This is a genomic window from Solitalea canadensis DSM 3403 (genome assembly GCF_000242635.2).
Taxonomy (GTDB): domain Bacteria; phylum Bacteroidota; class Bacteroidia; order Sphingobacteriales; family Sphingobacteriaceae; genus Solitalea; species Solitalea canadensis.
The window spans coordinates 115,344-576,716 of sequence record NC_017770.1; the positions used below are offsets into that span (position 1 = coordinate 115,344).

The window sequence follows — 461,373 nt, forward strand, 5'->3', positions numbered from 1 at the left end:
GCACCTTTAAACAATCCATCAAAAGATTTGGCGACTTTCTCTGTTATTGTTTTCTTACTACTAGAACCCAAAACCAATACTTCCGGCAGTTTTATCTGGGCTGACATACTGTTTACATAAATTAATGAAAACAGGATTCCTGCAAACAGGGAATAAGTTAGCTTTTTCATAGCGTTACGTTTTAGTATTGTACCACATTGCTATTGTTTAGCATAAAGTTAATGTGATCGTAAATCCGGATTTTTTATTTAGCCCGGAAGCGGTTAAAAGCCAATACTCTTCCCGGTTTTTTCAATAATTGCCATTAATCGTTGAAAAGATCCGTTTGTCATCCAAAAAGTGTTGTTTGTCTAATAACTTGCTGAAAAAGAGGTTTTAATGAAATCAATTGGTACTTTTATAAATAAGAACCTTAAAAAATGGGAACGTATGATTTTATATTTTCCGAACGTTTTTCCAATCGGTTTTTACGGCATTTACTCTTTTGGATAACCTGGTATATCTATTATCTGGTGACTTACTTGCTAACCCCCTGGTGTGTCTGGCTCTATCAAAATCACCCTACTGTCTTACAGGAATTTCGGTTTACTCAGTACCATTCAGATTTATTACTTGCAACATCTTCTAATGTGTTTAGGCATATAATTGTGTTTTATATTCTTTATCAGTTCTTCGTTTTGAAAGGATCCTTGAGGAAAAAAATGCTTATGGTTGTTGCAGGTTTGTTTGTTGCAATAATAACAGACACCTTTTTGTGGATTATAAGTCCGGAATTAAAGTCGATTATCGGAACTTATAACTCTATATTCAGTAAAACACTGACTCCACTAATGTTGAGAAATGAAATTGTTCGGGATCTTGCCTATAATGTTCCAACGCTTTTCGGATTAGCAGCTGTGATTAAATTCGGGAAACATTGGTATCAAAAACAAAAAGAAAGAGAATTATTAATAAAGGAAAAGCTCAAAGCAGAATTGCAACTGCTCAAAGCACAAATTCATCCGCATTTTCTTTTTAATACATTAAATAATATTTACTCATTTATCCTTACTTCCAATCCAAATGCTTCAGGGTTGATATTAAAATTGTCGAACTTATTGAGGTATATACTCACCGAATGCAATCAACCGAAGGTTCCTTTAGTAAAAGAATTGAAAATGATAGAAAACTATATGGAACTGGAGAAAATACGCTATGGAGAACGACTAAATATGCAGGTAACCGTTGTCGGTAATCCTGAGAATAAATCTATTGCACCATTGCTATTGTTGCCTTTTATTGAAAATAGCTTTAAACATGGAGCTAGTAATGTGTTACAAAATCCATGGATAGAACTCAATCTTATTATCACAGATCAAAACTTGTCAATGGAATTGGTTAATAGTCAGGTTGCCGTCTCTCAGGCTTACGATAAAAATAATGGCATCGGACTCGCTAATGTGCAAAAGAGGTTAAATCTTTTATACGGTAATCAACATACATTAAAAATAAGTACTGAACGGGAGGTTTTCAAAATCCAACTAACAGTGGGGTTAACAGAAATTGCAGTTATTTCAGAAGACATAGTCGATATATCCTATTTCAACGTATCAGCTGTTTGATGTTGCTAACTAATGATTTTGCCGGATGTTAAAGCGATTAATATGACAATCAGTGATTTTATATTTTCTGAAAAACCATCGGTTCATAAATTCCGCCATCTTGTTTTCTGGTTAGGCTGGGGATTTTACTTTTATGTTATTCCCGGTCTTCTTGATGATAAGCCATGTACGGGTTTCGTGCTGAATATTTACGCATTAGCTAATACACTACTTATACTTGTTGTGCAAATTTCGGCCTTTTATAGTGTTGTTTATTATTTGATTCCTCGATACCTACTAAAACGAGATTATTTAAGCTTCATACTAGGAATGATTATAGTAGGATTCACCCTTATTGGGTTTGATTATTTTATTTGGTTGCTGGTCAACGGTCAAGTACACTCTACATTTAATTTTGATAGTAATTCTGTAGAGAAAGGGTTTTCATTGAGATACGTACTTTATAATGGATTATTTATTTCGCCTGCAAAAGACTCCTCTCCGCTGATGTACGATCTTCAATGGGGTTTGTTTTCAGCTCCCAAAGTAATTGCAGTCGGTGCGGCAATCACCTTTTTAAAAAGATGGTACATTAAGCAAAAGGAAAATGAACGTATCGAAAGAGAAAAAGTTAAGGCCGAGTTGGATTTGCTGAAAGTGCAATTGCATCCCCGGTTTCTTTTTAATACTCTGACTGCTATTTACGCTTATTCGTTAACCGCCTCAGACAAAGCCGAAAACATGATCTTGAAGCTCTCTGAAATGCTGAGTTATATGCTTTATGATTGCAACCAATCAGTTGTGTTACTAGAGAAAGAATTAAATGTGCTACAGGATTATATAGCGCTTGAGAAAATGAAATGTAAGGGACGTTTAGATGTAAATCTTCAAATAACAGGGGATTATAAAAATAAGCTGATTGCCCCGTTATTGTTACTTCACTTTTTAGAAAACAGTATAAAATACAGCACAGAACAGGCAATAAAGCACCCTTGGATAAGTGTGATCATCAGTATACATGAAACTAAATTAAGTTTTAAACTAACAGGCAGTAAATCGAATGATGAGATAATTCCTGGGACAGGTGAGCCGGAAGATCTCTATGATCTGAGAAAACGTTTGGACGCATTGTACCCACAAAGGTATGAACTCCTACTATTGAAGGAAGAGGATATTTATATGATTTCGCTAGCATTAGAGTTGGAGGTTATTTCAATTAATAGTCCAAGCGAAAAATTTATTGGGGAACCGATACTCACTTAACTATTCTACCATGATAACCGAAAATAAAATACAGTGTTTAATTGTGGATGATGAACCACCCGCAATAGCTATTTTGCAAAAATATATAGAATCAGTGCCGGGGTTAATGCTGACTGGTGCTTGCTTCAATGCAGTTGAGGCCTTGACTGTACTTCAACAAAAAAATGTTGATTTACTGTTTCTGGATATACAAATGCCACAGCTTTTAGGGACAGACTTTATCAGAACGTTGAAAAATCCACCTAAAGTTATTTTTACTACTGCCTATAGAAAATATGCTGTTGAAGGGTTTGAACTGGATGCCGTGGATTATTTACTGAAACCGGTTTCTTTTGAACGTTTTATCAAAGCCGTTAACAAGGTGATGCAAACCCAGGTGCAACCGGCTGGTGAACCTGTAGAAATAAGTGATGGTTCTAAAGATGGAGCATTTATCTATTTCCGTGCTGATCGTAAAATGGTGAAGGTTTTTTTAAAAGATATCCTCTATGTAGAGAGCCTTAAAGATTATATCAAAGTAATTACCAGCTTCAGGCAAATTATCACTAAACAATCTATCTCTTCACTTGAAGCTATGCTGCCTGCTAATCAGTTTGTCAGAATTCATCGTTCGTATTTGGTGGCAATTAGTAAGATCGACTCATTTACGGCAGATGATATCGAGATACAAAAAAAGGAAATTCCTATTGGCCGTATGTACCAGCATGAAGTTAATAGAGTGTTAAAACTGGCGGTTAAATAAGTGTTGCCTTTCTTTCATAACGAGTGTGTCGTTATGAAAGTAGGAGCAAAATACGCTATAATTGTTTACCCTAATTTGGGTATGCGCTAACCATCTTCTTATTAAAAAAAAATCAATTGTCCGACTCTATGGAAGCCTGCAGCGGATTTATCATAGCGTGGGTTTCAGTTTTAAGCTGCAGGAAATCGGTGAATTCGAAAGTGCCTTTGGATTGTTCGTATTGATTCAGATGCATCCCCCAATAAGAACGTAAATTCCAATAAAAAAACTAACCCGTTGTGCGATTTGATTTCACATATGTGAATTTAAAACATGAGTTATTGTATAAGCCAAAATCGCCTCTTACATTTCGGAAGAGATGATTTAAATACTCGCATTAACTGTTGGAGAACTGTACGCAGTCTCGGCTGAGCCGAGAGCATTTTTTGCTTACTTTTTTTTGCTGAAGAAAAACATGCGAAGCATTTTTGAATACCTTTAAAATAAAACACTGCATGAAAAAAGTGAGTCCCGCTGAAAGCGGCGGGAGAAAATAATTCATCAAACTGTGATTATTGCACTATTAGGCTTTTTTTGAGTTATTTTAAATCACACAACGCGTAAAAGCTACTATGTTTAATTGACGATACTAATAACTATCTAAGCAGCCGGATTTAAAACAGATCTCAACGAATATCACTTAAACCTTAGCGAATTTATATCAACTTAAAATCACAAGAAATTTTTTTTGAGGTTTGTTTTCAGATAAACTTTTGAACCTTAAAAATGCTTTTTACCCCCCCAATGTTTTATGTATTTCTTAGCTCATTATTGCTGGGTTATGCCTGTACAAATATGTCGGAAAGCAAAACAACAACTTCTAAAAAACGAAAGGAATCGGCTCCTGCAGCTAATTATGCACAAGGAAGAACGGTTCAGTCATTTTCAGTAAGAAACGATCATGTAACCGATACTTCAACTTTTAATCTTGCTCCGTTTCTAAGCAATAATAATTATAGGGTTCAGCATGAAAGTTCGGGTTTTTTAAATAATGATCGTTATGAAGACCGTGTGTTGGTATTGGAAGCGGATAATGAAGAAAGTAATTATTTGCCTCGTTTAACCTTAGTTTTATTGGGAAGTCCCAAAGGATTTAAGTTATACATGCGAAGTGAAAGCATTATGCAGGCCGAAAATACGGTCGAGGGAGGGAAAATGTTTGATACGGAAGATGTCAAAATTGAGGAAAATAAAATCGTATTTGATTTATATGCAATTGGTCCTAATGGTCATATCTCGTATGAATTTGCCTGGATAAATGATCATTTACAATTACATGAACTGATCGGCTATTTTATGGGGGCCGGTTCACACACGGAATATGTGTATCGCCCTAAATCACCTATTGAAGGTACTTTAGATGAGACGGTAATTAATACCATGGAGGATAACATGCCATCTACTACCAATACATATCGCGTAAAATTCAAAGCAGCTATTCACTTTGAAACTTTTGATTACAGCAAATGTTTGGAAGAGTTGGTTCAGCAAACAGGAGATACCAAATAGGAAATCATATGAACAAAAATACTACAACACACTACATTTTGGTCCTTCTATCTATTTTGCTCGTTTCTTGTCAGCCAAAAAATAACACCAATAATAAAAAAACACTAGAGAAGTTAAGCGGACATCTCGACACGGTGGGAAATTGTTGGGTTGGAGCAGAACCACTCTATTCGGTTAGTCGGTTTGAGGGTCGGTCTGAGTACACATCTGTATCGAAATTAGATGCAAAAGGGGAGTCGATAGGGCTTGGACTTATTAATCGCAAAGGAGAAATTGTAGTGCCTGTTATTTATGATGGACTGGATTTGGGATTCGCAGATGGCGTTTGCCAGGTGAATAAAGACGATAAGCTCGGACTTGTAAATACTGATGGGATAGAAATTGTAGCACCTACCTATGACTACATTGAAAACGGAGGAGCGGTAGACGGGCTCCTTCGCGTGGGCAAAAATGATCGTTATGGCATGATTAGCCTTAAAGGCGAAATAGTTATTCCTGTTGAATATCAGGACGTAATAGGAGCCTATGAAGGAATGATTGCCGTAATGGTTGAGCCTCAACGGTGGGGTTACTTAAACCATAAAAATGAAATGGTGGTAAAACCCGAATTTACGTTTGTCGACAAATTTGTAAATGGGAAAGTGGTCTTGCAAAAAGCGGATGGGGAAAATTACATCGTTTATAAAGATGGTAGAGTAGTAAAAGAAACCGAGAGTCATTAATTATCCATTATTGCCCTTTTAATGAGAAAAAAAGTTATTGTATTTATCGCCATCTTGTTATTGTTGTCATCGTGCGCCAGTAGACAATTGGTTACTTACAACCCTCGGCCTGCCGAAAACTTATATACGGTTAAGAACAAAGAACAGGTTACATTGCTGTTTTTTGATACAGAAGATGCCGAAGGACTAACGGATCACTTGGCAATCTATAAACGATTTGCCGAGGCCTTTGCCGATACCGATGAAGTGCTGGTACTGAACATCAATAGCCAAACAGTGATCGAATTTGAAAATTATGGTTATTACTATTTCAACAATGATGGTAGTAAACTTAAATCGGGAATGATACTATCAAATGGAGTTGATATGCCGATTATTGAAGCCAATCCTGAAAAATACATCAAACGCTATGAAGACTATTTTGGAGTGCCTTTTAATGATAAGGTTTATTACGGACAGAAACGAAAAGCAGAAATAGCAACGCATCAAACGGAAGCAGAAAAACTATTAAAAGAAAGAGTGAAGATAGATAATCGTTACGCAACGCAATTAATAACTAACTCAAATACCTCTTTTTATCCAAAGAAGGTGTTTAACCAAGCCTGCCGCACCGGAAAAGTAATCATACAATTATTTGAAGATAGCGTCAAAACAAAGAAAGGTGCTGTGCAAATAGAAACAGTGTACAATTCCGAAGGTCAGATAAAAAGCAATACTACATTAATCAACGGAGTGGCGTATGCGAATGAAATTTATTACAGAAACGCTTATCAGCTAATTGATAGCATTGTTAAAATAGATGAGAAAGGGTTAAAATCCAAAAGTGTTTTTAAGTATGGAAAGAATCAATATGCAATTGTTTCTATTGACGGACCCAGTATAATGACTTCAGGCATATTCTACCTAAATGATAAGTTTCAATGTGTTAAGAAAGAAACACTGAATGGAAGTGGAGATGTAGTTAGGACAACCGCTTGTAGATACGATGACCGCGGAAGAATTATTGAGGAGGTAAGCGAAGATCAACGGTTGGTCTATGAATATAAAAACCGGCAGGATGAATTTTATGCTTCTTTGAAGTCTTACAACACTAAAACGCAATCGTTAATGCATGAAAGCACTAGGTTGGATGAAAATGGCAAAGTGATTTTTATTAATAAGGCAAACAATAAGATATTATCGACTTCTGTTTCGGTAAATGATTTAAATGGATGTACCAAGACCGTGTACAACTATAACGGAGACCTCACGATAAATGAAGTATACGCGTACTATTATGAAAATTGAGGCAATTGACTCAGTGAAATACAATTTAACAAGAATGAAAAAGATAAAGCTACTTCTTACATTATTAGTGATGCTTGTTTTCCAGTCGGCAATTGCACAGTCGCAAAAGTCGATTCCTTCAGATGCGGTGGTTAATGAGTTTTATGATGCAATAGTTGCAGATAACAATGAGAAAATAAAGCAATTGCTAACGAGTAAATTTCCGGGTAATTATGAACCCAAAAATAAAGTAGAACCAATAAGGGTTGCGATCTGGCAGAAAAATATCATTGCTGTAAAGCTATTGGTTGAAGCAGGTGCAAACATCAATAGCAAAACACAATCTGCCGTTGAAGAAGCTGCCGGAAGAGGCGAAAAAGCCATTCTGGAGTATTTAATGAGCAAAGGTGGGGATATAAAGAATAACGATGCATTTAGTCTTGCGGCTGCCAATAATCATTATGACTGTGCAAAACTATTATTGCTAAAAGGGGCCAGCCAGGAATCTGGCGATGTAAGTGGTAAGCTTAAAATGTATGAAATGGCAGTGAGCAGAGCTGATTTCGAAGTCTTGAATAAGTTAAAATTGAGCAAGGAAGAATTAGATGCAAACAACTGTGAAGGCGAAACGGCGCTGATCATTGCGGTAAAACAGAATGACAAGACAATGGTTGAATACTTGCTGAAACGGGGCGTAAACAAAAATAAACCCGAAACATTTGATTGCGGTGATGATACATCATACGGCAAAAAGCCAATTGATATTGCCAAAAAAAGAAACTATTCCAATATAGTTCAGCTGCTTAAATAAGTAGTTCTCTTTCTACTCACATCAAACCTTATTCTGATTCGCTATTAAATATGAAAAGCTTTTTTACCGTAGCGTTTGTTCTTATTTCAGTACTTGCTTTAGGACAAACAACTATTCAGATAGAAATTAATTACGTTAGGAGTTTTCGAAAAGAGAAAGACAGTATGATTGTGGAGCTGGGAAACACTCCCAAATTGTGTAGGTTACCCATTAAAAATAACCCCAATTTCGTTAAGTACGCAGCATTGTTAAAACCGTATGAACAAAAAGACTACTTTATAACTAGAAAACTGTTTGAAATAGGAGTTGAAAAAGGGTCAAACATGATCAAATCCATCAGGCCTTTGATAAAGAGTGAGGTGGAGGAATATCAATACCTTCAGCCAGAACCGGCTTTAGCTGTTGCTGCGGTTTCAGCAAATCAGGAACCGGAAAAACTTTATGATGAAGCAATGGAGCTCTTTAATAAGGGTAGTTATGAGGAAGCCACTGCAACAATTAATAAAGCGATCATAATACATACACAAAATCCAGATTACCATGAATTAAAAGCATTATGCCTGGGCAATCTGAAGCAATACAATCAGTCAACTGATGAGGCGATGTATGCGCTTGAAATGGATAAGGCAAATGCCGGATTGTATGAAATAATTGCCAATAATTATTATTTCTTGCAAGACTATGAAAACGCGTGTAAAAATTATGAGAAGGCCATAGAGTATGAAAGCGAAAATATTCCCCGGATCTATCATAATTACATAAGGTGCCTGATTGAAATACCTGATCCTTATCGGGCAATAGCAATCTATAAGATTTATGAGTATCGCACAAAAGGCTTAACTGCTTACATCGGTGATGAGGAAAATTTTGATGATGATTTAATTTTCTATACCGGTCAGGCTTACCAGCAACTAAAAAACTGGAAAAAGGCGCTGGCTATTTACAATAGGTTTATTGTGATGTATCCCGATTTTTATGGCTATTACGCCCAAAGGGGACGACTTTACCAACAAAAAGGAGATTGGCTTGAAGCGCTGAGAGATTTTGATGCTGCATTAAAGTTAGATAGTTCACAAACCATTCTTCAACTCAATATTGCCCAAGTATATCAAGAACTCAAGGATTACCGCCGGACAGCGGATGCTTACGAAAAATACCTTTCAAAGTATCCTGACGATGCTGTTCAACTCGGCAATTATGGATATTGTTTACTGGATGCGGAGCGATACAAAGACGCTCAAAAATTATTTGATCAATCGATGATACTTGATACTAAAAGTATAGACACACATATAGGGCGAATACTTGCCGCTCATTTACTTGGAGATACTGAAAAGAAAAACGAGTACATAGGTGAGGCTAAACGGCAGTTTCCGGAAATCGCCATCAACACAGCAACTTTAAATACACTGATTAAAACGGGTAATTATTACTATTCTGATAAAATCATAACCATTTGGGAAGATGCAATTAACTAACCCAAGTGGTCTGTTGTAAAATGAATAGAAGAAGATTGAGTAAACAATTTTAAGATGGTAAAAAGTTTTTCGTTAGTACTGTTGTATATGTTAATGGTTGGGCCATGCTCCAGTCAGCGTAAGGTCAACTTGGCAACACTAGTATTGGATGAAAAAATAGAACAACTGGTTAAGTTTGGAGATCGAAATTTTATCGGGATCAACACTGTGGAGGTTCCGGTTGCCATCGTTCTTGAATGTAAAAAATCAACCGCTTTTACCTTTAACGAGGTGAAGCTTGATGGGGTGAATATTGTATTTCAGATTCAGTCGGATATAACAAAAAAAGATACAAGCCTCCACGACGGAATGGGCCATTTGCGTATATCTTCCTTTAAAACAAAAGAAGAATTAACGCAGGAATTGTCCAAACTTAATGCGGACAGCGTTATTTATGGCTATCGCATCGAATTAAATACTCCGGAGCTAAAAGCTCAACTGCTTAAAGAACTTATAAAGCTGTACGGAAAAGGAATTAAGAATCCGAATACGGATAATGGGCTTTATTGGAATCTTCCCAAAGAAAATAAATACATCTTCTTTGCTCCCGATTATGACCGCTTAATAGTGCTCAATAATAAAAAGCTTTCTAAAACCTGTTATTGGGATAATGTTAACGGCTTGATTGATTTTGGTGGTTGTGATCGGGAAAAATACATAGAAGAATTAAGGAACTAACAACCTGCTCGGATAATGAAAACCAGTTTAATTATTAAAACACTATTGTTAGTTGTTCTATTAATAGTGATCAGGCTTATCTTTTTGCATGAAGAAGGTGGCCATTCATCGGTTGGAGGGGGCTATTATAATTTGGCCAGATTATACTATTTGTTTGCGGTAATTGTGTTTCTGATTATTTATGAAGTGTTTTTGCTGTTTAGCAACCGGCAAGAGAATGGAGTGTTATTGATCATCGGATTATTGTTGTTGCTTGCCCATATTATTTATGGACTTGTTTTACTTTATTAAGCAGTCGTTTTGAAAAAGTTCTTTGCATTCATCTCATCAACATTATTTTTCATGGCTTGTCAGAATGATCATGAAGTGAAATTCTATTACCTCGAAAAACACACGAAGCAAGCAGATGGGTTCAATATCATCCATAGGGATGATTCGTTATATGGTAACAAATTGTATGAAACGGTTTTAGTAAGAAATCCTCCGGCCACAGCAGACAGCCTTAAACAATTAATGCTGCATTATTTTGATACCCTCAACAATCGACAAAACAAAGGAGTCATTTTTGCCTATAGGTCTCTTGATTTTTACCGATACACAAGCGAAACCAATAATTTCCTCCATTCAACAAAAGACCCGTACCAACTTGCCAATGTTTATTTATGGGATTATTCTGAAGCGTATTTAGGGAATGTTTACTACCAGAGATGTCCGAATGATTCTTTAAAAATTATCAAGACAATTTACCTGAATCAAGCCGGACAAACAGATACGCTAACAAATGAGTGTTTAAAATAACAAGGCGGATTTAGTTGAAACTACTTTTTCGTTAACGAAATATACTTATCCCCGCAGTCATAAAACTTAACATAGGAATTCATTGCGTTGCCGGAGTTCTGTATTTGAATTTCGCTCTCACTTAAGAGTCCCTCGATATCTGTAGGGATTTTTAAATCCTTTACTTTCGGCTCTCCGTCTTCATCCAAAGCTCCTTCATTTTCGGCCCATTTTATTCCCTTAAAGATGAGGTAATTCTGCTGTTCAGTTAAGCTTCTGAAGAAATGCACTTTGCCATTAAGCTCTCGCTGATCTGTTTTTATTCGGTAAAAATATTCACCTTCTTTTTTAGTTATCGATAACGCAAAAGTGCAGGCAGTACCGTTAGCATTTTTGTAATTTCCTTCCAGGTTAGCTGGCAATGGTGGTATTTTTAGATTTACTTCTGAAAATGCGATGGGCAAACTTTTAGCAGATTTTAAATCTATCCACCTTCCGTTAAACTGTTTGCCCTTAAATACCCCTTGAATTTTGGCTACTTTTTCTCCATTATGATTAAGCTCGAAAATTAGCAAGGAGTCATTTTTCAATTCTCCTTTTAACTTAATTTCAATTCCCTTGCTTTGGTAAAAATAATAGCCCGCTATAGCTCCCTGGTTATTGTTAAGCTGAAATACTACATCCAATTTGTTGTCGATTTTACCTGTATAATTTCTGGCAAACCAGGTTTCAGGTCTTTCGATTAAATAGTTAGCTAATTTATTGGCGCTGTTTTTCACCTTTTTTGCCAGCGTGTTAAAAGAAAATAAGGAGGAAATAATTAGGGTAATGGTTATGGTTTTCATGTAGGTGTTTTGTATTACAACAATAAGCAAATTATGCGATTTCATCAAATTAGAAGTGTTTTTGGTCAATTTTGTTGAAGGTTTAAGATCGTCATTTTTAGTAATTCAGGAAGATTATCTGAAGCTTGGTTTAAGATCGTCTTTTTGTGTATGTACAAGCACTTGTGTATATTTCGCCACAAATTACGGCGCTCCCTCAAATTGAATTACGGCTTTCCCAAGTATTATGTTTATTGCAGATAGTGATCAAGATAAAAGTAGAACGGTTTTTAAAGAACTGTTCGACTTTTATGCGCCCAAGATTTACAGTTTTGGGAATTCCTATCTTAAATCAAATCATGATGCTGAAGAATTGGTGCAGGAGGTGTTTATTAGAATGTGGAACCAGCGCGATGTCTTGGATGATACTAAAAATATTAAAGCCTACATTTTTAAAACAGCCGTTAACCTTATTTATGATCAGCTGAGAAAGCGAAAGCTGGAAAAACTGCATACCGAACTTTCATTATTTCAACATTCTGAAGAAGACCACTCCACATTAGATTATTTATCATTAGGAGATCTTCAAAATCAAATCAATGGTCTTATTGCTAAAATGCCTGAGCAAAGGCGACTCATTTTTACCTTAAGCAGGGTAGATGGTTTGAGCTACGACGAAATTGCTCAACAATTAAACATATCCAAACGAACGGTAGAAAACCAGGTTTACCGTGCAATGTCATTCCTGAAAGAGCATATTGATAGTAAGTACATGCTCTATCTGGTCTTTTTTTACTTCTGCTAAAAACACATCTGCATTATTTTTTTTTAGGCGTGAGTAGTTGATGCTACTTGTACGTATTAGTAGTGTATTAGTCATAACACAACCAATAAAAGGCCCTGCCTTTAAATGTATTATATGAAATCGGGAAACAACGAGGAAAAGATTGTCCGGTCATTTTATCATCCTGAAATAGAGTTTGAAGTTAAAAACGAACTCTATCTGGAGTTATCTCAGACTGTAAGCACCGACGAAGATCGACGGGCTACAGAACCTTTGTTTGAAAAAATTTGCACCAAGATTGCGGTAGATGAAAAACTGCACCGACGGACTAAGATTATCCGTATGGTAAAATACATTGGTACAAGAGCAGCCATTCTTGTAGCAGGTATGTTAATTTATGTATTAGCCATTCAGCCTAATCTTAAAAAGGAGGTGGCCGAATTTAAATTTATTGCTCCCGGTAAGTCAATTACACAGACCATCCTTCCTGATGGATCGTCCATCTTTCTGAATGCAAACTCCGAACTAACCTATAAACTGGACCCTTCTAATAAACTGAGAGAAGTTTTTTTGAAAGGAGAAGGCTGGTTTAAAGTGGCTAAAATGCCGCATACTCCATTTATTGTACATACATCTAAGTACAGTGTGGCTGTTCACGGAACCACATTTAATGTAAAAGCATATCCCGGTAGCAAGAATGTAGTTACCACCTTACAAGAGGGTTCAATTGAAATTATCCCTAATGAAGGTGTAAATATTAAACCGGTTATGCTAACTCCCGGAGAGCAATTCAGCTATAATACGGTATCGGCCAAGTCGACATTGCTCCGTGTTGATTCAGAAGTCGCTTCGGTTTGGAAAGAATCTGAAATACGATTTGAGAATAAAAAGTTCAGTGAGCTGTTAAGCATTCTGGAGAGTCGGTATAATGTTCAGTTTATCGTTAAGGATTCATCATTACTTAATTACCACTATGACGGAAGCATCCGTAACGAAAACATTATTCAGGTACTTAACCTGATCAAAGAAACATTGCCGATTAAGTATCAGCTGGTAAACAACAACATTATCTTAATAGAGAAACAATAAGGAAAGTGTTAATCAACCAAAAAAACCAATTGCTTATGAAGTAAAAAGAATTACCTACGTAACCATAAAAAAAGTGCCGAAAGAAAGGTCGAAGCGTCTCTCGGCACATAAGATCAACTTAAATGAAACTTTAGAATTAATCTTTAATTAAAGCTATGCAAAATAATATAAATACCTGCTTTAATATTCGAAAAGAGATAAAAAAAGCAGTGCTTAAGTGTATGCTGTTTATCTTGATGATAAGTGTTTTTTGTAATTCAGGGACAGCATTCGCTCAGTCGCAAAACGCACTTACACTCGATTTCGATAATGCTCAAATCACCGACGTATTTAAAGCTATCGAAACTAAAACTCCGTATCGTTTCTTCTATCAGCGTGAACAATTGGATGTCACAAGAAAAGTTACACTTCATGTAAAGAACTCATCCATACAAGAGGTCTTAAGTTCCTTGTTCCAAAACTCAGGAGTTAGCTATACTGTTCAGAAAGATAACCTGATTTTACTGAAAAATAGTTCAGCAACTAACAAAGCCGATAAACGCAAGGTTACCGGTATTGTAAGCGATAGCGAAGGTCTTCCGCTTCCGGCAGTTTCAATCGGAATGAAAGGCTCTTCAGCCGGAACCACTACTGATGCTAACGGACAGTACGAAATTTTAGTGCCTTCCAATGAAACGGTATTGATTTTTGCTTACCTGGGTATGGTTTCTCAGGAAATTACTGTGGGAACTAAAAACACCATCAATGTAAAACTTCAAAACAGTGCGGTTGGACTTAAAGAGGTGGTGGTTTCAGTAGGTTATGGATCGGTAAACAAGAAAGATGTTACCGGATCGGTTTCATCTATCAGCACTAAAGATTTTAACAAAGGAACAGTGGTTAACCCTGTTGATTTAATTCAGGGTCGATTACCAGGTATCAATGTAATAAATAATGGTGGTGAGCCAGGTGCCGGAGCTTCTGTTCGTATCCGTGGTTCCAATTCAGTAAGATCAGGTCAGGACCCGTTATACGTAATTGATGGTGTGCCTTTGGATATTACGGATGTTCAACCTTCGGGTGCAACAATTGCCGGAGCTGGAAGTAATGCTACCAAAAATCCGTTGAACTTCTTGAACCCTGATGATATTGAATCGATGGATGTATTGAAAGACGCATCTGCAACTGCTATCTACGGATCAAGGGGAGCTAATGGTGTTATCCTTATAACAACTAAAAAAGGAAAAGCAGGAAAGGGAACGCTTAACTATTCAGCAACAGGATCAGTTGGAGTTTTGCCTAAACAATTAAGCCTGTTAAACGCAGATGAGTTTAAAGCCTTCCGAACTTCAAGAGGAATTACTGGTGGAGATTATGGTGCCAACACCAACTGGCAGGATCAGATCTACAAAACTGCGTATACTCAAAATCATAATTTATCCTATGGCGGTGGTAATGATAAGGGCTCCTACAGGGCTTCGTTAAGTTACCTGGATCAGGAAGGTATTATCAAGAAAACCGGACTGGAGAAAATCACCGGACGTTTTAATGTTATCCAAAACCTTATCAATGATCGTTTACGTTTAGAAGCCAACTTAACAGCCGCAAGAACTCGCGATCAGCGTGTGCCTATTGGTGAAACAGGCGGTTATGAAGGTGATGTTATTCTGTCATCTTTAAAGCTTAATCCTACACTTCCGGTTTATAACCCTGATGGTTCATTTAACCAGATGAGTAAGGATGTTCGTAATCCATTAGCCATGATCGAGCTAACTAATGATAACAACCAAACGGACCGTATACTTGCTAATATTAATGGCTCGCTTGAGCTCATTAAAGGCTTAAAGTATAAGATCAATTTGGCGGCCGATCATTCTAATGCTTCCAGAAAAGTAACCCAAAATCATAATCTTATCTATTTGACAAATAAGGGAACGGTTGATATCAGCAACGTGTCATTATCGAGTAATCTGATTGAGAATTTCCTTACCTACGATTTTACTATAAATACCAATAATCGTTTCAATGTTTTATTGGGCCATTCTTATCAGCAGTTTAAAGTTCAATCGTACAAGTTGAGTGAGGATGGTTTTACGGTAAATGATTTTGATTACATCAATGACATGGGGTTAGGAAACTCTAAACAGGCAACTGTTAGCTCATCGATTGTTAAAAATGCACTTCAATCTTTTTTTGGTCGTGTTAATTACAGTTTAAATAGCAAGTACCTTGTAACTGCTACTGTAAGAGCCGACGGATCAACCAAATTTGGTGCGAATAATAAATACGGATATTTTCCTTCTGCTTCCTTTGCCTGGAAACTAAACGAAGAGGAATTCATCCAGAAGTTAAATGTTTTCAGTAGTCTGAAAATGCGATTAGGCTGGGGTATTACCGGTAACCAGGAAATCCCAAATAAGATTTCTCAAATGTTGTTGGGATCTTCTGCGGGTGCAATTTTGGACGGTTCAGCTAAAAACGTAATACAAGGGGTAACGCTTACTCGTACACCAAATCCCGATATCCGCTGGGAAAAAACGAATCAAATGAATGCCGGTCTGGACTTTGGATTTTTAAAAGGACGTATTTCCGGAACTATTGATGTGTTTGATAAAACTACCAGTGATGTGCTCTTAGAAGTGTATTCTGTAGCTCCGGCGCCAACCACACGCGTGTGGACCAATGTGTCGGATATGAAAATCAGAAATAAGGGTATCGAACTTACCTTAAACGGAATTCTTGTAGATAAGAAAGGGTTTACCTGGGATGCCGGAGTAAACTTTACAACCGTTAAGAACAACGTTTCTGGCTTACCAATGAGTCAGATTACTACCGGATCGCCAAGCGGACCTGGTATCACGGGTTATTCTTCGCAGATAATTAAGAATGGCGAGTCGATCGGAACATTCTGGGGACGTAAATTCACGGGCTTTGATGAGCTTGGCAATAGCGTGTTTGAGAAGGATGCCAATGGAGTTGAAACTCAGCAATCGCTGGGATCAGCTCTACCTAAGTTTACCTATGGCTTTAACTCAAGCTTAAGCTACAGAGGATTAGATTTTAATATGGCATTTAACGGTGTATACGGCAATAAGGTTTATAACAACGTTGCTAACATCATGAATCAAAACACACTGATTGCAAAAGAATGGAACGCATCTAAAGAGGCTGGTCAAACTACTGAAAACTATAACGGTACATTAACGTATAGCAGTCGTTTTATTGAAGACGGATCTTTCCTGCGTTTGTCAAATGCTACATTAGGATATACAGTTAATGTGAGTAATATCAAGTGGTTAAGTAAGTTGAGGTTTAGCGTAACGGGTAACAACCTGTTCATTATCACGGATTATTCAGGTTACGATCCGGAGGTTAATGCAGATCATTCTTCGGGAGGTGTTCCTTCTATCGGTATCGATTGGACTACCTATCCTAAAGCGCGTACGGTTGTTTTCGGAGTTAATGTTGAATTCTAATCTTAATTGAAAAGTAACATGAAAAAAATATATATACTGATTAGTGCATTTGTGATAGCAACGTCATCTTGCTCTGTAGACGAGGAGATTTTAGACGAGGTTAATGGCAATAATGTTGTTTCTGACAGTAAGAATGTAGAAATGATTGTTGCCCCGGCTTATGCCTACCTGAGAGATTTACAGAATCGTTCAGGAGTTTGGGGAACGCTGGAATCGGTAACGGATGAATTGGCCTGGCCTGCCAGAGGTTCTGACTGGGTGAGCCCGGATTTACAGACATTATTTACGCATGATTACGCACCTACCAATACGTACGTGCGCAATACGTGGAATAGTTTCATGCTGGGAATAACACGTTGTAATGTTGCATTACAATATTTGAACGCCTCTCCAAAGTCAGAAATAACAGAAGGCTACATTGCAGAAGTGAAGTTTATTAGGGCACTTTGCATGTTTAAGTTAACCGACAACTTTGGTAAATTCCCTTTCAGAGAATATACCGAAACGGATTACTCAAAAGTGCCGGTTACCCTGACTCGTGAGCAAGCTGTTGAACGTATTATCAAAGAGCTTAATGAAATTATTCCTGTATTAAAAAATAAGGCAGATGTTCCTTACGGGAGAGTTTCGAAAGCTGCTGCTCAAATGTTGTTGGCTAACGTTTACCTTAATCACGAGGTTTATACAGGAAAAACTAAATGGGCTGAAACGATTAAGGCATGTGATGATATCATCAATTCAGGACAATATCAGATTGCTGATGATTATTGGGGCTTGTTCCAATATGATAATGCGAAGTATTTACATAGCACAGAGTCTATATTGTCAGTTATTTATGATGAGACCAACGGATTAACTGGTTCGGTATGGATTCCGATTACCTTGCATTACAACCAAAAGTTCGGAAACTTTACCGGTTTGTGGAACGGTTGCTGTACCACGCCTACGTTTGTAGATACATGGGATGTTAATGATAAACGTTTTAGCGATAAACGGTTGATTAGTCAGTTGGGCTTTAACCAGGGCTTTTTGATCGGTCAGCAATATTCGCCGGCTGGTGTTGCGTTGAAAACGCGTACCGGAGAACCTTTGATTTTTACGAAAGAGTTCAGTATCAAAAACTCAAAAGAAGAGCAAGGTGTACGTGTGGTAAAATTTGCACCTAATCCATCAACCACCAATACCAGTAATGCAGGTAATGATTATCCTTTCTATCGCTTATCGGATACTTATTTGATGAGAGCTGAAGCTAAATTCAGAGCTGGTGATGAAGCAGGAGCTTTGGTTGATATCAATTACTTGCGAAATACGAAAAGAGGTCAACCTGCTTATACAACATTAGATTTGGACAAGATCTTGAACGAGCGTGGATATGAATTGTATTGGGAAGGAAATCGTCGTACGGATCTGGTGCGTTTCAAGAAATACACGGCACCTCGCGCTGAGAAGAATTTTGTAACACCTGATTATAAAATCCTCTTGCCAATTCCTTTAAGTGCTATTGAAGCCAACTCAACCCTAACTCAAAATCCGGGTTATTAAGAGCTTTGTAACCCACGGCCCAAAGTGGTCGTGGGTTATTCTTAACAAAGGCTTTGTGTTCTATAAAGCATTTTTTAAATCATTAAATGATTATTTATGAAGAAGTTATTTGCTGCGCTATTGTTAATAGTGTTTTCGGCTCCGCTTTTTTCACAATCACTGAAACCTGTTCCGAAATGGTTACAATCAGCCATCTTTTATCAGATTTATCCACAGAGTTTTCAGGATACTGATGGCGATGGAATTGGTGATATCAATGGAATTATCCAGCGATTAGATTATATCAAATGGTTGGGTTGTAATGCGATCTGGATTAACCCTTGCTTTGAATCTCCATTTTTTGATGCCGGTTACGATGTTACCAACTTTTATAAAGTGGCCCCACGCTACGGATCTAACGATGACCTGAAAAACTTATTCACTGAAGCGCATAAGCGCGGTATTAAAGTTTGCCTAGACCTTGTTGCCGGACATTCATCCGATCAACATCCCTGGTTTAAGGCATCTCAACAAAAGGAAAAAAATGAATTTTCCGATCGGTACATCTGGACGAGTGATTCTACGTTAAAACCTGCCAAATTCGTATCAGGCGTATTTGAGCGAAATGGCACCTATCGTAAGAATTTTTTTGATTGTCAGCCGGCATTAAACTATGGTTATGGTAAACCTGATCCTAAAAATCCATGGGAACAGCCTGTTACGGCTGCTGGTCCCCAAAAGACTAAAGAAGAGTTGATGCGAATTATGGACTTTTGGATGGATATGGGTGCCGATGGGTTCAGGGTAGACATGGCGGGTTCGCTTATAAAGAATGATCCGGGATTGCGTGCCACCAATAAGCTATGGAAAGAAATCCGCTCACACTTCCAGTCAAAATATCAGGAAGGCATATTAATAGCAGAGTGGGGCGATCCATCTAAATCCATCAAAGCCAATTTTATGATGGATTTTCTCATCCATTTACGAAATACCGCTTACAGCTCAATGTTCTTTAATAAAGAAGGAGTGTACGCACATGATACCTGTTACTTTAGTTTGGCCGGCAACGGTTCTCCGTTAAACTTTATCAAAATTTATGAACAACAGTTAAGCGATGTAGAAAACAAAGGCTTTTTATGCCTGCCAACAGCTAACCATGATTTTCAACGCCCTGCAAGTGGCGACAGAAATACTATGGCACAACTGAAAGCAGCCATGACCTTTTTCCTTACCTTACCAAGTGTTCCATTGGTTTATTATGGAGACGAAATAGGGATGAAATACATAAATGGTTTACCCAATAAGGAAGGAAGTGTGTTAACGAAAGGAAATCGTGCAGGCTCCCGCACTCCGATGCAATGGGATAAGAGTAGCGGAGCAGGGTTTTCCTCAGCTGTAGCAGATCAGTTTTATTTGCCTTTAGATAGTTCTTCAAACCGACCCAATGTAGAAACACAAAAAAGTGATTCCACATCCTTACTTCATTTTACCCGAAAGTTGCTTGCGATAAGAGTTGATGCAGCTGCACTGCAAACAAATACCGAGCTGAAATTTTACAACACTCCTGGTAATCTTTACCCATTGGTTTATCATCGAAGGATAAATAAAGAAGAGTATCTTGTGGTGATAAATCCGTCAGGGAAAAAGCAGCGCATCAATATAACCAAGAAGTCCAAACGCATTACTCCAGTAATAGCAGAAGGTATCCAGGTGAATGTTAATGGTAAAAACGAAATTGCCATAATTACTGACGCTACAGCTTATGGAATATTTAAAATCAACTAATCTAACTACAATGTTCAGGTATATTTTATGCGTTATTATCGCAACCTTATTTATTAATGGGAGTGCTGTTGCTCAAATAGATCCGTGGATAGTTAAGGCTGATAAAATCGATCCGTCCAACTACTATGGAGTTTCCATCGCCAATGGTATGGTCGGAATTACATCATCGCCCGAGCCTTTAAAAATGAAGAGTATAGTGCTTGCCGGAGCTTACGACCTATATGGTCGCGGAAGGGTAAGTAACTTTATTAATAGCATTAATCTGCTCAATATGAGTTTGTCGATAGATGGTCGGACCGTTTCGGCAAGTACGATTAAAAATTTCCAACAGCAGTTGGATATGAAGCACGGAAGGTTTTCCGCTTCATTTGAGTTGGAAGATAAAGCCAAAGTCAGTTATACTTACTACGCACTCCGTCATTTACCCTATTCGGTAATGGTTGATGTTGCTATTACAGCGCTAAAGGACATCGAAATTAATGCTTCAAACGTAATGGAAACTCCTGATGCTCTTAAGGATGTTCAAAACTATTACAATGAAATTGTTCGTTCTCATGTGGCAATAAAGCTGTTAACCTCCACAGCAAAAAGTCCGACGGGCAAATTTGATATTGCTGCATCAACTACATTTTTATTTGAAGAAGATAAACAGCAACAACCGGATGTCATACATGCAATGTATGATAACAATAAACATAGCATGCGTTTTAGTAAAAAGTTGAATGCAGGCTCAATTTATGATTATGCTGTTGCCGGGGCTACTCTTACTTCAGCACATCATCCTGATCCGCTTAATGAAGTAGAGCGATTAACCATTTTTGCCAAAATGCAAGGGAGAGATCGCTTGATCAATCATCATAATAAAGCATGGGACGACCTTTGGCAAAGTGATATCCTAATTGAAGGTGATGAACAAGCTCAACAAGATGTAAGGAGCATGCTTTATCACCTGTATGCCTTTTCTCGTGAAGGGTCGGGTATGTCATTATCCCCAATGGGCTTATCGGGATTAGGGTATAACGGTCACGTATTTTGGGATACCGATATCTGGATGATGCCACCATTATTGCTCTTACATCCTGAAATTGCCGAATCATTAATTGATTACCGATTTAAGCGACTCGAAGCAGCGAAGCATAATGCTTTTTCGCACGGTTACAAAGGCGCTATGTATCCATGGGAAAGTGCCCAATCGGGAGCAGAAGAAACGCCGGTTTGGGCATTGAGTGGTCCGTTTGAACACCACATAACCGGTTGTGTAGCTTTTGCTGCATGGAATTATTACTGCGCAACCCAAGATGTACAGTGGTTAAAAACAAAAGGCTGGCCGATTATTGAGGCTACCGCCGATTTTTGGACCAGCCGTGTTGAGCTAAATGATAAAGGTGAATATGAGATTAAAAATGTAGTAGCTGCTGATGAATGGGCTGAAAATGTAGATAATAATGCATTTACGAATGCGGTGGCAAAGGCAAATCTTGAAATAGCTGCAACCGCCGCAAAAATGGTAGGCCAAAAGGAAAATCCGGAGTGGATGAAAATTGCACAACGCATTCCTATTCTTAAGTTTCCGGATGGGGTTACCCGCGAACATGCAACCTATAATGGTGAGACCATTAAACAAGCGGATGTGAACTTGCTGGCTTTCCCGCTTAAGACAATAACCGATGCTGCTCAAATTGAGAAAGATCTTGTCTATTATCAATCGCGTGTACCTGTTTCTGGTACACCTGCTATGACGCAGGCTATTTTCTCCTTGTTATATGCACGTTTAGGTAAATCCGATCAGGCTCTTCATTATTTTAAAGATGCCTATGAGCCTAATTTAAATCCACCGTTCAGAGTAATTGCCGAAACAAAAGGAGGTACTAATCCTTACTTTGCTACAGGGGCGGGAGGTGTATTGCAAGCAGTTATGATGGGCTTTGGAGGCTTGGATATAACTACAAAAGGTATACAACAGGTAAAAAGTAAATTACCTGATCACTGGAAATCATTAACCATACAAGGTGTTGGTCCACAGAAGAAAACATATAAAGTGATTAATTCGAAATAAGAAACGAACACCCCGATTAAAATCCGGGGTGTTTTGTTTTTGGTATTTGGCTTTCTTTTTTATTCAGAACAAGTGTTGTGGTTTTTTACAAATAATTAAATAAGTAAACAAGCAGGATAAAAGTTTAATTTTGGCGACTGATATTTCCTTGCATGCTCCACATAAAAACAGTAATCATAGAAGATGAACCGGCTATCAGAAAAGAGTTAGAATGGTTGGTCTCTCAAGAAAAAACGTTAAAACTGGAGGCAATCGCCACTTCTGTAGCGAATGCGCTCCAAATCATAAAAAACACTAAGCCCGACTTAGTGTTGATGGATATTCAATTAGCCGACGGCACAGCATTCGATATCTTAAGTCAACTGGAAGAACCCGATTTTCATATCATTTTCATCACAGCTTTTAATCATTTTGCCATAAAAGCCATTAAATATGGTGCATTGGATTATTTGTTAAAACCGATCGATAATGAAGAGTTTTCGCTGGCTATTCAAAAGCTGAATAAAATTGAACAGTCCGATTATCGGCATCAGATCAATGTTTTAAAGGAATATGGCTCGACTAAGTCAGTTGATATGAATTCGAATATCTGTATTACTTCATTGGATTGTCTGCAGATGATCCGCTTAAATGAAATAGTCTATCTCTCTGGCGACGGTTCTTACACGCAGATACATCTTGAAAACAACAAAAAGGTAACTGCATCTAAACCATTAAAATATTATGAAGAGCTCCTGCCAGATGATTACTTTATCCGAACACATCAATCTTATATCGTGAACAAAAACTTTATTGATAAATACATGCGAATAGGAGTTTTGGTGATGAAAGACCTTTCGGAAATTCCGGTAGCTACACGTAGGAAAGACTTTATTTTAGAACAATTAAGTCCCTTGAAATAATGAGCAGACCATTTGTGTTTTTGTTGCTGGTACTAATGGCTTCTTGTCGGCCTCAAACTGATAAATCAGTCGCTACACCTAAAGAACTGCTGAAAAAATTAGCAACTATCAACGATAGCCTCGATCAAAATAAACAAATCGACAAACCTGCTTTTTGGACAAGCCAACTTAAACAAAAGAACTTTTCTGAAAGCAATCCAAGTTTAGCCTATATTCACTATCAGTTATCTAAAAGCCTGGCAAGATCAAACGCCGGAAAGGCCAAATACCATATCAATGTAGCTTTAGATTTGATCGAAAGGGAAAAGGAATTTGATGAGCTGAAGTTTACGATTTATAATGGTGCAGGAATGATTGCAGAAGCTGAAGGCAAGTTCTATCAGGCGGTTTATTATTTTAATAAATCAGCTGCTATAATAATGAACGATGATTCGCTTCAAAGCAAGCCGGTGTCAAAAGTGATCTGCCTTCTTAATGCTGCCCAGGATAACAATAAAATAAGCCAGCATCCCAAAGCTATTCAGCAAAATAAGCTCGCACTGAAAATTTTAAAAACAATGCCGGATGGGATTGATATGCATTATTTCAGGGCTTACTCGCAGTTGTTTACGGCTTATACTGAAAGTGGAACTTATAATGCGGATTCTTTGCTTTTCTATCTGAAACAACTGAGGGTTATTGCAGAAAGAACTGAAGATCCCATGCAGTTACGTTTTACCAATGAGCATACAGCCTATTATTATTTAATGGCCAATCAATATAATCAGTCCATACATTATTATAAATTGGTTAAGGAGTATGATACAGAAAGTTTATCGGATAACCCCGGAAAACCAAACCGTATAAGGAATGTATACATCACTTTGGCCAACCTGATCGATCTGTATGTTCAAACTAAACAGTTTCCCGAAGCGATAAACTTAATAAAGGAGGCGGATAAGCTGGAGTGTGATAATGGCCAAGCACTTTCCTTTTATGAGAAAAGCTTGAATAAGCGAGCCAAAATGAATTATTATTTTGCCATTGGCAATGTTCATTATGCCCAGAAAGAAGCAGAAGAACTATCGGAACTGAAAGATAATATACTCAAAAATTCGGGCATTCAGGCTACCGAAGAGATGGCTACCATTTATCAGTTGCAGTCGAAAGATCGTTCGATCAATACCCTTAACCGAACCATAAATTATACCACACAGCGACTTGAAAACAATAAATTGCTGTTATTGATCATCGGATTGCTGGCGCTACTGGCTATTTCGTGGGCACTATTGTTTTATTTTATTCAGCGGCAAAAAAGGCAAAAGCAGGAGAAAGAAAAAATATTACTGCAACAGCAATTGTTAAGAACACAAATGGAGCCGCATTTTATTTTTAATACCTTATCAGCGTTGCAAAGTTTTATACGATTTGATGAAAAGGATAAATCCATAAAATACCTTAGTCAGTTTAGTAAATTACTTCGAAGCAGCTTAGAACTCAGCAGACAAAACTATGTTCCGCTTGATGAAGAGTTGGATGCCATAGAAAATTACCTGAGTTTACAACAGATGCGCTTCGAATACTCCTTCAGCTACAAGATACTGACACCAGAAACAGATCTGTCGGCACTATTGGTTCCGCCGATGCTAATTCAACCATTTGTTGAAAATGCCATTATTCATGGGATGGCTAATCAGGTTAACAAAGGTCAGATATTGCTGGAAATTCAGCTTAATGAACGTCAATTATTGGTAAAGATCGTTGATAATGGAAAAGGTATAGGAACAACCCCGAATGAAAAAGCTAATCATAAATCGCTATCAGGCACAATTGCCAAGGAACGTCTGGAGATTTTAGCGAAGGAAAACAAAATGAGGGCCAATGTGGAAATAGATTCAAACAAGGGTGGCACCAGTGTGTTACTTACACTTCCAGTCAAAAATCTTTAGCCTTTATACAGATATAAACTAATTTCCGGCGAATAACCGGTAATCCCCTGCGAATTTAGATCGACTAAAATTCGCAGGGGATTTTTTTGAGGTTTGTATCAATGATTAAATTTTGACCCCAGCATGTTCAATAGAAATCTTTTGTATTACGCGTTCGTCGTACTGTTGACGATACCCTTTAATGTCAGTGCACAGAAAAATATAAAACCCTATTTAGGATACTATCGAGCTTCGGGAGGAACACACTTGCTTTTAGAAGAAGATAATACCTTTTGCATCATTGCTTATGCTACATTTATCAAAGGCTTTTGGAGTATGGAAAAGGGCCGAATTGTGGTAACGCCTAAAAATCCAACACATTGTTTTGAGTTGTTGGGCAGGTATAATCCAACTATAAAGGAAGGTTTTAAAATTATGTTTAAAGGTTTTTCGGAGGAAGATACCTTTTTAGGCAAAGCTGGTTCGGATTCGATGCAAAGGGTGTTTAACAAGAATCCGAATTGCTTTGACAATCCTTACGTCTATCAATTTAAAGAGAATACATCACGCATTTCTTTTGTCGATGTAATTTCTGAGGCTCATATTGACTATAACCGTAGAAATACCTATACATTCCCTTTAGGTCAGCATAATGATTTCATTGCTGTTTATCACGATCCCGGGCAATACTATGATGAGATGATTTTCACTATTGCACAGGTTTCAGGTAAAATTATCCTAAACGGTTCTAATGTTTTCCATAAACTACCGATGGATGAGCGATTAAAGAAGGAAATGAGAGAAATTAAGGAAATGGCTAAGCAAGAGGGGGATATAAATAGTGTGTATTGTAATCCTTCATACAATGTTTTTGATGAGACCGCAATGAGCATCGAAGATAATTTTTCTTTTGATACCGCCAAGAATGCTTTTATCTCAAAATTCAATTATGTAGAAGGAGAGGAGCTTCATCCTGAACTCAAAGAAGACGCCTATCATAGCATAGGAGTGCTGTACAAGTATGACAAAATACTGCCGGCAACCATCGCTTTAATACCATTTAAAATAATAGAAAAAAGTCTTTTTATAGCTAAATGTGCTGGCGAAGAATAAAATATTGAGAAGCTTTGTGAATAACTAAATGCATTATACGATTTAAAAATAAATCAAGCTTTAACTAATATTAATGCATTGTGAGATTTGATTTTACATATTCATTGAACTGTGTTTATTGCACTATTAGACTTTTTTTGAGTTGTTTTAAATCGCACCTTCCGATGAAGAATCAATCCGCATTATTCTTATTTGAGTTTCTTGTTAAAAAAATCAATGGTACGTTGCCACGCTAGCGCTGCTGCATCTTTATCATATCGAGGTGTTGTATCGTTATGAAAGCCGTGGTTTGCGTTCGCATACATGTAAACCGTGTACTCTTTGTTATTCTCTTTTAATGCTTTTTCATAGGCTGGCCAACCTTCGTTAACACGTGTATCCAATTCCGCATAGTGTAAGAGAAGGGGAGCCTTTATTTTTGGAACGTCTTCCGTTTGCGGCTGACCTCCATAAAAAGGTACGGCCGCAGCCAAATCAGGGATGCGTACTGCCATCATATTTGAAATCCATCCACCAAAACAAAAACCAACAACGCCAATTTTTCCATTACAGTCGGGGTGATTTTTCAAATAATCAAATGCGGCAATAAAATCTTCCAGCATTTCATTCCTGTCGCGTTTACTTTGTAGTTCCCGACCTTTATCGTCATTGCCTGGGTAGCCACCCAATGGAGTTAACGCATCAGGAGCAATCGAAATAAATCCTGCCAGCGCGGCTCTTCTTGCCACATCCTCAATATATGGATTTAATCCCCGATTTTCATGAACAACAATAACACCTCCCAACTTGCTTTTCGCATCCGTAGGTTTTGATAATAGGGCTTTGATTGCACCTCCTCCTTTGGGAGACTGATACGTTATATATTCTGATGTTAATCGAGGATCATCCGGTTGAATTTGAATGGCACTATAATCAGGCATAATGAAACTCATGAGCGACGCTACCGTAATACCGCCGACTGCATAAGCAGAGAGCTTTTGAATAAACTCGCGCCTGTTAACCCGGTTGTGTGCGTAATCATCATAAAGATCAAAAACTTCTTGTTTGATGTCTTCTTTTTTGATTCCATTCATGTTAGTCATTCCTACGTTTTTCTAAATATAAACAAATGATGCATTCTCAGTTGTCATTAAATTAGTAAGAAGAATAAAGGTGTAATGTCATTAAGTAAAAAAATGGTTTTTAAACACTTGTTAATCAAATGTTTGATTTAAATTTAGAAACGCTTTATAAATAAAATTAACTTTCTAAACCATGAATGCTCTCGATGAAAAGCATTAAATTAGTATAAACTGTTGTGCAAATGATTTCACATTTGTGAATGTAAAGCATAAATTATCATAAAAGCAAAAATCGCCTTGTATAGTTCGGAAGAGATGATTTATGTATTTGCACCAACTGCGGGAGAACTATACGAAGCGACGGCATTTTTTGCTTACTTTTTTTTGCTGAAGAAAAAAAGTAAGTCCCGCTGAAGGCGGCGAAAGTGAATATCTCTTAAAATTGGATTCAATGAATTTAGGAGACATGTAATAGATTGTAGTTGTTGATGTTATGAAATTATGGTCATGCTAAAAACCAGGCGATGAAAAAAGTAATGCAAATAGTAACCTTGTCATTGTTCAGCCTTTATTTGCTGGCACTCGTCGCATGTTATAAAAAAAATAAAGCACCTACAGATGCAGCAATAAATGCAATGAACCTTAAGCGAGGTAAAATACCAATTTGCGGTCCGGCCGATAAGCAATTTGGGGCTGTAGGTTTTATAACATCCTGTTCTGATAAAACACAAGTCGAGTTTGATCTTGCGATGGCGCTCCTTCATTCTTTTGAATACGATGAAGCCGAGAAGGCCTTTGCAAAAGTTATCGATAAAACACCCGATTGTGCTATGGCCTATTGGGGAGTCGCTATGAGTAATTATCATCCGCTGTGGGCTCCTCCTTCCGAAACCGAACTACAGAAAGGTGCCAAAGCTGTTGCCATCGCACAATCAATTCAACAAAAATCTAAAAGAGAAGCCGATTATATTAATGCCATCGCTATGTTCTATAAGGATTGGGATAAAGCAGATCATCGTACGCGTGCCATCCGTTATGAAAAAGCAATGGAAAAGCTCTATAAAGAATTTCCGGAAGATAAAGAGGCAGCCTTATTTTATGCATTAGCGCTAACGGCAGCAGCCGATCCTGCTGATAAATCATTCAAAAATCAAAAACAAGCGGGAGCACTTTTAAATGCACTTTATGCAAATGAACCCAATCATCCTGGTGTGGTACATTACATTATCCACGCTTTTGATTCACCTGAATTGGCTGAACTTGCATTGCCTGCAGCTCGAAAATATGCAGCTATTGCGCCTTCCTCGGCACATGCCCTACACATGCCTTCGCATATTTTTACCCGGTTAGGACTTTGGGATGAAAGCATCCGTTCCAATCTTGCATCTGTTTCTTCTGCTCAATGTTATGCAGAGCAAACCGGAATAAAAGGACATTGGGATGAGGAGCTTCACGGACTTGATTATCTCGTGTATGCTTACCTTCAGAAAGGGCAAAATGAACTGGCAATGAAACAATGGAATTACCTTAAAACAATGAATGAAGTTCATCCGGTTAATTTTAAGGTGGCGTATGCATTTGCTTCCATTCCATCGCGTTATTTATTGGAAAACAAAATGTGGGTAGAAGCGGCCAGCCTCAAAACACTTCATCCTAATCTTCATTGGGACGAATATCCGTGGCAAAAAGCAATTGTTCACTTTACCCGGGTGCTTGGTTCCGTTCATACGGACAATTTTACTACTGCCGAAACGGAGTTGAAAAACCTGAGAAATTGTTATGATACGCTGGTGGCTCAAAAAGATGCATACAAGGCAAATGAAGTGCTGATACAGGTAAAAACTGCAGAAGCATGGCTGTTATTTAAACAGTCAAAATTACCCGAAGCTTTAGCACAGATGTACACAGCCGCCGATATGGAAGATGGCACGGAAAAACACCCGGTTACTCCCGGAGAAGTGTTGCCGGCTCGAGAATTACTGGGGGATATGTTGTTACAAATGAATAAACCGCAAGAAGCTTTAAAAGCTTATGAAGCCGATTTAAAAAGACATCATAACAGATTTAATGGTTTGTACGGAGCAGGACTAGCAGCCGAAAAATCAAATAATCCAGAAAAAGCAAAATATTATTACCAGCAATTGACCAACATTGCTAATGCTACTGATTCGAAAAGACGGGAACTGGATGGTGCCAAATTGTATTTAAATAGGATGGATGTTGCGGGTCTTTAGCTCTTTTATTTATTGTTCAGGAAATTATGCTTTCTGCTTGAGTGCTAAATTTGGGCGAAATATCACTTTATTAGGCCCAATACTTCATTACTTTTTATTAGAGGATTCCTCTTTATTGGCAAGTTGATCATTAATTTTTTGCCTTACTACTTCCCATTCATCGTCTAAAATGCTGTAATAGGCTGCATTTCTTGAATCACCATTTGATTTAATCCTGTCTTTCCTTAGAATACCTTCAAATTGTCCGCCAATTTTTTCAATAGCTTTTCGCGAGCGTAAATTAGTGGCATCCGTTTTCAACTGCACTCGTCTTGTTTTCAGCACTTCAAAACAATGGGTCAGTAATAATAATTTACATTCTAAATTTATAGTCGTTCCCCAATACCTAGTTATTAACCAAGTCCAGCCAATTTCTAGTTTCTTATCAAGGGGAAAGATTTCAAAGAATCTGGTCGATCCGATAAACTCACCTGTCTCTTTATGATAAATTATAAAAGGATATTGCCTGCCCTTGTCTCTTTCTGTTAATGAAAAAGAATAGGCAGCTTCAAAAATGTCCTTCTGAGAGCAGTCTGTAGGGATCAGTTCCCATAGTTTTTTATCCGAAGCCGCGGTAAATAACTTTTCAAAGTGTTCTTTTTCTAATGGAATTAAGTCAACGGTATTTCCTTTTAATATGGTTGGATGATTTATCCATTGTTCGTTCATAGTTGTGCAGTTTATTTAGGGTTTATCGCTAACACTAAAATATTGGCAATTGTTTGTTATTCAAAATGCTCATCTTTTTTATTAAGCATAAAAGAACATAACACCTCAAACGGGAGTTTTACTCAAAGGAAAATATTATTATAATTCTGAAAAAATGAGTAATTTATAATAGAAACATTTATCGGAAAATGTTGTAACACTTTATCCTTAGCAATTCGTAGCTGAATGTTTATCCAAGTTCTCATCAGTCTTGCAATAATTGCAGCAACTATTTTTATTCATGGGGTAGGCACCTCATTGTGGTTGAGTTATTTCTTGCGAAAGTATAATACGCAGAATCAGACGATCAGGTTTGCTAAATTCATGAGAATACTCTCGCTTACCGCAATCATTCTGATGCTGTTACACTATATGGAGATTGCACTATGGGCAGCGGTTTATTTTGTAATACCGGAGCTTTCTCAATTGGGTACATGGGAAGAGGCGATCTATTTTTCGATGATTACTTACACAACTGTAGGGTATGGAGATATAACACTTCCTGCCATTTGGAGGGTTATGAGTGGTTTTGAAGCGATGAATGGAATACTTTTGTTTGGTTGGTCGACAGCAATGTTTTATGCAGTAGCACAGCGAATGATGATAATAAATAAAACAAGAAATACTAACGATCAGGATTAAAAATGGCGAGTACTAAAAGTTAATTCAAATTTATCAGGGTTGATAATCTGATATGAAACAAAAAGAGCTTCTACCGATCGTAGAAGCTCTTTTTGTAGTAACAGTTTTGCTCTATAGGATTAAGCTAAACAAATTTCCGGATGTTCATCATATACCCTAAATGAAGGCCTTCGTGATAATTGTTAAAGTCAAAAGCGTCTTTTAAGGTAGTTAAATGAAATCCAGTGCCTGTAAGTCGCTCATTAAATGTGACAAATTTAGCATTGGCAAAGTCCGTTTCTGTTTTTTCAATTAGCGAAATTAGGAGTTCTTTCAATTCCTTTACTTCACTTTCGGTGGTCTGTCCGGTAGGTTTTGTTCCCGATTTATAAAGGTTAATTAATTCATCAGAAATGTATCCCTCCAAACCTGATAATTTATAGATCAACGATTGCTGGGCAACTATTACATGGCCAATATTCCAAATCAGATTATTATTAAATCCTTCCGGAATTTTATTTAGCTGATCAAGGGTGTATTTCTCAAAAAAATCCAAATACAGGTTTCTGCTTGTTTTCCAAATTTTGAAGGTGGAATTCATGTTGTGTGTTTCTTTTTTTATGTGTGGTAATGTACAAAGTCATTCTTTCGGGCATGAAAGAAATGCGCTTAATTGCTAGTGAGACTAAAGTAAGGCAATTGCATTTAAGAATCAAGTTAGCGCTAATTACTACATCATCACCTCACATATACTTATCGTTCAACTACCAATTATTCAATGATCATCCAATTTACTAATAATTCATTTTTTGCTATTTAAAGTCAGTTTTTCTGTGCTAATCTCCACTCAAAACGGCTGAAAAAGATGGCAAATGATGTACTGATGTAGAAGGGTTTTTTTTATGCATCAAACAAATCTTCATTCATATTAGCGGCTCAATCAAATTTTTTTCAACCAAATTATCGCAATTATGAGAAGATTATTTACCAACTTTTTAGCTGGAATATTCCTCTGTTTCATTTTTCTTAATACGGTAACTGCACAAAGTGTAGTTAAGGTAAAAGGGAGGGTAACTGACGAAATAGGTATTGGCTTACCTGCAGTAAGTGTTACTGTGAAGGGAACATCCCGGGGAACACAAACTACTGTTGACGGAGATTATTCAATTGAAGTAGAAGAAGGGAAAACACTTGTGTTTTCGTTTCTTGGTTTCCAAACTAAAGAGGTTACCATTAAGCAACAAACCGTTGTTAATATTCAATTGAACGAAGTTCAAACGGTCTTAAATCAAGTGGTGGTAGTGGGTTATGGTACCCAAAAGAAAAGGGATTTAACCGGGTCAATAACTTCAATAAAGGGATCGGAAATAGCCAAACAGCCCTTGACTAACCCTATATCCTCACTGCAAGGTAAAGTAGCCGGTTTAACCATCGTCAACAATGGTAGTGCCGGAGCCTCTCCAACGGTTCGTATCCGTGGAGTAAACAGTACAGGAAACTCGGACCCACTATATGTGGTAGACGGGGTATTTCAATCCAATATTGATTACCTGAACCCTGCTGATATTGAAACCATCGAAGTTTTACGTGACCCATCATCTATTGCCATCTTTGGATTACAGGGAGGTAACGGCGTTATTATTGTAACTACTAAAAGAGCTCCTAACGGCGAAACTCGTGTAACCTTTCATTCAACTGTGGGTATGCAGCGTCTTACCAATAAGATTGGCATTACTGATGCGGCAGGTTTTAAAAAGCTATACACAGCCCAATTGGTTAATTTGGGTGCAGCTCCTTTCGACTACACCAATTATAGCGCAGACACCAAATGGCAGGATATGATTTTCCAGGATGCGCTGATTAATACCAATAGCCTAAGTTTTTCAAATAATGGGGAAAAAACCACCACCTATTTAAATCTTGGTTATAGTACACAAAATGGTGTATTAAAATATAATAACTATCAGAAATACAATGTTCGTCTTAATGAGGAAATTAAACTCAATAGAAATCTAAAAATAGGGGGAGATATAACAGGGTTCTATTGGAATCAGAGCGCTCCGGCAGCTGATATCAACAATGCCTTATGGGCCGCTCCAATCGTGCCAGCTCAGGAAGATGAAAATACGTACTACAGTATGCCATCTTTCCAAAGGGCCCAGGTAGGAAATCCTCTGGCTCGCTTAAACGGTGGAACTGATAATAACATAAATAATGGGTATCGTGCTATAGGTAACTTGTTTGGAGAAATCAAGTTCCTGGAGAAATTCACGTGGAAATCTTCGGTAAATACCGATTTAGGCTTTAACAGTAGTCGGGGCTACAGTCCGTTGCCTTATCAGTATATAAACTTAGGGGAAAACTCCAATGCAACTACGACCACTTTTGATCAATCGGTAAGAACCGGTGTAAATCAAAGCAAGGCTGAATATAGAAAGTTTCAGCAAGACCATACTTTATCCTATAATACCACCCTTGATAATTCACATAAGCTAACAGCCTTGGCTGGTTTTTCAACACTTAACATCAGCCGAGATGACGTTTGGGGAAATCGTAGCGATACAACCTTAAGTGTTCCACGTGAACGCGATTTCTGGTACGTTGGTGCTGTTAATGCTGCCAATCCTGGAAGTTATGGTGGTGGTGGAGGAGTAGAAGCTTATATGTCATTATTAGGCAGAGTAAGTTACTCTTATAAAGATAAATACCTGGTTAACGTAAGTTACCGTAGAGATGGCGCGTCGAAGTTTGCTCCTGAGAACAGATGGGGTAATTTCGGTAGTTTGGGATTAGGCTGGGTTGCTTCGGAAGAGGGTTTCTTGAAGAAACTTAAAGGTATTGATTTCTTAAAGTTTCGGGCATCATGGGGTACTGTAGGTAATGCAATGAGTGCTCCTGCTTTTGCTTACCTTCCTGGTCTTACGAATGCAGGTGTAGGAGTGTTTGGTGATCATGTGTACACTTCGGTGGCTCCGTCTTATATTCCTGATCCTAACCTGCATTGGGAAAAGGTACGTGGTATTGATATAGGGGTGGATTTACGTACGTTAAGTAACAGGTTAAGTGCTGAGGTTACCTTATATGACCGGAAAACCAGTGATCTTTTAACTTATATTACATTACCCAACTCTACCCAGTCCTATTTTACTAACCTTGGAAGCATTGACAACAGAGGAGTGGAGATCAGCCTGTCATGGGAAGATAAAATCGGCAGTGATTTTACCTATAGCATTAACCCTAATTTTAGTTATAACAAAAACGAAGTGGAGTCAATTGGTAACGATATTAATTTCCAGTTGATTGGTAACGGAGGGATTAATTTAACTGAAACCGGAAGGTCTGTTGGTTATTTCTATGGATATAAACAGGTGGGTATTTACCAAACGGCTGCCGATCTGGCCAAAATGCCGCATATGCAAAATTCACAACCAGGTGACATTGCTTATGAAGATATTAATGGCGATGGGGTAATTACCAATAAAGACAGAACCTATTTAGGCACTCCATTCCCTACAATGAATTACGGTCTTAACCTCTCTTGTTCCTACAAGAACTTTGATGCCATGATTGAAGGGCAGGGAGTTGCAGGCAATAAAGTATATACGCAACGCCGTACTTCAACCTTTGCAGTACTGAATTACGAAAGCAACAGGTTAAATGCATGGAACGGTCCGGGCACCAGCAATGTTGAGCCTATCCTGGATAATACCAGGGCTAATAATTACCTGCCGAGCACTTATTATTTAGAATCCGGTGATTATTTACGCTTGCGCACCCTGCAGATAGGTTACACGCTGGGCCCTGAAAAATTAAGCAGAATAGGACTTCAAAGATTGAGAGTATTTGTAAGTGGCCAGAATATAAAAACCTGGAGTAAAACCACAGGTTACACACCTGAAGCACCAATTAGTGATGTGTTAGGTGGAGGTGCCGATAATGGTACCTATCCTTTACCGGCAATCTACTCTTTGGGTGTTAATGTGACTTTTTAATTTATTGATCAATTATTATAAAATGAACTTATTCAACAAAACATATAAAAGAAACAGTGCAGTTTTTTTGATGGTTGCTTTTGTTTCTTTACTGGGAGCTTGTTCAAGCGATTTTTTAGATCGCGTTCCCCAAGGAAGTTATACCTCAGGAAATTTCCCTTATCCTAATGGCGGAGGCCCGTATGATCAGTATATAAACTCAGCTTATGGTAGCTTAAGAGAATGGAATATTTCCGTGTTTCCGTTTATGGCGGCTGTTAGCGTAAGAAGTGATGATGCAGATAAAGGAAGCACGCCGGCCGACGGTCCGTCTGTATTGCAAATGGACAATTTTACCATATTGCCGAGTAATGATTTGGCGAACGGTTTATGGGTTGGTCATTACAATGTGATCAATAACTGCAACATTGTATTAAATCAGATTTCAACTGATGAAAATAAGGAAGTAGCTTCGGCTGTAAAGCTTCAGGCTGAAGCAGAGGCAAGGTTTCTACGAGGGTACGCTTATTTTATGATGGTGCGTCTATTCGGAAGAGTGCCTATTATCGATAAGGTTTCATCGGGTGGGTCAGCTAATAATATTCAGCAAAGTGAACCTGCGGCTATATATGCACTCATTGAAAGTGATTTGCAGTTTGCAGCAGCCAATTTGCCATTTAGCTGGGATGCTAAATTTATTGGTCGTGCTACTCGGGGAGCTGCCAATGGTTTGTTAGCCAAAGTGTATTTAACCCAGAAAAAATGGGCTCCGGCGATGAATACTGCCGAAATAGTGATCAACTCCAACCAATATGATCTGTCTACACCCTATGACAAGATCTTTAGCGAGAGCGGTGAGAATAGCCGGGAGTCTGTTTTTGAGATTCAGGCAACCGCCAACCCGACCAATCCGACTATCTATGGTGTGCAATACGCCAATGTGCAAGGAGTAAGGGGGACAGGTTCGTGGGATTTAGGCTGGGGCTTTAATGTGCCAAGCACAAATTTGGAAGCTGCTTATGAAGCAAATGACCCTCGCAAAGAAAGGACTATTTTATATTCGGGGGGGACCTCAGTTTATGGGGAACAAGTACCTTCTGGTCTTCCGAATCCTCGCTATAACCATAAAGTATATTCTAATCCGTCTATTAGAGCCGCTATTGGAAATCGGTTTGGCTGGTGGATGAATGTACGTGTTTTACGTTTTGCCGATGTAGTATTAATGTATGCTGAGGCAGCTAATGAACTAGGAAAAACCACAGAAGCACTGGAGAAATTAGAGATGGTTCGTGCCAGGGCCAGAAACGGTAATAATGGCATTTTACCACAAGTTACCACTACCGATCAGATGGAGTTGCGAACAGCCATTCGTCAGGAAAGAAGAGTTGAGCTGGGTATGGAACACGATCGTTTCTTTGATTTGGTACGCTGGGGCATTGCTGCTTCAACGCTTCAGGCTGCTGGTAAAAACTTTAACAACAATCGCGACAATCTTTTACCAATACCACAAACACAGATCGATATTAGTAAGGGTGTACTTACCCAAAATCCTGGTTATTAATTATAGTTATATAGTAAAGGAAAATGAAATTATCACAATTATATACAAACAGATGGATGCTATGTTTAGCATTGGCTGCAACAACTTTGTCATCATGTAAAAAAGATGATAATCCTAATGGATTACCTGAGGTTTCACCGGAGGATTATGTAGGTAAGGTTGATGGATATGGCAGCTCCGATGAGGTGTATGAGAAAAACCTGGTGGCTTACTGGAGCTTTGATGATACAAAAAATGAAAAAATAAGTGGTATTGCACCAACCTCCTCTGCCAATGATGCACTTGTTCCTAACGGTGTAAGAGGAAAAGCCTTGAGTCTTAATGCTGGTTGGATATATTATGGCTCCCAGTTTGCAAATTTTAAAACGGAAGCATTAAAAAGCTTTACCGTAAGTGCATGGGTACAGGTGTTGAACAATGGCTCAAAAAAAACCTTACCATTTACCATATCAAGACCGGGTATTTATCAGGGTAATGTAAACCTTGTTCTTGAAACTAACTCCAAACCGGCAACTGATTTGGATAATTTAATAGTTAAGGCAGTTTATACTGATTTGAATGGTAATACGCAAGATAACCTTAATGCTCCTTGGCTGAGTTCGTATAAATCACCAAAACTGGGAGCTGACAAATGGACACATTTGGTGATCACCTATGATGCCGCCGCCAATAATATCCAAATTTGGGCTGATGGAGTTAAAATAGGTACTACTGATTATCAAAACAGGGGAACTAACTATTTTAAATCATGGGAACAAAATGAAGTAATTATAGGTTCCAATTACAACAGTATACCAGGCAAAGAGGTAAATGCAAATACTGAATTTGCCCCAATGACTGGTAAAATTGATGAAATAAGAGTCTATAATGCAGTGGTAGATGATGCTCATATCAAAACCCTCTTTAACTTGGGTGTTGCTAATAAATAATACCCCTAAACCAAACACACAGTTGCTGTTTTACGGCAACTGTGTGTAATTTATTTTAATTGATGTGAAAATGATTGCCGTAGTAATCGTTGTGTATATTTTATAATTATTGTCCTTAAGAAAGGGTTATTAATGGTGTTACATCTCACGAATGAAAATCAATTGTTTTTCAAGCTGATCAATAAGAAAATAATTTGTTGTTTCTGCACGTTTGGGATTGGCCTGCTAAAGGTACTCTTTCTGTGCCGGGATTACAGCGCGTGCCCTTGAAAGCCTAACAGTTGGCTGATAAAAATATAAAATCGTTAAGTATAGTACAGTAGGATAAGCAGTTGAGTATACAATGGCCATTTCAGGAGCATGATAAATTCAGTACCAATAGTAGATTGTTAGAAACGAACGAAAAAATATAACGATTTGAAAGAAGGAGGATTTATTCCTGCTACTTAGATGAGGGATGTTATAAAGTTAAAAAATGGATTAAAAAAATCAGGATTCGACATCCTGTAATCACATCTTTTCAACAAAAAGTATTTAATAAAAACATGAAAAAGGTTTTAGTGCTCGTATTGAGCATTAATGGAACCCTTTGCCTATAAGTTAGCTTAAGCAGTGCAAAATCAGTTTCAGCAGGTTGCTGTATTAAATAAGAATTAGACTCTCAATAATGAGGTAATAGATACTGAACATTAATTAAAAACATTATATGAAAAAAGCTTTAGGATTACTGGTTGGGTTGAGTTGCCTTGCATCGGTTTCGGTAGCTCAACAAAAAAAGATGCAGCATACATCTGGGGAGATGGATGCTTTTGTAAATGACCTAATGTCGAAAATGACATTGGAAGAAAAAATTGGACAGCTTAATCTGGTAACACCAGGTGGCGGTATTTTAACAGGCGCTGTTGTTAGCCAGAGTGTTGAGAAGAAGATTATGAATGGGAGTGTAGGCGGCATGTTTGGCATTATTGGTCCCGAGAAAATCCGGAAAGCCCAGGAGTTAGCGGTGAATAAATCGCGCTTAAAAATTCCAATGATTTTTGGTTCTGATGTTATCCATGGACACAAAACTACGTTTCCGATTCCTTTGGGGTTGGCAGCTTCCTGGAATATTGAATTGATTGAAAAAAGTGCACAGATTGCAGCTAAGGAGGCCACTGCAGATGGCTTAAACTGGGTTTTTTCACCAATGGTGGATGTTGCCAGAGATCCTCGCTGGGGGCGTATTGCCGAAGGTTCGGGGGAGGATCCTTACCTGGGTTCATTGATTGCAAAGGCCATGGTAAAGGGGTATCAAGGTGATAATACCTACTCATCGGCTACAAATTTGATGGCTTGTGTTAAGCATTTTGCATTGTATGGTGCAGCAGAAGCAGGTAGAGATTACAATAGTGTTGATATGAGCCGCCAAAAAATGTATGAGTTCTATTTGCCTCCATACAAAGCGGCAGTTGAAGCAGGGGTAGGTAGCGTAATGTCGTCATTTAATGAGGTTGAAGGTGTTCCGGCAACCGGAAACCAATGGTTGTTAACCGATCTTTTGCGTAAACAATGGGGGTTTAACGGTATGGTAGTTTCCGATTATACGTCTGTAAATGAAATGATGGAGCATGGTATGGGAAATTTGCAGGAGGTGTCGGCCTTGGCCATAAAAGCAGGTTTAGATATGGATATGGTTGGTGAAGGGTATTTATCTACTTTGCAAAAATCATTACAGGAAGGTAAAGTATCGGAGACCGATATCAACTTGGCTTGTCGTCGGATTTTGGAAGCCAAGTATAAATTAGGTTTATTTTCTGATCCGTATAAATTCATTAACGAAAAACGGGCAGCCACAGAAATTTTAACTACACAATCGCTCAGTTTTTCTCGTGAGGCTGCTACACGTTCTTTTGTATTATTGAAAAATGAAAAACAGGTTTTGCCGCTGAAAAAAACAGGAACTATCGCATTGATTGGCCCTTTAGCTGATAGTAAGCGCAATATGCTAGGCACCTGGGCTGTATCCGGAAACTGGAAAACATCGGTTTCTGTAAAGGAGGGATTGATGAATGCAGTAGGTACTCATGCAAAGGTTTTGTATGCAAAGGGGGCAAACATTAGTGATGACAGTGCTTTTGCTCGTCGGGTTAATACCTTTGGCGTTGAGATAGATATTGATAAACGCTCATCAAAAGAGTTGCTGGATGAAGCATTATCCATCGCACAACAGTCTGATGTTATTATTGTAGCTGTTGGAGAAGCTGCAGATATGAGTGGTGAAGCTGCCAGCCGAACCGATATAAATATTCCTGAAAGTCAAAAAGAACTGTTAAAAGCACTCGTACAAACAGGAAAGCCGGTGGTGATGGTGTTGTTTAACGGTCGTCCTTTAACATTATCATGGGAAAATGAACATTTGAACGCCATTTTGGATGTATGGGCACCCGGACATCAGGCTGGAAATGCAATTGCTGATGTGTTGTTTGGAGACTATAATCCGTCTGGCAAAATAACGGTAACGTTTCCTAAAAATGTCGGACAAGTTCCGATGTATTACAATCATAAAAATACCGGACGCCCGTATGACGACCGCAATCGTTTTACGTCAAAGTATTTGGATATGCCCGATAATGCACCAATGTATCCTTTTGGATATGGTTTAAGTTACACCACCTTTCAGTACGGTGATGTAACAATTGATCAAGACACCATAAAGCCCGGTGAAACAATAACAGCGAAAGTAACTATTACAAATACAGGAAATTATGATGGTGTTGAAACGGTCCAATTGTATATTCAGGATGTTATTGCCTCGGTAGCTCCTCCGGTAAAAACTCTTAAGGGTTTTAAACAGATCAGTTTGAAGAAGGGAGAAAGTAAAGTGGTTGAGTTCGTGATTTCAGAGGAAGATCTGCGGTTCTATAATGCCAATCTGGAGCATGTTTCGGAAGCAGGCGATTTTAATTTGTTTATAGGACCTAATTCAAGAGATGCGAAAAGATTAGGATTCACCTTGATCAAGCAAAGTCAATTGAATCCATAGTGGAAATATTTAATTAGAGGTTAAAGAAGAGTTTGTACAGCGAGTATAAGCTCTTCTTTTATGCTAATAAGCAATTGCAAATGCTGTTTTGAGAATTTAGTCGGCAGTGATTAATTTTAAGCACTTTTCTATAATCTCAACAGCTTCAGTCAATTCTTTTTCGTTTAATGAAGCAAATCCGAATCGCAAAGCATTTTGTTTTTCATTAATATTAGAAATCAGTAGACGGTCCCTTCGTGTTAATTCGTAAAGTTTGGTAACCTCACTATTTTTATTGAGTTTCAGCCAAATTGCCATTCCTCCTGGTGGCAGGGTGTAGGTAATGTAGTCGCTTAGTTTTTCCTTTAATAAATGGTCTAAAAAATCTCTGCGTTGGTGATAAATTTTTCGCGCTTTTTTTAGATGCCGTTTTAGTTCCCCATCTTTAATTAATGCCGCCAATGCATCTTGCATATAGCTGTCTCCGCCAACATCAACCGTCTTTCTAAACAGTGTGGCTTGTTCAATAAAATTGGCAGGAGCCACCATAAAACCAATTCGTACAGAGGGGTCTAATACTTTTGAAAACGAGCCCACATAAATAACATTCCCATGGTGATTGCCGCTTGCTAAAGGCAGGTAAGGTGATGAGGCATAGTGATAATCGTAATCGTAATCATCTTCAATAATGGCAAATGAAAACTGCTTAGAGAGTTCCAGTAATTTTATTCTTCTTTCCGAACTCAAAGTAACGGTGGTAGGATAATGATGATGGGGAATGATATATATTAAACCGATTTTCTTCTGGGTGCAAATGGCCTCCACTTCGTCCATATTCAATCCGTTTTCATCCACACTCACCTCTATTAGGTTAACTCCCAATTGCTCAAAAATCTTATTGGCCATTGTGTAGTTCGGTTTGCCAACAAGTACGGTGGTTTTGGGATCAGATAGAAGATGAGCAGCTACATAAATACTCATTTGTGCACCATGGGTAATCAATAAATTATCAACTGAAATAGTTAATCCCCTGGTTTCTGACAAGTATCTGACCAATTCTTGCCGCAAGTTGATCGTACCTTGACTAGCTTCTTGTTCTGCCTTGTTGGAGGTGTGTTTACGGGATGTAAGTGTACGGTAGGTTTTTAGCAATGAATCAATGGGTGAAATCCTGATATCTGGTCGGCCATCATCAATAACGAGTTGAGGAATAGGATGATCATGCTCTTTTTTTACAATGTTTTCTACTGTTTTAAAACGAATGGGAAATGGGTTGTTATAGCTCGGTGGAGGAGTGTTTTTATTCCATTTTTTTGGCTTTAGATGCGGAATGTTCTCAGCTACAAAGGCATGTTTTTGAGGGATGATGGTAATCCAGTCTTGTGAATTTAGTTCTTCATAGGCAGCAATTACCGTTTTCCGGTGTACACCTAATAGTTTCGATAACTCACGTGTTCCTGGTAAAATTGTTCCGGGTTTTAAGACTCCATTACTGATTGCATTGATGATTGCAATAGTAATTTGCCTGTAAATCGGAGTGTTGTTGGCTTTATTAATGGAAATAAGTGTGTCAAACGGAAACATACTGGACTACTAGTTAAGTTTAAACTGGGTGGTAAAGGTAGTCCTTATTCAAATTAGTTTTGCTGTCATTAAAAAATTAGTTAAACAATGGATTACAAAATCAAAAAAGCGAGCTTGTTGGATCTGAATGAAACCGCCGAACTATTCAACCTTTATCGAATTTTCTATCGCCAGGAATCGGATGTAAAGCGGGGAAAAGCATTTTTGAAGGACAGGTTTCAGAACAATGAGTCGGATATTTTTCTGGCAATAGTTGATGGAAAAGCGGTTGGGTTTGTTCAATTGTACAAATTATTTCACTACACCAAACTACAGAAACAATGGCTACTCAGTGATTTGTTTGTGCACCCTGATTACAGAGGCAATGGACTTTCAGTTGCTTTAATTGATCGTAGCAAACAATGGTGCGAAGAAACTGATGCCTGTGGATTAATGTTGGAAACTGAGAAAACGAATGATGTGGGTAATCAATTATATCCGCGCTGCGGTTTTGAATACGATGGTTTACACAATTATTACCATTGGTGGAAAAAATAATAGGTACCTGTCTAATCAACAGCAAGAATGAAAGAAGCAATAGTAGCCAATCTGGAATTGGTTCACCTCCGAATTAAAAATGCATGTAAGCAAGCTGGAAGGGATACAAATGATGTACAGCTGCTATTGGCAACCAAAACGGTTCCTGCGGAAAAAATAAGAATTGCCATTGAAGCAGGTGAAAAACTCATTGGCGAAAATAAAGTTCAGGAATTCAGCGCCAAAGATGAGGGCTTGACAGGATTGAATATCGAGCGGCATTTTATTGGGCATTTGCAGACAAATAAAATAAAAGAGGTATTGAAATTTGCATCCTGTATTCAATCGTTGGATAGGCTGAAGGTAGCTCAGGAATTGGATAGACGTCTGCAGGTTGAGGGGAGAAGTACAGAGGTGTTTGTGCAGGTCAATACTTCTTACGAGCAAAGTAAATTTGGAATCCTGCCTGATGAGGCTGTTGCTTTTATTCGGACAATCAAGAATTATGATACCTTAACTATCCGGGGACTAATGACTATTGGATTGCTAGATGTAGAAAAGGAAAGAATGCGCCCTTCGCTAATTTTATTGCGGGAAACAAGGGATAAGATTCTCCACGAAGGTATAGAAGGAATAGAAAATCTAAAACTTTCCATGGGTATGTCACAAGATCTTGAAATGGCCATTACCGAAGGAACTAACCTTGTTCGCGTTGGAACTGCTATCTTTGGCAACCGATTTTTGGGAAAAGAGATTTGGAATGAAAATATAGCTGAGTAAAAGCACAGTCTTCCGGATCGATTAAAACAGGCTAGCATGGATATATACGAATTAACCATAACCGACAGAGAAAAAGTAGCACTGGATGATGTGTTTTTCAGTGAAGAAAACAAGGCAGCTTTATTACAAGTAATTAAAGAGCATCATTACCAGGAAGAGTTGAAGAAGTATAATCTTCAAGTAGATAATAAGATTCTGTTGCACGGTTATTCAGGTTGTGGTAAAACGACAACGGCAAAAGCTATAGCCACAGCTTTAAATAAAAACATCATCATTGTTGATTTAAGTTCATTGGTAAGTGCACGAATTGGTGAAACGTCAAAAAATATTAAAGCCATTTTTGAAACAGCAGCAAGACAAAGAGCAGTATTGTTTTTAGACGAGTTTGACCAGATTGGGAAAATGAGAGGTGACGATGATAATAAGGATGTAGGTGAGATGAGACGTTTGGTAAATACAATAATTCAACAGATTGATTATTTCTCTAACAGTAGCTTGCTGATTTGTGCCACTAATCATTATGACATTCTAGACACGGCTTTATTGCGTAGATTTCAGTTGCGATTAAAATTTGAAATGCCCAATAAGGACGAATTGGATGCCTATTACGATAAACTTTTTGAGCCATTCCCAATTCATTTGCAAAGTATACCCCGAAAATACGGTATCTCTTATGCCGAAACCAAAGATTACATACATACAACGTTGAAAAGGAAGATTATTCAAGACTTGGAAAGTAGGGTTGTGGTTGAAAACTGATAAATGTAGTGAAATGAGTGGTCTCATTTAAGAAATACAAAAGAGCTTATACGATCTGTATAAGCTCTTTTGTACTGGGGCGTAAATGAAGGATGATTATTGCTTATGCCTTATGTGTTTTGTTAACCGATAAGTCATTTTTAACAAAAAGATATTTTCTGTTTTTCCATTTAGCAGTTGTGTGTTCAGCTCATCAAATAAATTATTGCCAGGGCTTCCATTCGCAGTTATCCCTTGCGACCATACTAAATAGAATTCAGAACCCGGAATGTATTCCCAACGAACAACCAAATTGGAGCGAAACTGTGCAAATGAGAAATTTGGATTTTGAACGGTATAATCAGTAGTTCCGTTGGCATCTTCATCAATTGAATAGCTCTTCTGCAATTCATCAGCATTCAATTGAAGGTCATTAAACAAACTTATTCTATCACCGTAATGATAGGCCGTTGGATTTATAACCTTTCCGAATGATGAGTATTTACCTTGAGAGATAAATGGCTGGCCATAATACTGAATGGTAAGATCAGGATTGATATTACAGTCGAAACGAATTGCAGCACTTAAAGTATGTTGCTCCAGGTTGGCAGTAATATAACTCGTTGCTTCTGTTACCCTGGTTTGCGTAACATATTGCAACTTGTTTTTATTAATGGCATAAGCAGGTTTAACTGAAAAAGTAAAGGCATTTACAGGCTGATAAACCACTCCTAAATTAAACTCGTTGTATGATAATGAGTTGTTTTTGCCCCTATTACTATAAACAGCTCCGTTAAATCTAAGCTTTCTTCGACTATCGGAAGTAAAGCTAATCGATTTGAACAACTCTTCAGAATAGCGGAACCTTGGGCCTCCTTGCAAAACTGTAATGGAATAATTAATCGGTTTATAAACAGTCATTAAGGAAGTAGTCCAGTTATTCTTTAGAACAGCATCCAAGCCAATTGTAAATTGCATTTTATTTAAGTTACGATCAAAATCGGAATTGGAAAGCTGATCTAAGTAAACTTCAATTTTTCTGAATTGGCTAAAAGGTTTTAACGTTTGATAGGAAACGACCAATTGTTGCCTTATATCATTGGTCTGTCGTAAAAAGCCAATATCATTTAACTCCAGTTCAGGTGATAACCAGGTAAGTGATCCCTTGTAACGCCAATTCCCTACGCCTGCTTTCCCTATTTCAAGTTTACCACCTGTTCCGGTTAAGGAAGTTCGTTCAGGATTAATACTCACATTTTGGGCATCTACACGCTGAAATAAATGAGTCATGCTTTGTTGCGTTGCCAGTATAGCTTGTTTACCGCCCTCCACATAACTCATTATTATATTTCCCCTGAAAAAGTACTTTCGGTTTTTCCAGTTATGCATAAAGTCAAGGCCTGAAGTAAGGGCAGAGGTATGAAGAAAATCTAGGTTCGATGCTTCAATGTTTCTCATGGTAGATGTAATCATTCCGCCCAGGTAACTGTTCCGGTTATTAAAATCCTTTTGTACCCGTCCTACAAAATAATTGGTAAGAGGTTCAACCAACACTTGCTTTTTCTGCCCGGATTCCTCGACTTTAGCATATTCACGATTAGTTACACTTTCCAGCACTCCAATAGACCATCCTGATTTTGTTTTTCCACTAAACTTAGCAGCTCCCAATATTGCTGTGTTGTCTGGCATAGATACAAAAGAATGATCCCCAGGGTTTACCCAACCCTGAGGGTTTCTACCTATTCTACGTGAGTAAAACAGGTTATCCTGGCTGTCTGAAAAAGTGTAATTAAAAATATTTCTACTTTCGATAAAGAATGGGCGTTGTTCTGGATAAAACACCTGAAAACCATCCAATGCAATAGTCGCCGGATCTGCCTCTACCTGGCCAAAGTCAGGGTTTAGCGTTAGATTTAAGGTAAGATCATTGGTAACACCAACTTTGGCGTCCACTCCAGCATTAAGGTTATAGTTTCTGCCTGGTTTAAAGGGATTGCCGGATTCAGTCGGATACGTCTCCATTTTAGATAAAAGAAATGGCCGTACATCAATCTCTTTTTGAGGAACAATTCCTTTGATGCCACGCAACTCTCCGAACTCGCTCACCCATCCGGGGGCATCCAACGGAATTCGTTGCCATAGCGAACGTTCTTCGGTTCTGAAATATCTTCGGGTCGCTTGTAAACCCCAAACCTGGTCGGGGGTATTGCTAAATCGCAGTTCACTCAGCGGAATTTTAAACTCTGCTGTCCAGCCTTCTTCATCAATATGGGTTTTTAAATACCAAATCGGATTCCAGTTACCTTCCCATGTAGTGCCATTTTCGGAGATAAAGCCATCGCTTTTTACGCCTGCAACCGAGCCCGAGAATGAAAAGGCCGTTAACTTATCATTATGGCTGCTGATGTTAACTTCTATCCAATCTCCTTCAAACCCATCCCTGCGAGATAACCGTTTTACTATTTCTTTCGGGTTTTTATCATAACACCTGAAGCCAAAATAAATAAACTCGTTATCATAAATTACTTTAAACTTGGTTTGCTCAATGGGAGGAGTGTTCTCATCCGGCAGATTTTCAATAAAATCACCGGTCCACTCAACGATATTCCAGGCTTCGTCTGTTAAACTGCCATCAATAACCGGAGGAGGAGTATTTCCCAACGCTCTGGTGGTATAATTTTTCTTATGAACAGGTGGCGCTTGCTGAGCTATAGCGGTATGTATAAAGCATAGCAGCAGAAATGTATAAAGCAATTTCATGTCGGGCTCAATTCAAAAAGGTGAATTATTTTTGTAATTCCAACACCCACATGCTCATGGCGGGAATAGTCGCGACTGCTGAAACGTCCAACTGGTATTCAGAAATTACGTTTCGAGCTGTTTTAAAACCTTCAGTACGTTCATCGTACTTTGCAAAGTCAATTGCTTTGGACGAATTAGCGGTATTCATCACACACATCACCGTTTGATTATCATCGTACCTGAAATACACATACAAGCCATCAACCGGTACGTAGTGCATTAACTTTCCGCTGGTAATGGCAGAAGATTTTTTGCGATAGTTGGCCAGTTTTCTAACTAATTCCTGGTTTGCTTTTTCGGCATCGGTAAGTCCTTTTCCTGTAAAAGCGTTTTTCTCATCACCCTTAAATCCTCCCGGAAAATCACTCCTTACTAATCCATCAGGAGCTTTAAAGCCTTTCATCAAAATTTCTGAACCGTAATACAATTGAGGAATACCGCGGCAGGTGAGTAGCCATTGATAACCGATTTTTTGTTTCTCTGCGTTTTCACCAACAACTGAGAAAAAACGTGGCTCATCATGATTATCCAACAGGAGTACTTTTTGCATAGGGTTCTTGCTCAGAAAATCACTGCTAAGTGTATAATACAATCGGTTAACTCCATCTGTCCAGCCAAAAGGTTGTGTTAGCGCCGGTATAATTCCGTAGTACAGCGATTGGAAATCAACCACCGATTGCAAATTGCTTTTAAAAGGGGTATTGATATTGTTATCCTCAAAATAGGCCTGATTAACAACACCATGCACCATTGCTTCTCCAAAAATGGTTAGTTTCGGATATTCGGTCATTAATGCCTGATTGCATTTGTTAGCAAACTCCAGGTTGTTGTAGGTATAAGTATCCAACCTAACGCCATCAATTCCAAATTCTTCTATTTGCCAAATACTGTTTTGAATGATGAAATTGGCCATGTATTCATTTTCCTGGTTTATATCTGGCATCATTTTATCAAACCACCCATCACTCATTTTCTTCCGGTCGGCTTTAGACGCATAGGGATCAAATAAGGCCTGTTCTCTGTAGCTGGTTTGCGTGTATTCAGGCCATAGATGTACCCAATCGTTGGCAGGAGGGTCTTGAGCTAAAAAATGATAAGAACCGAAATGATTATAGACGATATCGGCAATGAGTTTCATGCCGCGTTGATGGAGTTGATTGCTCAGTTTTATATAAAGCTCATTTCCTCCGTAACGTGCATCTACTTTATAATGATCTGTAATTGAATAACCATGTTCAGTCCGATTATCCATATTGTTTTCTAAAATTGGCGTAAACCAAAGTGTTGTAACACCTAAGTCCTGAAGATAATCGAGGTGATTAATTACACCTTGCAAATCGCCTCCATGTCTGTCGTACATTTCTTTCCGGTTCAGTGCCTGATCCCTCATACCCGCCACCTTATCGTTGGTTTCGTCACCATTACTAAAACGATCCACCATAATAAGGTCAATAAAATCGGATGAGTTAACCCCTTGAGCATATTCGGTTCCAAGCCCGGCTTTTCTTTTGCCTAATGACCATTTTATGTTCTTGGTTTTTCCTTTCTGCATACATTGGATGATAACTTCACCGGGTACTGTTTCAGGGGCTATGGTAATATCAACTGCAATGTAATTTTTATTGGTAAACTGATGTGTTTTTAAAACGTTTATTCCGGGATAGTTGATGGTTACCTTATCCGAAGAAAACTCATCCGTTGTACTGCGAACAAGTAATTGAATCGAATTCATTTTCATTCCTACCCACCAGTTGGTTGGGTAAACCTCTATCTTTTGAGCGATGGTAATTACAGAGATGGACATAAATACCATCCATAGCAATAGTGCTTTTTTCATTTTGTTACTTTTTAGATTAGTATTGTGATGGGAAAGATATTTTAGTTTAGTAATCGTCCAAAGCAACCTATTTATACAACCGCTTTTGCGTTGTGAACAACATTCGAGACTGGCACTAAAGCTTTTATTTTTGGAATTAAAGCCCTTAATAATAATGTATAAACTATCCATAACACAAAAAGTCAAGTTGTATTCGGTTTATTGGATAGGATACATCTTACTGCTCAGTTTAATCCAGGGCATGCCTGATAAGGATTTTTTAACGTCTTTAACGAATGAGCTGTTAAGTGTTGGTCCGCGGATAGTTTTTGTTTTATTGATTGTAGAAGTATTAATGCCGCAATTAATATTTAAGAGGAGATCTGCTGAGTTTATTCTAATTTATGTTCTTCTGATTTTGTTCTTTGCCTTTATTCAGCGGCTAATAGATAATCAGTTAATCATTCGGTATTTTATGAAGCATTGGCAGCCGGAGCCTTTATTTTCGGTACCGGTTTATCTATACAATGTGATTAAGCTGCAATTTGTGGTAACCATCCCATTGGCGCTGAAACTGTTTTATCATCTTGCTGAAGAAAAGAGTAAAGTTCAGGCTATACAGTCAGAAAAACTACAAGCCGAGTTATTCTCATTGCGTAGCCAGCTTCAGCCGCATTTTTTATTTAACGTACTCAACAGTTTGTACCTGAAAATTTTAGATAAATCGAACGACTCGGCCGAAATCGTGCTTAAAATTTCAGATTTACTACGTTTTTCAGTTTATGATGTAAATCGGAAAACTGTATCTCTGGAAGAAGAGATTTTATACCTCAAAAATTATATTGATCTGCAGCAGCTTCGGTTTGACAATCGACTTGAAATGAGTCTAAGCGTTTTTGGGAAGGTGGATGGCTATCATATAGAGCCTTTCCTTATCCTTCCTTTTGTCGAAAATAGTTATAAATACTGCTTAAGTGATGCACATTCAATGGCCTGGATTACCATCTCAATAAATGTTAATGATGATTGGTTGGTTGTTAAGATTGAAAATAGTTTACCGGAAGACAGTCTTGTTACTCAAGTAGCTGACACTTCTAAAAGTGGGGTGGGCATCGCTAATGTTCAACGCCGATTAGAATTATTATACCCCGATCAACACCAGTTAACGGTTAAAAATAATGTGTCCAGTTTTTTTGTTTCGTTAAAGTTGAAAATGAATAATGTTGCATAAAATCAGTTGCATAATTATAGAAGACGAATTACCCGCTTCGCGCCTCCTGGAAATGCATATTGCAAAGTTTCCTTTTTTAGTGTTAAAAGGAAGTTATGTAAGTCCGTTAAATGCAATGTCTGTTTTGAGAACAGAGAAGATCGATCTGGTGTTCTTAGACATTAACCTGCCGGGTAAAACGGGAATTGAATTTGCAAAAACGTTACCTTCTGATGTAGCAGTGATTTTTACAACTGCCTATACAGAATATGCTGTTGACGGTTTTGAGTTGGAGGCTATTGATTACCTGTTAAAACCTGTTTCGTTAGCTCGTTTCTCCAAGGCAATTAATAAGTTTAACAAAATACGTCAGTTGATGCCAATTGCGGAACCAACTGAATTGTCGATAACCGAAAAGCCTTTTGTTTTTGTGAAATGCGAACGAAAGCTGATGAAATTATTTTTAGATGATATCCTGTATTTTGAATCGCAGGGTAATTGTTTATTAATCTACACAACCGGTAAGGGCTGTTTTAAAACCTATCAGACGATTACAGAAATGGAGGAGAAGCTGCCCGAGAATGTTTTTTGCAGAATTCATCGCTCATTTTTAGTCTCAGTTCCTAAAGTAACAGCCTTCAATAGCCATACTATAACCATTGAAGGCAAGCAGTTGTCGATCGGCCGGTTTTATAGTGGTGAGGTTAATAAATTGCTGCGTTCGATTAGCTTGAATGGGTGAGTCTTAAACAGGGTGTTTTGGGGAGATTTTTGAATATGGCTTTGGGTATACGATGGACCTTGATCCAAGTGTATCGATTGCGATTTATTTATGTATTCCAATTGTATTTGTAATAAATCTGATTATTGCAAGCGGGCTCTATCTCTTTAAGAAAAAAGAACTTTCTGGATTATTTGTATTGAACTCAATAATAGCCTCAATTTTGATGTATTTTCTGTTTGCTGAAGGTATAGATCGTCATCAGAATAGAAGATTGGAAAGTTGGAAATTTACAAAAGGTGATACTGTTTTTGATTTAGTCCGGTGGAAAGAAATAAATGAGTTTAGCTTGTCGTACTCAACTGTACAAGGTTTATCATTGAATTTTTTGGATGGAAATTGCCAATTCAAAAATGGCGAATGGATTCTGACCACGGATTCAACGCTCATGAAAATTAGAAATGATTATTTAATCGGATTTAGAAAACAATCAGATACAATAAAAATGAAAAAGATAGTAAGGTAGATATGCAATATCTTCTAAACAATTCTTAAACTCATTAACATAATAAGAATAAGACAAACCAAAATCTTATTAGAAATAATAGCCTAATCAATCAGATCAGGCTTTTCTATATTTAATACTTTGAAAGCTATTAAAGCTTATTGATCAATTGTTAAAGCCTTCCGTTCGGCCTCGATCTCCTGCAGAAAACTATCGATATAACCCTGCTTTACGTGAGGCATTACAACAATTTTCCACCATTTAGCTTCAAACTCATAGCTGTCGGCAACCAGGTGATATTTTTCTGCTAATTGTCTCGATATATAACCGTTTTTAATCGTGATAATATTGATAAACGGATTATGGAAATACTTGATGCCGAGTTCATCCAGTTTATTGCAAATCCGGCTGGCGCGATCACATAAAGATTCCATTTTATATTGCCATCCGGCAGATCCGTGAGTCATTAACACCATCCAGATTGAAATGGCATTAGCACCGGAGCGGCTTCCACAAATCGTATAATCCTTACCTGGTATGTATTGAGCCTCATCGGTACAAACATATTCCATAAAACCTTTACGAATCAAAAATAAGCCGGTGCCATAAGGCGTTTGCAGCATTTTATGCCCGTCGCAGGTAAAGGAGGTAATATGTTTGTTTTGGAAGGTATAGTGACTATTTAAATTGGTGAAAGGGTAAATAAATCCACCATAAGCTCCATCAACGTGTAATTTAAACTCAACGTTTAGAGAGTCAAAATATGCCGCAAGATGATCAACATCATCAACGGAACCAAACATAGTGGTCGACATGTTCGCAATCACTATAAAGTATTTTATTCCATTGGTAAGAGCCTGGTTAACTTTGGTCTCAAGGTCAGATTGCTTAATCGATCGGGTTTCCTCTTCTACTTCAACAATAACCGACTGCAGATTAAGAATATTTCCACCTTTAGGCATCGAATAGTGGCTGTCCTGAGAGTAGACCAATGCAATTTCGTCAATCTTAGCCCCAAATTCTTTCACGAAATAATTACGATACACCCACATCGCCTGAATATTAGCTTCAGTTCCTCCGGGAGCAACATAACCATCAACACTATTCGTTTCAGCTTTAAACAGCTGCTCGGCACACAACTTTATCAGGTCCTTTTCAATTTCATGTGTTCCGGCAAATAGTTCTTCAACTGGTTCATCCGACAACGTATGGCAGCCAATGTGATTAGGATTATTTACCAGTACCGATAAATAAGGAGAATCCTTTAAAAACGGAGCATCAGGATAGAATTGTTCGCTATCAAGGAAAGTGCCGGGTACTCCAAAAATTATCTCATCACGATAATTAGAGTTTTTAGTTAAAGCGCTAAAGATCGTTTCTTTAATCTCGTTCTGGGTGAGCTTTTTCCAATACATGAAAATAAGTTTATGATTTAGGTGAGGCAAAAGTAAGAGTATTCATTAAATGATGGGAGTAAATAAGACTAAAAATGATTTGACATTGTATCAATGGTGGTTTTATATTCGGAGAGAAGCATCTATTAAAAAGGCTTTTCAAAAGCCGTCTTTCATCCGCAGTCTTATTAAAAAACTCTTAAAACTTATGAAGGGGAATTTTGCGAATTAGTAAATCTATAAAGCGAAACAGGATTTTCAACTTGATTTAAGTTTCGGCCATTCATCAAATCGACTTGCTTGTAAGTTGTGCTTGTATGCAATACTATATAAGAAGTCATCAGTAAAATCAATAAATCCTGATGCTTCAGGATAAATTCCCTTATGGATTGCAACGATTTGGTCATATGGCTATTTACTGTAGCCGTTGAGATTCCCAAAATCTTGGCTACTTCTTCATAACTTCTACCTTCAATTTTACACAGCTGAAATGCTGCAGAAAAACATGCGAAGCATTCTTGAATACCTTTTAAAACCAAACTCTCCATGAAAAAGTCAGTCTCGCGGAAAGCGACTAAATGAAATAAAGCACAGTTCAATACCAAAATGATGCATTTTTGACGCTACTGTCAATAGCTTTTATTAGGACAAAGAAGCTGTATTCTTCATGTTTGGTTAACATTTTAATTAATAATTAATATTAATACCGCACGAGCTTTGAGTTAAGGATAATTTTATTATCTTGATTATAAATGATTTAAAAATAAAACGCACAAACATGCAAGGAAATTAAAATAACTCATCTGGTTTAATCTTAATTAATGTTAAAGTATGACAAAATTCCACTTATGGAGGTGGCTACCATTATCCACCGCTTTATTATCATTAATTTGTTTGTTATTACCTCCACAGTTTGCAGCAGGTCAGTCCAATAAGTATGTTATTTCAGGAGTTGTAACCGACTTAAAAAAAGAGCCTCTGCCCGGAGTGCTCGTAAAGGTGCAAAACAACAATTTTGCTACTTCAACCAATATCGACGGGCGTTTTTCCTTGCCGGCAACGCTTAATTCGGCTACCTACACGCTCGAATTTTCATTATTGGGCTATAAGACCCAACGCAAAGCTGTGACATTAGGCAGTGATCTTAGTGTTACGGTAAGCGGTGAACTCTCAGAAGACGTAAGAGGTTTGGATGAAGTGATCGTTACCGGAACATCTGCCGGTACTACACGTAAACAATTAGGTAGCTACGTGAGTTCAGTCAGTGCCGACCAGTTGAATAAGGGTGTTGCTACAAATGCATTGGCCGCATTACAAGGTAAAACCGCAGGTGCCCAGATTACTCAAAACTCCGGTGATCCCGCCGGTGGAATGTCTGTGCGTTTACGGGGTATAAGTTCTGTAAACTCATCATCAGAGCCTTTGTATATTGTAGACGGAGTGATAGTCAATAATTCAACCACAAGGGTTACCAACACAACGGCTAATTATGATCGGAATGATTTTGTAGGAAATATTGGCCAAAACAGGATGGTGGATATCAATCCGGCAGATATAGATCGGATTGAAGTGCTAAACGGTGCAGCAGCAGCAGCTATTTATGGGTCCAGAGCCAATGCGGGTGTTGTACAGATTTTTACAAAAAGAGGAAGCGCAGGGGCCCCGGTTGTAAGTTTTTCTACCAGTTTAACAATTAGTGAACTTCGTAAAAAAATAGATGTTAGCCATGCTCCAACCAAGTTTGGAGGTTCGCCGGATGTTCAAACACAGGATATTTTAACACCAGCATTAATTAATACTACACCTGTAACCCGCTATGATTATCAGAATGATATTTTTCAAACGGCAACAGGTACGGATAACAATATTTCGGTTAGTGGAGGTAAAGAAGAAACCAAGTATTATACTTCACTATCCTATTTTTCTAATGAAGGTATAGTGCAGAATACTGATTTCAAAAGGTTTAATTTTAGGGCAAACCTTGACCAGAAATTAACAAAATGGGCATCTCTTACTGCAGGACTGAATTACATTAATAGTTCTGCTAGTGAAAAACCTGATGGTAACTCATTTTTTTCTCCCATGAACTCTGTGACCATCATTGGTAACTTCCATGACATTTACACCCGGGATGTATCAGGCAATCTGAAAGCTGTAGGGGAAAGAGGTCGTGTAAATCCCTTATCTGTCATAGATGATATCGAGCAACGGCAAGAGACAAATAGGGTATTGGGAAATCTGGGAATTAAAGTTTTTCCTATAAAGAATCTTACTCTTGATTATACTGCAGGGATTGATAATTACTCCCAAAATGGAACAACGTTTATTCCTGCCTACCCCTATAATGTTAGCGATGCATTTTTTGGAGGCGGTCCAACCTTAGATCCTACGCGAAATGGATATAGTGGCAAGGCAAGTAACAATGTTTTGCAGTTTAATAATGAAATTAATGGAACTTATACCGTCGATATTAACAGTGACTGGGGTTCTACTACCCAGCTAGGGTATTCCTACCAATATGAAAAAGGGACCTATTCATTATTACAGGGCAGAGGGCTGGTGCCTTTAATCGAAACAGTAAACGGGGCAAGTACTCCAATTGCAGGAATTGATACCAGAACTGAACTTTGGATATCAGGTGCCTTCTTGCAACAAAATTTTAAATATAAAGATCACTTATTTGTAACCGGAGCTATAAGGGTAGATGGATCTTCTGTGTTTGGACAAGACGAACGTAACCAGGTTTATTTAAAAGGAAATCTGAGCTATGTGCTATCATCCACTCAATATTGGGAAAAGTTGGGGGCTTCGGATTGGTGGGATTTGTTTAAACTTCGTATCGCTTATGGTGAATCGGGTAACCTTACCGGTATAGGTGCGTATGATCGCTTTAACGGGTACAATGCCCAACCTTACCTTGGTAAATCATCACTTTATTCTAGCATTCAACTGACTAATCCGCAAATAAAACCCGAACGTCAGCAAGAATTGGAAATAGGAACGGACCTTTCATTCTTGAAAAATAGAATTGGAGTTACGTTTAACTGGTATAAAAAACGGGTGAACGACCTATTATTTCCAACCATAATTGCACCTACTACTGGTTACACAAGTTTACAAGACAATTTTGGTTCACTTGAAAATAAAGGCTTCGAAGTGGTACTGAATGTGGTTCCGGTGCGCACTAATGACTTTAGCTGGAATGCTAGTTTTATTTTTAACCGAAATAGAAATAAAGCATATGATCTAAGTCAACCGCTTTTATTGTTGAGTACCAACGCAGGAGCTCCGGTTGCCATTATTGAAGGCCAACCTGTTGGTGTTTTCTACGGTACTTACTTTGCAACGGATGGATCTGGTAATTGGATACTTAACCCGAGCGGCATTCCATTAACAGAAAGGGGTATTCAAAATGGTCCATTAGATGTTACGGTACAACGTGATGCAAATGGTTTGCCATTAGCCACCGGAACTACTTTACGTAAAATTATTGGTGACCCAAATCCTGATTATACCGCTTCTTTTGTAAATGATTTTTCCTTCAAGAAACTCACATTGCGTATCCAATTAGATGCTGTGCAAGGTGTGGATGTTTTTAATGCCGATTGGAGAACCCGCCAGGGTGTTGGTAATGGTTTAGTGGCCGAGCAAGAACATAATGGACAATTGCCTAGAGGTTACATTTCAGGAGTTTATAATATTGAAGAATGGCGAATTGATGATGGTTCTTTTATAAAACTTCGTGAAATCTCTTTAGGGTATAGTTTTGGAAAAGTTAAGTTCTTCAAAGATTTAAGCCTTAATGTAAGTGGCCGGAATTTGATTTCATGGGATGATTATAAAGGGTACGACCCTGAGGTTAATGCCGCCGGTCAAAGCACTGTTTTGCGGGGTATTGATTTTGGCTCTGTTCCAATTCCAAGAACGTTCAGCATTGGACTTCAGGCTAAATTTTAATCTAAAATCGAACATTATGAAACAACATATCATGAAATTTTCATCATACGTAAAGATTGGGTTAGTCAGTCTTATTGTTTTTGCATGTAACAAAGAGTACCTGGATCCACAGAAAGCGGTGCCCGAGGAGGTTTTTAATTCTCCATCAGGGTTAACGGCTGTGGTAACAGGTTTACAACGTGTATATACATTTGAACGGGCAAGTTCAATGTATAATGTGGTAACTGCTAATGGGTTTGTGACTAAGGAATTGCTTTTGGTGAATCCGGGAAATGTGGCTGAAGGTCAGCTAAATGCCGGAGGAAGTACCTTAGATGGCACTAACACGATTATAACAGGCCTATGGGCAAGCAGTAATAAAATCATTTTTGATGCCGATAGGGTAATTGTTAATGCCGAGAAATTAAATGATAAAAATTACGCAAGTGGATTAATAGCCTATGCCACTATATTCAAAGCAATCGCTTTAGGTGATTTAGCCATGTATTGGGATCATGTACCCGATGGCAATGGAGTTAACGTAGGATTTATTACAAGTGAAGCTGGATTTAACCGGGCAATCGCTGATATTGATAAGGCGTTGACGCTTATTGCGGCCAATCCTATGAGCTCCACATTTTTAAGTGCCATACCTGCCGGAATTGATATCGTTAGTATGCTTAATGCTTTAAAAGCGCGATATGCATTATATGTAGGTAACAATGCCCTGGCGCTTAGCACGGCAAACGCGATTGATCTTACCAAAAAATCAACGTTTAACTTTGATGCAATAACACTAAATCCGATTTTCCAAACGGCAACAGCAACTAATAATGTTTATCAACCGGTTGACTCAACGTTAGGCCTTCCTGTGGGTTTACAGCCTGAATTCGCTGACCAACGCGTGTCTTTTTATACCACTATCAATCCAACAATTGCTCCCCGGTTTAGAATAAAGGGTTTTGCAGTTGCTGCCAATACTTCATTTCCGGTTTACTTAACTGGTGAAATAACCTTAACTAAAGCAGAAGCGTATGCACGTCAGGGCGATTTGGTAAATGGTTTAGCAGAATTGAACAAAGTGGTGACAAAAACAGCGTTAACTGATCCATTTGGCGTAGGAGCTGCACTCCCACCAATAGCCAGTGTTGCCTCGCAGCAGGAACTGCTGGATTTAATTTATAAGCATCGTTGTATTGAATTATACATGTCGGGCTTAAAGTTGATCGACATGCGACGATTCGGCCGACCAGTCACAGAGATGAAACGGGCTTTATTCCCATATCCGTTTTCGGAAAGGGATAATAATCCTAATACTCCGCCTGATCCGGCGTTTTGATATGTAATGTAGTATGAAATTTATAAAAGGCTTTTAGAGGGTTTCTAAAAGCCTTTTTTATGACTGTTAAGCTTGTGATCTCATCCGTTCTCGAAAGTGGTGAGCGAAGATCACTTTTGATTTATAAAGTAAAATTTATCATTCGCTTGGATATCCAAAGGTTTTATTTATAAATGTAATGATGAACCTGCTAAGCCCCTTTTTCCAACCCCAAAAAATACTTACCCCAAAACCAGAAATACTGAGTAGAAAGAACAGTACTTTAGAGAGTAATGGATAGCTATTTTTTTCGTAAATAAGCCAAAGAATATAAAATGAAACGATTGTAATGAATGCAATCAATAGCCAAGATGAAATATTTGCCAAAATTTCAGTTCGTTTTTTAAAATTTGGAATAAAATTCTCCATCAATATGAACCTATCTGGGCTTAACAATGCTTTTTTTAAGAAAGCTATCTCTATTGCTTTTAATGAGATAACATTTATGAAATCGTCCTCCGTAAATGGAAATGTTGCTTCCCAAAGTTCGATATACATTTCATTTATTCGGTTATCATCAGGATTTTCATTTTTTGCAAGAAACTGATAGACTAATGATATCTGGTGATAATCGCCCTTACTATTGTAATTGCCAGTCAGAATATTCCTGAAAGTATCCTTAATTTTCTTATCTATGGGATTAGCTTGGGAATATGTTACATTGATAGTTTCCCTAATCCAATGAACAGGAAGATTAAATTTATGCACTGCACAAACAAGGCTAAAAACTATGAAATTATCATAAATCCAGTGACTTTCCTTATTGATTTTACGTTTTGAAAATTGATTCAGAATTTGTTCTGCGTGTACTTTATTATTCGTCTTAACACAAATAATTAAACTGACCGCTACTTCATTCGCATTATGCGTTTCTAGTGAATAGTTAGCTACAGGTTCATACAATATCTCATTTAGGAGAGGTGCCAACGGAGATTGTTTTAGTCGCTGTAAGTATGCTGAATGCTCTTCTATATAAACCATTTTTTGTTTCTTTGGGACTTAATAAACGAAGCATTCCACCCATCAATTGACTTTAATTTGTTAAGTTGTTCAGTGATCAACGAGGCGTAAAATAATGTCACAGGTAGTTGTGAGGGTTTGAAAGTTCGATAGGATATATTTGTTAATCGATAGACCTGTTGAACAATATATGAAGCATCAGTGAAAGTTGATTTACGGTGTATCCTTATTAATAATGGACCTGTAAAGCCTTGCTTATCAGTTTTTACATCTTCTGGTCCTTTGAGTTGGAGAAGGCATACTCCTGGTTCAAGCATTAAATTAGTTCCTCGTGCAGGCGTAAGCTTTCCTTTTACATGGCTGGTGTATCGAGATGACAGACCTTTTTGATCGAGATCAAAAATCATATACGGATGATGTTCACCAAAAGACACGAAAGCAAATTTTATATCATATTGAGGATATTGAGCAATCAATTTTCCCACAACCTCAACTTCAAGGTCTTTCATGGGTTTAAAAACATGGAAGATAATACGGACAATTTCTCTATCATTCCATGCCTGCTCTTTTGATATTATATCAATAGAACCCTTTAGACTAGTCAGCAATTCCTGAAAATAATCCTGATAAGCAACTTCTTTTGATTTATTGCTAAATATATATTTACCGTCAGCGTTGAAAAAAGTTGTAATTCCCACTACTTTGTGCTGCTGTGCACCTGCATAAATATTATCGCGGATTAGCGAGCTACCGATGCCAACAATAAGTTCGTGAGCTATGTTTGGACTTGACGGCAAAATCCATGGCGTTCCTCCAAGCTTAGCGTATATTTGTAAAGCGCAGGAATCCAAGATAAATTTCGGATTTCTTGCATTTGTTTCTTTTATAAACTGTACTGTTATAGCATGTTGAAGTAAATATGATTTTGCTAACCAGTAAATATCCTCAGACGGACTATTCCTTTTGAACTCTTCTTTCGTTTCTATAATCGCTATATCAAAATCTTTATTGGTTAGCTCTACTGCACCTTTTATCGCAGTCATAAAACTGTCTTTCGTAAATGAATCTACTTCCACGAAATGAAAATCTATGGCGAGGAGACGATATAGCTTCAAAATACCTTGTGTGAATGTCGGAGCTTCGCTAAAACCATCTTTGAGACGACCAAGAAATTGTGTAAATGCTCCACTAGAATTTCTATGACAGACAACCAAAACTTTTGGATGGCTTACTTCAAAATATTTTCCATAATCATACGGTCCAAACTGCGCTAAGCCTTTTATTGGTGAAGAATCCGTCTTTGTAAAAGATATATCGAAAAGGTACTTTGGGCTTTCAAGTTGAAGTGTTGGAAACTCGACTGTGCTGTTTTTAGAAATTAGAAAAGTAAATCCATCACCATTCTTGTACTCAATTTCTGAAATTACCTTAGATATTTGAGAAATTTCTTTATTTAAAATATAAGGGTCATTTCTCGAAAACTCCTTCTGCTTGACAGTTGATAATATACTTTCAGCTCTTGTTGCTCCTAACACAAATTCCAAATATAATCTGATGTTATCATGGGTCTTATTCAGATAAAGATCTTTTAAATTAAAAGTTTGGTTACCATCATTTGTTTCAACAGTAGCAACGGAATCATACGATGAAATAACCCGGCCAATTGCTTGAAATGTTGGCGCTACTACTTCTTGGCTATTTTCATATTTTATTAATCTGGCCACTTCAAGCGTTGATATATCAAACCCTTGTTCCTGTAGCCATTGGCAATTTTGTCTTAAAGCCCATTTATAAGAACTACCGATAATCAGTAAGAATTTTTTTCTTCCATTAATTTCTGAACGTTTAATATCAATCTCGTTTAACTTTTTGTATGAGATGGTAGACTTTAAATTATTAGGTAACTCATCAAGAATGAGGTTGTGTTCATCTTTCGTAGAAGGGAAGGTGAAAGGATTAAAAGTTGGTTTAATCTTGGGAAACTGATTCTTAAAGGCTCGAAAAAATATATGTCTGATCAGAGATCCAATAATCAGGGGCTCTTCATCGACTTTAAGTGTTATCAATTCACCTAAGATGGTGAGATTTTCTTCTGCAGGTGAAATATAGATGTATTCGCCTTTTTTAAAAAAGGAATAATTCTGATTGTGTTCTTTACGAAGTTGGTCTAGTTTACCATCACTCCAGGGTATTCTTTGAATGTTGAATTTATCAAATGAAAGTTCAATTGAGAATATATTACTTGCAAGGTTCATTTAAATAACGCTATTGGTTAGATGCTGCTTCTATAAAATCGATTTTTTTTACTTCTTTCTGATTTTCGCCTAAGTCTACGATGTCTTTAATAGGTAGTTTCTTCATAATTAAGAGTTGATCAAAATAAATAATAATTGATCATTGTAATTAAATAATTTATCAACAAATCATAGTTTAAGCATTTTATTTCCAAAAACTAACGTTATATTATTTGAACTTTGGTTGTACTAGAAAATGTTCAGTGTAGCGTCACTTTCGGTAAATAGCTATAAAATTATAAGTGAGGTAGAAAATCGAAAAGAGTTGTATACATCCAGAAGAATTAATCACTAATCGGTTTATGCAACAGAAATTGGACTATCTGCATAATAATCCGGTTACAGCAGGCATTGTTGACGAACCTGAGCATTATCGGTACAGCAGTGCGAGAAATTACGCAGGACAACCAGGTTTGATTGAAGTTGAGTTTTTAGAATAAACGTTATAGATTTTTTCTCGTGTAAAAGTTAGTTGAATGCTTTCGGCCGGACAGAGTCCTCTGTTGTATGTTCACTCGAAAGTGACGCTTCGCTGAACACTTTCGAGGACGGGGGGTAAACAGACACAATAACTTATTTCTATTGTAATAACATCACACAGATTCCTTATCACTCTTCATAAACAGTGAAAATAAAAGTCCACCCATTACAGCTCCGTAAACAGTACTGTTTAATGGTTTCGAAGTGATGAGACAAGTCCCCGAGCTGCATCCGATTTGCTGCCAATAGAAATAACCTGCCACTGCACCTGCAGCTACACCGATAATGGTGAGCCAATACTTTTTAACGTACTTCTTCATAAATAATATCTTCTGTCTTTTTAGTGCCTTTTGAAACAGGAGCACTGCATCCCAAAGTTCCACAGCAACCTATATTCAATAAGGGCAATATAGCGAATGCAAGGCCTGCAAGGGCGAATAGCCATTCTTGAGTTGTTATACCCTCTACAATAATGAAAATACCCAATGCTAAGCGCAGTATCCTTATAAAATTCCAATTTTTTAAATATCGTTCCATTATTTCTTTATAAAAAAAGTATTGATAATTAGTTATTGGCTACCTCGTATACATTTTTCCAGGTACCGCCGTTTATCACATTTTGAAATCCATTTTGTTCCAGAATGGTTTTTGCCAGGCTGCTACGGTTGCCGCTCCGACAAAAGACAACGATACTTTTCTTGCCTTTGAATTTTGCGAGTTGCCCCTGCAATTTATCCAAAGGAATGTTTACAGCTCCTTTTACACTACCTGCCGAAAACTCGGCAGGAGTGCGAACATCTACTAAAAAGGCGCCATTCTTTAGGGCCTCACTCAATTTATTATTATCTTTTTTTGCAAACAGATTTTTAAGTATGTCAAACATTGTTATACGGTTAAATGAGTTTTTGTTTAAGGAACATTGAGTTGCGCTCAACTTTAAAATTCCTGTAACTGTTACCCTGTAAACTACTTGGTTACGACAGACTGATATTGAGGCTAATGGCCGTTTTAATCGAGTTTGTTACCAGGCAAGCTGACTTCGATTTTTCTAAAACCTTTAATGCTTTATCCTTATCGGCTTCGTGATCCTGCAGGGTTACTGTGGGAGCAATCACCGCTTCGGTAATCAAGTATTTACCTTCAACCACTTCCAGCTTACATACTGTTTTACATGAAAAATCGCTGAATGGCAATTTGAAATTTTCAGCAACAGCCAAAAAGGTTGACATATAACAACTGTTAATTGTAGCGGCGTACAAATGTTCAGGCGACCAGATGCCGGGAACGCCATTCGGAAACTCGGGTGGTGTTGCACATGTAATTGTTTCATTTAAAACAGGTGATGATAATGAGCCTGTTCTTCCATCATTCCATTGTAAGTTTACTTCGTAATACTGTTCTTTTGACATAATATTTAGTTATTAGATTATTGAATGATTGTTTGTTTTTCTGATGATTTATATACCTTTTACAATGCAATCCACGCGAAAGCTGGTTTTAATTTATGCTCAGTTAATTCTTTGGGAAGAGTGCCATGCTTCGAGAATATTGCCGATTGCAAAAGACGGTTGGAAGACACCATATAATGCCTTGTTGAAGAGTAGGGCTGCAATGGACGGAATACCAAAAACTATAATTGTTTTGATATTCAGCAATACATTTTTGAAGAAAGAAGGGAGGTAAATAGTACCTGTAGTACCAGCAATGGAATGCGAATAAGTGGTTGCAAAAACTGCAGCCACAAAATAAGGCACCAGTATAGGAATGCTTAAAATAACGCTCCTGTTAGCGATCGGTCCTGATGGTGTACCAATAAAAATGGAAGCCAATAATACTGCTGTGTCCATGCTTGTTAAAATTGATGCTGCAAAGTTGCATCAACTTAAAAACCTGCACAGCTACTTAAGTTACATAAGGGTAATTTTATTTCTGCCCAGGCGAACGGCGCCTATTTCTTCCAACTGTTTCAGCAGCCTTGACACTACCACACGTGCAGTACCCAATTCATTCGCCAATTGCTCATGGGTGATGTTTAAGGTATTATTTCCTGTTAAATCCTTCTTCTTATGCAACAACGTCAGTAAACGTTCATCTACTTTCTTAAATGCTGTAGCGTTAATCACTTCCAGCAATTCTTCAAATCGTTTGTGATATAAACGGAAGATATAATCCAGCCATTGCGGATATTCTTTGATGAATAAGGACACTTTATCAACAGGGAGGAAAAGGATTTCGGCATCTTCTTCAACTTCTGCTTTTACTTTACTTGTTTCATTATGCAAGCCACCCAGGAAAGACATAATGCAGCTTTCTCCTGCCTTTATATAATACAGTAAAATTTCTCGGCCATCCTCTTCGGTCCTGATAACTTTCAGCGCCCCTTTGGTAACAATAGGAATGGAACGAATAGGCGATTCCTCGTTAAGGATAATACTACCGGCTTTATAATTCTTTCGTATGCCATACTGATTCAGCTTGCCAACCAGTTCAGGAGAGGTTTTAAATTCAGTTATTTGCTGCAGTGCTTCCATGGTGTAAAGGTAAGAATTTGATTGGGTGGAGGTATGCACAATAGGTGGGTCAAAAGGGTTCTTATAACGGTTTAAGGGATTTTTTATATTAAATAAAAAGGGAGAGCTTTCGCCCCCCCCTTTGACTTATGTTACTATGAAGAAAAGTCTTTTATTTCACTCGGTTGTTTTTCAAAATATTGACGTTTAGTTTTCAATATATTGTGTCAATACTTCAGCCAGTTTTTCTCCGCGTAAGTTCTTAGCTATTATTTTACCGTTTTTATCAAGTAAAAGATTAGCAGGTATACTACGAATGTCGTATAATTTCGCTACTTCATTTTCCCATGATTTGAGATCTGATACTTGAGTCCACACAAGTTTATCGTCATTAATAGCCTTCAACCATGCACCTTTCTTTTGATCAAGAGAAATTCCCAATATGGTAAAGTTCTTATCTTTAAACTTTTCATAAACTTTTACCACATTAGGGTTCTCTGCACGACAAGGACCACACCAAGATGCCCAGAAATCAATCAGTACGTATTTGCCTTTGAAGTCAGAAAGTTTGATACTATTTCCTAATGAATCTATTTGAGTAAATTCAGGGGCTATAGCGCCTACAGCAGTGGCACGTGCAGTACTTAAACGCTTGGCGAAATCAATACCTGTTTTAGTATTTTTGTTAACAGCAGATAAGTTATTAAAGAGGGGTTCTGCTATATCGATATCAATGATACTGCCGGCAACTTCTCTTAAAGCAATCAAACTAATGTAGCTATCTGGATTCTCTTGGATAAATTGTTTTTGAAGCTTTACTTTTTCTTCAGAAGCAGGGTCATAAATCTTCTTCAACCCATCAGCGAATGTCTGATCTTTTCGTTGCTCATCAGTTGCTTTCATCCATTTATCGTTCAAACCACTAATAATTTTTTCAGGATCAGCCAGTAGTTTTTGATACTTACTGTAATCATCATTTATTTTTGATCCTTTTAGCACTGCATTTTTTACGGAGTCTTTGGTTATTAATTGCACATTCCCTTCTGCTAAATAAAGTGATTTTTCGTCCATTTTCGTTTGAAGTCCCTGCCCATTGTGATCAATCAATATTTTAGCAAGTAAAGGGGTTGTAATTTTACCTGTAAAGGCAAAAGTATTGCTTTTGATAATGGTAGAATCAATAACCCTTTTCCCTTTTAAAGTATAAGACAAATAAGCCTTCGCCGGTGCTTTTATATTTTCAATCTTACCATTTATTGTATAGGTTACTTCTTGTGCAAAAAGTGAGTATGGTAGTGCTAATAATAATGTTAATAATATTCTCATTTGTAATTAAATTGCTAATGTTTGTGATTTTAGTTCATCAAATGAATTCTTAAAGAATCTTTACGGCACTGTTTCTAGTCCTTATTAATAAGCTGAATTTTGTACCAAGTAAGGATTAGCCCTTATCTCAAGATCCGGAATAGGAAATAGCTCTGAACCTGGTTTCCAGGCATCAGGAGGAGAAAGTGGTTTCAAAATAACTTCAGCTCTGTTTGTTCTTTTTAAATCTAACCATCGATGTCCCCATTCAGCAAAAAATTCCACCTGACGCTCCTTTTCGATAGCGAGTAAAATGGAGGGCTTATCACTTGCAGTGGTTGAAGATAACCCTGCTCGCTGGCGAACCTTATCCAAATCGGCCGTTGCTAACGATAGTTTGCTGAGTTGAGCACGCGCTTCAGCTCTTATAAGGTATTGCTCTGTAAGTCTGAATACAACATAGTATTCGGTTACCGCTCCTACTCCTGCTTTATATTTTGCCGGAAACGCCCAGGTCGGGTTTACAGGATTGCTGAACCCAATCCAATTGGTTTTTCGGTTATCATTGGGTTCAAACGCATTTAACAATCCTTGCGATAATTCAAAATTTGGTCGTGTATCGCCAATAACAAGAAATTGACCAGCTTCAACAGTGTTTGAATTAGCCCTCACTGGCTGTAATTGCCAGATCGTTTCAGCGCTTTCCTTTTTAAAGACTTCGTTTAATGGAGGCAAACTAGCAGCATAGACTCCTGAAGAAATAATTGCATCAGACTCGTTCTCTGCATCCTGCCACCTGTTATTATATAAATAGGCCCGGGCTAATAAAGCACTTGCAGTCCAACGGTTAGGACGAAGACGTTCAGCAGTTGGGTAAATGTCTGACAATAATACTTTAGCATCCTTTAGGTCAGCAATAATCTGTTCCCATACTTTACTCGTTGGGGTACGCGGAAGAAGCATGTTTTCTTGATAATTGGTATTTAATACCAGGGGAACATCTCCAAATAAGTTAACAAGATAGAAATAGCAGAAGGCCCTCATAAATTTGGCTTCTCCTTCCAGTTGTTTTCTTGTTGCTTCAGTCATTCCACTTGCCGTTGTAAGTCCTTTAATAATGGCATTGGTTCTATAAATATACATATAGCCATCACTCCAAAGAGCCCCTACATATGAGTTGTCGGGCGTTAAGTTATGATCATAGAATTGTTGGTATAGAGGAGCTGACGTATTACTTTGAGTCCACGATAACTCATTTGCCGACATACCTCCAAGCGCTGACATTGAAAAGCATACAAACGATCCATTGCTGCCGTATTGATCGTTCATCATATCGATGTAAATAGATAACATCGCAGCTGTAGCCGATTTATCACTGGTAAATATTTTATCACTGGTTAAAATGTCCGGTGGGTTTTCAACAGTTACAAACTCCTTACATGAACATAAAAGTACTGTCAATATTAAAAAACTGCGCACAGCCAGCCTATTGCTTATTTTAGCTATATATTGGATTTTATTTTTTAAATACATAATGTTTATACTTAATGATTGGAGACTAAAACATTACCTGAAGGCCAGCTGTCATTGTACTCAACGGAGGCATAGAATTGAAACTCATTGTTTCAGGATCTCCAATTTTGTACGGACTGATGGTGAACAAGTTTTGGGCCTGTAAATACATCCGAATATTTTCAGCTTTTACTTTCTGCGCGAGCTTTTTATCTAACTGGTAAGAAAGTGATATGTTTTTTAGTCGTATAAAAGATGCATTTGAAATACGCGCATCAGAATAGTTAGCATAATAACTGTAGTTAGTCGCAGCAGTACCTGTTGTTGTAAATCGCTGAACATTTGTAATGTCACCAGGCTTTTGCCATCTATCAAGTACTTCAATAGATTGATTAGATCGGGTTCCCGGAGCATTAAACAAGATGCTGGTCTTACCCAGTTTATTTACAAAATGGAAAAAGAAATCCAGTGTAAATCCTTTATAGCTAAGTGTGTTTTGTAATCCACCGTAATAACGTTGAGCTAAATCATAAACCTCTGTTTGATCTTTGGGTAGTGAGGTTCCTGTTAGTTTATGTAAACCAGTGCTAGGATCAACACCTTCATATTTAATCCACTTAGAAATTGTTACAGGCTGCCCGATTGACCACACACTGGCATAATAAGTATCTTCCAATCCCGGATAAGCTATTAATTTATTACGTGGAATGGTAAGATTGAATGAGGTTTTCCAACTGAATTCTTTTGATTGAATATTGGTTGTATTAAGCATGAGTTCCCAACCAGAGTTTTGAAGTATAGCATCTCTGTTTGCATTAACATATGAATACCCTACCTGCGACGGGAGCGTTAGTCCTGTTAATTGATTATCAGTCCTATTTAAGTAATAGTCTGCACTTACATAAATCCTATCATTCAGGAAGGATAACTCCATTGCCATTTCCCATTTCTTATTTCGTTCCCAGGCATAGTCAGGGTTTTCCAAATTATAGGGATAAATTCCAGATGTTCCCTGATATGGAACGGCAGCTGAGGTAGGGAGCCATTGCGATATGTATTGATAATTTCCTACACGGTCATTTCCTGTAACCCCCATACTTGCTCTCAATTTACCAAAACTGAGAAAGGACAGGTTTTTCATAAAACTTTCTTCTGAAAATATCCAAGCTGTTCCTATTGCTCCAAAATTACCAAATTGTTTACCCGGCCCAAACCTGCTTGAACCATCTCGACGGGCAGAAATATTTACTAAATATTTGCCTGCCCAGTTATAGCTTATACGTCCAAATCCAGCAGTGTACCGGTATTTACTGTATGAACTAGTGACGCTTTTAGTAGCAGCAGGACCCGGTGTTAACAATAGCTCATCATTAGTGTAACCACTTGCACTTATTCTTTCGTTAGATCCTTCCTGTTCCTGGAAACTTCCCCCTGCTAATACCTGCAAATGGCTTTTACCCCACTGTTTCGTATATTCTGCCTGCGGCTCTGCAATCCAGTTCTTTTGAGATTGATTGAAAAATTCTGCTGAACTAATGGCATTTGTGTTAAATGGGCTTTGTGATTTTAACGGATTTGTAGTTGTTTGATCGAGCTTCAATAGATTAAACCCTGCATCAAGTTTTAACCGTAAGCCATTAGCAATATTATAGCCCATGTTAATGCTCGAAAGCATATTTTCAGTTAGGCCTATGTACTTTTTCTCAGTATATGATAATGGATTGGTGAAGTTAATACCCTGATCTCTCCAAACTAAGTTACCATGTGAATCAATTGGGTAAGGAGCATTAGGAATTGTGTTAATTCCGTTTAAAATGTCTGATGTAACAAAATTATTTTTATCCGTGCTGTAAGTTGCATTAAATGAAACCGAAAACTTATCATCTGAAGAACGGTGATTTATATTTGAGTGCAGGTTTACTCTATCATCATACATATTGCCATAGTAGGGAGGTGTTTCACGATGATATCCTGCCGCCAAAGAGAATTGCGTTTGCTGCCCACCACCTGATAAGCGTAGCTGACTATCATAACTACGCGCGGTTTTATCAAGTAAAAGTTTAGTCCAATCTGTATAACGAGTGGTATCCCATACCATTAAATCGGTTGCATTTGCTGTTGTTGGGACAATACCATCATTTTTAAAAGCCTCTTTACGCATGGCCACATACTGTTGCGTATTTAGCATTTTTGGAAGGCGGGATGGTCTTGACCATCCTGAATTAAAACTGAAATCTAATGTTGTTTTACCCGCCTTAGCCCTTCTTGTGGTAATGAGCACTACACCGTTAGCTCCTCTTGAGCCATAAATAGCGGTGGCATCTGCATCTTTTAACACTTCCATGCTTTCAATATCCGCAGGGTTGATATTTACAAACGGGCTGGTGCCTGCAGTTCCACTCATTAGACCACCTAAGGTTTGAGCCGAAGTACCGGTAGCAAAAGTAACGTTTCCTAATGCGTGTGCGAATGGCACTCCATCAATTACATATAAAGGTTCTGAGCTTGCCCCCAAAGAACTTTTTCCGCGAATAATTACACTTACAGGAGCACCTGGATTACCGCTTGCCTGCGTAATTTGAACACCGGGTAATCTGCCACTGAGTGCCAATACGGGGTTTTCTACCGGTTGATTTCGGATATCTTCTCCTTTTATTTTTGCAACGGTTCCCGTATTTAACCTTCGAGTAGTGGTTCCATAGGCAATTACCTGTACTTGGTCCAGGTTGGCAACATCTGGAACCATTTGTATGGTAACCGAATTTGACTGAACTTGAATTTCTTTTTTCTTATATCCCACATAGATAACAACAAGGGTGCTTCCTTGGTCTGCTGATAAAATGAAGCGGCCTTCGGCATCTGTAATTACAGATTTAGCTGTTCCTTTAGCAATTACAGTAGCTCCAGGTAAAGGTTGTCCCTTCTCATCGAGGATCAAACCTTTTACCTCTATAAGCGCTAAATAGTTAATAATCTTGTTAACAATACTTACCTCTTTGGGTTTAATGGTTACAATTTTATCATCAATGGTATAAATTAAGTCCTGATCAGCAAAGCATGCCTTAAGAGCCTCATCAATTGATACATTTTTTAAGTTTAAATCAACTTTTTTTGCATTATCAATCAAGCGATCGTTGTAAAAGAAATCATATCCGGTTTGCTTTCTGATTTCATTAATTGCATTAACAAGTGCAATATTATTTTCACGGATTGAAACGCTTTGTCCAAATGAATTGGCACTCGCATGGAGAATGGTAACCGTTAATATTACAAAGATTAGCTTCATAATCAGTAAATATTTAATCATACCGGTTGGTGGCCTGTATGAGTAATTATTGTGAAATTTCATACTTTTGATACTGGTTTAGATGTGAGGTGCGCATAATTATTCACTTTAATGCACTTCACATGGGTTCATTAATAATTGTTTGTCACAATGCCGATTAGTGTCGGAATTAATGAAATCAACCAAACTTTAGCCGGAAATGCTCGAACATTTCTGGCTTTTTTTTGGCCAATTCATTTTGTCTTTTGTTATGGATCCGGGTTGTAAACTTTTCTCATATTATTGAATTGGATTAAGGGTGATTTTCTAATTGATTTCGGTAACCTTTATTTTCTTTCCTTCAATTTCAAACTTTATTTGACCAGTTGATTTGAGCATTTTTAAAACAGTTGCAAGGTTTTTACTTCTGGAAAGTAATCCACTATACGTTCGATCTATTCGGATATCTGTAGTAAACTCAACCTCTATATCGTACCATCTTTCCAGCTCTCTCATTATTTCATCTAACGGGGCTCTCTTAAAAATAAAGTCGCCATTTTTCCAGCCCATTACTTGTTTAATGTCAGCCTGTTGTACCACTAGATATTGGTTACTAAGTGATTGCTGACCTGGTTTCAATATTACTACTGAAGTTTGTTTTGTACGTTCATTCTCAATTAAGGAAACACGTACAGATCCCTGTAGGAGTGTAGTTTTAACAGCCGCTTCGCTTGCATAACTGTTAACATTAAAATGCGTACCCAATACCGCAACTTCTTGATTTGCAGCTATTACTTTAAAAGGTTTTGTTTCGTTGTGAGCTACTTCAAAATAAGCTTCTCCATTTACCTTTACTATTCGCTCCTTACCAATGAACTCCGTTGGATAAGTCAATGAAGAAGCTGCATTTAACCAGACTTTAGTGCCGTCCGGTAACACTACATGGTAGGTGCCTCCTTTGGGTGTGGCTAACACATTTTGGGAAACTTTAACAGACGAGCTATTCTTGTTTAAGGTATAAACTATCTGATCATCCCCATTTTTAGTAATCACAGCATTATTTTCATTAGCCACTACTCCATTTTTAATATCGTTAAGAACAACTGTTGATCCATCCGCTAAAGTTAAAATGGCATTATTGCCTCCCGGAACAATACGAGTGGCCAGGCTTAATTCCTGTTCAGTTTTTTTAGTTCCCTGTTTTTTACTTATAATGAAATAAGAACCTACTGATAAGATTAGAATTGCAGCAGCAGCATATTTAAATGCAAGCTTTTGTAATTTTCTTCGCTTAATACCATTCTGATATTGATTCAATTGATTATCAACTGCATTCTTGATTTCTCTTTCAAGCTTTGCATGTAAATGCTCATTTTCTGGAACAAGAAAATCCGGGTAAACTTCAAATGAATGGTAATACGCATGCAAAAAACGTATTTCTTCTGCTGAAGCTTGTCCTTGCTGATACTTCCTTAAAATTTCAAAAAAAATATGCTTATCAATAATTGACATAAAAGGTCATTTATAATACATGACCGCTTAAATTGAAAATGGCCCACAAGCAGTTACAATTTTTTTAAGAAAAATATACATTGTCTTAAAAGTCGCTGTGGAAATTATTTCAGAGGAAGGAAAATAATAAGATAAGGAAGATAGATTTTCGCAGTTTGGCGAGTGATCTTCCCAATAGGTTTCGGACAGTTTTGGGTGAAATTTGAAGTTTCGACGCAATTTCAGCAGTAGTTAGTCCTTCGTAGTGTCGTAGCCTAAATATTGTTTGTTGTTGCAAAGGTAAGGTAGCAATTAATGCTTCAAGGGCCTCAATAAGTTCTCTGTGAAGCAGTTTAGCGTCGGCTCTGTCAACTGCATTTTCTAATTGAAAAATCAGATCCGGCATAGCTGTATACCGTTCTTCCTTATCAATCAAATTAAAAACCTTATTTCGCACAGCAATGTGCAAATAAGCTCCTATGTTTTCAATTTCAATTTCTTCCCTTCTTATCCACAACTGTGTAAAAACATCTTGAATGACATCCTGAGCTCTATCCGAATCATTCAAACGTTTGTAGGCACTATTAAAAGCCTGTTTCCAATATTTTTGATATAAAGAATCGAAAGCAGCTTTGTTCCCACCTTTTATTTGATTAAGAAGTAAAGAATCTTCAGAAGAACTTGAGTTTTGATTAAACATTTATACCCTCAATAATGTCAAACTTAATCAATATTATCAAAATTGAAAATTAAAGAAAGTAAATCTCCTTGAATTGTATACTATATATTTTCATCTGTTAAGTCGAAGGCCCAAAATGCCTTTACTATTTAACTGGAAAATAGTTTCGAATGACAAAACAAATATCTATCCGTAGGATTGCAGCACGCTAACTATCTGAGTTAGATGGGTAGCGTTTAAAAAATTAAGGTTGCTCTATTCAATATAAGGAGGACACAAGCAAAGAAATTAGTTATGTATATTTATAAAATGTGTGCAAAATCAACATTCCACGAACGACTAATAGTTAATTAAGAATGAACACTCAATCGTTATCCATACCGGTTTCTACAGGCATTGGTTCGATCTCGGCCGAATGTATTGTTCCGGAGAACGTTAGCTGTGTGCTGACGCTGGCACATGGTGCTGGCGCCGACATGAATCATTCCTTCATGGTAGCATTGGCAGAATCATTAGCGGAGATGGGCATTGCTACATTAAGGTTTAATTTTCCTTTTACAGAGCAGAAAAAAGGAAGGCCCGATCCGCCGGCAGTAGCGCACAAAACCATTGAAGTGGTTATTCATAAAGCGCATGAGTTATTTCCTTCGCTTCCGCTGTTTGTTTCCGGCAAATCTTTTGGCGGGCGAATGAGTTCGCAATATTTAGCACTTCAACCTAACCCAATAGTTAAAGGAATTATTTTTTATGGATTTCCCCTTCACCCGGCAGGCAAACCGGCTGTGGAACGTGCCGAGCATTTGAAGGAGCTGAAGATACCCATGCTTTTTCTGCAGGGAACCCGCGATACACTAGCCACTTGGGATTTGATCGAATCAGTTCGCTCTTCGTTGCCCTTGGCTACCTTAGTAGAGATTGAGGATGCTGATCATGCATTTAAAGCCGGAAAGCAAAATACTATACTGATACTGGCAAACGCCAGTAAGAACTGGATCGAGAAGATCGAAGGTTAGCAACACTTTAATCCGCTGTTGGACGGTCGCTTTAATATCTGCGCTTTACCTATTTCTTTGGTGCATTTTGATCGTACGCTTTTTGTAGCCAACTGAAAAGAACTTTGTCTAACTCCTTTGAAGAAATAACAGCAACTTTGTGTGTCATCTGTGTGTTCCAATTTCCGGCGAGTTCAAATCGCTCAGTAGGTGATTGATCTTTTAATTTAAGGCCAATGTACATTCTGTCTTTTGTCACTTGTACAACAGCAAATTTCCGTTCGCCTCTCAAAAGGCTGATATAACTTGCAACAGGAGCAGTTTTTAAGTCCGTACTAAATGATTGAATTTTCTTTATCAATGTGTTATAAACTGAAAGCCATTTTTCTTTTTCACCTGAAAAATGTTTGTCTATAGTATTATCTGTGTTTTGTTCATTTAATCCTTTGAAAACACTATAGATAGCCATCGCGTGACCGTGTCCTAAGTCAAAATCTTTTTTTAGCCATGCTACTACTTCTCCTGCTTTTATCCCGGGTTTCAGTAAACCCTTTTCCTCGGCTAGCTTTTTAAAATCATCAGGTGATTTCCCCGTCTTTATTTTAATGTTATCTAAATACGCTTGAAATGACATCGTTGCTAGTTTTGGTGTTCTAAATTTTGTTTTAACAGTTCTAAACTCCCTTCAACATCCTTTCCAAGCATTTTATCCATATTCATAAATAATAGAATGATGTTTAATGGATAGTTCATTTTGCTGCTCATGCCCCAGGTAACCTTGGTTTCGTTGTTCGAAATCGGCATCGTAGTAAATGGAGTGTATGCAACTCCTTTCATTGGCTTATCAAAACGAACTTCAACCTCTATTTTTCTATTATTCTCAATACGAATTATTTCTTGTTCACCAACGCCTGCTTGTTTATTGCCTTCCCAAGCGTAAACAAATCCAACTTCTCCGTCATTACCTCTGAATGATTTTTTGAGATGAGGGTCCATCATCACCCACTTATTAAATTGGTCCTGGTTTTTCAAATGCCGCAAATAGTCAAAAACGAGTTGAACAGGTTTGTTGATAGTTATTTCTCTTTTAAAAGAGTAGCCTTTTGGTGCTATTAATGCAGCCAATAGGAAAATAATAGCCAACAAAACTATTATTAGGGCGATTATACTTACAGTATTCATATCTATTTTATTATCGGTAAGCTTGTTCTGATTTTTACGTTTCTTAAGTATTCAGCCATCCACATAACTATTGCAAAAACAATGGGGAAAATGAACGAATGCCCATTAATATTAGCTGAATAGGTAATGGCAGCTGCTCCGCCCAAATAGGCAGTAAGAAACAGCCCACCAATAACTGTTGTTCTTGGCACAATGTATAATAGTGTTGCAAGCAATAAATAAATACCAAGTGGTTGAACACTGCTCTCATTCAATCCTAATTGCTCGGTGCCTTCTATCGACCTTTGATGCTTTATTACTTTCATTAAAGCGTCAAAAAGCAGGAATGTTGAAACAAGTCCTTTTAAGATACCACCTGTCCACAGGCTGGCTTTCGAATTACTTTGATTTTGTTCCATTTCTCTATTTATTAGGTAAGCTTAATTGATTGGAGGATACGTAAAGTTTATCATCCATAATAGGTCAAATCTATCCTGACACATCCCGAAATAGGCGCCCCAAAATGTTTTGTTCATGGGCATTTCAATTTTGCCATCTTTTGATAGTGCCTGGAATAATTTATCTGCTTCCTTTTCATTTTCAGCCTGAATACAGATGTGAAAGTTGTTTCCAAACTTTAACTCATCATCGTTTTTGGTTAATATATCGGTAGCCATAAGAGTTGTTGATGGCGTAATTTTTAAAGAAATATGCATCATCTTTTCCTGGTCTTCAGTAGTCATCTTATCGCCACCAGGTAAATCTTTATAACGTTGTGCAGTTATAAAATCTCCACCAAAAATGGATTGATAAAATGAAAAAGCCTCTTTGCTGTTTCCGTTAAAATGCAGATAGATATCAATGTTAGTCATCTTTATTTGTTTAATGTATACTAAAGGTAGATGTTAAATTATTTAGTGCATATGTGTAAATACGACATTGTTTAAAAGGTATTTGCGACAGTTTGAATTTTTACCTTTATAAGTGTTAAATTCATTCAATGCAGAAGAAACATATATCCATATTGGCGATGAAAAATGCCAATTATGCATCTATTATAGATGCAAGGTCTGTTTTTACAAAAGCAAACGAATTGTTCAGGGTTGAGCATAAAAAGGATGTTTTTGAAATTGAAATTATCGGTGAAGAACAAGAATTAATGCTGGAGGATGGTTTGGTTAGTATTAAACCTGATCGTGTTACCAAAAACATTGAAAAAACTGATTTAATTATAATTCCTGCACTTAGAGGCGATATGTTGAGCAGTAGCCATTACAACAGGTTTTTTGTTGATTGGATAATAAAGCAATACAAACGAAATGCGGAAGTGGCTTCTTTGTGTACCGGTGCCTTTATGCTGGCTTTTACAGGATTATTGAAAGAGAAAAAATGCACCACACACTGGCAATATGCGAATGAGTTTAGGTTTTACTACCCAAACATTACACTTATCGACGAGAAAATAATAGTAGAACAAAACGGATTGTATTCAAGTGGGGGAGGGACTGCCTACTGGAATTTGCTGCTGTTTTTGGTGGAGAAGTATATTAGCAGGGAGATGGCTATACTCGTTGCGAAATATTTTGTAGTTAATCTGGATAAGATGGTTCAAACGCCATTCATTGTTTTTAATGGTCTTAAGGAACATAATGATCGGGAGGTATTGAAAGCTCAGGAGTTTATTGAAGAACAATATGCTGAAAAAATAACGGTTGATGATTTATCTGAAAAACTGTTTCTAACACGAAGAACCTTTGAAAGAAGGTTTAAAAAAGCCACCCATTGTACTGTTCTTGAATACTTGCAAAAAGTTCGGATTGAGGCGAGCAAAAAGTCCCTGGAAATAGGCAGAAAGTCTGTTGATGAAATTATGCTGGATGTTGGTTATTTTGATAGTCAAACGTTTAGGGAGTTGTTTAAAAAAATAACAGGCATCACACCATTAGAGTACAGGGATAAGTACAAGAAATAGATTACATCATCTTCTTCCATTCCTGGTATAAAAAAACAGAAACATAAATTAGGACTTGGAACGTCTTCCATGTTCTTGCTGACAACTATTTTGGCAACCGCAAGATCTGCACAGTTTATATTTCAAATCTGAATTACCTTTGCTAAGTAAATTAATCAAAATGGTAAAAGAATTACTCACCTATATTAGCTATCACCTGGAAGAAAAGATTTCCCTGGATCAGCTTGCAATAATTAGTGGTTATTCACCTTTCCATTTGCATAAGGTACTTAAACTGGAATTACAAGACAGCGTTGGTAATTACATTAAGAAGCAAAAGATGAAGAAAGCGGCCTATCTTATCGGACTTACCAATACGCCTATCGGTGAAGTGAAATTCCTTGTGGGTTATGATAATGACTCATCCTTTGCCAGGGCATTTAAAGATATCTATAGTATCAGCCCTTCTGCATTTAGAGAAAACAATGAGTTAAAAAGAAAAATAGTTCACCTGAATGAAGATTATGTTTCCCTTAAATGTGAAGCGGTAAAGTTTAAAGAGCGACAAGCTTTTATTTTTCCAAGTTATGGCAATTACTTTTCCAAAAGTATTTACCGTGTCTGGAAAGATGTTGCTCAATATTTAGAAATCCATAAACTGGATCAGGATCAATTTGAATATTACGCTATATTCCACAATTGCCAACATCTGGATATGGACACACCTTTGCGATATGATGCGGCACTTGTTCCTAAGAACGATGCTTTACTGCGTATCAACCCGTTCCTAAAGTTTACTATGCCATCAGAACGGTTTGCAGTCTATCGTTTTTGTTCAAAGGTGTCTGACTATCAGCAAAATTCACTCGTTATTACACGTCATTTGATAGAATCTTCGGGTTTTGAGCACAGGGAAGGAGTAGCTTATTTCCGGTTCCACCAATTCCCCGACTGGAAGGATCCCGATAACCTCTTATTAGATTGGTATCTACCTATTAAATAAATTTTAAACTATAAACTTATGAATAAAAGAGTAATTACAGGACTCACCATTATTGGTGGGGCAGGACTTCTATTTGCCTTTGGTGACCTACTTATCCCTCAGGAAAATGTCATTTTTGATGCGGTTAACCGACCAAAAGAATTTGCTGCATTGGTGACCTCTGGTCCTTATCAATGGTGGGCCGCAAGAGGATTTGTTGGCGTGTTGATGGAAATGATCGGCACAATTACCTTGTATCAGATATTAGCAAAAACTAAAGCTGAAAAATGGGCTTTTGCAGGATTGTTACTTTCACTTACGCACCAAATTCTGGGTTGCGGAGTTTTTGCCGTTATCCAGTTTCTATTTCCGGTCATTGGCCAGGAAGTATTAAATGGTAATACTGAAATAATAAAATATGCTTCTATTAACGGAGGTTTGGCCATTCTCTTTGGGATTTCATTAATAAGCACCTTATCAGGCCTTGCCCTTATGGCAGTTGCCATATTTAAGAGCGGAGTTTTACCAAAATGGTCAGGATGGATCGTTTTTCTCGGATTTGCATTAATTCCTTTTCCGGGAGTGGCCCTGCAATTTATTGCCAACACACTTTGGGGAGGAGCCTATTTCTGGATGGCTATTCATATCTACCGTCGGTACAGAAATGACTTGTTTTTAGAAAGTTTACCTGTGAGGCAGTGATTTTTAGATTGGATTGGGTATGAGTATCTATTAAACACCTTTGGGTATTGAGAACACGTGACTTATAAGAGGTGCTCTGAAAATAATAAAGTCTTTAGTTTACTACTAGAGGCTTTTATTTTTCTTTCGTAGTTGGAGACGGGAGTTGAACCCGTGACCTCAGGGTTATGAATCCTGCGCTCTAACCAACTGAGCTACCCCCCTACGGCGTTTAAAAGGCCTTTTTCTTGGCGAAAGTTAATAATATTTGGCGCATCTGTTGGCGCACGACAAAGTTAATTGTTGTATGTGAAGTTTCTTCTAATTCCTTAAATTATGAAAAAGCTTGGGTTAAGTATTGACTAAATATTGTACATTTTAAAAAGTACCCTTATTAAGTTATTCAGATATGATTGTTACTTTAAAGTATCTGCGAGGGTTAGGAGTCAGTCCACCTGACGCAAAACCCGTGTTAGTACCAGTTAAATTCTTTCTGTCCAAAACCAATTTAAGTTTAAGTATAGTTTTAAATAAATAACTTCACGTTCATGATGTATTCTAAATGTGATTTCTGTGTTTATTAACTGTTGTAATTGACTTTCTGAGTAATTTGTTTCAATCATTTATGGTCCTACTAATAATTGCTACTAACGTTACAGTTCAATGGCGCGATGAAAAATTGCTGGGTCTTAATTTCCGTACTAACGATAGGTAAATCCATTGGTAAGTAATATTACCATATTTCTCTCTATTTTAATTATCTTAAACTTTTGCTTAGTTAACTTTATCAAGCTTACCAATGTATCTTTTAAGACTAATGATTGCTTTATTATATTCCCAAAAATATGTTACAGTTTCCAATTTTGGAGTTGATAATTCATAAGTAACTATTTCTTGAGATAAAGACTCAAAATGCAAAGTGGTAAGTTCGCTCTCAATACTAAAATAATTAAGTAAAAAATCTAATGATAGCTTTTTCTCCTTCCATAGCCAAAACTCACCAAACTCAGTTTTCATTACTCCCCGAGTAAGCATATTATCGATTTCATTAATATTTCGAACAGGATATTTAAATATATTTCCGTTTAATAACCTATTGCTTAAAACAATACAACACTGGATTCTATCCACTTTGCTTAAACTAATATGATGTTTAGCTTCCAAGGTATTAATTAAATGTCCATTATTGAATGAATTAGTAATTTTATCTAGTTGATTTTCCGCCTTTTTAATATAGTCAAATGTGGTTCTTAAATCAAATGGGCTTACAGGATGTAAGTTATGTTTGCATTCGAAAATAAATAAGGTGTTTTCATAGATAGCGCAAAGATCAATATCAGTATTTTCTATTTTGGTTTCTATATAACACTGGATTTTGGCTTCACTAAATGAATTAGCAAGTTTAATTAATAGCGGATCATTTTCTCCATCTTTAAGCAGTGAAACATTACCACGTTTATATTCTGAAGCATAAATGTTCCTCACAAAATTAGAATTGGATAGAACAGATAAGGCAATTAAAAAATAGCCATCAAAGTAAAGTATTGGATGATATTGCAAGTCCAAAAATGAATCCAAATTAGACTCCCAACATACAATATCAAGAAAAGCATCTGCTTTATCTTCTGAAACTACTTTTTGCAAATGAGTGGCAAGGTTTTTTTCGCTTAAAACAGGGATTAGTGAACGAAAAAGCAAATCCGAACCTTTTTTCTCTTTTTTATAAATTTCTTTAGAAAAAAACTGATAAAGAATTAAAAAGAGTCTTCTAATTTTTATGATATCGAACAGACTTAAGTCGTTCTTAAGTTTAATTCCTTCTAAATCAGCCGGATTTAATAATTGCTCTTTAAAAACACTTGCTAAATAAATGACTTCTTCTTTAAAAAGTTCATTTGATTTAACAAAACTATTAATTAAATGGTCGTAAAAGTTTTCAGGTATCTGTAATGAGTATCTAGGATAATTATAAGTTTCCGTGTACTTAAAGAAATCATAACCCTCCAAATTACTAATATCTTTGGTGAAATCTTCTATCGAAAGAGCGTTATTTTCGTTTTTAAGTCTATCGTTTAAATATTGAATCTCTGTCCTTATGTATCCTAAGCGAACTGCTTTTTCAAAGTTTTCAAAAGGAGGAGCTATAAAAAGTTTATCATTTTTTAAAACGCAGTAATAATCGAAATGATCAAATTGCACTTCAAAATCTTTATAATCTAATAGAAAACAGACTGGAATTAATAATTTGGAAATTTCATTAGATAAGATATATTCTTCGGATATGAAAGTTATGTTTACGTTTTTATTTTTAATGCGATCTGAATAGAAAAATGTTAAAAATGAAACGGCAGCACTGATATCTTCTTTTGTTCTACAATTTAAATCCATCAAATCATTCACTTTATTTGGCATATGATCCACAAGAAAGAGAAAGTCAACAAAAGAGACAAGAGTCTTTATTAACGACTTATTAGGATAATTAGTTTCAAACCTTTTGATTTCTTGAATTATAAACTTGTCGATATCTTTATAAGATTCTAAAATGGGTGAAAAGGTTATAATTGAATTTAAATAGATTTTTGTCTTATCTGTTAGACATCCAAATCTATCACAAATCTCTAATAGGTCTAATGCAAGATTCTTTACAATGCATTTTTGATTGATATATTTTGAATATCGAAACAACCCTTTTCTTTTAATTATCTTGAATGTTTCATCATAGTTGAAATAAATTGATATTATTAAGCCATTACGAGTTGTGAGATAATCTGCGTTAGAAATGCTTCTTTCAATTTTTGTTAGAATCTCTTTTAGCTCTCTTTTAGCAGGTTTTATTAAAACATTCTTTATTAAATACTCAATTAATATTTCTTTACTTATCTTTTTAAGGTTTATGTCATGTACGTGCATAGAATAGAGTTTTGCCCTTCAAATCCAAAGTATTCGCTATTTAAATTCTAGATCAAAAAGTATTTTGAATCTCTTTAATATCATTAACAGAGTCAGAATGAATTGAACTAAAAGAAAGAAAGAAATGAAATGAATAATTATTAAGAAAAGCCATTTCATGCATTCATAAATTAATGATGGTAATAATTCATATATAAAATCAATTCGACTTATTTGAGTTAAAAGACAAAAAACAATTGTGAAAATAGAAAGTAGTACACTAAATAAAACGTTAGAAAAAACTTCTTTGACTAACCCTACCTTGTCAGATTGAAATTTATATTTAATCTTATCATTGGCAGATGTATCGACTAGATTTTCCTTTTCTTTTTTACCAAGATCAAATAATAGAACAAGTAAGCTAAGCAAAAGTCCAATTAAAATAGACAATGAAGTTATTAATAGGTTGATACTATCCTTATTAAATCTTACACCAAGAAAAAAAGTAAGAACTAAGGATATCAAGATTGGTACTAACCAAAACACAACCCAGTCAGACCTAGGTATAGTAGTAATACCTTCATTTTGTAACTTATTATTATCATACAAAGTTGCATAGTGGCTGTTAACTATTGATGAAATATCCACCCTTGCAAAAATCCTTTTAAGAAGTTTGCTCATATTGAAGTATTTGGCAAGATTTCGTCAAAAGTGATTTTATAGGCCTCGTCTTTAATGCTTTCGTATATCGGATGTTTGGTCTTAGAATCAATTTCTACAACATCAGATAAATCATAGAATGTACCGAAGTCGGTTGGCTTTTTCATATTAAAAACTCTTTTTTTGCCACCAAGCATTACTTCTGCACTGAGATCATCATATTCAAAGTTTTCTAATGGAAAAATTTCCATAATTGAAGTTTCAGAATTTTTAAAAGATTTTAGTGTTTGTTGAAACCCAAGAAAACTTCCTTTTTTAGCTTTTACGGATAGATTAACCTCATATTGATTTTTTTTATCTTCATTACTAAAAGAATTTTCAAACTCTTTAGATAGTCCATGTCGCCTGAAAATCAGGTTGGTAACTGATCCAGTATCTAATAGCTGATCAAATAGACTGGGAACTGAAAGTTGAGTAATGTAGCAAACAACACCTGAGTTTTCTATTTTTAGAAATTCATTAAATGCTTCTTCAAAAAGTTCTTTAAAACCAAATTGCTTATAGCTTTGAGCCAAAAACAGAAGTCCTTCAGATTCCTCACTTGGTTGACAAATTGAAAAGAAAAAATGAGTTGAGTTATATTTATTGATATCTATTGTTGCAACTGTAGATATTTTTTTTTGCTTGCCATTTTTGTTTAATTGATCGACATAAGATTCCTGTCCATTTGTCCCTTTTCGAAATAATCCATTTAGTACATTATTCTTATAATCAGGATCTAGATGGTGAATATATAAAACCCTGTCTTCCAATTTATTTTGAAAGGCGGAATCAAAAAATGAAATCATTCTTTGCATTTTCTGCTCAAAAGAGCTATTTCCCAATGCATCATTAACCTTTATTATAGCAGAGTGAGGAGTGTTTTTCTGTTTGAATCTTATTACATAGCAATTTAAATTTATGCTAATAGATGAATGTTGTTTTGAAATAGCCATAGATGTAAAATAAAATAGTAGAATTTTGCTGGCAAGATATTAAAATGAAAGGGCTTATAAAAGCTCCTCATCTCCAAAGGAATAGTAACCTTCACTTGAAATTATCAAATGATTTAGCGTATAAGTGATTTGCCTAGCTATAGTAAAAATGGGACAGAGAATTGTCAATTTTATCTTTATAAGATTATGATCAATTCTTTGTCCAACTATTTAGTTTGGACAGCTTTTTGAAAATTCCTTAATTATATACCCCTAAAAATTTACTGTCCGAAATTCTAATTCAAAATTAGTTCAAAAAGGGACTTATTAGTGACTGTCTTTTTATTTGAATCAAATCAGTAAAATGTTAAATCAATTTATCCCTATCTTTACTCCACCGATACTTGATAAATTGCTCAAAATCATCCTCATCAGCATGTTCTAAAACAATTACTTGTGGTTTATATCCACATTCATTTTTAATATTATCAATTTCATCAGAAATTACTTTGAAAATATTTTTTACTTGAACAATATTATCATCAACTTTCTTTTGTTCATTTTCGACTTCTTCATCTAATTGCTTATAAACCTTTGGAAAGTATACCTGACTGGGCTGATCCAAAATTAAAATTGAGGGGATTTTTGATGTTGAAGAGATACTGTGTAAATACAAAAATCCTAGAAATGCAGATAAGTGAATGGCTAACCAGTTGGAACCACTACCCATCTCGGATAGTAAAATATTTTCTTTATCTTTTATATTGTACTTCAAGCTAAATTTTTCCAAATCAAAAAGTATCTTTCCAGGTTTGAACTCTTCCTCAAAATCTAATAGTTCACAAATAGCACTCATCTTTTCACTTAATATCATTTGCGCCTTTTGTAATTCTTCTTTTAGATTGAAGCCAGCAAGTTTATTTTTGAGTTCTTCAATTTCGGCTTCTAACTCTGAATAATCACTTCTGCTATTTGATAAAAGCTTATTTCTTTCAATAAGATTTTGAGCATTGGCTTCCGTTCTACCTCTTAATAGCAATCCTTTTTCGTATTCATTTTTAGTATTGAATTCTGTTAATAACTGTTTATTTAGGCTTTCAGCTTTAATACTCAGTTCTTTCAATTCTTTCTTTAGATTATCTCGCTCTTTTCGCAGTGAGGAGTTTTGATTAGAAGTATCATTTACATATGTACCAATTTTTTCAAATTCGTCTTCCAGTATTTCGTTAGATTCTTGGATGACCGCAATTTTCTCTTTTATCGCTTCTACTTCTTGATCACAAAGTGGGCAATGAATTTCGCTAACACTTGTCTCGATTGATGCTAATGATTTTAATCGATTAATATTCTTAGAGTAATTTTTAGATATGTCATTATTAGATTCAATTGTAGACAATAAATTTTGGACTACATCTAATTTTTTCTTTTTCTCAAATATTAAATTATCTATTTTTCTCAGTTCTTCATTAAGGTTTTGATCACCAACTGAATTAGCAGTAGAGTTTGGTAAATCTGTAACAAGCTTTTTAAGATCAGGCAGAGTAATATCATCAGATAGCTCTTTGCCTAAAAAAGTATAGTAAAATGATAAAACGCCATAAAGATCATCTCGTAATTGTCCGTTACTAATTTTTAACTTCTCATCTAGCTTTTTCTTTTGACTTAATTCTTTTTGTTTACTTTCTAAATCTCTCTGCAAATCAAAAAAATCTGCATTTCCCCATCCCATTAGGACAGGATAATCATCAATTGTTTTTTTCCTTTTGTAAAAATCATCAAACCTATAAAAAAGACTATGTTTATTAGCGATCAGATTTTGATGCTGAAATAAAAAAGGCACGAAACTGCGCATTGTCACTTTTCCTCCAGAATTCCTTTTATCATCCTCTTCATCAGTCCTTGTATCTAAAACAGAAATCCCGATGTGCTTTTCAAATTCTTTTTTAGCTTCATCTAAGTCAATCAATTTTTTATCGATGAAATATTCTATGGAAAAGTTGTAAATCAAATCAGAATCAATTTCCACATTAAAATACATTTGATTACTATTTTTTCTTCTTCCAATAATCAAATGTTTGTCTTTAACTCTAAAAATTATGCAATAAAGTTCTGTCCAGTCTGTTATAATTCCTTTCGGTATAGTTGATCTACTAGCAAACAGACAATAATCGATTATTTCAATTACTGCACTTTTACCTGTTTTTGAATCACCTGAAATTATATTTAATCCATCATCGAACTTTAGTATTCGTACTTCCTGATTATCATTGAAGAGAAACATATGTGATATCGATGCTTGCATAATCTTATAAATTAAAAAATATTTTTTTATAATCTTCCTTAGACAGAATTGCCCCTAAATTAAACGCTGCTTTATAGTATTCTTTTAATATAGGATTTTTCTCTTCCGAATAGGTAATCTTTTGTTCTTCCTTTAGAATTATATACTTGGAAAATTCAATATTATATATGTTTGATAAAGTAATCAAAGCTTCTTTTGTTTTCGTTCTATAATTAGCCAAGAGAGTTTCAACAACAATTAATTCCACCTTTACTTCGGAATTTAAAAATGTATTAAATGTACTCTTTGCAGTACTCCTCACAAGTTTATTCTTTATTGTATCATTGTAAATTAAAGGAAGAACGTAATAGATAAGTTCCATTTTCAGCTGATTATTTTTTGCACCACCCAAAGTCATCAGTAATAATTTTGATGTAAATAATGGATTAAAAAGAATCTTTTCTGTTTTAGCTATATTCATATATCAGTTTCTTTATATAACCATTCAAAATCAGTGGTTTCGTTAATATTCTGAATCCTACCATTGCGAAAAAACGCCTGAGTTCCATTAAATCCTAAGATTTCATTATATGGTTTGGTAATGCACTTAAAATAAACTTCTTGTGATTTTCTTATATGAGAATCGTCTTTGAATGAGTCATTTGATAAATGATATGAGGCTGCATTTTTTTCAGTCTGTAGACCAGAATTTATCGCTTCTTCATAGATTATTATATTATCTTTTAACGTAGGATTTATTTTTAGAATCTCTTCATAAGCTTCCTCCGATCTAACGTAATCTTGAAATGCCTGATGTAAATCGTTTTTTCGTATTGATATTGCATTCAATTTTTCAATGAACTTATAACCTTTGGTCAAATTCGTGTCATCTCTTTCTGACTCCTTTATGGATGGAAAGGGAATATAATCTTTGGTAAACTTTGATAAACTGAATCGCAAATCTAAATTGAAATCAGTAATATTAACTTCCCATTTATTTGACTCATCAATAGCTTTCTCAATGATCCATTCATTAAGTACTCCTATTGCAGCTTTTCTTAAATTATCAGGTATTAATTTAAAAGTGGAATGTTCTTTTAGTTGAGCTAATTTTTTGTCAACTTTTGGTTTACTACTACTAATTATGAACTTTTCTAAGACTCCTAATAAATCAGGCTTTGCAATATTTTTAGTATCAAAGATTACATCTTTAAATTGTTTAGAAGTAGCTGAAATAGAATGATCGTTGAGCTTTTTATACTTTACATCCTTTGATAATTGATTCCAATTATAAAAGATACTATCACTCGGCACATTTTGCGTAGTGTGAAGAATAAACCTGTCGTTTGACTTTAATTTATCGTATTCCACGACAAGATTTTTCAATGTTTTCCAAAAATCCACAGAATTACTAGTAAGGTTTGATTCTTCTGCGTGATGCTTAACCTCAATAGACTGGCTTCCGTATTGAATATCTCCAAAGCATTCAATGTAGACATATTCACCATTTTTAGCATTTAAACAGTACTCTAATGCAATTAATTTTTGATATTCAAATCCTAATTGCTTTTTAGTTGAATCGTTATTTAAAGTTTCACTCATCCTTAAAAAATATATTTTTAATAGCTGTATTTGTGGTAGCACATTACTTATAAAATTGCTGCTAACGAGTCGCTAAACGCAACTTGTTGCGTTTATATCTCAAATAAGATTGTATAAACGCACGTTAATTTCTTTTAAAGGTGAAATATAAGAAATTAAATTCACCACAGGTTAATTGAGAATAGCTAATAAGAGGAGCTACAAAAGCCCCTCATCTCCAAACGAATATTATCCTTCACTTGAAACAATCAAATGATCCAGTATATCAATATGTAACAGCCTACCCGCCTCCTTTAATTGCTTTGTCAATCTTAAATCCGACTCACTTGGTTTTAAACTACCGGATGGATGATTATGACAAAGAATATGGTAGAAGCGTGGGGAAGTAAAGCTGCAGCAAAGATTATTTTAGCATCCACCACCGTTCCAGAAGCTCCAATTAGTGAAATTGGATAAAGACCAATTACTTTATGATTACGTTTTAGTACCTTAAACTCTTCCAGAAAACCTATTAGGCCCTTATCCCAATTCTCCATAAAGATGTTGTAAGCATCCTTAGAACAACTGGTCTTTTTTATTTCAGAGACTTTTACTCTAGAATGATAGCTCAATGAGATTTCAGAAACTAAAGGCAGACTATAGTTTTTATAAGAAATCAATTGGATGTCAACTTATTTCAGATTGGGATATGCACAAGAAAAAAATCACTAGCCTTTAAAAATCAACCCAAAACTAAAAAAGGCCCTTAGACTTCTCTAAAAACCTTTTGTCTTTCGTAATGGAGACGGGAGTGTTTATTACCATGGAATTTCTCCTGTTTCGGGATTGTTTTCTTCACTAAAGAATTTTCCAGTCGGTCCGTCTTTGTCAATTAAAGCATACTTTATAATTCGATTTCCGGCAACTTCAACACTCCCTGGTCCACGATGACCATTGAAATCTGTCTTTGTATATCCTGGACAAACAGCATTTATTTTGAAGTCACTATCCCTTAGTTCGTAGGCTAAGACAACCGTATACATATTCATTGCTGATTTTGAAGAAAGATAAACGGCTCCTTTGTAATCGTAATACTTATATGAAGGGTCGCTGTGCAAAGTAATTGAACCTTGACTTGAACTTACATTTACAATACGAGGTTCAGAAGATTTTTTCATTAAATCAATAAATGCCTGTGTAACTCTTACTACGCCGTAAACATTTGCATCATATACTGCTTTAAACTGGTCTATGGTTGAATCAAGCGCGGCCTGCGGGTAACCACCGAAAATGCCAGCGTTATTGATAAGTATGTCCAACGCTTTTGTTCTCCTACCAATTTCTGCACGGGCATTTTTTACGGATTCGTCATTTGTAATGTCAAGCTGAATAGCTTCTACATTGCTTAATCCCTCCGCCATTAGTTTATTCACGGCTGTTATTCCGTTTTCTAAATTGCGACTGCCGAGGTAAACATAAATTCCTTTTTGAGCAAGTTGCCGTGCAACTTCAAAGCCAATGCTTTTGTTAGCTCCTGTTACTAATGCTGATTTACTCACCAGTTTATTATTCTCTTGGTGTTCGTGATTTTTCAAATTCATTTTTTGTTAAATTAATGAAGCAAAAGTAGAATGCTGAAAATCAGTGGAGATGGACGAATCAATTTATTCTCTAGACGAATCTTGCTGAGCTTCTAAAAACTCACTTACACTTTTTCCTGTGCATTTTTTAAAAAATCTTGAAAAGTAGTCAGGATCATTAAATCCCAATTCATAAGCTAACTCTTTTACAGAAAGGGCAGAGTACTGTAGTTTTCGCTGTGCTTCGATCATTAAACGGTTCGTGAAAAAATCCTTAGGCGAAACTCCCGAATATTCTTTTACGATCCGGTATAGGCTGTTTGTGGTCAAAGCCAATTTTTCTGCTATTGCATTAACAGAGGGTTGTTCTGTGAGATGTGTCTCCACCATTAATTTGAACTCAATAAACTTTGACAGATTGTTGTTTAGAATAGTTATTGGTTCTGTGTTTTTGAAATACGCACTATTTAGATCTGTTAATAGTGAGTTCAAGTAAGCTAATATTATTTCTGTGTCGGTTGGATGTTCGTCTATGTGAAGTATCTGATTTAAAATTTCAAAAACCTTTCTTACCCTCTCTCTTGTGGTATTGTCAAAAATTATAGTCTGTGAGTTTAAAGGATTAACTAAAAAAGGAAATTGTTGTGGTAACAATGCCAATGTGTTTTCATCAAATAATACCTTAAAATAGCTAAGACCAGCAGTTTTTGGAGGAGGTGTAAAAACTTGATTAGGCATTGCAAAAAGCAAATGCCCGTCGGTAAGAGTGATGTTTTGTAAATCCAGGTTGTAAGTAATAGAGCCGCTGTCAATCAGCACTATAAAATAAGAAGTCAGCCGACGAGGTTGTAAAAGCTTTTGCTGAATATCAGCAGAAAGATAAGGATTGTTGTTTGAGATAATCTTTATACTCAACTTGTCGTTCTTTAAGCTCTCGAATTTTTCGTTTCTATCTTGCATCTGGTCTACTCAAAAATCTTATGATCTTTCTTTACAATGACCGCTAATATTATAACACTACACAAGTATACCTTTTTATTTTACCGTCTGCAATTATTCAAAAAAGGCCTTTTGCGCCATTATTGCATAGGTTTTAGGAGAGAGTTTTATCGCTGCTGATAATTGCCATTTTGGATTGAACTAGGCATCCTTTGAAGAACTGATCTTTTTCATTTCAGCGGCTTTTATTTTAGGATGGTTCTCTAAGTAGAGGAACGTAGATTCTTACATCAGTAGTGATACAGATAAATAGCTTTTGGCTTTGAACTATTTTTGTTATGGGTTCTACAACAATAAAATGAAAAGAATTATAATCCTACTTTTATCAATTGGTTTTGTAGTTACATGCGAGCAAGCTTACGCTCAATACTCAACTAGTGTAAAAGGCAAGCACTTTATCAATGCAGGTTTGGGCCTTGGAACATTTGGTTTTATGGGGGAAGGGATATTGTCGGTCAATGCAACTTATGAACATGGATTCGGAAAAAACATTAGTGCAGGTGCGAGCTTTGGCTATGTTAAAACTAATTATTTAGTCGATTGGGGATATAACAATCTTGTTTTCGGCGTCCGAGGTTCCTATCATTTTAATGAGTTGTTTAAGATTGAAAATGAAAAATTTGATGTTTATGGAGGGCCTCTGTTTTATACAAATATTACAAATTAATTGGTAGTGAGTCCAGTGTCAAAGCTTCAGGAGGCGATTTAGATATGGCCATTCATGCTGGTGGCAGATGTCTCTTTACACGAAAAATAGGTGCATTTATCGAACTGGGTTATGGACTTTCTCCATTTCAACTTGGAATTGTTTTCAAACCATAATGAACAGTATTCCAGAGTTTAAAAATGAGACACTATTCTTTCTTTATACTCCTTGAATTGAAAGTGTCTCAAATTATAAAAGTTACATCATATAGCGAGTTGCGCATGTTTGGGTCTAACTCTTCTCTTGTTGTTTTGTCAAGTCAAAATTCCATTTAACACCAGTAATTATATTTCAAAGGTTATTCGGATGTTTTCGCTAATTTCTATTTCCTCAATATCAGTTGTTTTAAAAGCAGAATCATGTATTCCTTCGTTTTTTATTACCACCGGAGGAGTGAATTTAACATTGCGATATCCACTCCTATTCAAACCATAAAGAGGACTGTCTGTACTTGAATCAATCAGTTTTATTCCTTTAATTGTGAGTTTTAAAGATTCAGCAATAAGGTCAGCCTTGCGCTTGGCATCAGTTATTGCTAAACGAGTCAACTCTTGCTTTATTTCTTGGCTCTTCTGTTCTGAAATCTTAAATGAAACATAAAATGTGGTATTAGAAAGCTTTGAACGTTCAATTTGTTTAATTAGCTCATTTATAGCATTTCTATTCAAAAGAAACTCAATGTTTAAAGAGTTTTTAGATGTATAGTTTTTTTTGTTTTCTATTTCAGAATCACTAGTACTTTCGATTGTGTATTCAGATATTTTAATTGATTTGTCACTAAAGCCTCCACTGGTTAATATTTCAAGCACTTTTTGGGTTTCCAAATTTAGCTTCGACAATGATTTAGCTTGAACTGTATCCAAAGCTTCAATTTGAAAATTAATTACCGCAATGTCTGGTTGAACTTTTAAAGATGCATTTCCATCTACAATAATTGTGTTGGAATTTACAGCTTGTCCAAAACCAATCGAAGCCAAGCCGAAAAAGATTAATGATAAAATGATTTTTTTCATTGTAATTGAATTCACATTAAGTGTCTGTTACCGCTAAAATAGGCGAATTTATTCTGCTCCAAAATTGTTTTTAAATGAAGGTAGTGCTTCTAATATGTTGAGAGACTTATAAAAGTCCCACATCTCCAAACGCAAGTAACCTTCACTTGAAATAATCATTCATTGCGTTTTTCATTTTCCTTTTTAACTTTTTTCTAATAATCCTGATAATATTTAACCTGGTCTGGAAGGCTTATAGTCTTTCCTGTTAAATATCTATGATAGCTATGGATAATTATTCCAGACATGTCGTCTGGATGATAAATGCCCATTTCATTAAAAAAAATTGATAATCTTGAACCTCCCCATAGTTGCCAATTATTCCTTATCCACATTCCTATTCCAAAATGAGCATTTGCTGAAAATTCGTCTTCCGTCCACTGTTTAGCTTGAGTTTTTGTGCTGTCGTTCCAGAATTTATCCAATTGACCAAAGCAGTCCTCCAGGTTTTGGGGAATGTATACGTTATTCAAAGTATCAGCGGTAAAACGAACCTGCTTGCTTATTTTTTTCTGTTGTCCAAATGCTGAAGGCGATAAAATTGTCAGAATTATGAGTGTCAGTAAGTAGTTTCTCATAGTGTTGCGCATAACGTTTCGGTGCCCGTATAGTTCACCGTGAGTAAAGATATTAATTTGGAAAAAATAGGCCCTTAGATTTCTCTAAAAGCCTTTTGTCTTTTGTAATGGAGACGGGAGTAGAACCCGTGACCTCAGGGTTCAAACGCCTGGTTAGCGGTTAGGCTTTTTATTTTCCCAATTCATTTTTTTTAATTCAAACCAATCTGTCGGGTCACCTTCATAGTCAAACGTTTCTTGAAAGTTAAAACCTAACTTAGTTAATACTTTTTTAGAGTTTACATTTTTCGGGTCCGTAATTGCAAATATTGTATCTACATTCAAATTATTAAATCCGTAGTCTACTATTGCGATTGAAGATTCTGTAGCAAAACCTTTTCCCCAATGCTTTTTCTTAAACCGATAACCGAGTTCGTAAAAGTTGTTGTGATTATTTAGTGGCTGTTTAAAATACTTTAATCCCGCCCAGCCAACACATTCATTTGTTACTTTGTCAACTACAGCCCAACGTGCAATTCCATTTTCCTGGTATTGTTTTTTTAGCATTTCAATCACTTTTGTTATTTCGTCAATTGATTTTACAGGATTATTTTCTAAAAACAAATGAACTTCTGGGTCAGCGTCCATTTCGAATAAGTCATTTGCGTCTGTGTATGCTAATTCTCTTAAAACTAGTCGTTCAGTTTCTATAAATATTTTCATGCTGGTTAGTGTCCTTAGTGTTGTACGTCTTTTAAGCTGACCGCTAACGAGTCGCTAAATGCTACTCGTGTTGTGTTGATAAATAGTTGCGTTTATTTCAGCTAAAATAAAAACCCAAAATCAAACGCAAATCAATTCATTAAAAATTCGAAAATTTTATTCCAGTAAACTCAATTTAAAGTCGAATAAACTCAAAATGAATCCAAGGAAAATTGTGAATATTTTTCGACGATGTATTTATTAAAATAAGTAGTTATACGCAATTAAATAATTTCCTGAAAAACATGTAACATTACTTTGTTACTTCAAGTAAAAAATACTCAAAACTCTATGTTTCCCTCTCAGTTTTACCTACCAATATTTACTATTAGAAATTAATGAAAAGAAAAAAAATTATGAGTTTTTCCAGACTGTTATGTCTGCTTATTCTCCTATATCCAAACTTGACTTTAAAGGGACAGGATGTAACTGGTTACCGACCAAATTTTCTTCCTGTTTCACCGGATGCTTCTCAACTATTTAAATACATTGACATTCCGGTTAATCTTTATACAGGGGTACCTAACATTCAGGTTCCACTCTATGAAATATCGGAAAATGACCTCAAATTACCTATTGCATTAAGTTATCATGCATCTGGAAACAGAGTTGCAGATGACGCAACATTGGTGGGATTAGGCTGGAATTTAAATGCCGGAGGCCTGATCTCTAGACAAGTAAGGGGGCTACCTGACGATTCTAAAGTCGGTGTTGGATTCTTAAGATATATTACCAATCATAGCATTGTAGCAATTCAATCAGCCACAGGCCAAGCTAAGGATGATTTACTTGACCCACTTTCTTATGGGTGTCAGGATGCAGAGCCAGATCTGTTTTACATAAATGTGGGAAATATCAGTGCTACCTTTAGTTTTGATTGGGATGGATCAATCAAAATTGCATCTAAGAATAAAATAAAAATTACATATTCTAAAGAAACTTCAGGAAATCAAATTACAGCTTGGCAGGTAGTGGATGAAGATGGAACTATTTATCAATTCAATACATCAGAAACGTCTGTAAGTCAAAACGCTCAAATAAGCAATTTTTGTAACTATAAAGTTGAATTTAATTCCGGTTGGCTCTTAACCAAAATTACATCACCTCGTTCAGGAGCATATATTACCTTAAGTTATGACGGTTATTCTATAAATCAGGGTTGGCATTCGTTAGAAAGCATTAGCCATAAATTGGATGGACAGTGTTCTGGAACAATCCAAGGAATGATTAGTAGTTCTTACAGTGATTTTACTGTTTATGGATTAAGATTAAAGCAAATTAAAACTTCAAGCAATGTAACAACAGTAAATTTTGGTGTTAATACAGCAACCCCGAGAACAGATGTAACTGGTGTTAACAACTATAGTCTTGATTCTATTAAAGTTTACAATGGAAATAAATTATTAAAAGAGTTCAATCCTGTTTATGATTATTCTGCCGGCAGGCTTACTTTGAGATCCATCAAAGAAAAAAATGGTTCACTAAGCAAAAATCCGTATTTGTTTGATTACTATACAGGAGGAATTGGTAGTAAACTATCCAAGGCAATTGATTATTTAGGTTATGCCAACGGGGCTACAAGCAATCAATATTTGTTCCCACCAAGTAAGCTAACTCTTGGAACTGGAGAAGAACTTTATTTTACAGGTGCAAATAGAAATCCTGATTCCGCAGCCACTTGTGGGGGAATGCTAAAGAAGATAACCTATCCAACAAGAGGATATGATGATTTTGAGTATGAATTGAATGATTACATTTATAACGCCAGTGCTTCTTCTAATCCAATAACTAGGTATGAAACAATGTCGATGGTTGTTTCTTGCAATGCTGCCTATGGTACCGGTGGAATAACATCTAACTGGGTTGTTACTACAAAAAATTTCTCCATTGTAAATCATGATATAACTCAACCTTTAAAAACATTTCCTGTTGAAATAAATGTTTCGGGTAATGAGTTTTTTAATGGACCAGGAGGTGGGGCTTACAACCCTTATGTAGAAATAATAAATTTAGCAACCGGACTAGCTATTTACCATCAAGGCATTTCATGGAATAATGAGAATCAATCGAATTATAACACTATTAAATTCTTAACAGCAGGAAACTATCAGATAAAGTGTGCAGCCCGATATAAAGAATCAAGTGGTTCAATGAGAGCTGATTGGGCAAGTGCATATGTTTCTTATGAAGGAGAAACTGAAAATATACTTAAAGCTATTAAATGTCCTGGACTTAGAATTAAAACAATAAAAACCTCCGATGGGCTAAACTCTCCAATCGTTAAAAGATATGATTATAAATTAACAGACGGATCTGGTCGTTCAAGTGGAGCCATTTATGCAGAGCCTGTTTATGAAACAACAACTTATCAACGAATTCAAGATGGGCAAGTTAATTTTCAATGTTCTTATTTCACACGTCTAGGTAACAGTTGGATTGTTACAGGAAGTACTCAAGGAAGTCATGTTGGTTATGATGCAGTAACAGTATTTAGTGGAAATAATGGAGAAAATGGTAAATCTTTATACCTATTTGATTCTCCACATAACTATCCAGACAATATTCATCTAGAGTTTCCATATCAACCTCCTTTAACTCAGGCTTTTAAAACAGGACTACTTAAGAAGCAAATCGATTATAGCTTGTCTGGTACAACTTTTATCCCTGTTAAAGTAAAAGCTAACACCTATGATTATATTTCACAGGATATACAGGCATTAAAAGTAGGCGTTAAATATCCGGGCGGGTTCTCTGGTGCCGCTTATCTTGACCGATATGCAGAAGCATATTACAATTCCACAATAGGATACGCTCGAATAAAGCAAGAAATTGATACACTCTATGATGTAAATGGTAAAAACCCTTTCGTTAGTTCAAAGAAATACTTTTACGATAACCCGTCGCATGCTCAGTTAACAAGAACTATTGAAAACACAAGCAAAGGTGATGAAATTGTAATCAAGCGAACTTATCCCCTAGATTATACAACTTCTATTTCTGTTCCTATTAACGCAATGAAGACACAGAACGTGGTTAATGAAACAATCGAAAACCAGGTATGGAAAAAGATTTCAGCTTCAGATTCTTCATTAATTTCATCATCATTAACAAAATATAAACAACTAAGCAATGGTGCTATTGTTCCGGATAAATCCTATCAAATTGAAAATTCAGCACTCATTGCTAAAGAATCCTTTGCTCCCTATGCTAATAATGACACTTTTGATTCAAAATATAAATTAAACACTTCTTTTGATTTGTATGACAATACAAATGCTAATTTAATACAGTATACAAATTTCGAAGGAGCACCAGTTTCCTACAAATGGGATTATACGTTGCAGTACCCAATTGCAGAATGCGTTAATGCCCAAGAAAAGGACATAGCTTTTACCAGTTTTGAAGCAGATGGGAAAGGAGGTTGGACATTTACAGGAGTTTCAACCACTAGTCCAACCAACACTGTAACAGGTAAAAACTATTACTCATTAGCTGCAGGTGCAATTACTAAAACAGGATTAACTTCAACAATAAAATATGTAGTCTCTTATTGGGCTAAAGGAGCCTCAATCACAATTACAGGAGGAACTTTAGGGTCATTGTTTACGGGTAGAACATATAATGGCTACACTTACTATGAAAGAACTATTACTGGAACTACAAGTATTAGTATCTCTGGATCAGGACAGTTGGATGATATTAGAATTCACCCTGACAACGCTCAAATGACTACCTACACTTTTGATCCTTTGGTTGGTATTACAAGCAAAACAGATTCGAAAGGACAGGTTAATTATTTTACTTATGATGAATTACAACGATTTAGTCTTGCCAAAGATCAGGATGGTAACATCATCAAACATTTCATCTATCATTATAAATAGTAATTCAACTTTAACCAATGAAAAGATTAAATTTCTTTAAATATATACTCATACTCATAATCTGCTTTGGCACCTTAAAAAGAGGATATTCCATTCCTTTTTATGAAAAAAGTAGAAATTATACATCTGACCACCACATATCAGCTATAAGTTTAGAAAAGGCGTTTAGTCTCCATTTAAAAAAGACATTTCAGCCTCTTAATATTTCAGGTTTATCAAATGTTGCAGAAGGTCAAATATGTTCATATTCCTCATCAATAGGCTCAGGTTTATGGTCTGTGGCTAATGGCGTAATATTAAGTGGACAAGGTACTGATATGATTATTGTTCAGTGGTCAATGGGGGTAACAATGGGTTCTGTACTTTTTGAACCACCAGAAGGAGGGTATTATTTCATTGACGTTACAATAATGCCTGAATTATTAGCTGGTTCCATTACTACAGCCCCGTTTTCAATTATAGCAGGAGATACTCCCTCAACTATCAATGCAACAACTGCCTCTAAAGGTAATTGTGGAACTAGTTATATGTATCAATGGCAAAAATCAAGCGATAATATTTATTTCACTAATATTTCAGGAGCAACCAGTCAAAACCTAAATTATACTTCCGGACTCACTCAATCGACATATTTTAGACGAGTAGTTAATTGTGGTGGAGATCAAGCTTATACAGGATCTATTCTTGTTACTGTATTCAATCCAGGCAGCATTACAAGTGGAGATCAAACTATTAGTTACAGTACCATTCCGTCATCAATTTTAGCCACAGTAGCTTCTGGTGGAAACTGTGGAACAAGCTATTTATATCAATGGCAATCATCTCTTTCTGGTTACTATACTGATTTTACAAATGTCCCATCTGCTACAGGGCAAAATTTGACCCTTTCAACTCCTTTAACGCAAACTACCTATTATAGAAGAATGGTAACGTGTGGCGGCATTACCTCTTATACTTCAAATGCAGTTGTAACAGTAATTGATATGAATTCAATTACTACCAACACAATTCGTAAGGCAGGTGTCACCGATCCAGCTTCTATTTCGACATTATCAGCGTCAGATTTAAATCAGAACATTAATTATTTTGATGGGTTAGGAAGATTAGTACAACAAGTACAAACCAAGGGAAGCCCTAATCAAAAAGATATGGTAGTTCCTAATGAATATGATGTTTATGGTCGTGTAACCAAGAAGTATCTACCATACGTTGATGTATCGGCTAATGGAACTTATAAAGTTAATGCATTGACCGCCAATCAGGGAATTTCTCTGTTTTATAAAACATTAAATCAGAAAATTGATACAACAACCTTTCCTTATGTAGAAACCACTTATGAGTCATCTCCGTTAAACCGTAGTTTAGAAGTAGGTGCTCAAGGAAAAACATGGAGGATAATAAAAAATAGTAATGGGAAGAGTACATTCAATGGCAATACTGTTAAATCCGATTTTGGGATAAATGGATATTCGGAAGTACGTCTCTGGAATGTCACAACAAATGGAGCTAACTCAAGTGTTTTTTACGGTACGGGGCAGCTATACAAAACAATTTCAAAAGATGAAAACTGGACTAGTTCTGACGTTCAAAATCGTTTAATTAAAGAGTTTAAAGATAAAGAAGGTAGAGTTATTTTAAAGAGGCAACTGTATCGCACACCTTCAAATGCGCTAGACTCACTTTCTACCTATTACGTTTATGATGATATTGGAAATCTTCGTTATGTAATACCTCCCGCAGTAAGTGTAACGACATTTACCGAAGCAGATCAAATATTTAAAGATCTGATCTATGCCTATAAATATGATGGTCGACATAGGGTAATCAAGAAGAAAATTCCCGGTGCAGATTGGACATTTCTTGTTTATAATAAATTAAATCAAGTTGTGTTAACTCAAGACTCTGTTCAACGGGCTAAATCTACAAAGGAGTGGGCGTTTACAAAATATGATGCTTTAGGTCGAGTTGTATTAACAGGAGTTTATACAGGCAATGAAATTTTGGATACTGCTCAAAATAGGGCTAATCGATATTCAAGCTGGGAGGATAAAGGCACTTTTCACGGATATACAACAAAAGCCTACCCTTTAACCGGAATGAATGTTTTGATCGCGAATTATTATGATGACTACACTTTTCCAGGGGCAAGGACAACAGGTTTTACTTATGTAACAGATACACTAAATACTAAGACAGATATTGTTAGAGGATTATTGACAGGAAATAAAGTTAAAATATTAGGAACAAAAGATTCCATCCTTACTGTAAATTACTATGATTCCAACAGTCGTTTAGTACAAAGTCGTTCCAATAATCATGTTGGAGGGACTGATATAGTAAATATTAAATATGATTTTTCAGATCAATTAATTGTTAGTAAACGTGTTCATACGGGACGTAGTGGACAGGTTGTAACTATCTTAAACTGGTATGAATACGATCATCTTGGAAGAAAGAAAAAGGTAAGAGAAAAGATAAATAGTGATCAGATCGTTACGTTAGCTCAATACAACTATAATGAATTAGGGCAATTAGTTGAAAAGAATCTTCATTCAACCAACGGAACTACTTTTGCACAAAGTATTGACTATCGCTACAATAATAGAGGATGGTTAAAAAGTATCAACAAAGCAGATCTCACATCTGATGGGGGCATTAGTAATGATGACTCCAACGATCGTTTTGGATTAGAGTTAAAATATGAGTCTGGGCCAATACCTCAATACAATGGTAATATTTCTCAAGCAAACTGGAAAGGAGGTAAACTTACAAGCTCGTTACCTCAAGGTCAGGGTTACAAGTATAATTATGATGGTTTAAACCGTTTGTTGCGTGCAACTAGCATTGCGGGTCCTGATTATGGTGAACTAATCAGTGGGTATGATAAAATGGGGAACATTCAAAAATTGGGACGTTACTCACAAGGAACAAGAATTGACAGCTTAACATATACTTATTACAACTCTGCTAATCAATTGCAGAAGGTTGAAGATTTAGCAACCACAGTGGGCTTTAATAATGGTTCAACAGCTGCAAATGAGTATACATATGATCCTAATGGCAATTTATTGACAGATTTGAATTTGGGTATAACATCCAATATCAGTTATAATTATTTGAATTTACCTGAACAAATTCTTAAATCAGGGACTACATTAAAATATACGTATGATGCAACAGGTTTAAAGTTAAAGCGAAAACTGATTGGTACAATAGACTCTACCGAGTATGTAAATGGTATTCAGTATTCAGGCGGGTTAATTGATTTCATAGAGACAGAAGAGGGGCGAGCAGTTAAAAATGGAACGTCTTATTTGTATAGGTATAGTTTAAATGACCACTTAGGCAATTTAAGGGTCGAGGTTGATGCATCCGGAAATGCATTACAAGAGGAAAGTTACTACCCTTTTGGTCTATCTCAAGTATTACCAAGTAATAGTGATCCTTCTGGGAAGAATAAATATCAATACAATGGTAAAGAGTTTCAAGTTGAGACTAACTGGTATGATTACGGAGCACGATTTTATGATCCTACCTTGGGTAAATGGAATTCGATTGACCCTATGGCTGAAATTGCAAAAGACTGGTCTGTTTATGTATATACAAATAATAATCCCGTAAAGTTTATTGATCCCAATGGTATGTATACTACATCGACTGGAGAGTCCGATGAAGAATGGTCAGCTCGAATGAAAGCAGAAACTAATGCAGCTAACACTATGCATGACCAACAATTTGGATTACTGAATAGGGGAGATCTTGAAACAGATTATAGTGATGATCCTAAGAAAAAAAAGAAAGACGAGTCGAAAGAAAAATCGAAAGAAAGTGAGGAAAGTACAGAATCGTCATTTTTTATTGATTTAATGAATGAATTGCCCGTTTGGAAAGGGTGTAGACAAGGAGGTTATGCCTTTGACAATGGTGATTATTTTGGTGCTACTATTGGAATGCTTGATGGAACAATGGATGCATTTACACTTGGTGAGTTCACCGAAGGTAAAATAGTAATATCCAATGGATTAAAGCTTACCTCTGGTTATTTTGAAAAAGCTGGTAAATATATACTTACTGGTGGCAAAACATTTGAAGAATATAAAAAACTACGAGGAGGAACCAAGACATTAGATAAAATTAAAACATCAACTGGTACGCAGAGAATAAGTACAGAGTTTCATCATTGGCTAATAACTCAAAGAATGCAAAGAAAATTTAATTTGCCAAACTGGTTAGTAAATAATAGGTTTAATGTAATTAAATTAAACACAATACAACATTCTATAATTGATCGATTTCGTAAGCAATTTTTAAGAGCAGGAATCAAAAATGAAGTAGGATGGTTTAAAAAATATAATTGGTTTTCAAAATTTTAGATAAAATGTTAGGATTTTTTAAAAGAACAAAGATTGAAGATTGGGAGATCACAATGTTGAGGAATGTTATTTCAAAACTGCCAGATAATCTTCATTATTTAGTTAAGCAAATAGAAGATCATTTGATCAAAGGAGTACGATTAGATGCAAGTGATATTCCAGGATATGTAAACTTTAGGTGCTTTCCTGATAAGCTTCAAAAATATGAAAACCTTAATGTTGAACCTTTTGACATAACTGGAATAAAGATTTATGATTTAAAAAGCCAAAAGTTCTTAGATTTAACAATTTATGTTATTGATGGAACTCTAAATGGTTATTCAATTACTGGGGCTAAGAAATTCGCAGTTGATACTAACAATTTTGATATTTCTTCTTATAAATTAAACTATGAGGAAAACCCCACATTTAATCAAGTTATTTCTCTTTTGAAATTAAATACAAAGGAAGCTGGTCTCCTAAGGAAGAGTGACGTTTATGAATTAGAAATCAATGATCAATTATATTATCACCTTAGGGACCTAGAAGATGGGGATTTTATAGGATCGGATAAAGATGGAACTATTTACAAGTTTACTCACGATCCTTTTTGTATCACTCCACTCCATGGAGTACTCTCTGATATTTTATCTCAAATTACGAGTAACAAAGGCTAGCGAGGTTTTTTAAGTACCATAAAATAAGGAAGCAATCTCTGCTTCCTTATTTTTTCATTTACAAAACTTATTTTAATAGAATCGAGACTACTTAAATAATTATAAAACAAAATTTTAGCCTCCGCGTTATAATACCTTTCCCAAATTCATCTAAATAAGTTTGAGTTTGCTCTTCAATTTGATGTCCTAATGCTTATTATAATTCATCAATGCCTTTAGAGCTACTTATTTTGCCTAGTTTGGATTGCAGATTTCTTATGTGTTCAGCTACTTTATTTCTCAGAATTTTGCCATAGTGTATTTCAGTTGCGCTTGTTTTGCTATGACCCAGTAAGTAGGATGCAATTTCAATAGGAATATCATTATCCATTAGCACTGTCGAAGTAAAAGTTTTTCTTGCAATGTGGTGAGTAAGATGTTTATTTAATCCTATTATTTCAGCAATTTCTTTTAAGTAACTATTGAATTTTTGGTTTGAAATTAAGGGTAACGATTGTCGTTCTTTTTCTGGGAATCCGTATTTATAAAGTATTTCAAGTGCTTTAGGTAATAGAGGTATAATGAGGGGACGGGTTGTTTTTTGTCTGATCATTTCTATCCATAAGAAACCATCTTCTCTTTCAATAAGGTGCTCTTTGGTCAATATACTGGCTTCATTGTAAGCTAGCCCTATATAGCAAGAAAATATAAAACAATCCTTTATTTGCTCTAATCTCTTCTGTGAAAAGTTATGATCTTCTAATAGGTTTAATTCTTTTTTCTCGAGAAATACAACCTCCTTCAGGTATTTCTTTTTCTTATACAAAAGAAATGGATCAACCTGAATCCAACCATTTCCTTGGGCAACTTTGATAATTTTTTTAACCCTCTCAATAGTTTTATTAATGGTATTTTGGTTATAATTCTTTACTGTTTTAAAATAGTAATCTAGGTCGTCTAAAAAGCTTAGTTTTAAATCTGTTAAAGCAATGTCTGATTTATTGAAATAGTACTTTAAAAATTCTTGAATGTTATTTTTGATTGCGACGAATTTTTGATGAGTCTTTGAAGAGTATTCTTATAGGCTTAGTCCACAGATTTTGGACCTGATCCATTAATCCAAGAAGTGTACCTTATAGTAAACCTAATCAGAGGTATTCTGAAAATAACAAAGCCCTTAGTTCATCACTAAAGGCTTATTTGTTTTCTTTCGTAGCCCTGATGGGAGTTTGTTTGAACACTTGAAAGGGATTTTAAGTATTGTTGATGCTATAAGGAAACAATTTTATTAATGTTGAATCAGAAATTGTTTCTGGTTTTTTGAGCTGAAAGATTTCAAGCGTATCACTTGTATGCTAAATTTGCACATAACTCTATTTCTGAAAAGAGGGTGAAAGGAAAAAAGAAATGAGAATGCCATTCGATAAAGGGTGCTGCTTACCCCCCCCAAAGGAAACAGAGTAAATGGATTGCGAATGGCTATGAGAGTTTATGTTGTGGCCTTTTAGGGATAAAAGAAAGGGTCGTGCAAGCTCCTTAACATTGGTAAATCTTTTGTTTTTTGAAATAAAGGGTTGATTAGTTTAATGGTTCTCTTATGCTATCGACGGTGAAGAGACTTTAGAAGGTCATTACACCAGCATAAAGCAACAAAGTAGCATTACCGTTAAAAGGATCGTTGGAGTAACAGAGTGATGGATTTATGTTGTAGTAAGTGTGTGAAATATTGCGAAGTTGATACCTCTTTGCCTCTCTAACAGTATGGTCTTTTGAATCAAAAGTCGGGTTTAATTACTTTCTTCAAGTTATCAATAAATGGCCAGGTAATTTTATGTATTGGATTTTTTTCAGGCCAATCTATATATTTTGTAAAGAAGTCGTCCCCTTTTATGAATAAATCGAAGCGATTGAAGGTATAAATTTTATATAGACCGTTGAGCACATAAATTGTTGGTGTGTTAATAATAAATATTCCTTCAAGTTTGAAGTTGGTAAGGACAAGATAGGGTTTATTAAGCTTGATTTGCAAATGCTCCTGAAGTCTATTTAGGTTCTGTCTCATAAACTCCAATTTTTCCTTCATTTTAAGATTATATTCATCGGTAAATTTTGTTATATCCTGGTAGTAACCTTGCATTTCATATCGTTTGGTAAGATTTTTACAATCTGCGATATAGACAGTATCATTATATATAAATATAAAATCTATTTCACCAGGAGTTTTATTAATCGATAAATGACCCTTGTCATGAGCGTAAAGGGTTTTTACATTACGGTCATAATCTACATTGTAACCTTTCAAGAGTTTCTCTACGGGGTTTTCCAAGATATCTTTATTGCGATCCTTAAAGTCGTTACGGATTTTCTTTAGAAATGGAACTTGCTCCCATTCTTTTGGTATTTTGCCAAGAGTGATGTTGTTTTGAAAAAAAGTATTGAATGCCTCTAGGAGTGAAAATTGATCAGTTAAGATGCATTCTGTTCCATCAATTGTTAATGTTAGCAATGGTTTATGGATAATTCTTTTTCCTGTATAAGGACTGATTGCTGCCTTTTTAATATCGGTAACATTTTCCCTGTTTAAAATTAAACCCTTAATAAATGGTTCGATATACGGACTATTAGTTTTACTTTTTAAGATTGCTATAAACTCTTTCAGAGTGCATAATCTAGGAGGTTCACTGTCATGCAGTAAATTATTCAAATAAGCTAATAGTGATTCAATATCTTTCAGATCTAAACCTAGTTCTGTTTTTATACGATGATTAAAATCAGGCTGAAGATTTTTATCAACAATAGAATTACGGTCATCTAAAATAAAATGCTGACTTAGGCTAGGTAAAAAATTATCCCATTCCTTGGTGTTGATAAATGTGATTAATCCACTTTCGTAAATAATATCAATAGACCCATTGGTTATTTTCTCTTCAGAAATAGCATCGACTTGACCAAATAAATAGTGACCTAAATAAATCAATTTTTCAATACTAAGTACGCTTCTTTGTATCCACTTTTGATCCGGGGCAGAATTAGAAGAAACTAGATCCTGCAAACACGATTGTTGTAAGATCATTTTTAATACCCGTCGGTAAAGAGCAAAGTATTGATAATCTACAGGGAGGTTATAGTTGTTCTGTGTTTTATAAGATAATTTTGCACTTTCTTCATGGTAGAAAATAGATATAAACAAAAAAAAGAACATCATTTATTTTCTTTAACTCTTGTTGAATTTCATCTGCATAAAAATTAAAAGTGTCCTGCAAGGCGGAAAGCATATCTTCTCTTTTAACCTTTATTCCATATTTATCCTGAATTAATCGACTTAGTTTTTCCCTATATGCCGGTTCGTGTGTTTTATTGGCAGTTATAACTTGAAATGCTTCATTCTCGCAAATAATGGTTTTTAGAGGCATAGTCGTTTTAATCACTAAAAATCATAGGTCGGCTTTGCATTTGCTTCTAATTCACCAACTTCTTCTAAGTATTTTTCGGCAATGTAAAAAGCTAAATTTCTTACTTGGGAAGTTGTTAACTCAAGATGCAACCCTAGATTATTATTTCTATCATAATCTTCAATTACTATACCTTTCCATTTATTATCCTCAGAAATAGCTTCAATTCTTTGATGAGAAATTCCATTACGAATTCTATTTAGAAGATTTTTTAAATCGTAATTAAAGTTTCGTGGATCAAATTGAAAATGTGGTGAATTAATAACAAAATTAATCTCAGGAATTTCATCTAGATTTTGATTCATGAAAGCTAGTTTTCTTATTCTGGAATTATGCTGTTGCGGCAAAACAATTAAACTTAATACACTATTCATAAGTAAAGTTAAATTGAAAACACCGTCATATGTTTCAATGAGCTTTTTAGTTCTCTTAATCAATTCAATATCATATCTTCCATTTTCAATTCCCATAAGTTGTCATTTTTTGTTCGAAAGTTGTATTCTTCCTAAATCGATTTAACCTAAACAAATTTCTGAATATTCATCATATATCCTAACTGAAGACCTTCATGATAATTGTTAAATTCAAATGCGTCTTTTAATGATGATAAGTGAAATCCTGTACCCGTCATTCGTTCATTGCATATTCCGGGGAAAGTTTACCAGCGTTCCGTGATGAAAGCTTACCACTTATTCCGGACGAAGAACCACTATGCAGCGGAACGCTGGTAAACTATAGAGCGGAATATGCAGTTCATTGAATGTGACGAATTTCGCGTTGGCGAAGTCTTTTTCCGTTTCTAGCAGTGAAATTAAGAGTTCTTTCAATTCATTTGCTTGCCTTTCCGTGGTCTGTCCTGTGGGTTTTGTTCCCGGCTTATAAAGGTCAAATAATTCTCCTGAAAATGTATCCTTCCAAGCCTGATGATTTATATATCAATGCTTGCTGGGCAACTATTTCATGACCAATATTCCAAATCAGATTATTATTAAATCCGGCCGGAACTTTATTTAGTTGGTCTATAGTGTATTTAAGTTTTAACTTAATTGTATATAAGGATTATTAATTTTCATTACCCATGTCCCATTTTCTGGACTGTACTTAAAATCAATACCAGGAATGCTATTTATTGTTGAAAAGTCAATATCAGATTCTGAAATGTCTTCTAGAATACTCAAGTCAGGACTAAGTAAATACTGCTTTCCATTTATGTTTTTAGCAATTAAAGTATTTGTTTTTTCATGAATATTTCCAAATGTAAAGGGTGGTATATTTTTAACCTTTGTAACTCGTCTATTAGCTGTACGACTAAGCAGGTCAAGCCATTCTCCTGCAGTTGCAGAAACTTGCTCTTTATAAGAATCTTTATGCAATACTAAGTCTCTCTTATAATCGGAAATACTTCTTTCCCACAGCTCATCGTCAAATAATTCTCCCAGTTCATCTGCAGAAGATCTGGACCTAATTCCTGCTTGATAAATCTTGACTTTCGTTAATGATGGCAGGCCGGATTCGACAAGTATTGAAAGTTCTTCAATTATAACAGCTTCATCCTCGTTTTCGATATTACGCATTTTTTTAGCAATACCATTTAGTATCCAAGGTAGCTTAAACGTATATAGCTTAGTTATTATTTCAATTCCATTTTCAAAAGGAATAATTGTTGAAATGGGAGAAGCATTGATCCACATTTGACGTATTGAATTTACGTCTTTACTCTTAATTGAATCACCATCTTCAATAAAGATGGGTATATCTGTTAATAAGGCCTCAATGGAAGATAATAAGATAATTTTCCTTTCAATAGTTATTTCATTGGCGTTAAAATATTCTTGAACCAATCGTATAAATTCGGGAAGAAGTTCTTCAAGCATTAAATCTGAATTAAGTGGGATGCCCGACTTTATTAATGATTGCCATTTAATTCTATTATTACCCACTTTTTCAACAATACCCGTGATTCGTGAACTTAAAAAATTGATAACTTCTTCACCTGAAATAGCTTGTTCATTTTTGGATTGAATATAAGCCAGAGATTGTGTAAAAAAAGATTCAGCCCATGATAAATCAATTTCTCCTTCGGGATTATTTACATGTAAAAGCGATAATAGCGTATCGTCTATCCAGTCAAGTGCTTCATCAATATCACCGACTTTTTCACCTATTTCTTGAGTTTTATTTTCTGCAATTAGTTGGACTAAAAGATCAAAACTAACTCCATTTTCTTGAGCAATATTTTTCAAAACAACCATAAGTGAAAGGATGCCACTATGTGCCAAATCTATCTTACTTTTGTCAAAATATTTTTTTATAGAATTTACTCGATATTCGATTTGTTTTTTGGATAGATTCTCAGAATCTAAAGCTACGAGTATTTTGCCTTCATGGTCTACATAAGCTCTTCCTGCCCGTCCTGCAATATTCCAAAAATCTCTAGCATTAATTAATTCACCTGCTTGATATAATGTGGAGAAGATAACCGTTGATACTCCTAAATTAACACCCTGTCCGAGTGTCGATGTAGAGATTATAACTAATGGTTTATCACTTCGCATTAGTCTTTCCAAAGGCAACCGTACATCAGCGTGCAAATCTGCGTTATGGCAAAGTATTCCTTTTCTCGCATAAGATAACCAGCTGTTTCCCTCTTCACCATACGTTTCAATACAAGCAAGTTCAAATGCTCGCCAATCAAAGAGATTCTTCCATTGATGGTTATCTGGAGCGTTGCCAAGACGTTTAAAGTAAGCTTCCGCCATTGTAAATACAGAGCTTTTTAGACCCACAAAAATAAGTACAGAGCCAAATGTTCTAAATTTATAAGCAGTAGCTGCAATTGCTTCATTTTTATTGCTTGGAAAATATCTAATTTTGCGCTGTCTTGGCTTTAAGGGAAGCTCTTCAGATATAATAAACTTGTTGTTAAACGATTGTCTGTCTTCATCCTGACTTATCCAATTGATATTTACGAAATTTCCATCCCAATCCAAAATTCCTAAACGTTCATCAGATGGTCTCCATGAATTTTTATAAATAGTTTCTGATGATCGAGTTAGCCACTCTGCCAATTCTTCTGAATTAGGTAATACTGCGGATAATAATAAGAATTTTCCTCCATTTTTCTGTACATAAAATCGAAGCTCTTCGTAAAAGATTTCATTTACTATTAATCTTTTATCAGGACCAAGTAAATGGCCCTCATCAATAATGATTAGTTTTATCTGTCTTACTAATTCTGTGTTACCTCGCAATATTGCTTTCGCTTTTTCAGGAGTTGCAATAATGACATCAGAATCTTCAATGATTTTTTCGTCCAGCTTACTATATAAACTCCCACCATATAGATGTGAAACAGAAATGTCTGCATTATCTAATATTGGTTCCAAGGTGCTTTCAACTTCAAAAGCTAATGATCTAAATGGGGCTATATATAATACCTTGTTTGCAGGGTCATTTATCATACAATTAAGTATGGCAATTTCTGCAATTCTTGTTTTACCGCTGCTCGTCGGAATGCTAATGATGCAGCCATTTTCAGCATTTAAAACCTTATTTAGGGATTTCCTTTGGGTAATAAACAATTCAAAAATACCCCTAGGAGCTAGAAATACTAATGATTTAATATATTGACTTACTTTGGGATGGTCAAGGTCGAAATAACTTTTTAATGCATTCCAGAGTGAAGATTCATTGAATCCATCAGATATTAGAAGTAATAATCGTATAACCCACCAAATTCCAGGGTCAGTTTCAATTTCCGATATTTCCTTTATGCTCTTTAAAAGTGCCTTTGCGTTATTTAGTAAATCGACATTTCCCGTGAAAAAATATTTTAAAAATCCATCTAACGCTTTAGCTATTGTGATTTCATATATTTTTGTTGTACCATCAATTTCATCAATATTGTTCGAAATAAAGCTATCTCGATAAGAAGGGTCTATCAGTATTTTATTGATTTCTTCTGAAAGCTGAATAAAATCTCTCAATAAAAAAAGATGTATCAATTTCGCGATGACTGAAGTTGTTTCAAACTTCTTTATCAATATGAATGATTTTGAATATTGAAAACCTACATAATAGGCTAATGATGCTATGAGTCCATAGTAATTACTGGCATTCTTTTTATTTGTTTCAGCTGCATGTATAAACTCTAATAATGAAGCTCCTTTTTCTAAAGGTTCAATAGCTTCATCAAAAGCTTGATTTTCCGCAAAGCTGCAACCAAAGTTTAAATAATAGAATGATAGAATATTTAATTTATCATCATTAATTGTGTAAGGAGGAAAGTTTTCTCTATTTTCAGAAGTATTGAGTAGTATATAACGAGCATTTGCCTGAGCAATTAGATTCTGTATAACTCTGTCTCTTTCTATCAGAACTAACTTTTTCCTTATAATTTCGTTTCTCATAAAGAAGTTGGATTCGCAATCATTTCCTCAGCCTTTTTGAAAGCTTCATTAATTAAATCTTCTGGATTTTCTATGCCAATAGAAATTAATATAAGTGTTGGATTGTCACTTTTAAAATGAGTATCGACGACTTTGAATGTATCCGTATTGCTTAGCAAAAAACCAGTATAGCATATATTCCCTTTATCTTTTATTTCTTTGACCAAAAATTTATCCAGTAAATCAGCTATTGCTTTACTTTCGTCTTTTCTATTTAATTCATCAACTAAAAAAGAATAGGATAGCGGTAATTTCTCTTTCCCTAAAGCCTCGCTGATCGTATCTACTATAGTTTTAGTTGGGGTTTTCCTGAATTTTGCTTCACCAAGGTATAGTTTGACTTCCTCTGAGCCTTGTTGGTTTGTTAAAATATCGACTAAAAGCATATCATCACCTTTTATTGCTTGGTCAACATTAGGATTATATCTTAATTTGTATGCTTTTATTAAAGCTTTATTCTGACAGCTTTCTATATATTCAATTAGCAATATCTCAGTTGCGTTTCCTTTTTTTGTTTTATCCGCCCTAGGTAGTTTTCTATGTTGTTCTGCATATTCCGGAAAACCAAGTTCTGTAAACTTTTGCTTCAATTTTTGGATTCGATTCTCATCATAATGATGATGAACAAGCTTCTGACCAAGCCATTGAATTAAATCAGGATCGGTTGATGGTATTTTAGGGTTAAGTGACCGATAACACCTTTCATCAGTAGGCTCAATATCAGTACAGTTTAACCAACGTTCAAAGATGTATGGTGTTATTGGATGGCTTCCTATTAATTGTTTGTGAAGTGACATATTCTATATAATTATTTTATCAAGTCGCTTAAGTATATAGGATATGGTTCCCATTATATCAAGTATTTCCTCTTCTGTTATAATAAATTTTTATTTTCAGTTCATGAGGGTTTCTTATTAATCCAAATATTCCCTTTACAAGATTGTATAGGTTCTGTTGTTCTGGCAAAATCTTTATTATTTATCCAAAAAATTATTTCTCCTCATCATAGTATATTTTATAATATTTTCTCCCATCTCTTTCCACCCCTTTTTCAATAAGATCCTTATTGCCATGTATGTGAATGTCAAAGTTCTTGTCAAGTTTGAGGACACTTTTGAACACTCTTGATTGTTTTTTTACAGCTTGGGAAGAGATTTGAAAATTATCAGAGATATCAACGTTTTTACTTTCCCTATATTGTTCATCAAAATTTCTAAATGATTGTATAATTTCTGGATTATCGAAGACTTCGGCTTCAAATGATTCCTTCTCAAACTTATCATGAGATTTGAAATATTCCACTGAGCGATTGAGCAAATCAATTTGATCTGCTTTACTCACTTCAAATTCCTCAGAAAGCTGCTTTGTAACAAAGTCTTTTGTAATGGATAGAAAGTTCTTTGTAAAGTGATAATCATCCGAACTCGGTCTAATGCTTAGATAATCATTTTTCCAATATTGAGTATCATTGGCTTTGTTAGAATCAACAATACAAACCTTATAACCATTTTCGGCATCAATATCAAATACGATACACCCCTTATCAAGTCTTCCAATATTTACACCATTATCATGCTTGATACTGTAATTATCTTTCGTTGGGTCGAATTTTAGAAAGATATCCTTAACTTCCGTCTTAAATAATCCTATTGCAAGAGCCTCAACACCATCTAATATAGTATTCTCTAATAAACATATGTTAAATTCACCTCCATTTACCTTTGGGTGTGTTGAACTTTCGTACAGGTGTTTTGCAAGCTCAACGCTATTTTCATAAAATTTGTCGGGATTTGAAAATATTCTTCTAATTAGCGTGTACACTGCATTTAAAGATAACTCTGTTGGATTGGTAAAATTAAATATTTCATTACCTTGAAAAGGTGAAAAGAAATATTTAAGTAGGTATTTTTGAGTATCATCTTCAGTTATAAATACTTCTCCACTGGAAATTCTTATTCCTTCATCCCTAAGCTTGTTACCAACATAATGAGTTGCTATGTTTAATTTGACACTAGTAAAATCTATCATTATATGATCCTAAATTGTTTAAGTTTTTCTAATTTAATCCTTTCAATTTCCTTGGAAAGTTCTTTTTTAAAAAGATCAATATTTGCAAGGGCTTTAACATTGTTAGACATGTACAAATTTGGTTCTGACTTGAAGACCCCATCCTTTTCAGGTTTATTTTTTAGAGCATCCGAAAAGTTAAATTTCACACTGTAATAACCACTGTTTATGTTATAGAAGTCATACCTATAAGTGATATAAATTTCTTCTAACAATAAAACTTTTTTAAAATCAGCATCAGAGATTTCATTAATACCGGACAAGTTTTTGCCGCTGAAATATGTAATCAAATCTTTGTCTTTTTTATCTTTAAATGAATCAGGGATATCTTCACTATCATCAAATTTGAACTTTATTGATTTTATATCAGGTTCTTTAAAAATAGTTGACGAGGTTACATTTGTAAAACTCAAAAGAAAGTTTACACGATCCGTATTGCTTTTGAAGTTCTTAAACATTACTCTAACCGTATCATCTTTGATAAAATCTGCCTGCTTAAACTCACTCTCCAAGCTTTTCATTATTCTGTTTGCAATAATCTTATCTTCCCTGGATACTGTATTTACTCTATTTATGATGAGATTGTCATTCTCCTTTGAACAAACAATTTCTATTCTTCCCCATAGGGTGTTTACAGATATTTGACTAGTAGGATCTTTTCTCTCAGTCCGTACATCAAATACATATTCGTTTGAATTACTTGGACTTGGCTTAAATACTGGAACATCTAATAATTTGGTATTAAGATTCTCTGTTACGTTATCAAAATTGGGGCGTATCCTTTTGAATACATTATCCAAGCTATCATTCTGTTTTATTTGAAAAATCTCATTTGTAGTATTTAACGGCCGATCCTTAACGTCGATTAATGTTTTAAAATCTTCTAGTTCTTTCGGGCTAAATAGCAAAGTAGACATAAGGCCTGTTAGTTTACCTCTGTCGGCACTTTTGACAAAAATTCCTTTTTTTGCCAAAAAGATTTTCATGTCATTAGCTGTAATAGCATCTGTTTTTAAGAACGGCTTTATAATGTCACCATAGGGAAGAATATTAACAAAAGTTTCATTTAGATGCTTTGATTTTAAGTTGTTCTGTGAATTTATTTCATCAAAAGTTTCATTTTTCAATGTTACATTAGTAGTTGAAATGACATTATCCAATGCTTCGGCATCAATCCGGTCATATCGCTTAACTTGAATCTTTTCTTCTAATATTTCATCATTAAAAGAGCGGATAACCTCAAAAGCAATGTTTTTATGCTCGTTATCATTGTAGTCGGGAAACCAAAGTAAGTACTCATTTCCCAATCCACTTGTTAGTCTAATAGTCAACCAAATAAGTTTTTTTAAAGAATTTTCCGAAAACTGGTCTGAGCAAAAAATCAATATGCTTATTTTATTACTGCTCTCTTTAATAATGGGTAATATTGAACTGTTTATATACTGGGCCGGCAACTTTGTGCCTCTTTTCCCTATTTGCCCTGGATTTTGATTGGCCTCAGTAATTGGATACAGAAATTTTACTGTAAGATCATCTCTGTAATTTTTAGCCGTAACTATAGTACTTATTAAAAAAATGGCCTTATTGTTATCTACTAGATAGTAGTACATTTCTTCATTAAGCATATCCTTTTTGTAATTATCTTTTGCATGATGAATAAAGTCCTGATTCACTTCAGAGTTCTCAGTTGTAAGCCAAAATAAAACATTGTGACATTCTGAATTTTCGTTTCTTTTTATAGGTATTTTCTGCTTTTGTAGCAAGTCTGAGAATACAATTTCAGAGCTATATAAATAATTATGAATCTCCTTTTTTGATGAGGCAGGGTACATTAAATCATGTATAGATGTTACTAAGATAACATCATCAACATCCGATTTTAATTTGCTTTCAAAATCGCCAAAAAAGTCAACCCCGAAATATTCGATTTCTTCTTTCCTTTCATTATAAAGTTCTACACTCACATTTTCATTAAAATTTGCCCATCCAATTAATTCAAGAATTTTTTTAGCTATTCTGGAATTAAATGGTTTGCTTTCATTTTGTATAGGCGAGGCTAGCGATGCAAAAGGATTAATTTCAATTTGTTTTTCAATTGCGGATATCCATTCCAAAAGCTCTTTGTCAAAATCCTCTCTACTTACTTCTTTTCCCATTATAGAATTGGTTCCGAAATGAGCAGTAAGAGTTTTAACTAATATTTCTCTAACCTTTGAGGACATTTTTGTCTTACCTTTTTTTTCATAGTAAGCATCAATCTTGGTGGAAGCAATATCTATAAGATTATTAGTGTCTAAAGACTGTATACCTACAATTTTTACATTATCAATGGAATCTGCATTAAGTAACTTTTCATCTGGATGACCGACAACAATTAATTCATAATCATCGATATTAGGAGTGTTTGAAACAAGTTCATCGCACCATTTTTTTGCGGTAGAGTGTCTAATTACATTTTCAGAGGACTTAACCTGACAAACTTTTATCTTATCAGGATATACCCACTTAATATCAACTTTTTCAGATTCATTCAATGGCTCTAATGTCACAGAAGCCCATAGGTTGTCTTCTTCAAGTGCATCTAAAACACAAATGATTGTTTGAATTAGATAACCTCTAATTCCGGCATTGCCTCCCATAGTAAATTAAATTTAAGATTTATTGCTAGCTATAGTTATTAATGATAGTTGTTATTCAACCGGTAAAATGTGATCATTTATAGCCAACTTATATGTTTTCTCAATAAACATATAAGTTTTTACTGAAATATGTCATAAAATGATGCATTTAGTTATTTTTTACTTGGTAACTATTAAATATGTAAGCCTTGGATCATTTAGTAGTCGTTCCATTTCAACATGAATCAGCTCCTGTATATCCTGCTTAATTTGTAAATAATTTCGTTGCACCACACTATCATCCAGCTTTCGGATAACCGGAATTTCTTTATACTGTTCATTTTCTTTTTTGAGAGTCGTATGATCATTTAAAATTTCTGCATGAAAAGCCTTCAAACCAATTTTACAATCCGAATCATCAGCCACCACCCCAACAAAATCTCCCGAAGAAAGAGTGGATATTTTAGAAGGAGGAACCGCTAATTCTAACTGTTTAGAACGACTAATCGAAGTATCGGATCGGTTAATGGATAGACTCTCACGGTCCTGCATAATCTTTCCAATACGCTCTGAAAGTTGCTTTGCTGTATCGCCTGTAACCTGTCCTGAAATAACGTTACCAACTATATTCATTAGCACGTCTGCTTGTTCTTTTCCATAGTCTTTACGTAACTGACTCAGGTCCTGAATGCTTATGCAGGTTGCCACTTTATTGCTTCTTGCTGTAGCAATTAAACTATCCATATTATTCAGGTAGATCGTTGGGAACTCATCAAAGATGAGGCTGCTTTTAAGTTTCCCTTTTTGATTGACCAGTTTAATTAAGCGATTTACGTAGAGCGATAACACAGCCCCATAAGTCTGAATTTTCTGTGGGTTATTGCCCATGCAAACCAGTTTTGGTTTTACAGGGTCATTGATATCCAGCGTGAAATCATTACCGGAAAGTACATAGTAAAGTGAAGGAGAGGATAGTCTTGCCATAGCTATTTTAGCTGATGCAATTTGTCCTTCAAGTTGTTCCATCGCGTCATTTAAGTAGGCCGTAATGAATGGATTAATGAGTACTTCGATCTCTTTTTCGGTTCGCAGAATCGAAAATAAACTGTCATAATCTACCTGTATTAACTCTATCACGTGAGGCAAAGTACAGAATTCTCCATCCCGGTATTTGCGCAGAAACCAGATAATTGCCGTCAAAAAGTTAATCGGCGATTCCACAAAAAAGTCTCCCTGCCTGCGAATCCATTCTCGGTTGAGACCCATTAAAATAGTACGGGCAGACTCAGCAGCATCAGTAATATCCAGCATGGTTGAAGGATCAATTGGATTGCACCGATGGCTTCTGGATAGATCATCAAAGTTAATCAGGTAGAACTCCGGAGTCACTTTATAGAGGTGTTTATATTTCAAAAAAGTATTGTAAACAATCAGGGACAGGTCGTCATATTTGAAATCATAAACAAACATGGAAAACCCTTTTTTGATGTGTTGAGTAATCACATGACGGATGATAAAATAGGTTTTTCCAGATCCGGGAGTTCCTAAAACCAATAGCGATCGGAAAGGATTAATGATATTGATCCAACTCTTTCTAAGCCTTCCTTTAAGGTTATATTGAGCAGGAAGATTAATGGAATATTCATTTTCGAGCAGTCGTTCTTCCTGTGGAAATGTTTCATTTTGAGTGTTGAAAATATCATTATTAAGTTTGTTTCTTATGATACGAGAAAGCAAGGTTCCTCCTGTAAGCATGAGTAAATAACCAATGCTGGTTAGTCCTATGTAGAGAATAGAAAGATGTATTTCTGTTAGTTTTAATGATAAGAATAGGTAAGATAAAAAGTAAATCGAAAGCCCAGATAGGAGGTAGGTAAAAGCTGTTTTAATGCTTAACTTTTCATCTTTTCGACCTTTTTCTCCTAATAAGGAAATAGCAAGAAAGCCCAATGAAATCAGTTTTGCTTTATGAAAGGAATCGAACAATCCAGTTTCTGCAACATTACTTAACAATAGGTCTGTAAAGGAACTGCATGGCTTCCATTCATGAAAGGCAGCATAACAACAATAATAAAAATGAAGCATTAAAATAGTAATGCTGATCAGTCTTGTCATATCCAGAATCTTCCTCAGCGCCTGTTCGTTTTCTCCTGTCTGCATAGTCTTTTTCTTTAACTTATAGGTTAGCTCGTAAACGTTTTCTTCTTTTCTTTTTATTTCCTTTTAAGGCATGTGGTAGGTAGTCAGTAGATGAGGTCGGCAGTAATAAAATGTCTAAAAGTTTACTTTCATCGATGTTCATAAAGGGTTGCCTTTGATGATCAATATGATTGAACTCAGGCTGTATCGAACTGTCTTTTTTCAGGGATAATAATGAATTATCAGAAGTGGAAATAGTTTGGTTTTTTGAGAAGTTCTGCTGCAGACTACATCTCTCTATGATCCTTGCCGTGCTGTAGTTTTTACCCAGATCACTACCATTAAAAACACATTTAGTTTGATGGTCAACAAAGGTGATCCCATAAATCATGCCTTCCTTATTTTGTCTGAGAGCAGTATGAATACCTTCATTTTGAAGTATCTGAATTAAGCCCTTTAATGGAAGTTCAGCATGTTTTAGAAAGGCTAAATCAATACTGTTCTTTACTCTAGAAGCATACCTCTTCCTTTCAATTTCATTTAATAAAAACCTATTTTCAAGGAACGAAAGAGTTGGCTTGTTATAGATATCACTGGCTTTAATTGGTACGCCGACTTTATTTCCTTGTTCCTCCAACAACCGATAAACAAGGCCATTATTCAGATAAATTCGAGAGTTTTCAGTGCCTCTATCTGCCGCTATATTGTACTGATTTAACACCGCATTCAGCTCTGCAATTGAAGTGTATTTATATCGAAGCAGTACCGCATCAAGTACATTCGTGATGGCATGTTTGGTTTCTGATTTACCATAAACAGCCTTTTGAACATTCACCGGTTTAAGCTTGAAAAGTTGTCGCTTATGCTCTTCAGCTCTTACCAAATGAAACTGCTCCTCAATTTCTTTCCGGGCTTTTTCAGACTGGTTACGACCGATGTTTTGTGTATCAATCCTTGAACCATTCGCACGCACTTTAATTGATACTATATGGATATGAGGATGGCCAGCATCATGATGCTCGTAGACTAAATAAGGTTGGTTTGCAAAGCCTATTTTCTCCATATAAGCCGATGCGATTTCACAAAGCCGAACCTTTGAAAGCTGTTCACCCGGAGCAAAATTGAGTGAAATATGAACGCTATTTCTTTTCACATTTTCGTTTAAAGCGGCTTGATTGAGGAGGCAATTTAGCCGCTGCTCTTCGGTCAAAACATCAACATCAATCGGATAATTGGCCGCCATTATGCACTCCTCTACACCCGAATTTAATTTCTGTTCGTTGTAGTAAAATGCCCTTCGGATTGAGTTACCAGTCTTTATGATTGCAACCATTGAGCAGCTATTTTATTGATCTGTTCTTTGATTGTTTCCACCTTTTCAAGGAGTTGGTTTCGGTCGGTTTCATAAGTTTCCAGCCATGAACGGAACTCAGGCAACTGATATAGGGTATGTAGTTTTTTTACCGCTTGATTGAAATTATTACCTACATTATTAAGCTCCTTGCGAAGTAAAATAGCTTCACTCATTAGCTCATCCAGGGACTGATTCCGATAAGTTGCCACCACCGGTTTGCCTAGTAAAACCTTGCGCGCATAGTTACTTAGTTTGGGACAAGTTGTTTTATAAAACTGTCTATGCAGTTGTTTGAACTCTGCTTCCGTCAGGCGCAGATGAACCCATTTAGTGCGGTTATTTTTCTCCTCTTTCATCACAAATCCTTTCTCACAATTAAAAATATTAACCCTATTAAACTTAATCGAAACCCAACGCCCACGACTTCGGAGTAAAAGGGCGTAAAAAGCGCTTGTGATACAAGCGGACATCTGGCCGATTGCGCTAAAAGCGGCAATCCCCCAAGTCTTGAATATGTCAGCTCAGCTTTTACTAACTCAAAGCTTTACAGCAGCATGAAATTAGTTAAGCCGCAGAACAATCAGGTAAGCCCTTTAAATTCTAAAGGGGATAGTTGAGTAGAATAGAACTAAATTAGGATGTCCTATAATTAAAAACCTAAAAGATGATGACAACAACAGAGATGACAGGAGTGTATGATACATTGTTGTGTATCCCCGGGATGAGTGAGCAGGTAAAAATCGATCTGCGTGTCAGCCGCAAGCAGGTATTATTATTAAGCCAGGTAATTGAAAGAGGACTAAGTATTAAACCCGGGGAAAATGAATTCACCTTTCTTGATGTAGTATCTAAAGAATCCGCAGTAGAGTTAGCTTCACTTGCAGGTGATTGTTTGGAGAAGGCAGGTCTTACAGAGCTCAGTAAGAAACTCAAATTGCTGAACGTTAGGAAACTCTGAAAACGCAAAGGTGTAAACAGTTTAACCTAATTCAGATCGTAGTGTATTAGCTGTAACCATTTTCGAAATTCCTTGCTGAATAATCCGGTTACAGCTAAGTCGCTACACCGCTTATCTGAGTGAAGATTTTTCCGCCCAAAGAAGGAAATATCGGAGCGGTTTTTTTTATATAGTTTAGATAAGAAGAGAATGATCAAAAAAAGGGCTATAAAAGTCCTTTATCAGCAAAAGAAAAATAACCTTCGCTGGAAATAATAAAGTGATCTAAAACTGCAATGTTCAGGATCTCTCCAGCCTTAACCATTTTCTCAGTCAGGTTTCTATCCTGCGCGCTTTCCACCAATCTGCCCGATGGATGGTTATGGGCCAGAATAATTGCAGTCGCATTGGCTTTTAATGCTGCCGCAAATATTAAACGTTGGTCAGCAACAGTAGCATCAACTCCACCGCTTGCCAGATTGATAACCCCGAGTACCTTATTGGCCTTGTTCAGCAGCATCACCTTAAACTCTTCGAGCAAGTCAATTTTGGTTTTATCCCAAAGCGAGTCCAGAAGTTTATAAGCATCTGCAGAGCAGGTTACTTTAGGAAGTTCAGAGAATTTGATTTTTGATTGATAGCTTAATTGAATCTCAGCAACTTTAAAGTGCAACGAAAGGTCTTGGAGCGTTTCCATAATGTAATTGATTAAGTTAATAAACATTAATTATGGTGCGCTGCAACCTTTCATAAGGACTTGTTGCAAGGTGGAGATTCAAAAAATGCGGAGGCTCCCCGGGATACCCATTTTTTGAATACTACCTTGGCCACTGTCCTGAGGAAAGGTTAAATTGGTACAGAAATTAAGGATGAGTTTTAAACCATTATTTTAAAGAGTTCATATCTTTCTATTTCATAGTTTGTACAGGATTGAATACTTTTCTCAAATGAACTCCATTGAATACTCCAATCCCCTTAAAAAAATCGTATTAAAGAGAATCAGAAGGTTAATTTTCAGTTTCTGTTTTTTAGTCCGGTATCTGCTCAATGTTTCTTTAGTAATACCCAAGTAAGATAAGATATATTTTTGAGCTATTCTTTGAAAGAGATCAGGAAAAGTATTCATTAACTTCTGGTATCTTTCCAAACCTTTAAGCGTTAGAAAATCGATTAGCCTGCCATCCTTGACCCTTTGTTGTTCCACTACCAGAAAACTTTCAATAGCTTTTGCTTCCGGGAATGTACTATTTAGCTCCAATAAATGTTTGAGAGGTAATGAAATTACCGTACTTGCTTCAGCAAATTCGATGTAAGTAGAGGATTTCTCCCGTGTGATAAAATCAAATGCAGTAAACAGGAACTGTCCTTCACTCCAAAAAGAAGAGGTAACTCTTTTTCCATCATTATAAAAATAGCCGACAGCGAAACCTTGTTTAATAAAATAGACATTTTCAAGCTTGTCACCCTCCGCAATTAACAATTGATGTTTTGAGTAATGCTTTTCAATAACAAATTGACGAAGCTGCTTTTTATAGCCAGTCGAAATAGGAGTAATAGCCGAGAGGGATTGAAATAATAATTCCATAATAGTAGAATTTACTGGCAATATGACTTAGCCAGGTGTTAGATAGAATGAATTATTAAAACTAATACTCTGTCAACCGATTAACAAATAGTTAATGATTTATTGATAATAGTCAATAACTTATAATTGCCTTGTCCTGAAAAAGTTAGCCAATATCCCGTGAACAAAAAGTACATCCAGTGGTTTAAAAGAGTAATAGTTAATACCTCGGATCCTTCACTGTCGGTAGCATTGCAAACTTCACAATCTCCAAACTAGGAAATCCAAATTCTTCTACTACCCAAGATCAAATAACACCCTCCCCTCGGAACAGAGAATCAGGCGTGTTATTCGGGAAATGCATCGTGTCAAAGAAATTACCCTCCACATCAAAGAACGTCCCGAAATACATCATTTAACCTTTCACCGTTTTTACAGGTTTATAAGCCACAAAATTACCCAGCATTTTTACGTTTTTACCAACATGCTTGATCAGGTCTTTGGCCATCACATCGCCACGATAAGTGGTTTGCAGTTAATTAAAATGTGTCATACTCACCGGAAACTCCAATAACCCGATCTCATCAAAAACGTCCTCCAAGGTATCCAGATCCATGTACGATACTTTTTGAGATCATGCTAGTTTTATTTGAATTTGATAAAAAAAAGTATCATATTTTGCTAAATAAATTAGTATTATTTAGTTGATATACAAAGTGACCTTGGTATTTATTCAACCAGGAAAACCTACGTAAAACGCCTTTGTCGAACGCTGCAACGGAAGCATACGAAGAGAACTGCTAAACGCCTATGTGTTTAAAACGTTGAATGAAATACGGACAAAAGGACAAAAGCGGAAGAATGGATGTATGATTACAATTATCAGTGCCTCATCAGGCTCTAAACTTTAAAACTCCAATGGATTTATTGGAGGAAGTAATGTGACCTCCCTGAATTGAAATTCTATTTTTGAATGGCCCAAAAATGCGGAAAGCTTACACTTACAGTATGGCAGCAAAGAAGTTTACAAGTGATTTGGTTTTTGGAAAAGAAATTCAAGTTAAAATTACTGATCGTTATGGCCGTAGTATTGGAATTGTCTATTTATTTAAAGAATTCTGAAATTTTCGATGAGCTAATTTTAATTGCCAGTTGCACCCGGCACTATTAGAAATGTGATAATAATCCTGTTTGGAAATTATTTGAGAAAGTTGCAAGAAGAAATAAAGTTGGTTTATGGAGCCAACCTATTGTCATTGAACCTTGGGAATTGGGAAAAGCTGAGTATGGTAATTATTTATATGAATCTTCAATAGATTTAATGATATTTTCTAAATGAGCCTCTTGAGCAGTTTCGAACTGGGTTAGTTTGTCCTTGTTTGATTCAAGAAAATACTCTTTATTAATGTATTCTAATATTTCATCCCTAAAATTATCTATAATCGAAAAGATAATATCTTTAAGTTTTTCAATGTCCTTTAATGTTAGGGAAAAATCGACTTGATTGGATTTATCGAACTTGCTACCATGACCAATACAATTTCTGTTTCCTAATAAATTACTATCAATATACTTTTCCCTTGTTTTGATCGCACCTTTATAATTTAATCCTATAATTGAAATAATACTTTTAAAAACTTTAGGACTCAAGTTTGATTTTGTATTAATAATTTCACTATCAAACTCATCGTTTAGATTTATTTTTATGTTAAAGTTTCTTTGTTCAATTTTTAAAAATTGCTCCAAAAAAGCTAATTCAGATGAAAGGGTTAGGCTTTCTTTTGTGTCAATGCACTTACTTATATCGTTTTTTAAGGCCACCGCTTTAAAATTACCTAAAAGAGTTCCGATTTTTAGGTTTTTATCGGAGATGTATTTAATGTAAAGCTTACTACTGTTTTTAATATAACCCTCCCAATGGGCATACAAAAGGAGAAGAATAGATTTAAGTATAACTTCTTCAGAATTATTTTTTGCAACCATTATAAGAGATGATATTTCTACCTTTCTCCAAGCCAAATCCTCATCCAGAAGCTTTTCAAATTCTTCATATCTCATCATTAGGAAAAATAAGATTTAGAGAATTCAATCATCCCTTTAATTCTAGATAATGCTTTATTTCCTCTTTTTGCATAATCCATGTAGTCTGGATTTGAGTACATCAACTTAATTTTTAAAACAAACTCTTCCTGGGTAATAGTTTCAATTTTATCAATGTTAATTGCCACACCTGTTACTATTGCCTCGTAACTTGATGCTAAAAACGGGCCTTCAAATTCATTTTTTTCTGGATTAAACTTTTTAAAGGCATCCTCGCCTAATGTAGAATATAAATAATCGAAGGTTCTTTTAAAAACATTACTTTCTTGAGAAAAGTCAAACGAAGCATCTTCAATTAGTTTTATTGTTTCATTATCAATAAATTCACTCAGGAGAACATTTGAACCTTTATAATTTGAAAAATCAACATTATTATGCTTTGATATAAAATATCGTAGGATAAGTTCCATATGATATTCAATTTCAAATTTGCCTTCCTGAAGTTTTAATGAATCTTTAAAGGATGGGTATTCCTTTAACTCATTTAATTCATTATAAAAACTTTCATTAAGCATTATAATTAGGCAATTTCTTATTTCTTGCGGTTCTAAATGTAGACCTCCTGTATTTAGCCTTTGAAATAGCTCATATTGCGCTTGAATACTATTTTCAGTTAGAATAATATTTACTCCGAATTTTGACCTTTTAAGAATTCGCTTGATGTCTTCTGGTAATGAATTCCAAGTAAAACCTTCCAAATTTGGTAGCTTTTTGGTGATCGTCAATTCAAGAGGGGCTTTCCCATTGAGTTCACCAGTTAACTGAAGAATCGTTGAAACTCTTTGTAAACCATCAACAATACTCCATTTTCCCCCTTCTTTTTGAGCAACAAAAATGGGAGGTAAAGGAATTCCAAGTAAAATCGATTCTATAAATTTTGATTTTTGTTCATCATCCCACCTAAATAATCTTTGATAAGCCGGAGTTAATTCAAGTTCTCCATCTTTATACAAATTTATTATCTCGCCAATAGACATGCTATAGCTATCAGTCTTAATTTCTTTGCGTCCTTGTTCTAATTGTTCAAGTAATAATACTTCTTTTTTTGACATAGGTTTTTGTTTTATAAATATGGACCTAGAAATCTATGGCCATTTAAATGCATCATGTGAGTTGGAGAATCAGCAAACCAGATTTCAGTTTCCCATGATATGTCATTAAAATATTTTTTCATCGTTTTTCGATCTGGAAATGCTGTAACATACACTAAGCCTGCAGTTGAATTTTCAAATATTTTTGCAAGTTCATTATGTCTTTTACCATCAACCGGGCCATGACTTGTAACCGATTCGATTAATAACAACCAGTTTTTCTCTTTGTAATAAAGGACCACATCTGGCATTTTTCCATGATTATCAACTGAAACCCCTAATTCAAGCAATCGCTCTTTTTTAAAATAGCCAGTTTTTGATCCTGTGTCACCTACATATATTAAATCAGCACCAGGAGCGAATATTTGACGAAACTCCACGATAATGTCCTTAATTAATTGACTGTGAGCTCCAGCGCTTAATACTATTTCAATATCATCGACATGAATTTGAGTCTGATTTCTATCACGCTCCATTGCATACCGCTTAATTAAAGTCTCCCGATCATTTAAGAAATTTGATATTTCACTATTCCAATTAGCTGTCTGATACGATAATAATACTTTGAAAAGTTCCGAAGTTATTTGATAGCATGCCTTAGGAGAGTTTACAGCACGCTTTGGATCGTCAGGATTATATTCTACCAATCCTCCATCAACAAATTGATGAAGTGTTTGTCTTCTGAAGGTTTCCCTTGTATTAGGAGCATATGCTTTTCCATAAATTTCCTTAGACCAATCCATAATTGGTGTAACTCCAATTAGGGGCCGTTCAATTTGTTGCCAAGATCTATCTGGATGAAGATTTAATAAGGCTAAAAACGTTAGGGCTGATCTTTCATTTAATTGTTGTTTTGGCATGCCTAATTCTTTCAGTATTTCTAAAGCTTGATCGATTTTGTTTAGAGATGATAATGGGTTTTCGGTAGAGTTTTCTGCCATACTATTTATTTCAGATTCTATTAGTTTATCAATTTCCTTTTGGCTTAATGTTAAATTAGAAACTTGTTCCCCAATTCTTTTTAAAGATGAAGTGGTAGGGTAATGAATGGATCTTAAATCAGAAGCATTTACCTGCGTATGCCCACCGAACTGGCGATAGTATTTGTCTAATAAAGTAGAATTCAAAAAAACAAATAAACCTTTTGCAATTGTAGAATTCAGTCCCTTCTTGTTCTTATGAAAAACATTCAATTTATTTTCAAAGCCAATAAAATCACCAGGCAATGAAGAATCATAATAAGTTGAAATAATTCTTCGTTTTTCCTCTTTACTGCTAAATCGACGAGTAATAACATAATGTCCTGTATGCTGCCAAAGTGATGATTTAGTTTTTTTTGAAACCATTATAGCATTTGGTTTCTTTGAATCTTTTGGCCAATTCACAACACTATTTAGATGGATAGGATATATTAATGGAGCTGAACCAGTTTCATAATCTTTTCGTAAATCCTCAATATTTCTAAAATCTACCACTGGACCTGTACTGACCTCTATATCCAAATCTTCTAACGCTGAATTAAAACAGGACATATAATCCACAATTACTTGTTCGCGATCTGTAGCTGCAATGTGAATAAATTTCTGTGAATCATTTGGCTTAACGATGCTTTCAATATTAACTCTTCTGATTGTCATATCAGTAGCTGTTATTTCTCCACTTAAAATATCCAAAGAAAAGTCAGATTGGGGGCTAGAAGTAATTATAACTTCTTTCTGCTTATTACCTTTTACACAATGAATAATAACGTTTTCCTGGAGTACATCATCATCTGAAAATGCATTGTTTCTGCTATCAAATATATGAATGTGACTTATGGACATTTCTTTTAGGAAAAACTCTCTGAAAGATTGATAATAAGGCCCATTGCAAAAAGATCTTGGAATAATTGCTACCAATTCGCCACCTTCTTTTAATAGCTTAATAGATAAAGCAACGAAGCCAGAATATAGATTTACAGTTTCGATCCCTATTTGACTTAGTTTTCGTCTATGCTCACTATTACTATTAATTTTCTTGTAAGGTGGATTCATTATAATATGAGTATATAATCCATCCATTTTTATTTCATTATTAGTCAAATATGAAGTGGTTGCTAAAATGAAATCTTCGTTATTAATGGTATACTCAAATCCAATCCCTTTACCTTCTGATTCCTTATCACAAAGAGAGAAAGTTTCCTTAATAAATGGTAACACTATATTTTCAATATCATAGGCAGTGACATTTAAAGTTGATACTGTACCTCTATTTAATGATTCTTCAGTAAATGCTGCAGAAAGGGAACCTACACCTGCTCCTGGATCAAGGAGTTTTATATCTCCGCTCAGGTTTGTAAATAATGAAGCCATAAACTTACAGATTGGAGCTGATGTAAAATATTGACCCAATTCTGCCTTCTTTTTGGAATTGAGTCTTTCGTTAGCTTCAATGCGTAATGAGTCAACTACGGACAAGATACTTGGCATATTAATTTGTTCAATCTTCATCATAACCTTATTAAAAAAGATTGAATATTGATCCTTTTAAAGGTTATAACAATATAGTTTAAAAACTTAATTGTGCAAATTAGTGAAAACTGGGGAAGAGTTCCCAAAGTACAACGTACTTTTATTAACGTTTTGCAATTGCAAGAGGTATTATAGGCTTTGTAAATGTGCAAATGTTTTTTTATTATCCTGATTATAAGTATGTTGTTAAGTATATTGTAACCTTGCCATCCTGACGTTTGCAAAGGTGTGCAGAATGCACTGTTTTGATCGGTTAGGGTGATGGGGATTTTGCAGGATCTGTTTGATGCGATTTTCGTGAAATCTGAATGTTTGAATTTTAATGATTGGGTCTCTCTATTTGGTTTTCATATGATGTTAATGAATTCTCTTCGCTTAATTTAACTTTAATTATTTCCTCTTTAATTAAAAAAAGCCACAAATATCAATTGTATTTACTGCGGTTCCATTTTACATTTGTGTAATGATAAAGTAGATAACAAGATTGCAGAAATGAACCTTAAATACTGGTAGGATAAAGCATGGATAGTGTATGAAGAGAGTATCAATTTTGTTTTTCTTGAGTAAAAATCTATGAAAGAATTTGAATCACAACAAAAAAATGCCTTACAAAAGTGTAAGGCATTTTTTTTGTTGTTAGTGTCCCGTCCTGAAATAGCGATACACAAAAAAAGAATCGTTATGGAAACCAAGCATTATGAGAAACGAAGTCAACGAGATTACAGTATGTCGTTTAAGCTTCAAGTCGTACAGGAAGTAGAACAAGGAGAGTTATCCACCACAGGGGCCCAGCGTAAGTATGGAATCCAGGCCCGTTCCACCATAGTGAATTGGTTACGAAAATATGGTAACTTGGACTGGGAAAATCAAACACCTTCGAATATGCCTAAAACCCCGGAGCAAAAGATTCTGGAACTTGAGGCCAAGGTAAAACTGCTGGAGAAACAGAAAGCCACCCTGGAGCGTCAAGCCTATGTAGCTGACAAGAAAGTGATCATTTTCGATATGATGATCGATCTTGCTGAACAGGAATATAAAATCGACATCCGAAAAAACTTACCACCCGAACAATCGATCGATTTAAAGAACAAAACCAAGAAACCTTAGTGTTTTCCTGTCATTTGTTCGGGATAGACAGACAGGTTTATTACCGTAAACTCAAAAGAAAGGCCATCAAACAACATAAGGCAATGAAAGTGATGAATCTGGTAAGGAGCAAACGAATGCACATGCCCAGGCTGGGCGGAAAGAAGTTGTACTGTTTATTGAAGGAAGACCTAAAAGCGCTAAAAATAGGGCGAGACAAGCTTTTTGACATCCTTAGGGCTAACCATTTACTAGTGCCTCCTAAGCGGAGCTATCTGGTTACTACCAATTCGCATCATCGGTTCAGGAAGCATTCCAATCTTATTGCAGAGATGGAAATTCATCGACCCGAGCAGGTATGGGTGTCAGACATTACTTACATTGGCAAACGAGATAAGCCTTGTTACCTGAGCTTGGTTACCGATGCTTATTCAAAGAAAATAATGGGTTATTATGTAGCCGACAACCTGAATACGGAAAGCAGTTTACAAGCATTGAAAATGGCTATTAAACAACGAGTGTATAAAACAGCACCCTTGATCCATCATTCAGACCGAGGGCTTCAATACTGTGCCCAGGACTATCAACATGAATTGATCAGTAATAAGATAAAATGCAGCATGACCCAGCATTCCGACCCGTATGAGAATGCTGTTGCTGAACGGGTAAACGGTATATTAAAACAGGAATTTAGGATTGATACTCATTATCTGGACTTAAAGACAATGAAAACTATTGTAAAAGAGTCTATTGATATTTATAACAATCAACGTCCGCATTATTCCAATTTTATGCATACGCCTAATCAGATGCACCAGCAAAATGAAATTAAAATGAGAACCTATAAAACAAAAACTAGCAGCAAACTTGAATTTGCTGCTAGCTAAAATTGTACTTTTATTTACCTTTAATCCTGTATCATTATTCCAGGACTAGACATAGCATTAATAGATAAATAGGACCTACTTTTTAGCTTTTCTATCTTTTCGTAATGGCGGATAATTGGGTATCTCGAATTCAAAATCCAAAAGTTCTCTAGGGTGTACTTCTAAAGCTCTTGCAATTGCCGCGATGTTACTAATAGAGGTGTTGCTTATTCCTCTTTCAATTCTTCCTATTTGAGCTATATTGAAACCAGTTCTATCAACTATGTCTTCCTGAACTATACCCTTAATTTCCCTTATCTCTCGGATTCTCTTTCGAATATTATCAATAAATTCTTGGTCTCTATATTGTTCGCTCATGGAACAAATAGACTATTGATTAATTATATTTATTAGTGCATATTTGCACTAATAAATATAATTGTTAAATTTGATATACTTTAAGTTATAATTAGAAATAAAGAAAATATAAAAGAATACTTTATTTTCGCATAGTTTAAATGCAAAAACTAAGTATTCACTTAAAGAGTCTCGCCACTAAAACGACCAATTTTATCAACCGCGAGAAATAAGTGAAGTGCCCATACCTTATTGATTCAATAGGGTTGGGCTCACTTAAGTCTTTTGGGTTGTCTTATTATTTTATAAATAATGAGAACGGGTGCTTGGTCGTACCTTGTGCAAAAGAAAGTGAGTTCCAACCCTATTGTATTTTAATTGGTTTCCCTCTTCTTTCTGACTCTTTTAAAATTCAACCAATTTAAAAGAGAAATATGAAGTCTTCCCGAATCAAACAGCAATTCGAAAAGCTACCACCCTGAAAGGATAGATGCTTCACGCATCCGGCTCATTATGCCGTAACTTCTTAACAACCAATCAATTTTTCAATCAATCTTAAAAGCTATGAACACGAAATCAAGCTTAATGGGATGGCTATGGCCCCTGTTAAAGGTCCGTTCCCCCTATGCACACTATCTACTACTGCTGCTTTTATGCACCAATCATCTTTTTGCCCAGGCACTAAAGCCGGGTGATAAAGTACCTGATATTGCGCTCCGCAGCCTGGTCAACTATCCAAGTTCAAACCTCAAACTATCCGATTTTAAAGGCAAACTCCTCATCCTTGATTTTTGGGCCACCTGGTGCAGCCCTTGCGTGGCTGCTTTTCCTAAAATGGACAGTCTACGTAAAACCTTTGGTGATCAACTGTTTATTCTTCCGGTAACGGATCAGCCAGTGGCCATTGTGGCAAGCTTTCTTAATGGCATGCAAAAAGCAAACGGCCGGAAAGGCTTTTCAGCCTGCGGCGATACACAGCTGAAAAAGCTGTTCCCTTATCAGCAGCTTCCGCACTATGTGTGGATCGATGGTGATGGCGTGGTCTTGGCTATTACCGATGGTCAGCAGGTAAATTCCGCCAATATTCAACAGGTACTCGACAAACAGCCTGTCCATCTTAAACTAAAGAAAGACCACGCGAAGCCTTATGATCCCACTCAACCCTTACTGGCCGGTAAAAACAATATCTCTGCTAACAGCATCTTAAATTCCCATGTACTCACCTCTTACGTTGAAGGCTATCCTTCCCTATTGAAAGCAAATGTTACGGGGGATAGCGTGTGGTCGGTAGTCGGTTTAAACCTAAGTATTGCCCAGCTCTACAAACTGGCTTACAGTCGCTTTGATATGGCGCTCATGAGTAACAATGCCCGCTTGAAGATCCTGACCAAAGACTCCTTACGAGTGACCGGTCCCAATCCCAAGCGGGTAGGAAAGGACGCCTGGATGGATTGGTACAAGGCCAACGCTTATTGCTATGAAGCCCGCAGGGCAGCGCCGCTGAAAGAAAAAGTATGGGCACAAATGCAACGGGATCTGGATGAAAGCTTTCCGGACCTGCAGTGTGCCATTGAAAAGCAAACCCTCAAGTGCCTGGTTCTGGTACGCTCAGGCAAGGAAAACCTACTGGCAAGTAAGGGCGGAACGCCCCAGCGCGAAGACAATAAGTTCTCGTTCCTGATGCAAAACACCAACTGGCAGTATTTCATCAGCCGCCTACAGCTTTACTACCTGCAAACGCTGCCTACGCCACTAATCGATGAAACTGGTATCATGGGCCCGGTTGATCTGAATATTCAGGCTAACCTACAAAACGTGGAGGAGCTCCAAGCAGCACTTCAACGCTACGGGCTTAACCTGATTGAAGCAGAGCGAACCATTGATGTTATTGTAATCCGCGACCGGGAACTCATCAATTCATCTACCCACTAAAATTCGACAGTCATGACTAAACGCAATCAAAATATGCTCCTTATTACGATGGCAATCGTAATAGCGATACAATTGCTACTGGCTAGTTATTCCCTGATAGCCCAGCCCTTAAATGCTGTTAAAGGGAAAATAAGCGATGAAAAAGGTCAACCCTTGCCGGGAGCCACTATTCGGGTTAAAGGAACCACGCTCTCGGCAATCAGCTCGATTGAAGGAGAATTCACCATTAAGAATGCTCCCGTGCCGCTCACCCTGTCCGTCAGCTACTTGGGCTATAAAAACAAGGAAATAACCGTAAAACAAGCAGGGGTGTTTATTCATATCTCGCTACAGCCGGCCGATAACGTCTTAAAAGAAATCGTGGTCAGTACCGGCTACCAGCAGGTGCCCTCCGAAAGGGTTACTGGCTCGGTTACGGTGATTGATCACCAGCTGCTCAATCGAAGGGTAAGTAGCGACATTCTCAGCCGTATTGAAGATGTGGCTTCAGGCGTATTGATGGATAGAAGAGAGGGTGGATCCCCTAAACTGGATATTCGCAGCCGGGGTACACTGTTTGCCAGCGATCAGCCACTGATTGTCTTGGATAACTTTCCTTATGAAGGCGATTTGAACAGCATCAATCCCAATGATATTGCCTCCATTACCGTATTAAAAGATGCAGCCGCCGCTTCCATCTGGGGCGTGCGGGCTAGCAATGGGGTCATAGTCGTCACCACCAAAAAAGGAGCCTTCAATCAGCCCTTACGGGTAGAGCTGAATAGCTCGGTCACCATGGGCGAAAAGCCCAACTTTGGTCGTCTGCCCTGGATCACATCCGCTGATTATATCAGCCTTGAAAAGGTACTGTTTGCTAAGGGCTATTACACCGGTGATGAACAGTTTTCCAGTAATACCCCCTTAACACCGGTGGTGGAAACCCTAATTGCCCAGCGGGACGGGTTGTTAACCTCCGATCAGGCAGAAAAACAACTGGAAGCCTTTAAACTGAACAATGTTCGTAATGATTTTCAGCGCTACCTTTATCGTAACAGTACCATTCAGCAATACGCCCTTAACCTTCAGGGTGGCACGAATAAGCACCGCTATTATTTTGCTGCCGGTTATGATCGCAATCAGGCCTCAGTAAAACAAAACCGTAATGATCGGTTGAGCATTCGTGCAGCCAATACCTTTTTACCACTGAAGGGACTGGAGTTGAATGTTGACCTCACTTACACCCAGTCCAATGCGCAAACCAATGGTCTGGCCTATACCGACATTAACAGCGGCGGGGCAGGTAAAAGTATTTATCCTTACGCGCGGTTGGTGAACGGTGAAGGAGTCCCTGCTGCCATCACTAAAAACTACCGGAATTCATTCCTTAACGAGGCCCAAAGTAAGGGCTTACTTAACTGGCAGTATTACCCTCTGCATGAAATTGAACAGAATGATAATACATCGAAAACAGGAAACATACGGCTGAATGCAGGTATAAAATACAGCTTTTTTAAATCCTTAAATGGAGAATTCAGATACACCTACCAGCACGCCCAAACAGACCAGCGTAACTTGTATAACCCGGAGAGTTATTACACCCGCGATTTGATCAATCGTTTTACCAACTTAACAAATGGAACATTAACCCGGCCAATCCCCTTAGGCGGTATCATCGACCAGGGTGTAAATACGTTACAATCGGATGCTGCGCGGGGGCAACTGAATTTTGAGCAGCAATCCGGTAACCATCACCTATCGGCCCTTGCCGGAATGGAAGTACGCAGGGCAGCGATGAAAGGCAGCGGCAACCGGAACTACGGCTACAATGATCAGCTGCTTACCTATTCCTCACTTATTGATTACTCCACTTCCTATACCCTGTACAATGGCAACAGTGGATACATCCCCTTTAGTAATTACCGTTTCAGCGACAAGTTTGATGGAGCAGTCTCTTATTATACCAACGCGGCCTACACCTATGCCAATCGCTATACTCTATCGGCCAGCGCCCGCCTGGATCAAACGAATTTGTTTGGGGTGAAGACCAATCAGAAAGGGGTGCCCTTGTGGTCCGTAGGCGCAAGCTGGGCCATAGATAAAGAGTCTTTTTATCAATCAGACTGGCTGCCTGGCCTAAAACTGCGGCTTACCTATGGATACAACGGAAATGTCGATAAAAGCCTGAGCGCTTATACCACGGCTTTATTTTCCGGCTCTACGGCACCTGCAGGATTTGCCAATGCAGGCATTGTAAATCCGCCCAATCCCGAGTTACGCTGGGAGAAAACAGGTATCCTGAACGCAGGGATAGATTTTGTGCTAAAAAATAATGTCTTATGGGGAAGCATTGAGTATTATACCAAAAAGGGAACTGATCTGATAGGGGAAGCCCCGGTGGATGCCACAACCGGCATCACCAGTTTTAAAGGCAACGTGGCGGCCATTTCCGGCAAAGGACTGGATCTGGTAATAAACGCCCAACCACTTGATGGTGATTTTAAATGGAACAGTTCGGTACTGTTTAGTTATGCAGCCGATAAAGTGACGGACTATCTACTGGAAGCCACTAAAACCAGCAGTTTTCTGGGTGATGGTAGTTTAACACGAAATGGTGCTGGTATATCACCACTGGTGGGCAGGCCGGTATACGGCGTGTACAGCTACCGCTGGGCAGGACTGGATCCGGCCACAGGAGATCCACAAGGCTATTTACCTGATGGAATAATTAGCAAGGATTATGTGGCCCTTCTTAACATCCCGCCGAAGGATCTGGTGTATCACGGTCCGGCCCGGCCGCCAATTTTTGGCAGCTTCCGTAATACGTTTACCTGGAAGAACCTCTTGCTATCAGCCAATCTAACGTACCGTTTCGGGCATTATTTTCATCAGTCCTCGGTTAACTACAGCGCACTGTTCAGCACTTGGAATGGCAATAAGGATTACGCAGCCCGCTGGCAGCAGCCGGGTGATGAACGATTCACCGATGTGCCTTCCTTGGTTTATCCGGCAAGTCCTGCCCGGGATGCCTTTTATAACGGAGCGCAGCAGTTGGTACAGAAAGCCGATCATATCCGCCTGCAGGATGTGACCCTTGGATATCAGTTGAATAAAAAGAGCTGGCCTGCACTGCCACTCCAGAACCTGAAATTCTATCTGCAGGCCAATAATCTGGGGCTGTTATGGACGGCTAATAAAAAAGGCATCGATCCGGACTATCCCGTATTGCCTGCTGTACGCAGCGTTGCCCTGGGATTAACCGCGAGTTTTTAGCACCACTTATTAAAAACCAAGATTATGAAACCTACACTAAAATTAATAGTACTGATCAGCCTTCTTGTCACAGGTTGCACCGATGAGATTCTGGACAGGAAACCGGATAAAAGTCAGGTGGTGCCCACTTCCGTATCTGATTTTAAAGCCCTGTTAGACCGGACACTGGTGTTCGGTTCCAATTACCTGGGTATAGCTGAAGTTGCCAGCGGGGATTACTACCTCAGCGCAGCGGATTATGCAGCGCTGAAGGGCCTTCCCGAGAAAAATGCATTTCTCTGGAAGAAGGACGTATGGGAGGGAAGCCCTGTTGTTGCTGAATGGAACAGCGCCTACGAACAGGTGTTTTACACCAATGTAGTGCTGGATGGTTTAAAATCCTTGCAGGCTACGCACGGCAATCAGGCAGATTACATGCAAGTAAAAGGAACTGCTTTGTTTTTCAGGGCGAACGCCTTCTTTACAGTGGCGCAGCTCTTTGCCAGGCCCTACCATGTAAGTATTGCAGCAACTGAACTGGGCATTCCATTAAGGTTGAATTCGGATTTGAATGAACGATCGGTGAGGGCCACTATGGCCCAAACTTATGAGCAGATCCTGAACGATTTGCAAGAATCCGTTGAACTGCTGCCGGCCCAGCTTACTACGCCGTATCGGCCGTCCAAAGCGGCAGCCTTTGCCCTTTTGGCCAGGGTTTATTTAGCAATGGGGAATTATGACAAGGCATTGTTATCTGCTGAGGAATGCCTAAAACTACATAACTCCTTACTGGATTATAACTCCATCAGTACCGGTGCTACTTATCCAATACCGAAGCTGAATGCAGAGGTAATTTATCAGGCCACCACACCCCGGTACGGAAGTTGGGAGCGTGCAAGGGGAAAAGTAGATTCCACCCTGTATCAAACGTATGCCACAACTGACATCCGTCGTACAGCCTTCTTCATTACCAATCCTGGAGGCTCGGTAGCCTTTAAGGGCATGTACACCGGCACGCTTACCTTGTTTACGGGCCTGGCCACCGATGAGCAGTATTTGATTGGTGCCGAATGCCTGGTAAGGAAAAACAGGGTGAACGAAGCCATGGACTATCTGAATGCACTTCTCGTAAAACGATACAAGACAGGCACCTATGTTCCGCTTTCGGAAACCGATCCCAATAAGGCACTAGCGGTAATTCTTCTAGAGCGCAGGAAGCAACTATTGTTTCGGGGACTGCGGTGGCTGGATCTGCGCAGGTTGAACACTGATGCCCGGTTTGCCACAACCTTAAAACGAACCCTGGATGGAGTCGAATACCTGCTGCCACCCAATGACAACAGGTATACATTCCCCATTCCGAATTATATCATTGCAGCTTCCGGTATGCAGCAAAACCAATAACTCTTCATAGCTGCTAGCAGTTCACTGTCCTTAATCTCTAATGATTAAGGCAGTGCTGCTAGAAATGGATAATCTATAGCCAAGCCCGACACAGAATAAACAAGGTTTTGATTTATCAATCGGTCTGGGTTCCTATGTTTCATATGTCCGAAGAGCTGCGGTAATACTACTGTTAACAAGCTGAAAACATATAACATTTAATAATAAAATCTAATGACTTACCCATACTTGCATTGTTTCCAATAAGCTTCCTTTCTTGATCTGGAGATAATAAATTCCTTCTACGAGATCTGCTATATTAAAATGTACGTTCTCTCCATTCGATTTAGTTTGCCTAACTTTTAACATTTTACTGTCAAATAGAGTTATCTGAATATCTAGTAATTGTACATTTTTTGTCGTTTGATTTTTTGAACTTTCAGATTTTTGTAATGTACTTTCATTGATCAGGTTAATCGTAAGAAAATCATTCGATGGATTAGGGTAAACAGAGAACATACCACAACTTCTATTATACATATATTCAGGTCTTGGACCGGAATTAGTACTTCCACAATTATTTGTAACATCAACTGTTAACATATGGTAGCCACAAGAGCCACCAGGAATTGACTGTTCGTTTTTTGTATATCCAGTTTTAACAAGAATGCCATCGACATACCATTTATATGGAGGAGCAGCTGTTGTACTTACGGTTGCATTAACGGCCCCATAAGGAGTAACAGATATATTTGTGATAGTAGGGATAGTAGGTGATCCAGAGTGAATTGCTCTGGTTGTATTTCCTGTTCCACATTTTGTATTAACCGAAACAGTTACAGTTAAATCAGTTGGTTGGCTGTTAATACTTTTAACTTGTATAGAGGAAGTTCCCTGTCCTGCTACAATATCTACATTAGGTGAAGAAAAAGACCATATGTACTGGGTACTTACTCCTGAGTTAGCACTTGCGTTTAATGTAACAGTACTTGAACAAGGGATTTCAGTCGGTCCATTAATTGTTACAGTATATATTGAACCGTTAGGAACTGGAGGAGGAATGCCTTTGATTTCCTTTTCAAACCAACTTACATTAGTTGAAGTTATACTAACATGAGGTTCATTTACTCCAGGAGCATAGACTCTATCAAATGGCGTTATCCCTTCACAAGCCAAGTTTAAATTATTAAAGGGAAAATTCAAATTTATGCTTTGTAATCTAATATCTGCAGCACTAACTGATGGCATAAAAGTGCCGTTAAGATTATGTCTATACTCTTTTCTTCTGATCCATCCAAAGGCAATATTTGCGTATAATTTAACTTTACCGTCGTATTCAGAAAAAGTATCCTCGAAGTATCCCCCCGGGGCGACATCATAACCATTATTGGGTGCAATTGGCTGAGTATATAACTTCTTTAGTTTGGGTTGCCCACCTAATGCTAATCGTATTAACCATCCATCTGTTAACATACTCAGTGACTCGCAACGACTGGTTTTTGCTGAAGAATATGCATTCCAATCGAGTTTTTTATTCGAGGAAAGTAATTTTTTCATACTGAAATGAACCATTTCCTGGCATGTGTTAAGTAATGTATTTGAAAGAGCCACATTACTTCCATTTATTATAGCTACTTTTCGACATTGATTTGGATACTCGCCAATTGATGCTAAATTTGATTGAAATATTCCTCTAAAGCTATCTGGTGCTGGTATTTCGGAATTTGCATTCGAATGATGCACAAGCATTTGACGAGCAGCATTTGTATGATGCAACCCATTCTTTAAACTTGGCTTTAACCAAGCAATTAATCCCTTTTGAGTAAAATAATCAGCCATTTGCTGCATACCGATTGGAACATTTGCTCCTTGTTGCGGCCCATCAAATGATATATACAATCGGGTGCGATGAGGAATATTATTCTTTTCACAATATGTTAATGCATATTGTGCCACTAATGATCCATAGCTTGGTCCAATTACAACAAAATCATCCAGTAGTGTATTTTGGTGATTATTGTATAAAGTTTGCAGAAACTGTACAACCGCCAATGCATTCTTTTCAATTAAATCCCCTCCGTCGTCATAATCATAGATAATTATATCGTAACCATCATTCCTGAGTTTATCTCCTAGTTTTACGTCTTGACCATTTACGTTTACTAATGTATTAATGAAATCTGAATAAATTTTACTGTGTGTTCTTTCATCTTTTCTTTTCTTTTGTTTTGGGTCAAAACCATCCAAGAAAATAATAGGTTTAGTTATTTTTTTTGAAGCACAGTTCCCGGTAGCGTAATAGATATATCCTGTTCCTGTACTTTGTGCATTAGTCGAACCACCATATTGACTTGCATTAAACGGCAATCCTGTAATATTAATGATATCGAAACCATTACAAGTAGTTGCAGGTAAATTCGATTGTCGAATACCTAAAATTGCTGTTCCTTTTAAAATAGTCCCGCCTACTAGATTTATATCTATTTTAATTACTTTTTCGCCTGGTGTTGCATAATTGACTTGAATACTACCGTTTAGATTAAGGGTTCGAAGACCTACACCATCATTAAAATCAATTGTGACATTACTTATATTAAGTGATTGATTGGTTAAAATAAATGCAGGATCAAGCTTAAATGTATGTAAACCAGTTTCCCATTCTACCTGAGCCGGTCCTAAAGGTGATGTAACTAAGGTGGTTTTGTTCAAATAGGGTGAACTGGTTCGATTTGCCACGTCAAACAATTGTCCATTTTGAAAATAAAGTAAGTTGTTTTGAATCGATGTAGTATCAATTTCATTATAGTTGTAATACATTATTCCAATTGGGTGTATTGACGCATCAAACAAGGCCATTAAATCTGAATCAAGCTGATCTGGAGTTTTCCATCCAGTAACATTATATGATGAATTATAAATCTCATAATATGCTTGGTGAAAGTGATCGACATCAGATGTGTCAGAACCTAATGAACCCGTAAATCTTTCTAAACCAGCCAAATTAAATACTCGATCGTACAAAATACCTGTTGGGATTTTACTTTTATCGATTGGAGAGAGAATATTATTTGTTTCACTTAAATGGGTCCCTTCTGATATATCAGACAGTGGAACAACTTGAGCGTTAAGATTAAACGCCCATATTAATAGACATAAGGCTCCCGATAAACAAATTAATAATTTGCTTGGCTTTTCGAATAAATTCATAAGATATTTGTTGTTTTAATCAAGAAGTAGATTTCTAGGATTTATTATTGATAATAAACCTTGTATGTTACATTAAAATAGCCCTTATTCACTTTCAAAAAAGCATTACTGTTTTTCATTTTAGCAGAAAAAGAAAAATTGCCGGATATCTGCTTTTTAACGGTATCAATTTTCACGACATCAACCTGCCCAATATTACTAAGATCGGTCTCATATTCAGTATAGTCTTTTAAAGTAACTAATCCATGTGAGCTTGAAGGTAAGTCCAATTTGTAAGTTTTAGGTTCGCCAACAAAGTCTTTTAAAACAAAGGCAACCATTTCTGTTTTATTTTCTTGATTATGTGCGGCTATTAGTAATGTAGTCCCTCCTGACCAAGTCACTCTGTCTGCTCTGACGGGATTAAATTTAAAATCATTCGAATAAGGCCCCCATTTAACTCCATTTATGTAACATCCAAAGCGAGAATCGTCAACGTCATCCTCTTTTTGACATCCCTGTAAAGAAATTACGATTAAGGGTAAAATGTTGCAAAGCAACTTTAAAATATTTTTCATGTGGTGTAGTAAAATGTCTTAATCGAATGTAATGTAAATATTTGAAAATAAGAAATTTGTATCTGGAATATTTCCCCTGTTTTCATTTTCAAAAAACAAGGTTTAGGTTGAGAAGTGTTTTACTAAAACTTGAGCAATGGAGGAGTTTTAAAAATGATGTTATCTCTTAATCATAAGGTAGTGCTGCTGGTTTTATTTGATAAGTAGCCAAGTGATTTTTATAAAGTGCCACCAGTAAGTTGTTAAACAGGCGGAAACGGATAAGCTGTTGCTGTTGAAATTTGGGGATTTAGAAACTACCAAGGTATTGCCCATTTTTTATTTCGTAAATATCAATAACCGTATTTGACGAAAAGTCTTGAGGTGTTTCGTTATTAGCTTTCAGCGCTGATTTGACAAAGAGCTTACCGTTACTCACGAATGACTCGCTATTAATAATCCTTTTTGGACTGGAATTGGTAAACTTTCTTTGAGTTCCTGAATTAACGGCAGCATAATCGGTCCGATTGGTAGTTATCGTATCAATTGTGCGGCTTTTGTATTGAAGCTTAAAGTTACTGTCAAAGCAGAGGATGTGATTGTTGTAAAAGGCTATATAGATGGCAAGTTTGGAAAACGAGTCGTAATGCAATAGGCCATCTGTTGAAAAGCCGATATCTCCTTTAATTTCAGAAAGCTGGTTGTCATAGGAGTACTGACCATTATTTAAGTTTAATCTGGCAAATACCTGATCTTGTTTCCCTAAAGTATCGATTAATAAACGCAATAAAACCATACTGCTGTCAGCCAATGCAGCTCTGGTATAAATTGAAGGAGCAGGAACATGATATACTTGTTTACTTCTGTTGTTTACATAATTGATTGAAGACGCATTTCCTGCAAATAGATACACATTGGCGTTGCTTACTTGCATATCAAATCGAGAAGATACCTTCGAATGAGGGATAAAAGGCAAGTGTTGATATTGCTTGTTGGTTAAATGATAGGAGGTGCTAACCAATAAGCTTGGATTCTTCGTATAAAAGAACAATCGGTTACTGTCAGCCCCTGCAATGCCCACGATTTTATCATCATTCATTGTAGAATGAACCGTCGTCAGTGGCTGAATGAATACTCTTGTGAACCCATTGTTATCATTTGGTTTGTCGTAGCTGAGGTACAGCAGCCAGTTAAGAAAAATGGCCAGGATAATTGTTGCGGGTATGAACAGGTAGGTTTGTTTCCTTTTCATGGCGGTATGCTTTAAAACTAAAAACCCATCCCGCTTTAAAGGATGGGTCTTGTGAAACGATTAATTAGAGAAATCTCCCTGAAGGATTGCACTTACACGAGTTCCATCCTCATCATATTCTGCGACACAGTTTTGAGTAAATGGAGCTTCACAGAAACTGGCCGCTTCTAATGGGTCATCGGTAAGATGGATATCATTCGCACGGTCACCGCTGGAATTTACTTGGTACCATCCAGGAGTTATCGTGATTGACTTAGCATTGGTGCTAAAAGCCAGTGCTGTTCCAGCGATCAGTGCAAGAACTGCAAACTTAATTCTTATTTGTTTCATGATAGTGGATGCTTTTATAGATCAAAAAGCACCAAAAACTTTAAAGTGATTAATTGCTTACTCTTTCCTTCAGGTTTTCAGCTTTCCCCTGATTGGCCAATAAGTTTTGAAGGCGTCTTTTCCCTCAGATAAAGCGCCAGGATAATCAGAACAATAAAAAAGATGTTGAAAGCAATATGTTCGTTCCATGAAAGGGATGAAAGTAAACCTCCGCAGGAACAGGGTATATAGTAACTGAAATTGATGGTTATGATCAGGTAGGAAGTTAAAAAGAGAAAGCAAAAATAACGACCCGAATAGTCCTGCTTTTCTAAATCGGTTTGTTAACAGCATACAGACAAGCAGAAGCTCAGTCGCAGGAACGGCAATTGTTAAAAGACCGGAAAATGAGTGTAATAGGGGCGATTGAGATAATGAACTTTGGAATTCCTGATAACTGATCAGTTTGCTGACAGCAGCATAACTTAACATCAGCATAAGCGATATAATAGTTAACTCCAATAGCAGTCCATTTCGTTTCATAGCCAGACGGATTGGTGAGATTAAAATTAGACGCTTTATAAAGAAAAACTGGAATAAATCAATCAACTAACGCGTTGACAATTATCAATAAATGCGTTAAGTGAAAAGTATACTATTGGCTTGGCATTGAGGAATAATAAACTAATCTCGATGGTGTTAATTTATTTATAATTAGTTATTTATCTTTTAAATTAAGATGTAGTCATATTACACAAACACTTTATGCGTTTTGCCTGAGATAAGTCTGCATAATTTCTTCCTGTTTATTCGGTTGGCTTTTTGTGATGACTTCAAATGGTTAGGCTATTAACGAGCTGTTTATAACAAGAGTGTTCACCACCATCATACTTAGAATATGGTGAACGTAATTTTTATGCAATCCTTAATCTCTTCTAATATTTACATGCTTATGAACCAATTTAGAACAACCCTTTATGCCCGTATGAATGAACGTTTGCAGCAATGTTCAATTGAATCTGAAAACATGTTACAAAGATCAGAACAGTCGTTTTACATTGTAGAGGCAGCCTTGCAAGAACTTAAAACCTTTCTGCTTGATTATGCATTCAAGGATCCGGCAGATGAAATCGAGTTTTTCAAAGAAATCAAGCCGCTCTTTTTAAAAGAACTGATTTATTTCATCGAAGTGTTCCACCTGGAAGTATCAAAACCGATAGGAAGTAAGGATGCTCAAAAAACATATTTTCTGCAGGAACTGGATCGTATCAAACTCTTTTTTGATCGCAATAATCTTCTTTACACCTATTACCGAATGAATAAAAGCCATATGGATGAAGTATTCTTTCTAAGAAAGGGAAGCCGTATTCCTCTGCTTCCTGAATACTCGCTGGATATGGATTCGAATTTTTCCACTGTTTACAGTTTTAAATTAGCCAAAGTGCAGGCATTCGAACAGTTGAAAGAATTTATTAATCATTCGTTGAATTCATTAGATGCGGTTGAACAGCAACCGGTAAAACAAAAAGAATCTTTATCTACTTGGACAGATTCGAAGGCCGCATTGATTGAACTTGCCTATGCCTTGCAATCCGGAGGATGCGTAAATTTTGGAAAAACGGATGTAAAGCACATCATTACCAATTTGGAACGAATGTTCAATATCCAATTAGGAAATTTTTATAGGGTATATCAAGGCATGCGTATCCGCAAGAAGAATCGAACGATTTTTCTTGATAACCTGAAAGAGCGGCTGGAAAAAAGAATGGATGATGCTGATATGAACTTTTATTAGCTAAAGGAAATTCTCTGCTTAACGTAAAAAAACATATATTTGACTCATTGCCCTCCCAGGGCATGTTTTTCATAGGTAGATGTGGAGTCGATTTTTTTAATTAAAAGTCGACTCTTTTTTGTTGCAGTCATATCTGACCATCCAGAATTCTCGATTTGTTAGCTAACTGCGAATAGTAATAACATACCCGGAAAATAAGGTGCAATAATACATTCCAAACTGTTATCGCACTTGATCATGTCTGCTTCCATACGAAATCATCTTATTCCAACACCCCGGGTAGTAAAATTCCCCATTAAAAAATAGTTGTTAGCTAACACGATAGTGTCAAAAATGCCTTTGACAATCCTCCATCTTTGTTTATGTGATCGGAAACAATCTGATTTTAAAAATTAAAAGCAAAAGATATGTTGAGTGGAATTACTTGGGAAGATTTTATTACCGGTACGGGTCTTTTGGCAATTAGCTATTATATCCTTGTGATGATACTTTATTACCGAGCCGACATTAAGGAGATCTTAATGAAGAAGACAAGACAAGGTATTGGACCTATTAGCATGGTAACTGATAAGCATGCTAAGAATTCCTTCTCTCGAGTTGATGAATTAGAGAAAGTGGTCAGTAATATACGTGGAAGCATCCTGGAAAAGGCAGGAAAAGATGTTAGTAAAGCAGAACTGCTTAAAGAGTTGAAAGTGAAGCTAACAAACTATGAGGGGTTACATCAGCCTGCCTGCCGGGTTGCTATTACCAATTTTATGATCAAAGAGACTAAGGAATTATGCGGAGTGGTGCTAAGTGAAGAAGAGTTGGAGAGCGTGTGGGAGACACTGCTCCGCTGAAAATTTCTTCCGGGAAAAGAACAACGAAAGAGGGATGAGAGAGTGTGAGAGAGTGAGTTAGAGCGTGTTATTGTGCTCATTTGAGAGCGTATGAGCCGGTCCCGTAAGACCTTCGACGGTTTTCCCGCAGCATGCGGGAAGGTCGGATGAAGGAAATAGTAGCAATTGACTTTTAATGAATAAGCAATGGAAACAATGAGAAATGGATTCAAAAAGTTTTCAAACAGAAAATTATCAGGCCTGATGGTTTGTATGGCTTTGGCTCTGATCAGTTTTTATGCAACTGCCCAGGATGGTAATGCAGGAATTGAAGAGGCCAATCAAAAAGTACGCAGTTATTTTGATTCGGGCACCAATTTAATGTATGCGGTGGGGGCTATCCTCGGTTTGATAGGCGCAGTAAAGGTCTACCAGAAATGGAATGCTGGAGATCCGGATACGGGCAAGGTGGCAGCCGCGTGGTTCGGAAGTTGCGTGTTTCTGGTAGTAGTTACTACAGTAATTAAATCATTCTTTGGTATCTAATCAACTACCATGTACAATCTTTTGATCGAGAAACTCCGGGCTTATCTGATTCACAATAATCCCGAACTCATCGTAAGGCATGAAGAAGAGTTTTCCTTAAGAGCTTATCTGGAACAAAAGGTAAAAGAAGTTGAACCGCTGCTAAAAAAGTTGATACTGGAAGGAAAACCGGCGAATGTAATTGAAGAGCTCTGCCTTGAGGAAATGACTAGTGAACTCCGTCCTTCCAAATTTCATTATATCCGGAGAATCTTAAAGAAATCTTTTAAAGAGGAGTTTTTTAGCATGAAAGAAAGTGGCACCCTAACTTATCAAACAATACAATTGGTAGGGTTATGTGATAAACACTTTAACGCTACAAATTTTACAGGAGCCACTCAAAATGATCCCAAGCTTAAAGAGCAGGTATTAAAAACAATTGAAGAGCATTTAAAAAAATCGTAAAATGAGTAGCAGCGTATATCAGATCAATAAGGGTATCAATAAAAGCATTGAGTTTCGGGGGTTAAAAGCACAATACATCTGGTATCTGGGGGCGGGAGTAATATTGCTGCTCATCCTATTTGCAATCCTGTATATCGCCGAAGTTAACTCATTTCTGTGCATCGGAATTGTAGCACTAGCAGGATCCTTTTTGATTTTCAGATTGTATGCACTGAGTAATAAATACGGCGAGCATGGCCTGATGAAAGCTTTGGCTAAGCGAAATCTTCCCAAAGTGATAAAAGTGTATGAACGAAGTTTTCCTGGTGTTTCGGTTAAGAAAGTATTAGAAGAATAAAAAAGGTAAGTGTGTGATGATGGAAAAGCAGATGAGGGATATTTTACCAATAATGGGAGTGGAGTATGATTGTATTGTTTCCAGGCAAGGTGACGTAACTGTGGCATTTCAGGTTGATCTGCCCGAATTGTTCACTCTATCGGATAAGGAGTATGAAGCCTTTCATCAGGCATGGGTGAAGGCAATTAAAGTTCTGCCTAAATTCACCGTATTTCATAAACAGGATTGGTTTACTGAAAGTCGATACACTGCCGATTTTGAAAAAGCTGATACAGGCTTTCTATCCCGAAGCAGCGAGTGTTTCTTTAATGAGCGTCCTTATCTGAAGCATTCCTGTTATTTACTGTTTACCAAGAAGCCGGACGGTCGAAAGCCAAGTTCTTCGCTTTTTTGCAACCTGCTGCGAGGCTCCATTGTTCCCCTCCAAACAATAAACCGGCAGTTATTGCTGGATTTTTTGGATAGTGCGGGTCAATTCTCAAGGATCCTTGAAGACAGCGGATTTGTGAAACTGAATCGATTGAAAGAAGAGGATCTGGTTGGAACGATTAACAAAGCAGGATTGATAGAACGCTATTGTGCATTATCGACAGATGAACATGGCTTGCCATTGTTAAAAGACATCAGCTTTGACGAGGGCCTTAAAGTTGGGGATGCACACTGCCAGCTATTCACGCTTACCGACGCAGCTGATTTACCAGCCCTGTGTGGAGCGCGAATTAACTATGATCGCTATTCTACGGACCGAACAAAATTCAGTGTTGGTTTTGCCTCCTCCTTAGGGCAACTGCTTTCCTGCAATCATATTTACAACCAGTACATCTTTATCGAGGATAATGCTCAAACCCTGAAGAAACTAGAGAGTAAGCGCCTGCGCCTGCAATCATTGTCAGCCTATTCACGAGAAAATTTAATTGCCCGTGATGCGACCAATGATTTCTTAAATGAAGCCATCAGCCACCAAAGACTTCCGGTTAAAGCACATTTTAACGTACTGGCATGGACGGATCAGAAGTCCGAATTAAAAGAACTGAAAAACAAGATCATTTCAGCCCTTGCGGAACTGGATGCAACAGGAAAACTGGAAACCGTTGGTGCTCCGCAGATATTCTGGGCCGGCATTCCCGGAAACGAAGCGGATTTTCCGATGAACGATACGTTTGATACATTTTGTGAACAGGCGACTTGCTTTTTAAACTTGGAAACGAGTTACAGATCATCGCTAAGCCCCTTTGGCATTCGTTTAGGCGACCGGCTTACAGGCTTTCCGGTACATGTGGACATTAGCGATGAGCCCATTAAACGAGGTTACTGTACCAACCGTAATAAATTCATTTTAGGGCCGAGCGGCAGCGGCAAGTCCTTTTTTACCAATCATATGGTGCGTTCTTATTATGAACAGGGAACCCATGTTGTTTTGGTAGATGTGGGTCACAGCTATAAGGGTCTTTGTGAGATGGTTGGTGGCTACTATTTCACTTATGATGAAAAGCACCCCATTTGTTTCAACCCTTTTTACATCGGATCAGACGATCAATTGGATACGGAGAAAAAGGAAAGCATTAAAACACTATTGCTTGCCTTATGGAAAAAGGACGATGAAACATTTAAGCGTAGTGAATACGTTGCTCTGTCCAACGCCCTCGGACTTTACTATAAAAAGCTGGAAACCATCCCATCCATCTTTCCGGGTTTTAACAGCTTTTATGAATACCTGCGGGATGAGTTTACAACTGTTCTTGCCAACGACAATGTGAAAGAAAAGGATTTTGATATCAACAACTTCCTCTACGTACTCAGGCCGTATTATAAAGGAGGGGAATTTGACTACCTGCTCAATGCGACTGGGAATCTTAATCTGCTTAATGAACGTTTTATTGTTTTTGAACTGGATAACATAAAAGATCATCCGATTCTTTTTCCGGTGGTCACCATTATCATTATGGAAGTCTTTATCAGTAAGATGCGCAAGCTCAAAGGCATCCGTAAAATGATCCTGATCGAAGAAGCCTGGAAAGCAATCGCTAAAGAAGGGATGGCAGAATACATCAAATACCTGTTTAAAACAGTTCGCAAATTTTTCGGCGAGGCCATCGTCGTTACCCAGGAAATTGAAGATGTGATCAGCAGTCCTATAGTAAAGCAGGCCATCATCAACAATGCCGATTGCAAGATCCTTTTGGATCAATCCAAATACCAGAATAAGTTCGATCAGATACAGGAACTACTGGGTCTGACTGAAAAAGAAAAAGCTTTGGTGCTCTCGGTCAATAAAGCAAACGACCCGAATCGGAAATACAAAGAGGTCTTTATTTCCCTGGGAGGAATGCATTCCAAGGTGTATCGTACGGAAGTATCCCCGGAGGAATATCTGGTCTATACAACCGAGGAAACTGAAAAGATGAAAGTGCAGGAATATGCAAAGAAATACGGTGGCATTGAAAAAGGTATAAAGGCTTTGTTCAGTGAAACGGGGATAAATAATAAAAGGAAATAGGTTATGAAGAAAATTCAAAAGGTGCTAATTGCACTGCTGTGCTGCGGATTCACGCTGCTTCCGACAAGAGAATCTAATGCCATAGTTCCGGCCGGAATTCTTGAAGTCATTAAAGCAGGCGTTAAAAAAGTGATCAAAGCAGTGGACCTGCGAATTCAACGGTTGCAGAACAAAACCATCTGGCTGCAAAATGCTCAGAAAGCAATTGAGAACGCAATGGCAAAGCTTAAGCTGGAGGAAATAACAGAGTGGACAGAGCGTCAGAAAACACTTTATCAGGAGTATTTTGAGGAACTGAATAAGGTAAAGTCCATTATTGCTTATTACCAAAAGGTGCGGGACATTTCAAAAAAGCAGGCAAGGCTTCTTGAAGCCTATCAAAAGGCATGGAACCTGCTAAAAAAGGATAAACATTTTACCGCCGAAGAGCTGCATACCATGTCAAAAGTATATGAAGGTATGTTAAGCCAAAGCGCTAAAAATATTGACCAATTACTTGTTATAGTTAATTCATTTCAAACACAAATGAGCGATGCCAAACGGCTCGAACTCATTGAACAGGCCGATAAACAGATAGATATTGTTTTTTATGACTTAATCAAATTCAACAGGCGGAATATCCGTCTGAGTTTAATGCGGGCCAAAGCGCAGCATGATGTTGAAGCTGTTAAGCGATTCTATAACCTGCAATAAAAACCGGATATGAGAAAACTTGTGATGTTGATCCTGCTGCTAATGTGTTCACCCGGTCTGAAAGCGCAAAGCTATGATGAATGGTTCAGGCAAAAAAAGACGCAAAAGAAATACTTGGTACAGCAACTTGCAGCCTTAAAGGTCTATGCCGCATACCTCCAGGAAGGATACCTAGTGGCAAAACAAGGGCTGGGTTTGATTGAGGGATTTAAAAGCGGAGAATTCGGGCTGCATACGGAATACTTCAATTCTTTAAAAAATGTCAACCCGGCCATAAAACAGCACGCCAGGGTAAAAGAGATCATCGAGAGCCGCCTGAAAATTCGGAAGGTTATCGATGAAATGAACAAGCAACTTAAAGAGAGTAAGGCCTTTGATAGGGAGGAAAGACTCTACCTGATAAAGGTCTTTCAGCGCATCGAACGGGATAGTAAGCAATTGGAGGATGAGCTGATTTTAGTAATCGAAAACGGAAAACTTGAGATGAAAGATGATGAGCGCATAAGCAAAATTGATAAGCTCCATGATCAAATGCAGCAAGCCTGCTCTTTTGTTCAGCGGTTCAGCAATGAAGTGCTGCAACTTGAAAGGGCCAGGGCGCAAGAGCAAAGAGAGATTGTGAACAGAAAACTTCTCCTTTCGGAGACGAGCAAATGATTAATGAAAGTAAAACGGGATTACGATGAAACGATGTGTGATGATAGGGTTAGTTGCATTTATAATGCTAACAGGGTTTCGACGCGCGAATGCCCAACAGAACGAGATTGCCCAGTTGCTTCTGAATGTTGAAAAATTGAATCAATTCAAGCAGATTCTCAAGGATATGCAGGAAGGTTATCGGATTGTTAGTACTGGCTATAATGCCATCAAGGATATTTCCCAGGGCAATTTCAGTCTGCATAAGACATTTCTTGACGGACTGTTGGAGGTAAGCCCTGCCGTTAAAAACTATAAACGGATTGCTGAAATCATCAACATGCAAAAGGTACTTGTTGGAGAGTACAAAACTGCATTCATGCGCTTTAAATCAAGTGGAAATTTCACAACCGCAGAGCTCAATTACCTTTTCAACGTATATGACAACCTGCTGGATCAGAGCGCAAGGGATTTGGAAGAACTGGTGATGATTGTAACAGCAGGCGAGCTCAGAATGAGTGATGATGAACGCTTAACCGCCATCGATAATTTGTTTGTCAGTCTTCAGGATAAACTCAGTTTCCTCAGGAGTTTTAATAACAGCACTGCTATTCTTTCTCTTTCACGCTCCAAGGAGCATCGCAGCATCAACACGATTCAAAAACTATACGGAGTCGGATCACCATAACTACCGACTGTCATTCGGTATAAATAGGTGAGTAAGGATAAGGGATTGAAAATTTAACCTTTAAATGATGAGAACATATAGAAAAGCTGCATTAGCTGCTGTTGCGGGGATGGTGCTTCCAATTACCTGCTATGGACAGACAGTTGCAAGCGAGATGAGCAGTCTGCATCAGGTACTGGAGCAATTGTATACCCAGATGATGCCTTTGTACAGCAAATTGACCAGTGTCGGGCAGGGCATTGCCGGATTTGCAGCAACCTGGTATATCGCTTCACGTGTTTGGAGACATTTAGCCAATGCCGAACCAATCGATTTCTACCCCTTATTCCGTCCGTTTGTACTTGGTTTTTGTGTCATGATTTTTCCTTCCGTATTGGCTTTGATTAATGGGGTCATGAAACCGGTGGTAACGGCAACTTCCGCAATGGTAGACGATTCGGATAAAGCCATCCGGGTATTGTTAGAGCATAAAGAGGCGGCAATAAAAAAGACCAATGCCTGGCACATGTACATAGGAGAATCAGGAGCCGGTAATAGGGACGATTGGTATAAATACACCTATGATAATGCTGATCCTGGGGATGAAGGCGTGCTGGAAGGTTTGGGCAACGATCTACGGTTTGTTAGCGCAAAATTGTCGTACAGCTTCCGGAATTCGGTAAAGGAATGGATGAGTGAGATACTGGCTGTACTGTTTGAAGCCGCTGCATTGTGCATCAATACGCTAAGGACCTTTCATCTGGTGGTGCTTTCTATTTTGGGTCCGCTGGTATTTGGATTGGCTGTATTTGACGGGTTTCAACATACCCTAACCGTATGGCTTGCGCGTTATATCAATATCTATCTATGGCTGCCGGTGGCCAACATCTTTGGCAGCATCATCGGTAAAATTCAGGAAAACATGCTGGCAATAGACATCTCTCAAGTAGAGGATTATGGCGACACGTTCTTCAGCGCAACCGATGTAGCCTACCTCGTTTTTATGGTCATTGGTATCATCGGATATTTTACCGTTCCGTCGATTGCCAACTACATCGTTCATGCAGGCGGAGGCGGCGGATTGACGCAAAAGATAACCAGTATGCTAAGTAGCTCCTCAAGAACAACGATCGCTGCCGCTTCAACAGGAGCGGGTATGGTTGCCGATACCATGGGGAATGCTGCCAGTAAGATCAGTAGCAGCATGAGCTCCAGCGGAACCAGTTCGGGTTACTTTAATGAAGGAGATAAAAAGGATCGTCCTTCAGGGTATATGAATGACAAATTAACGGGCAACTAAAAAATCAGCGCGATGTTCAAACAACTAAAAAATATCGATACCGCCTTCCAGTATATCCGGGGATTTACGGCACTGGTGGTTGCATGTTCCGCAGTGTTAAGCGGATTTGCAGTATACAAAAGCTTTAAGCTGGTATCGGTGATGCAAAACAAGATCTACATTCTGGCAAATGGAAAGGCATTGGAAGCCTATGCCTCAGATCGGAAGGATAACATTGAAGTAGAAGTTAGGGATCATGTAAAAACCTTTCATCAACTGTTCTTCACGCTGGATCCGGATGAGAAAGTCATACAGTCAGGCATAACCAAAGCGCTTTATTTGGCCGATGCTTCTGCCAAAAGGACCTATGATAATTTGAAAGAAAAGGGCTTCTATGCAACCGTAATCTCAGCGAATATCAGCCAGCAGTTAACGATAGACAGTATTCGAATTGATGTGAGCTGCTACCCGTATCGTTTCCAGTGTTATGCACTTCAGCGAATCACCAGGCCAACAAGTATCGTTTCGCGTAGCTTGATAACGGCGGGCTACCTTCGAAATGTAAGCAGGTCGGATAACAATCCGCACGGTTTCTTAATTGAACGCTGGGAAACTATTGAAAACAGGGATTTGAAAACAGAAAGCAGGTAGGTGATGGCTAGATTTCCAAAGCTCAAAAAGAACCCTGCTGCAACCACTGATGAAAGGAAGGCTCAGGAATTCCTTGCCCAGCACATAGCGAACGCTATTCTCCTGGTGCAGCAAAAGTGGACACAAGGGATGAAAGTCCTCTTTTCCCGTTTACCCAATTGCTATCAAAGGGCCATGTTTGTGTTATTTGTGGCCATCGCTTTTGTCAGTAGTTGCTGTTTTATTCATCAGGGTATGGTGAAAGGAACGAAGAGCTCGACTGGCATAACTTCGATTAAAAAACCGGGTGCATCAAACTCTTTTTTCAAAAGAAACCGAACTGAGCAACCCCTGATCACAAAGGAGGAATGGCAGCGAATGGATAGTTTGAAGAACATCCTTATGGAGCGAATACAGTATTTCCAAAGTCATCGAACGAATGACAGTCTTTTGGTTCGATATCAGGGGCTCATGGATAGCCTGCTTTACATAGAAACTAATTATCAATCACAATTAAAGAAATAACAGCTATGAAACACCAACATTCACCCGCGTTTTTACAAAAACGCAAGTTATTAATGGTATTACCCATACTTACTCTGCCTTTTTTAACGCTCTTGTTCTGGTCGCTTGGCGGCGGGAAAGTTGCGAGTGCCGGTACGGAAGCGAAGGCGCAGAGCGGATTTAATCTATCGTTACCGGAGGCCATCCTTAATGAAGACAAAACACTTACCAAAATGAGTTATTATGAAAAAGCAGCAGCTGATTCACAGAAACTAAAAGAATTGATAAAGAATGATCCTTATTATAAGCAAAGCAATAGCATTGAAAACAATGTCATGGATATAGTTATCCCTGACATTGCAAACAAGGGTTTGCTCGCTTCTCCATATCCGCAATCCCAACAAACAGATGCTGGTGAGGCGAACATTTACGAAAAGCTGGAGCAGTTGAATACGGTGTTAAGAAAAACACCATCTGTAAATGAGCGGACAAACATTAACATACGCTCAAAACAAAATACAATTCCTGTAGAAAGAAAAGAAGTAGACCGATTGGAGCAGCTTATGCTTAACATGAATTCTCCTGAAGGAGAAGACAAGGAGCTGCAGCAGCTAAACGGTATGTTGGATAAAATACTGGATATTCAGCACCCTGAGCGTATCCAGGAAAAAAACAAACAAACCTTTATAGAAGAAAAGGGGAAATTATTTGCGGTGACTTCCGGAAATGAGGAGATGCCGGTATCTCTGCTGACTGGTGGCGGGCAAAATCAGGAATATACAACCTTTAGCAATCTGGCACCTGTTCAAAAGGGGTTTTATGGTCTGGAAGAGTTGGAAACTATACCCGAACAAAACGCGATAACGGCAGAGGTGCAGGAAACACAGACCTTGGTAAACGGGTCTATCATCAAACTGCGGCTTACCACAGATGTCTATATAAACGGCACATTAATTCCAAAGGATCAATTTGTTTTTGGTGCTGTTTCACTAAGTAATGAACGGCTAATGATTACGATTAACAACATTCGGTATCAGAACGCCATATTCCCGGTGGCTTTAAAGGTGTATGATCTGGACGGTATTCTGGGCTTGTATGTGCCGGGGGCAATCTCGAGGGATGTGGCTAAACAATCGGCCGACCGTTCGGTGCAAGCCATTGGACTTTCAGATTGGGACAATTCGCTTAGCGGACAAGTAGCAAGTGCAGGAGTAGAAGCTGCGAAAAACCTGGTCAGTAAACGGATGAAGTTAACCAAAGTAACGGTAAAAGCAGGTTATAAGGTACTGTTGATAGATGAAAAGCAAAACCAGATCCATTAATTGCTGGCTTTTAAATAGAGATAAATAATCAAGATATTATATATTAAGAAAATAATTCCAATGAAAAAGATAAGTGTGTTAGGGTTAATCGGAATTGTTCTATTCCTTTTTAGTCCATTACTTAAAGCTCAAGATGTATCCTCACTGCAAGATGAAGAATACATCCCCAAACGATTGACCATAACCTGTTTCAAAACCACCTGTATTGTATTTCCTTTTGCAATCAAAAGTGTGGACCGGGGAACTAAGGATTTATTGGTTCAAAAAGTTAAGGATGTTTCGAATGTGCTGCTGCTGAAAGCTGCAAAACCGGAATTCGATGAAACTAATCTTACAGTGATTACTGCGGATGGAAAGCTGTATTCATTTCTTGTGAATTATGCGGAAAATCCTGTTAGCTACTTAATCAGGATTGAAAATCCTTATGGTAAAACAGAGCCAGAAGTTTTGTTCTCCAATGAGAATGGCAAGGAAGCGCATACTATCCAAGTGGCTGAAAAATTAGCTAAACAGAAAGCCTTCATTAATCATAAGAAAGACAAAAAGTATGGTATCGAAATCAGTCTGGAAGGTGTCTATGTGAAAGACAATTTGATGTATTTACAGTTCAAGCTGCAAAATTACGCTGACATCGGGTACGATATTGAACAATTCCGGCTGACAATTCTTGATCAGCAGAAATCCAAGCGAACAGCCATTCAGCAAATGGAACTTAATCCGGTAGCTATTTATGGTGATACGAAGATGATCAAGGAGCGGTCAGCACAACGAATTATTTTTGCTTTACCTAAGTTCACTATCCCGGATATGAAATATCTGCAAGTACAACTTATGGAACAAAATGGCGGCAGGCATTTGTCTTTAAAAATCCGAAATCCCACAATCGTAAGAGCCAAGCCCCTACAGCAGTTATTTTAATTGTTCAATTCACACATTAAAAGTAAAAGATTATGAATCAGAAAAATTTTGAATACCTGAGCAATCAGCTAAAGTTTTCCGGTTTCGGAGAGGGATTAGAAAGTGAATTAAAGCTGCATCTTGAAAAACAGCAACCTCAGTTTGAATTAAAGCATCAAATGGAATATGGAAAAGATGAAATTAAAGCCTTGCTTCACTTTAGAAAATCGGATCAAAGCGACTTGTACTTTTTTAACAAGTACGACTTGGAACTGAAACAAGCAGGTGCCAATGATTCTCTAAAGCAAATATTTTACATGGCAAATGATCATACCATTACTTTAAAGGAAGCATATAACCTGATGAGCGGCAGGTCGGTTAATAAGGATTTGTACAACAAAGAAGGAATGTTATACAATGCCTGGCTGCAACTGGATTTCAAGCAAACGGAAGAGAACGGTAATTTCAAGATTCGACAGTTTCACCAGAACTATGGCTTTGACCTTTCAAGGGAATTGGATAAGCACCTGATTAAAGAATTAAACTCGGAACAAGAAAGAAGCCGGTTAATTGAATCCTTAAATCGAGGCAACCGTCAGGTGGTCACCTTTGTTTATGAGTCAGGAGAACAGAAACGGTACGTCGAAGCAAGTCCTCAGTTTAAAGCTATTAATATTTACGATAACAATTTACGTCGTGTAGGAATAAGAGAAATTGCTGGAGAAAAAGAATCTCCTGGTGATGCTAACTCATTGCGAAAGGAAGCTAATAAAACTCAGCAGAAGTTATCCGAAGGGGATGATGAGCCGGAAGCAACGAAAGAAAGCAACAAAAAAATAAAACGTAAACGGCAGTCGATTCATTAATGCTCAAGGGAGGTTGAATAAGAAATAGCTACTAAATAAATGGCTACGCTAAAGGAATTATCGGAGTTTTTTGATGCGATTCAGGGGGATCCCAAAATAAGTGTAACACACGTTTCACTTTTTATGGCTATCCTCAAGTGCTATCATAACCAGGGATATAAAAGTCCTGTAACTGTATTTAGTTATGAGTTAATGCCGATAGCAAAAATATCCAGTAGTGCTACTTTTCATAAAACACTGCGTGAATTAGCTGAGTACAGGTATATCCGGTATGAACCATCGTTTAATAATCGAAGAAAGAGTAGGATATTTCTTAATGAGTAATAGTGTTTAAGTATGGCCCGGAAACGGGCTTTTTTCATTAGCGAGGAGAAGTGAGATGGAATTTGGAGAACAGGGCAATAGCTCAATTGTGAAAAAAGAAAAAGAGGAACAAAGACATGTGAATGATTTTAGTACAGATGAATTAAAAATGCTAAATTTAGTAGTAGAAATTATTGTTGAATACCTATTACAAAATGATGATTTATGAATGCTATTGGCTATATGCGATTAAGTGTAAGAGATCAATCTCGTTATTCACTGGAGTATCAGGAACAGAGTATACGCGATTATTGCACCCGTAATAATCTTGTATTGACAGCCTTGTTTAAAGATAATGGAGAAAGTAGTTATACATTTGATCGCCCCGACTATAAAGCCGTAGAAACATTCATTAAGAAACATAAGGGTCAAAACCAATATTTTATTATAATGGATCATGACCGCTTCAGTAGAAATCTTGCTGAAGCATTAATGAAAATAAGTGAGCTTGAAACTAAATATCATATTAAAGTAATAGCAACGCATGAATCCGTTGATATTGACACAAATGATCCTACTGTTTTTATGCAGCGTGCTTTTCGTTATCTATTAGCCAATGAAGAATTGCTAAGGATTAGAAAAAGAACCCGAGATGGAATGCGTCAAGCCCAACAATCGGGTAGATATTTAGGGTTAGCCCCCTTTGGTTATACAAATTCAAAGGATTCCGATGGCAAAGCAGTATTGTTGGTTGACGATAAGCACGCTTTAATAATCCAAACTATTTTCATGGAGTACCTTTCTGGTACACCTATCAACGAAATTCAAAAAAGAGCTAAGGAAAAAGGTTTCTCCAGAAATGGTAATAGTGCAATAAGAAGAGTTTTAAGTAATTCCGTATATGCAGGATTAATAAAGGTTGTAGCAGAAAAGAATAAACCTGAAAAATATGTAAAAGGGCTGCATATACCTATTATTAACAGTGCTGATTTTTGGAAGGTTCAAGAAAAACTGGGGAATATTAAGCCCCTAAAAACACAGCTGCGAGATGATTTTCCATTGCGTGGTGTTCTTAGATGCTGGTGTGGTAAACACATGACTGCCGGATTTTCAAAAGGAAAAAACAAATACTATCTATATTATAGATGTAGAGAACACAGCTCAGTTAATATCCCAGGCATAGTTTTACATGAACAGTTTGAAAAATTGTTAAAGATTTTAAGTTTTTCTCAAGATCAGGTTGATTATATAACCAAACAATGTTTAAAGCGTTTGAAAGATTCAACCAAAGATATTGAAAGTCAACAAGCCTCAAGGTTAAAGCAACTTGAAGAAATTAACCGCAAACTCGACAAGTTAGAAGGAAGGTTAATGGAAGATGAAATTGATAGTGCAACTTATAAAAAGTGGCATAAGAAATATTCTTACGAGAAAGTATTAATTACAGAGGAGATTAGTCAATTGACCAAAAAGGAAAATTCTGATTGGGAACAGAAAATTAAGAAAGTTTTGCCTGAGTTAACAAGACTGAATGAGATATATGAAATCGCATCCCTTCACAATAAACAATCTTTAATACGTGAGGTGTTCAAACATGATCTCACCTACTCTGACGGAGCATTTAGAACACCCTTGGTTAATCATTTATTTAGCTGTAACTCGCTGAAAGCCAATGAAAAAGGGTTGCTTTTTATTGAGCAACCCTCTGTTGTTTGGGAGTCAGTCCCATGTGGTAGCGGAGACGGGAGTTGAACCCGTGACCTCAGGGTTATGAATCCTGCGCTCTAACCATCTGAGCTACCCCGCCAATTATGGTTTTTATTTGTATCTTTACCCGATACCCCTTTTCTGAAAAGGTTTGCAAATATAGAAGAAATTAACGTACTTTAAAAATAAGATTGACCAAAATTTTTAATTTTTGTGCTGGATGGGAGCTAAAAAGAAATATAGCCTTGAATATGAGATACATTCATCGCCTAAAATATTATTTAATTTTATCAGTACACCGAACGGGTTGGCCCAATGGTTCGCTGATGATGTAACTGTGAGAGATGATCTCTATACTTTTAGGTGGAACTCGGAACTTCAAAAGGCACGATTGCTCGGTCTGCGGGACAATAAATCAGTAAAGTTTAAGTGGGAAGATGATGAACCATATTGTTATTTTGAATTAGAAATTCTACAAGACGAACTTACAGGCGATGTTGCGTTAGCAGTTACCGATTTTACTACCGAAGATGAAAAAAGTGAAAAGAAATTAATCTGGGACAATCAGGTTGATAATCTCTTGAGTCTTATCGGAGCATAAGCATTTTTGTTTCTTATTTAATACCTTTGTGCCTTAAATAAGTCGGATGAAAAAGCTTCATAAGCTCATAATAATATCGTATTTAAGACCTTTCGTAGCAACCTTCTTTATCGTTTCATTCATCTTATTGATGTTGTTTTTATTTAAATACATCGATGAGTTGGTTGGAAAGGGTTTAGAGTGGTACACTATTCTTCAGTTATTGGGCTATAATTTTGCGGTTAACGTTCCGTTAGCCTTGCCGTTGGCCATACTTTTAGCCTCTATCATGACCTTTGGTAACCTGGGCGAGCAGTATGAACTGGTAGCAATTAAGGCATCCGGCATTTCATTATCCAGAGCTATGATTCCGTTGGTAGTGGTGATGGTATTCTTAAGTATTGCAGCTTTTTATTTCTCCAATATCGTGATGCCTCATTCCTTTCTTAAAATGGCCTCGCTACTCTATGATGTAAGGCAAAAGAAAGCAGCATTCAATATTCCGGAGGGCGTTTTTTACAATGACCTCGAAGGATATTCCATTCGAGTGAACCATAAAGATAAAGACGGCAAAACCCTTCATGAGCTTATGATCTATGATCATACCAAAGGAAATGGCAATATGAGCGTAATCATGGCGAATAAAGGGGAGATGTTTAAATCTGATGATGGTCGTTATTTAGTGTTAAATTTGTTTGATGGGGTTCGTTATGAAGAATCGCCGGGTGATAATGGCTATAATGAACGTCAGCGACAAACACGTATTCGGTTTAAGGAGTTTGGGTTGAAGTTCGATATGTCGGGCTTTAATCTTTCCAGAACAAAGGAAGAATTATTTAAAGATAACTATCAAATGCTGAATGTTCGTCAGCTAATGGCGAAAGAAGATTCCCTGCAAAACCTGATGGCCCTAAAGCAACGTAACCTGAGTTTGTACGTAAAACCAACCTTTTTAATATACCGTCCGCAGGCAAACTTTGCTAAATTAAAAGCCGATACCAACCTTAAGTGGAAAAATAAGGACATCATAATGAATTTGCCTAAGTCGGATCGCTTGCTCACTGTTGATGATGCAATAAATTCGATGAGAAATGTTAAAAGCTATTTAACATCGGCTAAGGATGAAGATAAGGCACAGGTAGAAATTTTAAGAAAGCATATGGTCGAATTTCACCGTAAATTTACCTTGTCATTCGCTTGTATGGTATTGTTCTTTATCGGTGCGCCAATGGGAGCAATTGTACGTAAAGGCGGATTAGGATTACCTGTTGTAGTGTCGATCTTGTTTTTCCTTGTTTTTCACGTTTTATCAATCAGTGGTGAAAAGTTTGCAAAACAAGGGGCTTTGGCTCCTTATCAGGGAATGTGGATGGCAACCATTGTATTGGTTCCAATCGGTGCTTTTTTAACCTACAAAGCGGCAACAGACTCTGCGCTATTTGATGTAGAAAAGTATCAACGGTTTTTTAAGAATCTGTTCTCCAAAAAGAAAGAAGTATAATATCAAGCATATTTGCAACCTTAAAACTTAACCGCGCTAAGGTTGTTCAATATAAATAAACCTTATAATAATGTTAAATACAATAGAGGAAGCGATAGAGGATATCAAAGCCGGGAAGATGTTGATTGTGGTGGATGATGAGGATCGCGAAAACGAAGGCGATTTTTTAATGGCCGCAGAAAAAGTTACTCCTGAAGATATCAACTTCATGATAACACATGGAAAAGGTTTAGTTTGTGCGCCAATTACTGCCCAGCGTTGTGAGGAGTTAAAGCTCGAAATGATGGTGGGAAGAAATACGGCTACACATGAAACTAACTTTACTGTTTCGGTAGACTTGTTGGGTCATGGTTGTACTACAGGAATCTCTGCTCAGGATAGAGCTAAGACTATTCAGGCGATGATCGATCCTAATCTTGATCCTGCTGAATTAGGTCGTCCGGGACATATTTTTCCTTTACGTGCTGTTGAAGGAGGAGTGATACGTCGTGCCGGGCATACGGAAGCGGCAGTTGATTTACCTCGTATGGCCGGATTATACCCAGCAGGTGTTATTTGCGAGATTATGAACGAAGACGGAACGATGGCACGATTACCCGATCTTCTGAAAATTGCCGAAAGATTTAATTTGAAAGTAATCTCTATCCAGGATTTGATCTCTTACCGTTTGAGTAAAGAGTCGTTAATCCGTAAAGAGGTTTCAGTTAAGCTACCTACCGAGTGGGGTGATTTTGATATTGTTGCGTTCACCCAGTTGAATACCGGAGAAAATCATTTAGCCTTAGTTAAAGGAACCTGGGAGCCTAATGAGCCTGTATTAGTTCGTGTTCACTCTTCATGTGTTACCGGAGATATCTTTGGTTCTTGCCGTTGTGATTGTGGTCCGCAGCTTCATAAAGCCATGGAAATGGTGGAGAAAGCCGGCAAAGGACTCATTATCTATATGAATCAAGAGGGCAGAGGCATTGGGCTGATCAATAAATTGAAAGCATACCATTTACAAGAAAATGGATTAGATACCGTTGAAGCAAACCTGAAATTAGGTTTCAAGATGGATGAACGTGATTATGGTGTTGGAGCTCAAATTATTCGTTCGCTGGGGGTTACCAAGATGAAATTAATGTCTAACAATCCTACAAAACGTGCCGGATTAATTGGTTATGGGTTAGAGGTGGTGGAAACAGTGCCAATTGAGATAACACATAATGAGCATAACGAAAATTATTTAATGACCAAACGAGATAAAATGGGTCATGCTATAATGAAAAACGATCCTGAATAATCAGGATCGTTTTTTTATTTATTAGAATTCAACCCGCTCACTGTCGTCAGCGTTGTCTTTTATATTTTCTTTGGCTTTTGCTTTTTCGAGTTCTTGTTTCTCGCGCTCTAGCCTTTCTTTTTCTTCCTGCTGTTTTTTCCGTTCTTCCAATCGTTGTTGTCTTCTGATTTCAGCTAGTCGTTGTTTCTTACGGGAGTTTTCGAAAAACTCTTTCCAGCTGTCAAAGTCTTTCCTGTACAGAATACCAACGCCTTGTTTATAATCAGAATCGTAAACCAAGTCATTACTGTTGGTAGTATTTGAGTGATTATAGGCTTTCAAACGAAGATTTCCATCAGGGAATATTAAATACTCTACATCGATATCGCTACTCAGGGCCGAACTGTTATTGGTATTATAATTACTGTTACCGGTAATGTTCTTATCTCGTGATGTAAATTGGCCGTTGATGATCAAGCGTTGATTTAACAAACGAACATTTCCTCCGAATTCGGTTTGCCCGCTCGCGTTTACGTTGGCATTCACATCAAAGTTTTGTGCGCCGATCGCCTCATTTAATAATGACGATAGTTTGGAAGATGCCAAATCAACTAATGAACCCGCGATAGCACCCTGTCCGAAGTTTTGGTTTTCAGATGTAAAACTTCCGGTAGATAATAGTCCGAATGCTTGTTTCTGAACATTACCCTCACTGCTGAAATAAGAAGCAAATGTATTTTCGTACAACGACTCGTTTTGAGGGAACGCAATCTTAAAGTCGTAGGTCATCTCGCTCAAGCTTCCCGAAACGTTGATAAGTGTATTAACAGTGATCCGCTGATTCATTTTTTCTTCAGAAGTTTCCGTTATACGGGCATCCGAATACAGGTTTGTCAAACTCGAACGGGTTTCATAAATCGCATTAACATTCATTCGCGCATCGTAAGGGTCTCCGTTAAAACGAACCGTACTTCCGTCAGAAATTTTGAATGTCTTTTTAATTCCCGGAATGCTCATGTCATATTTACCTTCTGTAAGGTTATATAGCCCAAACATCTGGAAATCTCCCAAGGTATTTATTCTAAGCTGAAGGTTACCATTTCCCTTACCTGTCATTGTTCCACCCGAGTTTTCTCCTAATAAAATTGAAACTTCTGCGGTAGGGTTAACGGTAAGGTCGAAATTCAGACGAAGTTTTAACTCTGAGTCTTCCTTCTTTTTAAGGTTTGCCAGTGTATCACGACTAACAAAGGTTACTAACTCGTCGCTACCAACGCTACTCTCATCAGAAATTGGAAGGAAGAACTGTGTGCCTTCATTAGTTGTTGCATTAATATCGATAAGCATATCGTTCAACGGGCCTTGGAAAAGGAAATTCCCGGTTGCGTACGCCGTTCCGTAGTAAATTTCGTTATCCTTTATAGTGGTGTTCAATGCCTGGAACCGATTGGCATTCAGACGTAAGTTTAACTTAACACTGTTAAGGTCAGAAAGGTCCATGTAACCATTGGCTGTAGCTGTGTGGTTTTTAACATCTCTTAAGTTGAAATTTTCAAATGTAATCCGACTATTCTCTACACCCAATTTATCATTAATTGTATAGCGGGTATTTAAGTAATCAACTCTTACTCCTGCATTGTTAAAAGATAAGGTACCGTTGATTTTTGGTTTAGCAATGCTACCGCGAACCAGTAAATTCATGGAGGTTTTGCCACTAAGATCGGAAACCAAACCTGTTAAGAAGGGTTGGAAAATAACCAGACTGGTTTCGTTCATCTCTACATCGGCAAAGATGTTGTCTTCTTTTTTTGTCGGTTGAGCAGATCCAGAAACACTGATTTTGGTAACGTCATCCTGCATCACATTCATTGAGAAGTTTACCTCATTGGTTTCACTGTACCATCGAGAAGAAATTTCGGCATCACCCAAAATATTATTGTTAAGACCAAGTTCATGAACGATCATGTCAGAACTCACTTTCGGCGCTTTTAAAACAGCAATCGTACTTGCATTTCCGGTTACGTAACCGCTGAGCCTTATGCCCTGGCTTTTTAGAAACGGATTTAAAATATTAAGGTCAAGATTGCGGAGATTAACAGTAAGAGGTTCATTATCTGTTTTAGAGATCATCCCCTCAACTGTTAATCGTTGGTCTTTATTATGCAGGGTAAAATCTTCAACGTGATAACCGTCCTCAGCAAATAGAATCCTGAACTTATCGTCAATTTTCCATCTTTCACTGTTAAGAGTTAACTCTGAAGGAAGTACACTAAAGATGGTGGAATCAGGAGTGAACAATAATTCCGCATTTAAGTCAAGTGCGTTGGTGCCTTTAGGATCTACTAGTTTTAGGTTGGAATTTACCTTGTCATTTCTCAGGTAGTTCGACATACCCACATCGTTGAACCTTAAGCTGTCCATTGCAAATGTTCCCAATGCAAGGTTCAGGAATAATGACTCATTACTATTACCCTGGTCAAGAATCAAGTTGTCGACCTCAAAGTTCTGGTACTTCAATTTTTTGATAGAACCATTAATAGTCATTTGATTCTTCTCACTATTGAAGTTACCAATGAATAACCCTTTCTCCGGAATCTTCAGGTCAGGAATAAAGATGGAAGTAATAGGAGTAAGGTCCTTTAGATAGATACCGAATTTAAAGTTCTGTGGAACGTGAGCTTTTGTTTGTTTCCATTTGAATGAAGGTAAATAAGCAGAAAGCATACTTTTTACTGCACCTTCCAAACGGGTTAAGGTATAATCTCCCTCAAAGCCTGCATTCAGCATATCTGATCTAAGTAAGAGTCTTTTAGCGGTGTCTCCCCTCATCTCCGAGATCACCTGGATACTGTCTAAATCAAATGAACCTTGTTTGGTGGTTAATTTAGTGCCTTCTAATAACAACTTACCCAGTACATTATCAATAGTGGTTCCGGTAAAGTTGCTACTGATATAAGTTGAAATAGCCAGCGTGTCTTTCATTAGCTTTAGCGCACGAAAATCAGCCTGCTTAATATCAGCTGTAAAGTTGTAAGATGGATTTTGGTTTAAATTGAATTTACCGTCAAAATCGATTATAAGATTTTTATCGTTGATGTTAAATGAGCCGTTAAATTTCTTAAGAGCCAAACTTCCGTTGATATCAATGTTTTGGTAGCGGTAACCATTATAATCAAAATAGGTAATCTTGGCATTCAGATCATCCTTCATTGTTTTGAAGTCAAAACCTTGTCCGTCAACATTGGCAGAAAGGGTTGTTTTGCCTAATGATTTAACACCGCTAAGTTTACCAATATCCAGGTCGGTGGTATTTACAAACCCTTTGTACAATGGTTTTTTCATGTCTCTGAAATCCATTGCAAGGTCAGTTAATGCAGAACCTGCATCACTTATCAAAATGCCTTTAATCTTGAAATTGTTATAACGACCTTTGAATGTTCCCTTGAAATCAACATTTCCAACCTGCTTCAGAATTTCTGGTAAAGCAACATCCTTCTGGTCTATGCTTGCTAGAATCTTATTGATATCATCACTATTGGTCACTAATTGTGCAAACTCAAGATCCATATCCGTGTCATTAATATGGGGCAATCCTTTGATAGCGATATTTCCTTTGATAAGTGTTTTATCGCCTGCACTAAAGGTTATGTTTTTAGTTTGTAGGTTGGTTACTGTTCCTTTTACAGTTCCGTCGAGGTTAACTTTAAGGGTGTAATCTTTAATGGCCGGAGCAAAATAGGTGATATCCTTAAAGTCTAGATGTGAGCGCTTAAAGTCGGCATCCATGTAAACCTTGCGAACAAAATGTTTGAAATCGCCAATACGATTATACCTAAAAGCTAAGTACTTACTGATATTACTATGAGGAGTGATCAGTTTTAAGTTATTAATTTCAATTTCTTTAGGGGTATACTTTACACGGCCGGCCAGTTTGTTAAGTACAAAGCCGCATTTCTCTTGCGCACTAAGATTTTTGAGGTTGGCAAGAATAACATCTCCATCCATGTTTACATCATTGGCCTGAATATTTACACCATATGCACGGATGTCAGCATAATTCATCCCCTCAGTTTTGGATGTATCGCTTTCATCTTTATAGATGAATGTCAGGTTCTTAATATCTATGTTGTTAACAGATAATTCGAAAGGCTTTGAAGGAGGTTTGGTAGTAGTGTCCGGAGCGCCGCTGAAGTAATTGATGATAAAGCTTAAATTTGTTGATTTTTTATCCTTTAACTCCTTGTAAGCGAAATAGGTATCGCTCAATTTTAGGTCAGCTACAGCTATTTTTCTGTTTTTCAGATTGAACTTGTTAAGGTCAACTTCAAGATAGCCGGAATAAAGCAAGGTGTCTTTTTTCAGGTCCTCAATGTATAAGCCTTCAATAACGACAGACTTAATAAACTTGATGTACAAACCTTTGATCTGAACCTTTGTTTTAAGTTCTTTAGAGAGATAATCGGCACCAAACTGAGCGGCTTTTGTTTGAAACCACTTGGTCTGACCGGCAAAATACAGCATCACCAGCAAGATGATTACCAAGCTGAATAAGTATAGCAGCGTTTTGCCTAATATTTTAATAACTTTGCCGATATTCTTAAAAACGTTTTTTAATTGCTCTGATATATAATAATTATGCCAGTAATTTTGGGAATCGAGTCGTCATGTGATGAAACTTCCGCTTCGGTATGTGCTGACGGTCAAATCTTATCCAATGTAATTGCTAATCAAACAGTTCACGAAGCTTTTGGGGGTGTTGTTCCCGAATTGGCATCACGCGTACATCAGCAAAATATTATACCCACTATCCACAAGGCAATTATCGACGCTAAAATAAGCAAAAAAGATATAAATGCGGTTGCTTTTACGCGTGGACCGGGTCTTTTAGGCTCACTTTTAGTTGGGTCTTCTTTTGCCAAATCATTTGCATTGGGTATGAACATTCCTTTGATCGATGTGAACCATATGCAAGCTCATATTTTAGCACATTTTATCGACGATCCAAAGCCGGTTTTTCCGTTTCTATGTCTCACAGTATCAGGCGGTCATACGCAAATTGTTAAAGTGAATGACTATTTTGATATGGAACTGATCGGGCAAACAACAGACGATGCAGCTGGTGAGGCTTTTGACAAAGCGGCAAAGATGTTGAATCTTCCTTATCCGGGCGGACCGTTGATCGATAAATATGCTAAAGAAGGAAATCCATCTGCTTATCAGTTTCCTGAACCTCAAATTCCGGGATTAGATTTTAGCTTTAGTGGGTTAAAAACGGCATTTCTTTATTTTGTGAGAGATAAGCAAAAGGAGAATCCGAATTTCCTGGAGGAAAACATGGCTGATGTTTGTGCGTCTATTCAACATCGTATCGTTTCTGTTTTGATCAATAAAATGAAAAAAGCAGTAAAAGAAACCGGGATCAACCAGGTGGCAATTGCTGGAGGAGTATCGGCTAATTCAGGATTAAGAAATGCTTTACTGGAAGCGGAACAAAAATGGAAATGGAAGGTGTTTATTCCAAAGTTTGAATACTGTACCGATAATGCAGCCATGATTGCTATTGCCGGATATCATAAATACTTAAAAGGTGAATTTGTAGGGCAGGAGGTGAGCCCGTTAGCAAGATGGAGTATTTAGCATATATCTTGTCATGCTAAGGCAGGAAGCATTTGAGTAAATAAACCTTGCCTCACATAATCTTGTCATGCTGAGGTACGAAGCATCTTTTGCAATAATGTTGTAAAAGTGCCATTTGTTGAAGTTGCCTTAGAGTGTTTTTTAAAGAACACACCCCTAACCCCTCTCAAGAGGGGACTTCGAATCAGCTACGCTGATGTTAGCCAATTCTAACTCACAATGCGAACATAACACTCTTGCCTTTATATAATCTTGTCATACTGAGGCACGAAGCATCTGTTACCTAAAGGAGAATGCTTCCTTTTTAGGGACAAGGGGTGTTTTCTCTATATTCAAACAAAAAACTCCGAAGCTTTAACTTCTGAGTTTTTTGTTATAATTTTTTTAATCCCAGATTAATGGTCTTTCAATACCCAACGTTCGTAAATAAGAAAGTAATTGACCCATGTGAACAGCTTCATGAAATACAATCCGATTTAAATAATCACCAAGAATTTTTCGTTGATTCTTAGTAGGTCTGATTATTTCAATTGTTGATAAATCATCTTCTGAATAATCCTTGATTTCTTGCATGAACTTATCGCTGAAAAATTGGGCAAAATCAAGCTCTTGTTCAACGGTTGTATAAGGTAGGTTGTCCCAAGGAGATTTAAAATCTCCAAGTTCTCCTCTGTTTTGGATGATCACATGGTAAATGTGCTCTGATTCCAATACGTGTCTAACCATTTCAATACAAGACATAGCCTCATGATCTGGTTTCCAATGCAAAAAATCAATAGGAATACCTTTCCAAAGGTTTATACTTCTTCTACGGGTTTCTTTAAAGTTTAATAAAATGGCTTCTTTAGCAGTCATTAGCGTATAATGTAAATATTAGTTTAGTCTTGTTCTGCATACTTTTCGCAGTAACGACAACCGCTCCATGTCCAATAAAAAACTCCGAAGCAATTAACTTCGGAGTCCTAATTATGCGATTTTAAGATCCCGATGGCAAACGGTATAATCTGTATAATCGAACATTGGTGAAATCACCAACTTATTCTTCATTATCTTGCATGCTTTCGCCGGTAACAACATGTCTGATTTTGCCTTCCAGTTCTTCCATCAGCTCAGGGTTGTCAAGGATCAGTTGTTTAACCGCGTCGCGGCCCTGACCTAATTTGCTGTCTCCGTAGCTGAACCATGAACCTGATTTCTTAATGATTTCATATTCAACACCTAAGTCGATAATTTCGCCGGCTTTAGAAATACCTTCGCCGTACATAATGTCGAACTCAGCTAAACGGAAAGGAGGAGCAACCTTGTTTTTAACGATTTTAACTTTTACGCGGTTACCTGCAACTTCTTCACCATCTTTAATTTGTCCGGTTCTGCGGATATCCAAACGAACAGATGCATAGAATTTCAATGCGTTACCACCAGTAGTTGTTTCAGGGTTACCAAACATTACACCGATTTTTTCACGTAGCTGGTTGATGAAAATACAGCAACATCCTGTTTTGCTGATTGTACCGGTAAGTTTACGCAATGCTTGTGACATCAAACGAGCTTGTAAACCCATTTTAGAATCACCCATTTCGCCTTCAATCTCACCTTTAGGAACCAATGCAGCTACCGAGTCAATAACAATGATGTCAATTGCTCCTGAGCGGATCAGGTTATCAGCAATTTCTAATGCCTGCTCACCATTATCAGGTTGTGAAATCAATAAATTATCAACATCAACACCTAATTTTTTAGCATAAAACTTGTCAAAAGCATGCTCAGCGTCGATGATTGCTGCGATACCACCTTTTTTCTGTGATTCAGCAATGGCGTGAATCGCTAAAGTGGTTTTACCTGATGATTCCGGACCGTATATTTCAATGATACGACCTTTTGGTAATCCACCAATTCCTAATGCAATATCTAATCCTAAAGAACCAGTTGAAATGGCCTCGATCGGCTCAATTGCCGTATCGCCCAATTTCATAATGGTGCCTTTTCCGTATGATTTTTCAAGTTTGTCTAACGTAAGTTGTAAAGCTTTTAGCTTTTCCAGTTTATTTTCGCTCATGGTACGTTTTGTTCTTGTTATAAAGTAAGTGTAAAAATAGAATAATATTTTTGAAAAATGCTAAATTTTTTTTCAATGATAAAAAAATTAGTATTTAAATTGCTTTTTTTAGCACTACTTGCTCAAAGTATTTGCAAAAGCTTGTAAGCGGACAAATATCGCATTTGGGGCTGCGTGCTAAACAGATATAACGACCATGTAAAATCAGCCAATGGTGTGCAACATGGATCTTATCTTGTGGAATATTCTTTACTAATTGCTTTTCGGCAGCCAGGGGTGTTTTGGCATTGGTGGTAAGCCCAATTCGTGCTGCAACCCTAAATACATGGGTGTCAACAGCCATTTTCGGCTGGCTGTAAATAACAGAAGCAATAACGTTAGCGGTTTTTCTGCCAACCCCCGGCATTTCCTGCAGTTCTTCAACTGTGGCAGGAACTTCTCCTTTAAATTTATCCACTAGCAGTTTAGCCATTCCGACTAAATGCTTCGCCTTATTATTAGGATAGCTGATACTTTTAATATAGGTAAAAACCTCATCGGAAGTAGATTCTTTTAAGACCTCGGGTGTAGGATAACGCTCGAACAAAGCCGGAGTAACCATATTTACCCTTTTATCCGTGCACTGCGCCGAAAGTATTACAGCCACTAATAATTCATAGGGGTTTGTATAATGAAGTTCAGTTTCGGCGTCAGGTTGATGTTCTGAAAAATAATCTATAAAAGCTTTATATCTGTCTTTCTTGATCATGACCAAAGATAGGTTTTATAGTTCATAGATGGTTCCATGGGTTGTTCATAGTTCATGGTTCATAGTCTTGAGTCGCGAGTCCGGAGTTTTGAGCCAATAGGCCATAGACCATAGTCCATGCATTATCTATAATCAATATAACTCAAACTCTAGACCCAGGCTATGATCTATGAACCATGAACTATGATCTATTAACACGACTCCTACTTCTGACTCCTGACTGAGAACTATGGACTATGGACTATCGACCATGGTCCATAGCCTATGCATTATCTATAATCAATATAACTCAAACTCTAGACCCAGGGCTCTGGACTATGATCTATGAACCATGATCTATTAACACGACTCCTGACTCTAGACTCGGGGCTCTGGACTCAGAACTATGATCTATGAAGCATGATCTATCAACTATGAACCATCAACAAACTAAAAAAGGTTTAAGCCACTTTAATGACTTAAACCTTTCGAAAATAAGAAAGCTGAATTACTTACGCGTTGAGCTTGAATATTTCAAGATGTTCTCAATCGCATTCCGGCTAGGTTCTACCATAATTTGGTTTAAGGCCTCCTTTATACTTCCCAGATTATCAAATCCTTCAGTAATAGCCTTTTCTGCTGCCAGGGATTGCTCCATCATTTCAGCTTCTTCGGGTGTTTCTTGAGTTCGCAATTTAGATACAGAATTTTGTTGCGTAAAGGTTTCTATCATAAATGATTATCTAGTTGTTAGCGTGAATAATAAGATAACGACAGTGTATTTCTTTTATTTTATTGATTCCAAAAAAATATTCCTGTAAAAAACAGTATTGTCAGCACTTTAAATAGACTTGTTAGTTAAACTTTGTGTCAATTTATTATCGTATAATTTTTGAGTTAGAATTGATAATCAGGAGTGATTTTATATGATTAAAAATAGACGAACGATATAAAAATGTTAAATAAATAAAGGAAATGTAACAGGCGTAATACAAAATGGTAGCAGTATGGTAATAGGTAATTAGTGTTAGCTTAACACTGTGAAGATAGTTTCGCGGCATAATCAAATCAGATTAAAAGTGGAAAAAATCTTTACTAAACAAATGCGTTTGCAATTATTGGCTATTCTCCTCACGTTGTTCATAACGTATAGCAATTCAATTGCACAAATTGCCCCGATTACGGGAGTTGTTACAGATAAAAATGGCCCCCTGCCAGGTGTAACGGTAAGCATTAAGGGAACCTCAACAGGTACATCAACAGATGGAAATGGTAAGTTTACCTTAAAACCTGCTAAAGAATTAACAAATGCTGATCAGCTTGAATTTAAAAGTATCGGCTATGTAACAGTTGTAAAGCCATTTAAAGGAAATACTGTTAATATAGTGTTGGTGGAAGATACTAAATCACTGAATGAGGTGGTTGTTACCGCTTTAGGTATTAAGAGAGAAGATAAGGCATTGGGTTATGCTGCTCAGTCTATTAATGGCAAAGAAGTAACGGAAGCTCGTTCCAATAACTGGGTAAGTTCGTTATCCGGCAAGGTTTCAGGCTTAAACTTGGTTTCTACCGGATCAGGCCCTTTAAACTCTACCCGTATTACTTTACGCGGTGATAATTCCTTAAATCCAAATGGAAATAACGCCCTGATTGTATTGGATGGAGTTCCGATGGGAAGTTCGATTACTTCAGCAGGAGTAAATGATGCCTACGGTGCAGGTTCCGGTAATGACGTTCCAGTCGATTTTGGTAATGGAATATCAGATATCAACCCTGACGATATTGAAAGTATCACTGTATTAAAAGGTGCAAGTGCAACCGCCTTATATGGTAGTCGCGCAGCCAACGGTGCATTAATTATTACAACCAAATCTGGTGCTCGTAAAACTAAAGGTATAGGTGTTACAGTGAACTCATCAATGAGTTTTAATGATGTGCTTAAGTGGCCTGATTATCAATATGAGTACGGACAAGGTGTTGGTAAAACCTTAACCCCTGCCGGCGATTTATACTACTCTTATGGTGCAACTGCTGATGGTGCAAGCACAAGTGGTACCAGTAGTGCATTTGGTCCTAAGTTTAACGGACAAATGTATTACCAGTATGATCCGTTGACACAAACCGGTAGTACAGAGCGCACCCTTTGGCAGCCTTATAAAAATAATATTAAAGATTTCTGGAGAACAGGATCGACTATAACTAATAGTGTATCTCTTGAAGGCGGTAACGAAAAAGGTTCGGCACGTGCTTCTATCACACATACAAAAAATAACTGGATCATGCCGAATACCGGTTTCGAGCGTATTACGGCTGCCGTTAGTTTAGATTATAAAATATCAGATAAGCTGAAATTAAGCTCTAAGGTAAATTATACCAATAAGCAGAGTGATAACCTTCCGGCAACAGGTTATAATAATCAATCGATATCTTATTTCATGATTTTCCAAAATCCTAACGTAGACCTTGCATGGTATGAACCTCGTTGGAAAAATGGTAAATATGAAATTGATCAGATCCACCCTTTCAGTTCATTCATCGATAATCCCTATGTGATTGCTTATGATATGACCAACTCGCTTAATAACAATCAGGTGGTTGGGAACATTATGGCAAACTATGAGATCTCTAGGAAGTTTGATTTAATGATTCGTTCGGGTATAGATATGAATAATGAAGATCGCGCACAACAACGTCCTTTCAGTACTGCTAATTTCCAGAGTGGTTATTTCAAACAGCAGAATATTTCTAAATATGAAATTAATACCGATGCGTTATTGACTTACCGTGATAAGTTATCTTCTAAGTTCGATCTTTCTGCATCGGTAGGAGCCAACACTATGAACCGTAAATATAATACGGTAAATGGATATGTAGATGGATTGGTTATTCCGGGAACATATAAATTATCTAATGGTATCAATGCACCAACCATGTCGACCATTGCTCAAAATAAAATGGTGAACAGTTTATATGGATTGGCTTCATTATCATATGATAGCAAGATCTTTTTAGACGTAACCGGACGTAATGATTGGTCGAGTACATTGCCGGTTCAAAACAACTCATTCTTCTATCCTTCGGTTAGTTCGAGTTTTATTTTGAACGAGTTGTTTAAGCTACCATCTCAGATCTCGTATGCTAAATTACGTTTATCTGCGGCACAGGTGGGTAATGATACTGATCCTTATAAAACCAATAAATACTATGGACAAAGCGAGTTCCCTGGTTCTGGTTCGGTTTCTACAACCCTATATAACGTAGACTTTAAACCGGAGATTACCACTAGTTACGAGGCCGGACTTGATGTTAAGTTATTTAATGGCAGAGTTGGTTTAGATGCAACTGTTTATAATAATAGAACAAAGAACCAAATTCTGGATGTGCCTTTAGAAGCTGCAACAGGTTACTCAGCAGCAGTTCTAAACGCTGGAATGGTAAGAAATCAGGGTGTTGAGTTAATGTTAAATGCTAAACCTTTTGATAAAGCATTTAAATGGTCGACAACTTTAACATGGTCTAAAAACAGAAATAAAGTGTTAGAACTGGCTGAAGGTATGATAGACCAGCAAGTGATCGGATACGGAGGTAATGCGACCATTATTGCAAAAGTTGGTGGTTCAACAGGTGATATTTATGGTTTTGGATTCGTAAGGTCTCCTGAAGGAAAGATTATCTACACCAAAGATGGTTTACCTGCCCGCGGTTCTGAGATTCAATATATCGGTAATGCTTATGCGGACTGGAAGGGTGGTTTCTTAAATGAATTCTCTTACAAAAATTACCGTTTCAGTTTCCTTGTTGATGGTCAGTACGGAGGTTTGGTGTATTCACAAACACACCACAAAATGAGTGAGCAAGGTAAACTTACCAATACCTTACCTGGTCGTGATGAAGGCTATGTGATTGGTGATGGTGTAGTGAAAAATGCCGATGGAACTTATTCTCCTAACACTACAAAAGTAGCTGTGGGTAACTATTACGCAGACTACTATCGTCGTGCAAATGTGGAGGCAAACTCTTTTGATGCTTCTTATTTAAAATTGAGAGAAGTACGTTTCGAATACACTTTACCTAAAAAATGGTTAAATAAAATTTTCGTTGAGCAGGCAAGCATTGCAGTGTATGGTCGCGACCTGGCGATGATCACTGATTTCCCAATGTTTGATCCTGAAACAGCCGCCCTTAATGGTGGTACTATTCTGCCAGGAGTAGAGATGGGACAATTGCCAAGCCCAAGAACATTTGGTATGAACTTAACGCTGAAATTTTAATTGTTAAAACCTGAAGAAATGAAATCAACGATAAAAAAAATAACAGCTTTAGTCCTTGCATTAAGTGCAATTAGTGTATCCTGTACTAAAGATTTTGAAGATTTAAATAAAGATCCGAACAGAAGCGATAAAATTAGTCCTGGTACCTTATTAAACCCGATCATATATAATGTGGCCAGTTTTAATACTTTAAGAAGTGATGCTTTCACTTTTGATATTATGCAAGTAGCATTGCCATATCCAAGTGCATCGGGAGGAGTACATCGTTATGATGTGTCAGAATCTGCAGGAAACTCAACATGGAAAACTTATTACCAATGGTTGATTAATACTAAGGAAATGCGTGCGGCTGCTGAAGCTTCACAGGATGCTAACTATCAGGCCATTTCAATGACCTTAAATTCATGGATCTATTCATTATTAACAGACTCTTTTGGTGATGTTCCAATGGATGAAGCGGTAAGAGGTGATGAAAAGATCTTTCAACCTAAGTTTAATACGCAAAAAGAGATATACACTAAAATCTTAGCAGATCTTGAAATTGCTAATACCTTGTTTGATCCATCGAAAAAGATGATCTATGGTACGGATATTTTATACGCTAATGATGTAGCTAAGTGGAAAAAATTCTGTAACTCACTACGTCTGCGTTTGCTTCTTCGTGTAGCGTCACAAACAGAGATGGACTCTTACACTAAAATGGCAACCATGATTGCTGATCCGGTGAAATATCCTGTATTTACTAAAAATGACGAGGCCGCAATTTTAAAAATCACAGGTGTGACCCCAAACGTATCACCATGGGGTAGAGCAATAGACTTTACTACTTTCCGTTCTGCAGGTCAGTTCTTTATTGATAACTTGAATAACTTTAACGATCCGCGTTTGGCTAAGTTTAATACGCAAGCTAAAAGTTTGGATGGAAAAACAACTATCGGCTATAAAGGTATTCAAAGTGGATACGCTGGCGGTGAATCTCAATTCCAGTTCCAGCCTTCTAATCTGAATATTGCATTGGTTACAGCTCCTATGGTTTCGGTAATTATGTCTTATGCAGAGGTTGAGTTCATTAAAGCTGAGCTTGCATTAAAAGGTAAAATTGCCGAAGATGCGAAAGTACACTATGAAGCAGGCGTAAAAGCTGCAATTGAACAATGGGGTGCAACTATACCTGCAGACTATTTTACAAATGCAACAACTTCTGTCTATACCGCTTATGATGGTACTATGGACCGCATCATGTTGCAGAAATATTATGCTTTGTACTTCAACGATTATCAGCAATGGTTTGAATTCCGTCGTACAGGGTTGCCTAAACTACCGGTTGCAGATGGTATGGTGAATGATAAAAAAATGCCGGTTCGTTTTAAGTATCCTACTACTGTTCAGACCAGCAACTACGAAAACTATAAAAAGGCGGTTGAATCTATGGGCGGTGATGATGTCAATACCAAAGTGTGGTGGGAAAAGACAGCAAATTAATCCTAATACAATAACTTAATTCGCAAACGGCTCAGGTCTGTTTGGAGTGTTAAGCATAAAAGTATTATCCTTATGGAACGCGGAGTAAGAGTACATTGCCGAGAATGTACCTCCGCGTTCTTTATGTGAACAATTATCCAATACTAAAATGTTCAGAAGAGATTTTTTAAAGAATTTAGGTTTGTTAGGAGCGGTAGTAACTGTTCCTGTAAGCCTGGTAAATGCGGCAAGTCGTAAAGACAACCTAAGCAACGTTTCAACTATTACCCTTAAAGGGCGTGTGCTTAATCAGGGTAAAGGTCTTGCCGGTGTTTCGGTTACTGATGGTATCAATATTACTCAAACCGATGCAAAAGGAAATTATCAGTTGTTGAGTAATAAGACGGCTCAATTTGTTTACATCTCTATTCCTGCGGGGTATCAGATTGATAATGTAAACGGTATTGCAAAGTTTTACACCCCAATTGACTTACAATCTCCTGTTTTTAATGCTGATTTCAATCTTAGTAAACTTTCGAAATCAGATCAAAAGCACCAGTTTGTTGTTTGGGCTGATCCTCAGATTCAAAATCGCTCAGATGCTGATCAATTTCTGAATACCACAGCACCGGATTTGAAAGAATTAGTGAAAAGCTATGGCGATGATGCTTTGTTTCATGGTATAGGTTGCGGTGATTTAGTGTTTGATCATCATGAGTTGTTTGAAGATTATAAAAAAGCAGTAGCCATTTCAGGTGTTCCGTTTTTCCAGGTTTTAGGTAATCATGATATGGATCTGGATGGAGTACGCTCTGATGATCTTTCCGCAGAAACATTTAAAAAACAATTCGGACCTACTTATTATTCGTTTAACCGCGGAAAAGTACATTATGTGGTATTGGATGATGTGTTTTTTATTGGTGCCAAAAAGAAATACATTGGCTACATAACCGAGAATCAGTTAAGTTGGTTAGAGAAAGATCTAAAAACAGTTCCGGCAGGTTCAATGGTAATTGTTTCTGTGCATATACCAACAGATTCAGGCGATAAACGCCGAAATGAGCTTAAAGAAGAAAGCATGGGCGGGGTGGTTGCCAACCGTCAGCAGCTTTACAAAATACTAGAGCCTTATAAAGTGCATATCATGTCTGGCCATACCCATTGGAATGAACATGTAATTATCAATGATAAGATTATGGAGCATAACCATGGCACCGTATGTGGAGCATGGTGGAGTGGTCCGGTTTGCGGAGATGGTACACCGAATGGTTATGGAGTTTATGAAGTAGATGGTGAGAATATTAAATGGTATTATAAATCTACCGGAAAGCCTAAAGATCATCAGATCAGTGTGTATGCCAAAGGCTATCACACAGATTATGCGGATGGAATTGTGGCAAACGTTTGGAACTGGGATCCTCAATGGAAGGTGGAATGGTTGGAAGATGGGCTGCTTAAAGGTGACATGAAGCGCATCACCGATTTCGACCCATTAACTGTTGAACTCTACAAAGGATCATCGATTCCTGAATATCACAAATGGGTAGAGCCCATAAAAACCGATCACCTATTTGTAGTTACTCCGTCTGCAACGGCAAAAAATATTGTTGTGAGAGCAACTGATCGTTTTGGGAATGTATACACCTGCTCAAGTCAAGTATAATACAATAAATTGGTTCATTAAAATAGAGAAAGGCTGCTTCATACGAGGCAGCCTTCTCTATAAATAAACCAAAAATTGTTAACCTAGAACGTATATGTTGTTCATGTTAGTATTAGCTAATCAAAGAAATTAGCTAGCCGTTTTAATCTCAATTGTGTCAGACTTGAAATGAACGTCTTTGTTGTAAAATTTTAAAATGATCTTACCTGTAATAACCGGTTTAAATTTTAATACCGTATCAACAGGGACAATTACCTCGGCGCAAGTTGTTCCTTCTTTTGCAGTGTTTCTTCCTTTTGCGCGGATTTCAACATTGTTATTGCCTATCTCTCTTACTTCAAAACCTGAAAATGAATAGCAAGTATTTGGTAACTGGCATGAAATTTTTGAGGTAACGATCTCTCCAAGAGGTTTTTCCTTTGGTGTAGTTGTTGAAGTTATGTTCAAGTCATCATACACTACAGGTTCCGGCATATCCGATTTACCTAAACAAGAAGTTAATGCAAATGCTAAGGCTGAAGCAAAAAATAAGTATGGTTTCATCATTTATAGTTTTTTAATTCTATGGACTCTTTACAACCCATACGAAACTTCTCTCCAAAATATTACAGGCTATGTGATAATAATGTTGAGCTTATCTCTTTATCTTCGAATTATAACTAATCAACACATGAAGAAAGAATATCTATTGCTGCTGGCCAGTACAGCATTTTTGGGTGTAGCCTGTAAACAACAACCATCTTCGGAGAATAAACGAACTGTTTTTTTAGATCTTTCAGGACGAGATACAACGGTTAAACCTGGTGATGACTTTTTTCAGTATGCTAACGGAACCTGGATGAAAAATACAAAGATTCCTGATGACCAGAGTGGTTGGGGTTCTTTCTATACCTTGTATGAAGATAATCAGAAAAATCTTCGTTCGATTTTAGACGAGATTTCTAAGAAGGAAAATGCAAAAGGTTCTCTTGAACAAAAAGTAGCCGATTTTTATTTCAGTGGAATGGATACAACCACAATAGACAAAGCTGGTTACGATCCAATAAAACCATTGTTAGCTAAAGTTGATGCAGTGAAATCATATAAAGAATTACTGCAATTACTGGCATCAGGGTATAAAGAAGGAAATGGCGCGATGCTGGCTTTCTATATTGGTCCTGACGATAAGAACAGCACTAAAAATAGGGTGCAGTTTTATCAGACTGGTTTAGGATTGCCAAATCGTGATTATTATTTCAATAATGACGAGGAAACCAAGAAAACACGCGCTGCTTACCTGACTTATATTACTAAGTTGTTTACACTTACCGGAACTGATTCTGTTACGGGTAAGAAAAATGCGGATGAAATTTTAAAACTGGAAACGGAGATTGCAAAATCTCATTCAACACCTGTTGAATTACGTGATCCGATTAAAAATTACCACAAATTGCCGGTTGCTGAGTTTGTAAAACTTACTCCTGACTTAGATACTAAAACGTTATTAGCGGAAATGGGTATTAAAGAGGATACGTTATTAGTTGGTCAGCCTAAATATTATCAGGCATTGAATAACCTAGTAAAATCACAGCCGCTGGATAGTTGGAAAAAGAAAGTACGATTTATGATGATTAGCAAGCATGCTAATGAGTTAAGCAAACCATTTGAACAGGCTCGTTTTGATTTTTATGGTAAAGTACTGAATGGACAAAAAGTGCAGGAAGATCGTTGGAAACGTATTACAGCAGCTACCGATGGTGGTTTAGGTGAATTATTGGGTCAGTTATATGTGAAACAATATTTCAAACCAGAAGCTAAAGAGCGTATGTTGAAATTGGTTGATAACTTACAGAAAGTATATAAATCTCGCATCGAGAAATTAGACTGGATGAGTGCTGAAACCAAACAAAAAGCAATTGCAAAATTAGAGGCCTTTACCAAGAAAATCGGTTATCCTGATAAATGGAAAAACTATGATGATGTTAGCATTGAACGTAACAGTTATTATGTAAACAATTTGTCGTTAGCAAAGCATGAATACAATGAGCAGTTAAAGAAATTAAGTAAACCGGTTGATAAAACCGAGTGGGGTATGACTCCGCCCACCGTAAATGCTTATTACAATCCAAGCTTTAACGAAATCGTTTTCCCTGCAGGTATTTTACAGTTTCCTTTCTTTGATAATAATGCTGATGATGCAATTAATTACGGAGCCATTGGAGCCGTTATCGGTCACGAAATGACGCACGGATTCGATGATCAGGGACGCCAGTATGATAAAGATGGTAATTTAAAAGATTGGTGGACTGCCTCTGATGCGGAGAAGTTTAATGCAAAAACTAAAATGGTGGTTAATCAATATAATGGTTTCACTGTTTTAAATGATATGCATGTGAATGGGGAATTAACCTTAGGTGAAAATATTGCAGATATTGGAGGTTTAGCGATTGCTTTTGAAGCGTTTAAATTAACTGAGCAAGGCAAAGGCACTGACAAGATTGATGGTTATACTCCTGATCAACGTTTCTTCTTAAGCTATGCCCAAGTATGGCGTATTAAAGATCGTGATGAGTCGATGCGCACGCGTATTCAAACAGATCCACATTCACCAGAGCATTTCCGTGTAAATGGACCGTTAAGTCATATGACTGAATTTTATAATGCATTTGGTGTAAAGCCAGGCGATAAAATGTACAAACCGGAAGCGGAACGTGTGAAAATCTGGTAATCGTAAGTATCGAATAAAAAATAGGGGCGATCTCAATAGGATCGCCCTTGTTATTACGAATTGTTGTAGGTTATTGTTAGTTTAAACTGCTAAATGACTGATCTGATCTAATCTGTTTGATAATACTGTTTAGTGATTTAGTCTGGTAATCATGCAAAGCATTTCCGGAGCTAATCCTTTTCACACCAAGGTCTTTTAAGGTCTTAAAATCTGGTAAATCTGGCATGCAAAGTACATTAAGCGGTAATTTGGTAGTATTTACCAGTTGTTGAATATCAGCTGTAGCTGTTACGCAGGGTACGAAAATCCCGTCGGCACCAGCCTCCTCATAAGCTTTCATACGGGTTATTGTTTCTGGTAATGGATTCGCAATACCCATTAAGAATGCATCGGTGCGGGCGTTTAAAAAGATATCGATATTCTTTTGGCGCAACTGACTTTTAAAAATTTCAATAGTCCCTTTAAAGTCTGCCGTTGCTAAAAACTCCCGTTTGCCATTTACAACAATCGTATCTTCAATATTAATACCCACAATGCCCAGTTCATGTAACTTCTCGATGTTCTCAATAATTGTAGTGTGGTCTCTACTGTAGCCGCCTTCAATATCTACCGAGAAAGGAATTGAAGTTACAGACGCAATTCGTTTAACGATGAATAACAGCTCGTCAAAACTCATTCCTTCGCCATCATCATATCCAAGCATATGTGCAATGGCTGCACTTGAAGTTGCAATCGCTTTAAATCCGTTTTGTTCATAAGCCGCAGCACTTGGGGCATCCCAAACGTTACCGATTAATAATGGATCATCATGATGATGTAGTTGCTTAAAGGTAGTGTATCCGTTCATCTGTAAGAGTTTTCTTTATTCAACACAAAAATGTATTCTTGACAGTAATAATTAAAATAGAATTTTTTATATATAGTAATAACTAATAGGTATTAATGGAGTTAAGACATTTAACCTACTTTATGAAGTTAGCCGAAGAATTGCATTATGGAAAAGCTTCGGAGAAATTGTTTATTGCTCAACCTGCATTGAGCCGACAAATAAAGGAACTTGAAAATGAATTGGATGTTGTACTATTCGATCGTAATAAAAGAAAAGTGGTGTTAACAGCTGCCGGGATGTATTTGTATAAGCAGTCTTCAAATTTATTTTCTCAGTTAACAGAAACAAAAAGAGAGCTTAAGCGAATTCATAATGGAGAGGTGGGACTGTTACGAATTGGATATGTAGCTACGGCCATGTATAGTGTTTTGCCGGAGTCCTTGTCGACATTGAAAAATGAAAGGGAGGATTTGCAACTCCGCATTGCTGAAATGACCACGTTGGGACAGGTGCAAGCTGTAAAAAATGGAACTATTGATGTTGGTTTTGTGCGATGCCCACTTAATGATCAATCTGTAAAGAAACATATCGTGTTAAGGGAGAGCTTTACACTGGTGATGCCAGCTAATCATCCGCTTGCAAATGCTGTGGGAAAGGATCTTTCGGTGCTAAAAAATGAACCTTTTGTATTCTTTCCACGAACGGCAAATACAGGATATTTTGATCAGACTATAAGCCTCTGTTACCAGGCTGGCTTTTCGCCCAATATACAGTATGAAGGTACAGGCAGTAATATATTGGTCCAGATGGTCGCAAGTGGTTTAGGTATCACTATTTTACCCTCGAGTATTGCAGGTACAAAAGATGAACGTGTAAAATGTATTGAACTTGACTTTACTAATGAGAAAGCAGAACTGGCCATGATCTATGACGAAAAGCGACTGCCAGAAGAATTAAGAAGAATGGTGTTGAATGCAGCGGGAATTTAGGTACACTAACTCCTAAAGGGGAATTCACTGTCAATTCCGGAGGGTAAAGGCTTAGAAAAGGCAGTGTGCAAAAAATGCAGTTAATACTCCTAACCCCCAAAGGGGAATCCTTATCGCTTGAAAAAAGTACTCTCTCAAAAACAATTGACAGTTAATTCTGACATATGTTCAATTCCGCCTTGTACAGTTCGGTAGAATTAAATTAGATTTCGGCAGTAACTGCGGGAGAACTGTACGCAGCGGCGGCGTTTTTTGCTTACTTTTTTTCGCTGTAGAAAAAAAGTAAGTCTCGCGGAAAGCGACTAACGCAAATAAGGCAGTGTCCAATCCTACAGGGCTATACGTGGTTGATGTTAGCAATGATTTATGATGAAAATAGAATGCCGGAAGGTCTGAGAAAGATTGTGCTGACGGCAGCGGGAATAAACACCTCACCCTAGCCCTCTCCTCAAGGAGAGGGGACTCCTTTCGTCAACCTCATGTAAAATGAACCTTTCAAATTATAGCTTAACGGTTTGGAATGACTATTTTTGCGCTTCATTAAAAAAAGGAAAACATATGTCTGTAATTATCAGTACCGACCAGGATTTTAAAGATACATTGGCAGCCAATGGTAAAGTAATCGTAAAATACTATGCTGATTGGTGCGGTTCATGTAAACTATTTTCTCCAAAATATAAACGCCTGGCAAATGACGAACGTTTTAACGGTGTTGCATTCTTAGACGTAAACGCTGAAGAAAACGAAGGCGCTCGTAAAATGGCCGGAGTAGATAACCTTCCGTTTTTTGCAACTTTCAATAATGGAGAACTAGTTGAAAGCTCAGCAAGCTCAAAAGAAGATGTTGTGGTTAAAATGATTGAAAACTTAATGACTAAATAGATATGGGATAATAGATATGAGATTTTGAGAATTTTTTACGTTATTCTCATAATTCAAATCTCATGTCGCAAATCCTGAATCTCAAATCTAAATACTCATGAAAATACCAGCTATTAAAAAATTAGTTGAAAGCTTTGACATTCATTCATTGGTAGCTGCTGAAGAAGCAATTCTGGAAGAACAGCAATCTGCTATTGAAATTGAAGGAGAAGATGAAGGAGAGCAGCTTACTCATGTTATGGCAGCAATCTGGATCAAAAACGAAATGGAAAAAACAGGGGATGCTTTCCCTCAGGCATTAAGAGCCTATACTTCGCGAGTGCGTACTTCAATTAGTTAGTTTTTATTGGATTACACCGATTACTGAAGGTGATTACACCGATACTTTTTGATTACACTGATTACTTAATGAGGTGTCAGTGATTAAAAAGATTTTAAAACAAAAAGGAGTCACGATAAAATCGGGACTCCTTTTATGTTTATTTGTGAATCACAGTCTCAAATCTGAGTAATCGTCACCTAATCGGTGTAATCACACAAAAATAATCTGTGTAATCCTTCTTAGTTTTCTGAGAAGTACTCAGCAACACCTGTGAAAGTAGCATCCATTGCTTTTTCACCTTGTTTCCAGTTAGCTGGACAAACTTCACCTTTTTCTTCGAAGTATTGTAAAGCGTCAACCATGCGGATCGCTTCGTCAACGTTACGGCCTAAAGGTAAGTCGTTTACGATTTGGTGACGAACAACACCTTCTTTGTCGATAAGGAACAAGCCACGGTAAGCGATCATCGGACCGTTTGCAGTTAAATAACCTTCGTCGTTGTATTGGTATTCACCAGCTAAAACACCATAGTTAGTAGAAATGGTTTTAGCTGTATCTGCAACGATAGGATAAGTTACACCTTCGATACCACCTTGTTTTTTAGGCAATTGTAACCATCCCCAGTGAGATTGTTCAGTGTCGGTTGAACAAGCAACAACTGCGACGTTACGTTTCTCGAACTCAGCTAATTTCTCTTGAAAAGCGTGAAGCTCAGTAGGACAAACGAAAGTAAAATCTTTAGGGTAGAAGAAGAACAAAACGTGCTTCTTGCCAATGTATTGATCTAATGAAAAATCTTCAACGATTTCCTCGCCGTTAATTACAGCAGGAGCAACGAACTTTGGAGCTTTTTTTCCAACTAGTACTGACATATTTTATCTGTTTTTATTGAATATTAGATTGTTATGAGCTTTTTAAAGCCGCTGCAAAGATACTAATAAACACCTCAAATAGAAAGTAAAGCGGGAATTTATAACATAGAGATTACATTTGTAGTAGCTTTTAGGGATTAGCTGTTAGCTATTAGTTTTTACAATTTTATCCGTATGTATTTGAAAAAAGAGCAGTTATTAACCTTATTAAAACTTGGAAAACCTGTTGAACAATGGATTGGCTTTGTTGATGAAAAGGAATACACGGTACTTAAGTGGTTAAGAATAGATAAAGAGCGTAATGGGGAATATAGTGTGAGTTATTTCGAAGTATATGATGAAGGAAACATTGATTTTTTGGATATCTATGAGTTCAGCTCATTTGATCCTGATGAGCCGTATGGTTTAATATCTACTTTTTCAGCATATGAAGAGGCTCTTAACTATTGCTTGACACAATATGGTTGCTCTTATGAAGGTTTCATAAATGGAGGCATGATACAAGAAGAATATAAGAAGTACTTGGATCAGAATATATAAGAACAAACTGAATCTATTTCGTAAAACTCAACGTAAAGGTGGAACCGTCTTTTTCCGGAAGAAGAAGTCGGTCGATACCTGCGGCAACTTCACCATTTTTGCTGGCAATTTTTAATGTTTTCCGGATGGATGAGTTTGGGATATAAATACCTACCAATGTATTCAAAATTGGTGTGTACGATGAAATTTTTCTGGTAAGTTTATATTGATCGTCGTAAAACTCACCATTAATGGCCTCTTCCAAAATCATATGGTTTTGTTCGTCAATTATTTTATACTTAATGTTCAGGCAATCATTTTTTATCTGATAACCTAAGAATTTTACTTTAGGACTGTAACCACTTCCTGTGTTATCTATTAATTTTATATCGCTGTTTAATAGATAGTTTTCAAAATAAAGATCTCCTTTTGCAATGATGCCTGAATCGGTGGCAGTAAAGCCTCCTTGCCAAATTTTATAAAGGCCACATTCAACCGTGTCGAAACTGATATAGAAGTTTTCGGGGAACGCAAAGGTTATAATGTGTGAGGAATTATCCAGCGGGTATTTGGCCAAACGAATGTTATTTTCAGGCTTGATCTGAGCTTTAGAACAAGCCTGAAAAGCAAGACAATAAATAACCATTGTTGTTAGCAATAGATACTTCATTTAGAGTGTAAAATTAGATAGAGAGCTATTAAAATTATTTATCTCCCTTATACATAAATCATACCTCCGACAGTACTTTAATTTAATAGGGCAAATTTACTGTTTATCAGCCTATTGTTGTTCTTTTTTTAGCTGTTTGTTGTATGGTTTAACAGAACCTAGGTGTATATTTTACATTTTTTGCTAAATGGATTTTTAAAAAGAAATACATAGCTTTCTGCCATGAAAAAGAAGTTTTTATTATCCATTGCCATCTTGTCGGTTATTGGTGCTATGAAGTGTAATGCACAAGGTTTAGAAACCACAGTAGTACAAGATCTAACAGAAGAGCATGTTTTCTCTCAAGGTATCGAAGGGCCTGCTGTTGATAAAGCCGGTAATTTGTATGTGGTAAGTTTTGGAAAAGATGGCACCATAGGAATAATTAAACCCGGACAAAAGCCTGAACTTTTTATAGAACTTCCTAAAGGTAGCACTGGAAATGGCATCCGTTTTAATAAAGCCGGAGAAATGTTTGTTGCCGATTATACAGGTCATAATGTTCTGAAGATAAATATGAAAACAAAAGCGGTTTCTGTGTTTGCTCATGAGGAGAAGATGACTCAACCAAATGATATAGCAATGAGCCCGTCGGGTATTTTATTTGCCAGTGATCCGAAATGGAAAGATCAAACCGGTCAATTATGGCGCATCGACAAGAAGGGAACGGTTACATTGTTAGAGGGCAATATGGGTACCACTAATGGTGTTGAAGTGTCGCCAGATGGCAAAAAGTTATATGTGAATGAAAGTATTCAACGCAATGTTTGGGTGTATGATCTTGATAAAAAAGGAAATATCTCCAATAAAAAACTGCTATATAAATTCGAAGATGGCGGAATGGATGGAATGCGTTGTGATAAAGTTGGGAATTTATACATCGCCCGTTATGGAAAAGGAGAAGTTGCTGTGTTAAGTCCGTCTGGAGCGTTGATACATACGGTTAAACTAAAGGGTAAAAATCCGACCAATGTTACATTCGGAGGTCCGGACCGTAAAACAATCTATGTTACATTGCAAGAGCGGGGCGCAGTTGAATATTTTCGAAATTCAAGCGCAGGAAGGGAATAGTCTGCAGATAATAGACACATCCCTAACCCCTCTCAAGAGGGGAAACAATATCAACTACGTTGATCCTCCATTAAGCAAGGAGTCCACTCTCGAGAGGGGTTGGGGGTGTGTTCTTAAATAAAAGTTAATTTTTTTTTGTTTTTGTAAAAACAAAGCATTTACCTTTGCATTACCGATATATAGTGTAAACCCTAATTAATGGAGGGTTTAAACCATGACTGAATGTAAATAACATATCACCCCGTTGGCATCTTTAGCTTCTGCTAAAGCAAGAGCCTGTTTCATTCAATTTCTTAGTTAAAATTGTTTCATATCAGTATATGGATATTGATCTGCGATTAGCATTTCGTATCGAAATAGGTATTCAACGAAAGGGTTCCTTTCTCCCATCAGCCAACACAATCACAATTATTTTTTTTGAATAAAATCAACGTGTTTCACTAAATGAAATGCGGTTTTAATGCTTTTGCTATGAGCATTTTAAAAATTGAAGAATTGCACATTCTTCAGTATCAGTTAAAAACAAAAAGACAAAAGAAACGCCTGGTCAAGGAGGCCAAGGATAAGTATCTGCTTAAAATACACCGATCAATCAGCAGCCTTTACGCAGAAAAAAGAGCTTTAGGCTGGGTTGAATTGGAGGAGCCTTACCAGAAGGGATGGAAAAGGAGCTTTAAACTTAGGGACGATGTAAAACGAAGTAAAAAGTCGGGTTTCTATCAACACATTCTTGATAAGATAAACACAACGGTTTATAGTGATCGGAAAGATTTTAAGGTGAAGAAAAAGAGAAGAAGCCAATACGGGTATGTCGTTAAAGTGCAAAAACTTTTTGAGCCTTGCGAATATCAGCTGAAAGGGCTAAAACTTAATGACCGGGAACTCCAGCAGTTTTGCAAAGTGACCTCATATAATAAGCTTACTAAAAGATGGAAAACAAATTATGTGTTTCTGGAGCCTTGGCGTTTTGAGCTAAGGGTAGAACCTAACATGATTACGAAACATCGCGCTTATGATCCGTTGTTAGAAAGCTCTATTGATGAACTGACTAATTATATGTGGAAAAATGACTTTAATAAAAGGTTAAGGAAACTGTTGGATGGCTGTTATGGTCATTGGTCGGCTAAAATGTTTGAAAAAGAGAAATACAAAAATCCGATGAAAGGAAACTCATTGAATGCATTTCTTGGCAAAGAGCATTGGGTGCTTAATTAACAAAAAAATGAAAACTGTAATACAATCAAAAGAGCTAAGTAAGATCGGCTATAAAACAGACATAAGCCGGAGCTTAGCAATTAATATACTATCCAAACATTGTAAACATCAGTCCAAAGAGGAGCTGAAGAAACTATTAGAAGACATTATAAAACAACCGGAATTATGGAGAAATAATGAAATATGGAGCAAGTTGGCTTTACATCTTTCTCCTGAAAATAATGGAGTAATATCAACAGCATATGATTTATATACTGATGCAGATGCTGCACCAGGTAAAGTTTACGGCAGTAAGTACATTGACACTACAGCAAAGCAACAGATGAATATTGCCTTAAAGCTTCCAGTTGCACTACAAGGGGCATTAATGCCCGATGCTCATGCCGGCTATGGGTTGCCGATAGGTGGTGTATTAGCTGCAAACAATGCAGTAATACCTTATGCAGTTGGAGTTGATATTGGCTGTCGGATGGCGTTAACCATTCTTAATGAAGATGAAAAGTATGTTCAACGATATGCTCATCAAATTAAGAAGGCTATTGAACAACATACACATTTCGGTATGGATGGTGGTCTAGCGGAACCTCAATATCATGAAGTGTTGGATAGTCCATTGTTTAAAGAGACGGAATTATTGAGAAACCTCCAGAGCAAGGCGGCTCGTCAGTTAGGAAGTTCCGGTAGTGGAAATCATTTTGTGGAGTTTGGAGTAATTGAATTGTTTGATAATAATGAATTGAACATTCCTGCCGGAAAATATACCGCCTTGCTGTCTCATTCGGGATCAAGAGGCTTGGGTGCAGCTATCGCTATGCATTATACGCAGATCGCGCAACAAGTCTGTAAACTTCCGCGTGAAGCAAAGAACCTGGCATGGCTGGATTTGGATTCGGAAACCGGACAAGAATATTGGTTGAGTATGACACTGGCTGGAGATTATGCAAAAGCTTGTCATGATCGTATTCACTATAATCTTTCCAAAGCGTTGGGATTGAAACCGATGGTCAAAGTGGAGAATCATCACAACTTCGCATGGAAAGAGCAACTGGAAGATGGAACAAACGCAATTGTACATCGAAAAGGTGCCACACCTGCTCATAAAGGTCAGTTGGGGATTATTCCCGGCAGCATGACGACAGCAGGATATCTGGTAAGCGGCATGGGAGCTGCATCAGCAATTAATTCTGCTTCACATGGTGCTGGTCGTTTGATGAGTCGCTCGAAAGCAAAGGATTCGTTTACCAATTCTTCATTAAAAAAATTATTGGTAGAAGCTGGTGTTTCATTGATCGGAGGCTCAACGGAAGAGAGTCCTTTGGCCTATAAGGATATTGAATCAGTTATGCAGATGCAGGAAGAGCTGGTTAAAATTCAAGGGAGGTTTATGCCTCGTATTGTAAGAATGAATAAAGATTAAAATAATGAACAATGTAATATATCTGCAATTATCATCGGGCCGTGGTCCGGAAGAATGCTGTCGTGTGGTAGCCTTGCTTATACCGATGATCATGAGGCAGGCTGAACAGTTAAATCTGGAAATTTCTGTGGTTGATAAAGAACCGGGAGATATTAACGGAACTTTTCACTCAGCTTTATTAATGATTAAAGGTGATGCCGTTAACACATTAGCGACAGAATGGGAGGGAACAATTCAATGGATAGCTCAGAGTCCGTATCGTAAGTTTCATAAACGTAAGAATTGGTTTGTGAGTATAAAATCATTTCAACCGACAAAAAATGAAATAAGCGAAAAAGGTATTGAATATAAAGCCTGTCGTGCCTCTGGGCCGGGCGGACAAAATGTAAATAAGGTAGAAACGGCTGTAAGAGCTACCCACACTGCATCAGGAATAAGCGTATTAACTAGTGACACAAGGTCGCAACTTCAAAATAAGAAATTGGCGACAGAACGGTTACAAGTAAAGCTTTTTTCATGGCAGTTGGAAAAACAAATGCAAGCTATTCAACAACAATGGGAGCAACATACCAATTTGCAAAGAGGTGGTGCCGTGAAAGTAATTAAAGAGAAGCTGTAAAGTGAGATGTGGGATATGAGATATTAGATTTGAGATAATAATCTCGAAAGTAATTGTCCCAAATCTCATCGCTAAAATCTAATAAACATGAGTATTTCAACAAAATATGGAAGAACCTATCATTATCCTTTTTCGCCGGGAACAACCAGCGATGACAGGATTAATGCTGATTACTGGGAGAATATAAAAGTTATGGACACCATTGTTCATACCGAAAAATTGGATGGAGAGAATAACTGTTTGAGTAAATATGGAGTATTTGCCCGGTCGCATGCAGCACCCACAACTTCACCTTGGACCCAAGATATCCGGATGAAGTGGGACTTGCTTAAAAATGATCTAGGCGAAATTGAATTATTTGGAGAGAATCTTTATGCCGTCCATTCAATTCAGTATCAAAAGCTCGAGCATCATTATTATGTGTTTGCTGTAAGGTGTATGGACACCTGGTTGAGTTGGGAAGAAGTAAAGTTTTATGCGGCTTTGTTTGATTTTCCAACCGTACCGGAATTGAAAATAATTGAAGTGTCCACACTTTCGGCAGAACAACTAAAGAACGATGTGTTAACGCTCTCTCAACAAAACAGCTCCTTGTTGTCATTCGATATTCATACGGATACCGTTTGCACGTGCGAAGGAATTGTTTCAAGAAATACAGCAGGGTTTAGTACTACTGTTTTTGCTGAAAATGTTTTCAAGTACGTCCGGAAAGGACATGTAAAAACGGATGAACACTGGACACGCAATTGGAAACGAGCAAAGTTAAAGTGGGAATATTCTTAGCTATGAGATTTGGGATTTGAGATATAAGAAATCTTTTCAAATCTGTACTCCAAATAAATTAAGTTTCTCATGTCTAATCTATTTTATGAGATGTTGGGTGAGTAATGAAGTCTCAAATCCCACATCTCATATCTCTAATCTAAAACGTAACATGAAATCAATACTATATAAAGACTGGAATGAGTTGGAATTGGCTTATTCCTGGATACGAGATATGAAGAATGTGCCACAGGATCCTATCCATCATGCGGAGGGAGATGTGGCAATTCACACGCAAATGGTTTTGCAGGAATTGATGGTGGATAAAGATTATCAGACATTAAATGAAAGTGAAAAAGAACTGCTATGGTGTGCAGCTTTGTTGCACGATGTAGAAAAACGATCAACTACAGTTATCGAAAATGATGGAAGAATAACTTCCCATGGGCACGCACGAAGGGGAGAGCTTTCGACAAGAGAAATTCTGTTTAAAGAAATTCCTGTTGATTTTGTTGTTCGAGAACATGTTGCAGCTTTAGTGAGGTATCATGGTTTGCCATTGTGGATATTAGAAAAGCTTGATCCTTTGAAAAGCCTGTTAGAAGCATCGAGTAGGGTAAATTTGCGTTTGTTATACCTATTGGCTAAAGCTGACGTATTAGGTCGGATCTGCAGCGATAAAAATGAAATGCTGGAAAGGGTTGAGTTTTTTAAGGCCTTCTGCATTGAACAAAATTGTTGGGATACCTCAAAACAGTTTGCCAATGGCCATGCAAGGTTTCATTATTTTAACTCAGAAAGTACCGCTGTTGATTATGTACCATTTGATGATTTAAAATGTGAAGTAATTTTAATGAGTGCATTGCCGGGTATGGGTAAAGATCATTTTATAAGAAAACACTTTGCAGATTATCCGGTAGTAAGTCTGGATGATATCCGAAGAAAGCATAAAATCGATCCCACGGATAAAGCTGCTAATGGATGGGTGGTGCAAGAAGCTAAAGAACAAGCACGAGTATATTTAAGGAGGTCGCAATCATTTGTTTGGAATGCTACTAACATTACCCGTCAAATGCGTAGCCAGCAGATCGATTTGTTTTCAACCTATCAGGCAAGAATCAAAATCGTATATATTGAGACCTCTTACAATCAGTGGCTCAAACAAAATAAAAACAGAGATTTTGCATTGCCTCAACAAGTGATGGATAAAATGCTGAAGAAATTGGAAGTGCCACATGTTTTTGAGGCACATGAAGTTGAGTATGTAATAGGTTAAACGCGAAGGCGCAAAGAATAAAAACTTAGCGTCTTTGCGCCTTAGCGGTTAATTATGCGATTCGTAAGCCGTTTTCTACTTTCTGTTCGGGTTGCAAAAGAGTGATCACCTTCTGATCGCCCAGTGTTCCCAATACTAAACATTCAGAAATAAAATTGGCAATTTGTTTAGGTGGGAAATTAACTACAGCGATTACTTGTTGTCCCACAAGTGTTTCTGGATTGTACAAATGTGTTATCTGAGCTGATGAACGCTTAATTCCTAAAGGCCCAAAATCAATGGTTAATTTATAAGATGGATTGTTTGCTTTCGGAAACTCTTCAGCTTCAATTATGGTTCCAACGCGCATCTCTACTTTTTCAAAGTCGTGATAGGTGATCATTTTTACTGGATAATTAATAAAGAAGCGGCAATAAAAACATAAAAAACTGTGAAATCAATTTACAACCTAAAAATAACAGCTTGATAACGGTGTTTTTACAATGGGATAAAAACAAAAAGAACTTGGCGTATCATCACGACAGGCCAAGTTAGTTAGTTATATAAAGAAAAGGAAAAACGTGTTAATACTTGTAAACGTAGCCAATATTAAAGCCAAAAAAGCTTAACTCGCTTACATCACCAGTTTCAAAGTTGTAGTTGTAACGAACATTAAAATTAATACCACTATAAGGATTGATTTGATAATTAAGTCCAACTTCAGGGAATAGCCCAAACATCCAGCCATCACTGTAATAAGAGTTAAGCCCAAAATCAGTATTTCGTTTTTGCCAGGTAGTACCAACACCAACGCCAAAATAAGGAGCTGTTTTATTGGTTGCGGGGTCTTTAAAATGGTAATGTCCTTTAAAAATAATCGGAATAGCGTTGATATAATTGTAAGGGCTTCCGGTAACCGCTAATCCATTATCAAATGTGTAGGTTGAACGACCTTTTTGTTCGTAAAAGACATTCCACCCAACACTAACACCTGCACTAACTTGTGGTTTAATAAAACCACCCCATTCAAAGCTTACGCCTCTGACGCTAAATTTATCGGTAAAGTCTTTAGTGGTTCCCATAGGCAGTGACGTGTTCCATGAGAAGTTTGTATAATATCTTTGGGCCATTACTTGTGCTGTAAACAAGCAGCATATGCCCATAACACAAATTGTTCTAAGTATATATTTCATGACATTGAGCGCTAAGTTTGTTAATTAGTTTTTAGATAAGGTGACTGTTGAAAGGCCTGATCAATTCCGGCTGTTGCACGTTGAACATTAGAAGTGGTACCATTAAGTACTCCTTTTACGGCACCCAGCCAAATAGTATTAATCTCGCCGGCTCTGCCGTCAGGTGTGCTAATGTTAATTAACAAACTACCAGTGTCATAAGAGTAATAATAGATACCGGAAGGATACCAACCTGGTCCCCAAGGATAACCCCATGAACCCCATGGCCAATAACCCCAGTAGTCCCACCAGTAAGGGTAATAAGCACCAACATAGGTTGTTTGAAGAGCGTAAGTGGTTATAGCAACATCGGGAACTCCTGCACCTCCGGGTACCACCTCTGTATAACCGTATGCAGACAATTGACTTCTTATTTCTGCAAGGATGGGCTGCGATACCGCTGCAGGGAGGGTGTCAGCTTCACTGGGTTTAGAATCCTTTACAATAGGTATCCTTGTCGGAAGTGTATAGGTCTTGTTCTGTTTAAAGTTATAATCTTTTTTAGGTACAGTGGCAACAACATCAAGTTCCTCGATATTGTCAGCTCCATTCGGGTAGCACGAGTTTAGGAGCAGTGCGCATGCAGAGACACAAGCGCACAGGCCAAATTTGGCGAGGTAAAAATTCTTATTCATTTGAGAGCGTTTATACTTAAATATAAAAAATGTAATTCGATATATCAAAAGTTACACTATTTAACCTCTTATTTAAAGAATAAAATTAAGGCATATAAATCGTGCTAATTTTCTATTTTTCAGCTTTTTGTAGGTCTTTTAGGATTGATTGTATATTCGTTTTGTTACGGTTAAATTGTAACCCTGATACTATATTTGGAGTTTATAAGTTATTGAATGAGAAAAAAATCGACCGATTTTATGAAATTTTTAGCTGTTATTCTATTAACTCTTTGTGTTACAGTTTTAAAAGGACAAGGATTATTGTCGGGTAAAGTGTATGACAGAGAAAAGGCAAAACCGTTAGAGTATGCCCAAATTTGGAATAAAACACAGAGCTACCAAGTATCGAGCGATAGGGATGGAAACTACAAGATCTATGCGATAGCCGGAGATACTATTTTGTTTTCAGCTTTAGGTTTTGAAACACAAAAATTGATCATTGATAAATCGTTAAACTTCTTCAATAAGAATATTTACATGCAAACCCGTTCTTTTTCTTTGCCAGAAGTATTGGTTTCGGGTAAGAAATCGTTCAAAGCTGATTCAGTAGAGCGACGGGAAGATTATGCAAGCGCTTATAATTATAAAGACAAAACCACCGGTAATCTTATCGGAACGGCCATCTTTCATCCTTTATCATTTATAGAATATTTATACAGTGGGAAAAAGCGGGAGAATACTCGTAAATTTCAAAAGCGTTTGATCGATTATGAGCAACAGAAATTTATCGATAACTATTATAATCCGGAAGTTGTAGGGAAAATTGCTAAAATAACTGACGAAAAAGAATTAGATGCTTTTATTAGATACAGCCGTCCTGATTATGCTTTTCTTAAATCGGCAAATCAGTATGATCTGTATTATTACATCACCAGCAGCTATAAAAAATTTAAAGATGCAGGCTCTCCTGTAGATTCGGTGCAGGTAGAGCGATAGGGTTTTCTAATATTGTAACTTTTTAGAACACACCCCCAACCCCTCTCAAGAGGGGAATCTGGAAGCGGTTCCCCTCTTGAGAGGGGTTGGGGGTGTGCTCTAAATTACATATGAATGTTGTTCACCATCTACAAAGCCCTGAACTCATACCCCTCTTTACTCCAATACTCTAATGCCAATGGCAATACATGGCGCAGTCTGGGTTCCGCTTTCAGGCTGTCGTGAAAAACGATAATGGAGCCACTTTCAGTATGTTGAAGTACATTTTTTAAACAATCCTGAGGAGAAAGTTTAAGGTCAAAATCACCACTAAGTACATCCCACATAATGATTTTATAATCCTTTTTTAAGTCAAGAATCTGAGTTGGCCTGATTTTACCATAAGGAGGTCTGAATAGTTGGGTGCTAATCAGTTCGTTGCATTTTTCAATATTCTTCAAATAAGCTCCGGTTTTAGTATGCCATCCATTCAAATGATTAAAGGTATGATTACCGATGGAATGGCCATGTGCTTTTACTTGCTCAAAAATCTCCGGATGTTTACGCACATTATCACCAATACAAAAAAAAGTAGCCTTTGCATTGTACTTATTTAGAACCTCCAAAACAAATGGAGTAACCTCCGGAATCGGACCATCATCAAAGGTAATGTATAAAACTTTTTCGGCCCTGTTTAAGTTCCAGGTCAACGATGGATATAGTTTCTTAATTAAGTAAGGTGTTTTTACCGGATACATAGTTGTAAAGATAAGCAATTGTTGCGCGTTGCGGGTTGCGGGTTGCGGGTTTCGAGTTGCGAATTTCGCGTTACGGATTTCGAGTTACATGTTGATTAATTATTATCTAATATGATATCTAATAAATTTTAATAATCAATCAATCAATCAATCAATCAATCAATCAATCAATCAATCAATCAATCAATCAATCAATCAATAATCCTTAACCCACAACCCACAACCCGCAACTCGCAACCCCAACCCCCAAACCCATAGTGTTAATTAAATATCAAACGGAATATGCTGCCTTCTCCTTCTCTGGAATCCACAACGATAGAGCCTTTATGCAATTGCATGATTTGTCGAGATAAACTCAAGCCGATGCCCGAGCCATTTTTTCTTGTGGTGAAGAAAGGAATAAATATCTGGTCACGAATGTGGGCGGGTATACCAATACCATTATCAATAACCTCAATAACCGAATGATTGCTTTCGTTAATATAGGAGATTAATTTTATCTGAGGTTCTGATCGGTCTTTTACGGCATCAGCAGCATTAATAATAAGATTAATCAGCACCTGTTCAATTAAGGAAACATCCACGTCCAGCTTCAATCCAGGATCGCGAAGTTCAGTGGTGATTTTAATCCCTTTCTGCTTTAGATCCGGACTTAATAATTGATTCAGGTGATTAAAAAGATCTTTCACATGAATAATACTTAATGCAGGAACAGTAATCTTGCTCAAACTTCGATAGGTTTCTGTAAATTTCAGTAATCCATCACTACGCTTCCGAATTACATCAACCATAAGTTCAATATCCTCAATTGCTTCATTGTCCGAACTATCAAAACCACCTTCACTGTTAATGGTAGATAAACGTTTTTTCAATGTTTCTGCTAAAGAAGCAATAGGAGCAACCGAATTCATGATCTCATGAGTAATGGTCCGAAGCAACTTTTGCCATGTTTGCATCTCCGTTTCCTGTACTGCTTCATTCACATTTTTAAAGACAAACATTGATTGAGTTTTTCCATTTAATCGGAAACGCATGGTTGAAGAGACCACTTTTATAGGGAAATGACCCGTATCAATCTCCAGTAGTTTATTCTTACCAGGTGTTAAGGTTTCAATGATTTCCTTCAGATCATCATTGCGACTTTTTAACCCCTCAATACTCTTGAGTTCAGGCAAGTTAAACATCTTTTTTACCGCCTCATTCATCCACTTCACCTGTCCATCATCATCAAACAACAGAATACCTGTATCCACAATTTCCATGATAGTTTGCAGGTAGCGGTATTGCGTTTCTTTCTCAATATTTAGTTCATTGAATGCTCTTCCGACATCATTAAAGGCCTGGCGCAATACATAAACAGAGGCAGGTGCATTTTTTACTGCATAATTCTGACTGAAGTCTCGGTATTTCACCGCACCAATAAAATCACGAAGTTCAGCATTGATCCGATTAATATAACGGATGATTGCCACAACCTGAAAAACAGCAATAACCAACACCAATCCCACATACCAATTCTGAAATTTTACCCAAAGCCAGGCTGCGGCGCAAATCGTTAAAAATAACAGTAGAACGCGGCCGATTAAAATTATCTCAAAGCGTTTAGATGTCATATTTGTTCAATCTCCTGTATAGTGCAGTGCGTGTTATACCCAGCTCTTTTGCAGCTTTGCTAATATTGCCCTGATGTTTATCAATGGCTTTTAGAATGGTGTCTTTTTCAATGTCGTGCAATTGAAATGTTTTTGGCTCGTCATCAACAGGTTCTGCATTTTCGATGGGCGAAAATGAAAGTTCATGAGCCTTGATGAAAGCATTTCCCGCCATAATTACAGCACGCTCAATGGTATGCTGAAGCTCCCGTACATTTCCGGGCCAGTTATAACTCATCAATTTTTCTGTGGACTGAGCATCAAATGCCAACCCGCTTTTATTGTATTTTACCGAATATTTCTCCAGAAAATGATTGGCAAGTAAAATGATATCTTTTCCTCGTTTCCGTAATGGAGGGATAATTATTTCAACAGTATTAATTCGATAGATCAAGTCCCTTCTAAATCTTGATTCAGAAGCCAGATCATAAATTGGAACATTGGTAGCACAAATTAAACGAATATCGACAGGGATCATTTGATTGGCCCCCAAGCGTACAACATGACGGTTTTGTAATACTGATAATAATTTAGCTTGTTGGTACAGTGAAATATTCCCGATTTCATCTAAGAAAAGAGTTCCTCCCGACGCCGCTTCGATTCTGCCTACGCGATCTTCTCGCGCATCTGTAAAAGCTCCCTTACGGTGCCCGAATAATTCACTTTCGAAAAGTGTTTCGGTTAATGCACCAAGATCTACTGAAATAAAAGGTTTGCTGCTGCGAAGTGATTTTTGATGCAAGGCCCGTGCTACTAAGTCTTTTCCGGTTCCGTTTTCTCCTAGGATAAGTACGTTTGCATCTGTAGGACCTATCTTATCAATTTTATAAAATACCTCCTGCATAGCTTCAGATGCTCCTAACAGTAAAGAAGTTTCTGAATTATTAAGTCCTGATGTGCTATTCTTTTCCGTTTTAACACTAATTGGTTGTGTAGAAGAATTAGGCGTAGGTGCACTTATCTTCGAAAGTGCCTCAGCGATTACTTCTATTAACTGCTCATTTCGCCATGGTTTTACCACAAAATCACTGGCTCCTTCTTTTAAGGAACGAATGGCCAGGTTAATATCGCCATAAGCGGTAATCATTACCACCAGCACATCTTTATCTTGTGTACGTATTTTATTTAACCAAAAGAAACCTTCATTACCTGTATTTAAGGCACTCTTAAAGTTCATGTCTAAAATGATCAGGTCGAATTTGGTGCGTGTTAGAAGGGCATTTAAATTCTCCGGATTTTTCTCCGTCACCAATTCTTTAACTTCCGGCTGTAATAGCATCTTCATGGCTACTAATACATCAGGATCATCATCGACAATAAGAATTTTTGAGCTTTTTAATTTCATGTATTTAGACGAGCAGCTTTTGTATGGATAAAAGTAAAACAAAAAGATAGTTATTGAATAATTTAACTGGTTATATCCATTAACTATTCCTTATTTATGTAAAGCTTTCATCGCATCATTCTATCACTATTTATTTCTCCTAATTACTACTACAATTTTCGTGCTTTTATCAAATCTCCTTAATAACAGCTAAATAGTGTTTCAGCGTGATAAAATGCTGTTCGCATGCGAACAGATGTTGTATCGAAACCGAACACTTTTAATTGGCCCAATACGATGTCTTTCTGCTAATGGGTTGAAAATAAGCCGTTTTTAGTGTTGGCACGTTTTTGAAGATAGCTTGGCAAAATTATTAAGCTTTGGACAGAATAATAGAAAAGAAAAAATGGTCGGCCAAAAAGATCATGACGATTGTTGGAGCGACTGCAATTATAGCACTGATTGGATTTAGTTATTTCTCCATCAGTGGAAAATCTCGTCTGAATGTTAAAGACGAACAAATAATTATTGGAGAGGTTAAAAAAGGTCCATTTCAGGAGTTCATTCCAATTAATGGTGTGGTACAGCCTATAACTACCATTTATTTAGATGCAATTGAAGGCGGTCGTGTTGAACAAAAGTTTGTTGAAGATGGAGCCATTGTGAAAACTGGTCAGCCTTTATTAAAACTGGCTAACACAGATCTGGAGCTTGACTTGGCTAACCGCGAAACAGCCGTTTATGATCTGATCACCAATATGCAAAACACTCGCAACTTATCTGATCAAAACAGTATCCGTCAGTTAAATCAAATGGCTGATGTTGATAATGCAATGGCAGAAGCGGAGCGTAAATATAAAATGAACAAAACGCTGTATGAACAAAAGGTGGTTTCGTACCAGGAATTTAAAGCCGCAGAAAACGAATACAACTATCAAACTCGTCGTAAGAAACTGACTATTGAAACCTTGAAAAAGGATACCATCGCAAGTAATCAGCAAATAGTTCAGATGAAACAGTCGTTAGTACGTATGCAAAATGCGTTGGAGTTAATGCGTCAGAAAGCTGAAGACTTAACAGTTAAATCACCTGTTGATGGTCAATTAACTTCATTGGATGTTGAAATCGGCCAGTCGAAAAACAAAGGCGAACGTTTAGGTCAGGTTGACGTTTTAAGTGGCTTTAAAGTACGTGCTGATATTGACGAACATTATATTTCTCGTGTATTTACCGGCTTAGATGGCGAATTTATTTTCAACAATGAAACCTACAAGCTTAAGGTTAAAAAGATCTACTCTCAAGTTTCCAACGGACGCTTTCAGGTAGATATGGAATTTGTGGGTGCAGTTCCTAAAGGAGTTCGTCGTGGACAAACTTTACAAATCCGTTTGGCTTTAGGTGATGAAACCCAAGCTTTATTACTGCCTAAAGGTGGTTTTTATCAGCAAACCGGAGGTAACTGGATCTTTAAAGTAAGTGCAGACGGAAAAACAGCTTATAAAGTTGATATTCAGTTGGGTCGTCAAAATCCTGATTACTATGAAGTGCTGGGTGGATTAAAACCGGGCGACAAAGTAGTGACATCAAGCTATGATAACTACGGAGATATTCAGGAGCTGAATATCGGAAAAGGGAAGTAAGGACTAGTGATTAGCAGTTAGTTATTAGCCGTTAGCCATTGAATAACTAACGGCAATATTGAGAGTTAGTCTCTTAGTTTACTGCTAAATGAGTTAAGCATTTTTTTAGACTGAATGAGTTCGTCATTCAAAAGTTTGAAAGAGTAAGGGGTGAGATAGCCGAGTTCAAATGATAATAATAGTAAGTATTCGGTTTCTGAGGCAGCGTCCATAGCAATTGAGAGGAAGCGGTTAAAGTCTGGATTTGAATTTCTTCCGGCATCTTCAGCAGTATTGCAGGGAATTGATACAGCTGCTCTTCGAAGCTGACTGGTAATGCCGAAGATTTTTTAAGATCTCTCATAGAGTGTAAATAAAGAATAATTAAAAAAACGAAAATAAAAAAAGAACAGCTAACAGCTAATAACCAACGGCTAATAACCTAAAGAATACTATGATAAAAATATCCAATCTGGAAAAAATCTACAGAACAGAAGATGTTGAAACTGTAGCATTGAATAAAGTATCCTTTGATATAAAAGAAGGAGAGTTTGTGGCCATAATGGGACCTTCTGGATGTGGTAAATCCACACTGTTGAATATCCTTGGTTTGTTAGATGACTTAGATGCCGGAAGTTTTGTTTTTGCAGGACAAGAGGTGGCTAAATACAACGAACGCAAACGTGCTGATTTACGCAAAAAACATATTGGTTTTGTATTCCAGAGCTTCAACCTGATTGACGAATTAACCGTGTATGAAAATGTGGAATTACCACTGCTTTATTTGAAAGTTGGCACAGAAGAACGTAAAAAACGTGTGGAAGAAGTGTTGGAAAAGATGCAGATCATGCACCGTAAAAATCACTTTCCTCAGCAATTGTCGGGTGGTCAGCAGCAACGTGTAGCAGTAGCTCGCGCAGTGGTAAACCGTCCTAAATTAATTCTTGCCGATGAGCCTACAGGTAACCTCGACTCAAGCAACGGTAATGAAGTAATGCAAATGCTTACCGAACTAAACGATGCCGGTACAACCGTAATTATGGTAACTCACTCAGAGCACGATGCACGCTACAGTCACCGCATTGTACGCATGCTCGACGGACAAGTAGTGCTTGAAAATGTAATGATATAGCTAATAGCCATTAGCCATTAGTCATTAGCTTTTTTAATAACCACTTAAGGCTAACGGCTAATTGCTGACAGCTAACGATAACGATCTTCTTTTTTTATTTAAGTTTCAATTAAGGGCCCTGCCCGGCAGGGCCTTTTACAAAAATCAGTTAAAAAATAAACTCATGCTACGTAACTACCTTAAAATAGCATTCAGAAATCTCTTGAGAAACAAAGGTTTTTCGTTAATCAATATTTCTGGTTTGGCAATAGGAATGGCTAGTGCCGTTTTAATATTGCTTTGGATACAGTATGAGTTTAGTTACGATAATTTTAATCAACATAAAGACCGCCTCTACCAGGTATGGAATCGTGGATTTTTTGACGGCAAAGTTCAGTCGTGGAATTCAACTCCAAAGATTCTGGCTAAAACATTAAAACAAGAATATCCTGATATTGAGGAAGCTTCCCGTGTGGAATTAAGAAGTCCTTTTTTATTGATCGTAGGAGATAAAAAGTTAAGAACCCGCGGTGGATTTGTTGATCCCGGATTCTTAAAGATGTTTAGTTTCCCACTTATTAAAGGAAATTCGAAAACAGCATTGGATAATGTGTACTCAATTGTTATCACTGAAAGTTTGGCAAAGAAACTTTTCGGTGATGAAGATCCAATGGGAAAAACCATTCGCATTGAGAATAAAGATAATTTTATAGTAAGCGGATTACTAAAAGACGTCCCCACAAATACCCGTTTCTCCTTTGAATACCTATTGCCCTGGGCTTACATGACTAAAATAGGTTGGGACGATGATTTTTGGGGAAACAACTCAACTAATACGTACGTACTTTTAAAAGAACATACTACAGCAGCGTCTGTAGGTGCTAAAATTAAGAATGTTACGATAGCTCATTCAAAAGGGACTGAGCAAAATGAGTTGTTTCTTCATCCATTATCGAAATGGAGATTATACACCCAATTTGAAGGATCTGTTGCAGGAGGAAGAATAGCTATTGTAAATACTTTTGGAGTACTAGCTATTTTTATCCTTGTAATTGCGTGTATTAACTTTATGAACCTAAGCACTGCCAGAAGTGAAAAGCGTGCAAAAGAAGTTGGAATTCGTAAAGTGGTAGGAGCAGAGAAACACACACTGATCAGTCAGTTTTTAGGTGAATCTATCCTTATTTCTTTGTTGGCAGGTATAATAGCATTGTTTATAGTTCAGTTAGCATTACCTGCATTCAATGCATTTACTCTGCAAAAGATTGAAATTCAATATAGTAATAGTTATTTCTGGATATCGGCTATAGCATTTATCCTTTTTACAGGCTTACTGGCTGGAAGTTATCCTGCCTTTTACCTTTCTGCATTTCAACCAGTGCGGGTTTTAAAGGGCACATTTAAGGCAGGGCATACTTCCTTTAGTCCACGAAAAGTGTTGGTGGTTATTCAGTTTACGATTGCCATCATACTGATCATTGCAACCATTTTTGTTAATCGTCAGATTCAGTATTCGCAAGATCGCGAAACCGGTTACTCAAAAGATAACCTAATCTATCACTTCCTTACAGAAGACCTGGAAAAAAAATATCCGATCATTAAAAGTGAATTGTTAAGCTCAGGAGTGGCAACTGCTGTTTGTAAAACAAGTGCTCCGATGACACAAGGTTTCAGCAATTCCTGGGGATTCGAATGGCAAGGTAAAGATCCTAAGTCGAAGATCATTTTTAACCGCTTTTGTGTGGATGAAGATTTGGCGAAAACGGTGGGTTTAACGATAGTTAAAGGCCGTGATATTAATCTTAAAGATTATCCGACTGATTCAACAGCTTGCATGATTAATGAATCAGCATTAAAAATAATGGGGTTCAAAGATCCAATTGGTCAAATTATTAAGGATAATAACGTCGATTGGCATGTGGTAGGTGTGATCAAAGATTTTGTTTTACAATCACCTTTTGAGAATACAGAACCGATGGTCATTGAAGGGGCCAGAGGATGGTTTAATGTAATCCACATTAAACTCAATACGCAAAATTCAAATGCTGAAAATTTAAAGATCGCCGAAGAAATCTTTAAAAAGCATAATTACCAGTTTCCGTTTGAGTATCAATTTATTGATGAAGAATATGCTCAGAAATTCAACGATGTGCAACGAGTGTCAAAATTGATAAGTCTGTTTACAGCATTGATCATCTTTATTTCATGCTTAGGATTATTTGGTCTGGCAACTTACATGGCAGAAAATAGAATAAAAGAAATCGGAGTTAGAAAAGTTTTGGGAGCCTCAGTATTAAGCATAACAACCTTGTTATCAAAAGATTTCTTAAAGTTGATCATTGTGGCAATTGTAATTGCTACACCAATAGCTTATTTCATAGTGAGTAAGTGGCTTCAGAGTATCTCCTATCATGTTTCTGTTCAATGGTGGGTATTTATCACAGCAGGCTTACTATCCATGTTGATTGCTTTAATAACCATAAGTTATCAAGCAATTAAAGCGGCAACGGCAAATCCGGTGCAAAGCTTACGATCAGAGTAAAAAAACAAAACAAACAATAAACATTTTGTGATAAGAAAGGCGTAGTATTTTTCTATCAATAGGAAATCCCATACATCAACTGCGTCCTTTCCGACTCACAATACATTAAACCATCAGAACATGCTATCCAACTATATAAAAATTGCTTTGAGAAATATGTGGCGGAATAAAGGTTTCACCATCATAAGTGTATTAGGTCTTGCACTGGGAATGGCCTGTTGCCTTTTCATTTTGTTTTGGGTGCAGGATGAGATATTGCATGATCGTCAGTACGACAATAGCGACCGGTTGTACCGCGTGATGGAAAACCAGCATTACAGCGGTAATCAGATCTTTACCGTTCAGGCTACTCCGGGATTATTAGCGGAGGCATTAAATAAAGAAGTTCCGGAAATTGAAAATGCAGTTAATGTTACATGGGGAGGTGATTATGAATTAATCAGGGTAAATGATAAAACTGATAAAGAAAGAGGTTTGTACGCTGGAGCCAATTTCTTTAAAGTGTTCTCAATTAAGCTTATATCAGGATCGGCAGAAACAGCGCTAACTTCCCCAACTTCAATTGTGATCTCTGAAAAAATAGCCAAAAAGTATTTTGGATCAGAAAATCCAATTGGCAAAACAGTTCAGTTTAATGACACATTGAGCTTACAAGTTACAGCTGTTGTAAAAGATGCAGCTAAGACGTCTTCACTAAAATTTGATTTTATAGCTCCGGTAATAATTTATGAACGTTCAAATACATGGTTAAAACATTGGAGCAATAATGGCATCCGTACTTTTGTAGTTTTAAAGGAGAACGCGTCTGTAGATAAGGTTCAGGTGAAGATCAAAAACTTCTTGAGAACCAAACAGAAAGACATTACCACTGATCTTTTTTTACAGAGTTTCGGAGATTCATACTTGCATGGCCGCTTTGAAAACGGAGTATCAACCGGTGGAAGAATCGAGTATGTACGCTTGTTCTCAGTGGTAGCTGTATTTATTTTATTGATCGCTTGCATAAACTTCATGAATTTGGCAACTGCGCGTTCTGCCAGAAGAGCAAAAGAAGTAGGGATTCGTAAGGTTGTTGGAGCCCCACGTCAGTTTTTGATCGGGCAGTTTATGGGCGAAGCTATCATGATCTCTCTCGTTTCTATTCTGTTGTCTCTTGGTGTCGTTCAATTGCTGTTGCCGGTTTTTAATTCTGTAACAGGAAAAGAGATCGTAATTGAATATACTAATCTTTTATTCTGGGTGTATTTAGTTGGTTTAGCTATTCTAACGGGAGTTTTATCCGGAAGCTATCCTGCATTATTTCTTTCATCATTAAAACCTGTTGTGGTTTTAAAAGGGGTGCTGAAATTCGATTCAAAATCAATCATCTTCCGGAAAGGCCTGGTCGTATTTCAGTTCTGCCTGTCTATTCTTTTAATTGTAGGAACTATAGTTGTTTATCGTCAGGTCAATTTCATCAAAAGCAAAAACCTCGGGTTTAATAAAGAAAATCTAATTCTGTTAACTCTCGATGGTGATCTTAGGAAAAATTACGAAGTTTTTAAGCAGGATATATTACAAACATCATCAATAAAAGCAGTTACCCAAAGCACTACTAATCCAATTGAAATTGGAAATAACACTGAAGATGTAACATGGCCTGGTAAACAAAGTGATGAGAAAATATTGTTCACCAATCTTTTTATAGGCCATGATTTTGTTAAAACAATGGGTGTAACAATTAAAGAAGGGCGGGATTTTTCTTCCGCTCGAGTTTCCGATACTGCAGGTTTTATTATTAATGAAGAGACCGTTCGCCGCATGAAACTTACAAAAAATGCAGTGGGCACTGTCATAACCATGTGGGATATAAAAGGGCCAATTATAGGTGTTGTAAAAGACTTTCACATTAATTCATTGCATTCAGCTATTGAACCGTTGATTATGGTTTTACGCCCTGAGTGGGGCAAAGTAGCGTTGGTCCGCACTGAAGCCGGAAAAACACAGGAAGCCATTGCTGCTTTATCAACCGCATTTAAAAAGTACAATCCTAAATATCCATTTAAATACGAGTTTGAAGATGAAAACTACCGTCAGTTGTATAAAAATGAAATGATGGTTGGACAGTTAGCTAATTACTTCGCTGTTCTGGGAATCTTCATCTCTTGTTTGGGCTTGTTTGGTTTAGCCATGTTTATTGCAGAACAGCGCACTAAGGAAATTGGAGTGCGCAAAGTGTTGGGAGCATCAGTGACCAATATTGTAGGAATGCTTTCAAAAGATTTCTTAAAACTGGTAATGATCGCTGCAATAATTGCATTCCCGTTAGCTTGGTTTGCCATGAATAAATGGCTGCAAAACTTTGCTTATCGGGTAGAATTAAGCTGGTGGATCTTTTTGATTGCCGGTTTTACTGCAATGTTGATCGCATTAATTACAGTAAGCTTTCAGGCAATTAAAGCAGCTGTTGCTAATCCGGTTAAAAGTTTAAGAAATCAATAGCGATTAGCTGTTAGCCATTAGCTATCAGCAGTTAGCTCAAACCTACTGGTCTTATGGTTTCTTTAATAAAAATGATTATGAACTAAATGCTGTTTGCTAACAGCTAAAAGCTAATAAAATAATGATAAAGAGCTATTTCAAAATCGCCTACAGAACAATTGTCCGCCATAAGGGTTATGCGGCAATTAATATTACCGGATTAGCAATCGGAATTGCGGCATGTTTGTTATTGTTTCTGGTGATAAGGTTCGAGATGAGCTACAACTCGTTTTTTCCTGATAATAAAAATATTTACCGTGTAGTAACCGATTCTCATGATGCAAACGGAGCAGATTATACTCCCGGTGTTCCTTATCCGGCATTAGATGCGTTACGTACGGATTTTCCACAGTTAAAAACAGGAGCCCTTTTCTCAGCTTATGGTTCTCAGATCACCATTCCGGTATCCGAACAGAAAGTTTCTGCTGACGACAAAAAGTTTATTGAAGAAACAGGGATATTCTTTGCCGATCCGCAGTTTTTTGAGATCGTAAAGTTTAAATGGTTGGTAGGCGATGAAAAACTCATGGCAACGCCGAACACTGTTGTGCTTACCCAAAAAATGGCTGAAAAGTATTTTGGCGATTGGCATAACGCAGTAGGTAAGATCATCAAAATAGATAATGCTATTCCACTGAAGGTATCCGGGATTTTGGAGAATGTTCCTTTTAATACTGATTTCCCATTAGAAGTAGTGGTGTCATTTATTACTTCCAAAAATAATCCGTCTCAGTATAACTATACTACACGTTGGGGAAGTGTAACCAGCAATTTTCAGGTATTTATGCAATTGCCTTCCAATGTTTCACCGGAAGGCATCAATAAACAGCTTGCAAATTTTATTAATAAGCATAGAGGAGCTGATGAGCAGGAAAAGATTACCAGTTACCTGCAGCCGCTAACGGAGGTACATTACGATGCCCGATATGGAAGCTTTTCAGATCATACTATTAGTAAATCGACCTTGATAACGCTTTCGTTGATTGGCGTATTAATCATCATTATGGCTTGCATCAACTTTATTAATCTTTCTACAGCTCAGGCAATCGGTCGATCAAAAGAAGTAGGAGTTCGAAAAGTATTAGGAAGCAATAGGGTTCAATTACTATGGCAAATGATGGGAGAAACTGCATTAATCGTGTTTTTTTCAATGGTGTTGGCGCTAGTTATTTCAACTGTAGCGCTGCCATATCTTGCACAGATTATCAAATTGCCAGAAACTATCTCTTTGTTTACAGTACCTAACTTGTTGTTTTTAATAGGAGTTTCAATAGTTGTAACCATTTTCTCAGGCATTTATCCTGCTCTTATTCTTTCGGGTTTCAAACCGGCACTAGCGCTTAAAAACAAAATCAGTTCTGCAAATATTGGTGGCATTTCACTGCGCAGAGGTTTGGTTGTTACCCAGTTCGCCATGTCTCAGATTTTAGTAGTAGGTACTATTGTAGCCGTTGCGCAAATGAGTTTTGTTCGCAATGCTGATTTAGGATTTAACAAAGAGGCTGTTTATGTACTAACGTCAGCTTCTGATAGTGTAGTGGTTTCTCGTCACAAAGCCTTGAAAGAAGAGTTATTGCAAATGCCGGGTGTAAGCAGTGCTACTTTTTGTAGTGATGTGCCTTCTTCCGACATGAACTGGGGCAGCAACTTTGCATTTGATGGCCGTCCTGATGAAAAATTTGATGTTTTTTTAAAGTTTGGAGATGCTGATTATTTCAAAACATTTGACCTAAAATTAATAGCCGGTCGTGGATTTGCTCAGAGCGATACGATTAATGAATATGTGATCAACGAGACCTTGATGCATAAGCTAGGTGTTACAGATGCTAAGACAATTATCGGTAAATCAGTGAAACTTGGAAGTAGAAGAGCATTGCCAATTGTTGGTGTGGTTAAAGATTTTAAGATCAATTCGTTACGTGAGGCTATAAAACCATTACTTATTTCTACCCGAAAAAGTGTTTACCGTTCATTAGTCGTTAAGTTAAACACTTCAGAAATCTCCAAAGCTAAAGTAGCAATTGAGCAAAAGTGGAATAAATACAATCCGGAATACGCCTTTACCAGCACATTCTTTGATGAAAATATAGCCCGATTCTACCAGCAAGAAGAGCAGCTGTCTAAACTCTATAAAATATTTGCAGGCCTGGCCATTTTCATCTCTTGTTTAGGATTATACGGCTTGGTTTCATTTATGGCGGTACAACGCACGAAAGAAGTGGGTATCCGAAAAGTATTAGGTGCTTCGGTTGGAAATATAGTCTACCTGTTTTCAAAGGAATTTACGGTATTGATAGTAATTGCATTTATAATAGCCGCTCCAGTGGCCTATTACGTGATGCATAATTGGCTGAACAATTTCGTGTTCCGTGTCAATATTGGGGTTGGCGTGTTTGCCATGTCAATACTCATATCCTTAACCGTTGCCTGGCTAACGGTTGGTTACAAGGCAGTTAAAGCAGCATTAGCAAACCCGGTTAAAAGTTTAAGAACTGAATAAAGCAGCTGTTGGCAATTAGCCTTTAGCAGGCTAAACTAAAAAACAGATGAGCGTTAAAAGCCAATAGCTAAACACTAAGAGCTAAAAATATGATAAGGAATTATTTCAAAACTGCCTTAAGGAATTTGCTTCGAAATAAAGTGTATTCCTTTATAAACATTGCAGGTTTATCGCTCGGATTAACCTGTGCTATGCTGATCATACTGTATGTAAAAGATGAAGTGAGTTATGATAGGTTTCATAAGAATGTAGATCAGATTTACCGAATCGGTTTTCAGGAGATTAATCCAGATGGGTCAAAGGGTCGGAAAGATGCGATCACCGGATTTTTGCAAGGGCCCCGTTTTGCTGAAAGCATTCCGGAGATCAAAACTTTTGTTCGCTTCAGAAATGATAATAAAGATGTGAAAAAAGGAAGTGAGATTTACTCACAAGAATTGTTTCAGGTAGATTCTTCCTTCTTTTCTGTTTTCTCATTTCCGCTGTTAAGTGGCGACTCTAAAACAGCTCTTTCTAATCCTAACTCTGTGGTATTAAGTGAAGATGCTGCAATAAGTCAGTTTGGAACCGCGGATGCAGTTGGTAAAACAATGTACTTTAAGGATAACGATCAATTTGTACCTTATAAAGTAACAGGCGTTGCTAGAAAAAGCCCTCAGAACTCCTCGATTAGGTTTGATGTATTGCTGCCATTAGTAGTTTCAAAGGAAGATATGTCGAATAGTGATAACTGGTTCAACTTCTTCTTAAACACCTTTGTAGTTCTTCGTCCGGGAGCAGATCCTAATGCTGTAATGGCAAAAATGAAAAAAGTTTATGAGGCAGATGCGAGAGATGCTATTAAAAACCAAGCAGCCCAGTTTGGTGTAAAACAAACCTGGAGCTACCTGTTGCAACCATACACTCAAATGCACCTGAGTACAGAAATGCCTGCTCAGAATGGTTTAAAGGGCGGCAGCCATCCGATGTTCTCGTATATTCTGACTGGAATTGTGGGGTTTGTTTTATTAATCGCTTGTATCAACTTCATCAACCTAACGGTTGCCCGTTCAGTAAAACGTTCAAAGGAAATTGGTATTCGTAAAGTTATAGGCGGCAGAAGAGCTCAGCTTATCATGCAGTTCATGGGTGAGTCATTCATCCTGTGTTTTATTGCATTTGTGGTTGCCTTAATTACGGTTCAACTAATACTTCCGTTGTTCAATGATCTTGCAAACAAAGCATTATCATTCTCTTACTTGTTTGATTCAAAATTAATCGCTGGTTATGTATTACTGTTTGTCTTAACAGGATTATTGGCAGGTTTTTATCCGGCCTTAGTATTATCGAAATATAGACCTGTTCAAACGCTATATGGCAGATTTACTTTAGGTGGAAGAAATTACCTGCAACGCTCATTAGTGGTTGTACAGTTTGCGTTGGCTTCATTCCTGATCGTTTCAACACTAACCATTTATTCTCAGTTTAAATTTTTAACCAATGCAAAACTGGGTTATGAAGATAAAGACCTTATTGTGGTTGATAAATGGGGGCTGTCTCGTGAGGAAGCGGCAGTATTTAAAAATGAACTGAAGAAAAATCCATCCATTCTTGATGTTTCTGCTAAAAACGGAGGATTCTGGGGTACCGTGGCAAAAATAAATGGGGAAACCCAACAGCAATTTGCTTATGAAACTGTAGACGAAGGATTTTTACCAATGCTAAAGGTTCCTATAGTTAAAGGCCGTAATTTTTCAAAAGGGTTTCCGTCGGATTCCAGTCATTCAGTTTTGGTGAATGAAGAATTTGTAAAAGTTGCAGGTTGGAAAGAGCCTCTGGGACAAATCGTTGACTTTTGGTACCGTAATGAAAAATACACCGTTGTCGGTGTTGTAAAAGACTATCATTATGAGGGATTAGGTCGCAAGATTGGTCCACAGCTATTTACCATGAAAAAGGATAATGGCTATGGCAGAGCTTTTATCAAAATCAGGCCAAACAGTGAGACTGCAAGTTTAAAGCACATCGAAACAGTGTTTAAAAAACTGTTTCCGGTTTCACCATACAGCTATAAGTTTAAACACGCTGAAAACCTGGAAAGCTATGAAACAGAGTCAAAGTGGAAAGACATTATGTTGTTTGCATCTGTTTTAACCATTTTCATCTCAAGCATAGGCTTATTCGGTTTATCAGTTTTAGCCGCAGAGAAACGAACCAAAGAAATTGGAATCCGTAAAGTCTTAGGCGCTTCAGTGGGAGGTGTAGTTACCCTTTTATCCAAAGATTTTATAAAACTAATCGTGATCGCATTGCTGGTATCGATGCCAGTTGCATGGTTTATTGCTAATAAATGGCTTGAAAATTACCCTTACCGTATTACCGTTGGTAGTGGAATTTTTATCGCCACAGCATTGTTTGTAATCATAATAGCCCTGGCAACCATCAGCTATCAGGCAGTTAAAACAGCAATTGCAAATCCGGTTAATAGTTTACGAACTGAGTAGCTATTAGCTATTAGGAGTTAGCTATTAGCTAAAAACTAAATAGAAATAGATGCAACGGCTAATAGTTAAAAAACAGTTCAAGGCTAACAGCCAACAAGCTAATAGCTAAAAAAGAAAAGCCAACAAGCTCATAGCTAAACGCTAAAAAAGAAAAGCTAACAGCTAACAAGCTAATGGTAAAAAGCTAAATAAAATGATAAGAAACTACATAAAAATTGCGTGGCGAAGTTTTATGAAAAATAAAACTTTTACGTTCATCAATATTTTCGGCTTGGCAACCGGACTGGTTTGCTGCTTGCTAATTGCATTGTATCTGAATCATGAGTTGAATTATGATGCATCGCATAAAAAAGGAGATCGTATCTATTTGCTTGGGACTATTTTTAGCAGGCAAGGAAATGAAAACAAAAGTGCCGGAACTCCTTTTCCTATGGGGCCTGCAATGCAACAGGAATTTCCAGAAATCGAACAAACTACGCACTTGCTTAAAGCCTTTGCGGATGATAAAACATTGCTGCAGTATAATGAAAACGGAAAAGTTAAATCGTTTTACGAAACCCGTGGCTATTTAACCGACTCTGCTTTCTTCAATGTTTTTACCTACAGCTTTAAAGAGGGAAATGCTGCCATAGCCTTAAAAGAGCCTAATACAATTGTTATTTCTGATAAGATTGCTGCCAAGATATTTGGAGAAGAACCTGCATTGGGTAAGGTGATTCATATTAATAGCAATACTAACGGGGAGTTTGATTTTAAGGTAGCGGGTGTGTTTACAGCTGCAAAAATACCTTCTCATATCGACGCCCAGTTTTTTATGTCCATTAAAGGCGGGGGTATCGATTCATACATTGGAAGTTCAACGGATATGGTATCCAACAATATGTTTTATACCTATTTCTTGTTGAAACCTGAAGCTGATTGGAAAGGTCTTGAGGCTAAATTTCCGGCTTTTATAGAAAAACATACAGGCAAAGAATTGCGGGCAGCCGGCGTTGGTAAAAAACAATATTTAACGCCTCTCAAGAAAATTCACCTGGATACAACCACAGAAAATACAGCAACTCCACCAGGAAGTAGGACTTATTTATACATACTTGCTTCCGTAGCTTTTTTTACGTTGTTGATTGCTTGCATCAATTTTATGAATCTTTCTACTGCACGGTCGGCCAAACGATCAACAGAAGTAGGGGTTCGGAAAGTACTGGGTGCAGAAAAATCTTCCCTGATTCGTCAGTTTTTGAGCGAGTCATTATTGATGAGTTTCTTCGCTTTTCTGTTTGCTATTGTTGTTACTTGGGCATTAACCCCGTTGTTTGGACAACTGGCAGGTAAAGACCTTAACATGTCTGTTTTACAACATGGTTGGTTATTGGTAGCATTTTTTGCGCTTGCCATTATTACCGGGTTGCTGGCAGGTATTTATCCCGCCTACTTTTTATCGTCGTTAAGACCGGTAAAAGCATTAAAAGGAAAACTATCCAATTCATTGGCAGCTGTTTCAATAAGAAAGTTTCTGGTAGTTTTTCAGTTTGTGATTTCTGTTGTACTGATAGTATCCTCAGTAGTAATTTATAACCAGATGGATTTCATGCGCGAAAAAGATCTGGGTTTTGAGAAAGAACAGCAAATTGTAGTTCCGTTGAGAAGTTCTACCGCTAAAAAAATGTATGCCTCCCTGAAAGAGGAAGTCGGTAGGGATCCGCATGTTGTTTCAGCAGGAGGTTGTTATTTCTATCCTGGCATTATGAATGCAAGTGATATGCGGCTTTATCCGGAGGGAAAAACTATTGAAGATGCACGACTGGTGTTCATGAATTACATCGATGACAGCTATCTTAAAACATTGCAAATAAAACCTGTGGCCGGGCAATTGTTTTCAAAGGAGTTCGCAACTGATAGCATTACCAAGGTTGTTTTAACGGAGAAAACAATAAAGGATTTGGGATTTGCTTCGGCACAACAAGCTGTTGATAAATCAATCTGGTTCAATTGGCAGGGAAGGGATTACAAGTTTATTATAATCGGTGTTGTAAACGATTTTAATTTCCAGGATTTACGTACCCCAATCAAAGCAATGGGTTTTCAGTTGGCCGACAGTAATTTTAACTACCTGATCGTTCATGCGAATGCATCCAGTATTCAACATGTGCTCAAATCGATTGAGGCAAAGTGGCAAAAGTTAAACCCGAATGAGCCTTTTGAATATACTTTTCTGGATGCAGATTTTGCCAAAACATTCCAGGCAGAGAACAGGCTCTTATCCATCGTAGGCTACTTTACATTAATTGCCATATTGATTTCTTGCTTAGGATTATTTGGATTAGCAACCTATTCAGCCGAACAACGAATCAAGGAAATCGGTATTAGAAAGGTACTTGGGGCAAGCATCAGCAGTATAGTACTATTACTTTCAAAAGACTTCCTGAAACCGGTGTTGCTGGCAACCCTAATTGCATTTCCAATTGGTTGGTACGCGATGCACAAATGGTTAGAAGACTTTGCCTACCGAACAAATATTGGCTGGTCAGTCTTTCTGATCGCAGGAGTACTAGCAGTGGCCATCGCATTGATTACCGTAAGTTTTCAGGCCATTAAGGCCGCTATTGCAAACCCTGTTAAAAGTTTAAAAACCGAATAGGTAGAGACAAGACATGTCTTGTCTCTGGATGCATAAAGACAAAACATGTCTTGTCTCTACCATAAAAAAATAAAAACATGTTACGCAACTACTTTAAAATAGCGCTGAGAAATCTGTCAAAAAACAAGGTATTCTCATTTATCAATATTGGAGGACTAACAATTGGATTGGCAAGTTTCCTGTTGGTATCACTATATATATTTGATGAGTTAACGTTTGATGGATTTCATAAAAATGCTAATTCAATTTATCGTGTTGTGGAAAAGAAAATTGCCTCGGATGGAAAAGAAACACAAAGCGCTACTATAAGCTATTTGCTTTCTCAGCGTTCCAAAACAGATATTCCTGAAGTAAAGGACTTTGTGCGAATTTTAGGATTAGGAAGATCAAATGTTGGTACAACAGAGAATGCAAACGTTTTTTATGAAAGATATTGGGTTGCAACCCCTGACTTTTTAAAAGTGTTTGATTTTGATGTGCTTTATGGTGATCGGGAAACTGCATTGAAAGACCCTCACAGTGTTGTGGTGACGAAGGAGACAGCCGAAAAATTGTTTGGGAATGCTGATGTGCTTGGTAAAACAATTAACCTCGATGGTGATAGCATTCCATGTAAAATCACAGCTGTATTAGCCAACTTTCCGATTAACTCTCAGCTTTCCTTCAATTTACTGTTTCCAGAATCGAGCCTCACAAGTGAGCGTTTTATGAAATTTGTGAACTCCGACTGGGATTCAAATACCTTCACTACCTATTTGTTGTTAAATGAGAATGCCAATCCTGCAACTGTTCAAACTAAGATCAGCAATCTTGTTAAGGCAAATAGTAAAGATGAAAATAAGGAAAAGCGCAGCTTCCTATTGCAACCCCTTAAAGAGGTTCATTTTAATTCAGAGAATATTGAGGGAAATTTAGGAAAAACAGGAAGTATAGGGTATATCTATATCTTTTCAGGTGTGGCCTTGTTTGTATTGCTTATTGCCTGTATTAATTATATGAATCTGACAACCGCCCGTTTTATGCATCGTGCAAAAGAAATAGCGGTGCGGAAGGTGGCGGGAGCCTCCCAACAAACATTGGCAGGTCAGTTCCTTTCAGAAGCTTTTCTGACAACTTTATTTGCATTATTTTTTGCATTGATAGTAGTAAAAGTATTGCTGTCTAAATTTAATGCCTTTACAGAAAAACAACTAACATTAGGAACCTCAACCGATTACCGGGTGTGGATAGGAATTTTGATGGTGGTTATAGTTGTCGGGCTTTTGTCAGGCATCTACCCGGCATTGGTTCAATCTCGGTTAAAACCTTTATTGCTACTAAAAAATAAGATTACATTGGGTAAAGGAAACATTTCTTTGCGCAAGTCGTTGGTGGTTTTTCAGTTTACCCTGTCCATTATTATGATTGTGGCAACGCTGATCGTTTATCAGCAAATGTCTTATATGAAAAATAAAGACATGGGATTTAAGAAAGATCAGCTAGTGGTCATTGATATTAATAGTGGTGAAGTAAGAAGAGGACAGGAAACTATTAAATATGAATTTGCGAAACTGCCACAGGTTAAGGAGGTAACACTTACCTCTAGAGTTCCCGGTGAATGGAAAAATCTACCTAAAGTAAAAGTTAATAAAGAACAAAGTGCTACAACAAAAGGGAACGACATGTTCTTTCTTGGTGTGGATGATCAGTTCCTGAAAACCTATAAAGTTGAATTAGTAAAAGGAAGGAACTTTACGAACAGTAATGCATCTGACTCTTCAGCAGTATTGTTAAATGAATCAGCTGCAAAAGCCTTAGGTATCATAGCGCCTTCGGAAGAGCTCATCGAAATTCCGTCTGCTAATTATGGCGATGGCTTTTCTTCACTTGATGCACCTTTTAAAGCGCGTGTTATAGGAATTGTAAAAGATTTTAATTTCCAGTCGTTACACGAGCCATTAGCTCCAATGGTGATCGCCAATATTAACAACCCAATTCATTCATCAGACTATTTTACAATTAGGGTTGCTTCAGGTGATTTAACCGCTACGCTAAAGCAAATGGATGCAATTATGCGTGGCATCGACCAAACACACTTGTTAGAATACCATTTTTTAGATAAGCAATGGGAATTGCTGTATAAAGAGGATAAAATCAGGGAAACCATATTTTTCATTATTGCGATTTTAACTATAAGTATTGCTTGTTTAGGATTATTTGGCTTGGCTACATACGCTGCTGAACAACGAATAAAAGAAATTGGGATCCGCAAAGTGTTAGGGGCAAGTGTACAAAGCATCGTTACTATGCTGTCGACAGATTTTTTGAAGATGGTCTTGATTGCAGCTGTTATTGCATTCCCAATAGCATGGTATGCAATGCATAACTGGTTACAAGATTTTGCATACCGTATTACCATCCAATGGTGGATGTTCGTTATTGCGGGATTATTGGCCTTATTGATTGCTGTGATTACCGTAAGTTTTCAGGCCATTAAAGCCGCCATTGCAAACCCTGTTAAAAGTTTAAAAACCGAATAGGTAGAGACAAGACATGTCTTGTCTTTATGCATCTAGAGACAAGACATGTCTTGTCACCACCATAAAAAAATAAAAACATGTTACGCAACTACTTTAAAATAGCGCTGAGAAACCTGGTGAAGCACAAGGTGTTCTCATTCATAAACATTGGTGGCTTAGCGGTTGGTATGGCTGTAGCCATGTTAATTGGTTTGTGGATTTGGGATGAGTTATCTTTCAATAAACACTTTGCAAACTACGACCGGTTGGTACAGGTTATGCAGAATCAAACATTTAATGGAAAAATAAACACACAAACGGCACAACCAATGCCGTTGGGTTATGAATTACGATCATCCTACAAAAGCGATTTTAAATATATAGTGCTGTCATCTTGGACCCAGGAGCATATTATTGCCAATGGTGAAAAGAAACTTTCCATTGAAGGTAATTTTATGCAAGCGGAAGCTCCTGAAATGTTAACACTCCATATGTTAAAGGGAAGCAGAAATGGCTTAACAGATCCATCATCTATTCTTATTTCTGCTTCCTATGCTGAAAAATTATTTGGTGACGAAGATCCAATAGAAAAGGTTATCAAGCTAGATAATAGACACAGCCTAAAAGTTACCGGGGTTTATAAAGATTTTCCTTTCAATACTTCATTCAGGGGAGTGAAGTTTATTGGTGCCTGGGATCTGTATGTAACTACAGAACCCTGGTTAAAAAGAGCGTTGACTTCTTGGGGAAATAATTCGTTTCAGCTTTTTGGTCAACTGGCACCTAATGCAGATATCTACAAGGTATCAGCTAAAATCAAATACTCAAAATTCAATAAAATAAAACTAACCGATGATGTGGTTGGTACATCATTTAAACCAACAATCTTCCTTCATCCCGCTAGCAAATGGCATTTGTATTCTGAGTTTAAAAACGGAGTAAATGTTGGAGGGTCGATAGAATTTGTTTGGATGTTCGGGTTGATCGGAGTTTTTGTGCTCCTGTTGGCCTGTATCAACTTTATGAATTTAAGTACTGCACGTTCTGAAAAAAGGGCAAAAGAGGTTGGCGTACGAAAATCAATGGGTTCATTACGCCGTCAGTTGATCGTACAATTTTTTAGCGAATCACTAATGATCGTTTCATTCGCCTTTGTTTTGGCCTTGGTATTTGTTGTACTATCCTTGCCGTTATTTAATGAAGTTGCCGATAAACGGATGATCATTCCTTGGAACAAACCAGTGTTTTGGGTGATTGGAGTTGGGTTTACTTTAGTTACAGGCCTCATTGCCGGTAGTTATCCGGCGCTTTATTTATCATCTTTTCAGCCTGTTAAAGTGCTTAAAGGAAAACTGCGTGTTGGCAAACTTGCCTTATTACCTCGTAAAGTATTGGTTGTGCTGCAGTTTACGGTTTCGGTGGTGTTAATTATCGGAACGATTGTGGTATTCCGTCAAATTCAATATGCGAAAGACCGTCCGATTGGATATGATAGAAATGGCTTGATTTATAGCATCATGAAAACTCCTGATATAGTGAATCATTATGATGCTGTAAAAAATGATGTGATTAATTCAGGAGCCGCCATTGAGATGACCGCATCTCAAAGTCCGGTTACTGAAGTTTGGTCGAACAGCAGCGGTTTTACCTGGAAAGGAAAAGATCCTAACAGTCAGGATGATTTTGGGATAATAGGAGTATTCTACGATTATGGAAAAACCATCGGCTGGCAGTTCACCAAAGGCCGGGATTTTTCAAAGGAATTTAAAACGGATACGACTGCATTTGTTATCAATGAAGCGGCAGCAGAGTTTATGGGTCTTAAAGATCCGGTTGGTGAAATAATTGGCAGTGTAGGTGGACCTGAAAGGTACAAGATTGTAGGAGTGGTAAAAAATATGGTGATGTCATCACCTTACAATCCGGTAAAACCAACCTTGTTTTATTTAAATTCTGGTCGTGGCGATGTCATCACTGTTAAGTTAAATCCAAAAGTAAGTTCTAAAGAATCGCTTGTTAAAATTGAAACCATCTTTAAAAAATATAATCCTGCGGTTCCGTTCGAATACAAATTTGCCGATTTTGAATACAACAAGAAATTTGGTGCCGAGGAACGGATAGGGAAGCTTTCTTCTGTATTTGCTTGTCTGGCTGTTTTCATTAGCTGTTTAGGTTTGTTTGGTTTGGCTTCATTTACTGCCGAGCAGCGAACCAAAGAAATTGGTGTACGTAAAGTACTCGGAGCTTCTGTGATGAACCTATGGGGATTACTCTCAAAAGATTTCGTAAAGCTTGTGATCATTTCATGTTTAATTGCAATTCCAATCGCTTACTACTTTATGCATGAATGGTTACAGCGTTATGAATATCGCTCAACAATAGCCTGGTGGATTTTTATTGCTACTGTAATTGGTGCAATGATGATCACCTTATTAACGGTGAGTTTTCAGGCTGTAAAAGCAGCTTTAGCCAATCCGGTTAAAAGTTTAAGAACAGAATAATAATCTCATTACAAATAGCTAATAATGAAAACAACACTATTGAGCTTTAAGATTGCAATTATCTTCATTGCCTGTTTTGTGGAAAGGAGTAATGCACAGACTATATCAAAGCCATATAAGCCGGCTTCTCAAGAGCTTTTTAATGAAATTGCTCATATGGATAGCGTAATGTTTAACGCTTTTAATGCACATAATTTAGAGGCACTTAAAACAACTTTTTCAACTGATTTAGAATTCTATCATGATAAAGGCGGATTAGCAGGTTATGATCAAACAATGGAAAATTTTAAATCCTTGTTCGAAAAAAATAAAGACACTGGCTTAAGAAGAGACCTTGTAAAAGGAAGTCTAGAGGTGTATCCCATCAATAATTATGGAGCTGTAGAAGTCTGCAGTCATAAGTTTTGCCATGTAGAAAACGGTAAAGATGATTGTGGTGTATTCAAAAACATTATGATCTGGCAAAAGAAAGACGGACAATGGAAAGTTACCCGCGTAATCAGCTACGACCATTAATTAGTTCTAGGAATTAATTCAATAACTAATAAATAGAGGATAACGGCTATAGGCTAACAACAATAAGATTATGATAAAGAACTACTTTAAAATAGCAATAAGAAACGTCTCAAAACATAAGGTGTTTTCGATCATCAATATTGGTGGTTTGGCAGTAGGTATGGCAGTGGTTATTTTAATCGGCTTATGGATGTGGGATGAACTATCCTATAATAAACACTTCGCAAATTATGATCGCCTAGCAAGAGTAATGCAAAGCCAAACTTTTAATGGGGTTAAAGGTGCTCAAACTGCAGTTCCTTATCTTTTAGGAGATGAGATAAAAGAGAAATACGGCAGCGATTTTAAATATGTGGTGATGGCCTCCGGAGAGAATGGACATGTAATAACTGTCGGTGATAAAGTATTGATTCAAACAGGAGGCTTCTTTGAACCTGCTATAGCGGAAATGCTATCGTTGAAAATGCTGAAAGGCACACGCAACGGCTTAGCTGATCCCTCTTCGATTTTATTGTCAGCATCAGCCGCAAAAGCATTTTTTGGGGATACAGATCCGATAAATAAAATGCTGAAGATCGACAATACACATTCAGTGAAAGTAACCGGAGTGTATGAAAATTTACCTTACAATACTGATTTCAAAGAGCTGAATTTTATTGCTCCGTGGAAACTTTATATTGATAATGAAGAATGGATTGAAAAAGCGTCAAACCCTTGGCGAAGGAATTCTTTTTCGGCATATGCCCAGATAGCGGATAATGCGGATATGACTAGAGTTTCAGCTAAAATAAAGGATGTAAAACTGAACAAGGTTACCAAGGCTGATGCGGCATTTAAACCGGTGGTATTTCTTCATCCAATGGACAAATGGCATTTGTATTCAAAGTTTGAAAACGGAATTAGTGTAGGCGGTCGGATAACTTTTGTATGGTTGTTTGGCATAATAGGTGCATTTGTATTACTGTTGGCTTGTATCAATTTCATGAATTTAAGTACTGCACGTTCTGAAAAACGTGCGAAGGAAGTTGGTATCCGCAAGGTGGCAGGTTCAGAGCGTTGGCAGCTGATCCTTCAGTTTTTCTGTGAATCCTTCCTTATTGTGCTGTTTGCATTTGTGCTTTCATTGGTATTAGTTCAGTTGGTTTTGCCAATGTTTAATGGGGTTGCAGATAAAAGACTTTCGATATTGTGGAGTAACTCGTTATTCTGGTCCCTGTGTATTGGTTTTTGTATGCTTACAGCATTACTCTCAGGAAGTTATCCTGCTCTTTATCTCTCGTCGTTTCAACCTGTAAAAGTGCTTAAGGGAAAGCTCAGAACTGGCCGTTTGGCGTCGTTGCCGCGCAAAGTATTAGTGGTATTGCAGTTTACGGTATCGATTACATTAATTATCGGAACTGTTATTGTATTCCGCCAGATTCAGTACGCGCAAGATCGTTCTGTTGGTTATAACAGAGATGGGTTGGTTATAGTTCCGGTACGTACACAGTCGGTGCTCAAACATTATGATGCATTAAGAAATGATCTTGTAAAAAGTGGTGCAGTTATGGAGATGTCGCAATCATCAAATCCAACTACCGGTGTTTGGGCAATAAATAACGGATACGAATGGAAAGGAATGCAACCTGGCGATCAGGGCAATTTCGGAACGGTAGCAATAAGTCATGATTTCGGAAAAACAATTGGTTGGCAAATTAAAGCAGGACGTGATTTCTCCCGTGAGTATCCTTCTGATTCGTCAGCAATTATTCTGAATGAAGCTGCTGTTAAATTTATGAACCTGAAAAATCCGGTTGGCGAAATTGTAAAATGTGATGGCAAATCCTACCAGGTTATCGGAGTGATAAAAGATATGGTTATGGATTCTCCGTATACACCGGTCTTTCGTACGGTTTTCATGCTTGATTATAGCTGGGTAAATATTATTAATGTTAAGTTAAATCCGGCTTTGGATTCAAAAGAAGCATTAAGCAAAATCGGAGCAATATTCAGGAAGTATGACCCTGAAGCTCCGTTTGAATATCGCTTTATTAAAGAAGAATACTCCATTAAATTTAGTGATGAAGACCGCATAGGAAAATTGGCCTCTGGCTTTGCTATGCTTGCCATTCTTATTTCTTGTTTAGGACTTTTTGGCCTTGCATCATTTGTGGCGGAACAGCGAACAAAAGAAATTGGAGTAAGAAAGGTTTTGGGTGCAACAGTTTTCAATTTATGGCGTCTCATATCCAAAGACTTTGTCCTTTTAGTGATCATTTCATTTTTTATCGCCACTCCACTGGCTTATTATTTTATGTCAGGCTGGCTTCAGCGATTTGAATACAGAACTGAAATGTCATGGTGGATATTTGTTTTCGCAGGATTGGCGGCCATACTTATCACATTACTTACAGTAAGTTACCAAGCGATAAAAGCGGCAATAGCAAATCCTGTTAAAAGTTTAAGAACGGAATAGTATTAATAGCTAGCTGTTTGCAGTTAGCTGAAAAAAATAAAATCGAAAACAAGAAAAGCTAATGGCCAACAGCTAACAGCTAAAAACTATAAAACATGTTAAAGAACTATATCACCATCGCTTTTCGAAATCTTTTTAGGCATAAAGCATATTCCGCCATAAATATTGCCGGTTTGGCTATAGGTATAGCAGCCTGTTTGCTTATTCTTCAGTACGTAGCTTTTGAATTAAGTTATGATGACTTTCATGTTAAAAATGAACGTATTTACCGGATTAAACAAGACAGGTATAATAAAGGACAGCTAAGTACCGAATGGGCGGCTGGTCCTTTTGCGGCAGCCAATTCATTTAAAGAAGCCTTTCCGGAGATTGAGGATTATGTAAAATTGGTTCGTGCCGAACAACAGGTTGTGGATAAAGGAGGGGAGCCTTATAAAATCGAAAAGGTTTACTATGCATCAGGCTCTTTCTTTAAAGTATTTTCATTTCCGCTGCTTGCAGGTGATCCGAAAACAGTTTTAGCTGAGCCGCATTCAATGGCTATCTCCGAAACACAAGCAAAGGCATTATTTGGTTCTGCGAATCCGATAGGGAAAACGCTGAATTTAAATAATAAAGAAGCATTTAAAATTACCGGTGTATTTAAGGATATCCCCAACAACTCGCATCTTAAAACAGATGTTCTCTTGTCTTACGCAACATTCCTGACTTATTTTAAAGATGGTAGTCCGGAAACCGCATGGCAATGGGACGGTTGTTTGTCGTATTTATTGTTACGTCAGGGGACAGACCCTCTAAAATTACAGTCGAAGTTTCCTTCAGTGGTAGATAAACTGGCAGGAGCGGAACATAAACAATACAATAGCTCCGCAACGTACACTTTGCAGCCCTTAAAAGATATTCACCTTTATTCACACTATATGATGGAGGCAGAAGCTAACGGCGATGGTAAAACTGTCTACCTCTTATTAGGTATTGCCTTTTTTATTGTGGTTATAGCCTGGGTTAATTATATAAACCTGGCAACAGCAAGAGCGGTAACCCGTGCCAAAGAAGTAGGGATCCGTAAAGTTGTAGGATCTGAACGTAAACAGTTGGTCTTCCAGTTTTTGTTAGAGTCTGCTTTGTTGAATATCATGGCGGTTGTTATTGCCATTTTATTGATGATTGCGATTATTCCTTTGTTTAATCAATTATCCGGACAGCATCTTACATTAACCTTGTTCACAAAAGGTTATTTCTGGCTAACATTCATCAGCCTGCTTCTTTTAGGAATTTTATTTTCCGGTATTTATCCGGCATTTGTCTTATCAGGTTTTAAGCCGATAAAAGTGTTGAAAGGAAAAATAACTTCAACTGCAGAAGGAGCTTTTTTACGTAAATCATTGGTGGTGTTCCAGTTTGCTATTTCATTATTCTTGCTAATCGGGACATTTACCGTTTTTAATCAGATACAGTACATGCGTAAGCAGGCATTGGGCTTAACAATCGATCAGACATTGGTTGTAAATGGTCCTTTAGTTCGAAATGATTCTACGTTTAAAAACCAGATGGAATCATTTAAACAGGAATTATTGCAAAATACTAGTATTAAGGGTGTTGCTGCCTCAACTACTGTTCCGGGACAACCTGTTAATTGGAATGCCGGAGGTATCCGTTTGATTGGGCAGGGTGAAGGAGAGGGAAAACAATACCGGGTTATTGGTGTCGACTACGGTTTCATGGATGTTTATGGATTAAAATTAATTGCTGGTCGAACTTTTTCTAAAGATCATGGTACTGATCCTAAAGCTGTTATTTTTAATAAAAAAGCGATTGAACAGTTAGGCTTTACCAAACCGCAGGAAGCTATTGGTAAGCAAATTGAGTTTTGGGGCGAAACCTATACGGTTGTTGGTGTTACAGAGAACTTCCATCAACAATCGTTGCGTGAAGCCTATGAACCACTTATCATTCGGTTAATCCCTGAGTCAAGAGATTACTTCTCTATACGTATAAATTCCGATCAGGCTGCAAGTTCTATTACTTTAGTAAAAGCAAAATGGGACCGGTTTTTTCCGGGTAATACATTCGAACATTTTTTCCTCGACCAACATTTCAATGATCAGTATAAGGCCGATCAGCGTTTTGGTCATGTATTTACATTTTTCTCACTGCTGGCAATTTTGGTAGCCTGTTTAGGTCTGTTTGGCTTAGCGTCATTTACCACTATTCAGCGAACAAAGGAAATTGGAATTCGCAAGGTACTTGGAGCTTCCGTAATAGGGATATTGAGATTATTGTATAAGGAATTTGCTTATCTGTTAATCATCTCATTTATAATTTCAATACCAGTTGCATGGTATGCCTCTAATGAATGGTTGCAAAGCTATGCGTTCAGAGTTGATATCCATTGGTCATACTTTGCATTTCCTTTTATAATTGTGTTATTAATCGCACTGTTAACGGTAAGTTACCAGTCATTAAAAGCAGCATTAAGTAATCCCGTAAATAGTTTAAGAACCGAGTAGATACAAGCCACTGGCTTGTATCCAAAACAGCCATTGGATTGTATCCCAAACGATAATTGGTTAGTATTTAAAGCGGTCATTGGTTAGTATTTACATACATAATAAAGAAATGTTAAAGAATTATATAAGAATCGCTTTCAGAAACCTTAACAGGTACAGGTTTATATCCTTCATTAATCTATTCGGATTAACAGTAGGTTTAGCCTGTTGTTTATTAATTCTGAATTATATTGTTAATGAATTAAGCTACGACAAGTATAATTCGGAGGCAGATAATATATACCGTGTAACAAGGAGTTTCAATACGCCCGATGGTGTAGATGTATTGCATTTAAGTGCCGTTGCACCTCCCTTTGCAGGATTGCTGAAAAATGATTTTCCGGATATAAAGGAAGTTACCAGTGTACTCAGTAATGGAAATCTGGCTGTAAAGTATGAAGAAAAACTATTCAACGAGCAAAATGCCTTTTTTGCAGATGATAAGTTCTTCCAGTTTTTTCCTGTTGCGGTGGTACGAGGAAATGCTCAGAAAGCTTTAACAGAGCCTTATTCAGTAATGCTAACCGAAAAATTAGCGACGAAATACTTCGGCAATGAAGACCCGATGAACAAAATGATTAAGATTGATAACCTTCCTAATCAGTTTAAAGTTACCGGAGTCTATAAAGAGTTACCTACTAATTCGCACATGCATCCGGAATTGCTTTTGTCGTTTAAAACGCTAAAAGATCCGGTTGTTTATGGAGAGCAGAATCTGAAAACAAACTGGGGTAATAATGCATTTCACACCTATTTGTTATTCCCTAAAAATTATCCTGTCGAAAAAATAGCCAATCAGTTTCCTGCATTCCTGGATAAGCATGTTCATTTTTCTGGAGAGCCAGCCGATGCAAAAGCTTCAAAGGGTACAAAACTGTTTTTACAGAAGCTGACCGATATTCACCTGCACTCGCATCTGGCAGATGAGTTAGAAGAAAGCGGAGATATCAAAAGGGTCTATATTTTTACAGCAATTGGATTATTTATCCTGCTGATCGCTTGCATCAACTATATGAATTTGTCGACAGCAAGATCGATAGCCAGGGCGAAAGAGATAGGAGTCAGAAAAGCAATAGGAGCACAACGCAAAGAACTGATCATACAGTTTCTTACAGAATCAGTACTGATAACAATTATTTCGCTCGTGTTGGCGGTAATCGCTACCAGTGTGCTTCTGCCATTTATTAACAAACTTGCCGGACAAGAATCAAATAGTCTGATTTTGTTGAATTGGAAGTTTATTGTTCCCTTGCTGGTGTTACCTGTATTTATTGGTTTAATGAGTGGAATTTATCCAGCTCTGTTCATGTCATCTTTTGATCCAGTTAAGGTACTCAAAGGCGTAGGCAAGATAGGTACAAGGGGAATTTCATTCAGACAGGTTTTGGTGGTAGTACAATTCTCTATTTCAATCATCCTGATTGTATCGACCATTGTAGTGTTCCAGCAATTAAAATATTTGCAGAGCACTTCATTGGGTTTTAATAAAGAGCATATTCTTACCATGCGTTACAACTTTGGTAATAATTATGACTCTTTCAGAAATGAGTTGCTGCGTTCCTCTACTATTGTTGATGCTGGACGATCTTCAAGAATTCCTTCGGGACGATTGTTGGATGAAATGGATACGAAAGTATTTGAAAAAGAGCAGGAACAGCCTGTAAAAATAAGTTTAAAAGTTGTTGCGGTTGATTACGATTTTATTCCTACTTATGGAATAGGTGTAGTGGCAGGAAGGAACTTTTCACGTGAGCATTCCACCGATACAACTAATTTTATGTTGAATGAAACAGCAGTTAGCAAGCTGGGTTGGGGAGCGCCACAAAATGCAATCGGCAAGGATATTATGTATGGTGGAGTAAGAGGTAAAGTAATTGGAGTGGCTAAAGATTTTCACTTTGAATCAATGCATGAAAAAATCGTTCCATTGATTATGAGCCTGCCTCCTGAACGTATTAACGCTTATGGACGACTTTCAGTTAAAATAAAAGGAAATAATATCCAGGCGGCAATTGCAGAAGTTGAAACCAAATGGCATAAATATCTACCTGAAACACCGTTTGAGTACACTTTCTTAAATGAACGATTCGACCGCTTGTATAAATCGGAGCAACAGCAAGGAAAAGTATTTACCATTTTTGCTTGTATTGCAGTGTTTATTGCCTGTTTAGGTTTATTCGGGCTTTCGGCATTTGCCATTTCACAACGTATAAAAGAAATCGGAATTCGTAAAGTGCTGGGAGCAAGTATTCCTGAGATCGTTAAAGTTTTATCGGTCGATTTTCTGAAATTGGTGATAATAGCAGCAGTCATAGCATTTCCGGTTGCATGGTACGTAATGCATCAATGGTTACAAGATTTTGCCTATCGCGTTTCAATTCAGTGGTGGGTATTGGCAATTTCAGGAATTGCAGCTATTTTGATTGCATTAATTACCATTAGTTTTCAATCGATAAAAGCAGCAATGGCCAATCCGGTAAAAAGCCTGCGGTCAGAATAGGTCGTAGTTAGCCACCGGCTAACAGAAAAAGAATAAGGTCGTAGCTGTTAGCCACTGGCTAACAGAATAATAGAAGCAATAGAAAAAATAATGTAGAAAAGGCTAAAAGCCAAAAGCCAAAAACATATGTTAAAGTTAAAAGATATTTCAAAGTGGTATGCTAACGGATCGTCAAAAGCGCACATATTACGTCATCTTGATTTAGAGATTAAAGAAGGAGAATTTGTTTCGATCATGGGGCCTTCCGGTTCAGGTAAATCAACCTTGCTGCACATTTTGGGAATGATAGATGATCCTTCAGAAGGGGAATACTTTTTTGATGAAGAGCCAGTACATAACATACGCGAAAAACAACGTTCAGAATTATATAAAAAACACATAGGTTTTGTGTTTCAAGCATATCACCTGATCGACGAACTTACGGTTTATGAAAATATTGAAACGCCGTTGTTGTATCATAAGGTGAGCTCAGGGGAACGAAAAGCGATGGTAGCAGATATCCTCGATCGCTTTCAGATAGTGGGTAAAAAAGACCTTTTCCCGGATCAGCTATCAGGAGGGCAGCAACAATTAGTAGGTATTGCAAGAGCAGTGATAACCAAACCTAAATTGATTTTAGCAGATGAACCAACCGGTAACTTAAATTCAAAGCAAGGCGAAGAAATTATGGATCTGTTTACACGTTTAAATAAAGAAGATGGAGTTACCATAGTACAAGTAACCCACTCCGAAAAAAACGCGTCATATGGGTCGAGAATAATTAATTTGCTGGACGGAAAAGTAATCTAAACCAGTTATCTCATTAACTTATTCGCATATAATTTAATTGTAAGTTGCGACGTTATTGTTTCGTGATTATTAGGCTGTAATAAAAAAATTACGGCCAGTTAATCGGATTTGAGTATTAATAAATAAAAATTGTAATAAATTCAGCCTCAAATAATTTTAATACCTTGAAAAAGTCAATTTTCCTTTTTATAACATCAGGCATTTTGTTGTTTAATGAAGCCAGAGCCCAAGAAAAATTTACACTTGAACAGTGTGTGAATTACGCTATGGAACATAATTTAACAATAAAGCAAGCTCGGTTTAGTCAGGCCATAACCGAGAAAGATTATTCTCAAACAAAATATTCTTTGCTACCTGAAATTAATGGTCAGATTTCTCAGAATTTTAATAAAGGTAGAACAACTGACCCGCAAACAGGTTTGATTGTGGATCAAAATATCAATACTTCAAATTTTGGAGTTGGAGCCAGCTGGGTATTATTTTCTGGTCTGCAAAAAGTAAATACCATTAAACAAATAAAATACAGTTTAATGGCAGAACAAAGTAATGTAGAGAAGGTAAGACAAGATGTTTCTTTGAATGTAGTATCTTCTTTTCTTAGTTCACTGTTCAACAAAGAACAAGTTATTAATCTTACAAATCAGCTACAGGTGAGTAATGAACAATTAAGTATTGCTCAAAAGAAAGCAGATGTAGGATCGATAACTGAAGCAGATTTTTTGCAGTTCAAGGCTCAGGTTTCCACTGATGAAACAAACTTAACAACAGCACAAAATCAGCTTGAAATTTCTATGTTAGAATTAAGGCAGCTTTTGAATATTGATCCTCAACGTACTTTTGATATTGAGCCTCCGACAGATATTAGCTTATTAGGTAATATCAAAACAGATTATAACGCAACGGATGTTTATAATGAAGCTTTAAAAATTAATCCTACTATTAAGTATGCGAATTATCAAAAACTATCTTATGAAAAATCGTTGCAAGTAACCAGAGGTAAATATTATCCTACTTTATCGATGGCGTATAACATAAACACGCTTTATGGTAATAACTATGAGCAACTGTTAAGTTCTACCCCAGGTGGATTAGCTCCAACTTCATTTGTGACACAATCAGGCGAAGCTGTATTTGCTCAAACGGTAGATCGTGAGTTTGGAACTACTCCGTTTAAAGACCAGTTTAAAAATAACAGGGGTAGCATGTTATCCTTTACCTTGCAAATTCCTATATTCAATGGGTTGCAGGTTAGAAACAGTACAAGCAAAGCAAAAATAAGCTATCAGAATGCCATTGCAACAGAAGAGCTAACTAAAAATACTTTAAATAAAACCATAGCTCAGGCAGTAGCAGACTTAAGGGCAGCTGAAAAGAAAAATGTTTCTGCTCAAAGCTCTTATGAGTCACTTAAAAAAGCTTATGAATACAGTCAAAAAAGATTTGACGTGGGACTGATCAATAGCTTAGATTTGAATATTGCTAAAACCAATTATAGTAAAGCGGAGTCTGAGGCTTTACAAGCAAAATATGATATGATCTTTAAAAGTAAGGTGATTGATTACTATTTAGGGAAGCCGCTAACATTATAAAATTACTATTGAACAGCATAAATAGAAACTTAAATGAAGAAGAAGAATAAAACGCTATGGTACTTATTAGGTGGTGTAGCTTTATTAGTAATAGTTGCATTTGTTGGCAAGAAGCAAGGCTGGATAGGAGGACAAAAAGAAACGGAAGTTTCTGTTGAGGCCACAGCTCGTCGTAGCATCATTGAAATGGTTTCGGCCAGCGGTAAAATTCAACCTGAAGTAGAGGTAAAATTAAGCCCTGAGGTTTCAGGTGAGTTAGTTGAGATCTATGTTAAGGAAGGCGACAGAGTAAAAAAAGGACAGCTTTTATGTAAAATCCGTCCTGATTTCTATGCTTCAGATTATAGTCGTTCAGAAGCAATGGTGAATGAAGTAAAAGCAAACTTAGCAAACAGTCAGGCTCAGTTAGCATCGTCAGAAGCAACTTTTAAAAATGCTGAAGCATCATTCAAAAGAAATCAACAACTATTTAAAGAAAAAGTAATCTCTCAATCGGAGTACGATGCTGCTTTGGCTCAATACGAGCAAGCCAGAGAAAGTGTATCTGCTGCAAAGCAAAGTGTACAAGCGTCTAAATACAGTGTAGCTTCTAACCAGGCTTCATTGCAACAGTCGGGCGTTAACCTTGCTAAAACAACGATTTACTCGCCAATTGATGGTATTGTATCGTTGTTAAGCGTTAAAAAAGGTGAGCGTGTTTTAGGTACAGCGCAAATGCAAGGTACAGAGATCATGCGTATAGCCGACTTAAAAAGCATGGAAGCTGTTGTTGACGTAAACGAAAACGATATTAACCGTATTTCACTTAATGATACAGCAGACGTTGAAGTAGATGCATTCCTTGGTAAAAAATTCAAAGGCTATGTAACTTCAATTGCAAATTCAGCAACTTCAGCAAGTGCAACCGCAACAACCGATCAGGTTACAAACTTCCAGGTAAAAGTTCACCTTATTCCTTCTTCGTATGAAGCTGCAATAAAAGAAGGTCAGGAATCTCCTTTCCGTCCGGGTTTGTCGGCTACAGTTGACGTGCATACTAATAAAGTGAATAAAGTGATTGCTGTTCCTATTCAGGCAGTAACCACTCGCGAACCTGAAAAAGATAAAGCTGAAAAAGACGGTAAGAAAGAGAATAAAGACGATAAAAAGAAAACAGATAAATCAGAGCCTGTAAAATCAATCGTATTCGTAATGCGTAACGGAGTTGCTCAAGCAGTAGCTGTTACAACCGGTATACAAGATGATTCATTCATCGAAATTAAATCAGGTTTAAAAGATGGAGATCAGGTAATTGTAGCTCCTTACTTAGCAATTTCTAAGAATCTTAAAGACGGTGATAAGGTGAAAAAAGTAGATCAAGAGAAACTTTTTTCTGCCGAAAAGAAAAAATAGTTTTTAACAATTGTTTTAAAATGGCCTAATTTAATGTAAAATTGGGCCATTTTAATTTTAGCATAAGCTTGTCCGGTTCATTTGTTTTCCGGTTAAAGCCTGGATGTTCCATAGCTATCTATCCTGAGCTAATTATAGATTCCTGTAATTACTGTGCTTGTTAAATCAATACACCATGTCATCAGAGGAAAAGAAAAATATTGTTGTTATCGGCGGAGGAAGTTGGGCTACCGCGATTGTGAAAATGTTGACAGATAATAGTCAAAAACACATAATTCATTGGTGGATGCGAAATGCTGAAGATATTGAGCATCTGAAAAAATACCGTCATAATCCACGTTACTTAAGCTCTGTTGAAATCAATGTTCTTCCTGAGAACCTCACCACTGATTTAAAAGGTACCATCACTAAATGTGATGTACTGATTCTGGCTGTTCCTGCTGCATTCCTAAAGAGTGCAATAGCTGAACTTTCAGAAGAAGATTTTAAAAATAAGATCGTCGTTTCTGCAATTAAAGGGTTTGAGCCATCTGATAACCTGATTATAGGTGAGTTCTTAAATACTCGTTATAATGTGTCATTTAACAACATTGCGGTAATAACCGGACCTTGCCATGCCGAAGAAGTGGCGCTTGAAAAACTTTCTTATCTGACCATTGCATCGCAAAACACTGCTGTTGCTGAGTTTATTGCAGGTGCATTGAATAATAGATATATTAAAACCACCGTTTCGGATGATATTTATGGAACCGAATACGCTGCAGTTCTTAAAAATATTTTTGCTGTTGCAAGTGGTATCTGTCATGGCTTAGGCTATGGAGATAACTTTCAGGCTGTGTTGATCTCAAACGGGTTACAAGAGATTAAACGTTTTGTTGATGCCGTTCACCCGATCGATCGTGATATTAAAGATTCGGCCTACTTAGGGGATTTGCTGGTTACAGCTTACTCCCAGTTTAGCCGTAACAGAACCTTTGGAAATATGATTGGTAAAGGCTATTCTGTTAAATCTGCTCAGCTGGAGATGAATATGATTGCCGAAGGATACTATGCTGCGAAATGCTTGCATGAGATCAACAGAACGTATAAAGTATACATGCCTATTAGTCGTGCTGTTTACGCCATACTTTATGAAAATATATCGCCAAGCATGGAGATTAGGCTCTTAACGGAAAAATTAAGCTAATAATGCTTAAAGAGTTTTCTTTTTCAGGTATTGGTCTGGTACTTATTGCTTATTTCGTATTTATCAATCTACTGTTAATGTTATTAATGGGAATTGATAAATATAAGGCTAAACATCATAAATGGAGGATACCAGAGTCAACATTGTTGGCAGCTGGTTTGGCCGGAGGGGGAATTGGTGGTTTGTTAGGAATGTTTCTGTTTCGTCATAAAACAAAGAAATTGGTGTTTTATATTGTTTATGCCTTAGGTATAGTGGTACTATATTTTACCGGCTATAAACTGGCATAAATTGATCTGACAGACTAAGGGATAATACCTAAAGCCGCATAAAACTTCCTTCCATAGTCAGCAATAAGGTTGGCTTTGTCTGTTCCGTTAATGATTCTGCGTGCGTTTACCCAATCTTCTTTTGTGCCATTAAAATAATCACTTAGTTTTTTTCCGGTAAACATTCCCCGGTTCATTCCAACAAATAAAATAGGGGTGGCATATTCGTCCTGAAGTGCCAATTCGGGTTTATGGTAAAGATCTATATCGAGTAAATCTCCCATTTTTTTATAGTTGTAATCCCACGTGAGTTGAACATAACCCCTGCCGTAATAGGATTTACCGGTTTGAGGGTCTGTAGCTCCGTATTTTCGACCTTTTCCCTTGCCATACTCCTCAATCGCTTTAAATTTTTTGTCTGTTTCGTGATAGGTGGTGGCAAGCATATAAGCTAACCATCGAGCATCTTTATAGGTAACGGGGTCAGCTTCCCAAACGTTAATAAAATTGGTCAGTGTTTTTTGCTGTTGGGAATTTATCGTTCCGTTAAACAAGCGGGTTTTAGTTTCCTCAAAGAAGAACTTTCGATTAATCATCCGGAGATTAGATTGATGTATTTCTAATATACTTAATTACAATGAACTAATCAATGGTGTGTAATAGTTTGAGGGGATAGATTAAAACAAAAAAACTCCGGGATTGTGCCCGGAGTTTGGTATAATTTGGATGGTATTTAACAAAAAACTACCAACGACCTCTTTTGTCGTCGCTACCACTGTTAGAAGGTTTGCGCTCACGGTTACCTCCGTAGCCACCGCGTCCGCCTCTGTCGCCACGATCATTGCGATCACGGTCTCCACCACGTTCACGATTTCCATTGAAACCTCCACGACGCTCACCACCTTCGCGGTTGCCGCTAAATGAGCGACCACCACCAAAACCTGAACGGCGCTCTTCACGTTTACGATCTCCATCTTGTGAGATTTCGATACGAACCTGACGACCGTTGAAGTCTTTTTGTTTAAAGCCTTCAAATACTTTATCAACGATTTCCGATTCAACCTCGAAGAATGAATAAACACCTTTAACGTCGATACGGCCAATTTTGCTTCCGCTTACGTGTGCATTATCACAAACATAGCGTAACATATCGCCACGAGTGAAGTCGTCTAATGAACCTAAGTTTACAAATAAACGAGTGAATTTACCACCGCTACGCATAGTATTACGATCACCACGCTCACGACTTTCACGCTCGTCTGCTCTTGCATTTAAATCAGGTGCATTTTTGTAGTAGTCAAGGAAACGATTGAATTCTAATGAAGCAAAACGTTTGATGATATCTTCTTTGCTTACATCAGCAAATTCAGCGTTGATGCGTTCTAAGTATTGATCGATCTGCTCATTCACTTGTACATTGTGAACTTTGTGGATCAATGCAAATAATTGTTTTTCACAAACATCAAATCCGCTAGGGATATCACATTTAGTAAATTTCTTTTTGATAATGCGTTCAATCTGACGAATCTTACCCATTTCTTTGCTATTGATAATAGCCATAGAAACTCCGGTTTTACCGGCACGCGCAGTACGACCACTTCTGTGAGTGTAGCTTTCCACATCATCAGGTAATGAGTAGTTAATAACGTGTGTTACGTCGTTAACGTCAATACCACGTGCAGCAACGTCAGTAGCAATCAATAACTGTAATGAACGATCTCTGTAGCGTTTCATTACTTTGTCACGTTGTTGCTGAGATAAGTCGCCGTGTAAAGCATCTGCATTATATCCATCACGGATCAATGCTTCAGCAATTTCCTGAGTTTCAATTTTGGTACGACAGAAAACGATACCAAAGATCTCAGGGTTAAAGTCTACTAAGCGTTTGAACGCTGCGTATTTATCACGAGCTTTTGCAATATAATATTCGTGTTCAATGTTTGAGTTACCTTCGTTACGGTTACCAACAGTAAGTTCAAACGGATCAGTCATGTAGTTTTGAGAGATACGACGAACTTCGTTAGGCATGGTTGCTGAAAATAACCAAGTGTTTTTAGTATCAGGAGTGTGAGAAAGAATAGCGTTGATGTCTTCCTGGAAGCCCATATTCAACATTTCATCAGCCTCGTCTAATACAGAGATACGTACATTATCAAAATTGATAACGTTACGGTTGATAATATCCAGCATACGGCCTGGTGTAGCCACAATAATGTGAGCACCACGCTTTAGGTCACGCATTTGGTTAATAATGCTGGCACCGCCATAAACGGCAACAACACTAACCTGACCTAAGTATTTACTGAAGTTTACTAAGTCGTTAGTAATTTGTAAGCATAACTCGCGAGTAGGGCACAGCACTAATGCCTGAGGCTGACGTAGACCAAGGTCGATAAGCTCTAGCATTGGTAAACCAAATGCTGCAGTTTTACCGGTACCAGTTTGCGCCAAACCAACAAAGTCGCGGTTGCCTTTCAAAAGTTCAGGGATTGCCTGTTCCTGGATAGGAGTAGGAGCTTCAAATCCCAGCTCAGAAATAGCTTGGACAGTTTTTGGGCCAATGCCCAATTGTTCAAATAAATTCATTCGAGTTTTTTTAAGTTTTAACCGGATGGTTAACAGGAGGGTAGCTCGGGATTTAAAAAGGGAATGATCGCCAGATCAAAATACCTCTACCATTTCCGATAACAATCGGGTGTGTAAAATCAGCCGCAAAGGTAAACTTTAAAAATGACAAAATGAAATTTGGTTTGCTTATAGTTGGCTGAAAGTCAGGTTTTAACCATTTTTGATTGATGTTTTACCACTCGCAACGCTATTGAAAACAGTGTTTTAACATGTTTTTACGCAGAAAAAATGCGCCATAACACTAAATGTCGTGGCGCATTAAATTTCTTTTTAAAAAAGTATAAAACGAATGAAAATTGATGAAAGATTATTCGGTTATCTGGTCAGTTACTACCTCAATCTATCCGCTGATTTGATAAGATTATCATCTTTTCGGATCGATTTTATGGCAAGTATCAGGCAGATAATGATAACGGAAAATAAATATGCACCAATTTTAGCACTCCAGTCAGAAACCTGTCCAACACTTTCGGGTTGAGCTTTAAGCATCATGAACACAGAAAGGCCAATAGCCAAAAATGCATTTAACCAACAAAGATTGATCTGTAGTTTCCTGTTTTTAAACGTAAAGATCGCTGCTAAAGCTAATCCAGCTACTAAAACAGTTAATATTAAGCCAGGTGTATAGGCCTCTACCTTGTTAGGGCCCGCCATTGACATTACATATTTTCCTAAAGCTCTTATTTCTACCAGTTCTTTAATGCTTCCCTGACCAATATTGTCTAGATCGACAAAGCTTACAACTGGAACAAAAAATAAAGCTGAAGCAGCTAAGAAGGCGACAGCTAAGTAGATTGATTGAATGCGTTGAATCATGCGCCAAATATAGTTAGTCAATTGTTTATAGTCAATGGCAGATAGTTTTCCTTAAAAAGTATAATACTATCTTTGGAGCAAAAATGTACATCCGTTTATGAAACTTATGAGTTTTATTTTGAGCACTGTCTTAATGTTATTTTGTGGGCAGCTAATGGCTCAGGATTATATAATTGATAAAGATTCAGTAAAGCATTTTGGTGAGTTAAAAAGAAGACTTCCGCGAGTAATTAAAATACATCTTACAGTAGAAAAGAGCAATAAATGGTTTGATGCGACAGAAATAATAGGCTATTATGACTCTTCAAATGGCTTGTATCATACTGCAGCAAAAGTTCAAAATGAGGATTACGCTGTTTTTTTACCATTTTCAGAGTTGGATAGTAATATTGAAAATTCTGTTGAACATAGCGATGGGAGTTATAATTGGATATCTTATGGTAAGATAAATTATTATGAGGTAATTGCTTATGGTATTCCTATGACGGCTAATGGTATGACTACAGGACGCAGCACGCAAAAAGATATTTATCTTGGAAATGAAAAGATTGGTATAAATCGTATGCCTGTTGGTTTTCTTGGGGAAAGGCTTGAGACTCGGAAACTCTTGATTAAATATTTCGGAGATAATACTTCAATAGTTACCAAGATCAATACAGACAAAATAAAGAATACTGCTGATGGAATTAAGGAGTTAGTGCAAGAATACATTAATGACAAGCTTGGAAAGACTGACAAAGTGGTAATTAAATAGAAGAATTAAAACCTGTGATATGGATGAGGGACAACAAAAACACAGATATTTCATAGAGCTTGCATACAAAGGCACTAATTTTCATGGTTGGCAAGTTCAACCCAATGCAATTAGTGTGCAGGAAGTATTGAATAAAGCATTATCGACCGTTTTACGTGAACCAATTGAAACATTAGGTTGTGGTAGAACTGATACCGGCGTACACGCCACTAATTTTTTTGCTCATTTCGATACTTCAATAGCAATAGTAGTTGACCATTTAGCTAAGGAAAAACCGGAATTGGCAATGGGTGAATTCCGATTGGTAAAGGCAGTGAATGCATTAATTGGATATGAAGTAGCCGTAAAAAGATTTATCGCTGTAAAACAGGATGCCCATGCCCGTTTTGATGCAACAAGCCGTTCTTATGAGTATCATGTCGTTTTTGAAAAAGACCCGTTTAAAAGAGAGTTCTCCCATCATGTTACCAATAAACCTGATGTTGCTGCAATGAACGAAGCGGCAAAAGTCATCATGACTTATACCGACTTTAGCTGTTTCAGTAAAAGTAATACCCAAACGTTTACCAATAACTGCAAGATAACTCGGGCAGAATGGGTTGAACAGGCAAATGGATTAGTTTTTCACATTACAGCCGATCGTTTTCTACGCAATATGGTACGGGCAATTGTAGGAACGCTCTTGGAAGTAGGAAAAGGTACCCTTTCCATCGATGGAATTAGAAAAGTGATCGAAAGTAAAAATCGCTCAAAAGCAGGTGAATCAGTGCCTGCAGCGGGATTGTTTTTGACCGAGATAACCTATCCCGAAGAAACTTTAAAGTCTAAAAGCTAATCGCTAGGAGCCAATGACTGAAATAACTTAAAACAATACAAAAGGAACAATTGTAATTATTAGACTACAGTTTTGATAATGTAGTGGAGTCTGAATATTTTTAACTTCTGTCAACAACTGCTTCAATTCATAAAATAAATAGATAGATGGCCGTAACAGGTAATGCACTTGATTTAAAACTAACACGCAGAGTATTTAATTATGCCAAACCTTATAGGGGGATTTTTTATTGGGCTGTAATACTCACCATTGCGTTGGCAATTGTAGCTCCGTTGCGTCCTTACCTGGTTGAATATACAGTAGACCATTATATCTTATTTAATGATATGAATGGTCTATTAAAAATGACAGGGATTATGATTGGTTTGCTACTACTGCAGACTGTCATTCAGTATAATCATACCTTTTGTACAAATTGGTTGGGGCAATCGGTAATTAAAGACATACGAAAAGACATCTTCGATCATATTACTAATTTAAGACTCAAATATTTTGACAATACACCTATTGGTACATTGATTACCCGTACTGTTTCAGACCTTGAAACTATTGCCGATGTTTTTTCTGAAGGTATTATCTCCATAGTAGGCGATATTTTGCAGATTGTAACCATTATAGCATTTATGTTATACACTGATGTGAAACTGACATTAGTTGTATTAGCTCCTATGCCATTGTTAATAATGGCCACTTATATTTTCAAGGAAGCGATCAAATCTGCATTTCAGGAAGTACGTCAGCAGGTAACCAGGTTAAATACGTTTTTGCAAGAGCATATAACCGGAATGTCGGTAACCCAATTGTTTAGCCGTGAAGATCAGGAATTCAATAAATTTAAGCAGATCAACAGGGCTCACAGGCGTGCACATATTCGTTCAAACTGGTATTATTCCATCTTTTTTCCGGTAGTGGAGTTGATCTCAGCAATGTCTATTGGTTTATTGGTTTGGTGGGGTTCCAGAGAAATTATTGGTGATAAAATATCACCGGGCGTTGTGGTATCATTTATTATGTATATCAACATGCTTTACCGCCCGATCAGAGAGCTGGCAGATAAATTTAACACCTTGCAAATGGGTATGGTGAGTGCCGAACGTGTGTTTAAGGTAATTGATACGGATGAAATTACTCCAAACAACGGAACTCTTCAGCCAGCTGTTATTAAAGGCGACGTTGAATTTAATAATGTTTGGTTTGCCTATAATGATGAACAGTGGGTATTAAAAGATATTTCATTTAAGATAAAACCGGGTGAAACACTGGCATTAGTAGGAGCAACCGGAGCAGGAAAATCTTCAACCATAAATATTTTAAATCGTTTTTATGAAATAGGGAAAGGGTCAGTGAAGCTGGATGGTGTAGATATTCGTGCTTACGATTTGCATTATCTTCGTTCGTGCATCGCAACTGTTTTGCAAGATGTGTTTTTGTTTTCGGATACAATCTATAATAACATCAGCCTTAATAATAGTAAGATCACGAAAGAGGAAATAGAAGAGGCCGCACGCGAGGTGGGTGCCGAAGAGTTTATTAAACGTCTGCCCGGAGGATTTGAATATAATGTAATGGAGCGTGGCGCAACTTTGTCGGTTGGACAAGCGCAGCTAATATCATTTATCAGGGCATTAGTTTATAACCCTAAGATTTTAGTGTTGGATGAAGCCACGTCATCTGTTGATACAGAAACAGAAGAACTGATCCAAAATGCCATATTGAAATTAATGCAAGGACGCACCACAATCGTAATTGCTCACCGTCTCTCTACGATTCAGAATGCCGACAAAATTATTGTGTTGGATAAAGGGGAGATCAAAGAAATGGGTAATCACCAGGAACTGCTTCGTCTGAACGGTTATTATAAGCGATTGTATGACCTTCAATTTAATTCCGCAGGTATCAAAGTATAGAAACTAAAAAGGAGCTTCGATCCAGTTGAAGCTCCTTTTTAGTTATAGCGAAATTGATTAACAATTTACGAGCCGGTAACTGATTAATACTTTATAGCAAGTTTAAGCTTAGCCCAAAGTTGTTCATCAAAAGATGATGGTCCGAGTACAGCAGTGCCCGTATCATCACCCTGTCTTACCACTACCAAATCGAGACTTGGGATTACATAGATTTTTTTATCTCCTTTGCCTAAGGCTGCATACATATCAGCTGGGGCACTAGGTGTTAAGGGACCTGAAAAACTGGTTTGTAAAGTAGGCACCATAAATGATGATTTACCATTTAACCACCATAAATAGCCATAAGATGGATTGTAGTTATTGGAAGTATGGATCATGTCGGCAAAAAACTGTTGATCAGTCATTAGTGTTTTCTCGCCCCATTTTCCTTTGTTAAGCATGAGAATTCCAAAGCGTGCCATATCCCGGGTATTAAGCCAAAGAATATGGTTGATCCATGTATAATTCTTCATTCCTATTTGATCGGCTAATCTGGTTTTAGTGAAGTTGCTGATTGTGGAGTTGGATGCTTTGGCTATAACATCATGCAACAAATGATAGGGAGCATTGTGATAAGCCCATCGAGTTCCGGCATCAGCTTTATAAATCAGGCAAGAAGGGTCGGTGCAATCTACATCAACTACATTGTCGTCTAAACCGGTTGTCATGATGAGCTGATGTTTTAGTGTAATCAGTTCTTCTTTTGCTATTGGCAGACTCGACCAGCCATTTCCTAAGTAATGAGCGGTTTTGTCATTAATCTTTAGCAAACCTTCTTGCTGTGCAATTCCTACAAGATAAGCAGTAACACTTTTTCCAGCAGAAGCAATATAATATTTCGTGTTTTTATTCCAGTTGTTCCAGTAGTTTTCAGAAACAATACGGCCCTTATGCAGAATGATAAGGCCATACGTGTTTTTACTTTGTGCAAAGGTTATCGCTTCGTTAAGCTTTGCTTCATCCCAGCCTAATGACGCAGCTGTTTCAGTTTCCCAATCATCACTATTTAGCGGCGGGAAGTAAAATGAGCTATTATTAGTGTTAGGCGTTGGTTCTGTATGGTTATCAGAGTTTGAGCAGGAAATCAGGAGGACGGAAATTAAACAAACGAAAGTAGACTTTTGAATCATGTGTAAAGAATTGACTTTTTTGACTAGCGCAATATAAAAACGTTTAACAGCAACCAACCTATTCTTTAAGATGAAAATGATAATGATAATGAATAAACTAACAATGATTTATGTGATGCTATGTAATTAATTGATAATCAATATAAATAGACTATTTACTGTTACTTTTTTTGTATATTTAAGCTAACCAACCTTAAATAATATGAAAAAGTATGCTCTATTATTCACAGTTATTTTCTTACTAACAATCTGTTGTAAGGTACAGGCTCAGGCAAATAATGATGCACAAATGCAGGCCTGGAAAGCTTACATGACTCCCGGAGATATTCACAAAATGATGGCTAAAGATGTAGGTAAATGGAAAGCCGAAGTGACTTCATGGATGGCTCCTGATGCACCTCCAACTAAAAGCACTGCAGAATGCGTTGATAAGATGATTTTGGGTGGACGTTACCTACATCAAACTTTTACAGGAAACTTTATGGGACAGCCATTTGAAGGAATTGGAACGATAGGTTATGATAACGCAAAGAAAATGTTTGTAAGTTCATGGGTCGATAATTTTGGTACGGGCATGATGTACATGGAAGGCCCTTGGGACGACGCAACCAAATCAATCACCTTTAAAGGTAAATGTGTAGATCCGATGTCGGGAAATGATATGGAATGCCGTCAGGTAATGAAATTTATTGATGACAAAACCCAAATGATGGAAATGTACATGACCCAAGGTGGTAAGGAAATGAAAACGATGGAAATCACATTCACTAAGCAATAAAATAAAACAGCCCATCTTGTTTCGAAAACATGATGGGCTGTTTTATTTTATGCGGTTACTTTAAGTTGCTCTTTTACCAGGTTAAACCACTTACGGTTCATTCTTCTTTCTTGAGCACTTAAATGGGTTTCTTCTTCAGTGATTTCTTCAAAAAGAAGTCGTGCTTCTTCGATCTTTTCGTTTCTTTCAAGAAATAATCCATACTGATAACGATGTTCGTAATAGGAAAAGCTGCCGTTCATCATTTTGAATTCTTTGTCTGCTTTGGCAATATCTCCAGTTTGTTCCAATGCAAGTGCATAAATCATGTGCTCTCTTGAACGGGCAAATTTTAGTTGATTATAGATTTTTCTTGCTATTGTTACAATGTCGGAAAAGCGCTCTTTCTCATAATAAGCATTAATCAATTTCGAAAGTACATGCTCATTTTCGGTAAAAGCTCCGGTTAAACTTTGTTCATATATCGTTATGGCCTCATCGGTCCTGCCTAATTCCAGGTAAGCATCAGCTAATGTAATTTTATTATTAAATGTATTGGAGAATTTGAGCCTGTCTTCCAGTTTTCTGATTTTTCCTGAAGGATTAATGGTCGATGAAATTCCAGACTGTACTCCTTGCAGTTGATTCCGGTTAATCATTTCTGTGAAAATATAAACCAGACAACCTACAAGAGGAAGAAATACAATTAGCCATATCCACTTTTGTTGATTTCCTTTGCGAATACAATGAAATGCACAAATAGCTTGTAACCAGATAATTAGATAGTAATAATTCTCAAATAAAAACATTTTTTCGGCAGATAGATTTTTCTTTAATGGAGGTCAAAGATAAAATTCTTATTGAAAGATAATAGACTACCTGTTTTCATTTGAGGAGTTAATTTAATAGACCCGTTGTGCGATTTGATTCACATATGTGAATTTAAAGGATAAGTTATCATATAAGCCAAAATCGCCTCGTACAGTTCGGAAGAGATGATTTAAATACTTGCACTAACCTTCGGAGAACTGTACGCAGCGACGGCATTTTTTGCTTACTTTTTTTTGCTGAAGAAAAACATGCGCAGCATTCTTGAATACCTTTAAAATAAAACACTGCATGAAAAAAGTGAGTCCCGCTGAAAGCGGCGGGAGAAAATAATTCATCAAACTGTGTTTATTGCACTATTAGGCTTTTTTTGAGGTATTTTAAATCGCACAACGTATTTCAATAGCTTATCAAAGCTAAATAAGCCAATCCATTTCTTTTTAAAGAACTGCTCAACTTGTTTGCGTTTAATTTTTCGAGAGAGTATTAATAGCAGTATCAGCATGGTTTAACAGTATTTATTTGTTTTGAACCAATCGATTGCACTTTTTACGGCACTTTTTGTTGAAGAGTAGTGAATACCTAACTCTCTTTCCGACTTCTGTCCGGAATAATAGTTGGAAAGGCAGAGCATATACGCAGCTGAATAAGTTAACTTGTAAGATTTTCCTGTAAGTGTGTGTAGTATTGAACCTATTAGACCTGCTGTTTTCAAAAAGAAGGAAGGTATTTTGATCATGAAGGTCTTTTGGTCGGCAACCTCATTTAATAACTTGAAAAAGGAACGGTAACTTAAGTTTTCTCCAGCTATTAAATAACAATCACCTATTGACCCAACGATTAATGCGTTTGCAATACTGGCACATACATCCTGGATATGGACAAAATTCTTTCCTCCGGAAGGATAGAAAATAAGGCGTTTGTTTAATCCATGAAAAATTATTTTTCCTGAACTTGGTTTACTGTCGTGAGGACCGATCATGAAAGTAGGATTGATGATTATTGCAGAGAGTTTGCGTCGTTCAACTTGTTCAGAGACATATTGCTGTGCTATGTATTTAGTGTTGATATAACCGGAGTTGAGATGCAACAAAGAAAATGAATTCAGCTCATTACCCGGTTTGTCTATAGAACCTGGTCCTAATGTGTTAGCTGTACTCACATGGATCAACCGTTTAACATTGTGCAGTAAACATGCTTCAACAACGTTTTTTGTTCCGGTTATATTAATTCTTTCATACTCTTCAAAAGTTACTCCCCATTGTTGGGTTATAGATGCTGTATGAATAACATAGGAGCAATCACTAACAGCCATTAACACATCGTGAAGATTTCCAATATCACCATAAAACATGTCACAGTTAATATCATTTAAAATATCAGTGGCGGCCATTGGACGCATCATCAATTTTATTTTGTATCCTCTGTTAAAAAGCTCCCTGGCTACGTTGGAACCCAAAAAACCATTGCCTCCGGTTATTAATACTTTTTCCATATCCTTAAAATGATAGTTCAACTTCTTTTCTCACTTCTCTTGATACAATTTTTAGCTTGGTTTCTAAAGGCAGCATTTTCATTAGATTATAACTTATAGAATTCCATAAGCCCGGAATAATAACTGCATGACCATTTAGTGTTTTATTGAGTGCTATTCTGGCGATTTCTTGTGTAGGTAATAAGCCCAATCTCGCCATAAAGCCTTGTTTCATTATCCTTCCCGAAACGTTTGAATTGGTCATAATGGGACCTGGGTAAACTACACTGACCGACAACCCTGAGCCCTGTAGTTCTTCACGCAGACCTAAAGAAAAAGATGATACAAAGGCTTTTGAGGCCGGGTAAACAGTTTTATAGGCAATAGGTGTAAAAGCTGCCATGCTTGAGATGTTCATGATGTAACTTTTATTGTGCTTGATCAGGTGAGGAAGTAAGCGACGGGTGATAAAGGTCATGCTTCGAATGTTCAGTTGTATAATATTATCCAGTGCTTCAAACGATGACTCACTTATCGATACTGTGCCACCTATTCCGGCGTTGTTAATCAGAAAACTTATCTCAAAGTTTTCTAATATAAAATCCAGTTTTTCAGCCAGAATTGTTTTGTTGGTAAGATCAAATTCAAATACATGAACCTCAATGTCAAACTCAATCCTGATATGTTTGGCCAAGGAATATGCATTGCTACCGGGTAGAGCAATAAGGATAATGTTGAATCCTTTAGCTGCACATTGCAAAGCCAGTTCTTTACCAAGTCCGGAACTTCCGCCAGTTATTAAAACATAATTAGTTGTTTTCATGATACGTACAGATTATATGAAGATCAGCTTATCAGCTGCAGATGAATAGTGTAAAGGGTATGATGAATTTCTACTTTATAACAAATACCATTTTTATAATAATAGTAATTGAAGTTCCCATCCGGGAGTTCAAGCTTGTAAAGGTGTGTGTCTGTTTGTTTAATTCGCAAAAGCTGTTGGAAACTATCGGAATAAATCAATTGGTTATCTTTAGGTTCTTTGTAGTACAGTAGTGTGATATTGTAGTCGATTGGGTCACATTTAATCGTTCCATTTTTCTCTTTTGAAAACGTCATATAACCATAATCAGTGGCTTTAGTTTGTTTGTTAGTTTTTTCTTTTCCGTTTACAGTTTTCAATGATGATGAATAGAGCAGTTTCCCATTTTTAAACATCGATTCCTCTTCCAGATTTATCTTTATTTTCATGAGCATTTGCAGTTGCGCACAAGAAACCAGTTTTAGGTAGGTGTTGTCACCATCTTGCTTCTGAAAGCAGCTCATATTGCCAATATTGTCGCCTTTAAAGAGCACCTTATACTTTAACAATTGTTCCTGAGCCCAAATAGAGGGGATGAATAAAAACAATGAGACTGCAGTTGATATATGTTTTATAAAGGATATCATAGTTGTACATCAGGGTTTTAATCCGTTGATATACTTAAGACAATGAAGGTTTATTTTACCCCTATACGGGATAGGAAAAAAAGAAATTAACCCTATAGCAAAGAGTTGTAGTTTAATTGGTTAAAAAGAGGGTTGTTAGGATGCAAAAACCTATGCTGCTAATTCTGAAACTTCTTTTTCAATTTATTAAAATAAACTTAGCTTTGCACCACAACTTTAAACCCATAATTAATTCGCTTTCAACCGAGATTGGATTTATGGGTTTTTATGGCCTTTTAAATAATCGACTTAAATAATCGACATTCATAAATAAGCATAAAATGAGCGTACTAGTTAATAAAAACTCAAAAGTTATCGTTCAGGGATTCACAGGAAGCGAAGGTACTTTCCACGCTTCTCAAATGATTGAATACGGAACAAACGTAGTGGGTGGTGTAACTCCGGGCAAAGGTGGCCAGCATCATCTTGAATTACCAGTATTTAATACTGTGGCTGATGCGGTAAAAGAAACCGGAGCTGATGTGTCGATCATTTTCGTTCCGCCTGCATTTGCTGCTGACGCTATCATGGAAGCTGCTGCTGCTGGCATCAAAGTAATTATTTGTATCACTGAAGGTATTCCTACCAAAGATATGATCCAGGTAAAAGAATACTTAACAGATAAAGACTGCCGTTTAATCGGTCCTAACTGTCCTGGTGTTATGACTGCAGGCGAGGCTAAAGTTGGTATTATGCCAGGCTTTATCTTCACTCCTGGTCGTGTTGGTATTGTTTCTAAATCAGGAACTTTAACTTACGAAGCGGTTGATCAAATTACTAAACAAAATTTAGGTCAGTCAACAGCGATCGGTATTGGTGGAGACCCAATCATTGGTACTACTACCAAAGAAGCTGTTGAATTATTAATGAACGACCCTGAAACTGACGGTATCATCATGATTGGTGAGATTGGTGGTGGTATGGAAGCTGAAGCTGCACGTTGGATCAAAGAATACGGTACTAAACCTGTTGTTGGTTTCATCGCAGGACAAACAGCTCCTCCGGGACGTCGTATGGGCCACGCCGGTGCTATTGTTGGTGGCGCTGACGATACTGCTGCTGCAAAAATGAAAATTATGCGTGAGTGCGGTATCCGCGTAGTAGAATCTCCTGCTGAAATTGGCGAAGCTATGGCAGAAGAGTTGAAGAAGGCCGGAAAAATCTAAGATTAGCTATCAGATATGCGATGTGAGATATGAGACACATCGCATATCTTTTTTATTATAAGGGTTTTGATTTATTTGATTTCTCATTTTCTACTTTCGATCTGATCTCATATCTCAAATCTCATATCTCAAATCTAACATGAAACTTCTTGAAGGAAAAGTAGCCCTGATCACTGGTGCATCTAAAGGAATCGGTCGTAAGATCGCTGAATTATATGCAAAGAATGGTGCGCAAGTGGCTTTCACTTATTTATCATCTGTTGAAAAAGGACAGGCTTTAGAGCAAGAATTACAACAGTTCGGTACTAAGGTTAAAGGTTACCGCTCGGATGCTTCTGATTATGCTGCTGCTGAGCAACTAATCAATGATATTGTAGCTGAATTTGGTAAAATCGATATCGTAGTTAATAACGCCGGTATTACTAAAGATGGCTTATTGATGCGTATGACTGAAGAGCAATGGGATGAGGTTTTACGTGTTAACTTAAAGTCAATCTTTAACGTTACTAAAGCTGCATCAAAACCAATGATGAAACAGCGTTATGGTGTGTTTGTAAACATGAGCTCTATTGTTGGTTTACAGGGTAACGCCGGACAAGCAAACTATGCTGCCTCTAAAGCTGGTATTATTGGTTTTACCAAATCAATTGCTAAGGAATTAGGTTCGCGTAATATTCGTGCAAACGTAGTTTGTCCAGGTTTTATTAAAACTGAAATGACCGAAGTATTGCCTGCTGAGCAAGTAGCAAAATGGTCAGAGTCGATCCCATTAAAACGTATGGGCGAAACTGAAGACGTTGCCAATTTAGCTGTTTTCTTAGGTTCAGAAATGAGTGCTTATATCACCGGACAGTCAATTGCTGTTTGTGGTGGTATGGAGTCGTAATATTTTTTAGTCCATGGACCATAGACCATAGTCCATGGACTTTTCTTTCTACAATTGTTAGTTCAAGGCTCATGGAACTGTTTTTTCTACAGCATCTCTTGAAAATCAACTCTTGTTGATCATTCTTTCAATATACTTTCTTATAACTTATTAACTATTACAACCTGTAAATCCATAACAGGATTATCCTAAAACCTGTAAACTTTTTTTAGGACGATACAGAAAGTAATCCATGGTCTATGGTCTATGGACTATTTTTCTACAGCATCTCTTTAGAAAAACTCATCATCTATTAGAAAGTATTCCATGTACTCAGAACTAAAGACTAAGGACTAAAGACTAAAAACTGCCCCTACATCTTTCCTTTAAAAAACTCAAACTGCTGTTTAATTGATTTCTTCCAATACTCGCGGTTGTGATTTCCAGGCTGGGTAACATAAGTGGCTTTTATTTTTAAAGAATCACATTTTGCACGAAGCTGATTGTTGGCCTGATAAAAGAAATCTTCCGTTCCACAATCAAAGTAAATAGGCTTATCGGTGCCTTTCAGTTTTTCAATTTTGGTGGTTATAGAAGCCTCCTGCCAGGTAGGCAATGCGGTTTGAAATCCGCCCAATAATTTGCTGATGCCAAACTTATCACCCGAAGCAGGCAGGTAAACGCCTCCACTTGTACTTCCCGCACTTTTAAATACCTCAGGATGTTCAAGGAAAATATTTAATGCTCCGAAACCACCCATACTTAATCCGGAGATGAATACATTGTCATTATCAATTCGGTAAGAAGATTTTACTTTAGGGAGAAGGGTTTCATAAAAAAAATCAACAAACTGGTTGTTGGGTTTTAAAGGAGAGTTAAGATACCAGCAGTCGTAAAAACCATCCGGACAAACAATCATCATGTTATACTCGTCGGCATATTTTTGTGCATCCATGATGTTATTCCACTGATTATAATTTCCCGACCAACCATGGAGCAGGAATATAACCGGTACCCTTGAAACGTAATCATAATGCTTAGGCTTAAATATTAATACAGTATCGGTGCCAGGAATTTTAGGCGATTTTAGCAATAACCTGTCCTGAGCATAAGAAGTAAGTGCAACAAAAAGGAATAGGAATAGAATTACTTTTTTCATGGGCTAAAAGTAATGAATTATTTCAACCATGAACTTCCAAAGACAATGTAATAAGCCCATTTTTCAGGTCCTCTAGCTATATCAATACCCATTCTTAATCCAAATTTTCTGGCCATCAAATACCTGAATCCTGTTCCAAAGCTATACGCCCAAGTGGCGTCTCCAAAATCACTCCAGCTATTAAAGGCTTTTCCTGTGCCGCCGAATGCCATTAAACTCCACCTTTTTTGAAAATCCCAGCGTAACTCAGCTTCGGTTAAAATGTCTCCTTTACCTTGGTAACGATTCGCCGGAATACCACGCATATCAATGTAGGGAAGTAAATAAAATGGCGTATTGCCGAATGCTTGTTGACCATCAAGACGAAGACCGCCAATGAGATTGGAACCCATAGTCTTATACGCATAAATGAAATAATTAATGCGCCCATAACTATAATCACTCCCAATGATTTCATCCGACCAATAAGTGTCTATGTGGGCTTTAAATCCCTTGTTTGGAGTGAAAATATTATCACGGTTATCAAATTCAAATACAGGACCAATGGAAGAAACAGTACTTGTAATGTCGTCCGGATTTACAAAATCAGGCAATGGTCCTGCATACTTTACTTTCGTATAAAGGAATAAGTACTGTAATCCTGCATTCCAATGGGGGTTTCTGAATTGCTTTAGTGCATAACCGTAAAAAGGAATGGTTTTAAAGTTAAATTCAAAGGTTTGTTCTCCTATGTTGGGAATGTTTCGGTAATAATCCATGTTCACATTAGCATACCCTCCAACCAGTCTATATTTTATTCGCTTCTTTTTCCATGTTCCCGATCTTGCCAGAATAGCCCCCCAGGTATTATTAAGCGTATAAAAAATAGCACCTCCTGTAATATCTGGCGGAACCGGAGTAATTCTTTTCTTGCCTCCAATAGAATCGATATAAGGAGTTTTAGGTGAAAGAAAAACCGGGGCAATAGCCAAACCAAAATTACCGAGTGATGGTTCGGTAATGATGTATGGAACAGGAATAAATCCGTGTGCGTCTATAAGCCAGTCACTTACATCGAAAGCGTGGTCAAGCGAATCCCGAAATGATAGTCTCTTTTTCTGGCTGAAACAAGCATCAGGTTTAGATAGAATGAAAGAAAATAGGAAAAATGTAATTATAAAAGAAGAGAGCGATAATTTCATAGAATACGCAGATTTTAAGTGGGGTTCTTTTGGCTTAACTTAAAATACGTATTTATTTATTTATTGTGATTAAAGCTTGCTTATTTGAAATCAATGTTCCCATTTATATACTTCAAATTATACTTAAAGCTATTGATGCGCCATCCGGCTGCTGTTTTTTCACAACCTATATTATAGCTTCCAACAAACTCTCTGGTTTTGCCTTCGGTAGCTGCAGCTTTGTAATGAGAGGCAATAGCATAACAGTAAATCGCCGCCTCATTATTATTTAGGGTTACCAAAAAGTTTCCTGATTGATGATGAACAGCATCAATGCCCTCAAAGCCTACATTCCATAAGCTACAGACCATATCAACAGTCATTTTTGCAGCAGTACCTGCGCCTGTTGAAGTCATATCAATAAAGATGTCTCCTTCAACGAAGACCTCTTCTTTCAATTTTTGCCACTCTTTATAATCAGTGTAGATAAAGAGTTTGTTGCTAAGTTCAATTAGTTGTTCTCTTTCAGTCATGTTTTATCAGTAAAAGTTAAAAGTGTGTATTTAAAGCTTCTCCGGCCTTTAACGCATAGATATGCAGGTCGGCAATATCATTGGTTAACTCTTTAAGTTCTTCGGGAGTACCTGCGAGCATAGGCCAGGTACCGTAATGAAACGGTACTACGTGTTTAACATTCAATAAACGGATTGCATAAGCAGCTTCAAGTGGGCCCATAGTAAAACGATCTCCAATTGGTAGAACAGCAATATCAGGTTTATAGATATCTCCAATTACCTTCATGTCGGTAAATACGCTGGTGTCTCCGGCAAAGTAAATGCTGATATTGTCGGAAAGTTTAATCACAAATCCAACAGTTGAATGAGGAAAACCAATTTCAGTTGCGCTTAATGGAATATGAGCAATATGAAACGCATTAACCATTGAAACCTTTAAATCGAAAAAAGAGATAGTTCCTCCCAGGTTCATTGCTTCAATGCGATTTGCAGGTACACCTTTGCCCAATAAATACCATCTTACAATTGGGTTTACAACTACCTTTGCATTCCATTTTTCCAATAAGGCAGGTAAATCAGGGTCCATGTGATCTTCGTGACCATGTGTTACCAAGATAAGGTCTACTTTGTCAATAGTTTTAAGATCGTTCGGAATGGCAGGGTTATCAGCAATCCATGGGTCGACTAAAATTATTCTTCCTTCAGGAGTAGTAACCTTAAAAGATGCGTGTCCGAGTAGTTGTAATTGTGTTGAATTCATTAGTTGGTTTAATCAGTTGATAGATTTATGAGAATAAAATTATCGATTTATACGAAGAAATTAACTATTAGTTTTCAGCAGGTTTAGATTAATATTTGTAAAATGATAGCAAATTAAAGAGCAGTCTTGCGGAATGCCTGAAATTTTTAATAATTTAAAACCCTGATTACATAGCCCGGCATTTATCATTTAAAGAATAATTAGTGATCATTTTTAGCAGTGTTTCTCCCTGGTGGATAATTCCATGTTTATTACTTGGCGTGGCTTACGCCTGGTTACTTTATCGTAATAGCAATTCATTAAATACCAATCTCAGAAAGTTTTTGGCTGTTGTGAGGGCGCTTGCAGTGGCATTTATTGCATTCTTATTACTCGCACCACTTATAAAAACTGTTTCCCGAACGGTTGAAAAACCATTGATCATTATTGCGCAAGATAATTCATCATCAATTTTATTGAGTAAGGATGTTGAACGTTATAAAGCAGGATTAACAAAAGATTTGGAAGGACTTTCCAAAAAGTTGTCAGGAAAGTTTGAGGTTAAAACGTATTTATTCGGCGACAAAATTACAGAAGGAGCTGCTGTAGATTATTCTGCAAAGCGTACAGATTTTGGCCAGTTGTTTGACGAGCTGAATAGCAGGTATGCAAACCGGAATGTAGGGGCGATAATCATAACAAGTGATGGTTTGTATAACCGAGGTCCAAATCCGGCCTATCAAAAACTGAATTTTAATGCTTCAGTTTTTACAATTGCACTAGGAGATACCACTCCTAAAAGAGATTTGCTGGTTTCATCTGTTGATTATAATAAAATCGCCTATCTCGGAAATACTTTTCGTATTACTATAAACATAGCCGCAAATGGATTTCCAAACCAGAAAACTCGTTTAACGGTTTCAAACGGTGGTAAAGTGTTGTCACTAAAAGAGATTCAAATAAACGCTGATGATTTCCGGCAATCGATTTCTGTGGATTTGGAAGCCGATAAAGCAGGAACTCAACAGTATATTATTAGTGTTCAACCTTTACAGAATGAGATCACTACGAAAAATAATACCCAGCGTATTTTTGTGGATGTGTTAGATGCACGTCAGAAAGTGCTCGTCTTGGCTGATTCACCACATCCTGATTTAGGTGCAATAAAACAATCGTTAGAGAATAATAAGAACTATGATGTAACCACTGAACTGGCTGAAAAAGCAGGTGTCTTGAAATTTGGGGATTATAGTTTGATCATTCTTCATCAGTTGCCGTCTTCTGATGCGGCAAGCAGTGGAGTGGTGAGTAAGGTGGTAGCTTCTGGCGTTCCGATATGGTATATTCTAGGTAATCAAACTTACATTGATCTGTTTAACCGTGCACAGAACAGTGCCGTTGTAAATAATTTTCGCAATAGCTATAATGAAAGCCAGCCAGTATTTCAGGGTGATTTCTTTCAGTTTACGTTATCTGAAGCGGCTCAGAAGCAGTTTGCAGGGTATCCACCATTAAACACCCCATTTGCTAAGTTTACACTGAAAAATCTGACAGGAACTTTATTAACGCAGCAAATCGGGACAGTGAAAACAGGGGAGCCACTGTTAAGCTTTAGTGACAACAATGGATTGAAAACCGGTTATTTATTTGGTGAAGGCTTATGGCGTTGGCGTTTGGCCGATTTTCAAACGAATGGTAATCACGAAGCTTTTAATGAATTTCTGACAAAAACGGTTCAGTATTTAACGGCCCGCGAGGATAAGCGCAAATTCAGAGTTACTCAACCTAAAAAAATCTTCGATGAGAATGAATCGATTTTGTTTAATGCTGAGTTGTATAATGATAGCTATGAGCCAGTTAATGATCCGGAAGTAACCGTTGTGGTAAAAAATAAAGAAGGGAAAAATTATAACTTTTCATTTAGTAAAACGGATAAGGCTTATTTTTTAAATGCAGGTGTTTTACCCGTAGGAGATTATACCTATACAGCCAAAACAAAGTTGGGAAGTAAAGAGCAATCTTTCTCTGGTGCATTTATAATCAATGCTTTAAATGTAGAAGAGCTTCAAACTACCGCTGACCATCAATTATTATTTAACCTGGCCAAAAATAATGGAGGTGAAATGGTATATCCGAATCAGCTTAACAAACTTGAAGAGCTGATAACAAACAAAGAAACCATCAAAACAATCACTTTTGAAGATAAAAAGCTCGATGAATTAATTAACTTAAAGTGGCTTTTCGGATTGATCATTACGTTGCTCGCCATAGAGTGGTTTATCAGAAAACGTAACGGGGATTATTAATTAGTCGATAGTCGATAGTGAATGCTTTCAGTCTTATTTTATACTATGGTCTATGGACTATGGACCATGGTCTAACTCAAAAATTACATGTCCATTTTACACCTTTTTGATATTTTAGGAACAATTGCGTTTGCTATTTCCGGTGCTTTGGCGGCCATGAACAAACGTCTGGATATTTTTGGAGTACTTATATTGGCATTCGTGACAGCGGTTGGTGGGGGAACACTGCGGGACGTAATGATTGGTTACACACCTGTTGCCTGGATGCGAAATTTCACCACTGTTTTAACAGTTTTTGGTGCTTATGTGGTGATATTGTTTGCTAAACCATATGTTCATCATTTTAAAAAAACACTCTTCTTTTTCGACTCCTTTGGGTTGGGGGCCTTTACGGTAACCGGAATTGCCCAAGGATTGGCTTTTGGGTTGCATCCGGCCTTGTGTGTAGCACTAGGCACTATGACAGGGGCGTTTGGAGGGGTGTTGAGAGATATGCTGATCAATGAAATTCCACATGTTTTTAGAAAGGAAATTTATGCAACTGCTTGTATTTTAGGAGGTACTTTGTTCTTTCTATTACAGTATTTTGAGGTAAGCCGGCATTTAACTGAAATAGCTTCAGCTGTTACGGTAGTTTTGGTTCGTGTAATTTCCATCAGGTATAAATTATACCTTCCAATGATTTACGAAAGGGAAGCCTGAAAACAACATTTAGTGTTAATATTACACTAAGTATTGTTTGTTTTGATAACTTTAATAAAGTGTTCTTAATTTAATCAAATCAGTAATTTATTTGAATTATTTTATAAAATTAATAAAAGCCTGACAAAAATCAGTTTGTCTGTGTGAGTATTTTTAGCTACTTTCGGCTGCACTATTAAAAGCAGGAATAACGGTTTGGGATAGCTGGGAAACAGATAATTTCTGCAAACCACACAGAACATAATAACAAATTACAAATAACTATAACATGAGTTTAATCTTAGATGTTAAAGCAAGGCAGATCCTCGACTCAAGAGGTAATCCTACCGTTGAAGTGGATGTAATCACTGAGAACGGTGTTGTAGGCCGTGCGGCTGTACCTTCCGGTGCTTCTACCGGTATGCACGAAGCTGTAGAACTTCGCGATAATGATAAAAATGTATACATGGGTAAAGGCGTAACTAAAGCTGTTGCCAATGTAAATGATAAACTTGCCGACGCATTGCGTGGTATGGATGTGTTTGATCAAAACCTGATCGACAAAGCCATGATCGAAATCGACGGTTCTGAGAACAAAGGTAATTTAGGTGCAAATGCTGTATTAGGTGTTTCTTTAGCTGTTGCAAAAGCGGCTGCTCAAGAATCTCACCAATCATTGTTCCGTTACATTGGAGGTGTTAATGCTAACACATTGCCAATTCCAATGATGAACATTGTAAACGGTGGTGCGCACGCTGATAACAAAATTGATTACCAAGAATTCATGGTAATGCCTGTTGGTGCGGAGTCTTTCTCTCATGCTTTACGTATGGGTACTGAAGTATTCCACCACTTGAAAAATGTATTAAAGAAAAAAGGTTACTCTACTAACGTAGGTGACGAAGGTGGTTTTGCTCCAAACATCGGTTCAAACGAAGAGGCGATCGAAACTGTATTGCAAGCTATCGAGTCGGCTGGATATAAACCAGGAAGCGATGTTTATATTGCTATGGACGCTGCCAGCTCTGAAATGTACGATGAGAAAACAGGTTTATATAGCTTCTATAAATCAAACCCGGATCGTAAATTTACTAGCGATGAGTTAGTTGCTTACTGGGCTGACTGGGCTGCTAAATATCCAATTATCTCTATCGAAGATGGTTTAGCTGAAAACGATTGGGATGGCTGGAAAAAATTAACTGAGAAGTTAGGTGATAAAATACAGTTGGTAGGTGATGATTTGTTTGTGACTAACTCTAAATTCCTTCAAAAAGGTATTGATATGGGTGTAGCAAATTCAATCTTGGTAAAAGTAAACCAAATTGGTTCTTTAACTGAAACTATTAACGCTGTTACTTTAGCTCAAAATAACGGTTACACTTCAGTAATGAGTCACCGTTCTGGCGAAACAGAAGATTACACCATTGCTGACTTAGCGGTTGCTTTAAACTGTGGTCAAATTAAAACAGGTTCAGCTTCTCGTTCAGACCGGATCGCTAAATACAACCAATTACTTCGTATCGAAGAAGAATTAGGTTCTACTGCACGTTTCTTAGGTAAAAACTTCAAGTTCGCTAAGAAATAACCATAATATTTAACCGCAAAGGCGCGAAGGCACAAAGTTAATCTTTGCGTCTCCGCGCCTTTGCGGTTTTAATATCTTCTCATTACCTTTGAAAGAGACGGTATACGAATGTGCCGTTGAAACAGTAAGCTCGCAGTCAGTATGATACAGAAACTTGTCTCCATCGTAAAAAATAAATATTACTTAACACTAGTTGTTTTTTTTGTTTGGATGATGTTTTTGGACAGAAATGACTTTACGTCCCAATATGAATACCGTCAGAAATTAAGTCAGATTCATAAAGATCAACAGTATTACAAAGAAGAGATTATTAAAGTTAAAAAAGATCTAAAAGAACTCTCTACTGATCCTGAACAACTGGAGAAATTTGCACGTGAAAAGTACCTTATGAAAAGAGATGGCGAAGATATTTTCGTGATCGTTCCTGAAGAAGAAAAATAATCTTTTACTCATTTTTTGAATTTGTATCTTCAATTTCCTTTAAATTAAGTTATCAAATTCAACACTTTTGAGTAAATTGTTTACACGATAATGTGCGAATAGTATGCAAGTTCTAAAAGCGCTTCAATTTAAGGTTCTCGTTTGTTTGTTAGCCACTACCAGAGTAAGTTATAGGTTTAATACTTAAAAATGGCCCATCCTGCTCGTAGATTTTAAAACTAAACTTATAGTAAAGTTGTTATAATATTAATACAAAAATAGTGTATGACTTTTATCATAAAACCTCAATTTGATACGTTTTATCTTTAAATAAATCAAAGTTCATAAAATGAAAACCATATTAGTTCCAACCGATTTTTCTAAGTCCGCCTCAAATGCATTGACGTATGCCAAACGATTAGCGATTAATCACGGGTATAAATTAAGGCTGCTACATATTGTGCAAACGATGGTTGATCCTAATATGCCACCTGAGATAATTGATGATGTACTTACCACTCAGGAAAGAGATGCCAAAGAACGCAATGATGCTATTCAACAAGAATTGCACGATGCAGGAGTGGAAACAGAGGCTGTTACACGTCGAGGATTTCTTATTGAAAGTGAAATATTAGATGAGTTAACCAAAGGAGACATCAATCTAATTATCATGGGAACAAAAGGCGTTACAGATTTAGTTGAAAAACTTTTGGGAAGCAATGCTTCATCTATATTAGAGCGTGCAACCTGTCCCGTGTTAGTAGTTCCTGCTAATATTGATCCGGAGAAACCATTGAAGAAAATTGTGTACACCACGCAGTTCCATGGAGAAGAGCTTCCTTATGTTGAGCGTATTATGGATTTTGCAAGTAGCGTAAACGCGGATGCAACGATCCTGAAGATCAATACAAGTGATAAACAAGAAGAGTCACTAATCAATAAGCTTAACCTGGTTTCTCAAACGCTTAACTGCAAAGTTGAAACACATACAGCAAACTCAGTTTCTGAAGGTATCATCAATTATGCAAAACAAAATGATGTTGACCTTTTAGTAATGGTTACGCATAAACGTACGATGATTGAGAAGTTCTTTAATCCTAGTTTAACGAAAAAGCTTGCTGAACATATTAACATTCCTTTGTTAGCATATCATGCATAGATGTCTGCAACTACATAAATGATATAAAGAATCCTCCCTGTCGGAGGATTTTTTTATTTTTAGATAAACTCAGTATCTATTCTTATGAAAATTGCTTTCTTTTCAACTCGTAACTACGATAAAGAAATATTTAGTACCCTCAACGAAACGCATCATCAACATACAATCGAGTTCTTTGAACCTGAGCTTAATGAAAAATAGGTGATTCTTGCAAAAGGCTATGATGCCGTATGCATTTTTGTTAATGATCAGTTGGGTGAAAAAGTTATTACCGAATTGGCAAACTACAAAGTAAAAGCGATTTTGCTGCGATGTACCGGTTATAACAATGTAGATCTGCAAGCTGCCAAAAAACACAATATTGCAGTTATGCGCGTAAGTCATTATTCACCTTATTCGGTTGCAGAATATGCAATGACATTAATAATGGCTTTAAATAGGAAGGTTTATAAATCCTATAACCGCATAAAAAGAGGGAATTTCGAGTTATCCGGACTGATGGGTTTTGATCTGTTTAATAAAACCGTAGGGGTTGTAGGAACAGGAAAAATAGGACAAGTATTCAGCGCTATTTTAAAAGGTTTTGGATGCAGAGTTATTGCATACGACATTTATCCAAACAAGCAATGTGTAGAGAATGGGGTTACTTACGTAAGTTTTAGACCAATTATTCGTCGAATCAGATATTGTTAGTTTGCATTGTCCCTTAACGGAAGAAAATAAGCATATCATCAACGAGCAAACAATTGCGTCGATGAAACAAGGTGTTATGCTTATCAATACAAGCCGGGGAGGACTAATTGATACTAAAGCGGTAATAAATGCTTTAAAGACCGGTAAAATAGGTTCCTTGGGAATTGACGTTTATGAAGAAGAAGCAGAATTGTTCTTTAAAAATCTCTCAGATAAAATTATTCAGGATGATGTTTTTGCAAGACTATTAACCTTTCCAAATGTGTTAATCTCCGGCCATCAGGCATTCTTTACTGTAAATGCATTAAACGATATTGCCAATGCTCCATTACAAAATGCAAGCGACGCTGAAAATGCCCTGTCTAATGAAAATTCCTTATCGTAAATTGTCTACTTTTGCGAACTCAATAAGTTACTATTTATGCCTAAAATCTATCATTTGTCGAGCTGCAGTACTTGCAGCAAAATAATTAAGCAAGCAGAAGAGGCCGGAATTTCTTTTGAAAAACAGGATATAAAGGCAGAGCCAATTACTTCGGCTCAATTAGATGCCATGAAAGAACTTGCCGGATCTTATGAAGAATTATTTAGCCGTCGTTCTCAAAAGTTCCGACCAATGGGCTTACATGAAAAGCAACTGACAGAGAATGACTACCGTGATTTGATTCTTCAGGAATATACCTTCTTAAAACGTCCTGTTGTTATTGACGGGTTCAAAATATTCGTTGGAAACAGTGCCAAGGTAGTGGAGGCGATGATAGGTGAGTTGAAGTAGAAAATAAACACACCCCTAACCCCTCTCAAGAGGGGAACCGCGTCCAGATTCCCCTCTTGAGAGGGGTTAGGGGTGTGTTCCTTATCGCGCTAGAACAAAAACAAAAAACACCACAGGAAATCTGCGGCGTTTATATTTTTAAGTAAGCAATAACCTATTTAAGCATCGCTATGAAATCATCAAATAAATAACGAGAATCGTGAGGTCCGGGTGATGATTCAGGGTGATATTGAACCGAGAATGCATTTTTACCTTTTACACGGATACCTTCAATTGTTCCATCATTAAGATTGATGTGAGTGATCTCAACTTTATCAGAAGCTTTAACCTCATCAGGGTTTACGGCAAAGCCGTGATTTTGAGAAGTTACCTCGCAATGATTTTTAATAATGTTTTTAACAGGGTGGTTTAATCCACGGTGCCCGTTTTTCATTTTATAAGTTGAAATACCGTTTGCTTGGGCCAACATTTGGTGACCTAAACAAATACCAAACATTGGTTTTTCGGCAGCAACTATTTTCTTAACGGTATCAACACCATAAGGCATAGCTCCAGGATCGCCTGGGCCATTAGAAATAAAGTAACCCTGAGGATTCCATTGCTCCATTTCTTCAAACGTTGTTTTTGCAGGGAATACCTTGCAATAAACATCGCGCTCATCAAAATTGCGGAGAATGTTTTTCTTTACACCTAAGTCTAAAACGGCTACACGGTGGGTAGCTTCAGGATTTCCGTAAAAATAAGGTTCACGGGTACTTACTTCCGAAGATAATTCCAAGCCTGCCATTGAAGGAACTTCGCTAAGTTTCTTTTTCAATTCATCAAGGTCAAGGGTTTCAGAAGAAATGATACCATTCATGGCTCCTTTATCGCGGATGTGACGTACCAATTGACGAGTATCTACATCGCAAATTGCCACTACATTTTCGTTAAGGTAATATTCCTGGATCGATTCATCAGCCATTTTACGTGAATAATTCGACGTGAAATTCTTACAAACCAATCCTGCAATTTTTACCGAACCAGATTCAACTTCTTCATCGCTGATACCATAGTTACCAATGTGTGCATTGGTCGTAACCATGATTTGACGATAGTACGAAGGATCTGTGAAAATTTCCTGATAACCGGTCATTCCGGTGTTAAAACAAATCTCGCCGGTAGTGGTACCTATTTTACCGGCAGCTTTTCCATGGAATACCGTACCATCTTCAAGTAATAGTACAGCAGGGATTTTCTCGAACGTGCTCATTAAGTTGCAAAGGTAGAAAAAATCAGGTACTTTCGCCTGCATTTATTCAATTAAATCCTACAAAATGTCAGTCAATACCGAAATACGTAGAATTACCACTAATACCGTACAGGAAATGAAACTGAACGGCGAAAAAATTTCAATGCTAACGGCTTATGATTACTCGACAGCAGTAATTCTTGATGGTGCCGGAATTGATGTTATTTTGGTAGGTGATTCGGCGTCAAATGTAATGGCGGGGCATGAGACTACGCTTCCTATTACACTTGACCAAATGATTTATCATGCTTCGTCGGTAGTACGTGGTACTAAACGTGCATTGATAGTGGTTGATTTACCTTTTGGTTCTTATCAGGGTAATTCAAAAGAAGCTTTAGCCTCTGCTATTCGCATAATGAAAGAATCAGGAGCTCACGGTGTAAAATTAGAAGGTGGTGCTGAAGTGAAAGATTCTATAGAGCGTATTATATCTGCAGGTATTCCGGTAATGGGACACCTTGGATTAACTCCACAGTCGATCTATAAGTTCGGAACCTATTCAGTAAGAGCCAAAGAGGATGCTGAAGCCAATAAGTTGTTATCTGATATTCAAATACTACAAGATGCGGGGTGTTTTGCCGTTGTGTTGGAAAAAATACCTGCTAAATTGGGAAAAGAAGCAACTTCATTAGTTAAAATTCCGACTATTGGCATAGGTGCAGGACCGGATGTTGACGGACAAGTGCTGGTGGTGAATGATATGTTGGGTATTACTAAAGGCTTCCGCCCAAGATTTTTGCGTCAGTATTTAAACTTATTTGAAGAGATTACCGGTGCGGTAAAACAATACATCACTGATGTAAAAAGTCAGGATTTTCCTGGAAAAAAGGAACAATATTAATTAGCAGCGAAATAAATATTAATTGGCAGGCCCGATCACTGATCTGGTACTGTTTTTCATCATAATTAACTAATAGGGATGGGGAAAGGGTTAGTTAATACATATACTTATAAAGACATTGAAGTTCTTTATGAAGACAATCATATACTAGCTATCAATAAGCCGGCAGGAATTGCTGTTCAGTCTGATGAATCAGGAGATAAGCCACTGATCGACTTTGTTAAAGATTATATTAAATATACTTACGATAAACCTGGTGCTGCTTTTGCAGGGCTGATACATCGTTTGGACCGACCGGTAAGTGGAGTAATACTTTTTGCTAAAACAAGCAAAGCATTAGAACGCTTCAATAAGCTGTTTAAAGGGCGAGATATCCATAAAACTTATTGGGCCGTTGTAAAAAATGCTCCTCCTAAAAAAGAAGATACGCTCATCAACTATCTGAGAAAGAATCCGCAAACGAATACCTCCAAAGCTTACGATAAAGAAATTGAAGGAAGTTTAAGAAGTGAGCTTTCTTATAAAGTGCTTTCCAAATCAGACTCCTATTATCTGCTAGAGATAAATCCGTTAACCGGTCGTCATCATCAAATTCGTGTGCAGTTAGCCAATATGGGTTGTCCAATTCGGGGCGACAGGAAATATGGGTTTCAACGCTCTAATCCCGACTGGAGTATTAATCTGCATGCAAGAAAAATTACGTTTGAACATCCGGTAAAGAAAGAACCCATGGAAATTATTGCTCCATTGCCTTCGGATCCTATTTGGCGAAATTTTAATATATAATCCTAATAATAAATTGCCGTATCATTTTACAGTTATAAATAGTAATTTATAGGTAAATGATATGCTTCATTAATTTGCGCTCAACATTAATTTAACGCTGATGTTTGAAAAACTTTTTCAGTTATCCAGTCATAAAACAACAGTCAGAACAGAAATTCTTGCAGGTATAACCACTTTTATGACCATGGCTTATATTCTTGCTGTAAATCCGGCCATTTTAGGATCTACAGGAATGGATAAGCATGCATTGTTTACAGCAACCGTACTATCTACAGTAATCGCCACAATGGTTATGGCTTTTATGGCCAACTTGCCAATTGCCGCTGCACCCGGAATGGGATTAAATGCATTTTTTGCTTTTACGGTGGTTCAGGTAATGGGTTACTCTTGGCAAATGGCAATTACTGCCGTTTTTATTGAAGGACTAATTTTCCTGGTTTTAACTTTCTTTAATGTTCGGGAATTGATTGTGAATAGTATTCCAAAAACATTAAAAGATGCAATTCCAGTTGGTATAGGTTTATTTATAACGTTCATTGGATTACAGCATTCAGGCTTGGTTGTGGCTAATTCGGCCACTTTAGTTACATTAGGTAATATGGCCGACAGACATGTTTGGGTTGTTCTGATTGGATTACTTGTAACAGCTGTTCTAGTAGCTCTTGATGTTAAAGCTGCTATATTAATTGGAATTTTAGCCGGTACATTGTTAGGAATTCCACTTGGAGTAACTGAACTTCCTAAAGGAAATTTGGTTAGTATGCCACCTTCATTATCACCAATTTTTGCCCAATTCGATTGGAAAGATATTTTTTCGGCAGATATGCTTGTTGTCATACTCACTTTTCTGTTTGTTAATTTATTTGATACCGTCGGAACTTTACTTGGCGTAGCAGCAAAAGCCGGATTAATAGATGCAGATGGTAATTTTCCGAAAGTAAAACAGGCATTATTTGCAGATGCTATCGGAACAACCTTTGGAGCTATATTAGGAACAAGTACTATTACTGCTTATGTTGAAAGTGCTTCAGGAGTAGCGGCAGGGGGTCGGACTGGATTAACCGCCTTGAGTACTGCTGGAATGTTTTTAATTGCACTATTCTTTGCCCCATTGTTTTTATTAGTTCCTTCAGCAGCAACTGCTCCGGCATTAATAATTGTGGGATTGTTTATGGTTTCTTCAATCGCAAGTATCAATTTCAATGATTTTACAGAAGCGATCCCTGCGTTCATGACAATGGTAATGATGCCATTTACTTATAGCATTGCTCAAGGAATCGTTTTTGGAATGTTGGCATTCGTATTTATTAAGCTATTCACCGGAAAAGCTAATCAAATAAGTATTACGGTGTATATTATTGCTCTTTTATTTCTTCTGAAATTAGTTTGGATGTGATAAAAACAACGAAGGGAAGATGATCATCTTCCCTTCGTTGTTTTTATTTTTTTGTAGCAATATTAACAGTTTTCTTCTTTAACACAATTGGCTCATTTTGGGTTTTAATAATCAAACTGAATAATTCTTTAAGCATTGGATAAGCCTCTGACGGATAGATGGTCTCGTTTAGCTGCAGAATCGTTTGAATGTTAACTTTGTTGCCATTTATTTCAGTGCCAATCTTATAGAATCCACTTTTATCAGCTAGCACAAAGTTTGTGTTCTTTACTATTGATTCAACTTCGTACCCTTCAGGAATAGTAATGGATAAATTGGTTATTGATCGTTTCTTGATGCCAAAGTCGATAGGGAAAGTTCTTATATTTTGTTTAAGTGGATTGCTTTCAAGTTTGTCGAATATAAACGGTTGCAGGTAAATTGTTTTTGAATCAGCAGCATCTTCCTCATGCAATTTAAATTTGAACTTTACCTCTAATGGTTCATTCAGTACATCTAAGTTTTCAGTTTTAAGAGAGTCGATGGTTCCTGTGGTAAACTTATCCTGAATACTTTTCTGAAAATCTGTCATTGAAGAAAAACTGTTAATTTTCTTGCGCTCTTTAATTGCTGCATAGTCATATTTCCGACCAGCAAAAGATCCTTTGATTGAACCATCTGAACTTACAGTCATTTCTACATTGATCTGTTCAGTATCAAAAAGTTTGGGAACAAGGTTTATCCAGTTTGATTTTTTATAATCAACAATGCGTCCTTCTTTATTTAAACACCTGAAAGGAATAGTTCCAAAATCCAACTCTTTTTCTGTTGCGTCCAACAAATAAGATTTTCCACCTATAATTACATTAGCTATTATATAGTTGAAATCTGTTAAAATAGGATATAGTGTGGTTGGATATCCATTTTCACGTGTAGAAAGTATAACCGGATAAACATTGAAACCATGCGCTTTTAATGTTCCGGTTAGGAATAGATTAATATCAGCAATATTTCCGGAATGCTTTCCTATAATGTTTTTAGGATCATTTGATGCAAGCATTCCATATTTTTCATTCCATGCAATGGATTTTTTTATAAAAGCATAGATCAGTTTGGCCTTTTCAAGAGAGTCCGTTTGTGCTGCGATCTCAGCAGGAATAACTTGCGTATAGAATTTTTGATTTTTATCTACTAATGGGCCGAATTTTGAATCCATTAGTAATTGACGTTCAACATCCTTCCAGGTTGTGCTGAAGCGTTCTTTTCCTCCTGTAGTTGGACTCAGGTATTCTTCAATCTCAAATTCGATTCTTGCAAGATAGTTACGTAGTGTAGTCATGTATTCCTCGCCTTTCATTGCCGGAATATTATCCATTGCAGCTTTGAAGAAGGTGCAGTCTGACTTTAGATTCCCGGGCGGATCGAAACAATCTTTTAGTAAAGTGGTTGATTGCGACGACAACTTAAGTAGTCCACGTAATGAGACTTTGTAATTAAAATAACCTGGAATTTTTGCCCAATACTCACTCCGTAATTTCGGAATATCTGATTGAAAGGTCCATTCATGAAAATTGTAAAAATAAAAAGGTGAGCGTAAGATGTACTTGTATTCTAAAACACTCCCGTCTTTTACTTGTGGAAAAGTAAACTTTACCACATTGTGTTTTTCATTAAGACCTTCTCTGTAAACCTCTTTTGCCGGTAGTTTTGTTTTTACTATTTCGCCTGAAACAAGGTTGTAAGTATAGGCCTCAACACCGATAATCTCTTCTTCCTTACCTCCCGATTTATACAAAGGGATGGTTATGGTTGCCTCCGACTGACCTTTCTGGTTAAAAATTTTAATTTTTCCATAATAATTAAGGTCTAAAAACTCCGGAGAATCGTTCTCTATAAATGCCTCCCCAAATTCATTTAATATTATTGCATTGGCTGAAGTATCAGCAGGGTACCCAGACATTGTCAATTCATCAAATGTGACATTTCCAAATTTGTAGGGAATAGTTTGACTATAAACTATTAATTGAGCGAAAAGTAATGTGATGATTAAGAGTAGATGTTTTTTCATTAAAATAAATTTTGGCAAATATACAGTTGAAGGTGATAGGAAAAATAGGATGTCGTACATACTATTAACCTTGCGAGTGTTAACTTTTTAGTTACATTTGAAATCAGGCATCCCAGCCTTCTGTCAACCAAAATGTTAATTATGAAGTATGTGTACAAAGTATGCCTATTGGCGTTATTGTTGGTTATTGTCAAAACTTCTTTTGTTAGCGCTCAAAACGTCATTGCTATTAACGATAGTCTGAATCAACATATTTTTATGTACGGAGATATTCAGTATACAGAAGACCCTTCTGAAAAACTGACTATTTCAGACATTACTTCAGCCGAGTATACTACTAAGTTTATTTCCAGCAGACTTTTATTCCCTCATAATTTTAATCGTAATTCAACTTATTGGTACCGTATTAAAATAAAGAACAATGTTAGTTCACAGAAAAACTGGGTAATTGAGTTTTTTGACCAAACGATTGATTATGTAAAGTTCTATGAGCTGCAAGATAACGGAACCTATAAAGAAACAGAGTTTGGTGATAGTTTTAAATTTAGTCAGCGGAATTACCATCATAAAAATTATGTTCTTGATCTGGCGAATAAGGATAATGAAGTTCACACGTACTACATCAAAGTAAAATCAGCACAAAAAGCGGATGCGTTATTTGTGTTGCGCTCCGTTAACTGGTTTGTATCCTACGCATTAAATGAGTATTACTTTTTTGGAATATTCTATGGAATGATCATCGTTTTTTGTTTTTACAACCTGATGATGTACTTCGCCATTAAAGAGAACCATTATTTATATTACATCGCTTATTTATTAAGTATTGCCATGTATGAAATGTGTGCTGATGGTATTGCTTATGAATACATATGGCCAAACTTTCCTACCTGGAACCAACATACAACAGGTTATTCCTTATATGCAGCTTCATTTTTTGCTTTATTGTTCGGGCGTAAACTGCTGAATCTAAAGAAGAAAGCTCCAAACCTCGACAGATTGATTATTATTACATTGGTATTAAGAACGGTGTTTTTTCTATTCTGTTTACTTTATTACAGGGCTGGATTTGAAATGCGTGAGGTAGAAGCTATCCCTCTTAGTGTTGCGTTTTATATTGGTATTTGTTTAAGAATAAAAGGGTACAGGCCAGCACGATTTTATGTTATTGGTTACTCTTTCTTATTTCTGGGATTGGCAGTTAAAGGTATTTTAACCTATTGGCCAAATTTTTTGCCATACGGACCCATTACTCATTATAGCTTAAGTTTCTGTTTTGTAATGGAAATGATGTTTTTATCGTTTGCCATTGGTGATAAAGTAAGATTACTTAGGGTGCAGAAAGATATCGCGACTCAACGAATCATTAAACAGCTACGAATAAATCATCAGCTGAAAGATTCACACAACAAAGAGTTGGAGGAGCAGGTTCGGTTTAAAACGCTGGAACTTCGGGAAGCCAATGAATTACTAAAAGAACAAGCTGCGGAAATTGCTGAGATGAATCAGTTACTTGCGAAAGACAATGTACAGCTAAAAGAAGATGTGGCTAAAGTTACTGAAGCAAGGATTATGTTGAAAAACGTGGATTTCGAAGAATTCAGTAAATTATACCCTGATAACGATAGTTGTTTACGTTTCCTTGCAGAACTAAAATGGAAAAAGGGCTATGAATGTCAGCGCTGTGAGCATTCATCTTATTATCATGGTCATGGTTTATTAAATCGTCGTTGTGCAAAATGTGGTTATGAAGAGTCGGTAACAGCCTATACTATTTTGCAAAACACTCGTATCCCAATTAATAAGGCATTTTATATGATATTCCTTATCTATTCCTCAAAAGGAAATATCTCCTCTCATAAACTTTCTGAAATATTAGAAATTCGACAAAGCACCTGTTGGGCTTATGCCAGTAAGATTAAGAAGGCAATGAATGAACGCAAAAAGACTGTTAAGCCTAAAGAATCTCAAAGCTGGAGCGATATATTACTCGAAGAAGCTGTTTAAAATTCCTTTAAATTTTGAAGTTTTAGCTGTTTGCAGAAAAATTAAGAAGATTTTTGCAGGTTTACCTTGTAAATATTTGCCTTAAGCCTGTCGGAGTGAAATTTTCTTTATTCTGCAATTATTTGATTGTCAATCGAATAGGCAAAAATACCTATGCGGTATAATTGCGTATCAGAAAAAAAAATTACAATTCTCTTTTTCCCCTATTGCAGCTGAAAATCAGCAGTAATTATAAAATTAACTCACGGTATTGAAGCGTATTAAAGTGTCTATAATACACTGTTTATCAGTGCGTTATATTGATATATTTCTCTTATCGCATATATTTGAATCGACCGATTTATTAACAGATTAACCAATTTAATGCGATAAGCAAATTACAACCAATTATGAAAAAACTTGTACTTGTTTTCCTGACACTGCTCACGCTAAGCAGTATGCAGCTTCTTGCGCAGGATTTAGCGATCAAGGGAAAAGTGACTGACAATGCAGGTCAGCCACTGACCGGCGTTACCGTTTCCGTTAAAGGAACGAGCCGAGGGACCGGAACAGATAATAATGGTGATTATAGCATTAAAGCTCCTTCCAATGGAACTTTAGTGTTTAATTACATTGGCTATCTTTCGGTAGAAATGCCAGTAGCAGGGAAAACCTCTATCTCTGTACAAATGAAAGAAGATGTTGCCAATCTGGATGAGGTAGTAGTAGTAGGTTACGGAACTCAAAAAAAATCATTGGTAACCGGAGCTATTTCACAGGTAAAGGCTGAAGATTTAAAAACCACATCAATCAGCCGTATCGACCAGGCTTTGCAGGGCCGCACTGCAGGTGTAACTGTATTGCCTCAATCGGGTTCTCCCGGAGCCCCTGTAAGTATCCGCATTCGTGGTGCTGGTTCAAATAAGAACTCAGATCCCTTGTATATTGTTGATGGGGTAAGAGCCGGGGGTATTGAATACTTAGACCCTTCGGAAATTGAATCAACAGAAATTTTAAAAGATGCAGCTTCTGCGGCTATTTATGGTGCTGAGGGTGCTAACGGTGTTGTGCTGATTACCACTAAATCAGGTAAGAATAAGGCTAAAAACGATATTGATTACTCATTCCAAATCGGTCAGCAATCAATTGGTAATCTAATGCCAATGATGAATGCTAGCCAATATCAGGAATATTTATTAGCTTCAGGAACAGCAGGAACTATTCCGACTGCGGCAGAAGCAGCTGCTGTTGGTTCTGGAACCAACTGGAGAGATGCTGTTTTTCAAAATGCACCTCAACAACGCCATGCGTTAACTTTTACTGGAGGTGGCGAAAAATCCTCTTACATGGTAGGTATGACTTACTTTAATCAAAAAGGTGTTGCCGGTGGTGATAAAGCAGATTTTAAACGTTATACCGTTCGTTTAAATACCGATAATAAAGTAAAAGACTGGTTAAATATCGGTGAGCGTTTATCTTATTCTAACTTTACCACTACGGGTTTCTCTGAAAATGATGAGTTTGGTTCAGTAATGAGTAGTACTATTGTATTAGATCCAATTACTCCAATAACTTATGCTCAGGGAAATGCTCTTCCTGCTCACGTTCAAAAAGCAATATCAGAAGGACAGCCTTTAGTTAAGGATGAGAATGGCAACTATTACGGTATCTCTAACTATATCAAAGGTGAATACGGCAACCCTGTTGCTCGTATGCAATTAGCTCAACAATCAACTACTCAAAATAAGGTGGTGGGTAATGTTTTTGCCAACATTGATATTATTAAAGGGTTGAGATTTACCAGCCGTTTTGGTATCGACGCTGCCTTTGTTAAAAATCATAACTGGACTCCATTATTCTGGTTCTCAAGTGAAAGTCAGAATGGTACATTAAACGGTACCGATTATGAGCGTAACTACTTTACCTGGAACTTCGAGAACTTTGCAACCTATGATAAAACAATAGGCGATCATGCTTTCTCTGTTTTAGGTGGTATGTCGGCATTAAAATCTAACTACAATAACATGGAAAGTAGTTATGCCGGATTCTTCCGTAGTGAAACCAGATTCTCTTATCCTGACTTTTCTCCGGATGCTTCAGACAGAATTTTAGGTAAATATGAAGATTATACCTTAGCTTCTTACTTCGGTCGTGTTTCTTATGATTATAAAGGAAAATACTTATTCAACGGATCATTAAGAACAGATGGTTCATCAAAATTAGCACCAGATAACAGATGGGGTGTATTTCCAGCTGTGTCAGCAGGCTGGGTACTTTCAAATGAAAATTTTTTCCCGGCTAATTTAGAGAAAGTGATGAATTACACTAAACTACGTGCCAGCTGGGGTCAAAATGGTAGTTTGGCTAATATTGGTATCGGTACCTGGCTATCAGGTGTTAGTACTCAAGGACTTCAATATCCAAACGCTAATGGACAGTATTTGATCGGTGCAGCTCCTACTAATCTTGATAATAAAGATTTAACCTGGGAAACCAGTGAGCAGTTAGACTTAGGTGCTGAATTGGGTTTCTTCAATAACAGTTTATTCTTAGAAGTTGACTGGTTCAAAAAAACGACCAAAGACTTATTAACCCCGGGTGTAATTCCTGATGCTGTTGGTAACAAATTGGAAATTGTAAACGGTGGTGATGTTGAAAATAAAGGATGGGAATTCGGTTTAACTTATAAGAGCAATTCATCAAAAGCATTTAAGTATTCAGTGAATACGAACCTAAGTTTACTGAAAAATGAAGTTACTTACATTAATCCGCTACTTAACCAAATTAGTGGTGCTTCTGTAGGAACTGGTTATACAGCAACCTTATTTAGTAAGGGATATCCAATTTGGTACTTTAATGGTTACAAAACTTCAGGTATCTTCCAAAATCAGGCACAAATTGATGAGTATAAAAGCAAAATCTCTGATTACAATCCCAAGCCTGGTGATCCTATTGTAGTGGATTACAACAATGACGGTAAAATTTCTGCAGCTGACCAAACTTACATCGGAGATCCAAATCCTGCTTACACTTATGGTGTAACTGTAAACCTTAGCTATAAAAACTTTGATTTCATGTGCTTTGTCCAAGGACAAGGTGGAAACGAAGTTATGATGGGCTTTAACCGTGTTGACCGTCCAACAGCTAATAAACCAGAATTCTTCTATTCTGACCGTTGGACAGGAGAAGGTAGTACCAACAGCTGGTTTGCTCCAAACACTAGTAGTCCATATGTCTATAACAGTGATTTAATGGTGTTCAGTGCTGCATTTACTCGTATCCGTCAGCTACAATTAGGTTATACCTTCGCTCCTAACTTGATCAGTAAAATTAAGTTAAAAGCATTACGAGTATACCTTTCTGCTGATAACTTCTTCACATTCACTAACTATAAAGGAATGGATCCTGAAGGTGGTTCGAATGCTGATAAGCAGAATAGTATGGGCATTGACAGAGGTGTTTATCCAGTGCCAAGAGTCTTTACCGGTGGTCTTTCAGTTACTTTCTAATTTTTGTTGAGAGATAGTAGAGATTATAACAAACTGTTTTAAAGTAACTTTTAACAAACTGTAAAATGAAAATTTCAAATATCAAGTATATATTATTAGGCACAACCTTGCTAACATTGGCAAGTTGTGGTAATGATTTCCTGGATCAGCCTATTTCAGGAAAACTTTCTAAAGATGAATTCTATAAAACGGATCAGGATGCGAGTCAGGCTTTAATAGCTGTTTATGATATGTCTGGAGCAGATTATTATCAGGCTTGGAGTAGTAAGTACATGGTTAAAGAGATGCCTTCTGACGATAGTAATGCAGGTGGTAGTAACGCGGGCGACCAGCCTGGTTATCAGTCATTGGATAAAATGGCAACGCTTGATCCAACGAATGGAAACGTTGGATTAACATGGAAGATCTCTTATTTCACCATTTACCGTGCAAACCTTGTAATTAACAAAGTTCAAGCTGAAACCAATGTTCGTAAACGCATCATTGCGGAAGCTAAAGCGTTAAGAGCATTTACTTATTTCGACTTGGTTGCATTATGGGGTGATGTTCCATTGATTTTGAATGAAGTTGATCCTGCTAACTACACCACGATCACGCGTGCTCCTAAAGCTGATGTTTATGCTCAAATTGAGAAAGATTTAACAGAAGCTATTGCTGATCTTCCATTAAAAAGTGAGTACAGCGCAGCAGATAAATTCAGATTTTCAAAAGGTGCAGCTCAGGCTTTATTGGGTAAGGTGTATTTGTTCGAGGAAAAATGGCCTGAAGCCGTTACTCAATTTGAGAGTGTGATCAGTTCTGGACAATATGGCTTAGAAGTATCTGTAGCGAAAGTATTTTCTCCATCTGGTGAATTCGGTAAAGAATCATTATTTGAATCTTCATTTGTTTCATCAGAAAAATATGGATGGGGTAATTTTCCTTGGGGATCTCAACCAGAAAGTAATATCCATGTTCAGTTAATGGGTCCAAGAAGTGACTTCTATACAAAAGCACCTGCAGATTCACTACTTGGTGGATGGGGGTTCAATACACCTAAGAAAAAGTTGTATGATGCATTTGTTGCCGCTGGTGATAGTGCAAGAAGAGTGAATACCATTATGTCGGATGTTGAGTTGAAAAAAGCAGGTGGCGACTGGACCGCTCCTAATGCTTATGATTATGAAGGATATTTCCAACGCAAATACGGTACATTCCAGCAGCAAACTGGTCCCGAAGCTAATGAGCTAAACTATAGTACCAACTTCCGATTGATCAGATATGCTGACGTATTATTAATGGCTGCAGAAGCTCAATACAGAAATGGTAATCCTGGTAAATCTCAGCAATATTTAAATATGGTGAGAAATCGTTCGAAATTAGCATCAATTACTCCTTCTGGAACTGATCTATTCAATGCAATTGTAAGAGAGCGCCAGCTGGAATTAGCCTTTGAAGGTTTCCGTTTTCTTGATCTTGTACGTTGGGGAATGGCTCCAACAGAGCTTGCCGATGAAGGTTTTGTTGCAGGGAAAAATGAAGTGCTACCAATTCCTATTAATGAGGTTAGAACAGCCGGATTAGTACAAAATCCTAAATACTAGCAAAATTTAATTAATCAGTCTGCAGATGCCCTGCAGACTGATTAATTTCTCTCTCGCTACTAATAAACAATAATAACAATATGAAAATCAGACAAGTATCGTTATCGATATTAATGACTGCCGTTCTTTGCTCTGGGGTAAGTGCTCAGAAAAAAAAGACGGCAACAGTTCAAGGCGCTGTTGCAACTTCCGTAATGACCTCCTCAGACATTGATAAAAAGGTAAAAGAGTTATTGTCAAAAATGACCTTAGAAGAAAAGGTGGGACAAATGACTCAAATCAGTATTGAAGTACTGTTGAAAACAGAAAACGGTAAAGCAATCGAACCACATGAACTGGATCTGGACAAACTGGCTACTTGCATTAAAAAGTATAAAGTAGGTTCGATCCTTAATATTGGCGGTGATGCACAAACAGTGGCTAACTGGCAGGGTGTAATTCAGGCTATTCAAAAAATGGCGCTGGAAGAGAACATAAAAATTCCGGTGTTATATGGTATCGATGCCATTCACGGGAATAATTATACGGCTAATTCTGTACTATTCCCTCAGCAAATTGCGCAGGCCGCTTCATTTAATCGTGAAATGGTAAAGAAGGCTGCGGAGATAACTGCTTACGAAACACGTGCCTCGTTTACTCCATGGACTTTCAGTCCTGTGTTGGATTTGGGACGACAACCGGTTTGGCCGCGATTATGGGAAACATTTGGTGAAGACCCTTATGTAACAGCGGAACTGGGAAAAGCAATGGTGAAAGGTTTTCAGGGCGATAACCTTGTAACCGATAAGTACCATGTTGCTGCTTGTTTGAAGCATTACATGGGTTATAGTATGCCGTTAAGTGGTCACGATCGCACCCCTGCATGGATACCTGAACGTGAGCTGCGTGAATACTTTTTACCTCAATTTGCTGAAGCTGTTAAGGCCGGAGCAAAAACAGTGATGGTGAATAGTGGCGAGATTAATGGAACTCCTGTACATGCGAATAAACATATTCTTACAGATATACTGAAAGATGAACTGCAGTTCAAAGGATTTGCAGTGAGTGATTGGCAGGATATACAGTATTTGTATCAGCGTCATCGTGTAGCAAAAGATAATAAGGAAGCTGTAATGATTGCTATCAACGCAGGAATTGATATGAGCATGGTGCCAACAGATTACACTTTCTGTGATGCATTGTTAGAACTGGCGAAAGAAGGAAAAGTACCAATGAGCCGTATTGACGACGCCGTTAGTCGTATTTTAAGGGTTAAGTATGAGGTTGATTTGTTTAACAATCCGACAGGAAATGCTGCAGATTACCTCCAATTTAATAGCGCTGAACATACTAAGGTTAACTATAATGTAGCTGCTGAATGTGTAGCGTTGTTAAAGAATAATAACAACATACTGCCGTTAACTACCGGAAAGAAAATTTTAGTAACAGGCCCCGCAGCTACCTCAATGCGTGCTTTGAACGGAGGATGGAGCCGTAACTGGCAAGGTTTAAACAGTGATGAAACCGAAAAAGATCATAACAATATTTTAGAAGCTGTTCAAAAAACATTTGGACAACAGTATGTAACTTATAGCGAGGGCGCATCCTTTACTGCAGTTACAAACATTCAGGAAACAGTTGCAAAAGCTGCTCAGTCAGATGTGATCGTATTGTGTATTGGAGAAACAAGTTATACAGAAACTCCGGGTAACATTGATGATTTATCGATTTCAAAATCTCAGGCGGAGTTGGCCAAAGCTCTCGCAGCAACAGGCAAGCCGATTGTTTTTGTGCTAACTGAAGGTCGTCCAAGAGTTATTTCAGAAATTGAATCATTAAGTTCAGCTGTTGTTCATGCATTTTTATTAGGAAATGAAGGAGGAAATGTAATAGCAGATGTATTAGCTGGAAAAATTAATCCTAGCGGTAAATTGCCTTACACTTACCCTCGTCATGTAAACAGCTTACATAATTACTATCATAAGGACACCGAAACCCTGAAGTTTGATGAGTGGGGTGGTTATAATCCACAATGGGAATTCGGTCATGGGTTAAGCTACACCACGTTTAAGTACACTAACTTAAAGTTAAGCAACACGCTGTTAGCTGATAATGATAAAATCACAGTTTCTGTAGATGTTACCAATACCGGAAAGGTAGTTGGAAAAGAAACAGTGTTATTATTTGTATCCGACAAAGTCGCTTCGATCACTCCTGAAGCAAAGCGCCTTCGTGCTTTTGATAAAGTTGAGATCCAACCAGGACAAACTCGTACAGTTTCATTTGAAATTGATAAAAACCGGTTATCATTTATCAATTATGATCTAAAACGAGTTACCGAGCCGGGTGACTTTGACCTTCAAATTGGCGATCAAAAAGCAAGTTTTACGGTAACTGAAGCTTCTTCTCGCAATAATTAAAATTGAAATTGGTTGTGTGAGTCTTTATTTCTAAAGTAAATAAAGGCTCACCTATTTTAGTGTTGAAATTAAAATACCTGATAATTAGCTAGTTGTGTTTTGTTTTTAACGAGTAGAGAATACACAATGCCCTTCCTTTTATAACAATTTATAGATTTGTCGGTTCGCTTTTTCCTCATAGAAATAATCCGACTGATTATGAAGTTTGTTGTTAAGCTTTTCGTCTTTACTTTTTTAGTGGCTATTAGTTCTGTTTCACCTGTTTTTGCTCAAAAGACAGTCGAAATAAAAGACGATTTAAATCAACATATTTTTTCTTACGGAGAAATTGAATACCTCGAGGATCCTCATAATGATTTTTCTATTAGTGAAGTAAGCTCTCCAGTTTTTAATTCAAGATTTCAGCCAAGTGAGAAATACAATCCTGAAAATTTTAACCATCAATCATCCTATTGGTATCGGATTAAAGTAAGACACTCCGAAAGTCTGGCAAAAAATTGGATCATTGAGTTTTATGATCAAACAATTGATTCGATAGATTTTTTCGTTCCTAAGGACAGTGGATTTGTATTAACCAAGTTGGGGGATGGTTTAAATTTTGACAACAGAAGCTTCAGCCATAAAAATTTCGAAATAGCCCTTCATAATTATCCAGGGAAAGAAGTTGTTTATTATTTCAAAATAAAGTCGGCCCAACGTGCAGATGTAATTGTGGTTGTAAAATCCGTTAACTGGTTTATTTCCTATGCATTGAATGAGTATTTCTTCTTTGGTTTGTTTTATGGAATGATTCTCATTTTTTGTTTCTATAACCTGTTGATGTTTTTTGCAGTCCGCGAATCGCATTATTTGTACTATATAGGTTATATGCTGAGCATTGGGCTGTATGAGATGTGTGCTGATGGTATAGCTTATCAGTTTTTATGGCCAAACATGCCTAACTGGAACCAACACGCAATAGGATACAGCATGTACGTTGTTGCAGTATCAGCACTCTTATTTACCAGAGACCTACTAAATGTACGCGATCGTTCCAAAAAATTGGATAACCTATTGTTGGGAATGCTTGGGGCACGTACCATTTTTTTCCTTGCCTGTATTTTTATTAATTCGAACTGGTTCAATTATAAGGTTGTAGAGTTTTTTACACTCGCAGTTGTATTTTATGTTGGTATATCCATACGATTACAGGGTTATCGACCGGCTCGTTTCTATGTATTGGGATACAGTTTCCTATTCCTAGGCTTTATCGTCAAAATTCTAATCCATTTTAATGTTTCATGGATACCATTTGGTCCGGTTACACATTATTTTCTGAGTTTTTGTTTTTTGGTAGAGATGATTTGCTTATCGTTTGCAATAGGTGATAAAGTGCGAATGCTGAACAAAGAAATGCACTTGGCTCAGGAAGAAACAATTAACCAACTCACGATAAATCAGCAACTAAAGGATGAGTTAAACAATGAATTGGAGTCAAAAGTTGAGCAAAAGACCCATCAGCTGATTGAGAAATCAGAATTTATTGAAAAACAAAACATAGAGTTATTAGCTGCAAATGAAAAATTGCACGTACAGGCAGAGGAAATAGCCCGTATCAATAAATTACTAGAATCGGATAATGTGGCATTAAAAACAGACGTAGCTAAAGTTACTGAAGCTAGGATTATGTCTAAAGATGTTGATTTTGAAGAGTTTAGTAAAATGTATCCTGATAAAGAGAGCTGTTTTCGCTTTCTTGCTGAAGTGAAATGGCCAGAGTCATACGTGTGTCGTCGTTGCGGACACACTCACCACTGTAACGGACATAGCCCGTATAGTCGCCGTTGCACAAAATGCAGTTATGATGAATCAGTAACTGCCTACACTATATTGCAAAATACCCGTATAGATATTACCAAAGCCTTTTATATGATCTTCCTGATCTATTCGTCAAAAGGCAAAATTTCCTCACATAAACTATCTGAAATTCTTGACATCCGTCAAAGTACCTGCTGGGCCTACAGTTCAAAAATTAAAAAAGTAATGAAAGAGAAAAAGAAAGCAGGAACCCTGCATGAATCCGATGGGTGGAGTACACTAATAATGGATGAAGAGCTAGAGTTTAGTCAAGCCGCTTCAATTGAGGTGGCTGAAGTTTAAGTTTGATAGTTCAATCTTCATTTTTGGGAAGAAAATTACGCCAACGTTGACCTTGTTGGAGATAGTCGGCAAGAATTGATTTTACATGAAAATAGCTTAATTGTTTGTTTAACAGTTTTTTAACTGTGTTTTGATCAGTTGAGTTTTTAGCGTATCAGAAAAAAAAATTACCAGACCTTAAATCAGTACTTATAGTTTGATTTTCAACGGATAATCAATTTTTGATGCTTGCTATTGAACCGTATTAAATAGATTTAAATAGCTAAAAATCAGATAGTTATATTTTATTTATCATTTCCGAATGTATATTTGGATTCGAATGGTGTGAGTTCCACACGAAGCACCATTGGGAAATAAACAACCAATTTTCAATTTCAATAAATTAATATGAGAAAACATGTACTATGTATGTTAGTGCTTTTGCTGAGTACCCTCGGCGTAATGGCACAGGATGTAGTAGTTACCGGAAAAGTGGTAACGGCCAATAATGAGCCATTGCCAGGAGTTTCAGTAACCGTAAAAGGAACCACCAAAGGAACTGCTACAGATGGAAACGGAGCTTATACCGTAAAAGCACCGTCAAATGCAACTCTTACATTTAATTTCATTGGCTATGTGGGTCAGGAGATAAGTGTTGGTAGCAGAACAACAATCAATGTTACATTAAAAGAAGATGCTTTAAACCTTGAACAAGTAGTTGTAATTGGTTATGGTACGCAAAAGAAGAAAGATTTAACAGGAGCTGTGGCCGTAGTATCATCGAAAGATTTTGAATCGAGACCGAATACTCAGTTTGCAGATGTTTTATCAGGTAAAACAGCAGGTGTTCAGGTTATTTCTCCTTCAGGAAAACCAAATGCAGGATTCAATATCCGTATTCGTGGTACAAGTACAGTAACTTCAGGAAGTCAGCCATTATATATTGTTGACGGAGTGCCAACAACCGATACCCGTTCTATTAACCCAAATGACATTGAGAATCTTACTGTATTAAAAGATGCATCAGCAGCCGCAATTTATGGTGCGTCTGGTTCAAATGGTGTTGTTTTGATCACTACTAAACGAGGTAAAACAGGAGAAACCAAAATTGATTTCAGTGCATACGGTAGTACTTCCTCTGTATGGAAACGTCAGGATGTTTTAAATGCGGATCAGTATAAATCATTAATGAGCGAGCTTGGTTATATCACTGACTGGTCAAAGTACACAGCTAATACTGATTGGCAAGATGAAATATTCAGAAATGGTGCAGCTCAGAACTATCAGTTATCAGCTTCAGGAGGAAACGACAAAACAACTTATTTCTTTTCAGGAGGTTGGCTTAAAAATGATGGAGTAGTTCGTAATAATACCATGGATCGATTAAACTTCAAGGTTTCATTAGATCAAAAAGTTAATAATTGGTTAACTGCAGGAGTAAACGCAAACTTCAGTAAATGGCATGATGTGGATATTACTGATAATACAGGTGTTGCAAGAGGTGGCGTTTTATTAGGTGTACAAGCAACTCCTCCCGTTATCGGAATCTACAACACTGATGGTAGTTTTACCGGAAATCCTTTCAAATTATCTTGGGAGAACCCAGTTTCAAGTACTGATGCTCCAATCCAGGATTACTACAACAACCGTTTGTTAGGAAATGTGTATGGAGAAGCTAAAATTCTTCCTGAGTTAAAATTCAGAAGTAGCTTAGGTCTTGATTATACTACTACCAAATACGATTATTTCCTTGATCCATTCCGTACTGATTGGGGACGTGCAAATAGTGGTATTGGCAGAACTGAAAGCAATTTAAACAACTATTGGATTAGCGAGAACACCTTTACTTATAATAAAACCTTGGGTGCTAAGCATGATCTTACAGCTTTAGCAGGTTTTGTGGCCTCTAAAAATACCTGGGAACTAACTAAAATGGAAGTTAAAGGTTATGCAGGTACTGCTGTAACTACTGTAAACGGAGGATCAACGATTGTTAGCAGCGATGGAACTAAGCAAGAAAAATCGAATGCTTCATTTATCAGTAGACTAGGTTATACATACGATAATAAGTATTTATTCACTGCCAATTTCCGCGCTGACGCTTCATCTGTGTTTGGACCAAACAATAAATGGGGATACTTCCCATCTGTATCTGCCGGTTGGAGAATTTCAGAAGAAGATTTCTTTAAAAATGTATCCTTCATTAATGACTTAAAATTACGTGCAGGATGGGGATTAGTTGGTAACGACCAAATTGCAAATTATGCATGGTTCGGATTGATCAACACTGGTGCTAACTATCCAATCGGAGGTTCGATTTTACCTGGAAACTACCCTGGGTCAATTCAGAATGAAGATTTGAAATGGGAGGAAACAGTACAAACCAACATCGGTTTAGATGTAGCTCTTTTAAACTCTCGCATCTCTCTTAGTGCTGATGCGTATGTTAAAAACACAAAAGATCTTTTATTAAATCTTCCGGTTCCAACTGCAACAGGATTTGATAACGGTTTGATAAATGCTGGTAAGGTGAGAAATAAAGGTATCGAGTTTATCTTAAGTACCAGAAACTTGGTTAATAAGTTTAAATGGTCAACTGATTTCAATATTTCATTTAATAGAAATGAGGTAATTGACGTGAAAGGTTTACCTATTTACTCAGGTGATATTTACGATCGTGGAAATGCATCGGTTGTTAAAGAAGGCTTGCCACTTGGATCTTTCTATGGATATATTTCAGAAGGAGTTGATCCGGCAACTGGAAACATGAAATATAAAGACGTGAATGGCAATAAGTCTTTTGACCAAGGAGATCGTACAGTTATTGGAGATGCTAATCCTGACTTTATTTACGGTTTAACAAACACTTTCAGTTATAAAAACTGGGGCTTGAATTTATTCTTGCAAGGTGTTCAAGGTAACGATATCTTAAATGCTTCACGCATTGAGACAGAAGGTCTGTTAGATTTCAAGAACCAATCAGCTGCTGTTTTAAAGAGATGGACTAAGCCTGGTCAAATTACTGATATTCCTAAGGCTGAAGTTAATAACAAGTCAAACTCTGAAGTATCAACTAGATTTATTGAGGATGGCTCTTACTTAAGAGTAAAATCATTGACATTAAGTTATGATTTCACAAGCGCTGCATTAAAACGTTTGAAACTAGGAACTCTTAGATTATATGTAACTGGTGAAAATCTGTTAACCTTCACCAACTATAAAGGATTTGACCCTGAAGTAAGTGTATACGGTAATTCTACTGAAGCAAAAGTAGCTAATATAGCTCCTGGTATTGACTATGGTACTTATCCACAAGTGAGAAGTTATTTATTCGGTGTTAATCTGTCATTCTAAAAATGAATTCATTTATGAAATCATCAACTAAAATATATATAGCAGCATTGGCAGGAGCTTTAAGCTTACAGTCATGCGATAAATTCTTAGATCTTGAGCCAATTTCTCAAGCTACAACAGCAAACTCTTATAAGTCTTTAGCGGATGCAGAAGCTGCTTTAACCGGAGTTTACGATTCATTCCAGCAAGATTACTATGTTTGGGATAACGTAATGTTATCTGATACTCGTTCTGATAACCATTATGCAGGTGGCGATAATCCTAGTTACTATGAAATGGATGAGCTACGCGTAACGGCTAACAATGATAAAACCTGGAGCTCATGGAAAAGTTTATACAATGCCATTGCTAAAGCAAATATTGTATTAACCAAAGTTCCTACAATTAATGACCCTAAACTAGATGCAAACAACAGAAGAAACCAGATTATTGGTGAAGCATCTTTCTTACGTGCTTATCATTACTTCCAATTAGTTAAGTTGTTTGGAGATATTCCGTTAATGTTAAAACCGGTATCTACAACAAATGCATCTGAAACTAATGTGCCTCGTTCAAGTGTTGCAGATGTTTACAAGCAAATTATCGCTGACTTAGAAGTTGCAGCTACTAATCTACCTGACACTTACGGTGCAAGCGCTGATGTAAATAAAGCTCGCGCTACTAAAGGTGCTGCTAATGCTTTATTAGCTAAAGTTTATGCACAAAAACCTGATCGTGAGTATACCAAAGTTCTGCAATATGCAAACGCGGTAATTACAAGCCCTGCAGGTTACGCATTGCTTTTAGATTATGATAACCTGTTTGATGGAAATCATTATAATAATGCTGAGTCAATTATGGAAGTTCAGTACGTTGGTGGAAAAGAAGCTAACTGGGGACCTCAAATGTTGTTACCTCCTTCAAAAAGTGGCGACGGATGGAGAAAATTCTTAACTCCTTCTAAAGATTTAATTAAAGCCTTTGACGCTGAAGGTGACGTAGTAAGAAAAAATGCATCTGTTTTATTTGAAAACGTTCAGTGGGTGGATGAATTCTGGTCGGCGCAAGTAGGAGGCAGTGTTCCTTTCTCTTATAAATGGAGAAGTGCGAATGGCTGGGCAAGTACAAACCGTCAGTATTTGATCCGTTTAGCTGATATCATTTTGTTAAAAGCCGAGGCATTGAATGAGCTTGGACAAACAACTGAGGCAGCAGGTGTTTTAGATCTGATTAGAAATCGTGTAAGTCTTCCTAAAACGACAGCAGCAGATAAAGCGTCATTGAAACAAGCAATTGAGAATGAACGTCGCTTGGAATTTGCTCAGGAAGGTCAACGTTGGGATGATCTTGTTCGTTTTGGAAATGTTAAAGAGGTAATGAATAGTTTAAATGAAGTTAATTTGAAAACCGGAGCAAAAATGGTTTACAATATGACGGATGCTAAGATTTACGTTCCAATTCCTCAAAATGAGATCGATCGAAATCCATTGTTGAAATAATAATGACATTCGATTCAAAATACTTTTTAGAATAACACAAAAACGGGAGAGCAATCTCCCGTTTTCATAACAGGCAATCCTGTTATAAAAGTGCTTTCCAACAAACAAACACAAACAACTAAATGCTAATAGCCAACAACTAATAGCTAAAAGAAACAACAATGAATCTAAAGAAAATCGCAATCATTGGCTTATTGGCATTGTCCAGTCAGGCAACATTTGCGCAGAAAAAAAAGTCAACCTCTGTTAAACCTCCTTTAACAGCCGCTCAGATAGAAACAAAAGTGGAAGATCTTCTGAAGCAAATGACATTGGAAGAAAAGGTAGGCCAAATGGCTCAAATCACGCTTGACGTTATAGGTAAAGGAGATAATCGTTTTGCAAGTTTTGAACCTTTTGCATTGGACGATAAAATGACCGATGCATTGGTTCATTATAAAATAGGCTCGGTATTAAATACTGCTAACAATCGTGCTCGTACTCCACAGGTTTGGAACGATATTGTTAGTAAAATACAGGACGTGGCTATGAAAAACAGGTTGAAAATACCTGTTCTGTACGGTGTTGATGCTATCCATGGAACCACCTACACAGTAGGTGCAACTATGTTTCCACAACAAATAGCACAGGCTGCAAGCCGTAATAGAGAATTGGTTCGTAAAGGAGCCGAGATTACTGCCTATGAAACCCGTGCAAGTTCAATTCCTTGGACATTTTCTCCTGTGTTGGATTTAGGAGCAGATCCTCGTTTTCCTCGTCAATGGGAAGGCTTTGGAGAAGATCCTTATATAGGTTCAGAGATGGGTGTTCAAATGGTTAAAGGATATGAAGGACAAGATAATACAGTAGGCGACTATGACAAAGTAGCCTCATGTATGAAACACTTTTTAGGTTACGGGGCACCAACTTCCGGAAAAGACCGTACGCCGGCATTTATTCCTGATGATGTATTGCGTGAGTATCACCTGCCTGCTTTTAAAGCAGCAATTGAAGCAGGTTCTCATAGTATCATGATCAACTCAGGCATTATTAATAATATTCCTGTCCATTCAAACTATAACCTTCTTACTAAACTATTAAAAGAAGAATTAGGTTTTAAAGGCTTGGTAGTAACCGATTGGGGAGATATCGAAAATCTGCATCGTCGTGATCATATTGCAAAAGATGATAAAGAGGCTATTATGCTGGCAATTAATGCAGGTATCGATATGTCGATGATCCCTTATCAATACGAAACCTTTTGCAATGGTTTGGTAGAATTGGTAAAAGAAGGAAAAGTAAAGCAAGAGCGTATTGATGATGCGGTGCGTCGCATTTTAAAAGTGAAATACGCACTTAATCTTTTTGATAAGCCGGTTACGGATAGTAAAGATTATCCAAAGTTTGGAAGCAAAGAGTTCGAAGCTGCTTCTTATCAAATGGCTTCGGAAGCAATTACTTTATTGAAAAATGATGGCAATGTTCTTCCTTTATCAAAACAAGCCAAAGTATTAGTAACAGGTCCGAATGCTAACTCAATGCGCACCCTCAACGGTGGGTGGACTTATTCATGGCAAGGTGAAAAAGTAGAAGAGTTTGCTTCAAAATATAATACCATTTTAGAGGCAGTTCAGACTAAGGTTGGTGCCGCTAATGTGAACTACGTTCCGGGTGTTAGTTATAAAATGGACGGAAAGTATTATGAAGAAGCTGCAGATAAAATGGATGAAGCAGCAGAAGCAGCTAAAAATGCAGATGTGGTAATCTTATGTCTGGGTGAAAATTCATATACAGAAAAACCTGGCGACTTGCAGGATCTAAATATCTCGGATTTGCAGATTGAGTTAGCGAAGAAAGTAGCTGCAGCAGGTAAACCGGTAATTTTAGTATTAAACGAGGGTCGTCCTCGTTTGATCAGCCGTTTTGAGCCTTTAATGAAAGCGGTTGTGCAGACTTATTTGCCAGGCAATTTCGGTGGCGATGCATTAGCTTCAATTTTGTTTGGTGATATAAATCCTTCAGGAAAACTACCGTACACCTATCCGCGTTATGCAAACGCTACCATTCCTTATTTTCATAAACTTTCTGAAGAGCAAACAAAAGCTGAAGGTGTTTATAATTACGAAGCTGATTTTAACCCTCAATATCAATTTGGTTTTGGCTTGAGCTACACTACATTCAACTATGCAAATCTTAAGTTGAATAAGACCGCAATTACAAATTCAGATGAATTGCAGGTGAGCATCGATGTAACTAATACAGGATCACGTGAAGGCAAAGAAGTAGTTCAGCTATTTACATCCGATTTATTTGCTAGCACAACGCCGGATGTAAAACGTTTGCGTCGGTTTGAAAAGCTCAGTCTGAAACCCGGTGAAACAAAAACGATAACATTCACTCTTACCGTTAAGGATTTAGCATTTGTAAATCATGAAGGTGTCTGGACCACTGAAGACGGCGACTTCGATTTAATGATCGGAGATCAGAAGGTTAAATTTAATGTTATAAACGGTAATAAATTATAATAGTTAGTAGGGGACGATTTTTGTATTGTCCCCTTTTTTAGTGATTTACCGTAAATAGCTGCTATAAAATGCAAACTAATCTACTTGTAATATGACTAATTCATTAATCTTAAAGATTTGCCTTGTCTGTTTGATAATAGTAAATGGTAGTTGTTCATCTAATCATAATCCTCAACCCAAAGAGCGAAAACTTATTTGGAGTGATGAGTTTAATTATAGCGGTCTGCCTGATGCAACAAAATGGAGCTATGATATAGGTGATACTGATGGATGGGGAAACAATGAACTCGAGTATTATACCCATGCTGATACATCAAATGCTGTTGTTAGAAATGGCTATTTGTATATAACTGCCAGAAAACAGAAAAAAGAAACGCGTGATTATACTTCAGCACGATTAATAACCAAAGGGAAAGGGGATTGGCTATACGGAAGAATTGAAGTAAAAGCGAAACTTCCTGAAGGTCGCGGATTGTGGCCGGCTATATGGATGCTATCTACTGATTGGAAATATGGAGGATGGCCAGAAAGTGGTGAAATAGATATAATGGAAAATGTAGGATATAACCCTGATTCAGTGTTTGCTAGCACGCATACCAAAAAGTTCAATCACATTTTAGGCACCCAAACAACAAAAGGAATTGAGGTAAAAAACCTATATCGTGATTTTCATGTCTATGCGATTGAATGGAATGAAAAACAGATTGATTTTTATATCGATGCAACCAAATACCTCACATTCAAAAATACAGGTAAAGGTTGGGAAGAATGGCCCTTTGATAAACGTTTTCACCTGTTGCTCAATATTGCCGTTGGCGGAAATTGGGGTGGTAAATATGGTGTCGATGATAGCATCTTTCCTCAATCGATGTTAGTAGATTATGTACGTGTATATCAATAGATTGAATTATGAAATGTTTAGTTAGGCTGTGTTTGCTATGGTTGGTGTTAGTTCAACCGCATTTTGTAGCAGCACAGAAAAAAACAATAGATCAACGAGTTGATTCCCTCTTGCAATTAATGACATTGGAAGAAAAGGTGGGACAAATGAATCAATATTCGGGACCATGGGCTCATACAGGGCCAATAACTGAAGACGGCAATATTCTACAGCAAGTACAAGAAGGTAAACTTGGATCTATGCTGAATATTAACGGTGTGGCTCATACCAAAGAACTACAGACGTTAGCCCTAAAATCGCGTTTGAAAATCCCACTCTTATTTGGTCAGGATGTAATTCATGGTTACCGCACAACATTTCCAATTCCATTAGGAGAGGCCGCAAGTTGGGATTTAGAAGCGATGGAACAATCGGCTCGTGTTGCAGCAACAGAGGCTGCTGCGAGTGGCATTCACTGGACATTTGCTCCTATGGTAGACATTTCACGCGACCCGCGCTGGGGACGTGTAATGGAGGGAGCCGGAGAAGATCCTTATTTAGGTTCATTGATAGCGAAGGCAAGAGTGAAAGGTTTCCAGGGAAACAAATTAGGTGACATAAATTCAGTAATGGCATGTGCAAAACACTTTGCCGCATACGGTGCTGCAATAGGCGGACGCGATTATAATTCAGTGGATATGAGCGACCGTACCCTTTGGGAAATCTACTTGCCTCCATTTAAGGCAGCCGCAGAAGCTGGAGTAGCAACATTTATGAACAGCTTTAATGACCTCAATGGCGTTCCTGCTTCTGCAAGCAGCTATTTGCAAAGGGATATCCTGAAAGGTAAATGGAACTTCACCGGTTTCGTTGTAAGCGACTGGGGTTCTATTGGTGAAATGATTAAGCATGGTTACGTAAAGGATTGTTATGAAGCATCACAAGCTGCAGTAATGGCTGGAAGTGACATGGATATGGAAAGCCGTTGTTATACCCAGAACCTTGTTCACTTAGTAAAAGAAGGGAAAGTACCTGAAACAGTAATAGACGATGCTGTAAGAAGGATATTGAGGAAAAAGTTTGAGTTGGGTTTATTTGAAGATCCGTTCAGGTTTTGTGATGTAAAACGTGAGCAACAGGCGCTTAATAATCCCAAACACAAAGCAATTGCAAGAGATGTGGCTAAGAAAAGTGTTGTATTACTTAAAAATAACAACAACGTCTTGCCTCTTTCCAAGCAAGCAAAAACCATTGCCATTATTGGTCCTTTAGCAAAATCAGAGCGTGATATGCTTGGTTTTTGGGCAGTGGATTGGCCTGATAGCTCCTATATTGTTTCGCAGTTTGAAGGTATACAACAGAAGTTGGGTAACAATTCAAAATTGTTATATGCAATGGGTTGCAATATCGAAGATAATTCTACTTCAGGATTTGCGGAAGCCATTGAAGTAGCACAAAAAGCTGATGTAGTACTATTAAGTGTTGGTGAAAGACGTGATATGAGCGGTGAAGCAAAAAGTCGCTCAACTATTCATTTGCCGGGTGTTCAGGAAGAATTGATAAAAGCGATTAAAGCAACGGGAAAACCGGTGGTGGTGTTGATCAATGCGGGAAGACCATTAATCTTTAACTGGACAGCTGATAATGCAGATGCCATTGTTTACACCTGGTGGTTGGGCAGTGAGGCAGGAAATGCAATTGCTGATGTATTATTTGGTGATTATAATCCTGCCGGTAAATTACCGATGACGTTTCCTCGCTCTGAAGGCCAACTCCCTATTTATTATAATTTCCTGAATACGGGAAGACCTGCTGAAAATGATAAGGACCGGTTTTATCGGTCAGCCTATAATGATCTTTCCATCTATCCTAAATATGCTTTTGGCTATGGTTTAAGTTATACCAACTTTAAGTATGATAATCTTAAACTGAGCGCTGAAACAATGAACATGGATGGGAAAATAACGCTTTCTTTTTCTGTTACCAATACTGGTAACTATACTGGAGAAGAGGTGGTGCAACTTTATCTGCGTGATGAGTTTGCTTCATTGGTTAGGCCTGTAAAAGAGCTGAAAGATTTTAAAAAAATCCTTTTAAAGCCTGGGGAAACTAAAGAAATAAACTTTGTGATTGATAAAGAAAAGCTGTCATTCTATAATCAGAAACTTGAATGGGTGGCAGAACCGGGAACATTTCAGGTGATGATTGGCAGTGCATCGGACGATATACGCCTGAAATCAAAAATTGAGTTAAGGTAATTTGACATTTCCGGAATGATATAAAACTAAACTAACTGAAGTCTAACCATACTTTATAAAACCTGACATATGAAAAAGATATTCTTTGTGGTGTTTGCATTGATATGTTGGAGTTGCTCCAAAAAATCAGTAAGCACAACCGACAGTGATAATACAATAACGCCATTGCCAAGTGATGTGGCATTATGGTTAACAGATCCTGCGAGCGGTATGTTCTTTAAACAACAAAATGTACAATTGGACTTTAGTACTGCCCAGAATTCCAATCCGACGATTAAAGTGGATGAACAGCAAAGCTTTCAAACCATTGACGGCTTTGGTTATACGCTGACAGGCGGCAGTGCCTATCATATTCATACGATGGATGCTGCAAGTCGTTCTGCTTTGTTAAAAGAGTTGTTTGCAACCGATGGGAGCAATATTGGAGTAAGTTATTTGCGTGTCAGTATCGGAGCTTCTGATCTGGATGCACAAACTTTTTCCTACAATGATTTGCCTGCGGGACAAACGGATGTGAATATGGATAAGTTCACTATCGCTCCAGATAAGACTCATCTTATTCCGGTATTAAAAGAGATTTTGGCGATAAATCCGTCTATCAAAATTTTGGGCTCGCCATGGTCTCCACCAACCTGGATGAAAACCAATAACAGTACGATCGGTGGAAGTCTGAAACCTGAATACTATGATGCTTATGCGAAATACTTTGTTAAATATATTCAAAGTATGAAGGCTGAAGGGATTACTATTAATGCGATCACCATTCAAAATGAGCCATTACATCCGGGTAATAATCCAAGTTTATTAATGCTTCCTGAAGAACAAGCAGCTTTTATTAAGCAAAGTCTTGGTCCGTTATTTAAAAAAGAAGGCATTACAACTAAAATCATTATCTACGACCATAACTTGGATAAACCAGATTATCCGATTAATATCTTAAATGATGCAGATGCTAAGAGTTATGTTGATGGCTCTGCATTCCACCTTTATGCTGGCTCTGTAGAGGCTTTGGATCAAGTACACAAAGCGCATCCAGATAAAAATCTTTATTTCACAGAGCAATGGGTGGGAGCACCTGGTAATATGAAGGAAGACTTGAAATGGCATATTAAGAATGTGATCATAGGTACCATGCGCAATTGGAGTAAGATAGCTTTAGAATGGAATTTAGCGGCTGATGCAAAGCAAGAACCACATACTCCAGGCGGTTGTACAGAGTGCCTTGGGGCCCTTACGATCAATAGTGGAAGTATAACCCGTAATCCGGCATACTACATTATTGCTCATGCATCTAAATTTGTACGCCCGGGGTCAACAAGGATAATGTCTGATATGGCCCAAAATCTTCCGAATGTTGCATTCAAAACTCCTGATGGTAAAAAAGTCTTAATTGTATTAAACGAAGGAAATTCTTCTCAAACCTTTAACATCAAACAAGGAGATAAACTTGTTACTACAACCTTAAATGCAGGAGCTGTTGGTACTTATGTTTGGTAATTGAATATTCCATTCTGGTAGCTGGAAGGGTTCATTTGAATGGCAATGCAGCAGTATTAGCTTTAATTGATTCATATCTGGTAAATTGTGCATAGTGGTCATGTAGTCATATGCACAATTTATTTCTAGTTGAAAAAAACATAACTTGAAAGTTAGTAGTTTTACTTAGATGCATAAATCAGTATCACTATCGATAAAACTCCTGAGGTGTTTTTTTAATTTGAATTAATTCATAGGCACACCATTGCATTGAACAGATTAAACCTTAATGAAAAAAGCATTTAAAATCATAGGCTGGGTTATCGGCATTTTTCTCATAGGCGCTGGAACCATTTTCCTTGTTGCTTGGAAATCCCCGGCATTTTACAAGGTACAAAAGCGATCTCCCTTAGAACAAGCGTATGTAACATTTATCCGATATTCAGGAGAACACCCAAGACCTTATATAATTGAAACCCAAGGTGCCATCATATTTGGGGCTGAACACACGAGAAATCCACAACACCGTGAGATTAAAATGATTGAAGAAAAGTGGAAAACATTAAAGCCTTCAATTGCTTTGGTAGAAGGACGGTTAGGCTTTTTATTGCCCGGTCTTATGGACCCTGTAGCGAATTTGGGTGAAGGTGGAAAAGTGAAACAGTTAGCAGAAAAGGATGATATTCCGATCTACAATTGGGATTTGTCAAAAGAGGAATTAGCTATTCAACTTAAATCGAAATTTAGCAATGAACAAATTGCACTTGCTCAAATATTACAACCCTATTTTTCACAGCTCAGATTTGGGAAACCATCTTCCGAGGCAGATTTTTTGCAGCCTTTTTTCAAGCGGGCAGCCATTGTTGGATTGGAAGATTCAATAAAAAGTGTGCAGGATATTGATAAGGTATGGAAAAAATACTTTTCTACAATTGACTGGCGTAATGTATCCGATGAAACTACTCTTCCAGGTTACTTAAATGATATGTTAGCAGTAACCAACGACTTGCGTAATCAGCAATTGATATCTGTTGTTAATGAACTTGTTTCAAAGGGAGAAAGAGTATTTCTAATTTGCGGATCAAGTCACGCTTATTGCGTGGGGCCCGCTTTTAAAGCCGATAAGTAATAAATAGTCCACAATATCTCAGTCATTCTACAGTAAGACTTGGAATCGTGGCGTTTATTTTCAATAACCATTCATTGGTAAAACTATAATAACAAAAACGGTTGCTCACACAATGAGCAACCGTTTTTTATTTGTAAGTATTTATAATTACTTAGCTAATTTAGCTTTTAAGTTCTCATCAATAGCAGCTAAGAAATCCTCAGTATACAAGTACTGATCAGAAGTTACATTATTGCCATAGATACAAACAGCTAAATCTTTAGTCATTTTACCTGATTCTACAGTTTCCACACAAACTTTTTCTAAAGTTTGGCAGAAATCAACTAAAGCTTGGTTGCCATCTAATTTACCACGGAACTCTAAACCACGAGTCCATGCGAAAATTGATGCGATTGGGTTAGTTGAAGTACGTTTACCTTTTTGGTGTTCGCGGTAGTGACGTGTTACAGTACCGTGAGCAGCTTCAGCTTCCATTGTTTTTCCATCCGGAGTTACCAAAGTAGAAGTCATTAAACCTAATGAACCAAAACCTTGAGCAACAGTATCCGACTGAACGTCGCCATCGTAGTTTTTACAAGCCCAAACAAAGTTACCATTCCATTTTAATGCAGAAGCAACCATGTCGTCAATTAGGCGGTGCTCATAAGTAATGCCTAATTCGTCCATTTTAGCTTTGTATTCGTTTTGGTAGATTTCTTCGAAGATATCTTTAAAACGACCATCATATTTTTTCAAGATGGTGTTTTTAGTCGATAAGTATAAAGGCCATTTTTTCATAATTGCCTGGTTAAAGCAAGAATGAGCAAAACCACGGATCGACTCATCAGTGTTGTACATTGCTAAAGCAACACCATCACCTTTATAGTTATAAACTTCGTGCTCAATAACTTCACCGTTTTCACCTTCAAACTTGATGGTTAATTTACCTTTTCCTTTAGTTACGAAATCGGTAGCGCGGTATTGATCACCAAAAGCATGACGACCAACACAAATAGGAGCGGTCCAATTTGGAACCAAACGAGGAACATTTGAACAAACGATTGGCTCACGGAAAACAGTACCGTCCAAAATATTACGGATAGTACCATTAGGTGATTTCCACATTTGTTTTAATTTGAACTCCTCAACACGTTGCTCATCAGGAGTGATAGTAGCACATTTGATACCTACGTTATATTTTTTGATAGCCTCAGCAGCATCAACAGTAACCTGGTCATTAGTAGCATCGCGGTGCTCAATACCAAGGTCATAGTATTTAATATCAAGGTCCAGGTAAGTAAGGATTAATTTGTCCTTGATGAATTTCCAGATAATGCGGGTCATTTCATCGCCGTCCAGTTCCACAACCGGGTTGGCAACTTTAATTTTTTCTATCGACATAATAACTATTTTATGAAGTTTTTCAATTCGAGCCCAAATTTATAAAAATGTGTGGATGTGAGGGCTTGAAAATCTGACAATTTGAAAATTATATCAGAAAAAATAGAAATGGTCATTGTTAATGAAAAACATATCGAACCACAAACTGATTTCTATCGATATATTTGCCTTACTTATTAAGAACTACATACTCGTATGATTAACCTCGAAACATTTCTTCTTACTTTTCAGTCTGTTTCTCCGGTATTATTATGGCTCATTTTTTTGTTAGAAAACACAATTATTATGATGCTGGCTTTGGTTGTTGGTGAATTAATTATTAATAGAAAATATTTTTTGAGAGGTATACGCACTTATTCCAAACGTGATTGGATTATAGGTGTGTCAACCTGCTGCATCAATACCGCAATAACTTACCTTGGCTTTTGGTTGTGGAAACACCAGTATATCGACATTAAATTTGATTGGAATGGCTTGGTGCTAATTGATTTCCTACTTATGTTTTTTGTTATGGACCTGCTAATGTTTTTGTTTCATTACGGAATTCATAAAACCGGCGTTTATAAAAAGATTCATGAGCTTCATCATACCGCTATTGATCCAAAACCTATAGACTTGTTCGTTCTTCATCCTGCAGAAACAATAGGGTTTGGGACTTTATGGTTAATGGTACTTTATGTTTTTGAGTTAAACATTTATGCCATCATTTTTTATCTTATGCTAAATGTGTTGTTTGGGATCATTGGGCATCTCGGGTTTGAGCCCTTTAAAAAGGGTAATGTCATATTTAAATGGTTAGGAACCTCTACGTTTCATCACCATCATCATCAACATATAGATTGTAATTTTGGATTTTATACTACAATTTGGGATCAATTATTTGGAACATTAAAAAAATAAGCACAAAATTTATAGTACCTGTTTAAGGTTATTTCGTCTTACTAGTATTTCATTATTCTTATTTTATGAAACTAAAACCACTCTTTATTTATTTTCTACTAACGATCACTACGCTGTCGTCAGTTTTTGCTCAACAATCAAAAACTAATGATCGCTATCCGATTATTCCAAAACCGCAGAATCTTATTCCTCGAAAAGGTGAATTTGTGATCAATGCACAAACCCAGATCGTTCTAAATAATGACGATGAGCAACTGAAAACGGCGGTTGGATTCTTTACAGACCTTATTGAACCATCTACCGGTTTTAAGTTAGGTTATACATCAAATAAAGACAAGAATGTGATTGTATTTACGCTTGATCCGGGAATGAAAAATGAAGAAGAGTACAGAATTGCTGTATCTTCAAAAATTATTGATGTAAGATCGAAAACGGCAGCAGGTGCTTTTAGGGCAATCCAAACGCTAAGACAGTTATTGCCAGCTGCTGTTGAACAAAAACAGGTGACTTCAGCCGTTAAGTGGAGTATACCTGCGGTTGTTATATCAGATAATCCACGTTTTGATTATCGCGGATTGCATTTGGATGTTTGCCGCCATTTCTTTCCAACAGAGTTCATTAAGAAATATATTGATCTATTGGCATTGTTTAAGTTTAATACTTTCCATTGGCATTTAACTGAAGATCAGGGTTGGAGAATCGAGATTAAAAAATATCCTAAACTGACAACTGTTGGACAATGGCGCCCTGAAACAGCTGTTGGTCGTACCACCACTGATACTCCGATAATGGATCGTAAATATGACGGACAACCTTATCAGGGTTTTTATACTCAGGATGAGATTCGTGAAGTGGTAAAATATGCACAAGACAGATTTATTACGATTATTCCTGAAATTGAAATGCCAGGCCATGCATTGGCAGCATTAACTGCATATCCTGAATTGGGATGTACTAAAGGACCTTATGAAGTAGCCAAACATTGGGGAGTATTTAACGATGTATTTTGTGTGCAGGATACCACATTTACATTCTTACAAAATGTACTGACTGAAGTTATTGATCTGTTCCCAGGTAAATACATCCATATTGGCGGTGATGAATGTCCTAAAGTTCGGTGGGAGCATTGTGCACATTGTCAGGCCTTCATGAAAGAAAATAACATTAAAGATGAGCATGCATTGCAAAGCTATTTCATTCAACGAATTGAGAAATTCCTCAACGCTAAAGGTCGTCAGATAATTGGTTGGGATGAGATTCTGGAGGGTGGTTTAGCTCCAAATGCAACAGTTATGTCATGGAGAGGAATAGAAGGAGGCATTGCAGCGGCTAAAGAAAAACATGATGTGATCATGACACCTAGTCCATATTGTTATTTCGATCATTATCAGGCTGATCGTGAAAAAGAGCCTCTTGCTATTGGCGGCTTTACAACAGTTGAGAAAATTTACGGATATGAGCCTGTTCCTGAAGCATTGACACGTGAAGAAGCCAAATACATTAAAGGTGCACAAGCAAACCTTTGGTCAGAATATATTGGAACTACAGAACATGTTGAATATATGGTGTTTCCTCGTGCATTGGCTTTAGCTGAGGTTAACTGGACTAAGAAGGAAAGTAAAAATTACAACGACTTCGTTGAGCGTTTTCAGAAACAAGCAAAACGATTAGATGTGCTTAATGTGAATTATGCAAAGCATATACTAAAAACGACAAGCACAACAACGGCCAAGTAAAAATTAAATGATTCTGTATTAAATGAAAGGGGTTAGCATTCGCTACCCCCTTTTTATTTGACAAAGCTTAGCACGCCAGGTATTAAATTCTTTGTTAAATTGTTCATTAGCACAAACTCGGCCTTATAATACAGTTTTGGAGACTGAAAAAGTAAGTCTCGCGGAAAGCGACGAAAGAAAATAAAGCACCCAATTATGCTAAGACGCTGTGTTTTGATCTTGCTGTTAATAACTAAGTTTTTGATCTTTTATTTGTGATATAAATCACCTTTTTAGCATGATTAATATCATAGAAATGTCAATTTTTCATGTTTAAAATTGTAATGTCATAAAAGTTGATATTACATGTTAAAACTCTTCCGCTTTTTATTACCACCCAGGCAATGGGTTCCATTCGTGATTGTAGCGCTTGGAATTGGAATAGGGTTATTCACCTACCTTCTATACGTATCTAACGCTGTTTCGTACCTTTCTGACGATCCTAAAACGTGTGTCAATTGCCACGTAATGACACCTTTTTATGCTACATGGCAACATAGTTCGCATGCAAGGGTAGCAAGTTGTAATGATTGTCACGTTCCGCACAATAATGTATTTAACAAATATTTCTTCAAAGCAAAGGATGGCTTATACCATGCTACAGTTTTTACCTGGAGGGCAGAGCCTCAGGTAATTCATATAAAAGAAGCCGGAACTGATGTGGTTCAAAAGAATTGCCAGCGTTGTCACAGTGATTTAAATGCAGCTGTGAAAACAACCGGAGTTACACTGGAAAAACGTGAACATGGAGAAGGCAAGTTGTGCTGGGATTGCCATAGGGAAGTTCCTCACGGCCGCGTAAATAGTCTTTCAGCGGCTCCTAATGCAAGGGTGCCGGTGCCGGAATCACCAATACCGGATTGGTTGAAGAAACAAACTGAAGAAAACAAAGACAAAAACACTAAATAATTATATCGAACGTCTGAACTTATTAATCTGAATTATATGACACCGCTTAAAGAAACTATTAAACGTAAACCATGGCTGGGATGGGTGATGTTTGGCTTAACCATGTTAGTCGTGTTTATGTTAGGATTACTCGTAAACAGTGTAATGGAGCGCCGCACCGAAGCGCTTTTTATTAACAAAGCAATGACTGACGTAAAACCGTTTGAATCAAAAAATGAAGTATGGGGAGAAAATTATCCGCGCGAGTTTCAAACGTATTACCAAACAGCCGATACTACTTTTTCAAGCCAGTATGGTGGTGGAAAAATGCGAGATATGCTGGCTGATGATCCCCGTATGGTGGTTCTTTGGGCAGGTTATGCATTTGCCAAGGACTATACCCAGGGAAGAGGCCACTATTATGCAATTGAAGATATTCACAACACACTTCGTACGGGTTCACCAAAAGGGCCTCAGGATGGTCCTCAACCATCGAGTTGTTGGGTTTGTAAATCTCCTGATGTACCTCGTATGATGGACAAGCTTGGAGTGGATGAGTTTTACAAGAAAACCTGGGCAAGTTTAGGATCGGAAATAGTTAATCCTATTGGCTGTGCAGATTGTCATGATTCTAAAACGATGAATCTGAAAATTACTCGTCCTGCATTAATTGAGGCCTTTAAAGAACAAGGAAAAGATATCACCAAAGCAACACATAATGAAATGCGTTCACTGGTTTGTGCACAGTGCCACGTTGAGTATTATTTTGATAAAAAATCAGTGGAAGGTGCAGCTCGCGTAAAATTCCCATGGAAGAATGGCTTTACAGTTGAAGACATGGAGAAATATTATGATGGAATTGAGTTTACCGACTTTGTTCATAAACTCAGCAAAACGCCAATTCTGAAAGCTCAGCACCCTGACTATGAATTACACATGATGGGTGTTCACGGTCAGCGTGGTGTTTCTTGTGCTGATTGTCATATGCCTTACAAAAGTGAAGGTGGTCAAAAATTCACCGATCATAAAATACAATCACCACTTAACAACGTTGCTAACTCTTGCCAGGTTTGTCACCGAGAAGAAGAAAAAACCTTGATCGCAAACGTAAATGAGCGCCAGCAGAAAGTTCATGATATCCGTATCGAGCTAGAGGATCAATTGGTAAAAGCTCATTTGGAAGCGAAAATTGCTTGGGATAAAGGTGCAACAGATGTGCAAATGAAAAATGTGCTAAAACTTATACGTCAGGCGCAGTGGCGTTGGGATTTCTCTGCTGCTTCACATGGTGCTTCATTCCATGCTCCATTAGAAACAGCCAGAATGATAACAAACGGAATGAATAAAGTGGCAGAAGCAAGGATCGAACTTAGTAAGATTCTGGTTTCATTAGGCCAAACAGGTCCTATTCAATATGCTGACATTTCTACAAAAGAGAAAGCTCAGCAGCTTATTGGATTAGACATGGCTAAGGAACGTGCTGATAAAGAAGTATTCAAAAAAACAGTAGTTCCTCAATGGTTGGAACAAGCGAAGAAAAAAGAGCTTTTGTTTTCAACCGGAAACTCAAAATAAATCTGTAAGGATTAGCAACGCTCTTAAGGAAATATGGAAACGGAAACGATTATTAACAGTAAGCAAACTAAAAAACTATGGGAGTTTCCCTGGGATTACAAGGAATCTTTCTTTGTAGCCGGAGGGTTGTTGGTAACAGGGTATTTATTACAACTGTCAACAAGGACAACTATTAAGCCAATAGGAGCTCCCGTAAATTACATTGTAGGAGGAATATTCATCAGCATTTTATTATTGCTGCACTTTACTCAACGTACACATCCATGGGTAAAATGGCTGAGGTCTGTTCCCGCATCGATTAGTGCAATAGTGCTGGTGCTCATCCAGGCAATAATTATGGGAACACTCCCTCAGCAAAATTTCGTTGAAGGGGTGAAGCCCGATCTGCTTGGATTATCATTCGTTACATCAAGCTGGCCGTTTTTACTATCGCAAATCTATTTTCTGTTTACACTCGGTTTGGCAACACTAAACCGGATGTTTCCTTGGCAATGGAAAAACTGGGGGTTTGTATTAAATCACCTTGGGCTTTTCATTGCACTGTCTGCCGGTATATTGGGAAGTGGAGACTTGCAACGGTATGCGATGAATTTATATGAAAAGCAACCGGAATGGAGAGCTAATAATGATAAAGGAGAAACTGTTGAACTTCCTTTTGCATTTGAACTTTCTCGTTTCGATATGCAAACTTTTGCTCCCAAACTGGCTTTTGCGAATATCGAAAATAACACCATTGAAACTAAAGGGGTAAATGCGCTACGCATGCTGCATAAGGGCGATAAATACCGTTATAACGACTACGAAATAGCAGTGATCGACTATCTGCAAGAAAGTAAATTTACAGGTAGTCGATATTATCCTGTGAATGAGGAAGGATCTACACCTTCTGCGCTCATTCATGTTAAGTCATCAACAATAGACACTACGGCCTGGATCAGTTGTGGAAGCTATGCAACGAGCTACGCTTATTTGCAACTAAATGATAAACAGGCAATCGTTATGCTTCAGCCAGAGGCCAAAAAATTTAGTTCAGCAGTAAAGGTATATTTTAAGAATGGATCATCTGAAAATGCACTAGTAGAGGTTAATAAGCCATTTAAGGTAAAAGGCTGGAAAGTATATCAGTTAAGTTATGATGAGAAATTTGGCAAGTGGTCAAAGCTTAGTGTTATTGAATTGGTACGTGACCCATGGTTACCGGTGGTATACGCCGGAATATTCATGATGTTGGTTGGAGCCGTGTACCTTATTTTTAAAGGAAGAGAAGTAACAGATAAATAGGAGTAAATTTTAAAGTATGAATTATTGGATCTATTTTCCTGATTATGCACTAGGTGCTATCTTAAGCTGGTTGCTTTGTATAGTATGTCAGTTGCTGCCAATAACCCGTAAGAAAATAACCCCGGTGCTGTTCTTTTCTATCCTGGGTTGTGTGAGTATGATTATTTTTACGGCTAATTTGTGGCATCACCTTGAACGTCCTCCAATGAGAACTTTAGGAGAAACGCGACTATGGTATGCAGTATTTCTTCCGATCATAGGCATTATAACATTTATAAAATGGAAATATAAGTGGTTGCTGAACTATAGCCTGGGAATGGCAGTGTTATTTCTGGTCATCAATTACTTACATCCAGATACCTACAATAAAGCCTTAATGCCGGCTTTGCAAAGCATCTGGTTTGTACCTCATGTGCTTGTTTATATATTTTCTTACGCTTTGCTTGCTGCATCTTCAATTGTGGCCGGATATGGTTTATATTTGTTATACACAGGTAGTTACAAAGCTGAAATTCTTCAGTTGGCCAATAACCTTGTTTATGTTGGATTCGGATTTCTTTCATTAGGATTATTGTTTGGGGCGTTGTGGGCCAAGGAAGCCTGGGGCCACTATTGGACATGGGATCCTAAAGAAACCTGGGCTTTGCTCACCTGGTTAGGTTATCTTATTTATATCCACATTAGGTATCGTAACCCTAATAGCATTAAACCTGCATTATTAACTCTTGCTTTAGCTTTTATTGTACTTCTGCTTTGTTGGTTTGGTGTGAATTATATGCCTTCTGCATCTCAAAGTGTTCACACTTACACGTCATAAGAATAGTAATAATGAAAATGAAAAATAATAGAATTTTATTGGCATTTCTTGCATGCATTCCTTTTGCTGCAAATGCTCAACAGCTGGATGTTTCAGCTCAACTTCGCACCCGCACCGAGTTCAGAGATGGTTACAGAACCATTAAAACAGAAACTGCCCCTCAGAATGACCCCGCTTATTTTCTGTCTCAACGTACTCGCTTAAATTTTCTTTACACATCACCTCAGTTTGAAATGAAAGTTACTCCCCAGGATGTCCATGTTTGGGGGAGTCAGCTTGGATCAACTAATACTCCAGCTTCATTCGGACTTTATGAGGCTTGGGGTGCAGTAAATATTGACGCAAACTGGAAATTGAAAATCGGACGTCAGGAGATCATTTTTGATGATCAGCGGTTGATGGGTAATCTTGACTGGGCACAAAGTGGTCGTAGTTTCGATGCCTTAACTGTTTCTTATAAAAAGGATAATTATAACGTACAATTTGGAGGAGCTTTTAACCAGGTATCTGAGAAAAACTCTACCACCAATTATGTGGCAAGTAATGCTAAAGTTCTTGGTTTTATCCATCCTCAACTAAAAACTGCAAAGGGTGTGGTTACTGCTACATTTATTACTGACGCTTATCAGGCTAATGATATCGACTCTAAGCTTTATTGGCGCTTTACGCAGGGAATGTATACTGATCAGGTATTTGGAAAAGTTTTGTTAAATGCACAAGCCTATTATCAGGCAGGTAGTGACATTACTGATAAATCAATCTCAGCTTACCTGGCAGGTTTAAAGTTAGGTTATAAATTTGATAAGCTAATTGTGGCAGGTGGTGCTGATATTGTTTCAGGAACCAGTTCAACAGCAGGTAAAAATAATAGCTTCAATACCTTGTATGCAACTAATCATAAGTTCTACGGTTGGATGGACTATTATATTGCCTTTCCTGGAGATGTCAAAAACCTGGGGCTTAATGATTATTATCTGACACTGAATTACCTGCACAGTAAGAAATTTGACCTTAGTGCTACCGGACACTTTTTTACCACAAATAAAGAATCTGGTATACAAAATAATAAAGAATTAAATTCTTCATTGGGTCAGGATATTGATCTGGGATTCAATTGGAAGCTGAATGATTTTATTAAACTTAACGGAGGTTATTCATTTTATTTGATCACTAGTACTACTGAATATGTAAAAAATACGACTTATGGAAATGGAAGGACCGGACATTGGGGATGGTTGGCTTTAGACATTACTCCAAGTCTATTTTCAACAGCTAAAAAATAAACACTTACAAATCTGTTTTTGAGAAGAAAACGGGTGCTGTCCTTTTGGATGCACTCGTTTTTTGTTTTATGCTCACCCTTTCCTTGCATCCAAATAGGACGAAAAAAAAGAGTGATATCATTAATATCACTCTTTATATACTTTAACGTACAATAAGTCAGGCTTTATTGATCAGCTCTTTAATTTTTGTAACTACTCTTTCCAAGTCTTCCTTTTCTAGATTTGATCCGGAAGGTAAACACAACCCATTATTAAACAAAACTCTGCTTACGTTATTATCGTAGTATGGATAATCTTCGAAAACAGGTTGTAAATGCATAGGCTTCCATAATGGCCGCGACTCAATATTGCATGTTGCAAGTGAAAGTCTGATATCTTCACGTGTAATTCCACCAGTAAGCGATGAATTTACAATCATAGCTGTAAGCCACCTGTTACTGAATGCGCCATCGGCTTCAGGCTGAAAAGATATTCCTGGCAATTTTCCTAAATGTTCTTCATAAAATGCAAAGATCTCTCGTCTTTTATTAACACGTTCATCTAATACTTCCATTTGGCCTCTGCCAATTCCGGCACATATATTACTCATCCGGTAATTATAACCTATATGTGAGTGTTCATAGTGTGGAGCATTATCTCGCGCTTGAGTGGCTAAGAAACGTGCTTTTTCTATAATTGCTGCATTTTCGGAGACAATAGCGCCACCTCCTGAGGTTGTTATGATCTTGTTGCCGTTGAAAGAGAGTGCCGCCAGCGCGCCTAATGTGCCCATTTTTTTACCATTAAAATGCGAACCTAATGCCTCTGCAGCGTCTTCAATTACAGGGATTTGATATTCTTTTGCTACTGCAAGTATTTCCTCCATTTTTGAAGGCATGCCGTATAAATGAACTGGAATAATGGCTTTAGGTTTTTTGCCGAGTGAAATCCGGTCTTTTATCGCTTCCTTTAATAAAACAGGACACATATTCCATGTATCCGCTTCGCTATCAACAAATATAGGAGTCGCCTTTTGATAAATAATTGGGTTTGCCGAAGCAGAGAAGGTAAAACTTTGACAAATTACTTCGTCTCCTTCCTTAACCCCAATTAAAATCAATGCTAAATGAATAGCCGCAGTGCCAGAACTCAAAGCAGCAACAGAAACACCATCTTTTAGGTAAGAGGCAAGATCACATTCAAAACCATCAACATTCGGCCCTAAGGGTGCTACCCAGTTGGTATCAAAAGCTTCATGAATATAGTTAAGTTCGTTTCCCCCCATGTGAGGAGACGAAAGCCATATTTTCTTGCTGATCTTAGGTTCGGTTTCACGTATTTCTTCTTGTATCATAGTAATTGAGCGTTAATTTGAGAGCAAAACTTTTGATTGATGGGATACATTGTTTTTAGTTTCAGTATCATGCGGATTTGAGCCTGTAAATGCTTCCATCGTTGCATTTCCGGCTTGATTGATTCCTTCGCTTTTAAGCACTTTTTTAATCGTCAGCATTAAAATTCTTAGATCAAGTCCAAAAGAAAGATGATCTACATACCATACATCATAATTGAATTTTTCAGTCCAACTTAGGGTATTTCGTCCATTCACCTGTGCCCAACCGGTTATTCCTGGCGTTACCTCATGTCTGCGCTTTTGGGTATCATTATATAATGGTAAATAGCTCGGTAGTAAAGGCCTTGGTCCAATCAGGGTCATGTCTCCCTTAATTACATTTAATAGTTGAGGGATTTCATCTAATGATGTTTTTCGAACAAATTTCCCAACTGTAGTTAACCTGTCGGGATCCGGTAATAAATTGCCTTTCTTATCCTTATTTTCATTCATTGTTTTGAATTTTAACACCCAGAAAATTCGTTCATTCTTCCCTGGTCGGGCTTGGGTGAAAAAAGGAGACCCGTGGTTCACAAAAGCAAGGATTATGCTCATAATGAGAAACACCGGAGATAGTATTATGAATGCTGGAATGGCAATAATAAGATCAAAAAAGCGCTTGAAAAATAGTTTATACATAATTAATTCACTATTAAACAGCAATATTTGCTTGTTCTAATGACAAATGGGGAGCATCTAATTCTTCGTAAACGGATTGTTTACTTTTAAATTCAGGAACAATCAATTTCATCTGACGAACAATCGATTTTTCCTGAAAATTAGTTGCTGAGCTTAACAGTTCGTTGATGGATTCTTCTACCCATTCATATTTATATTTTCGAACCCGAGCAATTTTAATTTTCTCATGGTGAGTTTTTTGGACGCATTCGGAGTCATTTAATAACTCTTCATACAGCTTTTCTCCCGGACGTAATCCCGTGAAAACAATTTGTATGTCCTTATCAGGGGTTAAACCAGAAAGCTGGATCATCTTTTTCGCTAAATCAACAATCTTAACGGATTTGCCCATGTCGAAAACAAATATCTCTCCGCCATTTCCCATTGTTCCGGCTTCAATAACCAACTGACAGGCTTCAGGAATTGTCATGAAATACCTGTTGATGTCGGGGTGGGTAACGGTAATTGGTCCGCCTTTTTCAATTTGTTCCTTAAAGCGCGGAATTACAGAACCATTAGAGCCTAATACGTTACCAAAACGGGTGGTAATAAAACGTGTAGATGATTCAATTCCGTTTTGTACATAATAGTCATTCAATGACTGCGTATAAATTTCAGCTATTCTTTTTGAGGCGCCCATTACATTTGTTGGATTTACAGCTTTGTCGGTTGAAATCATCACAAATTTTTCAACCTGGTATTTAACTGATAAATCCGCAACATTTTTGGTTCCACCAACATTGGTTAAGATGGCTTCTGAAGGATGATGTTCCATCATCGGAACATGTTTATAAGCAGCAGCATGGAAAACAATCTCTGGTTTGTATTTATCGAAAAGATACTCCATACGTTCCTTATTTCGGATATCGGCAATAAACGGCTGAATACAAGCGTTAGGGAACGATTCTTTGAATTCTAATTCAATATTATAAAGAGCAGTTTCGGCCTGATCACATAAAACAAGTAGTTCAGGGTTAAATTTGAGTACCTGTCTAACCACTTCACTTCCAATAGAACCAGCTGCCCCCGTAACCAAAATCCTTTTATTGCGGAGCTCATCTGTAACCTTGGCATTTTGTATAGTAATAACTTCTCGTTCAAGAAGTTCTTCAATTTTAATATTCCGAAGTTGATTAAGATTAAAACTACCGTCGATCCAATTTGAAGCACGAGGTATCGTAACCACTTTAATTTCATGTAATAAACATATATCAACAAGTTCTCTTTTCCTGTTAATATCAAGATTTTGGATACTGATAATAACTTCTTCAACTTTATACTTATCTACAAGAAATTGAATGTCAGTTCTGGCATTATAAATTTTAATACCATCAATGTATTTACCTACTTTATTTAGGTTATCATCCAGAAATCCTATCACCTTTAATCCACATTGAGCTTCGTGATTTATTACATGTTTAGTAATCATGCCAGATTCGCCGGCACCAAAAATTAAAATGGATTTCTTTAAGGTATTTTCTCTTCGTATTGACTCAAAACCAAGTTTTATTAAAAATCGGTAGGAAGTAGAAAAGAAGAAAAGAATCAAAAAGTATTTTAATATAACATTGAGGGGCAAGATGATAATCGATTCAATATTACTGAGTCCGAGTTTAACCACACCTAACAAAACCGCATTAAAAAATATGGCGTTGAAAATTCGGGCCATATCCTGCAAACTGGTTAATCTGATAATACCGGCGTATGTTTTAAATGTTAACGATACCGCAATCGAAATAAGTAGATTAATATAAACGAGCGTTTCTAATCCTTTGTGGGCAAATAATGCATGTATGTTAAAGTCATAAAACATTATAAATGCACAAACAAAGGCAATTGTACTGATGATGGTATCAATACTAAATACCAGCCACCGCGGTATAAAGCGCGAAGACGAGATTCTAAGAGTAAAAAAAGCTTCTTTTTTTACTCTTTGAGGAGAAGGAGAGAGCGTAAACATAGATATGAGTTGCGTATCGATTAGTTGTTACATGAGTTTATAGCGTGAAATTTTATAGTATAGTATTTATGGAGTTACATGCAATTGATAAGCCAATTTACCTAATAACCAATAATTTAATTTAAAATAAATGTTAAAAGATAGTTTAAAGCTATTGTTCACCAGGAAGGAAAGAGGGGAGCTCCTGTTGTAGGAAATGGCTTGTAGAGCTTCTGAACAATATTATGTACATTAATTAATTATAGATTAAGTTAATCAAATTAATATACATATCACAGTTTATTTGATATTAAATGAAGTAAATGTGTAAGAATAAATGTGTAGGTATTACCTTGTTTGAGGTACTAAATCCAAAAAACAAGGATAAAAGTGTATACAATATAGTAATGGCTTAGTTTAGGTAATAAGATGAAAGGGATATTGTTATAAATAAAAAAATATAACTGTATTAATGAGATTATAACACAGTTATATTTTATATAGCTATAGTGTATTAGCTTACTTTTTTTATTTTACCGGAACCACTGGTTTTAGCGGAGATTTTTGTTGCTGAGCCTGAATAAATAACATTACCAGAACCCGTAACTGCGGCATCTAATTCTTCATCTGTTTGTATTCTTACCTCACCTGATCCGCTAACTTTTGCAGTAGTGCTTTTAGTTTTTAAGCTACTTCCTTTAAAATTTCCGGAACCGCTAATGTAAACTTCTGCCCTAGCAGCTGAACCTGAAATATCGATAGAACCAGAACCACTGATCTTACTATTTAAACTCTTAGCATTTATCTGAGTTGATAAGTTTCCAGAACCGCTAACTACAATATCCATGTCTTCTGCGTTTAACTGATCTTCTACTTTTAAATTTCCTGATCCGCTTACTGTAAGGTCATTTAATTTTTTAGCGGTAATATAAATAGTGATCTTTTGGCTTGGCGATTTCCACATTTTGGAAGAATTCTTCCATTTAATCGTGAGCATGCGGTCATTTACTTCAGTAACGATCTGGCTTAAATCTTCTGAAGATGCTTCTATTTTAACTTTTTCCTCATTGCCCAATTTTACAATTGCATTAAAAGGACCTCCTAAAGAGATACCGTCAAAATCTTTAACAGCAGGAGTAGAGGTTGATTGAGCCGATACAACATTAAATGCTGCCACCGACATCAAAAGCATAAGCGTAATTCTTTTTAAGTGTGTCATGGTGTATGTATATAATTTTCAATTGTTTGTTTTTATAAAGACGTAAGACAATTTACGAATGTTGCATGGCAATGGAAAAAACAATAGTCGCAAATAACATGTTACAATTAATGGGTTTGTGTTAATAGTATCTATCTTTGAACCCCTCAAATTTTTAATAAAAACCATAACATATTTAATGAGTCAACACTTAAATAAGTGGCATGTAATGCTTATGGCTATGGCTACAGGCCTTATTGTAGCAAATATTTATTACAGTCAGCCGTTAATAATTTTAATCAGCAAAGAGTTTAATGTTTCGGAAAGTAATGCCGGGCAAATCAATTTCTATACACAGATGGGGTATGCACTTGGTTTGTTTTTTTGCACCCCGTTAGGAGATAAAATTGAGCGGAAGAAGCAAATAGTGCTTATGACTATAACTTCTGTAATCGCGTTACTGGGTGCTGCATTAACTCAGCATATCGTTGTTTTGAAGATCGCTGGGTTTCTGATTGGCTTTACCTCTATGGTGCCACAATTAATTATGCCGATGGCTGCTAACCTTGCCGAGCCTGAACGCAGAGGCAAAATCATAGGCACAATAATGAGTGGTTTATTAATAGGTATTCTTTTGTCGAGAACATTAAGTGGCTTCGTCGGCCAAATATGGGGTTGGCGGGAGATGTTTTATATCGCTGCCGGAATTTGTCTGGTATTGGCGGTGATCATGTATTTTACGTTTCCTGAAAGCAAACCAACATTTGAAGGCTCTTATGGTCAGTTAATGCAATCATTGCTTCACCTAGTAAAAGAACAACGAATTTTGCGCGAAGCTACTGCTATCAATGCGCTAGCTTTTGCATCTTTCGGTATGTTCTGGACAACCATGGTTTTATTATTGTCGGCAGAGCCCTTTCATTTTGGTTCTCAAACTATAGGATTATTTGGTTTGGCAGCCGGATTAGGAGCTTTAATGGCACCTTTAGTAGGGAAAATAGCCGACAAGAGTAATCCTCGTGTAACAATAGGTATTGGTATTATGAGCTTATTGCTATCCTTCGTTCTTTTATATGTATTTCGTTCAAGCGTAATCGGAATTGTGATAGGGATCATTATCCTGGATATGGGGATGCAGAGTATTCACGTTTCTAATCAAACCCGTATTTACGCATTGATACCTGAAGCAAGAAATCGTTTGAATACAATTTTCATGACCGGCAGTTTTATTGGTACTGCTTTAGGTTCAGGTATTGGTTTGTGGGTGTGGGATATTAAGCAATGGACTTCTGTTTGTTTTGTAGGTGTAGTGGTAGCAGTAATCGCAATTGTAATTTATGTTTCTACTTACCCCAACAAGAAAAATATTGCTACTGTATTAAAGTAGAACATTTGTTCTTATTATTTCATTATAAGGTAATTAGATAATTGTTTGAGAGTCAAAGTGATTATTTAATTGTTTAAATTTAATTACTGGTACAATGCTTGTGTCGTACCGGTTAAAAATCTAAAGTTTTACGACTGTTTTTTTCTTTTATGAATTCTAAATTCCGTTCTACTCTCTTTAAAGTACTAAAGATTACCGGTATTACACTGGTTAGTGTTGTTGGTTTGTTGTTAATTTTACCATTCTTTTTTAAGGACAGCATTTCTGCAAAAATCAAAGATTGGGCTAATAAAAATCTAAAAGGTGAGTTAAGTTATTCGGATGTTAGCTTATCCTTTTTTCATCATTTTCCTGCACTTACTTTAACCTTAAGTGATTTTGATCTTAAAGGATCAGCTCCTTACACTAAAGAAACATTGGTTGGCGCAAAGGAAATCGCTTTGGGTATTAATCTAAAGAGCTTATTTGAAGAAGGATTAAGGGTTGACCAAATTTTTCTTTCTAATGCTAATATCAACATCCTTGTAAATGAAGATGGTTTGGCAAATTACAATGTATATGTTCCTAAGATTGACTCGACAGCTGCTTCAAAAACAGATAGCTCTAGTTTGTCGTTAAAAATTGAACAAATACTTATAACAAACAGTCATTTGGTCTATAATGATCGTTCGCTGCCTATGCTAATTAATGCTAAAGGGTTTAATTATACCGGTAAGGGCGACCTTAGTAAAGATCTATTTGATCTTTATACAACAGCCAAAATTGATTCGCTGGATTTTTATTTCGACAGTGTACCCTATTTCCTGCATAAAGAAGTAAATGCCAGTTTGATTACCAGTATTAATACCAATTCATTGGCCTTATTGTTCCAAAAGAACGACCTGAAAATCAATAAGCTTCCTGTTCAGTTTAACGGAAAGTTTGAGTTTTTGGAGAACGGTTATGATATGGACTTTAATCTGACTACTAAAGGAGCTAATTTATACGATTTGTTTACAGCGTTTCCGCCGGAGTATCAGCAATGGTTGGAGAAAACGCAGGTGGATGGTATTACCGATGTGGTAGCAAGCTTGAAAGGGAAGTTCATTTCGGAGAAAAAACTTATGCCAACTTTCGATCTCAATATGAAAGTTCGTAATGGTTTAATAGCCAATCAAAAGGTGCCTTCTCCTATTAAAAATTTATTTCTGAATATGGATGCTAAACTGCCTGGTTTAAACCCCGACAGTGTGTACCTGAAAATTGATTCATTGTTTTTTAATATTGATAAGGATTATTTCAGTTCCATCATTACGGTAAAGGGTTTGAAAGAACCTTATGTTTATGCCAACATTAATTCTGAAATAGATCTGGATAAATGGCAGAAAGCATATGGAATTAAAGATTTTGATGTAAAAGGGAAATATACGTTGCACTTGCTTGCTGATGGATATTATAAGGTTGGTCCCGATCCTAATTCTTTGAGAAAAGATACGGCAATTTTGAGTATTCCAAAATTCACGTTAAAATCTTCTTTGCAAAAAGGGTACTTTAAATATGCCTCATTACCTCAGTCAATCAACAATATAAGTTTCAATGTGGATGGGTCCTGCCCCGACAATAATATTAAAAATGCCACATTTAGTATCGATAACCTTAATGCAACTGTTTTAAAGAACTTTATAAAAGGGTTTCTTAGGGTTAATGGTGCAAAAGGTTTTCCAATGGAGGCTAATCTGCAGGCAGATTTCAATCTTGATGATTTAAAACAGGTGTATCCAATCGACAGCGTTGATTTAAAAGGGCTGTTAAAAATGGACGTGGTTACCAAAGGGAAATATGATCCAAAGACCAGACAATTTCCTCAAACACAAGTACTTATTACGTTAAAAAACGGTTATGTAAAAACGAATTACTATCCGCATCCAATAGAAAATATTGAAATCAATTCAACAGCTACTAATAATAATGGTCAACTCAACGGTCTTAAGGTTGCAATTAATCCGTTAACGTTTCAGTTTGAAGGGAAACCATTTACATTAAAAGCTAATCTGGTAAATTTTGATGACTTGGCTTATGATATTAAAGCTAACGGGATTATTGATATAGGAAGGATCTATAAGGTTTTTTCGCAGAAAGGTATTGGTTTAGATGGCCAGATCAACGCTCGATTATCTTTAAAAGGGCGACAAAGCGATGCGGAAAAAGGTTTGTATGACCGATTGAGGAATTCTGGAACTTTGAAACTTTCGAATATTGCGTTAACGTCAGAATTGTTTCCCAAACCGCTTGTTATTGAAAATGGCATATTCAGCTTTAAAGACGATAAAATATGGTTCGATCAGTTTAATTCAAGATATGGTAAGTCTGATATTACATTAAATGGATACATGAATAACCTTATCAACTATGCTTTAAAAGATGAGATGCTGCAGGGAACTTTCGATCTGAAATCGAACTATTTGCTTGTTGATGAGTTTATGGCATTTTCTGGAGATCAGACTGCAGCTCCTAATGGTGAAAGTGGTGTGATCATCGTTCCCAAGAATCTTGATATGACTTTTAATGCGCTGGCCAAAAAAGTTAAATATGATGCATTGAATATCGACAGTTGTAAAGGTAAAATGAATATCAAGAATGGTCAGATTGTACTCAATGAAACGGGTTTTAACCTTATTGGGTGTAAAGTTGTAATGAATGCTACCTACGGAAGTGTAACCCCTAAAAAGGGTTATTTCGAATATCAAATCAATGCTAAAGATTTTGATGTACAACGTGCATATAAGGAAATAAAACTATTTCATGATCTGGCACCTGCAGCAGCTAAGGCACAAGGAGTCGTTTCTCTTGATTATAAATTGAAAGGCCGTTTAAATGCGGATATGATGCCTATTTATCCTTCAATCGAAGGAGCAGGGGTGCTTTCAATTAAGGATGTTAAGATTGCAGGCTTAAAGATGTTTACAGCAATAAGTAAGAGCACGGGTAGGGAGGATGTTAATAATCCAAACCTAAAGAAAATGGAGCTGAAAACATCAATCAAAAATAATGTGATCCATGTGGAACCAACCAAATTCAGGATTGCAGGTTTCCGTCCTAAAATTGAAGGTCAAACAACATTTGATGGCCGTTTAAATTTTAAATTCCGTTTGGGCTTGCCCCCATTGGGTATTATTGGTATTCCAATGACAATTATGGGTACTCGTGATGAGCCCCAAATTAAACTGGGCAAAGAAACTAAAGATGAGAAAGAACTGGAGACGGAGTACAAGGAGGAAGAAGCAGTTCAGGATACCACAAATAAGAAACAATAAATAAAAAGGGAGCTTTAAGCTCCCTTTTTTATTGTTAAAAGTCTATTTCCAAGTCCATTCGTCTTCTTAATTCAAGAAGGTTAGGGTTTTTGTCGGCCAGGTATTTAAATTTATCAGTTGATGTATAAAGTGTTTTCTTTACTTGTTCATCACCTTTACCTATTACTGTTTCAATTTTTATGGTGTTATTCTGTAACTGCTGCTTTAAGAAGCGTAGAATATTTATACGCTCATCATTTACAATATCTGTTTGATATTTATCAATTACAGTAATTTCAATGGTATAATCCGGGCGAAGTTTTGGCTTGTTAACGGTCATTACCGTATGCAGCCCAATTTTTGAGTCCTTTTCGGCAAAACTTGCGTAATCTGTCCAATAACGTAAAAACTGTTCTTCTGTAAAATCCTGATTGTTTTTTACCTCTGTAGGCTCCAAGTTAATGGCTACGGCTTTTTCTTCTTCTTGTGGAGAGGCTGCTACACTACTCAAATTTTTAATTGAAGGAATTTTTAAAGAGCCCATACCTCCAGCAACAGGAGTTTTTTTAGCCGTTGAACTGCTGTTTACAGTTGATGAAGTAGTTGAGGTGGCTGCAGTAACTGAGGATGATGTATTGGTAGCAACAACGGTTCTTTCTACAGCAGGTGTTGAAGTAACCGTTGTTGTCTCCGTAACTTTTACTGTGGTATCAGGTTTTTTTTTTACCTCCGCTTGCGGAAGTTGACCATTAGATAGATTTAATGCTGCTCTGATATGGCACATTTTCATCAATGCTAATTCAACTTGTAAACGTTGGTTTTTACTGCCTTTATAGTTAAGGTCGGCCTGATTTCCGATGTTTAGTCCTGATAGTAAAAAAGAAACAGGTGCTATTTGCGACTGCTCTAAGTACTTCTGACGGATTCCTTCACTCACTTCCAATAATTTTACCGTTGCAGGATCTTTGCACACTAACAAATCGCGGAAATGGCTGCAGATACCGTTGATAAAATTGTTTCCGTCAAAACCTTTATCCAGAATTTCGTCGAAAATCAATAAGCTTTTAGAAATATCTTCAGTTAACAAAGCATCGGTAACTCTGAAATAATAGTCATAATCCAAAATATTCAGATTGTCGATAGCTGCTTTGTACGTAATATTTCCCTGCGAAAAAGAAGTAATCTGGTCAAACATTGAACAGGCGTCGCGCATGGCACCATCTGCTTTTTGAGCAATAATGTGTAAGGCGTCCGGTTCAAATTTTACATCTTCCGTTTTCGCAATATATTCTAAGTGATGAGCAATGTCTTCAACTTTGATCCTGTTAAAGTCAAAGATCTGACAACGCGAAAGAATAGTCGGTAAAATCTTATGCTTTTCAGTGGTTGCTAAAATAAAAATGGCATAAGAAGGAGGTTCTTCCAACGTTTTTAGAAATGCGTTAAATGCACTTGTTGAAAGCATGTGAACCTCGTCGATGATATAGATCTTATATTTTCCGGCCTGAGGAGCATAACGAACTTGTTCTACCAGGCTTCGGATATCTTCTACGGAGTTGTTTGAAGCAGCATCGAGTTCATGAATATTCATTGAACTTCCGTGTTTGAATGAAAGACAAGACTCGCATTCACCACAAGCTTCAAAATCAGCAGTAGGGGTTTGGCAGTTGATTGTTTTTGCCAACACACGGGCACAGGTTGTTTTTCCAACACCGCGCGGACCGCAAAACAGGAAGGCCTGAGCCAATTGTCCGGTTTTAATTGCGTTCTTTAACGTATTGGTTATATGTGACTGACCTACAACACTGTTAAATTTGTCGGGTCTGTACTTTCGTGCCGATACAATGAAATTTTCCATTTGCAACGAAAATAGAAATACTTTCCGCCAACTGCAAGTAGAGATTATCCATGTCAGTTAATTAGCTATGAAACAATCATAAAAAAACGAATGTGCAGGTTTTTGCACATTCGTTTACAAAATAAATTCGTTTACAGATTAAGAAGGTTCGCCTTTGATAACTGATTGGACGGTTTTTTTGTCACCTACAATCCAAACGATATCATCTTTCTCAAATGTAAATGATGAGTCTGGGTTTAGTATCCGTTCATTATTCCGTTCAACCCCAACTACTAAACTAAATGCATTTTCTCTTATGCCTGAAGCCTTAATGCTTTTACCTAAAAGTGGTGAATGGGCATTTATTGTAATCGGATGAAGCGAAACAGATTGTCCGTTCGCATCAGTTTCTTTATAGCTTGTAGCTTCTATAAACTCTTCGAAGTTTTTTAATTGATCATCGGTTCCGATAACAGCAATCCGATCTCCCGGATAAAGGCGTTCATCTTTTCCCGGAATCTTGAGTTTTATTTTTCCACGTTCAATCAGTGCTACATTAACGCCAAAATGTTCGCGTAAGGAGAGTTCTATCAGTGTTTTACCAACTGCATCAGATTCGGGTTTTACGGTGTAATAAGCTAAATGAGAATCCCATGGCATTAATTCATCCGCTCGTTTAGCTGCTTCACTGATTTCCCGTGCATTTAAATTTGCCAGGAACCTGCTCTCTATCTTGCTATAGAAAGATTGCAATCGGGAAGAGAAAATAATGGCACTGATACCAATTATTATTACCGCGGAAATAATTGATACAATTGGTGAGAAAAATTGACCAATAAGCAAAACGATGAAAATTATTGCCAGCAAAGCTCTTACGATCTCAAGTGTAATGAGTGGACCGCGGTTATATTTCGTATCGATCCATAATTGTTTATAGGCAGTACTATGGATTTTTTTTACAGCCAGTGCCCAAAGGAACGGACTCATCAATAAGAGTGCAACCACAATAATGATGATATCTCCGTAATTACCGTTTACAAAATCATTATTAATTTTTGGCGTAAGGTACTTCACAGAGAAAAGTATCCCGATTATGATAATGGAATTGGTAACAATAATGAATATATATTTCTTCAGGAACTCTTTCCAGTTATTGGTTCCGGAAATACTTTGTGATCCGGCACTATATCGGGCTAAGGCATTCCTTGCTTTTTCAGGCAGTAGTTTGTTAATGCCTAAATAAGTAGGTTCTGCTAATTTAATAAAATAAGGCGTTGTGAATGTGGTGATAGCCGAAACAGCTACAGCAATCGGATACAAGAAATCACTGGTTACTTTTAAGCTTAATCCTAACGTGGCAATAATGAATGAAAACTCTCCGATTTGCGCCAAACTCATTCCAGCTTGTAAAGAATGCTTTAACGTTTGTCCGGATAATAATGCGCCTAAACCCGAACTTAACGTTTTACCGAAAATAGTAACAACTGTAATGATCAAAACAGGAAACCAATAGTCTACCAATATCTTTGGATCAATAAGCATCCCGACAGAAACAAAGAAAACGGCCCCAAAAAGATCTTTTACAGGTTTAACCAAATGTTCTATTTTTTCTGCTGCTGTGGTTTCTGCTAAAATCGCTCCCATAACAAAGGCTCCCAATGCAGGAGAAAAACCTGCTGCAGTTGCCAGCAAAACCATCAATAAACATAATGCAAGAGAAACCACCAATAACATCTCATCATTCATTAATTTTTTGGCTTTTTTGAGAAATGTTGGAATCAGAAATATCCCTCCCAGGAACCAAAGGGCAAGGAAAAAGGTGAGTTTTAAACCCGACATCAGCATTTCATCACCGGCAAATTGCTGACTGGCGGCTAAAGTTGATAATAATACTAATAAAAGTATAGCAACGAGGTCTTCAACAATTAACACCCCAAAAACAACTGTGGCAAACTTGTGGCTTTTTACCCCAAGTTCTTCAAATGCTCTGATAATAATGGTAGTTGATGAAATTGATAAAATCCCCCCTAAAAATATACTATCCATCTGGTTCCAGCCTAAAAGTATACCGGTTAAATAGCCGATACCTAGCATTGAAATAACCTCAACAATAGCGGTTATGGATGCGCTTCCGCCAACTTTAACAAGTTTCTTAAAACTGAATTCTAAGCCTAAACTGAACAATAGGAAGATAACACCAATTTCAGCCCATATTTTTATGCTGTCAATTTCTGAGATAGTGGGAAACAGCGTGAAATTAGGTCCGACCAACAAGCCAGCAATCAGGTAGCCAAGAACAACAGGTTGTTTTAATTTTTTAAAAATTAACATGGTTACCCCGGCGGAGGCTAAAATAAGAGCAAGGTCGGTTATAAGATGAGGTAAGTGAATCATCGGCCTGATCAAAAATTTAAGTCCTGTAGCCATATCTTCTAAGTGGATTTAGAAGATAGATTTAATAGACTGGTTAGCAATTATAAAACAATGAACCTGCAGTAAAACTGTGAGTTACAACTGTCGGTTTGCGTAAATATACTATCTTCAGATTAAACGGATGGGGAATTAAGTAAGTTTTTGGTGTATAAATTGATCAAATAAATTTGCTTAACGGTTAAAAAACAAGGGAGTAAAACCGAAGCTTTACTCCCTTGTAAAAAATGAGTTACTTGTTGTTAACTATTGTTAGCTTATTCAGCCAAAGGCTCTACAATTGTTGTAGTTACTTGTTCATTTAGATTGAATTTTACTAACTCCTCAATTGTAGGCTTTTCAATTTCGGTCATTGCAGGATCAGATGGAATAAATTTGATCAAAACATCCAAATCGGTTAAGGGTTCAACGATTTCTTCATTGCTAATCTCACGTGGAGTAAATTTTATTAATTCCTCAACGCTTGTTGGTTCAACAATGTTTTCGATTTCAATTGTTGCTGGTTTAAAAGAGATCAGGTCCTCAATCAATGATTGTTCATTAAATTCAATTGCTAAAGGAGTAAAGTGAATCAATTCTTCAATAGTTTGCTCAGCTGCATCATTAATTAATAATGTTGATGCAATTATCTCGCTTTGCAATTCTTCATGAACTGGAAAGTCTATGTCTGATGAATGGTCAGTAGGAATAAATTTAACAAGTTCAGTTAAAGTTCCAGCTGTGTTTCCAGTTGTTGGGTGATAGGTTAATTCGTTACTTACAAAAATGTGTTCTTCCGCAGGAAAGCGAATATCGATAGTTGAGGTAGTGTCATTTTCGCTGCTATTAAAACGAGAAGAAAAATTAAAGTGAGAATTTGCAGTTGTTAAAGTTGCAATGCTTACTATCGTTATGGTTTTAATAAGAGTTTTCATATTGTGTTAAGTTGTTGTTGTTTATTTATTTGTTGTTTTATTCTATGACTACATTAACAGGTACTTGGTTACACATAGTACCGAAAAAATGTAAAAAAAAATTCTCTCCTTTTTTTAAGGCTTAAAAACAAAGGGATAAAACATGAGTTTTACCCCTCTGAAATATGAATTACGCTAATGATTTTATTTATAGACCAGTATTGAACTCGGTGATGTAATTGCAGGGTGAACTAATAACAGGTTCTTCAATAATTGAAGTCTGGCAGTCCGAAACTTTAAATTTTACCAATTCATCAATATTAACAGGCTCAATTACTTCGGCAGCTAAAACCGGTTCGAATTTGATCAGTTGATTAATAGATGATTCAGGCTCAACGATATTTTCATGATTAACTTCGGCAGGATTAAATTTAATCAGATCATCCATATCCATAGGTTCTGCAATATTTTCAGTAGCAACATCAGTTGATGGCTTGAATGAAATTACCTCATCTAAGAATAATTGATCACTCACATCAACTATTTCAGGTTCAAAACGGATTAACTCGTCAAGAGCTACTGAACTTTCGGCGCCGTAACTTATAAGAAGGTCTGAAGCTTTTAGTGTTGAACTTTCATCCATTAATGTTAATGATGAAACTGAAAATTCCGAAGAAGGTTCAAAAGCAACAGTATTAGTTAGATCTGTACTAAGACCCACAGCTGTATAATTTAATGCCGATGCTTGCTGATTGCTAGCTAATACATTTGCTTCGGCAGGCATGATAATATCAAAAGTTGGAGTTGTACCTTTTTCAGTGGTATTAAAACGCGAAGAAAAATTAAGTTGTGTAGTTCCTACAGCAGTTAAGGTTGCGATGCTAACTACGGTTACGGTTTTAAAGAGCGTTTTCATATCGAATTAAGTTGTTAGTTGTCAATTTGTTTGTTGTTGGTAGTATGACCCAAAGGTACGGTACAAGGTTACACATAGTACTATATTTTTTGTAACATGGCTATTGTGATGGTGTAACTTCACTATTACTATAACAATGGGTTTATTATCTTGTTTATCAATTTGTTGTATTTAATCGAATGACAAGCGGCTTTGGGTAGATGTTGCATCCTTAGAAAAAAATAGTTGTAAAATAGCAGTTAGAAAAAACCGAAGGCATTTTTTAATGCCTTCGGTTTTTTTATAGATAATAATAAGGAATAAAGAAAAAGTAATTAGGATCTTCGGTTAAGGTCAGTTATTAATAAAGGATTATTAATCTTCATTTCTTCAATAAGATTAGCGACTTCCTCGGTAGTAGGGTTAGCTCTGAGTCGCTCTAATTCTTTAGAAGTAATTCCAACCATTTGTAAGAAGGATACCTCACCATGTGGAGTGTTTAATTTTCCTAATTCAGGATCAAGGGTAAATACTAATCCGACAATGTCTGTATCAGTATCTAAACGTATTGGTCCGTTCGCCGGCACAAAATGATTCTCTTCAAACCATCGGCCGCTTTCATATACATAACGAGCCAAATTATTCATTACTTCGATGGCCCATAAAGGGTCTGTTTTATCTTCTTCGAATGGTTTTATTCTGAAGGTAAACTCAAATCCCCATTTGCTAAACTGCTCACCAACTTTTTCTTCGTCATAATAAAGTTCAGACATACCGTAGCTGATAATATGTCGGTGAAATTCCTGGTTATCCGAATCATAAATGCTGGAACCGTCGATAGGGTCATTTCCTCCCATAGAAAAATGCAAGGCAGGCGCATAATGACGAGGTTCCTGGGTTACATAGATTTCTTCAATCCTCTGATCAATAAATGACCAACCTACTGCATCTTCTTCAGTAAACTGGTTTTTGTATTCTTCAAGCGTCATAAATCAAAATGTTCTAATGTTTCAAAGATATATATTTGTAGAATCCCTGCTGAAAAGAACCAAAGTGATAAATGATTTTTAATTAGTTACACGCTTGAAATTCAAAATAAAAATGTCTACATTTGCAGCCCTTTTATAGGTAAAAATTAATTAATTTAAGTACAACAGATGAAGAGTTACGAAAGCGTAATCGTTCTTACCCCGTTGTTATCAGAAGAAGCTTCGAAAGAAGTTGTTGCCAAATTCAGGAAAGTCCTGACTGATAACGGAGCCGAGATTGTCAATGAAGACAATTGGGGTTTGAAAAAACTGGCTTACCCAATCCAGAAAAAAACTACAGGTTATTATACTGTAACCGAGTTTAAGGCTTCAGGCGAATTAATTAACAAATTAGAAGTTGAGTACAAACGTGATGAGCGCGTAATGCGTTTCCTTACTATTGCGTTAGATAAGCACGCTGTTGCTTATGCAGAGCGTAAACGTAAAGGTGAATTGGCTCCGAAAGCTTCTAAAAAATCAGAAGGAGAAGTAGCATAATGGCAAATCAGAACATTTCATACGTTACCCCTCCAAAAGTTGAGGATAACCGTAAAAAGTACTGCCGTTTCAAGAAAAATGGTATCAAGTACATCGATTATAAAGATGCGAACTTCTTGTTAAAATTCATTAACGATCAAGGTAAAGTATTACCTCGTCGTTTAACAGGAACTTCATTAAAATTCCAACGCAAAGTAGCTCAGGCAGTTAAACGTGCTCGTCATATTGCTATTTTGCCTTACGTAACCGATGGTTTAAAATAAGGAGGGCGCTACAATGGAAGTAATTTTAAAACAAGACGTTAAAGCGCTAGGCGAAAAAGACGATATCGTAAATGTGAAACCAGGTTACGCTCGTAACTACTTGATTCCTCAAGGTTTCGCAGTTATTGCAAACGATAGCAACCGCAAAATTTTGGCTGAAAATTTACGCCAAATTGCGTTTAAACAAGATAAATTGAAAAAAGATGCTGAAGCTATTGCTACAGGCCTAAAAGATGTTAAACTTTCTATCGGTGCTAAAGCTGGTGAAAGCGGTAAAATCTTTGGTGCTGTAAATGCATTACAAGTTGCTGAAGCTATCAAAAAATTAGGCTTTGAAGTTGATCGTCGTAAGATCACTTTCGAAACTGATGTTAAATTCATTGGTGAGTACATTGCAAATGTTAACTTACACAAAGAAGTTAAAGTTCAGGTGCCTTTCGAAGTTGTTGCAGAATAATTTCGATTCTATAATATTAAAAAACGGTCTCGGCTAAGCCGAGACCGTTTTTTGTTTTTTATTTTGTTGGTAAGAGAAACGGACCTTTTGCAAACGATTAATAGTTTTAGAAAGAAATCTCACATCCCATTTCTCATATCTCAAATCTAAATTCTATTTTAACGCAATCGTTTTACATCAATAAACCTGAATTTGTGCTTTTAAAAACATATATAACTAATCCGCGTACATTTATTAATCGTGAACGGCAAAACCCCGACATAACCCGTGCATTGGTTTCAATGGTGAGTTTGGTTGGTTTTTTGGTGGTTGCTGAATTAACGGGTCATGTTGATATTGGTGTTTATGGTGGACTTGCCGCTGAGCTGATATCTTGGGCAAGGGTAACTGGGTCGTTTGCTCACAGAGTTTGGGTAATGATCTTAGGTACATTGGCAGTTGCTGTTGCTACTTTCTTAGGTACTATTGCCGGTGGAAATATGATTGCCGCAATGGCCTTTTTGGTTGTGGTGGCTTTTTTGTCGGGTATGGCCAGGGGCCTGGGTGATCATGGTCTTACCTTAGGTACCTTAGCCGTTGTATTGTTTCTTTTAGCCTTGTATGGTCCTAATACACAAGCCATGGCTGAGAAACGAGCTATTGCAGTATTATTAGGCGGTGCACTTTCCATTACTTTACGGGTAATTATTTTGTGGCTCTTGAATCCTCAATTGCCTTATGATATTGCTATTTCCAAACCGTGGACAATCAGCTCTTCTATTATGGGAATGGTTCCGGCGCTTTGTGAGGAGGATGAACATGAAGCTGAAACCAAACTTAATGAAGAGGAAGTAAAACTGCGTGTGGCAATAAATGATCTCTTGCCTTATTTGCGTAAGGGAGATTCTAAGCTAGTTTCCGTTCGACGTGAATTATTAAAAGTGGTTAGAGCAGGATCAAGATTTGGTTCAACTGCCATGGCCCTTTTTTATGAAATGGTTCAGGTAGGTAAGCATGAACGTTTAAGTTTCCTGATGCCTACCCTCAAAAATACTTTTCAAACATTAGAACTGGCCGGATCAACTGTTGGTCATTACTTATTGTCAAAATCTCATGAAGATGAGGAATTGCTGAAAATTCGTATTCAGCGTGTGGAGAATATGGTTCTTATTATTCGTAAGCGTTTGGATGCAGCTGGATTACCAATTGAAGATAAGTTAGAAGTAATGAAGGTGATCTATATGTTTGAGTCTTCGATCAGTTATTTACATACCGCACTCAACTGGATTGAAAAATTGGATGAGAAGCGGAAAAAACTGTCGTTTGTGACACAATTTCAGCCAAGTATTTCCATTAAGTCTCAATGGAAAAATACATTGTCTGAGTTCACCGCTGATTCAGAGTTGTTCAGGCATAGTTTACGTTTAACAGTAATTGCAACTTTCTGCCTTTTCTTATATTATTTCTTTGAGATACCACGGGGCTATTGGATTGCACTTACGGTAATGGTAGTGTTGCAGCCTGATTTTAGTTCTACCAGGTTAAAGGCTTGGGACAGAGTTCTGGGGACATTAGGAGGTGTGTTGATAGGGAGTCTCCTTATCCATTACGTAAAATATGAATATGTAATATTTATAGTTATAGCTATTTGTCTGTTCTTATTCTTTTACTTTCAGGCGCGTAATTATGCTATTGCTGTATTCTTTTTAACAATAGAACTGGTAGCCCTTATTGACCTTACCTTACCCTATGACTGGCATATTGGGCTTTACAGGATGATGAATACTATTTTAGGAGGAGTTATCGCTGTAGCTTCAGCTTACCTGCTATGGCCGAAATGGCAGCATGTTAAATTGGGGCATTTCTTAGGACATGCAATAAAGGCTAATAGAGTTTACCTAATGCAGATTGGTCATGAATTAAAGGAGAAAACCGGTTTTCATGCACGGCTAATTGGACTAAGAAGAAAAGCAGAAGTGGCTAATCTTAATATGGCTGAAGCTTTAAAAAAGGTTAAGTATGAACCCGGGGCAAGTAAAACATTAATAGCGTTCGGTGAAAATCTTGCTTTTTATAATGCAAAACTTACCAGAGAGATTACCGCATTTGGAGCAATATTGCCTGGCATTAGTAAAGAGTTTGAATTTCCTATTACGTATTCACTGATTGATGAATGTGCTAATTTATTGCATGATTTATCCGAATCATTGGAGAATGATCAGCTAATTTGTGTTCGACACTCTTTTACGAGGTTTTTCCTGGATATAGATAAACGAATAGTTAGCATTCGTGAATCTGTTGCAACAGCAAATGTGGAAGAGCAAAAGAAAATGGAACGTCAGTTACTTGATTATGAACTCATCCGTTCTCAGATGGATATCATTACTACTGAAATAGCGGCCATGTGTAATATCTCTGGCAAAGTGGAACTGCAGGCTATCCCGCTTAACTAACCTTATTTTAATTTGCTGAAAAGCAGTTTGTTGTTATTTAATGCATTGTCTTTCGCTGTTAATATGAACAGAGAAAATGTGAATTATTATTTTTGTGCACTATGTCAAAAGTCTTTCGTTTTTTAGGTAAAGCTGCACTCTGGTTTTTTGCCATTTCTATACTTTGGGTAATCACCTATCGCTTTGTTCCCGTCCCGCTTACTTTCTTACAAATGCAGCGCTGTTTTGAACAGAAAGCTGATAGTAAAGAAATGAAGCTGGAAAAGGATTGGGTTTCATTCGATAAAATATCTCCAAATTTACGTCAGGCTGTTGTTGCATCAGAAGATCAGTTGTTCATGGAACATATGGGTTTTGATTGGGATGCAATGCAGAAGGCTTGGGTTTATAATGCTAAGAAGAAAGGGAAAAAGATTAAAGGAGGAAGCACTATTTCGCAACAAGTAGCTAAAAATGTATTCTTATGGCAAGGTCGTTCCTACGTTCGAAAAGGCTTTGAGGCTTATTTTACATTTCTTATTGAAATTTTCTGGTCTAAAAAACGGATTATGGAAGTTTATTTAAATGTGATAGAAATGGGGGATGGGATTTATGGGGCAGAAGCTGCAGCCCATGAATATTATAATAAAGCTGCAATTGATCTTAGCAAAAAGGAAGCCGCATCAATTGCTGCAATTTTACCAAACCCGCTGAAATGGTCGCCTACACGGCCTAATGCACTAGTAAAAAAGAAAACAAAACGGATCATGAGGTTTATGCGTATGCTTGGACCAATTGACTTTGAGTAATAAAAAATGTTTAAATAAGAAGGGCCGGAAAATCACTTTTTCCGGCCCTCCTTATTTATTATGAATATAAATTGCGTATAAATACCTGACATTCAGTGTTGAAATACTCAGATATATGTAGTAACATTGAGTTTAATTCAAACTCCTATGAAATCTAACAAGCACTACCCTTTTTCTAAATTTGAATATATTGTTATAAGTTTTTTGTTTGTAGCAGTGCAAGCTCTACTGATAGTCTGGTTTCTTTGATTAGTTAGAAAGTGCTGATGCAAAAACCTGATTATGCCAGCTTTCTTTTAACGGAACTTCCCACATGGTAGTAAGTTCTTCTTTCGACTTTACAAGGTTATTGAATACTATTGTTTGTTCATTTAAGATTCCGTTTGTTAATAGTTTCTCAAATTCGTCACGACTTACAGAATAGATGTCCTGATCTATTTTATAAGCAATATTGAATCTGTCAAACAGATTGATATTCAATTCGTTTTCAATTTCTTTCATCAATCTCACTGATTTATCAATAGAACATCCACTTGCTCCATACTGACTTTCATCAACAGTTAGTATAATGAAACGGTTATATTTAACCTCCGCTTTTGCTTTTAATAAATTATCATGGGCCGTCCACTCCGTTGCAAAGGCAGTTAATTTATTTTGCAATGTTTCAAATTCCGCGGTTGTTAATTCTCTGTTTGATTGATAGATCCAAACTCTTGAGTTGTCACTGAATGTATTCATGCTACAAAGATAGTATTAGTTTTAGTTGAATGATTAGCTATAACGATCTATATTAATAAAACGTAAAAGCAGTATTTGTTTGCAAAATAATGCAATCTTTTACACATACAAGACCATTAAACTCTTCCCTTCAAGCTAAAAAAATTATCTTTGGTTATGAAACTACCTCCTCCGTTTAAATTACGTATGGCTGAATTTTTGGGTCCCGAACTTGAAAAGTTTATTGATTCCCTTAGTTCAGAATCTCCTGTTAGCATTCGAGTCAATAAGAATAAATATCCATTTGATATTGCTTATAAACCTATTCCATGGACAACAACCGGTTATTACCTTCCGGAGCGTCCTTCGTTTACAGCAGATCCTTTACTTCACGGTGGAGCTTATTATGTACAAGAGGCAAGCTCAATGTTTGTTGAACAGGCGGTTCGACAGGTTTTTTCTGAACGAAGTGGTTTCAATGTGCTGGACTTATGTGCTGCACCAGGAGGTAAGTCAACTCATTTAGCCGCATTGTTTGATGAAGATAGTTTAATTGTTTCCAATGAAGTCATTAAGAGTAGAGTTACTATTTTATCTGAAAATATTCAAAAATGGGGGACAGGTAATGTAGTGGTAACAAATAATGATCCGAAAGACTTTAAAGATATTAAAGGTTTCTTTGATTGTATTGTTGTTGATGCTCCATGTTCAGGTGAAGGAATGTTTCGTAAAAATGAATCAGCAATTGATGAATGGTCAGAAGATAATGTACAATTATGTGCACAACGTCAACGCCGCATTTTAGCAGATATTTGGTCATCTTTAAAGCCAGGTGGTGTGTTAATTTATAGTACCTGTACCTATAGCCCGAATGAGAATGAAGAAAACCTTGCATGGCTATGTGAAAATTATGAAGCCGAGAATCTTACCATAAAGCTTGATGATAACTGGAGAATAAAGGAGAGTACACATTCAGGATTTACAGGTTATCGTTTTTATCCTCATGAAACACAAGGAGAAGGGTTTTTCCTTGCTATCGTTAGAAAGAAGGGTGAACTCGGAAAAGAATTTAAGTACCCTAAGAAAAAAGGTAAAAGCTTATTCGTTCCTATGGATGCTAAAGCCATAGCTCCGTTCAGTGGATTACTTCTCATGCCTGAAAAATGGAAGTACTTTCTTAAAAATGATATGGTGTCTTTATTTCCGGCAATAAAAAGCAAAGAAGTTGAATACCTGATCGATGCGTTAAATGTGATTTATGCCGGTGTTGAAGTGGGTCAGTTAACCAAAAAGGAGTTCAGGCCAGAGCATGCTTTAGCCTTGTTTGGGGAGCTAAACAAAAATTATTTTTCGGTCATTGAGGTTAATAAAGAAACTGCTTTGAAGTTTTTACGCAAAGACGATCAGGTTTTTGAAAAAGCGATAGAAGGATGGAGTTTATTAACCTATAATGGTATCGGGCTGGGCTGGGTAAAAAAAGTGGGGAATAGATTTAATAACTATTATCCTAAAGAATGGCGTATACGATTATCCCTGGATAAAATGATTTAAAATTCTGAATACACTACCGTAAACTGATTAACATGGAGGAAAATAGGCAAGAAAAGGACTTGCAAACAGGGAAACAAGCATTAACGACGGTTGATGAGCATATATTTTTTAAAGAACTTGTAGATAAAATGCCTGTGGGCTTGTATACTGCAAGTTATGAAACAGAAAGTGTTACTTGGTGTAATCAATACATGGAAAACATGTTTGGATTGTCGGCAAATGAAATTATTGCTTTAGGCAGTGATTTTTGTGGAACCTTGGTTCATCCCGATGATCAACATTTGACACAAATAAGCCAGCTTTTGTTAAGCCAGCAACCTCTTGTAAATTTTGGAGGAGTTTTCAGAGTTCGTTCAGCCAACGATGCTAATTGGAAATGGCTTGCGGGTTGGGCCACTTCTTTGCAAAAAGATAATAGTGGCATTGCTACTGATATGCTTTGTGTTTTGGTTGACTTGGGTGTTTGTATTCATACCTATGATCGTACAATTGATGCATTAAAAGATGCGTTGAGGAATAAAAAAGATGAAACATTACTTTCGCTAACCAATAGAGAGCGTGAGGTGTTATTGCTGATAGCTAAGGGACTTAAGAATAAGGAAGTAGCAGAACGTTTAAGTGAGTATACCATTGAAACTCACCGTAAGAATATCAAGTTAAAGCTCAATGTTCGTACAACAACTGAATTATTGAAGAAGGCCGAAGATCTGATACTGTTGAATGTTTAGACACTTAAAATACCCACAAGTTGGTATTTTTTATCGAATAAAGTCGTTCTACTTTTACGTCGTTATAACGACCTCACCAAATCTGAACTATTAGTTGCCACTAATGGGTTTTCCGGGTTTGAGTACCTATCCGAAACATAGTTTATAATTATTAAAAAAGCTTCCCCGTTATTGGGAGAAGCTTATTTATTTTTAAGGGTTTCTTGCTTACGTCCAACCGTTGGCTTTGGTTGCAATTTCAGCAATGTCCAATACTTGCACCTCGGCTTCTTTGTCGGCTAATTTTACGCCATCTCTGATCATTGTCATACAGAAAGGACATGAAACTGCAATAACATCTGGTTTTAAGGCTAAGGCTTCTTCTGTACGCTCTACATTAATGTCTTTATTCCCTTTCTCAGGTTCTTTGAACATTTGAGCTCCACCCGCTCCACAACAAAGTCCATTAGAGCGACAACGTTTCATTTCTGTTAATTCAGCATCCAATTGCTCTATTACAGCACGTGGAGCCTCGTATACACCGTTGGCACGTCCTAAATAACAAGGATCATGATAAGTGATTTTTTTACCTTTGAAGGTTTCACCGTTTTCAATTTTTAAACGGCCATCATCAATTAATTGCTGTATTAACTGAGAGTGATGAATAACCTCGTAATTACCACCTAACTCAGGGTATTCATTTTTTAAAGTATTAAAACAATGAGGACAAGCAGTAACGATTTTCTTAACGTTGTAGGCGTTTAAAATTTCAATATTGGTCATTGCCATCATTTGAAACAAAAATTCATTTCCTGCACGTTTAGCCGGGTCTCCGGTACAGCTTTCTTCTGTTCCTAAAATGGCAAACTTGATTCCTACATTGTTTAAGATTGTTGCAACTGCACGGGTAATTTTCTGAGCACGTTCGTCAAAACTTCCTGCACACCCAACCCAAAATAATAATTCTGGTTCTTCGCCTGCAGCCAGCATTTCCGACATTGTTTTTATATGGAGTTCCATTGTAATTTTATCTGTTTAAAAGACGGACTTTATTTATTCAGTTGTCTTTGTTTTTAATAAATGCTTAATTATTGATCCAGTTTGTTCTGTCTGATGGAGAATATTTCCACGGAGCCTGGTTATTTTCTACGTTACCAAACATATTGTTGATGCTTGCTGGTGCGTTGGATTCTTCCATAACCAAATACCTGCGCAACTCAACAATGATCGCTAACGGATCAATATTAACCGGACAAGCCTCAGTACATGCATTACATGTGGTACACGCCCAAAGTTCTTCTTGAGTGATATAATCACCTAATAACGCTTTACCATCCTGGTAATCCTTCCCGTGCTTATCAATATTTTTTCCTACTTCTTCCAGACGGTCGCGGGTATCCATCATTATTTTGCGTGGAGATAATAACTTACCGGTCATATTAGCAGGACAATTAGATGTACAGCGACCACATTCTGTACAAGAATAAGCATTCATTAGGTTAACCCAATTTAGGTCAGTAACATCTTTTGCGCCGAAACGTCCGGGCGCACCATCTGTTGCAGGAGGGGTAAAAGACGGATCAAGCATTGCTTTCACCTCGTTAGTAACAGACTGCATATTGGTGAACTTTCCTTTTTTATTCAAATTAGAATACCAGGTGTTTGGAAATGCTAGTACAATGTGAAAGTGTTTTGAATATGGAATGTAGTTTAAGAAAGCAAATATGCCCACAATATGGGACCACCAGCAGAGACGCTCAACAAAAATTAAAGCAGTTTCACTATCAGGTAAAATGGCGGCAATTGCTGCACTGACAGGGAATGATCCCGCCTGAATGTAGTGATGGGCTCCAAGCAGCTGTAGTTTATAATCTGCGGCATTCATGGTTAAAAAAGCCGTCATTAATAAGATCTCAGCAATTAGGATATAGTTCGCGTCGCTTACAGGCCATCCTTTCATCTCCACGCCAGAAAAACGTTTTAAATGAATAATGTTCCTTCTGATTAAGAAGACCACACAAGCAGTAAGTACACCTAAGGCTAAAAATTCAAATGACCCAATAAGGAAGCCGTAGAAGCTACCTAAAAAAGAAAATATACGGTGAGTGCCAAAGATGCCGTCTATTACAATTTCAAGCATCTCTATGTTAATGATTACAAAACCTACATAAATGAGGATGTGAAGGAATCCTGCAATAGGTCTAACCATCATTTTAGACTGGCCCAGGGCAACTCTTGCCATGGTTTTCCAGCGTTCAGCAGTATGATCCGTTCGGTCGATGTCTTTACCGAGCATGATGTTCCTGCGGATTTTCATCACATTGCGGGTGAAAAGCCAAATAGCGGCTGCTGCAATAAGTACAAATAATAGCTGTCCAAGCATAAGGTTTTTGATCAGAGTATATCGCTAAAATAATAATTCAAAAAAATAAACCAATTATTAAAACGGTCTATTTTCTACTTAGAATCGATATAAATTGGCTATTGCTTTTAGAATATAGTTTTAAACAATAGTACTAATATAGATTTTTAAACAGACTTTTGGGTGCTCTTTGTAAATCTATTTGTGCAGATAATCTGATACTTAAGAGGAATGTGTCTAAAAAAACAGAAAAACCTTTTTGATTTGAGTAAAAAGATACTACATTTGCATTCCCAAAACGAAAGGGAGGTGATGTAGCTCAGTCGGTAGAGCAAAGGACTGAAAATCCTTGTGTCGCTGGTTCGATCCCGGCCATCACCACAAAATAGATAAAAATGCACCGCAAGGTGATGTAGCTCAGTTGGTAGAGCAAAGGACTGAAAATCCTTGTGTCGCTGGTTCGATCCCGGCCATCACCACAGACAAAAAGCTTCCTGATTCAGGAAGCTTTTTTTGTTTTTAGGGTAAAACTGAAACGCCGGATGGGGCGGAATGATTCAATCCAAGATCGGCATCAACCTGAATGATTGTCTACTCAAAATTTATGGATCTTAAATTAGTTAAATCTCCGGAGGAGAATAAACTTAGTAGGTAATACATCGGGACTAAAACATAAGCCCCGGATGGGGCGAAACTAATTCTCTGCTTAGTTTCACTCCATCCGGAGTTAACCTTTCAATTTTTTTGTTTCTATTAAGGTTAGACTTCTATGAAGTTTCCTTCTTAAAGATGAAATTATTCCTTTTGTCCCCCTCCAACTTTTCCGGTTGGTCCAAACTCAGCTCAAATAAGTATCCTATTATTCGGTGTTAACTTCAACATAACCCTTTTTTACTATCACTATCTCACTCATAAAAAATAAAGCTTCCCAACCAGGAAGCTTTCAATTAACAGCCGATCGAAGACTGAAGGTAATAAGTTATCTTTTTATCAATAAGAACTCTTTTACTATTTATGTAATCTACATACGGCCATATCTTCTACGATAGCTATACAATTTTCGTTTTTGCCAAAAAATTACAATGAATAAAAGCGCGATTAAGGTTGGTTGGATAACGGAAGAAGTCCATTTGAACAATTGAACTGGATCTATATCATGGATAAAATTCAAGTGTTCTTCCGGAATTCCTAATTTCACTAAGAGAGCGCTAACTTTAGCCGAAAAGTCTGAAACTAGCAGCATAATGATTTGGTATTGGGTTTGATCGTTCCCTAAATTAGGAAAAATTATTAACTATAATTCAAATATTTTGTTAAATAATTTTGAAATCTATTTTCCAGTTCTTTTGTAGTTATTAAATCAATTAAAAAAAGTATTTCAGCTTGTTGTTGAACAGAAAATAAACAAAAAAGGAGCTGTTAATCAGCTCCTTTTTTCTATTTATCTAAGTTAAAACAAACTCTGCATCGTGGCTCATAGCTTTCTTTTTCGCCAAGAAGAAATGTTTCTTGTCTTTCAACCAAACGATAAGAATGGCTGGCCGGGGCCCCACAGCGTACACAAACTGCGGTAATTTTAGTTACAAACTCTGCAACGGCCATTAGCTTAGGAATAGGTCCAAAAGGGTTGCCTTTAAAATCCATATCAAGACCTGCTACAATAACTCTTATTCCTTTATTGGCTAGCGTAGCGCAAACATTTGGTAATTCATCATCAAAGAACTGAGCCTCATCTATTCCGATAACTTGTGTATTGCTGCTTAATAATAAGATTGCCGATGAAGTTTCAATAGGAGTGGATTGAATTGAATTAAGATCATGAGAAACAACAGCAGTGGCGTCATAGCGGATGTCTGTTGCAGGTTTAAAAATCTCCACTTTAAGTTTCGCTATCTGCGCTCTTTTTAATCTGCGAATCAGTTCTTCAGTTTTTCCTGAAAACATTGGTCCGCAAATTACTTCAATACTGCCTCTTTGTGCTCCTTTTGGTCTTTCAATTCCCTCGTTTATCATCCACTGTCAAATTAATTGTTTTTCAGCCTACGAATATCCGTATTTTAACACTAAAATTAATTTGCTGTTGATAAGTACTTAAAAAGCTAATTGTCACGTTTTCATGACGGATATAGGGTTTGTATTTAGTTGTGATTTGTTATTTTTGATATTAAAATCTACAGACTGAACCTCAATTAATAATTTTTCATATGACGCGCGAAGATATTTTAGGACGAATTGGTTCCATACTTGATGAGTTAAAAACAGAATGTCGCAGTTTATATATTCAGCCTCACATCAATTCCATTGAACTTGAATTGTTTGAAGCGAATGCCAACTTTCTTAAGGATCATATTGCTATTTTAAGGAAACTTGTTGAAAAAGAAACGACTACTTCCTTGCCTGATTCGCAACCGGTTGTTAAAGCTGCTTCTAAAGCCTCCTCAGCAAATGAGTTGATTGCGACCATTGAACCTAAGCAACAAGTAGAGGTAGAGAGACCTGTTAAAAAAACAGAACCGGAAGAATTGATCACGGCCACGTTAAAGTTCGAAGAAAAAGCAGCTGAAGTTCAATCTGTTTTTGTTGAACCGCTTGTAAAAGAGCCGGAGGTAACTGCCCCTTTTGAAAACGTAATAAAAGAACCGGAATCGGTTATTATTCCAGTGGTATCACCAATGGCCGATGTGAAGCATCAGCCGGCTATGACCATGGAAGAAAAGATCAAAAAAGAAGAAGAGGCATGGGCAGAACTCAACAGACGTTTCCAAACCAATGTTCCTAGTCTTAACGATAAGATATCTTCTCAGAATCAAAATAGAACTGAAGTTAATTCAATCATCCAGCCGGCGGTTAGCGATCTGAGAAAAGCTGTTGGGCTTAATGATAAGTTCGCCTTTATAAAAGGATTATTTAACAACAGTGTTGAGTCATTCGAAAAGGCATTAACAGATCTTAATGCTTGCAGCACTTTTGCTGAAGCCAAACAATTAGTAGATCAACAATTAGCTAATCGCTATGATTGGGATCAAAAACCTGAATTACACGATCAATTCTTAAACGTTGTAAAGAAACGTTTTAACGGATAATTCCGTTTCTGTTGGTATCGAGCTTTATCAGGATAAATAACAAGATGGTAAAGCTCCATAACGACGATCCTCCATAACTAATGAACGGCAAAGGAATACCAATTACCGGTATAATACCAATAGTCATACCCACATTAATAAATACGTGGAAGAATAATATCGAGGCTACACCATACCCATAAACTCTTGAAAAAGTAGATCGCTGTCGTTCGGCTAAAACAACTATACGAAGTATTAAGAAGGAATATAGACCTAATACAACAACACTCCCTAAAAAGCCCCATTCTTCACCTATTGTACAAAAGATAAAGTCGGTACTTTGTTCAGGTACGAAGTCATATTTGGTTTGAGTTCCTTTTAAAAAACCTTTTCCCAGTAACTGTCCGGAACCAATTGCTATTTTTGATTGGTTTACATTATAACCAACACCTTTTGGATCCACTTTTTTTCCTAACAAAAGGTCAATACGATCACGTTGGTGAGATTTTAATACGTTATGGAAAACATAATTTACACCTGTTACTAACACAATAGCCATAATTGTACTTCCGATCACCAATGTGTAAGTACGTCTTATTCTACGATCTCTCCACAATAAGAAAATCGCAATCGCAATTAATGCTACGATTATATAGGTTTGAGGTATTAGTAATGATAAAATGAATAGAATAACTGAAACGAATCCGAATACCAGATAAAAAGGAGGGAGTCCTTCTCTATATAATACTAAGAAAAATGAAGTAAATACAATGGCCGAACCAGCGTCGGGCTGTAATAAAATTAAAACAACGGGAGTGAAAATAAGGGCAAAACACTTTAATTGATCACCAAAATCAGTCAGTTTAAGGTTGGTAGTTCCCATGTAACGCGACAGGGCAAGACAAGTGGCCACTTTCGCAAATTCTGCAGGTTGTAGCCTAAAACTTCCTATTTCAAACCAGGCTCGGTTACCACCAACAAGTTTACCCACAAAAAGCACCGCAATAAGCAATATTAAGGTGACTCCATAAAAAGCATAGGCAGAAAAATTGAAAAACTTTGAGTCAATCAATAAAATGGCCGTAATAATAATTCCTGCAGTTAATATCCATATGAGCTGTTTTCCGTAATTACGGCTCATGTCAAATATGCTGGCGTGATCAGCGTCAAAAACGGCAGCATAAATATTTAACCACCCGATTACCACCAAACAAAAGTAAAGGATAATCGTAACCCAATCTACGTTATAAAAAGGACTGGTTTGCTGTTTTTGGTTCATTTAGCGGTTTGCTTTATCTTGTTGTATGCTTGTTGTTGTTTTCTCTTCTTTTCTTGGTTGCGCTGTACCTTCAGTTTTAGGTTGCACGGTCGACTTGCCATTTTTAGCACCCTTCGTTACTTTGCTGCCTTCTTTTGGCTTTACGTTACCAGCTGCAGTAAATACATCTCCTGGCAATAAGCTAGCATTCAAAATACGATCAGAATAGTACTTCGGACGAGTTATTGAGTCGCGAAGGTATTTTTCTATCATCAGACTGGCAATTGGAGCTGCCCATGTAGCACCATATCCTGCATTTTCTACTACAACAGCAATGGCAATCTTAGGGTTTTCTTTAGGGGCAAAACCCATAAAGATGGAGTGGTCTTTTCCGTGAGGGTTTTGAGCCGTACCTGTTTTACCGCAAATAGGAATATCAGGAATAAATGCGATCCGAGCAGTACCTGCTGAAACTACTTTTTCCATACCATTTACTACTACTGGAAAATACCTCGATTCCACACCAACGGATACTTTTTCCGAAAACTCAGGTCGAATATATTTTTTCTCTCCAATAGCTTTAACAAGATGCGGACGATAATAATAACCACGGTTTGCAATGGCCGCCATTACATTTGCCATTTGTAGTGGAGTAATACCTAACTCACCTTGTCCGATCGAAAGTGAGATAATATTGGAAGACTTCCAGTGATTACTTCCATACATTTTGTCATACAACGCATGAGTTGGTAATAGTCCTTTTACTTCATTTGGTAAGTCAACATCTGTTTTTTTACCAATACCCCACTCATAAATATGTTCTCTCCAGATATTGTAACCTTCTTCAGGTGAATGTCCGGGATTATCATCTACCATTGTTTTGAATGCCCAACCATAATAAGCATTACAAGAATGCTGGATAGATTCCTCCATATTTAACGGAGGGTGAACGTGTGTACATCTTAATACTCTGTTTCCGTATCGGTAACCACCTCCACAAGGGAAACGTCTGTCCGGAGAAATCAAACCTAGTTGTTGAGCAATTAATGCTTGTACAGGTTTGAAAATTGATCCCGGAGGATATTGAGCTTGTAATGGACGGATAAATAATGGTTTCAACGGATCTTTTAACAACTTCATGTAGTTGTTGCCGCGCACACGTCCGACTAACAGGTTAGGATCATAGCTTGGTCCGCTAACAAATGCAAGAATTTCTCCGGTAGAGGGTTCAATAGCTACTACACTACCCATTTTATTCTTCATCAGTTCTTCGCCAAATTTTTGCAATTGAGCATCTAACGAAGTGATCATTTTATCACCCGGAACAGCGGCAGTATCATATTTTCCTTCATCAAAACTTCCTTGTTCACGGTTAAATACGTCTACCATTACACGCTTAATACCACGTTGTCCGCGTAATAGCTTTTCATAAGATCGTTCAATACCACTGATGCCAATATAGTCGCCCTGACGGTAATCTCCTTTTGAAAGTTCAATGATCTTATCATTTACCTCTCCAATATAACCTAAAACATGGGCAGCAATTGGATTGGGGTATTTTCTTAACGTTCGGTTCTGAACAAAAAAGCCAGGAAATTGAAATAAATGTTCCTGTAAACGAGCATATGTCTCTGATGAAAGCTGTTTTTCTAACTCTGAAGCTTTTACAGGCGAAAACTCTCTTGCTTTTGCCAGTTTTTCTGTAAATCGCTCTTGTTCAACTTCAATTAGTTTACAAAGTAAAGCTGTATCAAAAGGCTTAACGCTTTTGGGAACTACCATCAGGTCATAAACAGGTTCGTTCTGAACAAGAATATTATCCTTACGGTCATAGATTACACCACGAGGAGGATAAACTACCAATCTTCTCAATACGTTATTATTAGCGAAATCTAGATAACGGTCGTCTATAATCTGGATGTAAAAAAGCCTTGCTATCAGCAATAAGATTGCTGTTAGAAATATAGTTTGAATGATGAACTTCCGTTGAAAAAAACTATTCATTACCGCGTTCTTCTACCGAATAAGTATTGACTAATTATGATTAAAATTAATGTATATACGGAACTAATCAATGCTTTATATGTAGCAGTGAAAAATTCACTAAGTCTGAAGTATTCGATATTCAATAAGAACACATGATGAATAACTACCAGAATTGCACTGTACGTAAAGAACCATTTAAAACCGTAGTTTTTAATGGTTGGTTCAGGTAAAAACTCACCTCCTTTAGGGATCATGACGGACAATAACCCGATGCGGCAAAAAGCCATTAACACACAAGCTGAAGTATGAAGCCCTAATGTGTTTGAGAATACATCAATTGAGAATCCTAAAACAAATGAAAGTACGTATACCCAGAATGTTGGTAAGTTTACCGGCAGCAACAATATAAATAAAACGTATAGATACGGTACTCCAATATTATAGAGCGATAAGTTTGTAAGAAAAAACACCTGGAAGATAACCAGGAATATGAATCGTAAAACGTTAACGGTAATAATTCTAATCATGGTTCAGGTTAGATTCGAGCTTTTGTCTTTCTTGAATAAATTTGTCTTGAACAACGTAAACATATTGTAAACGCTGAAAATCTGTAGAAAGCAATATCTCAATATTCAATAAGCTTTCTCCTGTTTGTTTAGGAGTATCAATTACTTTACCTAAAGAAACGTTCTCTGGGAATAATGAATAACCTGTTGTAACAACACGTTCTCCTTTTTTTACCACCACGTGATTTGGGATTTCTTTTAAGATGCCGATTCGCGGGTTGGTGCCTTCCCATACCAATGAACCAATTTCATTGGTTGAAGCCAATTTTACACTGATTTTACTGTCTTTATGCAGTAAAGACATAACTGTACAAAAATTATCAGAAACATCTTTAACAATTCCTACCACTCCCTGAGCACAGATAACACCCATTCCTGGTTTTATTCCGTGACGCGCTCCGCGGTTTAGCGTAAGGAAATTGTTTTGATAGCTTATGGTGTTATTTACTACTTTTGCCTCTATATAAGTATACTGTTGAATTTTCATTGAATCTTGTTTCAAGGTATCAATAACAGTTTTCTTCTTAATAGAGTCGTTATAAAAAACCGATGGTAACATATTACGAAGTTTGGCATTTTCAGCGGCAAGACTATCGTTTACGCGACCCAACTGCATATAGCTTTTTATGTCGTTAGATGTCGTGTAGAGATTACCAATAAGTTTATTGGATGAATTAATAAAGGAGGTTTTTTGGTAGTTGTTATTTTGAATAAGCAGGATGATTGCAATAGTTTCAAAAATAACAAACAGAAAAAATGCGTGAAAACGAAGAATGAATAGCCAAAGGTTACGCATCGGTTGGGTTTAATAAGTTGAAATGCCTGAAAAACCAAATGACAGATAAAGCAATTGTATTAAGTTATCTGTCATTCAAGTTTCTTCTATTTATTTTAAAGATTATGGCATCAGGAATCTAAAGTTCTCAATGTTTTTGAGTGCGATACCAGTACCGCGAACCACGGCGCGTAAAGGATCTTCAGCAACGTGTACAGGTAATTTGGTTTTAGCCGCAATACGTTTGTCTAATCCACGAAGTAAAGCACCACCACCTGTCAGATAGATACCTGTTTGGAAGATATCCGCTGAAAGTTCAGGAGGAGTGATCTCTAACGCTTTAAGAATCGCTTCTTCAATTTTTGAAATAGATTTATCTAAACAATGAGCAATTTCAGTATAAGAAACCATGATTTGCTTAGGAACACCCGTCATAAGGTCACGACCCTGAACAGCGAAATCAGCAGGTGGTTCTTGTAATTCAGCCAAAGCTGAACCAACTTCAATTTTAATTTTTTCAGCAGTACGATCACCGATTAAGATATTGTGCTGACGACGCATGTAGTTAACAATATCGGCATCAAAGTTATCACCCGCTACACGAATAGACTGGTCACAAACAATGCCACCCAATGCAATTACTGCGATCTCAGTAGTACCACCACCTATATCAATGATCATATTACCCATTGGTTCTTCAACATCGATACCGATACCGATTGCTGCAGCCATTGGCTCATGAATAAGGTACACTTCTTTTGCTCCGGCAATCTCAGCTGAGTCACGTACGGCACGTTTCTCCACTTCTGTAATGCCTGAAGGAATACAAATAACCATACGAAGAGATGGGAACAACCATCCTTTACCTCCATTGATCATTTTGATAAAACCACGAATCATGTGTTCTGCTGCATCAAAGTCTGCAATAACACCATCTTTTAGTGGCCTTACGGTTTTAATATTTTCGTGTGTCTTACCATCCATCTGCATTGCCTGGCGGCCAATCGCAATCATTTTTCCCGATTTACGGTCAAGTGCTACGATTGATGGTTCATCCACTACTACTTTATCGTTATGAATGATCAGGGTATTGGCTGTACCTAGATCAATCGCGATTTCCTGGGTGAAAAAGTTAAACAGTCCCATTCGGTTTGTTGCTCAGTTGTTATATTAATTCTTACTTACTTAATTAGCTTTTACGAGATACCCCGCCATTCTTATATTAACTCGTTGTTAAATATAAAAATTAATGTTTAAAGTGACGTACTCCTGTAAATACCATCGCAACATTGTTGTTGTTACAATACTCAACAGAATCCTTGTCTTTAATAGATCCGCCTGGTTGTAAAACAGCTGTAATGCCAGCTTTGTGAGCAATTTCAACACAATCAGGGAATGGGAAAAATGCATCAGAAGCCATAACAGACCCTTTAAGGTCAAAACCGAAAGTTTCGGCTTTTAATATTGCTTGCTTTAATGCATCTACACGTGAAGTTTGTCCTACACCACTCGCTAGCAATACATCACCTTTAACTAACACAATTGTGTTAGATTTAGTATGTTTTACCAATTTATTAGCAAAAAACAGATCTTTAAGCTCTGCTTCTGTAGGTGCCTTGGTGGTAACTGTTTGCATCTGAGCAGGACCTTCCATTGAAAGATCTTTATCTTGCTCAATTACACCGTTCAATAATGTTTTAAATTGTTTAGCTGATAATTCAACCGCTTTCTGACGTAAGATGATACGGTTTTTCTTTTCGGTTAATATAGCAACCGCATCATTATCATAATCAGGTGCAATTAATACTTCAAAGAATAATTTGCTGATTTCGGTTGCCGTTGCAGCGTCAACTTTACGGTTGGTAATTAAAACACCACCAAATGCTGAAACCGGATCACATGCCAATGCTGCATCCCATGCATCTTTTAAAATATCGCGGGAAGCTACACCACAGGCATTGTTATGTTTTAAAATAGCAAATGTAGGAGCATCGAATTCAGCGATTAACTGAACTGCTGCATCAACATCTACCAGGTTGTTATACGAAAGCTCTTTTCCGTTCAGTTTGTCAAATATTGCATCTAAGTCGCCATAAAATACGCCTTGTTGATGTGGATTTTCTCCATAACGTAAAACTGAGGAATTTTGAATACTTTGCTTAAATACATTCAATGGCTCTTCATTATTAAACCAATTGAAGATAGCAGTATCGTAATGTGATGAAACGTTAAAAGCACGTTTTGCTAATTCTTTGCGTTGCTCAATGCTAGAAACACCAACTTGTTCTTTTAAGATGTTTTCAACAAATCCGTAATCATTTTTAGATGCAACGATCATTACATCTTTATGATTTTTCGCTGCCGCACGGATTAATGAGATACCGCCAATGTCAATTTTTTCTATAATGTCTTGTTCAGAGGCTCCTGAAGCAAGCGTTTCTTCAAAAGGATACAGATCAACAATCACTAAATCAATTTCCGGAATTTGGTATTCCGCCAACTGCTGCTGATCAGATTCATTCGCTCTGCGAGCTAAAATACCACCAAAAATTTTAGGGTGTAAAGTTTTTACGCGACCGCCTAAAATTGAAGGGTAAGAGGTCATGTCTTCAACTGGTGTAACAGCTACACCAAGGTCACGAATAAAGGCTTCGGTACCACCGGTTGAATAAATGGTTACACCAAGACGATCTAATTCTTTAATGATCGGCTCTAAATTATCTTTGTAATAAACTGAAATTAAGGCGTTTTTAACTTTTAGGGGCTGGTTCATCTTTCAAAAATCAAGGCGCAAAATTAGAAAAAAATTCTGCTTTAATTAGCTGTTTTCTAATTATTTCGACATTTTTTTTAAGAGATTTTCAATCACTTTCGGATAGTAATGATGTTCGAGCTGTTGTCCTTTGTAGGCAATCATATCAATATCATCTCCGTTATCAATTTTGTATTTAGACTGGTGTATGATTTCTCCTTCATCAAAATGTTCATTTACAAAATGAATTGTAATGCCTGATTCTGCTTCTCCAGCTTCTAAAACAGCTTTGTGTACCTTCATTCCATACATCCCTTTACCACCAAATTTGGGTAAAATGGCAGGATGAATGTTGATAATTTTATTAGGATATGCTTCTATCAGGTTTGACGGAACTAACCATAAAAATCCAGCGAGTACCACAAGATCAATATTTAAGCTTTGAAGAAGTTTTACCACCTCATTGGTTTGATAAAACTCTTCACGGTCAAAAACATGCGTTGGAATTTCAAAGTTATCCGCGCGTTGCAGTACATAAGCGTCAGGACGGTTAGATAGTACAATTGATACTTCAATTTCCTGATTTTTATGGAAATATTCTATGATTTTTTGAGCATTTGATCCCGACCCAGAGGCAAAAATGGCAATTCTCTTCACTTTAATCTTTCGTTGTAAATATTAATGAAATTTGATTGTAATAATACAAATTTTGTTCAAGACTGTAGGTTTAAAATATCAATCATCGAATTTTTTTTGAACGATTTAATTATATTGCTTTCAAAGAAAACCCCGTTTCAATTTTTATCGTGCAGGTGCTCTTTCTATATATAATTAATAGACAGTCATCGTTATAAGAAAAGCCAAACTCTGAAACAATTTAATTTCTCTTTGGTTACTGCATTGTAGTTTTATGAACTATTAATAAAAGGTTTGACATAATTTTGATCGGATAGTTATACATAATTTATTAGTCTCTCTATGAGGATAGTATTCATAAAAACATTTTACGGTAATACCATTAAATACGTTTTGGTGAGTTTGTTATGCCTTTTAGTAAATCATAATCTTTTGGCGCAGGAAAGACCCAAAATTGGACTTACCCTAAGTGGAGGGGGAGCCAAGGGTTTGGCTCATATAGGTATTCTGCAAGCTATTGATAGTGTAGGTCTAAAGATTGATTACATCAGCGGTACAAGTATGGGGGCGATTATGGGCGCTCTGTATGCTGCCGGTTATTCCGGAAATGATCTTGAGAAAATATCTCGTAACACATCATGGGATCGTTTGCTTACTAATCAGCCTGATTTGAGAAGTATTGTGTTTGAGGAAAAATCGGAGTTTGACCGATATGCGGTTGAATTGCCGGTAGTGAAGGGTAAGATTAAAATTTCGTCGGGGGTGTTAGAGGGTGAAGAGCTATGGCTTACATTTGCTCAATTGTTCCTACCGGTTCATAATATTCACGACTTTTCACAGTTAAAAATTCCTTTTAAATGTATTGCCACTGATGCAGCAACAGGTAAAATGGTGGTGTTGGAGAAGGGGAACATTATTAATGCAGTTCGGGCCAGCATGGCTATTCCAAGTGTTTTTACCACGGTTGAGTATGAGGGGAAAAAGTTAATTGACGGTGGTGTTGTGCGGAATTTTCCGGTAGAAAATGTAAAGGAAATGGGCGCAGATTATGTAATTGGCGTAAATGTGGGTCAGGGATTGCAATCTGCAGATAAGTTAAGTTCTGTGCTGGATATTCTTTACCAAGTTGGTTCTTATCGTGAAGCAGAAGATTTTTTAAAACAGGTGCAGCTTTGTGATCTGTTTATTGAACCGGATATGGAGGGTTATAGTGCCGCTTCGTTTAGTAGTGCCGATTCTATTTTGCAAAGGGGAAAAGACGCTGCGAAGAAATTTTATCCTCAATTAAAACGGTTTGCAGATTCACTTAATCAATTATATCCTGGCCAGGTTTACAAACGAGATACAATCCCCACTAATTATAAAATTAAGATCGATGAGTTTAAGGTGGAAGGATTGCGGGTAACCAACCAGAGTTTTGTGGTGGGTAAGCTCGATATGAAAACGGGAAGGAGCTACACTGCCGGACAAATTGCGGATGGAGTTAGAAGAGTTTTTGGTACCCGAAATTATAACAGCATTACGTATGATATAGACTCGTTAAGTGATGGGAAAACCCGAATGACCTTATATGCGACTGAAAGTCCTCAGACAACTGTAAAAATGGCTTTGCATTATAATAGTTTTAGTGACATTGCGGCAATAGTAAATATTACCTCTCGTAATTTTCTTATTAAAAACTCCAGATCGTTACTAACATTAAATATTGGTAAGGACCCTAAACTTCGGGCTGAATATTTTAAGTACCTGGGAAACAACAGGAACTGGGGCTTTACTTTCGCTTTAAGGAATTTTAATACAGATTTGCCTGTTTATCAGGATTTTAAGCAAGTTTCTTTGTATCGTTATAATTATGGGGCTATCGATTCTCGTTTACAATATGCGGTAAGCAGGTTTGTGGGGGTGGGGGTAGGCACTAGTTATGAAATTACCAGGCTTAAGCCTAAGCTTTCTCAAGCCGGACAAAATCAAGGGTGGAACTATAACTGGAATACCTACTTTTATTATGATATGAACTCTCTTGACCGAAAGCAATTTCCAACGAGCGGAATTGAAATGTATGCAAGACTGAGTTATATATATGGTCAAAATCCATCTGTTGATTATTATGATAATTTAGGAAGGCAGGTAACTAATCTTGATTCCGTTGGGTTATTTTTCAAACCTTATATACGATCAGATTTTAAGTTCTCCTATTATCGTGCATTGTCAAAGCACTCAACATTGATTTGGAATGCACAGGCCGGCATTAACTTTAATCAGAAACAATCTTTCTTGAATCAGTTTGTTGTTGGAGGCGTTACGGATTTTTTGCGAAACCAGGTAACTTTTGTTGGGTTAAGAGAAGCTAACCTTACAACATCGAGTATTGCAACAGGCATGATCGGTTACCAGTATGAGTTGTATCGGAATATATTTTTAACCGGAAAATTCAACTTGGGCTATTATGATTTTAATGGAGACTTTTTTGATGATTTAGTAAATGGTAGCTGGCTGAGTGGTTATGGTGTTAGTGTTGGTTATAAATCTGCCGCCGGTCCGTTGGAATTAACGATAATGCGTTGCGATCAAAAAGGAAGTGTTAGTGCTTATGTTAATTTAGGATTTCATTTTTAATGTAATCTATTTGTATGCAACAAATGATGGAGCTTTTATCGGACTGACGTTAAAACGTAAGTCAACCACAGTACTAAACTGAAGGTTAAATTTAGGAGAACTGCTTGGTGCAGTTGGATAATAATATCCGCCTACTTTAAGTGTCTTGAAAACTAAGCCTTCATTTCGAATTCTGAAACCAGTACCAATACCCATATACAGATGTTGGCCCAGAATGAAGTCGTTCGTATCCCCTAATTGAGAGAATTGGACGGAGGTAAACTGATTAAACTTAAATCCAAGTATGGAAAACAAATCATACAGGTTAAGCTCACTTTTGATATTTAATCGTTGATATCCATTTATTGAGTTATCACTAAATCCTGTCAGTCCAAAATCGTCGTTAATATTTACAGGTTTATAAAGTGTAGGATTATAACAATTAATATATCCGGCTTCAATCAAATGTCTGAATCGGAGCTTTTTGTGTACTAGTAGTTTGCTGTAAAAGGCTCCTTTAAGATTCACAACAATATCCTCAAGTCCCTTGCTGATAAATCCTCCAGCCCCTACATAAAAAGATGAAAAGCCTCTTCCTATCGCTTTCTGTTGTTCAAATTCAGCTCCAATATATACCCGGTCTTTATTTAATCGATGATCAGTACCGCTGGTAAACGTTGCATAGTAACCGGTCGCAATATCTTCCGTTCTACCAAAGCCAAAAAGATAATGGGTATTATAAATCTCCTGTCTGAATAAAATCAATTGGGCCAGTGTATATTTCCAGTTATTATAATTCGGATCATAAATGAATTGTGGCTGCTCCGGATTTTTTAAAAAATACTGTTGATAATATCGTAATGAAATAGCCCTTCGGCTCCTGTTTTCCTCTCCTTTTTTATTAAATCGCTTAAATGAAAACGAATAAGCTGCCCAAGTGTCAAATAGTCTGTATTGATAATTCCTGAAAAGAGAATCGGCAAGATTGTTAACGTTAATAGATTTATTGTACTGAAAAGTTAATCCCCCGGCAAAATGAGTATAAGATGAATAAAGAGGTCGGTTAAGTCTTATAAAGAAAGAACCTTCATAAACTCCGGTATCAATAGTTCCCTGGGTATTTAATTGTGAGTAACCGATGTTTGCATCTGTAAAAGTGCCCAATAAATTATACTTGGTATAAGATAGGGATGTTCCGGCCACTGGGTTTCGTTTGCTGCTCACTTCTAGTCCTGCATCAATAGCCTGTCCCCATCCATTAATATTAGAATGATAAAATTTGGCCATAACACCAGAAACATTATCTATAGGATAAATAGCAACTCCGGGAGCAAATATATCTTGGGTTAATACAATTACTTCAACCGAGTCTGCATTAGCATCGCAAGGGGTTACATAAATTCTGGCATCGTGTAAAAAGGGTAAACTACGTAGATACCTTGCATTGTCGGCAAGGCGGTATGAACTTACTGTTTCGTTTTCATGAAAGAATAAGGAGTTTTGAATCACCCAAGGCCGGGTGTTTGTGTGCCATTCCCGCATTCGTTCTTTCAGACTTTTTCTTTTCTCCGCTTCTTTTTCGTCAGGCTCATTGAAAATGTCTGTTTGCATTAGCGAGATTGACTTAATCACCTTGCCCTCATAAGCTACATATTCTTTAATACTTTGTAGCTGTTGATCACCCTCTGGTTTGCGATTTTTACTGATAAACCTTTTTGTAAGTGAATCGATGTATGATTTTCGCCAAAGTGAATCAATATGGAAGGAACGTTTCTTTACAATAGAATCCTGAAAAAAATAAGATCTGGCAACTAAATTAGTGGGTAATAAAGAAAAACTGATAACAATAAGGAATGCAATGCACCAACCAGAAATCTTTAACCTCTCAAAAAACAAAACAAACATGCACCCCATAAGAGCTAATAAATCGTAAAGCGTCTTTAATTTAATACGTTCTTAATTCGCATAAATTATGCCCGTCTACAAGGTACATGTAAATTATTTTAAAATGGAGGAAATCCTAAATGGAAACCTTTTTGTCGATTGTCCATTGCTGAAAAACGTCAGCCATGCTTTGATAATGATACTTCAACGTTTCCATCCAAAAGTTAAGAGCCTCTTTATGATCTTTCTTTTTGCAGAGTTCAAAGAATTTTCGGTAGCCATCTAACTGCATACCCTGATTAAATGAATTATAGTAAATACCTAAAACCATTAAATGGCGTTTTAGGGTGATTTCTGCAAAATGCAATATAAATGGCATGTTACAGGGGCCGTACATTACGTCCTGAATTTTTAAGAGAAAAGTCAAATAGTTATTAAGCGTCATGTTTTTCTCTGTTTTATCAATCAGATCTTCAGCCTGTTTAATAAGCTTAGCTGTATAGTTAGGAAATGCGTTTTCCAGCATTGCAGGAATGATACATAACCTTACAGTATGCGTTTCTTTAAAAGCTTCCGGAGTAATTTCACGAACTACAGAACCTTTGTATGGCGATATTTCCAGAAATCCCTCAGACTCAAGAAGTCTGATCGCTTCTCTTACCGGAATGCGGCTTACACCGAATTCTTTAGATAAGTTTTGTTCAATAATTCGTTCCCCTTCTTTGTAGTTTCCGAAGATAATCTCATTCCTGATCTTATCAGCGATTTTCATGGAGAGGGTTTTTGCTTCCAGCTTTTTTGAACTTTCCTTCATTACTGTGGTAAATTGTAGTATAAGATTTTAATTATAACAGAGTACCCGGTTTGGTTTATTTTAAATAACCTGTTAATTCATAAATAGATAGTTTAGAGCGAAAAATGGATTTATTAATATGAAAGAACGCAAAGTTTTGGTAGAAAAGCAACAGTGCTTAAGGTGTAAAGGGGTTAAAAGGTTGTTTTAGGAGCTGTGTAATCAATTTTTTACATGTTTCTGCGTATAGCTTTGGTTGTCCAGTTGAATTTTACGGCTGAAAAACGAAGTAAGAAGGATGCTGCGATGGCTATTAATGCAGCAATTTGTGCATTTAATTTAAATCCCGCACCTAAAATTAAGAAAACTACAATTGCAACGATGGAAGCAACTGAATAAAAGTGACCTGGTTTAAAAAGTTTTGATTCTTCACGAGTTAAAATATCTCTGATTAAGCCTCCACCTACTGCGTTTATAAATCCGATAATAAATGCCGCAAAAACACCAAGTTCGAGAGCAATGGCTTTTTGGGTACCGAAAACAGCGTACATTCCTAATGAAATGGCATCAACAACTTTGGTGGTTGTCTCCATTTTGTTATTTAGCTTATAGAAATAGATTCCGGCAGTACCGGCAAGTAAAACCATTAAAATATAACGATAATCAAGCAGAACAGCAGGAGGACCATTTTGGAGCAATATGTCACGAATAAGTGACCCTCCGGTACTGGTTACCATTGCCAGAACAAATACTCCGATAAAGTCATAATTCTTCTCAATCGCTTTTACAGAACCTGAAAAAGCGAAAAGGAATGTAGCCAGAAGATCGAAAAATATTGGTAACTGATACTGTCCTTGTAATCTTATTTCATCCATGTGATGTTTGCACTAAAAACGAAAGATACAAAGTTTGATTGTTCTTTTGTATGATCCGGCTGTCTACAGATTTAAACTATTAATTACTACCGGATTATTATTCATAATCCAATTTTGTGCTACACAATTGAATTGTATACTATACACTACAACTTTAGCTGATGGTTAAATATTGGGTCAAAAGAGTTAAGTCTTAAAAATTAGAATACTCTTTTCATAGTATTATGCATGTTTTTTTTCTTAAAGTTCAACAATGGCATGGTTTGTGGAGATTATTCCACAGGTTCGAATTGTTTGACACATACTTTTATCTATTAATCTCAATTAATCCGTAAAATATCACGATTTGAGTCTACGAAATAAGGAGTGTTAGTAACACTTTATCCGTTTGTCGTAATTCAAGATGTCTATGAAACGTTTTTTATCTTTCTGGTTAGTTTTAGCAGTAATTCATAACCCGGTTTCTGCACAGCGAATTCTTTTTAAAGAAAACAGCGCTTCAAATACAAATAATACTGAAGTATTTGGGAAGTTTATTAATGGAGCTATACAAAGAAGTTATTGTAACACGGAAATAGCATTAAATAGTGGCAATACATCTTTGGCAAAATGGACTTCATCCCCGGAAGGTGATATTCTGTGGACGAATGGAGTGTCTCTTTATAAGTATAGGTTTGATACGCAAAGAAGTATTGTGATTGCGGAAAATCTTAATTTCATCTTAGAAATGGCTTCTTGTGGCAGATTTGCATATGTTGTTACACATCCAGATGGATCTGATGGGCGTTTTTCTTCAGGACTTAAGCTAACGAGAATCAACCTTGAAACCTTAAAAAAAGAAAATATCCAGGTCCCTGCAGGTGTTAATTTTACGAACCTGAGCGTGTCGGCTGATGGAAATACGCTTGCCTTTATTAATACGGTTAATCATGATGACCAATCGTTGCAGGAATTCCGTTTTACCTTGTACGACGTGATAACTAAGTCTTATAGTGTAATTGATAAAGCTAAACGTACGGAAGATGAATATTTTGGCTCAATAGAAAGATATAATTCCTCAGTTTGGATGGACAGCAATAAGCTGTTGTACTATAAGCACGCAAAAGATAATATTAACGGAAGCATCATGTATTATGACTTGCGTACAAGGGTGGCTACAGTTTGGCTTCAGAATATTCCGGATAAAAACTTTAATTGGTTTTCCTATTCTGATCAATGGTTTTATTTTTCCGATGATAAAAACATCTATAAAACAAAAGATGGGTTGTCAAAGCAGATCGTTTATCAACAGAATGTTCAGCAGGCAATCTTGGTTCAACAATAATCATGAAATATTAAGAATAGTATTGTTATAACAACAAAGGCCGGAAAATCCGGCCCTTGTTTTATTCAAACAAATTATAAAAAGTTGCAAAACTATAGGTTTCCGCGCTTGCCTTGTTCCAGTTCAATTGCTTCAAATAAAGCTTTGAAGTTTCCTTTACCGAAAGAAGTAGCTCCTTTACGTTGAATGATCTCATAAAACACAGTTGGACGGTCTTCCACTGGTTTAGTAAAGATCTGTAACAAATAACCCTCTTCATCACGATCAACCAAGATGTTCAACGCTTTAATTGCCTTAACGTCTTCGTCAATGTGACCTACACGTTCAAATAAATTATCATAATAAGCATCCGGAACTACTAAGAACTCAACACCTCTCTTACGTAATTCGCTTACTGTGAAAATAATGTCGTCGGTAGCCAGTGCTAAGTGTTGAACGCCGGAACCATGGTAATAATCAATATATTCTTCAATCTGCGATTTCTTTTTGCCTTCAGCCGGTTCATTGATAGGGAATTTTACAAAACCAGAACCATTTGAAACAACTTTTGACATTAATGAAGTATATTCTGTTGAGATATCCGTATCGTCAAAAGTGATTAATAGTTTAAATCCTAAAACATCTTCATAGAATTTAACCCATTTATTCATTTCTCCCCATCCCACATTACCAACACAGTGGTCAATATATTTTAAACCTACAGGAGTTGTTTCTAACGGTGATTTTGCAGGCGCATAACCTGGTAAGAAAGCTCCGTTGTAGTTTTTACGTTCTACAAACGTATGGATGGTTTCTCCATAAGTTTTAATAGCAGCAAGTTTAACTTCACCAAATTCATCTGAAATAGTATAAGGTTTAAATGCTGCTTCTGCACCACGTTTTACTGTTTCATTGAATGATTTTTCTGCATCATCAACCCATAAAGCTAGTACTTTAACACCATCACCATGTACACGTACGTGCTCAGAAATTGAACTATCCGGATCAAATGATGTGGTTAACACTAACCGGATTTTATCTTGTTGCAAAACATAGGATGCTTTGCCGCGAACTCCGGTTTCTGGTCCGGCATAAGCAACTAATTTGTAACCAAATGCCACCTGATAGAAATAGGCAGCTTGTTTTGCATTACCAACATAAAACTCAACGTGGTCAGTCCCTAATAAAGGCAAGAAATCAGCAGCAGGATTGTGATCCTTGTGTAATTCTTCCAGTTTATTTACTACTTCAGCGGTTGCCATAACTTTTAGATATTATAATTATAAATTGATTGGTTCATTTTTTAGTTCATGGATCATAGATAATAGTTCTTAGTACAAATAGGTTCTATGAACTATTAACCATAAACTATGATCTATTCAATATTCTCCTGCCATGATTTAAAATAATCAGGGTCTTCTATTTCAATGGCATCTTCGGTAACCATTAGTGGGCGGAATGGGTCGATCATGACTGCTAGCTCTTGGGTTTCTTCTTTGCCAATGCTTTTTTCTACAGTTCCAGGGTGTGGTCCGTGCGGTATACCTCCCGGGTGTAAGGTGATCTGTCCTTTTTCAACACTCTTACGGCTCATAAAATCACCATCCACATAGTACAACACCTCATCCGAATCCACATTGCTGTGGTTATAAGGAGCCGGAATTGCAGTTGGGTGATAATCATATTTACGTGGGACAAATGAGCACACTACAAAGTTGTGGGCCTCAAATGTTTGATGTACCGGAGGTGGTTGGTGAACACGGCCTGTTATTGGCTCAAAGTTGTGGATCGAGAAAGCGTATGGATAATGGTAACCATCCCAGCCAATAAAATCAAATGGGTGTGTGCCATATGTATATGGATAAATTAATCCTTGTTTTTTGATCAATACCTTAAAATCTCCATACTCATCAAATGTTTCCAGTTGTTGGGGTCTGCGAATATCTCGCTCGCAGAATGGAGAGTGTTCTAAAAGTTGTCCGAATTCATTACGATAACGTTTGGGAGTACGAAGCGGACTAAATGATTCAACAATAAATAAGCGATTGTTCTCATCGTTAAACTCCAATTGATAAATGGTTCCGCGAGGAATAATCAGGTAATCGCCATACTCAAAAGGAATATTTCCATATCCTGTTTTTAGTGTTCCTGAGCCCACATGAACAAAGATCATTTCATCAGCCTGACTGTTTTTATAGTAATAATCAGTCATCGACTTACGCGGAGCGGCTAACGAAATATGAAGATCGTTATTTACCAATACAGGTTTTCTGCTTTCAAGGAAATCATCAGCAGGTTTAATTTTAAAACCTTTTAAGCTGGTGTGACGCAAGTGTTTTTTGCGCGCAATTTTAGGTTCAACAGAATAGGGTTCGTCAGTAGCCTTCACAATTGTTGGCGGATGACAATGGTATACTAATGAGTACAGGTTTGAAAAACCTTCTGTTGATACAAGCTCCTCAGCATATAACTTTCCATCAGGTTTACGGAAAACCGTATGACGTTTAGCCGGAATGCTGCCCAAACTGTGATATATAGGCATACTCGAAAAAATTTAACTGGGTTAGATAAATTGGTTTATTGATAATCAGTTGATTATAACTAATATAAATTTACAAAGAAATTGTGGGGAAATGCTTATACAGAATATTGAGCGAAAACGATTTTAGCAACAAGCTCTTGTCTGAACAAGGCGGCTATCCACCTGCTGCTCATCAACAGAAGTTGTTTTGTTGCATTCAAAATCATTTTCAAGTATTATTTAAGTAGGGCTAATATAGAAATATTTTTCATGAAAACACGAAATTGCCTTTAGTCTAAAATTTCATAGCTTTGACCACCATTAAATAACCTACTCATATGAAGCTAGTAAGCTATAAAACAGAAGGCCAGGAGCATTTAGGTGTTTTCAATAACGGTCATATCTACAATTTACATTCATTAAATAAAGCTATTCCTGATAACATCATTGCATTTTTAGAAGGCGGCGATGAGTTAATGGACAGGGCTAAACAAATAGATGCTGATATTACAGCAGGAACAATTGATGCGAAGGAAGAAGTTTTCTTTGAATTGCTAGCTCCAGTTCCTCGTCCAACTTCATGTCGCGATGGTTATGCTTTCCGCCAGCATGTAGCTTCTGCTCGTCGCAATCGTGGAGTTCCAATGATTCCTGAGTTTGATCAATATCCGATCTTCTATTTCACTAACCATAATGCTATACAAGGCCCTGGCGACATAGAATGCATGCCCGACCATTTTAAAAAACTTGATTTTGAGTTGGAAATTGCTGTTGTTATCGGAAAAAAAGGTAGAAATATAAAAGCTGTGGAAGCCGATGAGTACATTGCCGGCTACATGATCATGAATGATATGAGTGCCCGTACCTTACAAATGGAAGAGATGTTATTAAATCTTGGTCCTGCAAAAGGAAAGGATTTTTCAACAGTTATAGGTCCGTGGATTGTTACTCCTGATGAATTAGAACCTTATAAAGTGGCTGCTAAGCCTGGTCACGTAGGTAATAACTATAATTTAAAAATGAAATGTTGGGTAAACGGTAAACAAGTTTCTGAAGGATCCGTAGCCGACATGGACTGGACTTTCGCCGAGATCATAGAGCGCTGTGCTTATGGTGTAGATATTTTACCTGGAGATGTTATTGGTTCGGGAACAGTTGGAACCGGATGTTTCCTTGAACTAAATGGTACCGGCAAATTAAATGATCCTAACTATACCGAACAATGGCTCCAAAACGGCGATATCGTTGAAATGGAAATTACTGCTTTAGGCTCACTAAGCAATACCATCAAGGCCGTGGAAACTGATTTCTCAATTTTAGGGCTGAAGAAATAATTGCTCATTACGAGTTTCGTGTTGCGGGTTACGGGTTTGTGACCTGCAGCACTTATTTTATCATCTAAATTTATGGCTACCTATACTAATTTTGAAGATTTAGAAATATGGAAATCTGCTGCTCTTCTTGCTGAAAAAATATATCTAATTTCTGATGAAATTCCATTGAAGCATGATTTTGGAATGAAAGATCAGATAAGGAGATCTGCTGCTTCCATATCAAATAATATCGCAGAAGGATTTGAATATGGTAACAATAAAGACTTTATTCGATTTCTAAGATATGCCAAGGGTTCAACAGGCGAATTCCGAAACCAATTGATTTTATTATTTCGAGCCAATAAAATAGAAGAATCATTCTATAATAAAATGTATAATGATGCTATTGTACTTGGAAAGATGATTGGGAGTTTTATGAAGTACTTAATTGAATTCGAAAAACAAAAAGAACTCAATACTAAAGTGATTTCGGTAAATCGTAATTTTTGAATGTTGTTAATCCGAAATCCGTAACCAACAATTCGTAATTATCAAATGATTTCCTTCAATTTAAAAGACCTTAAACCATCAGAAGCACAAAGCTATCTGCAACATGCAATAGCACCTCGTCCGATTTGTTTTGCGGCGACGGTGGATGCCGACGGTAACCATAATTTAAGTCCGTTTAGTTTTTTCAATTTATTTAGCTCCAATCCGCCTGTTTGTGTGTTTTCTCCCGCGCGACGAGTTCGTGATAATACTACTAAACATACGTTAGAAAATGTTAAAGTAGTTCCGGAAGTAGTGATCAATATTGTGAATTATGAAATGGTACAACAAACTTCATTGGCAAGTACTGAATATGCGAAAGGAGTAAATGAGTTTGAAAAAGCTGGTTTTACTATGCTTAAATCAGATGTTGTAAGGCCGATGCGTGTAGCAGAATCTCCTGTTCAGTTGGAATGTAAAGTTCGGGAGGTAATTTCTCTTGGCAATGAAGGAGGGGCCGGAAACCTAATATTGGCTGAAATTGTAAAAATGCATATTCATGAAAGTGTGATGAACGAGTCAGGAAACGGAATTGATCAGGCCAAAATGGATTTAGTTGCACGTTTGGGAGGCGATTGGTATTGCAGAGTAACTGAGCAGAACTTATTTAAAGTGGCTAAGCCATTAACAACATTAGGGATTGGAGTAGATCAAATTCCTTCAGCGATTCGAAACAGTAAAGTGTTAACCGGAAATAATTTAGGTCAGCTAGGTAATGTGGAGCATCTTCCATCAGAAGAAGAAGTAGAGACCACCAGGCATCTACCGGAAATCAAAGATATTTTCGACGCTTTCATCGGTGATAAAAACACACTGGAGATTCATCTTCATAAAAAAGCAAAAGAACTACTTGATAGCGGTAATGTAGCGGACGCCTGGAAGGTGTTAATGACGCTTGATTAGTCTATAGTTGATAGTTCATAGATCATGGTTCATAGTACGTTGCTATGATCCATGAACTATGAACCATGAACCATTTGCTTTTCCGCATTTTCTTTCAGATATTCAGAGGACAACAAATTTGCGTCCTCTATGTCATTGTTCGAATCTAAATTCAACCATCCCTATTCTTACGATCCTAAATTTTCTAAACGAGTTGCTTATTTCAGTATGGAATTTGCCATTGACCAAAGCCTGAAAGTATATTCAGGAGGCCTAGGTTTTTTGGCTGGCTCACACATGCGTAGTGCCTTTGAGCTAAAGCAGAATCTGATTGGCATAGGCATTCTATGGAAATATGGATATTATGATCAGATTAGGCAGCAGGATCAATCGATGAATGTACTCTTTCAGGAAAAGGTATATTCTTATTTGCAGGATACCGGCATTAAGTATACCATTGATGTGAACGGACATCCTGTATGGGTAACGGCTAAATACTTACCGCCACAATTATTCAACTCGGTGCCGATGTTTTTCCTGACTACTGATCTTCCTGAAAATGACTACCTGGCTCGGTCGATATCATTTCATTTGTATGACGCAGATCTTGCAGCTAAGATTGCTCAGTTTATTTTGTTGGGGGTAGGAGGGGCTAAACTATTGGATGAACTTGGTTACAATGCAGAGGTGTATCATTTGAATGAAGCGCATGGTTTGGCCGCAAGCTTTTACCTCTATCAAAAATATAAGAAGCTTGAAGAGGTAAAAAAGAGACTTGTGTTTACCACTCACACTCCCGAAGAAGCCGGGAATGAAAAGCATGATATCTACCTGCTAAACAAAATGGGCTATTTCTGTGGAACTAATTTTGACGAGGTTAAGTTCATTAGTGGCATGCACGACAATATTTTCGATTATTCGCAGGTTGCTATGCGATTTGCACGTATCGCCAATGGTGTTTCCGCTTTGCATGGTGAAGTTTCGCGTAAAATGTGGAGTAAATACGAAGGACTATGTCCGATTATATCAATAACAAATTCCCAAAACTATACCTATTGGGCGGATAAAGAAATGTATGATGCGTTAAAGACAAGCGACGATGAGCGTTTGGTTAGGCGTAAAAAATACATGAAAATGCGCTTGTTTGAAACTGTGTCGGATCAGGCTGGTGACTTATATGATCCGAATGTGCTGACTATTGTTTGGGCGCGCCGATTTGCAGGCTATAAACGCCCCGATTTAATTACTCAAAATCGCGAACGTTTCGAACGACTGATTACCAATAAAAAATACCCCATACAGATTATTTGGGCAGGTAAGCCGTATCCTATGGATTATGGGGCAATATCTACATTTAATAGTCTGGTGCACCTTTCTAAGGTGTATTCGAATATATCAGTGTTGGTAGGTTATGAGTTAAAACTTTCTAAGAAGCTAAAATATGGGACCGATATTTGGCTGAACAGTCCTCGCGTGCCACGTGAGGCTTCTGGTACATCAGGAATGACAGCATGTATGAACGGAGCTATCAATTTTTCAACTCAAGACGGCTGGATACCAGAGTTTGCTAATGATAAGAACTCATTTTTAATTCCGTTGGCCGATCAATCAAAGTCGATTTCAGATCAGGATACTTCAGATCTGAATAATTTGTATGATATCCTCGAAAACCAGATCATTCCAATGTATTATGAACGTCCTGATGAATGGGTTGCGATGATGAAACGAAGTATGACAGATGTACTTCCAGCTTTTGAATCAAATCGGATGGCCACTGAGTATTATGAAAAGTTATACTTGAATTCTTAAGTGCTACGAGAATTCTGCAAATGGATGTTTCTGAAATCGTCTATTATAGATTCTGTATAATATTCTAATTGTGTCCTATTGATTATGATTGAAGCATACCAAATGATCGGAATAATAAGCCATACAAGTATTAATAAAATTAAGGCATACACACTATAATCCAAAAGAATATTTAATACAAAAGAGATTACGGTAAACACTACTAAAAAAATTAATATAAGTAGTGAGCCAATTTGACGGTTTTCACTAAGAGGGTTTATTAGTGTATTAATTTTTGTACTTGTATTATCAGGTTCTAGTTGCATTGTAATAATGCCAATCCCTCTGTTATTGGTAAAAGAATACTTCTCCTTTGAAACTATAATGGTGTTTTCACAAACATTGAACTCCTTGTATTCAATAAGTTTACTCCAAATGAATTCGTGCAAGCTATTATTTTTTAGTTGCTTTTGCGATTCAATAAAATCTAGAATAACGTTGGATGGTTGGTTAATTATAAAACTTTGATTTGAGTCTACTAAAGTTCATTTTGTGGGCAAGTTGTGATCTTCTATTTTTTTAACAAGGCTTCTCTATACGTTCTGCTAACAGATATCTGCTTGTCTCTTATTTGGACAAAACTACCTTTTATTGCTTGAAGTTGGTTAAGATTGATAATAAATGATTTATGAACATGTAAGAAGTCTTTTGCAGGCAATGACTTGTGAAAAGGTGAGGAAGTTGTAATTAAAAGGTTCATAGATCATATTTATATAGGCTATGATCTATGAACCATAATCCCATGAACTATTTAAAATCAGCTTCAGTAACGCCTTCGTTTACTTTCACTTCTTTTACTTTCATGTCAATTTGTTGTGGCCCGGCAGAAATAGATAAAGAGTGTGGCATAAGAACGCCATTTACTGCTTTATAATCACCATATTCAATAGATTGAGTCATTTCTTGTCCGGTAGGCAGTTTTATTGTTTCTTCCGATTTAACCAATAAAGAAGAAGTAACATCAAAATACTTATAAGAAGTTTTTCCGGCAGGAGAGTTGATTTTAACTTTATAAGCATCCTTGTCATTCACCTTCTCAATACCATCAACTAATAAATTAAATTTATCTGCTGTGTAATAAAACTCAGGGAAAAGTGTATGCTCTTCTTGCTTTTTCTTTACTTCATCAGCTTCAAACGGATTTTTCTGACCTTGCATCTCATTGTAACCGGTTTTGCCGTCAAATACAGATTTCATGATCGTCATGCCGTTGATGCTCATGCTTTGGAATTCTTTATTCGGAACCATTTGTTTAAATAAAGCATTCAACGTCATGCCCTGAACCGAGGCTTCAGCATTAATAGCAACCGTTTTTACTGCTTTTACTTTATTTGGCCCACCAATAGCCTGAATGTATTTATCCATTACATTTTGAGGCGAAACATTAGAAACCTTCGGAGCAGTTCCTTTTACAATAGGATTTGCATACTTATCGAAGTAATTAACTTTGTAACCTAATTTCTCTAATTTCGGACCTACTTCTGCTGCTTTGCCAACAACAATGATGCGAGCCTGATTATTCAGGAAATATTTCCTGGCTACACGCTGAATATCTGCAGCGGTAACTGCATTTATTTTTTGCAGAAATGTTTGATAAAAGTTTTTAGGCAATCCTTCTATTTCAATATTCAGTGCATATTCTGCAATTTTTGCTTTATCCTCCAAGCCCATTGCAAAGCTTCCATTGTAGGTGTTTTTTACTAGCTGAATATCGTCTTCACTTGCATTTTCAGAGCCTATACGTTTTATCTCGTTTAATATCTGGATAACAGCACTATCTGCAACAGCATTTCTAACACTTGCTGAAGCTCCAAAACGGGCCCCATAACGATTAGAACCTACAGACGAGTAAGAACCATACGTATAACCGTGTTTTTCTCGAAGATTTAAGAATAAGTATCCGTTTGAACCTCCACCTAAGATTTGGTTAGCTAAAACTAAAGCGAAATAATCAGGGTTATTTTTAGTGTTATCAACAATGTTGGTTACAGAAACCTCAGATTGAACGGCATTTGGAACATCAATTAAATCAATTTCAGTTGTCGAAACATTTACAGGTTTCTTTACAGATGGTTCATTTAACGTTCCAAGCTTCCAATTTCCGAAATACTTAGTTGCTAGTTTTTTAGCATTTTCAAGTTTAATGTCTCCGGTGAAAACTAAATAGGATTTATTAGGGACAAACTGTGCTTTATACGCTGATTTAACATCATCAAGTTTAATTCCGTTTAGCTTCTCTTCTGTTTCAAATTCACCAAAAGGGTGATCTGTGCCATAGACTAAAGCAGAAACAACTCTCCCTGATATGGCTTTTGCACTTTTTTCACCTGACTTTAATCCAGTGATAGCTTGCGACTTAATTTTATCAAAAGACTCCTGTGGGAATGCCGGATTTAAAGTTGCATCAGCCATTAACTCAAATGCTTTATCAAAGTATTTCGTTAATGCTGAAGCCGAAGCTCCATTAGCCGAAGCACTTACATTTGCACCCATAAAATCTACTTCCTCATCAAATTTAGCTTTTGATCGGGTGGTAGTTCCTTCGTTCATCATCGCACTCATTAAGCCTGAAGTCCCGGCTTTACTACCTTCAAGTTTAGGGACCCGATCAAGCATTAAGCTAGCTGAAACTGTGGGTAATTTGTGGTCTTCAACAACTAAAACCTTCATGCCGTTAGGAAGCGTAAAAGTTTGCGGCTGACCAATGTTGATAACCGGAGCAGGTCCTGCTGCAGGTTTGTGTGTTCTGTCTATTGTTTGTGCTAGAGTAGAGGTAATGATAAATGCTACTGTAGCTACACTTAAAAATATCTTTTTCATGATGTTTTCTGTTCTGGTTAATTATTGGTTGCTTTTAGGTAGGTAATACAATAACACTCGTTGATTTGGGCTTAAGTATTTTTTTGCCACATCTCTGATCTCTTCGCGAGTTATAGAACGGTAAACAGAAAGTTCAGTGTTGATTAAGTTGGTGTTTTTATGGAACGTGTAGGCATCAGCAAGATTATTTGCAATACCCTCAACACCCTTGTTTGCATTTACAAAGTTGTTTTCCATAATATTTTGTAGCTTTTGATAATCATTTTCGGAGATTAACTCATTTTGCATTTTAGCGATCTCTTCATCAATGTCTTTTAAAAGATCATTTAGACTTGCATTATTGTTAGGCAATGCATAAGTAATATATGCACCGTAGTCTTCCAACGTATATGGGAATGCACCTACCTGAATGGCGTTTTTCTTTTCGTCTACCATTTTTTTGTATAAACGTGAGCTACCGCCGTTTGATAAAATAGTAGAGATCATGTTTAATACATAAGAATCACGGCTTTTCATACCCGGAACACGATAGGCCGTAATAATAGCAGGGATCTGAATATTGGCATCATAAACAGAGTCAACAATAGCTTGAGTAATGGGAGCTTCTTCTATAGAAGGTTGGACAACATCTGGGCCTTTCTGAACCGGACCGAAATAAGCTTTGATCAAACTTTTAGTTTTGTCTACATCAATATCTCCGGCGATAACTAAGCAAGCATTATTCGGAACATAAAACTTCTTGAAGAACGCTTTAAACTCCTCTAGTTTAGCAGCATCAAGGTCGGCCATAGATCCGATCGTTTGCCAGTGATAAGGATGCTTGTTGAATAAACGAACAAATACCTCTTCTGCAAAGCGGCCATAAGGCTGGTTGTCGATACGCAAGCGCTTCTCTTCTTTAACCACTTCATTTTGGGTCTTTACCCCAATCTCATTAATAACAGGGTGCAGCATACGTTCCGATTCAAGCCATAAGCCGGTTTCTAATTCATTTGATGGTAATACTTCATAGTAATAAGTACGATCCTGAGTGGTGTTTGCATTATTCTGACCGCCAGCTTTAGACACGATTTTCATGAATTCGCCGCGTTTGATGTTGTCGGAACCTTCAAATAGTAAATGCTCGAAAAAATGTGCAAATCCAGTTCGATTGGTTTGTTCATTTTTGGATCCTACGTGGTACATTACAGAAACTGTAACTACCGGTGCTGCATTATCTTTATGCAGGATCACATGCAGTCCATTGTCTAGATCATATTCTGTAAAATCTACTTTTTGGGCATAGATAGATGAGCTTAAGCCCAGCAGGAGTGATAGCGCTCCAATTAGCCTTTTATTCATGTTAATAAGTGATGAAATTAATGATTACGGTTAAAATATAACAACGAAGTTATAAAATAGGAAAGTTAACTGTATACAAAACAACCGTATGATAAAATTATTACATACAGGTAGTTATACCGTTTAAGTAGAGTAGATGATGAGTTTTTGTGATGACTGCAAACACAAAAAGCTTAATCCTGTATGGATCAAGCTTTTAAAATATTGTTATGCTAAATCAGATTAACCTAATTTGCTTACGAATTTGGCTAATTTAGATTTGTTGTTAGCTGCTTTGTTTTTGTGAATAACGTTTTTCTTAGCTAAACGATCTAACATAGAAGAAACTTTTCTGTAAAGCTCAGTTGCCTCAGCTTTGCTGTTCATTCCACGTAATTTTTTGATAGCGTTACGAGTAGTTTTAGCCTGGTAACGGTTTCTTAAGCGTTTAGTTGCGTTAGCACGAATTCTCTTTATCGCTGATTTATGATTTGCCATGATATATAAACTCTTTTCTTAAAAGGACTGCAAATATAGAGCTAATAATTTAAAAAGCAAACAACAATTTAAATTTTAGATGTTTGCAAAAGCGAGCCCTAAAAAATGCTGCTGCAAATGTACTTTTTTTGATTGGTAATTAAAGCCCATTAGTCTACTATTAACTGTTTACCCTTTTATAGTCGATCGTTCAGTTAACTTTTAATAAAGTAATTCGTTTAACAATATGATGCTGTATTAATTATCTTTTGATAAAATTAAATTCATATTAATATACGAAAAGATTTTTTTAGCTAGTATTGCTAAACATTAGTTAATATCACCTATGAAAATTTATTACTTCATTCTATCGTTTATAGCGATAATTTTATTTCAGATAGGATGTAAAAAAGTGTCTTCGGTACCCGTAAAAACAAAAATGGTTCTTGCCGAAAAAAAATCTGTAGACACACTGACCTCGGTTATTCACACACTTAAGCCCTACTCAGATCTGGTATTAGATACATCAATTTCATTACAATCAGCACCTGGCACTAAATCAGTTCTTTTTAATAGTGATGGAAGTCGGTTGTATGCCTTAAACTTGGAAGGTTTAAGTGTGTATGAGTTTGATCAGCAGGAGAAAAGAGTACTACGGGAGTTTAGATTTAAACCAACAATTGGTGAAGGATGGAGTTATGAAGATGCAAAGAAAATAATTTCGTACAAGGAAAAACCGGTAGAGGCGGCTATAAGTAACCATGATAGTATTTTATGGGTTTCGCTTCACAATGCTGAGGGAATCGTTCCGATCTTATTGAATGATATTCCAAAAATGAAAGCGCTTCATCCTGAACGAGATTCATTGCAAAAGGAGGTGAAAGTTATATACACGAATGACGCTACACCTGATACAATTTATTGTCCATTGATAAAAACCGGAAAAACGCCAAAGGTTATTGTTGCTGATAAGAAAAGTCAATATTTATTGGTTAGTAACTGGCATTCTCATTCCACGAGTGTTTTAACAATTGATCCGGATCATTTCCCTTTCGCCTATCTGCTTAAAAATATTTCAATGGGAGCTATTCCCAGGGGGATTGTTGTCGACAATAACAATGAGCGATCTTTTGTAGCGATCATGGGTGGTGCGCGTATCAATGTGGTAAATATGAAGACATGGGAAAATGAACCTCCTATTAATGTGGCATCCAATCCCAGACACCTAGTTATGGATACTAAAGGACGACTATTTGTTTCCTATAATATGCTTTCGGAAGTTGCTTGTATCGATCCTTTAACAGGGCAAACCCTTTTTACTGCTAAGACTGAATCTCACCCGCGTACAATTATTTTATCAAAAAATGGCCAGTTTTTATTTGTTACCTGTTATAAAGGAAATAAGTTGGATGTTTTTAAAATAGTTGATAATGGGCTTGTAAAGATTTATTCACTTGATTCGAAAGGTAGGCCTGTAGGTGTAGATATTTTTGAAGATGATGATACACTTGAAGCCTGGGTTTGTAACTATACGATTGGAACTATTAAAGTTTTTAAGTTTCAAAAACATCAGGATGAATTAAATCTGGCTATTACAAAGAAAAAGCGGCTGTCTCAGTCAATAAATTAATTTTAACATCTATCTATTTATGCGTTTTCTTTTGGCAGGCACACTCTGCTCGCTTTTGCTATTGCCGTTAGGTACAGCAAATGCTTCATTTAAATGGGGATTTTTTGCTCACATGCAAATAAACCGAATGGCTGTTTTTACACTTCCTCCGGAGATGTTTGGGTTTTATAAACGAAATCTTGAATATCTTACCAAGCATGCTGTTGACCCTGATAAAATGCGTTACCTGGTAAAGGAAGAAGGAGCAAGGCATTTTATGGATTTGGATCATTATCCTGAATTATTGGCAACAAAGAAATTAATGCGATGGAATGATGCAGTAACTCTTTACTCAGAAGATACATTGCAAAGTAAGGGAATACTGCCATGGAATATTGAGTTAACACTAAATCGCCTTACAAAAGCATTTGTTGAACGTGATTCCGCTAAAATTCTCAGGTATTCAGCCTACCTTGGTCATTATTTGGCGGATGCTTCTGTTCCATTACATACCACTTCTAATTATAATGGACAGCTTACCGGTCAGAAAGGGATTCATGGTTTTTGGGAAACACGATTACCTGTGTTGTTCTCTTCTAGTTACGATCAATTACCAGGAAGGGCAGGGTACATTGATCATCCGTTGGATTATGTATGGAAGCATATACTGCAATGTCATAATGCGGTTGATTCTGTCCTTAAGTTCGAAGCAAAATTAAACTCAGAAATGGCTTCCGAACAGAAGTATGGTTTAGTTGAAAAGAATAAGATGATGGTGAGTGATTATTCAGAGAAATATTCCGAAAAATATCATCAGCAATTAAATGGAATGGTTGAACGGCAAATGATTTCAGCCATTCATATCATTGGTTGCTATTGGTATACAGCCTGGAAAAATGCCGGACAACCCTCATTAAATAACTGGAAAATCAGAAAGGATGACGATGAATCTCCTGTTGATAGTTTAAGTGTAACGAAACGTACTTTTAAGGTTAGGGAAGAAGAATAACAGGTAGTACTCACTACCTGTTATTATAATTGTTAATTACTCGTTACAGCGGCAAAATCATTAATAATTGTTTTTAGTTGTTCCCATTCGATAAGGAATCCATCATGGCCAAAGAAAGAATCGATTTCAATGTAATTAGCCCCAGGAATATGTTCAGCCAAAAACTTTTGTTCAACTGGAGGAAAAAGTAAGTCAGAGCTGATACCTATGGTTAGCGTACGCGACTTGATTTGTGATAAAGCATTTTGAATGCTTTCCCGATTTCTGCCGACGTTATGAGAATCCATGGCTTTGCTTAGTGCCCAGTAAGAAAATGCGTTAAATCTTTTTACAAGCTTATCTCCTTGGTATGCCTGATACGAACTAGCCTTATATTCGTCGGTTTTATCAATATCCAGTTCTTTCTGAGTGATATTATAGGCATCATAATGGCGATAGCTTAATAGTGCAAGTGAACGTGCAGCTTTTAACCCTTTAAGACCTGCTTCAGGGTGATTATCTTTCCATGTTGTATCGGCTTCAATAGCTAATCGTTGACTTTCATTGAAAGCAATACCCCATGGCGAATGAGATGCATTGGTAGCAATAAGGATTAGATTTTCTATTAATTCGGGTTGCTCAATGGCAAATTCCATTGCCTGTTGCCCTCCTAATGACCCTCCGATTGCTGTATTAATACGTCGAATACCCAAATGTTGTCTTAGCAGGTTGTGAGCCCGGGCCATATCACGAGTGGTAACTGCTGGAAAAGTATGGAAATACGGAGCACCCGTTTCAGGATTAACAGATAACGGTCCGGTTGTGCCATAGCAAGAACCCAGAATGTTAGCACAAACAATAAAATGTTGATCGGGGTCAAATACTTTTCCCTTTCCTACAATGCCATTCCACCAATCGCTAACATCGGCATTAGCGGTTAGGGCGTGACAAATCCATATCACATTTGTTTGTTCAGCATTTATAGTACCAGCAGAGAAATAGGCTATTTCAAGCTGTGGTAACACAATACCTGACTCTAACTTAAAAGCATTCGTATATGTAAAACTCCTGATCATCTATTCTTTACACTAAAACAGCAAAACATCCGGGCTGTACACACGGATGCATGCTGCAAACTTATTATTTCTAAAAACTAATATTTTAAGCATGCCTAAACGGCGATGCGTTTTTATGTTATACAGCTACACCTTCATTTACGATGCTGAATGCATTTTGAAGGTCTGCTTTGATGTCATCAATATGTTCAAAACCTGCTGATATACGTAACAAGCCCGGTTCAACCCCTGATGCTAACTGTTCAGCCTCACTTAACTGCTCATGAGTAGTTGTTGAAGGATGAATAATCAAGGTTTTACCATCGCCTACGTTAGCTAGATGGCTAATCAGTTTTAAACTGTTAACAAATTTGTCGGCAGTTTCTTTTCCTCCTTTTATTTTGAAGGATAATACACCACCAAAGCCATTTTTCAGGTATTTTTTACCGAGCTCGTGGTATTTGCTACTTTTTAGTCCCGGGTATCTTACATATTCAACCTGATCGTGACTTTCCAGCCATTCCGCAAGAGCTAATGCATTATCAACCTGACGCTGAACGCGTAGTGACAAGGTTTCTAATCCCTGAATAAATAAAAATGAGTTAAATGGACTTACAGAAGGGCCAAAATCACGAAGCCCTTCAACTCTTGCGCGAATTGCAAATGCAATATTTGGCAGTCCTAACGGATTTCCTTCTCCGAAAATGTCCCAGAAAACCAGTCCATGGTATCCTTCTGATGGTTCTGTAAACTGAGGAAATTTGCCATTACCCCAGTTATAGTTTCCCCCATCCACAATAACACCGCCGATACTTGTTCCGTGTCCACCGATCCATTTAGTTGCAGACTCAACAACAATATTAGCTCCAAGTTCTAATGGACGGGCCAGGTATCCTCCAGCACCAAATGTATTGTCAACCACTAATGGTATATCGTATTTACGGGCCAAAGCTGCCAATGCTTCAAAATCAGGAATATTATATTCCGGATTTCCTATTGTTTCAACATATAGCGCTTTAGTGTTTTTATCAATATGTTTTTCAAATTCTGCCACATTATCGCCATTGGCAAAGCGTACATCAATACCTAAACGTTTAAAAGCTACTTTAAACTGGTTATAGGTGCCACCATATAAGAAAGATGTGCTTACAAAGTTATCGCCAGCCTGCAAAATATTATTAAGGGCTAGAAACTGAGCTGCTTGTCCTGAACTAACAGCCACGGCAGCAACACCACCTTCTAAGGCTGCGATACGTTTTTCAAAAACGTCGGTGGTAGGATTCATGATTCGGGTGTAAATATTTCCGAATTCTTTTAATCCAAACAGGTTGGCTGCATGTTGAGAGTCTTTGAAAACGTAAGAGGTTGTTTGATATAAAGGAACTGCACGAGAAAGTGTAGTGCTGTCAACTTCTTGTCCTGCGTGAAGTTGCAGTGTTTCGAAATGATAATTTGTGCCTGACATTGTCAATTGATGTTTAGTAAGTAAAAAGTTGATTTATTTTAGAGCTACTATCATCTGTTGCCAGCGCGCATGGAAACTTTAGGTAATAGCAATAGGATAGATGCAAGTAATAACCCGCCTTAACACATGCAACAACAGTAAAAATATGCTGTAGAATTGCTAAATGAATTGAATGAGATAGGTAACAGGAAGAAATAACCGTTACTCTTTACGAAGGAAGTTGAATTTTTTGTCTTCATTTTACTGTAATTTTTATAGTTCTCATCCTGAAAATCAGGGTTGAGCAGGAGTTGGCACCTTTCCGGTATCGGCGGTTGCCAGAGGGTCACAGAGCCTGTTCTCTCGCCTCTTCTTTATAAGAATTACATTGTGCTTAATGCATGAAGTAATTCGGTGTTCAAATATAATGGAGTATAACGTTATTCTCCAAATTTATTTTAAAAAGTCTATTGATTGAGTAGAGTATGACCTCGCCCCAAATCCCTCTCCTGAAGGAGAGGGACTTTGAGACAGTGCAAGCTTGCCATTTTCAGGACGGTTGGGCAGATTGCTTAACTGAGAATTTTCGATGATAATGGAATTTATCGAAACATACATTCCGAGCGCTCCCTTCTCCTTAAGGAGAAGGGCCGGGGATGAGGTGAAAAAAAAGCTGCTCCAAAAAATCGGAACAGCTTTCTACAAATTCTTCAACTAGTAAATTATGCGTAGGTATTTAACATTACCGGCATTACCAACATTAAAACATCTTCGTTTTCTTCCTGATTGGTTGGGAATAAGATACCCGCACGGTTTGGAGTCGACATTTCTAAAATAACTTCGGAACAATTCAAGTTATTTAACATCTCAATTAAGAAACGAGCGTTGAAGCCGATTTCTAAATCCTCACCGTTATATTGACAGCTTAAACGTTCGTACGCTTCGTTTGAGAAGTCTAAGTCTTCAGAAGAAATATTCAATTCGCTGCCGTTGATTTTTAGGCGAACCTGATGAGTGGTTTTATTTGCATAAATAACCACACGCTTCAGTGAACTTAAGAATTGACTGCGATCGATTGTTAATTTATTAGGGTTGTTTTGAGGAATTACCGCTTCATAATCAGGGTAGCGCTCATCAATTAAACGACAGATAAGACTGATGCTGTTGAAACGGAAAAATGCACTGCTGTTATTATAATCAATTTGAACAGCGATGTCTTCACTTGGTAATGAACTTTTTAATAAGTTCAATGCCTTTTTAGGAAGGATAAATGATGATGCAGACTCTGCTTGCGTGTCTGAACGACGGTAACGAACTAATTTATGCGCATCTGTAGCAACAAATGTTACGTTGGTTGGTGACAACTGGCAGTAAACACCTGTCATTGCCGGGCGAAGCTCATCATTAGAAACTGCAAATAAGGTTTTGCTGATAGCTTCAGCTAACACAGATGCCGTAATTGAGATCGTGCTGGCATTTTCTACCACTGGAATCTTAGGGAAATCATCACCGTTTTCACCCGCAAGTTTATATTTACCGTCACCTGCATTTATTTCAACTCCGTAAGAGTTGTTGTCAATGGTAAAAGTTACGGGTTGCTCAGGAAGGGTTTTAAGCGTATCAAGTAAAATACGTGAAGGAATTGCGATTTTTCCATTTTCTTTAGCTTCAACCTGCAAACTTGTTGTCATTGAGGTTTGCAAATCTGTTGCAGATACAGTAAGCGTGCCTTCGTTTATCTCGAATAAAAAATTCTCAAGAATTGGAAGTACCGTATTACTGCTCAACGCGCCGCTAATTGCCTGCAACTGTTTTAGTAAGGTACTTGTAGAAACAATAAACTTCATATGTATGAATTTAAGGCCTAAAAATAGGCCTAAGTTTTAAGAATTAAAAGATGAAAGTATCAACGTTTCGTTAATAAAGCAAATGTTAGCCTATTAATTATTTATGAAAAGTAAGCCTTCTGCTGTCGCATTTGGTTTATTTAAAGCGTATAGGTGTTTGAATGCTTTTAATATATAGTGAATTTAGATTTATGCGAATATTACTAATTCTTTTTTTAGGTATTGCCTTAATAATTGGAGCTTGTGAAAGAGAAGAAGAAGTAATGCAATTTCAGGACCTTGAGGTGGGAGCAATTATCACCAAAAAAGCAACCCTGAAATGGTATGGAAGTCCTTCTGTTGACAAAGCTGGCCTATGGGCTGAGATTGATACCAGAACTTTTATGGTGGTAAATTATGCCCAAGTTGATAATCATTTTTATCAGGATTCAGTAACTGTTCTTTTAACTTATCGAAGAATCGGAAAGGTTATTTATTCTAACATGGGCTATAAGGCCGAAGTTGATGGTATTGAAGTTCTTGAAATTGATTAAAAAGACAAAGGATAATTTATGCTAATTATCCTTTGTCTTTTTAATGTTCTTCAAAATTTAAGCTGCGTATTTTCTCTTGCGGTAAATACTGCGTCCGACTGCGAATAATACAATAATGGCTACCGGAAGTATTGTATTTATAAGTTGCCATTTCAGACGTTCATTCCTGATCACTTCTTTGTCTAAAAGTCTTATTTTGATTTCTTTGGTTCTAAGTGTTAATAAACCTGAGTCATCTGTAAGGTAATCAATGCTGTTTTCGACAAATACTTTATTGCCATAAGTTTGGTTAGTGTATTTATCAAAACCTAACGGGAATATTTGTTTGTCTAAGGCAGAAACATCATTTGTAATAACATCACCATCGGCAACAATAATAAGCTTACTTTTCTTATGTTGAGTTTTAAACGGAATACTTAAATCGGCCCCTTCTATTGTTCTGTTTGCAAATACGGATGAAAAACTGCCTTCCAACAGCACAGCTGCAGTTTGTGGCCCGGCAGTGAATTTTGCCGGATCGGGTTCTTCCTGAACACTCGCTAACGATAATACTACAGGTGCATTCGATTTGCGCGAGTAAGGGGAAGTAGTTAATAAAATTGTTTTATTGATATTCTTATTGCCGATTGTATCGATTGAATTAACAAACTGACAACGAACGGCCTCCAGGTTTCTGACAATTGGATGGTTGGAGTTAGAAATAAGCATCGGATAAAATATCCAGGGTAATAACTCTTGTTGCGCCTGATTTCCTTCACCCAATATTACCGGAATCCTTGCACAATAAACATCTTCCACTAAGTTATAATTTACCCTTGCACCATAGCGGAAAAGCATATCATCAAGATTTAAGCTTAATGGATAAGCCAGTGACATTCCTCTACTTCTGATACTATCTGTTTCGGCTTGTAACTGATCCAGTAATAAAAAAAGATTTCCACCATTTACAAGGAACTGATCCAGTTTATACTTTTCTTCTTCAGAGAAAGCTTTTGTTGGTTTAGCGATTACCAACGTTTTAAACTTTTGTAAATCAATTAATTTGACGGCATTTAGGTCAACTCTCCTCAATTCATAAGATTCGGCTAATGTTCTTCCTATATCTGCCAAATGTTGGTCGTCTGGTTCATTATGACCGATCGTGAAACCTATTAATGCTTTATTCTTATTGGAAAGTTTTTTTACGGTTGATGCCAGTTGGTATTCAATGTTTTCAATGGAAGCATTAATGGCCTCTTCTTGCGTACCGCCTCCAACTCTGCTGCTATTTTGTAAAAGTGAAATGGGTAACTGCTTGCCTTCATAATAAACTAAGGCTCCTGGAATAATAATCTTTTGGGTGTTTCCTTTATCGGTTTTCATCATCAGGTTGGTAGGTTGCAAACCTTGCTTTGCCAATGTATCGATCATGGCGTTTTGACGTTCAACAGATGATGAACCCAAAGGGTCAATAAAATTATAATAGATCTTACCTTTAGAATATGCTTTGAACTCATCCAGCATTTCGAGTGTCGATTTTTTTAATCGCTTAAAGTTTGCCGGTAATTCCCCCTCCAGGTATACATTTACAACGACATCATTCTCCAATCCGGTTAGAATGTTTTTGGTCGATTCAGATAAAGTATAGCGTTTTTCTTTAGTGAAATCGATGCGGCTGAAGTAAAAGCTACCTGCAATATTTACTAAAAAAACGGCGGCAATTATCGCCAGAAATTGTATGATAGATTTTTTCTTTACTGTATTGTTCATGATTTGTTCATGGTTAATGGTTCATAGATCGGTTTACAAAATCTACTACCATTTTCTGGTTGATAATACGGTTTTTGTTGCAGCTAAGAATAATGCAGAAAAACTTAGAAAATAGATCAGGTCACGTGTGTCGAGTACTCCGCGACTGATTGATTGATAATGCGCATTTATGCCCATATTTAATATACTCGAATCCAGGTATCCTAATGAAGCAATTGAACTTATTGATTCAAACCCGCTAAAAGCGATGAAACAAATAAATACAGCAACAATAAACGCTACAATTTGGTTATTAGTGATTGATGAACTGAAAATACCGATGGAAGCAAAAGCACATCCTAATAAAAGCAACCCAATATAAGAACCTATAACAGCTCCAGAATCTAAGTTACCCGGAGTGGCGCCTAACTCATAAACTGAGAAATAATAAACCAGCGTAGGAAGTAATGAAAATACAACTAAAAACAAGCCAGCTCCAAACTTGCCAAGAATAATTTGCCAATCAGTTACAGGTTGGGTAGTCAATAATTCAAAGGTTCCTTCTTTTTTTTCTTCGGCAAACGAACGCATCGTAATGGCCGGAATCAGGAACATGAAAACATACGGCGCGATGTAGAAAAGACTGTCTAATCCGGCATAGCCGTAATCTAAAATGCTTGACTCTGGAAATACCCACAGAAATAAACCTGTTATAACAAGGAAGAAAATAATGGTTACATAGGCAACCATTGAATTAAAGAATCCCGATATTTCTTTTTTTAATATTGTTAACATGAAATTTTACCGCTAAGTCGCAAAATCGCTAAGCTTTACATTGTGTCTCAGCGTCTTTGCGGTTATATCTATTTTGTTAAGGTTCTGAAAATATCTTCCAATGAATTTTCTTCTTGCTTTGAACTTAATAAGGCAAGGTCATTTAGCTTGGCGAATTCAAAAACACGACCTCTGATATCCTGTCCGGAAGTAATCTTCCATGAATTAGTACCAATAAATTCAATGGCTGATACGCCTTCTATTTCCTGTAATTTTTCTGCGGAAACCTCTTTGTCGAATTCAACATAATAGGTTTTACTGCCGGCCAGTAATTGTTTAAGATTTGAAGTCTGATCATTCGCTACAATTAATCCATTGTTGATAATGACTACCTGATCGCATATAGCTTCAACCTCTTGCATAATATGCGTTGAAAAGATTACAGTTTTTTCCTGTCCGATTGTTTTAATCAGACTGCGGATCTCTATCAATTGATTAGGATCCAATCCTGTGGTAGGTTCATCTAAAATCAACACCTTGGGATCATGAATGATAGCTTGCGCTAATCCTACACGTTGGCGATAACCTTTTGACAGTTGACCTATTTTTTTATGTTGTTCAATACCTAATCCGGTGAGTTCAATCACTTCCGATATGCGCTTACCTGCATTCGTAATTTTATGCATTTGGGCAGTAAAAGCAAGCGATTCCTTTACGTACATCTCAAGGTATAAGGGATTATGCTCGGGCAGATAGCCAATATTTCTACGAACGTCCAAAGATTGACTTACGATGTCGAAGCCACAAACGGTAGCTTTGCCCGAAGTAGGGGGGATGTAACCTGTAAGCATTTTCATTGTAGTGGATTTTCCGGCACCGTTTGGTCCTAAAAAGCCCATTATACGACCTGGTTGAGCCTCAAATGAAATACTGTTTACAGCTATTTGGTTTTTGTATTGTTTGGTTAATTGCTCTACTATTACCGACATGTTATTATACGATAGTGTTATTACAATGAATATTATGACAATAATTGTTCACCATAATTAACGTGCGAAAGTAAGAAATTGAACGTAAAGAAGAGTTTATAGATTGGTGTAATTTACAATGAATAATTATGATGAAGGAAATAAAAAACAGTACATAATATATTCTTTAACAAATTAATAAAGTTTCTCTTATCTTTTTGCCGATTAAAAAATATCTTTGCCTCACTATGAGTAAAAACAACGACGAACTTTTTAAAAACGTAATATCTCACTCAAAAGAGTACGGCTTTGTGTTTCCATCAAGTGAAATTTATGATGGTTTAAGCGCAGTGTATGATTATGGTCAGCTTGGTGCTGAGCTAAAAAATAATATTAAGACCTATTGGTGGAAAGCCATGGTTCAAATGCATGAGAATATTGTCGGGATTGATTCGGCAATTTTTATGCATCCGAAAATCTGGAAGGCTTCGGGCCACGTTGATGGCTTTAGCGATCCGATGATTGATAATAAAGATTCAAAAAAACGCTATCGTGCTGATCAGCTGTTAGAAGATAAAATTGCCAAATACGAAAAAGACGGTAAAATCCAGAAAGCTGAAGACCTTCAGTTGAAAATGGACGAATACCTTAAAGTTGAGAATTTAGCAGGCTTAAAGGAATTGATCATTGAACATGAAATTGCTTGTCCTGTTTCAGGAACTCGCAACTGGACCGATGTTCGTCAGTTTAATCTTATGTTCTCAACTCAAATGGGAGCCATGGCAGATGAAGCTGATGTTGTTTATTTACGCCCTGAAACTGCTCAAGGTATTTTTGTAAACTTCCTGAATGTTCAAAAATCAGGTCGTATGAAAATTCCTTTCGGTATTGCTCAAATAGGTAAAGCATTCCGTAATGAGGTAATTGCACGTCAGTTCATTATGCGTATGCGTGAATTCGAACAAATGGAAATGCAATTCTTTGTTCGTCCCGGTACGGAAATGGAATGGTACAATTACTGGAAAGAAGCCCGTCTAAAATGGCACAAAGCCTTGGGAACTGATCCTGAAAAATACCGTTACCACGATCATACCAAGTTGGCTCACTATGCAAATGCAGCGGTTGATATTGAATTTGAATTTCCGTTTGGTTTCAAAGAAGTAGAGGGTATTCACTCACGTACAGATTTCGACTTAAGTCAGCATCAGGAATACTCGAGAAAGAAAATGCAGTATTTTGATAATGATCTTAACGAAGAAGGCAAACCTTATGGTAATTATATTCCATATGTTATCGAAACTTCAATTGGATTGGATCGCATGTTCTTGTTAACGATGATTAATGCTTATGAAGAACAAGATTTAAGTGAAGGCGATAAGCAAGATTCTCGTTCAGTATTGAAATTCCATCCTGCATTGGCACCAATTAAGGCAGCTGTCCTTCCGTTGACTAAGAAAGATGGATTGCCAGAGAAAGCGAGAGAGATTATGGATAGATTGAAATTAGATTTCAATATGCAGTATGACGAGAAAGATTCAATCGGTAAACGTTATCGTCGTCAGGATGCAATTGGAACTCCTTTCTGTATTACCGTAGATCACCAATCATTAGAAGATAATACGGTAACCATCCGTCACCGTGATTCTATGGAGCAAGAGCGTGTTGCTATTGATCAGTTAGAGAAGATCATCGGTGATTTAGTAAGTTGGAAAAACTTGTTAGGATAATTATTATTCACGAATAAAAGCAAAAGACCTTCAGTAATGAAGGTCTTTTTTTGTTGTTAAAAAACCTAAAGTAGTATGTAAATCAGCTATTATGGGTAGTAACGTAAAAATTACTTCATTAATAGCAGTTGTATCGATAGTTTTAAGACCTCAACAATCGATACAAAAGTTATATGAAGAAAATTACTAGTTCACTTTTACTGCTTCTGATCACTGGTTTTGCGTGGGGACAAAGTTCCTACAAGCTTCCACCCAAAGAAGTTGTTGATGTGATTGATGCTCCAACTTTGCCAGGAGTAAGTATTAGTCCGCAACAAAATGACATGCTGCTTATTTCAAGCAAGCCTTATCCGTCAATTGCAACCGTATCACAGCCTATTTTAAGAATAGGAGGTGTTCGTATCAATCCTCAGTTAAATTCACGTCAGCGCTTAACGGAAATTTATGGGTTAAGTATTCAAAATTTAAGTGATGGAAAAATCGTTAAAGTCCAACTTCCTGAAGGCTCAAGTATTCTTAGTCCTACCTGGTCATCAGATGGTAAAAAGATTGCGTTTTTAAGAGATGGAGCATCTGGCGTTGAGCTTTGGATTGCAGACGCTGCTTCAGGAAAAGCAAATGCGATTCCTAATATTAAGGTAAATGATGTGTTGGGACAACCATTTCAATGGATGAATGATAACCAATCGTTATTAGTAAAATCAATCCCTGCTACTCATGTAAAGGCCCCGGTAATCTCTAATACGCCTCAAGGTCCGGCAATTGAAGAAACAGCTGGTAAAACAGCTCCGGTTCGTACTTATCAGGATCTGTTGAAGAATCAGAATGACGAGAAATTGTTTGAATATTATGCTACATCTCAACTTGTTTTGGTTAATTCAACAACGAAAACCATTAAAAAAGTGGGAACAGCTGCATTGTTTACAGATGTAGAACCATCGCCAAATGAAAAATTTGTTTTGGTTGAAAAACTAACCAAGCCATTCTCTTACCGTGTTGCGTTTGATGATTTTGCTCGATCAGTGGAAGTATTAGATATGAATGGAACAACCGTGAAAACAATCGTTAAATATGGTGTTACAGACGATATTCCTACTTATGGGGTAGTAAAAGGTCCGAGAAGTTTTTCATGGCAGAAGTATTATGATGCAAAGCTAATCTGGTCAGAAGCACTGGATGAAGGTGATCCTTTGAAAAAAGTTCCTTTCCGAGATAAATTAATGACATTATCGGCTCCTTTCACTGCAGGAGCAACTGAGTTGTTGAAGGTGCAACACCGCTATGCTGGTGTTCAATTCACTGCAAATAAGGATGAAGTATTGTTAACAGAATTTAACCGTGATCTTCGTTGGAGAACCACTTATTTCTATAATCTTATTAATACTGAGTCGTCTAAGCAAAAGGTATTTGACCTGAGTGTAAATGATGCATACAAAGATCCTGGAACTATTTTGTACGAAACAAAAGTTAATGGTGACCGGGTAATGATTCAAGAAGGTGACTGGGTTTATTTAAGCGCTAAAGGAGCATCAAAAGAAGGCGATTTCCCTGAGCTTAATAAATTCAATCTTAAAACCGGAGAAAAACAAAATATCTTCAAATCAAAATCTGCGACTTATGAAGAGTTTCTCTCTTTTGCAGGTAAAGGGCAAACGCAAATTATTACCAGGTACCAAAGTAAAACAGAAGTTCCCAATCTTTATTTGACTGATCTTAAATCTGGAACAAGAAAAGCACTAACCTCATTTAAAGACCCGGCACCTCAATTAACAGGATTAAGTAAAGAATTAATTAAATACACTCGTCCAGATGGTGTGCCTCTTTCAGGAACGTTGTATTTGCCTGCCACCTATAAAAAAGGAGATCGTTTACCATTATTCATTTGGGCTTATCCGTTAGAATATTCAGATGCGAGTACGGCCGGACAAGTTCGTGGTTCTGCAAATACATTTACTTTTTTCCGCGGAATGACTCCACTATTTTTAGTTACTCAGGGATATGCGGTATTAATGGATGCTACTATGCCTGTGGTAGGTAATCCTGAAACAATGAATGATACTTTTCTTGAGCAGATTGTAGCATCGGGAAGAGCCGCTATCGATAAATTGGATTCATTGGGTGTTGTTGATCGCAAGAAAGTAGTGGTAGGTGGACACAGTTATGGAGCGTTTATGACTGCAAATTTACTGGCACATTCAGATGATTATGTAGCAGGTATTGCACGTAGTGGAGCTTATAATAGAACATTAACTCCATTTGGCTTCCAGGGCGAGCGTCGTTCTTATTGGGAGGCGAAAGATCTTTATAATAAAATGTCTCCGTTTATGTTTGCCGATAAAATAAACGAACCATTATTGTTAATTCACGGAGAAGCAGATAATAACCCGGGAACTTTTCCAATCCAGTCTGAACGTTTATTTCAGGCGATTAAAGGAAACGGTGGTACCGCGAGGTTGGTAATGCTGCCAAATGAAAGTCACGGATATTCAGCGCGAGAATCGGTATTGCATACACTGGCAGAAATGATTGACTGGTGTAATAAATACACCAAATCAACAACTACAAGCAGTAAGTAAAGGATTTGATCATAAATAAAAAATCCACCTCAAGGGTGGATTTTTTAGTATAGTTTTAAGTGATTATTTAGAAATGCTGATCGAATAGTCGTCACTTTTAATTCTATTTGAGTTTTTGATCAGTTTATCATATTTCTCAAATAATTCTGCTGATTGTTTTTTACCGTTCACGGTTAACTCCTTGTTTTTACCTGAGATACTGAACTGATAACTTTCTCCACTTTTAATCAATCCATCATTAATTAACTGTTGCTCTAAATTAGCGTTACTATGATCGTTAAACATGAATCCCTCGAAATCAGGAGCATTGAAGTTAAAATTCCCAAGTGAATTAGTTGCTAACATTTGCAGATGTGGCTCAGCTTCTTTTGCCCAGGCATTCATTTTAACTTCAAAATCTTTCATTTGAGGTTCCCATTCTTGTTGCATTTTTAGTTCCCACTCTTTGCCATATTTTTTCTCCCATTCTTTACTTTTAGCTTCCATTTCTTTTTGGAATTTTTCCATCTTCTTTTCGAATTTCTTGCGTTCAGCCGGAGTCATATCTGCATTGAAATCACTCATATCGAAATTTAATCCATTAAGATCAAAATTCATTGGAGGAAAAGGAGGGAAAGCAGGAACCGATGGAACAGGAGGCAATTGCAATCCGTTAAAATGTTTGCAATCTGGTGCAGGAGGTACCGGAGGAGCAGGCATATCTACTGGAGGAACTGGAGGAACCGGTGCAACTAAACGCTGATTAATCAATGCTTGCAGGTTTTCTTCATTCCAGCTTTCTTTAGGTACCGATTTTCCATTAATGCGGATGTCTTTCACCTCTCCCTTATCGTCTTTAATAATTACCAGTGCATCCCGATCATCAATAGTAAGGTTCTTATTTATGCGAATGCTGTCTTTTAAAGCAACAGGTGTGATAATGCTGGTTAATGATGATTTTGCCACAGGTGCTTCATCATTGAAAACGGCTTTATCAAACAACTTTTGTTTTTTAGTCGAGGATGAAAAAACATCCGAACTGTTCATAGTAAAAGTAATTAGTGCAGTGATAAGAATGATCACAGTACCTGAAACTCCGTTAAGAGTGGTTGAATTTTTTTCTGAGTGGCCAATTAATCGTTTAATACGGTTTAATAAAGAGCCTTTGCCTGTAAATGCCATGGCTAACGTAGTTTTAGGTTGACTGATGGATAATTCTTCAATAGTGGTTAGCGCTCGTGCAAGGGTTATTGCATCACAACCGGAAGCAACAGCCAGATCATCGCAACATAATTCACGTTCCTTACGGATGGTATTACTAATCCACCAAATGCCAGGATGGAAAAAGTAAATAATCTCTAAAACCGATTGGAAAATATTAATGAGGTAGTCATTACGTTTTATATGGGCCAATTCATGCGCCAGAATAGCTTCAATTTGGTTTAACGGGAGGTATGAAAATGCCCCAATTGGAACCAGTATATAGGGTTTTAAATAACCAACAACGGTTGGAACTTTAACCAATGCAGATTCAAACAACTGTACTTTTCTTCTAAGTTGAAAGCGCTCTTCCAATTTTTGAAGTTTCGCATTAAGGTTGGCTGCAACAGGTTTTAATTGTCGGTTTCTTAACCTGAAAATATAGGTTATTCCTCCTGTAAGTCTGATTGATAATAGTCCAACACCCACCACCCACGCAGTAAGGAATAAATTCAGGTTTTGTTCAATAAATGAGCTTATATTATTCATCCAACTATGGAAAAATCCTTGCTGGTAGTTACTGTCGAAGAATAACTGTGTATAAGTTATTTGGGATACAGAAGCATTATTGGTTGCAGTTGCATAAGGCGACTGCAATACGCTAAAAAAAGTGATTGCAGATATTATGAGAATTACTCCCAATGAACAAATAGCAATCAGGTAACGCAACCTGGCACTTTTATTATGCAGTACGATCATAATCGCAGCAAGTAATAACGATACTAAAGCAATTTGCCAGATGGAATGCACAAGCGCCCAACCCAATGCTTGAGCTATATTGCCGGAAAAAATTGAATCAAAGGCATTCATTTTATTTTCCTCCTTCTAATTGATCTAAGAGTTCACGAATTTGATTTAATTCTTCTTTAGACGTCTGCGAATTTCCCAACGCCTGCATAACAAGTTTGGATGCAGATCCTCTGAAGGCATTATCTAAAAACTTGTCAAGTAGTTGCTGTTGAGTTGCTTTTTCATCAATTGCGGCACCATAAATATGCGTGCGACTACTGTCATCCCGGTCTAACATCTCTTTGCCATGCATAATTTGCATTAGCTTTAAAGTAGTTGTATAGCCGGTCTCTTTTTTCTCGTTCAATTGCTCATTCACAAATCGTACAGTATTGGGTCCGTGTTCCCACAATACTTGCAGGATTTCTAATTCAGCATCGGTAGGTTTTGGAATTTTCATACGTTAATAACGTTCAATTGGTTTACGAATTATTTCGTAGATCAAATATATACGAAGAGTTTCGTAATTAAAATAGTTACTACGAAATTTTTCGTAACAAGTTTATTGCGTTGTGTTTCAGAGGTTAGTAATTGGGCGGAAAAATAAAGCCCCGAAAATATTCAGGGCCTCATACATATGTAGATGTGTAGAAAAGTATTTTTTAATAATTATTTCGATTCAACATTGCTGATTTCAAATTAACAGGATTCGCATTTTTTGAACAATACTCACTTGTAGGTATTTTTTAATGCTCAACGAGTAGTTTCGGTAATCTCTTATACCTTCTCCACAACCCTAAATAATTGAAATGAATAACGCGAAAACCGAGAACTTAATCAAAGAATGGATGTTTTTCACAGATAAATGGTTTAAAATTATCTCACTTCCTTTTTAAACTTAAAGCCATATTTCCTGTAAAGGAAATAAGCAGCTGAGGCTAAAAGTATTACACTCCAAAGTTTTATTAGTGCCAAAACAATAGACGACAGGATTTCAAATCCTGTTAAAAAGGATTCGTAGGCGCTACTTAAAAAGCCTTGTTGATATTCTTTTAGATTTACGTTGTTTACAATTAATTCGCTTTTTGTGGTTTCGCGCTGGTAAACAGAAAGGCTAACAGTACTAAAATTTATCTGATCGTTTAAGTTAAGAGAAGAAAGCTTTGTGGCATCTGATTGCTCATTCTTATCTAGTAATGATTCCTCAGCATTCGTTACATCATTTAGTTTACGGCCTTTCTGGTCAATTGCATCTGTAAGGCGTTGCTCATTTTTTGCAATTCGCTTTTGAGCCATATTGTTAGATAATAGCTGTAATCCAACATCATCTGCCTTAATAACACGGTAATCTAAGAAATCAACCAGTTTGGCAATCTGTTTAAGTGTGGTATCTAATTTATAATTTGGAACTCTGAGAATAATTGAGTTGCTAACCGTATAGTATTTTGTTTCTACTGATGAATCCGCACTTACTTTGGTGGTTACAACATTGTCAACGGAACTCGTTAAGTTAGAAAGTGTAACAAATCCACCTTCCTTGCGGGCAATATCCTCGATTTTGAAGGTTGCATCAGCGACACTTTTTACTTTAAACTTTAACTCCGATGTTCGGATGAACTTCCTACCGTTATCATTTCCGGTTTCCGCTGCCGATGAAGATATCATTGCTGTATCGGCAGAAGCCATTGACTCCATTTCCGCTTTGTGGTTCTGACCACAACTTGTAATTGCCAGGGTTAGTACTGATATAAGTACCAGTTGTTGAATGTTCTTCATAATTTTGTTTAGGAGTGAATTAGTTCGTAAATATTTTTCAATTAATTCACCCGACATGAAGAAAGTAACCCTTGTATTTATAAATTTACAAGACCAATCAATTTGAAATGAATTTCTTTAACAATAAACAGGTGGCAGCGTTGCCTAACCATTTAAAGCAGTATGTTGTTGAACAACATTATGAGCATTATACGCCTGTTGATCACGCTATTTGGCGGTATGTAATGCGTCAGAATTACAGTTACCTTAAGGATGTTGCTTATTACCCTTACATTCCGGGATTAAAAAAAGCTGGTTTAACAATTGAAAAGATTCCAAGCCTGCAAGAGATGAATGATGCGCTTGGTCAAATAGGGTGGGGTGCGGTAACTGTTGACGGTTTTATTCCTCCTGCTGCTTTCATGGAGTTTCAGGCTTATAAGGTTTTAGTAATTGCTGCGGATATACGCCAAATCGATCATATTGAATATACTCCGGCTCCTGATATTATTCATGAATCTGCCGGCCATGCTCCAATTATTGGAGAACCTCGTTATGCCGATTATTTAAGCTATTTCGGCTACATAGGTTCTAAAGCAATGTATTCTCATAAAGATTTTGAATTGTATGAAGCGATCAGACATTTATCGATCTTAAAGGAAATGCCTGATGCTGATCCTGCTGAAATTGCAAAAGCCGAAAAGGATCTTGAATTTAAGCAGCAAAACTTAGGTGCACCTTCTGAAATGGCTTTGTTAAGCCGTTTACACTGGTGGACAGTTGAGTACGGATTAATCGGTACTATAGATGAGCCTAAGATTTATGGAGCTGGCCTATTATCTTCAATTGGTGAAAGTGCATCTTGCATGAAACCGGATGTTCAAAAGCTATGGTATGCCAAGGATACAATCAATTACTCTTATGATATTACCAAGCCACAACCTCAATTATTCGTTACAGCTGATTTCGAAAATCTGATAGCTGTATTAGAGGATTTTGCCAATACAATGTCGTTTAGAGTTGGGGGTACTTATGGATTGATGAAAGCCATTGAGTGTAGAAATACTTGTACTGCAGTTTATAGTTCCGGATTGCAAGTAACAGGCACGTTTACAGATGTAATATTGAATGAAAAAGACGAAGCAATCTATCTGAAAACAACAGGTCCTTCCGCTTTAAGTTATAATGACACTCAACTGGAAGGTCACCATAAGGAATATCATGCTGATGGATTCAGTTCTCCGATAGGTAAGCTAAAGGATACCGAAATGTCATTGGAAGATTTTCATATTAATGACCTTAAAAACATTGGAGTAGAAATAGGTGAGCCTGCATACCTCGAATTTGAGAGTGGTATTGTTGTAGAAGGTGTATTAAAATCTGTTATCCAGGAAGATCAAAAATTAGTATTACTAAGTTTTACTAATTGTAAAGTATACGACGCTAAATCTGGGAAAGTTTATTTTGAGCCATTATGGGGAATTTACGATATGGCTGTAGGTTCAAAAATTGTATCTGTGTTTTGTGGAGCCGCTGATAAAGATGCATTTGAGCCGGTAGCAATGGTGTCGGATAATAAAACATATCAGGTGAACTATGATAATAAAACGATTCGTTTGCATGAATTATATCGTATTGTTAGAAAGGTTCGTGAAAAACAGGCGGATGTTGCTTTGTTGCCTTCAGTTTGGGATTCATTAAAAACTGAACATACGAATGACTGGCTTTGTGCAATGGAAATTCTTGAAATCTTTGATCACACCGGACTACATCCTGAGATAGCTGAAGATATTCGTTTATTCCTTAAAAATAAAGCTTCCAGCGATCCAAAACTAACCAAGTTAATTAATGACGGTTTTAGCCTTATCGCTAATCCGGTTATTGATTTAGTACATTAGTAATAAAAGTTCATAGATCATAGTTTATAGATCATAGTTCATGGTTCATAGATCATGGATAGATAATAGTTCAGGGGCAAGGTTTGAATAACCATATACAATAACTCCTGAACTATTATTTTTGGGGTTAGGTTATAGACCATGAACCATGATCTATGAACCATGATCTAAAACCCCATAACTATACACAATTAACTAAATATGAATATTGTTATTACCGGAGCCAGCAGCGGTGTAGGTTTCGAAGCAGTCATTGAATTTGCCTTACAAACTAATCTTAAGGTAGTAGCCTTAGCCAGATCGGGTGATAAACTTGAAAAGCTTAAAGAAATTTCGCTTCAATTAAATCCAAATTGTGAGATAGAAGTATTGCCATTTGATATCTATTCCGGAGATTATGAAACGGAATTAATTCCATTGTTGAAAGAAAAATTAGGTACAGTTGATGTATTAATTAATAATGCAGGTGTGCTTATTAATAAGCCTTTCGAAGAACTAACAGAGGCAGATTTTGAGCTGATGATGCGTAGTAATCTGTTTGGGCATGTTAAAATGATTCAGCATCTGAAGCCTCTATTGTCTACCAATGCACATATTGTAAATATAGGTAGCATGGGTGGTTTTGCAGGAAGCGTTAAGTTTCCTGGATTGGTGGCTTATTCGGCAAGCAAAGCAGCGCTTCATAATCTTACGGAGTGTTTGGCAGAAGAGTTTAAAGAACAAAACATCAAAGTAAATTGCCTGGCATTGGGCTCGGCACAAACTGAAATGCTTGAACAAGCATTTCCTGGCTATGAATCTCCTGTTGCAGCTTTTGAAATGGGTAAATACATTGCCGACTTTGCCCTTACAGGTCATAAGTTTTTCAATGGTAAAGTAATTCCCGTAGCAACAAGTACTCCTTAAAATTATACAACTCATAACTAAGGGCTGACGGTTGAATAAATTATTATTCTGCTGTCAGCCTCATTTGTTTATAGGCATTATTGGTCTGATTTCTGCTTGGGAAAATTTATAGCGAACTTTTATTTGTTGATAAAGTTTGGTAAATTTTGTGTTCAATTTAATGCTCTCTGAATATGCCTCAACCTAAAAATGACTTTGCCTTTTTACGCAAATGGGAAAAAGAACGTAAAGAAAATAAATGGCGTTTTGCTATCAGAATCGGAATTTTACGCTACACCTTGCCGGTCATCGCCATCGTTACCATTTATGATCTTATCAACGGAATTAAAGACTTCGATCTATATCTTAAAATAAGAGTATGGTACGGTATCCCCATTTACCTGCTATGTGGTTTACTTGGTGGATTACTTATGTGGTACAATAATGAGAAACGGTATAAATCACTAAAGGGTTTGGATTAATACTCCTAATAATTGAACGATCAATTTAATTGTGAATACTTTGTTGCTCCTTTATGGAGCAATTTTTTTATAAAGGGTCCACACTGTTTAACTCCCAACAAATTTCTTCGTTAAATACAATAATCGTTAGGCTTAATTGATAATAATTACTTGTTAAATGGAAAATACTTATGAAAACAAACTGCCTATAACAGCATGGGCAGAAGACGATCGTCCGCGTGAAAAAATGATGTTGAAAGGTCGTCAAAGTTTAAGTGACGCAGAACTAATCGCAATCTTAATAGGTTCTGGAACCGCAAAACTAAGCGCAGTTGATTTGAGTAAACACATATTAAATTCACTTCAGAATAATATTAGCAAACTTGCTAAGCTAAGTACTAAAGAGTTAATGAAGTATAAGGGGATAGGCGAGGCTAAGGCAGTGACGATATTGGCTGCTTTGGAATTGGGCAGAAGAAGAAAAGAAGAAGAGCAAGTGAATAAGATTCAACGTATTTCTTGTAGCAAAGATGCTTATACTATCATTAACCCTTATTTGGCAGATATTCAACATGAGGAGTTTTGGGTAATTCTTTTAGGAAGATCCAACAAAGTGTTAGCGGTTAGCAATGTTAGTAAAGGGGGAATGACTAGTACAATTGCTGATCCCAAAATAATCTTTAAGCAAGCAATTGAACATTCAGCAACCAACATGATTTTAATTCACAATCATCCCTCTGGCAATTTAACCCCAAGTCAGCAGGACATCACTTTAACGAATAAGTTTATTAAGGCTGGAGAATTATTGGAGATTCAAGTTCTTGATCACCTCATAATTGGTGATCAACAATACTATAGCTTTGCCGATGAAGGTAAATTGTAAGATAGAGCGCCAATCTTGTTCATATTTAATTAGAATGAGATTGGCGCTTTAGTTATGTTAAACAGTTTCGATAACGGATGATTTATCCTTTTTGATCTTCTTTTTTTCACCCTTTATTCTGTTCAGCCACATGATCACTCCAGTTACAGGAAATGCAAGCGATAACAGACAAACAATAAAACTGATCACTTTTGTAGGTAAGCCATAAATGCTTCCAGTATGCAGAGGTTTAACAATCGATCTAATTTTTTGACCTTTGTTTTTAGCTGAATAAATAAATGAACCAACTATTTTACCACTATACTGATCAATGTAATAAGTGTCGCTTGCAGTTTCAATTACGTTTTCAGGTAAAACGTTTACCGTATAAACAGCTGCAGAATCTTTGGGCATTCTCACAGCATAATAAGATGCATTTTTAATAGGTGCAACAGATTCATAAATGGCCGAAACAGGTAAAGGTTTAATATTGGCTTGATAAATAGATGAAGGCGGCTCTGGATTTTCCATTTTTGAACCTGTAAGTGTAAATATACCCTTGTTCATCCAGTTAAAAGCCATAACCAAACCGGTTAATGAAATTACGATCAGAAAAATGGCGAGGTAAAATCCTGTAACAATATGCAGGTCATGATTTAAGCGTTTCCATCCACCGCTCCACTTAATTTTTAAGCGTTGATTTAGGATATTCTTCGTTTTTGGCCACCATAAAATTAACCCGGTGATTAAGATGAATAGAAAGAAGAAGGTAGAAATTCCAATTATTGTTTGACCGAAACTATCTTTTCCGGCTAACAACCATCTGTGTATCGATTCAACTGTAAAGAAAAATGATTCACGTCGGTTTACAACATCGATAACTTCACCTGTATATGGATTTACATAAACTGTCAATGTAGGTTTACGTCCTTCAGGTTTTCCTCCTTTTTTCTCGCCAGTTTTTCCTTCTGGTTTAATCTCTTTGGATGGTTGGGTATTGGCTTTTTTATCAGTTTCCTTTTTATTCTTCTTATCAGGAACCGTAATGCTAATTTCTACTGTTCTTGCTTCATCAGAATAAGCTTTAACACTTGCTAATTTAGCCTTTGGAGTGCTTCCCAATGCTTTATCAACCAACAGGTCAATTGGCAGGCGAACATCTCCAATTGCGGCAAAATATCGATCCTTATGAATAGTTTGCTCTATTTCTTCTTCAAAAACTAAGATAGTTCCTGTTAAGCAAGAGATAAAAATGATTAAGCCTGCGATTAAACTTAGATAAAGGTGAATAGTGCGAAAAAATACTTTCATGTGTTATACAAACAAACCGGATCATCCTTTCGGAGATCCGGTTTTATATTAGTAAAGGGTTATTTAGTTCTTAAAATTTATAAGCTACAGTAGCCATAAATTGACGAGGCGCAATAGGATTCACGCTGTAATTCTCATGAACATAGTAGTTCAATTCATCAGTAATGTTTGAAACCTTACCTAAAACAGAGAATTTTTTAAATGTATAACCTAATGAAAGATCAAATGTCGTAAAGCCACTTACTGGGATTAAACGATTTTTTTGAGTTTGTCCCTTTGTATTATTCCAGCCTGCATTACGTTCTCCCGTATAAAAACCCGATACTCCTACTTTTAAACCTTTTAAAGTAGAATTTGAGAACGTATAAAATACGGTTCCGTTCGCAGTATGAGAAGGAACGCTTACTAAACGTTCGCCTTCAACATAACTACCCTTAGTATCAGGAGTTTTAGTGTAACGCATATAAGTATAACTGTAGCCCGCTAAGAAATTTAAGCCTTTTGTAATAGTACCGTTAATGTCTAATTCAATACCATCACTTGTAGTTTGTCCGGAGAACTCTTTAAGGTTAGTATCAAAGTTTTCTTTTCCTTCTTTATCATATCTTGCAGTTTGAACGAGATTATTGTTGATAATCTTGTAAGCAGTCAGATTAACTGAAAGACGGCCCTGTAAGAAATCATTTTTTATCCCAACTTCATACTGGTCAATTGTTGAAGGATCTAAACTTCCTTGGTAAATATCCGTTCCTGAAGTATTTGGTACAAAGTTATTTGAATAGCTAGCAAATACAGATGTGTTCTTAGATGGTTGATAAACTACACCAAGACGAGGAGAAAACGCTTTATCAGATTTGTACTTAATTGTGGTGTTTTTTGCATCTGTTCCATTTGTTAAATTATAGATAGTTGGCACAGGAGAGTCGATGTATGACCATCTTAAGCCTGCTAAAACTTTAATTTTTTCAGAAATGCTTATTAAATCCTGAACAAAGATTCCAAAGCGATTAGTAGGTATGGCATTTCTTATAGAATCACTGGTTGATGGCATATCTGTACGCCAGCTGTACTTTGAAGGATCAAGGATGTTGATCTGGTCATATGCTGTAGGAAACTTTTTGAACCCGTATGTATTGTTCATGTATTTTTCTGCATCAGCTCCAAGCAATAACTTGTGCTCTACTTTTCCGGTTTTAACAGAACCATTTAAGTTAAGTTGCGTTGTATAATAATTCTCATTAGTTTTAGTCCTTGTCAAATTTCTGGCCCAGTCTCCATTGCTTTTTGCTTGAATACGTTCAGTTGAGAAATAATTACGATCAAAATTCTGATAAGCAACCTGAGCGTTTAGTTTCCATTTTTCATTAAACTGATGATTTAATGTTGCATTAGCAGTAGCTTGTTTTGCTTTGTTGTACGCCCATGGAGTATTAAAGAAACTCGATCGATCAATTGAAGTTGCTAAAGCTGTATCAGCTAATGAACCCAAACCAAAATCAGGAGTTAAATCAGCATCTAAATAATCCCCCTGAACTAATAAGTCAGTTTTATCACTGATTTTGTACAGAATAGAAGGGTTAACATAGATACGTTTAGACTCAACAGAATGTCTGAAACTTTTTGAGTTCTCATAAGTGCCAATAACACGGAAAGCTACTTTTTTGCTGATTGGTCCGTAAACATCAAGTGTAGGTTTGTAAAAATCATAACTGCCTGTGCGCATTGAAACCTCACCACCAAAGTTAAATTTAGGCTGTTTGGTTACCATATTAATAACTGCCCCAGCAGTTACATTACCGTATAATAAAGCCGAACTTCCTTTTAAAACCTCAATACTCTCAAGCGCACTTGCCTCAGGAATAACGCCAGAGTTAGAGCGAGCGCCGTTTTTCATGATATTGTTGGCTCCAAGATTATAACCGCGTGCAAAAAAGGTTTCGGATGTAGTACCGCGTGTAGTACCTAATGATACACCATTAACGTTTTTGATGGCATCACTTAACTTATTTACCTGTTGTTCAGCAATTACAGTGCTATTGATAACGGCTACACTTTGTGGTAGGTCCATTGGAGTAATATCAATTTTGCCTACACTAACGGGTTTTTTGTTAACGCTTTTAGTACCTGTTACAACTACTTCAGCAAGTTTACCTGATGTTTCAATTAAAGTAAAGTCGACAACTGATGATTGACCAGCAGTTACTAATACAGTTTTTGATTGTGGTTCTAAGCCTACATAACTGATAAGAAGGGTGTACGAGCCTTCTTTTACACCTTTGATTGTAAATAAACCAGCATCATTTGTAATGGAGCCTCTGTTAACTTCCTTTAAGCTTACACTTACCGCAGCTGCAGGACTACCATCACTTGTTTTTACAGTTCCGGTTATTGAACCATTTTTTGATTGACCATTTGCTGAAAAAACGGTTATACATAGTATCAAAAAACTAAGGATTGCAAATGATTTAGAAGAGTTGTAGAGCTTAAGAGTCATATAGTTGTAGTTAGTTGTTGTTATTTGTATTAAGTCTAAATATGGCCGCAAAAGTATACAATCAAAAAATCTTCCACAAGTATTATTTATAATTAATTTAAATAAGATGTAGTGTTGCAAAAGTATTCAGATAGAAATACAGAAATAATGGTTGTAAATTGAGTAGGAAGAACACCTACTTTATTTTTTTTCCTACTTTTGCGATTCGCCAAAAAGCGTTGAACAAATGAAGATTTCTTACAATTGGTTAAAACAATATATTCAAACTGAGTTAGCTCCTGAGGAGATATCAAAAATTCTTACGAATACAGGATTAGAAGTTGAAAGTCTGGAAAGAATTCAAACTATTCCGGGTGGTTTAGAGGGTTTGGTAATCGGTTATGTCACGTTTAGAGATAAACACCCTAATGCTGATAAGTTAAGTGTAACTAAAGTAAATGTTGGAGGTGAACGTGAATTAGATATTGTTTGCGGGGCTCCAAATGTTGCAGCAGGACAAAAAGTGGTTGTCGCAACTGTTGGGTGTATTGTACATCCGGTTTCAGGCGAACCTTTTGAAATTAAAAAAGCAAAGATCAGAGGTGAGGTTTCTGAAGGGATGATCTGTGCAGAAGATGAAATTGGTTTAGGAGAATCTCATGCAGGTATTATGGTGCTTCCGGAAGATGCTCCGATCGGTATGCCGGCTAAAGAATATTTCAAAATCGAAGATGATTATTGTTTCGAAATTGGCCTTACGCCAAATCGAGTTGATGCTTCTTCACATATTGGCGTTGCAAGAGATGTTGCCGCTGTATTGAAAGGTGCGGTTGTAATACCTTCTATTGATAATTTTAAGGTTGAAAATAATGACCTTAAAATTTCAGTTGAAGTAAAAGACAGTGAGGCTTGTCCGCGTTACTCAGGTGTTACAATTTCAGGAGTAACCGTTAAAGATTCTCCTGAATGGCTACAAAACAAATTACGTGCAATTGGAATTCGTCCGATTAACAATGTGGTTGACGTTACCAATTACGTTTTACACGAAACAGGGCAACCTTTACATGCATTTGATGCTGCCGAAATAAAAGGTAATAAAGTTATTGTTCGCAAAGCCGTTGAAAGGTCAACGTTTGTAACACTTGATGGGGCAGAACGTAAACTGTCGGCTAATGATCTGATGATTTGCAATGAGCAGGAAGAAATGTGTATTGCAGGAGTTTTCGGAGGATTAAATGCAGGTGTTAAAGAAACTACTAAAGCCATTTTCCTGGAGTCGGCTTATTTCAGTTCAGTTTCTGTTCGCAAAACAGCAAAACTTCATAATTTAAAAACAGATTCATCGTTCCGTTTTGAACGTGGAACTGATCCGGAAGCAACAGTGTATGCTTTAAAACGTGCAACTTTATTGATTAAAGAGGTTGCTGGCGGATCTGTTTCGTCTGATGTAATTGATATTTATCCTACCGTTATTAAGAAGGCAGAAGTGGATGTTACGTATAAAAACGTATATCGCTTAATCGGAAAGCAGATTCCGGCAGAAGAGATTAAATCGATTTTAAAAGGCTTGGGTATTGAAATTCTTTCAGAAAATGCTGAAGGTTTTAAAGTAAGTGTTCCTACCAATAAAGTGGACGTTACCCGTGAAGTTGATATCATTGAAGAGATTTTGCGTATTTACGGGTATAATAATGTTGAAATCCCTACTATTTTAAATTCTTCATTGTCTTTTGCAATTAAGCCTGATCGTGAGAAACTGCAAAATGTTGTTTCTGATTTCTTTACAGCCAATGGCTTTAATGAGATTATGTCGAACTCATTAACCAAGTCGGCTTACAGTCAACTTACTGCTACGATCAATCCGGAAGAAAATGTAGTTATTCTAAATCCATTAAGTACTGATCTTGACGTAATGCGCCAAACATTATTGTTCTCAGGTTTAGAGGCCATTGCTTATAACCAAAACCGTAAGAATGCAGATGTGAAGTTCTATGAGTTTGGTAAAATCTATAAAACGATAGAAAATGGTTATTACGAGGAACCTCGTTTGGCCTTATTTGTAACAGGCAGAAAGGAAATAGAGCAGTGGAATGCATCCGCAAACCAAGTTGACTACTTTTTGTTAAAAGGTTATGTAGATGCCATAATTAAGAAACTAAAGGTTTCTGTTGCATCGTCAGAAGTTATCAATAACGATATTTTTGCTGAAGGATTGGCTTATAAAAAAGGCAAAAATGTAATTGTCCAGTTTGGACAGGTGAGTAAAGCTGTTTTAAAGAAATTAGATATAGATAAGCCTGTATTCTATGCTGACTTTAACTGGGAATATCTATTGAAGGTTCAGTTAAATAACGTTGCGGAATACAAAGAAGTGGCAAAATTTCCTGCTGTTCGTCGAGACTTGTCTATGTTGTTAGATAGTTCGGTGAATTTCGCTTCATTAAAAGAAATTGCTTTTCAAGTTGAAAAGAACTTACTGAAAGAAGTAAATATTTTTGATAAATATGAGGGAGATAAGCTTCCTCAAGGTAAAAAGTCATATGCATTGAGCTTTGTCATTCAGGATGAGGAGAAAACCCTTACCGATAAGCAAATAGATGGCATTATGCAAAAACTGATTGCTGGGTTTGAAAAAGTAGGAGCGGAGATCAGAAAATAAGATATCATTATTAAAAATCAGGAATTAAGATTTTTTTATATATTACAGAATTCTTATTCTTGATTTTTTCTTAAGGAATCTGAAAAATCTATGAGTGAACTGGTAAAAACGCTTGAGCATCTTCAGCAAAAAATGCAAAAACTAATGGTTTTGCATAATAAACTGCAAAAAGAGCATATGGAACTTTTAGCGGAACTGAATGAAGCAAAAGAGGTATCAGAGACCCGTAGAACAACGATTTTGGAGTTGGAAGATCAGTTAAAAGCAGCAAGATTAGCTTCTTCTTTATCAGGAGGTAGTGAAAAGGCTCTTGACATCCAACAAAAAATTAACGAATTTGCGAAAGAAATAGACAGGTGCATTGAGCTCCTGACTAAATAAACTCGTGATTTAGTGCTCAAAATGGGAGAAATTTCCATTAAAATAAATATTGCTGATAGGGTGTACCCGTTGCGTATAAATGCATCGGAGGAAGAGGTTGTGAGAAAAGCTGCCAAAGAAATTAATGACCGCATAAAGATGCTGATGCAAAATTATGAGGTCAAAGACAAACAAGATCTGTTGTCGATGTGCGTTTTGCATTACGCTACAGCAGCTTTGAAGTTTGATGGGAAACGATTGATTGAAGATGAAGGCATTTCCGAAAAAATTGCTGAATTGGATCAACAGCTGACACAATACCTGTCGGGGCAATAGTATTTTAGTACAAGTATAAATTTAACCGCAGTTAAATTTTATATAAATCACCATTATTTGGTTAGGTTGTATCAGCCTGTGGGTGTTTATATAAGTTTTAGTTGCGGTTTTTTATTTTTTTACTTATCGAATGGAAATTATTTTATATGTAGTAGTGGCGCTTGCAGCAGGTATCGGAATTGACCGTTTCTTGCTACGACGTCTTTTCAAAAACCAGGAAATTATAGCCAAAACAAAGGCTAAACAGTTTCTGAAAGACGCCGAGGCGCAAGCCGAGATCCTAAAAAAGGATAAGCTACTGGAAGCTAAGGAGAAATTCCTTCAGCTTAAAGCAGAACATGAGAAGGAGATTAACCAAAAGAATCAGGTTGCTGCTCAACGAGATAACTCGTTAAAACAAAAAGAACAATCACTTAACCAAAAGATTGAAAACGTAAACCGTAAAGACCAGGAGCTTGAGGCTGTTAAAACCAACCTTAACAAGCAATTGGATGTGGTTGAGAATAAGAAGAAAGAAGTTGAGGATCTTAAAAAAGAGCATGTCTCTCAACTGGAAAAAGTAGCTGGTTTAACGGCTATTGAGGCCAAAGAGCAATTGGTTGAGCAATTAAAAGAGGAAGCTAAATCGCAAGCAATGGCATCAATTAAAGATGTGATTGAAGATGCCAAGCTTACAGCCACCAAAGAAGCTAAGAAAATTGTAGTACAAACAATACAGCGTACGGCAACGGAAGCTGCAATTGAAAACACAGTTTCTATCTTTAACATCGAAAGTGATGAGATTAAAGGCCGCATCATTGGCCGTGAAGGTAGAAATATCCGTGCTTTAGAAGCTGCTACAGGTGTTGAAATCATTGTAGACGATACTCCTGAAGCAATTATCCTCTCTTGTTTTGACCCAGTTCGTCGCGAAATTGCCCGTCTTTCATTACACCGTTTAGTAACCGACGGTCGTATTCACCCTGCACGTATTGAAGAAGTTGTTTCTAAAACCAAGAAACAATTGGAAGATGAAATCGTGGAAATTGGTGAGCGTACCGTTATTGATTTAGGTATTCATGGTTTGCACCCTGAATTGATCCGTATGGTGGGACGTATGCGTTACCGTTCTTCTTATGGACAAAACTTGTTACAACACTCACGTGAAGTTGCAAATCTTTGTGCTACTATGGCTGCTGAATTAGGTTTAAATGTGAAGCTAGCTAAACGTGCCGGATTGTTACACGATATTGGTAAAGTTCCTGATGATAATCCGGAAACTCCACACGCATTATTGGGTATGCAATTGGCTGAAAAGTATAAAGAGCATCCTGATGTTTGTAATGCAATTGGAGCTCACCACGATGAAATCGAAATGACCAGCATTATTTCTCCGATTATTCAGGTATGTGATGCTATTTCAGGTGCTCGTCCTGGTGCCCGCCGTGAGGTGGTAGAAAGCTACATTAAACGTCTTCAGGATCTGGAGAACTTAGCGCTTTCTTACCCTGGTGTTGAGAAAACGTTCGCAATCCAGGCTGGTAGAGAGTTACGTGTAGTGGTTGATTGTGAGAAAATTTCAGATCAACAAGCAGAAAAATTGGCTTTTGATCTATCAACCAAGATTCAAACAGAAATGACTTATCCTGGTCAGATTAAAGTGACCGTTATACGTGAAAGCCGTTCTGTAGCTTACGCGAAGTAATAAGTTTAGGATATTCGAAATATAGAAGCCCGACATTTTGTTGGGCTTTTCTTATAATTGACAATTTATATTAAATTAGAATTTTAAAAACTATTAATTAACCAATCAATACATAAGAAATGGGTTCAGTAACCAAGTCAACAGAAAACGCTCCAAAACTTGTAGATCAGTATTTTGACAAATATGCTGAAAGTCACCAGAATAAGACCAATAAACTAATTCACTGGATTTGTGTTCCTGCGATTGTATTTAGCCTCATTGGATTATTATGGAGTATCCCTGTGCCATGGAGTTTCATGTTCCTTAACTGGGCCAGCTTTGTGATCGCATTTGCTTTGTATTATTATTGGCAGCTTTCTCCTCGATTGGCTATGGTAATGGTTATAATAATGGCCCTATTCTCTTCACTGTATGTACTTATTGAGCAGCGTGTTGGGTTATCTGGGTTAGCAATAGTATGTGCTATTATCTTTGTTGTTTCATGGGTTTTTCAATTTATTGGTCATAAAATTGAAGGAAAAAAACCGTCATTTTTAAATGATATCAAGTTCTTATTGATTGGTCCTATTTGGTTATTACATTTCATCTTCAAAAAACTGGGGATATCCTATTAGTAAATTTAAACTTAGCATGATATTATAAACCCGCCGTTAAGCGGGTTTTTTTAGTTTAAGAAAATCGGATAAAGACTACATCAAAGTGCTGAATTTTACATTAAGGTTAACTTAAAATGTAGTGTTAAAGCCAGCCGTGCATTTTTAGTTAATATGATGACGAATATTGTTATTTAGGTTAATTTATTGATATCCAGTTAATTGTCTGTATTCTTATAAGTTTGTTAACATAAATATAATCAATACGTTATCTAAGATTAATTGATAATTAACATCGGCTTAACCTAGTCGCTCTACTTTTGCCTGAAACAAAATATAAGGTAAAAGTGAAAAATAATTGTATTTCAAAGTTCCTCTCGTTAACGATTCTGATGCTAATCATTTCGATAACAACTGCGATGGCCCAAAATGGTAAAATCATAGGAAAGGTAACAGATAAAGGTTTTAATGAGCCGATTGTCGGTTTACCGGTAATTGTGAAAGGATCTCAAAAAGTATCTCCTACATCAATTGACGGTCGTTATGAGTTATCACTCCCGGCTGGAACTTACACTTTAGAGTTTAAATATATCAGTTATAAAACAAAAGTTGTTTCAGAAGTAGCAGTAAAAGCAGGGAAAGTTACCGAACTAAATGTAGTAATGGATGATGCAGCAACTGAGCTAGGTGAGGTAGTAGTAGCTTCAAGTTATAAAAAAGAATCGGTTAATGCACTTTATTCTTTGCAGAAAAGTAACATACGTGTATCTGATGGCATTTCTGCAGAGGTTATTAAAAGATCCCCTGATAAAAATACAAGTGAAGTTCTTAAACGTATAAGTGGTACAAGTATTCAAGATAATAAGTTCGTCGTCGTAAGAGGTCTAAGTGATAGATATAATGTTTCTTTGATGAATAACGCAGCGTTACCAAGCACTGAAACTGATAAGCGAGCTTTTTCCTTTGATATTATTCCATCTAACCTAATTGATAATATCGTTATTAATAAAACAGCTTCTCCTGACCTTCCTGGTGATTTTTCAGGTGGTGCTGTACAAATAACAACTCGAGACTTTCCTGTGGAGCCTGTTTTCTCGTTTACTTTAGGAACTGGTATCAATACTCAAAGCACTTTTAAAGATTATCAATCTGCTAATACTGGAACATTGGATTTTCTTGGTTTCTTAGATAATTCAAGAAATCTACCATCATCTTATACCGCGGTACGTAATAACTATCCGGCAATGCCGATTAGTGATGCACAGCAAGTTTCAATGGCATTCCCCAATACCTATGGTGTTGCGAAAACCGGAACAACACTTCCAAATGCTAATATGCAGTTGACCATTGGCAACAATAAGAATTATCAATCTGGTTCAAGATTAGGTTATTTAGCTTCATTGAGTTATAGAACTCAACGTGATATTTTATTACGAGAACGTTCAGATTATAACTTGGATAAAATTCAGGTTGTTAGAAACAATGATGAATTATATAACTATTCTAATAATCTGGGTGGACTTTTAAACTTTGCTTATTCAAAAGGTAATAACAAATTTGCGCTGAAGAACTTCTATAATAATACTTTTAAAAATAGTTACGCTGATCGTAATGGTTTGATCACAGATGAATCAGGTGGTAACAATCTTAATAACATCGGTTCATTTAACGACGTGTACCAAAGTTCATTGTTCAACTCAGTTTTAGAGGGGCAGCATTTATTATCAAAATCAAATATCAATATTGATTGGAATGCTTCATTTGCCAACACAAGTAAAGATCAACCAGATCAAAAAATTGTGGAAGCCATTAAATCTGATGGATCAACTGACCCTTATTACGTTACCCTATCTAACTATAATAGCCCTGCCATTCAAAATGCAGGTAGAGTATACAGTAAATTAAATGAGAATGTTTACAGTGGAAATTTAAATGCTGCTATTCCATTTAAACTGTTCAATGAAAACCATAAGATCAAAATTGGTGGAACATCTGTATATCGTTCAAGAGATTTTAAAATTGATGCATTGGGTTATGCTTCGGCTGGATTCAATCCGGTTAAAATAGATCTAGCTAATGGTGTAAATTTTAATAATATTTTCTCACAGCAGTCAATGCAGTCAAATAACCTGATGTTAAGTGTTATTTCATCAAATTCATATGATTATGATGGTACCGTTAACACCAATTCGGGCTATGTGATGTTTGACAACAAATTAGCTAAAAATCTTCGTTTAATTTGGGGTGCTAGGGTGGAAGCATTTAAAATGGATCTTACTCCAGCAAAAAATAAAGCTGCTAAACAGGAATATAACCAAACAGACATCCTTCCTTCGGCTAACTTGATTTACAGTGTTACTGAAAAATCAAATATCAGAACATCCTTCTCAAAGAATGTAAATCGTCCTGAGTTTAGAGAAATTGCTCAATTTCAATATTTTGACTTCGAAACAGACTTTAACATTGTTGGTAATCCAAATTTAAAAATTGCCAAAATCACTAATGCGGATGTACGTTATGAGTTTTATCCGGCAGCTGGTGAAATTATATCAGTAAGTGCATTCTATAAGAAATTTGAAAACCCAATCGAACAAACCAATAATGGTAGTCGTGTATTCACTTTTGTGAACGCAGAAAGTGCAAATGACTATGGACTTGAAATTGAATTAAGAAAGAAACTTTCATTTTTTGGAGGTGCTAACTTCTGGAATAACATGAATTTCTATGTAAATGCATCTTATATAAAATCTGATGTAAAATTAGGAACAGATGTTCGTCAGCGTCCATTACAAGGTCAATCACCTTATTTGATCAATTCAGGTTTGCAGTATAATGATGGAAAGTTTGGGGCTAACATTATGTACAATCGAACTGGACAACGCATGCTGTACGTAGGTACAAGTGGTGGTGCGGATATTTATGAGGCTCCACGCGATATTATCGATTTACAAATAAGTCATAAAATGTTTAAAGATAATGCGGAGTTACGTTTAACTGCCGGAGATATTCTTGCACAACAGATCCGTTATTACTACAACTTTGGTGGTTCAACCAATTATCAAGCAGAAAGTGATCGCGTTATAAACTCAATTCAACCAGGACGTACTTTCTCGTTGAGTTTCTCTTATAACCTTCCTTATAAGAAATAAGTTAATTTGATAATATCTAGTTCTCAATTACTTAACATTTGAATTAAATATTTGCAACATAAATTTTAAGCGAAATCAAGAAATGAAAAAATTATTAGGTCTTTCAATTTTAGTAGCCACAACCGCTTTAGTTAGTTGTAGCAAAAGTGATGATCCAACTCCAACTCCTCCAGTAAATACGGATACCAACATTCGTGGCGTTATCAGTAAAAACATTACCCTTACTAAGGATAAAACTTGGACATTACGCGGTCCTATTTACGTAACTGCAGGTGCAACTGTTACAATTGAAGCAGGTACTAAGATCGTAAGTAAAAAAGACTCAGCAGGTATTCTTGTAATTACTCCTGGCTGTAAAATCAATGCAGCTGGTACATCTTCAGCTCCTATTGTATTCACTTCTGGTGAAACAAATCCTGCCCCTGGTGATTTCGGTGGTATCGTGATTTCAGGTAAAGCAACTGTTAATGGTAACCACAAAACTGTTGAAGGTGGTTTAGATCCTAAGTACTCAGCAATATGGGGAGCTACAGAAGCTACCAAATCACAAGCTAACGACGCAGATAACTCAGGTGTTATGCAATACGTTCGTATTGAGTATGCTGGTAAAGCTGTTTCTCCAGACGTTGAGTTAAACGGTTTAAGTTTATATGGTGTAGGTAGCGGTACAACTTTTGACCATATTCAGGTTACAAGAGGTGTTGATGATGCTTTTGAATTCTTTGGTGGCACGTTCAATGCAAAATATCTTATCGCTTACGGTAACGGTGATGATGATTTCGATTTTGATGATGGTTTCCGTGGTAATTTACAGTATATCATCTCGATTAAAGATCCTAATGTAACTGATAACAAAGGAACTTCAGGTGACTATTCTAATAACATTGAGAGTGATAATACTGATGGTAAAACTGGTCCTTACACAACTACTCCGGTTACAAAAGTTAATATTTCAAATGCAACTTTAGTTGGTCCTGGAAACACTCCAAACTCGCCAGTATGGAATAACTACGGTTACGGAAATCGTTGGAGAAGAGGTTCAACCTTCAATGTTGCTAACTCAATTATTATTGGTGTTAAATTAAACGGTGTTTCTATTGAATCTAATGAAGCTGCTCAGTCATTCAATGATGGTGGTAGTACCTTTAAGAATAATATCCTTCAAACTTTAGCAGCTGCTCCTTATCGTGTTGGATCTGATGTAACTACTGTTGCTGGATTTAATCCGGCTAAAGTACAGGAACTTGCTTTGACAACTGTTTATGCAGCTTCAGCTGATGATGTTAAATTAACCGATCCATTCAACTTTGCTAAACCAAACGTTGCTCCTAAAGCTGATTCTCAAGCTTTAACAATGGGAACTAAGTTTGAAGGCGTTTTTGCAGCAGGATTTGATAAACCTAACTACGTAGGTGCTGTTTCAGCTGCAGCAGACTGGACTACCGGTTGGACAGCTTGGGGTAAATAATTTTTCACTTATTACCTTTATTATATTTTAAGGCTTTCTCGTAATGAGAAAGCCTTATTTGCTTAAATTTGTTTAATACATTAATGAAAGTCTTTTACTTTTTTGGTTTTCTGTTTTTACTTTCGGTTGTATCAGGATGTAAAAAAGATGAAAATGTTAATTCTGCGACTTGGGAATTAACCGGTGAAATAACGCAAAATACAACCCTGAAAAAAGGCGTCTATAACATGATAGGTTTTGTTTACGTTAAAAACGGAGCAACACTTACAATTGAACCCGGAACTATTATAAAAGGGGATAAAAACTCCAGAGCTACCCTTATTATAACTAGAGGGTCTAAAATAATTGCGGATGGTGCACCTACAAATCCAATTATTTTTACCTCATCTCAACCAATCGGACAAAGGGCCCCAGGAGATTGGGGTGGGATAGTGCTGCTAGGAAGAGCCCGTATTAATAATCCAGGAGGAGAGAGCATTATTGAAGGAGATCTGAATGATGTTTTCGGTGATGGAAGATATGGAGGAACTAATGATCATGATAATTCCGGAACGCTACGATATGTTAGAATTGAATATCCTGGGATTCCTTACCAGATTGACAACGAAATAAACGGTTTAACATGTGGCGGTGTCGGTAATGGAACTACTTTAGAGCACATTCAGGTTTCCTTTTCTGGTGACGATAGTTTTGAGTTTTTTGGCGGAACTGTTAATGCTAAATATTTAGTTTCGGTTCACGCTACTGATGATAATTTCGACTTTGATAACGGTTTTTCAGGTAAATTACAGTTTATCGTAGCCCAGCAAGATCCTGCTTATGCAGATAATGCAGGTACAGGAGCTTCAAATGGTATTGAATCAGATAACGATGCAAACGGTACTACAAATACTCCAATCACTCGTCCTGTAATTTCAAACATGACTTTAATAGGTGCTAATTCAACTGCAAATGCTCATCATGCGGCTGGTAACCACTGGAGAAGAAGCTCTAAATTAGTAGTTCGTAACTCAATCATTACAGGTTTTGCTATGGCAGGTGTACTTATTGAAAGCGCAAATGCGGCTTCTTCTTTAGCAGACGGTACATCAGAGTTTAAAAACAATCTGGTATTTGGTATTGCAAAACCTTACGGTACTAAAAGCACTACACCAACTTATGCTGATGACGCTGCATTAGCTTCTGCTGCTGTATTATTTGGTAATGTTACTTTAGTAGCAGCAACCGATGCGGGCATCAATGATCCATTTAATCAAACTGCTCCTAACTTTTTATTAAAAGCAGAATCACAAGCTAAAACCGGATCTGTATTCACCGGATTAGATAGTTTCTTTACGCAAGTGGCTTATAAAGGTGCATTTGATACAACAAATTGGACAGCAGGATGGGCTAATTTTAACCCTCAAAATACAGCCTACTAAGCTAATCTGTTATTATAGTAGCACAAGCAAAAGGGCTTTCTCCACAGAGAAAGCCCTTTTGCTATATATTCTCAAATTTTCTTATTCTCAAATTCCCACCTATACTCCCTGCGAAAGTTTCTCCATTTTATCCTCTGGAATATCCTTAAGATTTAAAACAAGGAAACCATCCAATGCATTTTCAAATTTCGGATCTATATTAAAGCAAATGATCTTTGCATTTAACTGAATGTACTGACGTAACAGAACAGGAATCTTGATATTGCTAATTTCAATTTGAGAGATTAATGTATCAAGCGATTTTAATGATTTATATTGCTCAATCAGTACATCGGTGTCAACATTATTATGCTTAACCTTGAATTTAGTTTTTGGTGAAACCAATTTCGCCAATTGCTCATCATAAAAATTCTTAGTAATGAAATCAATGATCAACGATTGAGAAAGGTTAGAAAAGTTGTTACTAATACTAACTGGTCCGATCAGGTATTGATATTCAGGATGCTTTAACACATAGGCACGAATTCCCTTCCAAAGTAAAAATAAAGGCAAAGGTTTTTGCTGATACTCTTTAACAATAAAGGAACGACCCAACTCAAGCGAGTGTTTCAGGATACCATTCATCTGATCCTTGATATTGAAAAGCGTATTAATGTAAAAGCCTTTCTTACCGTAAGCGTAGAAAATATCATTGCCTCGGCCAATACGATAAGCACCAACTAATTTTTTTGCATCCTTATCCCATATAAATAAATGGCGGTAATAAAGATCAAACTCATCCAGGTCTATTTTCTTATTAGTACCTTCTCCAACTTCCCTGAAGGTAATTTCTCTTAATCGGCCAATTTCCCTAATAATATTAGGAATTCGTTGCGTTTTAGCAATGTAAACCTCGTAGTTCTTTTCGGTATAAACTAATGCCTCGTCTCTTATTTGGGCAACATCTTTTTCAATCAGATCCTGTGGAGTCGCTTCAACAACATCTTCCGGTCTTTTTAATACACTAAACAGATCTTTCACAAAGAAGCGGTTTACATCTGTGTCAAAAGCTGAATTTAATGCATAGGTACGTGCTCTCAAATAGCGTAAAGAACGTTCAGGTGTTGATAAACCATTATATTCAGCAGGCATGATAGGTTTGCCGACACGTAACTTAATAGTGTTCCCTTTTTTATTGAATAATTCAGAAGGAAGTTTTACAGTCCGTAAAGATGGGTGGATAAGTCCTAATAAGTGGAACAAAACACCATTATTACCGTGGAAATAAATAGGTACAACCGGAACTTGCGCTTTCTGGATCATCTTTCCTACAATCGACGACCATTTTTTGTCTGTAACTGTTTGCGCTTCCGCATCATAAGTGGATACTTCTCCAGCCGGGAAAATTCCAACAGGAATGCCATTTTGTAACTGTTCCATGGTGGCCTTCATACCGCCTAAACTCGAAACACTTTTAACATTCTCAAATGGATTAACACCTATAAAGTAATCTGCAATATTTGGGATTTTCTTCAATAGAAAGTTAGCCATAACTTTGGCTTCAGGTCTTACAGAGGTAAGCAATTTAACCAAAATTAATCCTTCAACTCCTCCATATGGATGATTGGCTATTGCAATAAATCCACCTTCTTTTGGTATATTCTTAAGATCGTCTTCATCAAATTCAACAGTAATTCCTATATCCTCTAATACTCCGTCAATAAAATCAACGCCTTGTTTATCTGAGTTCTCAGCAAATACTCTGTTTACTTTGTTGATCTTGGTCAACTCCATCAGTAGTTCGGCAAGGCCAGGCATTTTCAGCTTATCAAGTTTAGTGGCCTTTGCAAACTCATTTTTCGTGATCAACTTCATTTGTTCTTGGTATGTGTTTAATCTGCAAAAATAAGATTTAGGTCGATATATATGCGACCTGTTAAATATACTTATTTAATGCAGATGCTATTATTTCTTTAAAATTAATTCTTGGTTTATTGTGTATTTCCTTACAATTATGATATTTGAACCTTAGCAGCTATTTAAAAATTTTATTAATCTATCATGAAAAGTTTTCTCAAAACTTGGTTCTCTTTCTCACGTAAAGAGTTAAACGGTTTATTTGTGTTAATGTTAATTTGTTTCATTACAATAATTTCAACATTCTGTTTTCCTTCTTTTTTCACGGAGCCTCCAACCGATTTTTCATCATTTAAAAAAGAAATCCGGGAGTTCGAAGCAAATAATCATCCCACAGCAATAAAACCGCATTCTTTTGTTAGCTCCGCCAATAAGGAAAGCACACGCAATATAAAACTTACTTCTTTTGATCCTAATACTTTATTATACAAAGATTGGTTACAATTAGGTTTCTCCGAAAGGCAGGCTACTGTTGTAATGCATTATCTTGAAAAAGGCGGACGTTTTAGGAAGAAGGAGGATATTAAAAAGATTTATTCTTTTAGCCAGGCTCAATATGAACAATTAGCACCATATATAGTAATTGGTAGCAGCGACAAAGTAGTATCCTCAATATCAGAAACACTTTTTCCTGCGAAATCTGAAAAAATAATTGAACTCAACGCTGCTGATTCTTTGCAGCTTATTTCTCTTAAGGGCATAGGACCTGTTTTGGCCCGGAGGATAATAAAATACAGAGACCGTTTAGGCGGTTTTTATGCAAAAGAGCAATTAAAAGATGTGTACGGGCTAGACAGTTTAGTATATTTAACTATTGAAAGATCAATTTCAGTAGATCTTACTAAGATTAAGCTAACCAATATAAATACGGCGTCGTTTAATGAATTGAGGCATTATCCTTACCTGACCAATAAACAGATCAATGCATTGTTAAATTTTAGAAAGCAGCACGGCTTATTTTCCTTAGTAAATGATATCATAAAGTATGATATTATAGACAACAACACGTTCAACAAAATATTGCCGTATCTGAGTATCGATTAATTTACCAGCAAAGTTTTATTCATCAGCAGGTTAATGCGTAACTTTCGAGTTCCAACAAAGTTTTTTTATAATAATATTAGATCATGAACATTGAACAGCAGATTAAAGCAGTAGTAAGAGACGTTAACGATTTTCCAAAACCAGGAATTGTATTTAAAGACATAACACCCATTTTAAGAGACCCTAAACTTTGTGATGCTATTGCTGAGGCATATGTTCAACGATTAAACGGAATAAAAATTGATGAGGTTGCTGCAATAGAAAGTCGTGGCTTTTTATTTGGTATGATGATAGCTCATAAACTATTAGTTCCATTTGTCCCTATTCGTAAAAAAGGAAAATTGCCATGCAAAACTGTACAGCAATCTTACAATTTAGAATATGGTGAAGCTATAATTGAAGTGCACGAGGATGGAATAGAAGCTGGTAAAAATGTACTAATTCATGATGATTTGTTAGCAACCGGTGGTACAGTCGAAGCAGCAGCTAAACTAGTAGAGAAATTGGGTGCTAATGTAGCAGCAATATCTTTCTTAGTGGAGTTGGATTTTTTGAAGGGGCGTGATAAGCTATTACATCACTCAGAACACATAATTTCATTAGCAAATTATCAATAACCTTTATAAACCTTATGATGACCAATTTAATTTATGATGAAGCTATGTCAACACCATCTGAAAACCTGCGGATGGTGCATGAAATGGCACGTGACTTTGCCGAAAAGTATATCCGTCCTCACGTGATGGATTGGGACGAAAGCCAGGAATTTCCTATTCACATTTTTAAACAATTAGGTGAATTAGGGATGATGGGCGTTTTAGTTCCTGAACAATATGGAGGGGCAGGCTTTGGCTATTTTGAGTATGTTGCCATTATTGAAGAAATTGCAAAAGTATGTGGATCAATAGGTTTATCACTTGCTGCACATAACTCTTTGTGCACAGGCCATATATTGCAATTCGGAAATGATGAACAAAAACAACGCTGGTTGCCGAAACTTGCTACTGCTGAATGGATTGGTGCTTGGGGCTTAACCGAAGCAAATACCGGTTCTGATGCATTGAGAATGAATACAACAGCAGTAAGAGATGGTGATTATTACATTATCAATGGTAGTAAAAATTGGATTACACATGGTAAATCAAGTTCTGTTGCTGTGATTATGGCAAGAACAGGCGAGCGTGGAGATTCGAACGGAGTTTCAGCTTTTGTTATCGAGAAAACGACTCCTGGTTTTACTCATGGTAAAAAAGAGAATAAACTTGGTATGCGTGCTTCTGAAACTACTGAATTGATTCTTGATAATGTCCGTGTTCACAAGGATAATATGTTAGGACAGGAGGGAGACGGATTTAAGCAAGCAATGAAAGTTTTGGATGGTGGACGTATTTCAATTGCAGCACTATCACTCGGAATTGCAAAAGGTGCGTTTGAAGCAGCTAAAGCTTATTCAAAGCAACGGCAGCAATTTGGGAAACCAATATGTGACTTCCAGGGTATTTCTTTCAAACTTTCTGATATGGCTACTGAAATTGAAGCTGCTGAATTGCTGATTCATCAGGCAGCATATAAAAAGAATGTAGGTGAAAAGATGACAAAGGAGTCTGCAATGGCTAAATATTTTGCCTCAGAAGTTGCTGTTAGAGCCGCTAACGAAGCGGTACAGATTTTTGGAGGGTATGGTTATACAAAGGATTTTCCTGCTGAAAAGTATTATCGTGATGCTAAATTATGCACCATAGGAGAGGGTACATCGGAAATCCAGAAAATTGTTATTGCCAGAGAAATCCTTAAAGACTAATAATAAATAAAAAGTATAGCGATTTAGAAGCCAGACCTTGCAAGTCTGGCTTTTTGCATTATTTTAGATTTATCAACCAAAAACAAATATGAAGAGAATAATTACACTATTGTTTGCTATTTCTGTTGCATTAACTGTATATGCGAATCTGAATCATTTAGCAGAAATCAGATTGATTGCAAAGCCACTTATCATGGTTTTTGTAGCTTGGCTATATACATTAAATACAGTCGACTTAATTGAGAAAACGAATAAAACGGTCCTTTTAGCTTTCTTATTTTCCTGGATTGGAGATATAGCCTTGTTGTTTGCAGATGATTCATCTAAAGCTCCTGGTTTCTATTTTTTCATTACGGGTCTGGTTAGCTTTCTGACTGCCCATTTACTGTATATTACTGTATTCAGAAAAATTGCAGCAACCTCGCCGGCAAGTGATATTCCTATCACAAAAAGAATATTAATGCTTGTACCTGTTGGGTTTATTGCTGCAGTGCTGATCTTCTTTATAATACCACATTTAGGCCCTATGTTGATTCCGGTTAGTGTGTATGCAATTGTGATCTCATTAATGACAATATCCGCCATTGCATTATATAATAAGGTCTTTATGGCTAATTTTAATCTAATATATGCGGGTGCCGTATTTTTCATGATCTCTGACATGACGTTGGCTTTTAACCAGTTTGTATCTCCAAAACCTATACTTGGCGTAATTGTGATGATTACTTATGGAGCTGCACAGTACTCAATCATGCGAGGCTTAAGTAAGGTAAGTTTAATGACCGCCAGACAATTAGTTTAATAGATTAAAAATAGTTTGATAATCAGTTATTTTCTGTTTACCTTTGTCGTCCCACTGAAAGGAGGTATTATCAAGGGTATGATTATCATTAACGTAAAAGAAAACGAAGCAATTGATAAGGCGCTTAAGCGTTTTAAGAAGAAGTTTGAAAAAACAGGTGTATTGCGCGAACTAAGAAGCCGCCAAGCCTTTGAAAAGCGTTCTGTAGCTCGTAGAACCGAGGTTAAGAAAGCGATTTACAAGCAATCTCTTCAGCAAGAGAATCAATAATTCTTTTTGCTATTATATATTAATGGTCGTATATTTCACTAAAATATACGACCATTTTTATTTTAAGTTTTTCAGAAAAAGTTACAGCAATATCAATTACGCTTTATCTTTCTATTTAATATCCTTGAATGCATACAGAAAGTTTCTTCCGATATCTTGAATTTGAAAAACGTTATTCAACTCATACCTTGATATCTTATAAAAATGATATCGAACAATTTTTGTCATTTCTAACGCAATTTGAAATTACGGCGTGTGCTCAGATTACACACGCGATAATAAGATCGTGGATGGTGGAATTGCTGGATAATGATCAAAGTGCCTCAACCGTAAATAGAAAACTCTCAACATTACGTACCTATTTTAAGTTCCTGCATCGCGAAGGATTCATTAATAACAATCCTGTAATCAAAGTTCAGGCACCTAAGAAGGAAAAAAGGCTTCCTGTTGTTATTGAAGAAAGTGCAATTGAAAATTTACTGGATAAAGTTGAATTTGGTGAAGGTTTCAGTGGTAGGCGAGATAAGCTTATTGTAGAAATGTTTTATCAAACAGGTATGCGATTAGCTGAACTGATCAATTTGAAAAATGAAGATGTGAATTTTTACTCTCACACTATAAAGGTGTTAGGAAAACGCAACAAAGAACGGATAATACCAATTACAAAAACATTTGGAAGTTTAATTTTAGATTACGTAATTGTTAAAAATTCCAACGGACCGGATAACAAAAGCGACTTCCTTTTCGTTACCAATAAAGGAGAGCAATTGTATCCTAAATTTGTTTATAACCTAATTAATAATTGTCTTTCACAGGTAGCAACTATTGAAAAAAAGAGTCCCCATGTATTAAGACATACGTTTGCGACTCATCTATTAAACAAGGGGGCTGAACTAAATGCAATAAAAGAACTTTTAGGACATGCTAGTTTAGCGGCCACCCAGGTATATACACACAATACCACAGAACGATTGAAATCTATTTATAAACAAGCCCATCCAAGGGCCTAATTTTAAAAAAGGAGGAACTATGAAAATTCGTGTGCAATCCATTCGTTTCACAGCCGACATCAAATTAATTGACTTTATTCAACGCAAGTTAGATAAACTTGATTCGTTTTTTGATCACGTGATAGACGGAGATGTTTTTCTGAGGCTCGACAAAGCTGAGGATGATGCGAACAAGATTGTAGAAATTAAAATTAATATTCCCGGAAAAGACCTCTTTGTAAAAGAACAGCGTCAGTCGTTTGAAGAAGCCACCGATGTTGCCGTAGAATCATTAGCCAAACAACTAAAAAAGCATAAAGAAAAATTAAGGACACATTTGGGAAAAGCAGACTCACCTGTAGTAGCTGAACCTGAATTTTAAAATAAATCAACAATAAAACTTAAAAAACCACCGGTCAAAAGCTGGTGGTTTTTAATTTTTTTAAATTTGATTGAATGAAAGTGGGTGAGAGGAATCAAGTAAAAGTAGTTTGCTGCATACTCTTGTAAATTGGTAGAATAAATTTTTCTTCCTGACTATCAAAGTCAAAGGAGATATTGGTAAAAAAAAGTTATAAATATTCTTGCTATTACGAGTAAAATACTACTTTTGCAGCCGCTTCGGCAATGTTCTTTGAAGGTACAAAAATCAGGATTTATGATAGCGTTAGTGCTGTTTTTTAGTTCTGAACTCAAACAAAAAAATATTTTAAAATAAATTTTGAGCGAGAATAATTTTTTGTACATTTGCAATCCCTTAACAAAAGCAAATGTTAAGAGATAACAAAGAAAGTAGTTCTTTAAAATATAAAAACGCCTCCTTAGCTCAGCTGGTAGAGCAACTGACTTGTAATCAGTAGGTCATTGGTTCGATTCCGATAGGAGGCTCCAGAGATGGTAATTCATTACTGTCGGATGGGGGGGTTCCAGAGCGGTCAAATGGGACGGACTGTAAATCCGTTACTTCGGTTTCGAAGGTTCGAATCCTTCCCCCCCCACACTAACAATAAAGAAAAGAATGGTTGATTTTGCTTGTCAGAGTCAACCATTTAAATTCTAAAAATATTACAAGCGGGAGTAGCTCAGTTGGTAGAGCGACAGCCTTCCAAGCTGTAGGTCGCGGGTTCGAGCCTCGTCTCCCGCTCTCTTGTAATCAGAAAAGTTAACAGTTAGACATTTTTCCTTAAAGAAAGATAATCCTAGCGGTTAACCTTTGATTGTTAGACGAGGCCTTTGTAGCTCAGGGGTAGAGTACATCCTTGGTAAGGATGAGGTCATGGGTTCAAATCCCATCAAAGGCTCCAAATTAGTTCTGCTAATTTTTAATCAATTATAAAACTACATTAAGTAAAAAATAAAATGGCAAAAGAAAAATTTGACCGTTCCAAGGAACACTTGAACATTGGAACAATTGGTCACGTTGACCACGGTAAAACTACCTTGACTGCCGCTATCACTAAAGTATTAGCAGATGCAGGTTTGTCAGAAGCTCGTTCATTCGATTCTATCGACTCTGCTCCTGAAGAAAAAGAGCGTGGTATTACCATTAACACTGCACACGTTGAGTACTCTACTGCTACTCGTCACTATGCACACGTTGACTGTCCAGGTCACGCTGACTATGTGAAAAACATGGTTACTGGTGCTGCTCAGATGGACGGTGCTATCTTGGTAGTAGCTGCTACTGATGGTCCTATGCCACAAACTCGTGAGCACATCCTTCTTGCTCGTCAGGTAGGAGTTCCTAAAATTGTTGTGTTCATGAACAAAGTAGACATGGTTGACGATCCAGAATTGTTAGACCTAGTTGAAATGGAAATTCGTGAATTATTATCATTCTATGAATTCGACGGTGATAACACTCCAATTATCCGTGGTTCTGCTCTTGGTGGTTTGAACGGCGATGCTAAATGGGTTGCTACTATCATGGAATTAATGAATGCTGTTGATACTTTCATCCCAGTTCCACCACGTTTGAAAGATCTTCCTTTCTTGATGCCTGTTGAAGACGTATTCTCGATCACTGGTCGTGGTACAGTAGCAACTGGTCGTATCGAGCGCGGTGTGATCAACTCAGGTGACCCAGTTCAAATCATTGGTATGGGTGCAGAAGATTTGAAATCAACTGTTACTGGTGTTGAGATGTTCCGTAAAATCTTAGATTACGGTGAGGCTGGTGATAACGTAGGTTTATTGTTACGTGGTATTGAGAAAACTGATATCCGTCGTGGTATGGTTATCGTGAAACCAGGTTCAGTAACTCCTCACGCTGACTTCAAAGCTGAGATCTATGTATTGAGCAAAGCTGAAGGTGGTCGTCACACTCCATTCTTCAACAAATACCGTCCTCAGTTCTATTTCCGTACTACTGACGTAACTGGTGAGATTTCACTTGAGCCAGGAGTAGAAATGGTAATGCCAGGTGATAACGTTACAATCAACGTTAAATTAATCAGCGCAATCGCTATGGAAAAAGGTCTTCGTTTCGCTATCCGCGAAGGTGGTCGTACCGTAGGTGCTGGTCAGGTAACTGAAATCGTTAAATAATTTTAACAAAATATAAAACAATGGCGTTTGGTTCGCTGAATGCCATTGTTTTTTCCACACGGGTGTAGTTCAAGGGTAGAATGTCGGTCTCCAAAACCGCTGATGGGAGTTCGAATCTCTCCACCCGTGCAAGATGTTAGGTTAATAGTTTTTATATTGGTTTCTTGATTTTATTTAAAGGAAACCCGTAAAATACTATTAACCATTCATTGTATCTAATAACGTAGTTTTAATGAGCAAGGTAGTAGAATACATCAAAGAATCTAAAAACGAGTTGTTGAATCATGTTACATGGCCTACAGCTTCAGAATTGTTTAACAGTGCAATGGTGGTTATAGTTGCTTCAGGCATCATGGCAGGAATTGTATTTGCAATGGATGAGGTATTTGGTCACGTATTGATCGAATCGTTTTACAATTTGTTCTCTTAATTCGGAGGTAAGGGATGAGTGATCAGTTAAAATGGTATGTAGTAAGAGCCGTTAGTGGTAAGGAGAAAAAGGTTAAGCAATACATAGAGGCTGAGATCAACCGCTTAGGCTTTAACCATCTCGTTCCTCAGGTGCTTATTCCAATGGAAAAAGTATACCAGATGCGTAACGGTAAAAAAATTGCCAAAGAACGCAACTTTTTCCCTGGCTATGTTCTTATTGAAGCACAGCTTGATGGTGAGTTAGAACATATTATCAAAAATATAAATAGCGTTATCGGTTTTCTTGGCGACAAGGATGGTACTGCTATTCCTCTGCGCCAGTCTGAAGTTAATCGTATCTTAGGTACTGTTGACGAAATTTCTGCACAGGGTGAAACAACCGGAGTTCCTTATTATGTGGGTGAAAACGTTAAGGTAATGGACGGTCCTTTCAATGGCTTCACAGGAGTTATTGAAGAGGTGAATGAAGAAAAGAAAAAGCTCAAGGTTATGGTTAAAATATTTGGCCGGAGAACTCCTTTAGAGCTTAATTACATGCAAGTAGAAAAAGAATAACTAAATATTTGATAATGTGGCGCAAAAGATTTACTTTTGCGCCTCATTAATTTTATATTAATGAGTTTTTCAATACAAATGTTACTTATTGCTTCCACAATTGTTTAACATTTCTTAATTAACAAACGAGACATGGCAAAAGAAGTTAGTGCGCTTGTTAAATTACAAATTAAAGGTGGTGCTGCTAACCCTTCTCCTCCAGTAGGACCTGCATTAGGTGCTAAAGGTGTGAATATCATGGAGTTCTGTAAGCAGTTTAATGCTAGAACCCAAGATAAACCGGGTAAAGTACTTCCTGTTGTAATTACAGTTTACGCCGACAAGTCGTTTGATTTTATCATCAAAACACCTCCTGTAGCTATTCAGTTACTGGAAGTGACTAAACTTAAAAGCGGTTCGGCTGAGTCAAACCGTAAAAAAGTTGCTTCTGTATCTTGGGAACAAGTACGTACAATTGCAGAGGATAAAATGCCTGACTTAAACGCGTTTACTATTGAATCAGCAATGTCAATGGTTGCTGGTACAGCACGCAGTATGGGTATCACCGTTTCTGGTGAACGTCCATTTTAATGAATTATTAAATTATTAAGGGTAAAACAGTGGCAAGATTAACAAAAAATCGCAAAAAAGTATTATCCCTGTTGGAGAAAGATAAAGCTTACTCTCTACAGGAAGCCTCTGCCTTAGTAAAAGAGATCACCACTACCAAGTTCGATGCTTCGGTTGATTTAGATATTCGTTTGGGTGTTGACCCACGTAAAGCTAATCAAATGGTAAGAGGTATCGCTGTGTTACCACACGGTACCGGTAAAACTGTTCGCGTTTTAGTACTTTGTACTCCAGACAAAGAGCAGGAAGCTAAAGAAGCCGGTGCTGATTATGTAGGCTTGGATGATTATATTACTAAGATTGAGCAAGGTTGGACTGATGTTGATATCATCATCACCACTCCTGCTTGTATGGCTAAAGTAGGTAAGTTAGGCCGAGTTTTGGGTCCACGTAACTTGATGCCAAATCCTAAATCAGGAACTGTAACTAACGAGGTTGGTAAAGCAGTAACTGACGTTAAGGGTGGTAAAATTGACTTCAAAGTTGATAAAACCGGTATCATTCATACCTCAATAGGTAAAGTATCATTTGCTCCTGAGAAAATTTACGAGAATGCGTTAGAAGTAATTCAAACAATCTCTCGTTTAAAACCTTCAGCTGCCAAAGGTACCTACTTTAAGAGTATCCATATGTCGAGTACCATGAGTTCCGGCATTCATGTTGAAACTAAATCTGTAGCGGGAATCTAAGACATGAACAGAGAAGAAAAAAATGTAATCGTTCTCGATCTTAAAGAGAAGATGGAGACGTACGGTACTTTTTATATTACCGATACTTCAAATCTAACTGTTGCTAAGATTAACGCGATCAGAAGAAAATGTTTTGAAAGAGACATTAAATTCCAGGTAGCTAAAAATTCTCTTATTCGTAAGGCAATGGAAGCTACAGGTGTTGATTACAGCCCGTTATTCGCTGCTTTGAAAGGTACTTCAGGTGTAATGTTTTCTAATACAGGAAATGTACCTGCTAAACTAATCAAAGAATTACGTAGCGAAAAAGGTGCTGAAAAGCCTATCTTAAAAGGTGCTTCAATTGAGCAAGCATTCTTTGTTGGCGACAATCAGTTAGATACGCTTACGGCGATTAAATCTCGTCAAGAGCTTATCGGTGATATCGTTGGCTTGTTACAATCTCCTGCTAAAAACGTTATTTCTGCGTTGAAATCAGAAGGTGGAAAACTTGCAGGTATCATCAAAACATTATCAGAAAAAGGTGCGTAAGCTACCATAAGAATGCTTACATTTAATTAATTTAGTATTTAAACTATCAAATTTTTATAAAAATGGCAGATTTGAAAGCGTTTGCTGAACAATTGGTAAACTTAACAGTTAAAGAAGTTAACGAGCTTGCTCAGATTTTAAAAGACGAGTACGGTATTGAGCCTGCTGCTGCAGCACCTGTAATGGTTGCTGGTGGTGCTGCTGGTGCTGGTGCTGCTGTTGAAGAAGAAAAAACTTCTTTTGATGTAATTCTTGCTGACGCAGGTGGTCAAAAATTAGCAGTTGTTAAATTAGTTAAAGACTTAACTGGTTTAGGCTTGAAAGAAGCTAAAGACTTAGTAGACGGCGCTCCAAAACCTTTAAAAGAAGGTGTTGCTAAAGACGAAGCAGAAGCTTTGAAAAAGCAATTAGAAGAAGCTGGTGCTAAAGTTGAAATTAAGTAATTACTTATTTCACATATAACAGGAGGAGACTCTTCCCAAAAGGGAGAGTCTATTCCTGTTTTTATCTGTTTATCTTAATTTATGCGAATCTGCTGATAATGAGTTAGTTATCGGCAATTTACAGATGTTTGAAACCTTTAATAGTTTTCACTCTCAAACTTTATTCCCTTGGCAAACAACACTAATAATTCGCAAAGAGTAAGTTTCGCTACAAGTAAACATGTATTAGATTATCCGGATTTTCTGGATGTTCAGTTGGAATCATTCCAGCAGTTCTTTCAGTTAGATACTACCGCTGATGATCGTCATACTGAAGGCTTGTTTAAAGTATTTAGCGAGAACTTCCCAATTTCCGATTCTCGAGGCATCTTCGTACTTGAGTTTTTGGATTATTTCATTGATCCGCCTCGTTATGATATCCAAGAGTGTATTGAACGCGGTTTGACTTACAGCGTGCCATTAAAAGCTAAGCTTAGGTTGTATTGTACCGATCCGGAACACGAAGATTTCGAAACAATTGTACAGGATGTGTACTTAGGTACAATTCCTTACATGACACCTAAAGGTACTTTTGTGATCAATGGGGCTGAGCGTGTTATTGTGTCTCAGCTACACCGTTCACCGGGCGTATTCTTCGGTCAAAGCCGTCACACTAATGGTACTAAGCTTTACTCGGCTCGTGTAATTCCTTTTAAAGGTTCATGGATTGAGTTTGCTACTGACGTTAACAACGTGATGTATGCTTACATTGATCGTAAGAAAAAGTTCCCTGTAACTACGTTGCTGCGTGCCATCGGGTATGATTCTGATAAAGATATCCTTGAGTTGTTCGACCTAGCTGATGAGGTTAAGGTTAGCAAATCTGGATTGAAAAAATATGTTGGCCGTCGTTTGGCTGCCAGAGTTTTACGCAAATGGGTTGAAGATTTCGTTGATGAGGATACCGGTGAAGTGGTATCTATTGATCGTAACGAAGTGATCATGGAGCGTGAAACCATTCTTGAAGAAGATCATATCGATTTGATCATCGACGCTGGCGTTAAGTCAATTATTTTGACTAAAGATGACGTTACTACTGCTGATCATGCCATTATATATAACACGCTTCAAAAAGATACTTCAAACTCTGAAAAAGAAGCTGTTGAGCACATTTACCGTGCTTTACGTAATGCAGAACCACCTGATGAGGAAACAGCTCGCGGTATTATTGAGCGTCTGTTCTTCTCGGATAAACGTTACGATTTAGGTGATGTAGGTCGTTACCGTATTAACCGTAAACTAGGTTTAGATACCGATGAGGATACTAAAGTATTAACTAAGGTAGATATCATTGAGATTGTTAAGTATTTAATTCGTTTGATTAACGCGAAAGCGGATGTTGATGATATTGACCACTTGTCAAATCGTCGTGTTCGTACTGTAGGTGAACAATTATATGCTCAATTCGGTGTAGGTTTAGCTCGTATGGCTCGTACCATTCGTGAGCGTATGAACATTCGTGATAACGAGGTGTTCACACCAACCGATTTGATCAATGCACGTACATTATCTTCTGTGATTAACTCGTTCTTTGGAACTAACCAGTTATCACAGTTCATGGATCAAACCAACCCATTGGCGGAGATCACGCACAAACGTCGTCTTTCAGCTTTAGGTCCTGGTGGTCTTTCTCGTGAGCGTGCAGGTTTCGAGGTTCGTGACGTTCACTATACGCACTATGGCCGTTTGTGTACAATTGAAACGCCAGAGGGTCCGAACATCGGTCTTATTTCTTCTCTTTGTGTTCATGCTAAGATTAACAATTTAGGTTTCATTGAAACTCCTTATCGTAAAGTAATTGATGGTAAAGTTTCAGTGGATGAACCTGTAATCTACATGAGTGCTGAGGATGAAGATGGAAAAACAATTGCACAGGCAAATGCACAATACGATGATAAAGGTAACTTCTTAACGCCTAAAGTTAAATCACGTTACGAAGGTGACTTCCCGGTAATTGAACCCGAGAAAATCGACCTTATCGATATTGCACCAAACCAAATTACATCAATCGCTGCTTCATTGATTCCTTTCCTTGAACACGATGACGCCAACCGTGCGTTGATGGGTTCGAACATGCAGCGTCAGGCAGTACCATTGTTACGTCCTGAATCTCCAATTGTTGGTACCGGTTTGGAAGGTCGTGTTGCATCTGACTCACGTACATTAATGAATGCTGAAGGTGATGGTGAAGTTGTGTATGTTGATGCTAACAAAATCACTATCCGTTACGAGCGTACAGAAGATGACCGCTTAGTATCATTCGATGGTGATGAAAAATCATATTCATTAATCAAGTTCAAGAAAACCAACCAAAGTACTTGTATCAACTTGAAGCCCATCGTTAAGAAAGGTCAAAAAGTTAAAAAAGGACAAGTGCTTACCGAAGGTTATGCTACTCAAAATGGAGAATTAGCATTAGGACGTAACTTAAAAGTAGCGTTCATGCCTTGGCAAGGTTTCAACTTTGAGGATGCGATTGTAATCTCTGAGCGTATCGCACGTGAAGATATCTTTACCTCATTGCATATCGAAGAGTTCGAACTTGAAGTTCGTGATACAAAACGTGGTGAAGAGGAATTAACTCCGGATATTCCTAATGTATCGGAAGAAGCTACTAAAGACCTTGACGAAAACGGTATTATCCGTGTAGGTGCTGAGGTGAAAGAAGGCGATATCCTGATCGGTAAGATTACTCCAAAAGGTGAGTCAGATCCTTCACCAGAAGAAAAATTATTACGCGCAATCTTTGGTGATAAAGCCGGTGATGTAAAAGATGCTTCATTGAAAGCTTCTCCATCAATTAACGGTGTGGTTATCGATACCAAATTGTTCTCTCGTGCTAAGAAAACTTCTAAAAACGATGAGAAAGCGCAATTGGAAAAATTAGATGCTCGTCATAATAATAACAATAACAAGCTAAAAGATACTTTAGTAGAGAAGTTGTTTGAGCTAGTTAATGGTAAAACATCTCAAGGCGTTTATGATAACTATAAAGAGTTATTAATCGCTAAAGGAGTGAAGTTCACTCAGAAGATGTTAGCTGAATTAAACTACGAGAACATCAATCCTAATAAGTGGACAACTGATAAAGATAAAAATGATCAAATCAAGTTGTTACTTCATAACTATGGCATCAAAGTAAACGAAGAACTTGGAGATTACCGTCGTCAGAAATTCGCTATCAGCGTAGGTGACGAGCTTCCTTCAGGTATCGTTCAGATGGCTAAAGTATATGTTGCTAAAAAACGTAAGCTTAAAGTAGGGGATAAGATGGCAGGTCGTCACGGTAACAAAGGTATTGTTGCCCGTATTGTACGCGACGAAGATATGCCATTCTTAGAGGATGGAACTCCGGTTGATATCGTGTTGAACCCACTTGGTGTACCTTCACGTATGAACTTGGGTCAGATCTACGAAACTATCTTAGGTTGGGCAGGTAAAGAGCTTGGTATCAAGTTCGCTACTCCGATCTTCGATGGTGCGACCCATGCTGAAGTGGAAGATTGGATCAAGAAAGCTGGTGTTCCAGAGTCGGGTAGAACTTACCTGCACGATGGGTTAACCGGTGATCGTTTCCACCAGCCAACTACAGTAGGTATTATTTACATGCTGAAACTTGGTCACATGGTTGACGATAAGATGCACGCACGTTCTATCGGTCCATACTCACTTATTACTCAACAACCATTGGGTGGTAAGGCACAGTTTGGTGGTCAGCGTTTCGGTGAGATGGAGGTTTGGGCATTGGAAGCTTTCGGTGCTGCAAATATTCTTCAAGAGATCCTTACTGTTAAGTCTGATGATGTTATCGGTCGTGCTAAAACTTACGAAGCCATTGTTAAAGGTGAAAACCTTCCAACTCCGGGCGTGCCAGAATCGTTCAACGTATTGGTACATGAGTTACGCGGCTTAGGCTTAGACGTTACATTAGAATAATGATTGAAAGAATGAATGAGTGGATGGAAGAGCAATCTTTAACGTTCACTCATTCTGACATTCTTTAATTCTCTCATTTAAAATTGAATATGTCGTACAAAAAAGAAAATAAGATCAAAAGTAATTTTACCAAAATTACGATCAGCCTTGCATCGCCTGAGAATATCTTAGAGCGCTCAAGCGGCGAGGTATTGAAACCAGAAACGATCAACTACCGTACGTATAAGCCGGAACGTGATGGTTTGTTCTGCGAGCGTATTTTCGGTCCTGTGAAGGATTATGAGTGTGCCTGTGGTAAATACAAACGTATCCGTTATAAAGGCATTGTGTGCGACCGTTGTGGTGTTGAGGTTACAGAGAAAAAAGTACGTCGCGAGCGTATGGGTCACATCAACTTAGTTGTGCCTGTTGCTCACATCTGGTACTTCCGCTCATTGCCAAACAAAATCGGTTACTTGCTAGGCTTACCTACCAAGAAATTGGATTTGATCATTTATTACGAGCGTTATGTGGTTATTCAGCCGGGTGTTAAAGCTCAGGATGGTATCCAGTATCTCGATTTCTTAACAGAAGAGGAATATTTAGATATATTAGATACTCTTCCTAAAGAAAACCAATATTTAGACGACAAAGATCCTAATAAATTTGTTGCAAAAATGGGTGCTGAAGCTCTTCAGGACCTATTGGGCCGCTTACAATTAGATCAATTGTCATATGACTTGCGTCATCAGGCTGCTAATGAAACTTCGCAGCAACGTAAAAACGAAGCTTTGAAACGCCTTCAGGTAGTAGAAGCTTTCCGTGGTGCACAAGCTAATATCGAAAACCGTCCGGAATGGATGATCGTTAAGATCGTTCCTGTAATTCCACCTGAATTACGTCCTTTAGTTCCTTTGGATGGTGGTCGTTTTGCAACTTCAGACTTGAACGATTTATATCGTCGTGTGATCATCCGTAACAACCGTTTGAAACGTTTGATCGAGATCAAAGCTCCTGAAGTGATTTTACGTAACGAAAAACGTATGTTACAGGAAGCTGTTGACTCGTTATTCGATAACTCACGTAAAGTTAACGCTGTTAAAACTGAGGGTAATCGTGCTTTGAAATCACTTTCAGATATCCTGAAAGGTAAACAAGGTCGTTTCCGTCAAAACTTGTTAGGTAAACGTGTTGACTATTCTGCGCGTTCGGTAATTGTTGTAGGTCCTACCTTAAAATTACACGAGTGTGGTTTACCTAAAGATATGGCTGCCGAGCTGTTCAAACCATTTATCATTCGTAAGATGATTGAGCGTGGTGTTGTTAAAACGGTGAAATCAGCTAAAAAGATTGTTGATCGTAAAGACCCATTAGTTTGGGATATCTTGGAAAACGTACTGAAAGGTCACCCTGTAATGCTAAACCGTGCGCCAACGCTGCACCGTTTAGGTATTCAGGCTTTCCAACCTAAATTAGTTGAAGGTAAAGCGATTCAGTTACACCCATTAGTATGTACCGCATTCAACGCCGACTTTGACGGTGACCAGATGGCTGTTCACGTTCCACTTGGTAACGCAGCTGTTTTGGAAGCCCAAATCTTAATGTTGGCAGCACACAACATCCTTAACCCTGCAAACGGTACTCCAATCACCGTACCTTCGCAAGACATGGTATTGGGTCTGTATTATATTACCAAAGGACGTAAGTCCACTCCTGATCGCATTGTTCGTGGAGAAGGTTCAATTTTCTACAGCCCAGAGGAAGTTCGCATTGCGTTAAATGAAAACCGTATTGATTTACACGCGTGGATCAAGGTTAAAGTAAACACTGTTGATGAGAACGGTGAACCTGTAAATAAGTTAATTGAAACTACTGTAGGACGTGTTATCGTAAATGAGTTCTCTCCTGTAGAAACTGGTTTCATTAACGAATTGTTAACCAAAAAATCGCTTCGTGATATTATTGGTAACATCGTGAAAATTACAGGTATGGCTCGTGCCGCTAGATTCCTTGATGATATTAAGGAGTTAGGTTTCCAAATGGCGTTCAAAGGAGGTTTGTCATTCAACTTGAAAGACGTTACCATTCCAGAAGAAAAAGCTATTTTGTTAAATCAGGCGCAAGATGAAGTTGATGAAGTAATGAACAACTATAACATGGGTTTCATTACCAACAACGAGCGTTACAATCAGATCATCGATATTTGGACACGTATCAACTCTCGCCTAACTGATCACTTGATGAAGCAACTTGCTTCAGATAATCAAGGTTTCAACTCAGTATACATGATGTTGGATTCAGGAGCCCGTGGTTCTAAAGAGCAGATTCGTCAGCTTTGTGGAATGAGGGGTTTGATGGCTAAACCACAAAAATCAGGTTCAGGTGGTGAAATTATCGAGAACCCGATCCTTTCAAACTTTAAAGAAGGTCTGTCGGTACTAGAGTACTTTATCTCTACCCACGGTGCTCGTAAAGGTTTGGCGGATACGGCCTTGAAAACTGCCGATGCTGGTTATTTGACTCGTCGTTTGCATGACGTAGCACAAGATATGGTGGTTTCTGAGCCGGATTGTGGAACATTACGTGGTGTGCTTACTTCTGCATTGAAAGATAACGAAGAAATCGTTGAGCCATTATATGAGCGTATCTTAGGTCGTGTTGCTCTGAATGATGTAATTGATCCATTAACCAATGAGACACTTGCGCATGCAGGTGAAGAAATCACTGAAGAAGTTGGTCAACGCATTGAAGAGTCAGCTGTAGATGCTGTTGAAATTCGTTCGGTACTTACCTGCGAATCTAAACGCGGTACTTGTGCTAAGTGTTACGGTCGTAACCTTGCTACTGGTAAAATGGTTCAGATCGGTGAAGCTGTCGGCGTAATTGCAGCACAGTCAATCGGTGAGCCAGGTACCCAGCTTACACTTCGTACCTTCCACGTCGGTGGTACTGCATCGAACATTGCTGCTGAATCACAGATCAGTGCTAAGTTCCCTGGTAAATTGGAGTTCGAAAACATTCGTACCGTTACCTTGAAAAATGATGATGGTCAGATTGAAGTTGTGTTAGGTCGTTCAGGTGAGATTCGTTTGATCGAAGAACACACTGGTAAAGTGATCATGACCAATAACATTCCTTACGGAGCTCACTTATTTGTTGTTGATGGACAGAAAGTTGAAAAAGGTGCTACTATCTGTAGTTGGGACCCATATAACGCTGTCATCGTTTCAGAATATACCGGTAAAGTTGAGTTTGAAGCAATTACTGAAGGTGTAACCTTCCGTGAAGAGTCAGATGAACAAACTGGTCACAAGGAGAAGGTAATTATCGATAGCCGTGATAAAACGAAGAACCCTGTTATTCGTATTGTTGGCAAAGATGGTGAAAAAGGTTACAGTATCCCTGTAGGAGCTCACATTGCTGTTGATGAAAGTGAAAAAGTATCATCAGGACAGGTTCTTGTTAAGATCCCTCGTTCTGCTGGTAAAACCCGAGATATCACCGGTGGTCTTCCTCGTGTTACCGAATTATTCGAGGCACGTAACCCATCGAACCCAGCAATCGTTACTGAGATCGATGGTGTTGTTACCTTGGGCGGTGTGAAACGTGGTAATCGTGAGATCATCATTGAATCGAAAGACGGAGAGATCAAGAAATACCTGGTATCATTATCTAAACACATTCTTGTTCAGGATAATGACTTTATCAAAGCAGGTATGCCGTTATCAGACGGATCTATCAGTCCTACTGATATCTTGGCAATCAAAGGTCCAGGTGCAGTACAAGAATACTTAGTAAATGGTGTTCAAGAGGTATACCGTTTACAAGGTGTGAAAATCAATGATAAGCACTTTGAGGTTATCGTTCACCAAATGATGCAAAAAGTGTTGATCGAAGATCCGGGAGATACTCGTTTCTTAGAGCGTGAAGCCGTAGATAAGCTTGACTTTATGGATGAGAACGACAGCATGTTCGACAAGAAAGTTGTTGTTGATCCGGGAGAGTCAACCTCGTTGAAAAAAGGACAAATCGTTACAGTTCGTAAACTACGTGATGAGAATTCTATCTTAAAACGTCGTGATATGAAATTAGTTGAAGCGCGTGATGCGGTTCCTGCTACTTCAAGTCCGGTGTTACAAGGTATTACCCGTTCATCATTAGGTACTAAGAGCTGGATTTCGGCAGCTTCCTTCCAGGAAACTACTAAAGTTCTTAATGAGGCAGCAATCGCAGGTAAAACTGACTACATGTTAGGCTTGAAAGAAAACGTGATCGTTGGTCACTTGATCCCTTCAGGTACTGGTATGCGTGATTATGATCGCATGATTGTTGGTTCACGTGAAGAATACGAAAAACTATTAGCTTCTAAAGAAGACGAAGACTAGTCTTAATCTTCAGCAAGTAAAAGTTTAATCATATGCAACAGGCTGCTCATTATGAGTGGCCTGTTTGTTTTTAGGTCAATAAATCACGATAAGGATTACTTTATCTATTTTTAAATGGGAGTAATCATAATAAAATCAGTGTAATCATACCACATAATGAAATTTAAACTTGGAGATTTTGTAAGATTTGTTGATGAACGTCGGGAGGGATATATAACCCGGATCATTAACGATCAGATGGTTGGAGTTACTGGCGATGACGACTTTGAAATCCCTGTGCTCGTAACCAAAATTACACCTGTGCACGGAACTCATTTAGACGATGATAATGAGCATAAGGAAACAAAGACAGCTGTAATTACTGAAGGACCGATTGTAACCAGAGGAGTTTATTTAGCAATTACTGAAGATCCTCGTGTTAAGGCAGTTATTCATTTGCACGTTGTAAATGAAACTTCGTTATCGTTACTGTTGAGTACCACACTTGAACGTCAAAAAAAATTCAGGGGAGATTTTATAGGTGTTATCGATCCTAATTCAGCAGTTAAAATACATGCTTTATCAATGACGGAGCTGGATAATTGGCCCACTTTTCATTTTCAAGCCTTATTTAATACTTCAGCGGATTTAAAACCATTACAGCCTTTGGTAAATTCTCTTAAATTAAAAGCCAAGGATTTTTCAATGAGCAAGAAACAAGTGAATTTGTTAAGCACTACTGCCTGGCTGTTCAGACTTGATGAGGCTGAAGTTGTTATTGATCCGGATAAATTAAAAGAAAGCTTCTTTAAATCTCCGGATGAAAAAATAGTTATTGATAAACCAGCAAAGGAGGTTGACTTACACATCGAAAAATTAAGAGATGATTATCAATTTCTTTCGAATACTGAAATTATTAAAATTCAATTGGAGCAATTTCATCGTTCTTTAGATGCGGCAATTGTGCATCATTTACCTTCTATAGTGTTTATTCATGGAGTAGGTAATGGAACTTTAAAACATGAGCTTTATAAAGTACTGAGTAAACATACTCATGTTCGAACTTTCCTTGATGCTAAAAAAGAAAAGTTTGGTTTTGGGGCAACAGAGGTTCTACTGAAATAATCATTCTGTTACCTTCTTTTAAACGTGCTTATGCTATATTTGATCATTAAAGTTTACTACAATGGAAGAGAACAACGAAAATCAATTAAATATTGAATTGTCAGAAGAAATTGCAGAAGGTATTTACTCTAATTTGGCGATCATAACGCATTCATCAACCGAATTTGTGCTTGATTTTGTTCGTATTATGCCGGGAGTTCCAAAAGCAAAAGTGAAATCACGTATTGTTCTTACTCCAGAACATGCAAAACGTTTATTATTGGCTTTAGATGATAATATTCACAAATATGAGCAGGTAAACGGGAAAATCAGAACACATGAAGGACAACCAGCGTTACCAATGAACTTTGGAGGACCGACCGCTCAAGCATAGATTTTAACGTGTCACTATTATGTAAAAATGCGCAAACATGATTTTGCGCATTTTTCTTTTAGGGTATTAAGGTGATCTTTGCTGCGCAATCTAAATGCTTAACAATGATAATCCAAGAATTCTTAAAATCTGAATTAGCTCAATCAATAACTTACATTTCGTATAGAAAATTAATTGAAGATCTTCTTAAGCAAAATTTGACAACCGGAGAGGATAATTCACCGGATTTGCTGGAGTATGCGCGTATGAATGTTCAGCGTATGAATCGATGGGATAAAACATACACTCCTTCATCTCGATTAACTGAAACAGTTAAGAGCTATCAACGTAAAGAATATTGGTTGATACTTACAGAAGGGTGGTGTGGAGATGCAGCTCAGAATATTCCAGTGATTAGTAAGATTGCTGAGTTAAATCCGGCAATTCAATTAAGAGTGATACTTCGGGATCAGCACCTTGATCTTATGGATCAGTATTTAACAAACGGTGGAAGAAGTATTCCTAAACTTATTCGTATTGATGCTGAAACTTTTGAGGTGGTTGGAACTTGGGGTCCACGTCCGGCTATATTACAAGAAAGAGTTTTGCAAATGAAAAATGAATTAGGTTTAGGCAAAGAAGAAATGGCTCTTGAAATTCATTTATGGTATGCTAAAAATAAAGGGCAGGCATTGGAAGAAGAATTCATGTCAATGCTCGAAGAAATAGTTAATGTTTAAAATTTAAAAAATTAAAAGAAAGCGAACTAGTGATGATTAGTTCGCTTTTTTATTTCATAAGCTGCAGAGATAAATTTTTCTTTATCACTCCAAATTTTTATCTTATGCACAAATAAGCGCCCGGTTAAATGATCGTAAATACTGTTAGGCTAATTAAAAGAACCCGATTTTTTTAAGTGAAAAAATGTTTTTCTATTACTTTCCATCTACTTCCGTTTAGTCCTTTATAAAGGCAAAATAAGTACGCAGTTTTTTATTAGAAGTGTTGCAAATGCTCGCTTCAAAATTTGTTGCATTCTAGTTTTCTGAACAGAAAATAGGAATGGCAGGTTATTTTTACAATTAATGGGAGTACATCCTACAAAAAACAATATGGAAAATTTCTTTACACAGAAGACACTCACTATAAATAACATATTTAGCAATAACTTTATTGACGCAGGTAATTTATATATACATTGTTTTAATGCATTACCAAGTCGCCATTTTATAAATCATATTGATGGAGAAAAGTTGTTTCCAGAATTAAAAGAGAAATATGCAACTTTTATAGCCAATGAATATGTATATCGGTATTACGAAAAAACAAAAAGAAGGTTTGCATTTGATAAAACTCTTCTGGTATTAACTAATCAGGTTATCCTTGAGTTAGACGATTACTATTGCGAAATATATCACGATGGAGCTGATTCAGAGTTTTTAGCAGAATTGGTTCAGTTCGTTGTTCAATACAAAGAAAGACAACGTAAACAACCTCTTGAGATAAATTTAATTGTGAAAGACGGCTCATCATTTGATTTAAAATCAATGGAAATAAAGCGTACAAAACTAAACCTTGATTTATATTATGAAGATGATTTTAAAGAGGTGGATGAAATTATCAGGAAGCGGTTGAATAAAAATAATGATAAAGGAGTTGTATTGTTACATGGTTTACCAGGAACAGGTAAAACAACTTATTTACGTTACCTAATTGGTAAAATAAAAAAAAGGGTACTTTTCTTATCTCCCAATATAGCAGAAAACTTAATGAATCCGGACTTAATTCAATTATTAATTGATAATCCTAACAGCGTTTTAATTATTGAAGATGCCGAAAATGTAATTATGGACAGAAGATCAAACAATAGTTCTTCAGTTTCAAACTTATTGAATATTTCTGATGGACTATTATCTGATATTTTGAACACCCAACTGATTTGTACTTTTAACAGCTCTTTAACATTAATTGATAGCGCCTTAACACGTAAAGGAAGATTAATTGCAAAGTATGAGTTTGGCAAGCTAGGAGTAAAAAAAGCGCAACGCTTGAATGATCATTTAGGATTTGATAAACAAATACTTCAACCTATGACATTGGCAGAAATTGCAAACCCTCATGAAAGTAATTATGAAAGCAAGCAATTTGAAATTATAGGTTTTAGAAAGAATGGAGTGTTAAATAATTAATATTCCAAAGTATTGCTTGCAAAAGCAAAATAAAAAAGCCTTTTAGCCACAGAAGCTAAAAGGCTTTTTGTTAATTGTGGTTAATTTATTATTGTACCAATAAATTACATCCCCTGATATCGCTATTATCAAAACGGCCTAATATCTCAAAAGAGCCATCCTGATAAACCTTCCCCAGATCTTGAGTTGCAATAAATGAGCAAGAGTTAATATTAGAAAGGTCAATAATGTTTACACCGCCAGTTTGGGTTTGAGAAGTTAATGTAAGTGGATCATTCGTATCACGTGTTAATACTTTCATCCATGGTGGGCAGCGAAAAATACCTTTGCCATCGGAATAGCCTTGTGAAAGCAATTCAGTCATACCATATTCCGAATGGATCTCACTAACCCCAAATCCTTGTTGTAATATATCGTGTAATTCTTCCCGCACCATTTCTTTACGTTTGCCCTTCATACCACCTGTTTCCATTACAATAGTGTGCTTTAACTTCATTGGGTATTTCTCAATAAAATCAAGCAGGGCATAGGTAACGCCTATTAATATGGTTTTCTGTCCATTGTTCTCCTGTTCCAAAATTGCCTGATAAAGATCTTCATGATTATGGAGGAAAAAGCCGCTTTTTTCATGGCCCGATAATTTAATCAGGTCCTCAATCATTAAGATCAATGATGATCCTTCACGCTCCAGGTAGGAGGGAAGTAAAGCAAGAAAACAATAGTCAGACGGTTGGCCATAAAAGCATTCAAATGCCTTGGTAAAACTTTCTGTATAAACTGAAACGTCACTTACGAGATGCCTGCTTTGGATCATTCCTGTTGTTCCAGAACTACTAAAAACTATTTCTGCTTGCTGAATTTCCGTAATAACTTCATGCGTTTTAAAGAAACTAATTGGCAAAAAGGGTATATCTGAATAACGTTTAATAGAATTAGGAACAATCTTAAGGTGCTGTAAATATTCCTTGTAAACAGGATTAGTTTCTGCTTGGTAAGCAAAAACAGAGAGACTTAACTTGTCAAATGCCTCTGTGTTATTAATTGAAAAAATATCGGAGTATGCGGGTTTGTTCACGCAACAAAGGTAATGAACCCAAATCTTTAAAAAAATTCAGCCCCCAAGATAAACAAGGAGGCTGATGGTATATAAACGATTAGGGTTGCAAATTAATGCCGAACAATATTGTTCGGTTCCTCATTACTTTTTATCTGTTTTTAAAGCAACTTTACAGAAGTAACCTGTTAAGGCAGCAGTTCCAGCAGCTAATCCACCTACGATGGAGGTAACCAGGATTAGAACCATTGGTGATTTTACTGTTAGCATTTCGGCTACTTTTCCAGTTAAAATTCCTCCGGTGCTAAAGTGAATAAATAAACTATAGCATAACCAAGTAATGAACACTGCCGCAAAACCAGCTAAAAAACTTTTTCCGGCTCGCTCTCCTTTCCAAATAGCAATAATAAATGGCGCCACCATAATTATCCACCAAGGCAAGAAGAATTGCAAAATAGCACAGATTATTAATATTAAGAAAAATATCATAAAATTTAATTTTATTTTTTAATTGTTAATGTAGATAATATTCTTTTATCCTTATCTGTAGGATTCAACAAATAAACCAATTCGTTAAGTTTTCCATCAGACCAGGTATCAATCATATTGTCATAATACCAGCTTCCGGGATTACCGGATTGTCCACCAGGATAAACTCCAAAAGCTTTAACATTTTTGCCTAATTGAACAACCATTCTCCATGATGGACCGTTATGTTCACTCAATGCATTTACAGAAGCCTTACTGCCTCCATTAAATAAACGTTTGCTGTTAAAACCAGGAATTTTTGCCAAATGTGGTACATAGGTGTTTTTTACTTTTCCCCATTGCCAATTATCTCCCATTGTACCGTATTTTTTGGTAAGACTATCAATTGCTTTTTTATAGCTTTCAGTTATCAGATCTGTCAGCGTTTCTTTTTTAGGCGTATTGATATTATCAACCCAACGAGCGTTTTGTTCATTTAATATTATTTGAACAGTCCTATCTCGTGAAGGGTAACGCATCACACCTCCCTTTCCGGTAAATTCATCGGCCCAAATTGCATCTCGCAGCTCATTGTACCATAATTCAAATACGGTAGCGGCTATTTCATTTGCATTGTAATAGTTGTTCCAGTTATTTACCAACGTGTAACTTTCAATCTCTTCTTTTTTAGATAGCTGACTTTGATCCAATAATGATAACATTGTTGTTCGGACGTTTTCGGCATGAACGCTGTAATTATCATTCTGTAAATTACGGAGCGAATCAATGGTGATATTGTTCATTTTTGCCAAACGTTGATTAATTCGGGTACCTCTTTCATAAGGAGCAAACTCCCAGTTGAGATAATACGGATAAGTAGGATCAGTGCTGGATTGATTAGCTGAGCTCACAAATCCTCTGGTTGGATTTTTAACAGTCGGGTTTTGTTCAGCAGGGATCCATCCTTGCCAATCATTTTGTGGGTCAGAACCATCAAGTACAAATTTGCCCTGATCTTTCCATTTTAATGGATACTTTCCATTTGGAGTTATCGCAATATCGTTTTCATTATCTGCGAATACGAAATTCTGAGCCGGGGCTGTGTATAATTTCAAAGCCTCACGGTAATCAGTATAATTTTTAGCACGATTTAGTTTATAGAAAGTCGAAAGCTCATCTGATTTATCATGAGCAATCCAACGCATTGCCGTTCCAACCGGAATGTTATCATTAAAAGGTTTTTGTGGTGCAATGTAAGTTACCGGTCCTTGATGAGTATAAAGAACCGTGTCAATTATGCTTTTTCCACCTCTTATACCAATTGTTTCAATGCGCTTGGTAACCTTATTCCATTTATTGTTGAACCAGTATTCTTCTTTCTTATTGTCTTTGAATTTTACCTGGTACCAATCTAGTACATCTGCATCCACATTGGTAACACCCCAGCTAACATCTTTGTTAAATCCAATTATTACATGCGGAGATCCTGGTAATGAAACACCATACACATTTACAGTAGGAGTAACGATCTGGATTTGGTACCAAATTGAAGGTAATGTAAGATCAAGGTGAGGGTCATTAGCGAGAATAGGCATGCCTGTTGCAGTTTTACTACCTGAAACAGCCCAGTTGTTGCTGCCAATTCCTTCAATTTTTTCCTGAGGACGAATTGAATCTGTCATCAACGCTAAAAAGCTTTGTGAGGGGGTAGGTACTTTTAGTGCATTAAACTCCCATTTTGTACCTACAGGAATAATTGGATCTTCACGGAATGGATAATCCCTGAACAAGTCTTTTACTATATCGGGCCCATATTGCTTCAGGATGTTTGTTAAATAGAAATCATCAGAGCCTCCGGCTAATGTTGAAGTCATTTGTTTCAATAACAAAGCACATTTCAGCGGTGTCCAATCTTCCGGTTTATAATCTAAAATCTTGAATTCGATCGGGTAATCTTTTGGAGAAAGAGAAGTAATATAGGCATTGATACCTGCTGTATAAGCTTCAACTACCATCCGACTCTTAGGGTTTTCCATCATTCCTTTTAGGGATTGTTCAGCCCCATACATCATTCCTGTTCTTCTTTTATACCGGTCCAATTCAATCGCCTTTTCTCCAACTACCTCTGAAATTCTTCCTCCCGCAAAACGGGTTTGAAAATCCATTTGCCATAAACGGTCTTTGGCGGTAACATATCCTTGAGCAAAGTAGGCATCATAATCATTTTTAGCGAAAATATGAGGGATCCTATTTTCGTCGTACATGATCTTTACTTCTTCTTTTACTCCAGGTAAAGAAAGGTTCTGTTCATTGGGCATTGACTTTTTTTCTGCGTTTTGCCAAAACCCTGTATAGGGGCTTAAAAAACTACCTAATGGGGGCACCGGACCTGTTTTGTTATTCATTATATAGAACAGTGCACCCGAAACGCCCAGCATAATTACTGCTTTTGCTATTTTCATTATTCGGTTAAATAATTGGTTGAAGAAATAATATTATGAACATTTTTTGTTTATCAAAACACTATATTAAAAATGTGCAGATGTTGATAACTAAATTCTTCTGCAAGCATAAAAAAAATTTGCATTATTCCTTTTTTTAATATCTTAGAACCCTAAGACCAATTTGAAACCTATTTATTATTTATGAAACAGAACTACAAAAGAATTTTGATGGTGACGGGCTTGCTATTGTTATTCCAGATTGTAGCGTTTGCACAGTCGGCTGTAACAGTAACGGGTACCGTGAGAGACAAGGCCACCAAGGAAACACTTCCCGCGGTGACGCTTATGATTAAAGGAAAAAACAGTGGAACGGCTACCGACGGAAAAGGTGAATTCACACTTAAAACAAACACTCCAACACCCTTCGTATTAGTGGTTACGTACCTGAGTTATAAAACACAGGAAGTTACCGTAAGTGCACCTGGCAAAATTGATATTGAATTAGAACCAGATGCTGTATTAGGACAGGAAGTGGTAGTTGCTGCATCACGCGTGGAGGAAAAAATATTAGAATCGCCGGTTTCGATTGAAAAGATGGGCTTACAAGCCATCAAATCGGCTCCAGCACCCTCGTTTTATGATGCATTAGCAAACCTGAAAGGTGTTGAAATGAGCACCCAGAGTTTAACCTTTAAATCGGTTAATACTCGTGGTTTTAATGCTAATGGCAATACAAGAATGGTGCAAATGATTGATGGTATGGATAATCAGGCACCTGGCTTAAACTTTTCAGTAGGTAACATCGTTGGTATCACAGAACTTGATCTTGAAAATGCGGAATTAATTCCAGGAGCAGCTTCAGCTCTGTATGGTCCAAACGCAATTAATGGTATCGTATTATTGAACAGCAAAAATCCATTTAATTATCAAGGTTTTAGCGCTTTGGTAAAAGGTGGAATGCAAAGCGAATCAAGCAGATCTAAAACCAATACTCCATACTACGACGTTGCATTACGTTTTGCCCATGCTTTTAACAATAAATTCGCTTTTAAATTGAATTTTGCCATGTTAGGAGCTGATGACTGGCAGGCCAATGATTTTCGTGATCAAAGTATGTTTAACGGATTTGATCTAAACAGTGGAAACAGAGCTTCTAACCCTGGTTATAATGGTGTAAACACTTATGGTGATGAAATATTCACAAATATGTATGATGCATTAAAACCAGCAGCTTTAACTCCTAATAACCCATTAGGAATGGGAGTACAACAACTTTCAACTGCAACAGGTGGTACATTAACTCCAGAAATGATCTATAATGGTTTCATGCCGTCGAGAGACAAAACAAATGTCTCAAGAACCGGATATATGGAAAGAGATCTAACTGATTATGATACTAAAAACATGAAGTTTAATGCTGCGTTGCATTATCGAATTAATGATAATGTTGAAGCATTCCTTCAAGGTAGTTACGGTACAGGAACAACTGTATATACTGGAGCGGATCGTTATTCAATCAAAAACTTTAAAATGGGCCAGTATAAAGCAGAAGTAAAAGGAAGTAATTTCTATGTACGTGCTTATACAACCCAGGAACGTGCAGGTGATAGTTATGCCTCAGGTACTCTTGGGCAAGGTATTAACGAAGCCTATAGCCCAAGTCGCCAACAATGGTTCCCAGAATATTTTGGCATTTATGCGGGCGGTATTCCAGCACAAGGAGGAAGTCCAGCAGTACCTGGTGCATTTACAACTTTTGCTGGTGTTTTCCAACAAGCGATGGCGAGTGGTCAAACTCCTGAAGCAGCTTACCAAGCTGCAAGTCAGGCCGCTAAAAATAATTCGGGTAATTTTAATACTCTTGCTCGTGGTTATGCAGATAGAAATCGTTTGATGCCCGGTACTGATGCTTATGAAGCAGCAGCAAATACTATTCGTGAGAAAGCGATTCCTGGAGATGCAAGTGGTGTTGGAGCTCGTTTTGCTGATAAAACCAATTTATATCAACTCGAAGGAATGTACAATTTCATGAAAGAAATTACATTCATGGAGATGTTGGTTGGTGCAAACTACCGAGTTTATGACCTTAACTCGGAGAAAACGTTGTTCGCATTAGACGATAGTGGTAATGAATTTAACATTAAAGAATGGGGTGCATATATTCAATTAGGAAAGAAAGTACTGGATGACAAGTTGAAACTTTCTGGTTCATTGCGTTATGATAAAAATATGAACTTTAAAGGTCAGTTTTCTCCACGCTTATCAGCAGTATTAACTGTAGCTAAAGATCATAACATCAGAGCTTCATACCAAACTGGATTCCGTATTCCAACTACTCAAAACCAATATATCGATCTAAATACTCCACAAGCTCACTTAATTGGTGGTTTGCCATTCTTGCGCGAGCGTTATGGTTTAAATACTGGTACGGTTTACTCTTTAGAGTCTGTTCAGGCAGGTACTCCTCAACAATATCAATTCAAAGACTTTAATCCTGAAAAAGTAATTTCATACGAAATTGGGTATAAAGCGTTAATTAATAGAAAGTTATTGGTTGATGCTTATGTTTATAAGAGCGATTACAAAAACTTCATCGGAACTCAGGTGGTAATTCAACCTGTAAGCCCAACTCAACAGAATGTATTCTCATTCCCAGTTAATAATGATAAAACCATTAAAACTTGGGGCTGGGCTTTAGGGCTTGATTATTCATTACCTTCTAACTTTGTTATTGGCGGAAACGTTTCTTACAATAAACTTACCAACGAATCAGATTTAGGCGGAATGTATGCTGAATACAATACTCCTGAATTCCGTTATAATATATATGTAGGCAACCGTAATATTGCTAAGTCAAACTTTGGCTTTAACATTACTTACAGATGGCAAGATGACTTTATCTGGCAATCAACTTTTGTAGGTGTTAACTTACAAGCTGCAAATGGTAGCTACATTCCATCTTACGGAACTTTAGATGCTCAAATTAGCAAAGCTTTCCCTAAAGCTAAAACAACAGTAAAAGTCGGTGCTTCAAACCTTCTTAATAAATCATACATCCAATCATGGGGTAACCCAACAGTTGGTGCAATGGGCTATATCTCATTGGGATATAATCTATAAGAACAAGTAAAGAATCATATTAATTGATAAAACAAACAGGTTATCTCTCCAAAGAGATAACCTGTTTTGTTTTAATGCATTCAAAAGATTCATTTAAATGAAATTAGTTATTGTTATTTAACTAATTGTTGCCGATATTGAAAACCAAACCAATCCCTAAATATTATGGCACCCATCAAAGCCTGCATTTTTGACCTTGACGGGGTTATTGTGAATACCTCCAACTACCATTACCTGGCGTGGAAACGTTTAACCAATGAGTTAGGTTTTGACATTACCGAAGCTGATAACGAACAATTAAGAGGTGTTAGTCGTATGGAATGTTTGCGAATAATCCTCAGCATTGGCGGTGTTTCTGTGTCGGCAGATCAGTTATATGATTTGGCTGAGAAAAAGAATAACTGGTATTTGGAGTATGTTCAAAAAATGGACGAACATGAAATTTTACCCGGTGCAGCCGAATTTATTCAAGCTGCAAGAGAGTCGGGTTTAAAAGTAGCGATAGCCTCCGCTAGTAAAAACGCAGGAATTATTTTAAGGAGAGTAAAACTCGATACCGTTTACGATGCATTAGTTGATGGAAATACAGTAAACAGAAGTAAACCAAATCCGGATATTTTTTTGCGTTCGGCAAGAGAATTGAATGTTGATCCCGAAAATTGTATCGTATTTGAAGATGCTATTTCTGGCATTCAAGCGGCACATAATGCAGGTATGCGCTCCATTGGAATTGGCTCCGATATTATGTTGAAAAATGCGCACATGGTTGTTCCTTCATTAGGAGTCATGAGTTTAGAAGATCTTTATTCATTGGAAAACTTCGCCTAACCATACCTGGTTTCCGATCATTTTGTTATCTTAAGATGACTGTAATTTTTTATCGGCAAGTTGTTTAAGTGATCAAAGTGTTATATTTACACTAAATATCATTTTTCTGGACAGGAATTTGTTGAACAGAAAATAAGTGATTACTAAACCGGCTGATTATGGATAACTACACTGACTTAAGCAACATGATTGATCCGGAGTTGAAAGTTTCAGACCAAAACGATCATATAGAGGAGGAAAAATTCCTCAATAATCCAATAGTAACAGTAGGCCCTGTTACCAAGCAATACCTCAAATCGGTTAAAAATTATGTAACCGATGGCAACCGTTTTGTATTCTCCGACGGTTCTTCAAAAGTTCAGATTTCAGTAATTAGTGATGAAATTATTCGTGTGCGAATGGCTCCTCAGGGAACTTTTCTTGCCGATTTTTCTTACGCGTTACAAGAGTTTGCGCATGAGATCACTTCAGTTGTGATAAAAGAAACTCCTCATGAATACCTGATCTCTACTCCGAAGGTAACTTGTTCCATCGCCAAAGAAACTTTCTTGATTTCATTTCTGGATGAAAAAGGACGGGTGATGAATGAAGATGCCAGACCAATGCATTACGAAGAAAATGTACAATTTGGTGGTTATTATGTTTATTGCAGTAAAGTTTGTACGGATACGGAAGACTTTTATGCGATGGGGGATAAGCCAACGGAATTTAATCTTCGGGGTAAGCGTCTCGTTCTTTGGAATACGGATACCTATGCATTTGCTAAAAACCAAGATCCTTTATATAGGAGTATTCCTTTTTATATAGGTCTTAACGAAGGTCGTAGTTATGGTATTTTCTCGGATAATACTTTTAAAACACATTATGATTTTGCGGTAGAACGTAAGGATCGAACCAGTTTTTGGTCGGATGGAGGTGAGCTGAACTATTACTATATCCATGGTCCGCAAATGATTGATGTAGTAAAACGATATTCACATCTTACCGGAACCCATGCAATGCCCCCAATGTGGGCATTGGGGTTCCATCAGTGCAGGTGGAGTTATTATCCCGACCAAAAAGTTAAAAGTATTGCCCGAACATTCAGAGAAAAGAAAATTCCTTGTGATGCAATTTACCTGGATATTGACTATATGAATGGTTACCGGTGCTTTACCTGGAATAATACCTATTTTCCTAATCCCAAACAAATGTTGGATGGCCTACAGGATATCGGGTTTAAAACAGTGGTTATCATAGATCCGGGTATTAAAGTCGACGATAATTATTGGGTATTCAAAGAAGGAAAAGCCAATAATTATTTCTGCAGAAGGTGCGATGATTATTTTATGGAAGGAAATGTTTGGCCGGGAAGATGCCAATTTCCTGATTTTACCAACCCAAAGGTACGTACCTGGTGGGGGGGGCTATTTAAAGAACTTGTAGAAACGGGTGTAGATGGTGTGTGGAATGATATGAATGAGCCTGCAGTTTTTGGTTCAGGATCATTCCCTGATGATGTTCGCCATAATTTTGATCACCATAGAGGATCGCATCGGAAGGCGCATAATGTATACGGAATGCAAATGGTGAGAGCTACTTATGAAGGTTTAAGTAAACTCCAAAAGAATAAGCGTCCGTTTACCATAACACGTGCAGGTTATTCTGGCGTACAGCGTTATTCTTCTGTGTGGACAGGCGATAACGTTGCTTCATGGGAACATTTGAAGTTGGCTAACATTATGTGTCAGCGTTTGAGTATCTCTGGTATTTCATTCTGCGGAACCGATATTGGCGGTTTTACCGGCGAGCCTGATGGTGAGTTATTTACCCGTTGGATTCAATTGGGGGTATTCACTCCGCTCATGCGTGCCCACTCCGCAGGAGATACACGGGAGCGCGAACCATGGTCATTCGGGGAACCTTATGAAACCATCTGTCGTAAATTTATTGAGTTACGCTATAAGTTACTGCCCTATCTGTATTCGGCATTTTGGCAACACCATAAATACCATTTGCCAGTTGTGCGTCCAGTAGTAATGTTAGAGCCAGAGATTCACATTAATCATTACCGTGAAGATGAATTTACGTTTGGTGAAAAGATATTGGTATGTCCGATATTAGAAGCAGGAGCGGTTAATCGCAAAGTGTATTTGCCAAATGGTACGTGGTATAATTACTGGACACAGCAAAAATATAAGGGTGGGAAGGAGTTTGTAATTAGTTCTCCACTTGATAGTATGCCTATTTTTGTAAAGGCAGGATCGGTAATACCCGAGGCTCCGGTAATGCAATATGTAGGCGAGTTTGAACCGGAAGTGATGTTCCTGAAAACTTGGTATACAGATAAGGAAGCAACCTCCTTACTATACGAAGATCATGGTGATACTTTTGCCTATAAGCAGGATATATACCTTGAGAAAACTTTTAGGGTGAAAGGCAGCAACGGCAGTTTTACAATGGAGCAAAAGATGGAAGGTTTGTATACTCCACGTTACGAGAAATACCAGCATACTATTTACGGCTTACCATTTAAGGTAAGACACATTGAGGTAGACGGTGTCGAAATAAAACGTTTTGCAATCGATGAACAAGGCGTGTTAGAGTTTTCGAGTACGAAGAAATTTAAGAAGATCGAAGTACTTGCATAAGAAGAAAAAGCTCACGCAAAGACGCCAACAGTATTAAATAATCCTTTGCGTCTTTGCGTGATTCTATTATTCTTCTAGTCTTATCATACATTTCATATCGGTATTATTAATATACCATTCAACGCAATAGCCTTGCGGATCTAAACCCGGTTGTGATAGTAATTCATTAAAAGTGCGACTAATACTTGAAATGTCTTTCGCATAGTCTCTTAGTGTTTCACTGATGTAATTGCCTTTTTTTAAGACCAGTGATTCCAGGTTTAACTTTTCAGCCTCGCCGGGAGTCATTTCTTCAGCTGCAGCACGGTACACGATGCCTGAGCCATTTTCTGGCCGGGAGATTCCGAAATATTTTCGGTCTGTACTATACGGAATCATCTTATGAAGTTTTTGATGTGCTGGTAAAATACCATCCGGAAATGAATCAGCAGTTACATAAAACACCTTAATGTCATTATCGATTTTTAACTTTTCCATAACTAATCGTTTTGAGTATAACCATCTTTATACAAATTTAAACGACAGTTCTCTTTAATGTGAGTGATATAGCGACAGATAAAGGGGGTAAATGCGTAAAAAATGCCTGCAGATATGCAGGCATTTTCAGGTCAACTTGCTTTTTTAACTAGCTTCCTGTTGTACTTTATTAATATGTGGTTTTCCAACACCTGTTGTTAAAAGCTGATACAAGCTATCTAAAAAATGGTTCCATCCTGCACTGCATACCTCATAGCAATAAAAGTCTGGTGTTAAACCCTCATGAGTGAGAGTTAAGGTGGTAGTTGAGCCATCGGAGTCAATATCCCAAATCATTTTTGTGCCTTCCCATTCATTTCTTGCAGGAAGATCATGGTCAATGTATGCTTCTAAACATAACCAAACCACTTTTTTGTCAGGAATAATATCAGTAACCCGCATTCTTTTCTTTGTTCCGTTAAACCAGATCCTGTATTCATCTCCTACTGTTTCTGAATTGCCTGAGAGTCCATCACTCCACCAATCCTTAATACCGGTAGTAAGGTACTTAAATACATCATGTGGACTGTTGCCGACACTAATGCTCTTTTTAAAATTCTCTTTCATTGTAGTAAATTTTAGAAGAACTAATTTATCTAACAAAACAGGTTAGTTGGTGTGTGTAAAATAGACTATTTAAGGGGTGGATTTGGACAAACTTATATGGTATCTTTAAAGAAAAAAGTCGATGAAAGAGTTAGTTATTTTGGTTCCCAATGGGCAGAATAATATCAGCAGTATTGCCGGATCTCATAAATTATTTTCCCGTGCAAATGATTATTATAAAAGGATGCATAATAAGCAGGTTTTTAATATTCAGTTGGCTGGTACTGCCAAAAAGGTTGACTTTGATGAAGGATTGTTCTCTGTAAAAACTCAGGTTAATATTGTCGATTTGGATAAGGTCGATCTAATTGTTATTCCTTCCTTAGATCATAATTATGATAAAGCTATTAAGCTTAACCCGGATATTATTGATTGGTTGATAGAAAAGTATAAAGAAGGAACTGAAATAGCTACCATTTGTACAGGCGCATTTCTGCTGGCTGCCTCAGGTTTGTTGGATAACAGAAAATGCTCAACACATTGGATCACTGAAGATGTTTTTAGAAAGAAATTTCCTAAAGTGAATTTATTAAGTGGAGGATTAATAACCGACGAACATGGTATTTACACTAACGGAGGCGCTTTTTCATTTCTTAACCTTCTTTTGTATTTAGTTGAAAAGTATTATGACTGTGAAACGGCTATTTATTGTTCAAAGCTATTTCAGATCGATATTGACAGAGATAGCCAATCGGCATTCTCTATTTTTACCGGGCAAAAAGATCATAATGATGAAATAGTGATAAAAGCACAATCTGTGATTGAAAGTAATTTCAAGGATAAAATATCTTTTGAAAACTTGGCGAATGATTTTGCAATCAGTAGACGCAACTTTGATCGTCGATTTATAAAGGCCACCGGAAACCGGCCGGTTGAATATCAGCAACGGGTAAAAGTGGAGGCGGCAAAACGCAGCTTCGAAAATAGCCGCAAAAACATTAATGAAGTTATGTTTGATGTTGGTTATAGCGATGTAAAAGCATTCAGAACCATTTTTAAGAAGTTAACTGGATTAGCTCCGGTTGAATACAGGAATAAATATAATAAAGGGTGAAAACCGCTAAGGCGCTATGACGCAAAGTTTTTTTGAGCATTATAGATAAGCTTGAGTGCATGGTAGACTTAGGGGGCTTTACTTTGGTACTCTTTGCATACCATTATTCATTCATCAGTCTTAAGAATTCACCATCAATTATAAGCAGCTTAACACCATTTGCCGATAATGAACGATGTGAACTGAGATCATCTGAAACGATGTATGACATTCCTTTACGTAGAGTCCTATTAAGATACCATTATTTTTATCCTGTTTTCCTACCCCCCACTTATTAGCAATCCTTAATGTAAAATCATCAAACTTTTCTTTTGAGGCATGTAGTGAATCGATTGTGACAATGGCAATTTCAATGGTCGTTTCTTTTTCGAATGCAGTAATTATACTATCAAGTTTTTTTCTTCTTCTTTTGAAAACAGATGTTCCTTGTCATTAACCCAACCGTTTGGGGTGTATAAATTTATGGCCATTTCTCTAATTATGGCGATGCTTTTTTGTCTATAATATGCATTTGACGGTGTGTCACTAATTTGAGCATAGGTGCAGGTGTCAGAGAATAAGAAGCTCAGTAATATTGTTGATCTAATCAATAAAGTCATAACAAAAATTTGGTGTTGTATTGAATCTCATCAGTTGGGATAGCAAAATCAATATGCTGGTTAAAATAATGGATTAACAGATTGCAATTAAGAAAATTTCATTTTACCTAAATATGAGTATTGTCTCCTTCAGGAATATAATTATTTTTAACCCATAGTAAATTGTATACAGTTATAGGAAATTTTAATTAGCAAAAATTACATGAAATCTCTTCTACCCATTCTTTTTATGCTGCTCAGTTTTCAAGTTTACGCTCAAACAAAAAAGAATCCTCCAATCAAGAACAGTACAGATGTTGAAAAAGGGTACCGGATCATTTATGATTATAAAAACGGGACAATTGAAACCTTCAAGAACGGTGAAAAGGTTCAGCAGTTGAGACCCATAGTAGGTAGAATAGTTCAAATCTCAGTGAAAAATTATAATCCCTATACTGATAGTATTATTGCAGCAGTTTCGTTTTCTGATCGAAATACAGAAGATGCTGCCGCTTTCAAAGGTTTGATTGCGAAAAATGCTAAACTCGAAGAAAAAGAGGGAGAAGAACCTGGAAAGGGGCTTGATCAATCCTTAGACTCAGCCAAACTTAAAAAAGTTAAGTTAGAACTGGATGAGGCTTATGGTAAAGCGCAATTAATGAGCATCGATGCACTTGAATCATACGTGGCAACAACATCAATAAAAATCAAAGGAGAGTTAGGGGTTGAGAAAGTGACAGTAGATCAGATTCAGGAAAAGTTGAAAGATTCTGAACGTAATAAATCTGTAGTCAAAGATTTAGTTGCAGGCGTTGTAGTTGCTTATCAAAGACTGATTTCATTTAAGGTATTAGTTGCTGTTCCGGTACAAATACAAAATAAAGATGTGATCTCCATTACATTTAATAACCATAAAAATCCTGCTATAGCCCCGTTGCAATTTGATTACCTGGTTCAGGGTGGAGTAAAAATTGACTTTAGTACTGGTATATTCATTAACGGATTAGTGGATGAAGACTATTACCTGAAATCAGATGGTCAGGGCGGAGGAATAATTACAGCGAAGGATAACGGTAATTACAACCTGGGCTTTGGGATTCTGTCTCATTTATATTCCCGAACTGGAGGACGAGTAAATTTTGGATTAACAACAGGATTATTGACCGATGCAACTGCTAATCTGCGTTTATTGGGTGGTGGCAGTATTTTATTGGGAAGCGAATCTCGTTGGGTAATTTCAGGCGGAGCTGTTTTAGGTAAAGCAAAGAAATTAACTAATGGTTACAATGCAGGTGATACATTTGCCGGAGATGAGGCCGAAATACCTTATACTGATAAATTTAGCACTAAATGGTTTGTAGGTATTACCTATAATTTTGGTGGTTTTAATATTGGCAAAAAGTAGAGGGAATAATCAAATGAGAAAACATATCCTTTATTTATTACCGCTCATCACCACGATGTTATTTATGATGATAGCATGTAATTCTACTCAACTTGCAGTTAGCGGCCCAGTTGCTGATGGCTGGCAGGATTCAATCGCAAATAATACTTCTATTATTAAAATAATTACTCATTTGGATAATAAAAGTTTGAGAAGAACTGCTCTTGAGTTATGTGAAAAGCATCGCATACTATTAGACGTGGAGAGCTCTTCATCACAACATTGGTATACGTTAGCCAAAGTAAAGCCTTTAGAACGGCTCTCAATGCAGTTTCAGGATAGTGTGATGTTGCTCTCTGCAGAAAAGCAACTGTATGGATTAAATGGTAATTATTGGGATAAGTTAAGATTGAATACTTCTGAATGGCACTTAAGTATTAAGCAAATCGAATTATTAATGAAGGGTTTCCCTAAAGGAAAAATAGTATATAATAAGCCTGTAGGAAATTGATTTTTCCAACCACCCAAGGCTTTAGTTCTTTTAAGTGGACTCGAAAACGTGGGCCACTTAAAAGTAACTATTAAATTAAAAATGCTGTTCGGCTGGAATTAACTTTTTTAATGTTTACTTTTTTAACTCCGGAAGTATTCTGGCTAATTCATATTCCCGATCAATACCTTTGTCAAGCCGATTATAATATGATTTTAATTTATTAAAAACAGTAGGATCCATCTTTTCAGAAGTTCTGTGTTTGATGATTTTACTCAATGCTTGTATTCCCCAATATTGCCCAAATGCGGTAGGGTCAGTAGCTATCGCATCAACCAATTCACCTAAGTATTCTTCATTGGGCTTTACATTTAGCCAAACATAACCAATTAGTCTTTTCCCATCATTTCTATCCTTTAATGCTGCATCAATATCATAAGTTTCAATGAGTGAGATAATTGCCATCATACCCTTAACAACTTCTGTCATTTTGCTGGTTCGTGCAGGTCCAGGTTTCATGGTGTTACGAATCTCATTATAATTGGCTGCCGATTGAAGTAGATTTTCTAGTGAACTTCCATGAAGTGATGTATCTGGAGAGGTAATTAATGCAAACTCAGCTTTTTGCAAGGCACTTTGAGCTGCCCCTGCTGCTTCTTTTGCTTTTTGGGCAATTTCCTCTGTTTTTTGTGCAGTCCGCTCCGTTTTTTGAGCGATAGAAAGAAGGGTTCTTTGATCTGCTTCAGAAAATAAAACAGCCAGGTAAAGTCGTGTTGTAATGTAGGCAAAGAGAAATCCAAAAATAGTATAGGCGATTATAATACCATATGCTGATGCGATTGCCATTTTTGAAGGTGTAATTTGTGGTTCACTTAAACCGGAAGCAAGAATTGTTGCTGCATTGTTTAAAAACGGTGGGATTCTGGTTAGATTAACCAATCCTAAACCAACGATAATTTTGGTAAGCCAATCGGAGATTTCGGTAAGGTTAGTATTAACTTGTTGCTGATAAATAGGAGCCTGCTTACTGAGATCAATTTTGGTCACTTCCGCATTATCTGATTCAGGTATTTTTGCTTGATTACTTTGAAGAATTTTAGGGATTCCGAATAAAAAACCGGTTATGGCTCCAATAAAAAGGCAAGCAAGCATCCATAACAGAATGGTTATCTTTCCTGTTAATGTAGTACCGAAAAAGATTACGATTAATGCTCCAATAATAAACATACAAACAGAAAAGAGGTTTAGAATGCCCCTTCCGCTGGGATTGGCAAGGCCTTTCTTTTTGTTTGACCCAGGGGACTCAACTGAATCTTGAAGTTGCTCCTGTGTTTTCATTTTTCAAGACGGAATGCTATTTAAAGTAGGCTGTTGTATTAATATACTAATAATCATTTAGTTATGAAAGTTTTTGTTGTTAAAAAAACCCAGTTATCATTAAAAAAACAAACCCTCACAAGTCGTTACTTGCAAGGGTTTATCAATTTAAAACTACATTCGATTATTTGTGCCTAAGCACAGGCAATAATTTCTTGTTCTTTTTTCGTACAATTTTAAATGAGAAATACAACCAGCAACTAACAATGGACAGGACCGTTAGCAACATAATCAGATTACTTGATTGCCACAACTGATGGTCAATTACCTGGTTGTGAAAGTCGATGTCTAAACGATGTTTCAGACTATACATTATCAAACAGCCAAGAACTGACACAAATGTTAATTTAGCGATGGTGGTTAATTTTTTAGAAAGCGTCATAAAGTGTTAGTTTGTAGTTGTTTACGACTTCTGTTTGTAAAGGTTGCATGCTTTTGTCAGTCTTTTGTAAAGCTTACTTGATCAGTATTTTCTAAATGTCCTTTGATGAGTCAAAAGAAGACTCAGCATTGGTAACTTTAATTTCCTTGTACTCCGATAAAAAAGGCGAGAGTCACCATAATTAATACTCAATTCATTATAATCGGATAACATAAATACTAATTTCACAAAAAAATGAACTTATTTTGCAGGTAAAACGGCTTTCATGGGATAAACCTCATAATGGTTGATTTTACTTGCCGGATCATTATCGATAAGAGTTTTAACCTCTTCTTCTGAACTGGCTTCTACTATTCCAACTCCAAATGCACCATTCGGGTCAAATACCGGACCAAATACAATAACTTTTCCTTGGTTCATTAAATCCATCCAATAGGCTACATGCTGTTGCATAATAGCTTTTTCTTCATTATTCATGTCCATAGCAAAAGTAGGACGGGAGGCTACTAATTTTAGGTAGAAATGTTTTTTCTCAGACATCGTAAATTTAGTTGTATTAAATAAACGACAAGTGTAAGCATAATTTGTATAATTAAGAAGATGATCAAATAGTGGCGGCTATCATTCTCTACAAACCTTCAAACTTAAAGGGCTTTGTGGTAACAAAGCTGGTAGCTGCATTTCCGACATAAGTTTCATTATTAGATAGATTCAGTTCCTTCACCGGAGCTTTTTCTGAAAAATTAACCGTTTTAAAATCTACCCAAAAGGTATTGGGGGTTAATGCAGATTCAAAATAGTAAACCAGATTTTTATGGTCTGATACCGTACGCCAAGCGTGTACTTGATATATTGAGCTGGTTGGGAGTAGAGATTCCAAACGGAACCGAACAATTTCTTATTACACTGAAAACACTTGCGACTGCAATATGGGTGTCTTCGGATTGTGGAATTGAATTAATGTAGAATGAAGCCCTCACAAAGCGGTCAGCCGCTCTGTTAGTTCCCGGTAACATAGTCCACCTATCTCATGCCAATATCGTTTAGAGCAAGTTGCTTGTAGAATATCGGAGAATTGGTCCTTACAGTGTATGATTGGTAACAAGTTTTCCATTAATGTATTCAAAAATGGCATTATCGCCACTAGCATCAGACACTGATAGATAAAGTGTGGTAAGCCGTGATTGTCGCGGAACATTCGCAGTAATGATGGTGAAATTTTCCTTTTGAAGTTCATTTACAACTTCAGCAACGGCCTGTTAAAACCAGGCCATTAGGGCCTTTGTAAACCACTCTGGTGCAGCTATATAAACGAATTGGTAGTGAAATAATCAGAAGAGTTAACCAAACTAATGCAAGTATTTTGATCTGTTGTTTCATGCGTAAAATAGATAGAGAATTTCAGAGAGTATTATTGTGTAACCCAGTTTATTAAATCTACCTAATTTTTGGTGTTAAGCAAAGAGTCAGTTGATTTTGTCGGGCAGCTAAAAATGTAATTAAATTTAAGAGAGCAGTGCAAAAGAAGATAGCGTACTCCGTTAATGCGGGTGTTTTACTATATTTATTGAAATGGTTAATTCAAATTTAAAGCTCTATGACACGATTTTTTAAAGTTCTCCTATTTGTATTCGCTTTCTTCGGTTCTGCACCTATCTTGTATGCCCAACAAATTAAAGACGGTGAAACGCTTAATTTAAATGGATTAGATGTTACGTTTCGAATTCTTAATAAGGAGGTAACAGATGTAAAAGGCGTAAGCTTTGATAAGTACAAGGTATCAGCTACAGTGAAAAATAATACAGGTAAATCATACAACGCCCGACTAACTACTTATCCATCTGTTGAAGCTATTGCTGCAAGTAAAATTGTAGAATTAAATTGTATAAATGCGACAGGTGCAAAACTGACTTCAAAGAAACTGGATGTAAATATGAATGAGCATCGGATTGTTGTTACCTATCTAACCATGAATAAAGAAGGGAAAACAGTAAATTCTACAATGACCATAACAGTAGGATATTATTTGGATCCAGGTCAAACAGTACAAGGGGAGGCAAATTTCATAGTACCTAAAGGAGAAACACCTCAGGTAAACGTACATACATTACAATAGTTCTTTAGCTCAGAAAACGGCTGAATGCATTAATATTACTGTATTCAGCCGTTTTCTTGTTTTATAGAATGCTTTTATAAAATAATCATCTATTGTTTTTTAGGAAGGAGTCAGAAGAAAGAGTTCGAATAGACAAGGTTTCAACCTACGAATTGGGTGAAACAGAAGAGACTAACCGACAATAATCACACTTAAAATCAAAAACTGAATGCAGCTGCTTTTTTAAACTCCATTTTTTGTTGCATGACGGACAAGGAGTTTTCAATTGATCACCTTTAATTTTTCTGTAGTTATGCAAATAATAATAGGTCGGCGTATTGGTTAGTTCTTCAATTTTTTTACAGATTTCACGTCCTTGTTTTGATAATGAAGAGTCGAAGTTTTGCATTTGATTTAATCCCCATCGTTCACCAACTTCACTATTCATTTGTAATGTATCGCATGAAATATAATTGGATTCCCAACTTAAAATAGGCATATAACCATAATCGTAGTATTCAGGAAGCTTATACAATGGTACCGGCATATAGCAATTTCCGCATTTTACAGGAGATGAAATGGAAAGGTAATTGGTTATTAAAATATAAAAAGCAGGTTTTGCACATTTACAAGCACTTTCATAATCATGATAAGATTTGCCAACGGTGCTAAATTGTAGTTTAGATGCACACAACTCTTCAATTTTGAGTGTCTGACGGTTTACATACCTATTATTGTAATTCTTATGAAGAGACTCGTCTTCATGCGTATAGGGTAAACTGATAATTTTATTACCGGAAGTGTATTGAGATTCAATCTTTCCTTGTGTTTGTCCACTGCCTCGGTAATGTGACATTAAAATATCAAACTGATCTTCAATAAGTACTATGTCTACTCCTGAGTTGATTTCTAATGATATTTCCTGAATATACATTGAGTATGAAAGGTTTTAGCATGTTTATTGAATTTCAAAACTAAAAGAAATCTCAGTTAATAATTAATAGCGTAGTTAGTTAATTATCATTTTGCTCAAGTCCATCAACTTTGTTATATCGAAATCCAAATCAAAATTTATAAGTTTGTGCTAATGAGAAAGGCATATTCAATATTGCTATTGTTTTTTTACTTGTTCAGCACTACAGAGCTGCATGAACTGGTGAAAATTCCTATTCTCGTTGAGCATTATTACCATCATAGTGCTGCTAATAACAATGAATCATTGATAACCTTTATTAATGAGCATTATTTTTCAGGAGATATTCATGATGAAGATTACTCCCAGGATAAAAAGCTGCCGTTTAAGTCAAATGATAATTGTGTATTGGCAACAACATCAGTAGCAGTTAATCCCGAATTATTTACAATTGTAAAACCTGCAATTTTTTCTATCGAACGAAATTACAAGGTTGAAAAGAATATCCATTTTTCTTCTGACTACCTGTCATCTATCTGGCAACCACCCAAAGCTTAACCCCTCTATTATCTTTTTAGTAAACTTTTAAATGGTGCTTTTGTGCTGTTTATAGTTTTTACTGTTTTTTTAAAAAAATAATCGTAAAATTTTCACTTACTGTTCTTTACACAAAAAGAAAGTCACTTTTTGGCAGTAAAACATTCTTACTATGCTTGATAAGATCATTTATTTCTCCATAAAGAATAAATTGGTCATTGGGTTGTTCACACTTGCTTTAATAGCCGTTGGTGTGTACTCATTAACCCGTTTACCAATAGATGCAGTGCCTGATATTACAAATAACCAGGTACAAGTAATTACTTATGCACCCTCACAGTCGGCCCCAGATATTGAACGACTGGTTACCTATCCCATTGAACAAACCATGGCAACGATACCCGGAATTGAAGAAGTGCGATCTTTTTCCCGTTTCGGTTTATCAGTTGTAACTGTGGTTTTTAAAGAAAACGTTGATGTGTATTGGGCACGTCAGCAAATTAGCGAAAGGTTAGGACTGGCCAAAGAGCTTATTCCTGATGGTGTTGGAACTCCGGAAATGGCACCGTTAACCACAGGACTGGGCGAAATCTATCAATATGCTATTCACCCTAAAAAGGGATATGAAGACAAATATGATGCTACGGAATTACGAACCATACAAGATTGGATTGTAAAAAGGCAACTGCTAGGAACGCCTGGAGTAGCAGAAGTGAGCAGTTTTGGAGGAAATGTAAAGGAATATGAGATCGCTATTAATTCTGATAAGTTACGCAGTTTGAATGTGAGCATCGACGAACTGTTTACTGCCCTTAAAAAAAACAATCAGAATACAGGAGGAGCTTATATAGATCGAAAACCCAATGCTTATTTCATTCGTTCAGAGGGTTTGATCAATAACCTGGATGATATAGGCAAGATTGTGGTAAGAACTAACAGCAATGGAACACCTGTTTTGATTCGTGATGTTGCTGAAGTAAAGTTCGGTTATGGCGCACGTTATGGAGCGATGACCTATAACGACAAAAACGAAGTGGTTGGAGCTGTAGTTATGATGCTTAAAGGAGAAAATTCCTCCAAAGTGATCAAAAATGTAAAAGAACGAATCACTCAAATCTCCAAAACACTACCCGAAGGGTTAGAAATAGAGCCGTTCTTAGATCGCACCAAATTAGTGGATAAAGCAATAAACACAGTTTCAAAGAACCTGGCAGAAGGAGCACTGATTGTCATTTTTGTCTTGGTGTTATTATTAGGAAACCTGCGCGCAGGTTTGGTGGTTGCCTCTGTTATTCCTCTTGCTATGCTCTTCGCCATTACGCTAATGAACTTCTTTGGAGTATCAGGCAATCTCATGAGTTTAGGAGCTATTGATTTTGGATTGATTGTAGATGGAGCTGTGATTATTGTAGAAGCTACCATGCATCATCTTGGGTTACGTACTCTCGACCGAAGGTTAACCCAAGGCGAGATGGATAAAGAGGTGTTTGAATCTACCCGAAAAATCAGAAATAGTGCGGCTTTCGGAGAAATCATTATCCTGATCGTTTACCTACCTATTTTGGCGTTGGTGGGAGTGGAAGGTAAAATGTTTAAACCAATGGCGCAAACAGTTTCCTTTGCCATTTTGGGTGCATTTATCTTATCGCTTACCTATGTTCCGATGATGAGCGCTTTATGTTTGAGTAAAAAGATAGAACATAAACGTACAATTGCAGATTGGATCATGGAGTTCTTCCACCGTATCTACAACCCGATTATCCGTTGGGCATTACATAAACGTGCATTCGTAATCATCACTGCAATAGTATTGTTTATCGGAAGCTTGTTTATGTTCAGCCGTTTAGGTGCTGAGTTTATTCCCTCATTAGATGAAGGTGATTTTGCTGTGGAAACAAGGGTAATGACAGGTGGAAGTATTAGTCAAACCGTGGAAGTGGCTCAGAAATCAGCCAAGGTCCTTTTGGCAAATTATCCGGAGATAAAAGAAGTAGTAGGTAAAATTGGATCAAGTGAAATTCCTACAGATCCCATGCCTGTGGAGGCTTGTGACTTGATGGTTATTTTAAAGGATCGTTCTGAATGGACAAGCGCCGATTCTAAGGATGAACTTGCTGAGAAAATGCAAAAAACCTTGGAGGATAATATTCCGGGAGTAGCCTATGGTTTTCAGCAACCTATTCAAATGAGGTTTAATGAGCTGATGACAGGCGCCCGTCAGGATGTGGTGTTAAAAGTTTATGGAGAGGATCTGGATATGCTGGCCAGGTACGCCTCACAGATTGGGAAAGTAGCTGCAGGAACCGAAGGAGCGAAAGATCTTTATGTGGAAAAGGTCAGTGGTTTACCACAAATTGTAATTAATTATAACCGTGATCGGATTGCCCAGTTCGGTTTAAGTATAGCAGAAGTTAATCAAGCAATTAACACAGCTTTCGCCGGACAGGCTGCAGGTTTTGTTTACGAAGGGGAAAAACGTTTTGCATTAACAGTACGATTAGCAAAACAAAGTCGCCAAAGCATTGAAGATGTTAAAAACTTGTATGTAAGCTCTTCGGATGGACGCCAGATCCCTCTGGAACAGGTGGCAGACGTAGAAATGCAGATCGGACCAAGTCAAATTCAACGTGACGATGCTAAACGCAGAATTATCGTCGGATTTAACGTTAGAGGCCGGGATGTGGAAAGTATTGTTAATGAGGTGAAAAGTAAAATTGAGAAGGATGTCAAATTTGCGCCCGGTTATTATGTAACCTACGGAGGTACATTTAAAAACCTGGAAGAAGCACGTTTACGATTAAGTATCGCGGTTCCGGTGGCCTTATTACTTATTTTATTACTGTTGTTCTTTACATTCAAATCAATAAAACACAGTCTGCTTATTTTTACAGCCATTCCACTTTCTGCAATTGGGGGCGTGTTAGCGTTATGGTTGCGTGATATGCCATTCAGTATTTCGGCTGGGGTAGGGTTTATTGCATTATTTGGTGTGGCAGTACTTAACGGTATAGTATTGATCGCTGAGTTTAACCGGTTGAAGAAGGAAGGGTTAACTGATATTAAAGAAATAATCTTCAGGGGGACAAGCACTCGCTTGCGTCCCGTAATCATGACAGCTGCGGTAGCTTCATTAGGTTTCTTGCCAATGGCTTTATCAGGGTCGGAAGGAGCAGAGGTTCAACGTCCGCTTGCAACTGTAGTTATTGGTGGTTTGATTACAGCTACCATTCTAACGCTGGTAGTGTTGCCTGTTTTATATATGTATTTTGAGAAAATTAAGATCAGAACAACAGCCAATGTTATTGGTGGATTGGTTGGTTTGTTATTTCTTATCCCAACCAAAACAAATGCACAACAACTTTCATTGGATTCGGCGATTAAAGTAGCAATTGAACGTAACCATGTAATTAAAACCGCTTCATTGGGAATTGATCAGCAGAAACGATTAAAAGGAACTTCAATTGATCTCCCTAAAACGGAGGTATCCTTAATGGCCGGACAGTATAATGGTCCAAGTAAACAGGATAAGAATATTACCATTTCTCAATCACTTCCGTTTCCGACTGTGTTTTCAGCAAATGCGGCATTAGCCAACGAAACGATCAAAAGCGCGGAATTTAAAAAAACGGTGTCAATTAATGATCTTACCTTACAGGTAAAGCAAACTTATTATACACTTCAGTATTTGCTAGATACAAAGTTGTTGTTTATACAGCAAGATAGTTTATATGCCCAATTTTTGAGGGCTTCGGACCTTCGATATAAAACAGGAGAAAGTACATTATTGGAAAAATCGGCAGCCGAAACGCAGCGAAATGAAATCCATAATCAGTTGCGCATAAATGAAGCTGATATCGATATTGAACTTAATAAATTTAATGTATTATTGAATGGGGCCGGTTATTCAGTGGTGCATGTTCCGGCTAAAGAACGGGTTTATGGATTTACTGAACAAAGTGCTGCAATTACCTATAACCCTAACTTGTCGTACTTTAAACAACAAGTGAACATAGCCGGACAACAAAAACGGGTTGAGCAAAACCGCATGCTTCCGGATTTAACACTTGGATATTTTAATCAATCATTAATTGGTTATCATGATGTAAATGGTCAGGCTCAATATTTTGGCGCTTCAGATCGTTTTCAGGGATTCCAGGTTGGAGTTGCCATTCCATTATGGTTTAAATCTCAATCATCAAAAATCAAAGCTGCAGATATTCAGAAGCAAATAGCTCAAAATGAATTTGAATTGGCCGAGAAACAGCTGAGTGGTTCCTTCACCCAAAGTTATGCGCAGTATCAGAAAAACCTGAAAAGCATTGCTTATTATCGGGAGAGCGCTTTACCAAATGCGGAGCTAATCATTAAGCAGTCGCAGGAAGCCTATAGGTTAGGGGAAATTCCATATTCAGAATATTTATTGAACATGCGTCAAGCTTTATCGATCAAGGAATCCTATTTAAAGTCTTTATTAGAGTTAAATCAAAGTGTTATTATGCTTGAGTATCTCACCGGGAAAAATTAATCAGTCGGTCGGATATCCACTAATACAATAGAGTTTTAATAATCAGAAAATGAAACGTAATTATTTATATATAACGATCTTAATGGTGCTTGTTTCCTTATCGGGCTGTGGGAGCAAAGCAAATAAACCTGACGCCGAAACGAAAACTGAAGAAGGTACGCAGGCTGAGCACGGACATGAGACTGAGGTCGAGTTTACAGCATTGCAATATAAGGCTGCCGGCATTCAATTGGGCACAATTGAAGAACGTGAGTTAGGATTAACAATTAAAGCAAATGGAGTTTTAGATGTTCCTCCTCAAAATCTTGTAAGTATTTCTGTTCCATTCGGAGGATTCCTCCGTTCTACAGATCTGTTGCAAGGAACTCGTGTTAAAAAAGGACAATTGATTGCAACGATCCAAAATCCGGACTATATCCAATTTCAACAAGATTACCTGGAGTCCAAGAGCCAGCTTGAGTTTTTAGAAGCCGAATATAAACGACAAGAGGAATTGGCAGCGGCTAATATTAATGCAAAAAAGACCCTTCAGAAAGCTAAAGCAGAGTATTTGTCGGCACGTGCACGAGTACAAGGATTAAAAGCTAGATTGCAGTTGATAAATATAAATCCATCGTCAATTGAAAATGGAAACTTTAAGAGTACCGTTTCTGTTTATTCTCCAATAACGGGTTATGTTACAGCTGTAAATGTAAATGTGGGTTCTTTCGTTAATCCGACGGATGTACTTTTTAAGATTGTTGATACCGAACATTTGCATGCTGAACTAACTATTTATGAGAAAGATATGCCTAAACTGAAAATAGGTCAAAAGGTGCGGGTTTATCTTTCGAATGATAAAAAGGAACGGGTCGCTAAGGTCCATTTAATAGGTAGAGAGGTGAGTAATGATCGAACAATAACCGTACATTGTCATTTAGATGAAGAAGACATTTCTTTGATACCAGGTACTTTTTTAAGTGGTATTGTTGAAACGGGAGCCTCAAAAGTCGCTTCGTTGCCGGATGAAGCTATTGTGCAAAATGGTGAAAGTAAAGTGATCTTTGTTTCAGAAGGGTCAAGGAAAGAAGGAAATGAAGTAGTTCAATTGTTTAAGGCCGTTGAAGTAACAACTGGAGTTTCTGATGGTGGTTTTACAGAGATAATAGTACCGGAGGGTATGAATAAAAAGGCTTCAGTAGTGCTTAAAGGAGCATTTGATATTTTATCTAAAATGAATAGCGGCGAAGAAGCCGGACATGCCCATTAAGGGTAACCGCAAAGACGCGTAGGGTGCTAAGATTTTTTAAGCCTAAAACTGGGTAAATCTTAGCGCCTTTGCGTGCATTTTGCGTCTTCGCGCCTTTGCGGTTTGAAAATAATAGACACTGAGACGCTACGATTTTTTAGTCTTAAACTGGGATAAATCTTAGCGTCTTAGCGCCTTTGCGGTTTGAAATAATACAACCATTTTCAAAAATTATATAAGATTAACCTGTAATTGGGTGTTATTTTTGTTAAAAGGAGTAAAATAGTTCATGCGTCATCCATATTTTCATCAAGGAGGTCATGATGATTGTTGTAGTATAGAACACAATCATGTTAAAGAAACAACCAAACAGGTTCAGGATACTTCCTTAACATCGCCCTATAAAGAATATATACCTTCTATTATCAGTTTTGTGCTGTTAATGATAGGTTTATCCTTAGATCATTTTGTAAAGCCTGATTTTTTTAAAAGTTATGTCAGACTTACCTGGTATCTGATCGCATATCTACCAGTAGCATGGTCGGTTATTCTCACTGGTTTGAAATTGATCAGAAAAGGAGAGGTATTTACCGAATTCTTTTTAATGACTGTAGCCACATTAGGTGCATTTTATATTGGAGAGTATCCGGAAGGAGTAGCTGTAATGCTCTTTTATTCGGTTGGAGAGTTGTTTCAGGGAGCGGCTGTTAAAAGAGCAAAGGGTAATATTAAAGCATTGCTTGATGTTCGTCCCGATTCGGCTACGGTAATAAGAAATGATGTAGCCACTATCGTACATCCTGAAAAAGTGGGAGTCGGAGAGATCATTAGTTTAAAACCGGGAGAAAAAGTGCCATTGGATGGAACTATTATCGATGGATATAGTTCTTTTAACACAGCTGCACTAACCGGTGAAAGTAAACCTAAAACAATAAGAGCCGCAGAAACAGTGCTTGCCGGTATGATCAATATTGATCGTGCAGTAATGGTTCGGGTAACCAAAAAATTTACTGAAAGTTCATTGGCGCGTATACTAGATATGGTGCAAAATGCATCAGCACGTAAAGCTCAAACAGAGCTATTTATCCGGAAGTTTGCCAAAATTTATACGCCAATTGTGGTTTACCTGGCTTTAGCGGTAATTTTCCTCCCTTATTTTTTTGTGAGCGATTACGTATTCAATGATTGGTTATATAGAGGATTGATTTTTTTGGTGATTTCTTGTCCATGTGCGTTGGTAATTTCGATTCCTCTAGGCTATTTCGGCGGAATTGGTGCTGCCTCACGTAATGGTATCCTGTTTAAGGGATCAAATTATCTGGATCAGGTAACTAAGCTAACCACCGTTGTGATGGATAAAACCGGAACACTTACAAAAGGTGTTTTCAATGTGCAGGAAGTAATTTCAGCTAATGGAGATAAACAGAAACTCATCAACTATGCAGCTGCACTTGAAAGTCATTCGACACACCCGGCAGCCAAAGCCATTATTTCCTATGCAAATGGAAGCGTACAATCAGCATCGCTCAAGGCAATGAATGTACAAGAAATAGCGGGCCATGGTCTAAAGGGGGAGGTGAATGGTAGTGTGGTATTGGCCGGAAATGCAAAACTATTAGCCAAACATGCAATTGCATATCCGAAAGAATTGGATGCGGTAGTGGACACTGTGGTGGCGGTAGCTATCGATGGAAACTACGCTGGTTACTTTACCATTGCAGATGAACTAAAAGAAGATGCGCAACAAGCAGTGAAAGATTTGCATAATGCAGGTGTAAAGGAATTAGTAATGCTTTCGGGAGATAAGAGCAGTGTGGTACAAAAAGTTATTAAAACATTAGGTATTGAAAAGGGCTTTGGTGACTTGCTGCCTGAAGGAAAGGTTCAGAAAGTTGAAGAGATAAAAAGTGATCGGTCTAAAGTAGTCGCTTTTGTTGGCGACGGAATAAATGACGCTCCTGTACTTGCATTAAGCGACGTTGGTATCGCAATGGGAGGTTTAGGTAGCGGTGCGGCTATCGAAACTGCTGATGTGGTTATTCAAACGGATCATCCTTCAAAAATTGCTACTGCAATCAATATTGGGAAAGCTACACAACGTATCGTATGGCAAAATATTGGTTTAGCGATGGGAATCAAAATCATTGTACTCATTTTGGGTGCAGGAGGTGTGGCAAGCATGTGGGAAGCCGTTTTTGCTGATGTTGGAGTGGCATTGTTGGCTATATTGAATGCAATAAGAATACAAAGAATGAAGTTTTAATAACCGCTAAGGCGCGGAGACGCTAAGAAAATAGCAATATAAAGAGTAAATAGTATGTAAAGCCGCTAAGAATTGTTCTCTTGGCGACTTAGAGGCTTTGTGTGCATTTTATCTTAAAAAGCCTTAGCGTCTTTGCGGCTTTGCGTGCAATTTTATAACTTACACCAATATGTTATAACATTCTAGACTATGCATTATTCTCCTTCCGTACTTCTTTACAGTAGATTTTCAGATTTCGACATTGGTCTTTTTAAAGCTGGTAAGCATTTTAGATTATATGATAAGCTGGGGTCGCATGTGGTGGAGCATGAAGGAACAACAGGTACCTATTTTGCAGTTTGGGCCCCTAATGCTGATGCGGTTTCGGTGATCGGTAATTTTAACGGTTGGAACAACGAAGCACATTACCTCGGTGCACGATGGGATGGATCAGGTATATGGGAAGGGTTTATTCCGAATATCGGACAAGGAGAGGCTTACAAATATTTTATCCGTTCTAACTCAGGAGGGTATTTTGAAAGAGCTGATCCTTACGCATTATATTGCGAAGAGCCTCCGCGTACAGCTTCTATCGTTTGGAATACTTGGTATGAATGGCAAGATCAGGAGTGGATGAACCGACGACCTCAATTCAATGCACTTGATAAACCCATTTCTGTATATGAAGTTCATTTAGCCTCATGGCGACGGGATCCGTCAAACCCTGATCGTTTTCTTTCCTATCGTGAGCTGGCCCGTGACTTGGTTGAGTATGTAACTCACATGGGATTTACACATGTGGAGTTCATGCCTGTTATGGAACATCCATTTTTGGGATCTTGGGGTTACCAGGTGACAGGGTATTTTGCACCAACATCACGCTTTGGATCTCCTCAGGATTTCATGTTTTTAATTGAAAGTCTTCATAGAGCAGGAATTGGTGTTTACCTCGATTGGGTTCCATCTCATTTTCCTGGAGATGCTCATGGATTGTATAATTATGACGGTTCACATTTGTATGAACATGCCGACCCTCGTCAGGGCTTTCACCCCGACTGGAGTAGCTATATTTTCAATTATGGAAGGAATGAGGTTCGTTCCTTTTTGATCAGTAATGCTTTGTTTTGGTTCGATCGATACCATGCTGATGGGTTACGGGTTGATGCTGTGGCATCTATGCTATACCTGGATTATTCAAGGAAAGAAGGAGAGTGGGTACCGAATCAATATGGAGGGCGAGAGAATTTAGATGCTGTTTCTTTCCTGAAAGAATTAAATGAAGTAGCCTATGGGAATTATGGCGATATACAGATGATTGCCGAGGAATCCACTTCTTGGCCTGGCGTTTCTCACCCAACCTGGCAAGGAGGATTAGGTTTCGGAATGAAATGGATGATGGGGTGGATGAATGATACGCTTCGCTATTTTGCTAAGGAACCTATTTATCGTAGGTATCATCAACAAGAACTTACGTTCAGTACTGTTTATGCATTTACTGAGAATTTTATGCTTCCGCTTTCACATGACGAAGTGGTGCATGGAAAAGGTGCATTAGTTAGTAAAATGCCTGGCGATGAGTGGCAACGCTTTGCTAACCTTCGCTTATTGTACGCTTTTATGTATACCCACCCGGGAACCAAATTGTTATTCATGGGTGGCGAATTCGGACAAACTTCGGAATGGAGTCATGATTATTCGCTCGACTGGCACTTAACTCAATACGAGCCACACAAAGGAGTTGAAAACATGATGTGTGATTTAAATCGTTTGTATAAGAATGAACCAGCTTTGTACGATTTTAACTTTGCCGGATATGGTTTTGAATGGATCGATCAATCTGATAGTGAAAATTGTGTATTGGTTTATTGTCGGAAAGGACACCATTGGCAGGAGTATGTAGTAGTTGTTGCTAATCTAACACCAGTCGCTCGTCATGATTATCGTATCGGGTTACCGCACAATGGCACCTGGTCCGAAATATTTAACTCAGACAAGCACGATTATTGGGGAAGTGGTGTGGTAAATCATTATCCTAAAGAAGCAGAAATGGAAAGCTGGCAAGGTAAGGCACAATCAATTTCAATTAGTTTGCCGCCATCGGGTATTACCGTTTGGAAATTAAAAGAACATCCGGATGTGAGTAATAGTAATTATTCGGAGAATAATATAAAGGAGGAGAAGAAGAAAAAAGCGCCTAAAGGCTTATCCGACGGTAAATAAAAAATTTTTAAGGTATTGCCTTATCTGAAATGTTACGGGAAATAGACCAGTTTTATTTACATCAAAATGACCCGGTGCGAAGCTGTCTGATTGCTTTGCGAAATTACATCCTGACCTTTAATGATCAATTTACGGAAACGTGGAAATATAAAATGCCCTGTTATTGCTATAAGGGTAAGCATTTCTGCTACCTATGGATCGATAAGAAAACTAGAGAACCCTATGTTTTGCTAGTGGAAGGCAGGCAAATTGACCATCCTGATCTTGAAGCAGGCGATCGTTCCCGAATGAAGATTTTAAGAATTAAGCCGAATGAAGATCTTCCGGTTGAAACTCTGAATACAATTTTTGAACAGTTGGTTAGATTGGTTTGATGAATATAAACAACCTGATTTTATGAGATATTCAGAGGCTCTTATATCTATAAAGAAGGCCGGGTGATCCAGCAGCATTGTCAGAATTATGCGGGAGGCGGAATTATAGGCCATTTTGGTGGCTCTATGATAGGAGAAAAAGCAATAGACGCAGTTCTTGAAAAATAAAACTATAATAACGAGACCTATTATTCAAAGTCAGGACAAGAATATCATAATTGTATCGTCAATTTCAAAGTCGTTAGATGATTTATTGAAATGGATGACATTTATTAAGAGTTTCTTAAATAGAATTATTCCTTCCAATATGACTATTATAACACTTTCTCCTCAAAAATATTCTTTAGGTTATGAGTTAAGTAGTTTTCGGGAAGAAAGAATAGGGAAAAAAGGTTTTTAATCAATGAGAATATTTCGACTAGTGCTCAATTGCTGGAAATTCTTTGTGGGTCTGAGGAATTTGAAAGAGGCTTATTGATACTTTTAGCAAGTAGTAACTACAAAAAACACTTACTGAATATAGGAGATTTATATCAAATTACAGATAGAGTGATTTTCCTAGATGCAGATGGAAGCATTCTTAATCTAATAAATTTCAACGAGAATTTCAGAGATATTGAAGGGATTTTTAATGACTGTTTAGCCACTCTTTATCCTAAGGAATAAACAGATGTGTTCGAGCGTTCATAAAGTGATTTTTATATTTATAGTTAGCGTAATCGTAAGTTGTACTAATAATCGAAACAAGAAGATAAATGAGATTCACAGCAACCTACTGAAAACTACACTCACTAATGGTCATGATTCAGTATTAGTCATTATGGGGCAAGTTTTTAGAAAAAAGACATCTAAGCAATGCTATCAGTTAAGTAATAATGAATTAAAAGAGGATTTGGGATTCCTAAATACTAATATTTGCTACTTGGAGATTGATACAATAAATAACAGTTTGTTGGCAAAGAAGAATATTATAGAGGCATTCTAATTGAAACTCAATTTCTAAATTTTTTAGGAAATGAGTTTAAAAATGGGCATTATAAGTTTCATTTAAGTGGAAAAACTATAAAAAAATATGGAAAATGTATTGTTGGGCAATATTCATTTTCATCGTTTGTGAATTCAGCCCAGCAAAGTTGCATTTTGATCATTAATCCTAAAAGAAAAGAACTAACTATTTGGTTGACGATTTAACTATAGATAAAGGTATACTGAAGTGTGATTTTAATGTTAGAGGCAAACATGTAATATACAATATAGAGTATAATGCTAATTGTCAAATGTTTGTACCTACCAATGATTAGATTGACTTTTAAAACATCAGCATTCAGAAATGATAACTTAAAAGTAAAATTCATCAAATTATGCAAAAGTACTCAGCTGCTTATAGCTAGTTTTGTTTCAACCGGCTTAAAAGCCGACACTACTGTTGTTGAAAGTGTTAAAACGATAGCATCACTTTCAACTATAAATAAAACATAGATTTCTTCCTACAAATAGCCCAATAAGATGCAAAGTGCAATAAGTCTGTTTGATTTACTATTTCAAAATGGTACTTTATCTTAAAAATAAAGAATCCTCAACCATGCAAAAAACACTCATCGTCTTATTACTGGTTTTTCTTCAATCGTTCGGAGCTCCAGCTCAATCGATTCAAAAACCGGTACAGGCAAAAGATGGTATTCCTATTGGAAATTCAACTGTTTTGGATGCAGGAATAATCGCTAAAATGGAAGCAGCTATTACAGATGGGACTTTCCCAAACATTCACAGTGTATTAATTGCCAAATCGAATAAACTGGTTTACGAGCATTATTGGCCAGGTAAAGATGAAATTTGGGGAAATTACAAAGGAATAGTTGAACACGCCAAAGATAGTTTGCATGATATCCGGAGTATCTCGAAAAGTGTGGTTTCAGCTTGTATTGGAATTGCAATTCAGCAAGGCAAGATCAAGAGTGTTGATCAAAGAGTGTTTGAGTTTTTCCCTGAATATGAAAAATTGGATACGGGTTTAATAGCTGGTTTAACAATAAAACATCTGCTAACCATGACTTCCGGGCTGAAATGGAATGAGGATGTGCCTTATGATAATGCGGAAAACAGTGAAATAAAAATGGCTTTCAGTAAAAACCAGGTAGAGTTTGTATTAAGTCAGCCGATGGATTACCCTCCTGGAAAAAGCTGGAAATATAATGGTGGCACCACACAATTGTTGGCCGCTATAATTGAGCGAACAACCGGAAAAAAGATCGATGAATTTGCTGGTGAATATCTTTTTAAACCCTTAGGCATTACTAAGTTTCAATGGACAAAGTATCCGAATACTAATTACCCGGCTGCGGCTTCCGGACTTCGCTTAACTTCGCGAGATCTGATGAAATTTGGACTGCTTTACAGCCAGAAAGGAAAGTGGCAAAATAAACAAATTCTTTCAGTTCAATGGGTAGAAGATTCTTTTAAGCCATATACTGATCTTCCATTTGACGGAGGAAAATATGGATATCAATTCTGGATATGGCCTACAGACTTTCAGGGGAAGACGGTTAACATGGTAACTGCTGTAGGAAATGGTGATCAACGGATATTCTTCAACAGTGCATTGGACGTAGTAATTGTAGTTACCGCAGGAAACTATAATACATGGAACGTTCAGAAGAATGCGCTTGCATTGGTCAGAGAGTTCATTAATCCTGCATTAATTAAAAAATAGTTTACTCCTGTTCCGAGGGATCGTCTATACGTTTATCTTTGGATAAATTACATCGAAAAATATGTGGACGTGTCCATTGTGCTCGCAGAAATTTCTTCATCAAAATCAAACACATTCTTGCAACGACAGAACGATTGAAAGCTTTCTGGAAGGAAAGTCGATTCATACCATAGGGTTATACAATACATTCATTAATGAATATGCTTCAATTGGCGATTTTGTGCTGCATCCTGCTAAATCAAAGATCGGACTGGCAGCTAAAATTAGGTTTTGTTCTATAATCAGGCTGGGTAAAGATTTTATTGATGTGGTTTTTCACCTCAATAAATTATATAATGATACACTTTGCTTTCACAAGGCAGGTCAGATTCCAGGCTCCAACACATTTAATCATCATTGCAGAATCTACCGTGTCGAAGATATTAATGAAGAGTTAAAAATGTATATGAAAATTGCCCTTAACTTAGGTGAAAAGAAAATGCAAGAATAACTATTAACTGTATCAAATGACCATTTTAACTCAATTGGCCTCCGCATTGAACAGAAATGATGAGGTGCCAAACCAGGAACTTGCTTTACGAATTGTAAAAAACGATGATGTGGAAGCAATTAAAGAACTGGTTGATAATCTAAAGAATAAAAGCAAAGACATACAAAAGGATTGTATCAAAGTGCTTTATGAAGTTGGAGAAAAAAAGCCTGCTTTAATTGCCGGTTATGTAAATGTGTTTTTTGAATTACTGAAGAATAAGAATAACCGATTGCAGTGGGGTGGAATGACGGCTTTAAGTAGTATAACACTCCATGATCCGGCTGCGATAGTTGAACAATTGGTAAAGATTATTGATGCTGCAGATAATGGTTCGGTTATAACCAAAGACCAGGCGGTAGCTATTTTGATTAAGCTAGGTAGCATGGATAAGTATGCTGAAGATGCTTTTTCATTATTGGTCGAACAATTAAAGAGTTGTCCGACTAATCAGTTGCCGATGTACGCTGAAAATGCAAAACCGATTGTAAACGAACAGAATAAAGAATTTTTTATCAATACCCTTTCATCCAGACTTAACGAGATTGAAAAGGAATCTAAACGTAAACGTGTTGAAAAAGTTATTAAACAGGTAAGTAAATAAATATGCAGATCACTACTACTGATGCACTCAAAAAACTTGATGATTCAAAAGAGCTGTTTCTTGAACTATTTAAACACGGTACACTTTCTGTTGAAGTTTATAAACCAGTAGGAGCTGATTTTCAAACACCGCATGAACGTGATGAAGTGTATGTGATCATTTCAGGTAGCGGTGACTTTTATTCTGATGGTAAATACTATCCATTTAAACCTGGTGATTTTCTATTTGTTGCAGCCGGAGTGGGTCATCGCTTTGAAAAGTTTACCGAGGATTTTTCTACATGGGTAATTTTTTATGGGCCCAAAGGAGGCGAGCAAAACCTGGTAAGGTAGTGTATTCAAATTGTTATTAGTTTTCTGTTTAAGATTGGCCCATCTTTGAAGAACAAACAATAACCCTCTATAATTATGAAAAAAAGACTCTTCTTTTTAGGAGCTAGTGCTTTTCTTTTGGTTTCTTGTAACTCAAAACCGGCTAAAACAACTTCGGCAGAACAGCCTCCTGTTGAGAAAAAATCTAATGAGTTTTGTTACTCGTACACCCAAAATAAGGATAATGTATTCTTAAATTTCAAAATGTCTGATGATAGCCTGATTTTAGGTAAATTGAATTATCACTTCCACGAAAAAGATTCGAATGATGGTATTGTTCAAGGACAGATGCGTGGAGATACATTGTTTTTGGATTACATTTTTACGTCTGAAGGTGTTGAAACGGTTAGGGAAGTAGTCTTTTTGAAGAAAGGGGAAGACTTTGTGGAGGGCTATGGAGATGCGGAAGAGAAAAACGGAAGAATGGTATTCAAAAACACTTCGAAATTAGACTTTAATAACAGTATTTTATTGAAACATGTCGACTGTAAGTAATGAAATATGTATACCTGCTGTTAGCTATATTATTTGAAATTATAGGCACATCTGCATTGCAAGCTTCGGCACAATTCACCAAATGGAAACCTTCATTATTGGTGGTTTTGGGGTATGCCTCGGCATTTTTCTTTTTGAGCCTGAGTTTAAGGAGTCTGCAATTAGGAGTTGCCTATGCAATATGGTCGGGAGTGGGAATCGTAATAATTATACTTGCAGGTATTTTTCTGTTTAAGCAAATCCCTGATACACCAGCTATTATTGGGATGGCTTTAATTGTAATAGGAGTAGTAGTGATCAATTTGTTTTCGAAAACAACATCACACTAAAATAAATTGCCTCGGGTTGGAAAATAGCTGAGGCATTATCTCTTAACAAGAAATTGAATGAGCTTAATCATCAGACCAGAAAATAGTGCAGATATTAATGCAATTTATGAAGTAAATAGACATTTAAGCAGGAGGGAGAAGCAAAATTGGTCGACTTACTTAGAAAAAGCGAGGCATTTATTTCGCAATTATCGCTAGTCGCCATTGTTGATGATCAGATCGTAGGATATATTTTGTTCTCTAAGATCTATATAGTGGATGACCAAGGGAATAGAACTCCGAGTATTGCTTTGGCTCCGGTGGCCGTTTTGCCTCAATTTCAGAAACAAGGTATAGGCACGCAGTTAATTGAAAGAGGCTTAAGTGATGCACGTGTGTTAAATTTTAAATCGGCAGTAGTTTTAGGTCATCCGACGTATTATCCAAAATTTGGTTTTGTTAAGGCAGAAAAATGGAGCATTAAAGCTCCTTTCGATGTGCCTTCGGAGGCATTTATGGCTATTGAATTAGTTGAGAATACCCTTCAAGGAATTGCTGGAACTGTGGAATATCCAAAAGAATTTCAGGAAGTATCATAACTTATGTTAAAGGAAGTATTTGAAAATTTAATAGAAAACTATTGTCATGACCACCAGTTGCGCTTAAAACTGTGGGATGAAATTGAAATCGCCTATACTTCCGAATCCCGTTACTACCATAACTTACATCATTTAGTGTCTGTTTACCACGAATTAAAAGCAGTTGAAGATCAGATCTATGATTTTGATACCATCCTTTTTACACTTTTTTATCATGATTTTGTCTATGATCCCCTTGAATCTGATAATGAGTTACAAAGTGCAATAGTTGCTAGGGAGCGTTTGGCAAAAGTTGGATTTCCAATATTACTGATAGAAAGATGTTATGAACAGATTGTGGCAACGCATGGGCATCACAGGTCTGTAGAAAATGATACAAACTTATTCACCGATGCAGATTTGTCTGTTTTAGGAAAGGATTGGAGTATATATCTTGAATATGGTCAGCAAATAAGAAAAGAATATCATGCCTATCCCGACGAAGTGTATAGGATTGGCCGTTCAAAAGTGCTGAAACACTTTTTAGCGATGGAACGCATTTACAAAACAGCTCACTTTTATCAGTTGTATGAGAAAAACGCAAGGAAGAATATGCAAAACGAGTTGGAACTGTTGATGGATTAGGGTTAGTTGCTTTTATTTATGTCCGTTTTCCTGTAGAACATGTAACTTTATGATAAAAATAAGTGATGGAAGCGGATGTTCACACCTTGTATGAATCTGATTTTTACAGAATATTAGACTTCAAATGTCGATGCAAGGAGTGTGGAACTTCAAAACCGGAATACGCCAGTGCATTTACCATTAGTTTTATACGAACCGGCAATTTTCAATTTAACGTTTTCCGCAATTCACATGATGCGCATACTAGCCGCATTTTAATGAATAAACCAGGTTACGAACATACCGTAACACATTTTCACTATTCAGTCCCTGATGAATGTACCATCTTTGAGTTTAAGCACCCTTTTTTTCAATTATTAAAGGAAGATTTCAAAAACCAATTTTTTCATAATAATGATCTGCATTCCTTATTGTTAAATGCTAATGCCGAGCTTGATTTGCTTCATGTTACTGTTCTGCAAAAGATTAGCCTGTCAGGTACTTCAAGATTAGAAATTGATAGCCTTGTGCTCGATATTGTTTATCAGGCTCTTCGGATTATAGATAATTCGATTACGATTCCTTCAATTCCTGTAAGGCTTAAGAAATATCATTTACCCACTGTTGAGAAAGCAAAACAGTACATTTCTACCTTTTTTGTGGATGATATTTCACTCAATCAGATCGCAGATCATTGTAACATAAGTGTTTTCCATTTTAGCCGATTATTTAAGCTATTCACAGGGTATTCACCTTATTTTTATTTACTAAACGTCAGGCTAAAAAATGCGGAGATGCTTTTAAGAAGCACTGCATTACCAATCACCGATGTTTGCTTTTCATCCGGGTTTAATAGCATCGATCATTTTTCAACCGCTTTTAAGCAGAAATATCATTATCCTCCATCTAAAATTAGGTTGGTTTAAAACCATAAATTCAAAAGAGCAAGATTCCTAAAGTCGGCACAGCAATGAGAAAGTAAATTTGATCAAACAAAAATGATCAGTTATGAAAACCACTTTGTTAGAAAATCTCGAAAAGTCGAGGAATTACACCATTCAAACAGCTCAATCAATGCCTGAAAACAAATTTGATTTTAAGCCGGTAGATGAAGTTTGGAGTTTTAAAGAGTTGATTCACCACATTGCTTATTGTATTCAATGGATGGAAGATAATTTTTTAAAAAATAAGGAAGCTGATTGGGCTCCACCATCAGTAAAAGGTTCTAAATCCGAAATTATTGATTATATCAACAAAGCCTATGCTGATGTAACTTCAACCATAAAGGGAGTGGAAAAGCTAACCGACGCGCAGATAAATGGAGTTTATGCAATAATAGATCATAGCACTCACCACCGCGGACAAGCAGTTACGTATTTACGATGTAATCATATCGACCCTCCCGAATATGTGTTTTTGGCGTAAGAATTTTAAGCAACCCGAGGAAAACCTTGGGTTGTTGTTTTCAACCTGTTGAAGTTTTATAATTTATTTGGCTATTTAAACAATATTAACCTATTTAGTACTTTCAATTATTAGCATACAAATACCGTGAAATTATTAAACAAAACTCTTCTCATTGCATTTCCATTTTTATTGTGCTTAACAGTAGCATGTTCATCTGATAAAAAGGACAAAGTAATCGACAAACCAACTAAACTATCAATTGATGGACAGAAGTTAAAAGGAACTTATAAGGGTGATTTTGGGGGATCTCCGATTTATATCACATTAAATTATTTAAGTGCCAACAATGTGGCAGGTTATAATGTGCATAAAGGTTTACGAAGAAATATTCATGGGGTGATTAAGAAGGGAGATAATGATACCTATGTCTTAATGCTAAGTGAACCAGGAGATAATGAATTTGACGGAACCTTTAGCATTACTTTACAGCCGGATTTTATGTCGGCAAATGGTGAATGGAAACCTAATTCTTCAGGGTTAAAAGAAAAGCAATTTACGCTAAGCAAAGTTGTGATAAACCAAGATGATGAGTTTGATCCTATTGGTTCGGGTTATGAATTGATGGGTGAACATAGTGATGTTTCTTTTGACAATGACGGAACCTGTGTGTTAAATTATTATGAAAAGATAAATGACTCAACATTTGTTCAACAAATGAATACCCTTAAAGGAACTTGGGAAAAAGATGGAGACAAGGTCAGAGTGAATTGGCAACCCAACCAACAGTTTAATAAAAGGACTACCATCTTTGAAATCAAATATTACACTGAAGAAGGAACAGGGGAGAAAAGACCAACGACGATTGAAGGTGATGGATTTGAGTTTTCATTGATCATGGCTGGATAAATAATGAAATTAGTGCGCTACGCTCTCTTAGTCCTTGTTTGCCTGACTATACTTTATGGTTCTTGGTTAATGCTTTGTTTGAGTTATCCATATTTGTCTTTTGACAAGCATACGGATTTTCTTATGACAAAGCAGCTGATCTACCATATTAAAACATGGAGAATAAGCTTTTATATACATGTATTTGTAAGTACGGGTGTATTAATTGCAGGTTTATTTCAATTCAGCACCTACCTTATTAAATACAAGCCTGCCTTACATAGGTTTTTAGGAAAAACATATGTTTTCGTAATCTTATTTTTTAGTGGTCCTTCTGGTTTAATAATGAGTTATTATGCCAATGGAGGAGTCTGGGCTAAGACAAGTTTTATTATTCTTTCATTACTTTGGCTAATATCAACAGCTTATGGATGGTATTATGCTGTTGCAAGAAAATGGCAGTTACACCTAAATATGATGTTAAGGAGTTATTTCCTAACGCTATCAGCCTTAACACTCCGAACTTATGCTTATTTAATCGTTTTTTTTAATATTCCACTGCAACCAAAGATGGCATATATTTTAATTGCCTGGTTAAGCTGGAGTTTAAATTTATTAGTGGCTGAAATAATTATAAGGAGGAGATGGGCCAATCGGGTTGTTTCTTTCCAAATGGCATAATAAAGAAAGACCTTCTGATCAGAAGGTCTTTCTTTTATGATTTAATAAAATGTCCGTCAGGGGCTATTGTATATTGTTGAGATTCAATTTCTTCGCTGCTTATAATCTTGTTGTTTGAATAGCCGTTTTCTTCAGGATTCTTCTCGTAGTTCAATTTTAATAAGCTTATGTTTATCGAATTATCATTTATAGTCGGAACTTTAAAAGGAGCATCCAATTTTGTTCTACCGCCAATTTCAATTTTGTCGATCAATGTTCCACTACTGCTCAAACTGATGGCATAATAAGTTGTTGGGACGTTTTTAACAGCTTCATCCGTTTCCTCATCATAAAGTTCATCTCTTGATGCATAAATTAAAACTTTATAGTCATTTGTTCCTTTAATAACTCCTACTGAATAAAAAGATTTACCAACCTCTCTCGAAAATTTCTCATCTCGCATTTCATTTATATATTTTTCATAATCGTATGAAATGGTTTGACTTTCATTAAAGCCATTTGCATAATTCATGTCGATAGTTAATGGTAATGCTAGTTGTTTAAACTCGCGTGAGAATAAATTCCATTGCAATTTGTCTGCATCCCCCGAACCCGACAAGGCATCAGCTACATTATTTTTGAAGTACCATTTACTTCGTATGTATGACAAGTCTTTATCATTAAAAATGCTTTTTGTGTTATTGTAGCCAAACTCAATGGCTGAAACGAGGTAATAAATCGCTAAAGTATCATTCTCCTGAAGCGAATAAGCGCAGGCGGTATTATACAATAATTTTGACAGGGGTTTATAACCAAGTTTTTCAGCTATTTTATATGCCTTCACACTTAATTTATAATTCTCTACATCCAAATAGGCATTTCCTAATTCATAGTATGCTTTTGCCAGAGGCTTGGAAAAAATAGACTTTTTAAATAATTGGATTGCTTTAGTAGGGTTCTTTTTGTTTCTGTAAGTGTCAATGCCTTTCAAAAAAAACTTATCTGCATCTGATTTATTCAAACCTTCGGCATTAGTAAATAAGAGAACGGAATCTTCGTTAAAGATGGTCCTGTCTGTTAATTTAAATGCAGGTTCTGTTTTTTTTGAAGATTTACACGAAAAGAATAAAAATGAAATAATAATTAACAATGATATATGTCGCATAGCAATAAATGTGTACCCAAATTTAATAATATTTCGTAATCTCGCTAAATAAAGCTTGATCCCATTAAAAAAGCCTCCGACTTAAAATCGGAGGCTTTGCAGTTAATCTTATTAATTGATTGATGCTAATTAGTTAGGGTGAAGTTTTGAGGACTTGTAATAGTTTGGCCGTAAGTAGTAACCGCTATTTTCATTGCCCCCGGAAGAACATTTGAAGGTACCGCAACCTTAATGGTATTTTCAGTAACACTTATTATTGATGTTTGAACGGTTCCGAATTTAACAATTGTATTCCAGGTTGAGGTGTCAAAACCTGCTCCAGTAATTGTTACAATTGTTCCTGGTACTCCGGAAATTGGACTAATAGAAGTAATTTTAGGTGGAATAACTTCAAAGGTTCCCGGAGCAGTAACAATTTGCTCTCCATACTGCACTTTAATGGTTGAATTGCCTATTGTTGCACCATAAGGAACAGTTAACTTTAACGTAGTTGATGAGCTTGCATTATTAGCGGTTTGAACATTACCAATTGTAGCATAATAATATAAATTTGGAACAAACACTCCCGTTAAAGTGATCTCTTTTCCGACAGCTCCTGATAATGGACTTACAGATGAAACACTGTGAGATTTTACCTGAAGTTTTTGAGTAGAAGTAGCTGAACTTTGTCCGAATTTAAGTTTAATTGTGTAGTCTCCCTCTTTTATTCCGGGTACCGTAAATGTAAACGGGCTGTTTAGAATGTTACCTATGTAAATATTTGCATTTCCAATTTCAAGGTAACATTCGCCATAAGTTAATGGGAAATCAGTTCCTGTAACTGTAACTGTTTGCCCTGGCAATGCAGTTGCAGGTGAGATAGACGTAATTTTAGGCATGTTTACAGTAAACTCATCAGGAAGTTCTGTTCTTAAACCTTCTGTTACATAGGCAATTTTAAACTTATCGGAAGGAACATTTGTTATCGTAGACTTGTAAACGTTGTTATAGTCGCTATATAAACCTGCCAGAGTATTGCCAAAATAAATTTGAGCGCTATAGTAATATGTATGAAGGTGTTCTCCTGTAAATGTAATTATTGTCCCTAATGGGCCTGATTTTGGATAAAAGTCAATAATATTTGGTTTAAAAATGAAGTTGCCATTTACTAAAATTGATTGAGACCCTTTAAATGCAATGTATACACTACATTGATTTTCAAGTACACCTGACGGTACTTCAGCTTTTATTTGTGAAGTGCTTAAATCGAGAACTTTGGCATTTTTATTTCCGAATAATACACTAACATCCTCTTTTTTAGTAGTGTAAAAATTTCCAAAAATAGTTACAATATCTCCGACCTTAGCAGCAGAAGGTGAAATGTTTGACGCTGTCGGACGTGGTAAGATGGCGGAAATAGCCTTGCCATAAGCGGTTCCTTCAGCATTGGTAATGTATGATCGTACATAAATTGTATTATCATAATTAGAAGAATAGATGGATGATACCTCTTTAGTGAATTCTCCTTTTTTTGCGTCTTTGCCAAGAGAAACTTTCATTCCAGTGGTTATATCAACATTTGACCAATTACCGTAAACGAATCCATAATCAGCTACCGGAAGATCTCCTGTGCTAATAATACTGCCTTTAAATAAAGCAGATCCCGGCTGAAGTGGTGTAATCGTTAATGTTTGAAGTTCTGGGTAATTGTTGTCATCTTTTTTACAGGATGTAAACACTACTGCGAGTAACGTAAAACACCAAAAAATATAATTAAATGATTTTTTCATTGTTACATTCAGCATTAAAAGATAAAGCCTAAACGAATTCCGTTTTGAAGATTGGATCCAAATGAATAGTATGAACTATTAGTTTCTGGTTTAAACTGCGGATTGGTAGCTCCGGTTCCGGTTTGAGTCTCTTCCAACTGTTGGTTTTTCGTTTTATTGAAACCAAAATTGAATTCATAGCCAAAATAAAAATGACGAGCGATATAAAAATCAAAACCTGCCAACAGATTTAAGCCATAACGGGTATAGCCGGTTTCAGTCATTTGTTGTTGGGCAGAACCATTGTCAGGATAATAATAAGAAACCCAGGCTCCTTTACGGGTAATTGTAGTTCCATTATTAGTGATCGTTTGCTTGGTGGATTTGTTTACCAATGATAGGTCAGCACCGATGTAAGGTGATAATCTGCGAGTTCCTTTAAAGTGTTTTTCGATACCAAAATTTAATCCTAGAGTAGTACTGCTTCTTTCATTTTTGTAAAAGCTTGAATTTGTACCATAAGGGTTGTTATAATCCACCAGATCGCCGGTTGCATTAGCCGTAACGCCTAATCTTAACGCTAAATTTTCTTGGGCAAAATACCTCACCTTGATCTGATTAATGGCGTTATTAAGTTTTAGGTCGCCGTTAAAAGGGTTGACATTCAATTCGGTAGAGAAACTTCTTTTGTTTGGTTTTAAAATGTCTTCATCGATAGATTCAACTTCATTGGTTTGTGCATAAACAGAGAACGCGCCTGAAAACAGCGCAAGTGTTAATAGAATTTTTTTCATGCGAATGTTAAAAAATAAGAAATAGCAACTTCTGGAACAGAAGTATGTTTTTGATTAAGTTTTTTAAAAATTATCTGGTATAAATGTGTTTTGTTAATCTACTGTATAGGTAGCTTCTAATTACAACTAACTTTTTGCGGCGAAAGTACATCATTTGTTTATTGCAGTGAAATAAAATGATAAGGAGATTATGATCGGAGAGCTAATTGCTTAAATGACAAGTGTATAAAATGCAAAAAAGCAGCCCCGGAAATCCATAAACCGGGGTCTGCTTAATCAGACAAGATATAAATGATAGGTAGAGTGTCGTTTGTTGATTGAGTTAGGCTTTTTTAACCAGTTTGTATTCAATTACAGGTTTACCTCTTGTTCCGCCATCATTTGGGTGGAAGCTGATAAACTTAAATTTGTAAACGTTTCCGGATGCGTCTTTAATTACATAAAAACGATCAGTTTTTAAGCTGGCTCCAGAAGGAGAGGTGCTTCTCCATCCACTTCCGATGGTCCATTTATCACTTACAAAAGTGGTTGTTGCAATATTGCTTTCAGCGTATGCATCATATGTTACGGCGCTTGTTAAAACTTCAGCAACCTTTACTCCTCCAAGATGGTTGATAGCTACTAAGTCAGAAAAATTGTAGGGAACATCGCCTGCGCCGAAAGAAGTTTTGAATACAGAATAAGTCCATTGAATATCCCACTCATTTTTCTTTGGTTCAACAGGGGTAGCGCCTGTTTCTAGTGATACAAAGTTGAAGTTGTACAAAGCATCCTTAGAAACATTTATTGTTTTAAAGGCAGTTTCTGTAATTCTCGCATATTGTAAAGTATAGCCGTTGGCGTTACGTAAAACTCTGATTTTATACCATGGACGAGCAGCTATGGCACCTCCAGTACCTCTGTTTAGAATGATTACTTTATTTTCAGCCTCAGTAGCTGAAACGGCGGGAATAACAGTTTTGGTGATGTCACCAGTATAACTATCTAACATTAAGAATTCTTCAGGACTCGGCGCCATCTGATTTAATGACAGGTTTACCCCGATAGTATCTGCTTCAGTTACTTTTGTCAAATCGTTTTTAGCTAACACTTTAACTAAGGCTGAACTGGTATTGTTGATAATTACCCTGAAGTCGTCACCAGCATAAAAACCTAAATCCCAGCTCTTACGTAATACAGGCGATTGACTGTTATTGCTTAAATCTACAAATACTGAATTGCCTGCGCTTGAACCGGCTTCGTTTCCTGCAAGTCCGCTCAGGGTGAGCTTGGTTCCTTCAGAAACAATCGATGAAAATTTAAGATTGAATGAAGCAGTTTTGCCAATCACCAGGACTGAACCAGCCGATTTTACGGTGAATTTGATCGACTCATCGCCACTCAAGAAAATGTTTTGAGCTTTAGTAATCTTAAATGAAGCTGTGCTGCTACCAGCAGGTATAGTTAACGTAATCACATTGCTTGCTGCAGCCGGAATAGTAGTGAAATCTGTTCCATACACAACATCAGATGGTTGTAACTCAATAGTCAATGTAGAAGCCGTTTCAACATTTCTAGCTAGCTTTAATTTCACTTCTAGCTCATTTTTGTCGGAACCAAACCCTTGTTCACTAGCT

370 protein-coding genes, 8 tRNA genes, 3 pseudogenes and 1 riboswitch (2 of these 382 running past the window's edge) are annotated in these 461,373 nt (G+C 37.0%); of the genes and pseudogenes, 227 read left to right on the plus strand and 154 right to left on the minus strand.

What is annotated here, in order from left to right; all coding sequences use genetic code 11:
- Positions 1–170, minus strand: the beginning of a protein-coding gene (locus SOLCA_RS00425; RefSeq protein ID WP_014678469.1) for a hypothetical protein. 361 nt of this gene lie to the left of the window's left edge; 170 of the gene's 531 nt are visible here — the first part of the coding sequence; it begins with the start codon at positions 168–170; its stop codon lies beyond the left edge, outside the window.
- 531 nt (positions 171–701) lie between these two features.
- Between SOLCA_RS00425 and SOLCA_RS00430 the strand changes: the two genes are divergently transcribed.
- The 11 genes from SOLCA_RS00430 to SOLCA_RS00480 all read left to right on the plus strand — a co-directional run bounded on the left by SOLCA_RS00430 (position 702) and on the right by SOLCA_RS00480 (position 10,925).
- On the plus strand, positions 702–1,601 hold the full coding sequence (locus SOLCA_RS00430; RefSeq protein WP_052308524.1) for a sensor histidine kinase: 900 nt from the start codon (positions 702–704) through the stop codon (positions 1,599–1,601).
- Between the two features lie 42 nt (positions 1,602–1,643).
- Positions 1,644–2,843 carry a sensor histidine kinase gene (locus SOLCA_RS22645; RefSeq protein WP_157604480.1) on the plus strand — a complete coding sequence of 400 codons (1,200 nt, stop codon included), beginning with the start codon at positions 1,644–1,646 and terminating at the stop codon, positions 2,841–2,843.
- 10 nt (positions 2,844–2,853) lie between these two features.
- A complete protein-coding gene (locus SOLCA_RS00440) occupies positions 2,854–3,585 on the plus strand; it encodes a LytR/AlgR family response regulator transcription factor (RefSeq protein ID WP_014678472.1) in 732 nt (243 codons plus the stop codon).
- A 765-nt stretch (positions 3,586–4,350) separates the two neighbouring features.
- On the plus strand, positions 4,351–5,133 hold the full coding sequence (locus tag SOLCA_RS00445; protein WP_014678473.1) for a hypothetical protein: 783 nt from the start codon (positions 4,351–4,353) through the stop codon (positions 5,131–5,133).
- A gap of 8 nt (positions 5,134–5,141) precedes the next feature.
- Entirely contained in the window at positions 5,142–5,855 is a 714-nt protein-coding gene (locus SOLCA_RS00450) for a WG repeat-containing protein (RefSeq protein ID WP_169313278.1), read from the plus strand.
- 21 nt (positions 5,856–5,876) lie between these two features.
- Positions 5,877–7,142 carry a hypothetical protein gene (locus SOLCA_RS00455; RefSeq protein ID WP_014678475.1) on the plus strand — a complete coding sequence of 422 codons (1,266 nt, stop codon included), beginning with the start codon at positions 5,877–5,879 and terminating at the stop codon, positions 7,140–7,142.
- A gap of 34 nt (positions 7,143–7,176) precedes the next feature.
- The gene (locus SOLCA_RS00460; RefSeq protein WP_157604481.1) at positions 7,177–7,932 is read left to right on the plus strand and encodes an ankyrin repeat domain-containing protein; all 756 of its coding nucleotides are present in this window, start codon (positions 7,177–7,179) and stop codon (positions 7,930–7,932) included.
- A gap of 50 nt (positions 7,933–7,982) precedes the next feature.
- The gene (locus SOLCA_RS00465) at positions 7,983–9,410 is read left to right on the plus strand and encodes a tetratricopeptide repeat protein (protein WP_014678477.1); all 1,428 of its coding nucleotides are present in this window, start codon (positions 7,983–7,985) and stop codon (positions 9,408–9,410) included.
- A 54-nt stretch (positions 9,411–9,464) separates the two neighbouring features.
- Positions 9,465–10,127, plus strand: a complete 663-nt coding sequence (locus SOLCA_RS00470) for a hypothetical protein (RefSeq protein WP_014678478.1) — start codon at positions 9,465–9,467, stop codon at positions 10,125–10,127.
- A gap of 15 nt (positions 10,128–10,142) precedes the next feature.
- Positions 10,143–10,418 (plus strand): hypothetical protein, encoded by a 276-nt coding sequence (locus tag SOLCA_RS00475; protein ID WP_014678479.1) that lies wholly within the window; start codon positions 10,143–10,145, stop codon positions 10,416–10,418.
- Positions 10,419–10,427: 9 nt separating this feature from the next.
- Positions 10,428–10,925, plus strand: coding sequence for a putative periplasmic lipoprotein (locus SOLCA_RS00480; RefSeq protein ID WP_014678480.1), 498 nt, complete (start codon positions 10,428–10,430; stop codon positions 10,923–10,925).
- Between the two features lie 20 nt (positions 10,926–10,945).
- On the opposite strand, the gene SOLCA_RS22040 is transcribed toward SOLCA_RS00480, so the two are convergent.
- Positions 10,946–11,794 carry a hypothetical protein gene (locus tag SOLCA_RS22040; protein ID WP_014678481.1) on the minus strand — a complete coding sequence of 283 codons (849 nt, stop codon included), beginning with the start codon at positions 11,792–11,794 and terminating at the stop codon, positions 10,946–10,948.
- Between the two features lie 181 nt (positions 11,795–11,975).
- Between SOLCA_RS22040 and SOLCA_RS00490 the strand changes: the two genes are divergently transcribed.
- The 9 genes from SOLCA_RS00490 (at position 11,976) to SOLCA_RS00530 (ending at position 26,340) form a co-directional block, all read left to right on the plus strand.
- On the plus strand, positions 11,976–12,533 hold the full coding sequence (locus SOLCA_RS00490; protein ID WP_014678482.1) for an RNA polymerase sigma-70 factor: 558 nt from the start codon (positions 11,976–11,978) through the stop codon (positions 12,531–12,533).
- A 114-nt stretch (positions 12,534–12,647) separates the two neighbouring features.
- On the plus strand, positions 12,648–13,601 hold the full coding sequence (locus SOLCA_RS22045) for a FecR family protein (protein ID WP_014678483.1): 954 nt from the start codon (positions 12,648–12,650) through the stop codon (positions 13,599–13,601).
- Positions 13,602–13,756: 155 nt separating this feature from the next.
- A complete protein-coding gene (locus SOLCA_RS00500) occupies positions 13,757–17,056 on the plus strand; it encodes a TonB-dependent receptor (RefSeq protein WP_014678484.1) in 3,300 nt (1,099 codons plus the stop codon).
- Positions 17,057–17,074: 18 nt separating this feature from the next.
- Positions 17,075–18,598 (plus strand): RagB/SusD family nutrient uptake outer membrane protein, encoded by a 1,524-nt coding sequence (locus tag SOLCA_RS00505; protein WP_014678485.1) that lies wholly within the window; start codon positions 17,075–17,077, stop codon positions 18,596–18,598.
- A gap of 96 nt (positions 18,599–18,694) precedes the next feature.
- Positions 18,695–20,362: an alpha-amylase family glycosyl hydrolase gene (locus tag SOLCA_RS00510; RefSeq protein WP_014678486.1), complete on the plus strand. Its 1,668-nt coding sequence runs from the start codon at positions 18,695–18,697 to the stop codon at positions 20,360–20,362.
- Complete coding sequence (locus SOLCA_RS00515) at positions 20,340–22,418, plus strand: glycoside hydrolase family 65 protein (protein WP_014678487.1); 2,079 nt, start codon at positions 20,340–20,342, stop codon at positions 22,416–22,418. The genes SOLCA_RS00510 and SOLCA_RS00515 overlap by 23 nt, the downstream gene beginning before the upstream one ends.
- A 152-nt stretch (positions 22,419–22,570) precedes the next feature.
- The gene (locus SOLCA_RS00520) at positions 22,571–23,320 is read left to right on the plus strand and encodes a LytR/AlgR family response regulator transcription factor (RefSeq protein ID WP_014678488.1); all 750 of its coding nucleotides are present in this window, start codon (positions 22,571–22,573) and stop codon (positions 23,318–23,320) included.
- On the plus strand, positions 23,320–25,248 hold the full coding sequence (locus tag SOLCA_RS00525; protein ID WP_014678489.1) for a sensor histidine kinase: 1,929 nt from the start codon (positions 23,320–23,322) through the stop codon (positions 25,246–25,248). The genes SOLCA_RS00520 and SOLCA_RS00525 overlap by 1 nt, the downstream gene beginning before the upstream one ends.
- A 123-nt stretch (positions 25,249–25,371) precedes the next feature.
- Complete coding sequence (locus tag SOLCA_RS00530; RefSeq protein WP_014678490.1) at positions 25,372–26,340, plus strand: hypothetical protein; 969 nt, start codon at positions 25,372–25,374, stop codon at positions 26,338–26,340.
- Between the two features lie 188 nt (positions 26,341–26,528).
- Here the strand turns inward: SOLCA_RS00530 and SOLCA_RS00535 are convergent, their stop codons facing one another.
- Entirely contained in the window at positions 26,529–27,413 is an 885-nt protein-coding gene (locus SOLCA_RS00535; protein WP_042479089.1) for a dienelactone hydrolase family protein, read from the minus strand.
- A 512-nt stretch (positions 27,414–27,925) separates the two neighbouring features.
- Here SOLCA_RS00535 and SOLCA_RS00540 point away from each other — a divergent pair.
- Complete coding sequence (locus SOLCA_RS00540; protein WP_014678492.1) at positions 27,926–29,635, plus strand: tetratricopeptide repeat protein; 1,710 nt, start codon at positions 27,926–27,928, stop codon at positions 29,633–29,635.
- Between the two features lie 87 nt (positions 29,636–29,722).
- Here SOLCA_RS00540 and SOLCA_RS00545 read toward each other — a convergent pair whose 3' ends face one another.
- The gene (locus SOLCA_RS00545) at positions 29,723–30,343 is read right to left on the minus strand and encodes a GNAT family N-acetyltransferase (RefSeq protein ID WP_014678493.1); all 621 of its coding nucleotides are present in this window, start codon (positions 30,341–30,343) and stop codon (positions 29,723–29,725) included.
- 225 nt (positions 30,344–30,568) lie between these two features.
- Here SOLCA_RS00545 and SOLCA_RS00550 point away from each other — a divergent pair, with 225 nt between their 5' ends.
- Entirely contained in the window at positions 30,569–31,024 is a 456-nt protein-coding gene (locus tag SOLCA_RS00550; RefSeq protein ID WP_014678494.1) for a potassium channel family protein, read from the plus strand.
- 124 nt (positions 31,025–31,148) lie between these two features.
- Here the strand turns inward: SOLCA_RS00550 and SOLCA_RS00555 are convergent, their stop codons facing one another.
- Positions 31,149–31,604 carry a DinB family protein gene (locus SOLCA_RS00555; RefSeq protein ID WP_014678495.1) on the minus strand — a complete coding sequence of 152 codons (456 nt, stop codon included), beginning with the start codon at positions 31,602–31,604 and terminating at the stop codon, positions 31,149–31,151.
- A gap of 370 nt (positions 31,605–31,974) precedes the next feature.
- Here SOLCA_RS00555 and SOLCA_RS00560 point away from each other — a divergent pair, with 370 nt between their 5' ends.
- From SOLCA_RS00560 to bglX (SOLCA_RS00575), 4 genes are all read left to right on the plus strand, one after another.
- Complete coding sequence (locus SOLCA_RS00560) at positions 31,975–34,995, plus strand: SusC/RagA family TonB-linked outer membrane protein (protein ID WP_014678496.1); 3,021 nt, start codon at positions 31,975–31,977, stop codon at positions 34,993–34,995.
- 22 nt (positions 34,996–35,017) lie between these two features.
- Entirely contained in the window at positions 35,018–36,535 is a 1,518-nt protein-coding gene (locus tag SOLCA_RS00565; RefSeq protein WP_014678497.1) for a RagB/SusD family nutrient uptake outer membrane protein, read from the plus strand.
- A gap of 23 nt (positions 36,536–36,558) precedes the next feature.
- Positions 36,559–37,464 (plus strand): LamG-like jellyroll fold domain-containing protein, encoded by a 906-nt coding sequence (locus SOLCA_RS00570; RefSeq protein ID WP_014678498.1) that lies wholly within the window; start codon positions 36,559–36,561, stop codon positions 37,462–37,464.
- Between the two features lie 706 nt (positions 37,465–38,170).
- Positions 38,171–40,486: a beta-glucosidase BglX gene (gene bglX, locus SOLCA_RS00575; RefSeq protein ID WP_014678499.1), complete on the plus strand. Its 2,316-nt coding sequence runs from the start codon at positions 38,171–38,173 to the stop codon at positions 40,484–40,486.
- A gap of 96 nt (positions 40,487–40,582) precedes the next feature.
- Here bglX (SOLCA_RS00575) and pdxR read toward each other — a convergent pair whose 3' ends face one another.
- Entirely contained in the window at positions 40,583–42,049 is a 1,467-nt protein-coding gene (pdxR, locus tag SOLCA_RS00580; RefSeq protein WP_014678500.1) for a MocR-like pyridoxine biosynthesis transcription factor PdxR, read from the minus strand.
- Positions 42,050–42,136: 87 nt separating this feature from the next.
- On the opposite strand from pdxR, the gene SOLCA_RS00585 reads away from it, so the two are divergent.
- The 3 genes from SOLCA_RS00585 to SOLCA_RS00595 are packed head-to-tail and all read left to right on the plus strand — an operon-like array spanning position 42,137 to position 44,104.
- Entirely contained in the window at positions 42,137–42,586 is a 450-nt protein-coding gene (locus tag SOLCA_RS00585; RefSeq protein ID WP_014678501.1) for a GNAT family N-acetyltransferase, read from the plus strand.
- A 27-nt stretch (positions 42,587–42,613) separates the two neighbouring features.
- A complete protein-coding gene (locus tag SOLCA_RS00590; RefSeq protein WP_014678502.1) occupies positions 42,614–43,345 on the plus strand; it encodes a YggS family pyridoxal phosphate-dependent enzyme in 732 nt (243 codons plus the stop codon).
- A 36-nt stretch (positions 43,346–43,381) separates the two neighbouring features.
- On the plus strand, positions 43,382–44,104 hold the full coding sequence (locus SOLCA_RS00595) for an AAA family ATPase (protein WP_014678503.1): 723 nt from the start codon (positions 43,382–43,384) through the stop codon (positions 44,102–44,104).
- A gap of 96 nt (positions 44,105–44,200) precedes the next feature.
- Here the strand turns inward: SOLCA_RS00595 and SOLCA_RS00600 are convergent, their stop codons facing one another.
- On the minus strand, positions 44,201–46,843 hold the full coding sequence (locus SOLCA_RS00600) for a DUF5916 domain-containing protein (protein WP_014678504.1): 2,643 nt from the start codon (positions 46,841–46,843) through the stop codon (positions 44,201–44,203).
- Positions 46,844–46,868: 25 nt separating this feature from the next.
- Positions 46,869–48,722 (minus strand): alpha-amylase family glycosyl hydrolase, encoded by a 1,854-nt coding sequence (locus SOLCA_RS00605; RefSeq protein ID WP_014678505.1) that lies wholly within the window; start codon positions 48,720–48,722, stop codon positions 46,869–46,871.
- A 454-nt stretch (positions 48,723–49,176) separates the two neighbouring features.
- On the opposite strand from SOLCA_RS00605, the gene SOLCA_RS00610 reads away from it, so the two are divergent.
- Genes SOLCA_RS00610 through SOLCA_RS00620 form a run of 3 tightly spaced genes read left to right on the plus strand, consistent with a single transcriptional unit; the run spans position 49,177 to position 51,158 of the window.
- Positions 49,177–49,932 (plus strand): sensor histidine kinase, encoded by a 756-nt coding sequence (locus tag SOLCA_RS00610; protein ID WP_157604482.1) that lies wholly within the window; start codon positions 49,177–49,179, stop codon positions 49,930–49,932.
- A complete protein-coding gene (locus SOLCA_RS00615; RefSeq protein ID WP_014678507.1) occupies positions 49,922–50,653 on the plus strand; it encodes a LytR/AlgR family response regulator transcription factor in 732 nt (243 codons plus the stop codon). Before SOLCA_RS00610 ends, SOLCA_RS00615 begins: the two co-directional genes overlap by 11 nt.
- A gap of 52 nt (positions 50,654–50,705) precedes the next feature.
- Positions 50,706–51,158: a hypothetical protein gene (locus SOLCA_RS00620; protein WP_014678508.1), complete on the plus strand. Its 453-nt coding sequence runs from the start codon at positions 50,706–50,708 to the stop codon at positions 51,156–51,158.
- Between the two features lie 137 nt (positions 51,159–51,295).
- Here the strand turns inward: SOLCA_RS00620 and SOLCA_RS00625 are convergent, their stop codons facing one another.
- Both SOLCA_RS00625 and SOLCA_RS00630 read right to left on the minus strand, forming a co-directional pair.
- Complete coding sequence (locus SOLCA_RS00625) at positions 51,296–52,552, minus strand: pyridoxal-dependent decarboxylase (protein ID WP_014678509.1); 1,257 nt, start codon at positions 52,550–52,552, stop codon at positions 51,296–51,298.
- A 185-nt stretch (positions 52,553–52,737) separates the two neighbouring features.
- Positions 52,738–53,079 (minus strand): RNA polymerase sigma factor, encoded by a 342-nt coding sequence (locus SOLCA_RS00630; protein ID WP_042479093.1) that lies wholly within the window; start codon positions 53,077–53,079, stop codon positions 52,738–52,740.
- A gap of 283 nt (positions 53,080–53,362) precedes the next feature.
- Here SOLCA_RS00630 and SOLCA_RS00635 point away from each other — a divergent pair, with 283 nt between their 5' ends.
- Together SOLCA_RS00635 and SOLCA_RS00640 are read left to right on the plus strand one after the other, a co-directional pair.
- Complete coding sequence (locus SOLCA_RS00635) at positions 53,363–56,488, plus strand: SusC/RagA family TonB-linked outer membrane protein (protein WP_014678511.1); 3,126 nt, start codon at positions 53,363–53,365, stop codon at positions 56,486–56,488.
- A 16-nt stretch (positions 56,489–56,504) separates the two neighbouring features.
- Complete coding sequence (locus SOLCA_RS00640; RefSeq protein WP_014678512.1) at positions 56,505–57,806, plus strand: RagB/SusD family nutrient uptake outer membrane protein; 1,302 nt, start codon at positions 56,505–56,507, stop codon at positions 57,804–57,806.
- Between the two features lie 138 nt (positions 57,807–57,944).
- On the opposite strand, the gene SOLCA_RS23315 is transcribed toward SOLCA_RS00640, so the two are convergent.
- Together SOLCA_RS23315 and SOLCA_RS00650 are read right to left on the minus strand one after the other, a co-directional pair.
- Positions 57,945–58,826, minus strand: a complete 882-nt coding sequence (locus SOLCA_RS23315) for a hypothetical protein (protein ID WP_014678513.1) — start codon at positions 58,824–58,826, stop codon at positions 57,945–57,947.
- Positions 58,814–61,060 (minus strand): Piwi domain-containing protein, encoded by a 2,247-nt coding sequence (locus tag SOLCA_RS00650; protein WP_014678514.1) that lies wholly within the window; start codon positions 61,058–61,060, stop codon positions 58,814–58,816. The genes SOLCA_RS23315 and SOLCA_RS00650 overlap by 13 nt, the downstream gene beginning before the upstream one ends.
- Before the next feature lie 341 nt (positions 61,061–61,401).
- Between SOLCA_RS00650 and SOLCA_RS22650 the strand changes: the two genes are divergently transcribed.
- The gene (locus SOLCA_RS22650; RefSeq protein WP_174270025.1) at positions 61,402–61,539 is read left to right on the plus strand and encodes a hypothetical protein; all 138 of its coding nucleotides are present in this window, start codon (positions 61,402–61,404) and stop codon (positions 61,537–61,539) included.
- 153 nt (positions 61,540–61,692) lie between these two features.
- Here the strand turns inward: SOLCA_RS22650 and SOLCA_RS00660 are convergent, their stop codons facing one another.
- From SOLCA_RS00660 to SOLCA_RS00710, 11 genes are all read right to left on the minus strand, one after another.
- On the minus strand, positions 61,693–61,899 hold the full coding sequence (locus SOLCA_RS00660) for a DUF6132 family protein (protein WP_014678515.1): 207 nt from the start codon (positions 61,897–61,899) through the stop codon (positions 61,693–61,695).
- The gene (locus SOLCA_RS00665) at positions 61,883–62,116 is read right to left on the minus strand and encodes a hypothetical protein (protein WP_014678516.1); all 234 of its coding nucleotides are present in this window, start codon (positions 62,114–62,116) and stop codon (positions 61,883–61,885) included. The genes SOLCA_RS00660 and SOLCA_RS00665 overlap by 17 nt, the downstream gene beginning before the upstream one ends.
- A gap of 28 nt (positions 62,117–62,144) precedes the next feature.
- Positions 62,145–62,462 carry a rhodanese-like domain-containing protein gene (locus tag SOLCA_RS00670; RefSeq protein WP_014678517.1) on the minus strand — a complete coding sequence of 106 codons (318 nt, stop codon included), beginning with the start codon at positions 62,460–62,462 and terminating at the stop codon, positions 62,145–62,147.
- Positions 62,463–62,553: 91 nt separating this feature from the next.
- Entirely contained in the window at positions 62,554–62,988 is a 435-nt protein-coding gene (locus SOLCA_RS00675) for an OsmC family protein (RefSeq protein ID WP_014678518.1), read from the minus strand.
- A gap of 99 nt (positions 62,989–63,087) precedes the next feature.
- Positions 63,088–63,426, minus strand: a complete 339-nt coding sequence (locus SOLCA_RS00680) for a hypothetical protein (protein ID WP_014678519.1) — start codon at positions 63,424–63,426, stop codon at positions 63,088–63,090.
- Between the two features lie 60 nt (positions 63,427–63,486).
- The gene (locus SOLCA_RS00685; RefSeq protein ID WP_014678520.1) at positions 63,487–64,110 is read right to left on the minus strand and encodes a Crp/Fnr family transcriptional regulator; all 624 of its coding nucleotides are present in this window, start codon (positions 64,108–64,110) and stop codon (positions 63,487–63,489) included.
- A 186-nt stretch (positions 64,111–64,296) separates the two neighbouring features.
- A complete protein-coding gene (locus SOLCA_RS00690) occupies positions 64,297–65,415 on the minus strand; it encodes a TlpA disulfide reductase family protein (RefSeq protein WP_014678521.1) in 1,119 nt (372 codons plus the stop codon).
- 84 nt (positions 65,416–65,499) lie between these two features.
- Positions 65,500–66,927, minus strand: a complete 1,428-nt coding sequence (locus tag SOLCA_RS00695; protein ID WP_014678522.1) for a RagB/SusD family nutrient uptake outer membrane protein — start codon at positions 66,925–66,927, stop codon at positions 65,500–65,502.
- A 25-nt stretch (positions 66,928–66,952) separates the two neighbouring features.
- Positions 66,953–70,192 (minus strand): TonB-dependent receptor, encoded by a 3,240-nt coding sequence (locus tag SOLCA_RS00700; protein WP_052308528.1) that lies wholly within the window; start codon positions 70,190–70,192, stop codon positions 66,953–66,955.
- A 306-nt stretch (positions 70,193–70,498) separates the two neighbouring features.
- Positions 70,499–71,683, minus strand: coding sequence for a FecR family protein (locus tag SOLCA_RS00705; protein ID WP_014678524.1), 1,185 nt, complete (start codon positions 71,681–71,683; stop codon positions 70,499–70,501).
- A gap of 109 nt (positions 71,684–71,792) precedes the next feature.
- Positions 71,793–72,362, minus strand: coding sequence for an RNA polymerase sigma factor (locus SOLCA_RS00710; protein WP_014678525.1), 570 nt, complete (start codon positions 72,360–72,362; stop codon positions 71,793–71,795).
- A gap of 335 nt (positions 72,363–72,697) precedes the next feature.
- On the opposite strand from SOLCA_RS00710, the gene SOLCA_RS00715 reads away from it, so the two are divergent.
- Positions 72,698–73,354: an alpha/beta hydrolase family protein gene (locus tag SOLCA_RS00715; protein ID WP_014678526.1), complete on the plus strand. Its 657-nt coding sequence runs from the start codon at positions 72,698–72,700 to the stop codon at positions 73,352–73,354.
- Positions 73,355–73,403: 49 nt separating this feature from the next.
- Here SOLCA_RS00715 and SOLCA_RS22655 read toward each other — a convergent pair whose 3' ends face one another.
- The 4 genes from SOLCA_RS22655 to SOLCA_RS00735 are packed head-to-tail and all read right to left on the minus strand — an operon-like array spanning position 73,404 to position 75,366.
- Positions 73,404–73,967, minus strand: coding sequence for a DUF4287 domain-containing protein (locus SOLCA_RS22655; RefSeq protein ID WP_014678527.1), 564 nt, complete (start codon positions 73,965–73,967; stop codon positions 73,404–73,406).
- A 5-nt stretch (positions 73,968–73,972) separates the two neighbouring features.
- The gene (locus SOLCA_RS00725) at positions 73,973–74,515 is read right to left on the minus strand and encodes an SRPBCC family protein (protein WP_014678528.1); all 543 of its coding nucleotides are present in this window, start codon (positions 74,513–74,515) and stop codon (positions 73,973–73,975) included.
- A gap of 2 nt (positions 74,516–74,517) precedes the next feature.
- A complete protein-coding gene (locus SOLCA_RS00730) occupies positions 74,518–74,913 on the minus strand; it encodes a DoxX family protein (protein ID WP_014678529.1) in 396 nt (131 codons plus the stop codon).
- A 21-nt stretch (positions 74,914–74,934) separates the two neighbouring features.
- Positions 74,935–75,366, minus strand: a complete 432-nt coding sequence (locus SOLCA_RS00735) for a VOC family protein (RefSeq protein ID WP_014678530.1) — start codon at positions 75,364–75,366, stop codon at positions 74,935–74,937.
- A 128-nt stretch (positions 75,367–75,494) separates the two neighbouring features.
- Between SOLCA_RS00735 and SOLCA_RS00740 the strand changes: the two genes are divergently transcribed.
- From SOLCA_RS00740 to SOLCA_RS00750, 3 genes are all read left to right on the plus strand, one after another.
- Positions 75,495–76,466 (plus strand): GlxA family transcriptional regulator, encoded by a 972-nt coding sequence (locus SOLCA_RS00740; protein ID WP_014678531.1) that lies wholly within the window; start codon positions 75,495–75,497, stop codon positions 76,464–76,466.
- 160 nt (positions 76,467–76,626) lie between these two features.
- Positions 76,627–77,448 carry an AraC family transcriptional regulator gene (locus SOLCA_RS00745; RefSeq protein ID WP_014678532.1) on the plus strand — a complete coding sequence of 274 codons (822 nt, stop codon included), beginning with the start codon at positions 76,627–76,629 and terminating at the stop codon, positions 77,446–77,448.
- 18 nt (positions 77,449–77,466) lie between these two features.
- Positions 77,467–78,129 (plus strand): hypothetical protein, encoded by a 663-nt coding sequence (locus tag SOLCA_RS00750; protein ID WP_014678533.1) that lies wholly within the window; start codon positions 77,467–77,469, stop codon positions 78,127–78,129.
- Between the two features lie 753 nt (positions 78,130–78,882).
- Here the strand turns inward: SOLCA_RS00750 and SOLCA_RS00760 are convergent.
- From SOLCA_RS00760 to SOLCA_RS00800, 10 genes are all read right to left on the minus strand, one after another.
- A complete protein-coding gene (locus tag SOLCA_RS00760) occupies positions 78,883–81,018 on the minus strand; it encodes a hypothetical protein (protein ID WP_014678535.1) in 2,136 nt (711 codons plus the stop codon).
- A gap of 36 nt (positions 81,019–81,054) precedes the next feature.
- A complete protein-coding gene (locus SOLCA_RS00765) occupies positions 81,055–81,678 on the minus strand; it encodes a hypothetical protein (protein WP_014678536.1) in 624 nt (207 codons plus the stop codon).
- A complete protein-coding gene (locus tag SOLCA_RS00770; protein WP_014678537.1) occupies positions 81,675–82,652 on the minus strand; it encodes a hypothetical protein in 978 nt (325 codons plus the stop codon). The genes SOLCA_RS00765 and SOLCA_RS00770 overlap by 4 nt, the downstream gene beginning before the upstream one ends.
- 346 nt (positions 82,653–82,998) lie before the next feature.
- The gene (locus SOLCA_RS00775) at positions 82,999–84,933 is read right to left on the minus strand and encodes a DUF3732 domain-containing protein (protein ID WP_014678538.1); all 1,935 of its coding nucleotides are present in this window, start codon (positions 84,931–84,933) and stop codon (positions 82,999–83,001) included.
- Positions 84,934–84,937: 4 nt separating this feature from the next.
- A complete protein-coding gene (locus tag SOLCA_RS00780) occupies positions 84,938–85,393 on the minus strand; it encodes a three component ABC system middle component (RefSeq protein WP_014678539.1) in 456 nt (151 codons plus the stop codon).
- On the minus strand, positions 85,390–86,514 hold the full coding sequence (locus SOLCA_RS00785; RefSeq protein WP_014678540.1) for a hypothetical protein: 1,125 nt from the start codon (positions 86,512–86,514) through the stop codon (positions 85,390–85,392). Before SOLCA_RS00785 ends, SOLCA_RS00780 begins: the two co-directional genes overlap by 4 nt.
- Positions 86,515–86,742: 228 nt before the next feature.
- The gene (locus SOLCA_RS23545) at positions 86,743–86,823 is read right to left on the minus strand and encodes a JAB domain-containing protein (protein ID WP_245536773.1); all 81 of its coding nucleotides are present in this window, start codon (positions 86,821–86,823) and stop codon (positions 86,743–86,745) included.
- Between the two features lie 23 nt (positions 86,824–86,846).
- The gene (locus tag SOLCA_RS23550) at positions 86,847–87,050 is read right to left on the minus strand and encodes a hypothetical protein (protein WP_081479957.1); all 204 of its coding nucleotides are present in this window, start codon (positions 87,048–87,050) and stop codon (positions 86,847–86,849) included.
- Positions 87,051–87,311: 261 nt separating this feature from the next.
- Positions 87,312–88,094, minus strand: a complete 783-nt coding sequence (locus SOLCA_RS00795; protein WP_014678541.1) for an SDR family oxidoreductase — start codon at positions 88,092–88,094, stop codon at positions 87,312–87,314.
- Positions 88,095–88,157: 63 nt separating this feature from the next.
- On the minus strand, positions 88,158–89,033 hold the full coding sequence (locus SOLCA_RS00800; RefSeq protein ID WP_014678542.1) for a helix-turn-helix domain-containing protein: 876 nt from the start codon (positions 89,031–89,033) through the stop codon (positions 88,158–88,160).
- 337 nt (positions 89,034–89,370) lie between these two features.
- On the opposite strand from SOLCA_RS00800, the gene SOLCA_RS00805 reads away from it, so the two are divergent.
- Positions 89,371–89,739, plus strand: a complete 369-nt coding sequence (locus tag SOLCA_RS00805) for a hypothetical protein (RefSeq protein WP_014678543.1) — start codon at positions 89,371–89,373, stop codon at positions 89,737–89,739.
- Between the two features lie 323 nt (positions 89,740–90,062).
- On the opposite strand, the gene SOLCA_RS00810 is transcribed toward SOLCA_RS00805, so the two are convergent.
- The 3 genes from SOLCA_RS00810 to SOLCA_RS00820 form a co-directional block, all read right to left on the minus strand.
- Positions 90,063–90,791 carry an SIMPL domain-containing protein gene (locus SOLCA_RS00810; RefSeq protein ID WP_014678544.1) on the minus strand — a complete coding sequence of 243 codons (729 nt, stop codon included), beginning with the start codon at positions 90,789–90,791 and terminating at the stop codon, positions 90,063–90,065.
- Positions 90,792–90,985: 194 nt separating this feature from the next.
- Positions 90,986–91,408, minus strand: coding sequence for a DUF6794 domain-containing protein (locus SOLCA_RS00815; RefSeq protein ID WP_157604484.1), 423 nt, complete (start codon positions 91,406–91,408; stop codon positions 90,986–90,988).
- Positions 91,409–91,561: 153 nt separating this feature from the next.
- Positions 91,562–92,110 (minus strand): GNAT family N-acetyltransferase, encoded by a 549-nt coding sequence (locus SOLCA_RS00820; RefSeq protein WP_014678546.1) that lies wholly within the window; start codon positions 92,108–92,110, stop codon positions 91,562–91,564.
- A 377-nt stretch (positions 92,111–92,487) separates the two neighbouring features.
- On the opposite strand from SOLCA_RS00820, the gene SOLCA_RS00825 reads away from it, so the two are divergent.
- The 3 genes from SOLCA_RS00825 to SOLCA_RS00835 are packed head-to-tail and all read left to right on the plus strand — an operon-like array spanning position 92,488 to position 101,062.
- Positions 92,488–96,033: a hypothetical protein gene (locus tag SOLCA_RS00825; RefSeq protein ID WP_014678547.1), complete on the plus strand. Its 3,546-nt coding sequence runs from the start codon at positions 92,488–92,490 to the stop codon at positions 96,031–96,033.
- 17 nt (positions 96,034–96,050) lie between these two features.
- Positions 96,051–100,406: an RHS repeat domain-containing protein gene (locus SOLCA_RS00830; RefSeq protein ID WP_014678548.1), complete on the plus strand. Its 4,356-nt coding sequence runs from the start codon at positions 96,051–96,053 to the stop codon at positions 100,404–100,406.
- Between the two features lie 5 nt (positions 100,407–100,411).
- Positions 100,412–101,062: a hypothetical protein gene (locus tag SOLCA_RS00835; protein WP_014678549.1), complete on the plus strand. Its 651-nt coding sequence runs from the start codon at positions 100,412–100,414 to the stop codon at positions 101,060–101,062.
- A 196-nt stretch (positions 101,063–101,258) separates the two neighbouring features.
- Here SOLCA_RS00835 and SOLCA_RS00840 read toward each other — a convergent pair whose 3' ends face one another.
- From SOLCA_RS00840 to SOLCA_RS00890, 13 genes and pseudogenes are all read right to left on the minus strand, one after another.
- Positions 101,259–101,867 carry a site-specific integrase gene (locus tag SOLCA_RS00840; RefSeq protein WP_052308529.1) on the minus strand — a complete coding sequence of 203 codons (609 nt, stop codon included), beginning with the start codon at positions 101,865–101,867 and terminating at the stop codon, positions 101,259–101,261.
- A 3-nt stretch (positions 101,868–101,870) separates the two neighbouring features.
- Positions 101,871–102,092: pseudogene (locus SOLCA_RS23850) on the minus strand (phage integrase SAM-like domain-containing protein); the annotation flags it as partial.
- A 723-nt stretch (positions 102,093–102,815) separates the two neighbouring features.
- The gene (locus SOLCA_RS00845) at positions 102,816–104,114 is read right to left on the minus strand and encodes a hypothetical protein (protein WP_157604485.1); all 1,299 of its coding nucleotides are present in this window, start codon (positions 104,112–104,114) and stop codon (positions 102,816–102,818) included.
- Positions 104,115–104,205: 91 nt separating this feature from the next.
- On the minus strand, positions 104,206–104,454 hold the full coding sequence (locus tag SOLCA_RS00850; protein WP_014678551.1) for a hypothetical protein: 249 nt from the start codon (positions 104,452–104,454) through the stop codon (positions 104,206–104,208).
- Positions 104,455–104,468: 14 nt separating this feature from the next.
- Entirely contained in the window at positions 104,469–104,963 is a 495-nt protein-coding gene (locus tag SOLCA_RS00855; protein ID WP_014678552.1) for a HEPN family nuclease, read from the minus strand.
- A gap of 415 nt (positions 104,964–105,378) precedes the next feature.
- A complete protein-coding gene (locus SOLCA_RS23855) occupies positions 105,379–105,540 on the minus strand; it encodes a DinB family protein (RefSeq protein WP_407635809.1) in 162 nt (53 codons plus the stop codon).
- Positions 105,531–108,902 carry a DEAD/DEAH box helicase gene (locus SOLCA_RS00860; protein WP_014678553.1) on the minus strand — a complete coding sequence of 1,124 codons (3,372 nt, stop codon included), beginning with the start codon at positions 108,900–108,902 and terminating at the stop codon, positions 105,531–105,533. The genes SOLCA_RS23855 and SOLCA_RS00860 overlap by 10 nt, the downstream gene beginning before the upstream one ends.
- A complete protein-coding gene (locus SOLCA_RS00865) occupies positions 108,899–109,738 on the minus strand; it encodes a Hachiman antiphage defense system protein HamA (RefSeq protein ID WP_014678554.1) in 840 nt (279 codons plus the stop codon). The genes SOLCA_RS00860 and SOLCA_RS00865 overlap by 4 nt, the downstream gene beginning before the upstream one ends.
- A gap of 193 nt (positions 109,739–109,931) precedes the next feature.
- Positions 109,932–110,969, minus strand: a complete 1,038-nt coding sequence (locus tag SOLCA_RS00870; protein ID WP_014678555.1) for a nucleoid-associated protein — start codon at positions 110,967–110,969, stop codon at positions 109,932–109,934.
- A complete protein-coding gene (locus tag SOLCA_RS00875; RefSeq protein WP_014678556.1) occupies positions 110,969–113,647 on the minus strand; it encodes a hypothetical protein in 2,679 nt (892 codons plus the stop codon). The genes SOLCA_RS00870 and SOLCA_RS00875 overlap by 1 nt, the downstream gene beginning before the upstream one ends.
- A gap of 159 nt (positions 113,648–113,806) precedes the next feature.
- Complete coding sequence (gene mobC / locus SOLCA_RS00880) at positions 113,807–115,786, minus strand: conjugal transfer protein MobC (RefSeq protein ID WP_014678557.1); 1,980 nt, start codon at positions 115,784–115,786, stop codon at positions 113,807–113,809.
- Between the two features lie 16 nt (positions 115,787–115,802).
- Positions 115,803–117,098: a relaxase/mobilization nuclease domain-containing protein gene (locus SOLCA_RS00885; RefSeq protein ID WP_014678558.1), complete on the minus strand. Its 1,296-nt coding sequence runs from the start codon at positions 117,096–117,098 to the stop codon at positions 115,803–115,805.
- The gene (locus tag SOLCA_RS00890) at positions 117,083–117,475 is read right to left on the minus strand and encodes a plasmid mobilization protein (protein ID WP_042479108.1); all 393 of its coding nucleotides are present in this window, start codon (positions 117,473–117,475) and stop codon (positions 117,083–117,085) included. Before SOLCA_RS00890 ends, SOLCA_RS00885 begins: the two co-directional genes overlap by 16 nt.
- A gap of 311 nt (positions 117,476–117,786) precedes the next feature.
- Here SOLCA_RS00890 and SOLCA_RS00895 point away from each other — a divergent pair, with 311 nt between their 5' ends.
- Positions 117,787–118,077, plus strand: coding sequence for a hypothetical protein (locus SOLCA_RS00895; protein ID WP_245536740.1), 291 nt, complete (start codon positions 117,787–117,789; stop codon positions 118,075–118,077).
- 205 nt (positions 118,078–118,282) lie between these two features.
- Here the strand turns inward: SOLCA_RS00895 and SOLCA_RS00900 are convergent, their stop codons facing one another.
- Both SOLCA_RS00900 and SOLCA_RS00905 read right to left on the minus strand, forming a co-directional pair.
- On the minus strand, positions 118,283–118,753 hold the full coding sequence (locus tag SOLCA_RS00900; RefSeq protein ID WP_014678561.1) for a JAB domain-containing protein: 471 nt from the start codon (positions 118,751–118,753) through the stop codon (positions 118,283–118,285).
- A 246-nt stretch (positions 118,754–118,999) separates the two neighbouring features.
- Positions 119,000–119,641, minus strand: a complete 642-nt coding sequence (locus tag SOLCA_RS00905; protein ID WP_014678562.1) for a Crp/Fnr family transcriptional regulator — start codon at positions 119,639–119,641, stop codon at positions 119,000–119,002.
- Positions 119,642–120,604: 963 nt separating this feature from the next.
- Between SOLCA_RS00905 and SOLCA_RS23000 the strand changes: the two genes are divergently transcribed.
- Positions 120,605–120,742 carry a thermonuclease family protein gene (locus SOLCA_RS23000; protein WP_281048044.1) on the plus strand — a complete coding sequence of 46 codons (138 nt, stop codon included), beginning with the start codon at positions 120,605–120,607 and terminating at the stop codon, positions 120,740–120,742.
- A 171-nt stretch (positions 120,743–120,913) separates the two neighbouring features.
- Here SOLCA_RS23000 and SOLCA_RS00910 read toward each other — a convergent pair whose 3' ends face one another.
- Genes SOLCA_RS00910 through SOLCA_RS00920 form a run of 3 tightly spaced genes read right to left on the minus strand, consistent with a single transcriptional unit; the run spans position 120,914 to position 125,303 of the window.
- Positions 120,914–121,681 (minus strand): MAE_28990/MAE_18760 family HEPN-like nuclease, encoded by a 768-nt coding sequence (locus SOLCA_RS00910; RefSeq protein WP_014678563.1) that lies wholly within the window; start codon positions 121,679–121,681, stop codon positions 120,914–120,916.
- Positions 121,681–122,772 carry a DUF262 domain-containing protein gene (locus SOLCA_RS00915; RefSeq protein WP_014678564.1) on the minus strand — a complete coding sequence of 364 codons (1,092 nt, stop codon included), beginning with the start codon at positions 122,770–122,772 and terminating at the stop codon, positions 121,681–121,683. Before SOLCA_RS00915 ends, SOLCA_RS00910 begins: the two co-directional genes overlap by 1 nt.
- A gap of 11 nt (positions 122,773–122,783) precedes the next feature.
- On the minus strand, positions 122,784–125,303 hold the full coding sequence (locus SOLCA_RS00920; RefSeq protein WP_014678565.1) for a BsuBI/PstI family type II restriction endonuclease: 2,520 nt from the start codon (positions 125,301–125,303) through the stop codon (positions 122,784–122,786).
- Positions 125,304–126,002: 699 nt separating this feature from the next.
- Between SOLCA_RS00920 and SOLCA_RS23860 the strand changes: the two genes are divergently transcribed.
- Together SOLCA_RS23860 and SOLCA_RS00930 are read left to right on the plus strand one after the other, a co-directional pair.
- Positions 126,003–126,428, plus strand: a complete 426-nt coding sequence (locus SOLCA_RS23860; RefSeq protein ID WP_042479244.1) for a helix-turn-helix domain-containing protein — start codon at positions 126,003–126,005, stop codon at positions 126,426–126,428.
- Positions 126,428–127,294, plus strand: a complete 867-nt coding sequence (locus tag SOLCA_RS00930; protein ID WP_407635802.1) for an IS3 family transposase — start codon at positions 126,428–126,430, stop codon at positions 127,292–127,294. The genes SOLCA_RS23860 and SOLCA_RS00930 overlap by 1 nt, the downstream gene beginning before the upstream one ends.
- 75 nt (positions 127,295–127,369) lie before the next feature.
- Here SOLCA_RS00930 and SOLCA_RS00935 read toward each other — a convergent pair whose 3' ends face one another.
- On the minus strand, positions 127,370–127,651 hold the full coding sequence (locus SOLCA_RS00935; RefSeq protein ID WP_014678567.1) for a helix-turn-helix domain-containing protein: 282 nt from the start codon (positions 127,649–127,651) through the stop codon (positions 127,370–127,372).
- Positions 127,652–128,194: 543 nt separating this feature from the next.
- On the opposite strand from SOLCA_RS00935, the gene SOLCA_RS22050 reads away from it, so the two are divergent.
- The 3 genes from SOLCA_RS22050 to SOLCA_RS00950 are packed head-to-tail and all read left to right on the plus strand — an operon-like array spanning position 128,195 to position 134,194.
- Positions 128,195–129,562, plus strand: coding sequence for a TlpA family protein disulfide reductase (locus SOLCA_RS22050; RefSeq protein ID WP_014678568.1), 1,368 nt, complete (start codon positions 128,195–128,197; stop codon positions 129,560–129,562).
- A gap of 12 nt (positions 129,563–129,574) precedes the next feature.
- The gene (locus SOLCA_RS00945; protein ID WP_014678569.1) at positions 129,575–132,811 is read left to right on the plus strand and encodes a SusC/RagA family TonB-linked outer membrane protein; all 3,237 of its coding nucleotides are present in this window, start codon (positions 129,575–129,577) and stop codon (positions 132,809–132,811) included.
- Between the two features lie 24 nt (positions 132,812–132,835).
- Positions 132,836–134,194 carry a RagB/SusD family nutrient uptake outer membrane protein gene (locus SOLCA_RS00950; RefSeq protein WP_014678570.1) on the plus strand — a complete coding sequence of 453 codons (1,359 nt, stop codon included), beginning with the start codon at positions 132,836–132,838 and terminating at the stop codon, positions 134,192–134,194.
- A 210-nt stretch (positions 134,195–134,404) separates the two neighbouring features.
- Here the strand turns inward: SOLCA_RS00950 and SOLCA_RS00955 are convergent, their stop codons facing one another.
- The 6 genes and pseudogenes from SOLCA_RS00955 to SOLCA_RS23870 all read right to left on the minus strand — a co-directional run.
- Positions 134,405–137,380 (minus strand): T9SS type A sorting domain-containing protein, encoded by a 2,976-nt coding sequence (locus SOLCA_RS00955; RefSeq protein WP_014678571.1) that lies wholly within the window; start codon positions 137,378–137,380, stop codon positions 134,405–134,407.
- Between the two features lie 44 nt (positions 137,381–137,424).
- Positions 137,425–137,937 (minus strand): DUF6252 family protein, encoded by a 513-nt coding sequence (locus SOLCA_RS00960; RefSeq protein WP_014678572.1) that lies wholly within the window; start codon positions 137,935–137,937, stop codon positions 137,425–137,427.
- Between the two features lie 289 nt (positions 137,938–138,226).
- The gene (locus tag SOLCA_RS00965) at positions 138,227–139,168 is read right to left on the minus strand and encodes a hypothetical protein (protein WP_014678573.1); all 942 of its coding nucleotides are present in this window, start codon (positions 139,166–139,168) and stop codon (positions 138,227–138,229) included.
- A gap of 60 nt (positions 139,169–139,228) precedes the next feature.
- Positions 139,229–139,498, minus strand: a complete 270-nt coding sequence (locus SOLCA_RS00970) for a hypothetical protein (protein WP_014678574.1) — start codon at positions 139,496–139,498, stop codon at positions 139,229–139,231.
- Between the two features lie 77 nt (positions 139,499–139,575).
- On the minus strand, positions 139,576–139,755 hold the full coding sequence (locus tag SOLCA_RS23865) for a MauE/DoxX family redox-associated membrane protein (RefSeq protein ID WP_407635810.1): 180 nt from the start codon (positions 139,753–139,755) through the stop codon (positions 139,576–139,578).
- A 19-nt stretch (positions 139,756–139,774) separates the two neighbouring features.
- Positions 139,775–140,020, minus strand: a pseudogene (locus SOLCA_RS23870) (MauE/DoxX family redox-associated membrane protein); the annotation flags it as partial.
- Positions 140,021–140,429: 409 nt separating this feature from the next.
- On the opposite strand from SOLCA_RS23870, the gene SOLCA_RS00980 reads away from it, so the two are divergent.
- The 18 genes from SOLCA_RS00980 (at position 140,430) to SOLCA_RS22675 (ending at position 155,466) form a co-directional block, all read left to right on the plus strand.
- Positions 140,430–141,272, plus strand: a complete 843-nt coding sequence (locus SOLCA_RS00980) for an RteC domain-containing protein (protein WP_157604487.1) — start codon at positions 140,430–140,432, stop codon at positions 141,270–141,272.
- A gap of 521 nt (positions 141,273–141,793) precedes the next feature.
- Positions 141,794–142,114 (plus strand): hypothetical protein, encoded by a 321-nt coding sequence (locus SOLCA_RS00985; protein ID WP_157604488.1) that lies wholly within the window; start codon positions 141,794–141,796, stop codon positions 142,112–142,114.
- Between the two features lie 243 nt (positions 142,115–142,357).
- Positions 142,358–142,639, plus strand: coding sequence for a DUF4134 domain-containing protein (locus SOLCA_RS00990; RefSeq protein ID WP_245536774.1), 282 nt, complete (start codon positions 142,358–142,360; stop codon positions 142,637–142,639).
- Between the two features lie 9 nt (positions 142,640–142,648).
- Positions 142,649–143,083: a hypothetical protein gene (locus SOLCA_RS00995; RefSeq protein WP_014678578.1), complete on the plus strand. Its 435-nt coding sequence runs from the start codon at positions 142,649–142,651 to the stop codon at positions 143,081–143,083.
- A 1-nt stretch (position 143,084) separates the two neighbouring features.
- Positions 143,085–143,420 (plus strand): DUF4133 domain-containing protein, encoded by a 336-nt coding sequence (locus tag SOLCA_RS01000; protein WP_014678579.1) that lies wholly within the window; start codon positions 143,085–143,087, stop codon positions 143,418–143,420.
- Positions 143,421–143,436: 16 nt separating this feature from the next.
- Positions 143,437–145,917, plus strand: coding sequence for a TraG family conjugative transposon ATPase (locus SOLCA_RS01005; protein ID WP_014678580.1), 2,481 nt, complete (start codon positions 143,437–143,439; stop codon positions 145,915–145,917).
- 3 nt (positions 145,918–145,920) lie between these two features.
- A complete protein-coding gene (locus SOLCA_RS01010) occupies positions 145,921–146,610 on the plus strand; it encodes a hypothetical protein (RefSeq protein WP_014678581.1) in 690 nt (229 codons plus the stop codon).
- 9 nt (positions 146,611–146,619) lie between these two features.
- Positions 146,620–147,267 (plus strand): hypothetical protein, encoded by a 648-nt coding sequence (locus tag SOLCA_RS01015; RefSeq protein ID WP_014678582.1) that lies wholly within the window; start codon positions 146,620–146,622, stop codon positions 147,265–147,267.
- A gap of 25 nt (positions 147,268–147,292) precedes the next feature.
- The gene (locus SOLCA_RS01020; RefSeq protein WP_014678583.1) at positions 147,293–147,934 is read left to right on the plus strand and encodes a hypothetical protein; all 642 of its coding nucleotides are present in this window, start codon (positions 147,293–147,295) and stop codon (positions 147,932–147,934) included.
- 64 nt (positions 147,935–147,998) lie between these two features.
- Positions 147,999–149,213, plus strand: a complete 1,215-nt coding sequence (gene traJ / locus SOLCA_RS01025) for a conjugative transposon protein TraJ (protein ID WP_014678584.1) — start codon at positions 147,999–148,001, stop codon at positions 149,211–149,213.
- Positions 149,214–149,225: 12 nt separating this feature from the next.
- Entirely contained in the window at positions 149,226–149,843 is a 618-nt protein-coding gene (gene traK, locus SOLCA_RS01030) for a conjugative transposon protein TraK (protein WP_014678585.1), read from the plus strand.
- Positions 149,844–149,846: 3 nt separating this feature from the next.
- A complete protein-coding gene (locus SOLCA_RS01035) occupies positions 149,847–150,347 on the plus strand; it encodes a hypothetical protein (RefSeq protein ID WP_014678586.1) in 501 nt (166 codons plus the stop codon).
- A gap of 5 nt (positions 150,348–150,352) precedes the next feature.
- Positions 150,353–151,648, plus strand: a complete 1,296-nt coding sequence (gene traM / locus SOLCA_RS01040; protein WP_014678587.1) for a conjugative transposon protein TraM — start codon at positions 150,353–150,355, stop codon at positions 151,646–151,648.
- A gap of 60 nt (positions 151,649–151,708) precedes the next feature.
- Complete coding sequence (gene traN / locus SOLCA_RS01045) at positions 151,709–152,566, plus strand: conjugative transposon protein TraN (protein WP_014678588.1); 858 nt, start codon at positions 151,709–151,711, stop codon at positions 152,564–152,566.
- A 32-nt stretch (positions 152,567–152,598) separates the two neighbouring features.
- Positions 152,599–153,411 (plus strand): hypothetical protein, encoded by an 813-nt coding sequence (locus tag SOLCA_RS01050; protein ID WP_014678589.1) that lies wholly within the window; start codon positions 152,599–152,601, stop codon positions 153,409–153,411.
- Between the two features lie 39 nt (positions 153,412–153,450).
- Positions 153,451–153,735: a hypothetical protein gene (locus tag SOLCA_RS01055; protein ID WP_014678590.1), complete on the plus strand. Its 285-nt coding sequence runs from the start codon at positions 153,451–153,453 to the stop codon at positions 153,733–153,735.
- A gap of 55 nt (positions 153,736–153,790) precedes the next feature.
- The gene (locus SOLCA_RS23005; protein ID WP_014678591.1) at positions 153,791–153,943 is read left to right on the plus strand and encodes a hypothetical protein; all 153 of its coding nucleotides are present in this window, start codon (positions 153,791–153,793) and stop codon (positions 153,941–153,943) included.
- Positions 153,940–155,466: a recombinase family protein gene (locus SOLCA_RS22675; RefSeq protein ID WP_014678592.1), complete on the plus strand. Its 1,527-nt coding sequence runs from the start codon at positions 153,940–153,942 to the stop codon at positions 155,464–155,466. The genes SOLCA_RS23005 and SOLCA_RS22675 overlap by 4 nt, the downstream gene beginning before the upstream one ends.
- Here the strand turns inward: SOLCA_RS22675 and SOLCA_RS01060 are convergent.
- Positions 155,445–155,521 (minus strand) — tRNA-Met (locus SOLCA_RS01060). The two genes, SOLCA_RS22675 and SOLCA_RS01060, sit on opposite strands and share 22 nt — an antisense overlap.
- 120 nt (positions 155,522–155,641) lie before the next feature.
- Between SOLCA_RS01060 and SOLCA_RS01065 the strand changes: the two genes are divergently transcribed.
- From SOLCA_RS01065 to SOLCA_RS01075, 3 genes are all read left to right on the plus strand, one after another.
- Complete coding sequence (locus SOLCA_RS01065) at positions 155,642–156,022, plus strand: START-like domain-containing protein (RefSeq protein WP_014678593.1); 381 nt, start codon at positions 155,642–155,644, stop codon at positions 156,020–156,022.
- A 46-nt stretch (positions 156,023–156,068) separates the two neighbouring features.
- A complete protein-coding gene (locus SOLCA_RS01070; RefSeq protein ID WP_014678594.1) occupies positions 156,069–157,502 on the plus strand; it encodes an LptF/LptG family permease in 1,434 nt (477 codons plus the stop codon).
- A 70-nt stretch (positions 157,503–157,572) separates the two neighbouring features.
- Positions 157,573–158,784 (plus strand): bifunctional 3,4-dihydroxy-2-butanone-4-phosphate synthase/GTP cyclohydrolase II, encoded by a 1,212-nt coding sequence (locus SOLCA_RS01075; RefSeq protein ID WP_014678595.1) that lies wholly within the window; start codon positions 157,573–157,575, stop codon positions 158,782–158,784.
- A 21-nt stretch (positions 158,785–158,805) separates the two neighbouring features.
- Here SOLCA_RS01075 and SOLCA_RS01080 read toward each other — a convergent pair whose 3' ends face one another.
- A complete protein-coding gene (locus SOLCA_RS01080) occupies positions 158,806–163,284 on the minus strand; it encodes a translocation/assembly module TamB domain-containing protein (protein ID WP_014678596.1) in 4,479 nt (1,492 codons plus the stop codon).
- A gap of 114 nt (positions 163,285–163,398) precedes the next feature.
- Between SOLCA_RS01080 and tsaD the strand changes: the two genes are divergently transcribed.
- On the plus strand, positions 163,399–164,400 hold the full coding sequence (gene tsaD / locus SOLCA_RS01085; protein ID WP_014678597.1) for a tRNA (adenosine(37)-N6)-threonylcarbamoyltransferase complex transferase subunit TsaD: 1,002 nt from the start codon (positions 163,399–163,401) through the stop codon (positions 164,398–164,400).
- A gap of 384 nt (positions 164,401–164,784) precedes the next feature.
- Here tsaD and SOLCA_RS01090 read toward each other — a convergent pair whose 3' ends face one another.
- From SOLCA_RS01090 to SOLCA_RS01105, 4 genes are all read right to left on the minus strand, one after another.
- Positions 164,785–165,255 (minus strand): DinB family protein, encoded by a 471-nt coding sequence (locus SOLCA_RS01090; protein ID WP_014678598.1) that lies wholly within the window; start codon positions 165,253–165,255, stop codon positions 164,785–164,787.
- Positions 165,256–165,436: 181 nt separating this feature from the next.
- Positions 165,437–166,456 carry a recombinase RecA gene (gene recA, locus SOLCA_RS01095; protein WP_014678599.1) on the minus strand — a complete coding sequence of 340 codons (1,020 nt, stop codon included), beginning with the start codon at positions 166,454–166,456 and terminating at the stop codon, positions 165,437–165,439.
- Between the two features lie 94 nt (positions 166,457–166,550).
- Positions 166,551–167,204, minus strand: coding sequence for an endonuclease III (gene nth / locus SOLCA_RS01100; protein WP_014678600.1), 654 nt, complete (start codon positions 167,202–167,204; stop codon positions 166,551–166,553).
- Positions 167,205–167,691: 487 nt separating this feature from the next.
- The gene (locus tag SOLCA_RS01105; protein ID WP_014678601.1) at positions 167,692–167,916 is read right to left on the minus strand and encodes a hypothetical protein; all 225 of its coding nucleotides are present in this window, start codon (positions 167,914–167,916) and stop codon (positions 167,692–167,694) included.
- A 346-nt stretch (positions 167,917–168,262) separates the two neighbouring features.
- Between SOLCA_RS01105 and SOLCA_RS01110 the strand changes: the two genes are divergently transcribed.
- The 3 genes from SOLCA_RS01110 to SOLCA_RS01120 all read left to right on the plus strand — a co-directional run bounded on the left by SOLCA_RS01110 (position 168,263) and on the right by SOLCA_RS01120 (position 174,578).
- Entirely contained in the window at positions 168,263–171,454 is a 3,192-nt protein-coding gene (locus SOLCA_RS01110; RefSeq protein ID WP_245536742.1) for a SusC/RagA family TonB-linked outer membrane protein, read from the plus strand.
- Positions 171,455–171,472: 18 nt separating this feature from the next.
- Complete coding sequence (locus SOLCA_RS01115) at positions 171,473–172,936, plus strand: SusD/RagB family nutrient-binding outer membrane lipoprotein (RefSeq protein WP_014678603.1); 1,464 nt, start codon at positions 171,473–171,475, stop codon at positions 172,934–172,936.
- Between the two features lie 148 nt (positions 172,937–173,084).
- A complete protein-coding gene (locus tag SOLCA_RS01120) occupies positions 173,085–174,578 on the plus strand; it encodes a calcineurin-like phosphoesterase C-terminal domain-containing protein (RefSeq protein ID WP_014678604.1) in 1,494 nt (497 codons plus the stop codon).
- A 129-nt stretch (positions 174,579–174,707) separates the two neighbouring features.
- Here SOLCA_RS01120 and SOLCA_RS01125 read toward each other — a convergent pair whose 3' ends face one another.
- On the minus strand, positions 174,708–175,124 hold the full coding sequence (locus SOLCA_RS01125) for a hypothetical protein (RefSeq protein ID WP_014678605.1): 417 nt from the start codon (positions 175,122–175,124) through the stop codon (positions 174,708–174,710).
- 124 nt (positions 175,125–175,248) lie between these two features.
- On the opposite strand from SOLCA_RS01125, the gene SOLCA_RS01130 reads away from it, so the two are divergent.
- Positions 175,249–177,285, plus strand: coding sequence for a M13 family metallopeptidase (locus SOLCA_RS01130; protein WP_014678606.1), 2,037 nt, complete (start codon positions 175,249–175,251; stop codon positions 177,283–177,285).
- Between the two features lie 76 nt (positions 177,286–177,361).
- Here the strand turns inward: SOLCA_RS01130 and SOLCA_RS01135 are convergent, their stop codons facing one another.
- The gene (locus tag SOLCA_RS01135) at positions 177,362–178,132 is read right to left on the minus strand and encodes an isocitrate lyase/PEP mutase family protein (RefSeq protein WP_014678607.1); all 771 of its coding nucleotides are present in this window, start codon (positions 178,130–178,132) and stop codon (positions 177,362–177,364) included.
- Between the two features lie 95 nt (positions 178,133–178,227).
- Here SOLCA_RS01135 and SOLCA_RS01140 point away from each other — a divergent pair, with 95 nt between their 5' ends.
- The 3 genes from SOLCA_RS01140 (at position 178,228) to SOLCA_RS01150 (ending at position 180,325) form a co-directional block, all read left to right on the plus strand.
- Positions 178,228–179,103: a LysR family transcriptional regulator gene (locus SOLCA_RS01140; protein WP_014678608.1), complete on the plus strand. Its 876-nt coding sequence runs from the start codon at positions 178,228–178,230 to the stop codon at positions 179,101–179,103.
- 486 nt (positions 179,104–179,589) lie between these two features.
- The gene (locus SOLCA_RS01145; protein WP_014678609.1) at positions 179,590–179,985 is read left to right on the plus strand and encodes a thioredoxin family protein; all 396 of its coding nucleotides are present in this window, start codon (positions 179,590–179,592) and stop codon (positions 179,983–179,985) included.
- A gap of 97 nt (positions 179,986–180,082) precedes the next feature.
- Positions 180,083–180,325, plus strand: coding sequence for a DUF6952 family protein (locus SOLCA_RS01150; protein WP_014678610.1), 243 nt, complete (start codon positions 180,083–180,085; stop codon positions 180,323–180,325).
- Between the two features lie 221 nt (positions 180,326–180,546).
- On the opposite strand, the gene SOLCA_RS01155 is transcribed toward SOLCA_RS01150, so the two are convergent.
- Positions 180,547–181,179: a peroxiredoxin gene (locus SOLCA_RS01155; protein WP_014678611.1), complete on the minus strand. Its 633-nt coding sequence runs from the start codon at positions 181,177–181,179 to the stop codon at positions 180,547–180,549.
- A 180-nt stretch (positions 181,180–181,359) separates the two neighbouring features.
- On the opposite strand from SOLCA_RS01155, the gene SOLCA_RS01160 reads away from it, so the two are divergent.
- A complete protein-coding gene (locus tag SOLCA_RS01160) occupies positions 181,360–181,719 on the plus strand; it encodes a hypothetical protein (RefSeq protein ID WP_157604489.1) in 360 nt (119 codons plus the stop codon).
- Between the two features lie 13 nt (positions 181,720–181,732).
- Here SOLCA_RS01160 and SOLCA_RS01165 read toward each other — a convergent pair whose 3' ends face one another.
- Positions 181,733–182,368 (minus strand): hypothetical protein, encoded by a 636-nt coding sequence (locus SOLCA_RS01165; RefSeq protein WP_014678613.1) that lies wholly within the window; start codon positions 182,366–182,368, stop codon positions 181,733–181,735.
- A 222-nt stretch (positions 182,369–182,590) separates the two neighbouring features.
- On the opposite strand from SOLCA_RS01165, the gene SOLCA_RS01170 reads away from it, so the two are divergent.
- The 6 genes from SOLCA_RS01170 (at position 182,591) to SOLCA_RS01195 (ending at position 188,767) form a co-directional block, all read left to right on the plus strand.
- Positions 182,591–183,478, plus strand: coding sequence for an SMP-30/gluconolactonase/LRE family protein (locus SOLCA_RS01170; protein WP_014678614.1), 888 nt, complete (start codon positions 182,591–182,593; stop codon positions 183,476–183,478).
- Positions 183,479–183,949: 471 nt separating this feature from the next.
- Positions 183,950–184,693, plus strand: a complete 744-nt coding sequence (locus tag SOLCA_RS01175; RefSeq protein ID WP_157604490.1) for a hypothetical protein — start codon at positions 183,950–183,952, stop codon at positions 184,691–184,693.
- A gap of 7 nt (positions 184,694–184,700) precedes the next feature.
- Positions 184,701–186,110 (plus strand): RtcB family protein, encoded by a 1,410-nt coding sequence (locus SOLCA_RS01180; protein ID WP_014678616.1) that lies wholly within the window; start codon positions 184,701–184,703, stop codon positions 186,108–186,110.
- 4 nt (positions 186,111–186,114) lie between these two features.
- The gene (gene prfH, locus SOLCA_RS01185) at positions 186,115–186,729 is read left to right on the plus strand and encodes a peptide chain release factor H (protein WP_014678617.1); all 615 of its coding nucleotides are present in this window, start codon (positions 186,115–186,117) and stop codon (positions 186,727–186,729) included.
- Positions 186,730–186,816: 87 nt separating this feature from the next.
- Complete coding sequence (locus tag SOLCA_RS01190; protein ID WP_014678618.1) at positions 186,817–187,512, plus strand: RNA ligase family protein; 696 nt, start codon at positions 186,817–186,819, stop codon at positions 187,510–187,512.
- 151 nt (positions 187,513–187,663) lie between these two features.
- Positions 187,664–188,767 carry an AAA family ATPase gene (locus SOLCA_RS01195; protein ID WP_042479133.1) on the plus strand — a complete coding sequence of 368 codons (1,104 nt, stop codon included), beginning with the start codon at positions 187,664–187,666 and terminating at the stop codon, positions 188,765–188,767.
- Positions 188,768–188,819: 52 nt separating this feature from the next.
- Here SOLCA_RS01195 and SOLCA_RS01200 read toward each other — a convergent pair whose 3' ends face one another.
- The 3 genes from SOLCA_RS01200 to SOLCA_RS22055 form a co-directional block, all read right to left on the minus strand.
- On the minus strand, positions 188,820–189,149 hold the full coding sequence (locus tag SOLCA_RS01200; RefSeq protein ID WP_014678620.1) for a tRNA-binding protein: 330 nt from the start codon (positions 189,147–189,149) through the stop codon (positions 188,820–188,822).
- A gap of 181 nt (positions 189,150–189,330) precedes the next feature.
- Positions 189,331–189,939, minus strand: coding sequence for an outer membrane beta-barrel protein (locus SOLCA_RS01205; RefSeq protein ID WP_014678621.1), 609 nt, complete (start codon positions 189,937–189,939; stop codon positions 189,331–189,333).
- Positions 189,940–189,959: 20 nt separating this feature from the next.
- The gene (locus SOLCA_RS22055) at positions 189,960–190,613 is read right to left on the minus strand and encodes a DUF4136 domain-containing protein (RefSeq protein ID WP_014678622.1); all 654 of its coding nucleotides are present in this window, start codon (positions 190,611–190,613) and stop codon (positions 189,960–189,962) included.
- 216 nt (positions 190,614–190,829) lie between these two features.
- Here SOLCA_RS22055 and SOLCA_RS01215 point away from each other — a divergent pair, with 216 nt between their 5' ends.
- Positions 190,830–191,591, plus strand: a complete 762-nt coding sequence (locus SOLCA_RS01215) for a carboxypeptidase-like regulatory domain-containing protein (RefSeq protein WP_014678623.1) — start codon at positions 190,830–190,832, stop codon at positions 191,589–191,591.
- A 128-nt stretch (positions 191,592–191,719) separates the two neighbouring features.
- Here SOLCA_RS01215 and SOLCA_RS01220 read toward each other — a convergent pair whose 3' ends face one another.
- From SOLCA_RS01220 to SOLCA_RS01230, 3 genes are all read right to left on the minus strand, one after another.
- Positions 191,720–192,328: a polysaccharide deacetylase family protein gene (locus tag SOLCA_RS01220; RefSeq protein ID WP_014678624.1), complete on the minus strand. Its 609-nt coding sequence runs from the start codon at positions 192,326–192,328 to the stop codon at positions 191,720–191,722.
- 260 nt (positions 192,329–192,588) lie between these two features.
- A complete protein-coding gene (locus SOLCA_RS01225) occupies positions 192,589–193,941 on the minus strand; it encodes a sensor histidine kinase (protein WP_014678625.1) in 1,353 nt (450 codons plus the stop codon).
- On the minus strand, positions 193,931–195,325 hold the full coding sequence (locus SOLCA_RS01230) for a sigma-54-dependent transcriptional regulator (protein ID WP_014678626.1): 1,395 nt from the start codon (positions 195,323–195,325) through the stop codon (positions 193,931–193,933). Before SOLCA_RS01230 ends, SOLCA_RS01225 begins: the two co-directional genes overlap by 11 nt.
- A gap of 359 nt (positions 195,326–195,684) precedes the next feature.
- On the opposite strand from SOLCA_RS01230, the gene SOLCA_RS01235 reads away from it, so the two are divergent.
- On the plus strand, positions 195,685–196,944 hold the full coding sequence (locus SOLCA_RS01235) for an efflux RND transporter periplasmic adaptor subunit (protein ID WP_042479137.1): 1,260 nt from the start codon (positions 195,685–195,687) through the stop codon (positions 196,942–196,944).
- 65 nt (positions 196,945–197,009) lie between these two features.
- Here SOLCA_RS01235 and SOLCA_RS01240 read toward each other — a convergent pair whose 3' ends face one another.
- Entirely contained in the window at positions 197,010–197,270 is a 261-nt protein-coding gene (locus SOLCA_RS01240) for a four helix bundle protein (protein WP_081479960.1), read from the minus strand.
- 107 nt (positions 197,271–197,377) lie between these two features.
- On the opposite strand from SOLCA_RS01240, the gene SOLCA_RS01245 reads away from it, so the two are divergent.
- The 17 genes from SOLCA_RS01245 to SOLCA_RS01325 all read left to right on the plus strand — a co-directional run bounded on the left by SOLCA_RS01245 (position 197,378) and on the right by SOLCA_RS01325 (position 228,982).
- Entirely contained in the window at positions 197,378–198,055 is a 678-nt protein-coding gene (locus SOLCA_RS01245) for an ABC transporter ATP-binding protein (RefSeq protein WP_014678628.1), read from the plus strand.
- Between the two features lie 163 nt (positions 198,056–198,218).
- A complete protein-coding gene (locus tag SOLCA_RS01250) occupies positions 198,219–200,576 on the plus strand; it encodes an ABC transporter permease (RefSeq protein WP_014678629.1) in 2,358 nt (785 codons plus the stop codon).
- A 120-nt stretch (positions 200,577–200,696) separates the two neighbouring features.
- Positions 200,697–203,057: an ABC transporter permease gene (locus tag SOLCA_RS01255; RefSeq protein ID WP_014678630.1), complete on the plus strand. Its 2,361-nt coding sequence runs from the start codon at positions 200,697–200,699 to the stop codon at positions 203,055–203,057.
- Positions 203,058–203,178: 121 nt separating this feature from the next.
- Positions 203,179–205,596: an ABC transporter permease gene (locus SOLCA_RS01260; protein WP_014678631.1), complete on the plus strand. Its 2,418-nt coding sequence runs from the start codon at positions 203,179–203,181 to the stop codon at positions 205,594–205,596.
- Positions 205,597–205,685: 89 nt separating this feature from the next.
- Entirely contained in the window at positions 205,686–208,079 is a 2,394-nt protein-coding gene (locus SOLCA_RS01265; protein WP_014678632.1) for an ABC transporter permease, read from the plus strand.
- A 232-nt stretch (positions 208,080–208,311) separates the two neighbouring features.
- A complete protein-coding gene (locus tag SOLCA_RS01270) occupies positions 208,312–210,717 on the plus strand; it encodes an ABC transporter permease (RefSeq protein ID WP_245536743.1) in 2,406 nt (801 codons plus the stop codon).
- Positions 210,718–210,794: 77 nt separating this feature from the next.
- Entirely contained in the window at positions 210,795–213,236 is a 2,442-nt protein-coding gene (locus SOLCA_RS01275; protein ID WP_014678634.1) for an ABC transporter permease, read from the plus strand.
- Between the two features lie 77 nt (positions 213,237–213,313).
- The gene (locus tag SOLCA_RS01280; protein ID WP_014678635.1) at positions 213,314–215,716 is read left to right on the plus strand and encodes an ABC transporter permease; all 2,403 of its coding nucleotides are present in this window, start codon (positions 213,314–213,316) and stop codon (positions 215,714–215,716) included.
- Positions 215,717–215,740: 24 nt separating this feature from the next.
- The gene (locus SOLCA_RS01285; RefSeq protein WP_014678636.1) at positions 215,741–216,232 is read left to right on the plus strand and encodes a nuclear transport factor 2 family protein; all 492 of its coding nucleotides are present in this window, start codon (positions 215,741–215,743) and stop codon (positions 216,230–216,232) included.
- Positions 216,233–216,302: 70 nt separating this feature from the next.
- Positions 216,303–218,687 carry an ABC transporter permease gene (locus SOLCA_RS01290; protein ID WP_014678637.1) on the plus strand — a complete coding sequence of 795 codons (2,385 nt, stop codon included), beginning with the start codon at positions 216,303–216,305 and terminating at the stop codon, positions 218,685–218,687.
- Between the two features lie 95 nt (positions 218,688–218,782).
- Positions 218,783–221,197 (plus strand): ABC transporter permease, encoded by a 2,415-nt coding sequence (locus SOLCA_RS01295; protein WP_014678638.1) that lies wholly within the window; start codon positions 218,783–218,785, stop codon positions 221,195–221,197.
- A gap of 109 nt (positions 221,198–221,306) precedes the next feature.
- On the plus strand, positions 221,307–223,736 hold the full coding sequence (locus SOLCA_RS01300) for an ABC transporter permease (protein ID WP_014678640.1): 2,430 nt from the start codon (positions 221,307–221,309) through the stop codon (positions 223,734–223,736).
- Positions 223,737–223,862: 126 nt separating this feature from the next.
- Positions 223,863–224,525 (plus strand): ABC transporter ATP-binding protein, encoded by a 663-nt coding sequence (locus SOLCA_RS01305; protein ID WP_014678641.1) that lies wholly within the window; start codon positions 223,863–223,865, stop codon positions 224,523–224,525.
- Positions 224,526–224,689: 164 nt separating this feature from the next.
- Positions 224,690–226,114 (plus strand): TolC family protein, encoded by a 1,425-nt coding sequence (locus tag SOLCA_RS01310; protein ID WP_014678642.1) that lies wholly within the window; start codon positions 224,690–224,692, stop codon positions 226,112–226,114.
- 33 nt (positions 226,115–226,147) lie between these two features.
- Positions 226,148–227,506, plus strand: a complete 1,359-nt coding sequence (locus SOLCA_RS01315; protein WP_014678643.1) for an efflux RND transporter periplasmic adaptor subunit — start codon at positions 226,148–226,150, stop codon at positions 227,504–227,506.
- 175 nt (positions 227,507–227,681) lie between these two features.
- On the plus strand, positions 227,682–228,692 hold the full coding sequence (locus SOLCA_RS01320) for an NAD(P)H-dependent glycerol-3-phosphate dehydrogenase (protein ID WP_014678644.1): 1,011 nt from the start codon (positions 227,682–227,684) through the stop codon (positions 228,690–228,692).
- Positions 228,693–228,694: 2 nt separating this feature from the next.
- Entirely contained in the window at positions 228,695–228,982 is a 288-nt protein-coding gene (locus tag SOLCA_RS01325; protein WP_014678645.1) for a DUF1294 domain-containing protein, read from the plus strand.
- 14 nt (positions 228,983–228,996) lie between these two features.
- Here the strand turns inward: SOLCA_RS01325 and SOLCA_RS01330 are convergent, their stop codons facing one another.
- From SOLCA_RS01330 to SOLCA_RS01340, 3 genes are all read right to left on the minus strand, one after another.
- Positions 228,997–229,557, minus strand: coding sequence for a glycoside hydrolase family 19 protein (locus tag SOLCA_RS01330; protein ID WP_014678646.1), 561 nt, complete (start codon positions 229,555–229,557; stop codon positions 228,997–228,999).
- Positions 229,558–229,705: 148 nt separating this feature from the next.
- A complete protein-coding gene (locus SOLCA_RS01335) occupies positions 229,706–231,547 on the minus strand; it encodes a DEAD/DEAH box helicase (protein WP_014678647.1) in 1,842 nt (613 codons plus the stop codon).
- A 372-nt stretch (positions 231,548–231,919) separates the two neighbouring features.
- On the minus strand, positions 231,920–232,426 hold the full coding sequence (locus SOLCA_RS01340) for a DUF4293 domain-containing protein (protein ID WP_014678648.1): 507 nt from the start codon (positions 232,424–232,426) through the stop codon (positions 231,920–231,922).
- A 76-nt stretch (positions 232,427–232,502) separates the two neighbouring features.
- Here SOLCA_RS01340 and SOLCA_RS01345 point away from each other — a divergent pair, with 76 nt between their 5' ends.
- The 3 genes from SOLCA_RS01345 (at position 232,503) to SOLCA_RS01355 (ending at position 235,901) form a co-directional block, all read left to right on the plus strand.
- Positions 232,503–233,159 carry a hypothetical protein gene (locus SOLCA_RS01345; RefSeq protein ID WP_014678649.1) on the plus strand — a complete coding sequence of 219 codons (657 nt, stop codon included), beginning with the start codon at positions 232,503–232,505 and terminating at the stop codon, positions 233,157–233,159.
- 19 nt (positions 233,160–233,178) lie between these two features.
- Positions 233,179–233,994 (plus strand): tRNA pseudouridine(38-40) synthase TruA, encoded by an 816-nt coding sequence (gene truA, locus SOLCA_RS01350; RefSeq protein ID WP_014678650.1) that lies wholly within the window; start codon positions 233,179–233,181, stop codon positions 233,992–233,994.
- Positions 233,995–234,140: 146 nt separating this feature from the next.
- On the plus strand, positions 234,141–235,901 hold the full coding sequence (locus tag SOLCA_RS01355) for an ABC transporter ATP-binding protein (RefSeq protein WP_014678651.1): 1,761 nt from the start codon (positions 234,141–234,143) through the stop codon (positions 235,899–235,901).
- Positions 235,902–235,984: 83 nt separating this feature from the next.
- Here SOLCA_RS01355 and SOLCA_RS01360 read toward each other — a convergent pair whose 3' ends face one another.
- Positions 235,985–237,070, minus strand: coding sequence for a serine hydrolase domain-containing protein (locus SOLCA_RS01360; RefSeq protein ID WP_042479141.1), 1,086 nt, complete (start codon positions 237,068–237,070; stop codon positions 235,985–235,987).
- A gap of 202 nt (positions 237,071–237,272) precedes the next feature.
- Between SOLCA_RS01360 and SOLCA_RS01365 the strand changes: the two genes are divergently transcribed.
- The gene (locus SOLCA_RS01365) at positions 237,273–237,848 is read left to right on the plus strand and encodes a DUF1579 domain-containing protein (protein ID WP_014678653.1); all 576 of its coding nucleotides are present in this window, start codon (positions 237,273–237,275) and stop codon (positions 237,846–237,848) included.
- A gap of 47 nt (positions 237,849–237,895) precedes the next feature.
- On the opposite strand, the gene SOLCA_RS01370 is transcribed toward SOLCA_RS01365, so the two are convergent.
- The 4 genes from SOLCA_RS01370 to SOLCA_RS01385 all read right to left on the minus strand — a co-directional run bounded on the left by SOLCA_RS01370 (position 237,896) and on the right by SOLCA_RS01385 (position 241,578).
- Entirely contained in the window at positions 237,896–238,636 is a 741-nt protein-coding gene (locus SOLCA_RS01370; protein WP_014678654.1) for a PLDc N-terminal domain-containing protein, read from the minus strand.
- Positions 238,637–239,163: 527 nt separating this feature from the next.
- The gene (locus tag SOLCA_RS01375) at positions 239,164–240,150 is read right to left on the minus strand and encodes an NAD-dependent epimerase/dehydratase family protein (RefSeq protein WP_014678656.1); all 987 of its coding nucleotides are present in this window, start codon (positions 240,148–240,150) and stop codon (positions 239,164–239,166) included.
- A 4-nt stretch (positions 240,151–240,154) separates the two neighbouring features.
- On the minus strand, positions 240,155–240,952 hold the full coding sequence (locus tag SOLCA_RS01380; RefSeq protein ID WP_014678657.1) for an SDR family NAD(P)-dependent oxidoreductase: 798 nt from the start codon (positions 240,950–240,952) through the stop codon (positions 240,155–240,157).
- Positions 240,953–240,975: 23 nt separating this feature from the next.
- A complete protein-coding gene (locus tag SOLCA_RS01385) occupies positions 240,976–241,578 on the minus strand; it encodes a DUF6134 family protein (RefSeq protein WP_014678658.1) in 603 nt (200 codons plus the stop codon).
- Between the two features lie 320 nt (positions 241,579–241,898).
- Between SOLCA_RS01385 and sucD the strand changes: the two genes are divergently transcribed.
- Complete coding sequence (sucD, locus tag SOLCA_RS01390) at positions 241,899–242,783, plus strand: succinate--CoA ligase subunit alpha (protein ID WP_014678659.1); 885 nt, start codon at positions 241,899–241,901, stop codon at positions 242,781–242,783.
- A 139-nt stretch (positions 242,784–242,922) separates the two neighbouring features.
- Positions 242,923–243,669 (plus strand): 3-oxoacyl-[acyl-carrier-protein] reductase, encoded by a 747-nt coding sequence (gene fabG / locus SOLCA_RS01395; protein WP_014678660.1) that lies wholly within the window; start codon positions 242,923–242,925, stop codon positions 243,667–243,669.
- A 352-nt stretch (positions 243,670–244,021) separates the two neighbouring features.
- Here fabG and SOLCA_RS01400 read toward each other — a convergent pair whose 3' ends face one another.
- From SOLCA_RS01400 to SOLCA_RS01415, 4 genes are all read right to left on the minus strand, one after another.
- Positions 244,022–244,807, minus strand: a complete 786-nt coding sequence (locus tag SOLCA_RS01400) for an alpha/beta hydrolase (protein ID WP_014678661.1) — start codon at positions 244,805–244,807, stop codon at positions 244,022–244,024.
- Positions 244,808–244,824: 17 nt separating this feature from the next.
- Entirely contained in the window at positions 244,825–245,988 is a 1,164-nt protein-coding gene (locus SOLCA_RS01405) for a BamA/TamA family outer membrane protein (protein ID WP_014678662.1), read from the minus strand.
- 80 nt (positions 245,989–246,068) lie between these two features.
- The gene (locus SOLCA_RS01410; protein WP_014678663.1) at positions 246,069–246,500 is read right to left on the minus strand and encodes a nuclear transport factor 2 family protein; all 432 of its coding nucleotides are present in this window, start codon (positions 246,498–246,500) and stop codon (positions 246,069–246,071) included.
- Between the two features lie 16 nt (positions 246,501–246,516).
- Positions 246,517–247,242: a metal-dependent hydrolase gene (locus SOLCA_RS01415; protein WP_014678664.1), complete on the minus strand. Its 726-nt coding sequence runs from the start codon at positions 247,240–247,242 to the stop codon at positions 246,517–246,519.
- A gap of 203 nt (positions 247,243–247,445) precedes the next feature.
- Between SOLCA_RS01415 and SOLCA_RS01420 the strand changes: the two genes are divergently transcribed.
- The 8 genes from SOLCA_RS01420 (at position 247,446) to SOLCA_RS01450 (ending at position 254,840) form a co-directional block, all read left to right on the plus strand.
- Positions 247,446–249,527, plus strand: a complete 2,082-nt coding sequence (locus SOLCA_RS01420; RefSeq protein ID WP_014678665.1) for a hypothetical protein — start codon at positions 247,446–247,448, stop codon at positions 249,525–249,527.
- An 87-nt stretch (positions 249,528–249,614) separates the two neighbouring features.
- Positions 249,615–250,229 carry a trimeric intracellular cation channel family protein gene (locus tag SOLCA_RS01425; protein ID WP_014678666.1) on the plus strand — a complete coding sequence of 205 codons (615 nt, stop codon included), beginning with the start codon at positions 249,615–249,617 and terminating at the stop codon, positions 250,227–250,229.
- A 268-nt stretch (positions 250,230–250,497) separates the two neighbouring features.
- Positions 250,498–251,793 (plus strand): phosphopyruvate hydratase, encoded by a 1,296-nt coding sequence (gene eno, locus SOLCA_RS01430; protein WP_014678667.1) that lies wholly within the window; start codon positions 250,498–250,500, stop codon positions 251,791–251,793.
- Positions 251,794–251,934: 141 nt separating this feature from the next.
- A complete protein-coding gene (locus SOLCA_RS01435; RefSeq protein WP_014678668.1) occupies positions 251,935–252,234 on the plus strand; it encodes an FtsB family cell division protein in 300 nt (99 codons plus the stop codon).
- A gap of 328 nt (positions 252,235–252,562) precedes the next feature.
- A complete protein-coding gene (locus SOLCA_RS01440; RefSeq protein WP_014678669.1) occupies positions 252,563–253,372 on the plus strand; it encodes a universal stress protein in 810 nt (269 codons plus the stop codon).
- A gap of 201 nt (positions 253,373–253,573) precedes the next feature.
- Positions 253,574–254,065, plus strand: a complete 492-nt coding sequence (locus SOLCA_RS23695; protein ID WP_281048045.1) for an NAD(P)-dependent oxidoreductase — start codon at positions 253,574–253,576, stop codon at positions 254,063–254,065.
- A gap of 1 nt (position 254,066) precedes the next feature.
- The gene (locus SOLCA_RS23700; protein ID WP_281048046.1) at positions 254,067–254,450 is read left to right on the plus strand and encodes an NAD(P)-dependent oxidoreductase; all 384 of its coding nucleotides are present in this window, start codon (positions 254,067–254,069) and stop codon (positions 254,448–254,450) included.
- A gap of 36 nt (positions 254,451–254,486) precedes the next feature.
- The gene (locus tag SOLCA_RS01450; RefSeq protein ID WP_014678670.1) at positions 254,487–254,840 is read left to right on the plus strand and encodes an arsenate reductase family protein; all 354 of its coding nucleotides are present in this window, start codon (positions 254,487–254,489) and stop codon (positions 254,838–254,840) included.
- Between the two features lie 154 nt (positions 254,841–254,994).
- On the opposite strand, the gene carA is transcribed toward SOLCA_RS01450, so the two are convergent.
- Positions 254,995–256,092, minus strand: coding sequence for a glutamine-hydrolyzing carbamoyl-phosphate synthase small subunit (gene carA / locus SOLCA_RS01455; RefSeq protein WP_042480489.1), 1,098 nt, complete (start codon positions 256,090–256,092; stop codon positions 254,995–254,997).
- Positions 256,093–256,156: 64 nt separating this feature from the next.
- Here carA and panB point away from each other — a divergent pair, with 64 nt between their 5' ends.
- The 3 genes from panB to SOLCA_RS01470 all read left to right on the plus strand — a co-directional run bounded on the left by panB (position 256,157) and on the right by SOLCA_RS01470 (position 259,154).
- Positions 256,157–256,972, plus strand: a complete 816-nt coding sequence (gene panB / locus SOLCA_RS01460) for a 3-methyl-2-oxobutanoate hydroxymethyltransferase (RefSeq protein WP_014678672.1) — start codon at positions 256,157–256,159, stop codon at positions 256,970–256,972.
- A gap of 78 nt (positions 256,973–257,050) precedes the next feature.
- Entirely contained in the window at positions 257,051–257,758 is a 708-nt protein-coding gene (locus SOLCA_RS01465) for an RluA family pseudouridine synthase (RefSeq protein ID WP_014678673.1), read from the plus strand.
- Between the two features lie 100 nt (positions 257,759–257,858).
- Complete coding sequence (locus SOLCA_RS01470) at positions 257,859–259,154, plus strand: NCS2 family permease (protein WP_014678674.1); 1,296 nt, start codon at positions 257,859–257,861, stop codon at positions 259,152–259,154.
- 43 nt (positions 259,155–259,197) lie between these two features.
- On the opposite strand, the gene SOLCA_RS01475 is transcribed toward SOLCA_RS01470, so the two are convergent.
- Complete coding sequence (locus tag SOLCA_RS01475; protein ID WP_042479146.1) at positions 259,198–261,201, minus strand: DUF3857 domain-containing protein; 2,004 nt, start codon at positions 261,199–261,201, stop codon at positions 259,198–259,200.
- A 141-nt stretch (positions 261,202–261,342) separates the two neighbouring features.
- On the opposite strand from SOLCA_RS01475, the gene SOLCA_RS01480 reads away from it, so the two are divergent.
- From SOLCA_RS01480 to SOLCA_RS01535, 12 genes are all read left to right on the plus strand, one after another.
- A complete protein-coding gene (locus SOLCA_RS01480) occupies positions 261,343–263,205 on the plus strand; it encodes a 7TM diverse intracellular signaling domain-containing protein (RefSeq protein ID WP_157604493.1) in 1,863 nt (620 codons plus the stop codon).
- 389 nt (positions 263,206–263,594) lie between these two features.
- Positions 263,595–266,693, plus strand: coding sequence for a SusC/RagA family TonB-linked outer membrane protein (locus SOLCA_RS01485; RefSeq protein ID WP_014678677.1), 3,099 nt, complete (start codon positions 263,595–263,597; stop codon positions 266,691–266,693).
- A 65-nt stretch (positions 266,694–266,758) separates the two neighbouring features.
- Complete coding sequence (locus SOLCA_RS01490) at positions 266,759–268,276, plus strand: RagB/SusD family nutrient uptake outer membrane protein (RefSeq protein WP_014678678.1); 1,518 nt, start codon at positions 266,759–266,761, stop codon at positions 268,274–268,276.
- Between the two features lie 80 nt (positions 268,277–268,356).
- On the plus strand, positions 268,357–270,675 hold the full coding sequence (locus SOLCA_RS01495) for a glycoside hydrolase family 3 N-terminal domain-containing protein (protein WP_014678679.1): 2,319 nt from the start codon (positions 268,357–268,359) through the stop codon (positions 270,673–270,675).
- Between the two features lie 198 nt (positions 270,676–270,873).
- Complete coding sequence (locus SOLCA_RS01500; protein ID WP_014678680.1) at positions 270,874–272,814, plus strand: 7TM diverse intracellular signaling domain-containing protein; 1,941 nt, start codon at positions 270,874–270,876, stop codon at positions 272,812–272,814.
- A gap of 387 nt (positions 272,815–273,201) precedes the next feature.
- Positions 273,202–276,147 carry a SusC/RagA family TonB-linked outer membrane protein gene (locus SOLCA_RS01505; RefSeq protein WP_014678681.1) on the plus strand — a complete coding sequence of 982 codons (2,946 nt, stop codon included), beginning with the start codon at positions 273,202–273,204 and terminating at the stop codon, positions 276,145–276,147.
- A 14-nt stretch (positions 276,148–276,161) separates the two neighbouring features.
- Complete coding sequence (locus tag SOLCA_RS01510) at positions 276,162–277,625, plus strand: RagB/SusD family nutrient uptake outer membrane protein (RefSeq protein ID WP_042480492.1); 1,464 nt, start codon at positions 276,162–276,164, stop codon at positions 277,623–277,625.
- Between the two features lie 161 nt (positions 277,626–277,786).
- Positions 277,787–280,129, plus strand: a complete 2,343-nt coding sequence (locus SOLCA_RS01515; protein WP_014678683.1) for a glycoside hydrolase family 3 N-terminal domain-containing protein — start codon at positions 277,787–277,789, stop codon at positions 280,127–280,129.
- Positions 280,130–280,220: 91 nt separating this feature from the next.
- Positions 280,221–281,030 carry a glycoside hydrolase family 16 protein gene (locus tag SOLCA_RS01520; RefSeq protein WP_014678684.1) on the plus strand — a complete coding sequence of 270 codons (810 nt, stop codon included), beginning with the start codon at positions 280,221–280,223 and terminating at the stop codon, positions 281,028–281,030.
- Positions 281,031–281,038: 8 nt separating this feature from the next.
- Positions 281,039–283,267 carry a beta-glucosidase BglX gene (gene bglX, locus SOLCA_RS01525; RefSeq protein WP_014678685.1) on the plus strand — a complete coding sequence of 743 codons (2,229 nt, stop codon included), beginning with the start codon at positions 281,039–281,041 and terminating at the stop codon, positions 283,265–283,267.
- 69 nt (positions 283,268–283,336) lie between these two features.
- Positions 283,337–284,764, plus strand: a complete 1,428-nt coding sequence (locus tag SOLCA_RS01530) for a glycoside hydrolase family 30 protein (RefSeq protein WP_014678686.1) — start codon at positions 283,337–283,339, stop codon at positions 284,762–284,764.
- A gap of 268 nt (positions 284,765–285,032) precedes the next feature.
- Positions 285,033–285,872: a hypothetical protein gene (locus tag SOLCA_RS01535; protein ID WP_014678687.1), complete on the plus strand. Its 840-nt coding sequence runs from the start codon at positions 285,033–285,035 to the stop codon at positions 285,870–285,872.
- 147 nt (positions 285,873–286,019) lie between these two features.
- On the opposite strand, the gene SOLCA_RS01540 is transcribed toward SOLCA_RS01535, so the two are convergent.
- Positions 286,020–287,252 (minus strand): NADP-dependent isocitrate dehydrogenase, encoded by a 1,233-nt coding sequence (locus SOLCA_RS01540; RefSeq protein WP_014678688.1) that lies wholly within the window; start codon positions 287,250–287,252, stop codon positions 286,020–286,022.
- Between the two features lie 195 nt (positions 287,253–287,447).
- Here SOLCA_RS01540 and SOLCA_RS01545 point away from each other — a divergent pair, with 195 nt between their 5' ends.
- From SOLCA_RS01545 to SOLCA_RS01575, 7 genes are all read left to right on the plus strand, one after another.
- Positions 287,448–288,152 (plus strand): sterol desaturase family protein, encoded by a 705-nt coding sequence (locus SOLCA_RS01545; protein WP_014678689.1) that lies wholly within the window; start codon positions 287,448–287,450, stop codon positions 288,150–288,152.
- Between the two features lie 65 nt (positions 288,153–288,217).
- Positions 288,218–289,888, plus strand: coding sequence for a beta-N-acetylhexosaminidase (locus SOLCA_RS01550; protein WP_014678690.1), 1,671 nt, complete (start codon positions 288,218–288,220; stop codon positions 289,886–289,888).
- Positions 289,889–290,233: 345 nt separating this feature from the next.
- A complete protein-coding gene (gene nrfH, locus SOLCA_RS01555) occupies positions 290,234–290,836 on the plus strand; it encodes a cytochrome c nitrite reductase small subunit (RefSeq protein ID WP_014678691.1) in 603 nt (200 codons plus the stop codon).
- 36 nt (positions 290,837–290,872) lie between these two features.
- Positions 290,873–292,390 carry an ammonia-forming cytochrome c nitrite reductase gene (gene nrfA, locus SOLCA_RS01560; RefSeq protein WP_014678692.1) on the plus strand — a complete coding sequence of 506 codons (1,518 nt, stop codon included), beginning with the start codon at positions 290,873–290,875 and terminating at the stop codon, positions 292,388–292,390.
- Between the two features lie 33 nt (positions 292,391–292,423).
- Positions 292,424–293,671 (plus strand): cytochrome c biogenesis protein ResB, encoded by a 1,248-nt coding sequence (locus tag SOLCA_RS01565; protein WP_014678693.1) that lies wholly within the window; start codon positions 292,424–292,426, stop codon positions 293,669–293,671.
- A gap of 16 nt (positions 293,672–293,687) precedes the next feature.
- Entirely contained in the window at positions 293,688–294,488 is an 801-nt protein-coding gene (locus SOLCA_RS01570) for a cytochrome c biogenesis protein (protein WP_014678694.1), read from the plus strand.
- 17 nt (positions 294,489–294,505) lie between these two features.
- Positions 294,506–295,771, plus strand: coding sequence for an alginate export family protein (locus SOLCA_RS01575; protein ID WP_157604494.1), 1,266 nt, complete (start codon positions 294,506–294,508; stop codon positions 295,769–295,771).
- Positions 295,772–295,928: 157 nt separating this feature from the next.
- Here SOLCA_RS01575 and SOLCA_RS01580 read toward each other — a convergent pair whose 3' ends face one another.
- From SOLCA_RS01580 to SOLCA_RS01595, 4 genes are all read right to left on the minus strand, one after another.
- On the minus strand, positions 295,929–297,104 hold the full coding sequence (locus SOLCA_RS01580) for a DegT/DnrJ/EryC1/StrS family aminotransferase (protein ID WP_014678696.1): 1,176 nt from the start codon (positions 297,102–297,104) through the stop codon (positions 295,929–295,931).
- Between the two features lie 12 nt (positions 297,105–297,116).
- A complete protein-coding gene (locus tag SOLCA_RS01585) occupies positions 297,117–297,782 on the minus strand; it encodes a sugar transferase (RefSeq protein ID WP_014678697.1) in 666 nt (221 codons plus the stop codon).
- Between the two features lie 13 nt (positions 297,783–297,795).
- Entirely contained in the window at positions 297,796–299,781 is a 1,986-nt protein-coding gene (locus SOLCA_RS01590; protein ID WP_014678698.1) for a polysaccharide biosynthesis protein, read from the minus strand.
- A gap of 493 nt (positions 299,782–300,274) precedes the next feature.
- Positions 300,275–300,979 (minus strand): head GIN domain-containing protein, encoded by a 705-nt coding sequence (locus tag SOLCA_RS01595; RefSeq protein WP_042479150.1) that lies wholly within the window; start codon positions 300,977–300,979, stop codon positions 300,275–300,277.
- 178 nt (positions 300,980–301,157) lie between these two features.
- On the opposite strand from SOLCA_RS01595, the gene SOLCA_RS01600 reads away from it, so the two are divergent.
- A complete protein-coding gene (locus tag SOLCA_RS01600) occupies positions 301,158–302,345 on the plus strand; it encodes an MFS transporter (protein ID WP_014678700.1) in 1,188 nt (395 codons plus the stop codon).
- A 149-nt stretch (positions 302,346–302,494) separates the two neighbouring features.
- Positions 302,495–305,638 (plus strand): AsmA family protein, encoded by a 3,144-nt coding sequence (locus SOLCA_RS01605; protein ID WP_014678701.1) that lies wholly within the window; start codon positions 302,495–302,497, stop codon positions 305,636–305,638.
- A gap of 34 nt (positions 305,639–305,672) precedes the next feature.
- Here the strand turns inward: SOLCA_RS01605 and SOLCA_RS01610 are convergent, their stop codons facing one another.
- The 5 genes from SOLCA_RS01610 to SOLCA_RS01630 all read right to left on the minus strand — a co-directional run bounded on the left by SOLCA_RS01610 (position 305,673) and on the right by SOLCA_RS01630 (position 312,661).
- Positions 305,673–307,475, minus strand: a complete 1,803-nt coding sequence (locus tag SOLCA_RS01610; RefSeq protein WP_014678702.1) for a DNA polymerase III subunit gamma/tau — start codon at positions 307,473–307,475, stop codon at positions 305,673–305,675.
- A 138-nt stretch (positions 307,476–307,613) separates the two neighbouring features.
- The gene (locus SOLCA_RS01615; RefSeq protein WP_014678703.1) at positions 307,614–309,881 is read right to left on the minus strand and encodes a cation:proton antiporter domain-containing protein; all 2,268 of its coding nucleotides are present in this window, start codon (positions 309,879–309,881) and stop codon (positions 307,614–307,616) included.
- Between the two features lie 260 nt (positions 309,882–310,141).
- Positions 310,142–310,798 (minus strand): hypothetical protein, encoded by a 657-nt coding sequence (locus tag SOLCA_RS01620; protein WP_014678704.1) that lies wholly within the window; start codon positions 310,796–310,798, stop codon positions 310,142–310,144.
- A gap of 187 nt (positions 310,799–310,985) precedes the next feature.
- Complete coding sequence (locus tag SOLCA_RS01625; protein ID WP_014678705.1) at positions 310,986–311,693, minus strand: hypothetical protein; 708 nt, start codon at positions 311,691–311,693, stop codon at positions 310,986–310,988.
- Positions 311,694–312,007: 314 nt separating this feature from the next.
- Positions 312,008–312,661 carry a suppressor of fused domain protein gene (locus SOLCA_RS01630; RefSeq protein ID WP_014678706.1) on the minus strand — a complete coding sequence of 218 codons (654 nt, stop codon included), beginning with the start codon at positions 312,659–312,661 and terminating at the stop codon, positions 312,008–312,010.
- A gap of 168 nt (positions 312,662–312,829) precedes the next feature.
- Here SOLCA_RS01630 and rpsF point away from each other — a divergent pair, with 168 nt between their 5' ends.
- The 5 genes from rpsF to mtgA all read left to right on the plus strand — a co-directional run bounded on the left by rpsF (position 312,830) and on the right by mtgA (position 317,138).
- Positions 312,830–313,198, plus strand: a complete 369-nt coding sequence (gene rpsF / locus SOLCA_RS01635) for a 30S ribosomal protein S6 (protein WP_014678707.1) — start codon at positions 312,830–312,832, stop codon at positions 313,196–313,198.
- Positions 313,198–313,461, plus strand: a complete 264-nt coding sequence (gene rpsR / locus SOLCA_RS01640) for a 30S ribosomal protein S18 (protein ID WP_014678708.1) — start codon at positions 313,198–313,200, stop codon at positions 313,459–313,461. The genes rpsF and rpsR overlap by 1 nt, the downstream gene beginning before the upstream one ends.
- Positions 313,462–313,474: 13 nt before the next feature.
- On the plus strand, positions 313,475–313,918 hold the full coding sequence (rplI, locus tag SOLCA_RS01645; protein ID WP_014678709.1) for a 50S ribosomal protein L9: 444 nt from the start codon (positions 313,475–313,477) through the stop codon (positions 313,916–313,918).
- A gap of 194 nt (positions 313,919–314,112) precedes the next feature.
- Positions 314,113–316,350 carry an FUSC family protein gene (locus SOLCA_RS01650; protein WP_014678710.1) on the plus strand — a complete coding sequence of 746 codons (2,238 nt, stop codon included), beginning with the start codon at positions 314,113–314,115 and terminating at the stop codon, positions 316,348–316,350.
- Between the two features lie 101 nt (positions 316,351–316,451).
- The gene (gene mtgA / locus SOLCA_RS01655; RefSeq protein ID WP_014678711.1) at positions 316,452–317,138 is read left to right on the plus strand and encodes a monofunctional biosynthetic peptidoglycan transglycosylase; all 687 of its coding nucleotides are present in this window, start codon (positions 316,452–316,454) and stop codon (positions 317,136–317,138) included.
- A gap of 249 nt (positions 317,139–317,387) precedes the next feature.
- On the opposite strand, the gene SOLCA_RS01660 is transcribed toward mtgA, so the two are convergent.
- A complete protein-coding gene (locus SOLCA_RS01660) occupies positions 317,388–317,876 on the minus strand; it encodes an ABC transporter ATPase (protein ID WP_014678712.1) in 489 nt (162 codons plus the stop codon).
- A gap of 156 nt (positions 317,877–318,032) precedes the next feature.
- On the opposite strand from SOLCA_RS01660, the gene SOLCA_RS01665 reads away from it, so the two are divergent.
- Both SOLCA_RS01665 and SOLCA_RS01670 read left to right on the plus strand, forming a co-directional pair.
- Positions 318,033–319,406, plus strand: coding sequence for a methyltransferase RsmF C-terminal domain-like protein (locus SOLCA_RS01665; RefSeq protein ID WP_014678713.1), 1,374 nt, complete (start codon positions 318,033–318,035; stop codon positions 319,404–319,406).
- Positions 319,407–319,438: 32 nt separating this feature from the next.
- Positions 319,439–320,134 carry a LuxR C-terminal-related transcriptional regulator gene (locus tag SOLCA_RS01670; protein ID WP_014678714.1) on the plus strand — a complete coding sequence of 232 codons (696 nt, stop codon included), beginning with the start codon at positions 319,439–319,441 and terminating at the stop codon, positions 320,132–320,134.
- Between the two features lie 207 nt (positions 320,135–320,341).
- On the opposite strand, the gene SOLCA_RS01675 is transcribed toward SOLCA_RS01670, so the two are convergent.
- Together SOLCA_RS01675 and SOLCA_RS01680 are read right to left on the minus strand one after the other, a co-directional pair.
- Positions 320,342–321,133 carry a (Fe-S)-binding protein gene (locus SOLCA_RS01675; protein ID WP_014678715.1) on the minus strand — a complete coding sequence of 264 codons (792 nt, stop codon included), beginning with the start codon at positions 321,131–321,133 and terminating at the stop codon, positions 320,342–320,344.
- Between the two features lie 64 nt (positions 321,134–321,197).
- Positions 321,198–322,496, minus strand: coding sequence for a 4Fe-4S dicluster domain-containing protein (locus SOLCA_RS01680; RefSeq protein ID WP_014678716.1), 1,299 nt, complete (start codon positions 322,494–322,496; stop codon positions 321,198–321,200).
- Positions 322,497–322,783: 287 nt separating this feature from the next.
- On the opposite strand from SOLCA_RS01680, the gene SOLCA_RS01685 reads away from it, so the two are divergent.
- Positions 322,784–322,856 (plus strand) — tRNA-Phe (locus tag SOLCA_RS01685).
- 25 nt (positions 322,857–322,881) lie between these two features.
- Positions 322,882–322,954: transfer RNA gene (locus tag SOLCA_RS01690), tRNA-Phe, on the plus strand.
- A 542-nt stretch (positions 322,955–323,496) separates the two neighbouring features.
- On the opposite strand, the gene SOLCA_RS23010 is transcribed toward SOLCA_RS01690, so the two are convergent.
- Positions 323,497–323,718: a hypothetical protein gene (locus tag SOLCA_RS23010; protein WP_014678717.1), complete on the minus strand. Its 222-nt coding sequence runs from the start codon at positions 323,716–323,718 to the stop codon at positions 323,497–323,499.
- 194 nt (positions 323,719–323,912) lie between these two features.
- Positions 323,913–324,488, minus strand: a complete 576-nt coding sequence (locus SOLCA_RS01695) for a thymidine kinase (RefSeq protein ID WP_014678718.1) — start codon at positions 324,486–324,488, stop codon at positions 323,913–323,915.
- Positions 324,489–324,679: 191 nt separating this feature from the next.
- On the opposite strand from SOLCA_RS01695, the gene SOLCA_RS01700 reads away from it, so the two are divergent.
- The gene (locus SOLCA_RS01700; protein ID WP_014678719.1) at positions 324,680–325,558 is read left to right on the plus strand and encodes a hypothetical protein; all 879 of its coding nucleotides are present in this window, start codon (positions 324,680–324,682) and stop codon (positions 325,556–325,558) included.
- On the opposite strand, the gene rodA is transcribed toward SOLCA_RS01700, so the two are convergent.
- From rodA to purN, 7 genes are all read right to left on the minus strand, one after another.
- Positions 325,548–326,816, minus strand: coding sequence for a rod shape-determining protein RodA (gene rodA, locus SOLCA_RS01705; protein ID WP_014678720.1), 1,269 nt, complete (start codon positions 326,814–326,816; stop codon positions 325,548–325,550). The genes SOLCA_RS01700 and rodA overlap by 11 nt on opposite strands.
- A complete protein-coding gene (gene mrdA / locus SOLCA_RS01710; protein ID WP_014678721.1) occupies positions 326,817–328,799 on the minus strand; it encodes a penicillin-binding protein 2 in 1,983 nt (660 codons plus the stop codon).
- Positions 328,799–329,308, minus strand: a complete 510-nt coding sequence (locus SOLCA_RS01715) for a hypothetical protein (RefSeq protein ID WP_014678722.1) — start codon at positions 329,306–329,308, stop codon at positions 328,799–328,801. The genes mrdA and SOLCA_RS01715 overlap by 1 nt, the downstream gene beginning before the upstream one ends.
- Complete coding sequence (gene mreC / locus SOLCA_RS01720; protein ID WP_014678723.1) at positions 329,301–330,143, minus strand: rod shape-determining protein MreC; 843 nt, start codon at positions 330,141–330,143, stop codon at positions 329,301–329,303. The genes SOLCA_RS01715 and mreC overlap by 8 nt, the downstream gene beginning before the upstream one ends.
- 102 nt (positions 330,144–330,245) lie before the next feature.
- Positions 330,246–331,268, minus strand: coding sequence for a rod shape-determining protein (locus SOLCA_RS01725; protein ID WP_014678724.1), 1,023 nt, complete (start codon positions 331,266–331,268; stop codon positions 330,246–330,248).
- Positions 331,269–331,368: 100 nt separating this feature from the next.
- Positions 331,369–332,895, minus strand: a complete 1,527-nt coding sequence (gene purH / locus SOLCA_RS01730) for a bifunctional phosphoribosylaminoimidazolecarboxamide formyltransferase/IMP cyclohydrolase (RefSeq protein WP_014678725.1) — start codon at positions 332,893–332,895, stop codon at positions 331,369–331,371.
- A 60-nt stretch (positions 332,896–332,955) separates the two neighbouring features.
- Positions 332,956–333,531, minus strand: coding sequence for a phosphoribosylglycinamide formyltransferase (purN, locus tag SOLCA_RS01735; RefSeq protein ID WP_014678726.1), 576 nt, complete (start codon positions 333,529–333,531; stop codon positions 332,956–332,958).
- A 321-nt stretch (positions 333,532–333,852) separates the two neighbouring features.
- On the opposite strand from purN, the gene SOLCA_RS01740 reads away from it, so the two are divergent.
- On the plus strand, positions 333,853–336,126 hold the full coding sequence (locus SOLCA_RS01740) for a patatin-like phospholipase family protein (protein ID WP_014678727.1): 2,274 nt from the start codon (positions 333,853–333,855) through the stop codon (positions 336,124–336,126).
- Between the two features lie 6 nt (positions 336,127–336,132).
- Here the strand turns inward: SOLCA_RS01740 and SOLCA_RS01745 are convergent, their stop codons facing one another.
- The 3 genes from SOLCA_RS01745 to SOLCA_RS01755 form a co-directional block, all read right to left on the minus strand.
- The gene (locus SOLCA_RS01745; RefSeq protein ID WP_014678728.1) at positions 336,133–338,010 is read right to left on the minus strand and encodes a BamA/TamA family outer membrane protein; all 1,878 of its coding nucleotides are present in this window, start codon (positions 338,008–338,010) and stop codon (positions 336,133–336,135) included.
- Positions 338,011–338,125: 115 nt separating this feature from the next.
- Positions 338,126–338,803, minus strand: coding sequence for a GntR family transcriptional regulator (locus SOLCA_RS22060; RefSeq protein ID WP_014678729.1), 678 nt, complete (start codon positions 338,801–338,803; stop codon positions 338,126–338,128).
- A 209-nt stretch (positions 338,804–339,012) separates the two neighbouring features.
- Positions 339,013–339,657, minus strand: coding sequence for a trimeric intracellular cation channel family protein (locus SOLCA_RS01755; RefSeq protein WP_014678730.1), 645 nt, complete (start codon positions 339,655–339,657; stop codon positions 339,013–339,015).
- 409 nt (positions 339,658–340,066) lie between these two features.
- Here SOLCA_RS01755 and SOLCA_RS01760 point away from each other — a divergent pair, with 409 nt between their 5' ends.
- On the plus strand, positions 340,067–340,981 hold the full coding sequence (locus SOLCA_RS01760; RefSeq protein ID WP_014678731.1) for a hypothetical protein: 915 nt from the start codon (positions 340,067–340,069) through the stop codon (positions 340,979–340,981).
- 92 nt (positions 340,982–341,073) lie between these two features.
- Here the strand turns inward: SOLCA_RS01760 and hppD are convergent, their stop codons facing one another.
- Positions 341,074–342,222, minus strand: coding sequence for a 4-hydroxyphenylpyruvate dioxygenase (gene hppD, locus SOLCA_RS01765; protein WP_014678732.1), 1,149 nt, complete (start codon positions 342,220–342,222; stop codon positions 341,074–341,076).
- 113 nt (positions 342,223–342,335) lie between these two features.
- A complete protein-coding gene (locus SOLCA_RS01770; RefSeq protein ID WP_014678733.1) occupies positions 342,336–343,502 on the minus strand; it encodes a homogentisate 1,2-dioxygenase in 1,167 nt (388 codons plus the stop codon).
- A gap of 317 nt (positions 343,503–343,819) precedes the next feature.
- On the opposite strand from SOLCA_RS01770, the gene SOLCA_RS01775 reads away from it, so the two are divergent.
- From SOLCA_RS01775 to glgP, 4 genes are all read left to right on the plus strand, one after another.
- Positions 343,820–344,815 carry a fumarylacetoacetate hydrolase family protein gene (locus SOLCA_RS01775; RefSeq protein ID WP_014678734.1) on the plus strand — a complete coding sequence of 332 codons (996 nt, stop codon included), beginning with the start codon at positions 343,820–343,822 and terminating at the stop codon, positions 344,813–344,815.
- Between the two features lie 72 nt (positions 344,816–344,887).
- Positions 344,888–345,304, plus strand: a complete 417-nt coding sequence (locus SOLCA_RS01780) for a four helix bundle protein (RefSeq protein ID WP_014678735.1) — start codon at positions 344,888–344,890, stop codon at positions 345,302–345,304.
- A 45-nt stretch (positions 345,305–345,349) separates the two neighbouring features.
- The gene (locus tag SOLCA_RS01785; protein WP_014678736.1) at positions 345,350–346,246 is read left to right on the plus strand and encodes a flavin reductase family protein; all 897 of its coding nucleotides are present in this window, start codon (positions 345,350–345,352) and stop codon (positions 346,244–346,246) included.
- Between the two features lie 129 nt (positions 346,247–346,375).
- Positions 346,376–348,034: an alpha-glucan family phosphorylase gene (gene glgP, locus SOLCA_RS01790; RefSeq protein ID WP_014678737.1), complete on the plus strand. Its 1,659-nt coding sequence runs from the start codon at positions 346,376–346,378 to the stop codon at positions 348,032–348,034.
- On the opposite strand, the gene SOLCA_RS01795 is transcribed toward glgP, so the two are convergent.
- The 5 genes from SOLCA_RS01795 to rpsT form a co-directional block, all read right to left on the minus strand.
- A complete protein-coding gene (locus SOLCA_RS01795) occupies positions 348,031–348,462 on the minus strand; it encodes a hypothetical protein (RefSeq protein ID WP_014678738.1) in 432 nt (143 codons plus the stop codon). The genes glgP and SOLCA_RS01795 overlap by 4 nt on opposite strands.
- Positions 348,463–348,584: 122 nt before the next feature.
- Positions 348,585–348,773, minus strand: a complete 189-nt coding sequence (locus SOLCA_RS23875; protein ID WP_081479961.1) for a LytTR family transcriptional regulator DNA-binding domain-containing protein — start codon at positions 348,771–348,773, stop codon at positions 348,585–348,587.
- Positions 348,774–348,820: 47 nt separating this feature from the next.
- Positions 348,821–350,893 (minus strand): M16 family metallopeptidase, encoded by a 2,073-nt coding sequence (locus SOLCA_RS01800; protein WP_014678739.1) that lies wholly within the window; start codon positions 350,891–350,893, stop codon positions 348,821–348,823.
- A 21-nt stretch (positions 350,894–350,914) separates the two neighbouring features.
- Entirely contained in the window at positions 350,915–352,234 is a 1,320-nt protein-coding gene (locus SOLCA_RS01805) for a M16 family metallopeptidase (RefSeq protein ID WP_014678740.1), read from the minus strand.
- Positions 352,235–352,456: 222 nt separating this feature from the next.
- The gene (gene rpsT, locus SOLCA_RS01810; RefSeq protein ID WP_014678741.1) at positions 352,457–352,711 is read right to left on the minus strand and encodes a 30S ribosomal protein S20; all 255 of its coding nucleotides are present in this window, start codon (positions 352,709–352,711) and stop codon (positions 352,457–352,459) included.
- 325 nt (positions 352,712–353,036) lie between these two features.
- On the opposite strand from rpsT, the gene SOLCA_RS01815 reads away from it, so the two are divergent.
- The gene (locus tag SOLCA_RS01815; RefSeq protein ID WP_014678742.1) at positions 353,037–354,320 is read left to right on the plus strand and encodes a YncE family protein; all 1,284 of its coding nucleotides are present in this window, start codon (positions 353,037–353,039) and stop codon (positions 354,318–354,320) included.
- A 19-nt stretch (positions 354,321–354,339) separates the two neighbouring features.
- A complete protein-coding gene (locus SOLCA_RS01820) occupies positions 354,340–355,308 on the plus strand; it encodes a zinc dependent phospholipase C family protein (protein WP_014678743.1) in 969 nt (322 codons plus the stop codon).
- Between the two features lie 32 nt (positions 355,309–355,340).
- On the opposite strand, the gene SOLCA_RS01825 is transcribed toward SOLCA_RS01820, so the two are convergent.
- From SOLCA_RS01825 to dnaN, 3 genes are all read right to left on the minus strand, one after another.
- Positions 355,341–356,363, minus strand: coding sequence for a homoserine O-acetyltransferase family protein (locus SOLCA_RS01825; RefSeq protein ID WP_014678744.1), 1,023 nt, complete (start codon positions 356,361–356,363; stop codon positions 355,341–355,343).
- A gap of 118 nt (positions 356,364–356,481) precedes the next feature.
- The gene (locus tag SOLCA_RS01830) at positions 356,482–357,807 is read right to left on the minus strand and encodes an O-acetylhomoserine aminocarboxypropyltransferase/cysteine synthase family protein (protein WP_014678745.1); all 1,326 of its coding nucleotides are present in this window, start codon (positions 357,805–357,807) and stop codon (positions 356,482–356,484) included.
- A gap of 249 nt (positions 357,808–358,056) precedes the next feature.
- Positions 358,057–358,169: riboswitch (SAM riboswitch) on the minus strand.
- A gap of 339 nt (positions 358,170–358,508) precedes the next feature.
- The gene (dnaN, locus tag SOLCA_RS01835) at positions 358,509–359,633 is read right to left on the minus strand and encodes a DNA polymerase III subunit beta (protein WP_014678746.1); all 1,125 of its coding nucleotides are present in this window, start codon (positions 359,631–359,633) and stop codon (positions 358,509–358,511) included.
- A gap of 191 nt (positions 359,634–359,824) precedes the next feature.
- Between dnaN and SOLCA_RS01840 the strand changes: the two genes are divergently transcribed.
- The gene (locus tag SOLCA_RS01840) at positions 359,825–360,166 is read left to right on the plus strand and encodes a hypothetical protein (RefSeq protein ID WP_014678747.1); all 342 of its coding nucleotides are present in this window, start codon (positions 359,825–359,827) and stop codon (positions 360,164–360,166) included.
- Positions 360,167–360,223: 57 nt separating this feature from the next.
- On the opposite strand, the gene gldG is transcribed toward SOLCA_RS01840, so the two are convergent.
- The 3 genes from gldG to gldA form a co-directional block, all read right to left on the minus strand.
- The gene (gldG, locus tag SOLCA_RS01845) at positions 360,224–361,915 is read right to left on the minus strand and encodes a gliding motility-associated ABC transporter substrate-binding protein GldG (RefSeq protein WP_014678748.1); all 1,692 of its coding nucleotides are present in this window, start codon (positions 361,913–361,915) and stop codon (positions 360,224–360,226) included.
- 45 nt (positions 361,916–361,960) lie between these two features.
- Entirely contained in the window at positions 361,961–362,689 is a 729-nt protein-coding gene (gene gldF / locus SOLCA_RS01850) for a gliding motility-associated ABC transporter permease subunit GldF (RefSeq protein WP_014678749.1), read from the minus strand.
- A 68-nt stretch (positions 362,690–362,757) separates the two neighbouring features.
- Positions 362,758–363,657, minus strand: a complete 900-nt coding sequence (gene gldA, locus SOLCA_RS01855) for a gliding motility-associated ABC transporter ATP-binding subunit GldA (protein ID WP_014678750.1) — start codon at positions 363,655–363,657, stop codon at positions 362,758–362,760.
- A 227-nt stretch (positions 363,658–363,884) separates the two neighbouring features.
- Between gldA and SOLCA_RS01860 the strand changes: the two genes are divergently transcribed.
- Together SOLCA_RS01860 and SOLCA_RS01865 are read left to right on the plus strand one after the other, a co-directional pair.
- The gene (locus tag SOLCA_RS01860) at positions 363,885–365,363 is read left to right on the plus strand and encodes a glycine--tRNA ligase (protein WP_014678751.1); all 1,479 of its coding nucleotides are present in this window, start codon (positions 363,885–363,887) and stop codon (positions 365,361–365,363) included.
- A gap of 173 nt (positions 365,364–365,536) precedes the next feature.
- The gene (locus SOLCA_RS01865; RefSeq protein ID WP_014678753.1) at positions 365,537–367,939 is read left to right on the plus strand and encodes a S9 family peptidase; all 2,403 of its coding nucleotides are present in this window, start codon (positions 365,537–365,539) and stop codon (positions 367,937–367,939) included.
- A 63-nt stretch (positions 367,940–368,002) separates the two neighbouring features.
- Here the strand turns inward: SOLCA_RS01865 and SOLCA_RS22065 are convergent, their stop codons facing one another.
- From SOLCA_RS22065 to SOLCA_RS01880, 3 genes are all read right to left on the minus strand, one after another.
- A complete protein-coding gene (locus SOLCA_RS22065) occupies positions 368,003–369,988 on the minus strand; it encodes a M56 family metallopeptidase (RefSeq protein WP_014678754.1) in 1,986 nt (661 codons plus the stop codon).
- Between the two features lies 1 nt (position 369,989).
- Complete coding sequence (locus tag SOLCA_RS01875) at positions 369,990–370,367, minus strand: BlaI/MecI/CopY family transcriptional regulator (protein WP_014678755.1); 378 nt, start codon at positions 370,365–370,367, stop codon at positions 369,990–369,992.
- A gap of 416 nt (positions 370,368–370,783) precedes the next feature.
- Positions 370,784–371,683, minus strand: coding sequence for a DUF4349 domain-containing protein (locus tag SOLCA_RS01880; RefSeq protein WP_157604495.1), 900 nt, complete (start codon positions 371,681–371,683; stop codon positions 370,784–370,786).
- A 107-nt stretch (positions 371,684–371,790) separates the two neighbouring features.
- On the opposite strand from SOLCA_RS01880, the gene SOLCA_RS01885 reads away from it, so the two are divergent.
- The 4 genes from SOLCA_RS01885 (at position 371,791) to radC (ending at position 375,789) form a co-directional block, all read left to right on the plus strand.
- Positions 371,791–373,560 (plus strand): aromatic amino acid hydroxylase, encoded by a 1,770-nt coding sequence (locus SOLCA_RS01885; protein ID WP_014678757.1) that lies wholly within the window; start codon positions 371,791–371,793, stop codon positions 373,558–373,560.
- A 201-nt stretch (positions 373,561–373,761) separates the two neighbouring features.
- The gene (locus tag SOLCA_RS01890; RefSeq protein WP_014678758.1) at positions 373,762–374,466 is read left to right on the plus strand and encodes an SDR family NAD(P)-dependent oxidoreductase; all 705 of its coding nucleotides are present in this window, start codon (positions 373,762–373,764) and stop codon (positions 374,464–374,466) included.
- Between the two features lie 173 nt (positions 374,467–374,639).
- Positions 374,640–374,927 (plus strand): hypothetical protein, encoded by a 288-nt coding sequence (locus tag SOLCA_RS01895; protein ID WP_014678759.1) that lies wholly within the window; start codon positions 374,640–374,642, stop codon positions 374,925–374,927.
- A 157-nt stretch (positions 374,928–375,084) separates the two neighbouring features.
- On the plus strand, positions 375,085–375,789 hold the full coding sequence (gene radC / locus SOLCA_RS01900; RefSeq protein WP_014678760.1) for a RadC family protein: 705 nt from the start codon (positions 375,085–375,087) through the stop codon (positions 375,787–375,789).
- A gap of 57 nt (positions 375,790–375,846) precedes the next feature.
- On the opposite strand, the gene SOLCA_RS01905 is transcribed toward radC, so the two are convergent.
- Positions 375,847–377,079 (minus strand): PepSY-associated TM helix domain-containing protein, encoded by a 1,233-nt coding sequence (locus SOLCA_RS01905; RefSeq protein WP_014678761.1) that lies wholly within the window; start codon positions 377,077–377,079, stop codon positions 375,847–375,849.
- A gap of 70 nt (positions 377,080–377,149) precedes the next feature.
- The gene (locus tag SOLCA_RS01910) at positions 377,150–379,573 is read right to left on the minus strand and encodes a TonB-dependent receptor (protein WP_014678762.1); all 2,424 of its coding nucleotides are present in this window, start codon (positions 379,571–379,573) and stop codon (positions 377,150–377,152) included.
- Between the two features lie 226 nt (positions 379,574–379,799).
- Here SOLCA_RS01910 and pheT point away from each other — a divergent pair, with 226 nt between their 5' ends.
- The 8 genes from pheT to SOLCA_RS01950 all read left to right on the plus strand — a co-directional run bounded on the left by pheT (position 379,800) and on the right by SOLCA_RS01950 (position 391,222).
- Positions 379,800–382,211, plus strand: a complete 2,412-nt coding sequence (gene pheT, locus SOLCA_RS01915; protein WP_014678763.1) for a phenylalanine--tRNA ligase subunit beta — start codon at positions 379,800–379,802, stop codon at positions 382,209–382,211.
- 90 nt (positions 382,212–382,301) lie between these two features.
- On the plus strand, positions 382,302–382,592 hold the full coding sequence (locus tag SOLCA_RS01920; RefSeq protein ID WP_014678764.1) for a hypothetical protein: 291 nt from the start codon (positions 382,302–382,304) through the stop codon (positions 382,590–382,592).
- Positions 382,593–382,613: 21 nt separating this feature from the next.
- Positions 382,614–382,907 carry a cell division protein ZapA gene (locus tag SOLCA_RS01925; protein ID WP_014678765.1) on the plus strand — a complete coding sequence of 98 codons (294 nt, stop codon included), beginning with the start codon at positions 382,614–382,616 and terminating at the stop codon, positions 382,905–382,907.
- Positions 382,908–383,037: 130 nt separating this feature from the next.
- On the plus strand, positions 383,038–384,591 hold the full coding sequence (rny, locus tag SOLCA_RS01930) for a ribonuclease Y (protein ID WP_014678766.1): 1,554 nt from the start codon (positions 383,038–383,040) through the stop codon (positions 384,589–384,591).
- A 119-nt stretch (positions 384,592–384,710) separates the two neighbouring features.
- The gene (locus SOLCA_RS01935) at positions 384,711–385,205 is read left to right on the plus strand and encodes an Mpo1 family 2-hydroxy fatty acid dioxygenase (protein ID WP_014678767.1); all 495 of its coding nucleotides are present in this window, start codon (positions 384,711–384,713) and stop codon (positions 385,203–385,205) included.
- Positions 385,206–385,576: 371 nt separating this feature from the next.
- Complete coding sequence (locus SOLCA_RS01940; protein WP_042479157.1) at positions 385,577–388,333, plus strand: TonB-dependent receptor; 2,757 nt, start codon at positions 385,577–385,579, stop codon at positions 388,331–388,333.
- A gap of 82 nt (positions 388,334–388,415) precedes the next feature.
- Positions 388,416–389,801, plus strand: coding sequence for a hypothetical protein (locus tag SOLCA_RS01945; RefSeq protein ID WP_014678769.1), 1,386 nt, complete (start codon positions 388,416–388,418; stop codon positions 389,799–389,801).
- Between the two features lie 83 nt (positions 389,802–389,884).
- A complete protein-coding gene (locus SOLCA_RS01950; RefSeq protein WP_014678770.1) occupies positions 389,885–391,222 on the plus strand; it encodes a hypothetical protein in 1,338 nt (445 codons plus the stop codon).
- A 99-nt stretch (positions 391,223–391,321) separates the two neighbouring features.
- On the opposite strand, the gene SOLCA_RS01955 is transcribed toward SOLCA_RS01950, so the two are convergent.
- Positions 391,322–393,076, minus strand: a complete 1,755-nt coding sequence (locus tag SOLCA_RS01955) for a lysophospholipid acyltransferase family protein (RefSeq protein WP_014678771.1) — start codon at positions 393,074–393,076, stop codon at positions 391,322–391,324.
- 186 nt (positions 393,077–393,262) lie between these two features.
- On the opposite strand from SOLCA_RS01955, the gene SOLCA_RS01960 reads away from it, so the two are divergent.
- From SOLCA_RS01960 to SOLCA_RS02080, 25 genes are all read left to right on the plus strand, one after another.
- The gene (locus SOLCA_RS01960; RefSeq protein WP_014678772.1) at positions 393,263–394,162 is read left to right on the plus strand and encodes a helix-hairpin-helix domain-containing protein; all 900 of its coding nucleotides are present in this window, start codon (positions 393,263–393,265) and stop codon (positions 394,160–394,162) included.
- Positions 394,163–394,245: 83 nt separating this feature from the next.
- Positions 394,246–394,779: an adenine phosphoribosyltransferase gene (locus tag SOLCA_RS01965; RefSeq protein ID WP_014678773.1), complete on the plus strand. Its 534-nt coding sequence runs from the start codon at positions 394,246–394,248 to the stop codon at positions 394,777–394,779.
- A 14-nt stretch (positions 394,780–394,793) separates the two neighbouring features.
- Positions 394,794–395,963 (plus strand): acyl-CoA dehydrogenase family protein, encoded by a 1,170-nt coding sequence (locus SOLCA_RS01970; protein WP_014678774.1) that lies wholly within the window; start codon positions 394,794–394,796, stop codon positions 395,961–395,963.
- A gap of 88 nt (positions 395,964–396,051) precedes the next feature.
- Positions 396,052–396,765 carry a lysoplasmalogenase gene (locus SOLCA_RS22070; protein WP_014678775.1) on the plus strand — a complete coding sequence of 238 codons (714 nt, stop codon included), beginning with the start codon at positions 396,052–396,054 and terminating at the stop codon, positions 396,763–396,765.
- 78 nt (positions 396,766–396,843) lie between these two features.
- Positions 396,844–397,035, plus strand: a complete 192-nt coding sequence (gene rpsU, locus SOLCA_RS01980) for a 30S ribosomal protein S21 (RefSeq protein ID WP_042479160.1) — start codon at positions 396,844–396,846, stop codon at positions 397,033–397,035.
- A gap of 128 nt (positions 397,036–397,163) precedes the next feature.
- Complete coding sequence (locus tag SOLCA_RS01985) at positions 397,164–398,045, plus strand: tyrosine-type recombinase/integrase (RefSeq protein ID WP_014678777.1); 882 nt, start codon at positions 397,164–397,166, stop codon at positions 398,043–398,045.
- 19 nt (positions 398,046–398,064) lie between these two features.
- Entirely contained in the window at positions 398,065–398,406 is a 342-nt protein-coding gene (gene hpf / locus SOLCA_RS01990) for a ribosome hibernation-promoting factor, HPF/YfiA family (RefSeq protein WP_014678778.1), read from the plus strand.
- Between the two features lie 433 nt (positions 398,407–398,839).
- Positions 398,840–398,915 (plus strand) — tRNA-Thr (locus SOLCA_RS01995).
- A 26-nt stretch (positions 398,916–398,941) separates the two neighbouring features.
- Positions 398,942–399,022, plus strand: a tRNA-Tyr gene (locus SOLCA_RS02000).
- Positions 399,023–399,095: 73 nt separating this feature from the next.
- Positions 399,096–399,168: transfer RNA gene (locus tag SOLCA_RS02005), tRNA-Gly, on the plus strand.
- A gap of 85 nt (positions 399,169–399,253) precedes the next feature.
- Positions 399,254–399,328, plus strand: a tRNA-Thr gene (locus tag SOLCA_RS02010).
- Between the two features lie 55 nt (positions 399,329–399,383).
- Positions 399,384–400,571, plus strand: a complete 1,188-nt coding sequence (gene tuf / locus SOLCA_RS02015) for an elongation factor Tu (protein WP_014678779.1) — start codon at positions 399,384–399,386, stop codon at positions 400,569–400,571.
- A 58-nt stretch (positions 400,572–400,629) separates the two neighbouring features.
- Positions 400,630–400,700, plus strand: a tRNA-Trp gene (locus tag SOLCA_RS02020).
- 103 nt (positions 400,701–400,803) lie between these two features.
- On the plus strand, positions 400,804–401,001 hold the full coding sequence (gene secE, locus SOLCA_RS02025) for a preprotein translocase subunit SecE (RefSeq protein ID WP_014678780.1): 198 nt from the start codon (positions 400,804–400,806) through the stop codon (positions 400,999–401,001).
- Between the two features lie 14 nt (positions 401,002–401,015).
- Positions 401,016–401,558 (plus strand): transcription termination/antitermination protein NusG, encoded by a 543-nt coding sequence (gene nusG / locus SOLCA_RS02030; RefSeq protein ID WP_014678781.1) that lies wholly within the window; start codon positions 401,016–401,018, stop codon positions 401,556–401,558.
- A gap of 132 nt (positions 401,559–401,690) precedes the next feature.
- A complete protein-coding gene (gene rplK, locus SOLCA_RS02035) occupies positions 401,691–402,128 on the plus strand; it encodes a 50S ribosomal protein L11 (protein ID WP_014678782.1) in 438 nt (145 codons plus the stop codon).
- 29 nt (positions 402,129–402,157) lie between these two features.
- Positions 402,158–402,856 (plus strand): 50S ribosomal protein L1, encoded by a 699-nt coding sequence (rplA, locus tag SOLCA_RS02040; protein ID WP_014678783.1) that lies wholly within the window; start codon positions 402,158–402,160, stop codon positions 402,854–402,856.
- A 3-nt stretch (positions 402,857–402,859) separates the two neighbouring features.
- On the plus strand, positions 402,860–403,387 hold the full coding sequence (rplJ, locus tag SOLCA_RS02045; RefSeq protein ID WP_014678784.1) for a 50S ribosomal protein L10: 528 nt from the start codon (positions 402,860–402,862) through the stop codon (positions 403,385–403,387).
- Between the two features lie 62 nt (positions 403,388–403,449).
- The gene (gene rplL / locus SOLCA_RS02050; RefSeq protein WP_014678785.1) at positions 403,450–403,830 is read left to right on the plus strand and encodes a 50S ribosomal protein L7/L12; all 381 of its coding nucleotides are present in this window, start codon (positions 403,450–403,452) and stop codon (positions 403,828–403,830) included.
- Between the two features lie 168 nt (positions 403,831–403,998).
- The gene (rpoB, locus tag SOLCA_RS02055) at positions 403,999–407,805 is read left to right on the plus strand and encodes a DNA-directed RNA polymerase subunit beta (RefSeq protein WP_014678786.1); all 3,807 of its coding nucleotides are present in this window, start codon (positions 403,999–404,001) and stop codon (positions 407,803–407,805) included.
- A gap of 89 nt (positions 407,806–407,894) precedes the next feature.
- Complete coding sequence (gene rpoC / locus SOLCA_RS02060; RefSeq protein WP_014678787.1) at positions 407,895–412,169, plus strand: DNA-directed RNA polymerase subunit beta'; 4,275 nt, start codon at positions 407,895–407,897, stop codon at positions 412,167–412,169.
- Positions 412,170–412,325: 156 nt separating this feature from the next.
- The gene (locus SOLCA_RS02065) at positions 412,326–413,273 is read left to right on the plus strand and encodes a Smr/MutS family protein (RefSeq protein WP_014678788.1); all 948 of its coding nucleotides are present in this window, start codon (positions 412,326–412,328) and stop codon (positions 413,271–413,273) included.
- 61 nt (positions 413,274–413,334) lie between these two features.
- On the plus strand, positions 413,335–413,646 hold the full coding sequence (locus SOLCA_RS02070) for a DUF3467 domain-containing protein (RefSeq protein ID WP_014678789.1): 312 nt from the start codon (positions 413,335–413,337) through the stop codon (positions 413,644–413,646).
- 104 nt (positions 413,647–413,750) lie between these two features.
- The gene (locus SOLCA_RS02075) at positions 413,751–414,365 is read left to right on the plus strand and encodes a thioredoxin family protein (RefSeq protein WP_014678790.1); all 615 of its coding nucleotides are present in this window, start codon (positions 413,751–413,753) and stop codon (positions 414,363–414,365) included.
- Positions 414,366–414,710: 345 nt separating this feature from the next.
- On the plus strand, positions 414,711–415,814 hold the full coding sequence (locus tag SOLCA_RS02080) for an AAA family ATPase (RefSeq protein WP_014678791.1): 1,104 nt from the start codon (positions 414,711–414,713) through the stop codon (positions 415,812–415,814).
- A gap of 88 nt (positions 415,815–415,902) precedes the next feature.
- On the opposite strand, the gene SOLCA_RS02085 is transcribed toward SOLCA_RS02080, so the two are convergent.
- From SOLCA_RS02085 to SOLCA_RS02095, 3 genes are all read right to left on the minus strand, one after another.
- Complete coding sequence (locus SOLCA_RS02085; protein ID WP_014678792.1) at positions 415,903–416,889, minus strand: LuxE/PaaK family acyltransferase; 987 nt, start codon at positions 416,887–416,889, stop codon at positions 415,903–415,905.
- A gap of 123 nt (positions 416,890–417,012) precedes the next feature.
- A complete protein-coding gene (locus SOLCA_RS02090; RefSeq protein ID WP_014678793.1) occupies positions 417,013–417,357 on the minus strand; it encodes a hypothetical protein in 345 nt (114 codons plus the stop codon).
- Between the two features lie 11 nt (positions 417,358–417,368).
- The gene (locus SOLCA_RS02095) at positions 417,369–419,798 is read right to left on the minus strand and encodes a penicillin acylase family protein (protein WP_014678794.1); all 2,430 of its coding nucleotides are present in this window, start codon (positions 419,796–419,798) and stop codon (positions 417,369–417,371) included.
- Between the two features lie 183 nt (positions 419,799–419,981).
- Here SOLCA_RS02095 and SOLCA_RS02100 point away from each other — a divergent pair, with 183 nt between their 5' ends.
- The 3 genes from SOLCA_RS02100 to SOLCA_RS02110 all read left to right on the plus strand — a co-directional run bounded on the left by SOLCA_RS02100 (position 419,982) and on the right by SOLCA_RS02110 (position 426,358).
- Positions 419,982–422,900 (plus strand): TonB-dependent receptor, encoded by a 2,919-nt coding sequence (locus tag SOLCA_RS02100; protein WP_014678795.1) that lies wholly within the window; start codon positions 419,982–419,984, stop codon positions 422,898–422,900.
- Between the two features lie 165 nt (positions 422,901–423,065).
- A complete protein-coding gene (pgmB, locus tag SOLCA_RS02105) occupies positions 423,066–423,728 on the plus strand; it encodes a beta-phosphoglucomutase (protein WP_014678796.1) in 663 nt (220 codons plus the stop codon).
- A 158-nt stretch (positions 423,729–423,886) separates the two neighbouring features.
- On the plus strand, positions 423,887–426,358 hold the full coding sequence (locus tag SOLCA_RS02110; protein WP_014678797.1) for a glycoside hydrolase family 31 protein: 2,472 nt from the start codon (positions 423,887–423,889) through the stop codon (positions 426,356–426,358).
- Between the two features lie 66 nt (positions 426,359–426,424).
- Here the strand turns inward: SOLCA_RS02110 and SOLCA_RS02115 are convergent, their stop codons facing one another.
- Both SOLCA_RS02115 and SOLCA_RS02120 read right to left on the minus strand, forming a co-directional pair.
- Entirely contained in the window at positions 426,425–426,835 is a 411-nt protein-coding gene (locus tag SOLCA_RS02115) for a hypothetical protein (RefSeq protein ID WP_014678798.1), read from the minus strand.
- A 144-nt stretch (positions 426,836–426,979) separates the two neighbouring features.
- Positions 426,980–427,441 carry an SRPBCC family protein gene (locus SOLCA_RS02120; protein ID WP_014678799.1) on the minus strand — a complete coding sequence of 154 codons (462 nt, stop codon included), beginning with the start codon at positions 427,439–427,441 and terminating at the stop codon, positions 426,980–426,982.
- A gap of 121 nt (positions 427,442–427,562) precedes the next feature.
- Between SOLCA_RS02120 and SOLCA_RS02125 the strand changes: the two genes are divergently transcribed.
- On the plus strand, positions 427,563–428,534 hold the full coding sequence (locus SOLCA_RS02125) for a GlxA family transcriptional regulator (RefSeq protein WP_014678800.1): 972 nt from the start codon (positions 427,563–427,565) through the stop codon (positions 428,532–428,534).
- 138 nt (positions 428,535–428,672) lie between these two features.
- Here SOLCA_RS02125 and SOLCA_RS23880 read toward each other — a convergent pair.
- Positions 428,673–428,927 (minus strand): annotated as a pseudogene (locus SOLCA_RS23880) (TPM domain-containing protein); the annotation flags it as partial.
- Positions 428,928–429,335: 408 nt separating this feature from the next.
- On the opposite strand from SOLCA_RS23880, the gene SOLCA_RS02130 reads away from it, so the two are divergent.
- Both SOLCA_RS02130 and SOLCA_RS02135 read left to right on the plus strand, forming a co-directional pair.
- Positions 429,336–430,517 carry a hypothetical protein gene (locus tag SOLCA_RS02130; RefSeq protein WP_014678801.1) on the plus strand — a complete coding sequence of 394 codons (1,182 nt, stop codon included), beginning with the start codon at positions 429,336–429,338 and terminating at the stop codon, positions 430,515–430,517.
- A gap of 13 nt (positions 430,518–430,530) precedes the next feature.
- Complete coding sequence (locus SOLCA_RS02135) at positions 430,531–431,007, plus strand: hypothetical protein (RefSeq protein ID WP_014678802.1); 477 nt, start codon at positions 430,531–430,533, stop codon at positions 431,005–431,007.
- A 114-nt stretch (positions 431,008–431,121) separates the two neighbouring features.
- Here SOLCA_RS02135 and SOLCA_RS02140 read toward each other — a convergent pair whose 3' ends face one another.
- The 3 genes from SOLCA_RS02140 to SOLCA_RS23560 all read right to left on the minus strand — a co-directional run bounded on the left by SOLCA_RS02140 (position 431,122) and on the right by SOLCA_RS23560 (position 433,761).
- On the minus strand, positions 431,122–432,324 hold the full coding sequence (locus tag SOLCA_RS02140; RefSeq protein ID WP_014678803.1) for a hypothetical protein: 1,203 nt from the start codon (positions 432,322–432,324) through the stop codon (positions 431,122–431,124).
- A gap of 661 nt (positions 432,325–432,985) precedes the next feature.
- A complete protein-coding gene (locus tag SOLCA_RS02145) occupies positions 432,986–433,285 on the minus strand; it encodes a YciI family protein (protein WP_014678805.1) in 300 nt (99 codons plus the stop codon).
- Between the two features lie 272 nt (positions 433,286–433,557).
- Positions 433,558–433,761 carry a linear amide C-N hydrolase gene (locus SOLCA_RS23560; RefSeq protein WP_245536744.1) on the minus strand — a complete coding sequence of 68 codons (204 nt, stop codon included), beginning with the start codon at positions 433,759–433,761 and terminating at the stop codon, positions 433,558–433,560.
- 581 nt (positions 433,762–434,342) lie between these two features.
- Here SOLCA_RS23560 and SOLCA_RS02155 point away from each other — a divergent pair.
- Positions 434,343–434,861, plus strand: coding sequence for a hypothetical protein (locus tag SOLCA_RS02155; protein ID WP_014678806.1), 519 nt, complete (start codon positions 434,343–434,345; stop codon positions 434,859–434,861).
- A 145-nt stretch (positions 434,862–435,006) separates the two neighbouring features.
- On the opposite strand, the gene SOLCA_RS02160 is transcribed toward SOLCA_RS02155, so the two are convergent.
- Positions 435,007–435,774: a Zn-ribbon-containing protein gene (locus SOLCA_RS02160; RefSeq protein ID WP_014678807.1), complete on the minus strand. Its 768-nt coding sequence runs from the start codon at positions 435,772–435,774 to the stop codon at positions 435,007–435,009.
- A gap of 153 nt (positions 435,775–435,927) precedes the next feature.
- On the opposite strand from SOLCA_RS02160, the gene SOLCA_RS02165 reads away from it, so the two are divergent.
- The 19 genes from SOLCA_RS02165 to SOLCA_RS02265 all read left to right on the plus strand — a co-directional run bounded on the left by SOLCA_RS02165 (position 435,928) and on the right by SOLCA_RS02265 (position 456,071).
- Positions 435,928–436,311, plus strand: a complete 384-nt coding sequence (locus SOLCA_RS02165) for a hypothetical protein (protein WP_014678808.1) — start codon at positions 435,928–435,930, stop codon at positions 436,309–436,311.
- 151 nt (positions 436,312–436,462) lie between these two features.
- A complete protein-coding gene (locus SOLCA_RS02170) occupies positions 436,463–440,815 on the plus strand; it encodes a CusA/CzcA family heavy metal efflux RND transporter (protein ID WP_014678809.1) in 4,353 nt (1,450 codons plus the stop codon).
- A gap of 49 nt (positions 440,816–440,864) precedes the next feature.
- Entirely contained in the window at positions 440,865–442,064 is a 1,200-nt protein-coding gene (locus tag SOLCA_RS02175; RefSeq protein ID WP_014678810.1) for an efflux RND transporter periplasmic adaptor subunit, read from the plus strand.
- A gap of 268 nt (positions 442,065–442,332) precedes the next feature.
- Complete coding sequence (locus SOLCA_RS02180; protein WP_014678811.1) at positions 442,333–444,306, plus strand: heavy metal translocating P-type ATPase; 1,974 nt, start codon at positions 442,333–442,335, stop codon at positions 444,304–444,306.
- 189 nt (positions 444,307–444,495) lie between these two features.
- The gene (gene glgB, locus SOLCA_RS02185; RefSeq protein ID WP_014678812.1) at positions 444,496–446,505 is read left to right on the plus strand and encodes a 1,4-alpha-glucan branching protein GlgB; all 2,010 of its coding nucleotides are present in this window, start codon (positions 444,496–444,498) and stop codon (positions 446,503–446,505) included.
- Positions 446,506–446,534: 29 nt separating this feature from the next.
- The gene (locus tag SOLCA_RS02190) at positions 446,535–446,879 is read left to right on the plus strand and encodes a DUF1801 domain-containing protein (RefSeq protein ID WP_014678813.1); all 345 of its coding nucleotides are present in this window, start codon (positions 446,535–446,537) and stop codon (positions 446,877–446,879) included.
- 1,293 nt (positions 446,880–448,172) lie between these two features.
- Positions 448,173–448,358 (plus strand): hypothetical protein, encoded by a 186-nt coding sequence (locus SOLCA_RS02205; RefSeq protein WP_014678815.1) that lies wholly within the window; start codon positions 448,173–448,175, stop codon positions 448,356–448,358.
- 103 nt (positions 448,359–448,461) lie between these two features.
- Entirely contained in the window at positions 448,462–449,589 is a 1,128-nt protein-coding gene (locus tag SOLCA_RS02210; protein ID WP_014678816.1) for a serine hydrolase domain-containing protein, read from the plus strand.
- A gap of 61 nt (positions 449,590–449,650) precedes the next feature.
- Positions 449,651–450,079, plus strand: a complete 429-nt coding sequence (locus tag SOLCA_RS02215; protein WP_014678817.1) for a hypothetical protein — start codon at positions 449,651–449,653, stop codon at positions 450,077–450,079.
- Between the two features lie 16 nt (positions 450,080–450,095).
- Positions 450,096–450,722, plus strand: coding sequence for a hypothetical protein (locus tag SOLCA_RS02220; RefSeq protein ID WP_014678818.1), 627 nt, complete (start codon positions 450,096–450,098; stop codon positions 450,720–450,722).
- A 2-nt stretch (positions 450,723–450,724) separates the two neighbouring features.
- Positions 450,725–451,054: a cupin domain-containing protein gene (locus tag SOLCA_RS02225; protein WP_014678819.1), complete on the plus strand. Its 330-nt coding sequence runs from the start codon at positions 450,725–450,727 to the stop codon at positions 451,052–451,054.
- Between the two features lie 75 nt (positions 451,055–451,129).
- On the plus strand, positions 451,130–451,588 hold the full coding sequence (locus SOLCA_RS02230) for a hypothetical protein (protein ID WP_014678820.1): 459 nt from the start codon (positions 451,130–451,132) through the stop codon (positions 451,586–451,588).
- Complete coding sequence (locus SOLCA_RS02235) at positions 451,588–451,917, plus strand: DMT family transporter (RefSeq protein WP_014678821.1); 330 nt, start codon at positions 451,588–451,590, stop codon at positions 451,915–451,917. The genes SOLCA_RS02230 and SOLCA_RS02235 overlap by 1 nt, the downstream gene beginning before the upstream one ends.
- A gap of 146 nt (positions 451,918–452,063) precedes the next feature.
- On the plus strand, positions 452,064–452,495 hold the full coding sequence (locus tag SOLCA_RS02240) for a GNAT family N-acetyltransferase (protein WP_014678822.1): 432 nt from the start codon (positions 452,064–452,066) through the stop codon (positions 452,493–452,495).
- A 3-nt stretch (positions 452,496–452,498) separates the two neighbouring features.
- Complete coding sequence (locus SOLCA_RS02245) at positions 452,499–453,119, plus strand: HD domain-containing protein (protein WP_014678823.1); 621 nt, start codon at positions 452,499–452,501, stop codon at positions 453,117–453,119.
- Between the two features lie 65 nt (positions 453,120–453,184).
- Positions 453,185–454,024, plus strand: coding sequence for a helix-turn-helix transcriptional regulator (locus tag SOLCA_RS02250; RefSeq protein ID WP_014678824.1), 840 nt, complete (start codon positions 453,185–453,187; stop codon positions 454,022–454,024).
- Positions 454,025–454,106: 82 nt separating this feature from the next.
- The gene (locus SOLCA_RS02255) at positions 454,107–454,523 is read left to right on the plus strand and encodes a DinB family protein (protein WP_014678825.1); all 417 of its coding nucleotides are present in this window, start codon (positions 454,107–454,109) and stop codon (positions 454,521–454,523) included.
- Between the two features lie 126 nt (positions 454,524–454,649).
- Positions 454,650–455,411 carry a hypothetical protein gene (locus SOLCA_RS02260; protein WP_014678826.1) on the plus strand — a complete coding sequence of 254 codons (762 nt, stop codon included), beginning with the start codon at positions 454,650–454,652 and terminating at the stop codon, positions 455,409–455,411.
- A 123-nt stretch (positions 455,412–455,534) separates the two neighbouring features.
- Positions 455,535–456,071, plus strand: coding sequence for a DUF2306 domain-containing protein (locus SOLCA_RS02265; RefSeq protein ID WP_217166162.1), 537 nt, complete (start codon positions 455,535–455,537; stop codon positions 456,069–456,071).
- A 34-nt stretch (positions 456,072–456,105) separates the two neighbouring features.
- On the opposite strand, the gene SOLCA_RS02270 is transcribed toward SOLCA_RS02265, so the two are convergent.
- The 4 genes from SOLCA_RS02270 to SOLCA_RS02285 form a co-directional block, all read right to left on the minus strand.
- Entirely contained in the window at positions 456,106–457,215 is a 1,110-nt protein-coding gene (locus SOLCA_RS02270; protein WP_014678828.1) for a tetratricopeptide repeat protein, read from the minus strand.
- A gap of 125 nt (positions 457,216–457,340) precedes the next feature.
- Entirely contained in the window at positions 457,341–458,984 is a 1,644-nt protein-coding gene (locus SOLCA_RS02275) for an IPT/TIG domain-containing protein (protein WP_014678829.1), read from the minus strand.
- 14 nt (positions 458,985–458,998) lie between these two features.
- Entirely contained in the window at positions 458,999–459,757 is a 759-nt protein-coding gene (locus tag SOLCA_RS02280) for a hypothetical protein (RefSeq protein WP_014678830.1), read from the minus strand.
- A gap of 322 nt (positions 459,758–460,079) precedes the next feature.
- On the minus strand, positions 460,080–461,373 hold the 3' portion of the coding sequence (locus SOLCA_RS02285) for an HmuY family protein (RefSeq protein ID WP_014678831.1). It continues 107 nt past the right edge of the window; the window shows 1,294 of its 1,401 coding nt (coding positions 108–1,401); its start codon lies off the right edge, out of view; its stop codon occupies positions 460,080–460,082.

Coding starts and splice junctions, on each gene's coding strand:
- SOLCA_RS00430 (WP_052308524.1), top strand. CDS start 702: ATGCTTATGGTTGTTGCAGGTTTGTTTGTTGCAATAATAACAGACACC.
- SOLCA_RS22645 (WP_157604480.1), top strand. CDS start 1,644: ATGACAATCAGTGATTTTATATTTTCTGAAAAACCATCGGTTCATAAA.
- SOLCA_RS00440 (WP_014678472.1), top strand. CDS start 2,854: ATGATAACCGAAAATAAAATACAGTGTTTAATTGTGGATGATGAACCA.
- SOLCA_RS00445 (WP_014678473.1), top strand. CDS start 4,351: ATGCTTTTTACCCCCCCAATGTTTTATGTATTTCTTAGCTCATTATTG.
- SOLCA_RS00450 (WP_169313278.1), top strand. CDS start 5,142: ATGAACAAAAATACTACAACACACTACATTTTGGTCCTTCTATCTATT.
- SOLCA_RS00455 (WP_014678475.1), top strand. CDS start 5,877: ATGAGAAAAAAAGTTATTGTATTTATCGCCATCTTGTTATTGTTGTCA.
- SOLCA_RS00460 (WP_157604481.1), top strand. CDS start 7,177: ATGAAAAAGATAAAGCTACTTCTTACATTATTAGTGATGCTTGTTTTC.
- SOLCA_RS00465 (WP_014678477.1), top strand. CDS start 7,983: ATGAAAAGCTTTTTTACCGTAGCGTTTGTTCTTATTTCAGTACTTGCT.
- SOLCA_RS00470 (WP_014678478.1), top strand. CDS start 9,465: ATGGTAAAAAGTTTTTCGTTAGTACTGTTGTATATGTTAATGGTTGGG.
- SOLCA_RS00475 (WP_014678479.1), top strand. CDS start 10,143: ATGAAAACCAGTTTAATTATTAAAACACTATTGTTAGTTGTTCTATTA.
- SOLCA_RS22040 (WP_014678481.1), bottom strand. CDS start 11,794: ATGAAATCGCATAATTTGCTTATTGTTGTAATACAAAACACCTACATG.
- SOLCA_RS00490 (WP_014678482.1), top strand. CDS start 11,976: ATGTTTATTGCAGATAGTGATCAAGATAAAAGTAGAACGGTTTTTAAA.
- SOLCA_RS22045 (WP_014678483.1), top strand. CDS start 12,648: ATGAAATCGGGAAACAACGAGGAAAAGATTGTCCGGTCATTTTATCAT.
- SOLCA_RS00500 (WP_014678484.1), top strand. CDS start 13,757: ATGCAAAATAATATAAATACCTGCTTTAATATTCGAAAAGAGATAAAA.
- SOLCA_RS00505 (WP_014678485.1), top strand. CDS start 17,075: ATGAAAAAAATATATATACTGATTAGTGCATTTGTGATAGCAACGTCA.
- SOLCA_RS00510 (WP_014678486.1), top strand. CDS start 18,695: ATGAAGAAGTTATTTGCTGCGCTATTGTTAATAGTGTTTTCGGCTCCG.
- SOLCA_RS00515 (WP_014678487.1), top strand. CDS start 20,340: ATGGAATATTTAAAATCAACTAATCTAACTACAATGTTCAGGTATATT.
- SOLCA_RS00520 (WP_014678488.1), top strand. CDS start 22,571: ATGCTCCACATAAAAACAGTAATCATAGAAGATGAACCGGCTATCAGA.
- SOLCA_RS00525 (WP_014678489.1), top strand. CDS start 23,320: ATGAGCAGACCATTTGTGTTTTTGTTGCTGGTACTAATGGCTTCTTGT.
- SOLCA_RS00530 (WP_014678490.1), top strand. CDS start 25,372: ATGTTCAATAGAAATCTTTTGTATTACGCGTTCGTCGTACTGTTGACG.
- SOLCA_RS00535 (WP_042479089.1), bottom strand. CDS start 27,413: ATGAATGGAATCAAAAAAGAAGACATCAAACAAGAAGTTTTTGATCTT.
- SOLCA_RS00540 (WP_014678492.1), top strand. CDS start 27,926: ATGAAAAAAGTAATGCAAATAGTAACCTTGTCATTGTTCAGCCTTTAT.
- SOLCA_RS00545 (WP_014678493.1), bottom strand. CDS start 30,343: ATGAACGAACAATGGATAAATCATCCAACCATATTAAAAGGAAATACC.
- SOLCA_RS00550 (WP_014678494.1), top strand. CDS start 30,569: ATGTTTATCCAAGTTCTCATCAGTCTTGCAATAATTGCAGCAACTATT.
- SOLCA_RS00555 (WP_014678495.1), bottom strand. CDS start 31,604: ATGAATTCCACCTTCAAAATTTGGAAAACAAGCAGAAACCTGTATTTG.
- SOLCA_RS00560 (WP_014678496.1), top strand. CDS start 31,975: ATGAGAAGATTATTTACCAACTTTTTAGCTGGAATATTCCTCTGTTTC.
- SOLCA_RS00565 (WP_014678497.1), top strand. CDS start 35,018: ATGAACTTATTCAACAAAACATATAAAAGAAACAGTGCAGTTTTTTTG.
- SOLCA_RS00570 (WP_014678498.1), top strand. CDS start 36,559: ATGAAATTATCACAATTATATACAAACAGATGGATGCTATGTTTAGCA.
- bglX (WP_014678499.1), top strand. CDS start 38,171: ATGAAAAAAGCTTTAGGATTACTGGTTGGGTTGAGTTGCCTTGCATCG.
- pdxR (WP_014678500.1), bottom strand. CDS start 42,049: ATGTTTCCGTTTGACACACTTATTTCCATTAATAAAGCCAACAACACT.
- SOLCA_RS00585 (WP_014678501.1), top strand. CDS start 42,137: ATGGATTACAAAATCAAAAAAGCGAGCTTGTTGGATCTGAATGAAACC.
- SOLCA_RS00590 (WP_014678502.1), top strand. CDS start 42,614: ATGAAAGAAGCAATAGTAGCCAATCTGGAATTGGTTCACCTCCGAATT.
- SOLCA_RS00595 (WP_014678503.1), top strand. CDS start 43,382: ATGGATATATACGAATTAACCATAACCGACAGAGAAAAAGTAGCACTG.
- SOLCA_RS00600 (WP_014678504.1), bottom strand. CDS start 46,843: ATGAAATTGCTTTATACATTTCTGCTGCTATGCTTTATACATACCGCT.
- SOLCA_RS00605 (WP_014678505.1), bottom strand. CDS start 48,722: ATGAAAAAAGCACTATTGCTATGGATGGTATTTATGTCCATCTCTGTA.
- SOLCA_RS00610 (WP_157604482.1), top strand. CDS start 49,177: ATGAAGCATTGGCAGCCGGAGCCTTTATTTTCGGTACCGGTTTATCTA.
- SOLCA_RS00615 (WP_014678507.1), top strand. CDS start 49,922: ATGTTGCATAAAATCAGTTGCATAATTATAGAAGACGAATTACCCGCT.
- SOLCA_RS00620 (WP_014678508.1), top strand. CDS start 50,706: ATGGACCTTGATCCAAGTGTATCGATTGCGATTTATTTATGTATTCCA.
- SOLCA_RS00625 (WP_014678509.1), bottom strand. CDS start 52,552: ATGTATTGGAAAAAGCTCACCCAGAACGAGATTAAAGAAACGATCTTT.
- SOLCA_RS00630 (WP_042479093.1), bottom strand. CDS start 53,079: ATGGAGAGTTTGGTTTTAAAAGGTATTCAAGAATGCTTCGCATGTTTT.
- SOLCA_RS00635 (WP_014678511.1), top strand. CDS start 53,363: ATGACAAAATTCCACTTATGGAGGTGGCTACCATTATCCACCGCTTTA.
- SOLCA_RS00640 (WP_014678512.1), top strand. CDS start 56,505: ATGAAACAACATATCATGAAATTTTCATCATACGTAAAGATTGGGTTA.
- SOLCA_RS23315 (WP_014678513.1), bottom strand. CDS start 58,826: ATGGTTTATATAGAAGAGCATTCAGCATACTTACAGCGACTAAAACAA.
- SOLCA_RS00650 (WP_014678514.1), bottom strand. CDS start 61,060: ATGAACCTTGCAAGTAATATATTCTCAATTGAACTTTCATTTGATAAA.
- SOLCA_RS22650 (WP_174270025.1), top strand. CDS start 61,402: ATGCAACAGAAATTGGACTATCTGCATAATAATCCGGTTACAGCAGGC.
- SOLCA_RS00660 (WP_014678515.1), bottom strand. CDS start 61,899: ATGAAGAAGTACGTTAAAAAGTATTGGCTCACCATTATCGGTGTAGCT.
- SOLCA_RS00665 (WP_014678516.1), bottom strand. CDS start 62,116: ATGGAACGATATTTAAAAAATTGGAATTTTATAAGGATACTGCGCTTA.
- SOLCA_RS00670 (WP_014678517.1), bottom strand. CDS start 62,462: ATGTTTGACATACTTAAAAATCTGTTTGCAAAAAAAGATAATAATAAA.
- SOLCA_RS00675 (WP_014678518.1), bottom strand. CDS start 62,988: ATGTCAAAAGAACAGTATTACGAAGTAAACTTACAATGGAATGATGGA.
- SOLCA_RS00680 (WP_014678519.1), bottom strand. CDS start 63,426: ATGGACACAGCAGTATTATTGGCTTCCATTTTTATTGGTACACCATCA.
- SOLCA_RS00685 (WP_014678520.1), bottom strand. CDS start 64,110: ATGGAAGCACTGCAGCAAATAACTGAATTTAAAACCTCTCCTGAACTG.
- SOLCA_RS00690 (WP_014678521.1), bottom strand. CDS start 65,415: ATGAGAATATTATTAACATTATTATTAGCACTACCATACTCACTTTTT.
- SOLCA_RS00695 (WP_014678522.1), bottom strand. CDS start 66,927: ATGTATTTAAAAAATAAAATCCAATATATAGCTAAAATAAGCAATAGG.
- SOLCA_RS00700 (WP_052308528.1), bottom strand. CDS start 70,192: ATGAAGCTAATCTTTGTAATATTAACGGTTACCATTCTCCATGCGAGT.
- SOLCA_RS00705 (WP_014678524.1), bottom strand. CDS start 71,683: ATGTCAATTATTGATAAGCATATTTTTTTTGAAATTTTAAGGAAGTAT.
- SOLCA_RS00710 (WP_014678525.1), bottom strand. CDS start 72,362: ATGTTTAATCAAAACTCAAGTTCTTCTGAAGATTCTTTACTTCTTAAT.
- SOLCA_RS00715 (WP_014678526.1), top strand. CDS start 72,698: ATGAACACTCAATCGTTATCCATACCGGTTTCTACAGGCATTGGTTCG.
- SOLCA_RS22655 (WP_014678527.1), bottom strand. CDS start 73,967: ATGTCATTTCAAGCGTATTTAGATAACATTAAAATAAAGACGGGGAAA.
- SOLCA_RS00725 (WP_014678528.1), bottom strand. CDS start 74,515: ATGAATACTGTAAGTATAATCGCCCTAATAATAGTTTTGTTGGCTATT.
- SOLCA_RS00730 (WP_014678529.1), bottom strand. CDS start 74,913: ATGGAACAAAATCAAAGTAATTCGAAAGCCAGCCTGTGGACAGGTGGT.
- SOLCA_RS00735 (WP_014678530.1), bottom strand. CDS start 75,366: ATGACTAACATTGATATCTATCTGCATTTTAACGGAAACAGCAAAGAG.
- SOLCA_RS00740 (WP_014678531.1), top strand. CDS start 75,495: ATGCAGAAGAAACATATATCCATATTGGCGATGAAAAATGCCAATTAT.
- SOLCA_RS00745 (WP_014678532.1), top strand. CDS start 76,627: ATGGTAAAAGAATTACTCACCTATATTAGCTATCACCTGGAAGAAAAG.
- SOLCA_RS00750 (WP_014678533.1), top strand. CDS start 77,467: ATGAATAAAAGAGTAATTACAGGACTCACCATTATTGGTGGGGCAGGA.
- SOLCA_RS00760 (WP_014678535.1), bottom strand. CDS start 81,018: ATGCACGTACATGACATAAACCTTAAAAAGATAAGTAAAGAAATATTA.
- SOLCA_RS00765 (WP_014678536.1), bottom strand. CDS start 81,678: ATGAGCAAACTTCTTAAAAGGATTTTTGCAAGGGTGGATATTTCATCA.
- SOLCA_RS00770 (WP_014678537.1), bottom strand. CDS start 82,652: ATGGCTATTTCAAAACAACATTCATCTATTAGCATAAATTTAAATTGC.
- SOLCA_RS00775 (WP_014678538.1), bottom strand. CDS start 84,933: ATGCAAGCATCGATATCACATATGTTTCTCTTCAATGATAATCAGGAA.
- SOLCA_RS00780 (WP_014678539.1), bottom strand. CDS start 85,393: ATGAATATAGCTAAAACAGAAAAGATTCTTTTTAATCCATTATTTACA.
- SOLCA_RS00785 (WP_014678540.1), bottom strand. CDS start 86,514: ATGAGTGAAACTTTAAATAACGATTCAACTAAAAAGCAATTAGGATTT.
- SOLCA_RS23550 (WP_081479957.1), bottom strand. CDS start 87,050: ATGGAGAATTGGGATAAGGGCCTAATAGGTTTTCTGGAAGAGTTTAAG.
- SOLCA_RS00795 (WP_014678541.1), bottom strand. CDS start 88,094: ATGAATTTGAAAAATCACGAACACCAAGAGAATAATAAACTGGTGAGT.
- SOLCA_RS00800 (WP_014678542.1), bottom strand. CDS start 89,033: ATGCAAGATAGAAACGAAAAATTCGAGAGCTTAAAGAACGACAAGTTG.
- SOLCA_RS00805 (WP_014678543.1), top strand. CDS start 89,371: ATGAAAAGAATTATAATCCTACTTTTATCAATTGGTTTTGTAGTTACA.
- SOLCA_RS00810 (WP_014678544.1), bottom strand. CDS start 90,791: ATGAAAAAAATCATTTTATCATTAATCTTTTTCGGCTTGGCTTCGATT.
- SOLCA_RS00815 (WP_157604484.1), bottom strand. CDS start 91,408: ATGAGAAACTACTTACTGACACTCATAATTCTGACAATTTTATCGCCT.
- SOLCA_RS00820 (WP_014678546.1), bottom strand. CDS start 92,110: ATGAAAATATTTATAGAAACTGAACGACTAGTTTTAAGAGAATTAGCA.
- SOLCA_RS00825 (WP_014678547.1), top strand. CDS start 92,488: ATGAAAAGAAAAAAAATTATGAGTTTTTCCAGACTGTTATGTCTGCTT.
- SOLCA_RS00830 (WP_014678548.1), top strand. CDS start 96,051: ATGAAAAGATTAAATTTCTTTAAATATATACTCATACTCATAATCTGC.
- SOLCA_RS00835 (WP_014678549.1), top strand. CDS start 100,412: ATGTTAGGATTTTTTAAAAGAACAAAGATTGAAGATTGGGAGATCACA.
- SOLCA_RS00845 (WP_157604485.1), bottom strand. CDS start 104,114: ATGATCTTACAACAATCGTGTTTGCAGGATCTAGTTTCTTCTAATTCT.
- SOLCA_RS00850 (WP_014678551.1), bottom strand. CDS start 104,454: ATGCCTCTAAAAACCATTATTTGCGAGAATGAAGCATTTCAAGTTATA.
- SOLCA_RS00855 (WP_014678552.1), bottom strand. CDS start 104,963: ATGGGAATTGAAAATGGAAGATATGATATTGAATTGATTAAGAGAACT.
- SOLCA_RS00860 (WP_014678553.1), bottom strand. CDS start 108,902: ATGAGAAACGAAATTATAAGGAAAAAGTTAGTTCTGATAGAAAGAGAC.
- SOLCA_RS00865 (WP_014678554.1), bottom strand. CDS start 109,738: ATGTCACTTCACAAACAATTAATAGGAAGCCATCCAATAACACCATAC.
- SOLCA_RS00870 (WP_014678555.1), bottom strand. CDS start 110,969: ATGATAGATTTTACTAGTGTCAAATTAAACATAGCAACTCATTATGTT.
- SOLCA_RS00875 (WP_014678556.1), bottom strand. CDS start 113,647: ATGGGAGGCAATGCCGGAATTAGAGGTTATCTAATTCAAACAATCATT.
- mobC (WP_014678557.1), bottom strand. CDS start 115,786: ATGCAGACAGGAGAAAACGAACAGGCGCTGAGGAAGATTCTGGATATG.
- SOLCA_RS00885 (WP_014678558.1), bottom strand. CDS start 117,098: ATGGTTGCAATCATAAAGACTGGTAACTCAATCCGAAGGGCATTTTAC.
- SOLCA_RS00890 (WP_042479108.1), bottom strand. CDS start 117,475: ATGAAAGAGGAGAAAAATAACCGCACTAAATGGGTTCATCTGCGCCTG.
- SOLCA_RS00895 (WP_245536740.1), top strand. CDS start 117,787: ATGACAACAACAGAGATGACAGGAGTGTATGATACATTGTTGTGTATC.
- SOLCA_RS00900 (WP_014678561.1), bottom strand. CDS start 118,753: ATGGAAACGCTCCAAGACCTTTCGTTGCACTTTAAAGTTGCTGAGATT.
- SOLCA_RS00905 (WP_014678562.1), bottom strand. CDS start 119,641: ATGGAATTATTATTTCAATCCCTCTCGGCTATTACTCCTATTTCGACT.
- SOLCA_RS23000 (WP_281048044.1), top strand. CDS start 120,605: ATGCGGAAAGCTTACACTTACAGTATGGCAGCAAAGAAGTTTACAAGT.
- SOLCA_RS00910 (WP_014678563.1), bottom strand. CDS start 121,681: ATGATGAGATATGAAGAATTTGAAAAGCTTCTGGATGAGGATTTGGCT.
- SOLCA_RS00915 (WP_014678564.1), bottom strand. CDS start 122,772: ATGTCAAAAAAAGAAGTATTATTACTTGAACAATTAGAACAAGGACGC.
- SOLCA_RS00920 (WP_014678565.1), bottom strand. CDS start 125,303: ATGATGAAGATTGAACAAATTAATATGCCAAGTATCTTGTCCGTAGTT.
- SOLCA_RS23860 (WP_042479244.1), top strand. CDS start 126,003: ATGGAAACCAAGCATTATGAGAAACGAAGTCAACGAGATTACAGTATG.
- SOLCA_RS00935 (WP_014678567.1), bottom strand. CDS start 127,651: ATGAGCGAACAATATAGAGACCAAGAATTTATTGATAATATTCGAAAG.
- SOLCA_RS22050 (WP_014678568.1), top strand. CDS start 128,195: ATGAACACGAAATCAAGCTTAATGGGATGGCTATGGCCCCTGTTAAAG.
- SOLCA_RS00945 (WP_014678569.1), top strand. CDS start 129,575: ATGACTAAACGCAATCAAAATATGCTCCTTATTACGATGGCAATCGTA.
- SOLCA_RS00950 (WP_014678570.1), top strand. CDS start 132,836: ATGAAACCTACACTAAAATTAATAGTACTGATCAGCCTTCTTGTCACA.
- SOLCA_RS00955 (WP_014678571.1), bottom strand. CDS start 137,380: ATGAATTTATTCGAAAAGCCAAGCAAATTATTAATTTGTTTATCGGGA.
- SOLCA_RS00960 (WP_014678572.1), bottom strand. CDS start 137,937: ATGAAAAATATTTTAAAGTTGCTTTGCAACATTTTACCCTTAATCGTA.
- SOLCA_RS00965 (WP_014678573.1), bottom strand. CDS start 139,168: ATGAAAAGGAAACAAACCTACCTGTTCATACCCGCAACAATTATCCTG.
- SOLCA_RS00970 (WP_014678574.1), bottom strand. CDS start 139,498: ATGAAACAAATAAGAATTAAGTTTGCAGTTCTTGCACTGATCGCTGGA.
- SOLCA_RS00980 (WP_157604487.1), top strand. CDS start 140,430: ATGAACCAATTTAGAACAACCCTTTATGCCCGTATGAATGAACGTTTG.
- SOLCA_RS00985 (WP_157604488.1), top strand. CDS start 141,794: ATGAAGAAGACAAGACAAGGTATTGGACCTATTAGCATGGTAACTGAT.
- SOLCA_RS00990 (WP_245536774.1), top strand. CDS start 142,358: ATGGTTTGTATGGCTTTGGCTCTGATCAGTTTTTATGCAACTGCCCAG.
- SOLCA_RS00995 (WP_014678578.1), top strand. CDS start 142,649: ATGTACAATCTTTTGATCGAGAAACTCCGGGCTTATCTGATTCACAAT.
- SOLCA_RS01000 (WP_014678579.1), top strand. CDS start 143,085: ATGAGTAGCAGCGTATATCAGATCAATAAGGGTATCAATAAAAGCATT.
- SOLCA_RS01005 (WP_014678580.1), top strand. CDS start 143,437: ATGATGGAAAAGCAGATGAGGGATATTTTACCAATAATGGGAGTGGAG.
- SOLCA_RS01010 (WP_014678581.1), top strand. CDS start 145,921: ATGAAGAAAATTCAAAAGGTGCTAATTGCACTGCTGTGCTGCGGATTC.
- SOLCA_RS01015 (WP_014678582.1), top strand. CDS start 146,620: ATGAGAAAACTTGTGATGTTGATCCTGCTGCTAATGTGTTCACCCGGT.
- SOLCA_RS01020 (WP_014678583.1), top strand. CDS start 147,293: ATGAAACGATGTGTGATGATAGGGTTAGTTGCATTTATAATGCTAACA.
- traJ (WP_014678584.1), top strand. CDS start 147,999: ATGATGAGAACATATAGAAAAGCTGCATTAGCTGCTGTTGCGGGGATG.
- traK (WP_014678585.1), top strand. CDS start 149,226: ATGTTCAAACAACTAAAAAATATCGATACCGCCTTCCAGTATATCCGG.
- SOLCA_RS01035 (WP_014678586.1), top strand. CDS start 149,847: ATGGCTAGATTTCCAAAGCTCAAAAAGAACCCTGCTGCAACCACTGAT.
- traM (WP_014678587.1), top strand. CDS start 150,353: ATGAAACACCAACATTCACCCGCGTTTTTACAAAAACGCAAGTTATTA.
- traN (WP_014678588.1), top strand. CDS start 151,709: ATGAAAAAGATAAGTGTGTTAGGGTTAATCGGAATTGTTCTATTCCTT.
- SOLCA_RS01050 (WP_014678589.1), top strand. CDS start 152,599: ATGAATCAGAAAAATTTTGAATACCTGAGCAATCAGCTAAAGTTTTCC.
- SOLCA_RS01055 (WP_014678590.1), top strand. CDS start 153,451: ATGGCTACGCTAAAGGAATTATCGGAGTTTTTTGATGCGATTCAGGGG.
- SOLCA_RS23005 (WP_014678591.1), top strand. CDS start 153,791: ATGGAATTTGGAGAACAGGGCAATAGCTCAATTGTGAAAAAAGAAAAA.
- SOLCA_RS22675 (WP_014678592.1), top strand. CDS start 153,940: ATGAATGCTATTGGCTATATGCGATTAAGTGTAAGAGATCAATCTCGT.
- SOLCA_RS01065 (WP_014678593.1), top strand. CDS start 155,642: ATGGGAGCTAAAAAGAAATATAGCCTTGAATATGAGATACATTCATCG.
- SOLCA_RS01070 (WP_014678594.1), top strand. CDS start 156,069: ATGAAAAAGCTTCATAAGCTCATAATAATATCGTATTTAAGACCTTTC.
- SOLCA_RS01075 (WP_014678595.1), top strand. CDS start 157,573: ATGTTAAATACAATAGAGGAAGCGATAGAGGATATCAAAGCCGGGAAG.
- SOLCA_RS01080 (WP_014678596.1), bottom strand. CDS start 163,284: ATGCTGTATTTTGCCGGTCAGACCAAGTGGTTTCAAACAAAAGCCGCT.
- tsaD (WP_014678597.1), top strand. CDS start 163,399: ATGCCAGTAATTTTGGGAATCGAGTCGTCATGTGATGAAACTTCCGCT.
- SOLCA_RS01090 (WP_014678598.1), bottom strand. CDS start 165,255: ATGACTGCTAAAGAAGCCATTTTATTAAACTTTAAAGAAACCCGTAGA.
- recA (WP_014678599.1), bottom strand. CDS start 166,456: ATGAGCGAAAATAAACTGGAAAAGCTAAAAGCTTTACAACTTACGTTA.
- nth (WP_014678600.1), bottom strand. CDS start 167,204: ATGATCAAGAAAGACAGATATAAAGCTTTTATAGATTATTTTTCAGAA.
- SOLCA_RS01105 (WP_014678601.1), bottom strand. CDS start 167,916: ATGATAGAAACCTTTACGCAACAAAATTCTGTATCTAAATTGCGAACT.
- SOLCA_RS01115 (WP_014678603.1), top strand. CDS start 171,473: ATGAAATCAACGATAAAAAAAATAACAGCTTTAGTCCTTGCATTAAGT.
- SOLCA_RS01120 (WP_014678604.1), top strand. CDS start 173,085: ATGTTCAGAAGAGATTTTTTAAAGAATTTAGGTTTGTTAGGAGCGGTA.
- SOLCA_RS01125 (WP_014678605.1), bottom strand. CDS start 175,124: ATGATGAAACCATACTTATTTTTTGCTTCAGCCTTAGCATTTGCATTA.
- SOLCA_RS01130 (WP_014678606.1), top strand. CDS start 175,249: ATGAAGAAAGAATATCTATTGCTGCTGGCCAGTACAGCATTTTTGGGT.
- SOLCA_RS01135 (WP_014678607.1), bottom strand. CDS start 178,132: ATGAACGGATACACTACCTTTAAGCAACTACATCATCATGATGATCCA.
- SOLCA_RS01140 (WP_014678608.1), top strand. CDS start 178,228: ATGGAGTTAAGACATTTAACCTACTTTATGAAGTTAGCCGAAGAATTG.
- SOLCA_RS01145 (WP_014678609.1), top strand. CDS start 179,590: ATGAACCTTTCAAATTATAGCTTAACGGTTTGGAATGACTATTTTTGC.
- SOLCA_RS01150 (WP_014678610.1), top strand. CDS start 180,083: ATGAAAATACCAGCTATTAAAAAATTAGTTGAAAGCTTTGACATTCAT.
- SOLCA_RS01155 (WP_014678611.1), bottom strand. CDS start 181,179: ATGTCAGTACTAGTTGGAAAAAAAGCTCCAAAGTTCGTTGCTCCTGCT.
- SOLCA_RS01165 (WP_014678613.1), bottom strand. CDS start 182,368: ATGAAGTATCTATTGCTAACAACAATGGTTATTTATTGTCTTGCTTTT.
- SOLCA_RS01170 (WP_014678614.1), top strand. CDS start 182,591: ATGAAAAAGAAGTTTTTATTATCCATTGCCATCTTGTCGGTTATTGGT.
- SOLCA_RS01175 (WP_157604490.1), top strand. CDS start 183,950: ATGAGCATTTTAAAAATTGAAGAATTGCACATTCTTCAGTATCAGTTA.
- SOLCA_RS01180 (WP_014678616.1), top strand. CDS start 184,701: ATGAAAACTGTAATACAATCAAAAGAGCTAAGTAAGATCGGCTATAAA.
- prfH (WP_014678617.1), top strand. CDS start 186,115: ATGAACAATGTAATATATCTGCAATTATCATCGGGCCGTGGTCCGGAA.
- SOLCA_RS01190 (WP_014678618.1), top strand. CDS start 186,817: ATGAGTATTTCAACAAAATATGGAAGAACCTATCATTATCCTTTTTCG.
- SOLCA_RS01195 (WP_042479133.1), top strand. CDS start 187,664: ATGAAATCAATACTATATAAAGACTGGAATGAGTTGGAATTGGCTTAT.
- SOLCA_RS01200 (WP_014678620.1), bottom strand. CDS start 189,149: ATGATCACCTATCACGACTTTGAAAAAGTAGAGATGCGCGTTGGAACC.
- SOLCA_RS01205 (WP_014678621.1), bottom strand. CDS start 189,939: ATGAAATATATACTTAGAACAATTTGTGTTATGGGCATATGCTGCTTG.
- SOLCA_RS22055 (WP_014678622.1), bottom strand. CDS start 190,613: ATGAATAAGAATTTTTACCTCGCCAAATTTGGCCTGTGCGCTTGTGTC.
- SOLCA_RS01215 (WP_014678623.1), top strand. CDS start 190,830: ATGAGAAAAAAATCGACCGATTTTATGAAATTTTTAGCTGTTATTCTA.
- SOLCA_RS01220 (WP_014678624.1), bottom strand. CDS start 192,328: ATGTATCCGGTAAAAACACCTTACTTAATTAAGAAACTATATCCATCG.
- SOLCA_RS01225 (WP_014678625.1), bottom strand. CDS start 193,941: ATGACATCTAAACGCTTTGAGATAATTTTAATCGGCCGCGTTCTACTG.
- SOLCA_RS01230 (WP_014678626.1), bottom strand. CDS start 195,325: ATGAAATTAAAAAGCTCAAAAATTCTTATTGTCGATGATGATCCTGAT.
- SOLCA_RS01245 (WP_014678628.1), top strand. CDS start 197,378: ATGATAAAAATATCCAATCTGGAAAAAATCTACAGAACAGAAGATGTT.
- SOLCA_RS01250 (WP_014678629.1), top strand. CDS start 198,219: ATGCTACGTAACTACCTTAAAATAGCATTCAGAAATCTCTTGAGAAAC.
- SOLCA_RS01255 (WP_014678630.1), top strand. CDS start 200,697: ATGCTATCCAACTATATAAAAATTGCTTTGAGAAATATGTGGCGGAAT.
- SOLCA_RS01260 (WP_014678631.1), top strand. CDS start 203,179: ATGATAAAGAGCTATTTCAAAATCGCCTACAGAACAATTGTCCGCCAT.
- SOLCA_RS01265 (WP_014678632.1), top strand. CDS start 205,686: ATGATAAGGAATTATTTCAAAACTGCCTTAAGGAATTTGCTTCGAAAT.
- SOLCA_RS01270 (WP_245536743.1), top strand. CDS start 208,312: ATGAAAAATAAAACTTTTACGTTCATCAATATTTTCGGCTTGGCAACC.
- SOLCA_RS01275 (WP_014678634.1), top strand. CDS start 210,795: ATGTTACGCAACTACTTTAAAATAGCGCTGAGAAATCTGTCAAAAAAC.
- SOLCA_RS01280 (WP_014678635.1), top strand. CDS start 213,314: ATGTTACGCAACTACTTTAAAATAGCGCTGAGAAACCTGGTGAAGCAC.
- SOLCA_RS01285 (WP_014678636.1), top strand. CDS start 215,741: ATGAAAACAACACTATTGAGCTTTAAGATTGCAATTATCTTCATTGCC.
- SOLCA_RS01290 (WP_014678637.1), top strand. CDS start 216,303: ATGATAAAGAACTACTTTAAAATAGCAATAAGAAACGTCTCAAAACAT.
- SOLCA_RS01295 (WP_014678638.1), top strand. CDS start 218,783: ATGTTAAAGAACTATATCACCATCGCTTTTCGAAATCTTTTTAGGCAT.
- SOLCA_RS01300 (WP_014678640.1), top strand. CDS start 221,307: ATGTTAAAGAATTATATAAGAATCGCTTTCAGAAACCTTAACAGGTAC.
- SOLCA_RS01305 (WP_014678641.1), top strand. CDS start 223,863: ATGTTAAAGTTAAAAGATATTTCAAAGTGGTATGCTAACGGATCGTCA.
- SOLCA_RS01315 (WP_014678643.1), top strand. CDS start 226,148: ATGAAGAAGAAGAATAAAACGCTATGGTACTTATTAGGTGGTGTAGCT.
- SOLCA_RS01320 (WP_014678644.1), top strand. CDS start 227,682: ATGTCATCAGAGGAAAAGAAAAATATTGTTGTTATCGGCGGAGGAAGT.
- SOLCA_RS01325 (WP_014678645.1), top strand. CDS start 228,695: ATGCTTAAAGAGTTTTCTTTTTCAGGTATTGGTCTGGTACTTATTGCT.
- SOLCA_RS01330 (WP_014678646.1), bottom strand. CDS start 229,557: ATGATTAATCGAAAGTTCTTCTTTGAGGAAACTAAAACCCGCTTGTTT.
- SOLCA_RS01335 (WP_014678647.1), bottom strand. CDS start 231,547: ATGAATTTATTTGAACAATTGGGCATTGGCCCAAAAACTGTCCAAGCT.
- SOLCA_RS01345 (WP_014678649.1), top strand. CDS start 232,503: ATGAAACTTATGAGTTTTATTTTGAGCACTGTCTTAATGTTATTTTGT.
- truA (WP_014678650.1), top strand. CDS start 233,179: ATGGATGAGGGACAACAAAAACACAGATATTTCATAGAGCTTGCATAC.
- SOLCA_RS01355 (WP_014678651.1), top strand. CDS start 234,141: ATGGCCGTAACAGGTAATGCACTTGATTTAAAACTAACACGCAGAGTA.
- SOLCA_RS01360 (WP_042479141.1), bottom strand. CDS start 237,070: ATGATTCAAAAGTCTACTTTCGTTTGTTTAATTTCCGTCCTCCTGATT.
- SOLCA_RS01365 (WP_014678653.1), top strand. CDS start 237,273: ATGAAAAAGTATGCTCTATTATTCACAGTTATTTTCTTACTAACAATC.
- SOLCA_RS01370 (WP_014678654.1), bottom strand. CDS start 238,636: ATGTTTTTATTTGAGAATTATTACTATCTAATTATCTGGTTACAAGCT.
- SOLCA_RS01375 (WP_014678656.1), bottom strand. CDS start 240,150: ATGGAAAAAGTATTAATAACCGGAGGCAATGGTTTTTTGGGTTCCAAC.
- SOLCA_RS01380 (WP_014678657.1), bottom strand. CDS start 240,952: ATGAAAACAACTAATTATGTTTTAATAACTGGCGGAAGTTCCGGACTT.
- SOLCA_RS01385 (WP_014678658.1), bottom strand. CDS start 241,578: ATGATATCCTTTATAAAACATATATCAACTGCAGTCTCATTGTTTTTA.
- sucD (WP_014678659.1), top strand. CDS start 241,899: ATGAGCGTACTAGTTAATAAAAACTCAAAAGTTATCGTTCAGGGATTC.
- fabG (WP_014678660.1), top strand. CDS start 242,923: ATGAAACTTCTTGAAGGAAAAGTAGCCCTGATCACTGGTGCATCTAAA.
- SOLCA_RS01400 (WP_014678661.1), bottom strand. CDS start 244,807: ATGAAAAAAGTAATTCTATTCCTATTCCTTTTTGTTGCACTTACTTCT.
- SOLCA_RS01405 (WP_014678662.1), bottom strand. CDS start 245,988: ATGAAATTATCGCTCTCTTCTTTTATAATTACATTTTTCCTATTTTCT.
- SOLCA_RS01410 (WP_014678663.1), bottom strand. CDS start 246,500: ATGACTGAAAGAGAACAACTAATTGAACTTAGCAACAAACTCTTTATC.
- SOLCA_RS01415 (WP_014678664.1), bottom strand. CDS start 247,242: ATGAATTCAACACAATTACAACTACTCGGACACGCATCTTTTAAGGTT.
- SOLCA_RS01425 (WP_014678666.1), top strand. CDS start 249,615: ATGTCCATTTTACACCTTTTTGATATTTTAGGAACAATTGCGTTTGCT.
- eno (WP_014678667.1), top strand. CDS start 250,498: ATGAGTTTAATCTTAGATGTTAAAGCAAGGCAGATCCTCGACTCAAGA.
- SOLCA_RS01435 (WP_014678668.1), top strand. CDS start 251,935: ATGATACAGAAACTTGTCTCCATCGTAAAAAATAAATATTACTTAACA.
- SOLCA_RS01440 (WP_014678669.1), top strand. CDS start 252,563: ATGAAAACCATATTAGTTCCAACCGATTTTTCTAAGTCCGCCTCAAAT.
- SOLCA_RS01450 (WP_014678670.1), top strand. CDS start 254,487: ATGCCTAAAATCTATCATTTGTCGAGCTGCAGTACTTGCAGCAAAATA.
- carA (WP_042480489.1), bottom strand. CDS start 256,092: ATGAGCACGTTCGAGAAAATCCCTGCTGTACTATTACTTGAAGATGGT.
- panB (WP_014678672.1), top strand. CDS start 256,157: ATGTCAGTCAATACCGAAATACGTAGAATTACCACTAATACCGTACAG.
- SOLCA_RS01465 (WP_014678673.1), top strand. CDS start 257,051: ATGGGGAAAGGGTTAGTTAATACATATACTTATAAAGACATTGAAGTT.
- SOLCA_RS01470 (WP_014678674.1), top strand. CDS start 257,859: ATGTTTGAAAAACTTTTTCAGTTATCCAGTCATAAAACAACAGTCAGA.
- SOLCA_RS01475 (WP_042479146.1), bottom strand. CDS start 261,201: ATGAAAAAACATCTACTCTTAATCATCACATTACTTTTCGCTCAATTA.
- SOLCA_RS01480 (WP_157604493.1), top strand. CDS start 261,343: ATGAAGTATGTGTACAAAGTATGCCTATTGGCGTTATTGTTGGTTATT.
- SOLCA_RS01485 (WP_014678677.1), top strand. CDS start 263,595: ATGAAAAAACTTGTACTTGTTTTCCTGACACTGCTCACGCTAAGCAGT.
- SOLCA_RS01490 (WP_014678678.1), top strand. CDS start 266,759: ATGAAAATTTCAAATATCAAGTATATATTATTAGGCACAACCTTGCTA.
- SOLCA_RS01495 (WP_014678679.1), top strand. CDS start 268,357: ATGAAAATCAGACAAGTATCGTTATCGATATTAATGACTGCCGTTCTT.
- SOLCA_RS01500 (WP_014678680.1), top strand. CDS start 270,874: ATGAAGTTTGTTGTTAAGCTTTTCGTCTTTACTTTTTTAGTGGCTATT.
- SOLCA_RS01505 (WP_014678681.1), top strand. CDS start 273,202: ATGAGAAAACATGTACTATGTATGTTAGTGCTTTTGCTGAGTACCCTC.
- SOLCA_RS01510 (WP_042480492.1), top strand. CDS start 276,162: ATGAAATCATCAACTAAAATATATATAGCAGCATTGGCAGGAGCTTTA.
- SOLCA_RS01515 (WP_014678683.1), top strand. CDS start 277,787: ATGAATCTAAAGAAAATCGCAATCATTGGCTTATTGGCATTGTCCAGT.
- SOLCA_RS01520 (WP_014678684.1), top strand. CDS start 280,221: ATGACTAATTCATTAATCTTAAAGATTTGCCTTGTCTGTTTGATAATA.
- bglX (WP_014678685.1), top strand. CDS start 281,039: ATGAAATGTTTAGTTAGGCTGTGTTTGCTATGGTTGGTGTTAGTTCAA.
- SOLCA_RS01530 (WP_014678686.1), top strand. CDS start 283,337: ATGAAAAAGATATTCTTTGTGGTGTTTGCATTGATATGTTGGAGTTGC.
- SOLCA_RS01535 (WP_014678687.1), top strand. CDS start 285,033: ATGAAAAAAGCATTTAAAATCATAGGCTGGGTTATCGGCATTTTTCTC.
- SOLCA_RS01540 (WP_014678688.1), bottom strand. CDS start 287,252: ATGTCGATAGAAAAAATTAAAGTTGCCAACCCGGTTGTGGAACTGGAC.
- SOLCA_RS01545 (WP_014678689.1), top strand. CDS start 287,448: ATGATTAACCTCGAAACATTTCTTCTTACTTTTCAGTCTGTTTCTCCG.
- SOLCA_RS01550 (WP_014678690.1), top strand. CDS start 288,218: ATGAAACTAAAACCACTCTTTATTTATTTTCTACTAACGATCACTACG.
- nrfH (WP_014678691.1), top strand. CDS start 290,234: ATGTTAAAACTCTTCCGCTTTTTATTACCACCCAGGCAATGGGTTCCA.
- nrfA (WP_014678692.1), top strand. CDS start 290,873: ATGACACCGCTTAAAGAAACTATTAAACGTAAACCATGGCTGGGATGG.
- SOLCA_RS01565 (WP_014678693.1), top strand. CDS start 292,424: ATGGAAACGGAAACGATTATTAACAGTAAGCAAACTAAAAAACTATGG.
- SOLCA_RS01570 (WP_014678694.1), top strand. CDS start 293,688: ATGAATTATTGGATCTATTTTCCTGATTATGCACTAGGTGCTATCTTA.
- SOLCA_RS01575 (WP_157604494.1), top strand. CDS start 294,506: ATGAAAAATAATAGAATTTTATTGGCATTTCTTGCATGCATTCCTTTT.
- SOLCA_RS01580 (WP_014678696.1), bottom strand. CDS start 297,104: ATGATACAAGAAGAAATACGTGAAACCGAACCTAAGATCAGCAAGAAA.
- SOLCA_RS01585 (WP_014678697.1), bottom strand. CDS start 297,782: ATGTATAAACTATTTTTCAAGCGCTTTTTTGATCTTATTATTGCCATT.
- SOLCA_RS01590 (WP_014678698.1), bottom strand. CDS start 299,781: ATGTTTACGCTCTCTCCTTCTCCTCAAAGAGTAAAAAAAGAAGCTTTT.
- SOLCA_RS01595 (WP_042479150.1), bottom strand. CDS start 300,979: ATGACACACTTAAAAAGAATTACGCTTATGCTTTTGATGTCGGTGGCA.
- SOLCA_RS01600 (WP_014678700.1), top strand. CDS start 301,158: ATGAGTCAACACTTAAATAAGTGGCATGTAATGCTTATGGCTATGGCT.
- SOLCA_RS01605 (WP_014678701.1), top strand. CDS start 302,495: ATGAATTCTAAATTCCGTTCTACTCTCTTTAAAGTACTAAAGATTACC.
- SOLCA_RS01610 (WP_014678702.1), bottom strand. CDS start 307,475: ATGGAAAATTTCATTGTATCGGCACGAAAGTACAGACCCGACAAATTT.
- SOLCA_RS01615 (WP_014678703.1), bottom strand. CDS start 309,881: ATGGCTACAGGACTTAAATTTTTGATCAGGCCGATGATTCACTTACCT.
- SOLCA_RS01620 (WP_014678704.1), bottom strand. CDS start 310,798: ATGAAAACTCTTATTAAAACCATAACGATAGTAAGCATTGCAACTTTA.
- SOLCA_RS01625 (WP_014678705.1), bottom strand. CDS start 311,693: ATGAAAACGCTCTTTAAAACCGTAACCGTAGTTAGCATCGCAACCTTA.
- SOLCA_RS01630 (WP_014678706.1), bottom strand. CDS start 312,661: ATGACGCTTGAAGAATACAAAAACCAGTTTACTGAAGAAGATGCAGTA.
- rpsF (WP_014678707.1), top strand. CDS start 312,830: ATGAAGAGTTACGAAAGCGTAATCGTTCTTACCCCGTTGTTATCAGAA.
- rpsR (WP_014678708.1), top strand. CDS start 313,198: ATGGCAAATCAGAACATTTCATACGTTACCCCTCCAAAAGTTGAGGAT.
- rplI (WP_014678709.1), top strand. CDS start 313,475: ATGGAAGTAATTTTAAAACAAGACGTTAAAGCGCTAGGCGAAAAAGAC.
- mtgA (WP_014678711.1), top strand. CDS start 316,452: ATGTCAAAAGTCTTTCGTTTTTTAGGTAAAGCTGCACTCTGGTTTTTT.
- SOLCA_RS01660 (WP_014678712.1), bottom strand. CDS start 317,876: ATGAATACATTCAGTGACAACTCAAGAGTTTGGATCTATCAATCAAAC.
- SOLCA_RS01665 (WP_014678713.1), top strand. CDS start 318,033: ATGAAACTACCTCCTCCGTTTAAATTACGTATGGCTGAATTTTTGGGT.
- SOLCA_RS01670 (WP_014678714.1), top strand. CDS start 319,439: ATGGAGGAAAATAGGCAAGAAAAGGACTTGCAAACAGGGAAACAAGCA.
- SOLCA_RS01675 (WP_014678715.1), bottom strand. CDS start 321,133: ATGGAACTCCATATAAAAACAATGTCGGAAATGCTGGCTGCAGGCGAA.
- SOLCA_RS01680 (WP_014678716.1), bottom strand. CDS start 322,496: ATGCTTGGACAGCTATTATTTGTACTTATTGCAGCAGCCGCTATTTGG.
- SOLCA_RS23010 (WP_014678717.1), bottom strand. CDS start 323,718: ATGCTGCTAGTTTCAGACTTTTCGGCTAAAGTTAGCGCTCTCTTAGTG.
- SOLCA_RS01695 (WP_014678718.1), bottom strand. CDS start 324,488: ATGATAAACGAGGGAATTGAAAGACCAAAAGGAGCACAAAGAGGCAGT.
- SOLCA_RS01700 (WP_014678719.1), top strand. CDS start 324,680: ATGACGCGCGAAGATATTTTAGGACGAATTGGTTCCATACTTGATGAG.
- rodA (WP_014678720.1), bottom strand. CDS start 326,816: ATGAACCAAAAACAGCAAACCAGTCCTTTTTATAACGTAGATTGGGTT.
- mrdA (WP_014678721.1), bottom strand. CDS start 328,799: ATGAATAGTTTTTTTCAACGGAAGTTCATCATTCAAACTATATTTCTA.
- SOLCA_RS01715 (WP_014678722.1), bottom strand. CDS start 329,308: ATGATTAGAATTATTACCGTTAACGTTTTACGATTCATATTCCTGGTT.
- mreC (WP_014678723.1), bottom strand. CDS start 330,143: ATGCGTAACCTTTGGCTATTCATTCTTCGTTTTCACGCATTTTTTCTG.
- SOLCA_RS01725 (WP_014678724.1), bottom strand. CDS start 331,268: ATGGGACTGTTTAACTTTTTCACCCAGGAAATCGCGATTGATCTAGGT.
- purH (WP_014678725.1), bottom strand. CDS start 332,895: ATGAACCAGCCCCTAAAAGTTAAAAACGCCTTAATTTCAGTTTATTAC.
- SOLCA_RS01740 (WP_014678727.1), top strand. CDS start 333,853: ATGAGGATAGTATTCATAAAAACATTTTACGGTAATACCATTAAATAC.
- SOLCA_RS01745 (WP_014678728.1), bottom strand. CDS start 338,010: ATGTTTGTTTTGTTTTTTGAGAGGTTAAAGATTTCTGGTTGGTGCATT.
- SOLCA_RS22060 (WP_014678729.1), bottom strand. CDS start 338,803: ATGAAGGAAAGTTCAAAAAAGCTGGAAGCAAAAACCCTCTCCATGAAA.
- SOLCA_RS01755 (WP_014678730.1), bottom strand. CDS start 339,657: ATGGATGAAATAAGATTACAAGGACAGTATCAGTTACCAATATTTTTC.
- SOLCA_RS01760 (WP_014678731.1), top strand. CDS start 340,067: ATGAAACGTTTTTTATCTTTCTGGTTAGTTTTAGCAGTAATTCATAAC.
- hppD (WP_014678732.1), bottom strand. CDS start 342,222: ATGGCAACCGCTGAAGTAGTAAATAAACTGGAAGAATTACACAAGGAT.
- SOLCA_RS01770 (WP_014678733.1), bottom strand. CDS start 343,502: ATGCCTATATATCACAGTTTGGGCAGCATTCCGGCTAAACGTCATACG.
- SOLCA_RS01775 (WP_014678734.1), top strand. CDS start 343,820: ATGAAGCTAGTAAGCTATAAAACAGAAGGCCAGGAGCATTTAGGTGTT.
- SOLCA_RS01780 (WP_014678735.1), top strand. CDS start 344,888: ATGGCTACCTATACTAATTTTGAAGATTTAGAAATATGGAAATCTGCT.
- SOLCA_RS01785 (WP_014678736.1), top strand. CDS start 345,350: ATGATTTCCTTCAATTTAAAAGACCTTAAACCATCAGAAGCACAAAGC.
- glgP (WP_014678737.1), top strand. CDS start 346,376: ATGTCATTGTTCGAATCTAAATTCAACCATCCCTATTCTTACGATCCT.
- SOLCA_RS23875 (WP_081479961.1), bottom strand. CDS start 348,773: ATGAACCTTTTAATTACAACTTCCTCACCTTTTCACAAGTCATTGCCT.
- SOLCA_RS01800 (WP_014678739.1), bottom strand. CDS start 350,893: ATGAAAAAGATATTTTTAAGTGTAGCTACAGTAGCATTTATCATTACC.
- SOLCA_RS01805 (WP_014678740.1), bottom strand. CDS start 352,234: ATGAATAAAAGGCTAATTGGAGCGCTATCACTCCTGCTGGGCTTAAGC.
- rpsT (WP_014678741.1), bottom strand. CDS start 352,711: ATGGCAAATCATAAATCAGCGATAAAGAGAATTCGTGCTAACGCAACT.
- SOLCA_RS01815 (WP_014678742.1), top strand. CDS start 353,037: ATGAAAATTTATTACTTCATTCTATCGTTTATAGCGATAATTTTATTT.
- SOLCA_RS01820 (WP_014678743.1), top strand. CDS start 354,340: ATGCGTTTTCTTTTGGCAGGCACACTCTGCTCGCTTTTGCTATTGCCG.
- SOLCA_RS01825 (WP_014678744.1), bottom strand. CDS start 356,363: ATGATCAGGAGTTTTACATATACGAATGCTTTTAAGTTAGAGTCAGGT.
- SOLCA_RS01830 (WP_014678745.1), bottom strand. CDS start 357,807: ATGTCAGGCACAAATTATCATTTCGAAACACTGCAACTTCACGCAGGA.
- dnaN (WP_014678746.1), bottom strand. CDS start 359,633: ATGAAGTTTATTGTTTCTACAAGTACCTTACTAAAACAGTTGCAGGCA.
- SOLCA_RS01840 (WP_014678747.1), top strand. CDS start 359,825: ATGCGAATATTACTAATTCTTTTTTTAGGTATTGCCTTAATAATTGGA.
- gldG (WP_014678748.1), bottom strand. CDS start 361,915: ATGAACAATACAGTAAAGAAAAAATCTATCATACAATTTCTGGCGATA.
- gldF (WP_014678749.1), bottom strand. CDS start 362,689: ATGTTAACAATATTAAAAAAAGAAATATCGGGATTCTTTAATTCAATG.
- gldA (WP_014678750.1), bottom strand. CDS start 363,657: ATGTCGGTAATAGTAGAGCAATTAACCAAACAATACAAAAACCAAATA.
- SOLCA_RS01860 (WP_014678751.1), top strand. CDS start 363,885: ATGAGTAAAAACAACGACGAACTTTTTAAAAACGTAATATCTCACTCA.
- SOLCA_RS01865 (WP_014678753.1), top strand. CDS start 365,537: ATGAAGAAAATTACTAGTTCACTTTTACTGCTTCTGATCACTGGTTTT.
- SOLCA_RS22065 (WP_014678754.1), bottom strand. CDS start 369,988: ATGAATGCCTTTGATTCAATTTTTTCCGGCAATATAGCTCAAGCATTG.
- SOLCA_RS01875 (WP_014678755.1), bottom strand. CDS start 370,367: ATGAAAATTCCAAAACCTACCGATGCTGAATTAGAAATCCTGCAAGTA.
- SOLCA_RS01880 (WP_157604495.1), bottom strand. CDS start 371,683: ATGAAGAACATTCAACAACTGGTACTTATATCAGTACTAACCCTGGCA.
- SOLCA_RS01885 (WP_014678757.1), top strand. CDS start 371,791: ATGAATTTCTTTAACAATAAACAGGTGGCAGCGTTGCCTAACCATTTA.
- SOLCA_RS01890 (WP_014678758.1), top strand. CDS start 373,762: ATGAATATTGTTATTACCGGAGCCAGCAGCGGTGTAGGTTTCGAAGCA.
- SOLCA_RS01895 (WP_014678759.1), top strand. CDS start 374,640: ATGCCTCAACCTAAAAATGACTTTGCCTTTTTACGCAAATGGGAAAAA.
- radC (WP_014678760.1), top strand. CDS start 375,085: ATGGAAAATACTTATGAAAACAAACTGCCTATAACAGCATGGGCAGAA.
- SOLCA_RS01905 (WP_014678761.1), bottom strand. CDS start 377,079: ATGAAAGTATTTTTTCGCACTATTCACCTTTATCTAAGTTTAATCGCA.
- SOLCA_RS01910 (WP_014678762.1), bottom strand. CDS start 379,573: ATGACTCTTAAGCTCTACAACTCTTCTAAATCATTTGCAATCCTTAGT.
- pheT (WP_014678763.1), top strand. CDS start 379,800: ATGAAGATTTCTTACAATTGGTTAAAACAATATATTCAAACTGAGTTA.
- SOLCA_RS01920 (WP_014678764.1), top strand. CDS start 382,302: ATGAGTGAACTGGTAAAAACGCTTGAGCATCTTCAGCAAAAAATGCAA.
- SOLCA_RS01925 (WP_014678765.1), top strand. CDS start 382,614: ATGGGAGAAATTTCCATTAAAATAAATATTGCTGATAGGGTGTACCCG.
- rny (WP_014678766.1), top strand. CDS start 383,038: ATGGAAATTATTTTATATGTAGTAGTGGCGCTTGCAGCAGGTATCGGA.
- SOLCA_RS01935 (WP_014678767.1), top strand. CDS start 384,711: ATGGGTTCAGTAACCAAGTCAACAGAAAACGCTCCAAAACTTGTAGAT.
- SOLCA_RS01940 (WP_042479157.1), top strand. CDS start 385,577: ATGCTAATCATTTCGATAACAACTGCGATGGCCCAAAATGGTAAAATC.
- SOLCA_RS01945 (WP_014678769.1), top strand. CDS start 388,416: ATGAAAAAATTATTAGGTCTTTCAATTTTAGTAGCCACAACCGCTTTA.
- SOLCA_RS01950 (WP_014678770.1), top strand. CDS start 389,885: ATGAAAGTCTTTTACTTTTTTGGTTTTCTGTTTTTACTTTCGGTTGTA.
- SOLCA_RS01955 (WP_014678771.1), bottom strand. CDS start 393,076: ATGAAGTTGATCACGAAAAATGAGTTTGCAAAGGCCACTAAACTTGAT.
- SOLCA_RS01960 (WP_014678772.1), top strand. CDS start 393,263: ATGAAAAGTTTTCTCAAAACTTGGTTCTCTTTCTCACGTAAAGAGTTA.
- SOLCA_RS01965 (WP_014678773.1), top strand. CDS start 394,246: ATGAACATTGAACAGCAGATTAAAGCAGTAGTAAGAGACGTTAACGAT.
- SOLCA_RS01970 (WP_014678774.1), top strand. CDS start 394,794: ATGATGACCAATTTAATTTATGATGAAGCTATGTCAACACCATCTGAA.
- SOLCA_RS22070 (WP_014678775.1), top strand. CDS start 396,052: ATGAAGAGAATAATTACACTATTGTTTGCTATTTCTGTTGCATTAACT.
- rpsU (WP_042479160.1), top strand. CDS start 396,844: ATGATTATCATTAACGTAAAAGAAAACGAAGCAATTGATAAGGCGCTT.
- SOLCA_RS01985 (WP_014678777.1), top strand. CDS start 397,164: ATGCATACAGAAAGTTTCTTCCGATATCTTGAATTTGAAAAACGTTAT.
- hpf (WP_014678778.1), top strand. CDS start 398,065: ATGAAAATTCGTGTGCAATCCATTCGTTTCACAGCCGACATCAAATTA.
- tuf (WP_014678779.1), top strand. CDS start 399,384: ATGGCAAAAGAAAAATTTGACCGTTCCAAGGAACACTTGAACATTGGA.
- secE (WP_014678780.1), top strand. CDS start 400,804: ATGAGCAAGGTAGTAGAATACATCAAAGAATCTAAAAACGAGTTGTTG.
- nusG (WP_014678781.1), top strand. CDS start 401,016: ATGAGTGATCAGTTAAAATGGTATGTAGTAAGAGCCGTTAGTGGTAAG.
- rplK (WP_014678782.1), top strand. CDS start 401,691: ATGGCAAAAGAAGTTAGTGCGCTTGTTAAATTACAAATTAAAGGTGGT.
- rplJ (WP_014678784.1), top strand. CDS start 402,860: ATGAACAGAGAAGAAAAAAATGTAATCGTTCTCGATCTTAAAGAGAAG.
- rplL (WP_014678785.1), top strand. CDS start 403,450: ATGGCAGATTTGAAAGCGTTTGCTGAACAATTGGTAAACTTAACAGTT.
- rpoC (WP_014678787.1), top strand. CDS start 407,895: ATGTCGTACAAAAAAGAAAATAAGATCAAAAGTAATTTTACCAAAATT.
- SOLCA_RS02065 (WP_014678788.1), top strand. CDS start 412,326: ATGAAATTTAAACTTGGAGATTTTGTAAGATTTGTTGATGAACGTCGG.
- SOLCA_RS02070 (WP_014678789.1), top strand. CDS start 413,335: ATGGAAGAGAACAACGAAAATCAATTAAATATTGAATTGTCAGAAGAA.
- SOLCA_RS02075 (WP_014678790.1), top strand. CDS start 413,751: ATGATAATCCAAGAATTCTTAAAATCTGAATTAGCTCAATCAATAACT.
- SOLCA_RS02080 (WP_014678791.1), top strand. CDS start 414,711: ATGGGAGTACATCCTACAAAAAACAATATGGAAAATTTCTTTACACAG.
- SOLCA_RS02090 (WP_014678793.1), bottom strand. CDS start 417,357: ATGATATTTTTCTTAATATTAATAATCTGTGCTATTTTGCAATTCTTC.
- SOLCA_RS02095 (WP_014678794.1), bottom strand. CDS start 419,798: ATGAAAATAGCAAAAGCAGTAATTATGCTGGGCGTTTCGGGTGCACTG.
- SOLCA_RS02100 (WP_014678795.1), top strand. CDS start 419,982: ATGAAACAGAACTACAAAAGAATTTTGATGGTGACGGGCTTGCTATTG.
- pgmB (WP_014678796.1), top strand. CDS start 423,066: ATGGCACCCATCAAAGCCTGCATTTTTGACCTTGACGGGGTTATTGTG.
- SOLCA_RS02110 (WP_014678797.1), top strand. CDS start 423,887: ATGGATAACTACACTGACTTAAGCAACATGATTGATCCGGAGTTGAAA.
- SOLCA_RS02115 (WP_014678798.1), bottom strand. CDS start 426,835: ATGGAAAAGTTAAAAATCGATAATGACATTAAGGTGTTTTATGTAACT.
- SOLCA_RS02120 (WP_014678799.1), bottom strand. CDS start 427,441: ATGAAAGAGAATTTTAAAAAGAGCATTAGTGTCGGCAACAGTCCACAT.
- SOLCA_RS02125 (WP_014678800.1), top strand. CDS start 427,563: ATGAAAGAGTTAGTTATTTTGGTTCCCAATGGGCAGAATAATATCAGC.
- SOLCA_RS02130 (WP_014678801.1), top strand. CDS start 429,336: ATGAAATCTCTTCTACCCATTCTTTTTATGCTGCTCAGTTTTCAAGTT.
- SOLCA_RS02135 (WP_014678802.1), top strand. CDS start 430,531: ATGAGAAAACATATCCTTTATTTATTACCGCTCATCACCACGATGTTA.
- SOLCA_RS02140 (WP_014678803.1), bottom strand. CDS start 432,324: ATGAAAACACAGGAGCAACTTCAAGATTCAGTTGAGTCCCCTGGGTCA.
- SOLCA_RS02145 (WP_014678805.1), bottom strand. CDS start 433,285: ATGTCTGAGAAAAAACATTTCTACCTAAAATTAGTAGCCTCCCGTCCT.
- SOLCA_RS23560 (WP_245536744.1), bottom strand. CDS start 433,761: ATGTTACCGGGAACTAACAGAGCGGCTGACCGCTTTGTGAGGGCTTCA.
- SOLCA_RS02155 (WP_014678806.1), top strand. CDS start 434,343: ATGACACGATTTTTTAAAGTTCTCCTATTTGTATTCGCTTTCTTCGGT.
- SOLCA_RS02160 (WP_014678807.1), bottom strand. CDS start 435,774: ATGTATATTCAGGAAATATCATTAGAAATCAACTCAGGAGTAGACATA.
- SOLCA_RS02165 (WP_014678808.1), top strand. CDS start 435,928: ATGAGAAAGGCATATTCAATATTGCTATTGTTTTTTTACTTGTTCAGC.
- SOLCA_RS02170 (WP_014678809.1), top strand. CDS start 436,463: ATGCTTGATAAGATCATTTATTTCTCCATAAAGAATAAATTGGTCATT.
- SOLCA_RS02175 (WP_014678810.1), top strand. CDS start 440,865: ATGAAACGTAATTATTTATATATAACGATCTTAATGGTGCTTGTTTCC.
- SOLCA_RS02180 (WP_014678811.1), top strand. CDS start 442,333: ATGCGTCATCCATATTTTCATCAAGGAGGTCATGATGATTGTTGTAGT.
- glgB (WP_014678812.1), top strand. CDS start 444,496: ATGCATTATTCTCCTTCCGTACTTCTTTACAGTAGATTTTCAGATTTC.
- SOLCA_RS02190 (WP_014678813.1), top strand. CDS start 446,535: ATGTTACGGGAAATAGACCAGTTTTATTTACATCAAAATGACCCGGTG.
- SOLCA_RS02205 (WP_014678815.1), top strand. CDS start 448,173: ATGATTAGATTGACTTTTAAAACATCAGCATTCAGAAATGATAACTTA.
- SOLCA_RS02210 (WP_014678816.1), top strand. CDS start 448,462: ATGCAAAAAACACTCATCGTCTTATTACTGGTTTTTCTTCAATCGTTC.
- SOLCA_RS02215 (WP_014678817.1), top strand. CDS start 449,651: ATGTGGACGTGTCCATTGTGCTCGCAGAAATTTCTTCATCAAAATCAA.
- SOLCA_RS02220 (WP_014678818.1), top strand. CDS start 450,096: ATGACCATTTTAACTCAATTGGCCTCCGCATTGAACAGAAATGATGAG.
- SOLCA_RS02225 (WP_014678819.1), top strand. CDS start 450,725: ATGCAGATCACTACTACTGATGCACTCAAAAAACTTGATGATTCAAAA.
- SOLCA_RS02230 (WP_014678820.1), top strand. CDS start 451,130: ATGAAAAAAAGACTCTTCTTTTTAGGAGCTAGTGCTTTTCTTTTGGTT.
- SOLCA_RS02235 (WP_014678821.1), top strand. CDS start 451,588: ATGAAATATGTATACCTGCTGTTAGCTATATTATTTGAAATTATAGGC.
- SOLCA_RS02245 (WP_014678823.1), top strand. CDS start 452,499: ATGTTAAAGGAAGTATTTGAAAATTTAATAGAAAACTATTGTCATGAC.
- SOLCA_RS02250 (WP_014678824.1), top strand. CDS start 453,185: ATGGAAGCGGATGTTCACACCTTGTATGAATCTGATTTTTACAGAATA.
- SOLCA_RS02255 (WP_014678825.1), top strand. CDS start 454,107: ATGAAAACCACTTTGTTAGAAAATCTCGAAAAGTCGAGGAATTACACC.
- SOLCA_RS02265 (WP_217166162.1), top strand. CDS start 455,535: ATGACAAAGCAGCTGATCTACCATATTAAAACATGGAGAATAAGCTTT.
- SOLCA_RS02270 (WP_014678828.1), bottom strand. CDS start 457,215: ATGCGACATATATCATTGTTAATTATTATTTCATTTTTATTCTTTTCG.
- SOLCA_RS02275 (WP_014678829.1), bottom strand. CDS start 458,984: ATGAAAAAATCATTTAATTATATTTTTTGGTGTTTTACGTTACTCGCA.
- SOLCA_RS02280 (WP_014678830.1), bottom strand. CDS start 459,757: ATGAAAAAAATTCTATTAACACTTGCGCTGTTTTCAGGCGCGTTCTCT.